This is a genomic window from Siccirubricoccus sp. G192 (genome assembly GCF_019084075.1).
GTDB lineage: Bacteria > Pseudomonadota > Alphaproteobacteria > Acetobacterales > Acetobacteraceae > G192.
In genome coordinates this window covers 2,036,204-2,481,649 of record NZ_JAHREN010000001.1, presented here as the reverse complement: position 1 = coordinate 2,481,649, position 445,446 = coordinate 2,036,204, and the positions used below count along the sequence as shown (strand labels likewise).

The 445,446-nt window shown below is 71.0% G+C and carries 402 protein-coding genes, 3 tRNA genes, 1 other RNA gene, 50 pseudogenes and 1 other annotated feature (2 of these 457 only partly in view); of the genes and pseudogenes, 224 read left to right on the top strand and 232 right to left on the bottom strand.

The window, feature by feature from the left end; translation table 11 throughout:
* Nucleotides 1-223 carry the start of a hypothetical protein gene (locus KSF81_RS11840; protein WP_217379150.1) on the bottom strand. It extends 368 nt beyond the left edge of the window, so the window shows 223 of its 591 coding nt (coding positions 1-223); the start codon lies at nt 221-223; its stop codon lies beyond the left edge, outside the window.
* Between KSF81_RS11840 and KSF81_RS11835 the strand changes: the two genes are divergently transcribed.
* The 3 genes from KSF81_RS11835 to KSF81_RS11825 all read left to right on the top strand — a co-directional run bounded on the left by KSF81_RS11835 (nt 165) and on the right by KSF81_RS11825 (nt 2,076).
* Nucleotides 165-809, top strand: a complete 645-nt coding sequence (locus tag KSF81_RS11835) for a flagellin (protein WP_217379149.1) — start codon at nt 165-167, stop codon at nt 807-809. The two genes, KSF81_RS11840 and KSF81_RS11835, sit on opposite strands and share 59 nt — an antisense overlap.
* Before the next feature lie 78 nt (nt 810-887).
* Nucleotides 888-1,355, top strand: coding sequence for a flagellar biosynthesis repressor FlbT (locus KSF81_RS11830; protein WP_217379148.1), 468 nt, complete (start codon nt 888-890; stop codon nt 1,353-1,355).
* Nucleotides 1,345-2,076, top strand: a complete 732-nt coding sequence (locus KSF81_RS11825) for a DUF1217 domain-containing protein (RefSeq protein WP_217379147.1) — start codon at nt 1,345-1,347, stop codon at nt 2,074-2,076. The genes KSF81_RS11830 and KSF81_RS11825 overlap by 11 nt, the downstream gene beginning before the upstream one ends.
* On the opposite strand, the gene KSF81_RS11820 is transcribed toward KSF81_RS11825, so the two are convergent.
* A complete protein-coding gene (locus tag KSF81_RS11820) occupies nt 2,007-2,351 on the bottom strand; it encodes a hypothetical protein (RefSeq protein WP_217379146.1) in 345 nt (114 codons plus the stop codon). The two genes, KSF81_RS11825 and KSF81_RS11820, sit on opposite strands and share 70 nt — an antisense overlap.
* Nucleotides 2,352-2,444: 93 nt before the next feature.
* Between KSF81_RS11820 and KSF81_RS11815 the strand changes: the two genes are divergently transcribed.
* A complete protein-coding gene (locus KSF81_RS11815) occupies nt 2,445-3,512 on the top strand; it encodes an AbrB family transcriptional regulator (protein WP_217379145.1) in 1,068 nt (355 codons plus the stop codon).
* 110 nt (nt 3,513-3,622) lie between these two features.
* Here KSF81_RS11815 and KSF81_RS11810 read toward each other — a convergent pair whose 3' ends face one another.
* A complete protein-coding gene (locus KSF81_RS11810; protein WP_217379144.1) occupies nt 3,623-4,282 on the bottom strand; it encodes a tyrosine-protein phosphatase in 660 nt (219 codons plus the stop codon).
* 188 nt (nt 4,283-4,470) lie between these two features.
* Here KSF81_RS11810 and KSF81_RS11805 point away from each other — a divergent pair, with 188 nt between their 5' ends.
* Nucleotides 4,471-4,671, top strand: coding sequence for a hypothetical protein (locus KSF81_RS11805; RefSeq protein ID WP_217379143.1), 201 nt, complete (start codon nt 4,471-4,473; stop codon nt 4,669-4,671).
* Between the two features lie 4 nt (nt 4,672-4,675).
* Nucleotides 4,676-4,888, top strand: coding sequence for a hypothetical protein (locus KSF81_RS11800; protein WP_217379142.1), 213 nt, complete (start codon nt 4,676-4,678; stop codon nt 4,886-4,888).
* A 133-nt stretch (nt 4,889-5,021) separates the two neighbouring features.
* Here the strand turns inward: KSF81_RS11800 and KSF81_RS29555 are convergent, their stop codons facing one another.
* From KSF81_RS29555 to KSF81_RS11785, 4 genes and pseudogenes are all read right to left on the bottom strand, one after another.
* Nucleotides 5,022-5,480, bottom strand: a complete 459-nt coding sequence (locus KSF81_RS29555) for a tripartite tricarboxylate transporter substrate binding protein (protein WP_254453474.1) — start codon at nt 5,478-5,480, stop codon at nt 5,022-5,024.
* Between the two features lie 109 nt (nt 5,481-5,589).
* Nucleotides 5,590-5,961, bottom strand: a pseudogene (locus KSF81_RS29550) (Bug family tripartite tricarboxylate transporter substrate binding protein); the annotation flags it as partial.
* A gap of 283 nt (nt 5,962-6,244) precedes the next feature.
* Nucleotides 6,245-6,622 (bottom strand): hypothetical protein, encoded by a 378-nt coding sequence (locus KSF81_RS11790; RefSeq protein WP_217379141.1) that lies wholly within the window; start codon nt 6,620-6,622, stop codon nt 6,245-6,247.
* A 152-nt stretch (nt 6,623-6,774) separates the two neighbouring features.
* Nucleotides 6,775-8,367, bottom strand: coding sequence for an alpha/beta fold hydrolase (locus KSF81_RS11785; RefSeq protein ID WP_217379140.1), 1,593 nt, complete (start codon nt 8,365-8,367; stop codon nt 6,775-6,777).
* Nucleotides 8,368-8,618: 251 nt separating this feature from the next.
* Here KSF81_RS11785 and KSF81_RS11780 point away from each other — a divergent pair, with 251 nt between their 5' ends.
* Nucleotides 8,619-9,983 carry an alpha/beta fold hydrolase gene (locus tag KSF81_RS11780; RefSeq protein WP_217379139.1) on the top strand — a complete coding sequence of 455 codons (1,365 nt, stop codon included), beginning with the start codon at nt 8,619-8,621 and terminating at the stop codon, nt 9,981-9,983.
* 118 nt (nt 9,984-10,101) lie between these two features.
* Here KSF81_RS11780 and KSF81_RS11770 read toward each other — a convergent pair whose 3' ends face one another.
* From KSF81_RS11770 to hemF, 3 genes and pseudogenes are all read right to left on the bottom strand, one after another.
* On the bottom strand, nt 10,102-13,323 hold the full coding sequence (locus tag KSF81_RS11770) for a molybdopterin cofactor-binding domain-containing protein (RefSeq protein WP_254453473.1): 3,222 nt from the start codon (nt 13,321-13,323) through the stop codon (nt 10,102-10,104).
* 29 nt (nt 13,324-13,352) lie between these two features.
* Nucleotides 13,353-13,805, bottom strand: a complete 453-nt coding sequence (locus KSF81_RS11765; protein WP_217379137.1) for a (2Fe-2S)-binding protein — start codon at nt 13,803-13,805, stop codon at nt 13,353-13,355.
* Between the two features lie 234 nt (nt 13,806-14,039).
* Nucleotides 14,040-14,928 (bottom strand): annotated as a pseudogene (hemF, locus tag KSF81_RS11760) (oxygen-dependent coproporphyrinogen oxidase); the annotation flags it as partial.
* A 257-nt stretch (nt 14,929-15,185) separates the two neighbouring features.
* On the opposite strand from hemF, the gene petA reads away from it, so the two are divergent.
* The 5 genes and pseudogenes from petA (at nt 15,186) to KSF81_RS11735 (ending at nt 20,962) form a co-directional block, all read left to right on the top strand.
* Complete coding sequence (petA, locus tag KSF81_RS11755) at nt 15,186-15,746, top strand: ubiquinol-cytochrome c reductase iron-sulfur subunit (RefSeq protein WP_217379136.1); 561 nt, start codon at nt 15,186-15,188, stop codon at nt 15,744-15,746.
* Nucleotides 15,747-15,824: 78 nt separating this feature from the next.
* Nucleotides 15,825-17,096 carry a cytochrome b/b6 gene (locus tag KSF81_RS11750; protein WP_217379135.1) on the top strand — a complete coding sequence of 424 codons (1,272 nt, stop codon included), beginning with the start codon at nt 15,825-15,827 and terminating at the stop codon, nt 17,094-17,096.
* Nucleotides 17,096-17,935, top strand: a complete 840-nt coding sequence (locus KSF81_RS11745; RefSeq protein ID WP_217379134.1) for a cytochrome c1 — start codon at nt 17,096-17,098, stop codon at nt 17,933-17,935. The genes KSF81_RS11750 and KSF81_RS11745 overlap by 1 nt, the downstream gene beginning before the upstream one ends.
* 490 nt (nt 17,936-18,425) lie before the next feature.
* Nucleotides 18,426-19,320: pseudogene (locus KSF81_RS11740) on the top strand (S-methyl-5'-thioadenosine phosphorylase).
* Between the two features lie 145 nt (nt 19,321-19,465).
* Nucleotides 19,466-20,962, top strand: coding sequence for an AAA family ATPase (locus tag KSF81_RS11735; RefSeq protein ID WP_217379133.1), 1,497 nt, complete (start codon nt 19,466-19,468; stop codon nt 20,960-20,962).
* On the opposite strand, the gene KSF81_RS11730 is transcribed toward KSF81_RS11735, so the two are convergent.
* Nucleotides 20,951-21,796 carry an FkbM family methyltransferase gene (locus KSF81_RS11730; protein WP_217379132.1) on the bottom strand — a complete coding sequence of 282 codons (846 nt, stop codon included), beginning with the start codon at nt 21,794-21,796 and terminating at the stop codon, nt 20,951-20,953. The genes KSF81_RS11735 and KSF81_RS11730 overlap by 12 nt on opposite strands.
* A gap of 32 nt (nt 21,797-21,828) precedes the next feature.
* Between KSF81_RS11730 and KSF81_RS32070 the strand changes: the two are divergent.
* Together KSF81_RS32070 and KSF81_RS11720 are read left to right on the top strand one after the other, a co-directional pair.
* Nucleotides 21,829-22,365: pseudogene (locus tag KSF81_RS32070) on the top strand (3-hydroxyacyl-CoA dehydrogenase NAD-binding domain-containing protein); the annotation flags it as partial.
* 73 nt (nt 22,366-22,438) lie between these two features.
* Nucleotides 22,439-22,855 (top strand): 3-hydroxyacyl-CoA dehydrogenase family protein, encoded by a 417-nt coding sequence (locus tag KSF81_RS11720; RefSeq protein ID WP_217381663.1) that lies wholly within the window; start codon nt 22,439-22,441, stop codon nt 22,853-22,855.
* A gap of 160 nt (nt 22,856-23,015) precedes the next feature.
* On the opposite strand, the gene KSF81_RS11715 is transcribed toward KSF81_RS11720, so the two are convergent.
* The 5 genes from KSF81_RS11715 to KSF81_RS11695 form a co-directional block, all read right to left on the bottom strand.
* Nucleotides 23,016-23,171, bottom strand: coding sequence for a DUF3309 family protein (locus KSF81_RS11715; protein WP_217379131.1), 156 nt, complete (start codon nt 23,169-23,171; stop codon nt 23,016-23,018).
* Nucleotides 23,172-23,273: 102 nt separating this feature from the next.
* Nucleotides 23,274-24,593 (bottom strand): TRAP transporter large permease, encoded by a 1,320-nt coding sequence (locus tag KSF81_RS11710; protein ID WP_217379130.1) that lies wholly within the window; start codon nt 24,591-24,593, stop codon nt 23,274-23,276.
* On the bottom strand, nt 24,593-25,105 hold the full coding sequence (locus KSF81_RS11705; RefSeq protein WP_217379129.1) for a TRAP transporter small permease: 513 nt from the start codon (nt 25,103-25,105) through the stop codon (nt 24,593-24,595). Before KSF81_RS11705 ends, KSF81_RS11710 begins: the two co-directional genes overlap by 1 nt.
* A gap of 58 nt (nt 25,106-25,163) precedes the next feature.
* The gene (locus tag KSF81_RS11700) at nt 25,164-26,135 is read right to left on the bottom strand and encodes a TRAP transporter substrate-binding protein (protein WP_309139544.1); all 972 of its coding nucleotides are present in this window, start codon (nt 26,133-26,135) and stop codon (nt 25,164-25,166) included.
* 136 nt (nt 26,136-26,271) lie between these two features.
* The gene (locus KSF81_RS11695; RefSeq protein ID WP_217379128.1) at nt 26,272-26,934 is read right to left on the bottom strand and encodes a dienelactone hydrolase family protein; all 663 of its coding nucleotides are present in this window, start codon (nt 26,932-26,934) and stop codon (nt 26,272-26,274) included.
* 39 nt (nt 26,935-26,973) lie between these two features.
* Between KSF81_RS11695 and KSF81_RS11690 the strand changes: the two genes are divergently transcribed.
* Complete coding sequence (locus KSF81_RS11690; protein ID WP_217379127.1) at nt 26,974-27,177, top strand: DUF4169 family protein; 204 nt, start codon at nt 26,974-26,976, stop codon at nt 27,175-27,177.
* A 38-nt stretch (nt 27,178-27,215) separates the two neighbouring features.
* Complete coding sequence (locus tag KSF81_RS11685) at nt 27,216-27,647, top strand: hypothetical protein (RefSeq protein ID WP_217379126.1); 432 nt, start codon at nt 27,216-27,218, stop codon at nt 27,645-27,647.
* Between the two features lie 30 nt (nt 27,648-27,677).
* On the opposite strand, the gene KSF81_RS11680 is transcribed toward KSF81_RS11685, so the two are convergent.
* The 5 genes and pseudogenes from KSF81_RS11680 to KSF81_RS11660 all read right to left on the bottom strand — a co-directional run bounded on the left by KSF81_RS11680 (nt 27,678) and on the right by KSF81_RS11660 (nt 30,998).
* A complete protein-coding gene (locus KSF81_RS11680) occupies nt 27,678-28,115 on the bottom strand; it encodes an MgtC/SapB family protein (protein ID WP_217379125.1) in 438 nt (145 codons plus the stop codon).
* 17 nt (nt 28,116-28,132) lie between these two features.
* On the bottom strand, nt 28,133-29,227 hold the full coding sequence (gene ychF / locus KSF81_RS11675; RefSeq protein ID WP_217379124.1) for a redox-regulated ATPase YchF: 1,095 nt from the start codon (nt 29,225-29,227) through the stop codon (nt 28,133-28,135).
* A gap of 16 nt (nt 29,228-29,243) precedes the next feature.
* On the bottom strand, nt 29,244-29,705 hold the full coding sequence (locus KSF81_RS11670) for a hypothetical protein (protein WP_217379123.1): 462 nt from the start codon (nt 29,703-29,705) through the stop codon (nt 29,244-29,246).
* Nucleotides 29,705-30,283, bottom strand: a complete 579-nt coding sequence (pth, locus tag KSF81_RS11665) for an aminoacyl-tRNA hydrolase (RefSeq protein ID WP_217379122.1) — start codon at nt 30,281-30,283, stop codon at nt 29,705-29,707. Before pth ends, KSF81_RS11670 begins: the two co-directional genes overlap by 1 nt.
* A 27-nt stretch (nt 30,284-30,310) precedes the next feature.
* Nucleotides 30,311-30,998, bottom strand: a pseudogene (locus tag KSF81_RS11660) (50S ribosomal protein L25/general stress protein Ctc).
* Nucleotides 30,999-31,281: 283 nt separating this feature from the next.
* On the opposite strand from KSF81_RS11660, the gene KSF81_RS29540 reads away from it, so the two are divergent.
* From KSF81_RS29540 to ybaL, 4 genes are all read left to right on the top strand, one after another.
* A complete protein-coding gene (locus KSF81_RS29540; RefSeq protein WP_254453472.1) occupies nt 31,282-31,797 on the top strand; it encodes a chromate resistance protein ChrB domain-containing protein in 516 nt (171 codons plus the stop codon).
* Nucleotides 31,697-32,077, top strand: coding sequence for a chromate resistance protein ChrB domain-containing protein (locus tag KSF81_RS11650; RefSeq protein ID WP_217379121.1), 381 nt, complete (start codon nt 31,697-31,699; stop codon nt 32,075-32,077). The genes KSF81_RS29540 and KSF81_RS11650 overlap by 101 nt, the downstream gene beginning before the upstream one ends.
* A 27-nt stretch (nt 32,078-32,104) precedes the next feature.
* Complete coding sequence (gene chrA / locus KSF81_RS11645; protein WP_217379120.1) at nt 32,105-33,457, top strand: chromate efflux transporter; 1,353 nt, start codon at nt 32,105-32,107, stop codon at nt 33,455-33,457.
* Between the two features lie 85 nt (nt 33,458-33,542).
* Nucleotides 33,543-35,252: a YbaL family putative K(+) efflux transporter gene (ybaL, locus tag KSF81_RS11640; protein ID WP_375293370.1), complete on the top strand. Its 1,710-nt coding sequence runs from the start codon at nt 33,543-33,545 to the stop codon at nt 35,250-35,252.
* Here ybaL and KSF81_RS11635 read toward each other — a convergent pair.
* From KSF81_RS11635 to msrA, 5 genes are all read right to left on the bottom strand, one after another.
* A complete protein-coding gene (locus KSF81_RS11635; RefSeq protein WP_217379118.1) occupies nt 35,212-36,156 on the bottom strand; it encodes a sterol desaturase family protein in 945 nt (314 codons plus the stop codon). The genes ybaL and KSF81_RS11635 overlap by 41 nt on opposite strands.
* A 12-nt stretch (nt 36,157-36,168) precedes the next feature.
* The gene (locus KSF81_RS11630) at nt 36,169-36,855 is read right to left on the bottom strand and encodes a polysaccharide deacetylase family protein (RefSeq protein WP_309139715.1); all 687 of its coding nucleotides are present in this window, start codon (nt 36,853-36,855) and stop codon (nt 36,169-36,171) included.
* 90 nt (nt 36,856-36,945) lie between these two features.
* Nucleotides 36,946-38,064 (bottom strand): YncE family protein, encoded by a 1,119-nt coding sequence (locus KSF81_RS11625; RefSeq protein ID WP_217379117.1) that lies wholly within the window; start codon nt 38,062-38,064, stop codon nt 36,946-36,948.
* A 111-nt stretch (nt 38,065-38,175) separates the two neighbouring features.
* The gene (msrB, locus tag KSF81_RS11620) at nt 38,176-38,607 is read right to left on the bottom strand and encodes a peptide-methionine (R)-S-oxide reductase MsrB (protein ID WP_217379116.1); all 432 of its coding nucleotides are present in this window, start codon (nt 38,605-38,607) and stop codon (nt 38,176-38,178) included.
* Between the two features lie 36 nt (nt 38,608-38,643).
* The gene (msrA, locus tag KSF81_RS11615; RefSeq protein ID WP_217379115.1) at nt 38,644-39,207 is read right to left on the bottom strand and encodes a peptide-methionine (S)-S-oxide reductase MsrA; all 564 of its coding nucleotides are present in this window, start codon (nt 39,205-39,207) and stop codon (nt 38,644-38,646) included.
* A 240-nt stretch (nt 39,208-39,447) separates the two neighbouring features.
* Between msrA and KSF81_RS11610 the strand changes: the two genes are divergently transcribed.
* Entirely contained in the window at nt 39,448-40,005 is a 558-nt protein-coding gene (locus KSF81_RS11610; protein WP_217379114.1) for a phosphonate degradation HD-domain oxygenase, read from the top strand.
* 114 nt (nt 40,006-40,119) lie between these two features.
* Nucleotides 40,120-40,665 (top strand): rhodanese family protein, encoded by a 546-nt coding sequence (locus KSF81_RS11605; protein ID WP_217379113.1) that lies wholly within the window; start codon nt 40,120-40,122, stop codon nt 40,663-40,665.
* A 60-nt stretch (nt 40,666-40,725) separates the two neighbouring features.
* Here KSF81_RS11605 and KSF81_RS11600 read toward each other — a convergent pair whose 3' ends face one another.
* Nucleotides 40,726-42,627, bottom strand: coding sequence for a ribonucleoside-diphosphate reductase subunit alpha (locus KSF81_RS11600; protein WP_217379112.1), 1,902 nt, complete (start codon nt 42,625-42,627; stop codon nt 40,726-40,728).
* A 252-nt stretch (nt 42,628-42,879) separates the two neighbouring features.
* On the opposite strand from KSF81_RS11600, the gene KSF81_RS11595 reads away from it, so the two are divergent.
* Nucleotides 42,880-43,251, top strand: a complete 372-nt coding sequence (locus KSF81_RS11595; RefSeq protein ID WP_217379111.1) for a hypothetical protein — start codon at nt 42,880-42,882, stop codon at nt 43,249-43,251.
* A gap of 8 nt (nt 43,252-43,259) precedes the next feature.
* On the top strand, nt 43,260-44,087 hold the full coding sequence (locus KSF81_RS11590) for a class I SAM-dependent methyltransferase (RefSeq protein ID WP_217379110.1): 828 nt from the start codon (nt 43,260-43,262) through the stop codon (nt 44,085-44,087).
* Nucleotides 44,088-44,131: 44 nt separating this feature from the next.
* On the opposite strand, the gene KSF81_RS11585 is transcribed toward KSF81_RS11590, so the two are convergent.
* The 6 genes from KSF81_RS11585 to KSF81_RS11560 all read right to left on the bottom strand — a co-directional run bounded on the left by KSF81_RS11585 (nt 44,132) and on the right by KSF81_RS11560 (nt 51,359).
* Nucleotides 44,132-44,581 carry a hypothetical protein gene (locus tag KSF81_RS11585; protein ID WP_217379109.1) on the bottom strand — a complete coding sequence of 150 codons (450 nt, stop codon included), beginning with the start codon at nt 44,579-44,581 and terminating at the stop codon, nt 44,132-44,134.
* A 44-nt stretch (nt 44,582-44,625) separates the two neighbouring features.
* Nucleotides 44,626-45,885, bottom strand: a complete 1,260-nt coding sequence (locus tag KSF81_RS11580) for a M28 family peptidase (protein WP_217379108.1) — start codon at nt 45,883-45,885, stop codon at nt 44,626-44,628.
* Entirely contained in the window at nt 45,882-46,835 is a 954-nt protein-coding gene (locus KSF81_RS11575; protein ID WP_217379107.1) for a tripartite tricarboxylate transporter substrate binding protein, read from the bottom strand. Before KSF81_RS11575 ends, KSF81_RS11580 begins: the two co-directional genes overlap by 4 nt.
* On the bottom strand, nt 46,832-48,121 hold the full coding sequence (locus KSF81_RS11570; RefSeq protein WP_217379106.1) for an ArgE/DapE family deacylase: 1,290 nt from the start codon (nt 48,119-48,121) through the stop codon (nt 46,832-46,834). The genes KSF81_RS11575 and KSF81_RS11570 overlap by 4 nt, the downstream gene beginning before the upstream one ends.
* 10 nt (nt 48,122-48,131) lie before the next feature.
* Nucleotides 48,132-49,712, bottom strand: coding sequence for an ABC transporter substrate-binding protein (locus tag KSF81_RS11565; protein WP_217379105.1), 1,581 nt, complete (start codon nt 49,710-49,712; stop codon nt 48,132-48,134).
* Between the two features lie 69 nt (nt 49,713-49,781).
* Nucleotides 49,782-51,359: an ABC transporter substrate-binding protein gene (locus KSF81_RS11560; RefSeq protein ID WP_217379104.1), complete on the bottom strand. Its 1,578-nt coding sequence runs from the start codon at nt 51,357-51,359 to the stop codon at nt 49,782-49,784.
* Between the two features lie 696 nt (nt 51,360-52,055).
* Here KSF81_RS11560 and KSF81_RS11555 point away from each other — a divergent pair.
* On the top strand, nt 52,056-52,754 hold the full coding sequence (locus tag KSF81_RS11555) for a DUF4336 domain-containing protein (RefSeq protein ID WP_217379103.1): 699 nt from the start codon (nt 52,056-52,058) through the stop codon (nt 52,752-52,754).
* Between the two features lie 195 nt (nt 52,755-52,949).
* On the opposite strand, the gene guaA is transcribed toward KSF81_RS11555, so the two are convergent.
* The 4 genes and pseudogenes from guaA to KSF81_RS11535 all read right to left on the bottom strand — a co-directional run bounded on the left by guaA (nt 52,950) and on the right by KSF81_RS11535 (nt 57,199).
* Nucleotides 52,950-54,518 carry a glutamine-hydrolyzing GMP synthase gene (guaA, locus tag KSF81_RS11550; protein WP_217379102.1) on the bottom strand — a complete coding sequence of 523 codons (1,569 nt, stop codon included), beginning with the start codon at nt 54,516-54,518 and terminating at the stop codon, nt 52,950-52,952.
* Between the two features lie 56 nt (nt 54,519-54,574).
* Nucleotides 54,575-55,159 (bottom strand): GNAT family N-acetyltransferase, encoded by a 585-nt coding sequence (locus KSF81_RS11545; protein ID WP_217379101.1) that lies wholly within the window; start codon nt 55,157-55,159, stop codon nt 54,575-54,577.
* 30 nt (nt 55,160-55,189) lie between these two features.
* Nucleotides 55,190-56,519, bottom strand: a pseudogene (locus tag KSF81_RS11540) (RsmB/NOP family class I SAM-dependent RNA methyltransferase).
* On the bottom strand, nt 56,516-57,199 hold the full coding sequence (locus KSF81_RS11535; protein WP_217379100.1) for a haloacid dehalogenase type II: 684 nt from the start codon (nt 57,197-57,199) through the stop codon (nt 56,516-56,518). The pseudogene KSF81_RS11540 and the gene KSF81_RS11535 overlap by 4 nt, the downstream one beginning before the upstream one ends.
* Before the next feature lie 165 nt (nt 57,200-57,364).
* On the opposite strand from KSF81_RS11535, the gene KSF81_RS11530 reads away from it, so the two are divergent.
* The gene (locus KSF81_RS11530; protein WP_217379099.1) at nt 57,365-58,150 is read left to right on the top strand and encodes an SDR family NAD(P)-dependent oxidoreductase; all 786 of its coding nucleotides are present in this window, start codon (nt 57,365-57,367) and stop codon (nt 58,148-58,150) included.
* Nucleotides 58,151-58,182: 32 nt separating this feature from the next.
* Here the strand turns inward: KSF81_RS11530 and guaB are convergent, their stop codons facing one another.
* The 3 genes from guaB to KSF81_RS31455 form a co-directional block, all read right to left on the bottom strand.
* Nucleotides 58,183-59,682 (bottom strand): IMP dehydrogenase, encoded by a 1,500-nt coding sequence (guaB, locus tag KSF81_RS11525; protein ID WP_217379098.1) that lies wholly within the window; start codon nt 59,680-59,682, stop codon nt 58,183-58,185.
* A gap of 183 nt (nt 59,683-59,865) precedes the next feature.
* Nucleotides 59,866-60,549: an RlmE family RNA methyltransferase gene (locus tag KSF81_RS11520; protein ID WP_217379097.1), complete on the bottom strand. Its 684-nt coding sequence runs from the start codon at nt 60,547-60,549 to the stop codon at nt 59,866-59,868.
* Between the two features lie 13 nt (nt 60,550-60,562).
* Nucleotides 60,563-60,856, bottom strand: a complete 294-nt coding sequence (locus KSF81_RS31455; protein ID WP_309139760.1) for a hypothetical protein — start codon at nt 60,854-60,856, stop codon at nt 60,563-60,565.
* Nucleotides 60,857-60,921: 65 nt separating this feature from the next.
* Between KSF81_RS31455 and KSF81_RS31450 the strand changes: the two genes are divergently transcribed.
* On the top strand, nt 60,922-61,098 hold the full coding sequence (locus KSF81_RS31450) for a hypothetical protein (protein WP_309139759.1): 177 nt from the start codon (nt 60,922-60,924) through the stop codon (nt 61,096-61,098).
* Between the two features lie 111 nt (nt 61,099-61,209).
* Here KSF81_RS31450 and KSF81_RS31445 read toward each other — a convergent pair.
* Nucleotides 61,210-61,725, bottom strand: a pseudogene (locus tag KSF81_RS31445) (Ppx/GppA phosphatase family protein); the annotation flags it as partial.
* 185 nt (nt 61,726-61,910) lie between these two features.
* On the opposite strand from KSF81_RS31445, the gene KSF81_RS11510 reads away from it, so the two are divergent.
* Nucleotides 61,911-61,984: transfer RNA gene (locus tag KSF81_RS11510), tRNA-Gln, on the top strand.
* A gap of 83 nt (nt 61,985-62,067) precedes the next feature.
* Nucleotides 62,068-62,394 (top strand): annotated as a pseudogene (locus tag KSF81_RS29535) (hypothetical protein); the annotation flags it as partial.
* Between the two features lie 28 nt (nt 62,395-62,422).
* Here KSF81_RS29535 and KSF81_RS11505 read toward each other — a convergent pair.
* The gene (locus KSF81_RS11505; RefSeq protein WP_217379096.1) at nt 62,423-63,331 is read right to left on the bottom strand and encodes a crotonase/enoyl-CoA hydratase family protein; all 909 of its coding nucleotides are present in this window, start codon (nt 63,329-63,331) and stop codon (nt 62,423-62,425) included.
* Nucleotides 63,332-63,360: 29 nt separating this feature from the next.
* Nucleotides 63,361-64,779 carry a CaiB/BaiF CoA-transferase family protein gene (locus tag KSF81_RS11500; RefSeq protein ID WP_217379095.1) on the bottom strand — a complete coding sequence of 473 codons (1,419 nt, stop codon included), beginning with the start codon at nt 64,777-64,779 and terminating at the stop codon, nt 63,361-63,363.
* On the opposite strand from KSF81_RS11500, the gene KSF81_RS11495 reads away from it, so the two are divergent.
* The 4 genes from KSF81_RS11495 to KSF81_RS11480 all read left to right on the top strand — a co-directional run bounded on the left by KSF81_RS11495 (nt 64,778) and on the right by KSF81_RS11480 (nt 69,851).
* On the top strand, nt 64,778-65,782 hold the full coding sequence (locus tag KSF81_RS11495; protein WP_217379094.1) for a tripartite tricarboxylate transporter substrate binding protein: 1,005 nt from the start codon (nt 64,778-64,780) through the stop codon (nt 65,780-65,782). The genes KSF81_RS11500 and KSF81_RS11495 overlap by 2 nt on opposite strands.
* Before the next feature lie 42 nt (nt 65,783-65,824).
* Entirely contained in the window at nt 65,825-67,225 is a 1,401-nt protein-coding gene (locus KSF81_RS11490; protein WP_217379093.1) for a biotin carboxylase N-terminal domain-containing protein, read from the top strand.
* Nucleotides 67,107-69,143, top strand: coding sequence for a carboxyl transferase domain-containing protein (locus tag KSF81_RS11485; RefSeq protein WP_217379092.1), 2,037 nt, complete (start codon nt 67,107-67,109; stop codon nt 69,141-69,143). Before KSF81_RS11490 ends, KSF81_RS11485 begins: the two co-directional genes overlap by 119 nt.
* Before the next feature lie 96 nt (nt 69,144-69,239).
* Nucleotides 69,240-69,851 (top strand): hypothetical protein, encoded by a 612-nt coding sequence (locus tag KSF81_RS11480; RefSeq protein WP_217379091.1) that lies wholly within the window; start codon nt 69,240-69,242, stop codon nt 69,849-69,851.
* Between the two features lie 101 nt (nt 69,852-69,952).
* On the opposite strand, the gene KSF81_RS11475 is transcribed toward KSF81_RS11480, so the two are convergent.
* Together KSF81_RS11475 and KSF81_RS11470 are read right to left on the bottom strand one after the other, a co-directional pair.
* On the bottom strand, nt 69,953-70,225 hold the full coding sequence (locus KSF81_RS11475) for a hypothetical protein (RefSeq protein WP_217379090.1): 273 nt from the start codon (nt 70,223-70,225) through the stop codon (nt 69,953-69,955).
* A gap of 153 nt (nt 70,226-70,378) precedes the next feature.
* A complete protein-coding gene (locus KSF81_RS11470; RefSeq protein ID WP_217379089.1) occupies nt 70,379-71,266 on the bottom strand; it encodes a LysR family transcriptional regulator in 888 nt (295 codons plus the stop codon).
* Nucleotides 71,267-71,356: 90 nt separating this feature from the next.
* On the opposite strand from KSF81_RS11470, the gene KSF81_RS11465 reads away from it, so the two are divergent.
* The 6 genes from KSF81_RS11465 to KSF81_RS11440 all read left to right on the top strand — a co-directional run bounded on the left by KSF81_RS11465 (nt 71,357) and on the right by KSF81_RS11440 (nt 81,823).
* Nucleotides 71,357-71,596 (top strand): hypothetical protein, encoded by a 240-nt coding sequence (locus KSF81_RS11465; RefSeq protein WP_217379088.1) that lies wholly within the window; start codon nt 71,357-71,359, stop codon nt 71,594-71,596.
* 58 nt (nt 71,597-71,654) lie between these two features.
* Nucleotides 71,655-72,497, top strand: coding sequence for a CmcJ/NvfI family oxidoreductase (locus KSF81_RS11460; protein ID WP_217379087.1), 843 nt, complete (start codon nt 71,655-71,657; stop codon nt 72,495-72,497).
* A 351-nt stretch (nt 72,498-72,848) separates the two neighbouring features.
* Nucleotides 72,849-74,309, top strand: a complete 1,461-nt coding sequence (locus tag KSF81_RS11455; RefSeq protein WP_217379086.1) for an efflux transporter outer membrane subunit — start codon at nt 72,849-72,851, stop codon at nt 74,307-74,309.
* A 13-nt stretch (nt 74,310-74,322) separates the two neighbouring features.
* Complete coding sequence (locus tag KSF81_RS11450) at nt 74,323-75,645, top strand: efflux RND transporter periplasmic adaptor subunit (protein WP_254453470.1); 1,323 nt, start codon at nt 74,323-74,325, stop codon at nt 75,643-75,645.
* Entirely contained in the window at nt 75,642-78,734 is a 3,093-nt protein-coding gene (locus KSF81_RS11445) for an efflux RND transporter permease subunit (RefSeq protein WP_217379085.1), read from the top strand. Before KSF81_RS11450 ends, KSF81_RS11445 begins: the two co-directional genes overlap by 4 nt.
* 2 nt (nt 78,735-78,736) lie before the next feature.
* Entirely contained in the window at nt 78,737-81,823 is a 3,087-nt protein-coding gene (locus KSF81_RS11440) for an efflux RND transporter permease subunit (RefSeq protein WP_217379084.1), read from the top strand.
* Between the two features lie 31 nt (nt 81,824-81,854).
* Here KSF81_RS11440 and KSF81_RS11435 read toward each other — a convergent pair whose 3' ends face one another.
* A complete protein-coding gene (locus KSF81_RS11435; RefSeq protein ID WP_217379083.1) occupies nt 81,855-83,174 on the bottom strand; it encodes an erythromycin esterase family protein in 1,320 nt (439 codons plus the stop codon).
* Between KSF81_RS11435 and KSF81_RS11430 the strand changes: the two genes are divergently transcribed.
* The 4 genes from KSF81_RS11430 to KSF81_RS11415 are packed head-to-tail and all read left to right on the top strand — an operon-like array spanning nt 83,173 to nt 87,367.
* The gene (locus KSF81_RS11430; RefSeq protein ID WP_309139543.1) at nt 83,173-85,476 is read left to right on the top strand and encodes a TonB-dependent siderophore receptor; all 2,304 of its coding nucleotides are present in this window, start codon (nt 83,173-83,175) and stop codon (nt 85,474-85,476) included. The genes KSF81_RS11435 and KSF81_RS11430 overlap by 2 nt on opposite strands.
* 31 nt (nt 85,477-85,507) lie before the next feature.
* Nucleotides 85,508-86,191, top strand: coding sequence for a Fe2+-dependent dioxygenase (locus tag KSF81_RS11425; RefSeq protein ID WP_217379081.1), 684 nt, complete (start codon nt 85,508-85,510; stop codon nt 86,189-86,191).
* Nucleotides 86,188-87,123, top strand: coding sequence for a PepSY domain-containing protein (locus KSF81_RS11420; RefSeq protein WP_217379080.1), 936 nt, complete (start codon nt 86,188-86,190; stop codon nt 87,121-87,123). The genes KSF81_RS11425 and KSF81_RS11420 overlap by 4 nt, the downstream gene beginning before the upstream one ends.
* The gene (locus KSF81_RS11415) at nt 87,104-87,367 is read left to right on the top strand and encodes a PepSY domain-containing protein (RefSeq protein ID WP_375293324.1); all 264 of its coding nucleotides are present in this window, start codon (nt 87,104-87,106) and stop codon (nt 87,365-87,367) included. Before KSF81_RS11420 ends, KSF81_RS11415 begins: the two co-directional genes overlap by 20 nt.
* A gap of 42 nt (nt 87,368-87,409) precedes the next feature.
* On the opposite strand, the gene KSF81_RS11410 is transcribed toward KSF81_RS11415, so the two are convergent.
* On the bottom strand, nt 87,410-87,838 hold the full coding sequence (locus KSF81_RS11410; protein ID WP_217379078.1) for a hypothetical protein: 429 nt from the start codon (nt 87,836-87,838) through the stop codon (nt 87,410-87,412).
* Between the two features lie 224 nt (nt 87,839-88,062).
* Here KSF81_RS11410 and KSF81_RS11405 point away from each other — a divergent pair, with 224 nt between their 5' ends.
* Complete coding sequence (locus KSF81_RS11405) at nt 88,063-88,491, top strand: YbaN family protein (RefSeq protein ID WP_217379077.1); 429 nt, start codon at nt 88,063-88,065, stop codon at nt 88,489-88,491.
* Between the two features lie 25 nt (nt 88,492-88,516).
* On the opposite strand, the gene KSF81_RS31440 is transcribed toward KSF81_RS11405, so the two are convergent.
* The 4 genes from KSF81_RS31440 to exbB form a co-directional block, all read right to left on the bottom strand.
* Nucleotides 88,517-88,831: a TonB family protein gene (locus KSF81_RS31440; protein ID WP_217379076.1), complete on the bottom strand. Its 315-nt coding sequence runs from the start codon at nt 88,829-88,831 to the stop codon at nt 88,517-88,519.
* Between the two features lie 274 nt (nt 88,832-89,105).
* Complete coding sequence (locus KSF81_RS11395) at nt 89,106-89,348, bottom strand: hypothetical protein (RefSeq protein WP_217379075.1); 243 nt, start codon at nt 89,346-89,348, stop codon at nt 89,106-89,108.
* On the bottom strand, nt 89,345-89,770 hold the full coding sequence (exbD, locus tag KSF81_RS11390; RefSeq protein ID WP_217379074.1) for a TonB system transport protein ExbD: 426 nt from the start codon (nt 89,768-89,770) through the stop codon (nt 89,345-89,347). The genes KSF81_RS11395 and exbD overlap by 4 nt, the downstream gene beginning before the upstream one ends.
* 5 nt (nt 89,771-89,775) lie before the next feature.
* A complete protein-coding gene (gene exbB / locus KSF81_RS11385; RefSeq protein WP_217379073.1) occupies nt 89,776-90,609 on the bottom strand; it encodes a tonB-system energizer ExbB in 834 nt (277 codons plus the stop codon).
* A 535-nt stretch (nt 90,610-91,144) separates the two neighbouring features.
* Between exbB and KSF81_RS11380 the strand changes: the two genes are divergently transcribed.
* The 4 genes and pseudogenes from KSF81_RS11380 to KSF81_RS11365 all read left to right on the top strand — a co-directional run bounded on the left by KSF81_RS11380 (nt 91,145) and on the right by KSF81_RS11365 (nt 96,699).
* Complete coding sequence (locus KSF81_RS11380; protein ID WP_217379072.1) at nt 91,145-93,088, top strand: FTR1 family protein; 1,944 nt, start codon at nt 91,145-91,147, stop codon at nt 93,086-93,088.
* A 129-nt stretch (nt 93,089-93,217) separates the two neighbouring features.
* Nucleotides 93,218-93,990 (top strand): annotated as a pseudogene (mtgA, locus tag KSF81_RS32065) (monofunctional biosynthetic peptidoglycan transglycosylase).
* A 79-nt stretch (nt 93,991-94,069) separates the two neighbouring features.
* Nucleotides 94,070-95,070: pseudogene (locus KSF81_RS11370) on the top strand (LLM class flavin-dependent oxidoreductase).
* Between the two features lie 75 nt (nt 95,071-95,145).
* Complete coding sequence (locus tag KSF81_RS11365; RefSeq protein ID WP_217379071.1) at nt 95,146-96,699, top strand: FAD-dependent monooxygenase; 1,554 nt, start codon at nt 95,146-95,148, stop codon at nt 96,697-96,699.
* 25 nt (nt 96,700-96,724) lie between these two features.
* Here the strand turns inward: KSF81_RS11365 and mce are convergent, their stop codons facing one another.
* Both mce and KSF81_RS11355 read right to left on the bottom strand, forming a co-directional pair.
* Nucleotides 96,725-97,135, bottom strand: a complete 411-nt coding sequence (gene mce / locus KSF81_RS11360) for a methylmalonyl-CoA epimerase (protein WP_217379070.1) — start codon at nt 97,133-97,135, stop codon at nt 96,725-96,727.
* 34 nt (nt 97,136-97,169) lie between these two features.
* The gene (locus KSF81_RS11355) at nt 97,170-98,147 is read right to left on the bottom strand and encodes a tripartite tricarboxylate transporter substrate binding protein (RefSeq protein WP_217379069.1); all 978 of its coding nucleotides are present in this window, start codon (nt 98,145-98,147) and stop codon (nt 97,170-97,172) included.
* Between the two features lie 351 nt (nt 98,148-98,498).
* Here KSF81_RS11355 and KSF81_RS11350 point away from each other — a divergent pair, with 351 nt between their 5' ends.
* Nucleotides 98,499-99,071 carry a hypothetical protein gene (locus tag KSF81_RS11350; protein ID WP_217379068.1) on the top strand — a complete coding sequence of 191 codons (573 nt, stop codon included), beginning with the start codon at nt 98,499-98,501 and terminating at the stop codon, nt 99,069-99,071.
* Nucleotides 99,072-99,241: 170 nt separating this feature from the next.
* Here the strand turns inward: KSF81_RS11350 and KSF81_RS11345 are convergent, their stop codons facing one another.
* Entirely contained in the window at nt 99,242-99,628 is a 387-nt protein-coding gene (locus KSF81_RS11345) for a hypothetical protein (protein WP_217379067.1), read from the bottom strand.
* A gap of 286 nt (nt 99,629-99,914) precedes the next feature.
* Here KSF81_RS11345 and KSF81_RS11340 point away from each other — a divergent pair, with 286 nt between their 5' ends.
* The 5 genes from KSF81_RS11340 (at nt 99,915) to KSF81_RS11320 (ending at nt 104,647) form a co-directional block, all read left to right on the top strand.
* Entirely contained in the window at nt 99,915-100,427 is a 513-nt protein-coding gene (locus KSF81_RS11340) for a thioesterase family protein (protein ID WP_217379066.1), read from the top strand.
* Complete coding sequence (locus KSF81_RS11335) at nt 100,393-100,812, top strand: thioesterase family protein (protein WP_217379065.1); 420 nt, start codon at nt 100,393-100,395, stop codon at nt 100,810-100,812. Before KSF81_RS11340 ends, KSF81_RS11335 begins: the two co-directional genes overlap by 35 nt.
* 88 nt (nt 100,813-100,900) lie before the next feature.
* Nucleotides 100,901-102,772 (top strand): molecular chaperone HtpG, encoded by a 1,872-nt coding sequence (htpG, locus tag KSF81_RS11330; RefSeq protein WP_217379064.1) that lies wholly within the window; start codon nt 100,901-100,903, stop codon nt 102,770-102,772.
* 2 nt (nt 102,773-102,774) lie between these two features.
* Entirely contained in the window at nt 102,775-103,665 is an 891-nt protein-coding gene (locus KSF81_RS11325; RefSeq protein WP_217379063.1) for a DUF1186 domain-containing protein, read from the top strand.
* A 67-nt stretch (nt 103,666-103,732) separates the two neighbouring features.
* Nucleotides 103,733-104,647 (top strand): PfkB family carbohydrate kinase, encoded by a 915-nt coding sequence (locus tag KSF81_RS11320; protein ID WP_217379062.1) that lies wholly within the window; start codon nt 103,733-103,735, stop codon nt 104,645-104,647.
* Nucleotides 104,648-104,651: 4 nt separating this feature from the next.
* Here KSF81_RS11320 and KSF81_RS11315 read toward each other — a convergent pair whose 3' ends face one another.
* Nucleotides 104,652-106,154, bottom strand: coding sequence for an acetyl-CoA acetyltransferase (locus KSF81_RS11315; protein ID WP_217379061.1), 1,503 nt, complete (start codon nt 106,152-106,154; stop codon nt 104,652-104,654).
* A gap of 202 nt (nt 106,155-106,356) precedes the next feature.
* On the bottom strand, nt 106,357-106,743 hold the full coding sequence (locus KSF81_RS11310) for a DUF411 domain-containing protein (RefSeq protein ID WP_309139542.1): 387 nt from the start codon (nt 106,741-106,743) through the stop codon (nt 106,357-106,359).
* An 826-nt stretch (nt 106,744-107,569) separates the two neighbouring features.
* Between KSF81_RS11310 and KSF81_RS11305 the strand changes: the two genes are divergently transcribed.
* On the top strand, nt 107,570-108,028 hold the full coding sequence (locus KSF81_RS11305) for a nuclear transport factor 2 family protein (protein WP_217379060.1): 459 nt from the start codon (nt 107,570-107,572) through the stop codon (nt 108,026-108,028).
* A 210-nt stretch (nt 108,029-108,238) separates the two neighbouring features.
* Here KSF81_RS11305 and KSF81_RS11300 read toward each other — a convergent pair whose 3' ends face one another.
* Entirely contained in the window at nt 108,239-109,225 is a 987-nt protein-coding gene (locus KSF81_RS11300; protein WP_217379059.1) for an MDR family oxidoreductase, read from the bottom strand.
* A 181-nt stretch (nt 109,226-109,406) separates the two neighbouring features.
* Between KSF81_RS11300 and KSF81_RS11295 the strand changes: the two genes are divergently transcribed.
* Nucleotides 109,407-109,952 (top strand): DNA-3-methyladenine glycosylase I, encoded by a 546-nt coding sequence (locus KSF81_RS11295; RefSeq protein WP_217379058.1) that lies wholly within the window; start codon nt 109,407-109,409, stop codon nt 109,950-109,952.
* 20 nt (nt 109,953-109,972) lie between these two features.
* Here KSF81_RS11295 and KSF81_RS11290 read toward each other — a convergent pair whose 3' ends face one another.
* Nucleotides 109,973-110,503, bottom strand: a complete 531-nt coding sequence (locus KSF81_RS11290; RefSeq protein ID WP_254453997.1) for a YgjV family protein — start codon at nt 110,501-110,503, stop codon at nt 109,973-109,975.
* Nucleotides 110,504-110,713: 210 nt separating this feature from the next.
* Here KSF81_RS11290 and KSF81_RS11285 point away from each other — a divergent pair, with 210 nt between their 5' ends.
* The 8 genes and pseudogenes from KSF81_RS11285 to KSF81_RS11260 all read left to right on the top strand — a co-directional run bounded on the left by KSF81_RS11285 (nt 110,714) and on the right by KSF81_RS11260 (nt 118,443).
* The gene (locus KSF81_RS11285; RefSeq protein WP_217379056.1) at nt 110,714-112,036 is read left to right on the top strand and encodes a cystathionine gamma-synthase family protein; all 1,323 of its coding nucleotides are present in this window, start codon (nt 110,714-110,716) and stop codon (nt 112,034-112,036) included.
* A 17-nt stretch (nt 112,037-112,053) separates the two neighbouring features.
* Nucleotides 112,054-112,515, top strand: a pseudogene (locus KSF81_RS32060) (AMP nucleosidase); the annotation flags it as partial.
* 343 nt (nt 112,516-112,858) lie between these two features.
* Entirely contained in the window at nt 112,859-113,536 is a 678-nt protein-coding gene (locus KSF81_RS32055) for an AMP nucleosidase (RefSeq protein WP_375293323.1), read from the top strand.
* 161 nt (nt 113,537-113,697) lie between these two features.
* Nucleotides 113,698-113,880, top strand: a pseudogene (locus tag KSF81_RS29520) (PRC-barrel domain-containing protein); the annotation flags it as partial.
* Nucleotides 113,881-113,944: 64 nt separating this feature from the next.
* On the top strand, nt 113,945-114,106 hold the full coding sequence (locus KSF81_RS29515; RefSeq protein WP_254454292.1) for a hypothetical protein: 162 nt from the start codon (nt 113,945-113,947) through the stop codon (nt 114,104-114,106).
* 611 nt (nt 114,107-114,717) lie between these two features.
* Complete coding sequence (locus tag KSF81_RS11270; protein WP_217379055.1) at nt 114,718-115,641, top strand: LysR family transcriptional regulator; 924 nt, start codon at nt 114,718-114,720, stop codon at nt 115,639-115,641.
* A gap of 381 nt (nt 115,642-116,022) precedes the next feature.
* Nucleotides 116,023-116,397 (top strand): MarR family transcriptional regulator, encoded by a 375-nt coding sequence (locus KSF81_RS11265; RefSeq protein WP_254453468.1) that lies wholly within the window; start codon nt 116,023-116,025, stop codon nt 116,395-116,397.
* 267 nt (nt 116,398-116,664) lie between these two features.
* On the top strand, nt 116,665-118,443 hold the full coding sequence (locus tag KSF81_RS11260) for an SWIM zinc finger domain-containing protein (protein ID WP_217379054.1): 1,779 nt from the start codon (nt 116,665-116,667) through the stop codon (nt 118,441-118,443).
* A 72-nt stretch (nt 118,444-118,515) separates the two neighbouring features.
* Here the strand turns inward: KSF81_RS11260 and KSF81_RS11255 are convergent, their stop codons facing one another.
* Entirely contained in the window at nt 118,516-119,262 is a 747-nt protein-coding gene (locus KSF81_RS11255) for a dienelactone hydrolase family protein (RefSeq protein WP_217379053.1), read from the bottom strand.
* Between the two features lie 157 nt (nt 119,263-119,419).
* On the opposite strand from KSF81_RS11255, the gene KSF81_RS11250 reads away from it, so the two are divergent.
* Nucleotides 119,420-120,019, top strand: coding sequence for a glutathione S-transferase N-terminal domain-containing protein (locus KSF81_RS11250; RefSeq protein ID WP_217379052.1), 600 nt, complete (start codon nt 119,420-119,422; stop codon nt 120,017-120,019).
* Nucleotides 120,020-120,077: 58 nt separating this feature from the next.
* Here KSF81_RS11250 and KSF81_RS11245 read toward each other — a convergent pair whose 3' ends face one another.
* Both KSF81_RS11245 and KSF81_RS11240 read right to left on the bottom strand, forming a co-directional pair.
* Entirely contained in the window at nt 120,078-121,031 is a 954-nt protein-coding gene (locus KSF81_RS11245) for a peptidyl-alpha-hydroxyglycine alpha-amidating lyase family protein (protein WP_217379051.1), read from the bottom strand.
* A gap of 39 nt (nt 121,032-121,070) precedes the next feature.
* Nucleotides 121,071-121,874 (bottom strand): enoyl-CoA hydratase/isomerase family protein, encoded by an 804-nt coding sequence (locus tag KSF81_RS11240; RefSeq protein ID WP_217379050.1) that lies wholly within the window; start codon nt 121,872-121,874, stop codon nt 121,071-121,073.
* 552 nt (nt 121,875-122,426) lie between these two features.
* On the opposite strand from KSF81_RS11240, the gene KSF81_RS11235 reads away from it, so the two are divergent.
* The 3 genes from KSF81_RS11235 (at nt 122,427) to KSF81_RS11225 (ending at nt 124,054) form a co-directional block, all read left to right on the top strand.
* A complete protein-coding gene (locus KSF81_RS11235) occupies nt 122,427-123,257 on the top strand; it encodes a tripartite tricarboxylate transporter substrate binding protein (protein ID WP_217379049.1) in 831 nt (276 codons plus the stop codon).
* Between the two features lie 110 nt (nt 123,258-123,367).
* On the top strand, nt 123,368-123,562 hold the full coding sequence (locus KSF81_RS11230; protein ID WP_254453467.1) for a KGG domain-containing protein: 195 nt from the start codon (nt 123,368-123,370) through the stop codon (nt 123,560-123,562).
* Between the two features lie 246 nt (nt 123,563-123,808).
* Nucleotides 123,809-124,054: a DUF1272 domain-containing protein gene (locus KSF81_RS11225; RefSeq protein ID WP_217379048.1), complete on the top strand. Its 246-nt coding sequence runs from the start codon at nt 123,809-123,811 to the stop codon at nt 124,052-124,054.
* Between the two features lie 10 nt (nt 124,055-124,064).
* Here the strand turns inward: KSF81_RS11225 and KSF81_RS11220 are convergent, their stop codons facing one another.
* Nucleotides 124,065-124,814: an SDR family NAD(P)-dependent oxidoreductase gene (locus KSF81_RS11220; protein WP_217379047.1), complete on the bottom strand. Its 750-nt coding sequence runs from the start codon at nt 124,812-124,814 to the stop codon at nt 124,065-124,067.
* Between the two features lie 85 nt (nt 124,815-124,899).
* On the opposite strand from KSF81_RS11220, the gene KSF81_RS11215 reads away from it, so the two are divergent.
* Nucleotides 124,900-125,895 (top strand): cyclase family protein, encoded by a 996-nt coding sequence (locus tag KSF81_RS11215; RefSeq protein ID WP_217379046.1) that lies wholly within the window; start codon nt 124,900-124,902, stop codon nt 125,893-125,895.
* A gap of 79 nt (nt 125,896-125,974) precedes the next feature.
* Nucleotides 125,975-126,985, top strand: a complete 1,011-nt coding sequence (locus KSF81_RS11210) for an NAD(P)-dependent oxidoreductase (RefSeq protein ID WP_309139541.1) — start codon at nt 125,975-125,977, stop codon at nt 126,983-126,985.
* Nucleotides 126,986-127,005: 20 nt separating this feature from the next.
* Here the strand turns inward: KSF81_RS11210 and KSF81_RS11205 are convergent, their stop codons facing one another.
* A complete protein-coding gene (locus KSF81_RS11205) occupies nt 127,006-128,445 on the bottom strand; it encodes an MATE family efflux transporter (protein WP_309139540.1) in 1,440 nt (479 codons plus the stop codon).
* Nucleotides 128,446-128,603: 158 nt separating this feature from the next.
* Here KSF81_RS11205 and KSF81_RS11200 point away from each other — a divergent pair, with 158 nt between their 5' ends.
* From KSF81_RS11200 to KSF81_RS11190, 3 genes are all read left to right on the top strand, one after another.
* Nucleotides 128,604-129,659, top strand: coding sequence for an alpha/beta hydrolase (locus KSF81_RS11200; RefSeq protein ID WP_217379044.1), 1,056 nt, complete (start codon nt 128,604-128,606; stop codon nt 129,657-129,659).
* Between the two features lie 366 nt (nt 129,660-130,025).
* Nucleotides 130,026-130,814, top strand: coding sequence for a tripartite tricarboxylate transporter substrate-binding protein (locus KSF81_RS11195; RefSeq protein WP_309139539.1), 789 nt, complete (start codon nt 130,026-130,028; stop codon nt 130,812-130,814).
* 107 nt (nt 130,815-130,921) lie between these two features.
* Complete coding sequence (locus tag KSF81_RS11190; protein ID WP_217379042.1) at nt 130,922-131,254, top strand: hypothetical protein; 333 nt, start codon at nt 130,922-130,924, stop codon at nt 131,252-131,254.
* A gap of 56 nt (nt 131,255-131,310) precedes the next feature.
* Here KSF81_RS11190 and KSF81_RS11185 read toward each other — a convergent pair whose 3' ends face one another.
* A complete protein-coding gene (locus KSF81_RS11185; protein ID WP_217379041.1) occupies nt 131,311-131,985 on the bottom strand; it encodes a hypothetical protein in 675 nt (224 codons plus the stop codon).
* Nucleotides 131,986-132,363: 378 nt separating this feature from the next.
* On the opposite strand from KSF81_RS11185, the gene KSF81_RS11180 reads away from it, so the two are divergent.
* Nucleotides 132,364-134,076: a dihydroxy-acid dehydratase gene (locus KSF81_RS11180; protein WP_254453466.1), complete on the top strand. Its 1,713-nt coding sequence runs from the start codon at nt 132,364-132,366 to the stop codon at nt 134,074-134,076.
* 37 nt (nt 134,077-134,113) lie between these two features.
* Here KSF81_RS11180 and KSF81_RS11175 read toward each other — a convergent pair whose 3' ends face one another.
* The 5 genes and pseudogenes from KSF81_RS11175 to KSF81_RS11160 form a co-directional block, all read right to left on the bottom strand.
* Nucleotides 134,114-135,169, bottom strand: coding sequence for a 2-oxoacid:ferredoxin oxidoreductase subunit beta (locus KSF81_RS11175; RefSeq protein WP_217379039.1), 1,056 nt, complete (start codon nt 135,167-135,169; stop codon nt 134,114-134,116).
* On the bottom strand, nt 135,166-137,019 hold the full coding sequence (locus KSF81_RS11170; protein ID WP_217379038.1) for a 2-oxoacid:acceptor oxidoreductase subunit alpha: 1,854 nt from the start codon (nt 137,017-137,019) through the stop codon (nt 135,166-135,168). The genes KSF81_RS11175 and KSF81_RS11170 overlap by 4 nt, the downstream gene beginning before the upstream one ends.
* Nucleotides 136,991-137,938: a 4Fe-4S dicluster domain-containing protein gene (locus KSF81_RS11165; protein WP_217379037.1), complete on the bottom strand. Its 948-nt coding sequence runs from the start codon at nt 137,936-137,938 to the stop codon at nt 136,991-136,993. The genes KSF81_RS11170 and KSF81_RS11165 overlap by 29 nt, the downstream gene beginning before the upstream one ends.
* A gap of 109 nt (nt 137,939-138,047) precedes the next feature.
* A pseudogene (locus KSF81_RS29510) lies at nt 138,048-138,434 on the bottom strand (glutamate synthase); the annotation flags it as partial.
* Between the two features lie 85 nt (nt 138,435-138,519).
* Nucleotides 138,520-138,801 (bottom strand): hypothetical protein, encoded by a 282-nt coding sequence (locus tag KSF81_RS11160; protein WP_217379036.1) that lies wholly within the window; start codon nt 138,799-138,801, stop codon nt 138,520-138,522.
* Nucleotides 138,802-139,201: 400 nt separating this feature from the next.
* On the opposite strand from KSF81_RS11160, the gene KSF81_RS11155 reads away from it, so the two are divergent.
* Complete coding sequence (locus KSF81_RS11155) at nt 139,202-140,215, top strand: tripartite tricarboxylate transporter substrate binding protein (RefSeq protein WP_217379035.1); 1,014 nt, start codon at nt 139,202-139,204, stop codon at nt 140,213-140,215.
* A 51-nt stretch (nt 140,216-140,266) separates the two neighbouring features.
* On the opposite strand, the gene KSF81_RS31425 is transcribed toward KSF81_RS11155, so the two are convergent.
* Nucleotides 140,267-140,464, bottom strand: a complete 198-nt coding sequence (locus KSF81_RS31425; protein ID WP_217379034.1) for a 2-oxo acid dehydrogenase subunit E2 — start codon at nt 140,462-140,464, stop codon at nt 140,267-140,269.
* Entirely contained in the window at nt 140,422-141,009 is a 588-nt protein-coding gene (locus tag KSF81_RS31420; protein ID WP_217379033.1) for a hypothetical protein, read from the bottom strand. The genes KSF81_RS31425 and KSF81_RS31420 overlap by 43 nt, the downstream gene beginning before the upstream one ends.
* A gap of 107 nt (nt 141,010-141,116) precedes the next feature.
* On the opposite strand from KSF81_RS31420, the gene KSF81_RS11140 reads away from it, so the two are divergent.
* From KSF81_RS11140 to KSF81_RS11090, 11 genes are all read left to right on the top strand, one after another.
* Nucleotides 141,117-141,926, top strand: a complete 810-nt coding sequence (locus KSF81_RS11140; RefSeq protein WP_217379032.1) for an SDR family oxidoreductase — start codon at nt 141,117-141,119, stop codon at nt 141,924-141,926.
* A gap of 119 nt (nt 141,927-142,045) precedes the next feature.
* Complete coding sequence (locus KSF81_RS11135) at nt 142,046-142,282, top strand: hypothetical protein (RefSeq protein WP_217381874.1); 237 nt, start codon at nt 142,046-142,048, stop codon at nt 142,280-142,282.
* Between the two features lie 87 nt (nt 142,283-142,369).
* Nucleotides 142,370-142,924: a dCTP deaminase gene (gene dcd / locus KSF81_RS11130; RefSeq protein ID WP_217379031.1), complete on the top strand. Its 555-nt coding sequence runs from the start codon at nt 142,370-142,372 to the stop codon at nt 142,922-142,924.
* A 12-nt stretch (nt 142,925-142,936) separates the two neighbouring features.
* Nucleotides 142,937-144,196 (top strand): UDP-N-acetylglucosamine 1-carboxyvinyltransferase, encoded by a 1,260-nt coding sequence (murA, locus tag KSF81_RS11125; protein WP_217379030.1) that lies wholly within the window; start codon nt 142,937-142,939, stop codon nt 144,194-144,196.
* A gap of 63 nt (nt 144,197-144,259) precedes the next feature.
* Entirely contained in the window at nt 144,260-144,961 is a 702-nt protein-coding gene (hisG, locus tag KSF81_RS11120) for an ATP phosphoribosyltransferase (protein ID WP_217379029.1), read from the top strand.
* On the top strand, nt 144,958-146,259 hold the full coding sequence (gene hisD / locus KSF81_RS11115; RefSeq protein ID WP_217379028.1) for a histidinol dehydrogenase: 1,302 nt from the start codon (nt 144,958-144,960) through the stop codon (nt 146,257-146,259). Before hisG ends, hisD begins: the two co-directional genes overlap by 4 nt.
* A gap of 113 nt (nt 146,260-146,372) precedes the next feature.
* Nucleotides 146,373-146,591, top strand: a complete 219-nt coding sequence (gene infA, locus KSF81_RS11110) for a translation initiation factor IF-1 (protein ID WP_217379027.1) — start codon at nt 146,373-146,375, stop codon at nt 146,589-146,591.
* A gap of 64 nt (nt 146,592-146,655) precedes the next feature.
* Entirely contained in the window at nt 146,656-147,243 is a 588-nt protein-coding gene (locus KSF81_RS11105) for a nucleoside triphosphate pyrophosphatase (protein WP_217379026.1), read from the top strand.
* A complete protein-coding gene (locus KSF81_RS11100) occupies nt 147,240-148,415 on the top strand; it encodes a ribonuclease E/G (protein WP_309139538.1) in 1,176 nt (391 codons plus the stop codon). The genes KSF81_RS11105 and KSF81_RS11100 overlap by 4 nt, the downstream gene beginning before the upstream one ends.
* Nucleotides 148,405-148,608, top strand: coding sequence for a DNA gyrase inhibitor YacG (gene yacG / locus KSF81_RS11095; RefSeq protein ID WP_217379025.1), 204 nt, complete (start codon nt 148,405-148,407; stop codon nt 148,606-148,608). Before KSF81_RS11100 ends, yacG begins: the two co-directional genes overlap by 11 nt.
* 91 nt (nt 148,609-148,699) lie before the next feature.
* Nucleotides 148,700-148,772: transfer RNA gene (locus tag KSF81_RS11090), tRNA-Phe, on the top strand.
* Between the two features lie 57 nt (nt 148,773-148,829).
* Here KSF81_RS11090 and KSF81_RS11085 read toward each other — a convergent pair.
* Both KSF81_RS11085 and KSF81_RS11080 read right to left on the bottom strand, forming a co-directional pair.
* Nucleotides 148,830-150,410 carry a transposase gene (locus KSF81_RS11085; RefSeq protein ID WP_217377341.1) on the bottom strand — a complete coding sequence of 527 codons (1,581 nt, stop codon included), beginning with the start codon at nt 150,408-150,410 and terminating at the stop codon, nt 148,830-148,832.
* A gap of 170 nt (nt 150,411-150,580) precedes the next feature.
* Nucleotides 150,581-151,780 carry an IS256 family transposase gene (locus KSF81_RS11080; protein WP_217379024.1) on the bottom strand — a complete coding sequence of 400 codons (1,200 nt, stop codon included), beginning with the start codon at nt 151,778-151,780 and terminating at the stop codon, nt 150,581-150,583.
* Between the two features lie 116 nt (nt 151,781-151,896).
* Here KSF81_RS11080 and KSF81_RS11075 point away from each other — a divergent pair.
* The 4 genes and pseudogenes from KSF81_RS11075 to KSF81_RS11060 all read left to right on the top strand — a co-directional run.
* Nucleotides 151,897-152,058, top strand: a pseudogene (locus KSF81_RS11075) (IS256 family transposase); the annotation flags it as partial.
* Nucleotides 152,059-152,109: 51 nt separating this feature from the next.
* Nucleotides 152,110-153,040, top strand: a pseudogene (locus KSF81_RS11070) (IS3 family transposase); the annotation flags it as partial.
* Nucleotides 152,394-152,509 (top strand) — a sequence feature (AL1L pseudoknot). It overlaps the preceding pseudogene by 116 nt.
* A 47-nt stretch (nt 153,041-153,087) precedes the next feature.
* Entirely contained in the window at nt 153,088-154,494 is a 1,407-nt protein-coding gene (locus KSF81_RS11065; RefSeq protein WP_217379023.1) for an IS30 family transposase, read from the top strand.
* A gap of 7 nt (nt 154,495-154,501) precedes the next feature.
* Nucleotides 154,502-154,789 (top strand): annotated as a pseudogene (locus KSF81_RS11060) (integrase core domain-containing protein); the annotation flags it as partial.
* A 39-nt stretch (nt 154,790-154,828) separates the two neighbouring features.
* Here the strand turns inward: KSF81_RS11060 and KSF81_RS11055 are convergent.
* The 17 genes and pseudogenes from KSF81_RS11055 to KSF81_RS10980 all read right to left on the bottom strand — a co-directional run bounded on the left by KSF81_RS11055 (nt 154,829) and on the right by KSF81_RS10980 (nt 171,559).
* Complete coding sequence (locus KSF81_RS11055; RefSeq protein WP_217381655.1) at nt 154,829-155,257, bottom strand: transposase; 429 nt, start codon at nt 155,255-155,257, stop codon at nt 154,829-154,831.
* Nucleotides 155,258-155,283: 26 nt separating this feature from the next.
* Nucleotides 155,284-156,837 (bottom strand): IS3 family transposase, encoded by a 1,554-nt coding sequence (locus KSF81_RS11050; RefSeq protein WP_217377310.1) that lies wholly within the window; start codon nt 156,835-156,837, stop codon nt 155,284-155,286.
* A gap of 100 nt (nt 156,838-156,937) precedes the next feature.
* Nucleotides 156,938-158,155, bottom strand: a pseudogene (locus tag KSF81_RS11045) (ISL3 family transposase); the annotation flags it as partial.
* A 104-nt stretch (nt 158,156-158,259) separates the two neighbouring features.
* Nucleotides 158,260-158,787, bottom strand: a pseudogene (locus tag KSF81_RS11040) (IS110 family transposase); the annotation flags it as partial.
* 351 nt (nt 158,788-159,138) lie between these two features.
* Nucleotides 159,139-159,528 (bottom strand): annotated as a pseudogene (locus tag KSF81_RS11035) (integrase core domain-containing protein); the annotation flags it as partial.
* Nucleotides 159,443-160,843: an IS30 family transposase gene (locus tag KSF81_RS11030; RefSeq protein ID WP_217379020.1), complete on the bottom strand. Its 1,401-nt coding sequence runs from the start codon at nt 160,841-160,843 to the stop codon at nt 159,443-159,445. The gene KSF81_RS11030 and the pseudogene KSF81_RS11035, both read right to left, overlap by 86 nt.
* Before the next feature lie 47 nt (nt 160,844-160,890).
* Nucleotides 160,891-161,181 (bottom strand): annotated as a pseudogene (locus KSF81_RS11025) (DDE-type integrase/transposase/recombinase); the annotation flags it as partial.
* 330 nt (nt 161,182-161,511) lie between these two features.
* Nucleotides 161,512-161,967 (bottom strand): hypothetical protein, encoded by a 456-nt coding sequence (locus KSF81_RS11020; protein WP_217379019.1) that lies wholly within the window; start codon nt 161,965-161,967, stop codon nt 161,512-161,514.
* Nucleotides 161,930-163,045, bottom strand: a complete 1,116-nt coding sequence (locus KSF81_RS11015; protein WP_217379018.1) for a hypothetical protein — start codon at nt 163,043-163,045, stop codon at nt 161,930-161,932. The genes KSF81_RS11020 and KSF81_RS11015 overlap by 38 nt, the downstream gene beginning before the upstream one ends.
* Entirely contained in the window at nt 163,042-164,460 is a 1,419-nt protein-coding gene (locus KSF81_RS11010) for a lipopolysaccharide biosynthesis protein (RefSeq protein ID WP_217379017.1), read from the bottom strand. The genes KSF81_RS11015 and KSF81_RS11010 overlap by 4 nt, the downstream gene beginning before the upstream one ends.
* Nucleotides 164,461-164,533: 73 nt before the next feature.
* On the bottom strand, nt 164,534-165,373 hold the full coding sequence (locus KSF81_RS11005; protein WP_217379016.1) for an AAA family ATPase: 840 nt from the start codon (nt 165,371-165,373) through the stop codon (nt 164,534-164,536).
* Between the two features lie 23 nt (nt 165,374-165,396).
* Nucleotides 165,397-165,531: a hypothetical protein gene (locus KSF81_RS30920; RefSeq protein WP_256444257.1), complete on the bottom strand. Its 135-nt coding sequence runs from the start codon at nt 165,529-165,531 to the stop codon at nt 165,397-165,399.
* 97 nt (nt 165,532-165,628) lie between these two features.
* On the bottom strand, nt 165,629-167,647 hold the full coding sequence (locus KSF81_RS11000) for a polysaccharide biosynthesis/export family protein (protein WP_217379015.1): 2,019 nt from the start codon (nt 167,645-167,647) through the stop codon (nt 165,629-165,631).
* A gap of 209 nt (nt 167,648-167,856) precedes the next feature.
* Nucleotides 167,857-168,891 (bottom strand): SDR family NAD(P)-dependent oxidoreductase, encoded by a 1,035-nt coding sequence (locus tag KSF81_RS10995; RefSeq protein ID WP_217379014.1) that lies wholly within the window; start codon nt 168,889-168,891, stop codon nt 167,857-167,859.
* Between the two features lie 43 nt (nt 168,892-168,934).
* Nucleotides 168,935-169,651, bottom strand: a complete 717-nt coding sequence (locus KSF81_RS10990; RefSeq protein WP_256444256.1) for a sugar transferase — start codon at nt 169,649-169,651, stop codon at nt 168,935-168,937.
* A 7-nt stretch (nt 169,652-169,658) separates the two neighbouring features.
* A complete protein-coding gene (locus tag KSF81_RS10985) occupies nt 169,659-170,777 on the bottom strand; it encodes a DegT/DnrJ/EryC1/StrS aminotransferase family protein (RefSeq protein ID WP_217379012.1) in 1,119 nt (372 codons plus the stop codon).
* A 59-nt stretch (nt 170,778-170,836) separates the two neighbouring features.
* A complete protein-coding gene (locus tag KSF81_RS10980; RefSeq protein ID WP_217379011.1) occupies nt 170,837-171,559 on the bottom strand; it encodes a sugar phosphate nucleotidyltransferase in 723 nt (240 codons plus the stop codon).
* Nucleotides 171,560-171,828: 269 nt separating this feature from the next.
* On the opposite strand from KSF81_RS10980, the gene KSF81_RS10975 reads away from it, so the two are divergent.
* The 6 genes from KSF81_RS10975 to KSF81_RS10950 all read left to right on the top strand — a co-directional run bounded on the left by KSF81_RS10975 (nt 171,829) and on the right by KSF81_RS10950 (nt 178,659).
* Nucleotides 171,829-173,085, top strand: a complete 1,257-nt coding sequence (locus KSF81_RS10975; protein ID WP_217379010.1) for an O-antigen ligase — start codon at nt 171,829-171,831, stop codon at nt 173,083-173,085.
* Nucleotides 173,082-175,136, top strand: a complete 2,055-nt coding sequence (locus tag KSF81_RS10970; protein WP_217379009.1) for a polysaccharide biosynthesis tyrosine autokinase — start codon at nt 173,082-173,084, stop codon at nt 175,134-175,136. The genes KSF81_RS10975 and KSF81_RS10970 overlap by 4 nt, the downstream gene beginning before the upstream one ends.
* Before the next feature lie 505 nt (nt 175,137-175,641).
* Nucleotides 175,642-176,106, top strand: coding sequence for a hypothetical protein (locus KSF81_RS10965; protein WP_217379008.1), 465 nt, complete (start codon nt 175,642-175,644; stop codon nt 176,104-176,106).
* Nucleotides 176,107-176,186: 80 nt separating this feature from the next.
* Complete coding sequence (locus KSF81_RS10960) at nt 176,187-176,447, top strand: hypothetical protein (protein WP_217379007.1); 261 nt, start codon at nt 176,187-176,189, stop codon at nt 176,445-176,447.
* A 77-nt stretch (nt 176,448-176,524) separates the two neighbouring features.
* Nucleotides 176,525-177,955, top strand: coding sequence for an MBL fold metallo-hydrolase (locus tag KSF81_RS10955; protein WP_217379006.1), 1,431 nt, complete (start codon nt 176,525-176,527; stop codon nt 177,953-177,955).
* A gap of 281 nt (nt 177,956-178,236) precedes the next feature.
* Nucleotides 178,237-178,659: a hypothetical protein gene (locus tag KSF81_RS10950; RefSeq protein ID WP_217379005.1), complete on the top strand. Its 423-nt coding sequence runs from the start codon at nt 178,237-178,239 to the stop codon at nt 178,657-178,659.
* A 24-nt stretch (nt 178,660-178,683) separates the two neighbouring features.
* Here the strand turns inward: KSF81_RS10950 and tnpC are convergent, their stop codons facing one another.
* The 3 genes from tnpC to tnpA are packed head-to-tail and all read right to left on the bottom strand — an operon-like array spanning nt 178,684 to nt 181,068.
* Nucleotides 178,684-180,279, bottom strand: a complete 1,596-nt coding sequence (tnpC, locus tag KSF81_RS10945; protein WP_254453463.1) for an IS66 family transposase — start codon at nt 180,277-180,279, stop codon at nt 178,684-178,686.
* 13 nt (nt 180,280-180,292) lie between these two features.
* Nucleotides 180,293-180,649 (bottom strand): IS66 family insertion sequence element accessory protein TnpB, encoded by a 357-nt coding sequence (gene tnpB / locus KSF81_RS10940; RefSeq protein ID WP_217378046.1) that lies wholly within the window; start codon nt 180,647-180,649, stop codon nt 180,293-180,295.
* Entirely contained in the window at nt 180,646-181,068 is a 423-nt protein-coding gene (tnpA, locus tag KSF81_RS10935; protein WP_217378047.1) for an IS66-like element accessory protein TnpA, read from the bottom strand. Before tnpA ends, tnpB begins: the two co-directional genes overlap by 4 nt.
* A gap of 86 nt (nt 181,069-181,154) precedes the next feature.
* Here tnpA and KSF81_RS10930 point away from each other — a divergent pair.
* The 7 genes and pseudogenes from KSF81_RS10930 to KSF81_RS10895 form a co-directional block, all read left to right on the top strand.
* Nucleotides 181,155-182,238 (top strand): annotated as a pseudogene (locus tag KSF81_RS10930) (IS3 family transposase); the annotation flags it as partial.
* A gap of 1,249 nt (nt 182,239-183,487) precedes the next feature.
* A pseudogene (locus tag KSF81_RS32045) lies at nt 183,488-183,934 on the top strand (glycosyltransferase); the annotation flags it as partial.
* A gap of 319 nt (nt 183,935-184,253) precedes the next feature.
* On the top strand, nt 184,254-184,691 hold the full coding sequence (locus KSF81_RS10915) for a glycosyltransferase (RefSeq protein ID WP_217379003.1): 438 nt from the start codon (nt 184,254-184,256) through the stop codon (nt 184,689-184,691).
* A 240-nt stretch (nt 184,692-184,931) separates the two neighbouring features.
* Complete coding sequence (locus KSF81_RS10910; protein WP_217379002.1) at nt 184,932-185,180, top strand: hypothetical protein; 249 nt, start codon at nt 184,932-184,934, stop codon at nt 185,178-185,180.
* Nucleotides 185,181-185,300: 120 nt separating this feature from the next.
* The gene (locus KSF81_RS10905) at nt 185,301-186,233 is read left to right on the top strand and encodes a calcium-binding protein (protein WP_217379001.1); all 933 of its coding nucleotides are present in this window, start codon (nt 185,301-185,303) and stop codon (nt 186,231-186,233) included.
* Nucleotides 186,202-187,143, top strand: a complete 942-nt coding sequence (locus KSF81_RS31415) for a Calx-beta domain-containing protein (protein ID WP_217379000.1) — start codon at nt 186,202-186,204, stop codon at nt 187,141-187,143. Before KSF81_RS10905 ends, KSF81_RS31415 begins: the two co-directional genes overlap by 32 nt.
* A complete protein-coding gene (locus tag KSF81_RS10895) occupies nt 187,106-187,708 on the top strand; it encodes a hypothetical protein (RefSeq protein ID WP_217378999.1) in 603 nt (200 codons plus the stop codon). Before KSF81_RS31415 ends, KSF81_RS10895 begins: the two co-directional genes overlap by 38 nt.
* Here KSF81_RS10895 and KSF81_RS10890 read toward each other — a convergent pair.
* On the bottom strand, nt 187,686-187,940 hold the full coding sequence (locus tag KSF81_RS10890) for a hypothetical protein (RefSeq protein WP_217378998.1): 255 nt from the start codon (nt 187,938-187,940) through the stop codon (nt 187,686-187,688). The two genes, KSF81_RS10895 and KSF81_RS10890, sit on opposite strands and share 23 nt — an antisense overlap.
* On the opposite strand from KSF81_RS10890, the pseudogene KSF81_RS10885 reads away from it, so the two are divergent.
* Nucleotides 187,926-188,176: pseudogene (locus tag KSF81_RS10885) on the top strand (IS3 family transposase); the annotation flags it as partial. The gene KSF81_RS10890 and the pseudogene KSF81_RS10885 overlap by 15 nt on opposite strands.
* Before the next feature lie 479 nt (nt 188,177-188,655).
* Here KSF81_RS10885 and KSF81_RS10880 read toward each other — a convergent pair.
* A complete protein-coding gene (locus KSF81_RS10880; protein WP_217378997.1) occupies nt 188,656-188,799 on the bottom strand; it encodes a hypothetical protein in 144 nt (47 codons plus the stop codon).
* Nucleotides 188,800-188,950: 151 nt separating this feature from the next.
* On the opposite strand from KSF81_RS10880, the gene KSF81_RS10875 reads away from it, so the two are divergent.
* A complete protein-coding gene (locus KSF81_RS10875; protein ID WP_217378996.1) occupies nt 188,951-189,160 on the top strand; it encodes a hypothetical protein in 210 nt (69 codons plus the stop codon).
* A gap of 171 nt (nt 189,161-189,331) precedes the next feature.
* Nucleotides 189,332-190,765: a M10 family metallopeptidase C-terminal domain-containing protein gene (locus KSF81_RS10870; protein ID WP_217378995.1), complete on the top strand. Its 1,434-nt coding sequence runs from the start codon at nt 189,332-189,334 to the stop codon at nt 190,763-190,765.
* Between the two features lie 687 nt (nt 190,766-191,452).
* Here KSF81_RS10870 and KSF81_RS10865 read toward each other — a convergent pair.
* From KSF81_RS10865 to mutM, 7 genes and pseudogenes are all read right to left on the bottom strand, one after another.
* Nucleotides 191,453-193,171: an amidohydrolase family protein gene (locus KSF81_RS10865; RefSeq protein WP_217378994.1), complete on the bottom strand. Its 1,719-nt coding sequence runs from the start codon at nt 193,169-193,171 to the stop codon at nt 191,453-191,455.
* A gap of 160 nt (nt 193,172-193,331) precedes the next feature.
* Nucleotides 193,332-195,005 carry an L-lactate permease gene (locus tag KSF81_RS10860; protein ID WP_217378993.1) on the bottom strand — a complete coding sequence of 558 codons (1,674 nt, stop codon included), beginning with the start codon at nt 195,003-195,005 and terminating at the stop codon, nt 193,332-193,334.
* Nucleotides 195,006-195,252: 247 nt separating this feature from the next.
* Nucleotides 195,253-196,380, bottom strand: a complete 1,128-nt coding sequence (dnaN, locus tag KSF81_RS10855; protein ID WP_217378992.1) for a DNA polymerase III subunit beta — start codon at nt 196,378-196,380, stop codon at nt 195,253-195,255.
* A 174-nt stretch (nt 196,381-196,554) separates the two neighbouring features.
* Nucleotides 196,555-198,010 (bottom strand): annotated as a pseudogene (gene dnaA / locus KSF81_RS10850) (chromosomal replication initiator protein DnaA).
* A 333-nt stretch (nt 198,011-198,343) separates the two neighbouring features.
* A complete protein-coding gene (gene rpsT / locus KSF81_RS10845; RefSeq protein WP_217378991.1) occupies nt 198,344-198,622 on the bottom strand; it encodes a 30S ribosomal protein S20 in 279 nt (92 codons plus the stop codon).
* 116 nt (nt 198,623-198,738) lie between these two features.
* Nucleotides 198,739-199,518 (bottom strand): enoyl-CoA hydratase, encoded by a 780-nt coding sequence (locus KSF81_RS10840; protein ID WP_217378990.1) that lies wholly within the window; start codon nt 199,516-199,518, stop codon nt 198,739-198,741.
* Nucleotides 199,519-199,617: 99 nt separating this feature from the next.
* Nucleotides 199,618-200,463, bottom strand: coding sequence for a bifunctional DNA-formamidopyrimidine glycosylase/DNA-(apurinic or apyrimidinic site) lyase (mutM, locus tag KSF81_RS10835; RefSeq protein ID WP_217378989.1), 846 nt, complete (start codon nt 200,461-200,463; stop codon nt 199,618-199,620).
* A gap of 53 nt (nt 200,464-200,516) precedes the next feature.
* Here mutM and KSF81_RS10830 point away from each other — a divergent pair, with 53 nt between their 5' ends.
* From KSF81_RS10830 to KSF81_RS32040, 5 genes are all read left to right on the top strand, one after another.
* Nucleotides 200,517-201,266 (top strand): class I SAM-dependent methyltransferase, encoded by a 750-nt coding sequence (locus KSF81_RS10830; protein WP_217378988.1) that lies wholly within the window; start codon nt 200,517-200,519, stop codon nt 201,264-201,266.
* A 49-nt stretch (nt 201,267-201,315) separates the two neighbouring features.
* Nucleotides 201,316-201,906 (top strand): GNAT family N-acetyltransferase, encoded by a 591-nt coding sequence (locus KSF81_RS10825; protein ID WP_217378987.1) that lies wholly within the window; start codon nt 201,316-201,318, stop codon nt 201,904-201,906.
* Between the two features lie 619 nt (nt 201,907-202,525).
* Entirely contained in the window at nt 202,526-203,173 is a 648-nt protein-coding gene (locus KSF81_RS10820; RefSeq protein WP_217378986.1) for a PEP-CTERM sorting domain-containing protein, read from the top strand.
* A gap of 334 nt (nt 203,174-203,507) precedes the next feature.
* Complete coding sequence (locus KSF81_RS29485; protein ID WP_254453460.1) at nt 203,508-204,767, top strand: hypothetical protein; 1,260 nt, start codon at nt 203,508-203,510, stop codon at nt 204,765-204,767.
* Nucleotides 204,724-204,858: a hypothetical protein gene (locus KSF81_RS32040; protein ID WP_375293322.1), complete on the top strand. Its 135-nt coding sequence runs from the start codon at nt 204,724-204,726 to the stop codon at nt 204,856-204,858. Before KSF81_RS29485 ends, KSF81_RS32040 begins: the two co-directional genes overlap by 44 nt.
* Nucleotides 204,859-205,083: 225 nt before the next feature.
* Here KSF81_RS32040 and KSF81_RS10810 read toward each other — a convergent pair whose 3' ends face one another.
* The 6 genes and pseudogenes from KSF81_RS10810 to KSF81_RS32030 form a co-directional block, all read right to left on the bottom strand.
* A complete protein-coding gene (locus tag KSF81_RS10810; RefSeq protein WP_217378984.1) occupies nt 205,084-206,187 on the bottom strand; it encodes an NADH:flavin oxidoreductase/NADH oxidase in 1,104 nt (367 codons plus the stop codon).
* 146 nt (nt 206,188-206,333) lie between these two features.
* Nucleotides 206,334-206,903: pseudogene (locus KSF81_RS10805) on the bottom strand (aldolase/citrate lyase family protein); the annotation flags it as partial.
* 302 nt (nt 206,904-207,205) lie between these two features.
* Nucleotides 207,206-208,519: a hypothetical protein gene (locus KSF81_RS10800; RefSeq protein ID WP_217378982.1), complete on the bottom strand. Its 1,314-nt coding sequence runs from the start codon at nt 208,517-208,519 to the stop codon at nt 207,206-207,208.
* Between the two features lie 95 nt (nt 208,520-208,614).
* Nucleotides 208,615-209,296, bottom strand: a pseudogene (locus tag KSF81_RS32035) (SDR family NAD(P)-dependent oxidoreductase); the annotation flags it as partial.
* Between the two features lie 41 nt (nt 209,297-209,337).
* Nucleotides 209,338-209,604 carry a hypothetical protein gene (locus KSF81_RS10790; RefSeq protein ID WP_217378980.1) on the bottom strand — a complete coding sequence of 89 codons (267 nt, stop codon included), beginning with the start codon at nt 209,602-209,604 and terminating at the stop codon, nt 209,338-209,340.
* A gap of 166 nt (nt 209,605-209,770) precedes the next feature.
* A pseudogene (locus KSF81_RS32030) lies at nt 209,771-210,160 on the bottom strand (aspartate/glutamate racemase family protein); the annotation flags it as partial.
* A gap of 316 nt (nt 210,161-210,476) precedes the next feature.
* Here KSF81_RS32030 and KSF81_RS10780 point away from each other — a divergent pair.
* Nucleotides 210,477-211,985 (top strand): sensor histidine kinase, encoded by a 1,509-nt coding sequence (locus tag KSF81_RS10780; protein WP_217378978.1) that lies wholly within the window; start codon nt 210,477-210,479, stop codon nt 211,983-211,985.
* Between the two features lie 244 nt (nt 211,986-212,229).
* Here KSF81_RS10780 and KSF81_RS10775 read toward each other — a convergent pair whose 3' ends face one another.
* The 7 genes from KSF81_RS10775 to KSF81_RS10745 form a co-directional block, all read right to left on the bottom strand.
* On the bottom strand, nt 212,230-212,430 hold the full coding sequence (locus KSF81_RS10775; protein ID WP_217378977.1) for a hypothetical protein: 201 nt from the start codon (nt 212,428-212,430) through the stop codon (nt 212,230-212,232).
* Nucleotides 212,431-212,435: 5 nt separating this feature from the next.
* Complete coding sequence (locus KSF81_RS10770; RefSeq protein WP_217378976.1) at nt 212,436-213,272, bottom strand: sterol desaturase family protein; 837 nt, start codon at nt 213,270-213,272, stop codon at nt 212,436-212,438.
* A 143-nt stretch (nt 213,273-213,415) separates the two neighbouring features.
* Entirely contained in the window at nt 213,416-214,156 is a 741-nt protein-coding gene (locus KSF81_RS10765; protein ID WP_217378975.1) for a Crp/Fnr family transcriptional regulator, read from the bottom strand.
* A 154-nt stretch (nt 214,157-214,310) separates the two neighbouring features.
* The gene (locus KSF81_RS10760; protein ID WP_217378974.1) at nt 214,311-214,685 is read right to left on the bottom strand and encodes a hypothetical protein; all 375 of its coding nucleotides are present in this window, start codon (nt 214,683-214,685) and stop codon (nt 214,311-214,313) included.
* Nucleotides 214,686-214,817: 132 nt separating this feature from the next.
* Nucleotides 214,818-215,120 (bottom strand): hypothetical protein, encoded by a 303-nt coding sequence (locus KSF81_RS10755; RefSeq protein WP_217378973.1) that lies wholly within the window; start codon nt 215,118-215,120, stop codon nt 214,818-214,820.
* A 103-nt stretch (nt 215,121-215,223) separates the two neighbouring features.
* Entirely contained in the window at nt 215,224-217,749 is a 2,526-nt protein-coding gene (locus tag KSF81_RS10750) for a glycosyl hydrolase family 28-related protein (protein WP_217378972.1), read from the bottom strand.
* 95 nt (nt 217,750-217,844) lie between these two features.
* A complete protein-coding gene (locus KSF81_RS10745) occupies nt 217,845-218,498 on the bottom strand; it encodes a hypothetical protein (RefSeq protein WP_217378971.1) in 654 nt (217 codons plus the stop codon).
* Between the two features lie 251 nt (nt 218,499-218,749).
* Between KSF81_RS10745 and KSF81_RS10740 the strand changes: the two genes are divergently transcribed.
* From KSF81_RS10740 to KSF81_RS10710, 7 genes and pseudogenes are all read left to right on the top strand, one after another.
* Nucleotides 218,750-219,844, top strand: a complete 1,095-nt coding sequence (locus KSF81_RS10740) for an extracellular solute-binding protein (protein ID WP_217378970.1) — start codon at nt 218,750-218,752, stop codon at nt 219,842-219,844.
* A gap of 4 nt (nt 219,845-219,848) precedes the next feature.
* Complete coding sequence (locus KSF81_RS10735) at nt 219,849-220,673, top strand: ABC transporter ATP-binding protein (protein WP_217378969.1); 825 nt, start codon at nt 219,849-219,851, stop codon at nt 220,671-220,673.
* A 2-nt stretch (nt 220,674-220,675) separates the two neighbouring features.
* Complete coding sequence (locus tag KSF81_RS10730; protein ID WP_217378968.1) at nt 220,676-220,915, top strand: TOBE domain-containing protein; 240 nt, start codon at nt 220,676-220,678, stop codon at nt 220,913-220,915.
* On the top strand, nt 220,915-221,772 hold the full coding sequence (locus tag KSF81_RS10725; protein WP_217378967.1) for an ABC transporter permease: 858 nt from the start codon (nt 220,915-220,917) through the stop codon (nt 221,770-221,772). The genes KSF81_RS10730 and KSF81_RS10725 overlap by 1 nt, the downstream gene beginning before the upstream one ends.
* Before the next feature lie 420 nt (nt 221,773-222,192).
* Nucleotides 222,193-223,728, top strand: a complete 1,536-nt coding sequence (locus tag KSF81_RS10720) for a DNA sulfur modification protein DndB (RefSeq protein WP_217378966.1) — start codon at nt 222,193-222,195, stop codon at nt 223,726-223,728.
* Between the two features lie 211 nt (nt 223,729-223,939).
* Nucleotides 223,940-224,730: pseudogene (locus KSF81_RS10715) on the top strand (ABC transporter permease subunit).
* 56 nt (nt 224,731-224,786) lie between these two features.
* A complete protein-coding gene (locus KSF81_RS10710; RefSeq protein WP_217378965.1) occupies nt 224,787-225,989 on the top strand; it encodes a pyridoxal phosphate-dependent aminotransferase in 1,203 nt (400 codons plus the stop codon).
* A 53-nt stretch (nt 225,990-226,042) separates the two neighbouring features.
* Here KSF81_RS10710 and KSF81_RS10705 read toward each other — a convergent pair whose 3' ends face one another.
* Entirely contained in the window at nt 226,043-226,588 is a 546-nt protein-coding gene (locus tag KSF81_RS10705) for a hypothetical protein (protein WP_217378964.1), read from the bottom strand.
* A gap of 279 nt (nt 226,589-226,867) precedes the next feature.
* Between KSF81_RS10705 and KSF81_RS10700 the strand changes: the two genes are divergently transcribed.
* The 4 genes from KSF81_RS10700 (at nt 226,868) to KSF81_RS10685 (ending at nt 229,814) form a co-directional block, all read left to right on the top strand.
* A complete protein-coding gene (locus KSF81_RS10700; RefSeq protein WP_217378963.1) occupies nt 226,868-228,070 on the top strand; it encodes a pyridoxal phosphate-dependent aminotransferase in 1,203 nt (400 codons plus the stop codon).
* 65 nt (nt 228,071-228,135) lie between these two features.
* Entirely contained in the window at nt 228,136-229,044 is a 909-nt protein-coding gene (locus tag KSF81_RS10695; protein ID WP_217378962.1) for an MFS transporter, read from the top strand.
* The gene (locus KSF81_RS10690; RefSeq protein ID WP_217378961.1) at nt 229,020-229,310 is read left to right on the top strand and encodes a hypothetical protein; all 291 of its coding nucleotides are present in this window, start codon (nt 229,020-229,022) and stop codon (nt 229,308-229,310) included. The genes KSF81_RS10695 and KSF81_RS10690 overlap by 25 nt, the downstream gene beginning before the upstream one ends.
* Nucleotides 229,311-229,328: 18 nt before the next feature.
* On the top strand, nt 229,329-229,814 hold the full coding sequence (locus KSF81_RS10685) for a MaoC family dehydratase (protein WP_217378960.1): 486 nt from the start codon (nt 229,329-229,331) through the stop codon (nt 229,812-229,814).
* Here the strand turns inward: KSF81_RS10685 and KSF81_RS10680 are convergent.
* The 3 genes from KSF81_RS10680 to KSF81_RS10670 form a co-directional block, all read right to left on the bottom strand.
* Complete coding sequence (locus KSF81_RS10680) at nt 229,795-230,790, bottom strand: PHB depolymerase family esterase (protein ID WP_254453456.1); 996 nt, start codon at nt 230,788-230,790, stop codon at nt 229,795-229,797. The two genes, KSF81_RS10685 and KSF81_RS10680, sit on opposite strands and share 20 nt — an antisense overlap.
* A gap of 44 nt (nt 230,791-230,834) precedes the next feature.
* On the bottom strand, nt 230,835-231,029 hold the full coding sequence (locus KSF81_RS10675; protein WP_217378959.1) for a hypothetical protein: 195 nt from the start codon (nt 231,027-231,029) through the stop codon (nt 230,835-230,837).
* A gap of 246 nt (nt 231,030-231,275) precedes the next feature.
* Entirely contained in the window at nt 231,276-232,358 is a 1,083-nt protein-coding gene (locus KSF81_RS10670) for an alpha/beta fold hydrolase (protein WP_217378958.1), read from the bottom strand.
* Nucleotides 232,359-232,522: 164 nt separating this feature from the next.
* Here KSF81_RS10670 and KSF81_RS10665 point away from each other — a divergent pair.
* Nucleotides 232,523-233,753 (top strand): annotated as a pseudogene (locus KSF81_RS10665) (argininosuccinate synthase).
* A gap of 28 nt (nt 233,754-233,781) precedes the next feature.
* A complete protein-coding gene (locus KSF81_RS10660; RefSeq protein ID WP_217378957.1) occupies nt 233,782-234,582 on the top strand; it encodes a potassium channel family protein in 801 nt (266 codons plus the stop codon).
* Here the strand turns inward: KSF81_RS10660 and KSF81_RS10655 are convergent, their stop codons facing one another.
* Together KSF81_RS10655 and KSF81_RS10650 are read right to left on the bottom strand one after the other, a co-directional pair.
* Nucleotides 234,583-235,896 (bottom strand): DUF2254 domain-containing protein, encoded by a 1,314-nt coding sequence (locus KSF81_RS10655; RefSeq protein WP_217378956.1) that lies wholly within the window; start codon nt 235,894-235,896, stop codon nt 234,583-234,585.
* 71 nt (nt 235,897-235,967) lie between these two features.
* Nucleotides 235,968-236,969: a tripartite tricarboxylate transporter substrate binding protein gene (locus KSF81_RS10650; protein ID WP_217378955.1), complete on the bottom strand. Its 1,002-nt coding sequence runs from the start codon at nt 236,967-236,969 to the stop codon at nt 235,968-235,970.
* A 152-nt stretch (nt 236,970-237,121) separates the two neighbouring features.
* Here KSF81_RS10650 and KSF81_RS10645 point away from each other — a divergent pair, with 152 nt between their 5' ends.
* Both KSF81_RS10645 and KSF81_RS10640 read left to right on the top strand, forming a co-directional pair.
* Nucleotides 237,122-237,325 (top strand): hypothetical protein, encoded by a 204-nt coding sequence (locus tag KSF81_RS10645; RefSeq protein WP_217378954.1) that lies wholly within the window; start codon nt 237,122-237,124, stop codon nt 237,323-237,325.
* Nucleotides 237,326-237,384: 59 nt separating this feature from the next.
* A complete protein-coding gene (locus tag KSF81_RS10640; protein WP_217378953.1) occupies nt 237,385-238,032 on the top strand; it encodes an FMN-binding negative transcriptional regulator in 648 nt (215 codons plus the stop codon).
* Nucleotides 238,033-238,054: 22 nt separating this feature from the next.
* On the opposite strand, the gene KSF81_RS10635 is transcribed toward KSF81_RS10640, so the two are convergent.
* Nucleotides 238,055-240,997: an N-6 DNA methylase gene (locus tag KSF81_RS10635; protein ID WP_217378952.1), complete on the bottom strand. Its 2,943-nt coding sequence runs from the start codon at nt 240,995-240,997 to the stop codon at nt 238,055-238,057.
* 160 nt (nt 240,998-241,157) lie between these two features.
* Here KSF81_RS10635 and KSF81_RS10630 point away from each other — a divergent pair, with 160 nt between their 5' ends.
* A complete protein-coding gene (locus tag KSF81_RS10630; protein WP_217378951.1) occupies nt 241,158-241,511 on the top strand; it encodes a hypothetical protein in 354 nt (117 codons plus the stop codon).
* 169 nt (nt 241,512-241,680) lie between these two features.
* Here KSF81_RS10630 and KSF81_RS10625 read toward each other — a convergent pair whose 3' ends face one another.
* Genes KSF81_RS10625 through KSF81_RS10610 form a run of 4 tightly spaced genes read right to left on the bottom strand, consistent with a single transcriptional unit; the run spans nt 241,681 to nt 244,057 of the window.
* Nucleotides 241,681-242,565 (bottom strand): DMT family transporter, encoded by an 885-nt coding sequence (locus KSF81_RS10625; protein WP_217378950.1) that lies wholly within the window; start codon nt 242,563-242,565, stop codon nt 241,681-241,683.
* A 13-nt stretch (nt 242,566-242,578) separates the two neighbouring features.
* A complete protein-coding gene (gene folD / locus KSF81_RS10620) occupies nt 242,579-243,442 on the bottom strand; it encodes a bifunctional methylenetetrahydrofolate dehydrogenase/methenyltetrahydrofolate cyclohydrolase FolD (RefSeq protein WP_217378949.1) in 864 nt (287 codons plus the stop codon).
* Nucleotides 243,439-243,705 carry a DUF167 family protein gene (locus tag KSF81_RS10615; RefSeq protein ID WP_309139537.1) on the bottom strand — a complete coding sequence of 89 codons (267 nt, stop codon included), beginning with the start codon at nt 243,703-243,705 and terminating at the stop codon, nt 243,439-243,441. The genes folD and KSF81_RS10615 overlap by 4 nt, the downstream gene beginning before the upstream one ends.
* A 37-nt stretch (nt 243,706-243,742) precedes the next feature.
* Nucleotides 243,743-244,057 (bottom strand): YggT family protein, encoded by a 315-nt coding sequence (locus KSF81_RS10610; protein ID WP_254453455.1) that lies wholly within the window; start codon nt 244,055-244,057, stop codon nt 243,743-243,745.
* A gap of 171 nt (nt 244,058-244,228) precedes the next feature.
* Between KSF81_RS10610 and KSF81_RS10605 the strand changes: the two genes are divergently transcribed.
* From KSF81_RS10605 to KSF81_RS31135, 4 genes and pseudogenes are all read left to right on the top strand, one after another.
* Nucleotides 244,229-244,304, top strand: a tRNA-Ala gene (locus KSF81_RS10605).
* A 186-nt stretch (nt 244,305-244,490) separates the two neighbouring features.
* Nucleotides 244,491-245,036: an HdeD family acid-resistance protein gene (locus tag KSF81_RS10600; protein ID WP_217378948.1), complete on the top strand. Its 546-nt coding sequence runs from the start codon at nt 244,491-244,493 to the stop codon at nt 245,034-245,036.
* Nucleotides 245,037-245,084: 48 nt separating this feature from the next.
* A pseudogene (locus KSF81_RS31140) lies at nt 245,085-245,300 on the top strand (NAD(P)H-binding protein); the annotation flags it as partial.
* A gap of 178 nt (nt 245,301-245,478) precedes the next feature.
* Nucleotides 245,479-245,979 carry a hypothetical protein gene (locus KSF81_RS31135; protein ID WP_305801259.1) on the top strand — a complete coding sequence of 167 codons (501 nt, stop codon included), beginning with the start codon at nt 245,479-245,481 and terminating at the stop codon, nt 245,977-245,979.
* 144 nt (nt 245,980-246,123) lie between these two features.
* Here the strand turns inward: KSF81_RS31135 and KSF81_RS10590 are convergent, their stop codons facing one another.
* Nucleotides 246,124-247,269, bottom strand: coding sequence for a CaiB/BaiF CoA-transferase family protein (locus KSF81_RS10590; RefSeq protein WP_217378947.1), 1,146 nt, complete (start codon nt 247,267-247,269; stop codon nt 246,124-246,126).
* Nucleotides 247,270-247,394: 125 nt separating this feature from the next.
* Here KSF81_RS10590 and KSF81_RS10585 point away from each other — a divergent pair, with 125 nt between their 5' ends.
* Nucleotides 247,395-247,979, top strand: coding sequence for a chromate transporter (locus tag KSF81_RS10585; RefSeq protein WP_217378946.1), 585 nt, complete (start codon nt 247,395-247,397; stop codon nt 247,977-247,979).
* Nucleotides 247,976-248,497: a chromate transporter gene (locus tag KSF81_RS10580; protein ID WP_217378945.1), complete on the top strand. Its 522-nt coding sequence runs from the start codon at nt 247,976-247,978 to the stop codon at nt 248,495-248,497. Before KSF81_RS10585 ends, KSF81_RS10580 begins: the two co-directional genes overlap by 4 nt.
* Here KSF81_RS10580 and KSF81_RS10575 read toward each other — a convergent pair.
* A complete protein-coding gene (locus tag KSF81_RS10575) occupies nt 248,494-251,151 on the bottom strand; it encodes a TonB-dependent receptor domain-containing protein (RefSeq protein WP_217378944.1) in 2,658 nt (885 codons plus the stop codon). The genes KSF81_RS10580 and KSF81_RS10575 overlap by 4 nt on opposite strands.
* A gap of 49 nt (nt 251,152-251,200) precedes the next feature.
* Complete coding sequence (locus KSF81_RS10570) at nt 251,201-251,566, bottom strand: DUF2946 family protein (RefSeq protein ID WP_217378943.1); 366 nt, start codon at nt 251,564-251,566, stop codon at nt 251,201-251,203.
* Between the two features lie 86 nt (nt 251,567-251,652).
* Between KSF81_RS10570 and KSF81_RS10565 the strand changes: the two genes are divergently transcribed.
* On the top strand, nt 251,653-253,104 hold the full coding sequence (locus KSF81_RS10565) for an FAD-binding oxidoreductase (RefSeq protein WP_217378942.1): 1,452 nt from the start codon (nt 251,653-251,655) through the stop codon (nt 253,102-253,104).
* Between the two features lie 71 nt (nt 253,105-253,175).
* Here KSF81_RS10565 and KSF81_RS10560 read toward each other — a convergent pair whose 3' ends face one another.
* Genes KSF81_RS10560 through KSF81_RS10550 form a run of 3 tightly spaced genes read right to left on the bottom strand, consistent with a single transcriptional unit; the run spans nt 253,176 to nt 255,590 of the window.
* On the bottom strand, nt 253,176-254,396 hold the full coding sequence (locus tag KSF81_RS10560) for a DUF3618 domain-containing protein (protein WP_217378941.1): 1,221 nt from the start codon (nt 254,394-254,396) through the stop codon (nt 253,176-253,178).
* Entirely contained in the window at nt 254,393-254,785 is a 393-nt protein-coding gene (locus KSF81_RS10555; RefSeq protein ID WP_217378940.1) for a phage holin family protein, read from the bottom strand. The genes KSF81_RS10560 and KSF81_RS10555 overlap by 4 nt, the downstream gene beginning before the upstream one ends.
* 13 nt (nt 254,786-254,798) lie before the next feature.
* Complete coding sequence (locus KSF81_RS10550; protein ID WP_217378939.1) at nt 254,799-255,590, bottom strand: hypothetical protein; 792 nt, start codon at nt 255,588-255,590, stop codon at nt 254,799-254,801.
* A gap of 198 nt (nt 255,591-255,788) precedes the next feature.
* Here KSF81_RS10550 and lptF point away from each other — a divergent pair, with 198 nt between their 5' ends.
* The 4 genes from lptF (at nt 255,789) to KSF81_RS10530 (ending at nt 261,541) form a co-directional block, all read left to right on the top strand.
* Nucleotides 255,789-256,970 carry an LPS export ABC transporter permease LptF gene (gene lptF / locus KSF81_RS10545; protein ID WP_217378938.1) on the top strand — a complete coding sequence of 394 codons (1,182 nt, stop codon included), beginning with the start codon at nt 255,789-255,791 and terminating at the stop codon, nt 256,968-256,970.
* A gap of 25 nt (nt 256,971-256,995) precedes the next feature.
* The gene (gene lptG / locus KSF81_RS10540) at nt 256,996-258,120 is read left to right on the top strand and encodes an LPS export ABC transporter permease LptG (RefSeq protein WP_217378937.1); all 1,125 of its coding nucleotides are present in this window, start codon (nt 256,996-256,998) and stop codon (nt 258,118-258,120) included.
* The gene (locus KSF81_RS10535) at nt 258,117-260,444 is read left to right on the top strand and encodes an LPS-assembly protein LptD (RefSeq protein ID WP_254453454.1); all 2,328 of its coding nucleotides are present in this window, start codon (nt 258,117-258,119) and stop codon (nt 260,442-260,444) included. Before lptG ends, KSF81_RS10535 begins: the two co-directional genes overlap by 4 nt.
* Nucleotides 260,445-260,566: 122 nt before the next feature.
* On the top strand, nt 260,567-261,541 hold the full coding sequence (locus tag KSF81_RS10530; protein WP_217378936.1) for a tripartite tricarboxylate transporter substrate binding protein: 975 nt from the start codon (nt 260,567-260,569) through the stop codon (nt 261,539-261,541).
* A gap of 130 nt (nt 261,542-261,671) precedes the next feature.
* Here the strand turns inward: KSF81_RS10530 and KSF81_RS10525 are convergent, their stop codons facing one another.
* Complete coding sequence (locus tag KSF81_RS10525; protein ID WP_309139536.1) at nt 261,672-262,649, bottom strand: tripartite tricarboxylate transporter substrate binding protein; 978 nt, start codon at nt 262,647-262,649, stop codon at nt 261,672-261,674.
* 264 nt (nt 262,650-262,913) lie between these two features.
* Here KSF81_RS10525 and KSF81_RS10520 point away from each other — a divergent pair, with 264 nt between their 5' ends.
* Nucleotides 262,914-263,882, top strand: a complete 969-nt coding sequence (locus KSF81_RS10520) for a tripartite tricarboxylate transporter substrate binding protein (protein WP_217378935.1) — start codon at nt 262,914-262,916, stop codon at nt 263,880-263,882.
* Nucleotides 263,879-264,796, top strand: coding sequence for a DUF1835 domain-containing protein (locus KSF81_RS10515; RefSeq protein ID WP_217378934.1), 918 nt, complete (start codon nt 263,879-263,881; stop codon nt 264,794-264,796). The genes KSF81_RS10520 and KSF81_RS10515 overlap by 4 nt, the downstream gene beginning before the upstream one ends.
* Nucleotides 264,797-264,879: 83 nt before the next feature.
* Here KSF81_RS10515 and KSF81_RS10510 read toward each other — a convergent pair whose 3' ends face one another.
* The 4 genes from KSF81_RS10510 to KSF81_RS10495 are packed head-to-tail and all read right to left on the bottom strand — an operon-like array spanning nt 264,880 to nt 268,223.
* Complete coding sequence (locus KSF81_RS10510; RefSeq protein ID WP_217378933.1) at nt 264,880-265,767, bottom strand: beta-xylosidase; 888 nt, start codon at nt 265,765-265,767, stop codon at nt 264,880-264,882.
* The gene (locus KSF81_RS10505) at nt 265,764-266,528 is read right to left on the bottom strand and encodes a TIGR04290 family methyltransferase (RefSeq protein WP_217378932.1); all 765 of its coding nucleotides are present in this window, start codon (nt 266,526-266,528) and stop codon (nt 265,764-265,766) included. The genes KSF81_RS10510 and KSF81_RS10505 overlap by 4 nt, the downstream gene beginning before the upstream one ends.
* A gap of 19 nt (nt 266,529-266,547) precedes the next feature.
* On the bottom strand, nt 266,548-267,147 hold the full coding sequence (locus KSF81_RS10500; protein WP_217378931.1) for a histidine phosphatase family protein: 600 nt from the start codon (nt 267,145-267,147) through the stop codon (nt 266,548-266,550).
* An 11-nt stretch (nt 267,148-267,158) separates the two neighbouring features.
* Nucleotides 267,159-268,223, bottom strand: a complete 1,065-nt coding sequence (locus KSF81_RS10495; RefSeq protein ID WP_217378930.1) for an inositol-3-phosphate synthase — start codon at nt 268,221-268,223, stop codon at nt 267,159-267,161.
* 474 nt (nt 268,224-268,697) lie between these two features.
* Between KSF81_RS10495 and KSF81_RS10490 the strand changes: the two genes are divergently transcribed.
* From KSF81_RS10490 to KSF81_RS10450, 10 genes are all read left to right on the top strand, one after another.
* Nucleotides 268,698-269,813 (top strand): NAD(P)-dependent oxidoreductase, encoded by a 1,116-nt coding sequence (locus KSF81_RS10490; protein ID WP_217378929.1) that lies wholly within the window; start codon nt 268,698-268,700, stop codon nt 269,811-269,813.
* Between the two features lie 11 nt (nt 269,814-269,824).
* Nucleotides 269,825-270,910, top strand: a complete 1,086-nt coding sequence (locus tag KSF81_RS10485) for an SDR family NAD(P)-dependent oxidoreductase (RefSeq protein ID WP_254453453.1) — start codon at nt 269,825-269,827, stop codon at nt 270,908-270,910.
* Nucleotides 270,907-272,199 (top strand): TIGR04295 family B12-binding domain-containing radical SAM protein, encoded by a 1,293-nt coding sequence (locus tag KSF81_RS10480; protein ID WP_217378927.1) that lies wholly within the window; start codon nt 270,907-270,909, stop codon nt 272,197-272,199. Before KSF81_RS10485 ends, KSF81_RS10480 begins: the two co-directional genes overlap by 4 nt.
* Nucleotides 272,184-273,356: a glycosyltransferase gene (locus KSF81_RS10475; protein WP_309139535.1), complete on the top strand. Its 1,173-nt coding sequence runs from the start codon at nt 272,184-272,186 to the stop codon at nt 273,354-273,356. Before KSF81_RS10480 ends, KSF81_RS10475 begins: the two co-directional genes overlap by 16 nt.
* Nucleotides 273,353-273,775, top strand: coding sequence for a hypothetical protein (locus KSF81_RS29475; protein ID WP_254453452.1), 423 nt, complete (start codon nt 273,353-273,355; stop codon nt 273,773-273,775). The genes KSF81_RS10475 and KSF81_RS29475 overlap by 4 nt, the downstream gene beginning before the upstream one ends.
* Before the next feature lie 4 nt (nt 273,776-273,779).
* Complete coding sequence (locus tag KSF81_RS29470) at nt 273,780-274,466, top strand: glycosyltransferase (RefSeq protein ID WP_309139534.1); 687 nt, start codon at nt 273,780-273,782, stop codon at nt 274,464-274,466.
* Nucleotides 274,463-275,557: a glycosyltransferase gene (locus KSF81_RS10465; RefSeq protein ID WP_217378926.1), complete on the top strand. Its 1,095-nt coding sequence runs from the start codon at nt 274,463-274,465 to the stop codon at nt 275,555-275,557. Before KSF81_RS29470 ends, KSF81_RS10465 begins: the two co-directional genes overlap by 4 nt.
* 513 nt (nt 275,558-276,070) lie before the next feature.
* Entirely contained in the window at nt 276,071-276,679 is a 609-nt protein-coding gene (locus KSF81_RS31410; RefSeq protein ID WP_309139533.1) for a glycosyltransferase, read from the top strand.
* A gap of 9 nt (nt 276,680-276,688) precedes the next feature.
* On the top strand, nt 276,689-278,035 hold the full coding sequence (locus KSF81_RS10455) for a hypothetical protein (RefSeq protein WP_217378925.1): 1,347 nt from the start codon (nt 276,689-276,691) through the stop codon (nt 278,033-278,035).
* Nucleotides 277,950-278,423, top strand: a complete 474-nt coding sequence (locus tag KSF81_RS10450; RefSeq protein ID WP_217378924.1) for a hypothetical protein — start codon at nt 277,950-277,952, stop codon at nt 278,421-278,423. Before KSF81_RS10455 ends, KSF81_RS10450 begins: the two co-directional genes overlap by 86 nt.
* Nucleotides 278,424-278,426: 3 nt before the next feature.
* On the opposite strand, the gene KSF81_RS10445 is transcribed toward KSF81_RS10450, so the two are convergent.
* Together KSF81_RS10445 and KSF81_RS10440 are read right to left on the bottom strand one after the other, a co-directional pair.
* Nucleotides 278,427-279,494: an NAD(P)H-dependent oxidoreductase gene (locus KSF81_RS10445; protein ID WP_217378923.1), complete on the bottom strand. Its 1,068-nt coding sequence runs from the start codon at nt 279,492-279,494 to the stop codon at nt 278,427-278,429.
* A gap of 45 nt (nt 279,495-279,539) precedes the next feature.
* Nucleotides 279,540-280,463, bottom strand: a complete 924-nt coding sequence (locus KSF81_RS10440; protein ID WP_217378922.1) for a DMT family transporter — start codon at nt 280,461-280,463, stop codon at nt 279,540-279,542.
* Nucleotides 280,464-280,814: 351 nt separating this feature from the next.
* On the opposite strand from KSF81_RS10440, the gene KSF81_RS10435 reads away from it, so the two are divergent.
* From KSF81_RS10435 to KSF81_RS10415, 5 genes are all read left to right on the top strand, one after another.
* The gene (locus KSF81_RS10435; RefSeq protein WP_375293369.1) at nt 280,815-283,175 is read left to right on the top strand and encodes a helicase-related protein; all 2,361 of its coding nucleotides are present in this window, start codon (nt 280,815-280,817) and stop codon (nt 283,173-283,175) included.
* 92 nt (nt 283,176-283,267) lie between these two features.
* Nucleotides 283,268-284,932 (top strand): DEAD/DEAH box helicase, encoded by a 1,665-nt coding sequence (locus KSF81_RS10430; RefSeq protein ID WP_309139532.1) that lies wholly within the window; start codon nt 283,268-283,270, stop codon nt 284,930-284,932.
* 77 nt (nt 284,933-285,009) lie between these two features.
* On the top strand, nt 285,010-285,384 hold the full coding sequence (locus tag KSF81_RS10425) for a hypothetical protein (RefSeq protein WP_217378921.1): 375 nt from the start codon (nt 285,010-285,012) through the stop codon (nt 285,382-285,384).
* A 6-nt stretch (nt 285,385-285,390) separates the two neighbouring features.
* Complete coding sequence (locus KSF81_RS10420; protein WP_217378920.1) at nt 285,391-287,073, top strand: M3 family oligoendopeptidase; 1,683 nt, start codon at nt 285,391-285,393, stop codon at nt 287,071-287,073.
* Between the two features lie 74 nt (nt 287,074-287,147).
* Nucleotides 287,148-288,146 carry a tripartite tricarboxylate transporter substrate binding protein gene (locus KSF81_RS10415; RefSeq protein ID WP_217378919.1) on the top strand — a complete coding sequence of 333 codons (999 nt, stop codon included), beginning with the start codon at nt 287,148-287,150 and terminating at the stop codon, nt 288,144-288,146.
* A 161-nt stretch (nt 288,147-288,307) separates the two neighbouring features.
* Here KSF81_RS10415 and KSF81_RS10410 read toward each other — a convergent pair whose 3' ends face one another.
* Nucleotides 288,308-289,456, bottom strand: coding sequence for a CaiB/BaiF CoA-transferase family protein (locus tag KSF81_RS10410; RefSeq protein WP_217378918.1), 1,149 nt, complete (start codon nt 289,454-289,456; stop codon nt 288,308-288,310).
* Nucleotides 289,457-289,577: 121 nt separating this feature from the next.
* On the opposite strand from KSF81_RS10410, the gene KSF81_RS10405 reads away from it, so the two are divergent.
* Nucleotides 289,578-290,627, top strand: a complete 1,050-nt coding sequence (locus KSF81_RS10405) for an amidohydrolase (RefSeq protein ID WP_217378917.1) — start codon at nt 289,578-289,580, stop codon at nt 290,625-290,627.
* A gap of 4 nt (nt 290,628-290,631) precedes the next feature.
* Nucleotides 290,632-291,933 (top strand): MFS transporter, encoded by a 1,302-nt coding sequence (locus tag KSF81_RS10400; protein WP_217378916.1) that lies wholly within the window; start codon nt 290,632-290,634, stop codon nt 291,931-291,933.
* On the opposite strand, the gene KSF81_RS10395 is transcribed toward KSF81_RS10400, so the two are convergent.
* On the bottom strand, nt 291,833-292,429 hold the full coding sequence (locus tag KSF81_RS10395) for a carboxymuconolactone decarboxylase family protein (protein ID WP_217378915.1): 597 nt from the start codon (nt 292,427-292,429) through the stop codon (nt 291,833-291,835). The two genes, KSF81_RS10400 and KSF81_RS10395, sit on opposite strands and share 101 nt — an antisense overlap.
* Nucleotides 292,430-292,557: 128 nt before the next feature.
* On the opposite strand from KSF81_RS10395, the gene KSF81_RS10390 reads away from it, so the two are divergent.
* Genes KSF81_RS10390 through KSF81_RS10375 form a run of 4 tightly spaced genes read left to right on the top strand, consistent with a single transcriptional unit; the run spans nt 292,558 to nt 296,310 of the window.
* Complete coding sequence (locus KSF81_RS10390) at nt 292,558-293,472, top strand: ABC transporter permease subunit (protein ID WP_217378914.1); 915 nt, start codon at nt 292,558-292,560, stop codon at nt 293,470-293,472.
* A complete protein-coding gene (gene livM / locus KSF81_RS10385) occupies nt 293,469-294,752 on the top strand; it encodes a high-affinity branched-chain amino acid ABC transporter permease LivM (RefSeq protein WP_217378913.1) in 1,284 nt (427 codons plus the stop codon). Before KSF81_RS10390 ends, livM begins: the two co-directional genes overlap by 4 nt.
* Complete coding sequence (locus KSF81_RS10380) at nt 294,749-295,576, top strand: ABC transporter ATP-binding protein (RefSeq protein ID WP_254453450.1); 828 nt, start codon at nt 294,749-294,751, stop codon at nt 295,574-295,576. The genes livM and KSF81_RS10380 overlap by 4 nt, the downstream gene beginning before the upstream one ends.
* 17 nt (nt 295,577-295,593) lie before the next feature.
* On the top strand, nt 295,594-296,310 hold the full coding sequence (locus KSF81_RS10375) for an ABC transporter ATP-binding protein (protein ID WP_217381643.1): 717 nt from the start codon (nt 295,594-295,596) through the stop codon (nt 296,308-296,310).
* An 18-nt stretch (nt 296,311-296,328) separates the two neighbouring features.
* Here KSF81_RS10375 and KSF81_RS10370 read toward each other — a convergent pair whose 3' ends face one another.
* Both KSF81_RS10370 and KSF81_RS10365 read right to left on the bottom strand, forming a co-directional pair.
* The gene (locus KSF81_RS10370) at nt 296,329-296,775 is read right to left on the bottom strand and encodes a DUF421 domain-containing protein (RefSeq protein WP_217378912.1); all 447 of its coding nucleotides are present in this window, start codon (nt 296,773-296,775) and stop codon (nt 296,329-296,331) included.
* A gap of 9 nt (nt 296,776-296,784) precedes the next feature.
* Nucleotides 296,785-297,324, bottom strand: a complete 540-nt coding sequence (locus KSF81_RS10365) for a hypothetical protein (RefSeq protein ID WP_217378911.1) — start codon at nt 297,322-297,324, stop codon at nt 296,785-296,787.
* Between the two features lie 140 nt (nt 297,325-297,464).
* On the opposite strand from KSF81_RS10365, the gene KSF81_RS10360 reads away from it, so the two are divergent.
* The gene (locus KSF81_RS10360) at nt 297,465-298,565 is read left to right on the top strand and encodes a branched-chain amino acid ABC transporter substrate-binding protein (protein ID WP_217378910.1); all 1,101 of its coding nucleotides are present in this window, start codon (nt 297,465-297,467) and stop codon (nt 298,563-298,565) included.
* Nucleotides 298,566-298,831: 266 nt separating this feature from the next.
* Nucleotides 298,832-300,394 (top strand): sulfatase-like hydrolase/transferase, encoded by a 1,563-nt coding sequence (locus tag KSF81_RS10355; protein ID WP_217378909.1) that lies wholly within the window; start codon nt 298,832-298,834, stop codon nt 300,392-300,394.
* Nucleotides 300,395-300,457: 63 nt separating this feature from the next.
* Here KSF81_RS10355 and KSF81_RS10350 read toward each other — a convergent pair whose 3' ends face one another.
* Both KSF81_RS10350 and KSF81_RS10345 read right to left on the bottom strand, forming a co-directional pair.
* On the bottom strand, nt 300,458-300,955 hold the full coding sequence (locus tag KSF81_RS10350; protein ID WP_217378908.1) for a flavin reductase: 498 nt from the start codon (nt 300,953-300,955) through the stop codon (nt 300,458-300,460).
* 196 nt (nt 300,956-301,151) lie between these two features.
* Nucleotides 301,152-302,612, bottom strand: coding sequence for an MFS transporter (locus KSF81_RS10345; RefSeq protein WP_217378907.1), 1,461 nt, complete (start codon nt 302,610-302,612; stop codon nt 301,152-301,154).
* A gap of 317 nt (nt 302,613-302,929) precedes the next feature.
* Between KSF81_RS10345 and KSF81_RS10340 the strand changes: the two genes are divergently transcribed.
* Nucleotides 302,930-303,643 (top strand): dienelactone hydrolase family protein, encoded by a 714-nt coding sequence (locus KSF81_RS10340; protein WP_217378906.1) that lies wholly within the window; start codon nt 302,930-302,932, stop codon nt 303,641-303,643.
* A gap of 145 nt (nt 303,644-303,788) precedes the next feature.
* Here KSF81_RS10340 and KSF81_RS10335 read toward each other — a convergent pair whose 3' ends face one another.
* The gene (locus tag KSF81_RS10335) at nt 303,789-305,003 is read right to left on the bottom strand and encodes an acyl-CoA dehydrogenase family protein (protein ID WP_217378905.1); all 1,215 of its coding nucleotides are present in this window, start codon (nt 305,001-305,003) and stop codon (nt 303,789-303,791) included.
* A gap of 300 nt (nt 305,004-305,303) precedes the next feature.
* On the opposite strand from KSF81_RS10335, the gene KSF81_RS10330 reads away from it, so the two are divergent.
* The 7 genes from KSF81_RS10330 to KSF81_RS10300 all read left to right on the top strand — a co-directional run bounded on the left by KSF81_RS10330 (nt 305,304) and on the right by KSF81_RS10300 (nt 312,056).
* Nucleotides 305,304-306,536: a CaiB/BaiF CoA-transferase family protein gene (locus KSF81_RS10330; protein WP_217378904.1), complete on the top strand. Its 1,233-nt coding sequence runs from the start codon at nt 305,304-305,306 to the stop codon at nt 306,534-306,536.
* Nucleotides 306,533-307,165 carry a hypothetical protein gene (locus KSF81_RS10325; RefSeq protein WP_217378903.1) on the top strand — a complete coding sequence of 211 codons (633 nt, stop codon included), beginning with the start codon at nt 306,533-306,535 and terminating at the stop codon, nt 307,163-307,165. Before KSF81_RS10330 ends, KSF81_RS10325 begins: the two co-directional genes overlap by 4 nt.
* A gap of 267 nt (nt 307,166-307,432) precedes the next feature.
* Nucleotides 307,433-308,215, top strand: coding sequence for an ABC transporter ATP-binding protein (locus KSF81_RS10320; protein WP_217378902.1), 783 nt, complete (start codon nt 307,433-307,435; stop codon nt 308,213-308,215).
* Nucleotides 308,199-308,924, top strand: coding sequence for an ABC transporter ATP-binding protein (locus KSF81_RS10315; RefSeq protein ID WP_217378901.1), 726 nt, complete (start codon nt 308,199-308,201; stop codon nt 308,922-308,924). The genes KSF81_RS10320 and KSF81_RS10315 overlap by 17 nt, the downstream gene beginning before the upstream one ends.
* A 7-nt stretch (nt 308,925-308,931) precedes the next feature.
* Nucleotides 308,932-309,804, top strand: coding sequence for a branched-chain amino acid ABC transporter permease (locus KSF81_RS10310; RefSeq protein ID WP_217378900.1), 873 nt, complete (start codon nt 308,932-308,934; stop codon nt 309,802-309,804).
* Nucleotides 309,805-309,808: 4 nt separating this feature from the next.
* Nucleotides 309,809-310,843: a branched-chain amino acid ABC transporter permease gene (locus tag KSF81_RS10305; RefSeq protein ID WP_217378899.1), complete on the top strand. Its 1,035-nt coding sequence runs from the start codon at nt 309,809-309,811 to the stop codon at nt 310,841-310,843.
* Nucleotides 310,844-310,850: 7 nt separating this feature from the next.
* Nucleotides 310,851-312,056, top strand: coding sequence for an ABC transporter substrate-binding protein (locus tag KSF81_RS10300; protein WP_217378898.1), 1,206 nt, complete (start codon nt 310,851-310,853; stop codon nt 312,054-312,056).
* Between the two features lie 45 nt (nt 312,057-312,101).
* Here the strand turns inward: KSF81_RS10300 and KSF81_RS10295 are convergent, their stop codons facing one another.
* From KSF81_RS10295 to KSF81_RS10270, 6 genes are all read right to left on the bottom strand, one after another.
* A complete protein-coding gene (locus KSF81_RS10295) occupies nt 312,102-312,869 on the bottom strand; it encodes a glucose 1-dehydrogenase (protein ID WP_217378897.1) in 768 nt (255 codons plus the stop codon).
* Complete coding sequence (locus KSF81_RS10290) at nt 312,866-313,822, bottom strand: alpha/beta hydrolase (protein ID WP_217378896.1); 957 nt, start codon at nt 313,820-313,822, stop codon at nt 312,866-312,868. Before KSF81_RS10290 ends, KSF81_RS10295 begins: the two co-directional genes overlap by 4 nt.
* Before the next feature lie 6 nt (nt 313,823-313,828).
* Nucleotides 313,829-314,611, bottom strand: a complete 783-nt coding sequence (locus KSF81_RS10285; protein WP_217378895.1) for an alpha/beta fold hydrolase — start codon at nt 314,609-314,611, stop codon at nt 313,829-313,831.
* 27 nt (nt 314,612-314,638) lie between these two features.
* Nucleotides 314,639-315,913, bottom strand: a complete 1,275-nt coding sequence (locus KSF81_RS10280; RefSeq protein ID WP_217378894.1) for an LLM class flavin-dependent oxidoreductase — start codon at nt 315,911-315,913, stop codon at nt 314,639-314,641.
* A gap of 185 nt (nt 315,914-316,098) precedes the next feature.
* Entirely contained in the window at nt 316,099-317,013 is a 915-nt protein-coding gene (locus KSF81_RS10275; protein WP_217378893.1) for a phosphatidylcholine/phosphatidylserine synthase, read from the bottom strand.
* Nucleotides 317,010-317,699, bottom strand: coding sequence for a phosphatidylserine decarboxylase (locus KSF81_RS10270; protein ID WP_217378892.1), 690 nt, complete (start codon nt 317,697-317,699; stop codon nt 317,010-317,012). Before KSF81_RS10270 ends, KSF81_RS10275 begins: the two co-directional genes overlap by 4 nt.
* Before the next feature lie 48 nt (nt 317,700-317,747).
* On the opposite strand from KSF81_RS10270, the gene KSF81_RS10265 reads away from it, so the two are divergent.
* Nucleotides 317,748-318,188 (top strand): hypothetical protein, encoded by a 441-nt coding sequence (locus KSF81_RS10265; protein ID WP_217378891.1) that lies wholly within the window; start codon nt 317,748-317,750, stop codon nt 318,186-318,188.
* Here the strand turns inward: KSF81_RS10265 and KSF81_RS10260 are convergent.
* Nucleotides 318,116-319,222, bottom strand: coding sequence for a LysM peptidoglycan-binding domain-containing protein (locus KSF81_RS10260; RefSeq protein ID WP_217378890.1), 1,107 nt, complete (start codon nt 319,220-319,222; stop codon nt 318,116-318,118). The two genes, KSF81_RS10265 and KSF81_RS10260, sit on opposite strands and share 73 nt — an antisense overlap.
* A 51-nt stretch (nt 319,223-319,273) precedes the next feature.
* Nucleotides 319,274-320,062, bottom strand: a complete 789-nt coding sequence (locus KSF81_RS10255) for a hypothetical protein (RefSeq protein WP_217378889.1) — start codon at nt 320,060-320,062, stop codon at nt 319,274-319,276.
* A gap of 77 nt (nt 320,063-320,139) precedes the next feature.
* Here KSF81_RS10255 and KSF81_RS10250 point away from each other — a divergent pair, with 77 nt between their 5' ends.
* Nucleotides 320,140-320,796, top strand: coding sequence for a cytochrome b/b6 domain-containing protein (locus KSF81_RS10250; protein WP_217378888.1), 657 nt, complete (start codon nt 320,140-320,142; stop codon nt 320,794-320,796).
* Between the two features lie 25 nt (nt 320,797-320,821).
* Here KSF81_RS10250 and KSF81_RS10245 read toward each other — a convergent pair whose 3' ends face one another.
* Entirely contained in the window at nt 320,822-321,262 is a 441-nt protein-coding gene (locus KSF81_RS10245; RefSeq protein WP_217378887.1) for a cytochrome c, read from the bottom strand.
* Between the two features lie 114 nt (nt 321,263-321,376).
* Here KSF81_RS10245 and KSF81_RS32025 point away from each other — a divergent pair.
* Nucleotides 321,377-321,965 (top strand): annotated as a pseudogene (locus tag KSF81_RS32025) (TIGR00730 family Rossman fold protein).
* Between the two features lie 61 nt (nt 321,966-322,026).
* Here KSF81_RS32025 and KSF81_RS10235 read toward each other — a convergent pair.
* The 17 genes and pseudogenes from KSF81_RS10235 to KSF81_RS10170 all read right to left on the bottom strand — a co-directional run bounded on the left by KSF81_RS10235 (nt 322,027) and on the right by KSF81_RS10170 (nt 337,875).
* On the bottom strand, nt 322,027-322,308 hold the full coding sequence (locus KSF81_RS10235) for a cytochrome C oxidase subunit IV family protein (protein WP_217378886.1): 282 nt from the start codon (nt 322,306-322,308) through the stop codon (nt 322,027-322,029).
* Nucleotides 322,309-322,328: 20 nt separating this feature from the next.
* Nucleotides 322,329-322,916 (bottom strand): cytochrome c oxidase subunit 3, encoded by a 588-nt coding sequence (locus tag KSF81_RS10230; protein WP_217378885.1) that lies wholly within the window; start codon nt 322,914-322,916, stop codon nt 322,329-322,331.
* A gap of 207 nt (nt 322,917-323,123) precedes the next feature.
* Complete coding sequence (locus tag KSF81_RS10225) at nt 323,124-323,804, bottom strand: FAD-dependent oxidoreductase (protein WP_309139529.1); 681 nt, start codon at nt 323,802-323,804, stop codon at nt 323,124-323,126.
* A gap of 299 nt (nt 323,805-324,103) precedes the next feature.
* A pseudogene (locus KSF81_RS29455) lies at nt 324,104-324,352 on the bottom strand (FAD-dependent oxidoreductase); the annotation flags it as partial.
* Nucleotides 324,353-324,377: 25 nt separating this feature from the next.
* Nucleotides 324,378-326,015, bottom strand: coding sequence for a squalene/phytoene synthase family protein (locus tag KSF81_RS10220; protein WP_217378883.1), 1,638 nt, complete (start codon nt 326,013-326,015; stop codon nt 324,378-324,380).
* Nucleotides 326,012-327,115, bottom strand: a complete 1,104-nt coding sequence (locus tag KSF81_RS10215; RefSeq protein WP_217378882.1) for a glycosyltransferase family 2 protein — start codon at nt 327,113-327,115, stop codon at nt 326,012-326,014. Before KSF81_RS10215 ends, KSF81_RS10220 begins: the two co-directional genes overlap by 4 nt.
* A gap of 25 nt (nt 327,116-327,140) precedes the next feature.
* Complete coding sequence (locus KSF81_RS10210; protein WP_217378881.1) at nt 327,141-327,977, bottom strand: lysophospholipid acyltransferase family protein; 837 nt, start codon at nt 327,975-327,977, stop codon at nt 327,141-327,143.
* Nucleotides 327,974-329,032, bottom strand: a complete 1,059-nt coding sequence (locus KSF81_RS10205; RefSeq protein ID WP_254453448.1) for a phytoene desaturase family protein — start codon at nt 329,030-329,032, stop codon at nt 327,974-327,976. Before KSF81_RS10205 ends, KSF81_RS10210 begins: the two co-directional genes overlap by 4 nt.
* Before the next feature lie 166 nt (nt 329,033-329,198).
* Nucleotides 329,199-329,561: pseudogene (locus tag KSF81_RS32020) on the bottom strand (FAD-dependent oxidoreductase); the annotation flags it as partial.
* Nucleotides 329,562-329,581: 20 nt separating this feature from the next.
* Nucleotides 329,582-330,388 (bottom strand): phytoene desaturase family protein, encoded by an 807-nt coding sequence (crtI, locus tag KSF81_RS29445; protein ID WP_309139528.1) that lies wholly within the window; start codon nt 330,386-330,388, stop codon nt 329,582-329,584.
* Between the two features lie 61 nt (nt 330,389-330,449).
* A pseudogene (locus KSF81_RS29440) lies at nt 330,450-331,073 on the bottom strand (FAD-dependent oxidoreductase); the annotation flags it as partial.
* 183 nt (nt 331,074-331,256) lie between these two features.
* Nucleotides 331,257-331,508 (bottom strand): acyl-CoA dehydrogenase C-terminal domain-containing protein, encoded by a 252-nt coding sequence (locus tag KSF81_RS29435; RefSeq protein ID WP_254453447.1) that lies wholly within the window; start codon nt 331,506-331,508, stop codon nt 331,257-331,259.
* Nucleotides 331,390-332,931 carry an acyl-CoA dehydrogenase family protein gene (locus tag KSF81_RS10190; RefSeq protein WP_217378880.1) on the bottom strand — a complete coding sequence of 514 codons (1,542 nt, stop codon included), beginning with the start codon at nt 332,929-332,931 and terminating at the stop codon, nt 331,390-331,392. Before KSF81_RS10190 ends, KSF81_RS29435 begins: the two co-directional genes overlap by 119 nt.
* 431 nt (nt 332,932-333,362) lie before the next feature.
* Nucleotides 333,363-334,904 carry a DUF3140 domain-containing protein gene (locus tag KSF81_RS10185; protein ID WP_217378879.1) on the bottom strand — a complete coding sequence of 514 codons (1,542 nt, stop codon included), beginning with the start codon at nt 334,902-334,904 and terminating at the stop codon, nt 333,363-333,365.
* A gap of 311 nt (nt 334,905-335,215) precedes the next feature.
* Nucleotides 335,216-336,070, bottom strand: coding sequence for an aldose epimerase (locus KSF81_RS10180; RefSeq protein WP_217378878.1), 855 nt, complete (start codon nt 336,068-336,070; stop codon nt 335,216-335,218).
* Nucleotides 336,071-336,095: 25 nt separating this feature from the next.
* Nucleotides 336,096-336,965, bottom strand: coding sequence for an NAD(P)-dependent oxidoreductase (locus KSF81_RS10175; RefSeq protein ID WP_217378877.1), 870 nt, complete (start codon nt 336,963-336,965; stop codon nt 336,096-336,098).
* A gap of 154 nt (nt 336,966-337,119) precedes the next feature.
* Nucleotides 337,120-337,875: an SDR family NAD(P)-dependent oxidoreductase gene (locus tag KSF81_RS10170; protein ID WP_217378876.1), complete on the bottom strand. Its 756-nt coding sequence runs from the start codon at nt 337,873-337,875 to the stop codon at nt 337,120-337,122.
* 347 nt (nt 337,876-338,222) lie between these two features.
* Between KSF81_RS10170 and KSF81_RS32015 the strand changes: the two are divergent.
* Nucleotides 338,223-338,426 (top strand): annotated as a pseudogene (locus KSF81_RS32015) (MFS transporter); the annotation flags it as partial.
* A 16-nt stretch (nt 338,427-338,442) separates the two neighbouring features.
* Complete coding sequence (locus KSF81_RS10160; RefSeq protein ID WP_217378875.1) at nt 338,443-339,669, top strand: MFS transporter; 1,227 nt, start codon at nt 338,443-338,445, stop codon at nt 339,667-339,669.
* A gap of 182 nt (nt 339,670-339,851) precedes the next feature.
* Here the strand turns inward: KSF81_RS10160 and KSF81_RS10155 are convergent, their stop codons facing one another.
* The 7 genes from KSF81_RS10155 to atpH form a co-directional block, all read right to left on the bottom strand.
* Nucleotides 339,852-340,949 carry an endo-1,4-beta-xylanase gene (locus KSF81_RS10155; RefSeq protein WP_217378874.1) on the bottom strand — a complete coding sequence of 366 codons (1,098 nt, stop codon included), beginning with the start codon at nt 340,947-340,949 and terminating at the stop codon, nt 339,852-339,854.
* A gap of 19 nt (nt 340,950-340,968) precedes the next feature.
* Nucleotides 340,969-341,829 carry a ferritin-like domain-containing protein gene (locus KSF81_RS10150; protein ID WP_217378873.1) on the bottom strand — a complete coding sequence of 287 codons (861 nt, stop codon included), beginning with the start codon at nt 341,827-341,829 and terminating at the stop codon, nt 340,969-340,971.
* A 202-nt stretch (nt 341,830-342,031) separates the two neighbouring features.
* The gene (gene atpC, locus KSF81_RS10145) at nt 342,032-342,445 is read right to left on the bottom strand and encodes an ATP synthase F1 subunit epsilon (protein ID WP_217378872.1); all 414 of its coding nucleotides are present in this window, start codon (nt 342,443-342,445) and stop codon (nt 342,032-342,034) included.
* A gap of 22 nt (nt 342,446-342,467) precedes the next feature.
* Entirely contained in the window at nt 342,468-343,895 is a 1,428-nt protein-coding gene (gene atpD, locus KSF81_RS10140; RefSeq protein WP_217378871.1) for a F0F1 ATP synthase subunit beta, read from the bottom strand.
* Nucleotides 343,896-343,909: 14 nt separating this feature from the next.
* Nucleotides 343,910-344,800, bottom strand: coding sequence for a F0F1 ATP synthase subunit gamma (locus tag KSF81_RS10135; RefSeq protein ID WP_217378870.1), 891 nt, complete (start codon nt 344,798-344,800; stop codon nt 343,910-343,912).
* Between the two features lie 23 nt (nt 344,801-344,823).
* Nucleotides 344,824-346,359 carry a F0F1 ATP synthase subunit alpha gene (gene atpA / locus KSF81_RS10130; RefSeq protein ID WP_217378869.1) on the bottom strand — a complete coding sequence of 512 codons (1,536 nt, stop codon included), beginning with the start codon at nt 346,357-346,359 and terminating at the stop codon, nt 344,824-344,826.
* Nucleotide 346,360: 1 nt separating this feature from the next.
* Nucleotides 346,361-346,975 (bottom strand): ATP synthase F1 subunit delta, encoded by a 615-nt coding sequence (gene atpH, locus KSF81_RS10125; protein ID WP_217378868.1) that lies wholly within the window; start codon nt 346,973-346,975, stop codon nt 346,361-346,363.
* A 196-nt stretch (nt 346,976-347,171) separates the two neighbouring features.
* On the opposite strand from atpH, the gene KSF81_RS10120 reads away from it, so the two are divergent.
* Nucleotides 347,172-347,600 (top strand): hypothetical protein, encoded by a 429-nt coding sequence (locus KSF81_RS10120; RefSeq protein WP_217378867.1) that lies wholly within the window; start codon nt 347,172-347,174, stop codon nt 347,598-347,600.
* Entirely contained in the window at nt 347,539-348,378 is an 840-nt protein-coding gene (locus KSF81_RS10115) for an MFS transporter (protein WP_217378866.1), read from the top strand. The genes KSF81_RS10120 and KSF81_RS10115 overlap by 62 nt, the downstream gene beginning before the upstream one ends.
* An 18-nt stretch (nt 348,379-348,396) precedes the next feature.
* On the opposite strand, the gene KSF81_RS10110 is transcribed toward KSF81_RS10115, so the two are convergent.
* A complete protein-coding gene (locus KSF81_RS10110) occupies nt 348,397-348,876 on the bottom strand; it encodes a DUF29 family protein (protein ID WP_217378865.1) in 480 nt (159 codons plus the stop codon).
* 29 nt (nt 348,877-348,905) lie between these two features.
* Nucleotides 348,906-351,147 (bottom strand): annotated as a pseudogene (locus tag KSF81_RS10105) (primosomal protein N').
* Nucleotides 351,148-351,213: 66 nt separating this feature from the next.
* Between KSF81_RS10105 and fsa the strand changes: the two are divergent.
* The 6 genes and pseudogenes from fsa (at nt 351,214) to KSF81_RS10075 (ending at nt 359,686) form a co-directional block, all read left to right on the top strand.
* Nucleotides 351,214-351,872: pseudogene (gene fsa / locus KSF81_RS10100) on the top strand (fructose-6-phosphate aldolase).
* The gene (locus KSF81_RS10095; protein WP_217378864.1) at nt 351,869-352,546 is read left to right on the top strand and encodes a DUF484 family protein; all 678 of its coding nucleotides are present in this window, start codon (nt 351,869-351,871) and stop codon (nt 352,544-352,546) included. Before fsa ends, KSF81_RS10095 begins: the two are co-directional and overlap by 4 nt.
* A gap of 58 nt (nt 352,547-352,604) precedes the next feature.
* Nucleotides 352,605-353,537, top strand: coding sequence for a tyrosine recombinase XerC (locus KSF81_RS10090; RefSeq protein WP_217378863.1), 933 nt, complete (start codon nt 352,605-352,607; stop codon nt 353,535-353,537).
* A gap of 102 nt (nt 353,538-353,639) precedes the next feature.
* Entirely contained in the window at nt 353,640-354,086 is a 447-nt protein-coding gene (locus KSF81_RS10085; RefSeq protein ID WP_217378862.1) for a hypothetical protein, read from the top strand.
* 486 nt (nt 354,087-354,572) lie between these two features.
* Nucleotides 354,573-357,367 (top strand): annotated as a pseudogene (polA, locus tag KSF81_RS10080) (DNA polymerase I).
* Nucleotides 357,368-357,451: 84 nt separating this feature from the next.
* A complete protein-coding gene (locus tag KSF81_RS10075) occupies nt 357,452-359,686 on the top strand; it encodes a hybrid sensor histidine kinase/response regulator (RefSeq protein WP_217378861.1) in 2,235 nt (744 codons plus the stop codon).
* A gap of 43 nt (nt 359,687-359,729) precedes the next feature.
* Here the strand turns inward: KSF81_RS10075 and KSF81_RS10070 are convergent, their stop codons facing one another.
* On the bottom strand, nt 359,730-360,032 hold the full coding sequence (locus KSF81_RS10070; protein WP_217378860.1) for a phosphoribosylamine--glycine ligase: 303 nt from the start codon (nt 360,030-360,032) through the stop codon (nt 359,730-359,732).
* Nucleotides 360,029-360,956: pseudogene (gene nudC / locus KSF81_RS10065) on the bottom strand (NAD(+) diphosphatase). The gene KSF81_RS10070 and the pseudogene nudC overlap by 4 nt, the downstream one beginning before the upstream one ends.
* Nucleotides 360,957-361,271: 315 nt before the next feature.
* Between nudC and ffs the strand changes: the two are divergent.
* From ffs to recR, 4 genes are all read left to right on the top strand, one after another.
* Nucleotides 361,272-361,363, top strand: an RNA gene (ffs, locus tag KSF81_RS10060) — signal recognition particle sRNA small type.
* A 131-nt stretch (nt 361,364-361,494) separates the two neighbouring features.
* Nucleotides 361,495-363,393 carry a DNA polymerase III subunit gamma/tau gene (locus KSF81_RS10055; protein WP_217381642.1) on the top strand — a complete coding sequence of 633 codons (1,899 nt, stop codon included), beginning with the start codon at nt 361,495-361,497 and terminating at the stop codon, nt 363,391-363,393.
* An 8-nt stretch (nt 363,394-363,401) separates the two neighbouring features.
* A complete protein-coding gene (locus tag KSF81_RS10050) occupies nt 363,402-363,737 on the top strand; it encodes a YbaB/EbfC family nucleoid-associated protein (RefSeq protein ID WP_217378859.1) in 336 nt (111 codons plus the stop codon).
* A gap of 34 nt (nt 363,738-363,771) precedes the next feature.
* Complete coding sequence (gene recR, locus KSF81_RS10045) at nt 363,772-364,368, top strand: recombination mediator RecR (protein ID WP_217378858.1); 597 nt, start codon at nt 363,772-363,774, stop codon at nt 364,366-364,368.
* Between the two features lie 39 nt (nt 364,369-364,407).
* On the opposite strand, the gene KSF81_RS10040 is transcribed toward recR, so the two are convergent.
* From KSF81_RS10040 to KSF81_RS10030, 4 genes are all read right to left on the bottom strand, one after another.
* The gene (locus KSF81_RS10040; protein ID WP_217378857.1) at nt 364,408-364,599 is read right to left on the bottom strand and encodes a CsbD family protein; all 192 of its coding nucleotides are present in this window, start codon (nt 364,597-364,599) and stop codon (nt 364,408-364,410) included.
* A 101-nt stretch (nt 364,600-364,700) separates the two neighbouring features.
* The gene (locus KSF81_RS31390) at nt 364,701-365,360 is read right to left on the bottom strand and encodes a transporter substrate-binding domain-containing protein (RefSeq protein ID WP_309139526.1); all 660 of its coding nucleotides are present in this window, start codon (nt 365,358-365,360) and stop codon (nt 364,701-364,703) included.
* Complete coding sequence (locus tag KSF81_RS31385; protein ID WP_309139525.1) at nt 365,251-365,724, bottom strand: transporter substrate-binding domain-containing protein; 474 nt, start codon at nt 365,722-365,724, stop codon at nt 365,251-365,253. Before KSF81_RS31385 ends, KSF81_RS31390 begins: the two co-directional genes overlap by 110 nt.
* 23 nt (nt 365,725-365,747) lie before the next feature.
* The gene (locus KSF81_RS10030; protein ID WP_217378856.1) at nt 365,748-367,085 is read right to left on the bottom strand and encodes an aspartate aminotransferase family protein; all 1,338 of its coding nucleotides are present in this window, start codon (nt 367,083-367,085) and stop codon (nt 365,748-365,750) included.
* A gap of 116 nt (nt 367,086-367,201) precedes the next feature.
* On the opposite strand from KSF81_RS10030, the gene KSF81_RS10025 reads away from it, so the two are divergent.
* The gene (locus KSF81_RS10025) at nt 367,202-367,606 is read left to right on the top strand and encodes a cupin domain-containing protein (RefSeq protein WP_217378855.1); all 405 of its coding nucleotides are present in this window, start codon (nt 367,202-367,204) and stop codon (nt 367,604-367,606) included.
* A 114-nt stretch (nt 367,607-367,720) separates the two neighbouring features.
* Here KSF81_RS10025 and KSF81_RS10020 read toward each other — a convergent pair whose 3' ends face one another.
* From KSF81_RS10020 to KSF81_RS09985, 8 genes and pseudogenes are all read right to left on the bottom strand, one after another.
* Nucleotides 367,721-368,455 (bottom strand): DUF4336 domain-containing protein, encoded by a 735-nt coding sequence (locus KSF81_RS10020; protein WP_217378854.1) that lies wholly within the window; start codon nt 368,453-368,455, stop codon nt 367,721-367,723.
* A 17-nt stretch (nt 368,456-368,472) separates the two neighbouring features.
* Complete coding sequence (locus KSF81_RS10015) at nt 368,473-369,720, bottom strand: nucleoside transporter C-terminal domain-containing protein (protein ID WP_217378853.1); 1,248 nt, start codon at nt 369,718-369,720, stop codon at nt 368,473-368,475.
* Nucleotides 369,717-370,736, bottom strand: coding sequence for a DNA recombination protein RmuC (locus tag KSF81_RS10010; protein WP_217378852.1), 1,020 nt, complete (start codon nt 370,734-370,736; stop codon nt 369,717-369,719). The genes KSF81_RS10015 and KSF81_RS10010 overlap by 4 nt, the downstream gene beginning before the upstream one ends.
* Before the next feature lie 102 nt (nt 370,737-370,838).
* Nucleotides 370,839-372,417, bottom strand: a pseudogene (gene purH, locus KSF81_RS10005) (bifunctional phosphoribosylaminoimidazolecarboxamide formyltransferase/IMP cyclohydrolase).
* Nucleotides 372,418-372,451: 34 nt separating this feature from the next.
* Nucleotides 372,452-373,597, bottom strand: a complete 1,146-nt coding sequence (locus KSF81_RS10000; protein ID WP_217378851.1) for a glycosyltransferase family 4 protein — start codon at nt 373,595-373,597, stop codon at nt 372,452-372,454.
* Nucleotides 373,598-373,636: 39 nt separating this feature from the next.
* Nucleotides 373,637-375,307, bottom strand: a complete 1,671-nt coding sequence (locus tag KSF81_RS09995; protein WP_217378850.1) for a heparinase II/III family protein — start codon at nt 375,305-375,307, stop codon at nt 373,637-373,639.
* Nucleotides 375,307-375,978 carry a ribulose-phosphate 3-epimerase gene (rpe, locus tag KSF81_RS09990; RefSeq protein WP_217378849.1) on the bottom strand — a complete coding sequence of 224 codons (672 nt, stop codon included), beginning with the start codon at nt 375,976-375,978 and terminating at the stop codon, nt 375,307-375,309. The genes KSF81_RS09995 and rpe overlap by 1 nt, the downstream gene beginning before the upstream one ends.
* 410 nt (nt 375,979-376,388) lie before the next feature.
* Nucleotides 376,389-377,681, bottom strand: a complete 1,293-nt coding sequence (locus KSF81_RS09985; RefSeq protein WP_217378848.1) for an RsmB/NOP family class I SAM-dependent RNA methyltransferase — start codon at nt 377,679-377,681, stop codon at nt 376,389-376,391.
* A gap of 51 nt (nt 377,682-377,732) precedes the next feature.
* Here KSF81_RS09985 and KSF81_RS09980 point away from each other — a divergent pair, with 51 nt between their 5' ends.
* Entirely contained in the window at nt 377,733-379,433 is a 1,701-nt protein-coding gene (locus KSF81_RS09980; RefSeq protein WP_217378847.1) for a phospholipid carrier-dependent glycosyltransferase, read from the top strand.
* Entirely contained in the window at nt 379,430-380,029 is a 600-nt protein-coding gene (locus KSF81_RS09975) for a DedA family protein (RefSeq protein ID WP_217378846.1), read from the top strand. The genes KSF81_RS09980 and KSF81_RS09975 overlap by 4 nt, the downstream gene beginning before the upstream one ends.
* Before the next feature lie 18 nt (nt 380,030-380,047).
* Here the strand turns inward: KSF81_RS09975 and KSF81_RS09970 are convergent, their stop codons facing one another.
* From KSF81_RS09970 to leuC, 4 genes are read right to left on the bottom strand one after another with little or no spacing between them, the layout of a single operon-like run.
* Complete coding sequence (locus KSF81_RS09970) at nt 380,048-381,016, bottom strand: tripartite tricarboxylate transporter substrate binding protein (RefSeq protein ID WP_217378845.1); 969 nt, start codon at nt 381,014-381,016, stop codon at nt 380,048-380,050.
* A complete protein-coding gene (gene leuB, locus KSF81_RS09965; protein ID WP_217378844.1) occupies nt 381,013-382,104 on the bottom strand; it encodes a 3-isopropylmalate dehydrogenase in 1,092 nt (363 codons plus the stop codon). Before leuB ends, KSF81_RS09970 begins: the two co-directional genes overlap by 4 nt.
* The gene (gene leuD, locus KSF81_RS09960) at nt 382,101-382,706 is read right to left on the bottom strand and encodes a 3-isopropylmalate dehydratase small subunit (protein ID WP_217378843.1); all 606 of its coding nucleotides are present in this window, start codon (nt 382,704-382,706) and stop codon (nt 382,101-382,103) included. The genes leuB and leuD overlap by 4 nt, the downstream gene beginning before the upstream one ends.
* Nucleotides 382,706-384,136: a 3-isopropylmalate dehydratase large subunit gene (gene leuC / locus KSF81_RS09955; protein ID WP_217378842.1), complete on the bottom strand. Its 1,431-nt coding sequence runs from the start codon at nt 384,134-384,136 to the stop codon at nt 382,706-382,708. The genes leuD and leuC overlap by 1 nt, the downstream gene beginning before the upstream one ends.
* 150 nt (nt 384,137-384,286) lie before the next feature.
* Between leuC and KSF81_RS09950 the strand changes: the two genes are divergently transcribed.
* Nucleotides 384,287-385,513, top strand: a complete 1,227-nt coding sequence (locus KSF81_RS09950) for an MFS transporter (RefSeq protein WP_217378841.1) — start codon at nt 384,287-384,289, stop codon at nt 385,511-385,513.
* 9 nt (nt 385,514-385,522) lie between these two features.
* Here KSF81_RS09950 and KSF81_RS09945 read toward each other — a convergent pair whose 3' ends face one another.
* A complete protein-coding gene (locus KSF81_RS09945) occupies nt 385,523-385,984 on the bottom strand; it encodes a hypothetical protein (protein WP_217378840.1) in 462 nt (153 codons plus the stop codon).
* 470 nt (nt 385,985-386,454) lie between these two features.
* Here KSF81_RS09945 and KSF81_RS09940 point away from each other — a divergent pair, with 470 nt between their 5' ends.
* A complete protein-coding gene (locus tag KSF81_RS09940) occupies nt 386,455-387,186 on the top strand; it encodes a Crp/Fnr family transcriptional regulator (protein WP_217378839.1) in 732 nt (243 codons plus the stop codon).
* A gap of 66 nt (nt 387,187-387,252) precedes the next feature.
* On the opposite strand, the gene KSF81_RS09935 is transcribed toward KSF81_RS09940, so the two are convergent.
* A complete protein-coding gene (locus KSF81_RS09935) occupies nt 387,253-387,474 on the bottom strand; it encodes a DUF1858 domain-containing protein (RefSeq protein ID WP_217378838.1) in 222 nt (73 codons plus the stop codon).
* Between the two features lie 437 nt (nt 387,475-387,911).
* Between KSF81_RS09935 and KSF81_RS09930 the strand changes: the two genes are divergently transcribed.
* Nucleotides 387,912-389,144, top strand: coding sequence for an NnrS family protein (locus KSF81_RS09930; RefSeq protein WP_217378837.1), 1,233 nt, complete (start codon nt 387,912-387,914; stop codon nt 389,142-389,144).
* 6 nt (nt 389,145-389,150) lie between these two features.
* Nucleotides 389,151-389,486 (top strand): annotated as a pseudogene (locus KSF81_RS29430) (DUF454 family protein); the annotation flags it as partial.
* A 35-nt stretch (nt 389,487-389,521) separates the two neighbouring features.
* Here the strand turns inward: KSF81_RS29430 and ubiM are convergent.
* The 3 genes from ubiM to KSF81_RS09915 form a co-directional block, all read right to left on the bottom strand.
* The gene (ubiM, locus tag KSF81_RS09925; RefSeq protein ID WP_217378836.1) at nt 389,522-390,718 is read right to left on the bottom strand and encodes a 5-demethoxyubiquinol-8 5-hydroxylase UbiM; all 1,197 of its coding nucleotides are present in this window, start codon (nt 390,716-390,718) and stop codon (nt 389,522-389,524) included.
* A gap of 71 nt (nt 390,719-390,789) precedes the next feature.
* A complete protein-coding gene (locus KSF81_RS09920) occupies nt 390,790-393,225 on the bottom strand; it encodes a recombinase (protein ID WP_217378835.1) in 2,436 nt (811 codons plus the stop codon).
* Nucleotides 393,226-393,267: 42 nt separating this feature from the next.
* Nucleotides 393,268-393,867, bottom strand: coding sequence for an Rrf2 family transcriptional regulator (locus KSF81_RS09915; protein WP_254453445.1), 600 nt, complete (start codon nt 393,865-393,867; stop codon nt 393,268-393,270).
* A 157-nt stretch (nt 393,868-394,024) separates the two neighbouring features.
* Here KSF81_RS09915 and ric point away from each other — a divergent pair, with 157 nt between their 5' ends.
* The 5 genes and pseudogenes from ric to KSF81_RS09895 all read left to right on the top strand — a co-directional run.
* Nucleotides 394,025-394,651 (top strand): iron-sulfur cluster repair di-iron protein, encoded by a 627-nt coding sequence (ric, locus tag KSF81_RS09910; protein ID WP_217378834.1) that lies wholly within the window; start codon nt 394,025-394,027, stop codon nt 394,649-394,651.
* Between the two features lie 19 nt (nt 394,652-394,670).
* A complete protein-coding gene (locus KSF81_RS32010) occupies nt 394,671-394,811 on the top strand; it encodes a hypothetical protein (RefSeq protein WP_375293321.1) in 141 nt (46 codons plus the stop codon).
* Nucleotides 394,801-395,130, top strand: a pseudogene (mog, locus tag KSF81_RS32005) (molybdopterin adenylyltransferase); the annotation flags it as partial. The gene KSF81_RS32010 and the pseudogene mog, both read left to right, overlap by 11 nt.
* 212 nt (nt 395,131-395,342) lie before the next feature.
* Nucleotides 395,343-395,858: pseudogene (locus tag KSF81_RS32000) on the top strand (tripartite tricarboxylate transporter substrate-binding protein); the annotation flags it as partial.
* Nucleotides 395,859-395,883: 25 nt separating this feature from the next.
* Nucleotides 395,884-396,390 (top strand): annotated as a pseudogene (locus KSF81_RS09895) (Bug family tripartite tricarboxylate transporter substrate binding protein); the annotation flags it as partial.
* 109 nt (nt 396,391-396,499) lie between these two features.
* Here the strand turns inward: KSF81_RS09895 and KSF81_RS09890 are convergent.
* The 5 genes from KSF81_RS09890 to sdhC form a co-directional block, all read right to left on the bottom strand.
* Nucleotides 396,500-398,104, bottom strand: a complete 1,605-nt coding sequence (locus tag KSF81_RS09890; RefSeq protein ID WP_217378833.1) for an ABC transporter substrate-binding protein — start codon at nt 398,102-398,104, stop codon at nt 396,500-396,502.
* Nucleotides 398,105-398,202: 98 nt separating this feature from the next.
* Nucleotides 398,203-398,985 (bottom strand): succinate dehydrogenase iron-sulfur subunit, encoded by a 783-nt coding sequence (locus KSF81_RS09885; RefSeq protein ID WP_217378832.1) that lies wholly within the window; start codon nt 398,983-398,985, stop codon nt 398,203-398,205.
* Nucleotides 398,986-399,003: 18 nt separating this feature from the next.
* Nucleotides 399,004-400,815, bottom strand: a complete 1,812-nt coding sequence (sdhA, locus tag KSF81_RS09880) for a succinate dehydrogenase flavoprotein subunit (protein WP_217378831.1) — start codon at nt 400,813-400,815, stop codon at nt 399,004-399,006.
* 26 nt (nt 400,816-400,841) lie between these two features.
* A complete protein-coding gene (sdhD, locus tag KSF81_RS09875) occupies nt 400,842-401,240 on the bottom strand; it encodes a succinate dehydrogenase, hydrophobic membrane anchor protein (protein WP_217378830.1) in 399 nt (132 codons plus the stop codon).
* An 11-nt stretch (nt 401,241-401,251) separates the two neighbouring features.
* Complete coding sequence (gene sdhC, locus KSF81_RS09870) at nt 401,252-401,698, bottom strand: succinate dehydrogenase, cytochrome b556 subunit (protein ID WP_217378829.1); 447 nt, start codon at nt 401,696-401,698, stop codon at nt 401,252-401,254.
* Nucleotides 401,699-401,862: 164 nt separating this feature from the next.
* Between sdhC and KSF81_RS09865 the strand changes: the two genes are divergently transcribed.
* Nucleotides 401,863-402,012 (top strand): hypothetical protein, encoded by a 150-nt coding sequence (locus tag KSF81_RS09865; RefSeq protein WP_217378828.1) that lies wholly within the window; start codon nt 401,863-401,865, stop codon nt 402,010-402,012.
* Nucleotides 402,013-402,053: 41 nt separating this feature from the next.
* Here KSF81_RS09865 and KSF81_RS09860 read toward each other — a convergent pair whose 3' ends face one another.
* Nucleotides 402,054-402,368, bottom strand: a complete 315-nt coding sequence (locus tag KSF81_RS09860; RefSeq protein ID WP_217378827.1) for a multidrug efflux SMR transporter — start codon at nt 402,366-402,368, stop codon at nt 402,054-402,056.
* An 81-nt stretch (nt 402,369-402,449) separates the two neighbouring features.
* Here KSF81_RS09860 and KSF81_RS09855 point away from each other — a divergent pair, with 81 nt between their 5' ends.
* Entirely contained in the window at nt 402,450-403,298 is an 849-nt protein-coding gene (locus tag KSF81_RS09855) for a DMT family transporter (protein ID WP_217378826.1), read from the top strand.
* A gap of 9 nt (nt 403,299-403,307) precedes the next feature.
* Here KSF81_RS09855 and KSF81_RS09850 read toward each other — a convergent pair.
* The 5 genes and pseudogenes from KSF81_RS09850 to KSF81_RS09830 all read right to left on the bottom strand — a co-directional run bounded on the left by KSF81_RS09850 (nt 403,308) and on the right by KSF81_RS09830 (nt 408,084).
* Nucleotides 403,308-405,084, bottom strand: a pseudogene (locus KSF81_RS09850) (ABC transporter ATP-binding protein).
* Nucleotides 405,085-405,098: 14 nt separating this feature from the next.
* On the bottom strand, nt 405,099-406,313 hold the full coding sequence (locus KSF81_RS09845) for a CCA tRNA nucleotidyltransferase (protein WP_217378825.1): 1,215 nt from the start codon (nt 406,311-406,313) through the stop codon (nt 405,099-405,101).
* Nucleotides 406,310-406,654, bottom strand: coding sequence for a DUF6111 family protein (locus tag KSF81_RS09840; protein WP_217378824.1), 345 nt, complete (start codon nt 406,652-406,654; stop codon nt 406,310-406,312). The genes KSF81_RS09845 and KSF81_RS09840 overlap by 4 nt, the downstream gene beginning before the upstream one ends.
* A 276-nt stretch (nt 406,655-406,930) precedes the next feature.
* Nucleotides 406,931-407,230, bottom strand: coding sequence for an NUDIX domain-containing protein (locus KSF81_RS29420; RefSeq protein ID WP_254453443.1), 300 nt, complete (start codon nt 407,228-407,230; stop codon nt 406,931-406,933).
* Between the two features lie 248 nt (nt 407,231-407,478).
* A complete protein-coding gene (locus tag KSF81_RS09830; protein ID WP_217378823.1) occupies nt 407,479-408,084 on the bottom strand; it encodes a DUF1285 domain-containing protein in 606 nt (201 codons plus the stop codon).
* 189 nt (nt 408,085-408,273) lie between these two features.
* Here KSF81_RS09830 and KSF81_RS09825 point away from each other — a divergent pair, with 189 nt between their 5' ends.
* From KSF81_RS09825 to KSF81_RS09795, 9 genes are all read left to right on the top strand, one after another.
* The gene (locus KSF81_RS09825; protein ID WP_217378822.1) at nt 408,274-409,290 is read left to right on the top strand and encodes a MoxR family ATPase; all 1,017 of its coding nucleotides are present in this window, start codon (nt 408,274-408,276) and stop codon (nt 409,288-409,290) included.
* 80 nt (nt 409,291-409,370) lie between these two features.
* The gene (locus KSF81_RS09820) at nt 409,371-410,177 is read left to right on the top strand and encodes a DUF58 domain-containing protein (RefSeq protein ID WP_309139524.1); all 807 of its coding nucleotides are present in this window, start codon (nt 409,371-409,373) and stop codon (nt 410,175-410,177) included.
* Between the two features lie 78 nt (nt 410,178-410,255).
* A complete protein-coding gene (locus KSF81_RS09815) occupies nt 410,256-412,835 on the top strand; it encodes a DUF4159 domain-containing protein (protein ID WP_375293320.1) in 2,580 nt (859 codons plus the stop codon).
* On the top strand, nt 412,798-413,019 hold the full coding sequence (locus KSF81_RS31995; protein WP_375293319.1) for a DUF4159 domain-containing protein: 222 nt from the start codon (nt 412,798-412,800) through the stop codon (nt 413,017-413,019). Before KSF81_RS09815 ends, KSF81_RS31995 begins: the two co-directional genes overlap by 38 nt.
* A gap of 100 nt (nt 413,020-413,119) precedes the next feature.
* Nucleotides 413,120-414,163, top strand: coding sequence for a hypothetical protein (locus KSF81_RS31375; protein WP_309139523.1), 1,044 nt, complete (start codon nt 413,120-413,122; stop codon nt 414,161-414,163).
* On the top strand, nt 414,160-415,245 hold the full coding sequence (locus KSF81_RS31370) for a hypothetical protein (RefSeq protein WP_309139522.1): 1,086 nt from the start codon (nt 414,160-414,162) through the stop codon (nt 415,243-415,245). The genes KSF81_RS31375 and KSF81_RS31370 overlap by 4 nt, the downstream gene beginning before the upstream one ends.
* Complete coding sequence (locus KSF81_RS09805) at nt 415,245-415,610, top strand: hypothetical protein (RefSeq protein ID WP_217378821.1); 366 nt, start codon at nt 415,245-415,247, stop codon at nt 415,608-415,610. Before KSF81_RS31370 ends, KSF81_RS09805 begins: the two co-directional genes overlap by 1 nt.
* Before the next feature lie 191 nt (nt 415,611-415,801).
* Nucleotides 415,802-416,449 carry an ankyrin repeat domain-containing protein gene (locus KSF81_RS09800; RefSeq protein WP_217378820.1) on the top strand — a complete coding sequence of 216 codons (648 nt, stop codon included), beginning with the start codon at nt 415,802-415,804 and terminating at the stop codon, nt 416,447-416,449.
* A 60-nt stretch (nt 416,450-416,509) separates the two neighbouring features.
* Nucleotides 416,510-417,280, top strand: coding sequence for an SDR family oxidoreductase (locus tag KSF81_RS09795; protein ID WP_217378819.1), 771 nt, complete (start codon nt 416,510-416,512; stop codon nt 417,278-417,280).
* A gap of 72 nt (nt 417,281-417,352) precedes the next feature.
* On the opposite strand, the gene KSF81_RS09790 is transcribed toward KSF81_RS09795, so the two are convergent.
* Both KSF81_RS09790 and KSF81_RS09785 read right to left on the bottom strand, forming a co-directional pair.
* Entirely contained in the window at nt 417,353-417,727 is a 375-nt protein-coding gene (locus KSF81_RS09790) for a hypothetical protein (protein WP_217378818.1), read from the bottom strand.
* A 132-nt stretch (nt 417,728-417,859) separates the two neighbouring features.
* Nucleotides 417,860-418,081 (bottom strand): biotin/lipoyl-binding carrier protein, encoded by a 222-nt coding sequence (locus KSF81_RS09785; RefSeq protein ID WP_217378817.1) that lies wholly within the window; start codon nt 418,079-418,081, stop codon nt 417,860-417,862.
* A 192-nt stretch (nt 418,082-418,273) separates the two neighbouring features.
* Here KSF81_RS09785 and KSF81_RS09780 point away from each other — a divergent pair, with 192 nt between their 5' ends.
* From KSF81_RS09780 to rplI, 6 genes are all read left to right on the top strand, one after another.
* Nucleotides 418,274-420,676, top strand: coding sequence for a CoA transferase (locus KSF81_RS09780; protein WP_217378816.1), 2,403 nt, complete (start codon nt 418,274-418,276; stop codon nt 420,674-420,676).
* Between the two features lie 301 nt (nt 420,677-420,977).
* The gene (locus tag KSF81_RS09775; protein ID WP_217378815.1) at nt 420,978-422,534 is read left to right on the top strand and encodes a PAS domain S-box protein; all 1,557 of its coding nucleotides are present in this window, start codon (nt 420,978-420,980) and stop codon (nt 422,532-422,534) included.
* Between the two features lie 167 nt (nt 422,535-422,701).
* Nucleotides 422,702-423,175 (top strand): 30S ribosomal protein S6, encoded by a 474-nt coding sequence (gene rpsF / locus KSF81_RS09770; RefSeq protein ID WP_217378814.1) that lies wholly within the window; start codon nt 422,702-422,704, stop codon nt 423,173-423,175.
* A 6-nt stretch (nt 423,176-423,181) separates the two neighbouring features.
* Nucleotides 423,182-423,484, top strand: coding sequence for a 30S ribosomal protein S18 (rpsR, locus tag KSF81_RS09765; protein ID WP_217378813.1), 303 nt, complete (start codon nt 423,182-423,184; stop codon nt 423,482-423,484).
* A 60-nt stretch (nt 423,485-423,544) separates the two neighbouring features.
* Nucleotides 423,545-424,465: a DUF2232 domain-containing protein gene (locus KSF81_RS09760; RefSeq protein ID WP_254453968.1), complete on the top strand. Its 921-nt coding sequence runs from the start codon at nt 423,545-423,547 to the stop codon at nt 424,463-424,465.
* 67 nt (nt 424,466-424,532) lie between these two features.
* The gene (gene rplI / locus KSF81_RS09755; RefSeq protein WP_217381640.1) at nt 424,533-425,072 is read left to right on the top strand and encodes a 50S ribosomal protein L9; all 540 of its coding nucleotides are present in this window, start codon (nt 424,533-424,535) and stop codon (nt 425,070-425,072) included.
* Between the two features lie 140 nt (nt 425,073-425,212).
* Here the strand turns inward: rplI and acnA are convergent, their stop codons facing one another.
* A complete protein-coding gene (gene acnA, locus KSF81_RS09750) occupies nt 425,213-427,921 on the bottom strand; it encodes an aconitate hydratase AcnA (protein ID WP_217378811.1) in 2,709 nt (902 codons plus the stop codon).
* Nucleotides 427,922-428,033: 112 nt separating this feature from the next.
* Between acnA and ccmA the strand changes: the two are divergent.
* Together ccmA and ccmB are read left to right on the top strand one after the other, a co-directional pair.
* Nucleotides 428,034-428,628 (top strand): annotated as a pseudogene (ccmA, locus tag KSF81_RS09745) (heme ABC exporter ATP-binding protein CcmA).
* 22 nt (nt 428,629-428,650) lie between these two features.
* Nucleotides 428,651-429,301 (top strand): annotated as a pseudogene (gene ccmB / locus KSF81_RS09740) (heme exporter protein CcmB); the annotation flags it as partial.
* 12 nt (nt 429,302-429,313) lie between these two features.
* Here the strand turns inward: ccmB and KSF81_RS09735 are convergent.
* Nucleotides 429,314-430,444 (bottom strand): serine hydrolase, encoded by a 1,131-nt coding sequence (locus tag KSF81_RS09735; protein WP_217378810.1) that lies wholly within the window; start codon nt 430,442-430,444, stop codon nt 429,314-429,316.
* Nucleotides 430,445-430,759: 315 nt separating this feature from the next.
* On the opposite strand from KSF81_RS09735, the pseudogene KSF81_RS31365 reads away from it, so the two are divergent.
* Nucleotides 430,760-430,861: pseudogene (locus KSF81_RS31365) on the top strand (peroxidase); the annotation flags it as partial.
* 97 nt (nt 430,862-430,958) lie between these two features.
* Here the strand turns inward: KSF81_RS31365 and KSF81_RS09730 are convergent.
* Nucleotides 430,959-432,077: a sensor histidine kinase gene (locus KSF81_RS09730; RefSeq protein ID WP_217378809.1), complete on the bottom strand. Its 1,119-nt coding sequence runs from the start codon at nt 432,075-432,077 to the stop codon at nt 430,959-430,961.
* 175 nt (nt 432,078-432,252) lie between these two features.
* On the bottom strand, nt 432,253-432,705 hold the full coding sequence (locus tag KSF81_RS09725; protein WP_217381639.1) for an Rrf2 family transcriptional regulator: 453 nt from the start codon (nt 432,703-432,705) through the stop codon (nt 432,253-432,255).
* 65 nt (nt 432,706-432,770) lie between these two features.
* Here KSF81_RS09725 and cysK point away from each other — a divergent pair, with 65 nt between their 5' ends.
* Together cysK and KSF81_RS09715 are read left to right on the top strand one after the other, a co-directional pair.
* On the top strand, nt 432,771-433,748 hold the full coding sequence (cysK, locus tag KSF81_RS09720) for a cysteine synthase A (protein WP_217378808.1): 978 nt from the start codon (nt 432,771-432,773) through the stop codon (nt 433,746-433,748).
* Nucleotides 433,748-434,896 carry a YbfB/YjiJ family MFS transporter gene (locus KSF81_RS09715; protein ID WP_217378807.1) on the top strand — a complete coding sequence of 383 codons (1,149 nt, stop codon included), beginning with the start codon at nt 433,748-433,750 and terminating at the stop codon, nt 434,894-434,896. The genes cysK and KSF81_RS09715 overlap by 1 nt, the downstream gene beginning before the upstream one ends.
* Here KSF81_RS09715 and KSF81_RS09710 read toward each other — a convergent pair.
* Nucleotides 434,838-435,878 carry a tripartite tricarboxylate transporter substrate binding protein gene (locus KSF81_RS09710; RefSeq protein ID WP_217378806.1) on the bottom strand — a complete coding sequence of 347 codons (1,041 nt, stop codon included), beginning with the start codon at nt 435,876-435,878 and terminating at the stop codon, nt 434,838-434,840. The two genes, KSF81_RS09715 and KSF81_RS09710, sit on opposite strands and share 59 nt — an antisense overlap.
* Before the next feature lie 119 nt (nt 435,879-435,997).
* Here KSF81_RS09710 and KSF81_RS09705 point away from each other — a divergent pair, with 119 nt between their 5' ends.
* Nucleotides 435,998-438,001, top strand: a complete 2,004-nt coding sequence (locus KSF81_RS09705) for a DUF4139 domain-containing protein (RefSeq protein WP_217378805.1) — start codon at nt 435,998-436,000, stop codon at nt 437,999-438,001.
* A 9-nt stretch (nt 438,002-438,010) separates the two neighbouring features.
* Here KSF81_RS09705 and KSF81_RS09700 read toward each other — a convergent pair whose 3' ends face one another.
* The 10 genes and pseudogenes from KSF81_RS09700 to KSF81_RS31985 all read right to left on the bottom strand — a co-directional run.
* Nucleotides 438,011-438,535: a heme-binding protein gene (locus KSF81_RS09700; RefSeq protein WP_217378804.1), complete on the bottom strand. Its 525-nt coding sequence runs from the start codon at nt 438,533-438,535 to the stop codon at nt 438,011-438,013.
* Nucleotides 438,536-438,582: 47 nt separating this feature from the next.
* The gene (locus tag KSF81_RS09695) at nt 438,583-439,548 is read right to left on the bottom strand and encodes a tripartite tricarboxylate transporter substrate binding protein (RefSeq protein WP_217378803.1); all 966 of its coding nucleotides are present in this window, start codon (nt 439,546-439,548) and stop codon (nt 438,583-438,585) included.
* A 72-nt stretch (nt 439,549-439,620) separates the two neighbouring features.
* Nucleotides 439,621-440,658: a D-2-hydroxyacid dehydrogenase gene (locus KSF81_RS09690; RefSeq protein WP_217378802.1), complete on the bottom strand. Its 1,038-nt coding sequence runs from the start codon at nt 440,656-440,658 to the stop codon at nt 439,621-439,623.
* Between the two features lie 25 nt (nt 440,659-440,683).
* Nucleotides 440,684-441,469: a class II aldolase/adducin family protein gene (locus KSF81_RS09685; protein ID WP_217378801.1), complete on the bottom strand. Its 786-nt coding sequence runs from the start codon at nt 441,467-441,469 to the stop codon at nt 440,684-440,686.
* Nucleotides 441,470-441,544: 75 nt separating this feature from the next.
* Nucleotides 441,545-441,763, bottom strand: a complete 219-nt coding sequence (locus tag KSF81_RS31990; protein ID WP_375293368.1) for a hypothetical protein — start codon at nt 441,761-441,763, stop codon at nt 441,545-441,547.
* A 13-nt stretch (nt 441,764-441,776) separates the two neighbouring features.
* Nucleotides 441,777-442,337 (bottom strand): annotated as a pseudogene (locus KSF81_RS09680) (enoyl-CoA hydratase/isomerase family protein); the annotation flags it as partial.
* The gene (locus KSF81_RS29410; RefSeq protein ID WP_254453967.1) at nt 442,334-443,125 is read right to left on the bottom strand and encodes an acetate--CoA ligase family protein; all 792 of its coding nucleotides are present in this window, start codon (nt 443,123-443,125) and stop codon (nt 442,334-442,336) included. The gene KSF81_RS29410 and the pseudogene KSF81_RS09680, both read right to left, overlap by 4 nt.
* Before the next feature lie 190 nt (nt 443,126-443,315).
* On the bottom strand, nt 443,316-444,440 hold the full coding sequence (locus KSF81_RS09675; protein ID WP_217378799.1) for a CoA-binding protein: 1,125 nt from the start codon (nt 444,438-444,440) through the stop codon (nt 443,316-443,318).
* A complete protein-coding gene (locus KSF81_RS09670) occupies nt 444,440-445,135 on the bottom strand; it encodes an acyl-CoA dehydrogenase family protein (protein ID WP_217378798.1) in 696 nt (231 codons plus the stop codon). The genes KSF81_RS09675 and KSF81_RS09670 overlap by 1 nt, the downstream gene beginning before the upstream one ends.
* Nucleotides 445,136-445,259: 124 nt before the next feature.
* Nucleotides 445,260-445,446 (bottom strand): annotated as a pseudogene (locus KSF81_RS31985) (acyl-CoA dehydrogenase family protein); its annotated part runs 62 nt beyond the window's last position; the annotation flags it as partial.

Genomic DNA, 445,446 nt, shown 5'->3' with positions numbered 1-445,446 from the left:
ATCCGGCGATGGCGCCGCCATGAAGCTCGACCCGAACGACCCGCAATCCATCCCGCTCACCGCCGAGCGCGCGCGCGCCGCGATGATCGAGGTGGGCAACCTGCTCAATACGCAGCATGTGGGGGGAATTTCTCTTCGGCGGTTCCGATTTCGGCCGGCCGCCGGTGCCGGATCCGGCGGGGCTGCCGGCCAGCGGCTTCGCCGGCCAGATCGCCACCGCCATCGGCACCCTGGGCGGCGGCAATGCCGCGACGGTCGCCGCCGCCACGAAATCCGCCGCGCAGAGCGACGCCGCCGGCGTGACGCCCTTCTCCGCCTTCGCCTCGGACCCCGCCACCGGCCTGGCCGAGCCGCGCCGCGGCGTGCCGGCGGAGGATGGGGTGGTGGTGCCCTACGGGCTCTTCGCCAACCGCAACGCCGCCGCGACCTCCAGCGGCGAGACTGCCGGCTCCTGGGCGCGCGACCTGCTGCGCGGCCTCGCCAGCCTGGCGGCGCTGACCCCGGCGCAGGCCACCTCGCCGCAGGATTTCCGGGACCTCGCCGCGGTGATCCGCAATGGGCTGAAAAGCGCCTCCGCCGCGCTGGCCGACGAGGCCGGCGCGCTCGGCCTGACCGAGGCCCGGCTGGAGGACACGCGCAGCCGGCATGCCGCGGTGCAGACCACGGTGCAGTCGCAGCTTGCCGGGATCCAGGAGGTGGACCTGGCGGCGGTGCTGACCCGGTTGAAGGCAACGGAGACGGCATTGCAGGCAAGCTACAGCGCGATCGGCCGGCTCGGTTCGCTCTCGCTCGCGCAGTTCCTGCGGTGAAGCCGGCTTCAGGCGGCGTTAAGCGGCGTCTGCGAGACTCCGCCGGTATCCCGCGGCGCGGCTGCGAAAGGAAAAAACATGTCCACGCTCGTGCTCGAACTCCGTCAGGGCGACATGATGGTCGTCAACGGCGCGCCCATCCGCTTCCGCAACCGCACCCGGATCGAGCTGGCGGCCAAGGCGCGCTTCCTCTTCGGCAAGCAGATCATGCCGCCCGAAGCCGCGACCACGCCGGCGCGGCGCATCTATTTCGCCTTGCAGACCGCCTATATCGGCACGGATGAGGAGCGCGCCGGCGGCCTCGACGCCGCTCGCCAATTGATCAGCCAATTCCAGGAGGCCACCACCTCCGCCCTGGCGCGGGAGATGCTGCGCCATGCGCTGGCCCTGGCCGAGGGCGAGGATTGCTACCAGGCGCTGAAGCTGGCGCGCCGCGTGATGCTGCATGAGCAGGACGTGCTCGGCCTGGCGGCCCCCGCCTCGGCCCGGCAGGAGGCGGCGCGCCGGCCGGCCCTGACGGAGATGGGCGCGGGCCATGCCGGGTGACGCCGCCAGTGCGGTTCCGGCGCTGCGCCAGGCATTGGCCGCCGGCGTCGAGGAACGGGCGCTGGCGCGGCTGGCCCGCGACCCGCAGATCACCCGGCGGCTGGAGCAATTCACCAGGGCGTTGGAGAAAGCGCCGGACCTGAAGGCGGCGCTGCGCGACCCGCGGGTGCTCGGCGTGGTGCTGCCGGCGCTTGGCCTGGCGGATGGGGTGTCGCAGCCCGGCCTGGCCCTGCGGGCGCTGACCGCCGACCCAAAGGACAAGGCGGGGCTGCTGGCCAGGCTTCCCGACCGCCGCTGGAAATCCGCCGCCGAGGCGCTCAACCTGGCGGAGCGCGGCATCGCGGCGCTGCGCGACCCGAAGGTGCAGGCCCGGCTGGCCGAGGGGCTGCGCCGCGTCACCTGGCAGGGGGAGCTCGATGCCGGCCAGCCCGGGCTGAGCGACGCCATGCTGTTCCGCGAGCGCGCGGCGAATGCCAAGACGGCCTATGACGTGCTGGGCGACCCGGTGCTGCGCCGCGTCGTCACCGGCGCGCTCGGCCTGCCGCAGCAGATGGCGGTGCAGCCGGTGGAGACCCAGGCACGCGCCATCGCCAGCCGGGTCGACATCGCCAAGCTGCAGAACCCGCGGGAGGTGGCGAAGCTGGCCGAACGCTACGTGGTGGCCGCGGCGAGCAGCGGCTCCACGGCGCCGACCTCTTGGCTCGCGGGGTTGCTCGCCTGAGCCTGGCCGGGCGGCGCAGCGGTGCGGGCGGCGCTGCGATAGGCATCGAGCTCGCGCCGGGTCGGGATGGTCTCGGCGGCCGGCCCATGCGCGCTGCGGAATTCGAGGACCACGATGCCGAGCCCAGGGTCGAGCCGCAGCGCCGGATTCGGCAAGGCGGGGGCGGATGCCGGAATCGCCACCGCCTCGCCCGGAGGCGCAGGGGCACGGCCGGGTGCCGCGGCATGCGGCGCTCCAGGCAGGTGGAGCAGGGAGGTCTGCGGTATGTCAGGCATGGCAATCGCGTCCCATGTGGCGCGACAGAGGTTAAGAATCCGTAAGCCGTTTGCGGTTTGACGCCATCGCCGGAGGGCGCGAAGGTCCGGCCCTTGCCGCCGCTCCCGCCCCTTCTCCCTGCCCTGGCCCCGAACCGCATCCAGTTGCGCACCGTCCTGGTCGCGACCCTGGCCGGCGCGGGGCTGCATCTGCTGCATGTGCCGCTGGCCTGGATGATCGGGGCGATGCTCGGCACCGCGGCGCTGGCCTGGCACCTGCCGGTGGCGGTGCCGGGCTGGCTGCGGCCGGCAGGGCTGGTCTTCCTCGGCCTGGCGCTCGGCAGCACCTTTTCCGGTCCGGTGCTGGCGGCGGTGACGGGGGCGCTGCCGGTCCTGCTGCTGGGCGGGCTGGTCGCCATCGGCAGCGGGCTGGTGGTGGCGCGGCTCTTCACCCGCCTGGCCGGGACGGACCGGCAGACCGGCTTCTTCTGCGCCGTGCCCGGCGGCATCGTGGTGATGGCGGTGCTGGCGCAGGAGGCGGGGGCCTCGGTCGCCACGGTGACATTGGCGCAGACGCTCCGGGTGCTGGTGGTGGTGCTGACCTTCCCGCCGCTGCTCGGCTGGCTGGCGCCGCATGGCAGTTTCGGCGCCTTCGGCGCGATGCAGGAGGCCTTCTGGCTGCCGGGCCTGGCCGCCATGGCCGCCGGCGGGTTGCTGGTCGCCTGGCCGCTGCAACGGCTGGGCCTCGCCAATCCCTGGATGCTCGGCCCCTGCGGCTTCGCCATCGCGCTGGCGGCCAGCGGCACCCTGCCCTCCGGCGTGCCGGTGGCGCTGGTGGACGCGGCGCAGGTGGCGATGGGCGCGACGCTCGGCACCAGGCTGACGCGGAGCTTCCTCCTGGCCTCGCACCGGCTGGTGCTCGCCTCCACGATCTCGGCCGCCGTGCTGTCGGTGCTGCTGAGCCTCATCGCGGTGCCGGTGGCGCTGGCCACGGGCCTGCCCGTCGCCGCGCTGATCCTCGGCCTGGCGCCGGGCGGCATGCCGGAGATGGCGCTGACCGCCAAGGCGCTGGAACTGGCGGTGCCGCTGGTGCTGGGCTTCCACCTCACGCGGACGGTGCTGTGCAACCTGCTGGTCGGCCCGATCCACCGGCTGGGCCTGCGCTTCGGGCTGCTGGGCTGACGCCGGTATTACAGCGGCGTGCCGAATTGATGGTTCGGCACGCCGCTGTAGCCTGTTGTTTGGTGAGCAGATTCACGCCTTCGGGCGGTTCCGCCCTGCGGCGATCTGCTCTATTCGCGGCGCAGGATGCCGTCCATCAGCCGGTCCGCCCAGGCGCGGGACTGGAAGTTCCGCCGCAGCGCCTCCTCGTCGTAATCCTCGCGCAGCCAGTCGAGGAAGGGCTTGGGCCGCTGCCGCAGCGCCTCCGCATAAAGGGCGAAGAAGGCGTCGAGGATGCCGGTGCGGCTCTGGCGAAGATGCCCGAAGCGCAGCGAAAGCTGGTCCAGCGCCGCCTCCGGCGGGTGGCCCTGCAGCAGCAGCCAGATCCCGGCGGCAAGCCCGGTGCGATCGGCGCCGGATTTGCAATGAATCAGCGCCGGCTCGGCCATGTGCCGGTAGATCTCGGCCAGGCGCAGGATGCGGTCCCGGTGCGGCGCCCCGCGGCTCTCGAAGGGCGCGTCGATATGCGCCAGGCCGAGTTCCGCCGCCGTCGCCCGGCCCAGCCGGTCGGAGCCGCATTCCAGCCGCTGGCCACGCAGGTTGATGACGGTGCGCAGCCCGAAACGCGCCGCCGCCTGGCGCAATTGCCAGGGCAGCGGGTGGTTGGAGCGGTAGAGCCGGCCGCTCTCGACCACCCCCCAATTGCGCCAGGGCAGCCGCAGCAGGGCATGGTCCACGAAGAGGCTGTTCAGCCAGGCGGCGCGGCGGGGCGGGGGTGAGGGTTCGGGCATCGGGCGCCGTCTAGCCTGCGATCGCCCTGGGTGGAAACACCCAGGGCGTGAATCGCCGGCTCGACAGGGACCAGACCCCGGCCGGCTGGAACCGGGCAAGCCGGGCTGGGAAGCGGCACCGGCAGGAACGCCCGCGCGAGGCCGGGCGTTGTCCTGTCACCCCAAGGATGGAGAAGGGACCCCCCCTGATGACCGGAAAAGCCCATCCCCCGCCTGTCCCGCCCGCGAACCGCAGCCCCCAGGGCGATGCCGGCACCGCCGAGGGCCGGCTGCCGCCCGACCAGGCCAAGGAGAACATCGAATCGAAGAACCGCAAGACCGAGCAGCAGGGCCGGCAGGGCAATACCTGGCAGAACACGCATAACCAGGGCTATCAGCAGGACCGGTGATCCCATGAAGCAGCAGCGCGGCGAGCATGAGGTGGGCCGCCACAAGGGTGGCCCCGGCAGCAGCCACCAGGGCGGCGCCCATGGCAGCGCCCACCGGGTGCGGGACGACCAAGCCCCTGATCCGGGCGAGCCCACCAACCCCGACCAAGCCCGCGTCTCCGGCGGCGGCGGCGAGCGGGACCGGCACCATACCCACGACCCGAAGACCAAAAGCTAGGCCGGATCGCGGTTTGGCCTGAATACGCCAGCCTCCGGGCGCCCGCGTGAAGCGCCCTCCCGGAGATCACCCGGGAGTGGCTTCCGTCCAGGCCTGAACGGAAGCCGCTGAGGCCGGTGCGCGATCTGCCGGCCTAATCCATCCGGGCGCCGGAAATCCGCACCATCTCCTGCCATTTCGGCAGTTCGGACCGCACATAGGCCAGCGCCTCCTCCGGCGTGGAGCCGAGGAGCTTGGCGCCCATGCCCTGCGCCCGCTGCCGCAGCGCCGGGTCGGAGGTGACGCGGCGGATCTCCGTGCTCAGCCGGTCCACGATCGGCCGCGGCGTGGCGGCGGGCACGGCGAAATTGGTCCAGGAGGCGACGACGAAGTCATCCAGCCCCGCCTCCTTCATGGTGGGCACGTCCGGCAGGGTCGGCCAGCGCTCGGCACTGGTCACCGCCAGCGCGCGCATCCGTCCTTCCTGGATCACCGGGACATAGGAGGCGAGGTTGTCGAGCGCGAATTGCACATCGCCCGAGAGCATCGCCGGGATGGTCTGGGCGGCGCCGCGGAAGGGGACATGCACGCCATTGACCCCGGTGCGCTCCATGAACAGCGCCGCCGAGAGATGCGGCGTGGTGCCGACGCCGGGGGGAGCCGTAGCTGATGCCGTCGCGCCGCTGCTTCGCCCAGGCGACGAATTCCTGCACGTTGCGCGCCGGGACATGCTGCGCCGGCACGACGGCGACATTCGGGAATTCCCAGGTCATCGAGAGCGGCAGCAGGTCCCGCTGCGCCTCGAAGGGCATGCTGGGATAGAGGTGCTGGTTGATCACCCAGATGCCGATGCCGGCACAGGCGATGGTGTAGCCGTCGGGCGTCGCCTTGGCGACCACGTCGGCGCCGATATTGCCGCCGGCACCCGGCCGGTTCTCCACCACCACGGGCTGGCCGAGGCGCTGCGCGAGCTGTTCCGCCAGCACCCGCGTCAGCACATCCAGCGAGCCTCCTGGCGGATAGCCGACCACGATGCGGAGCGGCCGGTCCGGCCAGGAGGTCTGGGCCAAAGCGGGGCGGGACAGGGCGGCCATGGGCAAGGCAGTGGCAAGCGGGGCGGCGATCAGGCTGCGACGGCGGAGCAAGGCATATCCTCCAGAGGAATCTTGTTGTCCGGCCAGCCTAGCGCGGATCGCCGGGCACCGCACGACCCGGCGGCGGATGCCGAATGTCGCAATTTGCATGCAGGGCGCCCCGGCCCGCAGGTTTGCGGCGGGAACGGCGTAACGCGGAATTAGCCGGTAATGGCAATCCAGGAGGCGAAGCCTGGCACCCTGACTGCCCCTGGCCTTCAGCAAGGCCAGGGGCAGGAAGCCGTCACCGCCGCGACGTGGCGGGGTTGGAATATACCACCTGAAGATTGTCGTCGCCGCCGCCTGTCAGCCAGGCTTCCCGGCCGCTCCCGGCGGGTGGCGGTCCGACATGCCCGAGCTCCGGCCCGTCGCCGTGATTGCCGATGATTTGGGCGAACCAGCCCGGCTGCGCCGGGCGGCCGCCGCCGCCGCCGGCTCCGCCGCTGCCATAGGTGATGACCATGTCCTCGCCACCACCCGAGATCGTGGCGCTGCCGCCGCCGACCACATTGCCGACATCGGGTGCCAGATAACCGAAGTCATTGGCGCGTTGCGCCTGCACGGTCCCGGCCGCGAGCGTTGCGGCCAATCCGGCTGCGCCGATGATGAGGATCTTCCGCATTGTAGCGTCCTCCCTTGCGAAGCGCTGTTCGCAAAGTGCAGCCTGCACCCCGTCACGCAGGGCCGCTTCCCCCGTTCTTCGCGGAACATGCATGGCCCGATCGGGTCAGGACCGGCTGAGACGGGCCGCAATCGGCGGTTCCGCGCGGGGCGTCAGATGATGTCGGCGCGCGCCGCCAGGGCCGCCGCCGCCGCGCGGGTCGGTAGGCCGAGCTTGGTCAGGATATTGGCGACATGCCGCTTCACCGTGTGCTCGGACAAGGCGCGGTCCGCGGCGATCGCCGAATTGCTGAGGCCGCGTGCGACCAGCCGCAGGATCTCCCGCTCGCGCGCCGAGAGGCTGGACAGCCTGGCGGAGAGCGGGTGGGCATGGGCTTCCGCTGGTGCCGTCTGTCGGTCGTCGCCGGCCAGGGCGAATAGCCGAAGCTGCGTCCCGCCGGCCTCGCGCGGCAGCGCCAGGCGCTGCTCGCGCTCCCGGAAGCGCAGGCCGGAGCCGGCGGCGAGGTCGCGCACCGTGCCGGTCACCAGCACTTCTCCCGGCCGGGCCAGCGCGGCGATATGCAAGGCCAGGTTCACCGCCAGGCCGCCAAGATCTTCGTTCCCCTTGGGCGGGGTGATCTCGCCGGTATGGACGCCGCAGCGAAGCATGCAGCCATCCAACGCCGCTTCGGCTGCCTGGCGCAGCGCCATTCCGCAGCGCACCGCACGTGCCGGGCCGTCGAAACCCGCGAGCCAGGCGCCATCCGCGCGCATCAACCCCAAGGGGCGGCCCTGGAACCTGGCCACCGCCGCCGCCGTCAATGAGCGCCAGCGCTCCATGCGCTCGTGCCAGCCATCATCGCCGAGCGCGCCCGCAACCCGCTCCGCATCCGCGACCTCGGCCGCGAGCACGGTGGCCAGGACGCGGCCCAGCGTGACGCTGGGTGCAGGGCGGAGGCCGGTGATGAACTCCTCGATCTCGTCCACCGCCGCATCCAGATCGCCGGTGAAGAGCGGGTGATCGGTGCCCGGCAATTCGGCATAGCGCGCGCCAGGGATGCAGGCTGCCAGTTCCCGCCCCGCCGCCACCTTCACCCGCACGTCGCCGGCGCGGTGGAGCACGAGCGTCGGCACGCCGATCGCTGGCAGCAGATGGCGGAGATCGACCGGGGCACACATGCGCGCCAGGCGGACCATCGTATCGGGGCTGGCGCCGAGGCTTTCGAAGCGCGCCCACCATTCGCGGAACGCCAGGTCATTGGCCCGGCCCGGCGCGAAATATTGCAGCGAGGCGCCGCTGCCCCATCCGGCCTCGATCCGGCGGATGAAATCCTCCAACTGCTCAGGAAGCAGCACGGCGGTGTGGAAGCACGCATAGGTGCCATACAGGATCAGGCCACGGGTGCGTTCCGGATAGGCCGCCGCAAAAAGCATGGACAGCGGCCCGCCCTCGGAGGTGCCGAGAAGGAAAGCCTGCTGCATGCCGGCGGCATCCATCACCGCGCGCACGTCGTCCATGCGCGTCTCCAGCGAGGGCGCTTCCGCAACCGGATCGGAAAGCCCGGTGCCGCGCTTGTCGAACAGGACCAGGCGAGAGAAGGCACCGAGCCGGCCCAGCAGGCGGGCGAAGCCTGGTTCCTCCCACTGCACATCAAGATTTGAAATGATGCCGGGTATGTAGACGAGGTCCGTCGTGCCGCTGCCATGGACCTGGTACGCTACATGGACCCCACCACTCCGGGCATAATGCGTTTCAGGCCGGGCCATGGTGAGTCCTCCTGGGCGCATCCTCGCGATCTTCACTTTAACGATATCCAACCGCCGTGGCTTTCGTGCGGTTGCACCATCATCATTTTGTGCGACATGGCGCCGACTTACAGCCGCGTCGGCCCGCTATCCCAGGGATGCCGCCCGGACCACGTGAGCGTGATGCCACTCTGGTGGTCACAGCGCTGGCCCGCGGCAGGATCGCACACCACATCATTCTCTGGCCGCACAGAGCTTCAGGACGCTGCCCCGTGGCACATCCCCCGTCCTACCTGCCGTCACTCCGCCTGCCGCGCCTGGCCGCGGCGCTGCTGCTGCCCCTGGCGGCCGCGGGCTGCGCGGTGGAGCAGGGTGGCCCCGCCCCGCCGGCAACGGCGCCGCCAGGCTTCTCGGCCGATACCTTCACCCGCGCCGGGCTTATCAGCGGCGCAACCGCCACCGAGCCGGGGTGCCGCGCCCTGCCGGACGGGCTCTGGGTCGATACCGGCAGGCGGCAGGAATGCATCCGCTACGCGGCCGCGGGCGTGGACCGGCCAGCGAGGACGGCGCTGGTCTATATCCCCGGCGATCCCGGCGGCGTTTCCTACCGTTACGCGGCGGGCAGGCTCTATGTCGACCAGGTGAGCGAGTATTACCAGTTGTCGCCGGAAACGCGGCGCTACGGCGTGGAGGCGTTGAGCGGCGCCATGCAGGGGCTGCCGGTCATCAACCTGGCACGCCCGGGTATGCACGGCTCCTCCGGCGACCATGCGGAGGACAGGCAGAGCGAGGATGAGGTCGAGCTGTTGAACGGCGCCCTGACGCAGCTCCGGCAACGCTATGGCTTGCAGGACTTCACGCTCTTCGGCTTTTCCTCCGGTGGAACCATCCTCGCCAATCTCCTGGCGCTGCGCACTGACATCCGCTGCGCGGTGATGGCCTCGGCGCCGCTCGACCTGGCCGAGTACTACCGTTCGACACCGGGCGGGGTGGGTGCGGACAGCTATGCCCTGCGCGGCGATCTCGCCGACCCGATGCGCGCCATCCCGGCCAGGCGCCTCGACACGCCGATCTTCGTGATAGGCGACCACCGCGACCGCAAGGTGCCGGCTTCCGCCTGGGCGCGCTGGGTGGCCGCGGCGCGGCGCGCGGGTATGCATGTCGATGTGGCGGAGATCACCGGCTACGAAAGACGCGAGCTTGGCGGCGGGCCGAGTTTCCACCACACATCGAGCCGCGGCATGGAAGTGGCCTATGCCTGCGCCACCGGCTGGCCCGCCGAGCAGATCATGCAGGCCTTGGCGAAGGACCAGCCCCTCATCATCCCGCGCGGCCGCCATCTCACCGGCGAGGAGATCAGGGAGGCTTTCACGGGGCGGCGGCTGCGGGCCACCGAATGGTTCCCCCGGGTCAATGTCTACGCCTTCTGGGACCGTGGCGGCAGGCTGTACCACCTCGACCTGAATCGCCCGCAACGGCGCATCGCGGAACTGCGCTGGTGGGTGGAAGGGGACCGGCTCTGCACCTCCCGCCGCGGCTGCGGCGAGGTCCTGGAGGACGGGCGCTTCCTCCATGTCGTCCATGGCAGCCCGCCACGCCTCTCGGCCACCTTCGTGGCGGGCCAGGCGGGAAGCTAGGGCGCCTTGTATCTCCGGCCCGATTCAGACCTCCGGGCCATGCGGCCCTGCGGCCATCGGGGCGCCTTGCATCTCCGGCCCGATTCAGACCTCCGGGCCCTGCGGCCATCGGGGCGCCTCAGCACTCCAGCACGACATTCCCGATATGCCGCCCCTGCTCCACCGCCTCATGCGCCTCGACGCATCGCGCGAGCGGCAGCCGTGCGGCGATGCTGTGGCGCAGGACGCCGCGTTCCAGCCAGCCGGTCAGGGCACCGATGGCGACCTCCCGCTGCGCTGGCGTCAGCTCATAGACGATGAAGAAGCGCAGCCTGATCCCCTTCACGATCGCCGGGCCGAATCCCATCGTAGCCGTCGCCTCGTTGGCGCCATAGGCGGCGCAGATCCCGCCGGGCGCCAGGATGGCGGGCAGCAGCTTCGCATTGCCGGAGAGATCGACCTCCACCACCCGGTCCAGGCCGCGGCCATGGGTCAGCTCGGCGATGCGGGCAGCGACATCCTCGGTGCGGTAGTTGATGGTGGCATCGGCGCCGGCCGCCATGGCATGCGCCGCCTTGGCCTCGCCGCTCACCGTCGCCAGCACCTGCGCGGCGCCGAGCAACCGGGCGAATTGGATGGCGTAATGCCCGACCGCGCCGGCCCCACCCGTCACCAGCACGCGCTGGCCGGTGACGCCGCCATCGGTGAGCAGGGCATGCAGCGCGGTCAGCGCCGGGATACCGAGGCAGGCCCCGGCCGCGAAATCCGTGCCATCGGGCAGCCGCACCGCCTGCGCCGCCGGCAACGCGATGTATTCCGCCGCGGTGCCGAAGGGGCGCTTCCACTGGCCGTTCCAGATCCAGACCCGCTCACCGATGCGGGCGCGGTCCACCCCCTCCCCCACCGCCTCGACCACCCCGGCGCCGTCGCTATGCGGGATGACGCGCGGAAACAGCTTGGGCCGGCTCCGCCCCAGCCGGGTCTTCCAGTCCGAGGGGTTCACGCCCGAGGTGGCGAGGCGCACCAGCACCTCGCCGGCGCCGGGCGAGGGCGTCGGCATCTCGCCATGCACCAGCACCTCGGCCGCCGCGCCGTTCCTGTCGTACCAGACCGCTTGCATCAGGCTTGTCCCAGTCTCGTCTTGCTGAAGGGAAGGCTGCGGATGCGCGGGCCGCCGAGCGCCGCCACCGCATTGGCCACCGCCGGCGGCACCCCCGGCGTGCCGGGCTCGCCGACGCCGCCCATGGCCGCGCCGCTTTCCACCACCCGCGTATGCACCCGCGGCATGCGGTCGCGGCGGAGCACCAGGTAGGTGTCGTATCCGGGCCTGCGGCTGGCCGCGCTCGAAGACCACCTCCTCGGTCAGGGCCGAGGAGAGGCCGATGGCGACCGCCGACTGCACCTGCTGCTCGATGATATGCGGGTTCACCGCGCGGCCGGGGTCGATCGCCACCCAGATGTCGTGCACCACCACTTCGCCCGCCGCGATCGAGACCTCGGCGATGGTCGCGACCTCCGAGCCGAAGGGCGAGGCCATGGCGATGCCGCGCGCGCGCCGCGTGCCATCCGGCGCGGCATAGGGGATGCCGCGCCAGCCACCGGACATCTCCGCCACCGCCTGCAGCAGCGCCAGGTGCCGCGGGCTGTGCTGCAGCAGGGCCTGGCGGAAGGCGAAGGGGTCGCGCCCGGCCGCCTGCGCCACCTCGTCCAGGAAGGATTCGAAGAAGAAGTCGTTCATCGAATGCCCGACCGAGCGCCAGAAGCCGAGATTCACCCCGGGCGGGTGCGGCACCGGCACGAATTCCACCCGCTTGCTGGCGACCCGGTAGGGCTTGCCCGAAAGCCCCTCCATGATCGAACCATCCACCGGCGGGTTGCCGAGCCGGGCGGGGCCGAAATGCCGGGTGATCGGCCCCTCGCCGAACCCGGCCGCATGCAGCGCCACCAGATCGCCCTGGCTGTCGAGCCCGGCCCTGAAGCTGGCGAAGGCGAGCGGCCGATAGGCGTCGCGGGCGAATTCCTCCTCCCGCGTCCAGATCACCTTCACCGGGCGGCCGGTGGCCTTGGCCAGCCGGATCGCCTGCGGCATCGGCACCCCCGGCCCATAGGTGAAGTGCCGGCCGAAGAAGCCGCCGATCGGCGGCGAATGGACGCGCACCCGGCCCGGCTCGATCCCCGCCTCGCGGGCCGCGATGGCCTGGAACATCTCCGGCGCCTGGTTCGGCACCCAGACATCCAGGGTGCCATCGGCGTTGAAGCGCGCGAGCGTCGAGGGCGGCTCGAGCTGCGCATGCGCCAGATAGGGCGCGTCGTATTCGGCCTCCAGCACCTGGGCGGCGCCGCGCAGCGCCGCCTCCACGTCGCCCTCCTGCTCGGCGGCATTGCCGGGCTGGCCCTTGGCGGCTTTGAGCCGCGCCAGCATGGCGGCCGAGGAGAAGTCCTCCCCCAGCACCGGGCCGGAGAGCGCGGTCCAGATCACCTGGAGGCTCTCCGCCGCCTTCCGCGCCCGCCAGAAGCTGTCCGCCACCACGGCGATGGCGCCGGGCAGGCGATGCACCGAATGCACCCCCGGCATGGCCTTCACGGCGGCCTCGTTGCCGAATTCGCCGGGCTCTGCCCCGGCCCGCGGCGCATGCATCACCGCGGCCTGGAGCATGCCCTCCACCTTCAGGTCGATGGCGTAGCGCACCTGGCCGGTCGAGCGTTCCCGCATGCCGAGCTTTGGCACCGGCTTGCCGATCAGGCGGAAGTCCTTCGGGTCCTTGACCGGCGCATCGGCGGGCGGCGGCAGCGCGGCGGCCGCCTCGGCCAGTTCGCCATATTCCGCGGCGCGGCCGCTGGCCTGGTGCAGCACGCGGCCGGGCTCGGTGGTGAGTTCCGCGGCCGGCACCGACCAGCGCGCCGCCGCCGCCTGCACCAGCATGGCCCGCGCGGTGGCGCCGAGCTTGCGGAAATGCCCGAAGGAGGAGCGGACCGAGAGGCTGCCACCGGTCAGCCGCCGCTGGCCATTCGCCACCACCAGGTAGTCGGCACCGGCCGGCGCGCAGGTGACGGTGAAGCGGGCGGGGTCGGCATCCAGTTCCTCGGCGACGATCTGGGCGATGGCGGTGTCGATACCCTGGCCGCCCTCGACGAAGGGGTTCTGCAGCTCGATGCCGCCATCCCCGCGGATATGCAGGTAGGCGGCCACCTTGGTGGCATGTTGCAGCCCACTGGTGGCCTGGGCGCGCGCCACCCGGCCGGGGATGCCGGCGCCGAGCAGCAGCCCGGCCACCGCCGCACCGCCCAGCAGCCCGCGGCGCGAGAGGTTGAGCGTCTCGCCCGCCTTGATCCGGGCCAGCAGCGCGTCTTCGACGGTCATGGCCAGCGCCTCCCTTCCTTCAGGGCCATTCAGGCCGCCTCCGCCGCCTGGCGGATGGCGGCGGCGATCATGTTGTAGGTGCCGCAGCGGCAGATATTGGTCATCGCCGCCTGGATCTCGGCCTCGCCGGGCCGCGGCGTGGCCTGGAGCAGGGCGGTGGCCGCCATCACCTGGCCGGACTGGCAATAGCCGCATTGCGGCACGTCCCCCGCCACCCAGGCGGCCACCACGCGGCGGCCGACCGGGTCCTGCTCGATCGCCTCGATGGTGGTGATGCGGGTGCCCTGCGCCGCCTCCACGGGCAGCGAGCAGGACCGGGCGGGCTGGCCATCGACCAGCACGGTGCAGGCGCCGCACTGGGCGATGCCGCAGCCGTATTTGGTGCCGGTCAGCCCCAACGTGTCGCGCAGCACCCAGAGCAGGGGCGTATCGGCCTCGACCTCCACCTGCTTCGCCTCGCCATTGATGGTGAGTTCGATCATGCCCTCGCCTCCCGGCCGCCTGGCGCGGCCCTTTGCGCGGCAGGATAGGGAGCGCGGGGCGAAGGGCAACGCTTTCCCCAGGCCCCGGCCTCAGCTTCCCGCGATTGCATCCGGCCCCGCTTGTATCCTGCGGGCCGGTTCACGTCCTCCGGCTTCGCTTGCGGACGACCGGGCCGCTTGTATCCTGCGGGCCGATTCACGTCCTCCGGCTTCGCCTTCGGACGACCGGGCCGTTCAGGGCCAGGCCGCCTCCGGCGGCAGGGACATCAGGATCGCCTCCACATTGCCGCCGGTCTTCAGGCCGAAGAGGGTGCCGCGGTCCTGCAACAGGTTGAACTCCACGTAGCGGCCGCGGCGGACCAGTTGCTGCTGCCGTTCCGCCGCCGTCCAGCCCTCCCGCATCCGGTGCCGGATGATGCCGGGATAGGCTTCGAGGAAGGCCAGGCCGACATCCCGGACGAAGGCGAAATCCGCTTCTATCCCGTGCCCCGGCGTGCGGTCGCCGAGCCAGTCGAAGAAGATGCCGCCGAGGCCCCGCGCCTCGCCACGGTGCGGCAGGAAGAAATACTCGTCGCACCAGGCCTTGAAGCGCGGGTAGTAGCCGGGGTCGTGGCGGTCGCAGGCGGCCCGGAAGGCGGCGTGGAAGCGGGCCGCGTCCTCCAGCGACTCCGGCGCCGCCGGGTCCATCGGCGTGATGTCGCCGCCGCCGCCGAACCAGGCCCGGCGGGTCGCGATGAAGCGGGTGTTCATATGCGCCGCCGGCACGCGGGGGCTCCGCATATGCGCCACCAGGGAGACTCCAGTGGCGAGGAAGCGCGGATCGGCCTCGGCGCCCGGGATCTGCGCCCGGGATTCCGGCGAGAATTCGCCATGCACAGTGGAGACGTTCACCCCCACCTTCTCGAAGACCCGGCCGCGCATGACGCTCATCACGCCGCCGCCGCCGCCGGGGCGGGACCATTCCTGGCGCTCGAACCTGCCGGGGGGGCAGGCTGGCATGCGGACCGCTGTCGGCTTCCGCCTCGATCGTCTCGAAGGCGGCGCAGAGGCGGTCGCGCAATTCCTCGAACCAAGCCCGGGCCGGGCCGGCGAAGGGGTGGGCGGCGGGTTCCGGCCCGGAATCGGCGGCGGAGGGGGGGGGCTTCGGTCACGTCATGCTCCTCGGCGGCCAGGCGGGCGGCCCGGTTCTTCGCTTCCCCGGCGGATTGCCACCGGATTGCCACCCTGCACAGCCTGGCTTTATATGCGGCGCGGCGCGTTGAGGGCAGCGCAGGTCCCGGCTTGTCCGGACCCGATCCTCCCTCGCCGCGAGTGTCGCATTCGGCCCCCGCCGGTCCCGCTCCGGGATGCGGGCGCGGCCGGGATCAGGGACGGAGAGGCATGGCCGATAGTATGGTGTCCCACGGGGCGCCCCCCGCCGCACAGGACGGCGAGACCCGCCGGGACTTCCTGTTCCTGGTGGCGGGTTCCTTCACGGCGGTCGGGGTCGGCGCCATTGTCTGGCCCTTCATCAGCTCGATGAATCCGGCGCGCGACGTGCTGGCGCTGTCCACCACCGAGGTGGATCTGGCGCCGGTCGCCACCGGCGCCGCCGTGACGGTGGTCTGGCGCGGCAAGCCGGTCTTCATCCGGCACCGCACGCAGAAGGAAATCGACGAGGCGCGCGCCGTCCCGCTCAACGAGCTGAAGGACCCGGCGACCGACGAGAGCCGGGTGAAGAAGCCGGAATGGCTGGTGATGGTCGGCATCTGCACGCATCTCGGCTGCGTGCCGCTCGGCCAGAAGCCGACCGATCCCAAGGGCCCCTTCGACGGCTGGTTCTGCCCCTGCCACGGCAGCGCCTATGACAGTTCGGGGCGCATCCGGCAGGGACCGGCACCGGCCAACCTGGTGATCCCGGAATACGTCTTCACCTCCGACACGCAAATTCGGATCGGCTAGCGGGCCCGGACGCCAAGGGCCTGGCCCCCAAGGTCCAGGCCCAAGGCGTCGAGCGACCCCGCAGACAAGGAGCGGCCCATGGCCACCGGCCTGCACAAGAGCGATTTCACCAACCCGGTGGTGCGCTGGATCGACGCGCGCCTCCCGGTCTTCACCATGATGCAGAAGGAGTACGGGTCGTTCCCAACGCCCCGGAACTTCAACTACTTCTGGAATTTCGGCGCCCTGGCCATGGTCAATCTGCTGATCATGATCGCCACCGGCATCTTCCTGGCGATGCACTACACGCCGCATGTCCTATATGCCTTCGATTCCGTCGAGCGCATCATGCGCGACGTGAATTACGGCTGGCTGCTGCGCTACGTGCACTCCAACGGCGCCAGCATGTTCTTCATCGTGACCTATATCCACATCTGGCGCGGCATGTATTACGGCTCCTACAAGGCGCCGCGCGAGCTGCTCTGGATGCTGGGCGTGGTGATCTTCCTGCTGATGATGGCCACCGCCTTCATGGGCTACGTGCTGCCCTGGGGCCAGATGTCCTTCTGGGGCGCCACCGTCATCACCAACCTCTTCAGCGCCTTCCCGGTGGTGGGCGAGAGCATCGTGACCTGGCTCTGGGGCGGCTTCAGCGTGGACAACCCCACGCTCAACCGCTTCTTCAGCCTGCACTACCTGCTGCCCTTCGTGCTCTTCGGCGTGGTCTTCCTGCACGTGGCGGCGCTGCACATCACGGGCTCGAACAACCCGCTCGGGATCGACCCCAAGGGTCCGCAGGACACGCTGCCCTTCCACCCCTACTACACCTTCAAGGACAGCGTCGGCCTGGTGGTGTATTTCGTGGTCTTCGCGGTGCTGGTCTTCTTCCTGCCGAACTACCTCGGCCACCCCGACAACTACATCCCGGCCAATCCGCTGGTGACGCCGCCGCATATCGTGCCGGAATGGTACTTCCTGCCCTATTACGCGATCCTGCGCGCGGTGCCGGACAAGCTCGGCGGCGTGCTGCTGATGTTCGGCTCCATCGCGGTGCTCTTCGTGCTGCCCTGGCTGGATACCAGCCCGGTGCGCTCCATGCGCTTCCGGCCGATCGCCAAGTGGTTCCTGCTGCTCTGGCTGGTGGCCTTCTTCGTACTGATGTACTGCGGCGGCAAGCCGCCGGAGGGCATCTATGTGGTGCTCGCCCGCGTCTCCACCGCTTATTACTTCCTCTACTTCCTGGTGCTCCTGCCGCTGCTCGGGCGCGTCGAACGCCCGCTGCCGCTGCCGGAGAGCATCGCGAGGCCCGTGCTGCGCGGCGGCGGTCCGCTGCCCGCCGGTGCCGTGAGCAAGCCGATGGAGAAGGCCTGATGGCTGGGTTTGGTTTTCCGCTCCGCGGAGGGTTTGGCTCTCCGCTTCGCGGCGGGGCCGGTTCGGCCCTGAGGGCCCTGGCCGTCGCGGCCGGCCTGCTGGCCGGTGGCGGCCTCGGTGCCTCCCCGGCGCTCGCGGCCGGGGAGGAGGTCCACCTCCCCGACGCCCGCTTCTCCTTCGAGGGGCTCTTCGGCACCTTCGACCGCGCCTCCGCGCAGCGCGGCTTCCAGGTCTACAAGGAGGTCTGCTCCGCCTGCCATTCCATGCGGCAGCTCTATTACCGCAACCTGCGCGAACTCGGCCTGTCCGACGCCGAGGTGCGGGCCATCGCCGCCACCGTGCAGGTGACGGACGGCCCGAATGACGATGGCGAGATGTTCGAGCGGCCGGGCCGCCCCTCCGACCGTTTCCACGCACCCTTCGCCAATGAGAAGGCGGCGCGGGCGGCCAATAACGGCGCCCTGCCGCCCGACCTCTCGGTCATCACCAAGGCGCGGGAGAACGGGCCGGACTATGTCCATGCCCTGCTCACCGGCTACGAGGAGAACCCACCCGAGGGCGTCGAGCTGATGGAGGGGATGAACTACAACAAGTACTTCCCCGGCCATCAGATCGCCATGGCGCCGCCGCTCTCCGGCGAGGGCCAGGTGACCTTCCATGACGGCACCACCGCGACCGTCGACCAGATGGCCCGCGACGTGACCACCTTCCTCGCCTGGGCGGCGGAGCCGGAGATGGAGGGCCGCAAGGCGATGGGGGTGAAGATGATCCTCTTCCTCACCATCCTGGGCGGGCTGGCCTATGCGGTGAAGCGGAAGGTCTGGGCCAAGGTGCATTGAGGTCCGGCACGCGCGGAATCAACCGGTTCCGCGCGGACCGGGGGCGCTCACCCCCTTTGCAGGGCCGCCCTCGGGCGGCCCTTGCAATTCCGGCCGGCTGCGGCTCAGCGCCGGGCGGGCGGCGGGGTGAGGCCGGGCGGGGGCAGCGCGGTGCCGCGCTCGATCTGCGCATCGCCGCCGGGCGGCGCCGAGGGGCCGCAGGCAGCCAAGCCAAGGGCGAGCAGCAGGGCCAGAGCAGATCGCGGACGGGCGTGAACGCCCGGGAGCGTGCGTCTGCGCTGCAAACAAAGGGCTACAGCGGATTGGCGTTCAGGAATGAACGCAATCCGCTGTGGCGGCAGCACGGGAAATCGGGGCAATGCGGGCTCTCCTTGGCCGGGGTCCCGCCTGGGCGCGACTCGATGGGCGATCATGCCATCCCCGGCCTCCCCTGGGCAGGCCCGCGCGCAGCGAATAGAACCCGCCCGCCCCCAAAGCTGGAGTTCCCCCCATGCCCGAGAGCATCACCCCCGTCATCGGCCTGATCGGCGGCTCCGGCCTCTATGACATCGACGGGCTGGAGGAGCGCGAGTGGCGCCGGGTGCAGACCCCCCTGGGGCGAGCCCTCGGACGCGCTGCTCTTCGGCCGGCTGGCCGGCGTGCGCTGCGTCTTCCTGCCTCGGCACGGGCGCGGCCACCCGACCCCGCCCTCGGACCTCAACTACCGCGCCAATATCGACGCGCTGAAACGCTCCGGCGTCACCGAGATCATTTCCCTCTCCGCCGTCGGCTCGCTGCGGGAGGACCTGCCGCCCGGGCATTTCGTCATCGTGGACCAGTTCATCGACCGCACCTTCGCCCGGCAGAAATCCTTCTTCGGCACGGGTTGCGTCGCGCATGTCTCGGTGGCCCACCCGGTCTGCCCGCGGCTCGGCGATGCGCTGGAAGCGGCGGCGCGGGGCCTTTCCCTGCCGGTGACGCGCGGCGGCAGCTACCTGGTGATGGAGGGGCCGCAATTCTCCACCAAGGCGGAGAGCGAGCTCTACCGCCAATGGGGCTGCAGCGTCATCGGCATGACCAATATGCCCGAGGCCAAGCTCGCCCGGGAGGCGGAGCTTTGCTACGCCACCGTTGCCATGGTGACGGATTTCGACTGCTGGCACCCGGACCACGACCATGTCACGGTCGACCAGGTGGTGAAGGTGCTCTTCGCCAATGCCGACCGTGCCCGGGCCCTGGTGCGCGCGGTCGTGCCGGGCCTCGGCGCCCCGCGCGGCCCCTGCCCCGCCGGCTGCGACCGGGCGCTCGACAACGCCATCATCACCGCCCCCGAGATGCGCGACCCGGCGCTGCTGGCGAAGCTGGACGCGGTGGCGGGCCGGCTGCTGGGCACCAGCCTGCCGTAACCGATTCGACTGCGGGGCAAAACGGGGCAGATCGGCCACGCCTCCGGGGGGATCGGTGGGCAGGCCGCAGTTAGGTATTCACAAACCGATGAATACAATGTTCATCTGCTCTCTATTCCGTGAGCACTGTGAAACGAGCTGGACCTTGCCCGACACCATCCTCGACAGCCACAGCCTCCCTGCCGCCCCCGCCATGCCGGAGGTGAGCGCCTCCGATACGGCCCTGCTCTTCGGCGATGAGAACACGCCGCCCCTCTGGCTCTGGCTGCTGCTGGAGCGGGAGGAGGTGGCGGCGCTGGAGACGGCCCTGCTGGCGCATCTGCGCTCGCCGCTGTTTCCCGTGCGTGCCGGCGAGCGGCTGGTGCGGCCGGGCGACGATGCCGGGCTGCTGGGATTCGCGGCCGGCTTCGCCCCCATCGCCTCCCGCTTCGCCCAGGGGCCGGAACTGGTGCTGGCCGCCACCCGCATCGTCGCCGAGCGCGGCGGCCCGCTCTGCCGCCAAGCGGCGCTGGCCTGCGTCGAGGCGCTGCTGCACCGCCTGCACCGGGAGGCGCGCAACCTGGCCGAGGCGCCCTCCGCCGGGCTCCGCCATTTCGTCCTGGCCGCCCGGCTGGCCGCCGATCTCTGGCTGCGCTTCGTCCCAGGCACCGAAACCGGCCGGGCGCTGCCCAGCCGCCTGGCGGAATTCCTGGAGGTGAAGGCGCCCGCGGCCGCCCCCGCCGCCGCGACCGCCGCCTCGGCGCCCCCGCCGGCCACGGTCCCCGGCGTCACCGTGCTCGGCCCCTTCGAGCCGCCGAACGACCGGGCCGAATGGCAGCTCTACCAGCCCCTCACCGCGCCGCTGCCGCTCCGCCGGGTGCCGCGGGATGCCGGGCGGCGCCTCAGCGCCCTGGCCGAGGCGGCGCCCGCCTTCGCCGCGCCGCTGGCCGAGATCCGCCGCACCCTGGCGCTGGCGGCGCATGCCGGGCGGCCCTCGCCGCGGCTCCGGCCGATCCTGCTGGTGGGCGCGCCGGGGGTGGGCAAGACCTGGTTCGCCCGCCGCCTGGCCGAGGCGCTGGACCTGCCCTTCGCCAGCCTCAACCTCGGCGGCGCCACCGACAACCGCTGCCTCCAGGGCACCGCGCGCGGCTGGAGCGCCGCGACCCCGGCCTGGCCGGTGGCGGAGATGGCCCGGCTCTCGGCCCCCAACCCGGTGCTGTTCCTGGACGAGGTGGAGAAGGCCGGCGGCCAGCGCGAGAGCAATGGCCGCGCGCATGACACGCTGCTGGCGATGATCGAGCCGGAAAGCGCCGCCGCCTGGTTCGATGAATGCCTCCGCAGCACCGCCGATCTCCGCCACGCCCTCTGGATCATGGCGGCGAATGAGACGCGGGGCATTCCGGCGGCCCTGCTCTCGCGCCTCTCGGTGCATCAGGTGGAGCCGCCGCCGGCCAGCGCCTTCCCCTCGGTGATGGCCGGGCTGCTCGGCGGCATCGCCGGCGACATGGGCTGCACGCCGCAGGACCTGCCCGTGCTGCCGGCGGAGACGCGGGAGGCGCTGCGCCTGAGCTTCGCCCGCCACCGCAACCTCCGCCGGCTGCGGGCGGCGCTGGAGGAATGCCTCGGCGTCGCGGCCGAGGCGGCGATGGCCTCAGCGCACTGACCGCCCGCCCGGCGGCTGCCACCGCGCGACCCAGGCATCGTCGAAGCCCAGCACCAGGTCGTCGGCGCAGCGCCGTTCCACCAGGTGGTCGTGCAGGAAGCCGAGCAGGTCGTCCCGCCGCACCCGCTCCGGCGGTGCGGCACCGCGCAGGGCATGCACCACGGGGAAGCGGCGCAGCCAGTCCTCCAGCACCTCGCGCGGGTTCTGGTTGCGGTTGCACATGATGGTCCAGGCGTTGAACTCGGCGATGCAGACCGGGCGGTAGCGGGCCAGCGTGGCGGCGGCGCCATCCAGCACCTCGGTCTCGAAACCCTCGACATCGATCTTCAGCAGGTCGAGCCGTTGCAGCCCCTGCGCCTCGGCGATCCGGTCGAGCGTCGTCACCGGCACAACCACGCGGCCAAGCTGTTCCGCCCGCATGGTGCCGGCGGCGAGCAGGTGGCTGCCGGCGGAATGCTCGGAATCGTGGAACTCGGCCTCGCCGGGCGCGGCGCCGACCGCTGCCCCCTCCACCGCCACCCGCGCCTCCAGGCCATTGGCGGCGATGGTCCGGCGCAGCGCCGCCAGGGTGCGCGGCGAGGGCTCGACCGCCACCACCCGCCCCTGCGGCAGCAGCGCCGCGAGCGCCAGCGCGGTGAGGCCGATATTGGCCCCCACATCCACCGCCACCCCATCCGGCGGCAGCACCGCAGCCGCGACGGAATGCAGCGGCGCCACGCTCCGTGCGTGCTGCGACACGAATTGGAAATAGCTGTCCGCCGGGTCGCCCGCGACGCGCCACCGCCGCCCGGCGATCGTGACCCTGCGTTCCGCCCCGCCTGCCTGTTCCGCCATCCTTGATCCCTTCCCCATGGCCCTTCTGGCCGATGGCGGCCAGGATGCGGGCGAAACCCCCCGCCCTGTCATTCCGGGCGCTGGCACAGCAAGCAAGAGGCAGGAGGTCACGCATGAGCCAGTCCCCCCATCGTCCCGTGCGCCGGGTCGGCGTCATCGGCGCCGGCACCATCGGCGCCTCCTGGACCGCCTATTTCCTGAGCCGCGGGCTGGAGGTGGTGGCCAGCGACCCCTCCCCCGGCGCGCCCGACCTGATCCGCCGCATGGTCGAGGATGCCTGGCCGATCCTCCAGCGGCTCGGCGCGACGCCCGATGCCGACCCCGCGCGCTGGCGCTTCGAGGCCGATCCCGCCGCCGCCGCCAAGGGCTGCGACTTCATCCAGGAAAATGCGCCGGAACGCTATGAGGTGAAGCAGCCCCTGCTCCGCGCCATCAGCGCGGTGCTGCCGGCGGATGTGGTGATCGCCTCCTCCTCCTCCGGCCTGCTCGTAAGCCGCCTGTCGGAGGGTGTGACGCATCCCGCCCGCCTGGTGATCGGCCATCCCTTCAACCCGCCGCACATGATCCCGTTGGTCGAGGTGGTGGGCGGCACCACCGCCAGCCCCGAGGCGGTGGAGGCCGCGATGGGAATTCTACCGCCGGATCGGCAAGCACCCGATCCTGCTGCGGAAGGAGGTTCCCGGGCATCTGGCGAACCGCCTCCAGGCGGCGCTCTGGCGAGAGGCGGTGCATCTGGTGGCGGAGGGCGTGGCCAGCGTCGCCGATGTCGATGCGGCGATCTCCGAGGGGCCGGGGCTGCGCTGGGCGCTGATGGGGCCGCACGCCACCTTCCACCTGGCCGGCGGCGAGGGCGGCTATGCGCATTTCATGCACCACCTGATGCCGGCGGTGACGAGTTGGTGGAGCAGCCTCGGCAACCCGGAGGTGGTGCCGGAATTGCAGCGGGCGCTGATCGCGGGCGTGCAGGAGGAGGTCGGCGGCGCCAGCGTGCAGGAACTGGCGCGCCGGCGCGACGCCGCGCTCACCCGGTTGCTGGAGGCGCGGCAGCAAGAAGGCTGAACCTCGCCGGACCTGCCTGCCCGGAACCGCGCGCGGCCCCGGGCGGCACGGCACCGGCCTGCAGCGGCGTGCCGAATTGATGGTTCGGCACGCCGCTGCAGGCTGTTGTCCGTAGAGCGGATTCACGCCTCCGGGCGGTTCCGCCCTGCGGCGATCCGCTCTAAAGCCTGCCCATCAAGGCCAGGACGATCAGCACCACCACGATCAGCCCGACGATGCCCGAGGGGTAGTAGCCCCAGCCGCCGCTATAGGGCCAGGCCGGCAGCACGGCGAGCAGCACGATGATCAGGATGACGACCAGGACGATGGAGCTCATGGAATGCCCTCCCGGCAGGATGCCGATACGGGCAGGGAACGTCGCCACGCCGCGCCGGTTGCAGGCTGCCGCGTCCTTGTGCGGGTGCGGTGGCTCCGGGTTTCAGCGCAGGGATTCCGGCGAGATCATGTTGGGCAGGACCATTACGATGCTCGGGAATACGATGATAAGCCCCAGCACGGTCAGCATCGGCAGCAGCATGAGGCAGGTATCCTTGAGGGCGGCGGACATCCGTATCCCCGCCACCGAACAGGCGATCATCAGGCAGAGCCCGTAGGGCGGCGTCACCAGCCCGAAGGCGAGCGAGATGATCCCGATCATCGCGAAATGCACCGGATCGATGCCGACGCCCAGGGTCAGCGGCTGCAGGATGGCGCCGACGATGATGATGGCCGGGATGGCGTCGAGGAAGCAGCCCACCACCAGGAAGACCAAGGCCACGAAGAAGCCGGTGCCGATCGACCCCATCCCCCAGGATTTCACGCCGGAAAGCAGCACCTCCGGGATCTGGTAGAAGGCCAGCAGCCAGCCGAAGCAGCTTGCCGTGCCGACGCAGAACAGCGTGATCCCGGCCAGCCGCCCGGTATCGCCGAGCGCATTCAGCAACCCTTTCCAGTCCATCTCCCGGTAGATGAAGAAGGAGAGGAAGCCGGCATAGAGCACCGCAATGCAGGCGCTTTCCGTCGCGGTGAACCAGCCGAAGATCTTGCCGCCGACGATGATGAGCGGCGTCGTCAGCGCCGGGATCGAGACGATGAACCCGGTGACGACCTGCGCCAGGGTGGCGCGCGGATAGGTGGGGTAGCCGCGCGCCTTCGCATAGGCATGCACGGTTCCCATCTGCACCAGGCCGATCAGCAGGCCGGGGATCACGCCGGCCAGGAACAGCGCGCCGATCGAGACGGTCAGCACGCCGCCCCAGACGATCATCAGGATGGAGGGCGGGATGATGACGGCGAGCACCGCGGAGACGGCGGTGATGGCGACGGAGAAGCTGTCATCATAACCCTCCTTCCGCTGCGCCTCAATGAAGATCTTCGATTGCGACGCGGCATCGGCGGTGCTGCTGCCGGAGATCCCGGCGAAGAAGAAGGACAGCACCACATTGATCTGCGCGAGCCCGCCGGGGAAATGCCCGACCAGCGAGCGGGAGAAATTCATCAGCCGGTCGGTTATGCCGCCGATATTCATCAGGTTGGCGGTGAGCAGGAAGAAGGGCACCGCCAGCAGGATGAAGCTGTTGTAGGCGTTGAAGGTCTCCTGCGCGAGCATCATGGGCGAGAGCCGCGGCTCGATCAGCAGGATCGGCAGGCAGGCGAGGCCGAGCGCCACCGCGACGGGCACCCGCAGCACCAGCAGGGTGAAGAAGACGCCGAACAGGATCTCCGCCGCCTGCACCGCGGTGAGGACATTGCCGCCCATCACGCCCGGCCCCGCAGCACCGCCACCGCATCGGCCATGCGCTCCGCCTCGAACAGCATCCAGACCAGGCCGGCGACCGGCCAGACCATGTGGATCGTCCAGAGCGGCAATTCCGCCAGTTCGCTGATCCGGTAGATCGCGAATTCGGTGAACTCCCAGCCCCACCACAGGAAGACGAAGGCGAAGAGCAGCACGAAGCTGCCCGCCAGCAATTCCATCCATGCCTCGCCTTTGGGCGAGAGGCGGGGGAAGACATCCACCACGAAATGCGTGCCCTCCCGCACCGCCAGCATGGCGCCGAGCATCACCGAATAGACCAGGCAGAACCGCGCCAGCTCCTCGGTCCAGATGTAGGAGGGGATGATCGAGGTGTAGCGCGAGAAGATCTGCAGGCTGACCGGCAGCACCAGGATCGCGACACTGAACAGAAGCAGCACGGTGATGCCTTGCGCAACGGCGCGGTTCACGCGGCGCAGCACGCCAAGGGCGCCGCCGGTTGGTGCCTGGGTCATGGAGACTCCGGATGGGGAGGGGATTGGGGGCGGCCGCGCGGCCGCCCCGCCGGCGAGGTCAGGCGTTCAGCGCGTTGATGCGGCCAAGGATCGCCTCTGCGCCGATCTCCTTCGCATAGGCCTGCATGATCGGGTCCACCAGGCGCTTCATCTGCGGGCGTTCGGTGAACTCGACCCGGTGCAGCTTCCCGGCCTTCTCCAGCACCTCCAGCTTCGCCTCGTCCTCGCTCGATTCGATCTGCCGGCCGAAGGCCCCGGCCTCCTTGCCGGCGCGGCGGATCGCCGCCTGGAGGTCGTTGGGCAGCCGCGCGAAGCTCGCGGAGGAGAAGCAGAGCGGCCGGATGGTGATGGCGTGCCGGGTCAGGGCCAGTTGCGGCGCCACCTCGAAGAAGCGCATCTGCTCGACGCCCGCCGCCTCGTTCTCGCCGGCATCGATGACGTTGTTCTGGATGCCGTTATAGACCTCGTTATAGGCGATCACGGTGGGCGACATGCCGATGGCGGCGAAGCTGCGGCTCCAGATCGGCGCGCCCTGGACACGCACCTTCAACCCGCGCAGTTCCGCGATGCTGCGCAGCGGCTTGTTGGCGAAGATGTTGCGCACCCCGCCACCGGCATAGCCGATCAGCATCACCCGCGCCCGCCGCTCGATCTCATCGGCCACCGGCTTGAACATGTCGGCGTCCAGCACGCCGTTCCAATGCTCGAGGTCGCGGAAGATGAAGGGCGCGTCGATGAAGGGGGCGGCGCGGGAGAAGGTGGACATATGCGCCGGGGAGACGATGGCATAGTCCACCGCCCGCCCCTGGGCCATGTACTCGAAATACTGCTTCTCCAGCCCGAGGCTGCTGTTCTTGTGCAGGACGAAATTGATCGGCTTGCCGTAGTACTGGCGCACCAGTTCCTCGAACCGCGCCATGCTGCGGGTGAAGGCGTGCTCGTCGTTGAACTGCGAGGCGCCGTTCAGGGTGATGGCACCCTGGGCGCGCACCGGGATGGACAGGAGGGGCGGGCGCGGCCAGCGCGCCACCCAGCAGGGCCCTGCGGAACATGGTCTCTCCTTGGACGTGCCGGCCGGCTGTGCCGCCGGCTCGGGGAGAGACTAGCGCCAGTCCATGGCGGGAGGGAACCGGCTGGTTACAGGATGCCGGCCCCTCCCGGGGAGGTCATCCCAGGTGCTTCGCGAAGAAGGCGAGGGTCCGTTCCTGCGCCAGGGCGGCATCGGCGGGCACATAGCTGCCGCGCTCCTCGCAGCCGAATCCGTGGCCGGCGCCCTTGTAGACGAAGATCTCGACCTCCGGCCGCGCGGCGCGCACCGCCTCCACATCGCTCATCGGGATGGAGGCGTCCTTCTCGCCGAAATGCAGTTGCACCGGGCAATGGGGCTTCTCCTCGCGGTCGGCGGCGATGCCGCCGCCATACCAGCCGACGCTGGCGGCGAAGTCGCTGGTCCGGGTGGCGCCGTGCCAAGCGACGGTGCCGCCCCAGCAATAGCCGACGATGCCGCGCTTCGCGGATTTCGGCAGGGCGGCGGCGGCGGCCCGGATGTCCAGCACCGTCTTTTCGGCCTTGATGGTGCCGCGCAGCTTGCGGCCGCGCGCCACATCGGCGGGCTCGTAGCCGAGTTCGACCCCGCGCTCGGTGCGGTCAAACAGGGCCGGGCAGATCACGGCATAGCCCTGCTTCGCGAAATCGTCGCAGACCCGGCGCATGTGGCGGTTCACGCCGAAGATCTCCTGCACCACCACCAGGGCGCGCGACGCATCCCGCGGACCGGCGGTGTAGGCGGAGAGGGTATGGCCGTCGGCGGTGGTCAGTTCGATGGTCATGGCGTTTCCCTTCGCGTCTCCCGCCGCTATCCTCCGCGGATGGGCGATATCGTCAACCTGAACCATGCGCGGAAGGCCAGGGCCAGACAGGAGGCCACGGCGAAGGCCGCCGCCAACCGGATGAAGCATGGCCGCGGCAAGGCCGAACGCGCCAATGACCGGGCCGCGGAGGCGCGGCGCCAGGCGCTGCTGGACGGCGCCCGGCAGCCTGGCCCCGGCGCGGACGACCCGCCGCCCGGCTGAGCCCGGCAGGACCAACCCCAACAACAGGAAGCGTCACCATGACCGTTCGAATCCCGGTCCTCGGCCTTGCGGCCCTCGCGTTGCTGGCCGCCTGCGCCGAGCCCGCCGCCACGCCACCGCCGGCCACCGGCGCGGCGGCCGCCGCGCCGGAGCCACCGCCGCCCCCCCGCGGGCCGGTCACCCGCTTCGACGGCCGCTATACCGGCACCGTGACCCTGCTGCCGGACCGCACCCGCGCCTGCCCGGAAGGCCCCACGCAGGAGCGGGAGATCACGGTGCGGAATGGCCAGGTGAATTTCGCCTTCAATCCGCAGGTCCGGCAGGTGCTGACCGGCACGGTCGGGCCGGAGGGCTCGGCCCGCATGGCGGACCGGGTCGACCGTACCATCGCCACCTCCGGCCTCTTCACAGAGAACGGCTTCCGGGGGGGGAGCACAAGAACGGCCTCTGCCACTACGCCGTGCAGATGACCAAGCGGAGCTGAAGCGGGCCGTCGCGGGTCAGCGCGGCCCCGGATCCTCGGGTGGCGCCCGCCGCTCGATCCAGGCGGAGACGGGCCGCATCACGACATGCGCGACCAGGACCAGCGCCGTCAGTGCGGTGGCCAGGGCAATTTCCAGCAGCCCCGCCGCGGCGCCAATGGCGGCCAGGGCCCAGAAGGTGGCGGCGGTGGAAAGGCCGCGGACGGTACCGCCGCGGCGCAGGATCACGCCGGCGCCGATGAAGCCGATGCCGGTGGCGATGGCGCCGAGCGCCGCCCCCGGATTATCCCCGCCATGCGCCACCGCGATGCGGGCGAAGACGCAGGCCGCCCCGGATACCAGGGCGGCGGAGCGCAGCCCGCCGGGATGCCGGCGCCACTCCCGCTCCGCCCCGATGGCCGCACCGAGGGCGAAGGCCAGCAGGACCGCAAGGGCATCCTCCGGGAAGGCGGGCAAGGCGGCCCCGGCCCGGCCTAGACGTTGAAGCGGAACAGCAGGATGTCGCCATCCTTCACGACGTATTCCTTGCCCTCGACCCGCATCCGGCCGGCTTCCTTGGCGCCCTGCTCGCCGCCGAGCGCCACGTAGTCGTCATAGGCGATGGTCTCGGCGGCGATGAAGCCACGCTCGAAATCGCCATGGATCACGCCGGCGGCGGCGGGCGCCTTGGTGCCCCGGGTGATGGTCCAGGCGCGCGCCTCCTTCGGTCCCACGGTGAAGTAGGTCACCAGGCCGAGCAGCGCGTAGCCGGCGCGGATGACGCGGTCGAGGCCGCTGTCCTCAAGCCCGAGGCTGGCCAGGAAATCCGGCCGGTCGGCATCCGGCATCTGGCTGATCTCGGCCTCGATGGCGGCCGAGACCACCACCGCGCGGGCGCCTTCCGCCGCCGCCCGCTCGAAGACCTTCGCCGAATGGGCATTGCCGGTGGCCGCCGCGGATTCCTCCACGTTGCAGACATAGAGCACCGGCTTGGTGGTCAGCAGCTGCAGCCGGCGCGCCGCCTCCTCCTCGCCCTTCGGCACCGCGGTGCGGGCGGGCTTCCCGGCCTGGAGCGCGGCGACGATCGGGTCGATCAGCACCAGTTGCTGCGCCGCCTCCTTGTCGCCGGAGCGGGCGCGTTTCTGCAGCCCGACCTGGCGCTTCTCCAGCCCATCGAGATCGGCCAGCATCAGCTCGGTCTCGACCGTCTCCGCATCCCGCACCGGGTCGACGCTGCCCTCCACATGCGTCACGTCGCTGTCCTCGAAGCAGCGCAGCACATGGACGATGGCGTCCACCTCGCGGATATTGGCCAGGAACTGGTTGCCCAAGCCCTCGCCCTTGGAGGCGCCGCGCACCAGCCCGGCAATATCCACGAATTCCAGGCTGGTCGGCACGGTCTTCTGGCTCTTGCCGATGCGGGTCAGCATGTCGAGGCGCGGATCGGGCACGCCGACCCGGCCGACATTCGGCTCGATGGTGCAGAAGGGGTAATTCGCCGCCTGCGCGCTGGCGGTCGCGGTCAAGGCGTTGAACAACGTCGATTTCCCGACATTCGGCAGCCCGACGATGCCGCAATTGAAACCCAAGGGAACCTCCTGACAATCAGCCGCGCAGCAGCCCGGCCAGGCGCTGCGCGAGAATGGTGGCGGCGATGCGGGCCGCGCCATCGTCGGTATCGAGCGAGAGCGAGGCGGCCAGCACGGGCGCCGCGAGCCCGGCCGGCGGCAGCCCGGCGCGGCGCGCGGCGGCGATGATCCGCCCGGCCTGGGCCGCGCTGTCGCCGCCCCCGCCCAGCACCTCGGCGGCCTCCAGCAGCAGCGCGGCGCGCAGCGCGGCCTCGCCGGCCGCATGCAGCGCGGTGCGCTGGCGCCGCACATCGGCCAGCGGCCCGCCGGAGGGGTCGCCCGGCACCACCGCCACGGCGGCGCGGAGGGCGGCAGCGGTCTCGGCCAGCGCCCGCGCCTCCCGCACCAGGCCGGCGGCCAGGGCGGCGGCGCCATTGGCGAAGTCCTCGGCGCCAGGGCCGCCCATGCCTGCGGTGAAATCGGCTTCCGCCTCCTCCATCAGCGCGTCTCCTGCGTCAGCAGCGCCACCCGCGTCATGAAATCCTCCGCCCGGCGCTCGGCCAGCAGCGGTGCGGCCTCGGCCACGGCGTCGAGCAGCGTCTCCAGCCAGGGCAGGTCGGGTCTGGCGAAGTTGCCGAGCACATGGCCGGTCACCTTCTCCTTCATGCCGGGATGGCCGATGCCGAGGCGCACCCGCTGGAACTCCGGCGTGCCCAACGCGCGCTGCATGTCGCGGATGCCGTTATGCCCCGCCGCGCCGCCACCCTGCTTCACCCGCACCTTGCCGGGTGCCAGGTCGAGCTCGTCGTAGAAGGCCGTGATGTCGCCGGGCGGCACCTTGTGGAAGGCCGCGGCCGGCTGCACCGCGTCCCCGCTGCCATTCATGTAGGTCATCGGCTTCAGCGCCAGCACCTTCACGCCGGCGATGCTGCCCTCGGCGACCTCGCCCTTGAAGCGCCGCCGCCACGGGCCGAACCCGTGGCGGCGGGCGATGGCCTCGATCGCCATGAAGCCGATATTGTGGCGCTGCCGGGCATGTTCCGGCCCGGGATTGCCCAGGCCGACCCAAAGCAGCATGGCAGCGCCCCTTGCCCTGGCTCTGGCCTACTTCTTCTTGGCCGGGGCCTTGGCGGCTGGCGCCTTGCCGGCGGGCGGGGCCTTCTGCTTGGTCGCCTCGGGCGCGGCGGCGGCGACTGGCGCGGCGGGGGTCTCCTCGGCGACGGTCGGCGCGGCGATGGTCGCCACCACGAAGTCGCGGACGATCACCGACTTGGTGCCGAACTGGTCGCGCACGGCGGACCAGCGCAGGCTGTCGCCGATGCCGGCGGCGCCGAGATCGATCTCAAAGCCCCCCCGGCACGTTGTCCGGGTCGGCCTGCACCTCGATGTCACGGCGCACGACGTTCAGCACGCCTCCGGCCTTGATGCCCGGGCAGGTATCCTCATTCACGAAGACCACCGGCACCTTCACCCGGATCATCTGTCCGGCCGCCAGGCGCTGGAAATCGACATGCAGCGGCCGGTCGGTCACGGGGTGGAACTGCACCTCGCGCATCAGGGCGCGCTCGGTCCTTCCTCCGTCGCCCTTCACCGCCACCTCATAGAGATGGCCCTGCCAGCCGCCCTTCTGCAATTCCTTCATCACGTCGCGCGGGTCGAGGGCGATCAGCGTCGCCTCCTGCTTCGCACCGTAGATGACGGCGGGGACCAGCCCCTCTCGCCGTGTCGCGCGCGCCGCCCCCTTACCGGAACGCCCACGCGCCTCGGCCTCGATCCGAATGGTTTGGACCATGGTCGTACCTCGCTTGGCTATGGAATGGCCTGGCCGGGTCGCGGCGCCCCGAATGGTCGCGGCCGCCCGAATTCAGGCGCGCCGGCCTCCAGGGGTGCCGGCGCGCCGCGGGCCTTAGCCCATCGGCCCCCAGGGCGCAACCTGCCGATTGACCGCCGCCCGACGGCGGGACTAGCCTCGCCCGCATCGGCGCCATCCGCAGGCGCGCCGTCAGAGGCGGCCCCCCGCGTCCAAGCCTGCGCCCCTTCAGCCGCACCACTGCGCGGCATTGACGGAGGCGCTCATGGACGCCGTTTCGATTTCCCCCGAAGCCCTGCTCGCCGCCAGCCTCGGCTTCCCCGGCCCGCAGATCCTGGACATGAGGCGGGAGGCCGCCTTCGGCACCGCCGAGCACGCCCTGCCCGGCGCCCTCCGGCGCGATCCCGAAGCCGTCGCCGCCTGGGCCGGCGCCCTGGAGACGCACCGGCCGGTCGTCGCCTATTGCCTGCATGGCCATGCGGTCAGCCAGGAGGTCGCGGCGGCGCTTCGCGCCCGCGGCCTGGCGGCCAGCTACCTGGAAGGCGGGATCGAGGGCTGGGCCTCGCTCGGCCTGCCGCTGGCGGCGAAGCCCGGCCGCCCCTCGGTCTGGGTGACGCGGGCGCGGCCGAAGGTGGATCGCGTCGCCTGCCCCTGGCTGCTGCGCCGCTTCGTCGACCCGGATGCGCGCATCCTCTTCGTGCCGCCGGCCGAGGTGGCGCGGGTGGCGGGGGCCACGGGCGGCACCGCCTTCGACATCCCCGGCGCCCCCCTATACGCATGAGGGCGAGGGCTGCAGCTTCGATGCCTTCCTGGCGCGCCACCGGCCGGAGGACCCGGCCCTCGCCCTGCTGGCCCGCATCATCCGCGGCGCCGATACCGAAAGGCCGGATCTGCACCCGGCTTCCGGCGGGCTCTTCGCCGCCGCGCTCGGCTTCTCGGCGCTGATCGCCGAGGACCAAGTGCTGCTGCGCCACGCCTTTCCGCTCTATGACGCGCTCTATCTCTGGTGCCGTGACCTCCAGGGCGAGGCACATCGCTGGCAGCCCGCCGCCGCGGCCTGACCTGCCTGCCTCAAAGGTGCCTGCCCGATGAATGTCCTGCCGCCCGATGCCGCCGCCTTCCCGAGCTTCGCCCAGGCGCTCCGCGTCTGGCTCCGGGTCGGCTGCCTCTCCTTCGGCGGCCCCGCCGGGCAGATCGCGCTGATGCACCGGGAGGTGGTGGATGAGCGCCGCTGGGTCTCCGACGCCCGGTTCCTGCATGCGCTGAATTTCTGCATGCTGCTGCCGGGGCCGGAGGCGACGCAGCTCGCCACCTATCTCGGCTGGCTGCTGCATGGGGTGAAGGGCGGGGTGGCGGCCGGGCTGCTCTTCGTCCTGCCGGGCGCCGTGGTGATGCTCGGGCTCTCCATCCTCTATGCCACGCTGGGCGAGGTGCCGCTGGTGGCGGCGCTGTTCTTCGGCCTGAAATGCGCGGTGCTGGTGCTGGTGGTGGAGGCGCTGCTGCGGGTGGCGCGACGGGCGCTCAAGGGTGCGGTGTCCTGGGCCGTGGCGGTGGCCGCCTTCCTGGCGCTGTATCTGCTCGGCCTGCCCTTCCCCGCCGTGGTGCTGGCCGCGGCCCTGCTGGGCTACTGGCAGCCAGACTCCTTCGTCGGCGGCGGCCATGGCGCGGCGCAGGAGGGCCCGCCCGCCCTGCTGGATGCCCTGCTGGCGCGCGAGCCGGAGCGGATCGCTCGGCTCACCGGCGCGGCGCGGCGGGCGGGGCTGGCCACCCTGGCGCTCTGGGTCTGGCCGGTGGCGCTGCTGCTGGCGGAGGGCGGGCAAACCACGTCCCCTTGGGCCGATATCGCCTGGTTCTTCTCCAAGATGGCGGTCGTCACGGTGGGCGGCGCCTATGCCGTGCTCGCCTATGTGGCGCAGCAGGCGGTGGAGCATTACCACTGGCTGACCGCCGGGGAGATGCTGGCGGGGCTCGGCCTGGCCGAGACCACGCCCGGGCCGCTGATCCTGGTGCTGCAATTCACCGGCTTCATGGCGGGCCATGCCTGGGGCGGGGTCTGGGGCGGCACGCTGGCCTCGCTGCTCACGCTCTGGGTGACCTTCGCGCCCTGCTTCGCCTGGATCTTCCTCGGCGCCCCCTATGTGGAGCGGCTGCACAACCAGCCGCGGCTGAAGGGCGCGCTGGCGGGGGTGACGGCGGCGGTGGTCGGCGTCATCGGCAACCTGGCGCTGTGGTTCGGCCTCCGGGTCCTCTTCGCGGAGGTGCGCGAGGTGCCGCTTGGGCCGCTCGCCCTGGACATGCCTGTCGCGGCCACGCTGGATGGGGTGGCGCTGGCCCTGGCGGCGCTGGCGGCGCTCTGCCTGTTCCGGCTGAAGCTCGGCGTGGTGCCGACATTGGCGGTCGCGGCGGTTTCGGGGCTGGCGGTGAAGTCCCTGATGGGGTGATACCGGAGGTCGCCCGAGGCAGCCGAGGAAGATCCGCTTGCCGGAACACCACACGCCGCTGATCGCCACCATCGCCGTCGGCCTGATGCTCGCCTTCATCTTTGGCCTGGCCGCGCACCGGCTGCGCTTCTCGCCGCTGGTCGGCTATCTGGTGGCCGGCATCGCCATCGGCCCCTTCACCCCGGGCTTCATCGCCGACCAGGAGCTGGCGAACGAGTTGGCGGAAATCGGCGTGATCCTGCTGATGTTCGCGGTCGGCCTGCATTTCTCGCTCAAGGACCTGATGTCGGTGCGGGCCATCGCGGTGCCCGGGGCGATTGCGGGGATCGCCACCGCTACCCTGCTCGGGACCGCGCTGGCCTGGTCCTTCGGCTGGCCGCCTGGCGCCAGGCTGGTCTTCGGCCTGGCGCTCTCGGTCGCCAGCACCGTCGTGCTGCTGCGGACGCTGCAGGAGCGGCGGCTGATGGAGACCGACCGCGGCCACATCGCTGTCGGCTGGGTGATCGTCGAGGATCTCGCCATGGTGCTGGCGCTGGTGCTGCTGCCGGCGATCGGGCCCACCATTGCCGCGGGCACCAGCCTGTCGCCCTGGCAATTCGGGGCGCTGGTGGCGCTGACCCTGGCCAAGGTCTCAGCCTTCGTGGCGATCATGCTGCTGGCCGGGCGGCGGGTGATCCCCTGGGTGATGCATTACGCCGCCCATACCGGCTCGCGCGAGCTGTTCCGGCTGGCGGTCTATGCGGTGGCGCTCGGCGTGGCCTTCGGGGCGGCGCAGTTGTTCGGCGTTTCCTTCGCGCTCGGTGCCTTCTTCGCCGGCATGGTGATGGGCGAGAGCAAGCTCAGCCAGCGCGCGACGGAGGAGGCGCTGCCGCTGCGCGATGCCTTCGCGGTGCTGTTCTTCGTCTCGGTCGGCATGCTGTTCGACCCGCATGTCCTGCTGCGGGCGCCCTGGGCGGTGCTGGCGACGCTCGGCATCATCGTCATCGGCAAGCCGCTGGTGGCGATGGCGATCGTCCGCGCCTTCGGCCATCCGATGGGCACCGCGCTGACCATCTCGGCCAGCCTCGCCCAGATCGGCGAATTCTCCTTCATCCTGGTGGGGCTTGGCGTCACCATGGGGTTGCTGCCGCCGGAGGGGCGGGACCTGGTCCTGGCCGCCGCCATCCTGTCCATCCTGCTGAACCCCTTCCTGATCGCGGCGCTGGAGCGCGGCCGGGTGCGGCTGCTGCCGCGCACCATCCTGCCCAGCGCCCGGAAGGCACCGGAACCGCAGCGCGCCGAGCCGGAACCCGCCTCGCCGCCGCCCGCCCCGGCCAGCGAGCCGCCCGCCGTGACCACGCTGGAGGGGCATGAGGTGGTGGTCGGCTATGGCCGGGTCGGCTCCATCCTCGGCGCCGGCCTCGCCGCCGCCGGCCATCCCTTCCTGGTCTTCGAGGAAACCGACGAGCGGATGCAGGCGGCGCGGGGCATGGGCGCCGAGGTGGTGGTGGGCAATGCCGCCGACCCGGAGGTGCTGGCCGCCGCCAACCTGGCCGCGGCGCGCCGGCTTTTCGTCACCATCCCGGACGCCTTCGAGGCCGGCCAGGTGATCCAGCAGGCCCGTGCCCTCAATCCCGGCCTGGAGATCCTGGCCCGCGCCCATTCCGAGGAGGCGGTGGCGCATCTCACCGGGCTCGGCGCCACGCTGGCCGTGATGGGCGAGCGCGAGATCGCCCACCGGATGCTGGAAGCCGCGCTGGCGGAGGCGCCAGCCCTCAGCCCCGCTCCCGAGCCAGCGCCGCCAGCAGCCGCCTGAACCCCGCCGCCTGCTGCCGCAGCCAGCCGCCGGAAGCCAAGGCCTCCGGCGCGCCGGGATCGCCGGTGCGGGGATAGACATCGCGGCGGAAATCCCCGGTGCCGAAGGCCCAGTCCCAGACCGGCAGCAGCACGGCATAGTTGCGGCCATGCTCGCCGGCCGAGAGCAGGCCGTGATGCAGCCGGTGGAAGCGGGGCGAGACCAGCAGCCGCTCCCCCAGCCGGCCGAAATCCAGCCGGACATTGGCGTGGGAGAGGCTCTCGGCCAGGCGCATCAACAGCAGGATCAGCGGGAACTGCCCCGGCGGTACGCCGATCAGCAGCGCGATGCCGCCGAACCAGAGCGCGGCAATGACCTCGTCCAGCACATGGTTGCGGTCATCGGTCCAGAAGGTCATCCGGCGCTGCGCATGGTGCACGGAATGCAGCGCCCACCACCAGCCGAAGCGGTGCTGCGCCCGGTGGCGCCAGTATTCGCCGAAATCCAGGATCACCACATAGAGCGCCAGCGCCAGCAGCGGGTGGTCGCGCAGCGGCGGGACCAGCATCTCAAGGGTCGGCGGCATCACCCCGGCCTCGGTCAGCCAGCCCTCCCAGAGGGATTGCAGCGAGGCCAGGACCACGAAGGCCAGAAGCGGCAGCAGGCCGAGCCGGGTGAGGAAGGTATAGACCATGTCGGTCCTGACCACCCGGCCGCTGCCCTCCCAATGCTCCACCGGCCGCCAGGCCTCGAGCGGCCGGCAGACCGCATAGACCACGGCGATGCCCAGCAGGCCGAAGACGGCGAAATCCAGCCAGTCATGCAGGTCCTCCGCCCAGTCCATCAGGCCGAGGGCATAGAGGGGCGGCTGGACCAGTGTCTCGAACAGCCAGCCGGTGGTGGCGGCGTAGAGATCCTCAAGCATGGCGTGCCTATATCACCGCCCCTGCGGCGGCAGCAGGGCGAAGCAGAAGCCGCGCGCCTGGAGGCCGGCGATCACCTCCTCCAGCACCGCGGCGAAGGGCTCGCGCCGGCTGCGGACCCCCCAATGCAGCACCACCACCTCGCCGTCCCGGGTGCGCTCGATGGCGCGGCGGGCGAGCGCGGCATTGGGATGGGCGGCGCTGTCGAGTTCGTCGCCCCAGAAGCCATTGGCGGTCCAGCCCTGGTGGCGAAGCCCGCAGGCCGCGGCCAGCCGCAGCGCATTCGGCGTGGTGATGCCGCCGGGCGCCCGCCAGAGCGGCAGCACCACCGCCCCCGGCACCATCTGCCTGAGCCTGGTGATCGGCCGCGCCAGCTCGGCGCAGAGCCCGGCCTGGTCCAGCACCTCCGTGCCGCCGCCCTGGCGGGAGGCGTAGCGCACCCGGCCCGGCGCGGGGTCGCCGCGGAAATACCAGTGGCGCCAGGTATGGCTGGCGAAGGCATGGCCCTCGGCGGCGCGGGCACGCCAGAAGGGCGCCCAACTCTCGTCCAGGGTGCGGTCGCCGCGGAAGCTCGGCTCATCCGCCAGGAAGAGGGTGGCCGGGACCCCGCGGCGGCGCAGGATCCCGGCGATCTGCTCGGCCTCCCTGCCCCAGCCGGTATCGATGGTGAGATGGACTGTGCCGCGGCAGGCGGGCGGGATGGCAGGGGCCGCCAGGCCACCCCCCGGCTGGGCGCGGGCCAGGCCCGGTGCCGCCAGGGCCGCCAGCAGCAGCCTGCGGGGGGAACGGCGTCATCGGCTCAGCAGGCGCCGCCAGCCTGAACGCTGCTCAGGCGTGGCCGCCGCCGGCTGTACCGGGGCCGGCTGCGACGCGGGCTGGGCGGCGGGAGGTGCCGGCTCGGCTGCGGCCGGGGTGGCAGCCATCGGCGAGCCGGGGGCCGGCACGGCGGCCGCCGGCGGCGGCGCCTCGTCGCGCCGCGGCTGCACGAAGATCCCATGCGGGGAACGGCCGACCGGGATGGTCTCCGCCTCCCCCGTCGCCGGGTCCACCACCGCCACCCGTGCCACCCAGCGCAGCGTCACCCAGAGCCGCCCATCCCGGTCGAAGGCGATGCAGTCCGGCCCGCCTGGAATCTCCCAGCGCGCCGTCACCGCCAGCGTCTCGGGATCGAGCAGGCTGATGCGGCTATCGACGCGCGAAGTGGCATAGAGGGCACGGCCATCCGGGGCGGGGACAATCGTGTGCGCGCCACGGCCGACCGGGACGGTGCGCTCCACCCTGCCATCCGCCGGGTTCACCACCGCCACATGGTCCGAGCCCATGATGCCGACCAGCAGCCGGCCGCGGTGCCAGATCACCCCGGCCGGCTGCGGCCCGACCTCCGCGGTCCAGAGCGGCTTGCGCTGGATCAGGTCGATCGCCATCAGCCGCTTCACGCCCTGGAGGGTGACATAGGCGACCCGGCTGTCCGGCGAGAAGGCCAGGTGGCTGGGCTTGTCCGGCACCCGCAGCCGCTGCAGCAGGCTGAGCGTCGCGGCATCGTAGATATCCACCTGGTCGCGGCGCAGGCTGGTGATGACCAGCAGCTTGCCGTCCGGCGTGTATTCCAGGTGGTAGGGATTGCTGATCCGCTCCCGCCGCGTCACCTCGGCGGTGGCAGGGTCGAGGAACAGCAACTCGTTGGCGCCGGAATCGCCTACCACCAGGGCGCTGCGGTCAGGCGTCAGCAGCAGGTGGTGGACCTCGCGCAGCACCGGGATGCGCTGGGTTTCCTCGCGGGTGCGGGCATCGAGCACGCTGATCGAGGCATCGCCGGAATTCAGCACATAGACGAGATCGGCCCTGGCGGTGCCGGCGAGGCCGAGCACCAGCAGGGCGGGCAGGACGAACAGGGGGCGGGGCAGCCGCATGGAGAAGCTTTCAGGACCAGGGGCGGACAGCTTCCGCAGCAGCGCCGGCCCGGCAGGGTGCCTTGCCAGGCCGGCGCCGACATTCTGGGCGCAACCGCGCCGGGCTTCCAGTCAGGAGCCGGCCGGGTCGAAGCGCATCGCCACGCCGTTCATGCAGTAGCGCTGGCCGGTGGGGGGCGGGCCATCCGGGAAGACATGGCCAAGATGCCCGCCGCATCTGGCGCAATGCACCTCGGTCCGCGCCATGAAGAGGCTGCGGTCGCTGGTGGTGCCGACGCCCTCCTCCAGCGGTGCCCAGAAGCTCGGCCAGCCGGTGCCGCTCTCGAATTTGGTCCCGGCATCGAAGAGGGGATGGCCGCAGGCGGCGCAGACGAAGGTGCCCGGCCGCTTCTCGGCATTGAGCGGGCTGGTGCCCGGGCGCTCCGTGCCATGCTGGCGGAGCACGCGGAACTGCTCCGGCTTGAGCTCGGCGCGCCACTCTTCCTCGGACTTCCGGACGGGGTATTCGGCCTCGGGCGCCTTGTCCCTGCTGAAGAATGCCATCTCTCGATTCCCTTGCCGCTGTTTCCTCAAGTGCCGTTAAGCGGCTGGACGCTTCAGCCGGTCGGCGAAGCTCTTGCGGGATTTGGACACTTTCGGGGCGATCACCGCGCGGCAATAGCCGCTGCCCGGGGTACGGGTGAAATAATCCTGGTGCTCCGCCTCGCCCGGCCAGAATTGCGTGAGCGGCACCAGTTCCGTCACCAGCGGCGCATCCCAGAGCCCGGCCTTGGTGATTTCCGCCATCACCGCCTCCGCGGTCCGCTTCTGCTCCTCCGAATGGTAGAGGATCACCGAACGGTATTGCGGCCCGACATCCGCGCCCTGGCGGTCCCTGGTCGTCGGGTCGTGGATGGTGAAGAAGATCCGCAGCAGGTCGGCATAGCTGATGACGGCCGGATCGAAGCTGACCTGCACCACCTCGGCATGGCCGGTGCGCTTGCCGCAGACCTGCTCATAGGTGGGGTTCGGCTGATGGCCGCCGGCATAGCCCGAGACCACCTGGCTCACGCCCTTGAGGTCGCGATAGACCGCATCCAGGCACCAGAAGCACCCGCCACCCAGGGTTGCCACCTCGACCCCGGCCTTCCCCGTCCCGCTCATGCCGCCATCTCCTGCCATGCCGCGCAGAGATAGGGTGCCGGGGCCGCTTGTGCAGCGGGGATGCGATCATTGCCCTGCCTGCGCCGCCTGCCTAGTGTCCCGATTCCGAAGTCCTTTGGCCTTCGTTCTCAGGCCACTAGCCTGTGTTTTCAGTGGCCTGCCGATCCGCTCCGTTCGCTGGTGATCCAGCGAACTTCGCGGGCAGGACACTAGGCTGGCCCCGACCCGGAGACTCCAGGCATGACGGACCCGCGACTGGCCGAGATCGCCGATCTGCTGGAGCGGAAGGCGGAGGGGCGCTACGGCCTGGAGGCCATCACCCAGCGCCAGCATGCCCTGCAGGCGGCGCTGGCGGCGGAGCAGCAGGGCTGCCCGGAGGCGCTGGTCGTCGCCGCGTTGCTGCATGACATCGGCCATCTCGTGCATGACCTCGGCAACAATCCGGCCGGGGCGGGGGTGGATGACCGGCATGAGGAACTCGGCCACCGCTACCTTGCCGCCTGGTTCGGGCCGGAGGTTACGGAGCCGGTGCGGCTGCATGTCGCCGCCAAGCGCTTCCTCTGCGCCACCGAGCCGGACTACTTCGCCAGGCTGGCGCCGGATTCGGTGCTCAGCCTGCGGCTCCAGGGCGGGCCGATGTCGGATGCGGAGGTCGCCGCCTTCCGCGCCCTGCCGCAGGCCGCGGCGGCGGTGCAGCTTCGCCGCTTCGACGAGGCGGCGAAGGTGCCGGGCCTGCCAACGCCGCCGGTGGCGCATTTCCTGCCCGCTGTCGCGCGCTGCCTGCTGCCGGCGGGCTGAGACGGACCGGCTTCCCGCATAGGGCATTGCATTCTGCTCCGCCCCGGACAGGGCTTGAACTTCCTATGGGGGCTCACCCATTACGATTACGCTTAACCATCGGCGGACAAGGTCATGCTGCAGACGATCGCCCCTGATGCGGCCGCCCACCTGATGCGGGAAGGTGCCGCCACGCTGGTCGATGTGAGGGAGCCGGACGAATATGCGCGCGAGCGCATCCCCGGTGCGCGCAACCTGCCGCTCTCGCGGCTGGAGGAGATCGAGCAGGTGGTGCCACCAGGCCGGCCGGTGCTGTTCCACTGCCGCAGCGGCGCCCGCACCAGGGACAATGCGGCCCGACTCGCCGCCAAGGCGGGGCTGCGTGCAGCCTATGTTGTCGAGGGCGGGCTGGATGCCTGGAAGCGTGCCGGCCTGCCGGTGGCCGAGGACCGGCGCCGGCCGCTGGAGTTGATGCGGCAGGTGCAGATCGCGGCAGGCTCCATGGTCGTGCTCAGCGTCCTGCTCGGCGCGCTGGTTTCGCCCTGGCTCTATGGGCTGGCGGGATTTGTCGGCGCGGGCCTGGTCTTTGCCGGCGTCACCGGCACCTGCGGCTTGGCGCGGGTGCTGCGCCTGATGCCTTGGAATCGGCCCGCCCCCACCACTCCGGCCATCACGACCTGAACGATGAGGAAATAGGGCGCGGCCATTTTCAGGCGCTGCGGCTGGAGCGACAGGACCGCCCTACTGGCAGGCCAGGCATTCCTCGTAATCCGTCACGCCCTGCGCCGCCCTGGCGGCCAGTGGCACCGCCGCATCCGCCGCGGTCGCGACATGCGCCGCCATCACATCGCCCTGCCCCACCACCTTGGCGCTGATCGTATCGGCGCGCTGGATCGACAGGCTGCGGCAGTAGTACAGCGACTTCACGCCGCGCTTCCAGGCCATCATGTGGATCTGGTGCAGGTCGCGCTTATGGATATTGGCCGGCAGGAATAGGTTCACCGACTGGCTCTGGCAGATGAAGGGCGCGCGGTCCGCCGCATGCTCCACCACCCAGCGCTGGTCGAGCTCGAAGGCGGTCTTGAAGGTGGCCTTCTCCTGCTCGGTCAGGAAGTCGAGGTGCTGCACGCTGCCCTTGGTGACGGTGATGCTGGTCCAGGTCTCGTCATCGTCGCGCCCGTGCTTCGCCAGCGCCTTCTTCAGATAGGGGTTGCGGACGATATAGCTGCCGGACAGCGTCTTGTGGTTGTAGACATTCGCCGCCACCGGCTCGATCCCCGGGGAGGCGCCGCCGCAGATGATGCTGATGCTGGCGGTCGGCGCGATCGCCATCTTGTTCGAGAAACGCTCCATGAAGCCGTATTCAGCGGCATCCGGGCAGGGCCCGCGCTCCTCCGCCAGCAGCCGGCTCGCGACATCCGCCTGTTCGCGGATGTGCTTGAACATCTTCTTGTTCCAGACCTTGGCGATCACGCTCTCGAAGGGCACGTTCTGCGCTTGCAGGAAGCTGTGGAAGCCCATCACGCCGAGGCCGACGCTGCGTTCCCGCATGGCGCTGTATTTCGCCTTGGCCATGGAATCTGGCGCGCCGTCGATGAACTCCTGCAGCACGTTGTCGAGGAAGCGCATCACATCCGGGATGAAGCGCGGCTCATCCTTCCACGCGAACCAGGTCTCCAGGTTCAGCGAGGAGAGGCAGCACACCGCGGTGCGATCCTTGCCATGCTGGTCGCGGCCGGTGGGCAGGGTGATCTCGGAACAGAGGTTGGAGGTCTTCACCTCCAGCCCGGCGAGTTTCTGATGCGCCGGCTGCGCCCGGTTCACATGGTCGGAGAAGACGAGGTAGGGCTCGCCCGTCTCGATCCGCGCCGTGAGGATGCGGATCCAGAGCGCGCGGGCCGAAACGGTGCGGACGATGGCGCCGTCCTTCGGGCTGGTCAGCGGCCATTCCTCATCGGCCTCGACCGCGCGCATGAAGGCGTCGGGCACCAGCAACCCGTGATGCAGGTTCAGCGCCTTGCGGTTCGGGTCGCCGCCGGTGGGGCGACGGATCTCGATGAACTCCTCGACCTCCGGATGGCTCACCGGCAGATAGACCGCCGCCGAACCACGCCGCAACGAACCCTGGCTGATCGCGAGGGTGAGGCTGTCCATCACCCGGATGAAGGGCACCACGCCGGAGGTCTTGCCGTTGCGCCCGACCTTCTCGCCGATGCCGCGCAGGTTGCCCCAGTAGCTGCCGATGCCGCCGCCCTTGGCCGCCAGCCAGACATTCTCGTTCCAGAGGCCGACGATGCCGTCCAGGCTGTCATCCGCCTCGTTCAGGAAGCAGGAGATCGGCAGGCCGCGGGTGGTGCCGCCATTGGACAGGACCGGCGTGGCCGGCATGAACCAGAGCCGCGAGATGTAGTCGTAGATCCTTTGCGCATGCGCGGCATCGTCGCCATAGGCGGAGGCCACGCGGGCAAACAGGTCCTGGTAGCTCTCGCCGGGGAGCAGGTAGCGGTCGTCCAGCGTCGCCTTGCCGAAATCCGTCAGCAGGGCATCCCGCGAACGGTCGATCTGGACCTGATGATGCCCCTCAAGCTGCACCGTATCGAACAAGGCAACACCCCCCTCAATCCCCCGGTTCGCAGCATGCATGGCGAATGGCCTCTACACAAGATATTGCCGTGGTCTCTCCAGGCTAACACCAGATGGGGTGTCTGGTTCCAGGATTTCGCGAACCCGTGAGGCCTAGGCAAACCGCCAATGTTCCGTTTTCGTTCAGCCAAGCGGGGCCGCAATCCCGGCGCCGGAGCATGCACGGAAGCCACACCCGGGCGCATCCATTCTGTCGCGCCGGCGCCGGTTGCTCCCCGATATCCACTGCCGTCCCCGCTATCCACAGGGGGGGTGCGCGGCCACGGGACGGGCAGCGACTCGCGCAGCCGGACGCCGCCGGGCATCCCCGCCCCCGCCGCCCGGTCCCAAGGCACCACCGGGGGCGTTCGGCTGTTCAAGGCCATCGGCCCGCGTGATGAGCTGACCATCGGCCTGACGGAGACCAAATTGCAGCGCCTCGGCAGCGGCCCGGAGGTGGAGCGAATCGCCCGCACCCTGGTCGCCGATGGCCGGGTGACCGCCTGGCGCTACATCGTCGGCTGTGCACCGGATGGTGGCACCCGCTTCGCCCCGCAAGGCCAGGTCGCGATCCTTCGCAATGACGCGCTGCGCATCGAGCCCTATGCAGCCTCCCTGCCGGTGGCGCCGCCCCCGGGACTTTGAGGTGCGTCATGGAACTGGAACCCAGCGTCGCCCGCCACTATGCCCGGCCCGACCTGCTCGCCGCGATCCTGGCCGCCCTGCGCGAGGCCGGCCACGACCCGGAGCATCCACGCCCGGAGGACCTCGCGCCGCTCGATGAATTCCATGTCCGCGGACGGGAGCCGACGGCGGAGCTCGGCCGCGCGCTCGGCCTCGCCCCGGGGCAGCAGGTGCTGGATATCGGCAGCGGCATCGGCGGCCCCTCGCGGCATCTCGCCGTCGCGCATGGCTGCCGCATTACCGGCATCGACCTGACCGAGGAATACTGCCGGGTCGCGACCGCGCTGGCCGAGCGGCTCGGCCTGGCCGACCGGGTCGCCTACCAGCAGGGATCGGCGCTCGTCATGCCCTTCCCGGATGCCGGCTTCGACGCCGCCTATACCCAGCACGTGGCGATGAACATCGCCGACAAGCCGCGCCTCTATGCCGAGATCCATCGGGTGCTGAAGCCGGGCGCGCGCTTCGGTCTCTATGACCTGCTGCAGGGGCCGGGCGGCGAGGTGCTGTTCCCGGTGCCCTGGGCACGCGACCCCGCCACCAGCTTCCTGGTGACGCCCGAGGCGCTGCGCGGCGCCTTGCAGGAGGCCGGATTCGAGATCCTGTCCTGGCGGGAGAGCGGCGCGGAGGCGCGCGCCTGGCTGGCCGCGCAGCGCGAGCGGCAGCGGCGCGAGGGCCCGAAGCCCAGCCCGATCGCCATATTGTTCGGCCCGGACCACCCCGCCATCCTCCGCAACCTGGCGCGCAGCCTGGAGGAGGCGCGGGTGGTGCCGACCGAGGTGATCTGCCGCCGGCGGTGACGCCGCCCGGTGACCGGAACGCGGTGCGCCCGGAGGGCCGCGCCTCAGCCAGGCGCGCCACGCCCCCGCTGGCCGGCATCCCGGCAGGCACGGGTCCTGGCTTCGGCGGTCCCCGGCCTGCAAGCACCGGTGCGCGAAGTCCCACCGCCTTCCGCCCGCGGCGGCCGGGCCGTGCCGCGCTGTGGCGTGCGGGGCGGCTCGGCCTCCATGGCCCGCCGCTCCGTCGCGGCGGCCGGACTCCGCCCGCGCGGCGGGGCCTGCCAGCCGCGGGTATCGGCCCAGAAATCGCCTGGCTCCACCTGCAGCGGCGCCAGATGCCGCGGCTCGGGCAAGGCCGGGCGGCCGGGGGCCGGCGCCTCGATCCCCTGCGCCCGGCCATGCCCTGGCTCGCCGAACAGCCCGGCCAGCAGCACCGCCAGGATCAGCCATGCCTGGCTGGCGGAGCCCAGGCGCCATGCGAAGGTCACGCGGGCTTCCCCCAGTTCATTCCGCATCTCATCCCAGGAAAGCCGCCGCGGTGGCAAGGGATTCCAGGGACTCAGCCGCGCAGCGCCGCCAACGCCGCCTCCCCCTCCGTCAAGGCGGCCCAGAGCAGGGCGCCGGCCGTCAGCGCCGCCGCCTTCAGCTCCTGCGGTGGCACCAGGGCGCGGGTATCGGCGCCGGTCAGCAGGAAGCGCAGCGCGCTCTCCGGCGCATCGAATCCGGCGACCAGGCGGAGCGCGGGGATACCGTGATCGGCGAAATTCGCATGGTCCGAGTTGCGCATCAGCGGCAGGTGGATGCCGAGATCGACGCCGATTCCCGCCGCCGCCCGCCGCAGCCAGGGCCCGAGCCCGGCAAAGCCGCTGGTGAGCGCCGTCAATCGTGCCCCGCCGGCGATGGAATCGAGGTTCAGGTTCAGCGCCATCCGCGCCGGCGCCGCCTCCCCCTGCGCCGCCAGCCAGGCGCGGGAGCCGGACAGCGCCCATTCCTCCGCCCCGAAGACGCAGAGCGTGAGGCCGCGCGGCAGCCGCTCCACCACCGGCGCCACCGCCCGCGCCAGGGCGAGCGCGGCGGCCAGGCCGGTGGCATTGTCGATCGCGCTTTCACCCAGGGGGTGGCCATCGAGATGCGCCGAAAGCACCACCCGGTCGGGTCCGCGCCCCGGCAGGTCCAGCACCAGGGTCGGCGTGGTGGCGGCCAGGTCCTCGCCCTGGACTTGCAGCCGGATGCGCCGCCCCTCGCGCAGCAGCGCCCCCGCCTCGGCCGAGATCCCGAGTGCCGGGATGCCCGCGCCGCCATTGCGGCCGGAGGAGCCGGAAACCGGCCCCACCCCCGGCTCCGGCTGCACGATCAGGAAGGCCGCCGCACCGGCCGCCGTCGCCGCCTGCAATTTCACCCGCCGATGCACGGTCCAGGCGGCGAAGGGATATTCGTGCCGCGCCAGCACGGCGCGGCCGCGCAGCGCCTCCCCGGCCGCCGCCACCTGTTCCGGCGCGCCGCGGCCGAGATCGAGCGTCTCCAGCACCAGTCCCTCCGGCGGGGTCGCGGCAGTGCCGAGCAGCGGCGCGCAGCCGAGGTCACGGCCGCTGGCGAGGTCCGTCACCCGCGCCAGGCCGCAGCGCCAGCCGGCATAGGGGGTGGGGTCGCTGCGCACCGGGCCGATCGCCGCGAGGCGCGATTCCGTCCAGGCGAAGGCGCGCGCCTCGCTCTCCGTGCCCGCCAGCCTGCCGCCGCAGTCGCAGAGCGCGGTGAAATCGGCCCAGAGCCCGGCATCTGCGGCCAGCCGGCCGAGGAAGGCTTCGAGACCCGCCGTCACTGGACGCGGATGCCCGCGGCCCGCACCACGCCGCCCCAGCGTTCGAGATCGGCGCGCAGCAAGGCGCCGAAGGCCGCCGGCCCCTCGGTGCGCGGCAGCAGCGCCAGGGCCTCCAGCCGCGGGGCAAGCTCGGGGGAGCGCATCACGGTCGCCGCGGTATTGGAAAGCCGGGCGATGGCGGCCTCCGGCGTGCGGGCGGGCGCCAGCAGGCCCCACCAATGCTCGACGACCAGGTCGATGCCCTGCTCGCGGAAGGTCGGCACCTCGGGCAGGCCGGGCAGCCGCGTCTCGGCGGCGACGCCCAGCACCCGGACCTGCCCGGACTGCACCTGCGGCGCGGCGGAGGCGAGCGAGACGAAGACCGCCTGCACCTGCCCCGCCGCGGTATCCAGCACCGCGGGGCCGCCGCCGCGATAGGGGATATGGGCGAGCCGGGTTCCGGTGGCGCGCTGGAACAACTCCCCCATCAGGTGGGAGGCGGCGCCGATGCCGCCCGAGCCGTAGCTGAACCGCTCCGGCTGCGCCCGCGCCAGCGCCGCGAATTCGGCGGCATTCCGTGCCGGCACCGCGGGATGCACGAAGAGCATCAGCGGCGCCACGGCCAGCAGCGTCACGGGCGAGAAATCCGCCACCGGGTCATAGGGCACCCGGTCCTGCACCGCCGGGACGATGACGAAGGGCAGGTCGGCGAGCAGCACCGTGGTGCCGTCCGGCGCGCTGCGCGCCACCGCCTCCGACCCCAGCAGGCTGCCGGCGCCGGGGCGGTTGTCCACCACCACGACCTGCCCGAGCACGGACTGCATGCCCATCTGCAACAGCCGCGCCAGGACATCGGAGGAGCCGCCCGGCGCGAAGGGCACGACGATCCGCAGCGGCCTTTCGGCGGGCTGCGCCCGGGCCGCGGCGGGCACCGCGGCAGCCGCCGCGAGCAGCGTCCGGCGGCCGATCATGCCGCCACTTCCCGCACGCCGCACCATTCCGCGATGAAGCAGGCGATGGCGAGGGTGGTCTTGCGCAGGTGCTCCAGATCGGTCCGTTCGTCGAAGGCATGCGCGCCCTCCCCCTTCGGCCCGTAGCAAAGCCCGGGGATGCCGAAATAGAGGCCGTAGAAGCGCGTGTCGTTCACCGCCGTGGTGATGCGCGCCGGCATCTCCCCGCCGAAGACCCGGGCATGCGCCGCGGCCAGCACGCGCTCCGCCTCGCTGCCCGGCTCCAGCACATAGCCATCGGCAAGGAAGCCGTGCCACTCCACCTCGGGCGGGTTGTTGGCGAGGAAGCCGTCGCCCTTCGCGGCCTCCGCCACGCATTGCTCGACACCCCGCCGCGCCTCCGCCACCTCGGTGCCCGGCAGCAGGCCGATGCGGCAATCCACCTCGCACCAGGCGGGGGTGCTGCTGGCCCAGTCGCCGCCGCGGATGATGCCGGGGTTGAATTTCAGCGGGCTGTCGATGTCGCGGTACCAGGGGTGGCTGCGCGCCGCCTCGTTCAGCCGCGCGGTATGCGCCTGCAACGCCTGGACCAGATGATAGGCGGAGAGGATGGCATTGCTGCCGGACTGCGCCACCGCCACATGCACCGGCACGCCGCGCAGCTTGAGGCGGAACCAGAGCGTGCCGGTATGGGCGCGGGTAATGGTGCCGCCGGTGGGTTCCGGGATCAGCGCCGCATCGGCGCGATAGCCGCGCAGCAGGGTGGAGAGCGCGCCATTGCCGGTGCTCTCCTCCTCGGTGACGGTCTGGAGATGCACGTCGGCGGCGGGTTCCAGCCCGGCGCTGCGCAGCGCGTCCATGGCGAAGACCATGCTGGCGACGCCGGATTTCATGTCATGCGCGCCGCGGCCATGCATCCAGCCGTCGCGGATGGTGGCGCTATAGGGCGGGAAGGTCCACATCTCCACCGGGCCTTCCGGCACCACGTCGATATGACCCTGCAGGATCAGGCTGCGGCCGGTGGGGTTCGCGGCGCGATGCGTCGCCACCACCTGCACGGATCGCGCCGGGTCCGCATCCACCATCGGGCTGGCCTTGGGATGCGAGGCCAGCGGCACGTCGGCGAGGGTATAGCGGTCCACCGCATAGCCACGGACGGCAAGCTGCCGCGCCATCCAGTCCTGCAGCGGCGCCTCGTTGCCGCGGGTGCTCGGGAAGCGCACGAGATCGGCCAGGAAGGCGGTCTCACGCTCGAAATTTGCCTCGACCGCGGCGGTCAGGCGGGCAAGCACGGAGGCGTCAGGCATCGATGGGTCCCTATTCGGCCGGCGTGGCGAGCAGCGCGTTGGTGTACCAGGCGGGGCTCGGGTCGTAGCGCACCCGCGCTCGTTGCCCGGCCCAATTGACCTTGAGGTAGAAGACCGGGATCACGCCCATGTCCTCGATGGTGGCGCGCATCGCCTGGGCGGTGAGATCCCGGCGCCGCGCGGGGTCCATGGTCCGCAGCGCCTCGGCGAGCGGCTGATCCACCGCGGGGTTGGAATAGTGCTGCCGGTTGAAGGGCCCGGCGCCGGTCGCGGGATTCTTCGTCATCACCACCTGGCGCAGCGTATTGGCGGCGATGCTGCTGGTATAGGTCGTCATGAACAGGGCGAAGTCGCGGTTGGTCGCCCGGGTGAAGAAATTCGCCGGCGGCAGCACCTCAACGCGGGTTTCCACGCCGATCCGGGTGAAGCCCTGGGCGATCGCCTGCAACACGTCGCTATCGCCAGCGAACCAGCCATTCGGCCCGTGGAGGGTCAGGCGGAAGCCGTCCGGGTAGCCGGCCTCGGCCAGCAGGCGCCGGGCGCGGTCGATATCCTGCGGCAGCGGCGGCATGTCCGGCACGCGGTCGCCGACCGAGGGGGCGGCGAATTGCTCGGCCGGCGAACCCTGGCCGGAGAGCAGCCGCTCGACGATGGCGCCGCGGTTGATCGCCATCGACAGCGCCTGGCGCACCCGCCGGTCGCGCAGCGGGTTGCGCTCCAGCGGCCTTCCCTGCTTGTCGGAGACGAAGGGTGCCTGGTCGCGCGCCGCATCCGGGAATAGATAGGCGGTGCCCTGGCTGTCCACCCCGAAGACCGCCATGCGCGGATCGGCGGAAAGCCGCGCCACGTCCTGGGTCGGGACGAAATCGATCAGGTCGACATCACCGGAGAGCAAGGTCGCGACCCTTGCCCCGGCATTCGGGATGAAGCGCATCACCACCCGCTCCCAGGGCACGGCGCCGCCCCAGTAATCCGGGTTACGCGCCATCTCATGCCTTTCGCCCAGCGCATAGGAGACATGGCGATAGGCGCCGGTGCCGATCATGGCGCGGCCGGAGTTGAAATCCGCCGTCGTCGCATTGGCATGCAGCCGCCGCGACAGCATCATGACCAGCGAGAGGTCCCAGTCGAGGAAGGGGTTGGGCTCCTTCGTGGTGATCCGAACCGTGCGGCCATCCACCACCTCGACCCCGGCGACGGTGCGCACGAAGGGGGTGAAGGGGCCCGGGCTGTTCGGCACGGTGGGGACGCGGGCGAAGGTGAAGGCGATATCATCCGCCTCGAAGGGCGTGCCGTCATGGAAGCGCACGCCCTCCCGCAGACGGAATTCCCAGGTGAGGTCGTCCACCGCCCGCCAGCTTTCCGCCAGGGCCGGCACCAGCTCGCCCCGCGTGTTGAAATCCACCAGCGGATTGAAGACCTGGCGCAGGATGGCATTGTTGTTGTTCGAGGAATGGAAATGCGGGTCCATCGCGCTCGGCGCGGATTGCGCGCCGATGGTCAGCACCCGGTTCTGCGCCGCGGCTGGGCCGCCGAGGCCCAGCGCGGCACTGGCGAGCGTGGCGCCCGCAAGCCGGAGAAAACGGCGCATCCGGTCCCGGCCCCTTGCTGCCCTGCAACGAGCCTCGGCCCGGAACCGGGGTGCCGTCAAGCGCCGTCGCTACTGCGCCGGCCGCGCATAGAGGGCGCTGGTGCGGTTGTAGGGGTCCGGGTCGAAGACCACGCGGTCGCGGCGCGTCGCCCAGGTGTTGCGGAGGAAGATGACGGGCACCACGCCCTTGTCCTCCAGCAGCGCGCGGGCCGCCTGTTGGGTCAGCGCCTCGCGCCGCTCCGGGTCCATGGTGACCAGGGCCTGCTGCGCCGGCTCATCCACCGCCGGGTTGGAGTAGCGCTGGCGGTTGAAGGGGCCGTGGCCGAGTTCGGCATTGCGCGTCATCACCACCTGGCGCAGCGGGTTCAGGGTGAAGGCGCTGCTGAAATAGGTCATGAACAGCGAGAATTCGCGGTTGGTCGCGCGGGTGAAGAGCGTCGCCGGCGGCAGCGCCTCCACCTGGGTTTCGACGCCGATGCGGGTGAAGGCCTGGGCCAGGGCCTGCAGCAGGTTGTCGTCGGAGGGGAAGAAGCCGTTCGGCCCATGCACGGTCAGGCGGAACCCGTCGGGATATCCGGCCTCGGCCAGCAGGGCGCGGGCGCGGGCCTGGTCGTAGGGCAGCGGCGGCAGGTCGGGGATGCGGTGCTCGGCGACGGGGGCGGCGAACTGGTCGGCCGGCCGCGCCAGGCCGGAATAGAGCCGCTCCGCAATGGCCTGGCGCGGAATGGCGAGCGACAGCGCCTCCCGCACCCGCCGGTCGGCGAGCGGGTTCCGCGGCAGCGGCCTTCCCTGCTTGTCGGCGACGAAGGGCGAGGTGTCGCGCATCGAATCCGGGAAGAGATAGACATAGGTGAGGCTGTCGATCTTGAACACGGCGAAGCGCTGGTCGCGTTCGAGCCGCGGCACGTCCTGCACCGGCACGTAGTCGATGATGTCCACCTCGCCCGCCAGCAGCGCCGCGCTGCGGGAGCCGGGCTGCGCGATGTAGCGGATCACCACGCGGTCCCAGGGCTCGGCCGGGCCCCAGTATTCCGTGTTGCGCGCCAGTTCCAGCCGCTCGTTATGAGCGAAGGCGCCGTAGCGGTACGGCCCGGTGCCGATCGCCAGCTTGCCGCTGTTGAAATCCGAGGTGGCCGGCGATGGCCCGTGCACGCGGCGCGACAGGATGGCCGGGCCAGCCAGGTCGAAGGGCATCAGCGGATTGGGTTCGCGGGTGTGGATGCGGATCGTCTGCGGGTCGATGATGTCGATGCTGGCGATGCTGCGGACATTGGGGGTGAAGAGCGCCGGGCTGTTCGGCACGGTGGGCACGCGGGCGAAGGTCCAGGCGACGTCCTCGGCCTCGAAGGGCGTGCCGTCGTGGAAGCGGACGCCGGCGCGCAGCTTCACCTCCCAGGTAAGGTCATCGATCAGGCGCAGGCTCTCGGCCAGGCGCGGCTCGGGCTTGGCCTCCGTGCTCACCTCGAAAAGCCCTTCGAAGATATGGCGCACCGCCGAGGTGTTGTTGGTGGTGTTGTGGTAGTGCGGGTCGAGCGCGCTGGGCGGTGTCTGCGCGCCGATGGTCAATACGCGCTGGGCCGGCGCCTCTGTGGCACCGGCAAGGCTCATGGCAACCGCGAGTGCCGCCGCTGGAAGCATGGGCCTCATGCAAACCTCCCGTCCGCCGGTCTTGCTGCCGGCGCGTTGAAGCGGAAGGGTCGGCCGATGCGGCTCCGGGTGTCAAGCGAGTGGCGGCAGCCACTTGCGGGTGGACCGGCGAAACGCGGGGCCGCGGCGGGCGTCATGCAACAGCCACGGTCTGCTTCGCCAGGGAAGCGGAGGTCCGCGCAGCCGCAGAACTACCGGAAGACACTGGCAGTAACGGGGCAGCCCTGCCTGCCCAGGCCTATTCCCACTCGATAATTTAGGTCGTTATAACGCCTTGATCTAACAGCAAGAATTTCCCACGCACGATCAAAGACCGTCTCCTTGAGAAGTCAGAAATTTGCGCTTCTGATTTCAACAGGAAATTCTGTCGATTCAGAACCTGCTTGGTTTCAGCAGCTATAGACGCTGATCGGTCAAGTTCTCGAAGTTTCCAGCAAGCGCGGTCTCATCGGCCTCGTTGAAAAAAGACCGTCAGTCCTGACCGACATCACGCCTCCGCGCGACGGTTGTTGCCTCTAAACATTCGGGATTGAACAATGTTATGGCCGAAGGTGGTGAAAATCAGCATAAGTGGTCATGGGGTCCGTGCCAACATTGCGTAGATGCACTCAATGAAATGAGAAGACCTGCGGACGGCAATGCTCTTGAATCCACCCAAGCCAGCGCCGTTTAACTGTTAGCGCCGAGGCTGAAGAAATGCTCAAGCAAGTGCATGAGGCTCTTTGGGTCGCTGAAGGAGAGAATGTCAGCTTCTTTGGCATTCCCTATTCGACGCGTTCCGTCATCGCCCGACTGGAGAACGGCGATCTGTGGGTATGGTCGCCAGTCAAGCTAACTGCGGATCTGCGTACCGAAGTGGATCGTCTGGGCTCTGTTCGTCACCTCGTGAGCCCCAACAAACTCCATCACCTCTATCTGCAGGAGTGGAAGGCGGCCTATCCCGAGGCACTGCTATGGGGGCCGCAATCAACAATCAAGAAACGCTCCGACCTCTCCTTCCGCGAAGCGCTGAAGGACAGCCCGCCGCCCGAATGGCTTCCCGATATCGACCAGGCATGGTTCCGCGGTTCGTTCGCCATGGACGAGATTGTCTTTCTTCACCGCCCCTCGGCCACCGTAATCGTCGCCGATCTGATCCAGACGTTCAGCGATCACTTTCTCCGAAAAAATTGGGGTTTGTGGCGCTTCCTGGCGCGCCTCGATGGCCTCACTCAGGACCAAGCCTGTGCGCCGCTCGAATGGCGATTATCGTTTATAAACCGCGCACCGGCGCGCCGGGCGCGCGACAAGGCGCTGAACTGGAATTGTCAACGCGTCATTGTGGCTCACGGCGAGTGGCCGCGCGCGAACGGGAATGCCTTTCTTGCAAGATCATTTCGCTGGCTCGGCGCTTGACCGGATGAATTTGTTCAATGCGCAAATCGACGAGAGGTTGGGGGGGGTCATTTGCAGCCTCAGGTTTTGTGGACAAGTACGGCGTGAGCCTCGTCCAGCTACCCGAGACATTCAGAGACTATCACCCGCAATTTCTTCAGTGGGGCAGGTCATTCGTATCCTGGGTCAGCCCTGCGTATCCGCATTACTCCCTGGTCACTCCCACTCGATCGTGCCGGGCGGCTTGCTGGTGATGTCGTAGGTGACGCGGTTGATGCCGCGCACCTCATTCACGATGCGATTGGCGACGCGGCTCAGGAAGCCCATGTCGAAGGGATAGACATCGGCGGTCATGCCATCCGTGCTGGTCACGGCGCGCAGCGCGCAGGCCATGTCATAGGTGCGGCCATCGCCCATGACGCCCACCGTCCGCACCGGCAGCAGCACCGCGAAAGCCTGCCAGATGGCGTCATAGAGGCCGGCGTTGCGGATCTCCTCCAGGTAGATCGTATCAACCTTGCGCAGCAGGTCCGCCTTCTCCCGCGTCACCTCGCCCGGGATGCGGATGGCGAGGCCGGGCCCCGGGAAGGGATGCCGGCCGATGATCGCCTCCGGCATGCCGAGCTCGCGGCCGAGCGCGCGCACCTCGTCCTTGAACAGGTCGCGCAGCGGCTCCACCAGCCGCATCCGCATTCCGGCCGGCAGGCCGCCGACATTGTGGTGCGACTTGATGGTGACGCTCGGCCCGCCCGTGGTGGAGACGCTCTCGATCACATCCGGGTAGAGCGTGCCCTGGGCCAGGAAGTCGGCGCCGCCGATGCGGTTCTGCTCCTCCTCGAAGACCTCGATGAAGAGCCGGCCGATGGTCTTGCGCTTCACCTCCGGATCGGTGACGCCAGACAACTGGCCGAGGAAGAGGTCGCTGGCGTCGCGGTGGACCAGGCGGATATTGAACCGATCGCGGAAGGTGGAGACCACCTGCTCGCTCTCGCCCGCCCGCATCAGCCCGTGATCGACATAGATGCAGGTGAGCTGGTCGCCGATCGCCTCATGCAGCAGCACCGCCACGACCGAGGAATCGACGCCGCCGGATAGGCCGCAGATCACCCGCCCCTGCCCCACCTGCGCCCGGATGCGGGCGATCGCCTCGGTGCGGAAGCCGGCCATGGTCCAGTCGCCGCGGCAGCCGCAGACCAGATGCGTGAAATCCCGCAGGAGCTGCGCGCCGTGCGGGGTATGCACCACCTCCGGGTGGAACATGGTGCCGTAGAAGCGGCGCTGGTCGTCGGCGATCAGCGCGAAGGGGGCGCCCTCGCTGCTGGCGACCACGCGGAAGCCGGGCGGGAGCGCGGTGATGCGGTCGCCATGGCTCATCCAGACCTGCTCGCGCGCCCCCGGCGCCCAGAGCCCCTGGGTGAGGGCGCATTCGCCGGTGACATCCACGAAGGCACGGCCGAATTCCCGGTGGTCGCTGCCCTCCACCGTGCCGCCGAGCTGATGCGCCAGCGCCTGCTGCCCGTAGCAGATGCCAAGCACCGGCAGGCCCATGCCGAAGACCGCCTCCGGCGCCCGCGGGCTCTCGCCCTCGGTCACGCTGGCCGGGCCGCCGGAGAGAATGATTCCCTGTGGTGCGAAGGCACGGATGCGGGCCTCGCTGGCGGTATAGGGCCAGACCTCGCAATAGACCCCGGATTCCCGCAGCCGGCGCGCGATCAGCTGCGTCACTTGGCTGCCGAAGTCGAGGATCAGGATGCGGTCGTGCTGGGGCGAGGCGGGGGCGTTCATGGCGCCTTCCAGCATAGGGCGGCGGCCAGGGCAAGCAGCGTGGCAGGCAGCCGGCTTCAGTGGTCCTTGGCCGGCGCCGTGGCGGCCAGCAGGCTGTCGATCGGGTCCCAGACGAAGGCCAGTTGCTCCATCTCCTGGCCGGCGAAGCGGATCACCTCCCGCGCCGCGGGGCGGCCGCCCAGGTGCTGGTAGAACCAGCGGCTCGGGTTGTCCCGAAGCACCCAGAGCATGGCGGAGCGGCATCCCACCGCCGCCAGATGCGCCGCCATCGCCCGCATCAGCCGCCGCCCGGTGCCGCGGTCGCGGTAGTCGTCCAGCAGGTAGAGCGTCTCCACCTCCGCCTGCGCCAGGCCGAAGCGGCGGGCCCGGCCACCGGAGACGAAGCCGACCACCACCCCGCTGCCCTCCTGGCCCTGCCCATCCGGCGGCGCCTCGGGCCCCGAGGCCACCGCGACGAAAACCGCATGGCTGTTGTGGCGCTCGATGATCGCCTGCTCATACCCGGCGGCGTGGCGGAGGGTGGAGAGCCCCGTGAGGTAGCTGTCGGGCAGCATCCCGGCATAGGTGCTGCGCCAGGTGGCCACATGCACAGCCCCGATGGCCGCGGCATCGTCAGGCCGGGCGCGGCGGATGCAGATCATTCGGCGCGCTTCCTTTCCCCATCCGGCCGGTCAGGGCCTTCGTTGCAGCACGGCGGCGAAGAACCCGTCCGTGCCATGCCGGGCCGGGCTGGTCGCCAGGAACTCACCCTCCGCCGGCGGAGGGCCTGAGCCGCCTGCCTGCCGCCAAGCATCCGGCAGGGGCAGCGGCACGAAATCCGGCCTTCGATCAAGGAATGCCCGAACCTGAACCTCATTCTCTTCGGGCAGCAGTGAACAGGTAGCGTAGATCAACAAGCCGTCAGGACGCACGAGTTCCGCGCCGGTTGCCAATATTTCCGCCTGCTTGACGGAAAGTTCCTGAAGATCGGCAGGGCCGGTCCCGATTCTCGCGTCAGGGTTGCGGCGCCAGGTGCCGGTGCCGGTGCAGGGCGCATCCACCAGCACCCGGTCGAACTGGCCGGCGCGGCGCTTGGCCCAACGGTCGCCGGGCACCAGCAGATGCCGCTCGGCATTGTCCACCCCGGCCCGGCGCAGCCGCCGCACCGCGCCTTCCAGCCGGGGGACCGAGACATCGCAGGCGGTGATCCGGCCGCGATTGCCCATGCTGGCGGCCATGGCCAGCGTCTTGCCGCCGGCCCCGGCGCAGAGATCGGCCACCCGCATCCCCGGCCGCGCATCCGCCAGCAGCGCGATGAGCTGGCTGCCCTCGTCCTGCACTTCGATGAGGCCCTGCTCGAAAGCCGCGGTGCCGGTGACGGGCCGGCGCGAGGGCAGGCGGAGGCCCCAGGGGGACCAGGGGGTCGGCACCGCCTCGATCCCCTCCGCCGCCAGTGCCGCCGCGGCCTGCTCGCGCGTGCCCTTCAAAAGGTTGGCGCGGAGGTCGAGCGGCGCGGGCAGTTCCATCGCCGCCGCCTCCTCCGCCAGGCGGTCGCCGAAGCGGGCACGGAAGCCGGGCAGCACCCAATCCGGCAGGTCCAGCCGCACGGCTTCGGGCATCTCGGGGTGGATCAGCCCGGTGGCGCCGCTGCGCGCCCGCAGCGCATCCAGAGCGCGCAGCAGCCGCTCCTCCGGCACGGTCAGCGGCGGGGGGGGCGTATTGGCCGCCCGGGAAGGCAGCGAGCACGGCCGGAATCTCCAGCCCCTCGGCCAGCAACAGATGCGCCGCCAGGAGCATCCGGGCGGTGGGCCGGGCGCGCGCCTGCGCCAGCCACCAGTCCAGCCGCAGCCGCTGCCGCACCACGCCCCAGGCAAGCTCCGCGATGGCCCGGCGGTCGCCGCCGCCGATATAGCGGCGGGCGCGGAAGAAATCATTGGCGATGCCATCCGCCGGGCGTTTCGGCTGGGCCTCCAGCGCATCCAGCAGGTCGCTGGCGGCGGCCAAGCGCGCGGCGGGGGTCATGCCAGCAGCCCCGGCAGGGCAGCGAGGCCGGGGATGATCGTGGCGGTCCGGTCCAGCCAGTATTCCGGCGGGCCGCCGGCGCGGTTCACCCAGAAGACCCGGAAGCCGAAGCGCGTGGCGCCATAGGCGTCCCAGGCATTGCCGGAGACGAAAGCCACCTCATGCGGCTGGCAGGCGAAGCGTTCCGTCACCAGGGCATAGACGCGCGGATCGGGCTTGTAGCACCGCAGCGAATGCACGGAGAGCACGGCATCCAGCAGGGGCACCAGGCCGGCGGCCCGCACTGCGGCCTCCAGCATGTCGGGCGAGCCGTTGGAGAGGATGCCGGTGGCGAACCCCGCCTGCCGCAGCGCCGCCAGCAGCGGCGCGGCCTCGGCATAGGCGTCGAGCACCTGGTAGGCGGCAAGCAGGTCCGCCCGCAGCGCCGGGTCGTGCAGCCCATGCAGGGCGAGGGCATGGCCGAGGGCGCGGTCGGTGATCGCCGCGAAATCCTTATAGGCGCCGGTGGCGGAGAGGATCCAACTGAACTCCAGCTGCTTGGCCCGCCACAGCGCCGAGACGGAAGCCGCCGCCGGGCCGAGGCGCGGAGCATGGCGGCCCACCGCGGCATGGATATCGAGCAGCGTGCCATAGGCGTCGAAGATGACGGCCTTGGTGGCGGTTCCGGCTTGGCGGGGCATGGCGGGTCTCCGGCTGCATCGGGCGGGCCGGGCCGGGCGTGCCCGGCCGCGGCGCCCGCGCTTGTAGGGCAGCGGGTGACGGATGGATATGCGGTGCCCGGCTTGGCCAGAGCCGCACCAGCGCGCAGACTGCCCCCTTGAGGCAACCCAAGGGGGGAAAAGACCATGCGGAACCCGATGCAGCTCACCGGCCGGACGGTGATCGTGACCGGCGCCGGCCAGGGTATAGGCCGCGCCATCAGCGAGCTGGTGCTCGACCTCGGCGGCAATGCCGTGATGGTCGAGCGCAACCCGGAAACCCTGGCCGAGGTGGCGGGCAGCGTGGATCAGGCGCGCAGCCTGGCGGTCCCAGGCAATGTGGCGGAGGAAGGCTTCGGCGAATCCTGCGTGGCGCAGGCGGTGGAGCGTTTCGGCGCGGTGCATGGCCTGGTCAATTGCGCCGGCATCACCCGCCCGGCGATGATCGAGAAGATGAGCTTCCAGCAGTGGCAGGCGGTGATCGATGTGAACCTCACCGGCTGCTACCTCATGCTGCAGGCGGTGGGGCGGCACATGCTGGCCCGCGCCCGGGCGGAGATGCCGCAGCCGGCCGGCACCACCGGCTCGATCGTCAATATCTCCTCGGTGGCCGGCAAGCGCGGCAGCATCGGCCAGATCAACTATTCCTCGGCCAAGGCCGGGCTCTATGGCATGACGATGAGCGCGGCGCGGGAATGGGCCCGCTACGGCGTCCGCGCCAATAGCGTGGGCTTCGGCACGGTGGAGACGCCGATGACCGAGGTGGTTCGCGGCCCGAAATTCATCGAGCAGACCATGGCGCGCATCCCGCTCGCCCGCATCAGCACCCCGGCCGAGGTGGCGCCGCTGATCTGCTTCCTGCTGTCCGACGCGGCCAGCTACATCACCGGCGAGAACATGTCGGTGAGCGGCGGCTCGCATATGCAGCCCTGAGGGTGGCCGGGGCGGGGGGCGAGCCCCCTGCCCTACCCCTCCTGGCGGTAGTTCGGCGCTTCCCGCGTCACCGCCACGTCATGCACATGGCTCTCCCGCAACCCCGCGCCGGTGATGCGGCGGAAGCGGCAATTGCCCTGCATCTCGGCGATCGTCGCATTGCCGGTATAGCCCATGGCGGCGCGCAACCCGCCCACCATCTGGTGGATGACATTCCCCACCGGCCCCTTGTAGCCAACCCGTCCCTCGACGCCTTCCGGCACCAGCTTCAGGGTATCCTGCACCTCCTGCTGGAAGTAGCGGTCGGCGCTGCCCCGCGCCATGGCGCCGAGGCTGCCCATGCCGCGATAGGATTTGTAGGAGCGGCCCTGGTAGAGGAAGACCTCGCCCGGCGCCTCGTCCGTGCCGGCAAACAGGCTTCCCATCATCACGCAATCGGCGCCGGCGGCGATCGCCTTGGCGATGTCGCCCGAGGTGCGGATGCCGCCATCGGCGATGGCGGGCACGCCCTTCTCACGCGCCGCCGCGGCGCATTCCATCACCGCGGTGAGCTGCGGCACGCCAACCCCGGCCACGATCCGCGTGGTGCAGATCGAGCCCGGGCCGATGCCGATCTTCACCGCATCGGCGCCGGCGGCGATCAGCGCCTGCACGCCCTCCGGCGTGGCGACATTGCCGGCCACGACCTGCACCATGTTGGACATGCGCTTGATGCGCTCGATCGCCGCCAGCACGCCGCCGGAATGGCCATGCGCGGTATCCACCACCACCACATCGGTCTCCGCCGCGACCAGCGCCTCGACCCGCCGCAGCCCATCCTCGCCCACCCCCGTCGCCGCCGCGACGCGGAGCCGGCCGAGCCCATCCTTTACGGCATTCGGATTGGCCTGGGTCTTGTCCATGTCCTTGACGGTGATGAGGCCGACGCAGCGCCCGGCCTCGTCCACCACCAGCAGCTTCTCGATCCGGTGGCGGTGCAGCAGCGCCCGCGCGGCCTCCGGCGTGATGTCGGCATCGGCGGTGATCAGGTTGTCCCGCGTCATCAGCTCATAGACGCGGGTCCCGGGGTCTGTGGCGAAGCGGACATCGCGGTTGGTGATGATGCCGACCAGGCGACCGGAGCCGCGCTCCACCACCGGGACGCCGCTGATCCGATGCGCGTCCTGCAGGGCGCGGACATCCGCCAGGGTCTGGTCGGGGTGGATGGTGACGGGATTCACCACCATGCCGGATTCGTATTTCTTCACCCGGCGGACCTGCGCCGCCTGTTCCTCCGGCGTCATGTTCTTGTGGACGACGCCGATGCCGCCCGCCTGGGCCATGGCGATCGCCATATTGGCCTCCGTCACCGTATCCATGGCGGCGGCGACGAGGGGAATGTTGAGCGCGATCTCCCGGGTCAGCCGGGTGCGGGTATCGGTCTGGTGCGGCAGCACCGCCGAATAGGCGGGCACCAGCAGCACGTCGTCGAAGGCGAAGGCGTCCTCGATGGTGATGCTGCGGGTTTGCGCGGGCAGTGTGGGGGCGGACACGCCGGGGACGGCAGTATCAACCGCCTGGGAGCCACTATCCTGGGGGGGAGTCGGGTGCCATGGGGGACCTTCCGCATTCAGGCGCGATCCGCGACCTTGGCGGCCCCCCCCCTTAAACCCGAACCCTGCGATGGGGCAAGCGGCGAAACCGTTGTGGCCTATCCCGCCCCGCCGCGGAGCGGCCTACTTCGCCCCTTCGCCGCGGAACCCCATGGCCACCACATAAAGCTCGCTGCTGTCCTTGCGGCTGGCCGGCGGCTTGGCATGGCGGACGCTGGCGAAATCCCGCTTCAGCGCCTCCAGCAGGGTTTTCTCGCTGCCGCCCTGGAAGACCTTGGCGACGAAGCCGCCGCCGGGCGCCAGGACCTTGATGGCGAAATCCAGCGCCAGTTCCGCCAGGCCGATGATCCGCAGGTGGTCGGTGGCGCCATGGCCGGTGGTATTGGGCGCCATGTCGGAGAGCACCAGGTCGGCCGGCCCGTCCAGCGCCGTCAGCACCGCCTGCTCCGCCGCCGGGTCCTGGAAATCGCCCTGCAGCACCGTCGCGCCGGGCAGCGGGTCCATGGCCAGCAGGTCGAGCGCCACCACCCTGCCGCGCGGCCCCGCCTTCTGCACCACCACCTGGGTCCAGCCGCCCGGCGCGGCGCCGAGGTCCACCACCCGGGCGCCGGGCTTCAGCAGACGGTATTTCTCGTCGATCTCGATCAGCTTGAAGGCGGCGCGGGAGCGCAGGCCGCGGGCCTGCGCCGCCCGCACATAGGGGTCGTTCAACTGCCGCTCCAGCCATTTCTGGCTGGCGGTGGTGCGGCCCTTGGCGGTGCGCAGCCGCGTGGTGAGGCCGCGGCCCCCCGGCGATGGTCCCTTCATGCCGGCATCGATCCTAAAGGCTGGGGGGATGGCGGCGGGACGAGGGGAATCGCTGGTCCCGCCCGCCGGAACGGTCGCCGCGCATCATCCGCAGCAGCATCCCCTCCCTGAGCCCGCGATCCGCCACCGTCAAGGTCGGCACCGGCCAGACCCGCCGGATGGCGGCATAGATGGCGCAGCCAGGGAGGACGAATTCCACCCGCTCCGGCCCGACGCAGGGGTGGGCGGCCAACCCGGCGCGGCCCAGCGCGAAAAGATCGCCCAGTGCCTGGTCCGCCACCCCGGCCGTGAGCGTGCAGCCATCCACAAGGGGGGCGGCGATAGCGCGGCAGGGCCAGGGCCACCCCGGCCAGGGTCGTCACGGTGCCGCTGGTGCCGATCAGCCTGACGCCGCCGGCGCGGATCTCCTGGCCGATGCAATGCACCCGCTCGAAGCCGAAGAGCTGCGCCGCGACCTCCTCCACCACCTCGCCGAAGCCCTGTTCGGTGAAGCAGGAGGCACCGGCGCGCTCGGCCAGGGTGACAACGCCGAGCGGCAGGGAGACATAGCCGATCAGTTCCACTGCCGCCTGCCGGCCGGGGCCGCCTCGGGGGGGGCACGCGGATCCAGGCGATTTCCGTGCTGCCGCCGCCGATATCGAACAGCAGGGCGCGGCGGTCGCCCTCCTCCAGCAGGGGGGAGCAGCTTTCCATGGCCAGCTCCGCCTCCTCCCGCGCCGAGATGATACGGGGGCGAAGGCCGGTTTCGGCCTCGACCCGGGCGAGGAAGGCGGCGCCATTGGCGGCGCGGCGGCAGGCTTCGGTGGCGACCGCCTGCAATTGCCGCACCGGCCGGCGAGTGAGCTTGTCGGCGCAGGCGGAGAGCGCGGCGACCGCCCGGTCCATGGCATCCTCGGAGAGCCGGCCGGTGGCGGCCAGCCCCTCGCCCAGCCGAACGATCCGGCTGAAACTGTCCACCACCCGGAACCCGCCGCCGGCCGGGGCGCCGATCAGCAGCCGGCAGTTGTTGGTGCCGAGATCCAGCGCGGCATAGCTGAGCCCAGGACCGCAACCCGCCCGCGCGCCGAAGCCGCCCCGCCGGGCGTCCAGCCCCGGTGATCGCACGGCGCAATCATCCGGACGCGCCGCCAGGGGCGGCGGCTCGGTGAGGGAGTGGGGGGCGGCGTCGTCGGGCATCGCAAAGGGCTGAGGGGTCCCCTCCGGCGGGGTGCCGCATGAGCGGTCCCCGAACCTGCATGATCCGGTGATGTGGCCCCTCGGGCAAGCGCTTTCCTGCATGGGGCGGTTGCGGCCCGGATCGGGAGATGGTAGCACCCCGCTCCGCCGCGGCCTTTGGGCTTTGCCCTGTGCCGCAGCCCGCTTGGGGGATAGTTTAGCGGTAGAACTCCCGGCTCTGACCCGGGCAGCCTTGGTTCGAATCCAGGTCCCCCAGCCAATCCACCTGCATGCGCTTGAAAACAAAGGCATTTCGGAACGGCCCGCCCATGTGGGGCCGGCCTTGCCTGTCGCGTTCCCACAATGCTCCCACATCACGCCGCAGCGAGGCATCGAACCGCGCCGGTTTTGCTGAAGGCCCGGCAGCCTGCGGTGCGGATGGTGCTCGACCACCGGGGCGAGCACGCCTCGCAGTGAACCGTCACCGACTCGCTCGCGGCCAGGATCGGCTGCGCGGCCGGAAGATTGCGCAAGTGCGTGCGGCAGGCCGAGCGTGGCCAGGGCCGGCGGGCCGGGCCGGCAACGGATGGGCGCGAGCGGCTCAAGGCGCTGGAACGGGAGAACCGGGAACTGCGCCAGGCGAGCGAGAGCCTCGGGAAGGCGTCTGCGCATGCGGCGGATGGACCGGCGCCGCGCCGCATCGCAAGCCGCTTCGGGTCTAATGATCCTCGTCCAGGCGGGCCATGCCGTCGCCGAAGGGCGCGTCGCGGAGCTTGAACGCCCTCGACAGCCCTTCCTGCTGTGCAATCCGTGCGAATTCACGGGCCGCCGCCGCCTGGTGGCCGCGCGCGTCGGTCTCCGCGGCGAAGCGCTGCAGCGTGCGGGTTCCCATCAATTCCAGGCCCATATTCACGATCCGCTTGTTCGCTGCCAGCACGTCGGCGTCGATCAGCGCCATGCGCTCCGCCAGCGCGCGGACCTCCTGCCGGAGCCGCGCTGCCGGCACCGCCCGCAGCACCAGGCCGATTCGCGCCGCGTCCCGGCCGGAGACCATGTCCCCCGTGAGCAGCAGGCGCTTCGCCCATTGCGGGCCGACATTGTGCAGCCACATGTGCATGGGTGGCGTGCCCTGGGACCGCGTCGCGGGGAACCCGATGCGCGCATCCTGCGCTGCGACGACCATGTCGCAGGACAGCGCCAGGTCGGTGCCGCCGGCGACGCAGTGGCCGTGCACCGCGGCGACGACGGGCTTGTGCATGTCGAAGATCGTCAGGATATCCGCCTGGTTGCGCTCCAGGCGCCAGATATCGTCGTCCACGGTGGCGGCACCCTGCCGGTAGAGATCGGAGTCGTAGCCGGCCGCCTCCGCCGAAGCACCGGCCCGCGCAGCAGCCGGGGTGCCGGCGGCCGCCATGTCATAGCCCGCGCAGAAGTCCTTGCCCGCGGCCTGGAGCACGACACAGCGGATCGCTCGCCGGTCGTCGGCCTCAAGCATCGCCTCGCGCAGCTCCCGCAGCAATGGGCGGTTCAGCGCATTGCGCTTCTCCGGCCGGTTCAGCGTGACCAGGGCGACAGCTCCCTCCACCTCGAAGGTGAGGTGCTCGGTCGTGCGTAGCCACTTGTTCATCGGGGCGCCCTCCTCGTCGATCGTTCCTGTCAGGCGGCTGATCCTCGGACTGCGCCAGCAGCAGCGAGGGCCGCGATCTCCGCGGATGACAACCCGAGCACGGTTTCGAGCACCGCCGCCGTATGCTCGCCGAGCGTCGGCGCGCCTGCCGGCTCGCCCACGGGCGTCCCGGAGAGGTGCATCGGGCTCCGCAGGTTGGCAACGGTGCCGAGCCGTGCATGGGGGGCCGTGCCGACCAATTGCCGCCCCTTCACCTCCTCCGATGCCATCGCCTCGCCAATGCTGCGCACCAGTCCTGCCGGAACGGCCGCCGCGCGCAGCCGGGCCATCCATGCCTGCCGTGATTCGGTGCCGAAGATGGCATTGAGCCTCGCGTGCAGCGCCTCCCGGTTTGCCAGGCGGGCAAGATTGGTGGCGAAGTCGGGGGCGTCCAGGAGTTCGGGGCGCCCCAGCGCGTCGCAGGCCAGCTTCCGCCATGCGCGCTCGCCCGAAATGGTCATCTGGAAGGCGCCGTCCGCCGCGTGGAAGACGCCGACCGGCTCGGTCGCGATGCCCGCATTGCCAACGCGCTGCGGCTCGACGCCGGCGACAAGATAGCCCATGGCCAAGTGCGTCGTCATGGCGACACCGGTGTCGAACAGCGCCACCTCGACATGCTGCCCCTTGCCGCTGCGCTCCCGTGCCATCAGCGCAGCCAGGATGGCGTTGCCGGCGGTCAGGCCGGTCATGATGTCCACCATCGGCAGGCCGGAGCGGATCGGCTCCCGGTCCGGGAAGCCGTTCACCGACATGATGCCGCTCTCGGCCTGCACGACCGGATCGTAGCCGGGCCGGTCGGCCACCGGCCCGGTGCGACCATAGCCCGAGATCGAGCAGGTGATCAGCCGCGGAGAGGCGCGGCGCGCGGCCTGCAGGTCGAGCCCGAGCCGTTCCATCACGCCGGTCGAAAAATTCTCGACCACCACATCGGCACGGCCCATCAGCGCGCGCGCGATCTCTGCCCCCGCCGGCACGGAGAGGTCGAGCGCCACGCTCTGCTTGTTGCGGTTGTAGGCGAGGAAGAAAGCCGACTCTCCATCGGCGACCGGCGCGAAGGCCCGCGTGTCGTCCCCGCCGTGGGGATGCTCGATCTTCACCACCTCCGCACCGAGATCGCCCAATATCTGAGTGCAGAGCGGCCCGGCGATCACACGGGTGAAGTCAACCACGAGGATGCCATCGAGAGCACCTTCCGGCATGCGCGCACCCTCGTGCAATCGGGCCGCGATCGGCCCGGCGGAGCCGAGGGTAGAAGCCGTCTGCCCGGTTGGCAAACCGCGCCATGTGCAGAGGGTCCGGCGGCAACTGGACGTGCCCGCGCGAAGCTGGTTTGATCTCCCTGGAACGTCCAGCAATGCCGCCTCCGCGCAACACGGAGAAGCGGCAGCAACAGGGAGGAGACGGCCCATGCCGGAGCCAGTCCGGATCGGAAGCCGCCTAGGCCGGCGCGCTCTGTTTCCCGCTATCGGCATGCTGGCCGTGGTCGGCCGCCATGCCGCCGCTGACACCTATCCCAGCCGTCCCATCCGCTTCATCGTTGGCTTCCCGGCGGGCAATTCGACCGACCTGGTGGGGCGGATCCTTGCGGAGGATCTGCGTGTGCGCCTCGGCCAGCCCGTCGTGGTGGAGAACCGGACGGGCGCGAATGGTTCCGTGGGGGCCGCCGCCGTCGCCGCGGCCCCGCCGGACGGCTACACGCTGCTCATGAGCAATGCCAGCACCATGACGGTGAACCATCTGCTCTATCGCGACGCGCGCTACCACCCGTTGCGCGACCTGCTGCCGGTCGCCAGCATCACCGCCAGCCCCTTCCTGCTGGCGATCAACCCCAAGAACCCGCGGACCAGCCCGGTCCAGACCTTCCAGGATTTCATCGCGCTGGCGAAGCAGCAGCCGGGCGGGATCACCTACGGTTCGCCGGGCAATGGCAACCTCGCGCATCTGTCCTTCGAGCTCATGAGCAAGATCGCCGGTATCAAGCTGCTGCACGTGCCCTATCGCGGCGCTGCGCTTGCGCAGAACGCGCTGGTGGCCGGTGATGTGGATGTCGTCTTCGACACGCCCTCCGCCACGCCCATTTTCCGTTCCGGCGTGCTGAAGCCGCTCGCCTGCTCCGGCCCCGAGCGCTGGCGGGACCTGCCGGAGGTGCCGACAATTGCCGAATCCGGCTACCCGGCCTTCGTCACAACCTACTGGAACGGACTTGTCGCGCCGGCGAATACTCCAGCGCCGATCATCGACCGCCTGTACAAGGCGGTGCTGGAGGCGTCCCAGATGCCGGCGACGCGGCAACTCCTGATCCCGCAGGGCGAGATCAGCGTGCTCGATCCGGCCCGCTTCCGCGAGCGCATCGCCCAGGACATCGAGAAGAACGCCGAGATCATCCGCACCGCCGGGATCGAGATGCAGTAGCGCGACTGTGGCGGCGATGCCGCGCCCAACGACAGGACAAGCATGTTCCGCAGACTGCTGATCGCCAATCGTGGCGAGATTGCCATCCGTGTCGCTCGCGCGGCCGCCGAGATGGGTATCGAGACCGTCGCGATCTTCGCCCCGGAGGATGCCCACTCCCTCCACTTGCTTCGGGCCGACACCGCGCGGTCTCTGCCGGGCAAGGGGGCCGCCGCCTATCTCGACATTCCCGGGATCGTGGCCGTGGCGCGGGAGGAGAACTGCGACGCGGTCCATCCGGGCTACGGCTTCCTCAGCGAGAATGCAGGTTTCGCCGGCGCCTGCGCGGATGCCGGCATCGTCTTTGTCGGACCGCGGCCGGAACTCCTGGAGCTCTTTGGCGACAAGGTGGAATCGCGCAGCCTGGCCGAACGGCTGGGCGTGCCGCTGCTTCCCGGCACGCGAGGTCCGACCAGCCTTGAGGAAGCACGGGAATTCCTCGCGTCGCTCGGCCCCGGCGGCGCTGTGATGGTCAAGGCCGTGGCCGGCGGCGGCGGCCGCGGCATGCGGGCCGTCTCCGATCCTCGATCCCTGGCGGAGGCCCATGCGCGCTGCCGCTCCGAAGCAGAGGCCGCCTTCGGCCGGGGCGATGTCTATGTCGAGCGGCTGATCCGCCGCGCCCGGCACATCGAGGTGCAGATCCTGGGCGACGCGGATGCTGCGGTCACGCATCTCGGCGAACGTGAGTGCAGCATCCAGCGCCGCCACCAGAAGCTGGTGGAATTCGCCCCGAGCCCCTTCCTCTCCGCCATTAAGCGCGAGGGCGTGACGCAGGCAGCGCTGCGCATGGCCCGCGCCATCCGGTACAACAGCCTCGGCACCTTCGAATTCCTCGTCGAGGAGGCCGCCGGCGAAACGCCGGGATTCTATTTCATGGAGGCCAATCCTCGCCTTCAGGTGGAGCACACCGTGACCGAGGAGGTCACCGGCGTGGACCTGGTGAAGACGCAGATCGCGCTGGCCACGGGGCGGACACTGGCCGAACTCGGCCTCGATGCGGACCGCCCGCCGCCCACGCCGAGCGGCTTCGCCATTCAGCTCCGGGTGAACATGGAGACACTGGACGCTGCGGGCAATGCCTATGGCACCGGCGGCACGCTGGTGCATTTCGAGCCACCATCCGGCCCTGGCGTGCGCGTGGACAGCTTCGGCTACCAGGGCTACGTGACCAGCGACCATTTCGACTCGCTGCTCGCCAAGGTGATCGCCCATTCGCGCTCCCCGCGCTTCACCGACGCGGTTGCCAAGGCCTACCAGGCGCTCTGCGAATTCCCGGATAGAGGGCGTGCGCACCAATATCGGCCTCCTGCAGGCGCTGCTGCGGCACCCGGATTTCATCGCCGGCCGGGTGCACACCCGGTTCGTCGAGGAGAACATCGCCGCGCTTCTGTCCCCTCCCGCTGAGGGGAACAGTCACCGCAGGCGCCACCCGGAAGCGGCCCCCGCCATGCCCGCGGCTGCCTCGGGGGCAGCCGCGGTCGCGGTGCCCATGGGCGCGGCAGTCGTGACGGCGCCGATGCGTGCGCGGGTCCTCAGCATGTATGCGGCCGAGGGCGACCTCGTGCAGGCCGGCAGCACCGTCGCGGTGCTCGAGGCAATGAAGATGGAGCATACCCTGCCGGCCGGAACTGCCGGACGGGTGACCCGGCACCTCGTCGCGCCGGGGGATGCGGTGGACCCTGGCCAGCCGCTGCTGCTGATCGAGCCGATCCTGCAGGATACGGAGACCCGCGCGACCGAGGAGAGCATCGACCTCGACTTCATCCGCCCGGACCTCGCCGCCGTCTTCGCCGCGCATGCGCCGACGCTTGACGCCGCGCGGCCGGAGGCCGTGGCGCGCCGCCGCAGGACCGGGCAACGCACCGCGCGGGAGAATGTCGAGGACCTCTGCGACCCCGGCAGCTTCGTGGAATATGGCGCGCTGACGCTGGCAGCGCAGCGTGCCCGGCGCAGCTTGCAGGAACTGGTCGAGATGAGTCCGGCCGACGGCCTTGTCGCCGGCCTCGGCAGCGTCAACGGCGCGCTGTTCGACGACCAGAAGAGCCGCTGCATGGTGCTCGCCTACGACTATACGGTCTTTGCCGGGACCCAGGGCTTCCACGGCCACAAGAAGAAGGACCGCATGCTCCAACTGGCGGAGCGCATGCGCCTGCCGCTCGTGGTCTTTGCCGAGGGCGGCGGCGGCCGGCCAGGGGAAGTGGACAATCCGGCGCCGGTGAACCTCGCCAATATGAGCTTCTGGCACTTCGCGCGGCTCAGCGGGTTGGTGCCGCTGGTCGGCATCGTCTCGGGCCGCTGCTTCGCCGGCAACGCGGCGCTGCTGGGCTGCTGCGACGTGGTCATCGCCACGGCGAATGCGACCATCGGCATGGGCGGCCCAGCCATGATCGAGGGCGGTGGCCTCGGCCGCCATGCCGCGGAGGAGGTCGGCCCGGTCTCCGTCCAGGCGCCGAATGGCGTCATCGACATCCTCGTGCAGGACGAGGCTGAGGCGGTTGCCGTGGCGAAGAAGTACCTCGCCTATTTCCAGGGGCCGCTCGCCAGCTGGGAATGCGCCGATCAGCGTGCCCTGCGGCATGTGGTGCCGGAGCGGCGGACGCGCGCCTACGAGGTCCGGGACGTCATCCAGGCACTCTCCGATATCGACTCGGTACTGGAACTGCGGCGGGACTTCGGCCGCGGCATGGTCACCGCGCTCATCCGCATCGAGGGACGGCCGCTCGGCGTCATCGCCAACAACCCGATGCACGAGGGCGGCGCGATCGACTCGGATGAGGCGGACAAGGCCTCCCGCTTCGTCGAGCTCTGCGATGCCTTCGACCTGCCGGTCCTGTCCCTGTGCGATACGCCCGGCTTCATGGTGGGGCCGCAGGCGGAGAAGCGGGCGGCGGTACGGCATGTCTGCCGGATGTTCGTCACCGGTGCCAGCATCGATATTCCCTACTTCACCGTGGTGCTGCGCAAGGCCTATGGGCTCGGCGGCCAGGCCATGGGCGGCGGCGGCTTCCATGGCAACAACATCTTCACCGTGTCCTGGCCGACCGGCGAGATCGGCGCGATGGGCCTGGAGGGCGCGGTGCAGCTCGCCTACCGGAATGAGCTCGCCGCCATTTCCGACCCCGCGGAGCGCGAGGCCCGTTACCAGGCCTTGGTGGCCGACCTCTACGAGCGCGGAAAGGCACTGAACATCGCCCGCTTCCTCAGCCTCGATGACGTGATCGACCCGGCGGAGACGCGGCGCTGGATCATGCGTGGCCTGCGCTCGGCGCCCCAGGCGGCGCCGCGCAGCGGCAAGAAGCGACCGAACGTGGATTCCTGGTAGGCGGGGTGCGTCGGCGCGGCATTCCGGATGTTGAACAGGGTGATGCAATGGCGCAGGGTTCCGTGCGCTACGGCGCCACAGGGCGGGGAGGACGCTATGGCCGACACGATGGTGTTTCCTGGACGGGTGGAGTGGTCGGGGGAAAACCCCGGAATCTCGCTCAAGCAGCAGGCGGACGGGCCCTTTACGACGCTTGCAAGCTTCTTTCGGGTCGTGCTGTCGCCGCATGGGCGGGGACATGTCCTCGTGCTGCTAAGGTCGCCGCAGGAGGCGAATCCGGCACCGGAGCAGGCGAATCTCTGCCTGCATGACAACGAGGCGCTGGCTCGCTACCTTGTCGGAAACTTCGTTTCCAATTTCGGCGCCTTCCGCGGGCTGCCGGGACTGCAAGGCCTGACCTACCGGAAGCTGGACGGCGTCACGACCTCGGGCGACCCCGGCAGCACCTATACCGAGACGGTGCGGTCGGGCGACCTTACCGTGGAGCTGACCTGGCAGGGGCTCGGTGAGCCGTTCTGCTTCGCCTTGCCGCCCGACAAATCCGCGACCGGCCATCACCATATGCCGAGCCTCTTCGTCGGCTGCGACAACGCCATGGTGAAGGTCAACGGGCGCGCATTGCTTGGCGCACCGGTGCCGCGCGAGGTTGCCGGCCATCGGATCAGCACGGCGATGCTGGCATTTTCGGAGACCTGGATCCGGGCATAAGCCACCGGAAAAGCCGGGGCCCCGGGCATCAGGGGCCCGGACAGGCTGTGCCACCGGGGTGATGCCCCTGGTGGGCAGGCCTGCGTCGAGCGCCGCCGCGTTCAGCCTGCGGAGAGGGCCCGCGCGATGGCCTCGCCTTCAGCCTCGGTGCTGCCCTCGGCAACCGCCTTCCCGGCGCGGCGATACCAATAGGCGGCATTCGGCCCATCGCCTTCGATGCGGTGCAGCCAGGCATGGACCCAGGCGGCATCGGCGCCACCATTGGCCTGGACGATCTCGTGAGCAGACGCCCATTCGCCGCGCAGACCGAGCCAGAGGGCATGCAGCAGCGGGGCGGATGGGGGATCGGCGCGGTCCTGCAGGCGTTCGGTCATGCCGGAGATGTGGTGTTGCGACCGGGCGCTTCCAGCCTCGGCTCCACCGGGCTACAGCGGCGTGCCGAATTGATGGTTCGGCACGCCGCTGTAGCCTGTTGTTTGGTGAGCAGATTCACGCCTCCGGGCGGTTCCGCCCTGCGGCGATCCGCTCTATTCGCCCGCATGCGCCGCCACGAAATCGACGAAGGCCTGGATGCGCGGCATCCGGTGCCGCCCCGGCGCGGTGATCGCCCAGACCGGCACCTCCTCCGAGGCGTGCTCCGCCTCCAGCAGCGGGACCAGCCGGCCGTCCCGGATGGCGCCACGCACCAGAACCTCGCTCACGCGGATGATGCCGAGCCCGGCCAAGGCCAGGTCCCGCAGCGCCTCGGCACTGTCGGTGGTGACGGGCCCGCGCACAAGCAGGGTCACGATCCCGCCGGCGCCCCGGAACGGCCAGGCGGTGAGGCGGGCGAGTCCATGCAGCACGACGCAATCGTGCCGCAGCAGATCCTCCGGCCGTCCTGGCGCGCCCCGACGGGCCAGGTAGGCGGGCGCGGCGCAGATCACGCGGCGGCCATCGGCGATCTTGCGCGCGACCAGGGAGGAGTCCTCAAGCGGTCCGGTGCGCAGCACCACGTCGGCGCCGTCCTCCATCAGGTCCACGCGCCGGTCGGTCAACGCGAGGTCGAGCGTGATGTCGGGGTAGCGCTCGAGGAAGGCCGGAAGGATGGGAATCAGCCGGTGGCGCGCATAGGCGGTGCCGGTATTGACGCGCAAATGGCCCCGCGGCCGACCGCGGCCGGCCGTCACCTCAGCCTCTGCAGCCTCGATCATGGCCAGGATGTCGCGGGCGCGCGCGGCATAGGCCTCGCCCTCCGCGGTCAAGGCAATCCGGCGCGTGGTGCGGGTCAGCAGCCGGACACCGAGCCGCTCCTCCAGCCGCCGCACGAGCTTGGAGAGCGCGGAGGGCGTGAGGGCCGAGCCGCGGGCCGCCGCGGCGAAGCCACCGCGGTCGATGATGCGGAGGAAGGCGGCCATCTCATCGGACTGGCCCATTCCGGACTCCGGTTCAGCAATCCGGGTCCTCAATAGCCGATTATCACCCGGGATCCCAAGGGCAAGATGATCGGCGAGGAGGACCCACCCATGTCCCATGTCCGCACCATCCTGCCTGACCCCGCCCTCCCTCCCATCGCCGGGCTGCCGGACGCCCGGGCGCGGGCGAGCGGCGCTCAGGCACCCTGGCAGAAGGCGCTGGGCCGTTGGCTGGCCCGGCTGCGCGAGCGCGACGAGATGCGCGGGCTCAGCGAGCGGGAGCGGCGCGACGCCGGCCTTACCGCCTACGACGTCGCCTTCGAGTACCGAAAACTGCCCTGGCGCGATTAGGGGCGTCGACCGGCCCGCCTTCGTACCTACGCCAACCCCATCGAGAGGAGGAAGATGCATGAGCACGGCAATGGCAGGCTTGGCAGGGACGGACGCCCTGCGGGCAGTCCTGAATTATGTCATGCCCGCCGGGGCAAGGCTTCGGACCTATACCTACGACCCGCCCGGGGGCGAGCCGCGCAGCAACGCCATCCCCGACCCGCGCGAGGTACCGATCCGCGACCTCCGCCCCTTCGCCGAGGAGGTCTCCCTGGACGAGCATGGCTTCGGCGTCGTCCGTCATCGCTCCTCGATGCCAGGCTACGAGGACGAGACGGCCATCCGCCGGGTGGCCTACCCCGAGGCGGCGCGCCTGCTGCAGGAGGTCACCGGGGCCGACCGCGTCCATATTTTCGACCATACGCTGCGCCGCCGGGTCCCTGGCCAGGAGGACCGCCGCGGAGGGCAGCGCCAGCCCGTGACGCGCGTCCATGTCGACCAGACCGAGCGCTCCGGGCCACAGCGCGTGCGGGACCTGCTGCCCGACGAAGCCGAGCGCCTGCTGCGCGGCCGCGTGCAGATCATCAACCTGTGGCGGCCGATCCGCGGCCCGGTCCTCGACGCGCCGCTCGCGGTGGCGGATGCCCGGAGCGTTTCCCCCGAGGACCTGGTGCCCTCCGACCTCGTCTACCCGGACCGGGCCGGTGAGCTCTACTATGCGCGCTACAACCCGGCGCACCGCTGGTTCTTCCTTCCCGCGATGCCGCCGGATGAGATGCTGCTGCTGAAATGCTTCGACAGCGCGACCGACGGGCGCGCCCGCTTCGTGCCGCACAGCGCCTTCATCGACCCGACCGCCCCCGCTGATGCCCTACCGCGCGAGAGCATCGAACTCCGGGCCTTGGTGGTCCACCGCGCCTGACAGCGCGGCCCGGGTTTGTCCTCCGGCGCGAGGCGCCGGCCCCTGCCGGATGGCGGGTCGCACCGTCGCCCGCCCCGCCCGGGCGTGGCGGGGCCCTGCCAAGGCGGCGTCCACTGTGCCGCGGCGCAAGCGGGGCGGTTCAGGTGCCACCCCGCCAGGCCCCGCCCAACTTGGCAGTGCCGTCCCGCCCGCGCGCAGCGCCTGTCCCGGCGGAATGCGACCGGCGACCTCCTCCCTCCCGACCGGCTGCCCAACCGGCGGCGCATTGCCTGGCAGCGCACATGCTGTTCGGTTTACGAAAAGTAACGTGTGCTGCCCGAGGGGCGTGGCGGACCTATATGGATCGCAATGATGCCCGATCACCCGGCCCCCGCTCCCCGGAAGCGGCCCAATCCATGCTGCGCCGAGCGGCGGGCGGTGCTGCTGCTCGGCCTGGGGCTCGGCGGCTGCGGTCTGGTCCCGGAGGGCCTCTCCTCCGGCCTGGCGCTGCCCGGCCAGTTGCGGGCGGAACCGGCGCCGGAAGCACCACAATGGCCCGATGCCGCCTGGTGGCGCGGCTTCCGCTCGGCCGAGCTTGATGCGCTGATGCAGGCTGCGATCGGCGCCAATACCGATATCCGCGCCGCTGCCGCCCGGGTGCGCCAGGCCGACGCGCAGGTACGCATCGCTGCGCAATCCCTGCTGCCCACCGGCAATCTCTCCCTGAATGCGCAGCGGACCCAGACGCCACGGCTCACCAGCACCAACCCTGCCACCGGCACCGCCTTCGGTGGCGGCAGCCGCTTCATCCAGCGGGAGAGCTTCGCCGCCAGTCTCGGCGCCAGCTACGAGGTGGATTTCTGGGGCCGCGCCCGCAACACGGTGGCGGCGGCGCAGCAGACCGCCTCGGCCAACCGTTTCGATGCCGGAACCGTGGCGCTGACCACCACGGCGGCCCTGGCCAATACCTATTTCGCCGTGCTGGCGGCGCAGGAGCAGTTGGCGATCCAGGAGCAGAACCTGGCCGTCGCGAGCCGGGTGCTGAATGTCATCCGCCAGCGCGTCGCCGTCGGCACCGCCACGGGGCTGGAACTGGCGCAGCAGGAGACACTGGTGGCGCAGCAGCGCGCCGCCATCCCGCCGCTGCGTCAGGCGGTGGAGCAGAACCGCAACGCGCTCGGCACCCTCACCGGCCAGCCACCGGAAGCCGTGCCGATGCCGGCGCAGCCCCTGGCCCGGTTGCAGGTGCCCCCCGTTTCGGCCGGCCTGCCCTCGGAGGTGCTGGTGCGCCGGCCGGATGTCTGGTTCGCGGAGGCCAATCTGGCCGCCGCCCAGGCGGATGTGGCGGCGGCGCGGGCGGCGCTGTTGCCCACCATCCAGCTCACCGCCAACGGCGGGGTGCAGTCCCTGGTGCTGGAGAACCTGCTGAAGCCGGGCTCGGTTCTCTATACCCTGGCGGCCGGGCTGGTGCAGCCGGTCTTCCAGTACGGCCAGTTGCGCGCCGCGGTGGAGGCACAGCGCGGCCGGGCCGAGGAACTGCTGGAGTTCTATCGCCGGGCCATCCTGGACGCGTTGGTGGATGTGGAGAATGCCCTGGTTGCGTTGCGCGAGACCACGGATGGGGAACGTCTCCAGGCCGAGGCCACCGCCGCCGCCGAACGCGCCTATGCCATTTCCGAGGCGCGGTTGCAGGCGGGAACCATCGACCTGATCACCTTGCTGATCACCCAGACCGCGCTGTTCAACGCGCGCAACCAGCTCGTCCAGGCGCGGCTCGCCCGGCTTCAGGCCGCGGTCGGGCTGTTCCGCGCCCTGGGCGGCGGCTGGCGCTGAGGAACCGGACCGGATGCCCGACACCCCGCTGCCGCAGGACACGCGCCAAGCCCTGCCGCCCCCGCGCCTCCGGCCATCACGCCCGCGCCGGCGCCTGCTGCGCTGGCTGGCCCTGCTGCTGCTGCTGGGGGCGGCCGGCGGCGCCGCCTGGTGGTACTGGCCGCAGCTCACCGGCGCGGGCGGCACGGCGCAGGAGCCGCGGGGCCGCCGCGGCATGGCCGGCCCGGTTCCGGTCACGGTAACGCCGGCCATGCGCAAGGACGTGCCCATCACGCTGGACGCACTCGGCACCTTGCAGGCCATCGCCACCATCACCGTGCGGCCGCAGGTCGAGGGAAGGCTCATCGAGGTCGCCTACCGCGAAGGGCAGGAGGTGAAGGCCGGCGATATCCTCGCCCGCATCGACCCGCGCCCCTATGCCGCGACGCTGGCCGGGGCCCAGGCCAAGAAGGCGCAGGACGAGGCGCTGCTGGCCAATGCCCGGCTCGACCTCCAGCGCTACACCACCCTGGCGCGGAACGAGGGCGTCTCCCGCCAGCAGGCGGACACCCAGCGCGCCCAGGTGGCGCAGCTCGAGGCGCAGGTGCAGGCCGACCAGGCGGCGATCGAGACGGCGCAGATCCAGCTCGACTTCACCATCATCCGCTCGCCCATCGAGGGCCGGGTCGGGCTGCGGCTGGTGGATCCCGGCAACCTGATCCGCGCCGGCGACACCACCGGCATCGTGGTGGTGACGCAGACCCGGCCCATCGCCGTGATCTTCACCCTGCCGCAGCAGCAATTGCCGGCGGTGCTGGATGCCATGGCGCGCGGCCCAGAGGGGACGGCGGTAGCGGTGCAGGCCCTCGCCACCGATGGCACGGTGCGGGCCGAGGGCATGCTGCTGACCATCGACAACCAGGTGGACCAGGCGACCGGCACCATCCGGCTGAAGGCCAGCTTCCCGAACGAGGACGGCCGCCTCTGGCCCGGCGCCTTCGTCACGGTGCGGCTCCGGGTGGACACGTTAGTCGATGCGCTGACCGTGCCGTTGGTTGCGGTGCAGCGCGGCCCGGAGGGCGCCTATGCCTTCGTTGCCCGGCCCGACGACACGGTGGAGCAGCGGCCGCTCGCCCTCGGTGCGCTGACCACGACGGATGCAGTGGTGCGGCGCGGGCTGGCGGCGGGCGAGCGCGTCGTCACCTCCGGCGCGCTGCGCCTGACGGCTGGCCAGGCCATCACCGTGATGCAACGCGACGGGGAGCGGGGCGAGGCGCGCGCCGGGGAGGCGGGCCAGGGCCGCGGCGACGGCCAGCGCGGCCCGCGCCGACGGCGGCCGGAAAGCACGCCGCAGTGAATATCTCCGCGCCCTTCATCGCGCGACCCATCGCCACGGCCCTGCTCGCCGTGGCGGTGCTGCTGGGGGGGGTGTTCGGCTGGATGCGGCTGCCCGTCTCCGCCCTGCCGGAGGTGGATTTTCCCACCATCGAGGTGAGCACCCAGCTTCCCGGCGCCTCGCCCGAGACGGTGGCGGTGCTGATCTCCGCCTCGCTGGAGCGCCAGCTCGCGCAGATCGCCGGGCTGGTGGACATGATCTCGGTCAGCGGCCCCGGCACCTCCCGCATCACGCTGCAATTCAACCTGGGGCGGGACATCGACGATGCCGCGCAGGACGTGCAGGCGGCGCTCAATGCCGCGCGCGGCACCCTGCCGGCCACCCTGCCCTATCCGCCGACCTATGCGAAGGTGAACCCGGCCGATCCGCCGATCATCACCCTGGCGCTGACCTCCGAGACCCTGCCCATCCCGCGCCTTTCCGATGCCGCGGACACGCTGCTGGCGCAGCGGCTGTCGCAGGTCACGGGGGTGGGCCGGGTCACGGTGCAGGGCAATATGCGCCCTGCCCTGCGCATCCAGGCGGACCCGGCGCGGCTGGCGGCATACGGGCTTTCGCTGGAGGATGTGCGGACCGCAGTGGCACAGGCCAATCAGGCCGGGCCGAAGGGCGGGCTGGACGGGCCGCGCCAGGCCTCCGCCATCATGGCCAATGACCAGCTCGGCACCGCCGAGGGCTTCGCCAACCTCGTCATAGCCTGGCGCGGCGGCGCGCCGGTGCGGCTCAGCGATATCGGCACGGCACGGGAGGATCTGGAAAATACCCTCAACGCCGCCTGGTTCAATGGCCACCCCGCCGTGCTGCTGGATGTGCAGCGCCAGCCCGGCGCCAATATCGTCGCAACCGTGGACCGGCTGCGCGGGCAGCTTCGGCAACTGGAAGCGGCCCTGCCCGCCGGCGCGCGGCTGGAGGTGGTGACCGACCGCACCGCGACCATTCGCGCCAGCGTGGCGGAGGTGGAGCACACGCTGCTGCTCTCCGTCGTGCTGGTGGTGGCGGTGATCTACCTGTTCCTGCGCACCGCCCGCGCCACCCTGGTGCCAGGGGTGGCGCTGCCGCTTTCCATCATCGGCACCTTCGGGGTGATGGCGCTCTGCGGCTTCTCGCTCGACAACCTCTCGCTCATGGCGCTGACCATCGCCACCGGCTTCGTGGTGGACGACGCCATCGTCATGATCGAGAACATCGTCCGCCGCATGGAGGAGGGCGAGGCGCCATTGGCCGCCGCCTATGCCGGGGCGCGGCAGATTGGCTTCACCATCGTCTCGCTGACGCTCTCGCTGATCGCGGTCTTCATCCCGCTGCTGTTCATGCAGGGCGTGGTCGGCCGGCTGTTCCGCGAATTCGCGCTGACGCTCACCATCTCGGTGCTCGTCTCCATGGTGATCTCGCTCACGCTGACGCCGATGATGACCGGCCACATGCTGCGCCGCCCGCAGGACGACCGGCCGGGCTGGGTTTCCCGCCAGACGGAGCGCGGCTTCGACGCCATGCTGCGCGGCTATGCCGTGACCCTGCATTGGGCGCTGCGGCACGAGGCGCTGATGCTGCTGCTGGCGACCCTGACCGTCGCCGGCACCGTCGCGCTCTATATCCTGATACCCAAGGGCTTTCTGCCGCCGCAGGATACCGGCCTGCTGGCGGTGACGGTGGAGGCGCCGCAGGACGCCTCCTTCGGCCGGCTGTCGGAAATGCAGCGCGAGGTGGCGGAGGCGATCCGCGCCGATCCGGCCGTGGCGGCCGTCACCTCGGTGGTGGGTGCCGGCACGGTGAACCCTGCCGCCAATACCGGCCGCATCACCGCCGTGCTGCGCCCGCGCGGCGAGCGCGCGGAGAGCGCGGCCGAAATTGCCGCCCGCCTGCGCCCGGCGGCGGACCGCATCCCCGGTGTGGCGGTGCAGATCCAGCCGGTGCAGGATATCCAGATCGGCGCCCGCATCAGCAGCACGCAATACCAGTACACCCTGCTGGATGCCGAGGCCGCGGTGCTGGCCGAGGCCGCGCCACGCCTGCTGGCCCGGCTGCAGATGCTGCCGGAATTGCGCAACGTCACGACCGACCAGCGCGAGGGCGGGCTGCGCGTGGCGCTCCAGGTGAACCGTGACCATGCCTCGCGCCTCGGCGTGAGCATGCAGTCCATTGATGATGTGCTCTATTCCGCCTTCGGCCAAAGGCAGATCTCCACCATCTATGGCCAGTCCAACCAGTATCGCGTGGTGCTGGAAGCCACGCCCGGCATCCGCGACGATCCGGCGCTGATCGGCCTGCTGCGGGTGCCGGGCGCCAATGGCGCGCAGGTGCCGCTGGCCGAGATCGCCAGCATCTCCCGCCGCGCCGGGCCGCTGACGGTGAACCGGCAGGACCAGTTCCCCGCCGTGACCCTGGGCTTCGATCTCGCGCCCGGCGTCTCGCTCGGCACCGCGGTGCGCGCCATCGGCGCGGCGGAGGCGGAACTCGGCCTGCCGGAGACGGTGAGCGGCCAATTCTCCGGCGACGCGGCGGAATTCACCCGCTCGCTGGCCAGCGCGCCCTGGCTGATCCTGGCCGCAGTGGTGGTGATCTACATCGTGCTGGGCGTGCTGTATGAGAGCGTGATCCACCCTGTCACCATCCTCTCCACCCTGCCTTCCGCCGGCATCGGCGCGCTGCTCGGGCTCTGGGCATTCGGGCTCGATCTCTCGGTGGTGGGGCTCATCGGCATCGTGCTGCTGATGGGCATCGTGAAGAAGAACGCCATCATGATGATCGACTTCGCGCTGGAGGCGCAGCGCGAAGGCGGCCGCAGCCCGCGCGACGCCATCGAGGAGGCGAGCCTCAAGCGCTTCCGCCCGATCATGATGACGACCATGGCGGCGCTGCTCGGCGCCGTGCCGCTGGTGCTGAGCCACGGCCCCGGCAGCGAGTTGCGCATGCCGCTGGGCATCTCGGTCATCGGTGGGCTTCTGCTGAGCCAGGCCATCACCCTCTACACCACGCCGGTCATCTATCTCGGCTTCGAGCGGCTGCGGGAGCGTTTCGGCCGCGCGCCGGCGGCGGCACCGGCGGAATAGCGGTGTCGATCTCCGGCCCCTTCATCCGCAGGCCCATCGCCACCGCGCTGCTCGCCCTCGGCATCGCGCTGGCCGGCATCACCGCCTATCTGGCGCTGCCGGTGGCGCCGCTGCCGCGGGTGGACTTCCCCACCATCGTCGTCAGCGCCAGCCAGCCCGGCGCCGACCCGGCGGTGATGGCGGCCTCGGTCGCCGCGCCGCTGGAACGCCGCCTCGGCGCCATCGGCGGGGTGAGCGAACTGACCTCATCCTCCTCGCTCGGCAGCACCTCGGTCGTGGTCCAGTTCGACCTGTCGCGCCGCATAGCGGATGCGGCGCGCGATGTGCAGGCCGCAATCAACGCCGCGGGCAGCGACCTGCCGCCGCTGCCCAACCCGCCCTCGGTCCGCAAGGCCAATCCGGCGGATGCGCCGGTGCTGATCCTGGCCATGACCTCCGATACCGTGACGCCGGGCCAGGTCTACGACGCCGCAGATTCCATCGTCCTGCCGCGCATCGCCCAGGTTCCGGGCGTGGCCCAGGTGGCGATCAGCGGCGCCGAGCAGCCGGCTGTGCGCGTGCAGGTGGACCCCGCCGCCGCTGCTTCGGCCGGTGTCTCGCTGGAGGATGTTCGCCTGGCGCTGTCGCGCGCCAATGTCACCGCACCCACCGGCCTGATCGACGGCACCGCGCAATCCGCTGCCATCGCGGTGAACGACCGCCTGGTGACGCCGCAGGAATTCGGCGACGTGATCGTCCGCGTGGTGGATGGCGCGGTGGTGCGTGTCTCCAACGTGGCGCGGGTGGAGCAGGGGGTGCGGGACCGGCGCCAGGGCGGCAGCTACAACGGCCGCCCCGCCGTGCTGCTCATCATCTTCAAGCAGCCGGACGCGAATGTCCTGGAGGTGGTGGACGGCATCCGCGCCCTCATGCCCAGCCTGGAACGCTGGTTGCCCGCGGGGGTGCGCATCGACACGGTGCGCGACCGCACCGAGACCATCCGCGCCAGCGTGGCCGAGGTGCAGCACGCCATGCTCATCAGCATCGCCCTCGTGGTGCTGGTGGTGGCGCTGTTCCTGCGCCGCTTCGCCGCCGTGCTGGCGGCAGGCATCGCGGTGCCGCTCTCCCTGCTCGGCACCCTGGCGGTCATGTGGCTGGCGGGCTTCTCGCTCGACAACCTGTCGCTCATCGCGCTGACCATCTCGGTCGGCTTCGTGGTGGATGACGCGATCGTCATGATCGAGAACATGCAGCGCCTGATGGAGCGCGGCATGCGGCCGATGCAGGCGGCGCTGGAGGGAGCGCGGCAGATCGGCTTCACCGTCATCTCCATCACCGTCTCGTTGATCGCGGTTTTCATCCCGCTGCTGTTCATGCCTGGCGTGGTCGGCCGGCTGTTCCGGGAATTCGCCGCCACCCTCGCCATTGCCGTCGCGCTCTCGGCGGTCATCTCCCTCACTGTCACGCCGATGGTGGCGGCGCGGCTGGGCCATGCCGTGCCACGCCCGCCCGGCTTGCTGACGCGCAGCTTCGAGGCCGTGATGGGCTGGCTGCTGCGCGGCTACATGCGCAGCCTGGCCGTCACGCTCCGCTTCCGGGCGCTGGTGGTGGTGTTCACGGCCGCGCTGGTGGGGGTCACGGTCTGGCTCTACATCGTCATCCCGAAGGACTTCTTCCCGCAGCAGGATACCGGCCTGGTCGTCGGCTTCATCCAGGCCGCCCCCGACACCTCGTTCCAGCGCATGCGCGACCTGCAGGAGCAGGTGGTGGGCATCGTCATGCGGGACCCGGCGGTGGCCAGCCTCGGCACCTCCATCGGCGGCGGTGGCGGCGGCTCGGTCAGCTCCGGCCGCATGTTCATCTCGCTGAAGCCGCTGGCCGAGCGCGAGGGCGCGACGGCGCAGGACGTCATCAACCGCCTGCGCCGGCCGCTCGGCGCGGTGGCGGGCACCCAGACCTTCCTGCGCGCGGTGCAGGACATCAATGTCGGCGGCCGCGCCGGCAATGCGCAGTTCCAGTACGTCCTGCTCTCGCCGGACCTGGCGGAATTGCAGAGCTGGTCGGAAACCCTGGTGAACCGGCTGCGCAGCGTGCCGGAGGTGGCCGATGTCTCCTCCGACCAGCAGCGCGCCGGGCTGGTGACGCGGCTGGTGATCGACCGGGAGGCGGCGGCGCGGCTCGGCATCAGCGTGCAGGCGCTGAACGCCACGCTGAACGATGCCTTCTCGCAGCGCCAGGTCTCGATCATCTACCGCGCACGGAATCAGTATCGCGTGGTGATGGAAGTGGACCCCCGCCTCACCGAGGACCCGACCCAGCTCAGCCGCATCTACCTTCCCAGCAGCAGCGGCGAGCCGGTGCCCCTCGGTGCGGTGACGCGGCTGGAACGCGCCTCGGCGCCGCTGACGGTGCGGCACCAAGGGCAATTCCCCGCCGCCACCATCACCTTCAACCTGCCACCCGGCGTTTCGCTCGGCCAGGCTTCGGCGGCGGTGGAGCAGGCGGCGGCGGAGATCGGCATGCCGGGCTCGATCCGCGGCGAGTTCGCCGGCAATGCGCGGGTCTTCCAGGCGTCGCAGACCGCGCAGCCGCTGCTGATCCTGGCGGCGCTGGCCAGCATCTACATCGTGCTGGGCGTGCTGTACGAAAGCCTGGTGCATCCGCTGACCATCATCTCCACCCTGCCCACCGCGGGCATCGGCGCGTTGCTGGCGCTGCTGATCACCGGCACGCCCTTCACCGTCATCGCGCTGATCGGCGTGATCCTGCTGATGGGGATCGTGAAGAAGAACGCCATCATGATGGTGGATTTCGCGCTGGAGCATGAGCGGCAGGGCGGCGAGGGCGGCATGCGCGCCATACTGGAAGCCTGCCGCGAACGCTTCCGCCCCATCCTGATGACCACTCTGGCGGCGCTGTTCGGCGCGGTGCCCCTGGTGGTGGCCAGCGGCCCGGGCAGCGAGCTGCGCCAGCCGCTCGGCATCGCCATCATCGGCGGGCTGATCCTGTCGCAGCTGCTGACGCTCTACACCACGCCCGCCGTCTACCTGGCTTTCGACCGGCTCTCCAGCGCCCGGCGGCCCTCTGCCCTGCCAGCGCCGGCCAGATAGGGCCGGTGGCGCGGCACTGTCGGGAGCGGGCCTATAGGCCGAAGGGGAAGGTCTCCGCCTCCCCGGTGCCGCCACCCTCCTCGGCGCCCGGCAGCGGCGTGACGGCCCGGGTCTCGGCGAGCCAGACGAAGGCGTCGAACTGCTCGGGCAGCACCGCCTCGAAATAGTGGCTCTGGCGCTCGGTCTCCGGCCGGTAGATCACACCGATGGCGCGCTCGAGGCGCGGTTCGGCCAGGGCGGCGCGCAGCTCGGGCGCGGCATGCGGGCGCAGGTCGGTAAGCGAGCAGGGCAGCGCGGCGGCGTTGAACAGCGCCTCGTGGCTGTCCGGGCGCGCCGGGCGGACGCGCTTGATCTCCATCCCGCCGCCCCAGTCGGAGCCGCAGGCGACGGTCCCGCGGTCGGTGCCGAAGCCGATCAGCGCCGCCTCCTCACCGAAGGCGGTGCGGCAGAGCTCGCCGATGTTGAACTCGCCCGTCCAGCCCATCTCGGTGGCGGCGGCATTGCCGATATGGCTGTTATGCGCCCAGACTACCGCCTTCGCCTGTGGCCCACGGCGGTCGAGCAGGGCACGGAGCGTATCGAACATGTGCCGGTCACGCAGGTTCCAGCTCTCGGTGCCGCCATGGTACATCAGCCGGTAGTATCGCTCCGCGCCAAGTGCGACACGGGCGTTCTGCGCCGCGTCGAACAGCGCCTCGCCAGCCTCGGAGGTCATGTCCCCCATCCGCCTCTCCAGCAATTCGCGCAACTGCTGCACGGCGGCATCCTCGCAGGGCTCCCTGGCGCCGAACAGCACGGCGCGGCCGTAATCGGCAGGCTCCATCTGCCAGGGCGTCAGGCAGGCATAGCGCCGGCGCGCCGCCTTCGCGGCTTCGGGGTCGTTCGCGTCGAGATAGGCCAGCACCGCGGCGATGGAGGAGCCGAGGCTGTACACGTCGAGGCCACGGAACTCGGTGCGCCGCCTGCGCGGCAGGTCGGCATTGTGCATGCGCAACCACCGGACGAGCTCGCGGACCTCTGCATTGCGCCACATCCAGGTCGGGAAGCGCGCGAAGGCGGGGCCCTCCTCCGGGCGCGGGGCGCCGTCGTGGCGCACCCAGCGGTCGATGCGCGCCGCGTCGGGCCAATCGGCCTCGACGGCGATGATGGTGAAGCCGTGGTGCTCGACCAGGCGGCGGGTGATGGCGGCGCGGGCGCGGTAGAACTCGCTCGTGCCGTGCGTTGCCTCGCCGAGAAGGACGACACGGGCCCCGGCGAAGCGGTCGAAGGCGGCGCCGAAGGCATCGGCATCGGCGATCGGTGGCAGCGCCTCGGCCCTGGCGCCAACAAGGTCTCGAAGCAGGTCCGCCATGCGGGCATATCCTCAGTGCAGCGCGAGGCCGATGTGGTTGTGGGTCCTACGGGTGGAGAACGCGGCGCGCGTCTCCAGGATCGGCACTGCTGGAACGGGCCCGGTAGCGCGCACCGAAGCCCAATCGCTATTGCGAGTCATTCTCAATAGCGCTATCCCGGACTCCAGCTTTCCGGGAGCGACCCTGCATGCCTCTTCGACCGCCACTTCCTCGCCTCCAGCCAAGTCTCGGCCTTGCTGGCCTCTCGCTGCTCGGCACCCTGCCGGTCGCGGCGCAGACCCCCCGGTCGATGTCGCGCTACCGGAAATCGGTGTCTCGGCCGATGCACCCTCGCCCTATCGCCGCGACGCCCAGCCAGCGCCCCGCCTGCCAACCTCCGTCGCCGATGCGCCGCAGACCATAAACGTCGTTCCCCGGGAATTGATCGACGAGCGCGCCGGCACCTCGCTGCGCGAGGCGCTGCGCAACGTCACCGGCATCAGCCTGGTCGGCGGCGAGGGTGGCGCCTCCGGCGACAACCTCACGCTGCGCGGCTTCAGCGCCCGTGGCGACTTCTTCATCGAAGGGCTGCGCGACACCGGGCAATACACCCGCGATCCCTTCTACCTCGACTCCATTGAAGTGATGAAGGGCCCCTCCTCCATCATGTTCGGCCGCGGTTCAACCGGCGGCGTCATCAACCAGACCCTGCGCCTGCCGCAGGCGCGCAATTTCGGCGAACTGAGCCTGCAGGCCATGTCGCCGGCAGGCATCCGCGCCACGGGCGACGTCAATCTCTATGCCGGCACCGTCGGCGTCCGCCTGAACACCATGGGGATGACGCAGGATATCGCCGACCGCGACCATGTCCAGAACCGGCGCTACGGCGTCGCTCCCTCCGTCACCTGGGGGCTCGGCACCAATACCCAGCTCACCCTGCACTACCTGCACCAGTACGAGGACAACATCCCCGATTACGGCCTGCCATGGCTGTTCGGCCGCCCGGCGCCGGTGAAGCGCAGCAATTTCTACGGCACCAGCGGCGTCGACCACGAGCGCCTGACAACCGACGTGCTGACCGCCCGGCTGTCGCACCGCGTCAGCGACGGGATCACCCTGCGCAACACCTTTCGCTTCGCCAATTACGACCGCGACCTCGATGCCACCGCGCCGCGCATCTTCGGCACGCCGACCCCGCTCACGCCGCTCTCGGCGATCGAGGTCACTCGCCAGGCGCAATTCCGTGATGCCACCGACACCAGCTACACCAACCTCTCGGAACTGGTGCTGAACTTCCGCACGGGCGTCCTGGAGCATTCGGCGATCATCGGCGCCGAGCTGAGCCGCGATCTCAACACCACCACCCGTTACGCGGCCACGCGGCCGAATGCGGATCTGCTGTTCCCAGAATTCTTCATCCCCTCCGACCTGACCCGCAGCGTGACCTCGCGGGTCGATGTCAGCTCCGATACCGCCGCGGTCTTCGCCGTCGATCAGATCAAGCTCGGCGAGATGTTCGAGGTGCTGCTCGGCGGCCGATTCGACCATTTCGAGACCGACTACCGCAGCCGGCTCGACAATGTGCGGCTGAAGGGCAACGACAATGTCGGCAGCTACCGTGCCGCGCTGGTCTTCAAGCCCCTGCCTGGGCTGCGCACCTATTTCTCCACCGGCACCTCGTTCAATCCTTCGGCCGAATTCCTGACGCTCTCGGCCACCACCGCGGACCTCGCGCCGGAGAAGAACCAGAGCTACGAGATCGGTGCCTCCTATGATATCGGCGGCCAGCTCGAATTGCGCGGCGCGCTGTTCCGGCTGGAGAAGGAGAATGCCCGCACCACCGATCCGGCGACCGGCATCACCAGCCTCGCCGGCAACCAGCGGGTCAATGGCTTCGAGGTTTCAGTGCTCGGCCGCGTCACCCGGAACTGGAACATCCTGGCCGGCTACACCTACCTCGACGGCGAGATCGTCGAGAGCGCGGTGCCGGCCGAGGTTGGCCGCCGCACGCCCAATACGCCGCGCAGCACGGCAACGATATGGACCACCTACGACCTGCCCTACGACCTGCAGATCGGCGGCGGCGCCTTCTATGTCGACAGCCGCTTCTCCAATACCACCAATACCAACCGGGCGCCGGCCTATACCCGCTACGACGCCGCGCTCGCCTGGCAGCCTCGGGAAGGCGCCTTCCGCGGCCTGCGGCTGCAGGCCAATGCGCTGAACCTCACCGACCGCCGCTACTACGACCAGGTCACCGGCGGCCAGGTCGTGCCGGGGGCCGGCCGCACCTTCGTCTTCACCATGGCCGCGCGCTTCTGACGCCGGCCGCCACAGCCCGAGAGGCCAGGACATGCTGCTGCAGATCGAGGAACTCCTGACCGCGGAGCAGGTGGCGCATGCCCGGCGCCTCCTGGAGCGTGCGCCCTGGGTGGATGGCAGGGTGACCGCCGGCCACCAGTCGGCGCAGGTGAAGGACAACCTTCAGGTCCCCGAAGGGTGCCCTGAGCACCGGGAACTCGGCGGCCTGATTCTGACGGCGCTTGAGCGCAATGCGCTGTTCATTTCCTCGGTGCTGCCGCTCCGCGTCTTTCCGCCGCTGTTCAACCGCTATGATCCCGGCATGACCTTCGGTGCGCATGTCGACAATGCGATCCGGCAGATCACCGGCACGCCCCATCGCATCCGCACCGATGTCTCCTGCACGCTCTTCCTGTCCGACCCCGAGACTTACGATGGTGGTGAGCTGATCGTCGAGGACACCTATGGCGAACAGCGGGTGAAGCTGCCGGCCGGCCATGCCGTGATCTATCCCGCCACCAGCCTGCACCGCGTCGCGCCGGTGACGCGCGGCTCCCGCCTCGCCAGCTTCTTCTGGATCCAGAGCATGGTGCGCGATGACGGCCAGCGCAGCCTGCTCTTCGACCTCGACATGGCGATCAACCGGTTGCGCGACGACCTGCCCGCCGGCCATCGCTCACCGACCGAACTGACCGGCGTGTACCACAACCTGCTGCGCCGCTGGGCCGATGCATGACACCGCCACGCATGACCTTCCGCCGGGCGCTGCTGCTGACCCATCGCTGGGCCGGGCTGGTGCTCGGCCTCGTCCTTGTCGTCATCGGCGTGAGCGGCAGCATCCTGTCCTTCCAGCGCGAGATCGATGCCGTGCTCAACCCGGCGCTGTTCCGGGCAAGCGGGCCGCCTGACCCGGCCCTGTCCTACAGCGCCATCCAGCGGCTTGCGGAGGTGGCGACCGGCCGCCCACCCGGCAACATCCGCCCGCCGGACAGCATCTGGCCGGTCTGGGTGGTCACCCCGCCGCGCGGAGCACGTGGCGCGACCACCGCCCATTTCGACCCGGCGACCGGCGCATTGCTCGGCGAGCGCGATTCCCGCGGCAGCTTCATCGGCATCACCCGGCAACTGCATGAGGCGCTGCTGCTGCGTGCCTGGGGCGGGCGTGAGGCTGTCGGGTGGCTCGGCGTGCTGCTCCTGATCTTCGCGCTGTCCGGCATCTGGCTCTGGTGGCCACGGGACGGGGCGTTCGGCCGGGCGCTGGTCCTGATCCGACGGCGGCCGATGCTGCTGCTGAACCTCGACCTGCACCGCGTCATCGGCATCTGGATGGCGGCGGTGCTGGCGGTGGTCGCCTTCTCCGGCGTCGTCATCGTCTTCCCTGGCTGGTTCCGCCCGCTGCTCGGCGTCGCCGCGCCGGCGCAGCCGCCGCCGGCGCGGCCGGGGGCGGGGCCGATGCGGCTGGATGCCGATGCTGCGGCCGCCGCGGCGCTCGCGCACCTGCCCGGCCAGGTGGCCACGGGCGTGATGCTGCCGTCGCGCCAGCGGCCGGTCTGGACCGTCACCCTCCGGCCCGCGGACAGCGACCCGGAAGTCCGTGGGCGGACCTTCATCACGCTCGATCCCTGGTCCGCCGAGGTCCTGGAGGAGCGTGGCCCCCCGGACACGTGACGCGGCGGCCGAGGCGATCGCACTGCAGCGCTGGCTGCATGGCGGCGCCCTGCTCGGCATGCCGGGGCGGATCCTGGTCTTCCTCTCCGGCCTCGCGATGCCGGTGCTGTTCGCTACCGGCCTTGCCGCCTGGCTGCTGCGACGCCGGAACCGGCGCCGCCTGGCCATGCCCGGGCGTCGCTCGCCTGAGCGGGTCGTCCCGGCCGAGGCTTCAACCGGCCCGGCCTCCAGGAGCGTTGCGTGAGGGTGCCGGTCCGTGGACCGAAGGCGGCTGAGGCGGCGGGTTCTACCGAGGCCGCCGCGGTCGCCCTGCCCGAGTTGGTGCAGCACCGGACATGAAAGGCTCGGCGCGGCAGTCGCGCAGATGATCCTGCGCGTCTGGCCGCTGCCAGCGCTCCCCGACGACCTGCCGGTCGAACTGGTAGGAATCCCACTCGGAAAATCCCATGGACGAAAGCCACGCGGGACCGGCACGCTGATGCAGGCAGGATGCCGCGCCTGTGCTGTGACCGTCGCGCCCTTGAGGCGGCATGCCCTCCGCATCCGGGGGCCGGGTTCGCCCGGTCCGCTCAAGGGCCTTGGCGGGGAGTTCACGGGCGCGCATCCTGTCTTCCCGCGCCGCGCGCTGCGCGACGACCAGGGTCCGACCGTCGATGGATTCGGTGCCTGGACGCAGCCGTACCGCACCTGCCGCGCCGATGCGGAGGATGGCCATGGAACATCACCAATCCCTGTGCGTGCCGACGCTGATGGCGGCACATGGCATCGCAGCGCGGCAACGGGCTCCGGTGGCCTTCGTTCTGCCGGGCGGAGAATGCGTCCGTCCTGACTCGCGCCGGCGCGGGGTGGCTGAAGCCCTGTTTGGAACTCCGAACGACGCATCGCCGGACCGGCGGTGTGCCCCCGCAATGCGGCGGCTGGCGCGCTAGGCCGACCCGCATGGGCCTGCGCCGAGGCAGCAACGGGGCGGAGTCACGGCGGCCGCAGCGCGTGCTGCTGCTGGGTGCCGGCTACGCGAGCCTGGCGCTCGCCGCGATCGGCGCCGTGCTGCCGCTGATGCCGACGACCGTCTTCCTGCTGATCGCCGCCTGGTGCTTCGGACGCGCCTCGCCGGCCCTGAGGCAGCGGCTGCTTTCCCATCCCCGCTTCGGCGGGGCGCTGCGGGACTGGGAGCAGCACGGGGCGATCAGCCCGCGCGCCAAGCGGGCCGCGGTGCTGGCGATGGCATTGAGCTGGATGCTGGTGGTGCTGGCGTTCCGCGACCCAGTGGCCTCGGCCTTGGCCGGGGGCTGCATGGCCCTGGTCGGCATCTTCATCGTCACCCGCCCCTCGCGCCCCGGGCAGCGGAGGCGAGGCGGCCAGGGATGAGCCGCGGCCAGCGCGGCACGGCCATTCAACGCAGGGAGAAGCGCACCGGCACGGTCAGGGTGATGGCATCGCCCGGCATCTCGGGCGGCGGTGCCGGCAGGGGCTCGGCACGGCGGACGAGGGCGAGGGTTTCGGAATCCAGCGCCGTGGAGCCGGAGGTTCTTGCGATGGCGGCCGAGAGCACATGGCCAGCCCGATCCATGGAGAAGGTGAGGTAGGTGACACCTTCCTCACGGCGGAACCGCGCGTGATCCGGGTAGCGCTTGAAGCGCTGCAGCCGGCCGAGCAACTGCCCCTGCCAGGTGGGAACCGCATTCGAGACCGGAGCCGGATTCGGCACCGGAGCGGCTGCGGCGATGGGTGCCGAGGCCGCTGGTGGGGCCGCAGCCCTCGGCACCTCGGCAACCGGGCGCTGCGGCCGACGGAGCGTCGGTGGGCGGGGCGGTGGCGGCGGTGGAACGGGAAGGGCCACTTCGGACGGCTCGGCGACGGGCTCGGGCGGCGGTGGTTCGGGCAAGGGCTCGAGCAAGGGCTCGGGCAAGGGCTCGGGCAAGGGCTCGGGCGGCGCCGGCTCCAGCAGGGGCTCCGGCTCCGGGAAGGGTTCCATCACCGGCTCAGGCGGGGGGCGATGTCTCCTCCTGCTGCGGCGCGGGCTCGGCCACAGGCACGCCCGGTTCCGGCGCGAGATCGAGCATGACCGCCTCGGGCGGCATTCCCGCCGGTCCAATCGGAATGCGCCGCATCAGCAGCAGCACCGTGGCCGCGTGCAGTCCGAGCACGAGCGCCAGGCATGCCGTCCAGCGGGCGAAGTCGGCCCCTGTCTCCCGGGGGGCAAAAGGGATCGCCGTGGCGCTCAAGGCCGCTGACTCGCGTCGAGCCCGACCAGGGCCACCTTGAGATACCCGGCGGCGCGCAAGGCGTTCATCACCTCCATCAGCGCGCCGTATGGCACGCTCGTGTCGGCGCGCAGGAAGACGCGCTGGCCGCGGTCGCCGCCCGAAACCCGGTCGAGCACGGGCCCAAGCGACCCGGGGGCCACGGCCGTCTCGTCCAGCACGAGCGTGCGGTCCGCCTGCACAGTCAGGAACATCGGCTTGTCCGGCCGGGGCTGCGGCTGGGCCGTGGAGGCCGGCAGTTCGACCGGCACGTCCACGGTGGCGAGCGGCGCCGCCACCATGAAGATGATCAGCAGCACCAGCATCACGTCGATGAAGGGCGTGACGTTGATCTCGCTGACCTCGGCGAGGTCGTCCTCGCCCCCGTTCAACCTGATGCCCATCCGGCCTACTCCGCCGCGGCGGCCCGGGGCCGCGCCCGGCCGTCACGGTCGAGATCATGGGAGAGCAGACGCATCGTCTCGGCCACCGCGTCGGCGAGACGCGCCCTGTACCCGGTGATCATGCGGGCGAAGAAGTTGTAGATCACCACGGCGGGAATGGCGGCGACGAGGCCGATGGCGGTGGCCAGCAGCGCCTCGGCGATGCCGGGGGCAACCACGGCGAGATTCGTGGTCTGCGCCTGCGAGATGCCGATGAAGCTGTTCATGATGCCCCATACCGTGCCGAACAGGCCGACGAAGGGGGCGGTGGCGCCGATCGTGGCGAGCATGCCGGTGCCGCGGCCCGCCCTGCGTCCGGCCGCGGCGACGATGCGTTCCAGCTTCCAGGCGGCCCGCTCCTTGGCGCCCTCCTTTCCGCTGGACTGGGCGGCCAGCCGATATTCCCGCGCCGCGGCGCGGACCATGGCGCCGCAGGGTCCCGCCCTGCCCGCGAATTGCGCCGCCGCCTCGTCCAGGCTGTCCGCCGTGCCGAGCACCGACAGGCCCGTGCGTGCGCGGCGCCCGGCGGAGAGCAGTTCCAGGCCCTTCGCCAGGGCCACCGTCCAGGTCAGCACCGAGGCAAGGGCCAGCCCGGCCATCACCACCTGGACCACCAGGTCGGCATTCATGACCATGCCCCAGGGCGACAGGTCATGCGGGAGCAGGGCGCTACCGATGGCGGATGCCGCAATCGCTTCACCGTCCGGCGCCGCCGCGGGACCGATCTCCTGGGCGGCCAGGAGGCCCGGTGTGAGGACAAGGAAGGGCCAGGACAGAAGAAGCGGGCGGCCAGGCGTCATATGGACCTCTACTCGTCGGGGCAGCGGGCCCGGTGGACCTGCCGCCCGGGAATTGCGGCTACAGGTTGCGAAGCCACCCTGCGCCGGGTTCATCACAGCCACGGCCGGCGTTCCGGCCGCATCCGTGTGTCAGCGGCCATGCTTGGCGTGGCCGGCAACACCTCCGGAGGCCCAGGCGGCGCCTTCCGGACCGCCTCGGCCCCTGCCGGGAACACATCCCTTCATCCCCAACCTGACCTGCCTTGTCTAGTGCGAATGATTTGCGTTAACAATGCAATTGCGAATAAGTCGCAGAGATCGACGCTCCTGCCGTTGCGGCTGGGGCACCATGATCGAAATTCGGGCGAGGCAAAATGCCTGGCCGGAGGAGCCGGGGCGGCCCGATGCCGGCGGCATTCGGCCAGAATCGCCGGAAGGAACCATGAGCAGGACGGACCTCGCTGGCGCAGGGCTCATTCCACCCAATTCCAGCCCCACTGCGCAAGCACAGGCGAAGCGCGGGACACACCATCGGCATCTGTGGAAAGGCTTGTTCATGCATCGTCCCGCACACCTGCTCGCGGTGCTCGCCCTCTGCCTGTCCGGGCTGATCTGGCCACACCAGGCCCATGCGGCGGACAAGGCGGCCCAGACGGCGTGGCGCCTGCTGGACTACCTGGCGGTGGACTATGCCGGCGCCGTCGCGGACGGGACCGTCATCGACGAGGCCGAATACGCGGAGATGATGGAATTCGCGGGGTCGGCGCGCGAGCGCATCGCCGCCCTGCCGCCGAACCGAGCCCGCGACGCGCTGTCGCAAGGAGCCGAGAGGCTGCAGGCCGTGGTCATGCAGAAGGCGCCGCCGGCCCAGGTGGCGGATCTGGCCCGCGGCCTGGCCGATGCCCTGCTCGCGGCCTATCCCGTGCCGCTTGCCCCGTCCGCCGCGCCCGCGCCGGACAGGGGACGGATCCTCTATGCGGAGCGGTGTGCCTCATGCCATGGCGCCGCCGGCGCCGGCGACGGCCCCGCCGCGGCGTCCCTGGACCCGCCGCCCATCGCCTTCACCGACCGGGAACGCGCGCGGGAGCGCAGCGTCTTCGCGCTCTACCAGGTGATCCTCCAGGGGGTCGAAGGAACCTCCATGCCCGGCTTCCCCGACCTGCCGGCGGAGGATCGCTGGGCGCTGGCCTTCCACATCAGCGGGATGGCCTATACGGGAGGCGAGGCGCAGGAGGGCGAGCGCCTCTGGCGGGATAAGGCAGGCCTGCGCCAGAGCATCCCGACCCTCGAGGCGCTGACCCGCGCAACGCCGGCCGCGCTGGCCGGCCGGGTCGGCGAGGCGCAGGCGGTGGCCCTCATGGCCTATCTGCGTCGCCATCCGGAGGTCGTCATGCCGGGGGCGGACGGCTCCCTGGCGCTGGCCCGCCGGAAGCTGACCGAGGCCACGGCAGCCTATGAGGCCGGCCATCGCCGGGACGCGACGGACCTCGCCCTCTCCGCCTATCTGGACGGCTTCGAGCCGATGGAGCCGATGCTGGCGATCCGCGACGCCACGCTGATGGCGCGGATCGAGGGAGCCATGGGCGAGCTGCGCGCCAGGATCAGCCGCGGCAGCCCGGTGGAGGAGGTGCGGGCACAGGTCCGGGTGGTGGATGGGCTGTTCGGCGAGGCCGAGGATGCGCTCGCGGCGAGCCAGGCCACGCCCCTGTCGACCTTCATCGGGGCCTTCGCCATCCTGCTGCGGGAGGGTCTGGAGGCCCTGCTCATCGTCGTCGCCATCATCGGCTTCCTGCGCAAGACGGGGCGCACCGACCTGATGCCCTTCGTCCATGGCGGATGGGCCGCCGCGCTGGCGGCGGGGGCGCTCACCTGGTTCGCGGCCACCACCCTGATCTCCATCAGCGGTGCGGGCCGGGAGTTGACGGAGGGCCTCGGATCGCTGCTCGCCGCGGCGGTGCTGCTCTCGGTCGGCATCTGGATGCACGGGAAGAGCCGCGCCGAGGCGTGGAAGCACTATGTCCAGGCCACCATGGCCCGCGCCCTGTCCCGGCGCTCGGCGTGGTTCCTGTTCCTGCTGAGCTTCATCGTCGTGTACCGGGAGGCCTTCGAGACCATCCTGTTCTACGCGGCGCTCTGGAGCCAGGGCGATGGTGGCGCCATCCTGGCCGGCATCAGCCTGGCGCTGGTCGTGCTCGCCGTGATCGCCTGGTCGATGCTGCGCCTGAGCCAGAGGCTGCCGATCGAGCGGTTCTTCGCCTGGAGCTCGGTGCTCATGGCCGTCCTGGCGGTCGTGCTCGTGGGCAAGGGCATCATGGCGTTGCAGGAAGCCGGCGTGCTCGGGGTGCAGCCGCTGGCGGCCGTCCCCCGGCTGGATCTCCTCGGGATCCATCCGACCCTGCAGGGCACCGTGGGGCAGGTTCTGGCAGCCGCCGTCATCCTGGCCGCCTTCTGGTACAACAGGCGCTCCGCTGCGCCCCTGGCCGGGCGCCGGAAGATCTGATCTGCCGGAGGCGGCAAGGCGGTTCTGCCGCCAGGGCGGCGGCACGACCCGGCATGGCGAAAGCGGCGCGCCTTGACGCGGCTTCCTCCTGCCGACAGAGGTTGCGCATGTCCGCCGCCGCCCTTCCGGATGCCTGCCCCTGCCGATCGCCCGTTGCGCGACCGTGCGGTGGCCTGGACTGACCCGGCGCCGGTGGCGTTCCCCGGGCAGGAACAGCCGGGCCGCCGGGGACGGGGGCGGCTCCGCGGCGTGGTCAGGCTTGTCCTCCTGCTGCTGGTCGGCGCTCCCCTGGCCCTGATCCTGGCCTTCCGCGTCCTGCCCCCGCCCGTGACGCCGCTGATGGTGATCCGCCTGATCGAGGGCCAGCCGCTGCGGCAGGACTGGGTGGCCTATGAGCGCATCGCGCCGGCGCTCGCCGAGGCGGTGATCGCGGCGGAGGACAACCTGTTCTGCCGCCAGGCCCTGGGCTTCGACTTCGAGGCCCTGCGCGGCCAGGTCGCGGCCTGGTGGGACGGCGAAAGGCCGCGCGGGGCCAGCACCATCACCATGCAGACGGCGAAGAACCTGCTGCTCTGGCCCGGCCGCGATCCGGCCCGCAAGCTGCTCGAAGCCTGGCTCACGCCGCAGATCGCCCTGCTCTGGCCGAAGCGCCGGGTCCTGGAGGTCTATCTGAACATCGTCGATTCGGCCCCGGCCTCTATGGCGCCGAGGCCGCGGCGCGGGCCTTCTTCGGCAAGCCCGCCGCGGACCTCTCCCGCCACGAGGCGGCCCGGCTCGCCGCCGTGCTGCCGAACCCGCTTGGCTGGTCCGCCGATGCGCCCGGGCCGCATCTGCGGCAGCGGGCCGCGCTCATCGAACGGCGGGTGGCGCAGATCCAGCCGCTGCTCGCCTGCGCCCGCTAAGCCGCCCGGCTGGCAGGATACAAGTCGCCGGAGCGCCGGCCGGGCTTCCGGGCGGGCAGGCCGTGCCCATATGGCGGGCATGATCCCGCTCTCGATCCTCGATCTCGCCCCCGTGCCGGAAGGCAGCGATGCCGGCCAGGCGCTGCGCAATGCGCTCGATCTGGCGCAACATGCCGAGGCGCTGGGCTACCAGCGCTACTGGATGGCCGAGCACCACAACATGCCCGGCATCGCCAGCGCCGCCACCGCCGTCGCGCTGGCCCATGTCGCCGCCGGCACGCGCAGCATCCGGGTCGGCGCCGGCGGCGTCATGCTGCCGAACCACGCGCCGCTGCTCATCGCCGAGCAATCGGCACCCTGGCGGCGCTGCATCCGGGGCGTATCGACCTCGGCCTCGGCCGGGCGCCGGGCTCCGACCAGATCACCGCGCGCGCCATGCGGCGGAACCTGGCCGCCGATGCCGACAGCTTCCCGCAGGATGTGGTGGAGCTGCTGGGCTATTTCCGCCCCGCCGCACTGGACCAGGCGGTGCAGGCGGTGCCGGGCGCCGGCCTCGATGTGCCTGTCTGGATCCTGGGGTCGAGCACCTTCGGCGCCCAGCTCGCCGCCATGCTCGGCCTGCCCTATGCCTTCGCCTCGCATTTCGCGCCGGCGCAGATGGCGGATGCCGTGGCGACCTACCGCGCGCGGTTCCGGCCCTCGGAGCGGCTGGCGGCGCCCTATGTCATGCTGGGCGTCAATATCTTCGCGGCGGAGACGGATGCGGCGGCGCGGCGCCTCTTCTCATCCTTGCAGCAGGCCTTCCTGAACCTGCGCAGCGGCCGCCCCGGCAAGCTGCCGCCGCCCGTGGACGACCTGGAGTCGCGGCTCGACCCCTATGCGCGGGCGATGCTGGACAATGCGCTCTCCTGCTCCATCGTCGGCGCGCCGGAGACGGTGCGGCGCGGGCTCCAGGATTTCGCCGCGCGCACCCGCGCGGATGAGCTGATGGTCACGGCGCAGATCTTCGACCATGGCGCCCGCCGGCAATCCTTCGAGATCCTGGCCGGGGTCCATGCGGAGATGGCAAAACCGGGCTGACCGGGCGATGCCGGGCGGGCCACGCACCGGCCCCTGGATTCTGTAGCATCGGCCTGCCGCAGGAGAGGGCCGCCCATGTCCAGCACCCAGGTTCTCGTCGTCGGGGCCGGCCCCACGGGCCTGCTCCTGGCCCTCTGGCTGACCCGGCTTGGCGTCAGGCTCCGCATCATCGACAAGGCGGCGGAACCCGGAACCACCTCGCGGGCGCTGGTGGTGCATGCGCGGACGCTTGAATTCTACAGGCAGCTCGGCCTGGCGGAAGCGGTAGTCGGCCGGGGCCTCGAATTCACCGCCGCCAATCTCTGGGTGCGTGGCCGAAGGGTGGCGCGCGTCGGTTTCGGCGCCATCGGCAAGGGCATCAGCCCGTTCCCCTATATGGTGATCTTCCCGCAGGACGAGCATGAGCGGTTGCTGATCGACCGTCTCGCGGAACTGGGCGTCGCGGTCGAGCGCCCGGTCGAATTCCTCGGATTCGAGGATGCCGGCGATTCCGTGCGGGCGCGGCTGCGCGGGCCGGGCGGGGCCGAGGAGGTCTGCGAAGCGGAGTATCTCGCCGGATGCGACGGCGCCCGCTCCGAGGTGCGCGATGCCCTGGGCACCGGCTTCCCGGGCGGCACCTATGCGCATCTCTTCTATGTCGCCGATACCCAGGCCAGCGGTCCCGTGATGAATGGCGAGCTGAATCTCGCCCTCGACGACAACGACTTCCTCGCGGCCTTCCCGCTGCGGGGGGCGGGGCGCGCGCGCCTCATCGGCACGGCCGAGGCGTCCGGGGACCGGCATGAGGCGCTTGCCTGGAAGGATGTCAGCAAGAACCTGCTCGAGCGCCTGAATGTTCACGTTGAGCGGGTGAACTGGTTCTCCACCTACCATGTGCATCACCGCGTCGCCGGCCGTTTCCGGCAGGGCCGCGCCTTCCTGCTCGGCGATGCGGCGCATATCCACAGCCCCGTCGGCGGGCAGGGCATGAACACGGGGCTCGGCGACGCCGTCAACCTCGCCTGGAAGCTGGCCGCCGTGCTGCAGGGGCGCGCCGCGCCGGCGCTGCTCGATACCTACGAGCCGGAGCGGGTCGCCTTCGCACAACGCCTGGTGGCGACGACCGACCGGGCCTTCACGGCAGTGACCAGCCCCGGCCGCCTCGCCCGGTTCCTCCGGCTCCGGGTCGTGCCGCGCCTGCTTCCGGCATTGTTCCGGTCGGCGGTCGCCCGGCGCTTCATGTTCCGCACCGTCTCCCAGACGGCGGTGGAGTACCGGAGCAGCCGCCTGAGCGAGGGCCGCGCCAGGCGCGTCCGGGGCGGCGACCGCCTGCCCTGGGCCGCACCCGAGACGGCCGCGACGGAGCAGGCCGACAATTTCACGCCGCTCGAATCGCTGGACTGGCAGGTCCACATCTATGGCGAGGCGGCGCCGGGGATCGCCGATCTCTGCCAGCGGCGGGGTTTGGCCCTCCGGATCTTCCCCTGGTCCGCCGCGGCGGGCCGGGCGGGCCTGACGCAAGGCGCCGTGTATCTGGTGCGGCCCGACGGCTATGTCGGATTGGCCGACCCGGAGGCAAGCCCGGCCAGGCTGGAACGCTACCTCGACAGCCGGAGCATCAGGCCGCGGGAAGCATCGCCAGCGCGCTGACCGGGCGCGGGCCGGCGCCTGCCCTTCAGGGGTGGCCCGTCATCTCCACCAGTTCCACCAGGATGCCAGCCGTGCTGGCGGGGTTGAGGAAGGCGATGCGGTGCCCGCCATGGCCGGTGCGCGGCACCTCGTCCAGCAACGCCACACCCTTGCCGCGCAACTCCACCAGCGCGGCGTCGATATCCTCCACCTCAAGGCAGATGTGGTAGAGGCTGTCGCCCTTCTCCCGGATCCATTCGGCGGTGCGGGTGCCCTCGCGCTGCGGCTCCAGCAATTCCAGCGCGGATTCGCCGACCGGCAGCATGGCCAGGCGGATGCCGTTCTCCGCCATCGTCTCCTCGTAGTCGCAGGCGATGCCGAGCTTGGCGAAGGTATCGCGCGCGGCGTCCAGGTCCTTCACGGCGATGGCCACGTGTTCGATGCGCTTGATCTTCATCTCTCCCGCTCCTTTTCCATCAGCGCCGCTTGCCCTAGCCACTCCAGGGCCGGCGCTGCCAGAGCGCGCGCACCGAGGTCTCCACCTCCGCCGCCATGTCGCGATAGGCCGCGCCGACCAGGGGCCGCAGCGGCAGCGATACCCGCTGCGCCTCCCGCAGGAAGCCGGGATCGGCCAGTGCCGCGGTAAAGGCCTGTTCAAGCTTGGTGCGGATCGGCGCCGGCAGGCCGGGCGGTCCGGCGATGCCGCGGGCCGAGCCGCCGATCAGGTCGAAGCCCTGCTCGCGGAAGGTGGGCACCTCCGGCGCCGCATCCCAGCGCCGCGGCCCGGCCTGGCCGAGCGCGCGGACCCTGCCCTCCCGCATCGCGGCCAGGATCTCCGCCATGTTGCCGACGCCGAGTTCGATATGCCCGCCCAGCACCTGCGCCAGCAGCGGCGCCGCGCCCGCGAAGGGCACATGGGTCATCGGCTGCAACCCGGCCAAGCCTTCCAGCCCCAGCATCAGCAGGTGGTCGTCCGAGCCGACCCCCGTGGTGCCGTAATTCATCTGCCCCGGCCGGGCCTTGGCCGCCTGCACCAGGTCCTGCAGGCTGCGGAGCGGCGAATTGGCGGCGACATAGATGGTGTTCGGGTCGTCGACGACATTCCCGAGGAAGCTGAAGTCGAGCGGCCGGTAGCGGACTTGGCGCTCCAGCGGGAAGGTGCTGATGGCGGGCACCGCCAGCGCGCCCAGGGTATGACCATCCGGCGCGGCGTTGAACAACGCCTCGAAGCCGACCTGCCCACCTGCGCCGGCGCGGTTGGTCACGACGAAGCGCGCGCCCGGCAGATGCTCGGCGACGAAGGGCAGGACGATGCGCGCCATGATGTCCACGCCGCCGCCGGGCGGATAGGGGACGATCACCTCGATCGGCCGGTCCGCGGGCCAGGCCGCCTGGGCCCGGCCGGGCCGGGCATGGAGCAGGGTTGGCGTGGCCAAGGCGGCCGCGCCCAGCATCCGGCGGGTGAGCATGGTTTTTCCTCTCGATATTTCGCCGAGGTTGCGGGCGGAGATCGAGATGGTCAAGCAAGCGCCGCTCGGCACCCAGCGCATTCCGCATGCATCAGGCGGGGAACCCGCGGGGTCCGGCGCGCCTGCGGGATGCGCCGCCGCCGCAGGCTGCTGCCTACGGCGGGAACCGGCTGGCCGGCGATGGTCCCGGGCAGCCGCCATGCCCCCGGCCTCGCGGCTCGTCGGCAGCACCGCGTCGGTGGCATCGGTGCCGGCAGGAGCCTGTTGTCTCAAACCGTCATGCGGGGGGCATGGCGCTCCTGCCTTCCCGCCCCATCTCTGGGCCGGATGCACAGGCAGGGAGTTCCAGGCATGACCCGTATCATCCTTGGTCTTTTCGACAACCGTGGCGATGCGGAGCGGACGGTCGAGCATTTGATCCAGGAATTCCGCGTCGATCCCGCCGGCATCGAGATCCACGGCGCCGGCGGGGATGACAGCGGACGGGAGCCGCAGCATGCACTGGACGCACTCGACAGGTCAGCCCTGCCGGCCGAGGATCGCTCGATCTTCCGGGAGGGTATCCGCCGCAACAGCGCGGTTGTCGTGGCGCATGTGAAGGAATCCCAGGCCGACCGCGCCATGGATGTCTTCGAGGAATACGGTGCCGCCGATCTCGACGCGCGGGCGGCCGACTGGCGCGGCGCGGGCTGGGTGAGCGAGCCGGGCCAGACCGGCGGCACCGGCCACGACGAGGATATCGGCTTCGCCACCTATGGCGAGGATGCGGTGCTGGGCCATATCCCGCGGCACCACCATGACAATACCCCTGCCGGCCTGCTGGGCCGGTTCGCGATGTCGGCAATGCGGCCCGAGCCCGAGCGCAGGCGGGCCCGGGTGCGCAGCTATGTCGTCAGGCCGAAGAAAGGCCGGGAGACCAGGTGAGGCTGTCCGGTCACAGGCGCGCCGGCCGGAACCCCTGTGGGGCGCGGTTGGTCACCGCGCTGTCCATGGAGTTCCGGGTAGCGGTGGCATGCCCGGGCGCTGAACCGAAGGGCGGTGCCCGGCATGGCGGTCCCGGCCAACAGGCGGCTCCAGCCGCCAGCACGGCTTCGCTATGCGGCAAGCAGGCCGAGGCGCTGGATCTGGCAGCGCTGCCGCCAGGCCCCCGCGGCGGCCGAGGCGAGCCGGACCGTCACCGCACGGCGCTCCGCCGTCGAGCGCGGCAGGCCGCTTGGCAGGCAGGCGACCGCCATCTCGCCCGGGAGCGGGATGGCCTCCGACTCCCCCTGGGCCGCCAGGCGGAAGCGGGTGCCGGCAAGGGTGGAGGAGAGCCGCGCCAATACGACCAGGGGACGGTCGGATTCCGGCATTTCCGCCAGGGCGGCCTTCAGTTGGGGGCCGAAATTCGCCGCGGCCTGGCGCTCGGCAAGGTCCAGGCAGGGCACCTGGGAGGGACGGGCCGGGCGGGGATCGAAGGAGCCGGCTGTGTCGAGTGGCATGGGGGATGCTCCTCGGAGTTCCTGGCCGGAATTCGGCGCAGGCCGCCGTTGGGGGGGAACGGCACGGCAAAAATGCAGCCCCTGATTTTCTATTCCAAGTTCTATTCCGTTTCGTCGCCTTCACAAGCGGTTGTGGCAAAGGACTGGCTCGAAGATGGATCATGCTTCCGGATGATGCCGCTCCCGCATCCTTCCAGCCGTCTGTTGCGATGATGGCGGTGGCGTGGTGTCTGTTCCCGCGGGCCATGGGCGGACATGAAGGGGGCGGGCTTTGATCGGGATCGGGATGGGCAGCGTGCAGATCGGCGAGTGCGACGTGATGGGGCACATGAATGTCCGGCACTACGTGTCGCGCAGCCTCGAAGCGCTCGCCTGGCTCGGGCTGGAACTCGACCTTGGCCCGCGCCACGCGCGCGACCACGGCGCCGGCCTGGTGCCTGTGGACCAGCATATCCGTTTCCTCCGCGAATTGCCGGCGGGCACGCCGTTCACGGTATGGGGAGGGGTCATCGGCCGGCGCGAGCAGACCCTCCGATTCTATCAGGAGATCCGGAACGCCTCGGCCGAAGCCGTCGCCGCCACCATCGTGACGGATGCCATGCTCGGCGACCTGCGAACCGGCGCGCCACGACCCCTGCCCTCGGGCATCGACCAGGCCATGACAAGGCTCGCAGTGGCGGTGCCGGACCATGCCGCGCCCAGAGGCCTGCGCTTCGATCCCCCCTGGCGACCCGCTGAGCCTGGCGCGCGCGAAGGAACTCGGGTTGACGCAAATCCAGAAGGGCGCGGTCCAGGTTGAGGAATGCAACGAGCACGGGCTGATGCGCGCGGATGGCGTCATCGCGCGCGTCTGGGACGGCGTGCCCAACTCGCCCGCCCGCGGCGCACGGCGTCAGGCCCGCGCTTCCGGGAAGCTCGGCAGCGCCGCGCTCGAATACCGGCTGGCCTATCTCCGCCCGGTCCGGGCCGGCGACCTGCTGACGGTCCATAGCGGCATGAAGGCCGTGGGGAGCAAGACCACGACCTGGACCCATTGGCTCTTCGATGGCGAGAGCGGCGCCGCCGTTGCCGCGGCCGAGGCCGTCGGCGTGGCCTTCGACCTGGCGACGCGGAAGGCCGTGGCGATGGACGGCGAATCCCGCATCGCCCTTGAGGGCCTCGTGATCCCCGGCCTTTCCATCTGAACGGGCGCACCCGCGGATTCGGTTGAAAAGCCTTGCAGCGGGCCGCATATCGCGCGGCGGCGTGGCCAGTTGCAACGGGAGGGCAGCGGTGAGCGAGACAGCGGAGCGGCACGAGTTCGGCGCCGAGGTGGGGCGCCTGTTGGACCTCGTTGTCCATTCGCTCTACTCCGAGCGCGAGATCTTCCTGCGGGAGCTGGTGGCCAATGCGGCCGATGCCATCGACCGGCGCCGCTTCGAGGCGCTGACCCAGGCCGGCCCGACGCTGCCGCCCGACGCGAAGGTGCGGATCGTCCCGGACAAGGCAGCCCGCACGCTCACCATCTCCGACCCCGGCATCGGCATGACCAAGGAGGATCTGGCGCAGAACCTCGGCACCATCGCCCGTTCCGGCACGCGCGCCTTCACCCAGTCACTGGCCGAGGCGCAGCCGGCCGACCGGCCCAACCTCATCGGCCAGTTCGGCGTCGGCTTCTACTCCGCCTTCATGGTCGCCGACCGGGTGGAGGTCATTTCGCGCCGGGCCGGCGGCGAGGCGGCCTGGGCCTGGGCTTCGGAAGGCGATGGCGCCTATACCCTGGCACCTGCCGAGCGCGGCGAAGCCGGCACCGATGTCGTGCTGCACATCAAGGCGGATGCGGAGGAATTCCTGGAGCCGCTCCGGTTGCAGACGATCGTCCGCAAATGGGCGGACCACATCACCGTCCCCATCACCATCGCCCGGGACGGCGAGGACGAGCCGGCCAATACCGGCACCGCGCTCTGGCGCCGGCCGAAATCCGAGATCAGCGAGGAGAGCTACACCGAACTCTACCGCCATCTCGGACACCTGTTCGACAAGCCCTGGGCCACGCTGCACTGGCGCGCGGAAGGCGTGCTGGATTACACGGCGCTGCTCTTCATCCCCGGCATGAAGCCCTTCCAGGCGGTCGAGGGCGAGCGCGAGAGCCATCTGCGCCTGCATGTGCGCCGCATGTTCATCACCGACAGGGCCGGGCTGCTGCCGCCCTGGCTCCGCTTCGTGCAGGGCGTCGTGGATACCGAGGACCTGCCGCTGAACGTCTCGCGCGAGATGCTGCAATCGACCCCGGTGCTCGCGCGCATCCGCCGCGCCGTGACCGGGCGGGTGCTCTCGGAATTGAAGGCCCGCACCAGGGATGCCGAGGACTACGCCAAATTCTGGGAGAATTTCGGCCCGATCCTGAAGGAGGGCGTCTGGGAGGATACGGAGCACCGCAAGGACCTCGCGCCGCTGCTGCGCTTCCGCTCCTCCGCGGTGGAGGGCTGGACCTCCCTGCCCGACTACGTCGCGCGGATGAAGCCGGAGCAGGAGGCGATCTTCACCCTGGCCGGCGATGATCCGGAGGTCCTGGCGGCATCGCCGCAACTGGAGGGATTCCGGGCGCGCGGCCTGGAGGTGCTGCTGCTCCCGGACCAGGTGGACGCCTTCTGGCCGGAGCGCCTGGACCGCTTCGAGGGCAAGCCGCTCCGCAGCATCAGCCAGGGCACGGTCGATCTCTCGAAGCTTGCGCCCGAGGCCGGTGCGGCGGCGGAGGCAGCCGACCTGTCGCGCCTGCTGCCCCTGCTGAAGGCGGCCCTGGAAGGCGTCGTCTCCGATGTGCGCGCCACCGACCGCCTGGTGGAGAGCGCCGTGGTGCTCGCCGCGCCGGAGGGCGGGCCGGACCTGCACATGCAGCGGCTGCTGCGCCGGGCGGGCCGGCGCATCGGTGCCGGATTGCCGGTGCTGGAGATCAACCCCCGCCACCCGCTGATCCGCAGCCTTGCCGGCCAGGCCGAGGCGGGCGGCGACATGGCCGAGGCCGCGGGCATCCTGTTCGATCTCGCCTGCGTCCAGGATGGCGACAGCCCGCGCGACCCGGCCGCCTTCGCGCGCCGCGTCGCCGCGGCCCTCACCACCGGCTTCGGCCAGCGGCAGGGCGGGGGAGTGGAGGAGGGCGCATAGGCATGGACGACATCCTTCGCGTGCTCGCGCAGGCGGGCAACGACCTGCCCCGGGAGGCCATGCGCCAGGCCCTGCAGAACTGGGACGAGGCGGCGCCGCCGTTGCTCGCCCTGCTCGATGCCTATGCCGAGGGCCGGGACCGTTCGGAGGAGGCGGCCGCCGCCGTGTTCTTCATCCTGCACCTTGCGGCGCAGGCACGCGAAGGACGGGCCTTTCCGGCACTCTGCCGGCTGGCCATGGATGCCGAGGCGCTGGAGCAGACCCTGGGTGACGGTACGACGGAGAGTCTCGCACAGATCCTGATCGGCACCTTTGACGGCGAGCTGGACCGCCTCAAGGCGGTGATCGAGCAGGAGGCGGCGGACGAGTTCGCCCGCGCCGCAGCCTTCGACGCGCTGACCTGGCTCACCGCGACCGGCGCGGTGCCGCGGGTGGCGACGGCAGCCTATCTGCAAGGGCTGCATCGCTCGATGCGGCCGCAGGCAACCTCCTTCGCCTGGTTCGGCTGGCAGCGGGCGGTGGCGCTGCTCGGCCTGGACGGGCTCAGCCCGCTGGTCGAGGACGCCTTCGGGCACCGCTTCATCGACCCGACCATCATGGGGTTCGAGGACTTCCTGAAGGATCTTGCCGCCGCCAAGGCCAGCACCGATCCGGCTGCCTTCCTCGCAACCCAGCGAATTTCACCGATCGAGGACGCAATCGCCGAATTGTCGGGCTGGTACGGTTTCTCGGATGAATTCAAGCGGGACCAGGCCAGGCGCGGCACCCGCAGTGCAACCACGGAGGACTGGACAGTGCCGCAACCGGTCGTGAACCCGTTCCGCGGTGTCGGCCGCAACGATCCCTGCCCCTGCGGCAGCGGCAAGAAATTCAAGAAGTGCTGCATGCCCTGAGTCGCGGCCCGGACCACGGCCGCTGGCTGGTTGCACAAGCCGGGCAGGTGCTGTCCCATGGCCCGGCATGACAGATGCTCCCGCTGCCCTGCCTCCGCTCGTGGTCTGCCTCGGCAACCTGGTGGCCGACCACACCTTCTCGGTGCAGGAGGTGGAGCAGCCTCCCTCCAAGAACATCGCCCGGGCCTATCGCCTGGGCCCCGGCGGCATGGCGGCGAATGCGGCGATCGCGGTGGTGCGGCTCGGCGGCCGGGCGCTGTTCTGGGGCCGGGTGGGAGACGACATGAATGGCGGGCCCCTGGCCGAGGCGCTGGCCGCCGAAGGGGTGGACATGTCGCAACTGCGGCACGTCCCGGGTGGCCGCACCCCGGTCTCCGCGGTGCTGGTGGACCGGATGGGGGAGCGGAGCATCTTCAACTACCGTGGCGAGGGCCTCGGCCTCGACCCGACCTGGCTGCCCCTGGATTCGCTGGCGGCGGCGAGCGCCCTGCTCTGCGACCCGCGCTGGCTGGAGGGCGCCGAGCAGGCCCTGCTGGCGGCGCGGCAGCGCGGCATCCCCAGCGTGCTGGACGGCGAGAAGAGCGAAACCCGCATTCTGCGCCAGCTCGTGCCGCTGGTGGACCATGCGATCTTCTCGACGCCGGGCTTGCAGAATTTCGCCCCCGGCGTGGCGCCGGCGGAGGGGCTGCGCCGGGCCGTGGCCTCGGGCGCGCGGGTCGCGGCGGTGACACGAGGCGAGGCCGGCACGCTATGGCTGACGCGGGAAGACCCGACCCCGCGGGAGACGCCGGCCTTCCCGGTGGAGGCCACCAATACCACCGGGGCCGGCGACGTGTTCCACGGCGCCTATGCGCTGGCGATCGCCGAGCGACAGGAGGTGGCGGCGGCCATGCGCTTCGCCTCCGCCGCCGGCGCGCTGCGGGCGCGGGACGGGGAGACGCCGCGGCGTTTGCCGCTGGAGGAGCTGCTGGTCGGCGGATGACGCGTCAGGCCACCCATTCCTGCAATCCCTGCCTGGCCGGTGCGAGCCGCCCCCGCAGCCCGACCGCGGAGCGCCGGGGCGACATCAGCGCGGCAAGCGTCGCCTCGTCCTCCCGCGGCACCCGCGCCATGGTCCGGGCACCATCCGGGAGGCGCAGGATCACGGCGCCGTAATCCGGCGTGCCATCGTTGCGGAAGACCACGGTATGGGTCTCGACCGTCGCTTCGCCGCTGCGGTCCTCGGCAAGCCGCGGCGCCGGGCCACGGCGGCGGTCGGCCTCCGCCTGGAGGTCGCGCGAGACCAGCGCCTGCCCTGCCTCGCCGCCCGCGCCCAGCACCAGCGTGCGGTGGTTGGTCACGAAGCCGCCCTGGCCATAGAGCAGGCCGAGCGCGCCGGGCTCCCTGCGCAGCTCCCGGACCATCGCGCAGGCGGCGTGCAGCATGTAGTTGTTGAGCGGCGCGCCATGGAAGGTCAGGCCGCCGGCAACCGTGGGCGGGGTGTCCTCGGGCAGGCCCAGCTTGCGCCGCGCCATCTTCGGCACGCAGGGGAAGCAACTGTAGAATTCGCGGCAGGCGAAGCGCCGCGCGTCGCCCTCCACCATCTCCAGCGCCGCCTCCAGCACCACGTCCATGGCGGGGGCGCCGTTGAAATGCGGGCGCTGCATGTAGTCCTTCGGCTCATTCGCGGCGCCGCCGCCGCGCGGATGCACCAGGCGGTGCTCCGGGATGCCGGCGGCGCGCGCCACCTCCAGGCTGGTCAGCAGCACCGCGGCGCCCTGGTTGACCTGCGGATTGGCGGTCATCAGCTTCGGGTAGGGCCAGGCGATCATCCGGTTGCCCGGGCCTGGGGTGGCGATCTCCTCCGGCGTGAAGCGCCGTTGCAGCCAGGAATTCGGGTTGCGGGAAGCGACCTCGGCATAGGCGGACCAGAGCCGCGCCGATTCCGCCTGGCCCTGTTCCGGCACCTGGCCCCAGGCCGCCTGCGTGGCGTTCTCGTAGAGCGGATAGACCTTGACCGGCTGGTCGATGCCATGCCGCCGCGCCAATTCGGCGAGGTAGTCGCGGTTGCGCGGCTTCGCGTCCGGGTCCCTGGGCGTCCAGGGCAGGGCGATGCCCGCCTTCTGCGCCGCGTTGACCGTGTATTGCGCCTCCCCGCCGCAGACCGCGGCGATGGCGGACTGGCCCTCGGCGATGCGCCGGGCAGCCTCATGCAGGAAGCGTACCGGCGTCTCGCCGCCGATCGGGCCGTAATCGCGGTGCCGCGGCGCCAACCCCAGCGCTTCGCAGAGCAGCGCGGGCAGGTCGGCATAGGGCCAGGACACCTCATGCACCACATCGAGCGCGTCCAGCCGCGCCAGGAGCTTCGCCCCCGCATCGGCCTCGGCACGGCGGAGCGCCTCGGCCATCAGCGCCAAAGGCTCCAGGCCCTGGTCGGGCGCGGCCGGACGGTCCTTCACCTCGCCGATGCCGACGATGACCGGGATGCGGGAGGGGGGAAGCTGGGTCACTTCGGGAATCCTTCTCGAATGCCGCCGGGTCCCGCCGTGGCGTCAGGCCGCCACGCCAGGGGCCGGGCCCGCGCCGGCGCTTCCGCCGGGCATACCGGTGCGGATCATGCTCGAGCCCTGGCCGGGGTGGCCACCCCACCCCTTCACCGGGACGAAGCAAGCCGTTCGATCCGGTGTCCCCCGGCCCTGTTCGTCGGGGCGCTCAGTGCCGCGCCCAGGTGCGGTCGCCGTCCGGCGTGCCGAAGAGGACAACCGTGTACCGCGTGCCGGGAATGTCCATGCCCGGAGCCGAGGCGGGCATGCCCGGGGCGGCCAGGCCCTGTGCCCGCGGCCGCTCGGCCAGCAGGCGCCGCACATCGGCGGCGGGGACGTGCCCCTCGACGGTGTAGCCCTCCACGACCGCCGTATGGCAGGACCACAGCGCCTCGGCGATGCCCCTGGCAACCTTGACCCGCCTGACATCCGCGACCTGATGGACCGCCACCTCGAACCCCGCGGCCCGCATGTGCCGGGCCCAGCCCTCGCAGCAGCCGCAATTGGGATCCTGCCAGACCTCCACCCGAAGCGCCGGGGCGGCTTGCGCTGTCACCGCCCCAGGTGCTGCCAGGGCGAGGAGCAACGCTCCCCGCCTGGTTACCGCGTTCCGAGTTGCGCCGGTATCGCTCACAGCCCGAGCCTCCACATTTCGTGCAGATGCTCCGCCAGGAGTTCATCGGCGGTACGCTTCTGCTTCTCCGACAGTCCCATGTAGAGTGGTTGCGCCGCAGCCGCCATGGCTCTCGCCGGGTCGAGTTGCGCCGAAAGTGCTGCATGGCGGTGGGACCACCCGTCATTCCCTGGGCCGCCATTCGCCGGCGCATCATCTGCATCATCTACATGACCTGGCCCATGTCGCCGCTCATCATCCCGGACATGCCGCCCTGGGCGCCGCCGTGTATCCCCTGGCCGCCCATGCCCGGCATGCCGCCGCGGGGCGGCTCGGCCGGAGGTCGAAGCGGATGTCGGCATCGTCCTGGAAACGGGAGCGGATGTGGCGATGCAGAGCGCCGGGGTCACACTGGTGAAGGGCAACCTGGCGGGAATCGCGCGCACGGAGCGCCTCTCACGCGCGGTGATGCGCAACATCAGGCAGTCCCTGTTCTTCGCCTTCGTCTACAACGCGGCCGGCGTGCCGATTGCCGCGGGCGTGCTCTGTCCCTTCCTCGGGATCATGCTCAGGCCGGTGGTGGCGGCGCTGGCGATGGCATTGAGCTCGGCATCGGCAACGCGCCGCGCCTGCGGGCGGTGCGGCTCCAGCCCGGCGGCGAGGCCCGGCCGCAGGCTTGCCAGGGCAGCAGGGATATCCGGTGGACCGGACAGATCGGCGGGCGTAGCCTTGGCGCCAACCAGAACCGGTTTCGCGGCGGGAGGAAGCCATGGGCATACAACGGCGACACATTGCGTTCACCGGGGCGGCGGCGCTCCTCGGCGTCACCGTCGTTGCGGGACGGCCTGCGCAGGCCCAATCCGGCGACGACCGGGCCGTCGCCCAGGCGGTCGAGGCGCTGACCAAGGCCATGCTCGAGGTCGATCGCGCAAAGCTGGAGGCGCTGACCGCCGACCAGTTGAGCTACGGCCACTCGGCGGGGCGGATCGAGAACAAGGCGCAGTTCGTCGAGAATCTGCTGTCACGGCGCAACGCCTTCCGGTCGATCAACCTGAGCGACCAGACGATCTCCATCGCCGGCAATGATGCCATCGTGCGGCACCTCTTCACCGGCGAGACCGCCAACCAGGCCGGCCAGGTCACGCCCGTGAGGATCGGGGTGCTGCAGGTCTGGCAGAAGCAGGGCGGTGACTGGAAGCTGCTCGCGCGGCAGGCCTATCGCGTCTGACCGTCCCTGCGCGGCAGGTTGGGCCGATGAGCGTCAACCTGGCCGGGCAGGATGACCTTGCGACGCTGGCCGCGCCCAACCGCGACTATACCGGCTCGGTGCAGCACGGCGGGGCGGGCGTCGGCTCGCGGTTTCGGCGCATGTGACGCAGTGGCCGCGCGGCCGCCGCGGCCAGGGGCAGGCAAGCTTCAGGCGCCTTGGCGGGATCGGTCAGCCCAGCTCGACGACCACCCTGCCGCGGATCTTCCCGGCCAGGATCTCCTCGGCGATGCGCGGCACCTCATCCAGGGGGACCGTGCTCGTCATCGCGGCCAGCTTCGTCCGGTCCAATTCCCGCGCGAGCCGCGACCATGCTTCCAGCCTGCGCGCCCGCGGGGCCATGACGGAATCCACCCCCAGCAGACCGACACCCCGCAGGATGAAGGGCGCGACCGAGCCGGGCAGGTCCATCCCCTGCGCCAGGCCGCAGGCCGCGACCGCGCCACCATAGCGTATCTCGGAAAGCACCGCGGCGAGGGTACGGGAGCCCACCGTATCCACCGCCGCAGCCCAATTCTCCCTGCCCAGCGGCCTGGCAGGCCCACCCGAGAACCGGTCGCGCGGCACCACCTCGGCCGCGCCGAGGCCCCGCAGGTAGTCGGCCTCCTCCGGCCGTCCGGTCGAGGCGGCGACATGCCAGCCCGCGCGCGAAAGCAGCGCAATTGCGACCGAGCCGACGCCGCCTGCGGCGCCGGTGACCAGGACCGGGCCGCGCTCGGGGGTGAGTCCGTAGCGCTCCAGCGCCATCAGGCACAGCATGGCGGTGTAGCCCGCCGTGCCGATCGCGGCCGCCTCGGCGGGGGCCATGCCCTCCGGCAGCGGCACCAGCCACTCGCCGCGCAGGCGCGCCCGCTCCGCATAGCCGCCGGGATGCGTCTCGCCCAGGCCCCAGCCATTCACCACCACCCGCTGGCCCGGCATGACACCCGGATGCGACGACTCCTCGACGGTCCCCACGAGGTCGATACCCGGGATCATCGGGAAGCGCCGCACCACCGGCGCCCGCCCGGTCACCGCGAGGCCATCCTTGTAGTTCACCGTCGAGTGGCTGACGCGCACCAGCACATCGCCCTCGGGCAGTTCCGCTTCGGGGAAATCCCGGAACGCCGCCGCTGCCGCCTGCCCACCCTCCGGCTTGTCGATCACGAGCGCTCTCATGCCGGAACCTCCTCTGCTTCGGACGGCGATTGCGGCCGGTCGGCCCTGAGCGGGCAGATGGTGGCTTGCAGGCCAGCCGCCAAGTCGGCCGGAGCCATGGCGATTTGCACGTTGCGGCACCGGGCTCTTTGGCCTCAAGTCTCCGGCAATGCCCGGGCCCGATGCAGCGAGAGGAGGGCGCATGAGCAGCTATTGCCGCCTGGCCCTGGGGCATGACCTCCATGGTCCCTACCACGACGAGGAGTATGGATTTCCGCAGCGGGACGAGACCGTCCTGTTCGAGCGCCTTTGCCTGGAGATCTTCCAGGCCGGCCTGTCCTGGGAACTGGTGCTGCGGCGTCGCCCCGGGCTGCGGGAGGCATTCCGCGCCTTCGAGGTTGACGCTGTGGCGGCCATGGATGCCGATGACCGCAGCCGCCTGCTCACCGATGCCCGCATCATCCGCAACCGGCTGAAACTCGATGCCGTCATCGGGAATGCGCAGCGCGTGCAGGGGCTCCGGAACAGCCATGGCGGCTTCGCCGGTTGGCTCGACGCCCACCACCCCCGCTCCAGGGAGGAATGGGTGAAGCTGTTCCGAAAGACCTTCAAATTCACCGGCGGCGAGATCGTGGGCTCCTTCCTGATGAGCCTCGGCTACCTTCCGGGTGCGCATGCCGAGGACTGCCCGGCCCATGCGCGGATTCTCGCGCTGAGCCCTCCCTGGAGGCACGTCCGCACCCCTTGAAGCCCGGGCCGGTATTCCGGTCAGGCGGCGGATGCGGCCATTGGCGCAACGGGGGCGCGGCGCAGGGCGAGCCAGGCCCCACGACCCATCAGAAACAGGTCGGACGCCATCGCCGGGACCGAGCCGACGGCCAGGTTGTGCACGAACCAGGGCACGGAGCAGGCGAGGATCAGGGCGCGGAACCGGGCCTTGTCGGTCTGCCAGCGACCGCAGCAGGCGATCGCCGTCCCGAGCGCCGCGAAGAACGAGTGCCAGCCCTCCCAGGACCAGGCCGCCAGCGCCGCCACCGGCAGCAGCGCGACCAAGTAGAGGGCGCGGGCGAGGCGGACGCCCCGGCCGTCCGGCGGACCATCGAGCGCCGCCGAGACGAAGGCGAGCAGCATGGTCAGCACGGTCATGCCCGCCGCCGTCCAGTGGTCCTGGAGGGCCCAGTGCAGGATGAAGCCCGGCGCGGTCGAGATCTGGACCGCGAGCATGGCCCGCCGCGTCCGCGCGAAGGACCACGCCAAGGACCCCGCGAGTCCCCAGGCCCCGCAGAGGCCAACCAGCATATCGGCAACCATGTCCCACCATCCCCGGCCCGCCGCAGCGTCGCCTTCCCCCGTATCGCGCGTGCTGCGGGCTTATTGCTATCTATGGTTGAGAATGGCTGCCCTGCACCGAAAGCACTTCTTCGGCCTCCCCGCAGCAGAGCGGAAAGGAGGCACCGGATGGATACCGGCTGCGTTCTGGGCATGCGTCGGCGCCAGGGACCCTCCGCGATGGCCAAGGACCGCAGCCACAACACCCATATCGGCAACCACCGCCTCCGGCCCGAGACCCTGATGCTCGGCTATGGCTACGACCCGGCCCTGTCCGAGGGCTCGGTCAAGCCGCCGGTCTTCCTGACCTCGACCTTCGTCTTCCGGTCCGCCGAGGAGGGGCGCGACTATTTCGACGTGGTTGCCGGGCGCAGGGAGGCGCCGGAGGGCGGGGCCGGCCTCGTCTATTCGCGCTTCAACCACCCCAACAGCGAGATCGTCGAGGACCGGCTGGCAATCCATGAGGGCGGCGAGGCCGCGCTGGTATTCGGCTCCGGCATGGCGGCGATCGCCACCACCGTGCTGGCCTTCGCGCGGCCGGGCGATGTCGTCTTGCACAGCCAGCCGCTCTATGGCGGCACCGAGACGCTGCTCGCCCGCAGCTTCGCGGAATACGGCATCGCCGCCGAAGGCTTCGTCGACGGCACCAGCGCCGAAGCTATCCAGGACGCCGCGCGGCGCGCGATGGAACGCGGCCGGGTCAGCGTGCTCATGCTCGAAACCCCCTCCAACCCGCTCAATACCCTGGTTGATCTCGCCCTGATCCACGCCGCCGCGGACCGGATCGAGGCCGCCCAGGGGCACCGCCCCGTGATCGTCTGCGACAACACCCTGCTGGGTCCGGTCTTCCAGCAGCCGCTCGCGCATGGCGTCGATGTCGTCGTCTATTCACTCACCAAATATGTCGGCGGCCATAGCGACCTGGTCGCGGGCGCCGCGGTCGGGAGCCGCGGGCGGCTGCGGCCGATCCGGCTGCTGCGCGGCGCCATCGGCACGCAGCTCGACCCGCATTCCTGCTGGATGCTCGGCCGCTCACTGGAGACGCTCTCGCTCAGGATGCACGCGGCGGCCCGCAATGCCGAGGCGGTGGCCGGTTTCCTGGCCGACCACCCCCGCATCGCCGCGGTCCACGCGCTCGGCCGCCATGCCGGCGATGGCGCCGCCCGCCGGGTCTATGATGCCCAGTGCAGCGGTCCCGGGTCCACCTTCAGCATCGAGCTTCGCGGCGGCCAGGCGGAGGCCTTCCGCGTGCTGAATGGCTTGCGTGTCTTCAAGCTGGCGGTCAGCCTCGGCGGCACGGAGTCCCTGGCCTGCCACCCTGCCTCGACCACCCATTCCGGCATTCCCGCTGCCGTGCGGGCGCGCATCGGCGTCACGGAGGGCCTGATCCGGCTGAGCGTCGGCATCGAGCATGCGGATGACCTGATCGCCGATCTCGCCCAGGCGCTGGCAACCCTGGACGCGCCCCGGCAGCCGCCCGCGCCGAATCCGGAACCACGTTAGCAGCCCTGGAGAATCGCGTGCCGGCCACCCTCTCGGAGCCACCCGGCCATTCCCTGACGCCTGAGGAGGCCGTCGACCGGCTTGTGGAATTGCACGCGGCGGGTTTCGGCGCGCTGCGCGAGGCGCTCGAGCGGTTTCTCGGCGGCGGCGATCCGCCCAGCGCCGCGGAGCGCGCCCGTTTCCGCTACCCGGAACTCCGGGTCACCTGGCATGGCGGTGGCACCCGGGCCATGCCGCGGCGCGCCTGGGCCAAGTTCCAGACGCCCGGCATCCATGCCACCACGGTCACGCAGCCCGGCTTCTTCCGCCGCTACCTGCTGGAGCAGCTTCGGCCGCTGGTGGAGGATTTCGGCGCCAGCATCCAGGTAAGGGTCAGCGAGCAGGAGGTGCCCTATCCCTATGCCATGGAAGGCGTGGGCGATGAGCTTTCCCGCGGCACCGTCTCGGCGGCCGACCTCGCGCGCCATTTCCCTGCGCCGCTGCTGTCCGCGGTCGGTGACGAGGTGGCGGATGGCCTGTGGGAATTCGCGCCGGGGCAGCCGCGGCCGCTCGCGCTTTTTGATGCGGTGCGCGTCGACTATTCCCTGCGCCGGCTGGTGCACTACACCGGCACCGGCTGGCAGGCCATCCAGCCCTGGATCCTATTGACTAACTATCACCGCTATGTCGATCAATTCGTCCAGTGGGCGCTGTCCGAATTGGCCAGGCCGGAAGGCCCCTATGACCGCCTGATGCTGCCGGGCGGCGGTTGCGTCCGGCGCGGCGACGATCCGGCCGCAGCCGCGGCGGCGATCGCGGCCGCCCCCCTGGAACCGCTTCCAGATGCCTGCTTACCACCTGCTTCGCCCCGAGGCGCAGGGCATCACGCTGATCAGCATCGGCGTGGGCCCTTCCAACGCGAAGACCATCACCGACCACCTCGCGGTGCTGCGGCCGCATTGCTGGCTCATGGTCGGGCATTGCGGCGGCCTCCGGCAATCCCAGCAGATCGGCGACTACGTCCTCGCCCATGGCTACCTGCGCCGCGACCGCATCCTGGACGACCTGGTGCCGCCCGAGGTGCCGATCCCGGCGCTGGCGGAAGTGCAGCAGGCCCTGCAGGAGGCTGCGGCACGCGTGACGGGGGACCACGGCGAAGCGCTGAAGCGCCGCCTCCGCACGGGCACGGTGGTGACCTATGACGACCGGAACTGGGAATTGCGCTGGTCGCAGGAGCGGCGGCGCATCAACCTCGCGCGCGCGGTCGCGGTGGACATGGAGAGCGGAACGCTGGCGGCCCAGGGCTACAGGCTGCGCGTGCCCTATGGCACCCTTCTCTGCGTCTCCGACAAGCCGCTGCATGGCGAGATCAAGCTCCCCGGCGCCGCCAGCGCCTTCTACCAGAGGGCGGTGGGCGAGCACCTGGCGATTGGCCTCGCCACCCTCGACCTCCTGCGGGGGCAGCTCGGCTCCCTGCATTCGCGCAAGCTGCGCAGCTTCGACGAGCCGCCCTTCCGCTGATACGGGGGCGGCACGGCGGGCGGTTGCGGGCCATCCCCGCTGCGCTGAGGGTCCTGCAGCGAGGGCCTCCATCATCCGTGCCGGGCCGCCGCCGTGCCACCGGAACTCCCCTCAGCCCTCTCCCGTTTTTGCGGGATGCAAGGCTTCTTCGGGAGGCAGCCATGTCAGGCACGACGGCAACGACCAGCACGGGCGGCGGCAATGGCGGCGTGGCGGTCAATGAGACGGAGCGGCTGATCGCCTCCGACAAGGTCGAGGGCACCGCGGTCTACGACCGGCAGGGCCATCACCTCGGCTCGGTCTATAATGTCATGATCGACAAGTTCACCGGGCAGGTCGCCTATGCGGCGATGAGCTTCGGCGGCTTCCTCGGCATCGGCGAGCGCTACCACCCGCTCCCCCTGGGGCATGCTCACCTACGACACCGGCCTGGGCGGCTATGTGGTGGATGTGAGCCGCGAGCAGTTGGAGCGGGCCCCGAGCTACGCCCGGGACGAGACGCCCTGGGGCAATCCCGATTACGGGCGCGATGTCTACGTCCATTACGGCCTGCCCTATGGCGGGATCTGACGGACACGCCAACGGCGCCAATACGGGGTCGCCTCCATGTGCCGCGGACCGGAAGGAAGGGGGCGCCCCATGATGGGCCCCGGATCCGGCCGTCACCTGCGCCGAACCAGCGATCGGATGATGGGCGGGGCGGCTCTCGCCATCCTGCCCCTCGCTGCGTTCTTGGTATTGGGTGGGCTTGCCGGGGCCGCCTTTGCCCAGCCAGCGCCGGTTCCGCCGCGGCAGGAGCAGCCACCGCTTCCCCCTGCACCGCCGGAGCGGGTCGAGCCCACGCCCCGGCCACCGCGAAGCGGCGGTCCGGCAGGCAGCGGCGCTGTCGACGAGCGGACCGGCATTCCGCGGGGCGTCGTCCGCCCGCCGCCGGGCGTGGACCCCGGCATCCAGGCGCCCGTGCCGGTGCCGGTGCCGAATACCACGCCGGTGATCCCGCCGCCCGGCACGCCCGGCGGCGACCCCAGGGTGCAGCCAAGATAGGCAGGCCAATATAGGCGGGTCGAGTTGCCGGCCCGGCGAAACCGGACATCTGCGGGCATCCATGCGATGGATGGCGCGCTGGACCGCGCCGGCGGAGGGCTGCACCCTGGCCTCCCCTGATCCGCAGATCGGCCGACATGCCCCTTCGCCCCGACGAGTCCAGCCTGCGCCGGCTCGACCTGAACCTGCTGCCCGTCTTCCTCGCCCTGATGCGGGAGCGCAGCGTGACCCGCGCCGGGCAGGCGCTGTTCCTGTCCCAGCCCGCCACCTCCGCCGCCCTGGCGCGGCTGCGCGCGGTCTTCCGCGACGAGTTGTTCATCCGCAACGGCAATGCGCTGGAGGCGACGCCGCGCGCCGAGGCGCTGATGGCGGAGCTGGGACCCGCATTGCAGGTCGTGGCCGGGGCCGTGGCCGGTGCGACACCCTTCGACCCGGCAACCGACTCCCGCACCTTCCGGATCGGCTGGAGCGACGATGTGGCGATCGCCGCGATGCCGCTGCTGCCCCGGCTGCGCCAGGCCGCGCCGCATTGCCGGGTGGTGATCCGCGCCGCCAATTTCCGCACCATCCCGGGCATGCTGGAGACGGGGGAGATCGGCACCGCCGTCGGCTTCATGGGCGATGGCCTGCCGGCCACCGCCAAGCAGCGCGTGCTGCGCCGCGGCGGCTTCCGCGTGCTGCGGGACGCCGCCACACCCGGCCCGATCGACCTCGACGCCTATTGCGCCCGGCCGCATGTCCTGGTGACGGCGCGCGGCGACCTCACCGGCTTCGCCGATGCGGCGCTGGAGCGGCTGGGCCGCAGCCGGCGCATCGTGCTCGGCCTGCCGGATTTCGGCCTGCTGCGCCGGGTGCTGCTGGGCACGGACCTGCTCTGCACGGTTTCCGATGCCCTGGCGGACGCGGTGCTCGGCGCGATCGCCGAGGCAGGGCTGGTCGCCGACCCGCCGCCCTTCCTATGCCCGGAATCAGTCGTGAGGATGGCCTGGCGTGCGGTGCTCGACCATGACCCGGCCGAGGCCTGGCTGCGGATGCAGATCATCGAGGCGCTGGCGCGGTAGCGATGCGGCACCCCGCGCGAGCCTCCCGCCTCGGCGGCCCCTGGCGGGAGAGGCAGGACACGGCATTGCTGGCCCGCGAATCGCTGTTGCCTCCTCCCCTTCTTCGGAGCCTCGGCATCGGGCCCTTCGGCTTCCCTCGCGGGGGATTGAGGTTCCGGCAATCCCGCCGCGGCGCCGCCGGGTTCAGCCGAACCGCATGCCAGCGGCGCATTTGCGCCGGCCCTCCGGCATCCTGTCACTTCATCTTTAGCACCATCACAACCGATGAGAGTGCTGTAGACTTTTCCACAACCTTACGTTACCACACGACATCGTATCGTATGCGATCTACACTTCGCGGTGGATAACATATTCTGCTGATGGCGAGAGGGAGCGGCGAAGATGACATCTGCAATGGAACATGCTGCACCGGCCAGTGAGGCGCTGACGCAACTGCTGCGCCGCACGGTGGCGGAAATGGTCAGGCAGGACACCCGGGACCTTTCCGCCCGCCAACTCGCGGTTTTCCTCACCGTCTATCTGACGGACGGGCCGCATACGGTGCGCGGGCTGGCAGCGCAACTCAACGTCTCCAAGCCGGCCATCACCCGTGCCCTGGACCGGCTGGGCGAGTTGGATCTGGCGCGCCGCAAGGTGGACCCGATGGACCGCCGCAGCGTGCTGGTTCAGCAGACCGCGGCGGGGAAAGGATACCTGGCCGGGCTCCGCAGCGTCATGAGCGAGGCGGCTGCCGAGGACCAGCGGGCCGCGGCCTAGCCGCCAGGCCTGGATCGCGCTGCCCGGACGGCGGGAAGGCGTCCCGGGAGCGCAGGCTATAGGCCGCCGCGGCAGCCGGCAGCCTGCGCGCCAGCCCGTTGATCCGCGCGGCTCGCCCTGAGCCGCGCTCGTTGCCATTGGGGCGCCGCCCGAAGGCACCTCCATCAGCGCATGGGGTGCTTCACGCAGGTCCGGGATCTTGCCGCCACCCCGGCGGCAGCCCATCGTCGGGGCTGCCCTTCCTGATGCATCGGGCGAAATCGGGTGTTGGACAAACAGAGGCGGCGCGCGGCGCCGCGCTTCGATCCGGCAATGCTGCGCGACCTTGCCGGCGAGGCTGTCTACGCGCGCGGTGAGAGCTACTACAGGTCCGGCCAGGTCGAACTGATCTCGGACGATGGGCAGCGCGTGCGGGCCCGGGTGGCCGGCACGGAGATCTATCGCGTCGACCTCCGCGGCCGCGGCAGCCGGATCAGCGGCGAATGCTCCTGCCCCGCCTTCACCGATCATGGCTTCTGCAAGCATCTCGTCGCCACCGCCCTGGCCGCCAATGCCATGGCCGCGTCGGGCGAAGTCGTCCCGGACCGCATCGGCACCATCCGCGCGCATCTCCGCAGCCAGGGCATCGACCGGCTGGTCGGGCTGATCCTGGACCTGGCCGAGCGCGACCCGGTTCTGCTCGATCGGCTGGACCTGGCAGCGGCCGCGGCGGCCGGCAATCCGGCGGAATTGGGCGCCCGCTGCCGGGCGGCCCTGAAGCGCGCGCTGCGCACCGGCCGGTTCGTGGATTATGCCGAGGCCGGCGGCTGGACCCAGGGCGTGCTCGATGTGTTCGATCAGGTCGAGCCCCTGATCGGCGCCGGCCAGGCATCCCTGGTCCTGGACCTGCTTCAGGAGTTCTTCGCCCGCTTTTCCACCGCGATCGAGAATGTGGACGATTCCGATGGTGGCGGCAGCGAGATCCTGGAGCGTGCCGCCGCCCTCCATCTGGCCGCCTGCAACGCCGCGCGGCCCGACCCGGTAGTCCTGGCCAATGCCCTCTTCCGGCTGGAAACCACGGAGGAGTTCGGCACCTTCCAGGGCGCGAGCGACCGTTATGGCCATCTGCTCGGCATAGCCGGCCTGGCCGAGTATCGCCGCCTGGCCGAGACCGCCGGGGACAGCTTGCCGAAGACCCGGCAGCGCCGCGGCGGGCTGGCGACCGAGCAGGAGGAGGGCCTCGCCCGCTATCGGCTGTTCCCCATCCTGGACTGCTTCGCCGAGCGTGACGGCGATATCGACCGCCGCATCGCCCTGCGCGAGGCCGGGCTTGTCCATGCGCACGACCACCTGCGGCTGGCCGAGTTCTGCCTGGCCCAGGGCCGCGAGGCGGAAGCGCTGCGCCGGGCGGAAGAGGCCGCCTGGCTGTTCGACGACATCTCGGGCGAACCGCTGCTGCTGTTCCTCGCCGACCGGCACCGGGCCGCCGGTCGCCTGGCGGAGGCCGAGGCGGTGCTGTGGCCGGGCTTCGAGCGGCGCCCCTCAATGCGGCTCTATGAGGCGATGGCCAAGGCGCGGAAGGCCGGTGCCGCGGCGCGCCGCGCACTCGCCGACCGGGCCATTGCCCTGGTCGAGGCCCGGCTTGCCGCGAGGAAAGGTCAGGCTGCGCTGCTGCGCGGCGATATGGCCGGGCTGCTGGTCGAGATCCTGTTGCGGGAGCACCGCCTGCCGGCGGCCTGGGCCGCGGCGCGGCAGCATGGCTGCGCCGCGGCCACATGGCTGCATCTGGCCATGGCGAGCGAGACGGAAGCGCCGGAGGACGCGCTGGCAGTCTATGCCCGGCTGGTCGAGCAGCAGATCGGGCTCACCAGCAAGCCCGGCTACACCGAGGCCTGCCGCCTCATTGCGCGCATGGCGAGGCTGCGCGCCGCCCGTGGCGAGACAGCCCTGCACCAGGACTATGTCGAATCCCTGCTGCTGCGCCACAAGGCGAAGCGCAGCTTTGCCGCCATGCTGCGGGAGGCCGCCGCGACACCGAAACCTGCCCTGCCCGCCCGGGCACGCTGAAGGGCAGGAATGCAGGCGCGACCGCTTGCCCGATGCCGGATCACCTGACCGGAATCAGGCAGGCGGATGGGATCATCCGCGATCGAGCCGCCGGCGGTAGAGCGCGATCAGGCGTTCCCAGTGGCGTTCGGCAGCCGGCTTGTCGAAGCACCAGCGCTGGGGAAAGGCGAAGCCGTGATGGACGCCGGGATAAATCTCCAGCTCGCCCGCGGCGCCGGAGCGATCGAGAAGCCCACGCAGCTCCTCCACCATCGGCAGGGGGGCGAGCTCGTCGTGCTCGGCGCAGGCGATGTAGACTTCGCCCTTGGCCCGCCCGAGCGAAAGGTGCGGGCTCTCCTCGGCATCGCTGACCAGCCAGGTGCCATAGAAGGAGGCGGCGGCCGCGATGCGGTCCGGGAAGCGCGCCGCCGCGGCGAGGGCATAGGGGCCGCTCATGCAATAGCCGTGACAGCCGACGGGACCGGGCTTCACCTCCGGCTGCCCATCGAGGAAGGCGAGCATGGCGGCGATATCCTCCATGACCGGCGGAATGGTCATGCGGGTGCGGATGGCCCGCATGCGGTCCCGCTCGGGATCGCCCTGCTGCAGCACGCCTGGCCCAAACAGGGTGTCGCGCCCGGCGCGGTAGTAGAGGTTCGGCAGCACGACGTGGAAGCCGACGGTCGCAAGCCGGCGCGCCATGTCGCGCAGCTCCTCGCGGATGCCGGGAGCATCCATCAGCATCAGCACGGCAGGATAGGGGCCGCCGCGCTCCGGCCGGCAGATGAAGCTCTCCATCGCACCATCCCTGGTCGCGATGTCCAAGGTGCTTTCGATCATGGCGTCCCTCCGCTGCCGCATTCGTAGCAGGGCTGGCAGGGCCTGGAAATGCAGGCACGGATCGGCCGCCCCATCTGTCCGTCCGGGCTCGGTCGGCTTGCCGGAACCCGCGCGGTGAAGGACAGTCGCGCCTGCTCCACCGAGGGAACGCCACGCCATGAAGCTCGCCTATTCGCCAGCCAGCCCCTATGTCCGGAAGGTCATGGCCTGCGCCATCGCCCGTGGCCTCGATGGCCGGATCGAGAAATGGACCGTCGGCACGACCGACCCCGCGCTGCTGCCGGTGAACCCGCTCTCCAAGGTGCCCTCGCTGATGACCGATGATGGCGCGGCGCTCTATGACAGCCCGGTGATCTGCGAGTATCTGGACAGTCTCGGGGATGCGCCGAAGCTCTTCCCCGCGGCCGGTCCGGCGCGCTGGACCGCGCTGCGCCAGCAGGCGCTGGGCGACGGCATCATGGATGCCAGCCAGCCTCGCCGGCGGGAGATCGCCCTGCCGCAGGACGAGGGCCGCGTCGGCTACATCACCCTTCAGCGCGGCAAGGTGAGCCGGGCGCTGAATGTACTGGAGGCGGAGGCCGCCACGCTTGGCGCGCTGACCACGATCGGCGAGATCACCATCGGCTGCGCGCTCGGCTACCTCGACTTCCGCTATGCGAACGAGCCCTGGCGCCCCGGCCACCCGAAGCTGGAAGCCTGGTACGGGCGGGTGGTGAAGCTGCCGCCGCTGGCCGGCACCATGCCACCCGCCGCCTGAACCTGGCGGAGATTCCGGCACCGGGGCCGCATGCCGCTTCGGCCATCCGCGCCGCCATCTAGACCCGTCGCAGCTTCTGCAAGCTGCGCACGCCCTCGGACGGTGGCGGGTTGCCGTCGTGGTAGCGCGGCCAGGCGGTGAAGGAGACCTCGCCGACATAGATGTCGCCGCGGGAATCCACGGCCAGGCCGTGCGGCGAGTAGAACTGCCCCGGCGCCTCGCCCAATTCGCCGAAGCGCGAGAGCAGCTTGCCCTCCATCGAGAGCACGCTGATGCGCGGCCCGAGATTCGGCGCCTTGATGTTCACCGCCAGCGCAGGCCCCAATTCGCCGACATAGCAGACCGGGCACCTGCCCTTGCCGAGGAACAGCGAGCACGGCCGGTGCAGGTTGTTCCACTGCGTCTGGTAGCGGCCCTGGCCGTCGAAGATCTGCACCCGGTGGCTCTCGCGGTCCGCCACATAGACCCAGCCATCGGGATCGCAGCAGATATTGTGCGGCAGGTTGAATTGCCCGGGCTCCGTCCCCGAGCCGCCCCAGGAGAACAGGTGCCTCCCTTCGGGCGAGAATTTATGGACCTGGGCATTGCCGTAGCCGTCGGAGACGTAGATGTCACCCTCCGGCGACAGGGCGGTATGGGTGCAGCGGTTGAAGGGCCGCCCGCTCATATAGGGGGAGGGCCGGTCCGGCAGGCCGAGCGTCAGCAGCACGCGGCCATCGGGCGTGCATTTGCGCACGGTATGGTCGCCGTCATCGGTGCACCAGAGCATGTCGTCGGGCCCGATGTGCAGGCCATGGGCGCGCCTGAACAGGCCCTCACCCCAGGAGGCGAGGAAGTTGCCGTCGCGGTCGAAGACCACCATCGGGTGCTCGCCGCGGTTGAAGACATAGACGCGGTCCTGGCTGTCCACGGCGACGGCCCCGACCTCCTTCAGGGACCAGCCTTCGGGCAGCCGGCCCCAGCCGGGAACCGGCTCGTAGCGATACTCCCCGCTGCCCAGCACATCTGCCATGGACTGCTCCCCCCCTTTGCCTCGCGCGCGAAGCCGCGCTCACGATTCCGCCGCGTCGAGCGAAGGCAGCCGGTAGCGGTCTTCCGGGTCGTTCCAGCCCTTGAATCGGGGCGCGCGCTTCTCGGCGAAGGCCGCCCGCGACTCCATCAGGTCGCTCTTCGCGCCGTGGTCGTGGAGGGCGGCGGCAAGGCGCAGGAAATCGGGCCCCACGGCCGGGCGCATCTGGCGCATCATGTGTACGGTGTTGACGCGCGATGCAGGCGGCAGTGTCAGGAGGTGCCTGGCCATTTCGAGGGCGCTCGGCATCAGCGCCTCCGGCTCCACTAGGCGGTTGAGGAAGCCGAGCTCGTGGAAGCGCTCGGCCGTGAAGCGGAAGCCGAGCGCCATCTCCATCGCGATGGGATAGGGCAGGTTCGCGATATGCCCGTGATTGTAGCCGCCGAGGAGCCACCGCTTGGCCTCGGAGACCTCGAAGACCGCCCCGCGCACCGCGACCCGCAGATCGGTGCGCTCCACCAGCATGAAGCCGCCCCCCATCGCGAAGCCATTGACCGCCGCGATGACGGGTTTCTCCAGCGCCCCGGACATGAAGGGATCTTCCTGCGCCGGACGCCGCCCGCCGGGCGCACCGTCCTGGAGGGACTCCTTCATGTCTTCGCCGGCGCAGAAGGCCCGGCCGGCCCCGGTGAAGATCGCGACCTCGAGCCCCTCATCCCGGCGGAAATCGGTCCAGACCGCCGCGAGACCGCTGCGCAATTCGTGGTTGAGGGCATTCAGCCGCTCGGGCCGGTTCATCCGCACCACAAGGACTTGTCCGTGACGTTCGGTCTCGACGAGGCTCATCTCTTCGGTTTCCTGCCTGGCGTTGGTGGAGTGCCCCGCCTTGCGGTCGGGGATGGATGGGGTTGTTCGCCGCTCCTTCCTGGTTGGGCGAAGGCGCGGGGCCCTTCGACAGCACCGCGCTCTGCGGGAAGCTCCGGAACCGATTGCAGTCGTGGACCCATGGGCAGGATCATACCACGCATTGCGGCCGCGCTTCAGATCATCAGCGCACCGCCATTGATGTCGAAGCCGGCGCCGGTGCAGAAGCCCGCCTCGGCCACCTTGCTGCGCGCTGCCGGCTCGATCATCCTGGCCTCGCCCTGGCTGCCGCCGCTTTTTCCGGCGCCGCAATCCAGGAGCTGAACCAGCGACAGAATACCGGGAGGAGACGAAGAAGATGCAGCAGGGGAATGCGAAGCCGGGTCGGCGCGCCATCCTGGGCGGGGCCGCTGCCCTGACCTCGGCCCTGACCCTGGCCGGCTCCCGCGGCGCACGTGCCCAGGGGGGGGCTACCCCGGCAGCCGGACGGTCGGCGTCATCCTGCCCTATGCGCCCGGCGGTGGCACGGATGTGGTGGCACGCATTCTCACCGACGGCCTTGCCGAGCAACTCGGCGGCACCTTCGTCTCGGAACACAAGCCGGGTGCCACGACGACGCTCGCCGCGCGGCATGTGGCGCGCGCCCGCCCCGATGGAAATACCCTGCTGCTCGGCACCAATGCGACCTTCGCGCAGGCGCCATTCGCGCTCCGCAACCTTGGCTTCGATCCGGACAGCGACTTCGCGCATATCACCCTGCTTGCCGAATCGCTCTATCTCCTGGTCGCGAATCCGCGCTGGCGCAGCTTCGAGGAATTGCTGCAGGAAGCGAAGCGCCGCCCTGGCCAGCTCTCCTACGGGAGTTGGGGCGTCGGCTCGACCGCGCATCTGCTGATGGTGGATCTCCTGGGGCGGACCGGGACCGAGATGTTGCATGTGCCCTATAACGGCCCGGCCCCGGCGCTGACCGAGACGCTTGCCGGCAGGCTCGATCTGATGTTCTCGACCCTCGCCCCGGCGAAGCCGCATGTCCAGGAGGGCCGGCTGCGCGCCCTGGCCACGCCGGCCCGCGAGCGTCTGCCCGTCATGCCCGATGTCCCGACCCTCATCGAATTGGGCCAGCCGGACTTCCTCGTCAGCGCCTGGTGGAGCCTCTCGGCACCCGCGGGCACGCCACAACCCGTGCTCGCGGTGCTGGAAGGGGCCTCCGCCGCGGCCTTCGCCAAGCCTGCCGCCCGCACGCTGATGGATAATCTCGGCCTGGTCCGCCCGCCGCAGGGTGCCGCTGCGATGCGCGAGCGCATCACGCGCGACGCGGCGCTGAACCGGGAACTCATGCGCCGCGCCGGAATCGAACTCGAATAGGCGAATCAATGGCGTGGAGCCCGCGCCGCATCGAACCTGCCGCCGCGGGGGACGTTTCTTCCGGCTGAACTGACAGGTGCCCCTGCCTGTCGGGCAGATGGAGCGAGCCGATGGCGCACGACCAGTCCCACAAGCAGGACGCGAAAAAGGGCCACGGCCACCCTTCAGCGGAAGGCAAGAAGGGCGTGTCGCAGGAAACCGTGGGCAGCGGCAAGGCGCACGACCCGAACAACTTCGCCAATGATCCCGCCCGCGCCGCCGAAGCGGGCCGGAAGGGCGGCCACAAGAGCCACAAGAACGACTAGCCTGGTCCACTCCCGCATGACCGGCAGTGCGCGGATCGCGGGAACCGCGATGAAGGCGGCGCTGGAGTTCCGGCGCCGCCTCTGCGCATTGGCCCGGGAAGGCAGGCATTGCGGCAGATGCGCAACAAGCCGCGCATCCGAACCGCCGGATGCGGAGCCACTGCTCCAGCAAAGCCGGGCAAGTCCAATCAGCTATTGACCTTCCGGCCGGCCGGCGCCGACCCTGGCGGAAACGGGAGGCCCACCATGCTCGAACTCCGCCCCTGCTGCGAATGCTGCGGCACCGACCTGCCGCCCGAGAGCCTGGAGGCGCGCATCTGCTCCTATGAATGCACCTTCTGCCGCGGCTGCGCGGAGGGGGTGCTGGCCGGGCGCTGTCCGAATTGCACGGGCGAGCTGGTGCGGCGGCCGGTGCGCCCGGCGGAGCGGCTGGCGAAGCATCCGGCCAGCACGCTGCGGAAGGTGAAGCCGCAGGGCTGCGTGGCGGCCTGACCGCGGGCCGTCAGGCCGTGATGCCGCCATCCACATGCAGGCACTGGCCGGTGATGTAGCCCGCCCCCGGCGAGGCCAGGAAGGCGATCGCCGCCGCCAGGTCCTCCGGCGTGCCGAGCCGGGCGAGTGGGATGCGCGCCAGGGTCTGCTCCCATTGCTGCGGCGCGAGCGCGGCATGCGCGCCGGGGTCCTTGCGCGTATAGCCGGGCACCACGGCATTCACCGTGACCGCCGGCGCCCATTCGATCGCCAACGCCCGCACCAGCGCCTCCATCGCGGCCTTGGCGGCGGCGGAGGCGGGGAAGGTCGGCGTATCCGTGCGGAAGACATGCGCCACGAAGGAGGAGACCGCGATCAGCCGCGGCGCCGCCCCCGCCCGCAGATGCGGATGCGCGGCGCGGGCCAGGCGGAGGAAGGCCAGCGCGATGGTCTCGTGGCTTTGCGCGAAACCCGCATCGGAGAGCTGCGCCACCGGCGTGCGGTCGGCGAAGCCGGCATTGGAGACCAGCACGTCCAGCCCGCCCAATGTCGCGACCGCCGCCTCCACCAGCCTGGCGGCCGCCTCCGGCTGCAGCAGGTCGGCGAGCAGGACATGCGCCTCGCCGCCGCGTTCCCGCACCGCGGCGGCGGTGCGCTCGGCACCCTCGCGATTGCTGCGCGTATGCACCAGGATGGCGGTCCCCGGTGCGGCGAGGGCGCGGCAGGTGGCGGCGCCGATGCCACTGGCCGCGCCGGTCACCGCGATTTTCCGTGCTGTCATCCGTCTCCCCTTCCCCCGCGCCCCATGCCAGGATGTTCCCGCGGCAGGGATCGCCGCCAATCAGCATAGCATCCGGGAGAACAGCATGAAGACCTTGTCGCGCCGCGGCCTGTTCGGGGCTGCCGGCTGCCTCGCCTGCGGGGGAGCGCATCTCGGCCTGACCGCCACGCCGGTGCAGGCGCAAGGCGCCGCAGGCTGGAGCCCGCCCGCGGCAGCGCAGCGCTGCCCCTCGCGCTGGGGGCCGAACGACCGCCGCGGCGCCATGAACCTGATGACGCCGGAGCGGGCGAAGCGCGCCGCCGGCCTGATCCGCACCGGCGAGATCGTGGAACTCGGGCATGTGCTGGCGCAGGACATGCCCTTCTTCGGCACCCGCCGCTTCGACGTGCACCTGAAGCGCACCTTCATGAACCCGGAGGCCAACCGGCGCGGCTCGAACGAGGAGCTGGTCGTCACCGAGATCGGCCAGGTCGGCACCCAGCTCGACGCCTTCCCGCACCAGAATATCGGCGACGAGGCCTATAACTGCGTCAACGTTCCTTCCATCACCAGCCGTGGCGGCTTCACCGAAATGGGCGTGGATACGGTGGGCACCATCTTCACCCGCGGCGTGATGCTGGATATCGCGGCGCTGAAGGGCGTGCCGGTGCTGGGCGACGACTACGAGATCACAGTGGCCGATATCGAGCAGGCGCAGCAGCGCCAGAACATCCGGGTCGAGGAAGCGGATGCGGTGATCTTCCACACCGGCTGGGGCACGCTCTGGGCACGCGACAATGCCCGCTATGTCCGCAGTTGCCCTGGCATTGGCGTGGCGGCCGCGGAATGGGTGATCCAGCGCAACCCGATCCTGATGGGCGCTGATAATTGGCCGGTGGAATGCGCGCCCAGCAAGACCATGCCGGGCGCCTCGCTGCCGGTGCACCAGATCGCGCTGGTGGTGAATGGAGTGCACCTGCTGGAGAACATGAAGCTGGATGTGCTGGCACAGCGCCGCCAGTCCGAATTCGCGCTGATGGTGCAGCCGCTGAAGATCAAGGGCGGCACCGGCAGCACGGTGGCGCCCTCGGCGCTGTTCTGAGATGGCAGGCGGGGGCGGGTTGCGCCCGCCCCCGCCTGCCCGCATCCTCCGCCCCCTGACGTGCAGGGGGGGATTTGGCGTGACGCTGACGGTGCTCGAGCCCGAGGGGCTCTATGCGGATACGGCGCTGGAGCAGGGGATTCTCGGCCCCGGCGTGCGCATCCTGCAGGGCAATGCGAAATCCAGCCTGGCCGAACTGCCGGATTCGCTGCTGGCCGAGGTGGACGGGCTGATGACCCTCCGCATGGCGGTGCCGGCCGAGCAGATCGCGCGCTTCCCGAAGCTGAAGGTCGTGGTGCGGATGGGCGTCGGCTATGACCGGGTGGACCGCGCCGCCTGCGCGGAGCGCGGCATCACCGTCTGCAACCTGCCGGATTACGGCACGCAGGAGGTGGCGGAATTCGCCCTGCTGCTGGCGCTGTCGCTGCGGCGCGGGCTGATGCTCTATCACGATACCCAGCGTGGCCCCGACCCCGCCCCCTGGGGCGTGCGGCCCTCGCCGCTGGTGCGCCGGCAGGAGGTGCAGACCTTCGGCATCCTGGGCCTCGGCCGCATCGGCACCGCGGCGGCGCTTCGGGCCAAGGCGCTCGGCTATCGCGTGGTGTTCCACGACCCCTATCTGCCGAATGGCTATGACCGTGCCGTGGGCATCCAGCGCGCCCGCACGCTGGAGGAATTGCTGCGGCAATCCGATGTGCTCTCCATCCATGCGCCGCTCACCCGCGGCACGCGCGGGCTGATCGGCGAGCGGGAGCTGCGGCTACTGCCGCCCAATGCCGTGGTGGTGAATACGGCGCGCGGCCCGATCCTGGATATCGACGCGCTGGAGCGCTGCCTGCGCGACGGCCACCTGGCGGGCGCCGGGCTCGACGTGATCCCGGAGGAGCCGCCGCGCGAGCCCGTTCCCGCCCTGCTCCGCGCCTATCGCGCGCGGGAGGAATGGCTGACCGGCCGGCTGGTGATCACGCCGCATATCGCCTTCCATTCGCCGGAGGCCTGGCAGGACATCCGGGTGAAGGGCGTGGAGACCATGCGCGACGTGCTGGTGGAGGGGAAGCGCACCAACGTCATCCCGCCGGAGAGCGACTGAGCCACGCTTGCGCCGGCGATTCACGCCCCGGGTGTTTCCACCCGGGCCGATCGCAGGCTGGCGCCCGCCAGCCGGCGCCAGCGCAGCAGCAGCAGCCCGGCGACCAGCGCCAGCCCCGCGGCCAGGCCGATCCAGATGCCGGTGGCGCCGAGGCCGAGCGGGAAGCCGAGCACCAGGCCGAGCGGCAGGCCAAGCCCCCAATAACCCGCCGCGGCCAGCAGCATCGGCACGCGCGTGTCCTTCAGCCCGCGCAACGCGCCCGCCGCCACCACCTGCACGCCATCGGCCAGTTGGAACAGCCCGGCGATCACCAGCAGCATTGCGCCGGCGGCAGCCACTGCCGGCGCGCCGGGATCCATGGCATTCAGGAACAGCCAGGGCAGCGCCTCGGCGCCCAGCACCAGCAGCCCCGCCATCGCCGCCATGAAGCCGGCGCCGATGACGATCGCGACCCGCCCGGCCCGCTCCGCGCCGGCCGCATCGCCGGCCCCGGCCGCGAGCCCGACCCGCGCGGTGGCCGCCTGGCCGATGCCCATCGGCACCATGAAGGTGGTGGTCGCCATCTGCACCGCGATGGCATGCGCCGCCACCGCCACCGCGCCGAGCCAGCCCATCACCAGCGCCGCCGTGGCAAACAGCCCGATCTCCAGCCACATCTGCCCGGCGATGGGCAGGCCGATGCGGAACACCTCGCGGAAGCGCAGCCAGTCCGGCCGCCAGAGGTGCCCGAGCAGGCGGAAGCGGCGCAGTTGTCGGTCCCGCCGGATGGCCAGCAGCAGCGCCGCCAGCATGAACAGGTTGGCCAGCGTGCTCGCCAGCCCCGCCCCGACCAGGCCGAGCCGCGGCGCGCCCCAGCCACCCAGGATCAGCAGCCAGCCGAGCAGCGCATTCACCGCCAATCCGGCCAGCGAGACCCAGAGCGCCGCCTCCGGCCGCTCCATCGCCGCCAGGAAGCCGCGCAGCACCACGAAGGTGCCGAACAGCGGCAGCCCCCACATCAGCGCCAGGATGTAGTCGCCAGCGAGCCTGGCCAACCCGGGCTCCTGCCCGAGCGCCAGCAGCAGCGCTTCCGCATGCCACAGCACCGCCCAGACCGGCAGGGTGAGCAGCGCCACCGCCCAGAGCGCCTGGCGGGCGCTGCGGCGCATCTCCCGTATCCAGCCGCGCCGCGGCGCGTCGGTGCGCCGCCCCGCGCCGCGCGCCTGCGCCAGCATCGGCGCCGCCGCCTGCGCCAGGCCGAACAGCGGCGCCAGCAACGCCCAATAGAGATTGACCCCGAGGGTCGCCGCCGCCAGCGCCTCGGTCCCCAGCCGCCCCAGCAGCAGCGTATCGGTCAGCAGCAGGGCGATCTGCGAAAGATTGGTCAGCGCGATCGGCCAGGCGAGGCCGAGCATCGCCCGCGCTTCCACCCGCCAGGGCGCAACGGCACGGAGCCGCGCCGCTGCGCCAATGGCGGGCACGCCCTCCCCGGTTCCATCCATGCGCCCCCTGTAGCAGAAGCGGCCCACCGCCGCTCTCCGCTTGCCCGTGCCCGGGCAGGCCGCCCGAAGCACGCCGGGCGTTTCCGCCCGGGGCCGGTTGGATTAGCCTGCGGCCCCAAGCCTCCAGGGAAGACGCCATGCAACGTCGCGCACTGCTCGCCGCCCCGGCCATCGCCGGCCCGCTCCTCGCCGCCGGACCTGCCGTGGCCCAGGGGGCGGGCCAGGCCACGCCGCAGATCGTGACCGAGGAGCACATGGTGCCCTCCGGCGATGCCGGGATCGAGCTGTTCCTCCGCAACAAGCGGCCGGAAACGCTGAACGCCTTCACCCCCGGCCGCAGCCTGCTGATGGTGCATGGCGCCACCTATCCGGCGCATACCGCCTTCGACCTGCCGCTCGGCGGCCTGTCCTGGATGGACTACATCGCCGGCCGCGGCTTCGATGTTTGGTGCATGGATATCCGCGGCTATGGCCGCAGCACCCGGCCGCCGGAGATGGCGCAGCCGCCCGAGGCCAATCCCCCGGTGGCACGGGGCGAGACGGCGGTGGCCGATATCGGCGCCGCCGCCGCCTTCATCCGGGAGCGGCGGGGGCTGCCGCGGCTGACCCAGCTCGGCTATTCCTGGGGCACCGCGCTGATGGGCCGCTTCGCCGCCGACAATCCGGCGCTGGTGGAGCGGCTGGTGCTCTACGCCCCGGTCTGGCTGCGGCAGACGCCGAGCCTGGCCGATCCCGGCGGGCAGCTTGGCGCCTATCGCCTGGTCACGATGGAGGCGGCGCGGCGGCGGCGCGGCGCCGGCGTGCCGGAGGGCAAGCGCGAGGGCCTGGTCCCGCCCGGCTGGTTCGAGCACTGGTCCGGCGTGACCTGGGCCACCGACCCCGATGCCATGCGCCGCAACCCGCCGGCGCTGCGCGCGCCCAATGGCTCGGTCGCCGATGGGCGCGAATACTGGGGCGCCGGCAAGCCCTTCTTCGATCCCGCGAAGATCACCGCGCCGACCCTGCTGGTGCTCGGGGAATGGGACCAGGACACGCCGCCCTATATGGCGAACACGCTGTTCCCGCTGCTGGCCAACTCGCCCGGCAAGCGCCTGGTGATCCTGGGTGAGGGCACGCATGGCATGTGGATGGAGCGCAACCGCGGCGCCCTGTTCCAGGCGGTGCAGGTCTTCCTGGAGGAAGCGGCGGCGTAGGCCGCGATCGCCCGAGGTGGAAGCACCGAGGGCGTGAATCGCCGATAAGGGTCTGGGCCCGGTTGCCGCCACGCCGCGCGGCATCGCATGCTCCCCGCCAAGGCGCCGCCCGATCCGGGCAAGGCGCCGCTTGCGAGGGAGGAACCACGCCCATGCCAAGGCCCCTGCCACGGCGCAGCCTGCTGCCGGCCATCCCCTGCGCCCTGGCGCTGCTCGCGGCCGGCCCGGCCCTCGGGCAGGCCGCCACGGCGCCATGGGAGCCGGACCGGCCGATCCGCATCATCGTCGCCTTCCCGCCGGGCGGTTCCACCGATGTGGTGTCGCGCATGATCGCCGAGCAGCTCTCCCCCCGCGCTGCGCCAGCCGGTGGTGGTGGAGAACCGCTCCGGCGCCTCCGGCATGATCGGCACCGAGGTGGCAGCCCGCGCCGCGCCGGATGGCAGCACCCTGCTGATGGGCTCCTCCGGCACGCAGAGCATCAATGTCAGCCTGTTTCCCTCCATCCCCTATGACCCGGTGCGCGGTTTCGCGCCGGTGATCCTCACCGTGGTCTATCCGATGCTGATGGTGACGCCGACCAACCGCGCGCCCGGCACGGTGGCGGAGTTCATTGCCCATGCGCGGGCCAGCCAGGGGCGGCTGAACTACTGCTCCATCGGCACCGGCCAGCCCTCGCATCTGGCGGGCGAGTTGTTCAAGTCCATGGCGGGCATCGAGATGACGCATGTGCCCTATCGCGGCAGCGCGCCCGCGGTGACGGCGGCGATCGCCGGCGAATGCGACGTGCTGTTCGACAGCGCGCTCTCCTCCGGCCCACAGGTGCGGGGCGGGCGGCTGCGGGCGCTGGCGGTCACCACAACGAGCCGCGTCGGCTCCTGGCCGGACCTGCCGACCATCGCGGAAAGCGGCCTGGCCGGCTATGACGCCTATACCTGGACCGCGCTCTACGCCCCCGCCGGCACGCCGGCCCCGGTGGTGGCACGGCTGAATGCCGAGGTCGGGCGCATCCTGGCCTCGCCGCGCTTCCAGGAGACGATGGCGGCGCAAGGGGCGGTGCCGGGCGGCGGCAGCCCGGAGGATCTGGCCCGCTTCACCGCCAGCGAGATCGCCAAATGGGCGGCGGTGATCCGCGCCGGGGACATCAAGCCGGATTAGCGAGAGGTCTTCACAATTATTCAACCTGGAATGTGGAAAACCTGCGGCTGGAACGATAGCTTGTGCCACGGCCCGGCCCGGGCCGCATGAGAAAGGATTCTGCCCGCATGGCCCGCACCCGCCGCCTCACCATCCTTGCCGCGCTCGCCGGCCTTGCCCTGACCAGCGGCCTGGCGGAGGCGCAGACCAACGACCCCTCCTTCCGGCTGACCAACAACAGCCCGACGACGATCAACGAGATCTACGTCTCCTCCGCCACCGTGAACGAATGGGGCGCCGACCGGCTGGGCGACCGCACCCTCGCTTCCGGCGCCACCTATGTGCTGCGCCTGCCGGCCGGGCAATGCGTGAACGATATCCGCGTGGTCTATGACAATGGCCAGGCATCGGAGCGGCGGCGGGTGAATACCTGCAGCATCACCGACCTGGTCTTTCCCTGAGGCGTAGGATCCGGGGCGGCCCGATCACCGGATAAGGCCGCCCCAGGTCCGCAGCCTTAATCCACCGCGAAGCAGTAGAGCAGGCCGGCGCCGCCGGAACTCCGCAACGCCTCCTGGCTGCAGCCCCGCGAGGGATGCGAGGCGTTCCAGGACCGCGAGGGCTCGTCATCCCGCAGGCCCTCGCGGTCATGATGCCCGACCATGGCGGCACCCTCCGCGCCGCTCCGCGTCCAATTGCCGCAGGTGCGGTCCTCGCTGCCCGCGAAGGCGGTGCCATCCGGCTGCGAGCCGGTGAGGATGTCATGCGTATTGGGCTGCTGACGGCGGCCGTTCACCGGCTCGCCCCGCTCGTTCACCGCGGTTTGCAGGGTGAGGTTGTTGCTGCCGTGCAGTTCCGCCACGTCGCGCGCGATCACCACGCCATTCGCATTCCGCCAGGGCCCGCGGCCGATCCGGTCCCGGGCATTGACGGCGGGCGTGCCACCGGAAGCGCTGGTGCTGAGATAGGCGTGCCAGGTCCGCCTGCCGGCGCCGGCCGCCTGCGCCAGCGACTGGCAATGAGCATCCGCCCCCGCCAGCCCGCCGAGATCGGCGCCCTTGCCGGAGCCGGTGCTGGTGACGAAGAAACTCATCTCGGCGGGATTGGCCTGCTGCGCCCATGCCCCACGGCCAAGCCCGAGGCACAACAGCGCCGCCGGCGCCAGAAGCGAAAACCGCATCGCCTGGTTCATCACGCCCTCCCCTTGCCGGTCAGGCCGGGCGCAATCGCCACAGCCCCTTCTCCGCCGACCGATCCTGCACCAGTTGCGCCACCTGGCGGTTGCTCCTGTCCATCATCATCAGGTGACAATTGCCGGGGCGGCCGCGAGAAGGGCAGCAGGCAGCCCGAGGCACGGCATCGAACGGAACCTGCCGAGGACCCCTGCCGTTACGCCAAGGCATGCCGCGGCAGCCAGCGCCGGCCGTGCCGCGGTTGACAGCCCCCGCCCTGCCCGCCCAGCTATGCCGTGACGTCCAAGGGGAACCCGCCATGGCCGGTAGTGACCAGACCAAGAAGAGCTTCCAGGCTGCGCAGCCAGCGTTGGTTCGACGACCCGGAAGACCCGGGCATGACCGCGCTCTATGTCGAACGCTTCCTGAATTTCGGCCTGACCCGGGGCGAGTTGCAATCGGGCCGGCCGATCATCGGCATCGCCCAGACCGGTAGCGACATCGCGCCCTGCAACCGCCATCATCTGGCGCTGGCCGAGCGGGTGAAGGCCGGCATCCGCGATGCCGGCGGCATCCCGCTGGAATTCCCGATCCACCCGATCCAGGAAACCGGCAAGCGGCCGACCGCGGCGCTGGACCGCAACCTCGCCTATCTCAGCCTGGTCGAGGTGCTGCATGGCTACCCGATCGACGGCGTGGTGCTGACCACCGGCTGCGACAAGACCACCCCGGCCTGCCTGATGGGCGCCGCCACGGTGAACATCCCGGCCATCGTGCTCTCCGGCGGGCCGATGCTGGACGGGCACTACCAGGGCCGCCTCACCGGCAGCGGCACCATCGTCTGGGAGGCGCGCAAGCTGCTGGCCGAGGGCAAGCTGGACTACAACGGCTTCATGGACATGGTGGCGAGCTCCTCCACCAGCGTCGGCCACTGCAACACCATGGGCACGGCGCTCTCCATGAACAGCCTGGCGGAGGCGCTGGGCATGTCGCTCCCCGGCTGCGCCGCCATCCCCGCCGCCTATCGGGAGCGCGGACAGATGGCCCATGCCACCGGCCGGCGCATCGTGGAGATGGTGCAGGACAATCTCCGCCCGAGCGATGTCATGACCCGCGCCGCCTTCGAGAACGCGATCGTGCTGGCCAGCGCCATTGGCGCCAGCACCAATTGCCCGCCGCATATCATCGCAATTGCCCGCCATATGGGCGTGGAGCTGAAGATCGAGGATTGGGAGGGCATCGGCCATGACATCCCGCTGCTGGTCGACTGCCAGCCCGCCGGCCGCTTCCTGGGCGAGGGTTTCTACAATGCCGGCGGCGTGCCGGCGGTGATGCGGGAACTGCTGGGCGCCGGAAAGCTGCACGGCGAGGCGCTGACGGTGAATGGCCGCACGGTGGCGCAGAACGTCGCCGAATTGCCGGAGCCGGACCGCGAGGTGATCCGCGCCTATGTCCGGCCGATGAAGGAGCATGGCGGCTTTGCCATCCTCTCCGGCAACATCTTCGATAATGCGGTGATGAAGGTGAGCGTCATCGACCGCGCCTTCCACGAGCGCTTCCTCTCCCATCCCGAGGGCGTCTTCGAGGGCAAGGTGGTGGTTTTCGAGGGGCCGGAGGACTACCACGACCGCATCGAGGATCCCTCCCTCGGCATCGACGAGCATACCGTGCTGGTCATCCGCAATTGCGGGCCGATCGGCTATCCTGGCAGCGCCGAGGTGGTGAACATGCAACCGCCGGCGGCGCTGCTGAAAGCAGGCATCGACACGCTGCCCACCATGGGCGACGGACGGCAGAGCGGCACCTCGGGCAGCCCCTCCATCCTCAACATCTCACCGGAGGCGGCGGTGGGCGGCGGCCTGGCGCTGCTGAAATCGGGCGACCCGATCCGCATCGACCTCAATACGCGCAAGGTGGATGTGCTGATCCCGGCGGCGGAGCTGGCGGCGCGCCGCGCGGCCTGGACGCCGCCGAAGCTCCTGAACAAGACCCCCTGGGAGGAGATCCAGCGCAGCATGATCGGCCAGCTCGGCACCGGCGCCTGCCTGGAGCCGGCGACGCTCTACATCAACATCCTGGAGACGCGGGGCGAGAGCCGGCACAACCACTGAGGCGGGCGCTGGCAGGGCGCCCCATGCGCGCGCCCTGTCAGCGCAGCCCGGCATTCACTCGCGCCAGGGCCGCGGCGCCGGGGCAGAGTGCCGCGTCGTCCAGCCGGTTCAGCGGCAGCGCCACCGTATTCTGGCTGGCATGCAGGTCCGAGGGCTCGGGATCCACATAGAGCAGCCCGGTCACGATCTCCCCCGCCGCCTTCCGCTCCTGCAGATAGTTCATGGCGGCAACGCGGTCGGTGGGGTCGTAGTCGCTGTGCAGCTTGCGCAGCCGCAGCACAGAGCCGTCATGCTGCACCACGTCGCGCAGTTCGCCCGGCCCATAGGCGGTGGTGATCGGGGCGCGGCCGAGGATCACATCCAGCCGGTTCACCGCCTCGTTGTGCTCGCGCACGAAGTCGTAGCTCTTGGTGGAGCCTTCGTGGTTGTTGAAGGCGACGCAGGGGCTGATGCAGTCGATGAAGGCGGCGCCGCCATGCCGGATGGCGCCCTTGATGAGCGGCACAAGCTGATCCTTGTCGCCCGAGAAGCCGCGGCCGACATAGGTGGCGCCGAGTTGCAGCGCCATGCCCACCAGGTCGATCGGCTCATCGGCGTTGATGGTGCCCTTCTTCGCCTTGGACCCCTTGTCGGAGGTCGCGGAGAACTGCCCCTTGGTCAGCCCATAGACCCCGTTGTTCTCGACGATATAGGTCATGTTCACGCCGCGCCGCAGGCTATGCGCGAACTGGCCGAGGCCGATCGAGGCGCTGTCGCCGTCGCCCGAGACGCCGAGGTAGATCAGCTCCCGGTTCGCCAGGTTGGCGCCCGTCAGCACCGAAGGCATGCGCCCATGCACGGAATTGAAGCCGTGGCTGGCGCCGAGGAAATAATCCGGCGTCTTCGAGGAACAGCCGATGCCCGACATCTTCGCCACGCGATGCGGCTCGATGTCGAGGTCGAAACAGGCCTGGATGATGGCGGCGCTGATCGAATCATGGCCGCAGCCGGCGCAGAGCGTGCTGATCGCCCCCTCATAGTCGCGGCGGGTGAAGCCGAGCGCATTGGTCGGCAGCTTCGGGTGGTGCAGCTTGGGCTTGGGCAGGAAGCTCATGGCGCGGCCTTCCGCATGGGCACGACGTTCAGCACCGGCGCCTTGTCGGCGATCGCCGCATGGATGAAGCGCGCGGTGATGGGCGTGCCGTCGTAATGGAGGATGGGGACCAGGCGGGCGGCGTCGATACCGCCCTCGGTCATCAGCAGGGTGCGCAACTGCGCGTCGCGGTTCTGCTCGACCACGAAGACCTTGTCGTGGCGGGCGATGAAATCCAGCACGTCGTCGTGGAAGGGGAAGGCGCGGATGCGCAGCGCATCGAGATGCACGCCCTCCGCCTCCAGTGCCGCCAGCGCCTCGGTCATCGCCGCCGAGGAGGAGCCGTAATAGAGCACCCCGGCCCGGGCCGGCTGCGCCGCGGGGCGCTCCACCGGGCGCGGCACATGCGCCTTGGCGGTCTCGAATTTGCGCAGCAGGCGCTGCATGTTGTCGACATAGGCGGCGCCCTGCTCGGTGTATTTCGCGAAGCGGTCGCGCGAGGTGCCGCGGGTGAAGAAGGCGCCCTTGGAGGGATGCGTGCCGGGATAGGTGCGGTAGGGCACGCCGTCGCCATCCGCATCCAGGTAGCGGCCGAAGACCTGGCCGGCCTCCAGCTCCTCCGCCGTCATCACCTTGCCGCGGTCCATCCGGCGGCTGTCGTCCCAGGCGAAGGGCTCGCAAAGCCAGTCATTCATGCCGATATCGAGGTCGAGCAGCACGAAGACCGGCTGCTGGAAACGGTCGGCCAGGTCGAAAGCCTGCGCGCCCATCTCGAAGCATTCGCGCGGGTCCTCGGGGAACAGCACGAGATGCTTGGTGTCGCCATGGCTGGCATAGGCGGCGGCCAGCACGTCGGATTGCTGGGTGCGCGTCGGCATGCCGGTGCTGGGGCCGGCGCGCTGCACGTCGAAGATCACCGAGGGGATCTCGGCGAAATAGGAAAGCCCCACGAATTCCTGCATCAGGGAGATGCCGGGGCCGGAGGTGGCGGTGAAGGCCCGCGCGCCGTTCCAGGAAGCGCCGATCACCATGCCGATGGAGGCCAGCTCATCCTCCGCCTGCACGATGGCGTAGCGCTTCCGGCCGGTTTCCGGCTCCGTGCGGAAGCGCTTGCAGTAGCGCTCGAACCCTTCGGCCAGCGAAGTGGAGGGGGTAATGGGATACCAGGCGCAGACAGTGGCGCCGCCATAGACGGCGCCGAGCCCGGCGGCGCTATTGCCATCCACATAGATACGGTCGCCGACCTTGTCCGAGGGCGCGAGCCGCAGCCCGATCGGGCATTCGAGATTGGCCAGCGCCCAGTCGCGGCCCATGTGGAAGGCGTCCTGGTTCGACTTCGCCAGGCGCTCCTTGCCCTTGAACTGCTCGGTGAGCAGCGTCTCGATCACCTTCGGCTCGATCTGCAGCAGGGCCGAGAGCGCGCCGACATAGATGATGTTCTTGAACAATTGCCGCTGCCGCGAATCCGTATAGGCGGCGTTGCACATCTGGGTCAGCGGCACGCCGATGACATTGATGTCGGCCCGGAATTTCGACTGCGGAAGGGGCTTGGTGGAATCGTAGAAGAGGTAGCCGCCCGGATCGATCTCGGCGACGTCGCGGTCCCAGGTCTGCGGATTCATCGCCACCATCAGGTCCACGCCGCCGCGCCGGCCGAGATGGCCCTCGCCGCTGACCCGCACCTCGAACCAGGTCGGCAGGCCCTGGATGTTGGAGGGGAAGATGTTGCGCGAGGCGATGGGGATGCCCATGCGCAGGATCGACTTGGCGAAGAGCTGGTTGGCGCTCGCCGAGCCGGACCCGTTCACATTGGCGAATTGACGACGAAGTCGTTCGTCGCGCTTATCGGCTGCGGCATGCGTGCCCACCATTTCCGTTCAGATAGGTCTTTGCTGACTCCAGCAGGAATTTCTGCATGTCCCAGGCGCCTGTGGGGCAGCGTTCCGCGCACATGCCGCAATGCAGGCAGACATCCTCGTCCTTCACCATGACACGGCCGGTCTTGAGTCCGTCCATGACATAGAGGTCCTGCGTCAGGTTCTCCGCCGGCGCCTTCAGCCGCTGGCGCAGTTCCCCCTCCTCGCCATTCTCGGTGAAGGTGATGCAATCCACCGGGCAGATATCGACGCAGGCATCGCATTCGATGCAGAGCGAGGTGGTGAAGACCGTCTGCACATCGCAATTCAGGCAGCGCTGTGCCTCCTTGAAGCCAAGCTCCCGGTCGAAGCCCAGCTCCACCTCGGCCTTGATGTCGCGCAGCGAGACCGAGGGGTCGCGATGCGGCACCTTGTAGCGGAGATCGAGCGAGACGCCGTTGTCGTAGCTCCACTCATGGATGCCCATCTTCTGGCCGGACATCACCACCAGCGGCGGCGGCCGCTGCGTCACGTCCTCGCCACGGCAGAAGCGGTCGATCGAGACCGCCGCCTCATGCCCATGCGCCACTGCCCAGATGATGTTCTTCGGCCCGAAGGCGGCATCACCGCCGAAGAACACATTGGGGATGCTGGACTGGAAACTGGCCTCGTCCAGCTTCGGCAGGCCCCAGCGGTCGAATTCCAGCCCGATGTCGCGCTCGATCCAGGGGAAGGAATTCTCCTGGCCGATCGCCACCAGGATATCGTCGCATTCGATATGCACCGGCTCCTCGCCGGTCGGGACCAATTGGCGCCGGCCCCTGGCGTCGTATTCGGCCCTGACCTTGTCGAAGAGCATGCCGGTCAGGCGGCCATCCTCGTGCAGCACCTCCTTCGGCACCAGGAAGTTCAGGATCGGGATGCCCTCGGCCATGGCATCCTCCTTCTCCCAGGGGGGAGGCCTTCATTTCCTCGAAGCCGGAGCGCACCACCACCGTCACCGCCTCGCCGCCGAGGCGGCGGGCGGAGCGGCAGCAGTCCATGGCGGTATTGCCGCCGCCGAGCACGATCACCCGCCGGCCGATCCGCTCGATATGGCCGAAGGAGACGGAGGAGAGCCAGTCGATGCCGATATGGATATTGGCCGCGGCCTCCACCCGGCCTGGCACGTCCAGGTCGCGGCCACGCGGCGCGCCGCAGCCGACGAAGACGGCGTCATAGCCCTCGGCCAGCAGTCCCTTCAGGCTCTCCACCCACTGGCCGTAATGCGTCACCACGCCGCCGCGGTCGGTGATGTAGCCGACCTCCTCGTCGATCACCTCCTCCGGCAGGCGGAAGCGCGGGATCTGGCTGCGGATGAAGCCGCCGCCCTTCGCCTCGCCATCGAAGACATGCACCTCGTAGCCGAGCGGCGCGAGGTCCCGCGCCACCGTCAGGCTGGCCGGGCCGGCGCCGATGCAGGCGATGCGCCTGCCGTTGCGCTCCGCCGGGATCGGTGTCAGGCGGGCGCGGATGTCATCCTTGTTGTCCGCCGCCACGCGCTTCAGGCGGCAGATCGCCACCGGCTCCTCCTCCACCCTGCCGCGCCGGCAGGCGGGCTCCGCAGGGGCGGTCGCAGGTGCGGCCGAGGATCCCCGGGAAGACGTTGGAGTGCCAGTTGACCATATAGGCGTCGGAATACCGCCCGGCCGAGATCAGCCGGATGTATTCGGGCACCGGCGTATGGGCCGGGCAGGCCCATTGGCAGTCCACGACCTTGTGGAAATAGTCGGGGTTGGTGGCGTCGGTCGGCTTCAATCGAGCGGTTCCGTGCATCGGGTGATGGCCAGCGCCAGGGCTGTCAAAGCCAGGGCTGTCAAAGATGGTGACTCGGCGCGCCGGGCCCAATCCCGGCGCTGCCCGGATGAGGGCAGGCGCGGCGGGTGGGACCTCGAAGGGTCCCGTCCATGGCTCCGGCGGTCACGGCGACCGCGTTATCCATTCCCCGTTTTCTCCCTGCCCGGCTTCGGGCCGGGGAAGCTTGCCCCAACCCCGGCAGCGCCGCAACGGACCCCCTGTAATCTTCGCGTTCTCCGCAATATTGCGGTGTTGCAGCGCACAAGGGCGGGACGTCAGACACCGCCCCTGGCCTTGCCATCTCCGGCCAGCGATCATGGCCCTCATCCGGCCGGCAGAGCCGGGCACGGAGGACAGGTTCATGGCAACAACCCGTCGCGCCGCAGGCGCGCCAACAACCCGTCGTGCCTTCGTCGCACTGGCCGCGCCCGGCCTGGCGCTGCTGCGGCCCGCGCCGGCCCGCGCCGCCTGGCCGGAGCGGCCGATCCGGGTGATCGTCCCCTTCACCGCCGGAGGCAATACCGATGTCATGGCCCGGCTGGTGGCGGAACCCATGGCGGCGCGGCTCGGCCGGCCGCTGGTGGTGGAGAACCGGCCGGGCGGCGGCGGCACCATCGGCGCCGAGGCGGTGGCACGGGCGCAGCCGGATGGCTACACGGTGCTGCTCGGCTCCGGCGGGACGCTCACCGCCAATCCGGTGCTCCAGGCGCGGCTGCCCTATGACGCGGAGCGGGACTTCCGGCCGGTCGGGCTGATCGGCAAGGTGCCGCTGGTGCTGGTCGCCGGGCCGCGGCTGCGGCAGGAGGACTGGCCGGCGGTGCAGGCCGCGGCGCGGGCGCAGCCGGGCGGCATCGCCATAGCCTCGCCCGGCACCGGCAGCGTCGGGCATCTGGCGCTGGAGCTGCTGATGCAGGCCACCGGTGCCCGCTTCACCCATGTGCCCTATCGCGGCGGCGGCGCGCTGGTGCCGGACCTCATCGCCGGCAATGTCGATGCGGCGATCCTGGAGCTCACCACCGCCCTGCCGCTGCACCAGGACGGCAAGGCGCGCATCCTGGCGGTGGCCGCCACGACGCGCTGGCCGCAACTGCCCGGAATCCCGAGCTTCATCGAGGCGGGCGTCCTCGGCTTCACCGCCACCAGCTATGGCGGGATGATGCTGCCCGCCCGCACCCCGGACGAGGTGGCCGGCGCGCTGCAAACCGCCCTGGCCGCGACCCTGGCCGAACCCGCGGTGCAGGCGCGGCTGGCTTCGCTCGGCGCCGTGGCGGCCAGCGGGGCGGAGGTGACGCCGGCGGGTTTTGCGGAGTTCCTGCGCGAGGAATTGGCGCGGGCCAGACATGCCGCCGAACTGGCCGGGCTGAAGCCGGAGTGATGCCGCGTTGAGATCGAGCGGCTCGGCACCCTGGAAAGTCAGGTGGGATAGCTACGCCGCCAGCCCCCGCAGCTCCTCCAGCACCGGGCCCTGGAGCATCCGCTCCAGCGCCTGCACCGCCTGCGCCGCCAGGGCGCCGTCCAGCACGCGATGGTCGAAGCCGAGATGGATATCGACCATCCCATCCGCCCCGATCGGCCCGTAATTCAGGAAGCTGGTCCAGGGCGCCACCACCGAGGTGATGGCCACGCGCTGCGACCCCAGCACCGAGAGCCCGAAACTGCCGAAGTAATCGGTACCTGCCGCCCGAGATTGAGGCCGAGCCAGAGCACGGCCCGCCGCAGCGGCCAGGGCAGCCGGGCCAGGCGCAGCGCCAGGCGGTAATCCTTCACGCTCTCGATCGGCGCCGTCTTGGCCTCGGCGATGCGCGCCTGCAGGGCCGGCAGCGGCATCGCGGCCGGATCCTTGATGCGGCCGAAGAACAGCGCCGCCTCGCCGCGCCATTCGCGCTCCACGATGATGCAGGCGACGCTGGCCGGCGTTTCGTGGAAATGCGGCCAGGGCAGCTTCACATAGGCCCGCCGCAGCGCCGGCAGCTCCCGCGCCGCCAGGGCATGCGCCTTGGCGAAGAGCGCCGGCCAGGAGGGGCGCGGCGCCGCCGCCGCCCGCGCCACCGCCACCGCCGCGACATCGATGCGGCCATGCACGGTACCGCGCGGCGAGCCCTGCGCCAGATAGGAGAAATCGGTGATGAGCCGGCGCGGCAGGGAGATCGGAATCCACCGCCCCTTCACGCCTGCCTGCCCCTGCCGCCATTCCGTGCCCGTTGCATCATGCCCCCGGATAGCGCTGGCCGCCGCCGGTTGCCATCCCCGCCGCGCGGCCCGAGACTCTCGCCGGCATGACCAAACCACCCGCATCCTGGCCAGCGGCCGGCCGCCCCGCCATCGTCGTGACCGGCGCCTCCTCCGGCATCGGCGCCGAATTGGCCCGGGTGGCGGCGCGGGAGGGGTTGGACCTGGTGCTGGTGGCCCGCTCCGCCCCGCCAATGCAGGCCCTGGCAGCGGAGCTTCGGGCAGGGGGCATGCCGGCGCATGTGGTGCCGCTCGACCTCGCCTCGCCGACCGCACCCGCCGCGCTGGGGGCGGCGCTGGCGGCGCGGGGCCTCCATTGCGAGGTGCTGGTGAACAATGCCGGCTATGCGCTGCTCGGCCCCTTCGCCGGGCTCGATGCGGCGGCGCAGCTTGGCATCGTCGACCTCAACCTCCGCGCCGCGACGGCGCTCGCCCTGGCCGCCCTGCCGGGAATGCTGGCGCGCGGCCGGGGCGGGGTGCTGAATGTCGGCTCCACCGCCGGCTTCCTGCCGGGGCCGAACATGGCGGTCTATTACGCCAGCAAGGCCTATCTGCGCTCGCTCTCGGAGGCGCTCTGGGCCGAGGCAAGGGGCAGCGGCGTCGCCATCTCCTGCCTTTGCCCGGGGCCGGTGCGCACGCCTTTCCTGGCGCGGGCCGGCATCGGCCGGGCGCGGCTGTTCCGCCTGCTGCCCAAGGCGGCGGCGCGGCAGGTGGCGGAGCGCGGCTGGCGGGGCTTCCGGCGCGGCCGGCGGATCATCCTGCCGGACCCGCTCAGTTGGCTGACGGCCAGGGCGGTGCCGCTGCTGCCCCGCGCCCTGCTGCTGCCGCTGGTCCGGCGCTGGCAGCGGCCGCGGTAGGGGCGGGTCCGTCCCGCGGGCCGGCACCCCTCGGCCCGGCCGGGCCTTGACGGCGAGGCTCGCCGCGGAGAGATCAGGCGTCAGGCCCGCCCCGGCACGGCGGGGGAGAAGCAACCACCATGGCGCAGCCCCCTGGCGACCCTCCGGCACCCAAGCCCGGCTCCGCCCGGGCGGCGCGCGAGGCGCGGCTGGCTGCGGCGCTCCGGGCCAATCTGCGCCGGCGCAAGGCCCAGGCCCGGGCACGGGAGGCGCCACCCCCCGGCCCGCCGCAGACGACGCCGGAAGCCGACCCGCCCGCCACCGGCCCCGACCCCGACCCCGACCCGGCGGTTGCCCCGCCGCGACGGCTGGGCTAGAGGGGCGGCCCATCCGGGGTGCCGTGGCCCGGGGCCTGCCAGGCCCGGCGGTGCCGCCACGCCCCGCATCGCCGAAGGCCCACCGCCATGCCCATCATGTCCGACCATTGGATCCGCCGGATGGCGGCGGAACACGGCATGATCGAGCCCTTCGTGGAAAGCCAGCGGCGGGAGGGCACGATCTCCTTCGGCCTCTCCTCCTATGGTTATGACGCCAGGGTGGCGGACCAGTTCAAGGTCTTCACCAATGTGGACAATGCCCTGGTGGACCCGAAGAATTTCTCGGAAGCCGGCTTCGTCACAAGGCAGGGCGAGACCTGCATCGTGCCGCCCAATTCCTTCGTGCTGGCGCATACGATCGAGTATTTCCGCATCCCGCGCGACATCCTGGTGATCTGCCTCGGCAAATCCACCTATGCCCGCTGCGGGCTGATCGTGAACGTCACTCCCCTGGAGCCGGAATGGGAGGGGCAGGTGACGATCGAGATCTCCAACACCACCCCCCTCCCCGCCCGCATCTATGCCAATGAGGGCATCTGCCAGTTCCTGTTCCTGAAGGGCGAGAGCCCGCCCGAGGTCAGCTATGCCGACCGGGCCGGGAAATACATGCACCAGCGCGGCGTCGCGCTGCCGAAGCTCTAGGGGGCGCAGGCCATGGACCGCATCCGCATCCGCGGCGGCCGGCCGCTGGAGGGCACCATCCCGATCAGCGGCGCCAAGAACGCCACCCTGCCGCTGATGGCCGCCGCCCTGCTCTCGGACGGGCCGCTGGTGCTGCGGAACGCCCCGGACCTCGCCGATATCGCCACCATGGGCAGCCTGCTGGAACAGCACGGGCTGGCGGTCGAGCATGACCGGGTGGCGCGCAGCCTCACCCTCTCCGGCAATGCCACCAACCTGGAGGCGCCCTACGACCTGGTGCGGAAGATGCGCGCCTCGGTCCTGGTGCTGGGGCCGCTGGTGGCGCGGCACGGGCGGGCGCGGGTCTCGCTGCCGGGCGGCTGCGCCATCGGCACCCGGCCGGTGGACATCCACCTCAAGGGGCTGGAGCAGATGGGGGCGGAGATCACCCTCGATGCCGGCTATATCGAGGCGGCGGCGCCGCGGGGCCTCAAGGGCGCCCGCATCCTATTTCCCCAGGTCTCGGTCGGCGCCACCGAGAACCTGCTGATGGCGGCCTGCCTCGCCGAGGGCGAGACCCAACTCATCAATGCCGCGCGCGAGCCGGAGATCGAGGACCTGGCGCGCTGCCTGATTGCCATGGGCGCCCAGATCGAGGGGGTGGGCACCGACCGGCTGGTGGTGGAGGGCGTCGGCAGCCTCGGCGCCGCGACGCATGGCATCGTGCCGGACCGGATCGAGGCCGGCACCTATGCCTGCGCCGCCGCCATCACCGGCGGCTCGGTGCTGCTGCAGGGCGCGCGGGCCGAGCATCTCGGCGCCGTGGCCCGCACGCTCCGCGAGGCCGGGGTGGAGGTGGAGGCCGTGGGCGAGGATCTCCGCATCACCCGCCGCGACGGGTTGCAGGGCGTCGATGTGATGACCGAGCCCTTCCCCGGCTTCGCCACCGACATGCAGGCGCAGTTCATGGCCTTGATGGCGGTGGCCGAGGGCGCGGCGATGGTCACCGAGACCATCTTCGAGAACCGCTTCATGCATGTGCCGGAGCTGAACCGGATGGGCGCGCGCATCAATGTGCATGGCGCCTCGGCCATCGTGCGCGGGGTGCCGCGGCTCTCCGGGGCGCCGGTGATGGCGACCGACCTCCGCGCCTCGGTCTCCCTGATCCTGGCCGGGCTGGCGGCGGAGGGCGAGACCATCGTCAACCGCGTCTACCACCTCGACCGCGGCTATGAGCGGGTGGAGGCGAAGCTGGCGGCGGTGGGTGCCGATATCGAGAGGCTGCCCGCCTGACATGAACCAGCCTGACATGAAACTGTGCGTTTTCCAGGCCCCGGCCCGGTGCTAAGGCATCCCATGGACCTGCCTGTTGCCACTCCCTTTGCCACGGCGCCGGCCGATGCCGGGACCGTGGTGCTCGCGGTTCCCAAGGGCCGCATCCTCTCCGAACTCGGCCCCCTGCTGGCCCGCGCCGGCATCCATCCGGCGGCCGACTACAGCGATGAGGACAGCCGGCGGCTGCGCTTCGAAACCGCCGATCCGGCGCTCGATGTGGTGCGTGTCCGTCCCTTCGATGTCGCCACCTTCGTGGCCCATGGCGCGGCGCAGATCGGGGTCTGCGGCGCCGATGTGCTGATGGAATTCGACTACCCCGAGATCTACGCGCCGCTCGATCTCGGCATCGGCGGCTGCCGGGTCTCGGTGGCGGAGCCGGTGGCGACCGCGGGGGCGGATGACCCCAGCCGCTGGTCGCGGGTGGCGGTGGCAACCAAGTATCCCAACATCGCGCACCGGCATTTCGCCGCGCGCGGCGTGCAGGCGGAGATCGTGCACCTGAACGGCGCGATGGAACTGGCGCCCTCGCTCGGCCTCTCGCGGCTGATCGTGGACCTCGTGCAGACCGGCAGCACCTTGAAGGCCAATGGGCTGGTGGAGACCGAGGTGATCGCCCGCGTCACGTCCCGCCTCATCATCAACCGCACCGCGCTCAAGACCCGGCCGGAGGTGATCGGCGCCTGGCTCGCCCGCTTCCGTGCCGCCTTGGCGGCCAGCCCGTGAGGCGGCTCGCCACCAGCGATCCGGGCTTCGAAGCCGCCTTCCGGGCGCTGCTGGACCTGGCGCGGGACACCACGGCGCGGGTCGATGCGGCGGTGGCGGAGATCATCGCCGCGGTGCGCGCCGGCGGCGACGCGGCATTGCTCGACCTCACCGCGCGCTTCGATGGCGCGGCCCCGGCCGATGCCGCCGGGCTGCGCGTGACCGAAGCCGAGATTGCGGCCGCCACCGCCGGCATCGCGCCCGACCTGCTGGCGGCGCTCGATCTCGCGGCGACGCGGATCGAGCGTTTCCATGCGGCGCAGATGCCGCGTGACCTCACCATGCCGGACCCGGCCGGCCTGACCCTCGGTATGCGCTGGACGGCGCTGGATGCGGTCGGGCTCTATGTGCCGGGCGGCAAGGCGGCCTATCCCTCCTCCGTGCTGATGAATGCGCTGCCGGCCCGGGTCGCCGGGGTGGCGCGGATCGCGATCTGCGTGCCGGCCCCAGGCGGCCAACTCAACCCGCTGGTGCTGGCGGCGGCGCGGCGGGCGGGGGTGGACGAGATCTACCGCATCGGCGGCGCGCAGGCAGTGGCGGCGCTGGCCTTCGGCACGGCGAGCATCGCCCCGGTGGACCGCATCGTCGGCCCCGGCAATGCCTATGTGGCCGAGGCCAAGCGCCAGGTCTTCGGCCAGGTGGGCATCGACAGCATCGCCGGCCCCTCCGAGGTGGTGGTGCTGGCCGATGCCGCGAATGACCCGCGCCATGTCGCCATGGACCTGCTGGCCCAGGCCGAGCACGACGAAAGCGCGCAATCCATCCTCATCACCGATGACCCCGGCTTCGCCGATGCCGTGGCGCGGGCGGTGGAGGCGGCGCTCTGCGACCTGCCCCGCCGGGCCATCGCCGGCGAGAGCTGGCGGCGGAACGGGGCGGTGATCCTGGTGCGGGACTGGGCGGAGGCGGTGGCGCTCACCAACCGGCTGGCGCCGGAGCACCTGCAGATCATGCTGCCCGATCCGGCCGCGGTCTTCGGCCAGGTGCGCCATGCCGGCGCCGCCTTCCTCGGCCGCTGGTGCCCGGAGGCGCTGGGGGATTACGTGGCGGGGCCGAACCATGTGCTGCCCACCGGCCGCACCGCCCGCTTCGCCTCCGGCCTCTCGGTCTTCGACTTCCTCAAGCGCACCACCTGGGTGGAGGCGAGCGAGGCCGGCCTTGCCGCCATCGGCCCGGTCGCGGTGGCGCTGGCCGGGGCCGAGGGGCTGGATGCGCATGGGCGCAGCGTGGCGCTGCGGCTGCCCGGCGCCCCTCCCTGACCCCCTATCCTTGACCCGGAACAGGCGCGCGATCATCTTGCGGCCAATCCGTCAACCCCCCACGTCGCGGCCGTCGGCCACGGCCTGACCCCAAACGGTACCCAAGAGGCTCAATGTCAAAAGAGGATATGATCGAGTTCAGCGGCACGGTCGCCGAACTGCTGCCCAATGCAATGTTCCGGGTGAAGCTCGACAACGAGCACATGGTGCTGGCCCATACCAGTGGGAAGATGCGCAAGAACCGCATCCGCGTCCTGGCCGGCGACCGCGTGAATGTCGAGATGACCCCCTACGACCTGACCAAGGGCCGCATCACATTCAGGTTCAAGTGACGCGCTGCGCGCTTGGGCCGGTTCAAGTGACGCGCTCCGCACCGGGGCTGCTCCGCTTGCCCGGATGAGTGCTGGAAAACCGCCCCTGGTACTGGCCTCGGCCAGTCCCCGGCGGCTGGACCTGCTGGCCCGGATCGGCGTGATCCCGGACCGCACCCTCCCCACCGAGATCGACGAGGCACCGCGCAAGGCGGAACTGCCGCGCCTGCTCGCCGCCCGGCTGGCCGCCGGAAAGGCCGCCGCCGCCGCGTTGCTGGCGCCGGGCGCACTGGTGCTGGCGGCGGATACCGTGGTCGGCCTCGGCCGCCGCATCCTGCCCAAGGCCGAGACGGAAGCGGAGGCGCGGCGCTGCCTTGAGTTGCTCTCCGGCCGGCGGCACCAGGTGACGACCGGCGTGGTACTGCTGACGCCGGAGGGCCGGCGGATGCAGCGCCTGGTGGCCTCTGCCGTCACCTTCCAGCGCCTGACCGCGGCGCAGGTCGAGGACTACTTGGCCGGCGACGAATGGCGCGGCAAGGCCGGCGGCTATGCCATCCAGGGCCGGGCCGAGGTCTTTGTGCGCTTCCTCTCCGGCTCGCATTCCAATGTGGTGGGCCTGCCGCTTTTCGAGACGGCGCAATTGCTGCGCGGGGTGGGCTGGCTCAGGCCGTGACCGGGCCGCCACGCATCCTGGCCAGCGCCTCGCCCGGGGAAGTGCGCGTGGCGCTGCTGCGCGGCGAGGTGCTGGAAGCGGCCTGGGTGGAGCGCCCGGCCCGGCCGGACGGGGTCGGCGACCTGCACCGCGCTCGGGTCAGCGCCCTCGCCCCCGCCATGGCCGGCGCCTTCCTGGCCCTCGCTGGCGAGCAGACCGGCTTCCTGCCGGAATCCGCGGCCGGGCCCGCCGGCGCACGGCAGCCCATCGCCCGTTCCGTGCAGGAAGGGCTGATCCTGCCGGTGCGCGTCACCCGCGCAGCCCAGGGCGGCAAGGGCCCGCGCGTGACGGCCCGATTGACGCCCGAGGAGGCAGCCCTGGCGGCGGCAGCTCCGCCCGGCGCGCCCCGGCTGCTGGCGCGCGGGCCGGAGGCGGCGCTGCGCCTGGCGCGGGCCTTTCCCTCGGCGCCGGTGCTGACGGATGGCGCCGCCCTGGCCACCCGGCTGCGCGCCGTGCTCGGGCCGGACCGCATGACCTTCAGCCCCCGCCCGGTCTTCGATGACGCGCTGGAAGCGGAATTCGAGGCGCTGGCCGGGCCGGAGGCGCCGCTGCCCGGGGGCGGCCGCATCCTGCTGCACCCGACCCCGGCGCTGGTGGCGATCGATGTCGATGCCGGCACCGCCGCCGGCAGCAGCGACCCGCAGGCGCAGTTCCGCCTCAACGAGGTGGCCGTGGCGGAGGCGGCACGGCAGATCCGGCTGCGCAACCTGGCCGGGCCCATCCTGCTCGACCTCGCCGGGCTGACGCCGAAGCGGCGGGAGGCGCTGGCGCCGGCGCTGGCCCAGGCCCTGGTGGCGGATCCGCTGGCGCGGCTGCTCGGCCTCGGCCCGCTCGGCCTGTTCGAGATCCTGCGGAGCCGCGTGCATCCGCCGCTGCATGAGGTGCTGGGCTGGCCGCCCTCGCCGCTCACCCATGGGCTGGCAGCGCTGCGGCGGGCGTTGCGGGAGGTGGCGGCCAGCCCTGGCCAGCGACTCGGGCTGCGCGCCGCCCCGGCAGTGCTGGCGGCACTGGAGGGCCTGCCGGGAGCGATGGAGGAATTCACGGCCGCCGCCGGGCGTGCCCTGGTGCCTTGCCCGGACCCACGGCGTTTCCCGGGCGATGAGGTGATCGAGGAGAGCGCCGATGGCGGATGAACCCCAGCCCCCAGCCCCAACCCGTCCCCGCCCGGCGCGGCCCTGCGCGATCTGCGGCAAGCCCGCGGTCGCGGCCTTCCGGCCCTTCTGCTCGGCACGCTGCCGGCAGGTGGATCTCGGCCGTTGGCTGGCCGGCGACTACGCCATCCCGGCCGAGCCCGAGCCGGCGAGGGATCAGGAGGAGGATGTCTGAAGGATTTGCCTGAGCGGGTGGACAGGCGGATGTGGTTCCGCTATGTCCCGCGGCCTCTACCGGCGCCCCGCCCCGCGGGACGCAGCGATGGGCCCAGGTAGCTCAGTTGGTAGAGCATGCGACTGAAAATCGCAGTGTCGGTGGTTCGATTCCGCCCCTGGGCACCTTTCTTTTCAATAACTTAGCTCGACTTTGGGTAAGTGGGGCAAAACCTGTGGCGTTCAGGCGTTCTGGCAGCGCGCTCTGACCAGGTCGGGCAGGTACGGGATGGTGGGCTGGCCGGCGATGCCGAGCCGGGCGCCGAGGTAGTCCCAGAAGCTGAGGCCGAGCTTGGTGCAGGTCTTGGCCAGGCCGAGGAAGGCGTCACGGCAGTCGCGCCCCATGTCGCTTCGGGTGCCGCCGCTGATCTTGCGCCGGGTGACCTGGGCACGGATGTCGTTTTCCGATCCGTTGGTGTGCAGCGGGATTTCGGGGTGGTCCAGCCCCTGCAGCAGTTCCGCCTTGTTGGCGTGCAGGCGCTCGAGCAATCGGTCGAGCACGACGAAGCCGGTGCGGCGCTTGAAGATGCGCTCGAAGCGTACCCGCAACTCGGCCCGGCGGCGCCGGCTGGGCTCTCGTTGGTACGCCTTCAGGTCGGCGTAGAACCACCAGATCAGCTCGCGGATGCGCGCCTGGGAAGTCCGCTGCTGGTCGGTGAAGGTGTCGAGCTTGTGGACGAGACGCTCGGCATGCACCCAGCAGAGCGCGTGCTCGCCGACGGCGAACTGGCCGGCATCGCCGCTGACGATCACCGTCCCCGGCAGCAGGCCATGTGCCTTGATGGCACCCCAGAGCGCGCCTTCGGTGGCCAGGCGCGCCGGCGCGAGGCTGTCCTCCATGCTGCGGATGCCGAGCCGCTCGAGGTGCGCGGCCCAGGTCGCCTGGTTCGCAAAGACGCGCTGCGGATGGCCTTCCAGGCGGGCGATCACCGGCCCGGCCAGGGCGCGCTCGCGCATGTAGGCCAGCGCCTCGGCGTTCACCACGTAGTCGCCGTGCCCGGCCCGCAGCAGCTCCAGGAAGTTCAGCCGGCTCTTGCTGGCCGTGGTGCCGAACCAGGCGAAGTGGGCGTTGCCGATCTGCGTACAGGCGCCGTTCACCGCCCGGTGCCGCGCGCCCGTATCGTCAACCGTGATCCAGGCCGCGCTCGCCAGTCCGGCTCGCAGCACCTCCTGGCTCTCGTCCAGGAACGGCTGCTGACCGGCGATCAGCAGGCGCATGACCTGCCGTTTGGAGATGGCGATCCCAACCGCCCACAGCTGCGCCACCAGCCGCGGCACGGTGGTCTGCCCCTGATGGTACTGGGCGAGCACGTAGCGCCGGAGTTCGGGGCCGAAATGGCCATCCACCCCGCCCGGCAAGCGCGCAACGACCAGCCGCCCCTCCGGCGTCAGCCAGCGCTCGCGCCGGTAGCACACCGCCTCCGTCCGCATGATGAGGTCCTGCACCAGGAAGTCCTGGTAGCCCTGGAACCGCGAGCCGGGCGGCACCGTGGCCCGCAGCACCCGCGCCTCCACCGCCACCCGCGGCACCACCTTGCCGCGGCCACGACGGTCGGGGCGCTCGCGCGGCGGCGTCGGCTCGCTCGCCTGCTCCATCCCGCTCGGCTTGATCGCGGGCCGACCCTTCAGTCCCTTGAGGCGGGCGATCTCCTCGCGCTGCGCCGCCACAATCCGCTCGAGCTCCGCCACCTCGCCGAGCAGGGCGCTGACCAGCGCCTTCAGCTCGGCCGGCGACAGCGTGTCAGGATCGGCAGGCGGGACCATGCTCCCGAGGGAATCAGACCAGCCGACACCTGGGAAGGGCAAACCGCACCCTCGCAACAGGTTTTGCCCCACTTACGTGTACGGTTCATAAGCATCGGAATCTTTTGGCCCAGGTCGTGTCCCCCGTCGTGGTGTAGGAGCGGTGCTCCTGGGCGGGCCTGATCGCCGCGTCAGGTTGTCACGGCAGGCAAGCTGACGACGGCAGTATCGCTGAGAGTGCCGATCGTCTCCAGGGTCATGTAGCGGGATCGTTGGGTTGCCCACTCATCGGATTGCTCGAGGAGGATGGCGCCGACCAGGCGAACGACGGCGGCGTCGTTTGGAAAGATGCCAACGACGTCGGTGCGCCGCTTGATCTCGCCGTTCAGCCTCTCGATTGGGTTGTTGCTGTGGATCTTGGCGCGGTGCTGCGGCGGGAAGTCCATGAAGGCCAGCACATCCTCCTCGGCGGCATCCATCAGGGCGGCGAGCTTCGGCACCTTGGGGCGGAGTTGGTCGGCGACGGTCCGCCATTGCGCATGCGCGGCAGGGGCGTCGGCTTCGGCAAAGGCGGTGCCGATCCAGGCCGAGACGATGCGGCGCTGGGTCTTCCCGGCATGGGCGGTGGCGTTGCGCATGAAATGCACCCGGCAGCGTTGCCAAGTGGCCCGCAGGACGCGGCTGACGGCCGCCTTTAGGCCTTCGTGGGCGTCGGAGACCACCAGCTTCACCCCGCGCAGGCCGCGACGCGACAAGCCGCGCAGGAAGTCGGTCCAGAAGGTCTCCGCCTCGGAGGCGCCGACCGCCATGCCGAGCACCTCGCGCCGCCCATCGCTGTTGACGCCCACCGCGACGGTGACGGCCACCGAGACCACGCGCCCGGCCTCGCGCACCTTCACGTAGGTGGCGTCGAGCCACAGGTAGGGCCAATCGCCCTCGATCGGCCGGGAGAGGAAATCCTGCACCCGGCCGTCGATCTCAGTGCACAGCCGGGACACCTGGCTCTTGCTGATCCCCTCCATGCCCATGGCGCGGACCAGGTCGTCGACCGAGCGGGTCGAGATGCCCTGGACGTAGGCTTCCTGGATCACCGCCGTCAGCGCCTTCTCCGCCGTCCTGCGGGGCTCCAGAAAGGCCGGGAAGTAAGTGCCCTTCCGGAGCTTGGGAATGCGCAGCTCGACTGTCCCCGCCCGGGTCTGCCAGTCGCGGTCCCGATAGCCGTTGCGCTGGTTCATCCGCTCGGCGCTGCGTTCGCCATGGGCGGCGCCGCATAGGCCATCGGTCTCCAACTCCATCAGCCTCTGGGCGGCAAAGCCGATCATCTCGCGGAGGAAGCTCGCATCAGAGCCCTTCTCCAGAAGCTCCCGAAGGGCAATCCTGTCGTCGGTCATCGTGGGTGTCCAAGGTTCGGGGTGCAGGTCTCGACAACCCAACCCTACCCAGGACCACCACGATGGCCGCCACCATTACGGTGGCGATCTCCTACACCACGCCCAGGGGCGCGACCTTGGCCCACGCGCCGGAGCGGCTGCATGAGGAGATCTCGGCCGACTACACGGACCTGATCTACGCCGCGACCGCGAAGGAGATCGAGGCCCGCCGCCGGGCTTTTCTGCGCAAGTGGCGGCTGAAATGCCAAGCCGTGGCCGACAGCCTGGAGGAAGCCGGCGTGAACCGCCCCGAGTTTGCCGGAGGCCCTACCTGTTGAGAGGATGGGGTCATGACGAAGAAGACGTCGAATCGGTTTTCGCCTGAGATCCGGCAACGGGCGGTGCGGATGGTGCTGGATCACGGAGGTGACCACGCCTCGCAGTGGTCGGCCATCGGCTCGATCGCGGCGAAGATCGGCTGCACGGCCGAGACGTTGCGCAAGTGGGTTCGGCAAGCTGAGCGTGATAGCGGCCAGCGACCCGGTGCGACGACGGAGGAGCGCGAGCGGATCAAGACCCTGGAGCGCGAGGTCCGTGAGCTGCGCCAGGCCAATGAGATCCTGCGCAAGGCGTCGGCTTATTTTGCGATGGCGGAGCTCGACCGCCGCTCGAAGCCATGATCGCCTTCATCGACGGACATCGTGAGGTCTACGGTGTCGAGCCGATCTGCAGGGTGCTGCCGATCGCCCGTCGACCTACCACGCCCATGTCGCGCAGCGGGCCGATCCAGCCAAAGCCTCGCCGCGCGCCCGGCAGGACCTGGTGCTCATGGCGCAGATCCGGCGGGTGCACGAGGCCAACTTCGGGGTCTACGGCGCGCGCAAGGTCTGGCGGCAGCTCGGTCGGGAGGGCATCACGGTGGCCCGCTGCACGGTGGAACGCCTGATGCGGCGGATGGGCCTGCGCGGCGCCGTTCGCGGCAAGGAAGCCAGGACCACCATCGCCGACAAGGCCTCGCCCTGCCCGGCGGACAAGGTGAACCGGCACTTCCAGGCGCCGCATCCGAACGCCCTGTGGGTGTCGGACTTTACCTATGTCGCCACCTGGCAGGGCTTCGTGTACGTGGCCTTCATCATCGACGTCTTCGCCCGCCGCATCGTCGGCTGGCGGGTGTCGAGGACGGCGCATGCGGACTTCGTCCTCGATGCCCTCGATCAGGCGCTGCACGACCGCCGTCCGCTGAAGGGCGGCCTCATCCATCATAGCGACCGGGGCGGGCAAGGTGGATTCAAGTGGTCGTCGCAACACTCTGGTTGGGACGGTCAGTGATGGCAGGTCGGCGGCGTTCGGAACGAGCACTGCGAGCGGTGTTGGGGCGGTCACCTGGGCGGCCAGGCGTGGCTCAGCGCGAGAACCGGCGGCAGTTCTGGGCGGCGATTGCGACGGGCCTGTCGAGCGAGGACGCGGCGATTGGTGCAGGCGTGTCGCCGCCAGTAGGCTTCCGCTGGTTCCGGGAGGCGGGCGGCATGCCACCAAAGATACTTGCACCATCGGCGAAGCCACCTTCGGAGCGGTACCTGTTGTTCACGGAGCGCGAGGAGATTGCGCTGTTGCGGGCGCAGGGCTGTGGGGTGCGGGAGACGGCCCGGCGGCTGGGGCGGGACGCCTCGACGATCTCGCGTGAACTGCGACGGAACGCAGCCACGCGTAGCGGCGGTCTGGAGTACCGGGCCACGACGGCGCAGTGGCATGCCGAGCGGGCGGCGCGTCGGCCAAAGCCGGCGAAGCTGGCTGTGCGCGCGACGTTGCGGAAGTATGTTCAGGACCGGCTCGCGGGTGCGGTTGCCGGTCCGGGCGGGGCTTCGGTTGGCGGGCCCGTCGTGCCCTGGAGGGGCCGTCGGCACGGGCGCCGGCAGCACCGCCGGTGGGCGAGGGCGTGGAGCCCCGAGCAAATTGCCCGACGGCTGCGGCTCGACTTCCCTGGTGACGAGACAATGCGCATCAGCCATGAGGCCATCTACCAGGCGCTGTACGTACAGGGGCGCGGCGCGCTGCGGCGTGAGCTGACCGCCTGCCTGCGGACCGGGCGGGCGCTCCGGGTGCCGCGGGCGCGCAGCCGCGGACGGGGCAAGTCGCATGTCACGCCCGAGGTCATGATCAGCGAACGGCCGGCGGAGGTGGCCGACCGGGCGGTGCCAGGCCACTGGGAGGGGGACCTGATCCTCGGCTTGGGCAGTTCGGCGATCGGCACGCTGGTCGAGCGGACGACACGGTTCACCCTGTTGCTCCACCTGCCGCGCATGGCGGGACACGGGGGGGGGGGTGATCGGGTGAAAAACGGGCCTGCCCTGGCGGGCCATGGTGCCGTGGCGGTATGCGGCGCCATCACGCGCTCGATCAGGACGCTGCCCCAGCAGCTGCGACAATCCTTGACCTGGGATCAAGGTGCGGAGCTGAGCCAGCACGCGCAGCTGCGAATCGATACCGGTGTGCAGGTCTACTTCTGTGACCCACACAGCCCTTGGCAGCGCGGGACGAACGAGAACACCAATGGGCTGCTGCGGCAGTATTTCCCGAAGGGCACGGACCTGAGCGACCACAGCGCGGCAGCCCTTACCGCGGTGGCCACAACGCTCAACAGCCGGCCGCGCAAGACACTCGGATGGAGAACGCCGGCCGAAGCCTTTGACGAGTTGCTGAGATCGGCGCACACAGGTGTTGCGACGACCACTTGAACTCGAGCAATTCGCAGCGCATGAGTACCGCAAGCGATTGCAGCAGCACGGCATGCTGTGCTCCATGAGCCGCAAGGGCGATTGCTGGGACAACGCACCGATGGAGAGCTTCTACGCCACGCTGAAGGGCGAACTCGTCGAGCAGCGCGACTACCTGACGCACGCCGAAGCCAGGGCTGACATTTTTCAGTTCCTGGAGGGATGGTACAACAAGCGCCGCCTTCATTCTGCGTTGGGCTACATCACACCAGAGCAGAAGGTGGCGGCGTTCCAGGCGGCTGCTTCAGCCGCGTAACACTGTCCGTGAAAGCGGCTCTTCCGCAGGAAGCGTGGTTCAAGCGGCGAGGAGCACGCGGCGCCTGAGGAGATCGAAGCTGCTGCGTCCGAAGGTCTGGCGCTTCAACATCTTCAGCTTGCCTACCTGTCCCTCCGTTTGTCCGCTGCTCCATGAAGTAGTGAGAGCGGCTTTCACCGCCGCCCCGTCCTGTTGAAGGCTGGCGGCAAAGGTGGTGATGGCGGCCACACCGCTCCTCCTGGCGTCCCGGAGCCAGCCGTCGAGGGTGGTAATCGGTGCGCCGCACCGCGTCTTGGCGCTGACACAGCAGCTACGCAGGAGGTCTGCGAGCCGGCGGACCAGCCCGGCGACGGTGGCAGCTTCGGCGTCCTGCTCCAAGCGGGCGATGGCCGCAGCTTCCTCCTCGCTGAGCTGGTCCCTCGGCCGCGTCAGATACCAGGCGAGTTGCTTCGGCGAGGGGAGCGGTATTTGTCAAAGAAGTTGTCCGGTGCCCATCAGGCGGCGTCTCTGATTTCGTGGTCGCTGATGTCGCGCTCGGGGTTGAGGCAGACGTCGCCGACCGGCGCCCAGTTTCGGATTTGGCGTGACCACCGCGCGGGGTTGGCGGCGCGAGCTTCGGTATAGAGCTCGGTCCGACGCTCGAGGAGCGCGCGATCCTCACCTGCATGCCGGGCGCTGGGCGTGACGAACTGGATCGCGCTGTGGCGGTGCTCGTGGTTGTACCAGGCCACAAAACGGGCGACCCAGTGTTGCGCGTCCTCCCTGCTGGCGAACCCCGATGCTGGCCAGTCCGGCCTGTACTTGCAGGTACGGAACAGGGCTTCGGAGAACGGGTTGTCGTCACTGACGCGCGGGCGGCTGTAGGAGGCGATGACGCCGAGCCGTTCGAGGGTGGCCTTCATGGTCGCGCCCTTCATCGGGCTGCCGTTGTCGGCGTGCAGGACGAGAGGGCGGGTGAGGCAGCCCTCGGCCCAGACCGCGCGGCGCACGAGCTCGGCGGCCAGCTCGGCGGCTTCGCGCTCGTGGACCTCCCAGCCGACAATCTTGCGGCTGTAGACGTCGAGGATGAGGTAGAGATAGAAGAACCCGCCCCGGATCGGGCCGGGCATCCAGGTGATGTCCCAGCTCCAGACTTCGCAGGGGCCGCGGGCGCGGTGACTGGTCGGCGGTTGGCGACGCGCCGGCGGCCTCGCCCGGCCACGGTGGTGCTGCTGACCCTCAGCCCGCAGGATGCGGTAGAAGCTTGCTTCCGAGGCGATGTAGCGGCCCTGGTCTGCGAGGCGGGGCACGATCTGACTTGGCGGCAGGCTCTTGAAGGCCTGGCTGTTGCAGGCCTCCAGCACGGCCTGGCGTTCCGCCTCGGACAGCCTGTTGCCCGGTGCTGGCCGAGGCGCCGTCGGGCGGCGGTCTTCGGGCGCGCCGTCCCGGGCCCGCCAGCGGCGACAGGTCCGTTCATCGAGCGCGAGTTCCGCACAGGCCTGGGCGCGGCGCGCGCCGGCCGCGACAGCCTGGTCGATCAGCGCCATGGCGTTCTGGCGATCTGGGGTGCTGATCATGCGTCCTCGCCGTCCCCCCCAGATCGCCGCGGCGTTTTTTCGCAGCACCAGCAGCGCCGCCGCCTCGGCCAGCGCCTTCTCCTTGCGCGCCAAGTCCCGCTCGATGGCCTTGATGCGCTTCTTCTCCTCCTTAGTCGCCTGGCCCAGCCGCTGGCTGCTGGCGCGGTCCCAGTCGTTGGCCTGCTCGCAGGCGGTCCGCCAGGCTTGGATCTGCTCGGGGTAGAGACCCCGCTGGCGGCAGTAGGCGGCGAGATCGGCCTCGTTCAGGGCGGCGGTCTCGAGAACGGCGGCGAACTTGTCGCGCGACGTCCAACCCTCCGGGCCGGCGTCGGCATCGGGCAGGAGCCGCCCCTGGCGGCGAGCCTCGCGGCGCCAGGTGTGCAGCGTTGCCTCGGAGATCCCTTCCTCCTTGGCCAGCTGCCGCAAGGGCACCGCGTTCGGCGGCTCCAGCTTCCTCAGAACCGCCGCGCGGCGTTCCGTCGAGTAGGCCAAATCATCCCTCCGTCCCGCCCCTCTGGAAATGAGAGATCATCTCAAGGCGCCGGACAACTTCCCTGCCATAGGGGGGGAGCGCCGGTGCACTGTCATCCCCAGGAGATGGCGCGGCCGGCAGCGCTCCTCCTGCGCGCTGTGGCGTGTGTTTCGAGCGTGTCGTTCGTCGCGGGCCCAGCCAGCGGTGGACCTGTCTCGCCGTTCCGCGGAATCCGCGGTCACGCAGTTCGCGCCACAGCGCCATCGCGTTCTCGCATCCGGTCGCAAGTCGTGCCTCCAGGTGGTCGAGGTAGGGATCCAGAATACTGGGACCGGGAGGCCGGACCGCCCGCTCCGGAAAGCTCTCGGCATCGGCGAACTTCCGCACCGTCCCGCGAGCCAGCCTCATGCGGCGGCTGATGGTGAGCAGCGGTTCGCCGGCCGCGATGCGGCGCCGAACCTCATCGTAGAGCGCCTTCCAGCGCGCCCGGCTATCGGCGCTGGCCGCCCGCTCGGCCTGGCTGCGTGGGAACGCGCTCGTCCGCCGCGCCGGGCCAGGCGGCCGACGCGGGATGGGCGGCAGGCGCCGGAGCCTGCCATGCACCCCGGCCAGCCAGCGCTCGGCCATCTGCCGAAGGTTCAGCAGCAGGTGCCAGCGATCGGCAACCTGCACGGCCCGGGGCGCCCCGAGCCCAATGCCGCGGGCGTACTCGGTCGAGCGGTCACGCGCGACGATCCGGATCCCGCGATGGCGCCGGAGCCAGTCGGTCAGCGTCGGGGCACTCCGGTCCGGCAGCAGGTCGATGACGCGATGCCGCTCCAGGTCAACCAGGATCGTCCCATAGGTCTGGCCCTTGCGCCGGGCCCAGTCGTCAACACCAAGCACATGCGGAGCCTGGCAACGCGGCAGGGGCAAGCGGCGCACCAGGCGCAGCACCGTGTCGCCGCTGGTCGGCATCCCAATTTGCTGCAGCATGCGCGCGCCCGCCTTGCCACCCATGGCAACGCCAACCCGTCCCTGCGCCGTCGCCAGCCGGTCAGTGCGCTGCGCCCGCGGCGCGATCAGGCTGGGCAGTCGCTCAACAAAGGTCCGCCGCGAGCATGCCGGATTGCGGCAGTACAGGCGCCTCACCTGAAGTTGGAGGCGTACCTGGCGGCCAAGGCAGGGCAGGTCGGCAGGGTGCCGAACCGTGCGGCTGTGGACAGCATGGCTCGCCTCACCACAATCCGGACAATGGCCGTTCCGCTGCCGAGCCTCAGCAGCGATTTGGATGTTGCTCGCGTCCGGGTGGGTGACCTCCCGGATGCGGCATCCTGGCAGGAGATAAAGGTCCGTCATTCCGAATATTACCGCCCGGCCGGCGGCGCCGCAGCTAGCCGCAGCGCACCGGCCAGCACCAACCACGCTTCCTGCGGAAGAGCCGTGAAAGCGGGGGAAGGCCAGGCCACTTCCGGCACCTCATCCCCGGCCGCCCGCAGCGCCTCGACGAGCCCAGGCACCTTCTGCGCACCCTGCGGTACGACGATGCCGAGCTCGCCCATGTGGCCGCGCAGCGCGTTGATCAGCGCCGTGCGCTGGCGGACGAGCAGGTCACGCGTCTTGTGCAGCATCAGAGCCGACTGCTGGTCGGTAGTCTTGACAGGCACGAAGCGCATCGTCGGGCGCGTCACCGCCTCGGCGATCGCCTCCGCATCGGCCGCGTCCGTCTTGCCGCGCTTGACATACGGCTTCACGTAGGCCGGCGGCATCAGCCGGACCTCATGGCCCAGCTTGGCGATCTCGCGCGCCCAATGGTGGGCGCCGGCGCAGTCCTCCATGCCCACCAAGCATGGTTTAGCGTTGGCGAAGAACTCGAGGACCTCGGCGCGGCGCAGCCGACGGCGCACGAGCACCTTGCCTTCCGCGTCGTTGCCATGGACCTGGAAGATGTTCTTCGCCAGGTCCAGCCCGATCGTGCGCATCTCTGCCATGGACGGCTCCTTCCGCTGCGGCGCCTGCCAACAGCCACCTTACGGCACCAAAGTGCCCGAAGCAGGGGCCGTCCGCCCCAACAGTCCAGGATCGGCAGCCCATCGACGCCAGCGTCGAGCAGAATGCGCCGCCGGTAGTCCTTGATCCGACAGGCCGCGCCGCAGCCGCGGCACGCCGGCCGGCGCACGGCATGCAGCCGCGCCTGCGCGGCGACGACCTCCCGCTGGACGCCGGCCAGGAGCCGCTTGCCCTCGGCCAGGGTCAGGCCCAGGCCGGCCAGATCGGTGAGGTCGCCGGGCCTGGCGATCTGAACCGCCCCGGGTTTGCCGGAGGCTGGTTGGCTTGGGTCACGCCGCCAAGGCGGGAGCCTCGAGCTGAGCATAGTAGCGCGCCTCGGCCTCGGCGGGTGGGATGTTGCCGATCGGCTCAAGGAGGCGGCGGTTGTTGTACCAGTCCACCCACTCCAGGGTGGCGTATTCGACCGCCTCCATGCTGCGCCACGGGCCGCGCCGCCGGATCACCTCAGTCTTGAACAGACCGATCACGGTCTCGGCCAGCGCGTTGTCGTAGGAATCGCCGACGCTGCCGACGGAGGGCTCGATCCCGGCCTCGAGCAGGCGCTCTGTATACCGAATTGCGACGTACTGCCCAGGCTCAACTGGTCGTCGCAACGCCTGCCTGAGCCGATCGCAGCGCCTCGTCAAGCGCTTCGGCTGGCGTTCTCCAGCCGAGCGTCTTGCGAGGCCTGCCATTGAGCGCCGCAGCCACGGCCGCGAGGTCATCGGCGCCGTGCGCGCTCAGGTCAGTCCCCTTCGGGAAGTACTGCCGCAGCAGCCCGTTGGTGTTCTCGTTCGTGCCACGCTGCCACGGGCTGTGCGGCTCGCAGAAGTACACCTGCACGCCGGTGTCGATCCGCAGCCGCGGATGCTCCGTCATCTCCGCACCCTGATCCCAGGTGAGTGACCGCCGCAGCGCCTCCGGCAGGGTGGTGATCGTGCGCGTGATGGCGTCGCGCACCGCTTCCGCCCCATGCCCGGCCAGCGCCGGGCCGTTCTTGACGCGCGTTCCCTCTCCATGACCCGGCATGCGGGGCAGGTGCAGCAGCATCGTGAACCGTGTCGTGCGCTCCACCAGGGTGCCGATTGCTGAGCTGCCAAGGCCAAGGATGAGGTCTCCCTCCCAATGCCCCGGCACGGCCCGGTCGTCCGCCTCCGCCGGGCGCTGGCTGATCAGCACCTCGGGCGCGACATGCGACTTGCCGCGCCCCCGGCTCCGCGCCCGCGGCACGCGCAGCGCCCGCCCGGTTCGCAGGCAGGCCGTCAGCTCGCGGCGCAGCGCGCCGCGGCCCTGGACGTAGAGCGACTGGTAGATGGCCTCATGGCTGATCCGCATCGCACCATCGCCAGGAAAGTCGAGCCGCAGCCGCCGCGAGATCTGCTGCGGGCTCCATCCTCTCGCCCAGCGCCGAGGCTGCCTCGGTCCATGCCGCCGGCCCTTCCACGGCACCGCCGGTCCGGGCACCGTAGCCCCGCCTGGAGAGACCACGGCACCCGCCAGCCGATCTTGCACATACGCCCTCAGCGCCGGGTGCGTCACCAGCTTCGCCGGCTTCGGACGCCGCGCCGCCCGCTCAGCATGCCACTGCGCCGTCGTGGCCCTGTACTCCAGGTTGCCGCTGCGCGTGGCCGCATTGCGCCGTAGCTCGCGCGAGACCGTCGATGCCGCCCGTCGCAGCCGCCGGGCAACCTCTCGCACTCCACAGCCCTGGGCTCGCAGCAACGCAATCTCCTCGCGCTCCGCAAACAACAGGTATCGTCCCGAAGGCGGCTTTGACGACCGCCCGAGCGTCGATGGTGGCATCCCGCCCGCCTCCCGAAACCAGCGGGACCCAACCGCCTCCGACACCCCCACGCCGATCGCCGCGTCCCAGCTCGACTGTCCCGCCGCAATCAACGTCCAAAAGCGCCGCCGGTCCTCACGCCAGGCTACTTCCGGGCGGCCAGGCGAAGGAGACTTCGCCCGCAAAGCCCAATCCGAACGCCGCCGACCAGCCATCGTAACCACCCTCCGCCTTGGTGTTGCGACGACCACTTGAATCCACCTTGCGACCCCTGATCCGAGTGGTGAATGACGCCGCCCTTCAGCGGACGGCGGTCGTGCAGCGCCTGATCGAGGGCATCGAGGACGAAGTCCGCATGCGCCGTCCTCGATACCCGCCAGCCGACAATGCGGCGGGCGAAGACGTCGATGATGAAGGCCACGTACACGAAGCCCTGCCAGGTGGCGACATAGGTAAAGTCCGACACCCACAGGGCGTTCGGATGCGGTGCCTGGAAGTGCCGGTTCACCTTGTCCGCTGGGCAAGGGGCGGCCTTACCGGCGATCGTGGTCCGGCGGCTGGCAAAGCCACGATTGAATGCCTCAAGAAGATGGTCGGCATCACCGGGAAGCCACTCCGGTAGGCGACGGGCTTGGCGCTCCCCGCTAACCCGAGCCGGTCACGCAGGAGCACATACGGATTGCCACGGCGGAACACCGCGCGGGCAATGCGGGCGGTGCCATCGGGGACAGGCGGGAGCGGCGGCTGCGGGCGGAGCGACATGGCCGGCCTCGGAGCGGGACACCCACCCTGCACCATCGCGCCCCCCCCGCTCGCCGGCTTCGCCAACAGTAGCGCTACCTGTTTGATGGCCTGGTTGGTAGCCGGAAGCCGCATGACCGGGTCAGAGATGTTTCCAGACCGCTCGAACCGCCGTGCGCAAGGTTTCCTCGATCGGAGCGTCGGTGCGCAGCCGGATCACGGACGAGCCGGCGAATTCGGCCCGCGTCTCGAGATCCCAGCGTCGCAGCACTGCCGCGGCATCCGGGCCTTCGGGCTTTGACCTCTCCGCGTCCCGCCTGATCGTCGTCTCCACCGGCGCCTCGAGCCGCAGGACGAGTCCGGGACGGGGGAGGGCAGCATAGAGCCTGCGCTCCAGCCGCATGAGCCACCGCTTGACAGGCGAGCGGCAAGCGTCCAGCGCAGCCTGGTCGAAGCAACTGCTGTCGCTCGTCCCGGCGGTCTCGGACGGATAGCGGTCGCTGACCACAATGGCGCCAGCCGCCGCGGCCCGCCGGCTCCGATGCAGCAGCCTACGCCGGTCATAGGCCAGAAGCGTCATGCGTAGAACGTAGAGCATCGAATAGCTGTGCTCCCGGCGCCGCTCGGAGGCCTCGTAGGCGCTGGGCCGCTCGTTCGAAAATAAGCGGCGTGCCAGGGGCAGGAACAAGCGCGGCACTGCCGAAAGGATCGTGGCCGGCGGTTTCCCGGCGTGGATCCGCACCACGTCGAGTTGCTGTGCAAGCCGCTGCGCGACGCCGTTCCCCAGAGTCGATTTGCCGGTCGCCTTCGATCCCACCAGGGCCACGATGGTGCCCCCCCGTCTCCAGGACCATGTCCTTGCGGCGCGACAGGCGGCGTGCCGCCAAGGCGGCCACTCGACGCAGGCGCGACCGGATGGCCGCCACCGGCCCGAGCCGGCGCAGGCCGCGCAGCCGCCAGGCGAGCAAGGATCCGAGCAGGAGACGGCGCCCGAGCGCCCGCTCGGATCCGATCGCCTCCAGAAGCCTGGAAAACAGCGCCGGACCGGCCTCCGGCACCAGCGCCGTGAACAGGCGGCTGGCCTGTTCTTCGTCAGCCTGCCCGCGCAGCCAGGCCAGTTCCTCGACCACTCCACGATAATCCCGGTTCGCCATCGCTGCCTCGACCGGGCCTGCATGCTTGAGGGCGATTCGCAACGCGAAGACGGCGAGTTCCACCTCAGGGGCGGGGACCGGCAATCCATGCAGGAGGCGGCGGTCGGAGAGAAGCAGCGTCTCGATCGGCAGCCGGTAGCTTTTCACCAGGCTGTCGCCGCCCACGATCTGGACATAGGCATGCACATGCACGAGCCGACCCATCGCCTCGTCGAGGGCCAGGGCGTGAAACACGCCGGGGTGGCCCAGGCCGGCGCGGGAGGCGGCGCGCTTGAAACCGGCCTCGGCCAGCGCCGCCTGGAACGGGCCGGCATCCTCCCGATGCACCAGCAGATCGAGGTCCTCTTTCCCCGTGAGAGCCTGAGCGAGGCGGATATTGCTTTTCCAATGGCAGTAGCGAACGCCTCTCCCGTCCAGGGCGGCGAGGAGAGCATGAAGCGGCTGGGACAGGGTCGGCGGAGCGGCGTCCCGAATCGCCTCTCCTGCAATCTCCGCGGTGGAAATGGCATGCTGCATGTTCATGGCTTGGCCTCTCCGATCCGGGATGCGGATGCCCCCTCGTCCGACGTCTCGTTGCGCATGGCGACCGCCAGTCCGGGCCGGAGCCCAAGCCGGCGCCACGCGACGGAGAGGATGGAGAGGTTCCAGGCGACGAGACTTCCTGCCGAGGCCAGGGCCACTCCGAAAAGGCCCATGGCATCGACCAGCAGCAGGGCACAGATGAAGTTCACGCCCGCGGCACCGGCCAGGGTGAGAGCCGCCGCCCGCTCATTTCCGGTCATAGTCAGCAGGTGCTGCTGCGGGCCGCATGCCGCGGCGAAGAGCTGGGCAAGGACAAGAACGACCACCGCCGGCGCGCCCGCCGCAAACCCCGCCCCGAACAGCGACAGAAGCGGCTTGGCCGCCAGCACCAACGGAACCGCGACCAGTAGGGTGGTCATCAGCGAGAGCCGGGAGGCGCGGGCCGAGAGGAGCTGAAGGCGCATCCGCTCGCCGCGCACATGAAGGTCCGAAACCGTCGGCGCGAAGGCGGAGGCGATGGCCATCCGAGGCAGCGCGGCCAGGAGTGCGAGGCTGTACGCGACCGCGAATATGCCTGCCTCACGGGTGGCACCGGCGGAGCCGAGTACCAGAACCCCCGCCCGGCTCATCAGCACATCGGCCAACATGAAGGCCGTCAGGGGCAGGGTCGGACGAAGCCAGTCACCGAGCGCGAAGGCCGCCCGCGCAGTATCGAGCTCCGGCGGCCTCCTGCGGCGCAGCAGCCCATAGCTGGCCGCGAGCGCGCCGAATGTTCCCGCGACCAGGGCCACCGCGGCGGCGGGGGCGCCAGGCGCGAGCAAGCCGCCTGCCAGCACTGTCCCCAGGACGGCGACCGCCAGAGCGTCGCGGAGGATGTGCCCGGGAATGAGGGCCGACACGACGCCGCCCCAGGCCCTGACGCTCGTGGCGACCACGAGCAGGAGGGCGATGATGGGAATTGCCCATAATCCGATCAGAAAGGTCTGTGCCTGTTCCGAGTGGGTCCCGAGGACGAAGACGGCCGTGCCGACCCCGACTCCCGCGGCGATGCAGCCCGACAAGGCGGTGCCCCAGGCCGAGAAGCGCACGAGTCCCCTTGCCCGCGGCCAGTCCTGGGCGGCGCGGTAAGCGGGGAGGAGCCGTAGCAGGGAGGTATGGAAGCCAAGGGTGGCCGCATTGGCCAGGAGCGTGGTCCAGGCCAGAACGTAGACATAGACTCCGAAACTTGTGCCCCCGATCAGGCGTGCCGTCGCGACCTGTGCGAGGTAGCTCACCCCGGCCCCGACGATGTACACTACGAGGGAGCCTCCGCTTGCCGCTGCAAGCTGCGAAACCCGGCTGCGCAGGAGGCGCTTCGGATGGGCCTCGCGCATGGAGGCGGGGAGCGGGAGGGCGGCCGAGAGCTCCTCCCTCATGACGCCGCTCCCGTCCAGACGCGGCCATCTGCGGCCGGGACTGCGCGAGTCCAGGTCCTGTCGCCTGTCACTGTCATGCGGCATGCTCCGCGAGCAAGGCGCCGACCGCCCCCAAGGCCTGTCGGACCGCGTCGTCCAATTGGGCCGGGCCGAGCCCGAGGACCTGCACGACCGGGCGCCCGCGGGCCCGCAGCAGGCCGCGCACGACATCCGCCAGCCGCGCCTGCTCCATGGTGGTGGAGAGGTCCAGCTCGAAGAACCGTTCGAGGGGCGTCTGCCGCGCCAGCCGTTTGCCAAGGCGCTCTTCCAGCGCCGCCCGGGGGGTCTCCACCCAGACCACGAGATCGGCCGGCGGTGTGAGGTCGAGGGCGCGCGTCAATATGCTGCTGGCATCGGTCGCCTGCGCAAGCCCGGACCGGGCCGCAAGCGAGCACAGGGCCGATAGATAGCCCTGGTCGAGAATCAGGATCTCGGCCAAGGGGCGGTCCGCTGCCAGGGCTCGGTTGAGCCGCGCCAGATAGCGCCGGTGGCGCAGCTGCGAGAGCGGAGAGCGCGGCGGAAAAAGCGTGAGGAGCTGCGCGCCAACCGCGTCCTGCGATCCAAGCTCGGCAATCGCGCCAAAAATCTTGGCCGCCCGACTCAATGGACCGGTAAGCCTGCGGCGGGTTGCATGCGCCGGTTCAGAACCGTTCCCCGCGCGCTCGGCAGGGCGCGCGCTGGCGACAAGCTCGCTCCGGCAGCCCGCGGCCTCGAGGGCAAGATGGAGCGCATGCGCAAGTGTCGTCTTGCCGGACGCCGCCGGACCGAAGAGCTCCACCACGACGGGCCGCAGGTCTGCGGAGCGATTCAGGGGCGGATATCGAAGCGGTGCCGAGCCGGCGGAACCACCCCGGATGTCGATCAGACCTGTCATGCTCGTCACTCCGCTTCGTCCCCTCAGCGCGGCGTCAGTGCAGGTGCCTCGATCACCCGTGTCGCGCGGTCCGGTGCGCGGCCCCTCTCCAGGCATCTCCCCGGCTCCGGGCCGCAGTCGGTATCGACGACGTTGCCCGGCCCCAGTTCGGTGTCCATGTCCGCCGGGATCATGACCGGGCCGTTCTCGCCAGCCCACCCGCTGCGACCGTCAGGGCAAATGCCTGGAGCAGGATGCGACGCGGCCTTGGCGCAGTCACGGCATCGCCCTGTTGAGTGCGGCGAGGCGAATCTCGGCATCCGCCGCGCCGAGCTCCGTGGCGCGGCGGTACCAGGCGGCGGCGGCCGCCGGATCGGGCTGGATGCCGACAGCACGAAGGCGCCCAAGGGCGATCGGATCATGCGTGCCGCCGGCAGCGAGCGCTCCCTCGGCGCTGCCGGACAGGGCGGCGCGCTCGAAGAAGCGCCGTGCGCCGGAGATATCGCCGAGCGCGAGGAGGGCATGGCCTCGCCGGAGCAGCGCAGCGATCATGGCCTGTTCCGGTTCGGAGCGGCTGGGTTGATCCGCCGCCGGCTCCGGCCGCACGTGGCCCACGGCCGAAGCGAGCGGGAGCGCGGCTGCCTTTGGTGCCGGATCGGCCGGCTTCCCCCGAGCTGAGGGCTGTGCCGGGGCCGCTCCGGCGGAGGCAGTGGTGTCAGCGGAGGCCATCGGCGCTGCCTTCGGCCGACGAGCCATGCCCGTTTCCCTGGGGGCGAGGCTGGGCGGCCCTTCGTCCGCCCTCGGGACCGGTGCCGTGGCCCCGGCGGTCGCGCCCGCCGCCACCATTGGCGGCCTGGCATTGGTGGCCATCCTGGCCGGAGGTGGCGCAGTGCCAGGGGACGCCTCGGATGCCATCGCCACAGTAACGGCGAGGGATGGCGGTGCCGGCCGGTGTGGTGCGCCGGCGGACTCGCGGCTGGCGCCCGGGGTATCCGGGCCGGCGGCGGCCAGCATTGACCGCCTGCGGCGCGATTCGGCGAGCTGCCCCTCTCCGAGCAGCTCCGCCGGCCCCGGGCCGCGGCCGATATCGACGACATCGCCCGGCTGCAGCTCGGTGTCCATGTTTGCCGGGATCATGATCGAGCCGTTCTCGCCCGTCCGCACCAGGGTGATCGTCATATCACCCGCTTCACTGCCGCGCGGGAGCGGCATGCCGGCGAGCCTGAGCTTTTCCTCCACAGCCTCGAGACGCACGCGGTCGCTCGACAATTTCAGCGAAGCTTCCTGGAGTTCCTCGAGCAGATGGATCCGGCGCTGATCGTCAACCCGTTCGAGATCGTGCTGAAGCTCGATGCGCTGGCGGCGGACGGTGATGAGCTGGACCGCAGTCTGCAACTCGCGGGTCGAGGAGAACAGCAGGACCCGGCGGGTATCGACCACCCGGGAATTCGTGAGGAGACCCTGCCTCAGGAGCCGCGTCGCCCGTTGGAATTCCGCCGTATCGGCCTCGACACCCTCCTCCTCCTGACCCTGCCGGGAGGTCAGCGCAGCGATCTGCCTGTCCGCCTCCGCGATGGCGTCACGCAGATAGGCTTCCTCGCGAGCGCGGTCGGATTGGCGGGTCTTGCGATACTCCGCTTCCCGCGCCAGGAGCTGCTCCAGGATCGGCTCCGATACCGGTGCCGGAGGCAGGGCGGCGCGGTCGAAGGCGGTCTCTTCCCCGAGCTCCGCTTTGAGGCGCCAGACGCGGGCGTGCCACGCCGCGAGGCTGATCCAGTTCGCAACATAGTCCGCGCGTAGCTGGGCGGCCTCGCCGGCCGCTCCCGCCTCGAGCCGCCCTGTGGCAGAGCCGCCCGCGGAGGCCCATGCCTGACGGACCGTCATGCGAGGCCGGAATGCCTGCTCGCCTGGACGCACCACGTTGCCGCTGACGAAAACCGGCCGGTACTCGACCACCGAGGCCGAGATCTGGTCGCGCTCGAAGATGCGCAGCATCTCTCGCCCGTCCGCCGTGTAGCTGCGCAATGCCGTGCTGGCCAGGGCCATCTGGATGCGCGCCTGCACCTCGGCAAGGGTTGTGCCCGCGGCGGGAATCCGACCGGCCACTGGAAGGGCGAGGGTCCCGTCGAGCTGCACCGGCACGCGCTGGCGAAGGTCGGGCGCCCCTGCTACGGAAATCTCGACCACATCGCCGGCCTGCAACCGGTAGTCCGCGCCGCGGGCGGACAGAGGCACCAGGGAAAGCAGGGCGGCGAGGCAGACCGAGCTGCACAGAAGAGCGCGCGAAGGTCCCACAGCAGGTTCCCGGAGGCCGGCGGAGCGGAGGGACCAATGCGGGACCGGACGGAGGCCGGGACGAGGCGGGATGGTCATGCGCACGATCCCAAAAATCTGCCGCAGCACGGCATGATTGCGAGGGGGCAAGCTTAGATCGGCCAATCCGTGCCGCCACGGGACTTCGGGGGTAGGCGTGCCTACCCCTCTTGAGGGAGCGGCGGGACAGGTCAGGTGACGTAGTCCCGCTCGCGGCGCACGCGCCCATTCTCCAGCCGGCCGCGCCACCACTGCGCCGTACGGGCCAAGCCCTCGCGCAGGCTGATGCGCGGGCGCCAGCCTGTCGCAGCTGCGAAGCGGCTCGCATCGGCCAGGAGCTCGCGCACCTCCGACCGCTCGGGCCGCACCCGCTGGGGCTCGGTCTCGATCGGCTTGTTGCTGCCGGTCACCTCGGCCGTCAGGTCGGCCAATTCGGCGATCGTCACGGCGCGTCCGCTGCCGGCGTTGTAGGGAGTGCCGCACTCGACCCGCGGATCGTTCCCGATCGTGAGGAAAGCCATTGCCGTATCCTCGACGAAGGTGAAGTCGCGGATCGTCGAGAGATCGCCGACCCGGATCGTCGGCACTCGTGGATCGAGCGCCTGGCGCAGGATGCTCCCGATGACGGCCCGCTCGCTCTGGCGCGGCCCGAAGGTGTTGAAGGGGCGCAGGATCGCGACCGGCAGCCCGAAGGAGCGGGCATAGGCTTCCGCCATCATGTCGGCCCCGATCTTCGAGGCCGAGTAGGGGGATTGTCCCTGCAGCGGATGGGTCTCCGCGATCGGCGTGGTCAGCGCGGTGCCATAGACCTCGCTCGTGGAGGTGTGGACCACGCGCATGATGCCATGCGCCCGCGCGGCCTCCAGCACGTTGAGAGTCCCGAGAACGTTCGTCTCCACATAGGATTGGGCGGCCGCGTAGGAATGGGGAATGGCGATCAGCGCCGCCAGATGGAACACGATGTCCTGATGGGCCACCAGGCGGTGGATGAAGGCCGCGTCGCGCACATCGCCGCGCACGGCGTGGAGGCCGTCGCGCACCTCCGCCGGCAGGTCGTCCAGCCAGCCATGCGTGTCGAAGGAATTGTAGAGGCTGAGCGCCGTGACATTCGCGCCGCAGCGCGCCAGCAGCTCGGCGAGGTGGGAGCCGATGAAGCCATCGGCGCCCGTGACCAGGACATTCAGCCCCTTATAGCCCACCGCGAGTTGTCTGATGATCTCGTCCATTCTGGTTTCCCCCGGGATTCGCCGTGTGGAACCGAGAGCCGCATCAGCTCCGCTCGCCCGTTCCCGCGCGGCCCTCCGCAAGGGAGTTGCCGTTAGGGAAAACGAGGAGGGGCACGGCGGCCGGACCGCGGTCGAGTTCCGCCACGGCGAGCACACCGCGCGCGATCCAGGCGCAGTCGGAACGGAGCGTGCGATGCGGGTAGTAGGACAGGTCGAGCTGGGCCTTGTGCGGGAACAGGACCTCCCGATAGAAGCGGGTCGGCTCCGAATTCGGCGGATAGAGCGTGCATTCGTTGCGGAACGCGACCTGGCTCGGCCCGAAGATGCCCGGGCGATAGGCGAGCACGGCTCGGTAATCGCCGGCGAAGCAGTCCGAAAAGGTGAGGCTCTCCGGCCTCGGGCCGACGAGCGACATATCGCCTTTCAGGACATTGAAGAGCTGCGGCAGCTCGTCCAGCTTGCTCGCCACCAGGAGACGGCCGACATGCGAGAGGCGCGCGTCCTGGTGCATCGTGAGCGGCAGCCCGGCCTCCTCGGAGCTTTTCCCGAATTTGCGGAATTTGAGGATCCGGAAGTGCCGGCCACCCTGCCCCAGCCGGGTCTGGGTGAAGAAGACGGGCGATCCGCTCTCGACCAGGATCGTCAGCATGATGAGTAGCATCAGCGGGCCGGTGAGAAGGATGCCGAGTCCGGCGGCCACCAGATCAAGCGCGCGGCTCCCCGTGGGGGCGGGGCGAGGCGAATGGGGGGACGGGGACATGGCGCTGTCACCCCTGGCCCCGAATCGCCGCAGCGAGGATCTCCGCGACCTCCGTGACCTGCCCCTGCCCCATGCTCGGGTGGAGCGGCAGGGTGATCTCGCGCTCGCAGAACTCCTCGGTCACCGGCAGGGACAGGCCCGGGAAGCGGTCCCGGTAATAGGAGAGCTGGTGGATCGCCGGGTAGTGCATCGTGGTCTGCACCTTGGCCTCGCGCATGAAGGCCGCGACGGCCCGGGACGAGACGCCTCGCGGCAGCAGGACCGGCATGATGTGGTTCGCCGATGGGCCATCATCGTCGAAGGGGACGAGCACCGCGGGGCAGACCCGCCCCAACTCATTCGCATAGGCGGCCCGCAGGGCCCGCCGCCGCTCGTTCCAGGCGGGGAGCTGCTCCAGCTGGACGAGGCCGATTGCGGCCCTGAGTTCGTCCATGCGGTAGTTGTAGCCAAGCATGGTTACGTCGTAGCCCGCCTCGCGCTTGCTCACGCGCTCGAAGGTGCCGCTCGTCATGCCATGGCCGCGCATGCGGCGGATGCGCTCCAGAAGCTCGGGTGAGCGCGACAGCACCATCCCGCCTTCCGCCGTGGTCATGTTCTTGTTGCCGTAGAAGCTGAAGGCGGCGGCCTCACCATATGTCCCGACCCCCTCGACGCCGATGACATGTGCCGCGTCCTCGACCAGGTACAGGCCGTGGCGTTCGGCGAATTCGCGCCAGGGCGCGGGATCGGCGAGGCGGCCGGCGAAGTGGACCAGGATGATGGCCTTGGTCCGCGGGGTCACCTTGGCCTCCGCCTCCGCCAGGGAGAGGAGGGGGCGATCTAGGGCGTCAATATCGACGAAGACCGGCGTCGCCCCGACATAGAGGATGCTGTTGGTGGTCGCTACGAAAGTGAGAGAAGGCGCCAGAACCTCGTCCCCCGGCCCGATATCGAGCGCGGCCAGGATCAGGTGCAGAGCCGCGGTGCAGGAGCCGACTGCGACTGCATCGGCGGCACCGTGCCGGGCCGCGAAGGCCTCCTCGAAGGCCTGAACCCGAGGCCCCATGGTGATCCATCCGCTATCGATCGTCTCACACAGGGCGCGCTTTTCCGCGGCACCGAGTTCCGGCTGGGCTACGAGCAACATCGACGCCTCCTCCTTATCTTCATCTTCTCCTGCGAGGTCCGCTGGTGTGGGAGCCCCGCTCAGGCGACCACCGCGACGTTCTCGAAGGCGGGTGGCTGCTCATCCCAGGCGAGACTCTGCGCGGTCTGGAAGTCCTCCAGGCGTCCGATATCGAGCCACAGCCCGTCATGCAGGAAGGTGCCAGTGGGTATGCCCTCGGAGAGGAGGCAGAGGATCAGGTCGTCGAAGCCGAAGGGCACGCCATCCGGAATGTGGGAAAGGACCTCCGGCTCCATCAAGTAGATGCCCATGCTCACCAGATTCGTCAGCACGGGCTTCTCCTTGAAATTCGTAATGTGCCCGTTGGTCTGCTCGATGACGCCGAAATCCATCTTGGTCCGGCGGAGAGCAGTGGCGACCGTCACGAAATTGGAATGGCGCCGATGGCAATCCAGGAAGGTGTTGATGCTGAGATCCGTCAGCACGTCCCCGTTGACGACCATGAAGGTTTCGTTGAGCTCCTCCCTGAGCATGGACAAAGGCCCGATGGTCCCAAGCGGCTCTTTCTCCGCGGTGTACTTGATCCGCAGGTTGCACTGCTCCCCACCGTTGCAGAAACTTTTGATAAGGTGCCCGAGATACCCGGTCGTGATGTAGACATCCCGGACGTTGTTGCGACGCAGCCAGTTGAGCAGCAGCTCCAGGACCGGCTTCGATGCGACCGGCATCAGGGGTTTGGGCAGCACCATGGTATAGGGGCGCAGACGTGTCCCTTTACCGCCACATTGAATGACCACTTTCATGATTGCCTCTCCCTTGGAGCTTCCGTGGTGTGCCGCCCAGGAAATGGCGCGGAGTCGTATTCTTAGGCTCGAACGCCGTCAGTAATCATTGCCACTGAGGGGCAGGTTGCCGGAAATCCCGTGGAGGTGCCGCGCACTCCGCTTACTTCCAACGGGCTACTTCGCCTTAGCCTGTTTGAACCTCGGGAGAATGATGTCCCGACGCCAACGATGGTGCGACGCTCCTTGGCTCCGCAATCGATCCTGCGGCGGCACGACGGAGACCGGCATTGTACCGTGACGCCTTGCTTGGCCTCGGCCTGGCTCTGTATCCGGCGACCCAGCTTCGCCTGGATGGCGTGCCGTTGGGCTTTGGCGAATTCTTCCTGATCGCCTGGCTTGGGCTCTCCGCGATGGGCCGGTTCCTCCGCGGGCCAGGCCCAGGCAATCCGGCCCTCCGGCGCATCGCGGTCTTCTGGGCGCTACTCGGACTGGCCGAGTCCATCGGACTCCTCTCCGGATTGGCGGGCGAGCTTTTTCAGGACGTGTCGGGGATGCTGCACGACGTGTTCGCTTACTCCCTGATGCTGGCGCTTGGGATGATGATCTCCCTCGAACTTGCCGACGCCCGGCGCCGTCGGCGCGCCTGCTGGCTGGTCACGGGCCTGGGCGCGGCATTCCTGTTCTTGCAGCTCGCCGGCGGCTTCGGGCTCTTGCCCCTGCCGGGGTTGGAATACTGGAACTACGACCGCTTCCGCGGCTGGTCGGAAAACCCCAACCAACTCGGCTTCGTCGTGGTCTTCCCGACCTTCGCCTCCTTGTACCTGATCCAGACCGCGCGCTCGGTCGGCGAGACGGCCGCCGGGCTCGTCTGCGCGGGCGTGGCGCTCGCAGTCGGAATCGCGACGAAGAGCGATTCCTTCGTAGTGGCGCTACTGATCGGAGGCTCGGTCTGGGTCGCGATCACAGCCCTTGCCTGGAGTCGTACCCTCGAGGCAGGGGTGACGTTGCGGGGCGCTTCGGTCCTGTTCGGACTTCTCGCTGTGCCACTCGCCGCTGCCGCCTTCGCGCCCTTTGCGGCGGCCACGCTGGAGCGCATCGAGGAGAGTTCGGAGGCCGTCTACAGCAACAACGACCAGGGCGACACCCGGCTTGACCTCTGGCAGGAGGCGCTCAAGCGCGGCGTGTACTCGGGGTTCATCGGCCTCGGCCCAGGACCGCAACTGGTCAGCAAGTCCTTCAAGCTCCCGCCGCCCAACAAGTGGGAGGCGCACAACACGCTGCTCGACCTGTTCGTCCAAGGCGGCCTCCTGGCCGTCGGCGCCTTCGTCTGGCTTTCCCTGTCGACGTTCCGGGACGTCTGGCGCGCACGGCTGGCCGGCATGGCAGGCCTGCTATGCGGCCTTTTGGCCTTCAGCATGTTCCACCTCATCGTGCGCCAGCCGGTCTTCTGGTTCGGTCTGGTGTTGTGCCTCCTGGAATCGGCGTGCACGACGACGAAGCCGGGATCATGGGCTCTCGTAGCCCGCAAGGAAGCGGTGCCATGATCCAGACCTACAGTGTGCAGGCGCATACCAGTCAGATTCCGAAGATTCTGCGCCGGCGCTGGCGGGCGGTCGCCGCCACCACGCTGACCTTTACCGCGCTCGGTCTCACGCTCGGCGTGCTGTTGCCACCACGCTACACGGCGAAGGCGCAACTCCTTCTCGATCAGCAGGTAGCGCAGCGCGTGGATAGCTATGATGATGCCGCGGTCGAGACCTGGGTCGAACTCCTGGTTTCCCCAGGGCATCTGCGGCGTCTGTACGACAGTCTCGTCGCCGAACCGGTGGACCCTGCCCCCACGGAGTTTGCCAGGCCGATCCTGACCGTGGCGGCCGAAGCCGCATGGGGGACCCTCGCTGGGCTCTTCGCAGACGCGCAGCCGCAGTCACCCACCGGGGTGGCCGAGGACTCCGCGCCGGCAAGGCAGATGCCGGAACTGGATCAGCTCGGACTCAAGCTGAAATCCTACAAGGAGCGGCAATCGCGGGTCGTGGCCGTCACCTTCACCTGGACCGACCCGGACCTCGCGGCGGCCATCGCAAACCGCAGCGCAACGCTCTTCCTGGAGCAGAATCTCGAAGCCCGGCGGCTCGACCGCGGCCGGGCGCTCGAGGCGCTGCGCCAACGCATTCCCCAGGCGCGTGCCGACCTGAAACGGGCCTCCGAAGCGCTGGCTGGGTACCGGGTCGAGCACGGGCTCGCCGATGCGGACCGGATCGATCAGATCGACGGGCAGATCGCCGAGATCAACCGGCACCTCTCGATCACGAGTTCCAACTTGGCGACCCACGGCTTGCCCGGTGGGCCCCAGGTCATGCTGCCGGTGATGGGTGGGCGGCCCGCTGACAGCCAGCGCGGTTCCGGCCCTCCCCAGAAATTGGATGCGGATGCGGTCATCCTTGCGTCTCGCATGCGTTATCTGACAGAGCGGCTCGCCGTCCTCCAGGAGGCGAGCGCCCGGGCCCGCAGTGCGGAGGCGGGGCTGCGCGAACTGCGCCTGGAGGCAGCGGCTGCAGCGCAGGTCTACGAGGCCCTGGTGAAGCAAGAGGCAGACCTGCGCGACGAGACCATCCGGCCGGAGGTCAGGATCGTCTCCCTCGCCGCCCCTCCCGATGAGCTGAGTTCCCCGGATCCGATCTTCTTCGTGCCGCCGGCATTCGTGGCCGGAATCATTGCCGGCGGCCTGCTCGCCATTCTGCGCGAGCGAACCGACCGGCGCGTGCGCCAAGAGCACGACGTCGAGACGGCGCTTGGCCTACGCTGCATCGGCGTGGTGCCGCGGGTGCGCCGCATCGGCAGACTGCGCTCGCTGCGGGCGTTGCTGCTTGAGCCCTTCGCACCCTACACCAAGGCGATCCGCTCGATTACGGTGGCCATGCTCGGGCTTCCAGCGGAGCGCCGGCCCGGCAAGGTCATCCTCTTCACCTCTAGCGTGGACCGGGAGGGCAAGACCGCTCTGGCGGTCAGCTTTGCGGCCTATGCGGCGCTGTTGCGGCGCAGTGTCCTCGTGATCGATCTCGACCTCCGCCGTCCCGGGATCGGTCGGCTCCTGGGGGCAGGCACCGGCCCGGGCGTGCTGGAGGTTCTGCAAGGCACGCCCCCGGCCGAGGCGATCCGCAGCAATTCGGAATTCGGTATCGACTACCTTCCCCTGTCGCGCGGACAGGTGGATCCCCTGCTCCTCACAGCCGACGAGCGGCTGCGCGAACTGCTGAACACGATGCGGGGCCGCTACGACTGCATCGTGATCGATGGCACGCCGCTCATCGGCAATGCGGAGGCGCAGGTGCTCGCCGCGCTCGCCGACCATGTGATCCTGGCTCTGAAATGGGGAGCGACCGAGTTGGACACCGTGCAGGCCGCCATGCGGGAGATCCGCAAGGCTGGCCATCTGGGCGGCGAGCCCGTGGCGCTGAGTGCGGTGCTGACCCAGGTCGATCTGCGCCGGCACGCCACCTACGGCTCCATGCCGAGCGCCGACCCGGGTGCCGGCGATCCTGCCCGCCGGTATCCCACTGCCTCCCCGGATCGCAGCAGCGCGGGCACCTCATAGGGGATCGGATCGAATGGGCCGAACCGAGCAGGTGGCGCACCGCCCCCCTCCCTCCGAGGTGCACGGAAATCCGGCATCTCCGCATGCCGCTTGCGGGGGGAGGCAGGTTCGCCCGCGTATGCCCTGCGGCGGGTGCTGTCGCTCCACGGCGTCCGGGCCAGCTTCTGCCTCGGAGCGATACGCTGCCTGCGGGACTGGGCCGCCGGCCGCTCGATCGGGGCGCTGGCACGGGGGAGCCCACTCCTCTCTGCTGCCTCGGCCATTCCGGAGGGGCTCCAGTACTTCCCGCCCGGACGCGACCCGAGCCTGGTTGATGCCCTGGCGAGCCTGGTCGGGGTCGGCGCGGTCGCGGCCGTGCCCGACTTGCGGGCCCGCATCCGCCGCCTGCCGCCTGATCACAGTCCCCAGGGCCGTTTTCCTTTCTGGGAAACAGCGCTCCTGCTCATCATCATGAGGGAGGAATGCGGTGCGGAGCCTTGCACGACGCAATCCCGTACGGATCGGAATGCTCGGCATTGCGGGCCTGATCCTGTCCCTGACAGGTTCGGCGACGTCCCGGTCCGAGCCCGGGCCACGGCAGCATTACGCCGTTAATCTCCGCGGCGCCTACGGAAGTGCGGCCAGGGTCGGGTTCAATCTCGCAGACATCAGCTCACCCGCCGCCCTCGACAGACTGCCCGAGGGCATGAAGGGCGTGCTCTGGCTCCGCAGCGGCTTCAATGGTCGCCGAAACGAGTGTAGCTGGCGCCTCGACGATGCCCAGCTGAAGGCGGCTGTCATGGCGGTCCGCGGCCATCCGAGATTCAGCGGAATCTACTTCATCGCCGATGAGCCGCACCCGTCCATCTGCCCGGAGGCGCCCCGGCGGGTAGCCGAGCGCAGTGCATTGATCCGCTCCATGCATCCCGGCGCCAAGACCTTCATCGTGGTGCTCAACGGGTCGCGCTACCCGGGCGAATCGCAGCTCTGAAGGATTCAGCAGACTACATCGGCATCAATCCCTATCCTTGCAACCATAAGAACGTCAGGACGGGCTGCGACCTCGGAGCCATGCGCGAGCGCATCGGACAGGCCCTGGCCGCTGGGATCGCGCCCGAGCGGATCGTGCCGGTCTTCCAGGCCTTCGGCCAGTCCTGCACCACGTCGGCGCCAGGCTATCAACGCCTGCCCACCGAGGACGAGGCCCGGGCCATGCTCGCCGTCTGGGACGAACTCGTTCCCCCCCGCGCGCCGCCCTTTCGACATGACCTATTCCTGGGGGCCGCAGGCCCGAAGCGCCTGCCCGAGCCTCGCCATGGCGGACGGCCGTGACCATCCGGATCTGCTCGCGGTCTTTTCCGCCTATTTCGCGCGGCCGGCCAGACGCTGAAAGCCTAGGAGAACGGGCGATGAGGTTCCGGATTCTTGGTCACGCATGCCTCAATGTCGCAGCTTCGAAGACCAGCCTATTATGCGATCCTTGGCTTGTCGGGTCAGCATATTGGCGCTCGTGGTGGAATTACCCTCCTGTTCCGGACGGTCTGGTGGAGAGGCTCAAACCTGATTTCATTTACATTACTCATATGCATTGGGATCATTTCCACGGCCCAACCCTCCGAAGATTAGGTCTTGATCGCCATATCCTGGTTCCTAAAACACCCGACCGACGTATCTACAACGATCTGAAGGCAATGGGATTCAGCCGGATAACCGAATTGGCCCACGCCAAACCCTTCCGGATTGACGACAATTTCCAGATCACCAGCTATCAATTCGGGTATTTCCCGGATTCCGTCTTGATGATCGAAGTGGACGGCAAGACGATCATGAATGCCAATGATTGCAAGATCATGGGGCCTCCGCTGCAGCAGATCCTGCGCAATCATCCCAAAATCGACTTCCTGCTACGCAGCCACAGCTCGGCCAATGCAAGGCTGTGTTTCGAGATCATGGACCGAGGTGGCGGGCATCTCGACGACCAGAAAAAGTACAGCGCGGAATTCGCTGAATTTGCTCAGGCGGTGAGGGCAACCTACGCCATCCCATTTGCCAGCAATAACTGCTATCTTCATCCGGAAACTGAGAAATTCAATAAATATCTCAACCTAGGCATTAACGTAAAACGCCATTTCGAGGAACACCGTATCACCGAGCCCGAATGTGTAGTCTGCGCGCCCGGTGATGGTTGGGACGATGAGCTTGGTTTTATTCTGGGCGATACGGATTGGTATACGGATTTGGGCGGCCACCTGGAGCGCTATAAGCAGGCCAAGGCAACCACCCTGGAGAAGACAGCTCGGCGGGAGGCCAAAGCCGTCCTTCGGGAAAGTTCGGTCGGACGATATGCTGAGGAGCTCTTCTCAGGAACTCCCTTCGTCATTCGGCGGCTTTTCCGGGGCAAACCCATCACGCTGGTGGCACACAACGACGCGGGCGATTCAGCCTACGAGCTGGATCTCTACCGAAGGCGGTGGCGCAAGCTCGATAGCTGGAATGATCAGGATAATCCGATTCAAATCCACGCCCAGGCGCGTGTTTTCCTCATGTGCATCAATCAGGTCAACTGGAACAGTCTTGGCATCTCCAAGCGTGTTCGCTTCCGGGTCAAGGATGCCGATAAAAAGGTCATCCTGTATTTTATGGAGTTGAACGACCTGTTTGACTGTGAGGTACTTCCGTTATCAAAATCACTGAATGGGCGGTTCATCCTGGTGTGGCTCAAGCGGTGGCGCGAGGCCACGCTCTACATGCACATCATGGCAGATTTGATCCGAGGCCGTGGCTTCGTATACCGAAATTACCTGCCCGCTTTCAAAGGCCCAGACGAACTGAGAACCTGAGCGGGATGAGGCGCGAAGCCCCATCTGTCTGGGATCCTGGACGATGAATGGCTTCGCTTCGCCCGCCTCGCAACGGCGGTGGCCCGCCGCGTGGCCCTGGCGCCGAACCGCTTTGCCTGGCCGCCCTGTTCGCCGTGCTTCTGCCGCGCGAGCGGTTGCGCTTGACCTATCGCCGGCTGGAAGACCTCCTGCAGTTCTCGGGTCCGCCCCCTATGGCAGGGAAGTTGTCCGGCGCCTTGAGATGATCTCTCATTTCCAGAGGGGCGGGACGGAGGGATGATTTGGCCTACTCGACGGAACGCCGCGCGGCGGTTCTGAGGAAGCTGGAGCCGCCGAACGCGGTGCCCTTGCGGCAGCTGGCCAAGGAGGAAGGGATCTCCGAGGCAACGCTGCACACCTGGCGCCGCGAGGCTCGCCGCCAGGGGCGGCTCCTGCCCGATGCCGACGCCGGCCCGGAGGGTTGGACGTCGCGCGACAAGTTCGCCGCCGTTCTCGAGACCGCCGCCCTGAACGAGGCCGATCTCGCCGCCTACTGCCGCCAGCGGGGTCTCTACCCCGAGCAGATCCAAGCCTGGCGGACCGCCTGCGAGCAGGCCAACGACTGGGACCGCGCCAGCAGCCAGCGGCTGGGCCAGGCGACTAAGGAGGAGAAGAAGCGCATCAAGGGTAAGCGGCGGCTACGGACCCTTGGCGCCCTCAGCTGAGGAGGGCGGCTCCTGCGAGTCGGCCTAGCACCAGGGCATCAGCTCGTCGATACGGTCGTTGGGCCAGCCATTGACCAGGTGGGTAAGCAGGTCGGTGAAGTAGCGCTGCGGGTCGACGCCATTCAGTTTGCATGTCTCGACGAGCGAGGCTGCCGCGCACCACCGCGTTCCGCCGTCATCGCCGGACGCAAAGAGTGAGTTCTTTCTGCTCAGGCACACGGGCCGGATGGCGCGCTCGACCACATTGGTGTCGAGCTCGATCCTGCCATCGTCGAGGAACTGGATCAGGCCCTCGCGGTGGTTCAGCGGATAGCGGATCGCCTTGGCGGTCGGGCTGCCGCCGGGCAGGCGCGCGAGCTGGTCCTCGAACCAGGCGAACAGCGCATCGACCAGTGGCTTGGTCTTTGCCCGGCGGACGGCCTGCCGGGTCTCCGGCGGCTTGCCGCGGATTTCGGCCTCGATGGCGTAGAGCGCGGCGATGCGCTGCAGCGTCTCGGTGGCGATCGGCGCGGTGTTGCCCTTGGCCAGCTCGATGAACCCCCTTCGTACATGCGACCAGCAGAACGCGAGGGTGATGCCCTCCTTGGCCGCGGCCAGCGTCTTGTAGGCGGCGTAGCCATCGCATTGCAGGATGCCCTGGTAATCGGCCAGCAGCGCCTTCGGATGCTTGGCGCCGCGGCCTGGCGCGTAGTGGAACACGACAGCCGGTGGATCGGTGCCGCCCCAGGGCCGGTCATCGCGGGCGATTGCCCAGGCATAGCCCTTCTTCGTCTGACCGCGCCCCGGGTCGAGCACCGGCATCGTGGTCTCGTCCGCAAACAGGCGTGGCGAGGTCTGCAGGAGCTCGTGCATACGTCGCGCCACGGGCGCGATCTCGCGGGCTGCCGTGCCGAGCCAGTCGGCAAGCACCGCGCGGCCGATCTCGATCCCCTGGCGCGCCAGGATCTGCGCCTGCCGATACAGGGGCAGGTGATCCGCGTAGCGCGACACCAGGACATGCGCGACCGTCGCCTCGGTCGGCATGCCGCCCTCGACCAGGCGGGCGGGTGCTGGCGCCTGCAGCACGACGCCGGGACAGGCCCTGCAGGCCAGCTTCGGGCGCCTGGTCACGAGGACCCGGAACTGGGCGGGGATCACGTCCAGCCGCCTGGCGGTGTCGCTGCCGATCTCGACCAGCGGGCCCTGGCAGCAGGGGCAGGTCGTCGCCTCCGGCGCCAGCACCTGCTCGATCTCCGGCAGGTGCGCGGGCAGGCGGCCGCGGCCGGCCCGGCGGCGCTGCTTCTGCTGCTCGCGGGTCGCCGGCGACTGCTTGCCCGCCTCCGCGGCATTCTCGGCCAGCGTCGCCTCGATCTCCTCGAAGGCGAACTGCAGTTGCTCGTCGGTCAGCTGCTCCGACTTCCGCCCGAACTGCCGGCGCTGCAGCTTCAGCAGCAGGTGGCGGAGACGCTCGTTCCGCTCGACCAGCGCGTCGCGTTCGGCGGTCACGCTGCCGCATCTGGATGACAGCGTGTTGCGCTCGGCAGTCAGCGTGTCGACCAGCACCCGTGTCTCGACCAGCAGCGCGCGCAGTGCTGCGGGATCCTCCGGCAGTGTCGGCGTGTCGTTGTCCGCGGCGCGCATCGTACCGCCGATTCTATGCGGGCACGCTCGGTTTGGGAATCTCCCGTGTCGCCTGCACGCGTCGCCAATCGATCCCGGAGAACAGCGCGGCGAACTCGACTGCGGTCAGGCGCAGCGTGCCATCCACGATCGGCGGCCAGCGAAAGGTGTTTGCCTCCAGCTGCTTCCAGATCAGCACCAGGCCGCTGTCATCCCAGGTCAGGATCTTCACCCGGTCGGATCGCTTCGAGCGGAACACCAGCACCACGCCCGAGAATGGATCGGTGCCGAGTTCCGCGGCTGCCAGCGCTGCAAGGGAGTGGGCGCCCTTCCGGAAATCCACTGGCTTGCTCGCCAGCAGGATCCGCACACCGGCCGGCAGCGCGATCATGCCGCCGAGGCCCGGATCGCGCGCAGCACCGTCGTCAGCAGAGCCTCATCGGTGTCAGGCGCAATGCGCAGCACCACGCCGGCCAGCTGCAACTCGATCGAGGGCGCCTGGCGCACCGTTGCACCCCCCGCTTCAAGAGTTGGGGCCGGTGGTCCGGAGACGACCGGCACGAAGCTCGGTGTCACCGGCGCAGTGGCCTCCGCCAGCGCACGACGCGCTTGCCGGCGCCAATCGAAGACCTGCTGCGGGCTTACCTGCCAACGACGGGCAACCTCGGTCACCTTCGCGCCGGACTCCGCCGTCTCAGCGACGATCCTCGCTTTCTCGTCGTCAGACCAACTCCGCCGCCGGCCAGGCCCCGTCAGAACTTCGACCCGCCGATAACCGACACCCTTCGCGTCGTCCTTAACGCTATCCATAACGTCACCCGGAAGCCTGCTGCTCCAGACTGACCCAGCACATTCACCCACATCGCGGGAAGACGGGCCTCAAACGGCCGCTTACCATCAAGGCCATCGAGCGGGACTTGGCGCGCAAGGAGAAGGCGCTGGCCGAGGCGGCGGCGCTGCTGGTGCTGCGAAAAAACGCCGCGGCGATCTGGGGGGGACGGCGAGGACGCATGATCAGCACCCCAGATCGCCAGAACGCCATGGCGCTGATCGACCAGGCTGTCGCGGCCGGCGCGCGCCGCGCCCAGGCCTGTGCGGAACTCGCGCTCGATGAACGGACCTGTCGCCGCTGGCGGGCCCGGGACGGCGCGCCCGAAGACCGCCGCCCGACGGCGCCTCGGCCAGCACCGGGCAACAGGCTGTCCGAGGCGGAACGCCAGGCCGTGCTGGAGGCCTGCAACAGCCAGGCCTTCAAGAGCCTGCCGCCAAGTCAGATCGTGCCCCGCCTCGCAGACCAGGGCCGCTACATCGCCTCGGAAGCAAGCTTCTACCGCATCCTGCGGGCTGAGGGTCAGCAGCACCACCGTGGCCGGGCGAGGCCGCCGGCGCGTCGCCAACCGCCGACCAGTCACCGCGCCCGCGGCCCCTGCGAAGTCTGGAGCTGGGACATCACCTGGATGCCCGGCCCGATCCGGGGCGGGTTCTTCTATCTCTACCTCATCCTCGACGTCTACAGCCGCAAGATTGTCGGCTGGGAGGTCCACGAGCGCGAAGCCGCCGAGCTGGCCGCCGAGCTCGTGCGCCGCGCGGTCTGGGCCGAGGGCTGCCTCACCCGCCCTCTCGTCCTGCACGCCGACAACGGCAGCCCGATGAAGGGCGCGACCATGAAGGCCACCCTCGAACGGCTCGGCGTCATCGCCTCCTACAGCCGCCCGCGTCAGTGACGACAACCCGTTCTCCGAAGCCCTGTTCCGTACCTGCAAGTACAGGCCGGACTGGCCAGCATCGGGGTTCGCCAGCAGGGAGGACGCGCAACACTGGGTCGCCCGTTTTGTGGCCTGGTACAACCACGAGCACCGCCACAGCGCGATCCAGTTCGTCACGCCCAGCGCCCGGCATGCAGGTGAGGATCGCGCGCTCCTCGAGCGTCGGACCGAGCTCTATACCGAAGCTCGCGCCGCCAACCCCGCGCGGTGGTCACGCCAAATCCGAAACTGGGCGCCGGTCGGCGACGTCTGCCTCAACCCCGAGCGCGACATCAGCGACCACGAAATCAGAGACGCCGCCTGATGGGCACCGGACAACTTCTTTGACAAATACCGTCCGCGCCGCCACGTGTTCGGCCTCCGGGCGTCCCAGATCACTCACGATTTGGACCGTCCACTGCGCCCGAGGAGACGTCGGGTGCGCATCCCAGGTCGCGCTCGATTCCACCGGCCTCTTTCTCACGCACCCCTCGCGCTGCTTCGAGTGGCGCGCGAAGCGGCACAGGGGCCAGCGCGTCTGGCTGAAGTGGGCCTGATCTTACAACATCCAGCGTCTCGTTCGCCTGGAAGACGCCGCCTGAGCCTCGCGACAGAGCAAGGAGGCCTCACAACTGGGCACGGGGCAGATGGGGTGACGACATTGGCCGCCTGACGGAAACTAGGACCGAGCTTACCCAGACCGTCAAGCTGCCCTATGGATAGGGACCACCTCAACCGGGCGGGGTAGTACGGCTGCGTCATTCTTTTCGGCCACCCCCTACGCCTATCCTGATCGTTGCTGCAAGGCACCTAGCCTGAGGCCAGCGACCGGGAGGACGAGGGAGTGACGCGCGCGCAGCCGCAACGACCCGATACATCCGCTCGATCACCGCTTCCGGAACCGGTGGCCGCCACAGCCATCGGCATGGAGGCTGGTCCCACTGCGAGAGCACCAAGGGCGCCATCGAGCGAAGCACTTGGGTTCTCTGTGAGTCCCGGGTGTCGAGTGCAACACGATGCGCGTGCTCAAGACCCTCAGGGAGCACCAGGCGCAAACAACCTTCCACGTCCTGGACTGGCCCGCCGACCGCCAGCCGCGACCGGTCTGCGCCATCGCCTAGGCCGAATACCAGGCGGCCTTCTAAGGTCGCCAATCTCGTCCATGCGGCCTTTCGCGCCGACATGCTCCGCGCCAGGGAGCGTATCAAGGATCTCACGGGCGCCCCCGGCAGCGGGCTACCGTGCCCGTGCCCCCGATCGCCAGATGGGCGGTCCCGATCCTGGCCGAGGCGGGACTCTCCTATGGCTCCTCTCTGGCCCACCGTGGCCGTTTGGCCGAGTGGTCAAGAGCGAAGCGCTGTCGTGAACGGGGATCTGCAAATGGTCGATTGGGATATCGGTCCTGAGCTCGGGTGCCGGCATTGGCGTGGTCGTGAACGGCTACCGTCATCACCCCGGTCGCGCATCGTGATGCCGGTGATCTCATGAGCGCGCACCTGCTTTTCGTGGGAGGCGAGGACCACGATCTCCGGATCCAATTCCTCCTGGCGCTGCGCAGCCAGGGCTTCCGTGTATCCGCAGCCGGGACCGGCGACCCGGCACCCTTTGCGCGGGCAGGTCTCGCCTATTACCCCTTTCACTTCGACCGGTCCGCCAGCCCGCTGGCGGATTGGCGCGCGATAACCACGCTCACACGCCTCTTCGATGAGGTGCGGCCCGACCTGATCCAGTGCTTCGACACGAAACCGAATTTCCTCGTTCCTCTGGCGGCTCGCCGCGCTGGCGACATGCGGGTGGTCCGCACGATCAACGGGATGGGCTGGCTGCATTCGTCGAATGCCCCGCTCGCCCTGGCACTGCGCCCCATCTATTACGCGCTCAACCGGATCGCCGCGCGCTGGACTGTAGCCACGGTCTTCCAGAACCGCGAAGACAAGGCCTTTTTCGAGCGGCGCCGGATGGTGGGTGATAGCCTCAGCCGGCTGATCCCCGGCTCTGGAATCGACGTCGAGGCGTTCGCCAGGGCCTTGGCAGCCGGTCCGTCTCCCGCCCAACTTCGCGAGCAGCTCGGCCTCGGGAGATCGGAGGTCGTCGTGACGGTGACGCGCCTGACGCGGCAAAAGGGCATCCCAATCCTGCTGCAGGCCGCATCCTTGGTTCACGCCGTCCGGCCGGAGGTGCGCTTCCTGCTCGTCGGACCGCGCCAGAGCGAAGGATCGCTCGCCGTGTCGCAGGCCGAGATAGATGCCCATGCCCCCCTATGTCATCGCAACCGGCAAGCGTGCGGACGTGCCTTCGCTGCTCGCCCTCGCAGATGTCTTCGCGTTTCCCACCGAGTTTCGCGAAGGCGTCCCTCGCGCGCTCCTGGAGGCGGGGCTCGCTGGCCTGCCGATCGTGGCGACCCGGATGCCCGGCTGCACCGACGTCGTCAGCCACGGCTGCACCGGCATTCTCGTCCCGCCGCACACTCCGCGCGCCATGGCGCAGGCGATCCTCGGGCTGCTGACCGACCGGATGACCGCGCGGGCGATGGGCGAGCGCACCGCAGAGCTGGTCAGGCGAGAGTTCAGCCTCAGCCTCACGGTCGCTCGCTACGCGGCATTGTATGAGGAACTTCTGACCGAAACGCCTCGCCGCCGCCCAGCGATAGGAACCGATCGGGCGGTGGCGCGCCATGCCGGGAGCTGACGGCACAGGCGGAATGGCCGGTCTCCCTCAGCGGCGCGTCTGCAACCGCCCTGCATAGGCTCGCAGCGGCAATGGCGATGACCGTCATCCCGCATCATAGCGGGACGGACGCCAGCGGCACCTGGACGCACCGCAAGGCCGGGATCGCCCCCGGCCACCCGCCGGTTGGTCGTCGGCGATTCTGCCTGAAGCCGGGTGCCTTGGTGATGCTCCGCCGCGGAGCATCGCAGTGCCGCTGCAGTGTTCGAAACCGATGAGGACCGGCGGGCCTTCGAGAGCAGTGGCATGGCGGGCGCAACGGGATCCCGATCCCGGCTGGCGGCAGAGGGCGATGCGGCAGGTTTCGAGAGAGCGCCCCTCCGCAAGATTCTCGACCTGCTGCATGAGCGCGGGATCGGGAAGACCATGGCAGCGCGCCGGCGCCTTGATGCGGATATTCCCCTTAAGGATTACCTCTACAGATCATTGGCGCGAGTCAAGAAACTATAGCCCAATCAAAAATTCGAAGCGCATGGCGCACTGCACCCGAAATGGTGGAATGCGTGCCCAAGACAGGATCGCGTCGGGGGCGCTTCGGTCCACGCGGTTCAGAGAACCAAGGGTTTAGCCATGAGTGGAACGATTTCCAATCGTCCTGGAAACTCCGAGTTCGGCCTTGACCAGGGCCGCCCGGACCAGGTTGACCTCAGGTCGGCGGACCAAGTGGCGGACCAGCTTGGCACCTACGCCGGTAAGGGCCGGTTGGCGGAGGGCCGCGGCTTGGCCCGCGGCCTGACCCACGGTGAGCAAGACGCGGGCTTGGCGGAGGGCCGCGGCGTGGCCCACGGCCTGACCCGCGACCAGCACGACACGAGCAACCTCTTGGTCCCTGATACATCGCTCAGGACCAATCCCCGCATCGCCACTGACGAACACCGGCCGGGAGACCAGCTCGACACGGGCTACTTCGCGACCCTCGATGCAACGCCCCTGGCCAATACAGCGGCCCTGGCCCAGCCGGGCGGCATCAACGGGACTGACAACGGGGAAGACCTGATCGGAACAGGCGGGCCCGACTCGATTTTCGGTTTTGGTGGAAACGACCGCCTCTACGGGCAGGGCGGCAACGATCTGCTTGACGGAGGTGCCGGCAATGACCGTCTCGACGGCGGCGCCGGAGCCGACACGATGCTCGGCGGTTCGGGGAACGACATCTATGTCGTCGACCATGCCGGCGATGTCGTGAGCGAGGAGAGTTCGCCCGGCACAGATGCCGGCGGGACGGATACTGTTCTGGGCTCCATCAGCTACAATCTGGGCCGGTTCGTCGAACGGCTCGAACTGCAGGGCAGCGCGGACATAGACGGCGCCGGCAATGAACTCGCCAATAATCTCAAGGGGAACACGGGAGCCAACGTCCTCTTCGGCGGCATCGGCAACGACACGCTGACCGGCCTGGACGGCAACGATGTCCTGATCGGGGGGGCGCGACAAGGATTCCCTCTTTGGCGGGCCCGGCGCGGACACCTTCGTGTTCGGCCTCAACCAGGGCGACCCGGATAAGGTCAATGACTTCGAGGCGGCGGACCGGATCGGCATCTACGCCCGCGAGTTCGGGCTGGCGGAGGGCAGCGGCCTGACCGGCGGCCACCTCGATCCGAGCTACTTCGTCTCCGGTACATCGGCCACGGCTTCGGGCCATGGCCAGTTCATCTTCACGAGCGGTACGACCCCTACCCTCAAATGGGATTCGGACGGCACCGGCAGCCAGGCTGCGGTTACCCTGGCCACCTTCACCTCGGGCGTGGTGGTGTCGAGCAACCAGTTCGACATCATCTCCACGCTCCCGACCGCGTCCGTGTCCGCCTTCTCGTCGGATCCCCAGCCCGAGGACCTGGGCAAGGCCTATTTCACGGTCGAGCTGTCGCAGCCATGGTACCAGGACGTGGTCCTGACCTACGGAACGGCAAATGGCAGCGCCACCGCAGGTAGCGATTTCACCGGTATCTCCGGGGCACAACTCCTCATCCCGGCCGGCGAGACCACGGCCTATGTCGCGGTGGACGTGGCTGCGGATGGCGTGGTCGAGGGGCCTGAGAATTTCTCACTGCGGATCGACTCCGCGCGGGTCGCATCCACCGGCGAAACCCTGACGCTCGGCACGGCCACCGCCTTGGCGACCATTATCGATCCCGACCCGAGCGTGGTCGCCATTCACAACATGTGGGAGCTTGGGATCCCGGATCCCTCCGGGATCGCCTACAATCCCGCCAACGGCCAGCTGATGCTCTCCGACTCGGAGATCGAGGAGTTCCCCCCCCAACGACTTCAGGGACATCTTCTCGTTCAATCTGGACGGGACGCTCATCACCAGATTCCTCCCGAACTACACGACCGAACCCACGGGCCTGGCGATCGATCCCGGCCGCAACGTGATGTACATCTCGGACGACGACGCCAAGGGCCTCGGTAATGTGTTCGTCGTGGACCCGGCCAATCCTTCAACAGCGCAGTGGTCATTCCACACCAATCTCGGCGGCCTCGGCGACAGCAACCCCGAGAATGTGGACCCCGAGGACGTGGCGGTCGACCCCGTGTCGCATCACCTCTTCATTACGAACGGCTTCTCGCGCACGATCCAGGAGATCGCCGTCGACCAGACCAACCATACGGTCTCGTTCGTCGACTCATTCGTACTGAGCGATCCCTCGATCATAGACCCGGAGGCGATTGCCTATGATGCCGCCCACGATGTCTTCCTGGTCGGTGGCGGATTCAGCGCCAATATTTGGGTGGTCGACCGGCATGGCGACACTCTCGAGACCCTCACCCTTCTGCAATCCTACCGGAACACCCACACCAGCGCTCCCTCGGGCTCGATCCGCACCAGCGTGAAGGACATCGAGGTTGCGCCGGCAAGCGACGGTAGTGGGGAGACCCACATCTATGTGGCCGATTTCGGTAATAGCCACCAGATGGACGGGCGTCTCATCGAGATCAATCCGGGCAACCTGTTCAGTGATCTGTTGATCGCATAGCTGGCAAGCCTGCGGCCTCGCCCGCCTTTGCCGTTTGCGGAGAGGCGGCGAGGCCGGTGACCGTCGTCGGGCGGAAGGTCGCGGGCAGCGAGGCGGTTGTGATCAGCACCGGACCGGGGCGGCATCGGTCGGTGCCGGCGCGGGATGTGTTGGAAATGGCCGTGATCATCTCCGGCGCGTTGACGGTATCGCGGTGGACACGGACGGGCCGCTGCCTGGTGTGGTTATGCATGCGGCCGACATCCAGGACGCCGACGGCCTCCGCTACACCGAGCGCCTGGTCGAGGTCGGGATCGAGCCGTCGGTCGGCAGTGTCGGCGAATCCTGTGACAACGCCCTCGCCGAGAGCGTCATCGGCTTGTTCATCACCTCCGCCTCCTCGAGCCGATTGGCAACATGCCGCCGGCGGAGGCTGCGCAACAGAGCAGGCTGATTATGGATCAACGCGCATCCCGGCCTCTCGCGTAGAGTGTCAAGGCCCAATACGCGGCCAAGGTGCCGATCAACACCCCGACTGTGCTCGCGGTCCAGTCATCGAGGCCAGGACGACGACCCGGAGAGAGGTGTTGCAGTAGCTCCAAAATGCCGGCGTAGGCGATCAATAAGCCAGCGATCCGCTGGAGCCTGCGTCCTTGATAGCTGATGCCTAGGAGGAATGCGGTACCTGCATGGGCCATGACGTGTTCGGCATGGCCTCCAATCCCGGTGCGGACCATGTCGTCGGCCGGTAGAAGCGATAGGAAGGCGAGGACGACGACGCAGGCCCAAGCGGCCGGCCGGAGGACACACACCGCGTCAGTGAGAGCCATCATTTCCCCAATGCCCGAAGCTGTACCATTATCAACTCGCCGGCTCGACCATACCAGCCGATGGCTTGCCGCTCGCCTCGCTGGATGCCGTGGATGGCGTGGGTGTGGCGGCATCGACGCGGGCTGATCCGCCAGCGCCTACTTCCCCTTCCCCTTCGCCACCGCCACCGCCTCCCGCAATGCCGCCTCCCGGGTCAGGCGGACGCCGCCTTCAAGGCGGGTCCGGGTCCGCATCGGCACCCAACTCGCTTCCGACAATTGCTCCCGTGTCCAGGCCAGCATGGCTCTTGGGCCACGGACCTGGGCAGGCAGAATGGCCACGCGAGGGAGCGGCTGGAGTGTATTAAGGTAGCCATCTGTTTAGTTCATGCCGGGATGGTCGCTGGCGCCTCTCGCAGGGGCCCTGCAGCAGCTACGTGGCATTCGGCTCGCCATGGCGGCGACGGTCGTCGCCGAGATCGGCAGCCTCGGTCGGTTCGACAGCGCCCGCCGCATGCCCTTCCTGCCGGAGCCTTGCTCCATCATGAAACTGCGGGTCGGCACCACGGGGCAATACTACCCCGGATTACGAGCGCTCAGGGCGCCGCTACAACTGGCAGCAAAGCACCCGCCACCAACCTCGTTGTTCCGCCTTCCTTGGTAGGCATCCCCTATCGGAGGGATTTTTTACAAAATCAGATTTGACCGCAAGAGGCAGTTTGATTATGGAGCTAGACAGGCCGTGATGATGGACGGATGAGTCTAAAAAGCTGAATTTTTGCTTTCACAACCAATAAAATGTCATTAAGGGGTACAAATGAGCCATAGTATTACTTTGAACAATGCTTATGGATATACGCCATATAAAATTAGCGGACTCGATGCTGGCACGATTATTAACGCTGACGCCGCATCCTGGATTCAGGATAACTACGCCGGTGACGGCAGCAGCAACCCGTACCCGTTCGCGATCTACAAGGCGCCCAGCGTCATTCTTGATGGCGGCACGATCAAGGGCAACATCGATCTGACGACGGAGTGGCGTACCGTCTACGACTATGGCAACTCCGCCGCCATCAGAACCGAGGACACGCCGAACGTCGTCATCCGCGACTGGCGCATCACTGACACCTGGGATGCCGTCCGCGTCTCGTGGAACAGCCCTGATTTCCTGATCGAGGACGTGTGGGTCACGAATGCCCGTGACGATGCGGTCGAGAACGACCGGCTGCAGAGCGGCACCATCCGCGACAGCCTGTTCGATGGAGTGTTCGGCGGCATCAGCATCGACCCGTCCTCGGCGAGCCCGGTCGATGGCCACGACAATACCGTAACGCTCGATGGCGTCCTGATGCGGATGCAGCCCTTCCTCTACGAAGGCGAGATGACGCATTCGTCGATGATCAAGACGGACTCGGCCACTCCCGGCACAGTGACGCCGAACCTACGCTTCATCAACAATGTGTTCGCCATCGAGGATGTCGAGCACCACAGCTACCGCAGCATGTTCGACGCCTGGGCGAACACCATCGAGTCCAAAGGCAATGTCTTCCTGAACCTGTCCGATACGCCGCTGCCGAAAGACTATCCTACGCCGCCGGCCGGCTGGACGATCCTGCAAGGCCAGGTCGCGCGCGACTATTGGAACAACGCCAAGGCCGATTGGATCGCCCGCCACGATGGGACGAACCCGGCCCCCGAGCCGGCCCCAGTTCCGACGCCAGACCAGGAGCCGAATCCAGAGCCTGAATCCGGCCCAACGCCGGCCGAGCAGCCAACCTTCTCCGGCACCGGCTTCACCGGTTCGAGCAAGAGCGAGATCATCATCGGCAACGACCTCGGCAACAAGATCGTGGCCAAGAGCGGCGATGATGTGATCAAGGGCGGCTTGGGCAACGATACTATCGACGCCGGCGACGGCGGCGACACCGTCTGGGGCGGCGCCGGCAATGACGTCTTCGTCTTCGGCCGCGGTGGCGACATGGATGGCGGCGGCAAAGTCGACATTTTCATGGACTTCACGCACGGCGCCGACAAGTTCGACCTCAAGCTCATCGACGCCGACACCAGCAAGAGCGGTGACCAGGCATTCGTCTTCATCGGCGAGGCCGCCTTCGGCAGCAACAAGGCGGGACAGCTTCGGGCCATCTACGATTCCGGCAAGGACGTCACCCGCGTCGAACTGAATACCGACGGCGACGCAGGAGCGGAGTACTTCTTCAACGTCGCCGGCCAGCACACCTTCGTGGCGGCCGACTTCATCCTTTAAGAGGTCGTCCACGAAGTTTATGAGCGTGCCAAACGGCTTGCCATGAGCTTGATCATGGCAAGGCGGATCAGAGCGCCGGAGGTCCTTGCGAGGTTCTCGAGGTTGCGCGCGAGGCGACGACAGCGTCCGTTCGACCATCCATCGCTTCGGCAGCACGACGAAGCCTTGGGTGGCGTTGGCGCGCCCGACGATGCGCAGCCTCCAGCGACCGCTGCGCTGCGCCGCGTCGAAGCCCGGGTGCTGGAGGCCCTCGGCCGCCAGTTGCTGGATCCGGACCTGACCGCCGAGTTCGTTGCGGAGTTTACCCGTGAGTGGAATCGCCTCGTGGCCGAGGCCGCCGCCGCACCACCCTCGGCACCGGCCCTGCACCCGAACATTGCCAGAATCTATCGCGCTCGGGTTGCCAATCTCCAGGGCGCTCTGACCGCCGGCAACGCGCCGGCCGCCCTCGAGGCGGCACGGACGCTGATCGACAAGGTCATCGTCCACCCGCCCGGCGAGGACGGTGGACCGCCCGGCATCGAGCTGGCCGGCGACCTGCTGGCCATGCTCCGCGCAGGCGGGGTCAACCAGCCCCCGGACCCGCTGAGAACCAACCTTCTCAGCACGTTCACCTGTTCGGCAGAAGCGGGTATGGGAGGGCAGTGCCCTCCCGGTGCCCAGCCGGCTTCCGGAAGCCTGCCGCCCCTACGCCGCCGCCTGCTGCGCTCCGCGCACCAGCCGCCCGGGCAGCGCGCCGGTGGCCTCGCCCTCCCGATAGACCGGCACGCCGGAGACGATGGTGGCGACATAGCCATCCGCCCCCTGCACCAGCCGCTTGCCGCCGGCCGGCAGGTCGTAGCGCATCTCCGGCGGCCGCACCTGCAAGCGGCCATAGTCGATGATGTTGAGATCCGCCTTGTGCCCCGGCGCGATCAGCCCGCGATCCGCCAGCCCGAGCGCCAGGGCATTGTCGCGCGTCAGCCGCTTGATGACGAAGCCGAGCGGCAGGCGGCTGCCGCGGCTGCGGTCCCGCGTCCAATGGGTGATCATATGCGTCGTCGCGCTGGCATCGCAGATGAAGCCGACATGCGCGCCGCCATCGCCGAGGCCCATGATGGTGTTCGGGTGCTCCACCATCTCCTTCACGGCATCGAGGTTGCCATCGGCGTAGTTGATGATCGGCCGGTTCAGGATGGCCTTGCCGCCGCGCTCCAGCATCAGGTCATAGGCCAGGTCCTGCGCCGCCATGCCGCGGCGCGCGGCCATGGCGGCGATGCTGGCCTCTGGCGGCGGCTCGTAATCCGGCGGGCTGCCGAGCGGAAACAGCTTCTCCCAGGTGTTCAGCCGGTGCTCCAGCATCGGGTCGCTGGTGGGCTCGGCCAGGAGTTGCGCGCGGAACGCCGGCTGGCGCAGGAACTCCATCCGCGCCGCGAAGGGCAGATGCGCGATCCGTTGGTAGCTCGGCCGCGCGAAGAAGGGGTGCTGGCTGAGCTCGAAGCCGAACATCAGCCCGATCGGCCGGCCCATCACCTGGCCCATGATGCGCGCCTGGTCGCGGTTCGCCGCCTCGATCCGCTCCAGCAGGAAGCGCCAGAGCCAGGGGCGCTGCTCGCGCTGCAACAGGGAGCAGGTCATCGGCCGGCCGGAACTCTCGGCCAGCCGGCGCAGCAGGCCGAATTCCTCCTCCGGCTCGTCGAAATCCGAGATCACCTGCAACCAGCCGGCGCCAAGGCCGCGCAGCGCCTGGCCGATCTCGGCCAGTTCCGCCTCGGCGGCGCCGAGCGTCGGGATATGCCGCCCGTCCAGCGTCTTGTGCGCAATGGCGCGGGAGGTGGAGAAGCCGAGCGCGCCGGCCCTGATGCCCTCGGCCGCGAGGCGCGCCATCTCGGCTCGGTCCACGGCAGTGGCTGGCTCCCGCTCGGCGCCACGCTCGCCCATGACATGGACGCGGAGCGCGGCATGCGGGACCTGCGTCGCCACATCCATGTCGAAGGGGCGGGCAGCCAGCACATCCATGAATTCGGGGAAGCTCTGCCAATTCCAGGGCAGGCCCTCGGTGAGCACCACCTCGGGCAGGTCCTCCACGCCCTCCATCAGCTTGACCAGCATCTCCCGGCGTTCGGGCAGACAGGGCGCGAAGCCGACGCCGCAATTGCCGATCAGCGCCGTGGTGACGCCGTTCCAGCTTGAGGAGTTGAGCCGGCTGCTCCAGGTGGCCTGGGCGTCGTAATGGGTATGGACGTCGATGAAGCCCGGCGTCACCAGCAACCCGCGCGCATCGATCTCCTCGGCGCCGCGGGCGGCGATGCGGCCGACCTCCAGGATGCGGCCGCCGGCGATGGCGATATCCGCCTCGCGCGGCTCGCCGCCGCTGCCATCGGCGACGGTGCCGCCACGGATGATCAGGCTGGCTTCGATCGACACCTGCGTTTCTCTCCCTTTGCCGCGCCTCCCGGCGGGGGGGGCCAGACGCGCCGACCCTAGCCGGATGCGGACTCCCCGTCCAACCCCGGGACCGGCGCAGGCATCCTGGCGCTCAGGGCACCATCAATCGCTGCGCTCAGGGTCGCATCAATCGCTGCGCTCAGGGCACCATCAGCGTGAAGGGGAAGACATAGGCCTGCAGCATCACCACCAGCCCGACCAGCACGGCCAGCGCGATGGAGTGGAGGAACACGTAGCGCAGGATATCGCCCTCATGCCCGTACCACTTGGTCGCGGTGGAGGCGACGACGATGCTCTGCGCGTCGATCATCTTGCCCATGACGCCGCCCGAGGAATTGGCCGCCGCCATCAGCACCGGCGAGAGGCCGATCTGCTGCGCCGTCACCCTTTGCAGGCCGCCGAACAGCACGTTGGAGGCCGTGTCCGAGCCCGTCAGCGCCACCCCGAGCCACCCCAGCAGCGTGCCGAACAGCGGGTAGATCCAGCCGGTCTGCGCGAAGGCGAGGCCGAGCGTGGCATCGGTGCCGGAATAGCGGGTCACGAAGCCCAGCGCGAGCATCGCGGCGATGGTGAGCAGCGAGTAGCGGATCACCCAGAAGGTCCGGCCATAGGCGCGCAGCAGGGCGAGCGGCGAGTGGCCCATAACCAGGCCGGCGACGACGGCGGCGAAGAGGATGCCGGTGCCCGTCGCCGAGAGCAGGTTCAGGCTGTAGACTGCCGTCTCCGGATGCGGCGCCGCAACCACCGGCGGCACCTTCATGACCATGTTGTGCAGCCCCGGCACCGGCAGGCGCCAGATCCAGAGGCCGTCGAGGAAGGCCTTCACCTGCGGCACGCCCCAGGCGAAGACGAAGATCGACAGGATCACCCAGGGCAGCCAGGCGCGGAACACCTCGCCGCTGCTGCGCTCTGCCGCCGCGGCGCCCACCGACTTCCGGGGCATGGCCGGCACGTCCTCCATGCCCGGCTCCGTGCTGCGGCCGGTGGCCAGCCACAATTCCCGCGGGTGCCAGAGGCGCAGGAAGCCCGTGAGGCAGGCCATCGAGCAGATGGCCGCGACCACATCCACCAGCCACGGCCCATGGAAATTCGAGATCAGGTATTGTGGCACGGCGAAGGCCAGGCCGCTGACCAGCAGCGCCGGCCAGATCTGGGCCATGCCGCGGAAGCCGGCGAAGGCGCAGATCAGCCAGAACGGCACGATCAGCGAGAACAGCGGCAATTGCCGCCCGATCATGCCGGAGAGGTCGAACAGGTCGAGCCCGGTGACGGCCGCGAGCGCGATCACCGGCGTCCCCAGCGCGCCATAGGCCACCGGCGCCGTATTCGCGATCAGCGACAGGCCGGAGGCGGCGAGCGGCGCGAAGCCGAGGCCGATCAGCATGGCGCCCGTCACCGCCACCGGCGTGCCGAAACCCGCCGCGCCCTCGAAGAAGGCGCCGAAGGAGAAGGCGACGAAGAGCAGTTGCAGCCGCCGGTCCTCGGTGATGGCAGCGATGCTGTCGCGCAGCACCGTGAAGAGCCCCGCCTCATCGGTCAGGCGGTAGAGGAAGATCACGTTGAGGATGATCCAGCCGATCGGCAGCAGCCCATAGGCGCCGCCATAGAGGGCGGTCATGCCGGCCATCCCGCTCGGCATGCCGAAGCCGATCACGGCGATGGCGAGCGCGGCGACCAGGCCGAGCGCGGCGGCGATATGCGCCTTGATCCCGAAGAGGCCGATGGCACCGAGCAGCACCACGACCGGCACGGCCGCGAGCAGCGTCGAGAGCCACATGCTGTTCATCGGGTCGTAGACTTGCGACCAGGTCATTGCACGTTTCCCCGGTTGGAGACGACGGCGGTGCCCTGTCCCGGCAGACCAAGGGCCCCTACGCATCCGGGCCGTCGCCTGTGGGGCGGCGGCCCTTGCTGCGGAGGGGAGATTATAGGCACGCTGGCGGTCCGGTGTCGCCAGGGAACGATACGGCCCGCCGCCTGCCTCGGTACGGGGGATTGGGGCCGCTGGTCGCGCCGCCCGCCAACCGATCCTCGGCCCGCATCCGCAGGCCGGATGCGGGCTAGACGCGCATGGGCATCAGCACGAAGAGCGCCTCCGGCCGGTCCTCGTCCTGCACCACCGTGGGGGCGGAACCATCGGCGAATTTGAACACCACCTTGCCGTTGATGAGGTCGGTGATGTCGTTGAGGTAGCGCGCCTGGAAGCCGATCTCGAGCGGCGAGGCGCTGTAGCTCAGCACATCCGCCTCCAGCTCCTCCTGCGAGGTGCCCTGTTCGGCGCTGGTGGCGGAAAGCCGCAGCAGGTTGGCATCGAGGCTGAGCTTCACCGGCCGCGACCGCTCGCTGCTGATGGCGGCGACGCGGCCCACCGCATCGGCGAAGGCCTTGCGGTCCACGGTGAGGATCTTGTCGTTGCCGCGCGGGATGACCCGGTCGTATTCCGGGAAGGTGCCGTCGATCAGCTTGCTGGTGAGCTGCACCGTGCCGATATCGAAGCGGATCTTGGTGTCGGAGAGCCGCACCGCGATCTCGTCCTGGGTTTCCTCGGCCAGCTTGCGCAGCTCGTTCACCGTCTTGCGCGGCACGATCACCCCCGGCATGCCGCCGGCGCCATCCGGCAGCGCCTCCTCGACGCGCGCCAGGCGGTGGCCATCGGTCGCCACCGCGCGCAGCACCGGGGCGCCCTCGCTTTCGGTGGCGTGCAGGTAGATGCCGTTCAGGTAGTAGCGCGTCTCCTCGGTGCTGATGGCAAAGCGGGTGCGGTCCACCAGGTCGCGCAACTGGCCGGCGGGGAGCGAGAACTGGTGCGGCAGCTTGCCCTCGGTCATGGAGGGGAAGTCATCCACCGGCAGCACCGCGAGGTCGGTATGGAAGCGCCCGGCGCGGAGCTTCAGCGGCGCCTCGCCGCCGGCATGGTCCAGCTCGACCTTGGCGCCCTCGGGCAGCTTGCGGACGATGTCATAGAGGGTGGCGGCGGGCGCCGTGGTGCGGCCAGGGCGGGCCACCTGGACACCGGGCACCTCCTCCACCACCGCGATCTCCATGTCGGTGGCGGTCAGGCGGAGCGTGCCGTCCTGCGCCGCCAGCAGCACATTGGCCAGGATGGGGATGGTGTTCCGCCGCTCCACCACGCTCTGCACATGCGCGAGCGCCTTCAGCAGGACCGCCCTTTCGACCGTGAACTTCATGCCACCCAGGCTCCCCCGCCTTCGCGCCGCCATGCCCTGCCGCCCGCCTGGCCAGGAGCCAGAATCGCCCCCGGGGCGGCGCGGTCGGCCATTCTACCAGCGCCGTGAGGCATCGGTAAGATGCGGTTTCGGCGGCCCCGGCCCCCCTGGCCGCGGGCGCCCCCGGCCCTGCCCTCAGGTCTCCAGCATCTTCCGCAGCAGGGCCACGTCCTCGGCGAAGCCGGCATCCTCGGCCATCAGCTCGGCGATGCGGGAGACGGCGTGCATGACCGTGGTATGGTCGCGGTTGCCGAAGCGGCGGCCGATCTCGGGCAGGCTGCGCTGGGTGAGCTGCTTCGCCAGGTACATCGCCACCTGCCGCGGCCGCGCCACGTTGCGCGCCCGGCGCGCCGAGGACATGTCGGTGAGGCGGAGGTTGTAGTGCTCCGCCACCTTGCGCTGGATCTCCTCGATCGAGACCCGCTTCTCATGCGCGCGCAGCACGTCGTGCAGCACCTCATGCGCGCCTTCCAGGGTGACGGGCCGGCCAAAGAGGTTGGCATGCGCCACCAGCCGGTTCAGCGCCCCCTCCAGCTCCCGGATATTCGCGGTGATCTTGTGCGCCAGCAATTCCAGCACCTTCGGGGGCACCTCCACCTGCGCCGCCGCCGCCTTGGTCACCAGGATGGAGAGGCGGAGCTCATAGGTGGTGGCGTGGATATCGGCCACCATGCCGCAGCCGAGCCGGGTTCGCAGCCGATCCTCGATGCCAGCGAGGTCGGAGGGCGGCTTGTCCGAGGAGACGACGATCTGCTTGCCTTGGTCCACCAAAGCGTTGAAGGTATGGAAGAATTCTTCCTGGGTATTGTCCTTGCCGATGAGGAATTGCAGGTCGTCGATCATCAGCACGTCGACGGCACGCAGCGTCTCCTTGAACTCCATGGTATTCTGGCTGCGCAGCGCCGCGATGAAGCGGTACATGAACTTCTCGGCCGACATGTAGGCCACGGTGCGGGACGGGGAATTGTCCCGGATCGCCCAGGCGATGGCATGCATCAGGTGGGTCTTGCCCAGGCCGACGCCGCCATACATGAAGAGCGGGTTGAAGCCCGGCGAGGCCGGCCGCTCCGCCACCCTGCGGGCGCAGGCATGGGCGAATTCATTCGGCTTGCCGACCACGAAACTGTCGAAGGTGAAGCGCGCCTCCAGCGGCACCACCCAGTCCGAGCGCACCCCATCGGGTCGCATCCCGTCCGGGCGCGGGGCCAGGCTCTCGGCCAGGCCGGTGGCCTCGGCCCTGGCCGGCATGCGGCCCTCCGGCGCGGCGGCCTCGGCAGCCGGAGCGCCGCCCCCCCAGGGCAGCAGGCCCTTGGGCCACGCGGATATCGATGCGGCGGACCGCCGGGTCCTCGGCCTGCCACAGCGCCCGCAGGCGGTCGCCGTAATGGCTGTTCACCCAGTCGCGCAGGAAGCGGGTGGGCAGCAGGATGACGGCCTCGTCACCCTCGATGCCCAGCAGCGTCATCTGCCGCAGCCAGCTCGTGTATTCGACATCGCCGACCTCGCCACGCAGGCGGCCGCGGATGCGGGCCCAACTGGCAGCCATCTGTCCTGACGCCTGAGGGGACAAACCGCTGGCCTCCTGTTCCATCCCTCGCACCCGCCACTTTGCCGGCATGAAGCAGCCGATGCCGGGCGCTGGCGCGCCCCGGCCGTTCCAACAAGCCCGCGAGGGCACTGATATTCGGGGGAGGATATCACACCCGGCGGGCTTGCCGGGTGGACCTTACCGCGACGTGACAGTCGCGGCAAATAGTAACTTTCCGGTTCCGCCGCTGGTTGAAGCAAAGAGTGAGTAGTATCGCCAAAAACGCGGCGCTCACCGCCTCAGGTCCTGGCAGGGCCACAACGGTGCCCTGTCATTATTTCCCCCAGGAATGAACTGAACTTGACGGGAACCGGAAATACTTGCGCAGGGACGCCTTCAGGCCTGGGCGGAAGCGCCCAGGGCCTTGATGCGGGAGGACAGGCGGGAGATCTTCCGCGAAATGGTGTTCTTGTGGAACACACCTTTCGTTGCGGCCCGCTGCAGCTCCGGCTGCGCCGCCCGGAGCGCGTCCTGCGCCAGGCCCTTGTCGCCGCCGGTGATCGCCTGCTCCACCTTGCGCAGGAAGGTCCGCACGCGGGACTTCCGGGCGCGGTTGCGGATGGTGCGCTTCTCCGTCTGACGGATGCGCTTGCGGGCGGAGGCCGTATTCGCCATGGCGTTCTGACTTCGATTCAGCAAAGGGTGAAAAGGGAGCGCGCCCGCGGCGCGCAGGGAGGGGGCTTCTACCGCCCGCCGCGCGCCGCCGTCAAGCAAGCGGCGCCTGGCCGGTATCAGCGGTTGCGGAAGGCTGGCTTCCGCTTCGCGGCAAAGGCGGCCATGCCCTCCTTCTGGTCCTCGGTCGCGAACAATGCCTGGAAGACCCGCCGCTCGAACCGCACGCCCTCGCTCAGTGTGCTCTCGAAGGCGCGGTTCACCGCCTCCTTGGCCACCGCCACCGCCGGGCCGGAGAGCGCCGCGATCCTCTCGCCGAGCTTCACCGCCTCCGCCACCACCTGCTCGGTCGGCACGATGCGGGCCACCAGGTTGGCGCGCTCCGCCTCCTCCGCATCCATCATGCGGCCGGTCAGGATCATCTCCATCGCCTTCGACTTGCCGATGGCCCGCGTCAGGCGCTGGGTGCCGCCGGCGCCGGGGATGATGCCGAGGTTGATCTCGGGCTGGCCGAAGCGCGCATTCTCGCCGGCGATGATGATGTCGCACATCATCGCCAGCTCGCAGCCGCCGCCCAGCGCATAGCCGGCCACCGCCGCGATCACCGGCTTCTGCACATGCGTCACCGCCTCCCAGCGCTTGCCGATGAAGTCGTCGAGATAGACCGCCGGGTAGCTGCGCGCCTGCATCTCCTTGATGTCGGCGCCGGCGGCGAAGGCCTTCTCGCTGCCGGTCAGCACGATGGCGGCGATGCCGGGGTCGGCGTCGAAGCCACGCAGCGCCTGGCCGAGCTCGTCCATCAACTGGTCGCAGAGCGCGTTCAGCGCGGCGGGGCGGTTCAGGCGGATCACCGCCACCTTCCCCTGCGTCTCGGTCAGGATCATTCCGTATTCGGCCATGCTTGCGCCCTCCGCGTTACGGCCCCTCTACCGCTTCGCGGCTGCTCTAGGTAGAGCGGATTGACGCTCCGGGGCGATGCCGCCCCTGCGCGATCCGCTCTAACGCTGCCAGCGCGGGCAATGGAAGGTGGCGCGCCCGGCCTGCACGAAGCGCTGGATGCCCGGGCAGCGCGGCGGCCCGGGGCAGGCCTCGCAGGGCTGGCCCGCGCGGTCATAGACCTTGAACCGCTCCTGGAAGAAGCCGATCCCGCCATCCGCCTGCACATAGTCCCGGAGCGAGGAGCCGCCGGCCGCGATGCTGTCCTCCAGCACCGCCCGGATCGCCGGCACCAGCCGCGCCGCCCGCGCCCCCCGCGACGCTCGCCGCCAGGCGCCGGGGGAGATGCCGGCGCGGTGCAGCGCCTCCGACACGTATATATTGCCGAGCCCCGCCACCACCCGCTGGTCGAGCAGCGCCGCCTTGATGGGCGTGGACTTCCCGGCCAGGGCGGCGGAGAGCACCGGGGGCGTGAAGCCCGGCTCCAGCGGCTCCGGCCCCATGCCGGCGAGCAGCCGGTGCGCATCCTCCGCCGCGGTCGGCATCAAATCGATGCAGCCGAAGCGGCGGGGATCGACGAAGCCGACCCGGGTGCCATCCGTGGTCTCCAGCACCAGGTGCTCATGCGCCACGGGGGCATTGGGCAGGTCGGCGGCGGGCCGCGCCAGCATCCGCCCGGACATGCCGAGATGGATCAGCACGGAATCCCCCCCGGAAAGCCGCATCAGCATGTATTTGCCGCGCCGCCGGAACCCCTCCACCCGGCTGCCGGCCAGGCGCTCCGCGAGGCCCGGCGGGAAGGGCCAGCGGAGGTCCGGCCGGCCGATGGCGGCGCGGGCGATCACCCGGCCTTCCAGCACGCGGGCCAGGCCGCGCATCACCGTCTCCACTTCCGGCAGTTCAGGCATCTTTCCCCCCTGGGCTCGCGCCCTTGGCGCCGCCCCGTTAAGGTGGCACCCGCATGAGCGAACCCAAACCCGATACCATCGATTTCGGCTACCGGGAGGTGCCCCGGGACGCCAAGGCAGGCTTGGTGCGCCAGGTTTTCGACAGCGTGGCGCCACGCTACGACCTGATGAACGACCTGATGTCGCTCGGCCTGCACCGCGCCTGGAAACGCGCCTTCGTGGCGGCGATCGGGGCCAGCCCGCGGGAGACGCTGCTCGATCTTGCCGGCGGCACCGGCGACATCGCCTTCCGCGCGCTGGAACATGGCGCCGGCCGGGTGATCCTGTCGGATGTGAACCCCTCCATGCTGCAGGTGGCGCAGGGGCGGGCACTGGAGCGGGGCCTCGCCACCGGGCTGATGTTCCTCTGCGCCGATGCCGAGCACCTGCCGCTGCCCGACCGCAGCGTGGAGAAGATCTCGATCGCCTTCGGCCTGCGCAACTGCACCGACAAGCCCGCGGTGCTGCGCGAGGCGCGGCGCGTGCTGCGGCCGGGCGGGCGCTTCCACTGCCTGGAATTCAGCCGGGTGGAGGTGGCCGCGCTGGCGCCGCTCTATGATGCCTGGTCCTTCCGGGTGCTGCCGGCGCTGGGCGGCCGCGTGGCGCAGGATGCCGAGAGCTACCGCTACCTCGCCGAGAGCATCCGCATGTTCCCGGACCAGGAGGCGCTCGCCGCCATGCTGCGCGAGGCGGGGCTGGAACGGGTGGCGCACCGCAGCTTAGCGGGCGGGATCGTGGCGATCCATACCGGCTGGCGCTTCTAGGGGCGCGTTACGGACCTGCTTGGCGCGCGTTGCTTGCGAGGTTGCACCGATGGCATTGGAGCCCGTCGCCCTTTCCGGGCGGCATGTTGAACTCGTCCCCTTGTCGCGGGAGCATCGCGGTGCTCTCGCCGAGGCCGTGCGGGACGGCGAACTCTGGCGGCTGTGGTACACGGCCATTCCCTCGCCGGAGGCGATGGCGGCCGAGATCGACCGCCGTCTCGGCCTCCAGGCGGCGGGCTCCATGCTTCCCTTCACTGTCCTGGACGGCCCGGGTGGCCGACCCGTCGGCATGACCACCTACATGAACATCGACGCCGCCGGGCCGCGCCTGGAGATCGGCTCGACCTGGTATGCCGCCCGCGTCCAGCGCACGTTGCTCAACACCGAGGCCAAGCTCCTGCTGCTGGCGCACGCCTTCGGCCGGCTCGGCTGCCTCGCCGTCGAGTTCCGCACGCATGTCATGAACCACGCGAGCCGCCGTGCCATCGAGCGCCTCGGCGCCAGGCTCGACGGCGTGCTGCGCCACCACCAGCGCATGCGGGACGGCACGCTCCGTGACACCTGCGTCTACAGCGTCACGGCGCCCGAGTGGCCCACGGTGCGCTCGCACCTGACCTGGCAGCTCGAGAAGCCACGGTGACGGCCCCAAGGGGATAGCAGGAGCGAGGCTGGGGCCAAGGCCGCCTCGTCTCACGACGGCGGAGTCTGCTCAGGATCGCCCTGGCGGTTCAGGTTGAGGCCGGTCCGCGCCAGGTCACAACCGCTGGTCAGATCCGTGACACCCTCCAGGGCGCGCCACTCCCTGGGTTTTCCCTGTATTTGGGTTGCCATCGGGCCGCCCCATGGTGCCGGACAGGCAGCGCGCCATGCCGCTGCCGTAGAGCGGTGGCTTTTGCAGCCATCCAGGCCCCGGACCGGCCATTCACCCGGCCTGGAACCTGCCCGTGGCCGTCAGCGCGGCGGAACCAGGAACTACGCGCTGCGAACAAGTCCTAAAGGAACCGCTTCGGGCACATCGATACGGATGCGATCACATTCTGCGGCGCTTTTTTTGATCCATTTGTCGGAAATTCTTACGGTCCCGATCCCAACACCGCAGGCCTCCCCAGAAACCGGCCAAATCCCTCACTGGCATGAGGATTGCAAGTTGAGGACGCCTGTTAGGCTTCTAGCAAGGCGAATTGGCAACCGGGAAAGGTAACACTGTTATGATATCGATCAGAGCATGCCTGCTGGGAGCCGCCCTCGGGCTGGCCTGCATGGCCTCCGCCTCCGCTGCCCCGATCCTGGAAGGCAGTCAGATCGCCATCACCGGAGGGGTGGATCCCCTGGGAGCAGGCGGCAGCGGCAAGATCAGCATGGCGACCGGCCTCGACTTCCTGAACTCGGGTATTGCCGGCACGACAGGCGGCACCATCGCCCTGAATGCAGCGCCCACCGGCAGCTTCGCCGGTCTGCTCACCCTCGCGGGCTGCACCCTGGCGGCCTCTGCGGGCGGCTGCGGGACGATCGTGGACCTGCCGGCCGGCTCCCTGGTATTGGGTGCCCTGTCGATCGAGAGCTTCTACACCATCAATACGGGTGGCCCGACCCTCTACTTCGATCTGCTGTCCCTGACGGACATCACGCGGACCAGCGCGGGCCAATCCTCCCTCTCCATCTCCGGAGAAGGGATCTTCAGGCTGGCGGGCTTCGATGACACGCCGGCCAGCTTCACCCTCACCGCGCAGGGCAGGAACCTGACCACCTTCTCCGCCACGACCGCCGCCACCGCGGTGCCCGAGCCCGCCTCCCTCGCCCTGTTCGGCGCAGGGCTGCTCGGCCTCGCCGCGGTCCGCCGGGGGGCGCAGGCAGGCCGCCGCCTGAGGGCACTGTCGGGAAACCTTACAGGCAGGCGGCCGGCATGACAGCGGCCGCCTGACCCCGGCAGAGGAGGGCAGGAGCGACAGCCCCCTGCCCTCCTTCGCCTCCCGGACCTTTTGGCCCCGGGACATCCCGAGAATGCCATGAAGGCGCGGGTGGTCTTCCCGCCGAAAGCCGAAGGCATAACGCAAGGCAAGGCGATTTCCGCCCTATCCTGCTGTTTCCACAAGATTTTCCCGGCAGAGGCCGGCGCCTGGACCCCGGCGGCGCAAGCGAAGGGCTGCGCTCCCCATCGAGTTGGCGTATACGAGGCCCCCTCCCCGCCGCGCCCCAGCCTGGCGGAGGGAACCATCCATCAGGGGCCGAATTCCTTCCATCATGCGCCAGCCTGAATCCTCCTACCGCCTCGACACGCCGCAGCCCCAGCGCGAGGCGGGGCCGATCGCGCAGAGCATCCAGGCGCCATTGCCCTCCGGCTGGCTCTGCCTGCAGGATTGCAACATCAGCGGCGTCCTGAACCGGCCCGCCCCGATGCGCTACGTGCTGCTGCATGCGGAGATCGGCATCGCCCTGCTGGATGTGGCACCGGCCGAGACCCAGGATGCGGAGGCGATCCTGCGCCACCGCCTGACCGCCGCGCGGTTCGAGGGGATCTTCTCCGGCCACCTGCCGGTGGTCCATCTCCGCATCGCGCCGGAGGACCTGCCCAATATCGACAGCCTGCTGGGCGAGGCTTTCGCGGCCCTGCCGCCGCTCTCCGTGCCGGGTGGGGATGCCTGGGTCAGCGTGGTGCGCCGGGCCCTGTCACCGCGCGACCCGAACCGCTCCGCCTCGCCGCTCGGGGCTTCGGCACCGGAACCCCGGGCCGTCGAGCCGCATCTGGTCGAGCGCCACATGGCCGAACTGGACACGCCCGCCCCGGGCGCCTCCGGCCTCTTCGCACGCCCCGTCTTCAACCGCACCCCGCCCCCCCCGCCCGGCCAATCCGGGGCCGCTGGCGGAGCCGGCGGGCAGCGCCGAGCCGGCCCCGGCCGACCTCCCCGCAGCATCCCCCGCCGAGATCTCCGGCGACTGGCCGGCCCCGGCCACCCAGCGCCGCCGCCCCTGGGCCTGGGCAGCGGCCGGGCTCGCGACCCTGGCCGGGCTTTCGGCCCTGGCCGCCGTGATGGTCGGCGGATCGGGCTCCGAGGTCGCGCCGGCGGTGGAGCGCCCGCCCGCGCGGGCTGCCGCGCCTTCCCCGCATCCGGTCACGTCCGGCCAGGGCGGCCAGGCCACCGCCTCGGATTCCGCTTCCTTGCCGGGCGCGACGCCACCTGCCCCGGCTGCCCCCGCGATGGCCTCAGCGCTGGCACCAGCACCTGTCGCACCACCGCGCCAGGCCGCACCGGCCGCCGTGCCGGCCAGGGCGCCAGCCGCCGCACCGGCCGGAGCACCCGCCGCGGTGCCGGACCGCAATGCCAGCGCCCCCGGCAGCGCCCCTGCCCGCCCCGTGCCGCCCGAGGCAGCCCCGCCGCCCGGCAGCCAGGACCAGGCGCCGCGGGTGGTGGTGAAATCGCCGGTCAATCTCAGGACCGGGCCGGGCACCAATACCAGCGTGATCCGCACCACGCGGCGGGGCGAGACCTTCCGGGTGCATGACCGGGCGCCCGGCGGCTGGGTCCAGGTGGGCGAGGCTGAGCCGGTGGGCTGGATCTATTCCCCCGGTTTCCTGGAGGATGTCCGGCCCTAGATCCGGCTTGGAGCCTATCCCGGTAGGGGAAATACCTGTCGAGCCACCATCTATCTGGGATGGCGAGAGGGACTGCACGCAAAGCGACGAAATGGCGTGTCCGGGACGACGGCTGGCGGCTACCGGACGCGCTCTGGGCCAGGATGGAGCGGTTGTTGCCGCCGCGGCCACCACACCCGCCGGGCTGCCACTACCCGCGGGTGCCAGACCGGCCGGCCCCAGGCCTCAATGCCCGAGGTCGAACAGGTCGCGGTGCTCCCGTGGCCGTGCCGCCAGGTACTGCTCCGGCGCTTTCACCTGTGCGCCGAAATGGGCGGCGGCGTGCCAGGGCCAGCGCGGGTTGTAGAGAACCGTCCGCGCGAGCGCGATCAGGTCTGCGTCGCCGGTGCCCACGATGGCTTCGGCCTGATCGAACGCGGTAATGAGCCCGACGGCTATCACGGGCATGCGCGTCTCCGCCTTCACGGCGCGCGCAAGAGGCACCTGGTAGCTCGGACCAACCGGGATGCGCTGGGCGGGATCAAGCCCCCCGCTCGAGACATGGATGGCGGCGCAGCCGCGCGCCTCGAGCGCCCGCGCGAAGGCTTGGGTCTGCTCGATGTCCCAGCCGCCCTGCACCCAATCGGTTCCCGAGACGCGCATGGTGACCGGGCGGTCCGCGGGGAAAGCGGCGCGCACCGCGTCGAAGACTTCGAGTGGGAAGCGCATGCGGTTCTCAAGGCTGCCGCCATACTCGTCATCGCGCTGGTTGGAGAGCGGCGAGAGGAATTGATGCAGCAGGTAGCCATGCGCGCCATGGACCTGTACGGCTTCGATCCCCAGCCGAGCCGCGCGCCGCGTCGCCTCGGCAAAGGCATCCCTCACCCGCGCGAGGCCCTCCCGGTCGAGTGCGGCTGGAGGATGCTCGCCTTGTTCATAGGGGACCGCGGTGGGCGCGACCGTCAGCCAGCCGTTCGCGTGGCCGGGCGGGATCTGCGCGCCACCCTTCCACGGCACCTCTGTCGAGGCCTTGCGGCCCGCATGCGCCAGTTGGATGGCGATCGGCATGTCGGACCAACGACGGATGCCCTCCACCGTACGGGCGATCGCCGCTTCCGTCGCGTCGTCCCATAGTCCGACATCGGCATAGGTGATCCGCCCCTCGGGCAGGACGGCGGTCGCCTCGATCATCAGCAGCGCCGCGCCTGAAAGAGCGAGATGGCCGAGGTGGATGAGGTGCCAGTCGGTCATGCGCCCTTCGACGGCCGAGTACTGGCACATCGGCGCGATGACGATTCGGTTCGTCAGTTCGAGACCGCCGACCCGAAGCGGCGAGAACAGCGCGCTCATGCTCCAGACCATTGTTTGATCGCGTGATTCACGCTTTTCGGTGCGGGCACCTCAAGCGATCACGCTCCAGAGGCAGGACGAACGTCTCTCCGCTTTCCCCGTTCCATGGCCGACCCAATGTCTACCGGGACAGGCTCTCAACCCAACTACCCCAGCGCCTCCCGGAGGTCGCGGGTCCAGGCGGCGGCGCCGGCGCTGAGCAGGCCGATATCGGTCTGGGTGGTGAGGAAGCGGGCGCCCTTGCGGATGATCTCGGCCTGGCGGCGCGGGTCGCGGTTGCCGCCGCAGCCGAGATGCCTGCCATGGGCGCGGCAGGCCGCCAGCACGCGCTCCAGCGCTTCGGACAATTCCGGGTCGTCGAAGCGGCCGGGCTTGCCCATGTCGGTCAGCAGGTCGTTCATGCCGATATGGATCACATCGATCCCCGGCGTGGCGGCGATCGCCTCGATATTCGCCACGCCTTCCCGCGTCTCGATCATGCAGACCAGCAGGGTGGCGGCCTCCACCGCCGGCACGGCCTCGGCCAGCGGCACGGCGCGGAAGTCGAAATAGGGGTAGCCGCCGGTGACGGAGCGCCGCCCGAGCGGGGCGAAGCGCACCGCCGCCACCGCCTGCTCCGCATCCGCCGCGGTATTCACGTCCGGATAGACGATGCCGGTGACGCCGTTGTCGAGCAGCGCCTGCACATCCCTGTCGCCCACCCCCGCACCCGCGCCACCGGGGCGATGCCGAGGGCGAGCGCGGCCTGTGCCATGTGCCCGATGGTTTCCCGCGTAAACAGGCTGTGCTGGACATCGATGAAGAGGAAGTCATGCCCCGTGGCCCTGGCGATGCGGGCGATCTCGGCGGAGCGCGACAGCCGCACCCCCAGGCCAAGCGCGACCTCCCCCCGCGGCCAGCTTGTCCTTCACCGGGTTGCCGAGCCGGATGCCTGCCATGATGCCCTCTTCCCCCGCCCCGCTGCGGCCCGCATCGCAGCACCGGGCGGCCCATCCGGCAAGCCGCGCCGGCGGCGTCCTCAGCGCCGGCTGGCGCAGCCATCGCGGACATAGGCCTGCTCGGCCGCCGAAAGCGCCTGGCCCTGCTGGAAGCGGAACAGGGCCAGGCTGCAGGCACGGTCGATGGTGAGCGGGCGGGCGGCGCGCGGCCTGGCCGGCGCGGCGGCCCGCACGGCGGGCGCGGGCGGCGCCGCCGGGGGCGGCAGGGGCGGCTGATCCGGCGCCTCCGCCATGTCGGAGGGCGGCAATTCGGCCGGCAGCGGCACCGCGTTGGCGCCGGCCAGGGTATCGGCCGGCGGCTGTGGCACGAGGCCGGCGGCCGCGGCCGTCATGGGCTCAGGCTCGGGTGGCAGCGGCGCGGCAGTGGCCACCGGGTCCGCTGCCATGCCGGACAGCAGCGGCGGCGCGGTTGCCGCCAGGGGCGGCGGCTCGGGTACCGCGGCGGGCGCCGCCTCGGGCACCGGGGCATCCGTGCCGGCGAGCGACGACGCGGGCTCCGGTGCCGTGACGGGTGGCATGTCCGGCAGGGCCAGCGACCTGGGCAGCGTCAGGGGCATGGAGGGCGGCTGGCTGGCCACGGCGGCCGGGGCCGCCCGCGGAGCGGGGGTGCCCGGGGCCGCCCGCGGAGCGGGGGTGGCCAGGGCGGGGGCGGCGGGCGCCGGCCGCTCCGGCGCGACAGGCCCGGCCAGCAGCAGCACCCCGGTGGCGAGGCCCACCACGAAGGTTGCGAGGAAGCCGAGGAAGAGCAGCGGGCCGCGGCGGCGCCGGCGTGGCCGCGCCTCCGGTTCCGTCTCCAGTTCCGTCAACGGCGCTGGCGAGGGCATGCGCCGGGGCTGGCCCGCCACCTCCCAGGCGTGGTCCTCCGCCAGCGCCTGGCGCACCGCGGCGACCCAGGCCGGGCCGCCGGCCACGGTCAGCCCCGGCAGGGTGGCGAAACCCTGCCGCAGCAGCGGCTCCAGGTCACGCAGCGCCGCCGCCTCGACCCGTTCGTGCAGGACCGGCAGCGTGCCGGGGAAATCGGGCCAGAACTCCACCACGCTGAGCGCGCGGCGCAGCCGGGACTCCGCATTGGGCGTGACATCCGGCGCGATGTCGATCAGCGCGATCCCGATCCCGGGATGCGCCAGCGCGTGGCAGCCAGTGGCGAAGGGACCGGGGCTCGCGGTGCTGAAGCGGCAGCGGCCCAGCACCGACCAGCCGGGCGGCAGGGCAGCCCGGAGCAGCCGTTCGCTCGCCGCGGCCTGCACGGCCTCATGCGGGGCCTCGGCGGCTGCGCCGGACATTCCATGTGACGCACCCCGCGGCGTGCCCGGCACGCTGATGTCATCGTCCATGGCCAGTCCCTTGGACCCATCCCCCCTGGAATCACAACCAATTACTGGTCAGAACGGCCAGGGGGCGGGCGGGTTGCAGCCCTGCCCCGCCGCGCTCAGCCGTTGATCATGCCGCCATCCACGTTGATCAACTGCCCGGTTATGTAGGAAGAGGCCGGGGAGAGCAGGAACTCGATCACCGACCCCACCTCCTCCGGCCGGCCGAAGCGGCCGAGCGGCACGCTGGCGCGATAGGCCTCGCCCCGCGCGGCGATGACATGGGCGGGCATCGGCGTCTCGATGACGCCGGGGCAGAGGCCGTTCACCAGCACCCTCTCCGGCGCCAGCCGGCGCGACAGGCTGCGGGTCAGCCCGGCCAGCGCGCCCTTCGCCATGGAATAGGCGATATGGTCCGGCGAGCCGCGGCGGAAGGCCAGGGAACTGACGAAGACGATGCGGCTGCCCTGCCCGAGGCGCGGCGGCGATCGCCAGGTCGAAGCCATTGGTGGCATTCGCCGCCAGGGTGCGCTGGTAGATGGCCGGCGCCGCGTCGTCCAGTTCATGCGGCACGAAGATGCCGGCGAGATGCACCAAGCCATGAATGGGGCCGGGCGCCGCCTCCAGCGCCGCCCGGCAGGCGGCGAGCGAGCCGGGGTCGGATTCATGCGCCACCGCCTGGCCGGCCGGCAGCGCCGCCGCGATCTCCTCCAGCGGCCCCCGCGCCACATCCACCAGCAGCAGCCGCGCACCCTCCGCCGCCAGGATTGGGATGGTGGCGCGGCCGATGCCGCCGGCGGCGCCGGTCACCACGATCAGCTTGCCGTCATAGCGCGCCATGCTCAGCCCTCCTGCAGCCCGGGGAAGATCGGCCCATAGGCGCGGCGCAGCTCGGCAAGCTGGTCCGGCGGCGGCCGGGCATAGGCGCCGCGACGGCTGGTGAAGCGACCGCCCATCAGCCGGTTCAGCTTCACCGTGGTCTCGCCCTGCTTGAGCAGCGCCACGGCGGCATTCAGCACGGGCGCCCGCGGGCCGCCATCCGGCCCGGCTTCGGTGATGCCGGCATCGGCCAGCAGCAGCATGGCGACCCCGGCGGCCGGGATCACCACCTCCGCGCCGCGTTCCACGCAGGTGGCGGCGGCGGCCTGGGAATTGCGCGATGATGCGGTCGCGCACCGCGCCGCCGGTGAAGGCGGTGTCGAGGTCGGGCAGGCGGTCCACCCGCATCCGCTCCACCGCCACGACGCGAGTGCCGAGGCCGCTCAGCGCGATATTCTCCGCCACCCGCGCATGGTGCTTGTCATTGGCGACTACCAGGCCGATCGAGACCCCCATCTGGCAGGCGGTGAGGAGCGCCGTCTCGCAGAGGCCGAGCACCGGGATGCCGGCCATTTCCCGTGCGGCGCGGAGGCCCGGGTCGGTGATATTGCCGAGCAGCACGGCATCGAAGCCCTCGGCCTCGGCGCGCGCCACATTCTCCAGCACCTCGATGGTCTCGATGAACTCCAGGCTGCGGTACTGGTCGCCGATGCCGCCGCGGCCGGTGATGCCATGGATCGCGAGGGTGGTTCCGGGATCGGCCGCCGCCTCCAGGATGCGCCGGAGCGCCGCGGCATAGGCGGGCCAGGCATCGGCCCGCGTCAGCGATTGGTACCAGAGCCGCACCGCCTTCCCCCGCGCGTTGCGGGAAGCCTAGGCGGCCGGCGCTTCCCCCCGCAAGGCCGGGGAGATTGGCCTCCGCCGAATGCCGGGCCAGGGCGCGAAACAACCGGCGCCAGGCATTGACACGGTTGCGGCATCGACCCCGGAATGGCGCCGATGCTGCCCCGCAAGACCCGTTATCCGCCCCGCACGCTCCAACCCGGAGCCTTCACCGGCGGGCGGGCCGCAACCGGCCGGCACCGCCGTGCCAGCGCGCCGGACCGCGCCGCCCCGAGCCGGGGGCAGGCAGGCACACCCCTTGCCGAGGACGCGGTGCCGCATGGACGATGAGGCCGCCCCGGATGGAAAAGGCTTCCTTGCCAAGGGCGGGGAAATGGGCGCGCTCATGCGAGCCTTCGACTGGGCCGCGACCCCGCTCGGCCCGCCCGGCGCATGGCCCCAGACCCTCCGTACGGCGGTCCGGCTGCTGCTGAACAGCCGCCACCCCATGTTCATCTGGTGGGGCCCCGAGCTGACCCAGTTCTACAACGACGCCTATCGCCAGACGATGGGGCCCGAGCGCCACCCCTCGGCCCTGGGACAAGCCGGGCGGGAGTGCTGGGCCGAGATCTGGGACACCATCGGCCCGCAGATCGAATTCGTCTTGGCCGGGCGGGGCGCGACCTGGCACGAGGACCAGCTCGTGCCGGTGACGCGGCACGGCCGGCGCGAGGATGTCTGGTGGACCTACGGCTACAGCCCCATCGACGATGACACCCGGCCCGGCGGGGTCGGCGGCGTGCTCGTCGTCTGCAAGGACGTCACCGAGGAGCACCTGACGCGCGAAGCGCTGCGCGCCGGCGAGGCGCGCTGGCGTGCCGTGTTCGAGAACATGCACGAGGGCTTCGCCCTGTGCGAGATCGTCCATGGGCCGGGCGGCGCGGCAGCCGACTTCCGCTACCTGGAGGTCAATGCCGCGTGGGAGCGGCTGACCGGCCTCCCGCCGGCAGCGATCATCGGCCGCCTCGCCAGCGAAGCCATCCCCGGCCTTGAGCGATTCTGGACCGATACCTACACCCGGGTGGCGGAGACCGGGGAGCCCGTGCATTGCGAATACCAAGTCGCGGCGCTCGGCCGCTGGTTCGAGGTCTTCGCCTACCGCACCGAGCCCGGGCGCTTCGCCGCCCTGTTCCTCAATGTCACCGAGCGCAAGGTGGCGGAGGAGCGGCAGGCGCTGCTGATGCGGGAGGTGGACCACCGCGCCAAGAACGCGCTCGCCGTGGTGCAGGCGGCGCTTCGCCTGACCAAGGCCTCGGACGTGCCGACCTATATGCGGGCGATCGAGGGCCGGGTGGGCGCGCTGGCGCGGGCGCAGGCGGTGCTGGCCGAGGATCGCTGGGCCGGCGCCGACCTGCGGGTCCTGCTGCGCGGCGAATTGGCGGCCTTCCTCGACGACAATGGCATGGGCGGACCGCGAGCCGGGCTGGAGGGGCCCGTGGTGGCGCTGCCGACCGGTGCGGCGCAGCCGCTGGCGATGGCGGTGCACGAATTGGCGACCAACGCGGTGAAATACGGCGCACTGTCGACGCCGGCGGGCCGCGTCTCGGTATCCTGGCGGCTGGACGGCGGGCCGGCGGGGACGCTGCGGCTGCGCTGGGCCGAGGCGGGCGGGCCGCCGGTGACGGGGCCACCGGGGCGGCGCGGCTTCGGCTCGCGGGTGCTGGACAGCACGGTGCGGGGCCAGCTCGGTGGCACGGTGTCGCTTGCCTGGGAAGCCGCGGGGCTGGTCTGCGACATCGAGGTGCCGCTGGGGGATGCGGCCGCGGCCGGCCTCCTCGGCGAGGGTTGAGGCGGCGCTGGCCGGGCAGATTCACCCTCCGGAGGTTCACCCTCGCCCGCGATCCGCCCTGGAGCATCCGTCGCTCGCGTGATGCCAAAGGGCCGGTCTTTTGACTGGTCCGATGCGCCGAACGGCGCTCGCGCCAAGCGGATCGCGAAGCCAGGCAAACCGGCGGCTTGCGCATCACGCCGGAGACGTGCCTGCGGCACGACGCGATTGATGGCAGGAAGATGCCGCGTGAGCGAGGTTTGCTCTACAGATCCGCCCGCCAGATCCAGAGCCCGACCAGCCCCGCCACCACGGCGCCGAGCGCCAGCAGACCGATCCCATCCGCCGCCAGGTCGCGGGCGATGGCGGCCCAGAGCGCGAAGACGCCGATCCCCACCGCGATGCCGCCGACCAGCGAGGCGCGGGAGCGCTTGATGCCGCCGCCATCGAGGCGCGCGAGTGCCATGGCCGCTACTCCGCCGCCATCGCGCGCGGCTTCGGCGCACCGGCGCGCGGGTCGTCCAGCGTGTGCCGCACCCGCTTCAGGTCCTGCCGCACATGGGTGGTGTCATAGCCGTTGAAGAGGTGCCCGAGCATGCCGCGCCGGAGGTCGCTGGTGCCGAAGAACCAATCGGCGATCGGATAGGTGAGGTTGAAATTCCGCTCCATCATGATCGCCGTATTGTGGTGCGCGGCATGGTGGCGGCGGATGCTGTTGACGAAGGGGATGTGGCGGACGATGCGGTCGTCCTTCACGTGGCAGAAATAGTGGAACAGCTCGTAATTCAGGTAGAGCGCGGTATTGGTGATGAGCAGCAGCCAGCCGGCATCGGCGAAGCCGAGCAGGTTCAGCAGGAAGGCCGGCACCAGGGACAGCGCGATGAAGGTGATCAGCGCATAGGGCGGGAAGAAGACGATGCGGAAGTCCCGCGCATTGTCGAAAGTGTATTCGTTCTCGGTGAAGAACTGGTGATGCGCCAGGGTATGCCGCTTGTAGATGCCCAGGAAGCCGGGCACCGGGCGGTGCATGACGTATTTGTGGATCCACCACTCGAAGACGTTCGAGAAGGCGAAGGCCACCGGCACGACCAGCCATTCATACCAGGCGGGGGAGCCGACCTGGCGGGCGAAATACCAGATGGCGGCGGCGCCGATCGCGAAGATCAGGGCCACATGCGCCCAGCCATGGTAGAGCCGGCCGATCCTGGCGCGGAAATCCTCGCGGAAGGCCTGCTGCCGGCGCGACAGCCGCGCCCGCCTGGCGGCTTCGGCCTCGGACAGGGTGTTGGAAGCGGGGGTGCCGTCCATGGGGGAATCCTCCACGGCAGGTGCCGTGGCGCTGATATATCAGACTGCCCATCCCCGCGTCCACAGGGCTCCGGCAGGGCGGCTTGCCTCCTCCGGACCGATTCAGACCTCCGGGCCATGCGGCCCTACGGTCATCAGGCCGGTCAGTCCTCCTCGGTGCCCTCGGCCAGGCGCGCAAGGGCGCCGGTGTCCAGCAATTCCACCCGCTGGTGCGCCGGCTCGCGGAGCCAGCCGCGCTTGCGGAAGGCGGTGACGCAGCGGCTCACCGTCTCCAGGGTCAGGCCGAGGAAATCGGCGATATCCGCCCGGGTCATGGGCATTTCCAGCACCCGCCCGGTCCCGCCACGGCGCCGCCGCGCTTCCACCAGCGAGAGCAGGAAGGCGGCGACCCGCGCCTCGGCGGAGCGGCGGCCCACCGTCACCAGTTGCTCCTGGGTGCTGGTCAGTTCCTGCACGCAGAGGTCCAGCAGGCGGTGCTCCAGCATCGGGTAGCGTCGGAGCAGCGCATCGAGCTGCGGCCGGTCGAGCCGGCAGATCCGCGCATCGGTCAGCAATTCGGCATCGAAGGAATAGGTCTCGCGCGTGGTATAGCCGATCACGTCGCCGGCGAAGCGGAAGCCCACCACCTGCTGCTTGCCGTCCGGCAGCAGCCGGGTGAGCTTGGCCGTGCCCTCGATCAGGGTGAAGACCCGGCCGGCGGGGTCGCCCTCCCGGAAGACGCAGGCACGGGCGGGCAGCGCCATCTGCTGCGCTTCCGCCGAGACCTCGTCCAGCGCCGCCGCGTCCAGCGGCCGGCACAGCCCGGCGACGCGGCTGCCACAGGTCTCGCAACCCTGGGTTCCGGCATCGGGTTGCAGGCGACGCGGGGCGTCAAACGGGCTCACTGCGGTCTCCGGCGGAGGCTCAGCCCCCGCTTACCGACTGCGGCGCCCGGGTTCAAGCCAAGCCTTCGCCGGTTCCCGGCCGGATGGGGGCGGCCGGCCGGATTCCGCGGCCCGCCCCCCCTTGCCGGGTGTCAGCCGGCACTCAGCCCATCATTCACCCCGCGCTCAGCACGAGACTGGCGGGGTTGATGGTCACGGTCCCGGCGCCGGCCACCACCGCCGCCTGGGCCAGCGCCGACCAGGTCAGCGGATTGCCGCCGGTGGCCGCGTCGAAGAGCCCGACATGGGTCAGGGTGCCGCCGGCGGCGGTGAAGGTGAAGCGCACGGCATCCGCGTTCTGCTGGGTGCCGGTGCCGCTGAAGGTCACGCGCTGGCGGGCATAGCCATTGCCAGCCGGCTCGCCGACCAGGCCGGTGGCGTCGCTGCCGCCGGTGCCGAGGCCGAGGAAGACCTGGCTCGGCAGGGCGGGCGCCCGGGCGCAGAGGGCGCGGCCGAGCAGGTTCTTCGCGTAATCGGTCAGGTCGGGCATGGAGGGACTCCGCAGGGTTCGGGGTTAGAGCAGATCGCGGACGGAGGTGAACCTCCGGGAGCGTGAATCTGCTCTGCAAACAAGGAGCTACAGCGGATTGGCGTTCAGGAATGAACGCAACCCGCTGTAGGGTCAGCAGTCTTCGGCATCGCTGAACCAGACGGTGCCATCGGCCGCCGGCTGCTGCCGCGCCGCCGCGTAGAGCGCGGCGGTGGTGACGGCGTGCAGGTCCGGCAGGCCAAGCTCCTCCGGTGTGAGGCGATAGGCGATGGCGGGCAGCGGGGCCTTGCCGGCCACCCGCGCATCGCGGCTGGGGTAACCGTGCAGGCGGAACTCGGCGATGCCGGCGGCGTGGTCGACCTGGCTGTGGGTCAGGCGCCAATAGGCGGCGACCAGGCCGGTATTGCCGATCTCGATCGGCTTCAGGAAGGCCATGGGGAGTTCCTTGCTGCAACGCCGCTGCGGCGGGGCGCCGCCCGCCGCGGCGGCTGGGTTGGGGACCGGACGGATTGCGGTGGCCGCAAGCCGTGCCGGAGGGTCAGCTCACCGCTTCGACCGACATCACGCGCGCCACCCAATTGATGCTCTTGCCGGCCTCGCCGGTGCCGGTGACGGCAAGGCCGCCATTCGCGGTGTCGGCGGCGAAGGCCAGGACCCAGCCCGCCGTGGCCGCGTCGCCGGAGGCCAGCGGCGTCGAGCTGTAGACGACACCGGTCGCGGCGGCATTCGCGCCGCGCTTCAGGCAGATATCCGCCCGCCAGCATTTGCTGTCCCCGGTGGTTCCGGCGCCGCCGCCCGTCTGCCGCGCCACGGCGATGACCTGCACCATGTAGGTGCCGTTGTTCGGCAGGTTCATGGTATTGGCGCTGCCGGCAGCGGTGCCGTCCGAGGTCAGGCGCACCGGGGTGGCGCTGCTGCCCTGGCCGCGCAGCACATGTTCGCCGGCCTGCGCATCGCCTACAGTCGAGAAGTTGCCGGAGCCCCAGGCGCCGCGCCCGAAGACGCCGCGCGTGGACCCGAGGCCGCCGCCGGGGCACCAACTGAAGACGCCGGAGACGAGATTGAACTGCCCGCCCGCACAGGCGGCATTGGCGGCCGAGGCGGTATTGCCCTGGCCGCCGCCAAGGGCGGCGTTGTTCCCGGACACGGTATTGCCCGTGCCGCCGGCCAGGACCGCGTTGATGCCCGAGGCCACATGGCTGGCGGCGCTGCGGCTGTTCTGCCAATCCACCGCGTTGGTGCCGCGCGGGTTGCCGCCGGCCGCGGCGCTGTCCGGCACCGCCGCCATCAAGGCGCCCGTGCCCTTGGAGACCAGCGCGACCCCGACATTGGCATCCGCCGAGCCGGCCTCGGCGCCGACGACCACCGGCCCGCCCGCGGCGGCGCCGGCCAGCCGGGCCAGGTTGCCGCCGGCCGCGCCGACCAGCACCGGCGCGACAATGGCGGCGCCGGACTGCACCCGCAGCAGGCCATTGCCCTTGGCCGCCAGGCTGAGGTCGATATGCGCATCCGCGCCCTGCGCCGCCAGCGCCACCGCGCCGCCGGTGGCGCCGCCGCTCACCAGCAGGCGGTTCGCGGTGGCGAGCGGCGTCGCCACCTCCAGCGCATGGCCGCCCGGCGCGCCGCCGAGGGTGACGGTGCCGGCGGCGGTGGCGCGCAGCACCTCCGCCCCGCCGGCCGCGCCGGCCAGGATGCCGGGGCTGGGGGCGAAGAGGCCGGTATCGGGGCTACCCAGCATCAGCCCGGGGCGCGCGACCCGGCCGGCCGGTGCCGCCATCGCCAGGATGCCGTTGCCGCCGGCATTCACCAGCGGCCCGGCGCCCGCGCCTTCCAGCAGTGGCGGCGAGCCGAGATAGGCGGCATTCGGCGCCGCCGCGCCGCTATCCGCCAGATGCAGCGCCGCGGCGCCATTCGCCCGACTGTTGAAGTTGACGCAGCGCAGCGCAAACAGGTCGAGCCGGTTGCCGCTGCCCTCCAGCCGCACCGGGTTGTCCTCCACCCGGTCGATGCGGAGGTTGCCAATCTGCACGCGGGTATTGGTGGCGGTGACATAGAGTCCGCAGGAGCCGGCCAGCGGCGCGCCGCCGCCCTCGAAGATCTCGCCTTGGGTGGTAAGGTTGGCGATCTGCCCGTCGGTGCCAATGCCTTCGATCCAGACCCCGTATTTCGTGAAGTCGGTATAGGCCTGGCCGATGTAGAATTTGCTGGTCACGCCGGCGGCGGAGGCGGCGAAGCGGAACATGCTGCGGTAGCCGAGCGCGAAGGCTTGGTCGATGAAGACGCCGTCGCTGCGGCGGAACACCATGGCGTCGCCATTGGCCTGCTGCCAGCGCACCACATTCTGGTCGCTGCTCCAGAAGGTCCAAAAATGGATGTTGTGCAGGCGCGGCACGTCGTAGCACTCGTCGATCTCGACGCCTGCCGTGAAGACCTGGCCGCGTAGCCGGCGGATGTCGAGCCGGCCGGAGTTGCGGCAATAAATGCCGCGGTTGACGTTGCAGAGATAGAGGTTGTCGATGTCGATGCCGCCGAAACAGTCCTCCACCCGCACCACGAAGTCGTAGGGGGTGGGCGCCCAGCCAGGGGTGAAGCTGGCGCTGTGGCTCTGCGACACCGCGATGTCGCGGATGGCGGAGCCGCGCGCCAGCCCGCCGGTGAAGCGAAGCGGCGTGAAGCCGGTGCTGTCGATCACCAGCCAGGTGCCCTGGCCGGGGCTCGGCCCCTCGTTGAAGCCGGCGCCCTGGAGGCGGATGGTCGCTCCCTCGATGAGGATGGGGGAGGCGATGCGGTAGCTGCGCGCGCCGAAGCTCAGCGTGCCGCCGCCCTTGGCCTTGAGGTCGTCGATCGCCGCCTGGATGGCGGGGGCGTCATCGGTGGTGCCGTCGCCCTTGGCGCCGTAGTCGCGCACATGCGCGCCGCGGCCTTCGAGCACGGCGCCGCGCAACTGCGCGATGGTGGCGCGGCGGGTCTCGCCGCCGGCGCCGCTGGGCTGGACCAGCGGCGCGAAATCCGCATCGCCGAGGATGGTGGCGAGGGGAAGCTCGCTGATTTTCGCGTCGGGCATGGGGCTCCGTTCCGGGATTGCGGCCGCGCCGCCCGCCGGCGGGGCCGGGGGCGTTACGGGAGCGGTGGGGGCAGAAGGGATAGGCGGCGGGCGGGCTACTGCTTCAGGCGGGCGCCGGCTTCGGTCAGCAGGCGGGTGTCATCCTCCTGCAGCAGCAGCTTCAGGTCGGCGCCGACATTGAAGCTGCGGGAGGTGACGCCGACCGAGGGGTCGGAGGCATCCTCCGCGCGGATGCGGTAGCCGGTGCCGACCGCGGGCGCGGTGAAGGCCGTCAGGGCGCGGCCATTGCTCACCGTCACCAGCCGCACCGGCGGCACCACGGCGCCGCTGCCGTCGCGCAGCGTGAAGGCCACCTGGCTCACCGGCCCGGTGACGGTGGCCGAGACCGGGATGGTGGAGCCCACCAGGATGCTGGCGGCGAAGGGCGCCAGCACCAGGGTCCGCACCACCGCCGAGGCGGCCTGGCTCAGCCGGAAGCCCTGCGCCACGCTGCGCAGCGTGTTCAGCGGGCCGACCGCGCCATCCAGTGTGATGCCGGTGCCGAGCCCGGGCCCGACCCGGACCGGCAGCAGCGCCATGGCATCCGCGGTTTGCAGCACCATGAGGTCGCCGGCGCGCAGCCGGCCGGCGACCGGGGCGAAATAGCCGGCCGTGGTCACCGCCACGCGGGTATCGGCGGTGCGGTAGTGCCAGAGAGTGAAGTCATTGCCCTGGATGAGGGCGCCGAGATTGGCGGAACTGAAGGGCACGGGGTCCTCCGTCTCGAGGCGCGCGCGAACGGCGGCGCGCCCGGCCTTTGGGGAGGACGGGGACACCGCCGGAGGGGCGGGCGGCTGCGGATTGTGCGGGAAGGGCGCCGGGCGCAATTCGCCCGTCGGCAAGGGCGGGAGTAGCGGATCATTCTGCCCGTGTCAAGGAAAACGGTCCTAGTTTCCGCACGGGACGCGCCGCGCGCTCTTCATGCTAGTTTCCCCGCCCCTGCCCTGCCCGCCGGACCGAGATGCGCCGCCTCCTGATCCTCGCCGCCCTGCTCATCGCCCCGCTGTTCGCCCTGCCCGCTCGGGCGCAGCCGGTGCTGAACGTCTACAACTGGACCGATTACATAGACCCCGGCGTGATCGAACGCTTCCAGCAGGAAACCGGCATCCGCATCCGCTACGATGTCTATGACAGCCTGGAGACGCTGGAAGGAAAGCTCTCCGCCGGCCGCTCCGGCTATGACCTGGTGGTGCCCTCCAGCGAGCCGAGTTTCGCCCGGCTGGTCCGGGCCGGGGCGCTGCGGCCGCTGGACCGGGCGCTGATCCCGAATTGGCGCAACCTCGACCCGGCGCTGATGGCCCGCGTCGCCGCCGTGGACCCCGGCAACCGGCACGGCGTCATCTATCTCTGGGGCACGGTGGGGCTCGGCTTCCAGCCGGACCGGATGCGGGCGCTGGCCCCCGATGCACCGCTCGATTCGCTGGATCTGCTGCTGCGGCCGGAGAATGCGGCGCGGCTGGCCCGCTGCGGGTTGGCGGTGATGGACAGCGTCACCGATGTGCTGCCCTCGGTCCTGCACTGGCTCGGCCGCTCGCCCGACAGCACCGATGCCGCCGATCTCCGCGCGGCGGAGGCGGCGCTGCTGGCCATCCGCCCGCATCTCCGCGCCATTCCCGGCTCCGGCGCGCTGGTGGACATGCTGGCAACCGGCGAGATCTGCCTGGCGCTGACCTATAGCGGCGATGTCATCCAGGCGGCGGCCCGGGCGCGGCAGGCGGGGCGCGGGGTGGAACTGACCTATGCGGCGCCACGCGGCGGCGCGCATCTCTGGTTCGACATGCTGGCCATCCCCGCCGATGCGCCGAATCCGGAAGCCGCGCATGCCTTCATCGATTTCCTGCTGCGGCCGGAGGTGATGGCCGCCATCACCAGCCATGTTCGCTACCCCAATGCCGTGCCGGCCTCCCGCCCGCTGGTGGCCGAGGCGGTGCGGCAGGACCCCAATGTCTATCCGGCGGAGGCGGCGCTGGCCGGCGCCTATCTGCCCAGCACCTTGCCCGCCGCGGCGGAACGCGCCCGTTCCCGGCTCTGGGCGCGCTTCAAGGCAGGCCGCTAGCCGCGTGACCGAACCACTGCTGCGGCTGGAGGGCGTCACCCGGCGCTTCGGCGCGACCCTGGCGCTGGATGCGCTGAGCCTGGCGGTCGGCCATGGCGAATTCGTGGCGCTGCTCGGCGGCTCCGGCTCTGGCAAATCCACCCTGCTGCGGCTGGTGGCGGGGTTCGATGCGCCGGATGCTGGGCGCATCCTGTTGCAGGGGCGCGACCTCGCCGGGCTGCCGCCGCATGCGCGGCCCGTCAGCATGGTGTTCCAGAGCTACGCGCTGTTCCCGCATCTCTCGGTCTTCGACAACATCGCCTATGGGCTGCGCCGCGAGGGCCGGCCGCGCGCCGAGATCACCCGCCGGGTGACGGAGGCGCTGGCCCTGGTGGGGCTGGAGGGCTTCGAGCGCCGCCGGCCGCACCAGCTTTCCGGCGGCCAGCGGCAGCGGGTGGCGCTGGTGCGCTCCCTGGTGAAGCGGCCGCCGCTGCTGCTGCTGGACGAGCCGCTCGGCGCGCTGGATGCGGGGCTGCGCGAACGCACCGGCTTCGAGCTGCGCGCCCTGCAACGCGCCACCGGTGCCGGCTTCGTCATGGTGACGCATGACCAGGCCGAGGCGCTGGCGCTGGCCGACCAGGTGGCGGTGCTGGAGGCCGGGCGGCTCGCGCAATTCGGCCCGCCGAGGGCGCTCTATGAACGGCCGGCGACGCGGCTGGTCGCGGGCTTCCTCGGCGCCGCCAACCTGCTGGAGGGGCGGGTGGCGCCGGATGGTTCGGTGGATTGCGCCGTGGCCGGCTGCACCCTGCACCTCGCCGAACCGCCCCCCGCGCGGCGGGCGAGGCGCTGACGGTGGCGCTCAGGCCGGAGCGCATCCGGCTGCTGCCCGGCACCGCGCCGCCCGCCGCGAATGGCGCGGCCGGCGTGCTGCGCGACCTGGCCTATCGCGGCGAGGGCTGGGTGGCGGTGGTGGCGCTGCCCGGCGGCCAGACCTTGCGCGTGACCCTCCCTGCCGAGGCCAGCCCGCCCCCGCCCGGCAGCGCCGTGGCGCTGGAATGGCCGGCCGAGGCCAATATCCCGTTGGAGGATTGATGCGTCGCCTGCTGGTCCTGGCGCCGCCCTGGCTCTGGCTGCTGCTCTTCGTCGCGGCGCCGGCGCTGATCCTGGCGCTGATCGCGCTGGCCGAGCCGGCGGAGGGCGTGCCGCCCTTCCTGCCGCCCATCGCCTGGCGGGGCACCTGGCCGGAATGGCAGGGCAGCGGCACCAGCCTGGCGACGCTCACCGAGGATGACTGGTATCTGGCGGCCTTCCTGAGCTCGCTGCGGGTGGCCGGGCTTTCGGCGGCGCTCTGCCTGCTGCTGGCCTATCCGATGGCGCTGGGCATCGCCCGGGCCCGGCCCTCGCGGCGGCTGCCGCTGCTGCTGCTGGTGCTGCTGCCCTTCTGGACCGGGTTCCTGCCGCGCATCGGCGCCTGGATCGGGCTGCTGCGGGATGGCGGCTGGGTGAACGGGCTGCTGCTGCGCCTCGGGCTGGTCGAGGCGCCGGTGCCGTTGCTCTATACCGAGGGCGCGCTGCTGCTTGGCATGGTGCATGCCTATCTGCCCTTCGCGGTGCTGCCGCTGGTGGCGGCGCTGCTCAGGCTGGACCCGGCGGTGGAGGAGGCCGCGGCCGATCTCGGCGCCACGCCCTTCACCGTGTTCCGCACCGTGACCCTGCCGCTTTCGCTGCCCGGGGCGGCGGCGGGATTCCTGCTGGTCTTCATCCCGGCGGCGGGGGAATTCGTGATCCCGGAGCTATTGGGGCCACCGGAGGCGCGGCTGGTCGGGCGCGTGCTGTGGGAGGAATTCTTCCGCAACCGCGACTGGCCGCTCGCCGCGGCGCTGGCGCTGGCGCTGCTGGCGGCGCTGCTGCTGCCGATCCGGCTGTTCCAGCGGCTGGAGTCCAGGTGATGGCAGCGTTCGCGGTGGGGACGCAGAGTACATCAGATTCAACGAAATACAGCCGTTCCTAAAACTTACATGGAAGCGGCCCGGCGTTGCCAACACCCAGTATCGTTGCGTCCCATGATTTGGCCAGGCGATTTTCCTGAGGCGCCAGGCTTTTCCAATTGACACGCCAGGCGTCTTATTGCACAAACCCGCTGCGCATGCGGGAGCGGTTGGGGAACCGAAGCATGCGCAGCCGCAACCCGAACTCGCTCAGAGCGGAAAGGAGGAACATGTTTTGGCATAACATCGTTAGAAGAGGCTAACGGCCTGCCCCAGCAGGGCAGGCCTTTGTTAGCAAAGCCGCGCGACCGGGAGCGGTTGGGGAACCAACGGTCGCGCGGGCCACAACTCGACCCGCCAGAAGGCGGAAAGGAGCTAGCCGTGCTTCCACAAGATATAGATGCTGCAGACCAGGTTGTCACTAACAGCCTTGATGATCTTCTGACTGAGGGGGACCACTCGGGCCGCCCCTTCAACGTTTTGGTAGGCGCCAACATGGGCAACCGCACGTTGGTCATCAGTGTGCCGATGGCGACCTTTTATGAAATATCAGAGGTGGCCAATCGCAATAACCTAGACGCGATGCCATCGCATCGTGAATTGCCTGTTGCCCAGCGACGGCTGGATGAAGGGCATGCGAAGAAGCTCGCTGTCTTTATTCTAAAGGGGCTGCTCGACGCCGCACGTCGCAAGTTGGAGCGCGCTGGTCGGCCGGTACCAGCCGCTTTGCTCGCCATCCAGAAGGACCTCGGCTCCCAGCCTTACATTTCTATGCAACCGATCGTTGCCAATATTCGGAACTGCAAGCCAGGTGGTGAGGGTCTACGCTTCGTGCGTACCGGAGGGACTATCACCGTCTATCTCTCGGACAAGCACGTGCTGTGGATCATCGACGGGCAGCACCGGCGATTTGCGATGCATCTAGTCTTCGAATTCTTGAAGACGATCACTATCAATGGAAAATACCCGCGTAAGCCTGCCCTCTACGTCCCGGCGGACGACTCAAAGCGGGAGCCGACACCGGAAGAGGTCCAAGTTTGGTCCTACGTATTTGAGATCGCTCGTGGCGACTCCACTGTCGTCGTCGAGACGCATCTCGGGCTAAACTTCGAGCAAGAACGCCAACTTTTCCATGACCTCAACAATCTTGCCAAAACGGTAGAGAGTAGCCTCGTCTACGAGTTCGATAACTCGAATCCTGTTAATCGCTTTATTAAGGAGCGTCTGCTGGGCAACGACATTCTTAAGGCGAAAGTCGTGGACACGGACAACCCGCATGATTGGCATAAAGATGAGGGTGTGATCTCCCGCAAGGACCTCATCGCCATCAACGCTCTATTGTTCCTAAACAAGACGACAATCAATGGCGCCTCGCCGGCCGACATTAATGCGAAGGAGGAGTACGGGTGCCGGTTCTGGGGCGCGATTGCTCAAATTCCCTACTGGGGCGAGCCTGGTGCCAAGAAAAATACCATCGCTGCCCAGCCGGTAGTCCTGAAGGCTCTTGCAAAGCTTGTCTATGATTTTGGTTATGGGCGGGATGAGAATGCCATCTACCTCGAGCGCATTTTTTCTGCTGTCGAGCGTGGCGTGATCGACTTCTCACATGCGAACCCGATGTGGCGGTATTTCGAGCTAACTCCTGAGGAGCAAGAGCGCGTCTGCCCGGGCCTGAAGGATGCGATCACGCCGGAGGAGGCCGGCTTCAACCTCGATCTAGGCAATTTCGACCATACGAACCAAGTCATGCGCTTCGGCGCCAAGCACAACGACATCCAGCGGCACCTTGGGGACATGATTCGCTGGAAGCTTGGGTTGCCGAAGCGGAAAGCGCTAGCCAAGCTTCAGAGCACGCTGCTTGAGGCCAAAGAGGGCGGAAGCGTTGGAGCGGCCCACATGGTCGACTCCGACGCCTAACGCAGCGTGTGCCGGCCCGCTAAAGCGTTCCGTAGGATGCTGAAAGTGGGCCGGCACCAGGAACTCCGCACCTGCCAATACCATTAATGATGCGTCCGTGTTTTTGTCGGTCTATATCTTGATCCTTAAGCGTCTCCAGTCTTTTGGAGGAATGCGCTTGCCGGAAGTCTATGCTGTCCCGGCTAGGGGCGCCATACGGTCGGTCCGATAAATGCGGCGCACTGGACTGGCGCTGGGCCTGGCCTTCCTCTGGGCGCCGATCCTGCTGCTGGTGGGCTATGCCTTCAGCGCCGACCGCATCCCCTTCCAATGGGGCGGCTTCTCGCTGCGCTGGTTCGCCGCCCTGGCCGGGAATGCGCGGATGCTGGAGGCGGCCTGGCTTTCGCTCCGCATCGCCGCCGGCGCGGCCTCGCTGGCGGTGCTGCTGGGGGGGGCCTGGCCGGCTGGGCGCTGGCCCGCTTCGGGCGCTTCCGTGGCCGCGCCCTGTTCGGGGCGCTGGCCGGCGCGCCGCTGGTGCTGCCGGAGGTGGTGACGGGGCTGTCGCTGCTGCTGCTTTTCGTCGCCTTGCAGGGCGCGCTGGGCTGGCCGGAAAACCGCGGCGCCACCACCGTGCTGCTGGCGCATGCCTCCATCGGCATGGCCTATGTGGCGGTGGTGGTGCAGGCGCGGCTGGCCGGCTTCGACCGCAGCCTGGAGGAGGCGGCGGCCGATCTCGGCGCCGGCCCCTTCACGGTCTTCCGCACCGTCACCCTGCCGCTGATCGCGCCGAGCCTGGCGGCGGGCTGGCTGCTGGCCTTCACCCTCTCGCTCGATGACGTGGTGGTGGCGAGCTTCGTCTCCGGCCCGGCCGGCACCACCCTGCCGATGCTGGTCTTCTCGGCGCTGCGCATGGGCATGACGCCGGAGATCAATGCGCTCGGGGCGGTGATCCTGGCGGTGGCGGGGCTGGCATTGGGGCTGGCGGGGTGGATTCTGGGGCGGAATGCCTCGGGGCCGGGTTGAAGCCGCAGGGGGCGGGGGCTAGGGTCGCAGCCCTTCCGCCAGACCCGAAGGCCGCAATGAACCTCGTCGCCGACCGCCTCGAACGCATCTCCCCCTCGCTCACCATCGCGATGACCGCCAAGGCGCGGGCGCTGAAGGCGGCGGGCAAGGACGTCATCGGCCTGTCCTCGGGCGAGCCGGATTTCGACACCCCGCGCAACGTGAAGGACGCGGCCATCGCCGCCATCGAGCGCGGCGAGACGAAATACACCGATGTCTCCGGCACGCCGCAGCTCAAGGCCGCGGTCTGCGCCAAGTTCAAGCGCGACAGCGGGCTCGACTACAAGCCGGAGGAGATCCTGGTCGCGACCGGCGGCAAGCAGGTGATCTTCGACGCGCTGCTCGCCACCATCAACCCGGGCGACGAGGCGATCATCCCCGCCCCCTGCTGGGTCAGCTACCCCGATATCGTGGAGCTGGCCGAGGGCAAGCCGGTCATCGTTCCCTGCGGCCAGAACCAGGGCTTCAAGCTGCGTGCCGAGCAGTTGGAAGCGGCGATCACGCCCAAGACAAAATGGTTCATCCTGAACAACCCCTGCAACCCGACCGGCGCCGCCTACAATGCGGCCGAGTTGAAGGCGCTGACGGATGTGCTGATGCGGCATCCGCATGTCTGGATCTTCACCGACGATATCTATGAGAAGCTGGCCTATGACGGCTTCAAGCCGGCCACCATCCTGGAGGTGGAGCCGCGGCTGCGCGACCGCACCATCACCATGAATGGCTGTTCCAAGGCCTATGCGATGACCGGCTGGCGCATCGGCTTCGCCGGCGCGCCCGTCGCGCTCATCAAGGCCATGGACAAGCTGCAGAGCCAGAGCACCTCGAACACCAGCAGCATCAGCCAGGCCGCGGCGGTCGAGGCGCTGGTCGGCCAGCAGGACTCCATCCAGGAGATGGTGGCGGTCTACAAGCGCCGCCGCGACATGGTGGTGGCCATGCTGAACGAGGCGCCGGGCCTGCGCTGCCACACCCCGGAAGGCGCCTTCTACGTCTTCCCGGACATGCATGGCTGCATCGGCAAGACCACCGCCGGCGGGCGCAGGATCGAGAACGACGAGGCCTTCTGCACCGCGCTGCTGGAGGAGGAAGGCGTCGCCACCGTCCATGGCGCCGCCTTCATGTATCCCGGCCATTTCCGCATCAGCTACGCGACCAGCGACGCGGCACTGAAGGAAGCCTGCACCCGCATCCAGCGCTTCTGCGCCGGGATGCGCTGAACCGCGGCGGCCGGCGCGGCCCGGTGCCGCGCCGGCCGCCCATCACCTGCCTATCAGCGGTGCGGCGCCGGCTGGCCCGCCGTGCCGCCGGAACTCGCCGGAGGGGTATTCCCCTGGGTGCCGGTCGCGTGATTGCCGCCTTGCTGCTTCAGCCGGGGGATATGCTCGGCCAGGCGGTCCGCCGCGGCCTTGGTCTGCTGCGGATCGCTGTTCCGGTCCCGCAGCAGGCGGTGCGTCTCCTCGAACTGCGCCTGGGTGTCGCGGTATTCCTGGCTGGTGCGCAGGCTGGCCGGCAGTTGCACCATGGATTCCTGGGTTTCCAGGATGGCGCGCTCGGCTGTCCGCATCGCCTCGTTGCGCCGGTCGCCGGCGGGCTGCTCCGCCATGGCCTGGATCGCCTTGCGCAGATCCTCCGTCGCCCGTTGCAGCCGGTCCATGGAGAGGCTGGGCTCAGGCGGCGGCTCGGTGATGACCTGGCCCTGCGGTGACGGGCTGCCGGGTCCCGTTCCCATGCTGCCCGGCTGCCCCTGCGCCAGCGCCAGCGATGCGGTGCCGAACAAGCCCGCCATGACCGCGGTTGCAAGCAATCCTGCCTTCATGCCCAGTCTCCTGTGTCCGGCCCCGCCCGGCGGCGCTTATGCCCGGCTCACCGCGAATGGGGCCGCCGATCCGAACGCCCCGCCCGAGGCGGCGGTTGCCCGGTTGCCGCTTGGGGGTTGGCGCCCCGCGGCACGCTGCCCGCAGCGACGTGCCGAATCGATGGTTCGGCACGCCGCTGCAACCTGTTCTCTGCAGAGCGGATTCACGCCTCCGGGCGGTTCCGCCCTGCGGCGATCCGCTCTAAGCTGGGCCGCCCTCATCCCGGACCCGTCGCACGCATGCCCGAACTCGCCCAGCGCCTTGCCGATGTGCAGGTCTCCGCCTCCGCCGCCATGACCGCGCGGGCGCGGGACATGGGTGCGCGCGGCATCCAGGTGATCAGCCTCTCCTCCGGGGAGCCGGATTTCCCGACGCCGCGCCACGCCATCGAGGCCGCCTACCAGGCCGCGCTGGCCGGTGACACCAAATACCCGCCGCAGGGCGGCACCCTGGCGCTGAAGCAGGCGGTGCAGCGCAAGTTCAGGCGCGACAACAACCTGGACTACGCGCTGGACGAGATCATCGTCGGCAATGGCGGCAAGCAGGTGATCTTCAACGCCTTCATGGCCACCATCGACCCGGGCGACGAGGTGGTGATCCCCACCCCCGCCTGGATCAGCTATGCCGACATGGCGAAGGTGGCGGGCGGCGTGCCGGTGACGGTGCCCTGCCCACAGAACAACGGCTTCCGGCTGCGGCCGGAGGATCTGGAAGCGGCCATCACGCCCAGGACCAAATGGGTGATGCTGAACTTCCCCTCCAACCCCACCGGCGCCGCCTGCACCCGCGAGCAGATGCGCGGCATCGCCGATGTCCTGCTGCGCCACCCGCAGGTCTGGGTGATGACGGACGACATGTATGAGCACCTGGTCTATGACGGCTTCGAATTCTGCACCATCGCCGAGGTCGAGCCGGGGCTGAAGGACCGGGTGCTGACGGTGAATGGTGTCTCCAAGACCTATGCCATGACCGGCTGGCGCGTCGGTTTCGGCGGCGGGCCGGCGAAGCTCATCAAGGGCATGTTCAACATGCAGGGCCAGGCGACCTCCGGCATCTCCACCGTGGGGCAGGCAGCCGCGGCGGCGGCGCTGGACGGGCCGCAGGACCTGGTGCGGGAACGCGCCGCCGAATACCGTCAGCGTCGTGACCTGGTGGTGGAGATGCTGAACGCCGCCCCCGGCATTTCCTGCCACAAGCCGGAAGGCGCCTTCTACGTCTTCCCGAACCTCGCCGGCTGCCTCGGCAAGACCAGCAAGGGCGGGCGCAGGATCGAGACCGACACCGACTTCGTCTTCGCCCTGCTGGAGGAAAAGCACGTCGCGGCGGTGCAGGGCGCGGCCTATGGCATGAGCCCCTATATGCGCATCTCCTATGCCACCGACCTGGCCAGCCTCACCGAAGCCTGCGGCCGCATCCAGGAATTCTGCCGGGACCTGACCTGACCCGCGGGGGAGCACGGGCCCCGCCGCCGCTTGACGCGGCGCGGCATCGACCGCCCCATACCGACGTGGCCGCTTCCCTCCCGATCCCGCTTTTCGCGCTGGCCGGCTATACCACCGGCTCCGGCATGCGGATGCTGGACCCGCTGCTGCCGCTGCTGGCCGCCGATCTCGGCGTGACCGTGGCCGGCGCCACCGGCGTGGTGGCCGGTTTCGTGCTGCCCTATGGGCTGGTGCAATTGGCGGCCGGGCCGCTCGGCGATGCCTTCGGCAAGATCCGCATCGCCTGTTTCGCGCTGCTGCTCTACGGGCTCGGCCTGATCGGCAGCGCCTTCGCCACCGACCTGCCGATGCTGATCGCGCTGCGCGCCTTCTGCGGCTGCTTCGCGGGCGCGGTGATCCCGCTGCTGATGGCGCATATCGGCGACAGCTTCCCCTATGAGGAGCGGCAGGTGGCGATCGGCCGCTTCACCACCGGCATGGTGATGGCGCAGCTCGTCACCGGCCCGGTCTCCGGCGTGCTGGCGGAGGCGGCAGGCTGGCGCCTGCCCTTCCTGGTGCTCGGCCTGCTCTCCCTGGCGGTGGGCGGGCTGGTCGCCTGGCGGCTCGCCGCCGCGCTGTGGCGAGGCCCGGCGGCGGGCGCGGAGGCGGCGGGCCGCGGCCTCCGCGGCTATGCCGAGCTGCTGCGCCGCCCGGCCGGGCGCTGGCTGCTGGGCGTGGCCTTCTTCGACGGCTTCCTGCTGTTTGGCGGCGCCTTCCCTTATGTTGGCTCCTTCCTGATCGAGGGTTTCGGGCGCAATGCGGCGGAGGCCGGGGTGATCGTCGCCGGCTTCGGGCTCGGCGCCTTCGCCTATACGCGGCTGGCCCGGCGCCTGCTGCGCCGCTTCGGGGGGAGCGGGGGCTGCTGGGCCTGGGCGGCGGCGGCTTGGCCTTGGCGCTGGCGGCGCTGGCCATGGCCCCCTCCTGGCCGGTGGTGATGCTGGTGCAGATGGTGCTGGGCCTGGTCTTCTACATGTTCCACGGCGTGCTGCAGACCCAGGCGACCGAGGCGCTGCCGGGGGCCCGCGGTACCGCGGTGGGCGCCTTCGCCATGGCGCTGTTCCTCGGCCAGAGCGCGGGCTCGCTGGCCTTCGGCCTGGGGTTGCTGGCGGTGGGCTATCGTGGCGCCTTCGCCCTGGCGGCGGCAGGGGTGGTGGCGCTGGCGGTCTGGGCGCGCCAGGGGCCGCGTGCCAGTGCTGGATAGGAAAGGGAGAAGCAAGGGATGGAACGGCTCTATCTGGAAGACCTCGCGCCGGGCCAAGTCTACCGCTCCGGCCGGCGCGTGGTGACGGCGGCGGAGATCACCGCCTTCGCCGCCGCCTATGACCCGCAGCCCTTCCATCTGGACGCGGAGGCCGCGCGGGATACGCTGTTCGGCGGCCTGGCGGCCAGCGGCTGGCACACCGCGGCGCTGACCATGCGGTTGCAGGTGGAGGGCGAGTTCCGCCTGGCCGGCGGGCTGATCGGCGCCGGCATGGACGAGTTGCGCTGGCCCCGCCCGGTGCGGCCCGGCGACGAATTGCGGACCGAGACGGAGATCCTGGAGGTCCGGCCCTCCCGCTCGCGGCCGGAGCAGGGGCTGGTCAAGGCCCGCACCACCACCTTCAACCAGAAGAACGAGCCGGTGCAGGTGCTGGTGGCGAATCTGCTGGTGCCGCGGCATCCCGCGGAGGAACCGCCCAGCGGGCTCAGCGCCTGCCGGAGCTGATGCCCCAGAACTCCGCCATCCTCTGCGCGGCGGAGAGGCCGGCATCCACCACCCAGGCGCCTTCGCGGCCGCCGCCGGCGCCCCGCGGATCGACCGGAAAGCCGTGCCCGAGGCGGGCGAGCCGCCACAGTTCCACCGCCGGCCGCGCCGCCTTGCCCCCTGGCCGGCCCCAGGTCAGCCGGCGCAGGCCGGGCGCCACCTCGGCCTCGGTGGCCGGCTCGGCGCCGCAGCCGTGCAATTCGCTCCATTGCGCCGCCAGGATCTCGGCATTGGCGGGGTCCACGGTGCGGTCGCGCCCGCCCTGCCAGATGGAAAGCCGCGGCCAGGGCCGGCCGGGCCGGGGCGGGGTTGCCGCCCGCACGGCATCGGCCAGGTCGCGCCGGCTCCGCCAGGCGCCACCGGCCCGGTGCATCTGCTGCAGGGCCAGGAGCGAGGTGCCGGCACAGCCCACCGGCATGCCCGCCACCACCCCGCCGGCGGCGAAGACGGCCGGATAGGCCGCGAGCATCGCCGCTGCCATGCCGCCCCCGGCGGAGAACCCCGCGATGAAGACCCGGCGCGGGTCGGAGCCGTAACGCCCGATGGCGGCCCGCAGCATCTGCCGGATCGACATCGCCTCGCCGCCGCCGCGCCGGACATCGGCCGGGCGGTACCAGTTGAAGCAGCGGCCGCGGTTGTTCGCGTTGCCCTGCTCGGGCAGCAGCAGCGCCACGCCGAGCCGCTGCGCCAGGGCCAGCCAGCCCGCATCCGCGGCGAAGCCCGCGGCATCCTGGCCGCAGCCATGCAGCACGACCACCAGCGGGCGCCCCGCCGGCAGGCGCGGCGGCGCATAGGCCAGCATGCGCAAGGCGCCGGGATTGGAGCCGAAGCCGGAAACCTCCACCACCCGGCCGAGCATGGCGGTCCGGGCCAGGGCCGCCTGCATCGCATCGCTCAGGCCAAGGGCGGCATGGCCAAGCCGGCGCGCGAAGAACATGCCTGCCTAGTCCCCGCCGGGCAGGGCCATGCCCGGCTGCAGGATCAACGGCGCCGCCGGGGCGGCTTGAGGGCGGCCAGCCAGGCATCGGTCCAGAGGCGGCCGGCCTGGCGGGTGAGGCTGGCCTTCTGCCGGCCCGCGGCCGCCGCGGCCTGGCTGCGCGCCTTGCCGGCCACGGCATTGGCGCCGCTCAGCCACATGCTCATGAGCGGGTTCTTCTTGAGCCACGGATTTTTCATGGGGAACTCCTTGCCGGCTCCAGGCGGGTGTTTCGGCGGAACCAGCGTGGCGCCTGGCCGGTGATGCAGGGACCGGGCTGCCCTGCCCTTGATGCTGCAATGCGGCAAACGTCACCGCCCCGCGCGGGGTTCCGCTCCCGCGGTTCGGGCGGGAATGCTATGTGCGTGGGTGAGCCAGGGCAGCCTTGTATCTCCGGCCCGATTCAGACCTCCGGGCCATGCGGCCCTGCGGTCATCGGGCCTGCCCTACCCGCAGCGCTCCACCCGCCGCTCCACGAAATCCAGCAGGCAATGGCCGTAGCGGAGCGTGAAGCGGGCATCGGCGCCGCCGCCATGGCCCTGCACCTCGGCCGGCCGGTCCAGGAAGAGCAGCCCGCCGACCCTTGGAGTGGCGGCAGGCGCGGCCAAGCTGCGGAAGATCCTGGCGCGGCCTTCCGGGTCCGGGTCGAATTCATCGCCGCGGAAGGCGGCGATCGCCACCCGCGCCGCGGGGCTGCGCGCCGCCTCCACCACCTGGCGGAGATCGGACAGTGCCCAGGCCCAGGCCGGGCTGCCGGTGGCGCCATGCGCGGCCGGCGCCACCGCTACCACGCCATCCACCAGCCCCGGCTCGGCCAGGGCCTGCAAGGCGTTCCAGGCGCCGCGCGACTGGCCGCCCACCACCACCCTGCGATAGCCGCGGGCGCGCAGCGACTTCAGGGCGCCCTGCAACCAGGCGGCGGCATCGTCGGTCTCGTCGGTCAGCGGGTCGCGGTCGAAGCGCAGCACGTCGTAGCCGGCATTGTTGAAGACCCGGACATGCGGCTGCGGCTGGCTGCCGCGGCTGTCCTGGCCGCCGGCAGCCCGGCCATGCGCCCAGACATAGGCGCCGCGCGCCGCCTCCGGCCCCTGCCAGAGGAAACGGCCATCCGGCACCAGGGTCCAGCCGATGCCGATCCGGAGCGGCACCTCGGCGGCGAGCGGCGCGGTGCTTTCCCGCCCCGGCCAGACCACCTCCAGGTCCCGGGCATAGATCCGGCAGCCCTGGCCGCCCCAATGGGCGCAGATCTCGACGGCGCGGGCATCCGTCGCCGCCTGGCTTTCCAGCGAGGCCGCCCAGCCCCAGGAGCCGTCCGGGCTGACGGCGAAGGCGCGCGGGGTCGCCTGCTGCACGAAGCGGCGGTAATCCGCCCGCCCCGCTTCGGGCAGGTAGGGCACCGCGGCGGCATCCAGCACCGCGGGCGGCCGCAGGGCGGGGCTCGCCACGCTCCCGGTCGCCGTGTCGCCCAGGGAGGCGCGCGGCGTCGCGCCGAGGGCGATCGCGGCGAAAAGGCCGATCGAGACGGCCATGCACAATTTCGCGTGAGGTGCCATCCTCGTGATGGAAACACGAAGCGGGCGCGCCGCGCAACAGCGCTCTTTATCCTCTTTACCCCTCTGGCGCGGCGGCCAATAACCCTCCCGCCCCGGTGGCCAAGCCAGGCCGCCCCGCTACTTTACTCAGGAACCCGACCATGCGCGTCAAGGATGTGAAGAAGGTGGTGCTCGCCTATTCCGGCGGGCTCGATACCAGCGTCATCCTGAAATGGTTGCAGACCACCTATGGCTGCGAGGTGGTGACCTTCACCGCCGATCTCGGCCAGGGGGAAGAACTGGAGCCCGCCCGCCGAAAGGCCGAGATGTTCGGGGTGAAGGAGATCTTCGTGGACGACCTCCGCGAGGAATTCGTTCGCGACTTCGTCTTCCCGATGTTTCGCGCCAATGCCCTCTATGAAGGCCAATACCTTCTCGGCACCTCCATCGCCCGCCCGCTGATCGCCAAGCGGCAGATCGAGATCGCCGAGCAGGTGGGGGCCGATGCCGTCGCCCATGGCGCCACCGGCAAGGGCAACGACCAGGTGCGGTTCGAGCTGGCCTATTACGCGCTGAAACCGGATGTGAAGGTGATCGCCCCCCTGGCGCGAATGGGAATTGACCAGCCGCACCGCGCTGATCGAATTCGCCGAGCAGCACCAGATCCCCATCGCCAAGGACAAGCGTGGCGAGGCGCCCTTCTCGGTCGATGCCAACCTGCTGCATTCCAGCAGCGAGGGAAAGATCCTGGAGGAGCCCTGGGACGCGCCGGACGAAATGGTCTGGCAGCGCACCATCCGGCCCGAGGACGCCCCGGATGCCGCCACCGAGATCACCATGGAATTCGAGCGCGGCGACGCCATCGGCATCAATGGCGAGCGGCTCTCCCCCGCCACCCTGCTCACCCGGCTGAACGAGCTTGGCCGCGTGAACGGTATCGGCCGGCTCGACCTGGTGGAGAACCGCTTCGTCGGCATGAAGTCGCGCGGCTGCTACGAGACGCCGGGCGGCACCATCCTGCATGCCGCCCACCGCGCCATGGAGAGCATCACGCTGGACCGCGAGGCGGCGCATCTCAAGGACAGCCTGATGCCGCGCTATGCGGAGCTGGTCTATAACGGCTTCTGGTACTCGCCGGAGCGCCGCATGCTGCAGGCCCTGGTGGACGAGAGCCAGCACAGCGTCACCGGCACGGTGCGGCTCAAGCTCTACAAGGGCAATACCATCGTCACCGGCCGGAAGTCGCCGCACAGCCTCTATTCGATGAAGCACGTCACCTTCGAGGACGACCAGGGCGCCTACGACCAGTACGACGCGCAAGGGTTCATCAAGCTGAACGCGCTCAGGCTGCGGCTCGGCGCCATGGCCGGGCGGCGCGGCGGCGCCCTCTGACGCCGGGCTGAACGGGGCGGGGCGGGCGATGCGGCGCGCCGCCTCCAGCCGGCACCGCGGCGGGCTGCGCGCGAGGCTGCGCTACCTCTATGAAAGCGGCGCGCCGCGGGCCCGCGCCTTCCGCTACGGGCTGCTTGGGCTCGACCTCGCCAGCATCGCCTGGATCGTGCTGGTCTCCTTCCTGGAGGTCTCGCCGCCGATCCTGGCGGCGGATGTCGCGCTCGGCGCCGTGCTGCTGGCCGAGTTGGTGCTGCGGTTGATCGCCAGCCGCCGGCCATGGCGCGACCTGCTGCATCCCTATGGCGTGGCGGATGCGCTCTCCATCGCCTCCCTGCTGCTGGCGCCGCTGCTGCAAGGCGCGCTCGGCTTCCTGCGGGTGCTGCGGACGCTCAGGCTGCTGCATTCGGTGCGGCTGGTCGGCTCGCTCCGCAGCGACCTGCCCTTCTTCCGCGACAACGAGGAAGCCACCCTGGCCGCGGTGCAGCTCGTGGTCTTCATCTTCGTCATGACCGGCCTGGTCTTCGAGACGCAGCACCGCACCAATCCCGGCATCGGCAATTACGCCGATGCGCTGTATTTCACCGTCACCAGCCTGACCACCACGGGCTATGGCGACGTCACCCTGCCGGGCACCACCGGGCGGCTGCTCTCGGTGCTCATCATGCTGGCCGGCGTCACGCTGTTCCTGCGCCTGGCGCAGACGCTGTTCCGGCCGAACAAGATCCGCTTCCCCTGCCCCTCCTGCGGGCTGCAACGGCATGAGCCGGATGCGGTGCATTGCAAGGCCTGTGGCGTGGTGCTGCACATCCCGGACGAGGGCCAAGGCTGATCACGCGCCCGGGCGGGCATCCACGGCGAGGCCCTCCACGAAGCGCTGCTCGCGCTCCAGGATGCCCTCCCGCCCGGCGCGGTCGGTGGTGCCGGCGAGCCCCGCCTCCCGCGCCAGCGCCGCATGCCGGGCCAGCGCCGCCAGCCGCTCCGGCCGCCGCTCCAGCCGCGCCGCCACGGTGAGCGTCTCCAGCAGGCGGATGATCACCGCCGGGCTGCCGCCGGCGCTCTGGCGGATCATGTGGAACATCACATCGAGCAGCCCGGCATAGTCGGTGGTGGGCCAGTCCAGCACCATCTGCCCCTCGCGCAGTTCCACCCCCGGCTCCAGCTCCCGCCCGGCCAGGCGGCAGAGCGCGGCGCCCAGCCAGTCCAGCACCGTCATCGCCGTATTCGGGTCGTTGATGCCGGGCGAGAGGGCGCGCACCGCGATCTCGGTCAATTGCCGCACCGCGAATCCCGGGTCGTCCGCCAGGGTCCGCCGCGCGCCGATCGCCACCGCGCGGCCAAGCGCCGCCGCGGCACCCTCCACCGGGGGCTGCACCAGCGCCAGCGGCAGGCCGGGATGCACCCGATGCCCGGGCCGCGACAGCAGCCGCACCGCGCAGCCCTGCTCCGCCGCCCAGTCGGCCAGCCCCTCCGCATCGAGCTGTTGCAGATAGCCCTCCTCCGGCGCCGGCACGGCGAGGGCCCCGGCCCAGCCCGTCGCCGCCGGTGCCGGGATGAGCGGCGCCGGCGGTTCCGCTGCCTCGGTGCTATGGGCATCGAGGGTCTTCGCCATATCGGCGGCCACGTCCTCCACCACCCGGTCGAGATTGATCCCCTCCGCCGCATGATGGACGAACCAGACCAGCACGCCGGTGCAGACCAGGCCGAGCACCACGCCGAGGGTGACGCCGAGATGCGGCACGAAGCCGCCCTCCGCCGGGCTGCGGATGGTCCGCAGCACCATCAGGCTATAGGCGAAGGTGCCGAGGAAGGCGCCGAGCGCCACCTGGTTGCCGGCATCCCTGGTGAAGTTGCGCAGCAGCCGCGGTCCCATCTGCCCGGAAGCGAGGGAGAGCGCGGCGATGGTGATGGAGAAGATCGTCCCGGCCACGCCGAGCGAGGCGGTGGCCAGGGCGCCGAGCAGCCCCCGCGCCCCCTCCGCGCCTCCGGAATAGACCAGGTCGCCCAGCCAGTCCGGCAGGGTGGCCGCGCGGTCCAGCCGCTCCGTCAGCCAGCCGAGGAACAGGCCCAGCAGCACCAGCAAAGCGGGGCGTGGCCAGAAGGACTCGGCGAGATGGGCGCGCAATTGGCGCCAGCGGGCAAGCATGCGGAACCCTCCGGCGCGGCCGCGGAATGCCCCGCCGCAAGCCTAACCGCCCGGGGCCGCTGCCGGTTGCGCTACTCGATGCGGATGCCGGTCTCCTGCACGATCCGCCGCACCACCTCGCGTTCCCGCCGGATGCGCGCGGCGAAATCGGCGCTGCTTTCGGTGACGGCGTCGTTGCCGGTCAGCGCCAGGCGGCGGCGCAATTCGGGGTCCGCGTTGGCGTGGTGCACCGCCGCCTCCAGCCGCCGCAGGATGGGCTCCGGCGTGCCGGCCACCGCGAACAGCCCGTTCCAACTGGTGATGTCGAAGCCGGGATAGGTTTCGGCGATGGTCGGCAGTTCCGCCATGCTGCCGCGCCGCTCGGCGCTGGTCAGGGCGATGCCGTGCGCGCGGCCATCCTGCACCAGCGGCCGCAGCGTATTGGCGGTGCTGATGGCGGCGTCGATCTGCCCGGCCACCAGGTCCCGCGCCGCGTCCTGGCCGCCGCGATAGGGCACGTGCTCCAGCCGGATGCCGGCGCGCGAGGCCAGCAGCGCGCCGGCCAGGTGCCCCGGGGTGCCGATGCCGGGGGTGCCGTAGGTGACGGGGCTCGGCGCCGCCTTCGCCGCTGCCACGAAACCCGCCAAGTCGCGGGCCGGGAAGTCGCGCCGCACGATCAGCACATAGGGCAGCGCCACCGCCTGGGCCACCGGCACGAAGGCGGTTTCGTAGTTGAAGTGCAGGCCCTTGGCGATGAAGGGCACCACCACGAAGCTGAAGCTCTCGAAGAGCAGCGTATAGCCATCCGGCGGCGCCTGGGCGACGATGCCGGCGCCGATGGTGCCGCCGGCACCGGTGCGGTTCTCGATCACGATCGGCTGGCCGAGGAATTCCTGCATCCGCGCCTGCAGCATGCGGATCACGGTGTCGGACTGGCCGCCCGGCGAATAGGGCGCGATGACGCGGATTGGCCGGTTCGGCCAGGCCTGCGCACCTGGGGCCGGCTCCCCCGATAGCTCCCCTTGGGCCACGGCCAGGCGCGGCGCGGCCAGCAGCGGTGCGAGGCCGGCGAGCAGCCCGCGGCGCCCTGGCATGGCGTTCCTTCCTGATGTCATGGCCCGGTGTTTCCCTGGACGTTGCGGCAAGGGAAGGCGCGGCTTCGCCCCGCGTCAAGCCGGCATGGCGCCACGCCCAAGGAACCACCCCCCTGGCCCCGCGCTTCGGCTTCGCTTGACCGGAGGTGACGATGCCCGCGGGCCAGAAGGATGAACCCACCAAGCCGGGCTGGACCGAGCAGGAGAAGGCCCGCGGCACGCCGCAGGGCGAATCCGCCGGCGCGGCCGGCGAAGCGGAGCCGAAGGGCCGGCCCACCGACGACCGCGCCGCCACCGAACAGGCCGCCGCCAAGACCGAGCAGGACTCCAAGCCCCACCCCGGGCGGCCCCAATAGGCATCAGGTGTCGTCCCCTGGCGGTTGCGGGGCGCCGGCGAAACGGCCACCCTGCCGCCATGTTCTACGAACCACCCGCCTTCCGGGAGGACCGCCCGGAGATCCTGCACGCCCTGATCCGCCAGGCCCGCCTGGCCCTGCTGGTCTCGAACGGCGCCGGCGGGGTGCCCGACATCACGCATCTGCCGCTGACCCTGCTGCCGGAGGAAGGGCCGCAGGGCCTGCTGCTCGGTCATGTGGCGCGCGCCAACCCGCATTGGCGGGCGCTGGCGGAAGCCGGCCGGGCCCTCGCGGTGTTCCGCGGCCCGGATGCCTATGTCTCGCCCAACTGGTACCCCTCCAAGGCCGAGCACCACCGAGTGGTGCCCACCTGGAATTACGAGGTGGTGCAGGCCGAGGGCCCGGTCGAGATCATCCAGGATCCGGCCCGGCTGCTCGGCATCGTCCGCGGCCTGACCGAGGCGCAGGAGGCGGCGCAGCCGCGGCCCTGGCAGGTGGCCGATGCGCCCGCGGCCTTCGTGGCGGGGCAGTTGAAGGGCATCGTCGGCCTGGCGCTGCGGATCGAGCGGCTGACCGGCAAGCGCAAGCTCAGCCAGAACCGCCCGGCCCAGGACCGCGACGGCGCCATCGCCGGGCTGGAGGCGAGCGAGCACCCGCGCGACCACGCCACGGCGGCGGCGATGCGGGCGGTGGCGCGAGGGGAGTAGGCGGGAGCGGCCGAGTGCCGCTTCAGCCGTGCCCTCCTGCCGGACGGAGTTCCGCCGCCGCAGCCCGCCAGGGCGCAGCCAGCAATTGCTCGACCAAGTCATCAATGACAGCCGCGATGCCGTCCAGGGCCAGCGCATCCCGGATGGCGCGGCGTTGCCGGGGGAAATGTGCGCCCTCGTCCAGTGCCACGGCGGCGGCAACGTGTTCCGCCCTCGCGGCAGCCTCGGCCATGTCCCGGTGCAGGGAGTTGCCCCGGTCGAAGAGGGGGATGGGGAGTTCCCAGGCCAGATTGTCGAAGTGGCGGGCGCCGCCCTCGCCGCGCGACTGCAACGGTGCCACCCGGGCGCGCACCGTCTCGCTGTTCAGCACCGCAGTAAGATAGCGCGCCTCAGCCATGCTGTATGCCGCGGTCCAGTACGCCATGTGATCGACGATCATCGTCGCATCCTCGATGATGGCGGCGGTTAGGAAGATGCCCGCCTTGCTGTAGGCTACCCGCAGCCCCGCCACCGGCACCTGCTGCGACAAGCCACGAAGATGGTCGAGCCTCTCCGCCAAGGTCATCCGCAGCGTCCCATCGGTTCGTTGCGCCGCATGCGCCGCCCATTTCGCCTCCACGTCACGCAGCCAGGCGGCGAGGTGGCGGTGCCCTTCGCGCGCCGCCGCCTTGGCATCCAGCACCCTCCCCTCGGCATCCACCGGCACCACGCCAAGCACCTCGCGCGGCAGCAGCCGGAAGGGGCCGATGCCCTCGCCCAGCAGCACCGGCCGCTGGAACGCCGCCTCCACCGGGCCGCTCGGCGGCTCGACCCCGGTCCAGGGCCGCTTGTCCAGCCGACCCGCCCGCCCACGTACCCGCGGCGCCGCCCGGCTTGGCCCGAGCCGCCCGCCCGCCTCGCGCTCCACGATGAAGAAGCGGCGCGGGACGATCGTCGCGCCCTGCTTGAATCGCGCCCGGTAGGGCGAGGCGGCGGCCAGGGTCGGACCCGCCGGCCAGGCCGCGTCCCGCCATTCCAGCACCCGGTCCGCCATGGCCTCCGTCGCATCGCGGCCCGGCAGGGCGCCGACCACCCGCATGATCCGCTGCGGCGGCGGCCCGAGCGCATCCCGCCGCCCGATCAGCACGCAGGCCGGCACCGGAAAGAGCGGCGAGACATCTTGGTTGTCCAGGCTCCACGCCTCCTCGATCCGCACCCGCACATCGCGCATGTCGCCGCTGCGCAACCCGGCGAAGGCCGGCCGGTTGAGCGCCGGGCGTGGCATGACGAAGGCTATGGTCCCGCCCGGCTTGAGGTAGCGATGCGCGGCCCTGGCCCAGAACAGCGCCGAGAGGTCCTGCTGCGTCGCCAGCGCACCGCCCACCCAGAGCCGCAGCCTCTCGCAGGCGCTTCTCATTCGCGCCTGCATCTCCGCGCTCATATGCCGATAGGCGACCCAGGGCGGGTTGCCCAGCACCACATCCGCCCGCTGCTCCGGCCGCGAGAGCCAGAGCGGCCTCGCCAGGTTGCGCAGCACGAAGGGCCAGATACCGTCCCGCCCCGCCCGGTAGAGCACCTGAAGCTGGGCATAGGTCGCGGCCATCGCCGCCGCGTCCGTCTCCGCCACGCCGGGAAGCCGCCGCAGCCGCCGCTCCATCTGTTCGGCCGATGCGTCGTCAGCCAACCCCTCGGTCAAGGCGCCCACGCTGCGGTCGAACAGGGCCTGATCCTCCGCCAGGCCAGCCGGCACATGCAGTGGCCTGCCATCCGGCACCTGCACCACCACGTCCCGGCTGCTCACCGTCTCGCGCAGGTTCCACTGCATCGCATCGCCCAGGAAAACCGGCACATGCAGTTCGCCCTCGCGATTCGCCACGTCGTCGCCGAGCGCCAGCAGCCAGGTGACCCGGGCGATGATGACCGCCACGGGATGCACATCGATGCCACGCACTTGTTCGGTGGCCGCCCGCACCATGCGGGCGGCCGGCCACCCCGCCTGCCGCGCCGCCGCCTGCAACCGCCGCACCGCATGGAACAGGAAGGTGCCCGAGCCGCAGGCGGGGTCCAGCACGCGCTGGTCCAGCGGCGCCGCCACGGCCCGCGCCGTCACCTTCGCGGCCAGCCAGTCCGGCGTATAGTATTCACCGAGGCCATGCCTGTCCCGCCGGTCGATCAGGCTTTCATACAGCGCCTTCAGCACATCGACCTCGGCCCGCCGCAGGTCGAACCGCGCCGCTTGCCGGGCCAGGCGCAGCACCAGGTCGCACCCCTCGGGCACTTGCAGGACCCAATCGAAGAAGTCGCTCTCCACGGCGCCGTGGATGCCGTCATCTCGCAGGGTTTGGCCGGAAAGGATCGCCGCCGCATCGGTGGTGCGCAGGCCCAGCACTCGGGCAGCCACCGTCTTGGCGACGATGGTCAGATAGGTGTGTTGCAGGAACAGCACGTCATCGCCGGCCGGGGCGCCATAGACCTCCCGCAGCAACCCATCCCAAAGCTGGCGCTTCAGCCGCACCTCGGGATGATTGCCGAGCCTCTCCCACAATGCGGCCAGCACCGCATGGGCGCGGCCGAATGTGAGGCTTTCCCGGCCCAGTTCCCGCTGGATCGACAAAGGTTCGGGCGGCAGGTCGTCACGTGTGGTCAGCGCGGGTTCCAGCCAGGCGAGCAGCGCCTCCGCCCGCTCCGGCCTCGGCTCATGCCGGCTGAATTCGATAAGCTGCCCATTCCGCATTTCATAGGCGATGAAACTCGCCCCATCGGTGGCGATGCCGATGATGCCACGGCCGGATTGGCGTTGCCGCTCTGTGAGGTAGTCAGGCAGCCTGGCCTGCACGTCACGCATTTCAGCGCGGAGGTCGTGCTTGAACTCGAACACGGTGGCGCCGAACAGGGTATCGGCGCGGCCCCGAATCTCCGGCATCCGGACTTCGTGGTCCAGTTCCTCCCACCGCACCCCAAGCCCCTGGACCAGCAGGGTTGTCACCAGGGTCCTGACAGCTTCATGACCCGGGCGGGCGGCGAGGCGCGCAACCAGATCAGGCAATTCGTGTTGACGCCAATGCTCGGACATGCGGCGAGGATGCGTGCACGTTACGAAGCTGACAACCCTGTTCACCGGTTTGGTGAGTGTCTAGGATGGGATCATGATCGGTCAGCGACTCGGTCGGCAGCCCGACCTGTTTGCCCCTCAACCCGACCTGTTCGATCAGGGCCATGGGGCAGAGGGCGCCGCGCCCCCACCAGAGGATTTTATCCAGCGAATCAGGGGTGAGTTGGAGTCCACCCTGGCGCAGGTCCGTGCCGCGGAAGCCTTGCCCTGGCCAAACCTGACACGCTCCGCACTGGCCGAGATGCGTTTCCATTCTGTCGCCCGCTGGCTGCCGGAGAGGGAGGCATTGGCGTTGCGCCGCGCCTTCTCGATCGAGCTTTGCCGACTTTATGAAACAGCGGATGCGTGGCCGCTGCCGGAAACCCTGGCGTTGGCAGAGAGTTCCTGATACGTTCCAAGAATCACCATCCGAACCACGCCCGCCCCCCGGAACGCGGCCCCGGTAAAACGCTAAAATCCCAAAATCCTAAAACGGCCGGCGCCCCCGCGCCGGCCGCCCGCCTGGGTTTCCGCCGCCACCCCGGCGCCGCGCCTGAGGCCGTTTTGAATAAAATTCCTCAAACCCGCCGCGCCCGGAACAGCAGCGCCAGCCCCGCCAGCGTCACCGCGCCGCCCGCCACGTCCCACCAGCCCAGCCGCTCCCCCAGCAGCGCCCAGCCGAATACCGCGGCCAGCGGCGGCGCCAGCAATTGCAGGGAAGCCGCGCTGGCCGGCGGCAGCCGCCGCAGCATGACGAAATACAGCGCATAGCCGCCCACCCCCACCACCAGCACCGACCAGACCATGGCCAGCACCAGGGTCAGGCTCGGCGGGCCTGGCCAATGCGGCTCGGCCAGCACGGCCAGCAGCAGCAGCGCCAGCGCGGCCACGCCGCTCTGCCCCGCATTGACGGTCCAGGGGTCGAGCCGGGCGCGGGCCGGGGCGAAGGCCAGGATGCCCACCGCCTGGGACAGCGCGCCGCCCAGCGCCAGCAGCAGCCCGAGCCCGCCCGCCGCCGTCGCCAGCCCGCCCGGCATCCCCGCCTCCATGGCCCGGCCGAGCCCGAGCACCGCCACCCCCAGCCAGCCGAGGCCGAGGCCGAGCCAGGCCAGCCCCGGCAGCTCCCGGCGCAGCACCAGCACCTCGCCCGCCGCCACGAACAACGGCGCGGTGGCGCAAAGCAGCGCCACCAGCCCGGTGGGCAGGATGGCCCCGGCCATCCAGGCGCCGGCCAGGTAGCCCGCCGTGCCGAAGACCCCCATAGCCACCAGCCGCAGCGCATCCGCCCGCCCCGGCCAGCGCCCCCGCCGCCAGAGCACGATCGCCGCCAGGATCGGCGTCACGATCACGAAGCGCACGGCCAGCGCGGTTAGCGGCTGCCATTCCGGCACCACGCCCCTGATGGCGGTGAAGGCCGAGGCCCAGATCGCCACGAACAACAGGCCGAGGCCGAAGCCGGCCATCGGCGGCGCGCCCCTAGCCCGCCGCGCCGCGCCGGGCCAGCGCCGCCTCCAGCGTATTCTCCAAAAGGCAGGCGATGGTCATGGGGCCGACACCGCCCGGCACCGGGGTGATGGCGGCGGCCCGCTCCCGCGCCTCGGCGAAGGCCACGTCGCCGACCAGCCGGCCCTCGGGCAGCCGGTTGATGCCGACATCGATCACCACCGCGCCCTCGCCGATCCAGTCGCCGCGCACCAGTTCCGGCCGGCCGACCGCCGCCACCAGGATCTCCGCCCGCCGGCATTCGGCGGCAAGGTCGCGGGAGCGGGAATGCAGCACGGTCACGCTGCAATCCGCGGCCAGCAGCAATTGCAGCATCGGCCGGCCGACGATCTGGCTGCGGCCGAGCACCACCGCCCGCGCCCCCGGCAGCCTGGCCCCGGCCTCCCGCAGCAGGTGCATCACCCCCTTGGGCGTGCAGGGCACCAAAGCGGGCCGGTGCAGCGGCGCGCCCATGGCCAGGCGCCCGGCATTCAGCGGGTGGAAGCCGTCCACGTCCTTGGCCGGGTCGATGGCGGCGATCACCGCGTCCTGGCGGATCTGCGGCGGCAGGGGGAGCTGCACCAGGATGCCGTCCACCACCGGATCGGTGTTCAACTCGGCCACCAGGTCGACCAGGGTATCCTCATCCGTGTCGGCGGGCAGTTGCAGAGTGGCGCTGTCGAAGCCGGCGGCGGCGGCGGCGCGGTCCTTGTTGCGGACATAGACACCGCTTGCCGGGTCGTCGCCGACCCGCACCACGCGGAGCCCCGGCCGGAAGGGCAGATGCGCCACGCGCTCGGCCAGGCTGGCGCGCAGCCGGGCGGCCACGGCCTTGCCGTCGATGATGCTGGCTGTCATGCGAAACTCTCCAGTCTTGCCGCCAGGGCAACGGGGTCGCCCACCACCATCAGGGTCTTCTCCCGCGCCGCGGCCCCCTGCGCCACCGAAACGGCCGAGGGCGGCACCCCGAGCGCCCGGGCCAGCGCGGCGCAGGCGGCGGCATTGGCGCGGCCATCCTCCGGCGGCTCGGTGACGGCGAGGCGGAGCCGCGGCCCGTTGGCGGCCGGCACCACGCTGCCGAGGCCCGGCCGCCGCGCCCGCGGCTGCACCTTCACCCACACCGTGACGCCCCCCCGGCCCGGCCTTCCACCACACCGGCTAGAAATACGCGCCGGACAGGATCAGGCGGTTCTGCAGGGCATTCACCAGCATCTCGGCGGCTGTGATGAGCAGCAGCACCACCAGCGGCGAGAGATCAACGGGGCCGAAATTGGGCAGCACCCGCCGCACCCGGTCGAAGGCCGGCTCGGTGAGGCGGTAGAGGAAATCCGCCACGGTCCAGACGATACGGTTGCGGGTATCCAGCACGTTGAAGCTGATGAGCATCTGGACGATCACCGCCAGCAGCACCGCCCACCAGAACAGGTCGAGCGCCGCCCTGACCAGGAAGAAAACCGCATCCAGGAACATCATCAACCCCGCTGGGAACGCCGCCGCAACCTAGTGGCGGCGCGGCGGTGGGACAAGCGCGGCGGCAGCGCCGGCACCCTTGACTTCGCCCCGGGGCGGAGGCATCTAGCCGGCCGTCGCAGGGCGGTTGATCCTGGTGCCGGTGGCGCCGGCGATCCTGGCGCCGGGTGGCGCGGGGCTGTAGCTCAGTTGGGAGAGCGCGTCGTTCGCAATGACGAGGTCAGCGGTTCGATCCCGCTCAGCTCCACCACCGCCCGCCTTCCGCAATGTCCTTCAAGTTGACGTGCCCCCCGGGCTTCATTCCTGGAATGGGCGGCCCGCCCGGTCTAGCAGGGGAATGACGGCCGCCTGATGCCGGCGCCGGTCCTGCTCGGGATGCGCTTCGCCATGTCGGACACCCCCCCTGGTTACGCCCCAACCGACCGAACGCTTCGCCATGGTGCGGATGCTGGCACGCGGCTGGTGGCTGTTCCTGCTGCGCGGCGTGGCGGCGATCCTGTTCGGGGTGCTGGCCTTCCTGGCGCCGGGGCTCGGCCTCGCCGTCATCCTGGGCTTCCTGGCCGCCTGGATGGCGGTGGAGGGCGTGGCCACGCTCTACCAGGCGGCCAAGGGCACCTCGGGGCGGCATGGGTTCTGGGTCTGGGTGGATGGCATCGTCTCCCTGGCCGCCGCGGCCTTCCTGCTGTTCTCGCCTGTCGCCTCGGCCTTTGCCCTGGTGCTGGTGGTCGCTGTCTGGGGCATCGTCATCGGCGTGATGCGGCTGGTCATGGCCTTCCGCATGGGCAGCCTGTGGATGGGCCTGCTCGGCGCGGTCAGCATCCTCATCGGCGCCTGGCTGATCGCCGCCCCGGGGCCCGGCCTGCTGGCGCTGATCTGGCTGGTAGGGTTGCAGGCGATCATGATGGGGGTGCTGCTGATCGGCTTCGGCTGGCGCCTGCGCCGCATCCACAACGACCCGCACGGCCCCGCCGTGCCGGCCTGAGGATCATCCGGGGGCATCCATCCGCATGGCCGGACCCGGGGATCACCCATGAACATCTTCCTGACGGGCGCGAGCGGCTTCATCGGCAGCTCCGTCGCCGCGCGGCTGATCGCCGCCGGGCATGGGGTGCGCGGCCTGCTCCGCGACCCCGGCAAAGCGGCGGCGGTCCGCGCGATCGGCGTCGAGCCGGTGATCGGTACCCTGGACGACGCGGCGCTCCTCACCCGCGAGGCGCGGGCGGCCGATGCCGTGGTCAATGCCGCCAGCAGCGACCATCGCGGCGCCGTGGAGGCGCTGGTCGCGGGCCTGGCCGGCTCGGGCAGGCCGCTCGTTCATACCAGCGGCAGCAGCATCGTCGGCGACGAGGCGATGGGTGAGCCCTCCGAGCGGGTCTTCGACGAGGAGACGGGAATTTACCCCCGCGCCGGACAAGGCGGCCCGTGTGGCGCTGGACCGCTTCGTCCTCGGCGCGCCGGGCCTGCGCCCGGTCGTGCTGTGCAACAGCCTCATCTACGGCCATTCGCTCGGCGTGCCGGCGGAGAGCGTGCAACTGCCCCGGCTGGTGGCGCGGGCGCGCCGGAGCGGTAGGGCCGGCCATATCGGCCGCGGCCTGAACCGCTGGTCCACGGTCCATATCGCCGATGTCGCGGAACTCTACCGCCTGGCCGTCGAGCAGGCGGAGGCCGGCGCCTTCTGCTTCGTGGAGAACGGCGAATCGGCCTTCCGCGACATGGCGGATGCGATCGGCGAGGCGCTGCACCTGGGCCCGGCGGTGTCGCTGCCGGCCGAGACAGCCATCGCCGAATGGGGCCGCGCGCATGCCGTGTTCTCGCTCGGCTCGAACAGCCGGGTGCGCGGGAAGCGCGCGCGCAGCCGCTTCGGCTGGACGCCGCGGCATGGCTCGGCCGTCGAGTGGATCCGGCACGACCTTGCCGCTGCCTGACAGCCAGGGGGCGAAGCGGGCGTCCGGCGACGCGGCCTAGTGGTGCGTGCCAGACGGTTGTTACCGCCTGGCACGCACCACTAGCCGTTCATTTTGTGGGCCGATCCACCTGACACTTGGGAACCAAGTGTCAGGATCGGACCACTAGCCTTCTTCCAGCCAGGCGCGGATTTCCGCGCCGTGCTCGCCAAGGTCGGGTGCCCTTCGCCGCAGCCGGGCCGGCGTGCCCTCCAGCCGCACCGGCGGCGCCAGGGTGCGGATGGTGCCGTGCTCCGGGTCCTCGATCTCCGCTACCACGCCGCGCGCCACCGCCTGGGGATGCGCCAGCGCCTCGTCATAGGCCAGCACCGGCTCGGAGGGGATGCCGGCCTGGCTGAAGGCGGCCAGCCAATGCGCACTGTCCTGCCGCGCCAGGCAGTCCTGCAGGATCGGGATCAGCGCCGCGTTGTTCGCCACCCGCTGCGCATTGACGGCGAAGCGCGGGTCCTCGGCCAGTTCCGGCCGGCCGATGATCCCGCAGAGCGCGCGCCAGAATTTCTCCTTCGAGGCACCAAGCGTGATCCAGCCGTCGCGGGTGCGGAAGACCCGGTAGGGCGCCGAGCCGCGATGCAACTGGCCCAGCCGCTCCGGCCGGGTGCCCTGGCTCAGCACATGCGCCGCCTCATAGACGCCGAGCGCCAGGCCGGATTCCAGCAGCGACTGGTCGATCCGCTGGCCGCGCCCGGTCCGGCCCCGCGCCGCGAGGGCACCGAGGATGGCGATGGCGGTGAACATCCCCGCCGTGACATCGGTGACGGCGATCGGCAGCCGATAGGGCTCGCCCTTCGGCGGCCCATTGCCGGCCATCAGCCCGGACATCCCCTGCGCCATCATGTCGAGCCCGCCATGCGCCGCCCAGGGACCGTCCTGCCCGAAGCCGGAGATGGAGGCGTAGATCAGCCTGGGATTCTCCTGATCCAGCGCGGCATGGGAGAGGCCCACGCGGTCCAGCGTGCCGGGGCGGAAATTCTCGACCAGCACGTCGGCGCGCAGCGCCAGGCGCCGCAGCACCGCGACATCCTCCGGCGACTTCAGGTCGAGCACGATGCTGCGCTTGTTGCGGTTCCACAGGCTGAAGGGGGCGCTGCGGCCATCGACGAAGGGCGGCATGCGGCGGGCATCATCGCCGGTGCCAGGGCGCTCCACCTTGATGACATCGGCGCCCATGTCGCCGAGCAGCATGGTGCAATAGGGGCCGGAGAGGAAATTGGTGAGGTCGAGGACGATCAGCCCGTCCAGCGCCATTTCCATCGGTCCCTCTCCCCACTGCTTTCCGGGGACTAGACCAGCGCGGCAGCACCGCGGCAAGGCCGTGCCCCGGATGGACCCGGCGGCGCTTTCCGGCGAGCATGGCGGGCCGCCACCGGAGAGCTGCCTTGCCTGAATCCACCGCCCCTCATGCCACCGTGGTCCCCGGCCGGCTGGAGCTGTTCCTCGGCTATCTCAAGATCGGCCTGCTCGGCTTCGGCGGCGTCGCCGCCTGGGCGCGGCATGTCATCGTCGAGGAGCGGCGCTGGCTGACGGAGCTCGAATATGCCGAGGTGCTGGGCCTCGGCCAGGTGCTGCCGGGACCGAATGTCGGCAATGCGGCGGTGATGATCGGCCGCCGCTTCCATGGCCTGGCCGGGGCGCTGCTGGCCACCACCGGGATCTACCTGGCGCCGCTGCTCATCCTGATCGGGCTCTGCGTGCTCTATGACCGATACGGGCAATTGCCGCAGGTGGCGCCGGCCATGGCGGGCATCGCCGCGGCGGCGGCCGGCATGGTGATCGGCACCGCCTTCAAGATGGCCGGGCGGCTCAGGCTGCGATGGGACGCGCTGCTGGTCCTGGTGCTGGCGGCGCTGGCCGCGGCGTTGTGGCGCCTGCCGCTGCCGCTGATCGTGCTGGTGCTGGCACCCGTCTCCATTGCCCTGGCGCTGCGACGGGCGCGGCGCCCGGCCGAGGCGGGCGCGCGATGACCCTGCTGCTGCAGATCCTGGCCACCTTCTCCATCCTGTCGCTGGTGGCGGTGGGCGGCGCCAATTCGGTGCTGCCGGAGATGCACCGGCAGGTCGTGGAACTGCGCGGCTGGCTGGACGACGCCACCTTCGCCCAGCTCTATGCGCTTGCGCAGGCGGCACCGGGGCCGAATATCCTGGTGGCCAGCGTCATGGGCTGGCGGATCGCCGGCGGCGCCGGGATGGCGATGGCGACGCTCGGCATGCTGGCGCCCTCCGCGGTGCTGGCCTGGGGCATGGCCGGGCTGACGCAGCGGCTGCGCGGCGCCCCCTGGCTGAAGCCGGCCCAGGCCGGGCTGGTGCCGGTGGCGATCGGGCTGATCCTGGCCGCCGGCGTCACCATGGCGCAGGCGGCGCAGGGCCATGGCGTGCTGCCGCTGGTCGTGGTGGCCATCTCCACGGTCTTCGTCTGGCGGACGGATTACAGCCCGCTCTGGGTCCTGGCGGGCGGCGCGGTGCTGGGGCTGGTCTTTCTTTAAACGGGTTCCAGCGCCCGGTGCGGCGCCGCCGGCAGACGGACCTCGATCGGGTCGCCCGGCCGCAACACGCCGCCGGCCAGCACGATCCCCATGATGCCGGCCTTCCGCACCAGCCGGCCCTGGGCGTCCCGGCCCAGCACCGCCGCCATCAGCCCCGGCCGGAAATGGTCGAGCTGGCGGCACGGGTTGCGCAGCCCCGTCACCTCCACCACCGCGGTCTCGCCGAGATGCAGCAGCGTGCCCGCCGGCAGGCCCAGCAGGCCGAGGCCGCGCGTGGTGACATTCTCGCCCATCTCGCCGGGCGCGACGGCGAAGCCGGCGGCCCGCAATTCCGCATGCAGTTCCTCATGCAGCAGATGCACCTGGCGGAGATTGGGCTGGGTCGGGTCGCGCGCCACGCGGGAGCGGTGCTGCACCCTGGCGCCCAGATGCGCGTCGCCCTCGATCCCCAGGCCCGGCACCAGCCAGATGGCGTCCCGCACCGGCTTGCTGAAATCATGCGTCACGCCGCGGCACACCGCCGCCACGATCCCCTGCATCCGCGCTGCTCCTAGAAACTCACCCGCGTGCCGAGATACACGCTCCGCCCCTCCCCCCGGATAGAAGACCGCGCTGCCGACGCTCCGCGCATCGGTGATGGTGGAGAGGTCGCTGACATAACGCTTGTTGGTGAGGTTCCGCGCATCGAGGAAGACCGAGACACCGGACGCCAGGGTCAGCCCGGCCTCCAGCCCGAATTTCACATAGGCGGGCGCGCGCAGCGTATTGGCGTAGTCGGCCCAGGCGCCCTGCGGCACCCAGTCCAGCACCGGCGTCACGAAGAAACCCTCCGGCCTTGTGTAGGAGAGCGTGGTCCGCAGCACATGCGGCGGCAGGCCGGCGATGCGGTTGCCGCCATATTGCCGGTCCCCGCGGAAGCGGAAGTCGTTGAAGGTCCAGATCTGGCCGAGCGTCAGCCGGTCCCCCTCACCCGCCAAGTCACGGGCCAATTCCACCCGCCCGGCCAGTTCCACGCCCTGGTTCACCGTGAGGCCGGCATTGAAGGTGCTGGCGGGGATGCTCGGGTCGGTGGTGGATTGCAGCAATTGCCCGCGGATATTGGAGCGGAACAGGGTCACGTCCCAGCCATAGCGGTCGAAGCGGCCGCGGGTGCCGACCTCCACGGTCCAGGCCCGCTGCGCCTGCAAGGGCACGAAGCCGGTGGCGCCGCCGGATTGGGTCTGGGTGAGGTCGGTGAAATCCGGCACATCGGCGCTGCGGGTGATGTTGGCGAAGGCCTGCACCTCCGGCCGCGGCTGCCACAGCACGCCCAGCCGCGGATTGAAGCCGTCGTAGGTCCGGCCGAGCGAGACGGCGCCACGGCTGGAGGACAGGCCGCGGCCGAGATCCTCGTAGTCCCGCTCGTTGCGGAAGATCTTGGCGCCGGCGACCAGCGCCCATTCCGGCAGCAGCCAGAGCCGGTTCTCGGCGAAAGCCTCGTAGTTCTGCGCATTCTGCCGCGAATTCAGCGTCTGTTGGCCGCGCGAGCCATGCAGGTTCACGTATTGCAGGGCGGTGTTGCTGCCGGCGAAGTAGCGCGTCCCGACCACCAGGTCGTTGCGCAGCCCCGCCAGGTCGAAGCTCGTGCTGAAGCGCGGCGCGGCGCCCCAGGTCAGCCCGTCCTGGTCGATCACCTGGAAGATCGGGTGATAGAGCCGCTTGTGGATCAACCAGCTGTCCAGGTCGAAGCGGCCATATTCCGTAGTGATGCTGGTGCGGTTGGCGAAGCGCTCCGCCCAGACGTTGCGCGCCTGGTTGCCGGAGAGCGCCGCGGCGCTGGCGATGCGCGGGTTGTGCAGCGCATCCTCCAGGCTGAGCGAACCGGGAAGCTGCTGCCGCACGATATAGCCGCCGGCATAGAAGCGCGTCTCGATATTCTCCGAGACGCGGTAGCCGATATTGGCGTTGAACTGCTCGTACTGGCTGCGGGAATGCTGCCGCCAGCCATCCGCATGCGCCACGGTGGCGCTGCCCAGCGCGTCCCAGTCGCCCCATTGGCGCGAGACCTGGCCGGAAAGCCGCCACGTGCCGAATGTGCCGCCCTCCGCGCGCAGGATGTTCGGCGCCTCGGCGGTCTGCGCCGTGGGGGTGACGAAATTGATCGCGCCGCCCAGGGTGGAACTGCCGAAGGCCAGGGCATTGCCGCCCGGATAGACCGCGGCGCTGCGCACCGCCAGCGGGTCGATCTGGTAAAAATCGCCGCTGCCATCGGCCAGGTTCACCGGGATGCCGTCCTGCAGCACCTCGACGCCGCGCAGGTGGAAGCCGCGGCCGATGCCGGAGCCGCGGACCGAAAGCCGCAATTCCTGGCCGTACCGGTTCTGCACGAAGACCCCGGGCGTATCCGCCAGCATGTCACGCAGGGTGAAGGCATAGCGGTTGGCGAAGGCGCGCCCGTCCACGAAGCGCACGGCGGCCGGAGTCTGCTCCAGCGCGCGGCGCTGCGCCTCGATCCCTGGTGCCGTCAGGGCCTCGGGGCGCTGTCCCGTGACCTCGATGGCCGGCAGCGTGGCGACGGGCTCGGTGGCGATGGGCGCGGGCTGCGCAAGGGCCGCCGGCGATGCGGCCAGGGCAAGCAGGGTGATGCCGCGCGGGGCGCGGGGATGGGGTGGCATGGGACTCTCCTGAACGACACGGGGGGCGCGGCTTGCGGCGCGGTGGTCGTCAGGCGGCAGGAGGGGCGCGGGGCTGCTGCGGCGGCGCGCGCGCCGGGGCGGGCGGCAGGCCGGCGATCGGCGGCGTCAGGAATGCCGCATAGGCGACCGGCGCCGGCGGCAGGGTGGGGACGGGCGGGGCCGGGGCCGCGGCGGCCGGGCAGACCGGGCAGGCGTCATGCGCCGCCTCGCCCGGTGCCGGGGGCTCGCCTTCCTCCAGATGCAGGGTCCGCAGCCCCTCCGCGGTGCAGATCTCGAGGCCGAGGCCCGCGCCCTGGCCGAGTGGCGCCAGGCAATGCCCGAAGGCCATCCCCCACTGCAGGCACAGCAGCAGGGCCAGCAGATGGGTCAGGATGGGAGGAACGCGCCGGGCCATGCCTTTCCTATGCCGGATCGGCCCGCGGCCGTCACGCATCGCGACAGGAAATTGACCCCGGCCGGCTTCCGCAGGACTCTCCCGCCATGTCCCGCACCGAAACCGCCCCTGCCACCCCCCTGCCCGCTCCCCTGCTCAGCCGCCTCGCCGCGCTGCTCGGCCCGCGCGGGCTGCTGACCGAGCCCGGCGATCTCGCGCCCTATCTCGTGGATTGGCGCAACCTCTACCAGGGCCGCACCCCCTGCGTGCTGCGCCCGGCCGATACCGCCGAGCTGGCGGCCGCGGTCAGGCTCTGCGCTGAGGCCGGCGTGCCGCTGGTGCCGCAGGGCGGCAATACTTCGATGGTGGGCGGCGCCACGCCGGATGAGGCGGGCGGGCAGATCGTGGTCTCCATGGCGCGGATGAACCGCATCCGCGACCTCGACCCGGTGGACATGACCATGACCGCCGAGGCCGGGCTGGTGCTGAAGGCGGCGCAGGAGGCGGCAGCGGCGGCGGGCTGCCTGTTTCCGCTGAGCCTCGGCGCCGAGGGCACGGCGACGATCGGCGGCGTGCTCTCCACCAATGCCGGCGGCAATACCACGGTGCGCTACGGCAATGCCCGCGAGCTGATGCTGGGGCTGGAGGTGGTGCTGCCGGACGGCCAGGTCTGGAACGGCCTGCGGCGGCTCAGGAAGGACAATACCGGCTATGCGCTGCGCCACCTGTTCGTGGGCGCCGAGGGCACGCTCGGCTTCATCACCGCCGCCGTGCTGCGGCTGTTCCCCCGCCCGCGCGAGACGGAGGTCGCCTTCTGCGCCGTGGCCGACGAGGATGCGGCGCTGGCGCTGTTCCGCCGCTTCCGGGACCGCGACGAGGGCGCGGTGCGCGCCTTTGAATACATGTCCGGCGCCGGCGTGGGCTTCGCCGTGCGGCATATCGAGGGCGTGACCCTGCCGGTGGCGACCCGGGCCGCGCATTACGTGCTGGTGGACCTCGCCTCCTCCCGCCCCGATGCGGGGCTGCGCCCCCTGCTGGAATCCGTGCTGGAGGAGGCGCTGGAGGCGGGCGAGGTGCTGGACGCCGCGGTGGCCGAGAGCGAGGCGCAGCGCGCCGCCCTCTGGCGCATCCGCGAGGAGCACCCGGAGGCGCAGAAGCGCGAGGGCGCCTCGGTGAAGAGCGACGTCTCCGTCCCGGTCAGCAAGGCACCCGAGCTGATCCGCCGCGCCTCCGAAGCCTGCCGCCGGCTGATCCCCGGCAGCCGCCCGGTGCCCTTCGGCCATCTCGGCGACGGCAACATCCACATGAACCTGGAGCAGCCGGAGGGGATGGACCCGGCCGAGTTCCTCGCCCGCGGACATGACATCATGGATGCGGTGAACGAGGTAGTCCGCGACCTCGGCGGCAGCTTCTCCGCCGAGCATGGCGTTGGCCGGCTCAAGCCCGACATGATGCCGCTCTGGCGCGGCGGGGCGGAGCTGGACGTGATGCGGCGGATCAAGGCAGCGCTGGATCCGCAGGCGCTGATGAATCCGGGCAAGGTGCTGCCCGGCGGCTGAACGCCAGGCCAAGGCGGACCCGCCGCCCCGGCTGGAACCACCGGGACGGCTCCAGCCGGGACGGTGCCGGGCTAGACCGGGCCGGGCCGGGTCGGGTTCGGCGTGGGCGCCGCGTCGGGCGCCGTGCCGGGGCTGCCCGTCCGGTGCGGTTGGCCAGCCTGTTCCGCGGGGCGGGGCGTCGCATCGTCGCCGCTGCCGAGGGCGTTTTTCGCCTCGCCGGCGGCATCCCGCACCACGTCATGCACTGCTTCGCGCGCCTCCTTGGCCGCCTCGCCCAGCGCCTCGCCGACGCGACCCAGCGAGAGGTTGTCGCCGCCCAGCCGGTCCTTGGCCTGTTCGAGATGCTCGCCCGCGGTTTCCTTCACCCGCTCGTAGCCCTCCTGCGCGGTGGCCTTGGCCCGTTCCGCGAGGTCGTCGCGGGTTTCACCCATCAGCCGGTCCTCGGTCTCGGTGCCCGGCAGCAGGGCGCCCACCGCGGCGCCGAGGGCCAGTCCGATCGCGCCCAGCACCAGCGGCTGTTCGCGCATCAGCCAGCCCAATCCCTGGCGGGTGCTGTCGCCGAGGCGGTCCATGCCCTCCCATGCATCATGCGCGGCCGTCCTGGCCTGTTCCGCAACGGAGGCGGTGGCGGAGCCGATGCTGTCGCCGAGCCGGCCCATGCCCTCCCGCGCATCATGCCCGGCCATCCGCGCCCGTTCCGCGGCGGAGGCAGCGGCGGAACCCATGCTGTCGGCGGCACCGGAGGCGGCATCCGCGACCGAGCGATAGGCCTGGCCCGCCATCTCGCCGGCCCGGTCGGCGGCGCCGGCCAGGCTGTCGCGCAACCCCTCCGCCGCCTCGCCGACACGGTCCTTCGCCTCGCCCGCGGCATTGGCGGCGCGTTCGGTGAGCGATGGCCCATCCGCCTCGCCGCCATAGACCCGTGCGGCGCCCCGGTAGTTCCCGCCCTGGTAGCCGCGGCTGGCATAGTCGGGCGCCGGCAGGGCGCGCTGGTAGTAGTCGCCGTTGCTCCGCCTCGCCGGGCGATTGCCGGAGAGCATCAGCCAGCCCACCCCGGCGCCGATCAGCAGCAGCGGCATCGGGTTGTCGCGCACCTGCCGCCCGAGGTTGCGGGCGAATTCCGAGCCGCCGGACTCGCGCATGTAGTCCAGCGCCTGCTCGAAGAGCTGGCCGGGGGAGGCGCGATCGCGCAACTCCTCCAGCGTACCGGTGAGGCGGGCCCGCGTGGATTCCACCTCGCGCTCGATCTCGGCGCTGGAACGGTCGCCCGGGTCTGTCGCACTGCCGCTCATCGTACCTGCTCCTTCGCCACCTGCGCATCCCGCGAGAGCTGCTCGGCGGTGCGTTCGGGCATGAGGTTGGATGTCTTCAATTTGGACAGGCCGCTGTGCAGCAGCGCATAGCCGACCAGCGCCGCGACGACGCCCACGATCAGCCGCGACCAGCCGATCGCGATGCCGAAATGGACCAGCAGCGATTCCAGCGCGAAGAGCAGGATGATCAGCGCCCCGAAGAGCAGGGCGCCGCCCGCGACCAGCGGGGTGATCGCGCCGGCCGCCTGGCCGAATTTCTCGCCCATCTCGGCACGGGCAAGCTGGATCTCCTTGCGGAACAGCGTGGAGATCTGGCCCACCACGCTGCTGAAGAGTTCCGGAACCGAACGGTTGCTGTCGGATGGCATGGCCGTTCCCTCTTCAGGTCACCGGGTCCTGCGGGCCGCTGCGGTTGCCGGCCGCCGGCATCGCCCCGGCGCCGCCAAGCGTCGCCGCGGCCATGGTGGCCGGCCGCGCCGCCGGGATGGCGCCATCCTTCGGCTGCCCGCCTTCCGGCACCCAGCCCGGCGCGCCCATGGCGCTTGGCCGTGGCGTGGCGATGCCATGCCCCGGGGTGCCCTGCATGCCGCCGGAACGGCCCATGCCGCCCTGGTGGCCCAGTTCCGCCCGATGGCTCGCCCAGTGGTCCCCATGGTGCTGGTGCTCGGCCGAGCTCTTGGCGAATCGCGCCAGGGCGAAGCCGGCCAGCACCGCCGCGCCGAAGAAGGCCACCGGCTGGCGCCGCGCCAGATCCTCGACCTGGCCCATCAGCTCGCCCGGGCTGCGGTCGCGCAGCGCGCGGGCCATGCCGTCCACGGAGGCGGCCGCCTCATGCACATAGCGGGCGATCTGCGGCGAGGCGCCCTGCAACTCGTCCGCCGCCCGATGGACGGCGCGGGCCAAGCCCTCCGCCTGCTCGGCGCCCGCCTTCTTCTGCTCCTCTGCGAAGCCGAGCGCGCGCTCCTGGGCCGCCTCGGCCACCTTGCTGCCCTCCGCCTTCACCTCCTCGACGGTGCGCGAGGCCTCCTCGCGCAGCGCTCCGGCTGCCTGCCTGGCCTCGGCACCGATCCCGGCGGCGGCCGAGCGGACCTCGTTGCCCGCCTGGCGTATCGCGTCATCGGGGCTGCCGCTGGCATTGCGGGGCGGGCTGCCCGGCCCTTTGGCGTCACTCATGCGCTGCTCCTGCATTGGGGCGGTTGCCCTGGTCGGCCTCCAGGCAGCACCTGCCGTGGCAACAACAGCCAGAAGGCGCGGCCGTTCCAGGCGGCCGGTGCGATCCGGTGCCGAGCAGGCCGCCCTCGCGGTTCCAGTCGGGGCATCCTTGGTCTAGGGTGCCGCCCTCCAAGGCCAGCAGCGCCAGGCCCGCAACGAATGACCCGCCTCGACCGTTACATCTTCCGCCAATTGGTTGCCGCCCTGCTCGCCGTCACGGTCGGGCTGGCGGCGCTCGTCTGGCTGACCCAGTCGCTCCGCTTCATCGAGCTGGTGCTGGACCGCGGCCTCTCGCTGCTGGTCTTCGTGGAGCTCACCGGGCTGCTGCTGCCGAGCTTCTTCGCGGTGATCCTGCCCATCACCACCTTCGTGGTGACGCTCTTCGTCTATGTGCGGTTCTCCACCGACCGGGAGCTGGTGGTGATGCGCGCCGCCGGGCTCTCGCAGTGGCAATTGGCGCGGCCGGCCATCGGGCTGGCGCTGATCTCGGTGGGGACCTGCTACGCGCTGAACCTCTGGATGGTGCCGGCCAGCCAGGCCGCCTTCCGCGCCTGGCAATTCGAGATCCGCAACGAGCTGGCCGCGATCCTGCTGCAGGAAGGCGTGTTCAGCTCGGTCGGCGACGACCTGACGGTCTATGCCCGGCTGCGCGACCGCGACGGCACGCTCCGCGGCATCCTGGTGCATGACGCGCGGGAGCGCGGCGCCCCGATCACCATCCTGGCCGAGGCCGGGCGCATCACCGTCACCCCCCAGGGGCCGCGCGTCACGCTGGAGAACGGCCAGCGGCAGCAGGTGGAGCGGGTGCCGCCGCCGCCCGGCTCGCCCCCCGGCACGCCCGCCACCACCCGGCTCTCGGTACTCAGCTTCAGCGAGAACAGCGTCGACCTCGCCCGCGCCGCGCGGGGCGAGGAGAACCGCTATCGCAACGCCCAGGAACGCACCATCGACGAACTGCTGCACCCCGATCCGGCCGAGCACATCCCCGAGCGCGACCTCCGCCGCTTCAAGGCGGAGGCGCATCAGCGGCTGGCCGGGCCGCTGAACGCGCTCGGCTTCGGGCTGGTAGCCATGGCGACGGCGCTGACCGGCCAGTTCCGCCGGCATGGCGGCGGGTTCCGGCTCTTCGGCGGCATCGCCGTGGTGATCGTGCTGCTGGCGGTAGGGCTGATGACCGGCAACCTGGCGGCGCGGCAGAACAGCATGATCCCGCTGATCTGGCTGAACGCGCTGGCGCCGGGCCTGGTCGCGGTCTGGGTGCTGGCCGGCATGCCGGGCCTGCCGCAGGCGCTGCGGCACCCGCGCCGCGCCGTCGCCCAGCCGCAGGGCAGTGGCCTGTGACTCCCCAGGCGCGAGGCGGTGCCCTTTGACCATGGCCATCACCCTCACCCTCTACGTGGCGCGGCGCTTCCTCGGCGCCACCTTCGCCATGCTGGCCGGGCTGACCCTGCTGATCGGGCTTTTCGACTTCATTGAGCTGCTGCGCCGCGCCAGCACCCGCCCGGAGGCGAGCTTCGCCCTGGTGGCCTCGATCGCCGGGCTGCGCGTGCCCTATGTGTCGCTGCAGATCCTGCCCTTCGCCATCCTGCTCGGCGGCATCCTGGCCTTCTGGCGGCTGACCCGCTCCTCGGAACTGGTGGTGGCGCGGGCGGCGGGGATTTCCGCCTGGGGCTTCCTCTCGGGGCCGGTGCTGGTCGCGCTGGCCTTCGGCATCCTCGGCACCGCTGGCATCTCGCCGCTCGCCTCGGCCATGCTGGCGCGGGCGGAGCGGCTGGACTACGCCTATCTCCGCAACACCGCCGGCCTCACCGCGCTGGCCGGCGGCCGGCTCTGGCTGCGCCAGGCGGACCGGGGGCTGGAGCCCGGCGGGGTGGCCATCGTCTCCGGCCGGCCGCAGGCGGAGCGGCGGCTCCGGCCCGGCACCGACTTCACCATGACCGATGTGAGCCTCTGGCGCCTTTCCGCCAATGACCGGCCGCTGGCGCGGATCGAGGCGCCGCGGGCCCGGCTGCTGCCCGGGCGCTGGCTGCTGGAGGAGGCCGTCACCTTCAATGCCGACCACAGCGCCGGGCCGCGCCAGGATCTCAGCTTCCCCACCGACCTGACGCCGGACCGGATCGAGAACAGCTTCGCATCCCCGGATACGCTGAGCTTCTGGGCGCTGCCGGATTTCATCGCGGTGCTGGAGCAGGCGGGGTTCTCGGCGGTGCGCCACCGGCTGCATTTCCAGAGCCTGCTGAGCCTGCCGGTGCTGGCCGCCGCCATGGCGCTGCTCGCCGCCGGCTTCTCCATGCGCCCCTCCCGCCGCGGCGGCGTGGCGCAGATGATCGGGGCCGGCGTCGCCGCCGGCTTCGCGCTCTTCATGCTGGACCGGATCACCGGCGAGTTCGGCGAGGCCGGGACCCTGCCCGTGCAGCTCGCCGCCTGGGCGCCCACCATTGCCGGCCTGCTGCTGGCGCTCGCCCTGCTGCTGCACCTGGAGGATGGATGAGAGACGGCACCCGGCGCGGCGGAATGACCCTCGGGGCGGCGGTGCCGGGGCTGCGCCTGCTGGCAATGGCGGCGCTGGCCGCCGGGCTAGGCCTCGCCGCCGCCCCGGCGCGGGCGCAGGTCGAGGCGCCGATGGTCACGCCGCGCGACTCCTCCCCGCTGACCGGGGCATCGCGGCCGCGGAGCCAGACCCCGCTCACCGGCTTCGCCGCCAGCGGCCCCGGCGTCGACCCCAATGCGCCGGTGACCTTCACCGCCGACGAGGTGGAATACGACCGGGCGCGCGGCCTGGTGATCGCCCGCGGCCGGGTCGAGGCCTGGCAGGGCGAGCGGGTGCTGCGGGCCGAGGAGTTCACCTATGACCGCAATACCGGCATCGCCACCGCCCGGGGAAATGTCCAGTTGCTGGAGCCCGATGGCCAGGTGCTCTTCGCCGATGAGGCGGAGCTGAAGGACCGGTTCCGCGACGGCGTGCTGACCGGCGTGCGGGCGCTGCTGGCGGCGAATGCCCGCATGGCGGCGAATGGCGCGCGGCGGACCGGCGGCACCATCAACGAGCTGTCGCGGGTGGTCTATTCCTCCTGCGACCTCTGCCCGGAAGACCCGACCCGCCCGCCGCTCTGGCAGGTGGAGGCGCGGCGCGCGACCCAGGACAAGGAGCGGCAGCGGATCACCTACCGCGACGCCACCATCCGGCTCGCCGGCGTGCCGGCCTTCTACACGCCCTATTTCTCGCATCCCGATCCCTCGGCGCCCAGGGCCTCGGGCTTCCTGTTCCCGACGCTGGGCATCACGCGCTTCCTCGGCGCCTTCGTGGAGACGCCCTATTTCTGGGCGATCGACGGCACCTCCGACCTTACCATCTCGCCCATGTTCTCGGCCCGGCAATATCCGAATGTCGGATTCGAATACCGCAAGCTGTTCAATTCCGGCGAGATCCAGGCGGATGCCTCGATCGGCGGCTTCAACGGCACGGATGTCGACGGCAAGCAGGAACTGGCCGGCCACATCTTCGCCAAGGGCCGCTTCAGCATCGACGAGAATTGGCGCGTCGGCTTCGACCTGAACCGCGCCAGCAACGAGCTCTATCTCCGCACCTTCCGCTACGAGTACCGGCGGGTGCTGACCTCGCAGATCTACGCCGAGGGGTTCTGGGGCACCGAGCGCTATGCCCGCATCGACAGCCGCGTCTACCAGGGGCTGCGGTCCACCGACAACATCAGCCAGATCCCCTATGTCCTGCCCAACCTCTATACCGACTACGCGCCGCGGAGCCGCGTGCTGGGCGGCAACCTGACGGTCGATGCCGGCTATTTCGGCATCTACCGCGACATCGGCACCATGACCCAGCGGATCGCCAGCCGCGTCACCTGGAACCGGCCGGAGATCGGGCCGCTCGGCGATCTCTGGACCTTCAAGGTCCAGGGCGACGCGCTGGGCTACTATGCCCGCGGCCAGCAGGAGCCGCCGGTCAACCTGCCCGATGCCAATGGCACGCGCTCGGTCGGCAATATCCGCGCCGCGGTGGACTGGCGCATGCCCTTCGTGCGCGACGCCGGCGACTGGGGCAGCCAGACCATCGAGCCGCGGGTGCAGTTCGTCACCGGCCCGCGCATGGGGCCGCAGCGCCGCATCCCGAACGAGGACAGCATCGATTTCGAATTCACCGATGCCAACCTCTTCGCGCTGAACCGCTTCACCGGCCGCGACCGCCAGGAGGGCGGCTCACGCGTCGACATGGCGCTGCGCGGCGCCTGGGATTTCCGCAATGGCGGCCAGGTCGAGGGGCTGGTCGGCCGGTCCTACCGGTTCGACGACAACAGCTTCAATCCCTATCCGGGCTCCGGGCTGGAGCACCGCGCCTCCGACTACGTGGCGCGGCTCAGGGTGGCGCCGGTGTCCTGGTTCGAGACCATCGGCCGGGTCCGCACCGACAGCGAGCGGCCGCTGGAACGGCGGCTGGTGGACACGGTGGGAAACCTCTCGCTCGGCCCGGTGACGCTTTCGGCCGGCTATCTCTACTCGCCGCCGCTGCCCTACCTGGTGCCGAGCCGCACCCGCGAGGAGGTCGGCGCCGGCTTCACCGCCCGGATCGGCGATTACTGGCGGGCCGGCGTCAGCGGGAAATACGATCTCGGCCTGGACCGGCCGGTGCTGATCCAGGGCGCGGTTGGCTATGAGGACGAGTGCTTCATCATCGAGGGCCGCTTCGTCAAGCGCTTCGCCCAGGATCTGGCGACCCAGCAGCTCTACCCGGCGAATACCGTCGTGCTGATCCATATCGGCTTCAAGACGCTGGGCGATTACTTCTTCCGGGCGATCTGAACGGCCCGGCGGCGCCGCCGGCGGGGCTCTGGTGGGGCGCTGTCATGGACGGCCCCCGCCGCATCTTCTGCGCCCCGATCCCGTTGAGGTCCGGACAACGTCCATGACCTCGGGAGATGCCAATGCCTGCCACAACGCTTCGCCGCCGTGGCCTGCTGGCCCTGGCCGCAGCCGCGCCGCTCGCCCGCCCCGCCATCGCGCAGCAGGGCTTCCCCAGCCGGCCGATCCGCATGCTGGTGCCCTGGGCGCCCGGCGGCACCACCGACATCCAGATGCGCGCCCTCTGCGACGCGGCCTCGCGCAAGGCCGGCGTGCCTGTCGTGGTGGACAACAAGTCCGGCGCCGGCGGCATCCTCGGCGCGCAGGCGCTGCTGACCGAGAAGCCGGATGGCTACGCCCTGTCGCAGATGCCGGTGAGCGTCTTCCGCTACCCGGTGATGTCCTCCCGCCCGCCCTTCGACCCGATGAAGGACTTCACCTACATCACCCACCTGACCGGCTACACCTTCGGCGTGGTGGTGCGGGCGGATTCGCCCTGGAAGACCTGGCAGGAATTCCTGGACTACGCGAAGAAGAACCCAGGCAAGGTCGATTACGGCACGCCCGGCGTCGGCACCTCGCTGCATATCACCATGGAGCGGATCGCGGAGGAGAAGGGCATCGACTGGACCCACATCCCCTTCCGCGGCTTCGCCGAGAACATCCAGGCGCTGCTCGGCAAGCAGATCGACGCCACGGTGGACACCTCCGGCTGGGCGGAACTGGTACAGGGCGGCCAGGTCAGGCTGCTGGTGGTGTGGACCGCGGAGCGGGCGAAGCGCTTCCCGGACGTGCCGACGCTGCGCGAGACCGGCACCGATATCGTCTCTGCCTCGCCCTACGGCTTCGCCGGGCCGAAGGGCATGGACCCCGGGGTGGTGAAGGCGCTGGACGACATCTTCAAGGAGGCGCTCTACGCCCCCACGCATCTGGCAGTGCTGGACCGCTACGACATGCCGGTGATGTACAAGGGGCCGGAGGAGTATGCGGCCTTCGCCCGGCAGCAGATGGAGGAGGACCGGGCAATGATCGAGAAGCTGGGCCTGAAGATCAACTGATCCGCAACCCGATCGCGCAGATTCCGGCCCGGCGGTGACATCCGCCGGGCCGGGGACCGGAGAGGCGGACCGCTTGTATCCTGCGGACCGGTTCACGCCCTCCGGCTGCGCCTGCGGGCGACCGGGCCGCTCAGTTCATCTTCAGCCCGAGCTTGCGGATCATCTCGCCCTCTTCCTTGTACAGGCGCTGGACGAAGGCGGTGTAGTCCGCCGAGTTCATGTAGTCGGGCTCCATATCGTAGCGCTCCAGCACGACCTGGTGCGCGGGATCCTCCAGAGCGGCCTTGAAGGCGTCGTGCAGGATCTTCACCACCCCGGGGTCCATGCCCCTAGGCCCGGCGAAGCCGTAGGGCGAGGCGGAGACGATATCGGTGCCGGTCTCGCGCAGCGTCGGCACATCCGGGAAGCGCTTGGTCCGCTTCGCGGTCCAGACCACCAGCAGCCGCAGCAGCCCCCCTTCGACCAGCGGCGCCCAGCCGGTGGAATCGGCGGTGCAGTCGATCGTGCCGGAGAGCGTCGCCTGCTGGTTCTCGGCACCGCCCCGGAAGGGCACATGCACCCAATCGATGCCGTGCCGCTGCGCGATCTGCTCCATGGTGATGTGCAGGCTGCTGCCCACCCCCGGCGTGCCGTAGGTGACCTTGCCCGGATTCGCCTTGGCGTGGGCGAGGAACTCCTGCCAGGTCTTCCAGGGACGGTCGGCCTTCACCACCACGCCGAAGGTATAGCCCGTGACGTGGATGACGTAGGTGAAGTCATTCAGCGGGTCGAAATTCGGCCGGTCCGTCATCTGCGGCAGGCGGAAGACCGAGATCGGCATCTGGGTCAGGGTATAGCCGTCGGGCCGCGCATCCTTCACCGCCAGCGCGCCGAGCGTGCCGGCGACGCCGGGGCGATTCTCGATGACGATGGTCTGACCCAGCTTCCGCGAGGCGATCTCGGCGAGAGAGCGCATCTGCCCATCCGTCGATCCGCCGGGCGGCCAGGGGACGATCAGGCGGATCGGCCGATCCGGGAAATTCCCCTGGGCGAGCGCAGGGCGGGCAAAGGTGGCACCCGCGCCAAGCATGAGGGCGGCGCGGCGGCCAACCAGAAATCCATTCGTCACGATATACTCTCTCCCGGCCTGCCGGGCCAATCGGATGGCCCGTTCACGGGCGGTATTTGGGCCGAAAGGCCCGGCGGCACAACCGGGGGCGGGCCAGTCTGGATACGATACCGAACCGGTACCCCATGCCGCCGCGCCCGCAGGCGTGACCGGCGAAGCCTGGCGCACCACCCGCACCGGTTGCACGGCACTGGCCCTTCGGGGAGAGTTCCATCCAATGGGACCGGCCGCGGCAGGCCGGCGATCACGGAGGAAGCATTCCGAATGACGATGGTCCTTGGCCGCCGCATCCTGCTGGCCACCGCCGGTGCCGCCAGCCTGGCCCGCCCCACCCTCGCCCAGCCCCGCTACCCCGACCGGCCGATCCGCGTGCTGGTGCCCTGGACTCCGGGCGGCGCCACCGACATCCAGATGCGCGCGGTCTGCGAGGCCGCCTCCCGCCATCTCGGCCAGCCGGTGGTAGTGGAGAACCGGCCCGGCGCCAGCGGTACATTGGGCGCGCTGGCGGTGAAGGACGCGAAGCCGGATGGCTATACGCTGTCGCAGATGCCGAACGGCGTGTTCCGCATGCCGGCGATGGTGGCACGGCCGCAATGGGACCCGCTGCGCGACTTCACCTGGATCATCCGCATGGTCGGCTACATGGGCGGCGTGGTGGTGCGGCCGGATGCGCCCTGGCGCGACATGCCGGCGCTGCTGGACCATGCCCGCGCCCATCCGGGGGCGCTGAATTACGGCACGCCGGGCGTGAACACCACCGAGGTGCAGATGCAGCGCCTGGCGCGCGCGGCGGCGGTGGACTGGGTGCCCGTGCCCTTCCGCGGCGCCGCGCCGAACCTGCAGGCGCTGCTCGGTGGGCAGATCCATTTCTCAGCGGAAACCAGCGCCTGGGCCGACATGGCGCTGGAGGGCACGCTGCGGCCGCTCGCGGTCTGGATGTCCGAACGGGTGAAGCGCTTCCCTGACGTGCCGACCTTCCGCGAATTGGGCTATGACGTGATCGGCGAATCCGCCTATGGCATCGCCGGCCCGCGCGGCATGGAGCCGGAGGTGGTGCGGACCATCCATGACGCCTTCCGGAAGGCGGTGCACGACCCCACGCATCTCGCCGTGCTGGCGCGCTTCGACATGCCGGTGCGCTATCTGGATAGCCAGGACTTCACCGCCGATGCCGCCGTGCAGGCCGAGGAGGCACGGCGCATCGTGCAGGAACTCGGCCTCAAAGCGGCATGAGCGGCAGGCTGCATCTCCGCTGCGGCGACGACCTGCGGGAGCGCCTGCCGCGCGCCGGCCTGGCCGGCGACTACCTCTGCTTCGCCGACCCCATCTGCCAGGGCCCGGCCCGGGACAGCGGCAGCCTGGCGGATTTCCTGGCGCTGCGGGCGCGCTTCGTCGCGCTGCATGCGGGGGTGGATGCGGCGGAGGCGCGGCAGCGCCTCGGCCGCGAATACGCGGCGCTGCAGGACCTGCACCGATACGACGCGGTGTGGCTGTGGTTCGAGCACGACCTCTGGGACCAGGCCGCGCTGATCCGCGTGCTGTCGCTGCTGGCGGAGCAGCGCGCGCTGGAGGGCAGGCTCTGGCTGTTGCCGGCGGATGGCAGGCGCAGCTTCCCCGAACTCGATGATGCCGAGCTTGCGGCGCTCCGCCCGGCACCGCTCACCCGCCTGCAACTGGAACAGGCGGCGGAAGCCTGGAGCGCCTTCGCGGCGCCGGACCCGGTCGCGCTCGACCGGCTCTCCCGCCGTGCCCTGGCCCTGCCCTTCCTCGGCGCCGCGCTGCGCCGGCACCTGCGCGACCTGCCCTGGACCACGGATGGGCTGGCCGAGACCGAGCGGCTGGCGCTGCGGGCGGTGCGCGATGGCGCGGCGGAGGCGGCAGTGTTCCGCGCGCTCCGCGCCGCCGACCCGATCTTCCATGTGACCGATCTGATCACCCGCGACGTGCTGCGCCGGTTGGGCAGCGGGCCGAACCGGCTGATCTCCCGCGCGGCGCCGCTGGTGCTGACGCCGCGCGGCCAGGCGGTTCTGGCGGGAGAGGCGCGGCACCGGCCGCCGCCGCGCGCCCAGGGCGGCGTCACGGTGCGGCCGGACCCGCCCTGGCTCTGGGACCCGCGGCGGGCCGGGGTGGTGGCGGCGCGGCAATAGAGCAGATCGTCGCAGGGCGGAACCGCCCGGAGGCGTGAATCTGCTCTACAAACAACAGGTTACAGCGGCGCCGCCGGGCGGCATCAGCCCGCGTAGCGCCTGACCATGCTGGCGCAGAATCCCGCGAATTCCTCCTTCACCTGGGGCGGGCTGGTATGGTGCGGCGCGATGCCCCGGTGCTCCGGGGTGAAGCAGAAGGTGACGGTCACCTCCAGGTCCCGCAGCGCCTGCATCTGCCGGTCGAACCAGGCCAGCGCATCCGGGCGGAAGCTGTCGGCCCAGGAGAGGCCGGTGCGCAGATGCCTGACGCCCAGCCGCTTCATCCAGGCCACCGCGTCGTCCAGCCGGTGGTCCTGGTAATGGAACCACTGGCAAATCCCCATCGCCCCCGCATGCCTGGCAAATTCCGCCAGCGCCAGCTTCGGGCTGCCATCCTCGCGGAGCAGGCCCATGTGGAAATGCCGGTAGTAGGAGGAGCCCTCTGCTTCCCGGTGCCGCGTCGTCGCCTCCCAGCTACGGGGCAGGTCATAGAGGCTGTACCAATGGATGCGCGGCGCCTGCCCCAGCAGAAGCTCCGCCGTCCGGTTCACGCCCCAGGCCTGTACCTCCTCGGCGCCGAAGCTGGAGACGCCCACCTCCGAGACCCAGACCGGCAGGTCGGTGACGGCCTGGATCTCCTTGAGCTTCGCGGGCCATTCCTGGATCTGCCAGAGATTCCAGTCGAGCGGGAAGCCATGCACGGCCACCGCCTCCATCTCCGCCAGCACGCCGCGCTGGCCCATCTTGGCGATGAAGGACGGATCGATCGGGGATATGCCGCCCAGCACCCGCGGCAGCCGCGCATTCTCGGCGCGGATGGCCTGGCCTGCCAGCCGCGCGGTTTCCGCGAAGATCACCCAGTCCGGGTCGATCTCGGGGTCCCAGTGCGACTTGTTGTTCGGCTCGTTCCAGATCATCGCGGCTTCGATCATCGGCGCGGACCCCTCGCAGGATAGACCGCGGCCGCCTCGCAGGGGGCGGCGCCGCGGCGGCAGAGATAGACCTCCCGGTCCGGATGCGCGAGGATCTCGAAGCCGGAATTGCGCAGCATGGCCTCCGCGCAGGCGCGGTTGGGAACCCACCAGTTGGTCGGATCGCAGGCATAGCGATGCTCGATGAAATGCAGCTTCGGCCAGGAGGGCAGGTCGAATTGCGCCGTCGCCTCGAAGGGATAGTCCGGCTCGACGGGACCGATCTCCGGCGCGCCGCGCTGCATCGTCTGGAAGACCAGCAGGTCGCCCACGACATGCTCATGGATGAGGTCGAGCGCCAGCAGCGGATGCCGCAGGTGATAGAGCACGCCCATGAACAGCACGATGTCGAAGCGCTCGCCGAGCGAGCCGACCTGGTAGACGGACAGTTCGCGGTATTCGATGTCGAGGTCCAGCGTTTCCGCGGCGAAGCGCGCCTGCGCCAGGTATCCTTCGTCCGAGTCGATGCCAAGCACACGGGCGGCGCCGCGGCGCTTCATCTCCATGGAGAAGAAGCCGCCATTGCAGCCGATGTCCAGCACGCTCTTTCCCGTCAGGTCCGGCGGCAGGGCATGCGCGAAATGCTGCCAGACCGTGGCCGGGTAGTCGCCCAGGAAATGCTCCGGCGCGGTGCGCACGCCGTGCAGGTCGATATTGTGGAACCACTCGCCCAGCGCCGCCGCACCCGCGCGGATCTCGTCGCGCGATCGCTTACTGTCCATGCCGCGTCTTCCCCGCAGTTCAGGCCGCCCGGAGGTCGTTCATGCCGATCACCTTGCCGCCACCTTCCCATGCCACCAGCAGGCTGACCGAGGCCGGGCCGATCTCGATCCGCTCATAGGCCTGCAGCGGCAGCCCGAGGTAATGCGCCAGCACCGCCTTCAGCACGTCGCAATGGCTGACGATGGCCAGGCCCGCATCCGGATGGCGCGCCCGGGATGCCTCGATGTGGCGCACGGCACGGGCCTGCGCCGCCCGCATGCTCTCTCCGCCCGGGGCCTCCGCGCTGTCGCGCGCCTGGTTCCAGCGCCGCCAGCGCGGGTCGCGCTCCAGAATGTCGAAATCCTGGCCCGTCCAGAGGCCGAAATCGATCTCGTTGATCTCCTCCGCCACCACCGGCTGCAACCCCAGGCGCCGGGCCAGGGGCGCGGCGGTGTTGCGGCAGCGTTCCAGCGGGCTGGTATGGACAGCGGCGATGCTCTCCCGGCCGAGCAGCTCCGCCAGCCGCGCCGCCTGCGCCTGGCCCCGTGCACTCAGGGCGACGCCCGGCATCCTGCCGCACAGCACGCTGCCCACCCGATCATGCGCCGCATGGCGCAGCAGGAAGAAGGTCGTCGCCATCGGAGCCCCGGTCAGTCCAGCCCGTCGATGAAGCGTTGCGTGCGCTCCCGCGCCTCGCCATCGGTGAATTGCTGCGGCGGGGATTTCATGAAGTAGCTGGAGGGCCCGGTCAGCGCGCCGCCGATGCCCCGGTCGAGGGCGAGCTTCGCGCAGCGCACCGCATCGATGACGATGCCGGCCGAGTTCGGCGAATCCCAGACCTCCAGCTTCAGCTCCAGATTCAAGGGCACGCCGCCGAAAGCCGTTCCTTCCATGCGGATATGTGCGAATTTCCGGTCGCCCAGCCAGGGCACGAAGTCGCTGGGCCCGACATGCACGTCCCTCGCGGGCAGCGGGGTGCCAAACTGGCTGGTGACGGCCTGGGTCTTGGAAATCTTCTTGGACTCCAGCCTCTCCCGCTCCAGCATGTTCTGGAAGTCGGAATTGCCGCCGAAATTCAATTGATAGGTGCGGTCCAGCCGCACCCCGCGCTCGCGGAACAGGTTGGCAAGCACCCGGTGCAGGATGGTCGCGCCCACCTGGCTCTTGATGTCATCGCCGATGATCGGCAGCCCTCTGGCCTTGAAGCGCCCATGCCAGGCCGGGTTGGAGGCGATGAAGACCGGGATGCAGTTCACGAAGGCGCATCCCGCCTCCAGCGCCTGCTCCGCATAGAATTCGGTCGCGCGTTGCGAGCCGACCGGCAGGTAGGAGACCAGCACATCGGTCTCGCTGCGCCGCAGGATGCCGGCCACATCGGCGCAGGGCGCCTCCGCTTCCTCAATCTCCATGCGCAGGTATTTGCCCAGCCCGTCCAGCGTCGGCCCGCGCTCCACGCGCACTCCGGTTGGCGGCAACTCCGTGAAATTATGCGTGTTGTTCGGCGGCGCCAGCAGCGCCTCCGCCAGGTCCCGCCCGACCTTGGCGGCCGACACGTCGAAGGCGGCCGAGACCTCGATGTCGCGCACGTGGTAGCCGCCGAGATCCGCATGCATTAGCCCGGGCGGCAGGTCATTCGCCGACGCCTCGCGATAGAAGGCGAGCCCCTGCACCAGGGACGAGGCGCAATTCCCCGCGCCGACAATGCCAACCCGCATCCGACCTGGCTCCTAAGATCTGGCAGGTGCCGGTCGCGGCCGCATGCGAGGCGGAGCGTCGTGGAACCGTGATTGGCGCATGGTTGCTCCTGTCCCTGCCTGCGTCCCTCGCACCGCGTTATGCGCGACGTGGCCATGGAACGCCATTGCAGCTTCCTTGTTCCTTGGAAACGGGATTTTCCACCCGATCACAGCGTAGTGCGCGGCCGATGCGCCCCGCAGGTGAATCCGCCGTCATGATGACGCGTTGGCGCCGCCGGACCGGCCTGCAGCCTGGATCGGGCGAGGCTGCGCGCGGGAAGGACGGGCCAGCGGGGCAGGCGGACCGGCGCTCGAATCTCCTCGCACCGGGACATGAAACCGTTTCCGCCGGCGAGGGTTGTTCATCTTGTTCTTTCCTGCTGCCCTCGTGCTCCGCAGCCGCAAGGGCCGTGCGCAGCAGAAGAAGACCCATGGCCGAATGGAGTGGAATGCGTGGCAGAGACGGTCCTGATCACCGGCGGCGCCGGCTTCATCGGATGCCATGTGACGCGGGCCCTGCTCGAGCGCGGCTACCGCGTTCGCGTGCTCGACAGCCTGATCGAGCAGGTCCACGGCAGTTCGGGCATGCCGTCCCAGCTCGACCCCGAGGCCGAGTTCGTCGCCGGCGACGTGCGTGACCAGGCGGCATTGCAGCGCTGCCTGCATGGCGTCGACCAGGTGGTGCACCTGGCGGCGGAAGTGGGCGTCGGCCAGAGCATGTATGCGGTGGACCGCTATGTCTCGGTCAATGACTGCGGCACCGCCTGCCTCTTCCAGCAACTGATCGAGCGCCCGGTGCGGCGCGTGGTCGTCGCATCCTCCATGAGCATCTATGGCGAGGGCCTCTACAGCGACGCCGCCGGCGCCCTGCACGAGGATGTGGTGCGCCTGCCGCGCAGCCGGCCGGACGACCCCTGGGATCCGCTCGACCCGCAGGGCCGACCACTCAGGCCGGTGCCGACGCCCGAGGGCAAGCGCCCCAACCTCGCCTCGGTCTATGCCATCACCAAATTCGTGCAGGAGCGCCTGACGCTGACCCTGGCGCCGGCCTATGGGATGGAGGGCGTGGCGCTGCGCCTCTGGAATGCCTATGGGCCGGGGCAGGCGCTGTCCAATCCCTATACCGGCGTGCTGGCCATCTTCGCCTCCCGCCTGCACAACGGCCAGCGCCCGATGATCTTCGAAGATGGCCGGCAGCGCCGCGACTTCGTGCATGTCGGGGATGTGGCGCGCGCCTTCGTGCTGGCGCTGGAGCATCCCAGGGCGGCCGGGCAGGTCTACAACGTCGCCAGCGGCCATGACCGCACGGTGGAGGAGGTCGCCCGCGCCCTGGCCGCGGCGATGGGGCGGCCGGAGCTGACGCCGGAGGTCACCGGCAAGACGCGCAGCGGCGACATCCGCCACAACATCGCCGATATCCGCAAGATCCAGCGGGAGCTGGGCTTCAGCGTGGAGCGCGACTTCGGGCGCGACCTCGCGGAACTGGCCGAATGGGTCGCACGGCAGCAGGCGGAGGACCGCGTGCAGAAAGCCAGCAGGGAACTCGAGGCGCGGGGACTGGTCGCATGAACGGGGTGGACATGCCGCTTCCCCTGCCCTCGATCGGCGGGCGGCAGCCCGTGCTGATCACCGGCGGCGCCGGCTTCATCGGCTCCAACATGGCCGACCGCCTGGCACGGGAGGGCCATGATGTCCTGGTCTTCGATGCCCTGGCCCGCCCGGGGGTCGAGGCCAACCTGGACTGGCTGAAGCGCCGCCACCCGCAGCGGATCTCCACCCGCATCGCCGATATCCGCGACGAGGCGGCGGTGGTGGATGCCGCCGCCGATGCGCAGGCGGTGTTCCATCTCGCCGGGCAGGTGGCGGTGACCACCAGCCTGGTCGATCCGCGCGAGGATTTCGACATCAACCTGCGCGGCACCTTCACCCTGCTGGATGCGCTGCGCCGGCGAGGGCAGCCTGTGCCCCTGGTCTTCGCCAGCACCAACAAGGTCTATGGCGACCTGCTGGACATCGCGCTGGAGCGGCGCGGCGACTGCTATGCGCCGGCCGATCCGGCAATCCGCGCCAGGGGCATCGGGGAGTCCCGCCCGCTGGACTTCCACACACCCTATGGCTGCTCCAAGGGCGCGGCGGACCAGTATGTGCTGGACTTCGCCCGCAGCTTCGGCGTGCCCACCGCGGTCATGCGCATGAGCTGCATCTTCGGCCAGCGGCAGATGGGCACCGAGGACCAGGGCTGGGTCGCGCATTTCCTGATCCGCGCGCTCCGCCGCGAGCCCATCAGCATCTTCGGCGACGGCTGCCAGGTGCGCGACGTGCTGCATGTGAACGACGCGGTGGAGGCCTATCTCTCCGCCTGGCGCCGCATCGGCGCGGTGCAGGGCCGGGCCTTCAACCTGGGCGGCGGCCCCACCAATGCGGTCAGCCTGCGCCAGGTGATCGCCTGCATCGAGGACCTGGTCGGGCACCGCGTGGAGACGCGCCACGCCGATTGGCGCGCCGGCGACCAGCGCTATTACGTCTCCGACACCAGCCTGGCGATGCGCGAGCTGGGGCTGCGCCCGCCGACCCCCTGGCCCGTCGGGATCGCCGCCCTGGCCCGCTGGCTGCGGGAGGAACATGCGGCGCCGGCGCCCGCCAGGCCGGTGGAGGCGCTGCCATGAGGGTCGCCCTCGTCAACCCGCCCTGGAGCTTCGAGAACAGCATCTATTTCGGCTGCCGGCAACCGCATCTGCCGCTTGAGCTGGGCTACTGCAAGGCGGAGCTGGAAGCGGCGGGCCATGAGGTGCTGATGCTGGACGCGCATCTCTGCGGCACTCCCATGGCCGCGCTGGTGCAGGCCGTGACGGAGTTCCAGCCCGGCATGACGGTGGTGACGACCGCGCCCAGCTACCTGTTCTGGCGCTGCGCCCAGCCGGAGCTGCGCATCCCGCATGCCTTCCTGGCAAGCCTCGGGCGGCGCGGCGGGCGGACGGTCGCGGTCGGCCCGCATGGCTCCGCCACCCCCCGCGCCGCGCTGCGCAAGCTTGGCGCCGATGTCGTGGTGCTCGGGGAATGCGAGGAGATCGTCAGGCAACTCGCCGGTGGCGGCGCACTGGCCGGGATTCCCTCCATCGCCTTCCGGGATCAGGCGGAAATCCGCGTCACCGGCGGGCCGGCGGCCGCGGGTTTCGTGCGGGCACCCGCCCTGCGCTGGCCGGATGAGTGGATCCGCCGCCACACCCATCACCACCACCGCTTCGAGGCGGCGCCGGAAGGGCCGGGCGCCGAGGTCGAGGCCTCGCGCGGCTGCCCCTATACCTGCAGCTTCTGCGCCAAGACGGATTTCCGCGACAAGTACCGCCGCCGCGACCTCGGCCTGGTCCTGCAGGAGGTGGATGGGCTGATCGCCCAGGGCGTCGAATACATCTACTTCATCGACGAGATCTTCCTGCCGCAAAGGCCGCTGCTGGATGCGCTGGTGCCGCGCCACCTGCGCTTCGGCGTGCAGACCCGGATCGACCTCTGGAAGCCCGAGATGCTGGACCTGCTCGGCGCCGCCGGCTGCGTCTCGATCGAGGCGGGGGTCGAGAGCCTGACCGTCGAGGGCCGCGCCGCGCTCGACAAGGACTGCCGCGCCTCCACGGATGAGCTGGCGGATAGGCTGATCCATGCGCGGCGCTCGGTGCCCTTCGTGCAGGCCAACCTCATCAAGACCGATGGCGACGATCCGCAGATGGTCGCCGACTGGCGGGGCCGGCTGCAACGCCATGGCGTCTGGGCCAATGATCCGGTGCCGCTCTACCCCTATCCCAGCTCCCCCGATTACCGGAAGCTCTGGGGCGCGCCGGATGATGCCGCCTGGGAACGCGCCCATGCGCATTACCTCGGCCAGTTCAGCAGCTTCAGCGACATCCAGGAAGAGCGGCCGCTTGCCTTGCGCGACCTGGAGGCCGCGTGTTTCCACGACTAGACCACGAGCCGGCCGGCGCCTCGGCCCAGCCGAGGATGCCCTGCGATACACTGCTCCGCGTCTTCATGACGGCAGATGCGGTCGGCGGCGTCTGGTCCTATGCGCTGGATCTCTCGCGCGGCCTTGCCGCGGAAGCGGCCGAGGTGACGCTGGCCATCCTCGGCCCGGCGCCCGATGCCGCGCAACTCGCCGAAGCCGCCGCCATCCGGCATCTGCGCCTGGTGCCGACCGGCCTGCCGCTGGAATGGCTGGCGCCGGATGCGGGTTCGGTGCTGGCGGCAGCCAGGGAACTCGCCGATCTGGCCGCGGCGGAGGGTGCCGATATCGTGCATCTGAACAGCCCCGCCCTCGCTGCCGGCGCTGGCTTTGCGGCACCGCTGGTCGCGGCCTGCCATTCCTGCGTCGCCACTTGGTGGGAGGCGGTGCGCGGCGGTGCCCTGCCGCCGGATTTCCGCTGGCGCCGCGACCTGGTCGCGGCCGGCTACCAGGCCGCCGATCTGCTGATCTGCCCCAGCGCCGCCTTCGCTGCCGCGACCGCCGCGGCCTATGGCCTGCGCCAGGCGCCGCGTGTGGTGCATAATGGCCGCACGCGGCAGGAAGCCATGCTGCCCCCGGCAGAACTGCCGGCGGATTGCGCCTTCACCGCGGGCCGGCTCTGGGACGAAGGCAAGAACCTGCGGGTCCTGGACGATGCCGCCGCGCTGCTGGATGCGCCCGTCATCGCCGCCGGCCCGCTGCGAGGCCCGAATGGCGCCGAGACCGCCTTGCCGCATCTGCGCAGCCTTGGTCCCCTGGGCGCGGCGGAGGTGGCAGCCTGCCTTGCCGCGCGCCCGGTCTTCGTCTCCGCCGCGCGCTACGAACCCTTCGGCCTGGCGGTGCTGGAAGCGGCCCAGGCCGGCTGCGCCCTGGTGCTGTCGGATATCCCCTCCTTCCGCGAGATCTGGGGCGATGCCGCCGATTATGTCGCGGAGGATGCCGGCCCGGTCTATGCCCGCGCCATTGGGCGGCTGTTGCGGGACCCGGATCTCCGCCGGCGGCGCGGCGCCGCTGCCCGCGCCCGTGCCGCCCGCTACACGGTGGAGGCCATGGTCGCCGGCACGTTCGCCCTGTATCGGGAATTGCTGGCGCAGCCGGCACGGCGAAGGATCGGCCTGTGAAGCTCGTCTATTTCACCCATTCGCTTGCCTCCTGCTGGAACCACGGCAATGCGCATTTCCTGCGCGGCGTGCTGCAGGAATTCCAGGACCGCGGCGACGAGGTGGTCGCCCTGGAGCCGGCGGAGCCCTGGAGCCTGCAGAACCTGCTGCAGGACCACGGCGCCTCTGGCCTCGATGCCTTCCACGCCGCCTATCCCGCCCTGCGGTCGCGCCGCTTCACCGATGCGGCGGCGGTCGAGCCGGTGCTGGAAGGCGCCGATCTGGTGATCGTCCATGAATGGAACGACCCTGCTTTGATCGCCGCCCTCGGCCGGCTGCGGCGGCGGGGGGGCGCGCTTCACCCTGCTGTTCCACGACACCCACCACCGCGCCGTCAGCGACCCCGAGGCCATCCGCGCCTTCGACCTCGATGGCTATGACGGCGTGCTGGCCTTCGGCGAGGCGCTGGCGCAGGTCTATCGGCGCTGGGGCTGGGAGGGCCGGGTCTGGGTCTGGCACGAGGCCGCCGATACCCGCCGCTTCCACCCGCCCGCCCGGGAGGGCCACAGGGAGGGCCTGGTCTGGATCGGCAATTGGGGCGATGGCGAGCGCAGCGAGGAGCTGGAGCGCTTCCTGCTGCGTCCCGCTCGGGCGGCCGGCCTGCCGCTCGACATCCATGGCGTGCGCTACCCCGGACCGGCGCTGGCGATGCTGGCGCGGCATGGCGCGCGATACCGGGGCTGGCTGCCCAATGCACGCGCCCCCGAGACCTTCGCGCGCTACCTGGCCACGGTGCATGTGCCGCGCCGCTTCTATGTCGATCTCCTGCCCGGGATTCCCACCATCCGCGTCTTCGAGGCCCTGGCCTGCGGCATCCCGCTGGTCTCCGCGCCCTGGCGGGACAGCGAGGGCCTGTTCCGCCCCGGCCAGGACTACCTGCTGGCCCGCGACGAGGCGGAGATGCTGCGCCATCTGAAAGCGCTGCGGCAGGATGCGGGCCTGCGCGCCTCGCTGGTCGCCAGCGGGCTGGAGCGCATCCGCGCGCGCCACAGTTGCGCGCATCGGGTGCAGGAGCTGCTCGGCATCCTGGCCAGCCTCCGCCAGCGGGACGTGACGGAGAACGCCGCATGAAGATCGCCTTCTACGGGTCCAGCCTGCTCTCCTCCTACTGGAACGGCGCAGCCACCTATTACCGCGGGATGCTGGGCGACCTGGCGCGGCGCGGCCATGCCATCACCTTCTACGAACCCGATGCCTTCGACCGGCAGCAGCACCGCGACATGGAGCCCCCCGATTGGGCCGAGGTGGTGGTCTACCCCGCGACCGAGGCGGCGCTGCGCGGCGTCGTCGCCGCGGCGGCGCGCGCGGATGTGGTGGTGAAGGCCAGCGGCGTCGGCGTCTTCGACGATGCGCTGCTGCAAGGCACGATGGCGGCGGCCCGGCCGGAGGCCATCCGCATCTTCTGGGATGTCGATGCGCCCGCCACCCTGGCCGAGATCGGTGCCGCCCCGGAGCATCCGCTGCGCCGCATGCTGCCGGCGCTGGACCTCGTGCTCACCTATGGCGGCGGCCCGCCGGTGGTCGAAGCCTATGAGGGTTTCGGCGCCCGCCGCTGCGTGCCGGTCTACAACGCGCTCGACCCCGCCACGCACCATCCCGTGCCGCCCGAGCCGCGCTTCGCCGCCGACCTCGCCTTCCTCGGCAATCGCCTGCCGGACCGGGAGGCGCGGGTGGAGCAGTTCTTCCTGGACCCCGCGGCACGGCTGCCGGAGCGGCGCTTCCTGATCGGCGGCAATGGCTGGGAGACAAAGGAGATGGCGCCGAATGTGCGTCGGCTCGGCCATGTCTATACGCGCGAGCACAATGCCTTCAACAGCACGCCGCTCGCGGTGCTCAACATCGCCCGCGACAGCATGGCGGCGACCGGTTTCTCGCCGGCGACGCGGGTCTTCGAGGCAGCGGGCGGCGGCGCCTGCCTCATCACCGATGCCTGGGTCGGGCTGGAGCTGTTCCTGAAGGAGGGCGAGGAGGTGCTGGTGGCGCGCGACGCCCAGGATGTCGCCGCGCATGTCGCGGCGCTGACCCCCGAACGCGCCCGGGCGATCGGCGCGGCAGGCCGTGCCCGCATCCTCGCCGGCCATACCTATGCCCGGCGCGGCGCCGAGGTGGATGCGCTGTTGCGGGACGAGGCGGTCCGGAAGGCAGGCAGGAGCGCCGCATGAGGCAGCCGCCGCTCGATGTCGTGGTGCTCGGCCTCAGCCTCTCCTCGGCCTGGGGCAATGGCCATGCCACCACCTTCCGCGCCCTGCTGAAAGCCTTCGCCGGCCGCGGCCACCGCGTGCTGTTCCTGGAGCGGGACGTGCCCTGGTACGCGGCGGAGCGCGACCTGCCCGCGCCGGACTTCTGCCGCCTGGAATTCTACCCGGACTTGGCCGCGCTGCAGTCCTGGCGCGGGGCCATCGCCGCGGCCGATGCCGTCATCCTCGGCTCCTATGTGCCGGAGGGGGTGGCGGTCGGCCGGCTGGTGCAGGATGCGGCGCATGGCGTCACCGCCTTCTACGACATCGACACGCCGGTCACGCTGGCCAAGCTGGAGCGCGGCGACGAGGAATACCTCTCGCCGGCGCTGATCCCGGGCTACGACCTCTATCTCTCCTTCACCGGCGGCCCGACGCTGCGGCGGCTGATGGACCGCTACGGCTCGCCCGCCGCGCGGCCGCTCTACTGTTCGGTGGATGCCGCGGCCTATCGGCCGATGCAGGCACCGACGCGGTGGGACCTCAGCTATCTCGGCACCTATAGCGCCGACCGCCAGCCGACCCTGGACCGCCTGCTGCTGGAGCCGGCCCGCCGCGCGCCGGCGCTGCGCTTCGTGGTGGCCGGGCCGCAATACCCGGCCGAAATCGACTGGCCCGCCAATGTCGAGCGGCTGGAGCATGTCTCCCCCCGCCGACCACCCCGCCTTCTATGCGGCCAGCCGCTACACGCTGAATGTCACCCGCGCCGACATGATCCGCGCCGGCTACAGCCCCAGCGTCCGGCTCTTCGAGGCCGCGGCCTGCGGCACGCCCCTCATCTCCGACCGATGGGAGGGCATCGGGACGCTGTTCGACCCGCGCCGGGAGATCACCCTGGCCGAGACGCCGGAGCAGGTTCTCGCCGCCCTGCGCGACCGCCCCGAGGCCGCCCGGCGGAGCCAGGCGTCAGCCGCGCGAGAACGCGTCCTGGCGGAACATACCGCCGCGCATCGCGCCGCCGAACTCGAAGCGCATCTGATCGAGGCGCGGGAGCGCAAGACGCAGCTCCAGCCCGCCGCCGCCGTCCGGCGCCTCGTGGGAAGCTGAGCCGCGCGGATGCTGGTCTTCGGTGACGCCCCGCGGCGGGAGCCACCGCAGGCCTTGCTGGCCGCCCTCGCCCAGGCGCTGCGCGATACAGCGGCGATGCCGCCGGGCATCATCCGCCACGGCGCCCTGGCCGATGCCTTCGTGGCCGCCGGGGAATTGGCGCAGGGCCTGGCGGATGCGGAGTTCGAGCAGCGCGGCCATGACGCGCCATCGCCGCTGCAGGATGCCGCGATGGCGCTACTGCTGCGCCTGGCCGAGGCCATCGGGCTCTCCTGGTCCAGCGCCTTCACCCGGCTGCCGCCGCTGCCGGAACCCGTGCTGCCAGGGCCGCTGCCGGAGACCATCGCGCCGAAACGCGCCGAGGGCTTCGCCTTCTACGCCCTCTATCCCGAAGCCTATCTGGACGCGGCGGCCAAGGCGGGGCTTGGCCCGCAAACCCGGGTCATCGGACTGCGCAGCATCGGCGCGCCGCTGGCGAGCCTGGTGGCCAGCGCGCTGGGCGCAGCACCGCCGGTCACGCTGCGGCCGGTGGGGCATCCCTTCGGGCGGCAGCTTGCCCTCTCGCCATCGGCCGCCGCCGCGCTGCTGGAGGGCGCCGGCGATTTCGCCATCGTGGATGAGGGGCCGGGCCTTTCCGGCAGTTCCATGGGCGCGGTCGCGGATTTCCTGGAGGATGGCGGTGTCGCCCCAGGCCGCCTGCATTTCTTCCCGGGCCATGCCGGTGATCCCGGCCCCATGGCCAGCCCGCGCCACCGCGCCCGCTGGCAATCCGCGCCGCGCCACCTCACCAGCTTCGATGCGCTGGTCCTGGAGGCCCCCGACCCGCGGCACCGCCTGCCTGCCTGGGTGGCCGATCTGACCGGCCTGGCCGAGGCGCCGCTGCGTGACATTTCCGGCGGCGGCTGGCGCGCCCTCCGCTATGCCTCGGAAGCCGAGTGGCCCGCGGTGAATCCGCAGCAGGAGCGCCGCAAATTCCTGCTGCGGGCTGGGGGGGCGTCCCTGGCTGCTGAAATTCACCGGGCTGGGTGCGGATGCGGCGCGGCAGGCGGGCATGGCGGCCGCCCTCGCCGAGGCCGGCTTGTCGCCCCCGGTGGCCGGCCGCCGCCACGGCTTCCTGGTAGAGGAATTCCTGCCCGAAGCCCGCGGCCTGGACCAGTGCCCCCACGATCCGGCGGCCCTCCTCGCGCCGCTGCTGCGCTATCTCGGCTTCCGCGCCCGGCATTTCCCGGCCGGGCCTGGCACCGGCGCCCCGCTCGCCCTGCTCTGGGAGATGGCCCGCCGGAACACCGCCGAGGCCCTGGGCGAAGCCGCCACCCATGCCCTGCGCCGGCGCGAGCCCGATCTGCCCTGCCTTGAGGCCACGGTCCGGCGCATCGCCACCGACAACAGGTTGCACCCTTGGGAATGGCTGGTCCTGCCCGATGGGCGCCTGCTGAAATCGGACGCGGTGGACCACCATGCCGGGCACGACCTGCTGGGCTGCCAGGACCTGGCCTGGGACATCGCGGGGGCGGTGGTGGAGCTTGGCCTGGATGCCGAGACCCTCCGCGCCGCGCTGGAGCGGGACACCGGCCGGCCGATCAGCCCGGACCTGCTGCGCCTCTATGGCATCTGCTACCTGGCCTTCCAGATGGGTGCCTGCAGCATGGCCGCCGCGTCCTGCGGCGCCTGGCCGGCGGAAGCCTCGCGGCTCGGCGCCGCCGCCGCGCGTTATGCCGCCGGGCTGCGCCGCCTGATCGGATGAGGCTCAGCGCCGCAGTTTCTCGCCCTCGCCGGTTGCCGGCCGCAGCGTCGCGTCCTGGTTCAGCCCGCCCGCCTGCTGCTCCGCCGGGGAGGAACCGGCGGGCGGCAGGCCGAGGCCCATCCGCCATTCCCGCCATTTCAGCCGGAGATCGGCGAAGCGGTGGCCCGGCACCCGGTGGCCATAGGCCCGCCATTGGCCGGGCTCCACCCTGCCCTTGGCCGCGACGAATTCGGCGAAGCGGCCGGTCCAGGCATCGAAGGCGCGCATGAAGCCGTCCTCGCGCACCATGTCCTCGGCCTGGTTCTGGCTATAGGGCAGGCCGACCCCGGTACGGGCATGGGCCCAGAGCGCATCCGGCACCTCCACCCCGCCATAGCGGCATTGCCAGACCAGCGGCGCATAGGCCTGGCGCTCGTCCTCGAAGGGTTCCCGCGCCGGGTCGAACCAGTCTTTGTGGCGCAGGATCTTCGGGCGGCCGGTGGCGCCGATCTCATTGGCCCCGTCATCGGTGTAGCAGAAGAACCCGGCGGTGCGGCCCTCCAGGTGGTTGAGGCTGAGCGCCTCCCATTCCGGCGACCGTTCCAGCTTCATGGCGAGTTCCGGGTCCTTGTGCCGGATCAGCTCCTCGCGCGGGTTGCCGCCATTCATGCAGACCAGGCGGTCGAACATCAGCTTCAGGTTGCTGCTGGGCGCATACCAATTCACCGGTCCGATCACCGCCCAGGCATCGGCCAGGTCGAGCCTTGCATAGAGGTCGAGGTCCCACATCAGGTCGGGCTCGTCCTTGTTGCCCGGCTCGTAGCAATTGCAGGGCCAGACGCAGAGCGCCATGGCGGTTGAGACGCAGGCATTGCAACTCTGGATGCGCGCCCGGCCATAGACATTGCCGAGATCCTCGTAGTCGGTCTCCCAGTCCTGCGGCAGGCGCCCGGCCATGCGCAGCATCAGCGCGCGGGATTTCGAATCCACCCCGGGGCAGTTGTATTGCCGCCGGTTGGAGCCGGCGATCAGCAGCACCCGGAAGGGGCGCTGGTCCGGCGGCAGCCTGCCATTGGCGTCATCGGGCTTCATGGCCGGGACAACGCCGCAGGCGGGCCTGCATTTCCCGGCGCGGCATCACGCCGCCGGTGGCTTCGCCCTCGTCTGGCTCCAGCCGATATAAAGCCCGGCGGCGATGATGATCCCGGCGCCGAGCCAGGTGGCCGCATCCGGCAGGTCGGCGAAGAACAGCCAGCCCACCGCCACCGAGCCCAGGAGTTGGAAATACTGGAAGGGCGAGATGATATTGGCCGGCGCATAGGTCATCGCCCGCGCCACGCAGTAATGCCCGAGCGCGCCCAGCACCCCGGTGCCGCAGAACAGCGCCAGGTCGAACAGGGTGGCCGGCGTCTTCCAGACGAAGGGGATCACCAGCAGCATGCCGAAGGCGCCGACGGCGGAACTGTAGAAGGCCGAGGTCTCCGGCGGGTCGGTGCCGGCGATCCGCCGGGTCAGGATCTGGTAGATTCCGTAGGAGGTCGCGCTGGCCAGCACGAAGACCGAGGCCCAGTGGAACACCGCCATCCCCGGCCGGATCACGATCAGCACGCCCGCGAAGCCCACCAGCAGCGCGGCGACCCGCCCCGGCGTGGTGCGCTCCCCCAGCATCGGCCAGGCCAGGATGGCCACGATCAGCGGCGCGGTGAGGCTGATCGAGGCGGCCTGGGCCAGCGGGATGAAGGTGACGGCATAGAAGAAACAGAGATTGGAGGTGAAGAGCGTCGCCGACCGCGCCAATTGCAGCCCCGGCCGCCGGGTCCGCAGCATCCCGGGCCCGTAGCGCGGCAGGAATGTGGCCAGCATGAACAGGATATGGCCGAAGGCCCGCGCCCAGGAGACCTGGAGCGAGGAATAGTCGGCCCCCAGGATCTTGGCGAAGCCGCCCATCACCGGAAACAGCAGCCCCGCCAGGCAGATGAACAGGATGCCGAGCAGCAGGCGGCGCTCGGGCCCCCGCCAGGTGACAGCCGCCGGCGGCGGGGTCCCAAGATCGTCCTTCACCTCTGCTCTTTACCCCGCCCGGCCAATTTTTCGCGGCGCAACATGGAACCCGGAGGCGGTGGTGGCAATTCCAGGCAGGATACACTACATCCTGCCCAGCCGCGCCGACGAACCGGCTGCCTGCCGGACTGGCCGTTGCGGCCTCGGGCAGGGTTTCGTCCCGGCGCCGCCATCCAGAAGCCTATCCAGGCCCACTCGCCGGACGCCGCAGCCCCAGCCGGGGCAGGCCCAAGGCGCACCGGCACACTCCCAACGCAGCCCCGATCGGGCCGCGGAGATCATGGTTTGAACGACTCCACCGGGGTTTTCCCCAGTCTGGGCGAAAGCCCGGAAGACAGCCTTGCCACGCCCGTGGCCTTCCTGGAACCGCGCCGCCCCAGCGCCTCCCCCGCCGAAGCGGCGATCGAGGCCGCCATCGAGACCGGCGCCTTCACCGTCACGCCGCGCGAGATGCCGATGCTGATCCGGCTGGTCGAGCGGCGCATGCCCGCCGATGCCGATTCGATTGGCCAGGCGCTCTGCGAGGTGCGCCGCCGCGGCTGGACCGCCCGGCTCAACGACCTGGCCAACCGGGCCGGCCGCATCTGGGTGCGCCGGGCCGATTCCACCACTGCCGCGGCCGCCATCACCGATCCCTTGGCCGATGATGGCGCCTTACTGGCGGCGCTCGATGCCGTGCTGGCCGTCCGCTTCCGCGCCGCCGGCGCCAAGCCCGGCGCGGCCATCGAGAGCGTGGTGGCCGAGATCGCCGATGCCGGGCTCGGCCCGCTGCCGGCCGAACGGCATGAGGAACTGGCCCGCGCCATCGCCGCGGCGCATGGGCTGGAAGGCCCCGCCGCCACCCGCTTCGTCAGTGCCGTGGCCCAGGTCGAGGCCCGCCGCCGCCAGGAGCACCGCGCCGCCGAGGCCGCCGCCCGCGCACTGCGGCGCGAGGAGGAGGCGCGGCTGCGGGAATGGGAACGCAGCCTGGTGGAATTCCGCCAGGTGCCCGGCCTGCTCGGCTGTTCCGACAAGGAGGCGCTGCGCTGGATCGGGCTGAACCTGATCCCGGTGGCCCGCCGCATCCCCGCCCGCGGCAAGGGCCAGGAGCGCTGGGAATCCGACCCCGCTGAACTGGTGAAGCTGCGCCCCCAGGTCATCACCTGGCGGGAGACGGAGCAGCCACCGGCCACCGGCAGGAAGCGCGGCAAGCCCGCCGCGCCGGCGCTGAAGCTCGGCCGTGGTGCGAATGCCGCGGTGGCGCGGGTCGCGGCGCTCGATCGCTATGCCGGGCATTTCGCCACGGCGCGCGCCCTGAACCGGCGCATCACCCTGGTCACCGGCCCGACCAATTCGGGCAAGAGCCATACCGCGCTGGACCGGCTGGCCCAGGCGGAAAGCGGGTTGGCGCTGGCGCCGCTCCGCCTGCTCGCGCATGAATCCCGCGAGGCGCTCGGCAGCCGCGGCATCGCCGCCTCGCTCTCCACCGGCGAGGAGCGGATGCCGGTGCCGGGCAGCCGGCACCTCGCCGCCACGGTCGAGATGTGCCCCTTCCAGGCCCCGGTCGATGTCGCCGTGGTGGATGAGGCGCAGATGCTGCAGGACCGCGACCGCGGCGCCGCCTGGACCGCCGCCATCATGGGCGCCCCGGCGCGGGACGTGTTTGTGCTCGGAGCGCCGGAATGCGCGACCCTGGTGCGCCGTATCGCCGGCCTCTGCGGCGACCCGATGGAGGAGGTGACACTGGAGCGCAAGGGACCGCTCACCCCGGCTTCCAAACCGGTGGCGCTCGGCGACCTCAAATCCGGTGATGCGCTGGTGGCCTTCTCCCGCCGCGACGTCCTGGATTTCCGCGCCGAATTGGTGAAGCGCGGCAAGCGCGTCGCCGTGGTCTATGGCGCGCTCAGCCCGGAGGTGCGGCGCGCCGAAGCCGCCCGCTTCCGCGATGGCGATGCCGATGTGCTGGTGGCGACGGATGCCATCGGCATGGGGTTGAACCTGCCGATTCGCCGCGTGGTCTTCTCGACGCTCCGCAAATTCGACGGTGAGGGCAAGCGCGAGCTGAACGCGCAGGAGATCAAGCAGATCGGCGGCCGCGCCGGCCGCTTCGGGCGGTTCGAGGAAGGCGTGGTCTCCGTCCTGGCCGGCGGCGGCAGCCCGGATTTCGTGCGCATGATGCTGAACGCGCCGCCCGCGGTGCCGCAGGACCTGCGGCCGCAGGTGCAGCCGGATGCCGATATCGTCGCGGCCGTCGCGGCCGAGATCGGCTCGGACAGCCTCTACGGCGTGCTCTCCCGAATCCGCCGCGCCGTGCTCCGCACCGATGACCCGAATTACCGCCTGGCCGACATGGAACAGGCGCTGGCGGTGGCCTCCGCGGTGGATGGCGTGGGCGGCCTCGGTCTGCTCGACCGCTGGACCTATGCGCTGTGTCCGGTGGATGAGCGGGACAACGGCGTCTCCCGCCTCGCCCGCTGGGCGGTGGAGCATGGCGGCGGCCGCCCGGTGGCGCCCCCCACCGCCGGCCGCCTGCCCGCCCCGGAACGCGCCACCCGCGAGGAGCTGGAGCGCGCCGAGAAGACCCATAAGCGCCTGGTCGCCTGGCGCTGGCTGTCGCTCCGCTTCGAGGAGGCCTATCCCGACCGCGCCGAGGCCGAGGCGGAAACTGCCCGGCTCGACCGCTGGATCGAGGATGTATTGCGGCAGCAGCGCCGCTCGCGGCTCGTCGCCTGAATTGACACTGGATTCCGCAATGCCCTTCCCCCCCCCTGCCCCCGCCGCTGCAAGCCGCCCTCACCGAACGCGGCTATGCCGAGCCCACCGCCGTGCAGGCCGCGGTGCTGGAGCCGGCGACGCTCGGGCGCGACCTGCTGGTTTCCGCCCAGACCGGCTCCGGCAAGACGGTCGCCTATGGCCTTGCGATGGTGCCGGAGGTGCTGGGCGAGGCCGAGCGCCTGCCGCAGGCCGCCGCACCACTCGCTTTGGTGGTGGCGCCGACGCGGGAGCTGGCCTTGCAGGTGCAGGGCGAGCTCGCCTGGCTCTATGCCAAGGCCGGCGGCCGCGTGGTGGCCTGCGTCGGCGGCACCGATCCAGTGGCGGAGCGCCGCGCGCTTGGGCATGGCGCGCATATCGTGGTCGGCACGCCGGGGCGGCTGCGCGACCATCTGGAACGCGGCAACCTGCGGCCGGAGGCGATGCGCGTCGTCGTGCTGGACGAGGCCGACGAGATGCTCGACCTCGGCTTCCGCGAGGAGCTGGAGGCGATCCTGGAAACCACGCCGGCCGAGCGGCGCACCCTGCTCTTCTCGGCCACCGTGCCGCGCGGCATCGCGGCGCTGGCCCGCGGCTATCAGCGCGACGCGCTGCGCATCGCCGCCACCGCCGAGGGCGACCAGCATGGCGATATCGACTACCAGGCGCTGCTGATCGCCCCGCACGAGATCGAGCGCGCGGTGGTGAACGTGCTGCGCTTCCACGATGCCGGCAGCGCCCTGGTCTTCTGCACGACGCGCGCCGCGGTGGCGCGGCTGCATGGCAACCTGGCGGAGCGCGGCTTCTCCGCCGTGGCCCTTTCCGGCGAGTTGAGCCAGGCGGAGCGGAACCGTGCCATGCAGGGATTGCGCGATGGCAGAGCGCGGGTCTGCGTCGCCACCGACGTGGCGGCGCGCGGCATCGACCTGCCCGACCTGGCGCTGGTGATCCATGCCGAATTGCCGAAGGACCCGGAGACGCTGCTGCATCGCAGCGGCCGCACCGGCCGGGCCGGGCGCAAGGGCGTCAGTGCGCTGCTGGTGCCGCACAACCGCCGCCGCGCTGCCGAGCGGCTGTTGCAGGCGGCGAAGGTGAAGGCAAGCTGGGCGCCGGCCCCCACCGCCGAGGCGATCCGCGCCCGGGATGGCGAGCGCATCGCGGCGCAGGCCCTGGCGATGGCCGAGGAGGAGGTGGGCGAGGAGGATCTGGCCCTGGCCCGCGGCCTGCTGGCCGAACGCCCGCCGGAGGCGCTGGCGGCGCTGCTGGTGCGGGTGATGCGCGGGCCGCTGCCGGCGCCGGAGGAATTGGCCGAGGTCACCGACCGCCCGCCCCCGCCGATGCGCGAGCCGCGGGAGCCGGGTGGCGAGGGGGTCTGGTTCAAGATGAATCTCGGCCGCCAGGGCAATGCCGATCCGCGCTGGATCCTGCCCTTCCTCTGCCGCCGCGGCCATGTCACGCGGCAGGAGATCGGCCGCATCCGGGTGATGGACCGGGAGACGCGCTTCGAGGTGGCGCCCTATGCCGCCAGCCGCTTCGCCGCCGCCGCGCGCAAGCCGGGCGAGGAGGACGAGCATATCCGCATCGAGGCGGCCGAGGCACCGCGCGCCACGCCCTATGGCGGGCCACGCTCCGCCGCGCCGCGATCCGGTCCATCCCGGCCGGCCGCGCCCTATGGGGCGCCGAGATCCGCCGCGCCGCGCCACCAGAAGCCGGCGCCGCGCGGTCCGCGCCGGGCCTGACAGGGCCGGGTTCCACAGTGTTTGAATAAGGCCTGGGTCCCGCGCGGCCCGGCCCGATTGAGGGGAAAGACAAGACAGTGCAACTGACCCAGGAACAGCTTCGCGCCGCCAAGGAAGGCGGCATCGAATTCCAGCCGGCGACGCCGGAGCAGGTCGCCCGGCTCACCATGCAGCGCCGCATCTTCCTGCTGCCGGACGGCCAGCCGCATGTCGGCTCGCGCAATGGCACGGTCTGGGAGACGCATGGCGCCATCGCCCGGCTGATCGATGGCGAGGCCAAGGGCCAACCCGCCGCCGTGGTGGAGACCTTGCAGGAGGCCGTCGCGGCGGATGTGGAAACCGCCGTGGCGATGGCCGCGGAACAAGGCTCGGCCCGTGGCGCGCAGGTGATCAAGCGCGGCCCCGGCCGGCCCCGCGGCGCCTGGGGCGCCGCCAAGCGCCGCACGAGCTGACCCTCCATGCCGATCCGCTTCGCCGATATCGCCGTCGCGACGCCGAGCCGGGAAAGCCTGGCCGAAGCCTATGCGGCCCTGAACGCTCTGCTCGACCGTGGCGATGCCGCCGGACGGGCGGAGGCGCTTTCCGGCTGGGACCGGCTGCGGCGGGACTACGACAGTTGGAGCGCGCTGGTGCATCTGCGCTTCGCGCAGGACACCACCAGCACCGAGGCCAAATCGGCCCGCGAATATGCCGATGCGCTCTCGCCGGTGGCGACGGAGCATGAGGTCGCGCTCAAGCGCCGGCTGCTCGCCGACCCCGACCGGGCCGGGCTGGAGGCGCTTGCGGGGGCGCATGCGCTGCGGCTCTGGGAGAGCGACATCACCACCTTCGACCCCGCCATCGCGGCGGATCTGGAGGAGGAGGCGCGGCTCGGCGCCCGCTACACCGAGTTGCTGGCCGCGGCGCGATCCGAGATCGGCGGGGAGAGCGTGAACCTCTCCGGACTCGCCCCCTTCGCCGAAAGCCCGGACCGCGCGATGCGCCACCAGGCCGAGGCGCTGCGCTGGGATTTCTTCGCCAGGCATGGCGAGGAACTCGATGGCCTTTATGATTCGCTGGTGCGGCTGCGCCATGGCATGGCGCGGAAGCTGGGCTATGCCGACTACACGCCGCTCGGCTACCGGCGGCTCAGGCGCGTCGATTATGATGCCGCCGATGTCGCCCGCTACCGCGACCAGGTGGCGGAGCATGTGGTGCCGCTGGTGGCGCGGCTGCTGGAGGCGCGGCGCCAGGAGAATGGCTGGGACCGGCTGCGCTTCTGGGACGAGGCGCTGGTGGACCCGGCAGGCAACCCGAAGCCGGTGGGTAACCACGACGTGCTGGTGGCGCGGGCGCGGGAGATGTTCGACCGCATGGACCCGCGCCTCGGCAATTTCTACCGGATGATGCTGGAGGGCGGCTTCCTCGATCTCAGGAACCGCCCGGGCAAGGCGGGCGGCGGCTTCTGCACCTCCTTCCCGACCCATGGCGTGCCCTTCATCTTCGCCAATTTCAACGGCACGCATCACGACATCGGCGTCTTCACGCATGAGATGGGGCACGCCTTCCAGAATTGGGAAAGCCGCGACCAGCCCGGCCTGGACTACCTCTGGCCCACCATGGAGGCGGCCGAGATCCACTCCATGGGGCTGGAATTCCTGACCCATCCGCAGATGGGCCTGCTGGTGGGCGAGGATGCGGCGGAGCGGTTCCGCCGCATGCACCTCATCACCTCGCTCGCCTTCCTGCCCTATGGCGTCTGCGTGGATCACTTCCAGCACGAGGTCTATGCCAACCCGGAGGCGACGCCCGCCGAGCGCCACGCGATCTGGCAGCGGCTGGAGCAGCGCTACATGCCCTGGACCGATTACGGCGACTTGGGATACCCGGCGAAGGGCGGCCGCTGGCAGGCGAAGCAGCATATCTACAACTCGCCTTTCTACTACATCGACTACACCCTGGCGCTCTGCTGCGCCTTGCAGTTCTGGGTGCGCTCACGGCAGGACGCGAAGGCGGCTTTGGCGGATTACGTGGCGCTCTGCGGCCGCGGCGGCTCCATGCCCTTCCAGGGGCTGCTGGCCTCGGCCGGGCTGGTCTCGCCCTTCGCCCCAGGCGCCCTGGCAGGGGTGGTGCGGGAGGCGGAGGCGGTGCTGGCGGGCTGACCCTTCGCGGCCCGGCGCGGATCATCCTATCCTCCTCGGCACCCGGCGATGCGCCGGAAAGGGGAGAGAAACCGATGCGCGAACCCGCCATCCCGTCGCGGCGCGGCCTGCTGGGCCTCGCCGCCACCGCCCTTGCCGCACCATCCCTCGTGCCCTCCCTGGGCCGGGCCGCGGGCTTCCCGGAGCGACCGATCCGCCTCATCGTGCCCTGGGCGCCCGGCGGCTCGACCGATGGGCAGATGCGCGCGCTGGCCGAGATCGCGGGCCGGGAACTGGGGCAGCCGGTCATCATCGAGAACCGCCCCGGCGCGCGCGGCACGCTCGGCGCCGCCATGCTGCACAGCCAGGCGCGGCCGGATGGCTATACGATCGGCCAGATCCATTCGGGCGTGCTGAGCCACCCCTTCATGACCCGCTCCGCGACCTGGGATGCGGCGACGGATTTCACCTATATCCTGGCCATCACCGGCTATCTCTCCGGCCTGGTGGTGCGCAGCGATGCGCCGTGGCAGGACTGGAAGTCGCTGATGGACCATATGCGCGCCAATCCCGGCCAGGTCAGCGTCGGCACCTCGGGCGTCGGCGGCCTCAGCCACTTGGTGATGGCGCAGGTGATGGAGCGCGAGGGCACGCAATGGCTGCACGTGCCCTATCGCGGCGTGGCCGAGACCACCACCGCGCTGCTCTCCGGCCAGGTGGACGCCATCGCGGATTCAAGCGGCTGGGCGCCGCATGTGGATGCCGGGCGCATGCGCATCCTGGCGATCTGGTCGAATGACCGGGCGAAGCGCTTCCCGGATGCGCCGACCATCAAGGAACTCGGCCACGATATCGGCGGCATCGCGCCCTATGGGCTGGCCGGGCCGAAGGGCATGGACCCGGCGGTGGTCAAGGTGCTGCACGATGCCTTCAAGAAAGCGGTCTTCGACCCCGCGCACCAGGCGATGCTCGCCCGCTTCGACATGCCGACCCTCTACATGACCGGCGAGGATTTCCAGAAATGGGTCGCGGCCCGCATCCCGGTGGAGCGCGACCTCATCAAGCGGCTGGGCATCAGCTTCGAGGGCGGCTGAGCCCAGCGGTCGATTTCATCGACCGCTGGCATGGTTTTCCCTGTCCTCAATCGCGTCGTGCCGGAGGCACGCTTCACGAGCCATGCCGGAGGCGCGCCTACGGCGTAACCGGCGGGCGCCGTTTGGCGCCTCGGACCGGTCAAGGGACCGATCCGTTGCTATCAGTCGCGGCCCAGCACCTCCCTGTTGTGCTGGCCAAGCTTCGGCGCGCCGCGCTGCGAGCGCGGGCGCTGCCGGTTGAAGGAGATCGGCAGGCCCACGACCCTGGGGCCACCATCGGGCAGGCTTTGCAGGATCTCCACCGCGGCGAGTTGCTCGGTCGCCGCCAGCTCGCCGATGTCGTTCACCGGCCCGCTCGGCACCCCCGCTGCCTCCAGCCCGGCCAGCCAATGCGCGCGGGTATTACCGCGCAACACATCGGCGATCAGCGGGATCAGCGCCGCCTTGTTATGCACGCGCTGCGGCCCGGTGACGAAGCGCGGGTCGCTGCCCCATTCCGGGTGGCCGAGCACCCTGGCGCAGCGGGCCCAGAGGCGGTCATTGCCCGCGGCCAGGCAGATCGGCCGGTCGGCGGTGTCGAAGACCTGGTAGGGCACGATCACGGTGCCGCCGGTGCCATGGCGCTGCGGCACCTTGCCGGTGGCGAGATAGCCGTTCAGCGGCCCCTCCACCCAATGCACGGCGGTCTCGAACAGGGAGGTATCGACCACGCAGCCCTGGCCGGTGCGGTCGCGGCGGCGCAGTGCCGCCAGCGCGCCGATGACGCAGAACATCCCGGTCGCCTTGTCGTTGATGGAGGCGCCGCAGAAGGTGGGTGGGTCCTCGGCGCGGCCGGTCAGCGACATCATCGCGCCATAGGCCTGCAACAGCGGGTCGAAGCCGGGGTTGAGGCGCATCGGCCCCCGATAGCCGAAGGCCCAGACCGAGCAGTAGATCAGCCGCGGGTGCCGTTCCAGCATCGCCTCCGGCCCGATGCCGAGCTCCTCCACCACGCCGGGGCGGAGGTTCTGGATGAGGATATCGGCGCCCTCCACCAGCTTGTGCAGCGCCGCCACATCCTCCGGCGACTTGATGTCGAGCGTGACGGAGCGCTTGTTGCGGTTCTGGCCGTGGAAATAGAGCGAGGTCTCGCCGCCAAGCTCCGGCCCCCAGGGCGGCCCCCAGGCGCGGGCATCGTCGCCGCCATCGGGCTTCTCCACCTTGATAACATCGGCGCCCATATCGGCCATGATGACGCCGGCCAGCGGCCCGGCCAGGGCCTGCCCGACCTCGATCACCCTGAGCCCCTCCAGCGGCAGCACCATGCGCATCCCCTCCCTCCTGCTCGGGCGGCAGCATAGGGGCGGGGCGTGGCGGCTGGCCAGATGCGGGCTTGGGCACCCGCGCGAAGCGGGCCTATCCTTCGGCCGAACAACGTCCAGGGAATGCGCAATGAGCACCATCAGCCCGTCCCATGTGCATTACGTGCCGGTCCGGGAGGATTGGCTCGCCCGCCGCAGCGAGGCGGCACTGGAGCCCGGCCTGCCGATCGTCGATCCGCACCATCACCTCTGGGACCGGCCGGGCTGGCGCTACCTGCTGCCGGAATTGCTGGCGGATACCAACCAGGGCCACAACATCACCGCCACCGTCTTCGTGCAGTGCCGCGCCATGCACCGTGCCGAGGGGCCGGAGGAATTCAGGCCGGTGGGCGAGACGGGATTCGTCAACGGCATCGCGGCAATGAGCGCCAGTGGCGGCTATGGCGAGACGAAGGTCGCCGCCGGCATCGTCGGCCATGTGAACCTGATGATCGGCGCCCGCGCGCGCGAGGTGCTGGAGGCGCATGTCCAGGCCGGCGGCGGCCGCTTCCGCGGCATCCGCCACATCTCCGCCTGGGACCCCGACCCGGTCATTATGAACCCGGCCTACCAGCCGCCGCGCGACATGCTGCACCGCCGCGAATTCCGCGAGGGCTTCGCGCAACTGGCGCCGCTCGGCCTGTCCTTCGACGCCTGGTTCTACCACCCGCAGATCCCGGACCTCACCGCCCTGGCCCGCGCCTTCCCGGAGACGCGGATCGTGCTCGATCATGTCGGCGGGCCGCTCGGCATCCACGGCTATGCCGGCAGGCGGGACGAGGTCTTCGCCGATTGGAAGGCAGGGATGACCGAGCTCGCCACCTGCCCGAACGTGCATGTGAAGCTCGGCGGCCTCGGCATGCGGATCAACGGCATGGGCTTCGAGGAGCAGCCCGACCCGCCCTCCTCCGACACCCTGGCTGAAGCCTGGAGGCCCTGGATCGACACCACCATCGGGCTGTTCGGCGCGAGGCGCTGCATGTTCGAGAGCAATTTCCCGGTGGACAAGGGCAGCTACGGCTACGGCGTGTTCTGGAACGCCTGCAAGAAGCTGGCGGCCGGCACCTCGACCGAGGAGAAGGCGGCGCTCTTCGCCGGCACCGCGGCGCGCTTCTACCGGCTGGAGGGCATTGCCGGCTAGGCTCGTGCCTCCACCCGGCAGCCGGGGCTTCGTCGCCGCCATCGTCGCGGCGCAGGTGCTGGTGCAGATCGGCGCCTTCACCCTGCCGGCGCTGTTGCCGGCCTATCTCAATGCCTGGTCGCTGACCAGCACCGAGGCCGGCTGGCTGATCGGCATCTTCTTCGCCGCCTATGTGGTGGCGGTGCCGGTGCTGCTGGCGCTGACGGACCGCCTGCCGGCGCGGCGCATCTACCTGCTGGGCGCGGGGCTGACGGCGCTCTCGCATCTCGGCTTCGCCACCGTGGCGGAGGGCTTCTGGTCCGGCCTGGCGCTGCGCGCGGTCGCCGGCATCGGCTGGGCCGGCTGCTACATGCCCGGCCTGAAGGCGATCGCCGATCCGCTGGAGGGCGCGGCGCAATCCCGCGCCGTCTCCTGGCATGCGGCGGGGGTGGGGATCGCCGGCGCCTGCTCCTTCCTGGTGGCGGGGCTCTTCGACGCGCTGGCCGGGCCGCCGGCCGCCTTCCTCTTCGGCGCCCTGGCGGCGGCGGCGGGATTCGGCATCGCGCTGGCGGTGCTGCCGGCCGCGCCGCCTTCGCGCGAGGCCGGGCCGAAGCGGGCGCTGCTGGACTTCCGGCCGGTCCTCGCCAATCGCCGGGCCATGGCCTGGATCGCCGGCTATACGGTGCATACCTGGGAATTGGCGGCGGCGCGGGCCTGGGGCGTGACCTTCCTGACCGTCGCGGCGGTGGAGGGCGGCGCGCCTGGCTGGATGCCGGGGCCGACCGTGCTCTTCACCCTGGTGGGGCTGGCCTGCATCCTGGTCTCGATCACCGGCAACGAGGTGGCGCAGCGCTTCGGCCGCGGCCGGGTGGTGACCGTGGCCATGGCGGCGGCAGCGGCGCTCTCGCTGCTCACCGGCTGGATGGCGGGGCTGTCCTTCGGCCTGGCGCTCGCACTGCTGCTGCTCTGGAACATGGCGATCTATCTGGACAGTTCGGCGCTGACCGCCGGCACGGTGCAAGCGGCGGGGCCGGGGCTGCGCGGCGCCACCATGGGGCTGCACAGCATGGCGGGCTATGCCGGCGGCTTCCTCGGGCCGCTCGGCGTCGGGCTGATGCTGGATCTGGTGGGGCCAGCGGGTGATGCCGTGTTGGCCTGGGGGCTGGGCTTCGGGCACCTGGCCCTGGTGACGCTGGCGGGGCTGGCCGTGCTGCGCCGCCTCGGGCTCAGCGGCCCGGCAGGGGCGCCAGCGGCGGGGCCACGCCGGGCGGCAGCGGCACCTGGGCCACGTTCAGCGTCATCGCCACCGCCACGTAGTAGCCGCTGACCGCGATGAGATCGACCACCCCCTGCTCGCCGAACCGGGCCTTGGCGGCGGCATAGGTGGCGTCCGAGACGAAGCGGGTGCGGTGCAGCTCGGTGCAGAAGTCGTAGATGATCCGCTGGTCCTCGGTCATGCCCTCCGGCCGCTTGCCCTCAGCCAGTTGCGCGGCGATCCCGGGCGGCAGGCCGGCCTTCATGGCCAGGATGTGATGCGCGTACCATTCGAATTGCGCGGACCATTCCCGGGCCGTGATCAGGATGGCCATCTCGTTCAGGTCGGCCGGGATGGAGCTGTTGAAGCGGAGATACTCGCCCACCTTCTGGAAGCGGTCCGCGACCTCGGGGCTGCGCAGCATGGCCGGGAAAGGCCCGCGGAGCGCGCCGCGCGGCCCGCCGGCGATGCCATCCGCCACCCGCCGCTGCTCGGGCGTCAATTGCTCGGCCGGCAGGGGCGGCAGCCGCCCTTGCTCGCCGGTATCCGCTGGAATCAGGTGGTCCATGCCGTTTCCTCCCACTGGAACTCCGGCGGATCATCGCCCCGCGCCAGGCACACGGCAACTTCCCCTTCGCAAGCCGCACCCGCTGCCCTAGCCTTGCCGGACAGGGAATCACGCGCCGGGAGAGCCGCTTGGCCTATGCGCTGCAGCAGCTGATCAACGGGATCAGCCTGGGTATGATCTACGGCCTGATCGCGGTGGGCTACACCATGGTCTATGGCATCATCGGCATGATCAACTTCGCGCATGGCGATGTCTTTATGATCGGCGCCTTCCTCGCCCTGATCGCGGTGCTGCTGCTGCAGCTCGGCGGGCTGATGGACGGGCCGGCGGCGATCCTGCTGGTGCTGCTGTTTTCCATGGCCTTCAGCGCGCTCTATGGCTGGACGCTGGAGCGCGTGGCCTATCGGCCGCTGCGCGGCAGCTTCCGCCTGGCGCCGCTGATCACCGCCATCGGCATGTCCATCGTGCTGCAGAACTACGTGCAAGTGAGCCAGGGCGCGCGGGTGAAGCCGCTGGAGCCGCTGGTGCCCGGCGGCATCGAGGTATTCCGCGAAGGCGGCTTCGTGGTGCAACTTTCCTATGTGCAGATGCTGATCGTCGGCGTGACCCTGGCGGTGCTGGCGATCTTCACCCTGCTGGTCACGCGCACGCCGCTCGGCCGCGCCATGCGGGCCTGCGAGCAGGACCAGCGGATGGCGGCGCTGCTCGGCATCGACACCGACCGCACCATCAGCCTGACCTTCGTGATCGGCACCGCGCTGGCCGGGGTGGCGGGCACCATGTACCTGCTGCGCTATGGAGTGATCGATTTCTACATCGGCTTCCTCGCGGGGGTGAAGGCCTTCACCGCCGCGGTGCTGGGCGGCATCGGCAGCCTGCCCGGCGCGGTCCTGGGCGGGCTGCTGATCGGCCTGATCGAGACCTTCTGGAGCGCCTATTTCAGCGTGCAGTACAAGGATGTGGCGGCCTTCTCCATCCTGATCCTCACCCTGATCTTCCTGCCGACGGGCCTGCTCGGCCGGCAGGAGGTGGAGAAGGTATGAACCTCCCCGCCGCGCTGAAGGATGCCGCGCTCGGCGCCCTGGTCGCGCTCGGCCTCTTCGCGCCCCTGGTCGGGCTGCGCACGGATGTGGCGCCGGGCGGCGGGCTGTTCCTGCGGACCCGCTGGGCGGATGTGGCGATCCTCTGCGGCCTGGTCTTCGCCGGACGGCTGGCACTGGTGCTCTGGACCGGGCGGCGCGGGCTGCGCCCCTCCACCGCGCCCGGCCCCTGGACCGCGCGGCTGCAACAGGCAGGGCGGTTCTTCGCGCCGGCCATGCTGGCGGCGGCGCTGGTGCTACCCGCCATTCCCGGCATCGGCCGCTACGAGCTCGACCTCGGCATCCTGGTGCTGACCTATGTGATGCTCGGCTGGGGGCTGAACATCGTGGTCGGGTTGGCCGGGCTGCTCGACCTCGGCTATGTCGCCTTCTACGCGGTCGGCGCCTATGCCTATGCGCTGCTGGCGCAGCATTTCGGCCTCTCCTTCTGGATCGGCCTGCCGCTGGCCGGGATTCTCGCCGCCTTCGCCGGCATCCTGCTGGGCTTCCCGGTGCTCCGGCTGCGCGGCGACTACCTGGCGATCGTGACGCTGGCCTTCGGCGAGATCATCCGGGTGTTGCTGATCAATTGGGCCAGCCTGACCGGCGGCCCCAACGGCATCGGCGGCATCCCGCGCCCGAGCTTCTTCGGCCTGCCCTTCTCCATGGCAGGAGGCGAGGGAACATTCGCCGGCTTCTTCGGACTGGAGCCCTCGCCGGTGCACCGGGTGATCTTCCTCTACTACCTGATCCTCGGCCTGGCGCTGCTGACCAATTGGGTCACGATCCGGCTCCGCCGCCAGCCGCTCGGCCGCGCCTGGGAGGCGCTGCGCGAGGATGAGATCGCCTGCCGGGCGCTCGGCATCAACGTCACCACGACCAAGCTCTCGGCCTTCGCGCTCGGCGCCATGTTCGGCGGCTTCGCCGGCGCCTTCTTCGCCACCCGCCAGGCCTTCATCAGCCCGGAAAGCTTCACCTTCATCGAAAGCGCCATCATCCTGGCCATCGTCGTGCTGGGCGGGCTCGGCAGCCAGGTCGGCGTGGCGGTCGCGGCGCTGGTGATGATCGGCGGGTTCGAGCTGTTCCGCGACCTTGAGGAATGGCGGATGCTGGTCTTCGGCGGCGCCATGGTGGTCATCATGGTGCTGCGGCCGCGCGGCCTGGTCGGCACCCGCACGCCCTCCATCGCGCTCCGGGAACGGCGCGCCATCGGCGGCGACCTGGTGGGCGAGGGACGCGGATGATCAGCCCCCCCCGCATCCACCGCAACATGATCCTGGAGGTCGCCGGGCTCACCATGCGCTTCGGCGGGCTGACCGCGGTGGACCAGCTTTCCTTCGCCGCGCTGCATGGCGAGATCACCGCGCTGATCGGCCCGAACGGCGCCGGCAAGACCACCGTCTTCAACTGCATCACCGGCTTCTACCGGCCGAGCGCCGGCGCCATCCGGCTGCATCATCCCGGCGCCCTGCCCACCGACCTGCACCGCCTGCCCGGCTACCGCATCGCCCGCGCCGGCCTGGCCCGCACCTTCCAGAACATCCGCCTGTTCCCGGGCATGACGGCGCTGGAAAACCTGCTGGTGGCGCAGCACAACCGCCTGATGGCCGCCACCGGCTGGGGCATCGGCGCGGTGCTCGGCCTTTCCCGCTATCCCCGCGCGGAGCGGGAGGCGGTCGAGACGGCGCGGCGCTGGCTCCAGGCCACCACCCTGCTCGACCGCGCCGACGACCCGGCCGGCGCCCTGCCCTATGGCGCGCAGCGGCGGCTGGAGATCGCCCGGGCCATGTGCACCTCCCCCACGCTGCTCTGCCTGGACGAGCCCGCCGCCGGCCTCAACCCGCGCGAATCCGACGACCTGGCGCGGCTGCTGCTGCTGATCCGCGGCCAGGGCACCTCCATCCTGCTGATCGAGCACGACATGGGCGTGGTGATGCGAATCAGTGACCGGGTGGTGGTGCTGGACCATGGCAGGCTGATCGCCGACGACACCCCCGCCGTGGTGCGCGCCGAGCCGCGGGTGATCGCCGCCTATCTCGGCGAGGGCGGCGAGGACGAGGCCGCGTGAGCGGCGATCCCTGCCCCCTGCTGGAGGTGGATTGCATCAGTGCCGGCTACGGCGCGGTGCAGGCGCTGACCGATGTTTCCCTGCATGTCATGCCGGGCGAGATCGTCACCCTGATCGGCGCCAATGGCGCCGGCAAGTCCACGCTGCTGATGAGCATCTGCGGCAATCCGCGCCCGCGCGCCGGCCGCATTCGCCTGGACGGCGCCGAGATCACCGGCCTGCCCACCCATGCCATCATGCGCCATGGCCTGGCGCACGCGCCGGAGGGCCGCCGCATCTTCCCGCGCATGTCGGTGCGGGAGAACCTGCTGATGGGTGCGGAGGCCCTGCGCCGGGGCGACCCGGCACCGCAACTGGCCGAGGTGCTCGCGCTGTTTCCCCGCCTGCAGGAAAGGCTGGCGCAGCGCGGCGGCACGCTCTCCGGCGGCGAGCAGCAGATGCTGGCGATCGGCCGGGCGCTGATGTCCCGGCCGCGGCTGCTGCTGCTGGACGAGCCCTCACTCGGCCTGGCGCCGCTGGTGGTGAAGCAGATCTTCGGCGCCATCCGCAGGCTGAACGCCGAAACCGGGCTCACCGTGCTGCTGGTGGAGCAGAATGCCAACTTGGCGCTGCGCTTGGCGCATCGGGGCTATGTGCTGGTGAATGGCCGCATCACCATGGAGGGGCCAGGGCTGGCGCTGCTGGCCCGGCCGGAGATCCGGGACGCCTATCTCGGCGGCGGCGTCGCGGCCTGAACCCTGATCCCGCCAATCCTACTTCCGCTCCGGCACGATGCTGATCTGGCCATCCGTCTCCAGCACCGCGAAGCGGATCTGCTCCATCCGGTCCAGCCCCTGCAATGCGCGCGCCGCGCTCAGCACGTCCTGCTCGTCGAGCCGGGCCCGTTCCAGCCGGCCCGGCAGCGGGCTGCCATGCGCGACCAGCAGGGTCGGCACCCCCTCCAGCACCCGCGCCACCCGCGGCGAGCGCGCCTTCACCAGCGACAGGCCGATATCGGCCAGCAGCAGGGTGGTTATCACCAGCACGGCATTGGTGAAGGAGAAATCATCGCCGATCATCGCCTGCTGCGTCGCCTCGCTGATGATGAGCAGCAGCACGAGATCGAAGGCGGTCATGTCCCGCAGGGTGCGCCGGCCGCTGATGCGGAACAGCAGCAGCAGCACCGCATAGATGGCGAAGGCGCGCAGCACGCTTTCCATGGCGGCGCCTCAGGGCCAGACCAGGATGCGGAGGATGGCAGGCGGGCCATCCGCGAGGCCGATCGCCAGGCGGAAGATGCCGGCGCCCTCCGGTTCCGCCTCCAGCGCCACGAGGGGGCCGGGGCTGCCGGCCTGCAGCGTCAGCACCAGATCCCCGGCATCGCTGCGGCTTTCCGCCGGGTGCGGCAGCAGGCTCCGCACTCGCCAATGCGCCGGCAGCGCATCGCCGAGGCGCAGTTGCAGCCGGCCATCCGGCACGGGCCGCAGGGCCTCGACACGGAAGACCGTGGGCAGCATCTGCCGCTGTATTCGGTCATAGGTGATGCGGAGCGCGCCATCCGGCGTGGTGGCCGTGGCGCCGGCGAGCCAGCCGGAGCCGCCGAAAGCCCCGAGCAACCCGGCCAACACCAACCCCAGCATGGCCAGCCAGCCCAGCCGCTCCACCCGCCAACTGCGGCGCTGGAATCCGAGCAACGCCTCCACATGCCGCAATTCCGGCGGCAGGGTGCCAGGATCGAGGCTGGAAGGCGGGTTGCTCCTGCTGGTCATGGCCTCTCCTCGCCGTCTCGGACCGCCGCCGCAACGCTCCAGCGCCACCTCTCGTTCCACCGCGCGGCAGGCGCAATATCCGTGCCCAGGCCGGCGGCTTTGCTTAGGCTAGGCTGGTGCAGATTCGGGGAGATGCAGGCATGTTCACGAGACGTTTGATCCTGGGGACGGCGCTGGCCGCCACGGCGGGGGCGCGGGCGCAGGGCGGCCCGATCCGCATCGCCACTGCCGGGCCGATGACCGGGCAATACGCCGCCTTCGGCGCCCAGATGCGGGCCGGCGCCGAACAGGCCGTGACGGATCTGAACGGCCGCGGCGGAGTCATGGGCCGCCAATTGGCGCTGGAGGTCGCCGATGATGCCTGCGACCCGCGCCAGGCGGTGAGCGTCGCGAACCAGCTCGCCGGCCGCGGCATCCGCTTCGTGGCCGGGCATTACTGCTCCGGCTCCAGCATCCCCGCCAGCAAGGTCTATGCCGAGGAGGGCGTGCTGCAGATCAGCCCCGCCAGCACCAATCCGCGCTTCACCGATGAGGGCGGCTGGAACACCTTCCGCACCTGCGGCCGCGACGACCAGCAGGGCCAAGTGGCCGGCACGCATATCGCTCGCGCCTTTCCCGGCAAGCGGGTGGCGATCCTGCACGACAACACGGCCTACGGGAAGGGCCTGGCGGACGAGACCAAAAAGGCGCTGAACGCCGCCGGCATGCAGGAGACGCTCTATGCCGCCTATACGCCGGGCGAGCGCGACTACAACGCGCTGGTCTCCCGGCTGAAGAACGCCAATATCGATGTCATCTATATCGGCGGCTACCACACGGAAGCCGGGCTGATCCTGCGCCAGGCCAAGGAGCAGGGGATGAATGTCACGCTGATCGGCGGCGATGCGCTGGTGACGAACGAGTTCTGGCAGATCACCGGCGCCGCCGGCGAAGGCGCGATGATGACCTTCAGCAGCGACCCCCGCCGCCGCCCCACCGCGGCCGAGGTGGTGCAGCGCTTCCGCGCCCGCAACATCGATCCCGAGGGCTATGTCCTCTATACCTATGCGGCGATCCAGATCTGGGCGGCAGCGGCGGCCAAGATCAACAACCTCGACCCGCGCCGGATCGCCGAGGCGATGAAGGCGCAGGGGCCCTGGCAGACCGTGCTCGGCGAGATCAGCTTCGACCGCAAGGGCGATGTCACGAAGCCGGATTATGTCTTCTATGTCTGGAAGAACGGCAGCTACGCCGAGATGTGAGGCTGGCGGAACTGTCCCCGGAAGTGCTTGCAAAGCGGAGTGCGGATCGCCATCCTTCCCTCATCGTCAACAACCGAAAGGAGGTGATCCAGTGTCTCATTGTGTGAAGGCGGGTGCCGCGGCCGCGGCCTGGATCATCGTCTCCGCCACTGTGGGGACGGCTTCCTAGCCGAAGCAGGCGGACAACCGCCGACCACCAATGGGAAGGCCCTGGCGGGATACCGCCGGGGCCTTCCGCAATTCCGGGGCTGCGCTAGTCTCCCCGCATGGCGATCCGCAACATTCTCTTCGTGATGTGCGACCAGTTGCGCTGGGACCATCTCTCCTGCGCCGGCCATCCCTTCCTGCAGACGCCGAATATCGATGCGCTGGCCCGGCGCGGGGTGCGCTTCGCCAATGCCTTCGTGCAGAGCGGCATCTGCGGCCCCTCCCGCATGAGCTTCTATACCGGGCGTTATGTCTCCTCGCATGGCGCCACGCAGAACCGGGTGCCGCTCTCCCTCGGCGAGGTCACGCTCGGCTGGCACCTGCGCGAGTCCGGCCGCAGCTTGGCGCTCGCCGGCAAGACGCATGTGCTGCCGGATGCGCGGGGCATGAGGCGGCTGGCGCTCGATGGCCAGAACGACCTGGCCGCGCTGCTGCGCGAGGGCTGGTTCACCCTGGTGGACCGGCATGATGGCCACCATGCCGAGCCCGACAGCGCCTATGCGAATTGGCTGCGCGCCCGCGGCTATGACAGCCGCGATCCCTGGACGGACTACGTCATCGCGGTGGAGGACGCGCAGGGCCAGGTCCATTCCGGCTGGAAGATGCGCAATGCCCGCCTCCCCGCCCGCGTCCGCGAGGAACACAGCGAGACCGCCTATACCACCGACCAGGCGATCGGTTTCATGGCCGCCCAGGGCGACAGCCCCTGGGTGCTGCACCTCTCCTATGTGAAGCCGCACTGGCCCTATATCGCCCCCGCACCCTACCACGCGATGTACACGGCCGGGCAATGCCTGCCGGTGCAGCGCCACCCGGAGGAACGCGGCGCGGCCGCGCATCCCGTTTTCCGCGCCTTCCAGGAGGAGGAGGTCGGGCGGAACTTCCAGCGCGACGAGACCATCGCCACGGTCCGCCCCGCCTATCAGGGGCTGATCCGCCAGTTGGACGACCATCTCGGCCGGGTCTGGGCGGCGATGGAACGGCTGGGCCGCTGGCAGGACACGCTGGTGATCTTTACCAGCGACCATGGCGACTATCTCGGCGACCACTGGCTCGGCGAGAAGGAGCTGTTCCACGACTGCATCCAGCGCGTGCCCTTCCTGCTGCATGACCCCTCCCCCGCCGCCGATGCCACGCGCGGCAGCACCGATGCGCGGCTGGTGGAGGCGATCGACACCGTACCGACCATCCTCGACGCGCTCGGCCTCGACCCCGTGCCGCATCTGATCGAGGGGCGCTCGCTGCTGCCCCTGCTGCACGGCGCGCAGGGCGATTGGCGCGAGGCCGCCTTCAGCGAGCTCGACTGGACCTTCAAGGGTGCGCGGCGGCGGCTCGGCCTGCCCAGCGGCCAGCACCATGCCTGGATGGTGCGGACCGCGCGCTGGAAATACGTGCACTGGACGGATGGCTACCGGCCGCAGCTTTTCGACCTCGAAGCCGATCCACAGGAATCCCACGACCTCGGCGCCGATCCGGCGCTGGCGGAGGTGCGGGAGGCGATGCGTGCCCGCCTGCTCGCCTGGTTCACCGGCCTCAAGCGCCGCACCACCATCACCTGGGCGGAGGCCGAGCAGCGCACCGACAGCCACAAGAAGGCGGGCGTCTTCTTCGGCGAGTGGTAGCCGGACCGGGTCGCTGCAAGGCGGAAGCGCCCGGAAGCGTAAATCCGGTCTGCAATGGATGCTCTACCCCTCCGTCCCCACCGGATGGTAGTCGCGGCCGAAATAGATCAGCCCGGCGTCATGCCGGCTGCCCTGCCGGATCGCCAGGATCTCGGCGAAGATCACGATATGCGTGCCCTTCTCCACCATCTCGGCCACGCGGCAGTCGAAGGCCGCCACGGCGCCCTGCAACGCCGGCGCGCCGGTTATGAGAGGCGCCCAGGTCCCGGCCTCGAAACGCTCGCCGGGCGGGCATCTGGTCACGCCGGCGAAGACCGCCGCGACATCCCTCTGCCCGGCCGCCAGGGTATTGACGCAGAGCACCCCATTGGCCCTCAGCGCCGGCGCGGAGGAGGCGTTGCGGTTCATGCAGACCAGCAGGGTCGGCGGGTCGTCCGTCACGCTGCAGACCGCGCTGGCGGTGAAGCCGGCCCGGCCGGCGGGGCCGCCCGTCGTGATGATGTTCACCGCGGCGCCCAGCCGGGCCATGGCATTGCGGAATTCCTCCCGGGAAATGGACATAAGCGCTGCGCCCCATTGATGACGACCAGTTAAGCATGCGCTGCGCCGATGGGAACGGGGGTGCCGCCAGGCACAGACTTGGGGTGGGCCGATTCATGCCTCCGGCCCTTGCGGCCCTCCGGTCATCGGGCGGCGGTAGATCGGGCCGGCCGATTCAGACCTTCGGGCCGCACGGCCCTCCGGTCATCGGGCGGCGTCAGTGCGGCCTGGCCACCGTGGCCAGCGGGGCCGCCACCTCCTCCAGCGGCTTGCCCTCGGCGGCGAAGCCCAGGCGCCATTCCGTGGCGGCCGCCACCAGCATCAGTCCGGCCGCCATCAGATAGCCCCACATGATGGCATCGCGGTCGCCGCTGGAGATCAGCCAGCCGAAGATCGTGGGACCGGCGACGCCGCCGACCGCGGTGCCGATGGCATAGAACAGCGCGATCGCCATCGCCCGCATCTCCAGCGGGAAGCTCTCCCCCACTGTCAGATAGGCGGCGGAGGCGGCGGCGGAGGCGAAGAAGAAGATCACGGTCCAGGCCGCGGTCTGCTCCCAGGCGGTCAGCCAGCCCGCGGCGAAGGCATAGCCGGTGGCTGCCATCAGCAGGCCGGACAGGGCATAGGTGAGGGTGATCATCGGCCGCCGACCGACACTGTCGAAGAGATGGCCGAGCAGCAGTGGCCCGGCCAGGTTGCCGAGCGCGAAAGGCAGCATGTACCAGCCGACGCTGCCCGAGGGGATGCCGTAGAATTTCGTCAGCACCAGCGCATAGGTGAAGCCGAGCGCGTTGTAGCAGAAGGCCTGGCAGGCCATCAGCGTCAGGCCGAGCACCGTGCGCGGCCGGTGGTGGTGGATCATGCTGGCCCAGACCTCGCGCAACTCGGTATGGCCGCGGCGGTGCAGCACCACTGGGCCATAGGTGGTGGGCGGCAGCGTGCCATGCTCGGCCCGGACACCACGCTCGATCTCGCCGACGATCCGCTCGGCCTCCGCATGGCGGCCATGGATCATCAGCCAGCGCGGGCTTTCCGGCAGGAAGCGGCGCAGGAAGATCACGATCACCGAGAGCGCGCCACCCACGACGAAGGCGGCGCGCCAGCCGATCTCGGGGTCGATCACCGCCGGGTTCAGCACCACCAGCGAGATGATGGAGCCGAGCGCCGCGCCGCCCCAGAAGGTGCCGTTCACGGCCAGGTCCGTGGTGCCGCGCCGCCGCGCCGGGATCAGTTCCTGGATGGCCGAGTTCACCGCGGCATATTCGCCGCCGATGCCGGCGCCGGTCAGCGCCCGGAAGGCGGCAAAGGACCAGAAGTCCCAGGCCAAGCCGGTGGCAATGCTGGCCAGCATGTAGACAACCAGCGTGACGAAGAACAACCGGCGGCGCCCCCAGCGGTCGGCCAGCCAGCCGAAGCCCAGCGCACCCGTGACGGCGCCCACCAGATAGGCTGAGGCGGTCAGGCCGATCTCCACCTCGGAGAGCCCGAGGCTCCTGCTTTCATGGATGGCGCCGGCGAGCGAGCCGACCAGCGTGACCTCCAGCCCATCCAGGATCCAGGTGATGCCGAGCGCCACCACCACCCGCCAATGGAAGCGGCTCCAGGGCAGGCGGTCGAGCCTGGCCGGCACATCGCTCTCGAATCGGCCGCCATCGGCCAGGGCTGGCGCATCGCGCATGCCGGCTGAATCTCCCCTGCCGGGCCAGAACGCCCGAGGCGCTGGCGGTTCCGGCCGGGTGATGCACCAAGGGCAGGGCGTGACGCGGGCGCCGCCACCCGGCTGCGCGCAGCATCGATCCCGGTACCGATCGCGATATCCTGAACCGGCGGCGACCCGCTCCCGAGGCCACCGGCCAGGTCGGCCCGCCGCGCGAGCCCGGCGGGGCGGGATCTGGGCGGTGCGGCAGCGGATGTCACGGCCGGGGCCAGGGACATGCCAAGCACACCCATCTGCGGTTAGATGCCCCCTGGGAAGCCCAACAGAAGGAGGGGACGATGCCCGAGATCAAGATCGCCGCATCCGATGGCAGCGGCGAGTTCATGGCCTATGTGGCGATGCCGAAGACCATGCCCGACACCGCCCCCGCCGGTGCGGTGGTGATGATCCAGGAGATCTTCGGCGTGAATAGCGCCATGCGGGCACTGTCCGACTGGGTGGCCGAGATGGGCTTCATCGCCGTCAGCCCCGACCTCTTCTGGCGGCAGGAGCCGGGCGTGCAGCTCGACCCCGATGCCGGCCAGGCGCAATGGGACCGGGCCTTCGCGCTGATGAACGGCATGAACCAGGACAAGGCAGTCGAGGACCTGAAGGCCAGCGTCGCCCATGCCTGCAGGATGCAGGGCGCCAATGGCAAGGTCGGCACCATGGGCTTCTGCCTCGGCGGGCGGCTCGCCTATATGATGGCCACGCGTTCCGATGCCGATTGCAACATCAGCTATTACGGCGTCGGGCTGGACGGGCTGCTGGGCGAGGCCGGCAAGATCCGGGCGCCGCTGCTCCTGCACATCGCCGGCCGCGACAAATTCGTGCCGCCCGAGGCGCAGGCGAAGATCCAGGAGGGGCTGCGCGGCAACAAGCAGGTGGAATGCCATGTCTACCCCTGGGCCGACCACGCCTTCTCCCGCCGCGGCGGCCATTCCTATGATGCGCGGGCGGCGACCATCGCCGATGGCCGCTCGGCCGAATTGCTGACCCGGGTGCTGGGCTGAGGCCCATCCACAATGCGGGGGCGGCTACTCGATCCAGGGCCGCTCCCGCCAGAGCTTCAGACAGGTCTCCCGCATTGCGGTGAGTTCCGCTATGGGCGCCTCCAGGCCGACGTGGCGGACCTGCGCATTCCCGATCCGCCCTGGTTCATACGAATTGCACCGCATTCGGCACGCCCAGCAGGTGGCGCCCAACCATCTCCATGTGCCAGGGCGTGCCCTGGAGGTGCTGCGAGACGCTCATCGCGTCGCGGAAGCGCCGCTCGAAGGGGTTGCCGGCCAGCACGGCGGTGGTGCCGGCGGCGCGGTAGCAGGCCACCGAGACCTCGGTGGCCTCGCCGATCGCATGGGTCGTGGCCAGGCGCAGCGCCATGCGCTGGTCGAGCGTCAGCGCCCCCGTCGCCTCCGCCGCCGCCCAGGTTTCGCGGAGCGTGCCGTGTAGGTAGTGGCGCGCGGCACGCCAGCGCGCCTCCAGCCCCGCCACCTGCAATTGCACAGCATGGTCGTCGCACATGGCCTGCGTCCCGGCCCGCGCCGTCTTGCCGCGCGCCAGCGCCATGAGGCGGTCGAGCAGCCCGCGCGCGACGCCGAGCGAGACGCCGCAGAAGCCGCTGGCATAGCAGAGATTCGAGGCGAAGAGGCTGAGCGTGCCATGCTGCCGCCGCGCCTCCGGCCGATCGCGCATGCAGGCATGGGCCTCTGGGATGAACAGGTCCTCGACGCCGTAGCTGTCGCTGCCGGTGCCGCGGAGGCCGATAGACTGCCAGTCGTCGATGATCCGCGCGGCGCTGTGCGGGAACAGCACGGTGCGGTCGTCCCTGCTGCCATCGGGCCGGAGGCGCGGCGTGCCATCCGGCAGGAAGACCGCCACATGCGCGCCGAGCAGGGGCGTATGCCGGCTGCCGCTGCCGAAATCCCAGGCGCCGGTGACGCGGTAGCCGCCCGCCACCGCCACGGCCCGGGCGGTGCCGTTGCGCGCGCCCCAGGCCAGGCCGCTCCGCCGGTCGCCGAAGAAGCCCCGGGCCACCTCCGGCGCCAGGGCCGTGGCGGAGGACATGGCGGAGACATTGGATTGGCAGATGATCCAGGCAGCGCTGGCATCGCCCTCCGCCAGCGCCTCGGTCACAAGGGCGAAATCGGGCAGCGGCAGGGCCGCGCCGCCGATCTCCCGCGGGGTCAGCAGGCGGAAGAAGTCGGCGGCATAAAGCGCCTCCAGCACTGCCGGCGTGAGCTCCCGCAGCCGCTCGATCTTCGGCCCTTCCGCCTCCAGCAATGGGATCAGGCGGCGCGCCGCGGCTACCGGCCCGGCCTCCGCCCCCGCCATGGCCGCGCACCCGCGCGGACCGGGCCCTGCATCGGCCATGCGCCCTCCCCTTGAGCCTGGCGCCGCGGCGCCGTTCTTGTTGCCGGAACGCTACCACGGCGGGGCGGAGCGGGAAGCCTCCAAACCCACCCCCCTTTCGCGCGCGCGCCCGGTCTGCTCTAGGTTGCGGACGAGAGGATTGCCCCGATGACCCCGACCAGCCTGGAGGCGATGGCCGCTTCGGTGCCCGCAGAAGCCAGCACTGCTGCGCGGCCCGGTCTGCGATGAGATGAGATGAGATGAGATGCTGGAAGCCTGCCCCGAATTCTGCGCCCGTGTCTTTGAGAGGAAACCTGCCGCATGACTGACGCATTGCCCGAGGGCAAGGGCCTGGCGAAATCCGCCGGCGCGCTCGCCGGCCTGCGCGTGATCGACCTGACGCGCGTGCTGGGCGGTCCCTATTGCACCATGGTCCTCGCCGACCATGGCGCCGAGGTCATCAAGCTGGAACCGCCCCAGGGCGACGAGGTGCGCGACTGGGGCCCGCCCTTCAACGAGGCGGGCGATGCCAGCTACTTCATCGGCATCAACCGCAACAAGCGCTCGATGGGCCTCGACCTGTCGAAGCCGGAAGGCCGGCAGGTGCTGCTGCGGCTGCTGGAAGGCGCCGACGTGCTGGTCGAGAATTTCAAGCCGGGCAGCATGGAGCGCTGGGGCCTCGGCTATGAGGCGGTGCTGGCGGAACGCTTCCCCCGCCTGGTGCATTGCCGCGTCTCCGGCTTCGGCGGCGATGGGCCGCTGGGCGGCTTCCCCGGCTATGATGCCGTCCTGCAGGCGATGGTCGGGCTGATGTCGATCAACGGCACCCTGGACAGCGGCCCGACCCGGCTCGGCAACCCGATCGTCGATATCGCCACCGGGCTGTTCAGCACCATCGCCATCCTGATGGCGCTCCAGGAGCGGGAGCGGAGCGGCAAGGGCCAGTATTGCGACATGACCCTGCATGATTGCGGCATGGCGCTGCTGCATCCCCATGCCGCCAACTACTTCCTCAGCGGCATCCGGCCGAAGCCGACCGGCAACCCGCATCCGAACCTGGCGCCCTATTCCAAATCCCGGACCGCCACCTGCGAGATCTTCGTCGCCGCCGGCAACGACCCGGCCTTCCGCAAATTCTGCGACTTCCTCGGCTTCCCCAGATTGGCGAAGGATGCGCGCTTCGCCACCAATGGCGCCCGCGTGGTGAACCGGGACGCGCTGGCCGCCATCCTGGACGAGCGCTTCGCCGGAGAGGACGGGCACGAGCTTTGCCAGCGCATGCTCGCCGCCGGCCTGCCCGCCGGCCCGGTCATGCATGTGGACGAGGCGATGGCGGCCCCGCATACCGCGCACCGCGAGATGGTGACCGAGCTCGGCGAGTTCCGCGGCCTTGGCACGCCGATCAAGCTCTCCCGCACCCCGGGCGGCACGCGGGCGGCGCCGCCGCGCTTCAACGAGCATGGCGAGGCGGTGCTGGCGGAGGGGGGCTTCTCGGCGGAGGAGATCAAGGCGCTCCGGGCCAGCGGGGTGCTGGTGGAGGCGCGGCGGAAGTGACCGGCACCACGCCGGCGGAACCCGAACTGCTGGACCTGCGCGCGATCGAGAATGCGCAGGAGGTGCAGCGGCTCTTCGCGCTGTGGCGCGGGGCCCTGCTCGCCGACTCGCGCTTCAAGGGCGGCAGCAACAGGTTCCTGCCGCAGGCGGTGCTGGACAAAGACGGCCCTGACCAGCCCGACAGCGAACCGGCACCGCTCGCCAGCGGTGATGCCGAGCAGGCCATCAGCGCGTGGCGTGCCACGCTGCGGCCGAAGGGCATGACTGCTTCGCTCGATTTCCATGTAAAGCTCGACTACCGGTCGAAATCCTTCACACCGCTCGACCGCAACAACCAGGGCGCCTTCGGCCGTTCCGTCGAGGGGGACACCTTCGTCCTGCGGCAATGGTATGACAGCAAGCGCATCGGCAGGCGGGCCCTCACGGCAGCCGATCTCACGGAACATGGCGCACCGCCCAGCGCCACCCTGTTCCAAGATCCATCGCGCGGCGATGCGGGGCGCGACCGCCTCTACCTCATCGTCGCGCGCCTGACGGACCCGCCCTCCGACATCGCGGAACAGACCTTCGCGGCGATCGCGGCCTTCCACCAGGTTGCCGCCGCCGCGCAGGCGAAGCAGGACGCGTAGCGACAGGGATCGCGGCGGGGACTGGACCAGCCCTTGCCGATGCGGTTCGGAAATAGGCCGTGACCCCCCCTGATTTGACTTGCCGAGATGCGGTAGCGCCGGTGATATGGGCGCGAACAGGCCGATACAACGAAGCTTGCGTCCGCATCCGAAGCGGACCGGTCCAGGGAGGTTGCATGGTCGCCAGGGTGCCTCGGCGTCGTTCCGCACCTGTGTCGCAAAGGCATGGCGCATGATGCTGCGGCAGGCGGCCCGGTAGCGGCAGCGGTGGCGGCACTTCTCGAGGTCAGCGACATCGTGGTCCGCTTCGGCGGCGTCACCGCGGTGGCCGGCGTGTCCTTCGCCGTGGACCAGCACCAGATCTGCGGGCTGATCGGCCCGAACGGCGCCGGCAAGACCACGCTCTTCAACTGCATCAGCGGCATCTACCGCCCCACCGAGGGCGAGATCCGCTTCGAGGGGGAGACCATCACCGGCGCGCCGCGCCATCGGATGATGGGCTTCGGCATCGGCCGCACCTTCCAGAACCTGGCGCTGTTCCGCAGCCTCTCGGTGCGCGACAACGTGCTGGCCGGGGCGCATTGCCTGGGCCATGCCGGCTTCATGGCCAGCGCGCTGCGCCTGCCGCGCGCCCGGCGGGAAGCGGCCGAGGCGGAAGCGCGGCTGCACCACCTGCTCGGCCTGCTGGACCTGGAGGCGGTGGCGGAGGTGCCGGTGGCCTCCCTGCCCTTCGGCACCCAGAAGCGCGTGGAACTGGCCCGCGCCCTCATCAGCGGCCCGAAGCTGCTGCTGCTGGACGAACCCGCCGGCGGGCTCAATCATGGGGAGGTGGATGGGCTGGCCGCGCTGCTGCAGGACATCCGCCGGCAATTCTCGCTCAGCATCCTGCTGGTCGAGCACCACATGAACCTGGTGATGCGCGTCTCCGACAAGGTGGTGGCGCTGGATTTCGGCAAGAAGATCGCCGACGGCACGCCGGACGAGGTCCGCAGCGAACCCGAGGTGATCCGGGCCTATCTGGGAGAGGCCCCGCATGACCGCGCCGCCTGAGGCCCCCATCCTCGATGTCCGGGGGCTGACCGCCGGCTATGGCCAGACCGCGGTGCTGCACGGGCTGGATTTCGTCGTGGACCAGGGCGGCGTCACCGCCCTGCTCGGCGCCAATGGCGCGGGCAAGACCACCACGCTCCGCGCCATCTGCGGCATGGTGCGGACGGGGGGCGAGATCGATTTCGCCGGCCAGCGCATCGGCGGGCTCGCCACCGAGGACATCGCCCGGCGTGGCATCGCGCATGTGCCGGATGGCCGCGGCACCTTCATGGAGCTGACCGTCGAGGAGAATTTCCGCCTCGGCGCCTATACCCGCCGCGACCCCGAGGTGGCCGCGGATTTCGAGCGGGTCTTCGGCTATTTCCCGCGGCTCAGGCAGCGCTTCCGGCAGCAGGCCGGCACGCTTTCGGGCGGCGAGCAGCAGATGTTGGCCATCGCCCGCGCCCTGCTGCTGCGGCCACGGCTGCTGCTGATGGACGAGCCCTCCTTCGGCCTGGCGCCGCTGATCGTGCAGGAGATCTTCGCGATCATGCAGCGCATTCGCGGCGACCAGGGGGTGAGCATCCTGCTGGTGGAGCAGAACGCCAACCTGGCGCTCGACATCGCCGACCGCGCCTATCTGCTGGAAACCGGGCGCATCGTCATCTCCGGCCCCGCGGCGGAGATCCGCCAGGACGAGGCGATCCGCCGCTCCTATCTCGGCTACTGAGGGAAGCATGGACGGTCTCGCGCATCAGCTGGTCGCCGGCATCGCCACCGGGGGCATCTATGCCGCGGTCGCGCTCGCCCTGGTGATGATCTACCAGGCGACGCACCACGTGAATTTCGCGCAGGGGGAGATGGCGACCTTCTCCACCTATATCGCGCTCACCCTGATCCAGGCGGGGCTGCCCTATTGGGTGGCCTTCCTCGCCACCCTGGTGATCTCCTTCGTCCTCGGCGTGGTGATCGAACGCGTGCTGCTGCGGCCCGTGCATGATGCGCCGGTGCTGACCCATGTCGGCATCTTCATCGGCCTGCTTCTGGTCTTCAGCAATCTCAGCGGCTGGATGTTCGACTACACGGTGAAGGCCTTCCCGAGCCCCTTCGAGGCGGGCGGGCCGATGCTGGGCGGGCTGGTTTCCGGGCATGAGCTGGGCTCGACCGCGGTGACGCTCGCGGTGCTGCTGCTGGTCTTCCTGTTCTTCCGCTACACCAGCCTCGGCCTGGCGATGCGGGCGGCGGCCTACAACCCGGTTTCCGCCCGGCTGGTCGGCATCCGCGTCGGCTGGATGCTGGCGCTGGGCTGGGGGCTGGCGGCGGCGATCGGCGCGGTGGCCGGCATCATGATCGCGCCGGTGGTGTTCCTGGAGCCCAACATGATGCTCGGCATCCTGCTCTATGCCTTCGCCGGCGCGCTGCTGGGGGGCATCGACAATCCGGGCGGCGCGGTGCTGGGCGGCTTCGCGGTCGGCGTCATCGAGAACCTGGGCGGCGCCTATCTGGTGGGGACGGAACTCAAGCTGACCCTGGCGCTTGTCATCATCATCGCCGTGCTGCTGATCAAGCCCTCCGGCCTGTTCGGCCGCGTGGTCGTGAGCCGGGTCTAGGCGAATGAGCGGGAGCGAGAGCGTGCCGGTGGCGACGGCCCCGGCCAGGGCGGAGAGCCGGCCGCTGGTGCCGCTGGCGATCCTCGGCCTGGCCCTGCTAGCGCTGGCGCCGACCTTCCTGGTGGAAGGCTACCGGCTGTTCCAATTGACGCTGGCGGTGATCTACGCGGTTGCCATCCTCGGCCTCAATATCGTCACCGGCTACAATGGCCAGATCTCCCTGGGGCATGGCGCCTTCTATGCGGTGGGCGCCTATGCCACCGCCATCATGATGGCGAGCTTCGGCATGCCCTACTGGGCGACCCTGCCGATCGCCGCGCTGATCTGCGCCGGGCTCGGCTATGCCATCGGCTTCCCGGCGCTGCGGCTCGGCGGGCTCTATCTGGCGCTCACCACCTTCGCGCTGGCGGTGGCGGTGCCGCAGATCCTGAAATACCACGCCTTCGAGGAATGGACCGGCGGCGTGCAGGGCGTCTTCATCGCCAAGCCGGACGCCCCCTTCGGCCTGCCGCTGAATGCCGACCAGTGGCTCTACCTCTTTACCACGGTGATCGCGGTGGCGATCTTCCTGCTGTCCTGGAACCTGCTGCGCAGCCGCATCGGCCGCGCGATGATGGCGATCCGCGACCAGCCCATCGCGGCGGAGGCGATGGGCATGGACATCGCCCGGCTCAAGACCCGCACCTTTGCAGTGAGTGCCATGATCACCGGCATCGCCGGGGCGTTGAGCGCCATCGCGGTGGAATTCGTCTCGCCGGACAGCTTCTCCGTCATGCTCTCCATCACGCTCTTCGTCGGCATGGTGGTGGGGGGCATCGCCTCCATCCTCGGCGCGGTCTTCGGCGGGCTCTTCGTGGTCTTCGTGCCGAACCTGGCGGAGGAGATCTCGAAGGCGGCGCCAGGGGTGATCTATGGCGTCATCCTGATCCTGTTCCTCTTCATCCTGCCGACCGGCTTCGCGGGCTTCCTGCGCCGCCTCGCCGGGCCGCTGCTGCGGCGCTGGCGGGACGGCGCAACCACCAATCAAGACGGGAGATGACCAGGCCATGCTGAACCGACGCACGCTGCTCGCCGCCTCGGCCGCCACCCTTGCAGCGCCCGGCATCCTGCGGGCGCAGACCACGCCCGGCGTGACCGCGACCGAGCTCAAGATCGGCAATATCAACGCATATAGCGGCCCGGCCTCGGCCTATGGCGTCATCTCCAAGCTGGAGACCGCCTTCTTCCGCATGGTCAATGAGGGGGGCGGCGTCGGCGGAAGGCGCATCAATTTCATCAGCTATGACGATGGCTACAGCCCGCCCAAGACCGTGGAACAGGCACGCCGGCTGATCGAGCAGGACCGCGTCGCCTTCCTGTTCAACACGCTGGGCACGCCGACCAATTCCGCCATCGTGCGCTACGTGAACCAGCGCAAGGTGCCGCACCTGTTCCTGGCCACCGGCGCCGACAAATGGGGCAACTACCAGGACGCACCCTGGACCATCGGCTGGCAGCCGAGCTACCGGACCGAGGCGCAGATCTACACCAAGCACCTGCTGGAGCAGAAGCCGGAGGCCAGGCTGGCGATCCTGTTCCAGAACGACGATTTCGGGAAGGACTACGTGGCGGGCGTCCGCGACATCCTGGGCGACCGCTTCGACCGCATGGTGAAGACCGTCTCGCATGAAGTCACCGACCCCACCATCGATTCGCAGATCGTCTCGCTCCAGGCCAGCGGCTCGGACGCGATGCTGACCGCGACCACGCCGAAATTCGCCGCCCAGGCCATCCGCAAGGTCTATGACCTCGGCTGGAAGCCGCTGAACTACCTGACCAATGTCTCGCTCTCGGTTTCCGCCGTCATGCAGCCGGCGGGGCCGGAGAAGGGCGTCGGCATCATCACCTCGGCCTATCTCAAGGACCAATCGGACCCGGCCTGGCAGGACGATGCCGGCATGCAGGAATTCCGCGCCTTCATGCAGCGCTGGATGCCGGAGGGCGACATCACCGACAGCAACACCGTCTTCTCCTACGGCGTCAGCAAGACCATGCTGCATGTGCTGCAGAAATGCGGCACGGATTTCTCGCGGGAGAACGTGATGAAGCAGGCGACCAGCCTGAACAATCTCGAAATCCCGACCCTGCTGCCCGGCATCCGGGTGAATACCAGCCCGACCAACTACCACCCGATCCGGCACATGCAGTTGCAACGCTGGACCGGCAGCACCTGGGAACGCTTCGGCAATGTCATCGAGGGCGCGCAGGTCTGAACGCCGCCACCGGGCCGGTCAGGCCACGGCCTTCCAGGCTGCGGCCTAGATGGCGGTATAGCCGCCATCCACCGTCCAGGCGGCGCCGGTGACGAAGGAGGCACGGTCGGAACACAGCCAGACCACCGCCTCCGCCACCTCCTCCGGCCGACCGATGCGGCCCATCGGCACCCGGGCCAGGATGCGGCCGCCGCGCTTGCCCAGCATCTCCTCGACCATCGGCGTCTCGACATAGCCGGGGCAGACGGCATTGACGCGGATATTCTCCGCCGCATGGTCCGCCGCCGCCACCCGCGTCAGCCCGACCACGCCATGCTTGCTGGCCGTATAGGCATTGGAACCCGGCAACCCCACCAGCCCGCCGATCGAGGCGGTATTGACGATGGCGCCCCCCCCTTGCCCGCGCATCTGCGCCACCTCATGCCGCATGCAGCGCCAGACGCCGGTGAGGTTCACCGCCAGGATACGGTCCCAGGCTTCCGGCGCCATGTCGCAGACCTTCTGCATCCCGGCGCCGACCGTTGCCGGCGCGATGCCGGCATTGTTGAAGGCGCAGTCCAGCCCGCCGAAGGCACCGACCGCGGCCTCCACCATCGCCGCCACCGCCGCGTCATCGGCCACATCCACCGCGATCACCACCGCCTGGCCGCCCGCCGCCTCGATCATCGCTGCGGTCTGCTGCGCCGCCTCCAACACGAGATCGGCCGCCGCCACCCAGGCCCCCTCCCGCGCGAAGGCCAGCGCCGCGGCGCGGCCGATGCCGGAGCCGGCGCCCGTCACCAGCGCGGATTTGCCGTCCAGGATCCCCGTCATGCGCCCGCGCCCCGCCGCCAGTGGTGGCGGAGCGAGGCCGCCGCCTGGCGCAGCGCGAGATCCGAGGCGGGGATGAAGCCGCCCATCGTCAGGAAGGCATGCATCTGGTCGGCGACATGCACATGCGTCACCGGCACGCCCTCCTCATCCAGGCGCCGGGCATAGGCGGCGCCCTCATCCACCAGCGGGTCGTGGCCCGCGGTCATCACATAGGCGGGCGGCAATCCGGCCAGGCTCGCGGCCCGCAGCGGCGAGGCGCGCCAATCGTATTTCTGCCCTGGCTCGGCCAGGTAGTGGCCGATGAACCAATGCATGGTCTGCGCCACCAGGATATAGCCCTCGGTGAAGCGCTGATAGGCCGGCGCGGTGCAGGCCAGATCGGTCGCGGGATAGAGCAGAAGCTGGAAGCCGGGCATCGGCACCGCGCCATCGCGCGCCAGCAGCGTCAGCACGGCGGTCAGGTTGCCGCCGGCGCTGTCGCCGCCCACCGCGATGCGCGCGGGGTCGATCCGCAGCCGCGCCGCCTCCGCCACCACGAAGCGCAGCGCCGCGGCGGCATCCTCCACGGCGGCGGGGAATTTGTGCTCGGGCGCCAGCCGGTAATCCACCGCGATCACGCAGCAGCCGGCATGGTTCGCCAGGCTCCGGCAGGGCTGGTCGTGGCTTTCGAGGTCGCCGAACACCCAGCCGCCGCCATGCAGGAACAGCAGGCAGGGCAGCGCCTCGCCCGCCGCGGTGCCGGCGCCGCGGTAGCGCCGCAGCCGGATCGGCCCGGCGGGGCCGGGGCAGGTGAGATCCTCCGCCTCCGCCACCTCGGGCGGCTCGGGCTGCAGCACGGCACGGGCGGCGGCGCTGGCGGCGCGCGCCTCGGCCGGGGTCTGGGTATGGATCGGCGGCCGGCCGGTCTCGCGGATCAGGTCGAGGACGCGCTGGGCTCCGGGATCAAGCGGCATGGCTGGTTATTCCGTCCAATCGAGGATGGCGCGCGCCACCGCATCGGGCTGGTCGAGTTCCGCCAGATGCGCCGCGCCGGGGATGATGCGGGTCTCGTTCGGCCCGCCGAGCCGGGCGGCGAAACGCGCCGCATAGCTTCGCGGCATGATACGGTCCTCGGCGCCCCAGAGCAGCAGGGTCGGCGCCTTGATGAGCGGCAGCCGCCGTTCCAGCCCGGTATTGCCGAGCGGCCAGAAGATCCGCGCCGCGGCCTCGGCCGCGCGGGTCTGCTCGATCGGCCATTCCACCGAATTGGCGCTCTCGGGCAGCGCCTTCAGCGCCCGCCAGGTCTCCGGGTCGGCAGTGAGCAGGCCGGGCAGCACCTCGGCCCGCTGCGCCCAGGGGTCGGCGGGCGGATCCTCCTCGTCATAGAGGCCGAAGGGGGCGATCAGCGCCAGCCGCCGCACCGCTTGCGGCCAGACCGCCGCCATCTCCGCGGCCAGCGAGGCGCCGACCGAACTGCCCGCCAGATCGGCCCCCTCCAGCCCCGCCGCCACCAGCAATTGCCGCGTGGCCAGCAACCAGTCGAGATGGCTGTCCAGCACGCTGTGGCCGCGGTCGCCGCCGGGGAAGCCGGGCAGCGAGGGCACGATCACGGTCCGCCGCTCGGCGAGGCGATCCAGGAAGGGCACCCAGCGCGGCAGCCCGCCGAAGCCGGCGAGGAAGCCGAGCACGGGACCCTGCCCCTTGCGCCAGATGCGGGTCGGGAAGCCGTTGAGGTCGAGGGTGATGGTTTCAGGCTGGCTCACGCTGCGCTCCGGGGCCGTTGCGGATGGCTATTCGGCGGCAAGGCGCGGCGCCAGGGCGGCCGGCGCGGCGCGTTCGCCCCGTGCCATGGGCCGCGGCCACCAGCGATCCTCCCAGTCCGGGAACATGCCCTTCAGCTTCGGCATCACCTTCTCGGCGAAGAGCCGCGTGTTGTACTGGGTGAGGTCCTTGTTCATGTTGCCGAATTGCAGCAGCAGCATGAGGTGGCCGACATTGAGGCTGCCCGCCACCTCCCGCAACTGCTCCACCACCTGGTCCGGCGTGCCGACCACGACATAGCCGCGATCGACGATGTCCTGCATCGTCACGCTGGTGCGCTGCCGGCGCTGCTCGGCGATCAGGGTCTGGGCGCTGGCCACCTGCTTCACCTGGCTCTCCAGCCCGGCGCGCTGCGTCGCCTCCGTGCTGTAGCCGGGCGGCGCGGCGAAGCGCGGATCGACATGCAGGCAGCGGCCGTAGAAATACTCGGCCGGCTCGCTGTAGAGCTCGATCGCCTGCTCGCGGCTTTCGGCGACGCCGACGAATTGCAGGAAGCCAGCGCGATAGGGGTTCCGGTCCTTGCCGAGCCGCTGCATCTCGGCCCAGAAGCCGTCCATGGTCGCCTTGCCGGCCTTGTAGCCGTAGTAGCTGAGATAGCAGTAGACGTAGTCCATCCGCGCGCACCACTGCCAGGTCTCGACCGAGCCGCCGCCCGGGATCCAGATCGGCGGATGCGGCTGCTGCACCGGGCGCGGCCAGATGTTCACGTAGCGCTGCTGGTTGAAGCGGCCGTTGAAGGCGAAGGTCTCGCGCTCGGTCCAGGCACGCAGCACCAGGTCATGCGCCTCCAGGTAGCGCTCGCGCAGCATGGAGGGGTTCTGGCCATAGGCGAAGCAGGTATCCATCGGCGTGCCCACCGGGAAGCCGGCGATCAGCCGGCCGCCCGAGATCACGTCGATCATCGCGAATTCCTCCGCCACCCGCGTCGGCGGATTATAGAGGGCCAGCGAATTGCCCATGACGCAGAGCGCGACATCATCGGTGCGACGCGCCAGCGCGGTGGCGATCAGGTTGGGCGAGGGCATCAGCCCATAGCCGTTGGAATGGTGCTCGTTCACGCAGATGGCGTCGAAGCCGCAATCGGCGGCGAATTCCAGCTCATCCATGAAGTCGTTGTACATGTGGTGGGCGCGCTTCGGGTCGAAGAGCGAGGAGTGGATATCCACCCAGACCGAGGGATGCCGCTCCCGGAAGTCCTCCGGCAGCTCGGTATAGGGCATCAGGTGGAACCACATCAGCTTCATCGTCGCCCCTCCACACCGGCTTGCCGGGCGGACCTTGCGCGGCCGCCGCTTGGGCGCGAGCTTAGTCCAACGTCGTCCTGACTGGAAACGCGCGCGTTTCCGGTCAGGACGGCAAAGTTGGCCGGTCCCATGCAGCCAGGCCAAAGGGACTTTGGCCTGGGGCGGGGCGGGATGCGGCGGAAGGGTTACGCGCCGCTGTTCGGCTCCAGCAGCGACTCCGCCTCGCGCTTCAGGCGCAGGTAGCTGCGGGCGGAGAAGGGCAGCATGCCGCCATAGATCAGCCCGGTCACGGCCAGCGCCGCCCAGGGCTCGGTCAGCAGCACCGCGACATAGGTGCCGATGCCGAGCAGCAGCGGCAGCACGACATCCGCCCGCACCTTGAAATTCTTGAAGCTCCAGGTCGGCAGGGTCGAGACCATGAGCCCGCCGACCACGACCAGCAGCAGGCCCGAGATCGCCGGATGCCGGATGGCATTCGCCAGCCCGCTCCAGCCCCAGCCCTCGAAGGCGAGGGCGGCGAACAGCGGAAACAGCGCCAGCCCCGCCCCGGCCGGCGCCGGCACGCCGGTGAAGAAGCTCTGCGCATAGGCCGGCTTGGGCGGCGGCCCGGCCAGCGGCACCGCCGGCGCCTCGATGATGGAGGCATTGAACCGCGCCAGGCGCAGCGCCGAGCAGACGGCAAAGAGCAGGCAGGGCGCGAAACCCAGCGAGCGCACGTCGTGCAGGGTCCAGAGATAGAGCACCAGCGCCGGCGCCACGCCGAAGCAGAGGAAATCGGAAAGGCTGTCGAATTCCGCGCCGAAGCGCGAGGTGGCCTTGAGCAGCCGCGCCAGCCGCCCGTCGATGCCGTCGATCGCGCCGGCCACCACGATCAGCGCCGCCGCATGTTCCCAGCGCCCCTCGATCGCGAAGCGCAGGCCCGTCAGCCCGGCGCAGAGGCCGAGCATGGTCATGATATTCGGGATCAGCCGGTTGAAGGAGGGGCCGCTGTAGCGCGGCCTGGTGCGCGGCCGGAACCGCCGCAGCCGGCCGCGCAGGCTCGGCGCGCCGCGCGGCTGCTCCGCGCCCTCCTGCGAAGGCCCACCCAGAGGCGGGCTCATACCGGCACCTGGCCAGTGGCGAGATCGGCGATCACCGTCTCGCCGCCGATCATGGTCTGGCCCTCCGCCACCCAGGGCCGCACGCCTTCCGGCAGATAGAGGTCGGTGCGGCTGCCGAAGCGGATGATGCCGAAGCGCTCGCCGACCTGCACCGTATCGCCCTCGCGGATGTCGCAGAGGATGCGCCGCGCGATCAGCCCGGCGATCTGCACCACCGCCATGTCGCGGCCATCCGGCAGGCGCAGCGCGATGGCGTTGCGTTCATTGTCCTCGCTCGCCTTATCGAGGCTGGCATTGACGAAGGCGCCGTGGCGATAGGCGATGCGCGTGACGGTGCCATCCGCCGGCACCCGGTTCACATGCACGTCCATGACCGAGAGGAAGATCGCCACCCGCCAGCGCGGCGCGGGGCCGAGGCCGAGCTCGGCCGGCGGCACCGCGGGCGCCACCCCCACCACCTTGCCATCCGCGGGCGCCAGCACCAGGCCGGGCCGCGCCGGCGCCACGCGCGCGGGATCGCGGAAGAAATACAGACAGAAGCTGGCGAAGAACAGGCCGAGCCAGAAGGCCCATGCCCCGAGCAGCAGCCCACCCAGGACCGCGACCACCACGCCGGCGATGATGAAGGGCCGGCCCGCCGGATGCGGCGGGGCCAGCACGAGCCGCAAACTTTGTCCGAGTGCCATGGCGCGGGTTTATGGTGTCTTCATCACCCCTGGGCAACCCTGCCCGGCATGCAGCCCATCACCCTCGGTTCCTTCGCCGTCGCCCGGGACGGCGCATTGCAGCCCCGGCAGGCCGGATCGCATCCCGCGCTTCGCTTCGCCTGGCGCGGCCGCGCCTGCGAGGCGGCGCTCACCGGCGATGCGGTGCAGCTTGCCGCCATTGCCGCGCGCATCCCCTCCACCGCCGAGGCGGGGGTGGACCGGCCCGGTGCCTTCGCGGAACTGGCGGCGCTGCCGCGCAGCCTGCCCGCCGGCTGGCGCCTCAGCCTGCTGCCCGACCACCGGATCCGGCTGGAGGCGGATGCACCCCTGGAAGCGCCGCCCACCGCCACGGCGCTGATCGCCCTGATGGTGCGCTTCGCCCTGGCGCTCGACCCCTATCTGGACCGGCTGGACTCCGCCTGCGCCGGCGCCTGCGCCTCCGGCACGGCGAAGACCTGGCCGGGATAGATCAGCCGGGGGTCGCGGATCTGCTCGCGGTTCGCCTGGTAGATCACCGTGTAGCGCAGCCCGCGGCCATAGACCCGGCGGGCGATCCACCACAGATTCTGGCCGGGCTGCACGATCAGCCTGCCATCCTGCACCAGGTCGCCGGCCATCTGGTCGCGCTGGAAGGGCACCTCGATCCGGGCCGCCACCGTGCCCGAAGCGGCGAGCTGGTCCACCCGCAGCGTATGGCGGCCGGGGGTGGGCTGGCCGGCCGGCGTCAATTGCCAGCGGCCGGCGGCATCGGCCACCGCATCGCCGGCATGGCGCTGCCCGACATAGAGCCGCACCGTGGCCCCCGGCACGGCGCTGCCGGCGAAGCGCATGGCACCGGCATCGTCGTAATCCACCACATCGAGGCCGAGGCGCTGGCGGGGCTGCGCCGTGCCGGGCTCGGCCGCTGCCGCGCCACCCTGCAGGATGCGTGGCGCCGCCCCGGTGGCGCCGGCCTGCGGCAGCAACACCGCGAGCGGACCCGGCGTGCCGGCTTCGCCGCCAGCTAAAGGTTGGGGCAAGGCCCGGGCCATCGCCACGGGTGCTTCCGGCACGACCAGCAGCACCGTCTCCTGCCCCGGAACCGCCTCGCCGCCGGGGCTGCGGGCCGCCAGGGCCAATTCGCGGGCGCCGGAGGGCAGCGGTCCGCCAGGCAGGATCACCCATTCGCCTCGGGCATCGGCGCGGGCGCGGCCAAGCTCCCGCCCGGCTTCCAGCAGCATCACCTCCGCACCCGGCGCCGCCCGTCCGGCGGTCACCACCATGCCGCGGGCGCCGACCCGGGCGACATCGAAGCGCGGCGCCTCCGCCACGGCCGGTGCGGCGGGTGCCTGGCCGACCGGGGCGGGCGCCCGCGCCGCGGGGTTCAGGCCGGCGGGCTGCAGGGAGGGACGGGAGCGGAGCGAGGGAAAGGCCTCGGGCAGCATGATCCAGGCCGTGCCGATCGCGGCAAACGCGATCAGGCCGACCAACCCGACTCGCCGAGCGATTGTCGCCTCCGCCATGTCTCCGTAACTAGGCGCGAGCCCCCTTGCACCGCAAGGGACAGATCACGATCAACGGACCATCAGCCATGTGAAAAGCAGCGGCAACCCGCCGGCCAGCCCCCAACCGAGGGGCAGCGCGAAGCGGCCGCCGATCCGCGCCGCCAGCGCCGGGCCGAGCCAGAGGGCGGCGAGCGGCGCCGCCGCCGCGATCCAGTCCGCCGCCGCGCCGCGCGCCAGCACCGGCCCCGCCGCCAGCCCCGCCAGGCCGAGCGCCACCGGCAGGGCGGCCGCCGTGCCCCAGGCCGGGCCGCCCGCCAGTCCGCCAAGCGCCGCGGCCAATGCCGCCGCCGCCAGCACCAGCCAGGGCCCGGCCGGCGCCGCCAGCCAGAACCCCGCCAGCAGCAGCGCCAGCGCCGCCGCGGCCCGCCCGGGCGAGCGCAGTTCCAGCAGCGCCCCGCCAGCCAGCAGGGACAGCGCCAGAAGGGCCAGGGCGCCACGGCGCAGATCGGCCGGCGCCTGCGGTGCCCCGGCCAGCCACCAGCCGGCCCCGAGCACCAGCAGCGCCGCGCCGACCCCGGTCAGCCGGGTCCGGCCCCTGCCCCATTGCGCCAGCACCAGCCCGGCCAGCAGCCCGGCCAGCGCCAGCAGCGGCAGGCGTTCCGGCAATTGCCGGGGCGAGGCGGTGGGCAGGCCGAGCGTCAGCACCCAGCCCAGCGCCAGGCCGGCGCCGGCGCCCAGCGTCGCCAGGTCGCGGCGCCCGGCCAGCCGCAGCAGCAGGGCCCAGAGCAGCGCCATCCCCAGCGCCGCCGCGGCGCCCTGCCAGGGCAATGCCTGATGCCACAGCGAATCGAGATTCATCCCGCCATGCTGCCGCAAACCATTCGCGCCCGCACCGTCGTTCCTTATGCTGGGCGGCGGAACAGGGGGAGCATGGCATGCAGATGCGGCCGGTGAAGGTGTGGGATTTCTGGATCCGGCTGGTGCATTGGGCGATCGTGCTGCTGATCGGCCTGTCCTGGTGGGCGATGCAGACCAACCGCGTGCAACTGCACTTCCTCTCCGGCTACACGGTGCTGACCCTGGTGCTGTTCCGCCTGGGCTGGGGCCTCATCGGCTCGGACACCGCGCGCTTCGCCCGTTTCCTGCGCTCGCCCCTGGCCGCGCTGCGGCATGTGGCAAGGCTCCGGCGGCGGGAGCCGGATACGGAGATCGGCCACAACGCCGCCGGCGGCTGGATGGTGCTGGTGCTGCTCGGGCTGCTGCTGACCCAGGCCCTGACGGGCCTCTTTGCCGATAGCGGCTATGGCGATTATGGCCCGCTGGCCAAGCGGGTTTCGGGCGCGACCAGCGACTGGCTGACCGGCATCCACCACCGCAGCTTCAACCTCATCCTGGCCGCCGCCGGGCTGCATGTGCTGGCGGTGCTGGCCTACCGGGTGCTGAAGGGCCAGAACCTGGTGCGGCCGATGGTCACGGGGATGAAGCCCCTGCCCGCGACGGCGGCGGCGCCCCGGATGGGCTCGCCGCGCCTCGCCGCCGCGCTGCTCGGCGCGGCGGCGCTGCTGGTCTATGGCGTCAGCCGGCTGGGTTGAGGCTCCAGTGGTGCCCGGCAGGCGCTCAGCGGGCGCGGAAGGGCCGGTGGCAGCCGCCGCAGAATTGCGGGCCGGTGGCCTGGTAGGCGGCGGCGAAGGCGGCCTGGTCGCCGGAGGCAGCGGCGGATTTCAGCACATCGAGTTGGCGGAGCAGGTTGGCATTCGCCGTCTCGAAGCCGGCACGGTCGGTCCAGACGGCCGGCAGGGCCTTGGTGTCGCCGCGGTCGGACCCGGCCGGGAACAGCGCCGGGAAGCCGCGGTACCAAGCTATCATGTCATCCACCCGGGCGGCGGCCGGGCGGGTATCGCCGCGCGACGCGACCAGGCCCTTCATTGCATCCATATGCCCGCCCATGCGCTTCAACCCCTCGCGCCGCTGGGCGATGACGTCCCCCTGCGCCAGGGCCGTCCCCGCCAGCGCGACGATTCCCAGCGCCGCCACCCATATCCGCATCCGCATCCGCATCCGCAACTTCCTTTCCCAACCACTGGTTGCCATCATGACATGCTTTTGCCTTTTCCTGAAGGCGGGACCGTAACGGCGGCGCCGCGTTGGGATGGCATGCAGCAGGAGTCCGCCATGCCCAAGCATATCCGTTCCGTTGCCGTCTTCTGCGGCACCCGCGCCGGCACCGATCCGGCCCATGCGGCGGCGGCCCGGCAACTCGGCACCGCCCTGGCGCGGGCCGGGATCACGCTGGTCTATGGCGGCGGTGGTATCGGGCTGATGGGCCTGGCGGCGGAGGCGGCGCTGGCCGGGGGCGGCAGGGTGCGGGGGGGTCATCCCGGAATTCCTCACGCATATGGAACGGCCCTATGCGGCGCTGACCGAGCTTGAGATCACCAGCAGCATGCATACCCGCAAGACCCGCATGTTCGAGCTGGCGGATGCCTTCATCACCCTCTCGGGCGGCCTCGGCACGCTGGACGAGACGGTGGAGATCATCACCTGGCGGCAGCTTGGCCTGCACGAGAAGCCGATCATCCTGCTGGACGTGGCCGGCTGGGCGCAGCCCTTCCTGGCGCTGATCGAGGCGCTGATCGAGGGCGGCTTCGTCGCCCCCGCGCATCGGCGGCTGTTCGAGGTGGTGCCCGGGGTGGAAGAGGCGCTGGAACTGCTGCGGCAGGCGCCCAGCCCCGAAACCGCGGCCCCGGCGGCGCGGCTTTAATCCGTCGTCACCCGGCCGCCCTTGCGGGCCGCCGCAGCGTGCTCCGCCCCCGCCAGGTAGGTCAGCGCACTCTCACCACCGCTCCCGTCTCGGCCAGCACATAGGCGCCGAGCAGACCCGCCGCGATGACGGCCAGGTAGAAGTAGAAGAACGCCTGCCATCCTGATCCGGCCCGCCGCAGGTCCAGGAAATCCCGCAGGATCAGCACGGCCTTGAAGCAGGATGCGAGGAGCACCAGGGCAACCACCCCGGCCCCGAGCGAGCTGTGCCCGCCAGGCCGCCCGAAGAACAGGGCAACGAGCGTGAGCCCGACAAGCAGCAGCCAAGTCCGGGTCAGCACCATGGTCTTCCGTCCGTCCAGGGTCAGCGGATCAGGTAGATGAGCGGGTAGAGGATGACCCAGATCAGGTCCACCATGTGCCAGAAGGCGCAGGCCGTCTCGACATTCTCCTCCCCGCGCAGCCAGGCGACGATGACCAGCAGGATCACGCCCATGACCACATGCAGGGCATGGAAGCCGGTGAGCAGGTAGTACAGGGTGAAGAAGGTATTGGTCTCGATCGTGAAGCCCGCATCGATCTCCACCGCGTATTCCCTGGCCTTGATCGCCAGGAACAGGAGGCCGAGCGCGGCGGCGCCCGCCAGCAGGCGACGCGGGTTCCTGCCCGATGCCTCGGCCCGCGCGCCGAGCGCGGCAAGCCAGCCGCTGGTGATCAGCACGAGCGTATTCGCCGCGCCGATGGTCCGGTCGAGATGCAATTGCGAACTGTCGAAAAGGGCCGGGTCCCGCGCCCGCTCGATGCCGAAGACCATGAAGAAGGCCCCGAAGACGAGAAGCTCCCCGAGGATCAGGATCCAGATCATCGGATTGCCCGGCAGGCTCGAAAGCGGGCCCCAATCCGCACCCGCCGGCACGGCCGCCGGGCTGTCCTGGTCAGTGTCGCCCGGCATGTTTCCGCACCTCGACAGGATCATCACCTCCGCATGAAGGCGTCAGGGCTGGAGCGTGGAGGGGAAAACCGGATTCCCAAAGCCGCTGCCGCTCCAGGCCTGACAGGCATAGGCCCTGTTCCGGCAGGGACCGCAAGGCCCAAAGGCCACGAGGCCGGGCGTCCCTGCCGCCCTTCGACGATGCGGCAGGCCCGCCGGCCGGGGCCCTCAGTGCGGCGCCAGCCCGGCCAAGGCACGGGCGGCGGCCTCGCCGCTCAGCACCGCGGCCTCGATGGTGGCGGGCAGCACCGGGTCGGTCCAGTCGCCGGCCAGGGCCAGGTTCGGGGCAGGCAGGCGGGGCGGCCGGGGTGGGGCCCCTGGGGTGTGGCGCGGCGTGGCGCGGCGCTCCTTCACCACGCGGCAGGGCGGCGGGGCTTCCGGCCAGCCGCCCGCGAGGCCGAAGCCCAGCGCCGCCCGGCGCAACTCCGCCCAGGCGCGCGGCGCGAGGGCCGCCTGGTCCTCCCGCGCCGCCGCATCCCCGGCGCTGACCGTCACGCTCACCCCCGCGGGCCGCACCAGCACCCATTGGCAGAGCCCGTCCAGCAGGCCGATGAAGCGCAGCGGGCCGGGGCCGGGGCGCGCGAAATGCAGGTTCACGATCGGCGCATGCTCCGCCGGCACCGGCAGGTCCGGCAGCAGGCGCGCGCTCTCCCAGGGCGGCGTCGCCAGCACCGCGGCATCGCCGGGGCCGAGCGCCACCGCATCCTCGCCGAAGTCCAGCACGGCGAGGCGGCCCTCCCGTCGTTCCAGCCGCCGCAGCCTTGCGCCGAAGCGGATCGCCACGCCGGCACGCTCCAGCGCCGCCAGGGCCGGGGCGACGAGATCAGGGCCAAGCCCCTGCCGCGCCACCAGCAGCCGCGTCGCCCCCCCTGCCCCGCATCCGCCGCAGCACGGCGCCGAGCCGGCGCGAGGACGCCTCGACGGAGGGCGTGTTCAGCGCCGCCACCACCAGCGGATCGACGAAGCCGCGATGGAATTCCCGGGCTGCCCGCCATCACCTCCGCCACCGTCCGGTCGCGCAGCGGCAGGGCGAGCCGCGCCAGCGCCAGCAGCGCCGCCGCGGAGAAGCCGGCGGGCCGCCGCCCCGGCACCACCCAGCCCAGCGGCGAGAGCGCCACCAGACGGGCCGTCCCATCCGCCAGGTCGAAGACCGGCAGGCCCTCGGGCTCCGGCTCCACCCAGCCCGGCAGGGAGCCGATCCGGTCCAGGAAACCGAGCGCCGCGCGGTTGCCGCCGATCAGCGCATGGGTGCCGTTGTCGGTGCCGTCCGGCAGGGCGCGGCAGCGGCCGCCGGCCTGGGGCGCGGCCTCGTGCAGCGCCACGGCATGGCCGGCCTCGGCAAGCCGCAGCGCGCAGGCGAGGCCCGCGACGCCGGCGCCAACGACATGCACGGTCATGCCGCGATCCCTGGTCCAGTTCCGATCACGGCGCGCCGGAGCCCAGCGCCATCCAGCCCATGCGGAGCTTCTCGCCTTTCGTGAGGCGCGGCCGCGGGCGGGCGCCAGGTTCCCAACCGCGCGCTAGCATGCGTTCCAGCAGGCGCTTGTAGCCCCACATCATCACGGCAGCCGGACGCATAACCTTTGGGTCGAACCGGTGAATGTCCCGCTCGGCGCTGGCAAAACCCTCGGCTGCACGGCGCGCCAGAATGCCGCACAGCACCGAAATCCTTGGGTGAGCGACGACCTCCGGCGCAGGCCCATCCGTGATGTTCTGCCGACCGAGGTAGTTGAGTGGGATGTAGATGCGGTCACGCGCTGCATCCTCATCGATGTCCCTGAGAATGTTTACGAGTTGCATGGTATGCCCAAGGCGCAAGCCAAAGCCTTCCGCTTCCGGTGCGCCGAAGATGCGTACCGCCATGGCGCCCACGCTGCCGGCGACGCGGCGGCAGTAAAGGTCCAGATCGCCTCCATTTTGCAGGCGTAGCCGGTCGGCGGCATCCGTCTCCATGCCGGCGATCATCGCCTCGCATTCGGCAGGCGGGACACCATAGGCCGACCGCGCCCAGGCCAGTTCGCGCGAGAGGGCGCAATCGGGGACCTCCAGCTTGCCGCGCCACTCCGCCAGGAAGCGGCGCTTTTCGGCCTCCGGCATGGCGCCATCGGCGATGTCGTCCACCGCCCGGCAGAAGGCATAGACCGCCCAGAGCGCCCGCCGCCGCTCGCCGCGCAGCGCCGCCATGCCACGGGCGAAGGAGGAGCCGGCGCGGGCGACCCGGCTGCGCACCAGCGCCGCGTCGCGTGGGCCGCGGCCGGGCGCGGCAAGGAAGGCGCGGGCGAAATCGGCCCGGCCCAGCGCCACCCGCCCCGCCACCGGGTCGGCGGCGCGCAGCCGCGCCAGCAGCCGCCGGGCCAGCGCGATGGTGACGGTGCTCTGCCAGGCCAAGCGCCGCGCCCGCAGCAGCCGCGGCAGGGCGCTGGCACGGTCGAGCGCCGCCTCCACCCGGTCGAGCGCGGCATCCAGCACCTCGCGGCGCCGCGCGGCATTCGCGGGGTCGAAGAAACCGGCCTCGCCGCCCGCGAGGTCCATCCAGGCCAGCGGCAGATAGACGCGGCCGAGCCCGGCGCGGTCCGGCACCAGGTCCTGCAGGTGGTTCAGCACCTGCAGCGCGGTGCAGAGCGCATCCGCGGCGGCGATGGCGCCCGGCGCCGCATCGCCATGCAGGCGCAGCAGCATCCGCCCGACAGGGTCGGCAGAGCGGCGGCAGTAATCTTCCAGCGCCGCCCAATCGGCGTAGCGGGCCTGGGTGGCGTCCTGGCGGAAGGCGGAGAGCATCAGCCGCGCCTCCTCCGTGCCCACCGCCAGCTCGTGCAGGCGCCGCGCCTCCGCCATGGAGGTGCCGGGGTCATCCAATGCCCGCTCCATCGCCTCCAGCCGGGCGAGTTTCTCTCCGGGCGCGAGATCCGGGCTATCGGCGATGTCGTCGGCGGTGCGGACGAAGCGGTAGAAGGCCATCACCTGGGCGCGGACCGGCCGCGCCAGCAGCCGCGAGGCGGTGGGAAAATTCTCCGTGTCGTGGTCGCGGGAAGGCGTGGCGGAGAGGGCGGCGCTGCTCATGCCGCCTTTGTGGCTGGATATGCGCGGCCTTTCCAGCCCGCCGGCCGGCCGAGCAGCCAGCGGGCCAGGGCTGTCCACTGGATGGCCAGCGCCACCAGCACCGTCAGCGGGTGCAGCGGCACGGTCCACCAGGGCTCCCGCGCCCGCCAGGTGATGCCGGCGCGCAGGCCGAATACCAATGCCAGCGCCGCGATGGCGGAGGGCGCCGGCAGCAGTGCCCAGGGCCAGAGATGCGCCCCGGCCAGCAGCATGGTCCAGACCGGCAGGCCGAGCGGGGTCGCCATCCCCTCCCGCGCATTCTTCAGGAAGCCGGGCCAGGCCTCGCGGAAGCCGCGATACATCCGGCAGGTGGCGAGCGGCGCGCCATCCACCACCTCGGTCCGGTGGCCCCCGGCGCGGAATCGCCGGGCCAGGGCCAGCCCGTCATGCAGCACGCCCCGCACCGCGCCATGCCCGCCCACCGCCGCATAGGCGGCCCGGTCGCAGAGCACGAGCTGGCCGCAGGCGGCGGCCAAAGCCGGGTGGCGGGTGAAGCCACGGCCGCCGCCGGGCAGGTAGCCGAGCAGCAGCAGGTTGATGGCGGGCACCGTCAGCGCCTCGCCGAGCGAGCGGATCACCTGGCGCGGCACGCCGCTCACCATGGCGAGGCGGTGGCGGATCGCATGGGCGGCCAGCGCGGCGGCGGCACCGGGGGCGAGGCGCACATCGGCATCGATGAACAGCAGATGGCTGCCGGTGGCGGCCTTGGCCAGCCGGGCGCAGGCATGCACCTTGCCGGTCCAGCCGGGCGGCAGGGGCGGCGCCGAGAGCAGCCGGAGCTGGGCATCCCCGGCGGCGAAGCGGCGGACGATCCCGGGCGTGCCGTCGCGGCTGCCGTCATCCATCACCAGCACCTCCACCTCGACGCCCTCGCTGGCCAGGGCGGCGCGGAGGCAGGCCTCGATATTGCCGGCCTCGTCGCGGGCGGGGATCAGGATGGAGACGCGCGTGCCGGGCGGCGGCACGCCCCGCGCCCATGGCAGCAACAGCAGGTTCACCAGCCCGAATGCCGCTGGCATGGCGGCCAGGGCCAAGGCCAGGAGGGCGGGGTCGAGGCTCATGCCGGCGCTCCGCGAGCCATGCCCATCACGCCCCTGCCCCCGGATCGTGCCGTGGATCGAAGCGCCGGCCTCGCAGCGCCGCGCCGAGATGCCGCCAGCCCTGCCAGATTCCGCCCATGCCCTCCCGCCCGCGCAGCAGCGTCTCGAACCGCGAGGGGTCGCGGGAGAGCGCATCCCCGGCCAGGCGGTCCATGCTGGCCTCCAGCGCGGCGGCGAAGTGCGCGGCGCGGGCCTCGCGCGGCATGGCCAGCAGGGTGGCGGCGGAAACCGGGGGGCCAAAACCAGCCAGCATCTCGGGGGCGCGTTCGTTCCAGAAGGGGTATTCCAGGGCCAGTGGCAGGAACTGGGCCTCGGGCGCCAGTTCCGGCAGGTGGGTCAGGCCGGGCACCACCGGCACCGGACGCTTTCGTGCATCGCAGAAGCGGCCGGGGGCGTTGATCCAGAGCATCCGGTCGGGCGAAGCCAGCACCTCCCGCACCACGGCCAGGAAGGCGGCGGCGCCGCGCGGGCTGCCGGTCTCGATGCCGAAGACGCCGAGGCGGCGCATGAAGCCATAGCGGGCGAGCGCCGCCGCCTCCATCGGCACATACATGGTCCGATCCGGGAACAACCGGGTGGAGAGCAGCGTGAAGGCCACGCCATCCCACCAGGAGGGATGGTTGGCGAAGACCACCAGCGGCACTCCGGGCAGCGGCGCCGGCAGGCCCCAGCGGGCGATCCGCACGGCCCGCAGGTGCTTGGTAGCGAAGCGGGTGAAGACCCGGTGGAAGAAGGCGTGCCGCCAGGGCGAGTGCAGCGCGACCGGCGAGGCGGCGCCGGGCGCCCGGCCTGACTTGCGCCCCTCGCCGCCCGCGCCGCTCATTCCGCCGCGAGCGCGGCCCGCGCCGCATCCCGCTGGCCCGCCGCCTCGGCCTCCGGCGACATGCCGCGGCCGCCGAGATCGCGGTCCAGCGCATCGGCGGCGATCCAGCCGCTCATCATCACCATTGGCATGCCCGGCCCCGGATGCGCCGCGCCGCCGGCCAGATAAAGCCCGCGCACGGCGCGCGAGCGGTTGCCCGGCTTGAAGGCGCCGAGGAAGGCGCCATGCGAGGCCAGGCCATAGATCGCCCCGTCCAGCACCCGGTAGCGGTCGTGGATGTCCTGCGGCGTCAGCGCCCGCTCCACCACGATGCGTTCCTCGATATCGCCGAGGCCGGCGCAGCGCTTCAGCTTGTCCAGGATCACCTGGCGATAGGCAGGGAACATCCGTGCCCAGTCCTGCCCGGGCCGCAGATGCGGCGCATGGACCAGCACATAGAGCGCCTCGCCGCCCTCCGGCGCCACGGAAGGGTCGGTGCCGGAGGGGGCGGCGAGATAGGCGGTAGGGTCGGCGGCCGGCTCGCCCCGCTTGTAGATGGCGTCGAATTCCTCCTCCGCGTCGCGGGAGAAGACGAAGTCGTGGTGCGCGAGATGCCCGTAGCGCCGGCTCAGGCCGAGATAGAGCACCACACCGGAACAGGCGGGCTCGAAGCCCTTCCGCGCGTAGCGCCGCCCGGCATCGCCACCCACCAGTTCCTTGTAGGTGCGGATGGCATCCATGTTGGAGATGACGGCATCGCAGGCGATGCGCTCGCCTGAGGCGGTCCGCACCGCCTGCACGGCGCCGTTTTCGATATCGAAGCCGGTCACATCGACCCCGGTGCGGAGATCGGCGCCAAGCTCGCCGGCCAGCCGGGCCAGCCCCTCGGCCACCGCGCGGGTGCCGCCCTCGGGGTACCACACGCCCTCGCTCGCCTGCATGTCGCCGATCGAGCAGAGCACCGCCGGCGCCAGATAGGGGCTGGAGCCGACGTATTGGCAGTAGTGGTCCAGCATCTGCGCCAGCCGCGCATCCGGCACATGGCCGCGGATCACCTTCGCCACGGTCTGGCCCATGCGCAGCGCCAGCAACGTCGCGCAGCGTGCCGGCGCGCAGATTGGCGCGGAGGTCGATGGTATCGGTGAGGCCCTCCACCGGCTTCCAGAAGAAGAATTTCTCCGAGACCCCGTGCAGGTGCCGCGCCACCTCCTGGAAGCGGCGATAGCCGGCGCCGCTGCCCGGCGCGAAATCCTCCATGGTGCGGGCCATGGCCGGGACATCCTCGGCCAGGTCGATCCGGCTGCCATCCGCGAAGAAGCAGCGCCATTGCGGGTCGAGGCGGATCAGCGGCAATTCGCGCGTCTGGTCGCGCCCGGCCTCGGCATAGATGCGGCGCAGCACGCGTGGCACGGTGAGGATGGTGGGGCCCATGTCGAAGCGGAACCCACCGGAACCATCGGGCGCCGGCAGGTGCAGCACCGCCGCCTTGCCGCCGAGCCAGGGGTTCTTGTCCAGCAGGGTGACGCGATGCCCGCGCGCCGCCGCCACGCAGGCCGCCGCCAGCCCACCGAGGCCGCCGCCCACCACCACGACCTGCGCGCCCATGCCCGATCCTTTCACGGCCCTCAACCCGCCACCCCATAGGCCGGCGCCATTCCCTGCGCGAAACCGCTGCCCGCCGGCACCGGCGCCAGGCCGAGGTCGCGCGCCAGCAGGCCGCTGGTGATGCGCGCGCCCTCATAGATCACCGGCAGCCCGCTGCCGGGATGGGTGCCGCCGCCCACCAGATAGACCCCCTCCAGATCCGCGAAGCGGTTGCCCGGCCGGAAGCAGAGCATCTGGCCGAGATCATGCGCGAGGTTGAAGGTGGCGCCATGGCCCACCGCGAATTCCTCCTGCCAGTCCCGCGGCGTCACCATGCGTTCATGGCGGATGCGGGATTCGAGATCGGGGATGCCGAGGCCGCGCAGCCGGTCCAGCGCCAGGCGGCGGTAGCCGGGTGCCTCCGCCGCCCAGTCGGTGCCATGGCGCAGATTGGGCACCGGGATCAGCAGATAGAGGCTGGCATGGCCCGGCGGCGCCATGGAGGCGTCGGTGGCGCCGGCATTCTGCACATAGAGGCTCGGCACATCCGGGATCTCGCCGCTCTCGATCTGGCGGATGTTGCGGCGGTAGTCCTCGGCCAGCAGGATGCTGTGATGCGGCAGGCCGGGCAGCGTCCCCTCGATGCCGAGATAAAGCATGAAGGTGGAGCAGGAATAGCGGGCCCTGCCAATGCGCCGGTCGGTCCAGCGGCGGCGCAGCGCATCCGGGATCAGGCGCGGCACGGCATGCGCGAAATCCGCGTTCACCACCACCGCATCCGCCGCATGGTGCTGCCCGCCGGTCTCGACGCCGATGGCGCGGCGGCCGGCGAAGGCGATGCGCTCCACGGGGGGAGTTCAGCCTGATCTCCACCCCGTTCCGCTCCGCGACCCGCGCCATGGCGGCGGAGACGGCGCCGCAGCCGCCCATGGGGTGGAACACGCCATGCTCGTATTCCAGGAAGCTCAGGATGGTGAAGAGGCTCGGGCAGCGGAACGGGCTCATGCCGAGATACTTGGCCTGGAAGGAGAAGGCGAGGCGCACGCGCGGGTCGCGGAAATGCCGCGACAGGTCGGCATCCACGCTGCGGTGCGGCCGCAGCAGGCGTAGCGATTTCAGCATGTCGAGGCCGAGGACATCGGCGGGCGAGCAGAAGGCGCGCTCCAGCACCGGCCGGAAGGCTTCCAGCTTGCGTCGGTTCTCGGCCAGAAAAGGGCGCAGGCCCCTTGCATCGGCGGGGCACAGCTTCGCGATCTCAGCCTCCATCCGTGCCGGATCGGCGGTGGCCTCGATGCTTCCATGCCCCTCGAAGACCAAGCGGTAATGCGGGTCGAGGCGGACCAGCTCCACCTCCTCCTCCAGCCTCGCGCCGCAGCCCGCGAAGATCTCCGACAGGATGCGGGGATAGAGGAAGAAGGTGGGGCCGAGGTCGAAGCGATAGCCGCCGGGGGCCGTCAGCGTGCGGGTGCGGCCGCCGACCACGGCGTCCTTCTCATGCAGCGTCACCCGCGCCCCGGCGGCGGCCAGCAGCATGGCGGCGGCCAAGCCGCCCGGGCCGGCGCCAATCACGGCAACGCGAGGATGCGTGGCCCGCAGCGAGGGGGTGGCAAGCGGAGCGTTCATGCACGGCCGTCACGATATGCAGCCGCGGAGATGCGGTGACATGCGCCATCCGCAAGGGCGGCACAGCGCAACAATCCGCCGTGCCGGCCGGCTTCAGCCCGAGGCGGTCGCGCCCTGGCCCGGCAGCAGCGCCAGCACCGCCTCCGCAGCCTCGATCTCCGCCACCCGCGCCGCGGCCCGGGGTAGTAGGCGCCGCAGGTAGAAATCGGCGATCGGGGCGTAGCGATCATCCGCGGCGGCGGCGCGGGCCAGCATCCAGCCGCCGAGCGTCCAGCCCGCCGCATCCAGATAGGCACTGGCCGAAGCCTGGGCGGCATCGGGATTGGCCTGGCCCTGGTCCAGCATCCAGGCAGTGGCGCGTTCCAGCGCATCGGCGGCGGCGTCCAGGCGCTGGTCGGCGCTGCGCACTTCCCAGATCAGCCCCCCGCATCGCCGCGCCGCCATCGCGGAACAGCTTGCGCGCCACCAGGTCGATCGCCTGGATGCCGTTGGTGCCCTCATAGATCGGCGCGATCCGGGCATCGCGCAGCACCTGCGCGGCGCCGGTATCCTCGACGAAGCCCATCCCGCCATGCACCTGCATGCCGAGCGAGGCGCAATCCACGCCGCGATCGGTGCACCAGGATTTCACGATGGGGGTGAGCAGCGCCACCCGCGTCTCCGCCCCCTCCTCCCGCAGCAGCCGGGCGCGGTCGAGCGCGGCCCCGGCCTCCAGCGCCAGCAGCCGGCCGGCCAGGGTGATGGCGCGGATCTCCGCCAGCATGCGCGCCACATCCGGGTGGCGGGCGATCGGGCCGCCGCCCTGGATGCGCTCGGCGGCATAGGCTTCGGCGAGTGCCAGCGCCCGGGCGCCCTGCGCCACCCCCTCGATGCCGACGCCGAGCCGGGCGGCGTTCATCATGGTGAACATGGCGTTCAGCCCGCGATGCGGCGCCCCGATCAGCTCCGCCTCCGCCCCCTCGAACAGCATGATGCAGGTGGGCGAGGCGTGGATGCCGAGCTTGCGCTCGATGCCGCCGCAGCGCAGCGCGTTGCGGCTGCCATCCGGCAGCACCTTCGGCGCGGCGAAGAGGCTGATGCCGCGGGTGCCGGGCGGCGCATCCGGCAGCCGGGCCAGCACCAGGTGCAGCGTGTTCGGCGTCAGGTCGTGCTCGCCATAGGTGATGAAGATCTTCTGGCCATGCAGCCGGTAGCGGCCCTCGCCCGCCGGCTCGGCGCGGGTCCGCAGCAGCGCCAAGTCGCTGCCGGCCTGCGGCTCGGTCAGGCACATGGTGCCGGTCCATTCGCCGGAGACCAGCCGCGGCAGCCAGGCCGCCGCCTGTTCCGGGGTGGCGTATTCCACCAGTGCCTCGATCGCCCCGGCGGTGAGCAGCGGGCAGAGGCTGAAGGCCATGTCGGCGGCCGTCACCAGTTCCTGCACCGCCATCCAGAGGGATTGCGGCAGCGCCTGGCCGCCGGTGGCGACGCCCTGTACCTCGGCCGGCGCGGGCAGGCCCTGCCAGCCGCCCTCCACCCAGCCGCGATAGGCGTCCTGGTAGCCGGGCGGCACGCGGACCACGCCATTTTCATAGACCGCGCCGTGCCGGTCGGCGGCCTGGGCATTCGGCCAGAGCACCTCGCGCGAGAAGCGCGCAGCCTCCTCGATGATGGCGCCGATATCCTCGGGCCCGAGCGGCGCGCCGGCGGCGGCGGTGAGGCCGGGCAGGTCGACGAGGCGGGTGAGACCGAAGAGCAGGTCCTCGGCCGGGGTGGTCATCGCGTGGCTCATGCGGCCTGGCCTTCATGCTGGCGGGTTGGCGCCACGGCCGGCGGGCCAGGGCGCGGGTCCAGTTCCGTAGCATATTCCAGCAGGCGCCGGAGAGGGCGAGGCTCCCCAGGATCGCGCCGCGGCCGCCGGCCATGGGGCGCCAATGCATCCCGCCACGCCTGGGAAGGCCGGGCCGGAAGCGGGAAGCCCTGGCGGGATCGCGGCGGCCGGCCACCCGAACCGGCTGCAACCGGGCTTTCATGGGACGGAGGGGGCCCCTCCCGGTCCGGCCCCTTTCCGGCATCCGGATTTGCCACCTCGCCCGGAACCGCCAGCGCAAGGCCCATCAGGAAGGAACCGGGCCGGAGCATGCCTGGCATGCTCCGGCCCTTCTCAGCAATCCGCCCATCCCCCCCTCCATCGCACAGCACGGCGAAGGAAGGGAGCGGGACCTAGGCGCGGCTGCGGGTGCTGCCGCGCCCGCCGGAGGAGGTGCGCCCGCCCTTCGCTGCCGCAGTGGTCCGCCCGGCGGCGCCGCGCGTGGCACCGGTGCCGCGCTTCGCGGCCGTACCCGTGCCACGTTTGGCGGCCGTGCCCGTGACGCGCTTCGCCCCACCGGCGGTGCTGGTCCGCGTGCTGCGGGCGGCGCCGCCCTTGGCGCCATTGCTGCGCGCCGCCGCTGCCTTGCGCGGCGTGCGCGCGCTGCCGCCCTTGCGGCCACCCTCGCTCTGCGCTGCCCGGCTGGCGGTGCTGCGGGTGGTCTTCGCGGCGGTGCTGCGGCTGGCCGTGCGCGTGCCGGTTGCACGGGTGCCAGTGCTGCGCGAAGCCGTGCTGCGCGACGCCGTGCTGCGCGTGGTGCTGCCCGCCGCCGTCTTGCCGCGACTGCCGGCACTCGCCCGGCCACCCTTCGCCGCCGCCGCCGTGCGCCCGGCGGCGCTGCGCTTGGCAGTGCCCGTCGCGCTGCCGCGCGAGGCGGTGCCCGCCGCCGTCTTGCCGCGACTGCCGGCACTCGCCCGGCCACCCTTCGCCGCCGCCGCCGTGCGCCCGGCGGCGCCGCGCTTGGCGGTGCCCGTCGTGCTGCTGCGCGTGGTGCTGCCCGCCGCTGCCTTGCCGCGACTGCCGGCGCTCACCCGGCCGCCCTTCGCCGCCGCCGCCGTGCGCCCGGCGGCGCCACGCTTGGCGGTGCCCGTCGCGCTGCTGCGCGTGGTGCTGCCGGCCGCCGCCTTGCTACGGCTGCCGGCGCTCACCCGGCCGCCCTTCGCCGCCGCCGCCGTGCGCCCGGCGGCGCCACGCTTGGCGGTGCCCGTCGCGCTGCTGCGCGTGGTGCTGCCCGCCGCTGCCTTGCCGCGACTGCCGGCGCTTGCCCTGCCGCCCTTCGCCGCCGCCGCCGTGCGCCCAGCGGCGCCGCGCTTCGCACCGGTGCCGGCGGCACTCCTTGTGCCGCTCGCCCGTTCGGTGGTGCCGGCGCTGCTGCGCCGGGTCCGCGTGCCGGTGGAGGCGCCAGCGCGGCGGCCGCGCTTCGGCGCCTCCTGCTGGCCGCCTTCCTCCTGGCCGATCTCCTGGCCGGCCTCCTGGGCAGAGTCCTGTTCGGGTTGGTGCGGCGTGTCGTCATCCTGCATGGCGGTCTCCTCTGCCTCGTCCTTCATCGGATCATGTCCCCAATTCATCAGGGAATGGCGCCAGCGCGCCGCCGCGGTGTCGTCCTCGGGCCGCTGCGCCAGGCGGCGGCGGATGAAGCCCACCACCTGCCGCAGGAATTCCTGCTCCGCTTCGGCCTGCGGCGCATCGCCGCGCTCCAGCAGAACAAGGACGCGGCGCCCGGACTGGTGGTCCACCGCCGCATCCTCGCCTTCATCGGTCCAGCCGGCGCTGCGGCTCTGCTCGGTCTCCAGCCAGTCGCGCAACTCTGCGGCCTGCATGTTGACCAGGCGGCGGAAAACCTGCAGCGCGTCCGAACTGTCCGCCTCGGCAGGGCGGTACGGGCTCTCGCTCATTCTCTTGCGCCTCCCTTCAGGGATGTTAATGGTGGAGAGACAGCCGGAACCGGCGCCTCGATGACCTTGCATCCATTCGCCGGGGCTGTCGCCGGCACGCCGCTGGCCCAGATGGCGGCCCGGTATCCGGCGTGCTGGCGGTCGCGCCGGATGCCCCGCGGGGGTGACGCGCGCCTGCACCCGCCCACATAGCTTCGGGTCGGAGTCGCGCGGTGCCTGCCATGCCGTGACCTTTGCGTTCCGGTTGCGGCAGGCAACGTCACGCAGCGCCGCGCGTTCCCGCGCGCCTGCACGCAAACACGAAGCGCGCGTCAGATTTCCGCGGCGAGTGCGAGTCGCGCCACCAGCGCATCGCCCGGCGGCAGCATGGTCAGCGATCCATGCGCGGCGAATCCGGGGCGGTTCGGCGCGTCCGGCACATGACTCACCGGCTCCACGCACAGCACGTCACCACCGGCCGGCGCGAAGACCTGCAGGTTGCGCGACCAGGCGCCCGTGGCCTGCAGCCGCAGCAGGAGATCGGGGCGGCTGATCTCCGCCAGGCCGTCCCAGCCGGCGAAATGCGTGTCCAGCCCGGCATAGGCGGCCTCGTCGCCATCGACGCCGGGGCTGGGCTGCGCCGCCACGGGCAGGCTGCGCGCGTCCCGCGCGAAGAGCGTGTCGGCGCGAAAGCGGAGCCGCGTCCCCGCCGGCCGCGCGAAGAAGGGATGCCAGCCGAGCCCGAAGGGAAAGGGCAGGTCACCCGCATTCGTCAGCGACAGCGTGATATGCGCATGCAGCGGACCGAGCATTACCTCCAGCCGCGCCGCATAGCGCAGTGGCAGGCCGAGCGCGGTGGCGTCCAGTTCCTGCACCAGCATCGCACGCGATGCCGAGGCCGCCAGCACCTGCCAGGGATGCTCGCGCGCCAGGCCATGGATGGCGGTGCCGTCCTCCGGCCGGTTCACCGGCAAGTGGTATGCGATGCCGGCCACCGGCAGCAGCCCGCCATCCAGCCGATTGGCCCAGGGCGCCATGAGGAAGGCGCCGCCGAAACTGGCATTGGGATCGGCGCCGAGCGGCAGCGGCGCCAAGACCTCCCGCCCATGGAAGCCCAGCTGGGCCAGGGCGCCGCCCTGCTCCGGCAACAGCACGGCGGTCCAGCCGCCGCCCTCCAGGCTCAGCAAGCCGGTTTTTCCAGGCGCGGCTGGTTCAGCTCCCCGCGCTCCCGGCGGCTTCGTCCAGCGCGAAGTGGTCGCGCGGCGAGGGCTGCGCCCGCGTGTAGTCCATGCCGGCATAGGCGCCGCCCTGGTAGCGCTCGACCACCGGATCGCCGGAAAGCTTGCCGGCGATGCGCGCGCGGAACGCCTCCGCCGTGTCCTGCGGCTGCCAGCCGATGCGCGCGCGATGGTCCTCGCCCCAGAAGCTGGCGGGGTTGGCGGAGCAGGCCCAGATCACGCAATGCCCGGTGCGCGGCGCCATGACCGCCGCCGCCGCAAGCCGCACCAGGTCGGCATAGGAGAGCCAGGTGGCGAGCATCCGCGCCTCCAGCGGCTCCGGCAGGCAGGAGCCGATGCGCAGATTGACGTTCTCGACCCCGTGCTTGTCCCAGTAGAGCCGGCCCATCAGTTCGCCATAGGCTTTCGACAGCCCGTAATAGCCATCCGGCCGGAAGGCGCAGTCGGCATCGATCCTGGCCTCGTTGCCTTGCGGGCGTTCATGGAAGCCGATGGAGTGGTTGGAGCTGGCGAAGACCACCCGCGCCTGTTCCCGCCGCGCTGCCTCATACACGTGATAGAGGCCACGGAGATTGGGGCCGAAGACGGTCTCGAAGGGTTGCTCCACGCTGATGCCGCCGAAGTGCAGGATGGCGCCGCAGCCCTCCGCCTGGCGCAGCAGCGCGACGCCATCGTTCAGGTCGGCGCGGATGAATTCGGCGCGCGGCGGCAGCGCCTCGGGGAAGGAATGGATGTCGGTGAGCCGCAGGGTCCAGCCCATCGCCGCCAGCTCCCGCGCCAGCACGCGACCAAGATTGCCGGCGGCGCCGGTGAGCAGGACGGGCTTTTCCGGGATGGCGGGCATGGCAGGCTTCCTCCTGACCAGGGGTGGCGGCGCATGATGCGGGGTGCGCGCCATACAGGCAAACGGCGCGGGCGCCGTTCGGCGGCCCGGACCGGTCTCCCTTGGTGCCAGGCCCTGCGCCCGGTGCCCCCGGCCCGCCCGCGCCGTAGATGGGTCAGCCCACGGTATAGCCGCCGTCGATGACGATCTCCTGGCCGAAAATGTTGCGCGCGGCATCCGAGGCCAGGAAGACCGCCGCCTCGGCGATATCCTCCGGCTTGCCGAAGCGGCCGGGCAGAAGCCGCTGCGTCACTTGGCGCGCCGTCTCGGCCAGAACCTCCGGCGGCAATCCGACGGTGCCCCAGAGCGGCGTCTCTATGGGGCCGGGGGCGATCGCGTTCACCCGGATGCCGCGCGGCGCCAGTTCCACCGCCAGTGTCCGCGCGAAGGAGCCAAGCGCCGCCTTGCTCGCGCTATAGGCCGCAAGTCCGGGCAGGCCGACCCGGGCAAGGAAGGTGGTGATGAAGAGCACCGCGCCGCCCGTCTCGCCGAACAGCGGCAGCAGCAGGCGCACCGTCTCCACCGCGCCGAACAGGTTGATGCGGAACTGCTCGTCCATGGCCTCGGGCGTGCTCTCCGCAAAGGGCAGGACGCGCGCGATGCCGGCATTGGGCAGGGCGATGTCGATCCGGCCGAAGCGCTGTCCGGCCTCCTCGGCCAGCCGGCGCAGGTCGTCGGGGCGGGTCACGTCGCCGACGACGACATGCGCCCGGCCGGGCGCCGCCGATGCCACCTCCTCCAGCCCGGCGCGGTTGCGCCCGAACAGCACCACCCGCGCGCCTTCCTCCAAGTAGCGCTGCGCGATCGCCCGGCCGATGCCGCTGCTCGCGCCCGTGATCACGGCCGTCTTGCTCTCCAGTCGTCCAGGCATGTGCAGGCTTCCTTCCAATTCTGGCCTTGGGACTAGCCCGCGGCCGGCTGTCCGTCCTTGTCAGGGCGCAAACCGCGGATGCGCCGGCGCGGTTCCGAGGGCCTCCGGCAAGGTGCGGGCGGAGCGGATCGGGGCAGGATGGCGAGCAGCATATCGGTCCGGCCTTGCGGAAAGCCTGGCCTTCCGGGAAGCCCGGCGAGGACATCCCGGCCCGTCAACGCGCATTGGCTTGGCGCCGGGGCCGTCCGCCACTAGACTGTTCCGCCTTGCGCGACACCCCGAACCCTGCCGCCCTCCCCGCCCCTGCCTTCTCGCCGCGGGAGGTGCGCACCATCGTCATCGGGCTGATGCTGGCGTTGTTCCTGTCCAGCCTCGACCAGACCATCGTCGCGACCGCGCTCTCCTCCATCGCCCAGGATCTCGGCGGCTGGGATCTGATGCCCTGGGTGGTCTCCGCCTATCTCATCGCCTCCACCGTCACCACGCCGATCTATGGGCGGCTCTCGGATCTTTTCGGGCGGCGGCCGGTGCTGCTGGTCTCGGTCGCGGTCTTTGTCGGGGGGATCGATGCTCTCGGCGCTGGCGCCCACGATGCTGGCGCTCATCGCGGCACGCGTGGTGCAGGGGTTGGGCGGCGGCGGGCTGCGCGCCGTGTCGCTGGCGGTGGTGGGGGACATCCTGCCGCCGCGCGAGCGCGGGCGGGTGCAGGGCTACCTCTCCACCGCCTTCGCCACCGCCAATGTCATCGGCCCGGTGCTGGGCGGGCTGTTCTCGAGCCATCTGTCCTGGCACTGGATCTTCTGGATCAACCTGCCCCTGGGCGCGGCTGCCTTCGCGATGACGTATCTGCAATTGCGCCGGCTGCCGCGGCCGACGCGGCGGCCGCGGATCGACTGGCTGGGCGCGGTCCTGATCCTGCTGGCCTTCACGCCCTTCCTGCTCGGCATCACCTATGTGCAGCGCGCCGGGTCTTGGCTCTCGCCGGCGGCGCTTGGCTGCTTCGTGCTCGGCGCGGTGTTCCTGGCGGCGCTGCTGGTGCAGGAGGCGAGCGCGCCGGAGCCGATGCTGCCGCTGCACCTGTTCCGCAATCCGATCTTCACCGTGGCCATCGTCATCACCTGCCTCGCTTCCATGATGATGACGGCGCTGGTGATCCTGATCCCGCTCTACTACCAGCTGGTATCCGGGCTTTCCCCCAATGAGGCGGGCCTGCGGATGATCGCCATGACGCTCGGCAGCGTCACCGGCTCCTTCCTGGCAGGCCAGGCGGTGACGTGGACCGGGCGCTACCGTTTCCTGCCGATCATGGGCACTTCGGTCGCGACGCTGATGAGCGCGCTGATCGCGCTGATCGGCCTCGGCCATTCGCTGCTGCTGGATTCCGCCGTGACGCTGCTGCTGGGCCTCGCCTTCGGCTGCCAGTTCTCGCCGATGACGGTCACCGTCCAGAACGCGCTGGAGCCGAAGGATGGCGGCATCGGCGTCTCCTGCATGATGTTCTTCCGGCTGATGGGCGGCGCCTTCGGCGTGGCGCTGCTCTCGGCCATCCTGCTTGGCGGGCTGGCCGCGGGGGCGGAGGCGCTGGGCGGCGCGGCGGCACTCGGGGAAAGCCCGGGGCTCGCGCTGATGCGGGCGGGGCACGACGGCGGGGTGGATGCGGCGCTGCTGCAGGCGCTGCGGCAGACGGCGAGGGAAACCTTCTCCCTGGTCTTCGGCGTGGCCTCGGCGATCCTGGCGGTGGCGCTGGGCTTCGCGCTCGCATTGCGCGAGGTGCCGCTGCGCGGGCGGGAATAGGCCGGCGGCAAGCCCGTTATGGTGCGGCGGTCGCGTGCCGCAGCTTTCCCGCGGCCCGGATGCATCCTCCGCTGGAGCGCGCCGTCTGCGCCGCGGGCGTCTCGGCGCCGGGCAAGGTGGAGAGCATCAGGGCCATCCTCCACGGCGTTTCCGTCCCGGCGGCGGGTGCCGGGCCAAATCCGTCAGGGCCAGGGCTGGCCGGCGAAGGCGCGGGCCAGCGCGTGCCACATCGGCTTCGGGCGAAAGCCGGCGTCGAGCGGCAGCGGCCGCCCCGGCAGCCCATCCGCCCGGGCCATGGCCGGTTCGGTATTGGCCCAGCTATAGGGATCGGTGATGCCCCAGGTCAGCACCGCCCGTCCCCCGGCCTCCAGCACCGTCGAGACGAAGGCATGGGTGATGGCCGCGGCCGCTGCATCGCGCGGCGCCGGGTCCGAGGGCTCCGGTGGCTCGATCACATCAAGTTCGGTGATGAGGACGGCGAGGCCGAGATCGCGCAGGCTTCGCACAAAGCTCGCCAGCGCCGGTGCGGAAAAAGCGGCATCACGGTGCAGGTGGCCCTGCAACCCCACCGCATCGATCGGCACGCCCCGGTCCAGCATGCCGCGCACCAGCGCCAGCACGCGGCGGCGCTTCTCCGCATCATGCGGGGTGTCATGCTCGCAGCCATAGTCGTTGTAGGTGAGCGTGAGGCCGAGGTCGCGCGCGCGGGCCAAGCGGAAGGCAAGATCGAGATAGGCGGGGCCAAGGGCGCGCAGCCAGGGACTGTCCTTCAGCAATTCGGTGGAGTTCCAGGGATCGGCCACGGCCTCGTTCGCCACGTCCCAGTCGCGGATGCTGCCGGCGGCATGGCCGAGCACGCCGTCCAGATGCGCCTCCAGCTCCCGCCGGGCGCGGGCGGGCCCCGCCTCCAGCGCCGCCTCCGTCCAGGGGCGCATGGCGGCGTGCCAGACCAGGGTATGGCCGCGCACCACCTGGCCATGCTTCGCGGCGAAGCCGGTGATGGCATCCAGGGCACTGAAGTCGAAGCGGCCCTCCGCCGGGCGGAGATCCCACCATTTCGCGCCGCCTTCCGGCACCAGGGCGGCGGCTTCCCGGGCGATGGCCGCGGCATAGACGGCATCGGTCTGCAGCCAGTCCGCCTGCACGGCGCAGCCATAGGTGACGCCATGCCTGGCGGCGATACTCCGCAAGCCTTCGGTGGCCTGGGCCGGCAATGCCCCCGCCACGGTTGCTGCCGCGGCCAGAAGATGGCGGCGGCCCGGGCGGAGCGCTGCCACCATGCCTATTCCCTGGGCGCCGTCAGGCCGCCCGCGCCAGGTCAGCCGCGGCGGGCGCGGCCTGGCGGAGCAGCGTGTTGCGGAACCGGTCCCGGCGCCAGCACAGCAGCCGCCAGGCGCCCCGCGCGGCGAGATCGGAAAGCCGGCCGCGCGGCTCCAGTCCCACCGACTTGAAGACCATGCCCATGCCCCGCTCGATATGGCGGTAGCGATAGAAGCCCATGGCGCGACCCATATAGCCCGCGATGCAGCGGTCGTGGTCGTAGCCCAGCGTCGGATCCTCATTGCTGCAATGGAAGGCGAAGGCGAGTTCGTCATCCTCGGATTCGCCGATCCGCCCGGCGGCGACGCGCAGGCGTTGCAGGAAAGTGAGATTCTCCCGCGCCAGATAGCGCTTCAGGTGGTCGTAGAAGAGCTTGAAGTGGCGGAATTCATCCGCCGCGATCAACCGGCAGACCTGCTGCAGCACCGGCTCCTCGGTGGCCTCGGCCAGCGCCGTGTAATAGCTGCTGGTGCCGGTTTCCACCATGCAGCGGGCGATCAGCTCGCCAGTGCGGCTGCCGCGGATGGAGGCATCGGCGTTGATGTCGATCCTGTAGCCGGCGCGGTAGCGTTCGAAACATTCCGCATAGTCCCAGCCGGGATCGGCCAGCGAGGCCCATTGGCCGAGCGCGTCGCCATGCTGGATCTCCTCCACCGACCAGTAGTCGGCGGCCTGCTGGAATACCGGATCATCGGCGAAGACCCGGTTCAGATACAGCGCATAGTCGCCGCCATTGCGTTCGACCATCGCCGCGGCCTTCACCAGCGGCACGATCTCCGGGTCCACTTTCGACGGATCGAAGCGGTCCCAGGCCACCTGCTCGATGCGCCAATGTTTCATATTATCCCGCGGCTCCCTTGCCGGCCCGACTCCGTGGCGCCAATGCGGCAACGCCGCCCGCCGAGGCAATGTTCGGCGGGCGGCGCTGGGAATCAAGCAGTGTTGCCCGGCGGCCACGGCGCCGCATGGCAGAAAAGCGACAGGCGTTGCCCCTCCGCCATGCCCGGAAGCGCGGCGGCCGGGCCGCAGCCCGGAAGGTTTCCTAAGCGGCCTCGGCCGCGTCGCGCATGGCCCGCATGGAGAGCACCCGGGCCAGGGCGGCGTCGCGCCGCTCCGCCGGGTCCTCGCCCGTGATGCCGGCCATCGCCGCCTCGGCCTCGGCCAGGCGGCGCTCCGCCTCGGCACGGGAGAGGCTGGCGACCGGTGTGACCTCATCGGCCAGCACGGTGCAGCGGTCCGGCGCCACTTCGGCGAAGCCGCCGGCGACGAAGAGCCGCTCGCTCTCCGCGCCATTCTCCCGCACCCGGATGACGCCGCCGCGCAGCGCGACGATCATTGGCGAGTGGCCGGGCAGGACGCCCATCTCGCCTTCCACGGCGGGGATGGTCGCCATCTCCACCTGGCGCGCGAGCAGCAGCCGCTCCGGCGAGACGAGTTCGAGCTGGAAGGTTGCCATGAGGGGGCTCCCGCCTGCGGCCTCAGGCCGCCGCCTTCATGGTCTCGCCCTTCGCCACCGCGTCCTCGATGGTGCCCACCATGTAGAAGGCCGCTTCCGGCAGGTGGTCGTACTGGCCGGAGACGATGCCCGCGAAGGAGCGGATCGTGTCCTCGAGCTTCACGAAGATACCGGGGAAGCCGGTGAAGACCTCGGCCACGTGGAAGGGCTGGCTGAGGAAGCGCTGGATCTTGCGGGCGCGCGCCACGACCAGCTTGTCCTCTTCCGAAAGCTCGTCCATGCCAAGGATGGCGATGATGTCCTGCAGCGACTTGTAGGTCTGCAGGATGCGCTGCACCTCGCGGGCGACGCGGTAATGCTCCTCGCCCACCACCTGCGGGCTGAGCGCGCGGGAGGTGCTATCCAGCGGATCCACCGCCGGGTAGATGCCGAGCTCGGCGATCTGGCGGCTGAGAACCGTGGTAGCATCGAGGTGCGCGAAGGAGGTGGCCGGCGCCGGGTCGGTCAGATCGTCGGCCGGCACGTAGATCGCCTGCACCGAGGTGATCGAGCCCTTCTTCGTGCTGGTGATCCGCTCCTGCAGCGCGCCCATGTCGGTGGCCAGCGTCGGCTGGTAGCCCACCGCCGAGGGGATGCGGCCGAGCAGCGCCGAGACCTCGGCGCCAGCCTGGGTGAAGCGGAAGATGTTGTCCACGAAGAACAGCACGTCCTGGCCCTGCTCGTCGCGGAAGTACTCCGCGAGCGTCAGGCCGGAGAGGGCCACGCGCGCACGCGCGCCCGGCGGCTCGTTCATCTGGCCATAGACCAGGGCCACCTTGGAACCCTCGGTAGTGCCCTCGCCGAGCTTGATGACGCCGGCATCGATCATCTCGTGATACAGGTCGTTGCCTTCGCGGGTGCGCTCGCCGACGCCGGCGAAGACCGAAACACCGCCATGCGCCTTGGCGATGTTGTTGATCAGCTCCTGGATGAGCACGGTCTTGCCCACGCCGGCGCCGCCGAAGAGGCCGATCTTGCCGCCCTTGGAATAGGGAGCCAGCAGGTCCACCACCTTGATGCCGGTGGCCAGGATCTCGGTGCTGGTCGCCTGCTCGTCGAAGGGCGGCGCCTCGCGGTGGATGGTGTAGGTCTTTTCGTGCGGCACCGGGCCGCGCTCGTCGATCGGCTGGCCGATGACGTTCAGGATGCGGCCGAGCGTGCCGGGGCCGACCGGCATGGTGATGCCGGAACCCGAATCCACAACTTCCTGGCCGCGGACCAGGCCATCGGTCATGTCCATCGCGATGCAGCGGACGGTGCGCTCGCCCAGGTGCTGCGCCACTTCGAGGATCAGCGTATTGTCGCCGTTCTTCGTGGACAGCGCGTTCTGGATGGAGGGCAGCTCGCCCGGGAACTGCACGTCGACGACGGCGCCCAGGACCTGCGCGATGGTTCCGACATTGTTCTTCATCGTCCCGTAGCTCCTCAGAGGGCCTCGGCCCCGGAGATGATCTCGATCAGCTCCCTGGTGATATTGGCCTGGCGCGTGCGGTTGTAGTTCAAGGTCAGCTTGTCGATCATCTCGCCGGCATTGCGCGTGGCATTGTCCATGGCGTTCATCTGGCTGCCGTAGAAGCCGGCCGCGTTCTCCAGCACCGCCCGATAGAGCTGGATCGCCAGGTTGCGCGGCAGCAGCGTGGCGAGGATCTCCTCCTCCGCCGGCTCGTATTCATACTGCGCCTGCGGCCCCGTCGCCGCCGGCGCGCCCGCGGCATCCTCGGGGAGCGGCGCCGGGATCAGCCGCTGGTCGGTCGGGATCTGCACGATGACGCTGCGGAAGCGGTTGTAGAGCAGGCTGCAGACATCGAATTCGCCGGCTTCCAGCATCTCGGTGATGCGGAGCGCCACCGCCTCGGCATCACTGAACTCCACCCGCTTCTTGCCGGTGAAGCTCACTTCGCCGACGAAGCGGCTGGCGAACTCGCGCTTGAGGTAGGTCGCGCCCTTGCGGCCCACCGAGAGGATCTTGACCGTCCCGCCTTCCGCCTCCAGCGCCCGGATGCGGGTGCGGGCCAGGCGGCCGACATTGGTGTTGAAGGGACCCGCCAGGCCGCGGTCGGCGGTGACCACGACCAGCAGGTGCACCCGTTCCTGGCCGGTGCCGACCAGCATGCGCGGCGCATTCGGCGAGGACGCCACCGCCGCGCCGAGCGAGGCGAGCATGCGCTCCATCCGCTCGGCATAGGGGCGCGCGGCTTCCGCCTGCGCCTGGGAGCGGCGGAGCTTGGCCGCCGCCACCATCTTCATCGCCTGCGTGATCTTCCGCGTGGATTTCACGCTGTTGATGCGACCACGAAGGTCTTTCAGGCTGGCCATGACCGCTGTTTCCTAAGCCGCGATCAGGCCGCGAAGGACTTGGCGAAACCGTCGAGGAAGGCGACGAGCTTCGTCTCGGTCTCCTTCTTGATCTCGCGGTCGGTACGGATCGCGTCGATGATGGCCGGCTGCGTCGCCTTCAGCTCCGACAGCATGCGCCGCTCGAACTCGCCCACCTGCGACACCTCGATCCGGTCGAGGTAGCCGCGGGTGCCGGCGAAGATCGCCACCACTTGGTCCTCCACCGGCACCGGCTTGTACTGCGGCTGCTTCAGCAGCTCGGTCAGCCGCGCGCCGCGCGCCAGCAGCGCCTGGGTGGAGGCGTCGAGGTCGGAGGCGAACTGCGCGAAGGCCGCCATCTCGCGGTACTGCGCCAGCTCCAGCTTGATGCGCCCGGCCACCTGCTTCATCGCCTTGATCTGCGCGGCGGAGCCGACGCGGGAGACGCTGATGCCGACATTCACCGCGGGGCGGATGCCCTTGTAGAAGAGCTCCGTCTCCAGGAAGATCTGGCCATCGGTGATGGAGATGACATTGGTCGGGATATAGGCGGAGACGTCGCCGGCCTGGGTCTCGATCACCGGCAGGGCGGTCAGCGAGCCATTGCCGAAATCGTCGTTCATCTTCGCCGCGCGCTCGAGCAGGCGCGAATGCAGGTAGAAGACGTCGCCCGGATAGGCCTCGCGGCCCGGCGGACGGCGCAGCAGCAGCGACATCTGGCGATAGGCGACGGCCTGCTTGGACAGATCATCGTAGAAGATGACGGCATGCATGCCGCCATCACGGAAGAACTCGCCCATGGTGCAGCCGGTATAGGGCGCCAGGAACTGCATCGGCGCCGGGTCGGAGGCGGTGGCGGCGACGACGATGGAATATTCCAGCGCGCCGTTCTCTTCCAGCGTCTTCACCAGCTGCGCCACGGTGGAGCGCTTCTGGCCGATCGCCACATAGATGCAATAGAGTTTCTTGGACTCATCGCCAGAGGCATTGATGCCCTTCTGGTTGATGATGGTGTCCATGATGACGGCGGTCTTGCCGGTCTGGCGATCGCCGATCACCAGCTCGCGCTGGCCGCGGCCGATCGGGATCAGGGCGTCGATCGCCTTGATGCCGGTCTGCATCGGCTCATGCACCGACTTGCGCGGAATGATGCCCGGCGCCTTCACCTCGACGCGCTTGCGCACGACATCGGTGAGCGGCCCCTTGCCGTCGATCGGGTTGCCGAGGCCATCGACCACGCGGCCGAGCAGGCCACGGCCGGTCGGCACGTCCACGATGCCGCCGGTGCGCTGCACCGTGTCGCCTTCCTTGACGTCACGGTCGCTGCCGAAGATCACGATGCCGACATTGTCGGTTTCGAGGTTCAGCGCCATGCCGCGGACGCCGGCGCCGGGGAATTCCACCATCTCCCCGGCCATGACGTTCTGCAGGCCATAGACGCGGGCGATGCCGTCGCCCACGGTCAGCACGGTGCCGACCTCGGCCACATTCGCATCGGCGTCGAAGCCGGCGATCTGCTGCTTGAGGATCTCAGAGATCTCGGCGGGACGGATGTCCATGTCAGGCGGCCCCCTTCATCACATACTGCAGGCGCTGCAGCTTGGACTTGATCGAATTGTCATAGAGCCGGGAGCCGATCCGCACGATCAGCCCGCCGAGGATCGAAGGATCCACCTGCTCCGAAAGCTTGACGCCGGAATAGCCGGCTTCCGTCAGCCGCGCCGCGAGCTGCGTGCGCTGCGTGCCGGACAAGGGATGCGCGCTGATCACCGTGGCGGCCTGCTGGCCGCGGCGCACCGCGAGCTGGTCGCCGAAGGCCTGCGCCACCTGCGGCAATTGCGCGAGCCGCCGGTTGGCGATCAGCACGCCGACCAGGTTGCGGACCTCGCCGCCGATGCCTGCGCGGTCGAGCACCGCGAAGGCCCCCTTGCGCTGAGCGACGGCATCGAGCCGCGGGTCGGCGACGAAGGCGCGGAAGGGCGCATCGTCGCGCCACAGCGCGAAAAGCCGGTCCAGATCGGCGGCGATACGGTCCGTGCTGCCCGGATCCTGATTTGGTCCCCCTTGGCGCTTGTCATCGGCAAGGGCCAGCAGGGCCAGCGCATAGCGCTTGGCGATGCCGCTGGAGCTGGGCACATGGGGCGAGGCGGAGGCGACGGTCTCGGCGGAGGCCACGGGCAGTCCCGGTCCTGTTCCTGTTGGCGTGGTGAGCGCGGATCCATGCCGCGGACGCAGGCGTCCCCGGATGGCGGCGCGGCCTTACCATAGGGTTCACGCCCCCGCAACCGAGCCGGCCCCGAACAATTCGCCGGGCCGCGAAGGGATTCCGCCAAAGCCTGGGTTAGGTTGGCCGGGAAGCCCGGGGGGATGCATGCGGCGGTGCGAGGGGTTTTTCGGCTGGCAGGTGGTGGCGGCCGCCTTCGTGCTGGCGCTGTTCTCCTGGGGAATCAATTTCTATGGGCCTTCGGTTTTCCTGCATGCCCTGCATGCGCGGGAGGGCTGGTCGCTCAGCCTCATCTCCGCCGCCATCACCCTGCATTTCCTGGCCAGCGCCGCGCTGGTGGTCTGGCTGCCGGCGCTGCACCGGCGATTCGGCCTGGTTCCGGTGACCCGGGCGGGGATGCTGGCCTGCTCGGTGGGGGTGCTGGGCTGGGGCTTCGCCGCGGCGCCCTGGCACTTGGTGCCGGCGGCGCTGCTGACCGCCTGCGGCTGGGCGGTGACCAGCGGCGCCGCGATCAATGCCCTGGTCGCCCCCCTGGTTCGACCGCCGCCGCCCGGCGGCGCTGGCCATGGCCTATAACGGCGCCAGCGCCGGCGGGGTGGTGTTCCTGCCGGTCTGGGCCCTGCTGATCGGCGGCCTCGGCTTCGCGGGCGCGACCCTGGCGGTGGCGGCGGCGACCCTGCTGGTCACCTGGCCCATGGCCGGGCGCTGGTTCGGGCCGACACCCGGGTCCATGGGCCTGCATCCCGATGGGGCCGGGGCGCCGCCGCCGCCCCGCCCGGCCGCGCGGCCACCCCTGCCACTCCGGCGGCAAAGGGCCTTCCGCAGCCTGTCCATGGCCTTCGCCCTCGGCCTCACGGCGCAGATGGGGCTGCTGACCACGCTGTTCTCGATCATGGTGCCGGCACTCGGCCAGGAGGGGGCGGGGCTGGCGATGAGCCTCACCACCGCCTGCGCCATCATCGGTCGCACCGTGGTCGGCACCCTGCTGCCGGTGGGCATGGACCGGCGGCTGGTGGGGGTGCTGAACTTCCTGATGCAGGCGGTGGGGACGGCGATCCTGGCGCTGGCGGCGGGGGCTTCCGCCCCCCTGCTGCTGCTCGGTGCCGTGCTGTTCGGGCTCGGCATCGGCAACCTGCTGTCGCTGCCTCCGCTGATCGCGCAGAGCGAATGGCCGGCCGAGCAGGTGGCGGGGGTGGTGGCCATGGTCACGGCGGTGAACCAGGCTTTCTATGCCTTCGGCCCCGGGGTCTTCGGGACGCTGCTGGAGGTCTTCGGCCCCTCCGCGCCGCCTGTCGCGGCCGGCCTGCTGCAACTGGCGGCGGCGGCGGTGCTGGCGGCCGGACGGCGGGGGTAGCAGAATTGTAGTGGCCGCTCAGGCTGGTGGCAGGGCGGCGCGGATGCGGGCCAGGAGATCCTCGGCGCCGAAGCCACGGCTGGCGATCTCAGCCGGGGCCAGGGTGATCCTGTCCGGCAATGGGGCAGGCGGCGCGCGCATATCGAGGTCATGCAGGAGGGCCAGCGCCTCCGCGTAGAGGTCCTCCAGGTCGAGGTGCTGCGCCATCCCCGGCTCGAAGCGGTTGCGGGCCTGGCCGAGGAAGCTGGTGATCTCGTTCCGCCATTTCCGTCGCGCCGAATGCTCCGGCCAGGCCAGCACCTTCAGGGCATGCAGCATTGCATTCTGGAAATGGCTGCGCACCGTCTTCAGTTCGCTTCGGCCCACATCCTCGACCTCCTCGATCACATGCTCCCAGTCCACGTCATTCACCCGCTCGCCGGCCGCGATCCGGCGCAGGCGGCTGGCCTGGGCCTTGGACCAAGCGAGGATGTCGCGGTGGTAGAGGTCGTCGGGCATCGGCAATCGGCTCCGGGCGGGAGGATAACTCACAGGAACCCCACCGGGTCCACATCCACCTGCACCCGCACGCTGTTCGGCACCTCCACCCGCGCCAGCCACTCCCGCAGCATCGGCTGCACCGCGATGTCGCGGCGGGTCTTCAGCAGCAGGCGCCGCCGGTGCCGGCCGCGCAGCAGGGCCAAGGGCGCCGGGGCCGGGCCGAGCACCTGCACCCCCTCCCCGCCCGGCGCTGCCAGGCCGAGGTCGCGCGCGGTGCGGTCGGCCTCCCGCTCATCCTCGGAACTCACGATCAGCGCCGCCAGCCGGCCGAAGGGCGGCCAGCCGCCGGGCCGGCGCATCGCCGCCTCCTCCTGCATGAAGGCATCGAGGTCACCGGAGACCAGCGCCTGCATTACCGGATGGTCGGGGCTGAAGGTCTGCAGCAGCACCCGCCCCGGCGCCTCGGCGCGGCCGGCGCGGCCGGCCACCTGGTGCAGCAATTGCACCGTGCGCTCGGCGGCGCGGAGATCGCCGCCCGCCAGGCCAAGATCGGCATCGACCACGCCGACCAGCGTCAGGTGCGGGAAGTGCCAGCCCTTGGCGACGATCTGGGTGCCGATGATGAGGTCCACCTCGCGGTCCTGGATCGCCTGCGCCGCCGCCGCCGCCGCCGCCGGGCCCGGCATGGTGTCGGAGGCCATGACCAGCAGCCGCGCTTCCGGCCAGAGCGCCTTGGCTTCTTCCAGGATGCGCTCCACCCCGGGGCCGACCGGCGTCAGGCAATTGGGCGTGGCGCATTCCGGGCATTCGGCGGGGGGCGGCTCGGCATGGCCGCAATGGTGGCAGGTGAGGCGCCGCTGCGCCCGGTGCTCCACCAGCCAGGCCGTGCAGTTCGGGCAGCGCATCCGGTGGCCGCAATGGCGGCAGAGGGTCAGCGGCGCATAGCCCCGGCGGTTCAGGAACAGCATCGCCTGCTCGCCACGCGCCAGGGTCGCCGCCACCGCCTCGACCAGCGGCGGCGCCAGGAAGCGGCCGCGCTCGGGGGGGCGTGCGGCGGAGGTCCAGCGTCTCCACCGCCGGCAGGCTGGCGCCGCCATGGCGCTGCGGCAGATGCACCGCCTCGTAGCGCCCGGCCTCCACATTGGTCAGCGTCTCCAGGGAAGGCGTGGCGGAGACCAGGACGCAGGCCGCCCCGGCCAGCCGGGCGCGCACCACGGCCATGTCGCGGGCGTGGTAGACCACGCCTTCCTCCTGCTTGAAGGCGGTTTCGTGCTCCTCATCCACCACCACCAGGCCGAGATCGGGGAAGGGCAGGAACAGGGCGCTGCGGGCGCCGACCAGCACGCTGACCTCGCCGGCGGCGACCGCCCGCCAGGTGTCGCGCCGGGTGCGGGAGCCCACCTCGGAATGCCAAAGCGCGGGCGCCACGCCGAACCGCGCCCGGAACCGGTCCAGCCACTGGGCGGAGAGCGCAATCTCCGGCAGCAGCACCAGCGCCTGCCGGCCCTGGCGCAGGCATTCGGCGACCGCGTCCAGATAGACCTCGGTCTTGCCCGAGCCGGTGACGCCGGTCAGCAGGGTCACGCCGAAGCCGCGTGCCGCCACCTTCTCCTCCAGCGCCCGAGCGGCGCGGGCCTGTTCGGGGCCGAGCACGGGGCCGGGGTGGTCGGGGTCCGGTGGTGCGAAACGGCGGGCATGGGGCAGCAGGGCGGGGCGGATCAGGCCGTTATCCGCCATGCCACGCAATACGCCGAGGGAAACGCCGGCCGCCTCGGCCAGCGGGGCGCCGGCATGGACCTGGCCGGGCTGCATGGCGGCCAGCACGCGCCGGCGTTCGGGGGTAAGGCGCGGCTGGCTGTTGCCGCCGGGCCCGGCCAGGGTCCAGCCGGCCTGCTGGGCGGGGGGCTCCAGCGCCGCGGGGACGCTCATCGCCATGCGCAGCACGGCACCGGGCGGGCTCAGCGTGTAGCTCGCCACCCAATCGACGAAACGGCGCAGGCTTTCGGTCATGGGCGGCGCGGGCAGGGCCTGGAGTACCGGCCGCAGCCGGGCATCCGGCACCACCGGGCCATCCGCAACACCGTTGCCGAAATCCCACACTACGCCGGTTATCTCCTTCTGGTTGAGAGGAACCGCGACGAATTCACCTAAATTCAGATGCACATTCAGGGGAATGCGATAATCATAGGCTCCGGCGAGGGGGAGAGGCAAAAGAACCCGGACCCGTGGCACTGATGCAACGCGTGGCGTGTCTTTCATGACGCGGCGCTTTTCGGAACCCTGACCCATCGGCTATCCTGCACAAGAACAAACCTGCAACGAACCGCATCGATGCGGCCAGCAAGGTCCCCAGTCATGAAGTTCTTCGTGGACACCGCCGAGGTATCGGAAATCCGCTCCCTGGCCGAGGCCGGTCTTGTGGACGGCGTCACCACCAATCCCAGCCTGATCGCCAAGTCCGGCCGCAGGATGGCGGAGGTGATCGCCGAGATCTGCGCCATCACTCCCGGGCCGGTCTCGGCCGAGGTCACCGCCACGGATCATGAGGGCATGCTGGCCGAGGGCAAATTCCTCCGCGGCATCGCCAGCAATGTCGCGGTGAAGGTGCCCCCTGACCGAAGCCGGGCTACGGACCTGCCGGGCGCTCTCGGCGGAGGGCACCATGGTGAATGTCACCCTCTGCTTCTCCGCCGCCCAGGCGCTGCTGGCGGCCAAGGCCGGCGCCAGCTTCATCTCGCCCTTCGTCGGCAGGCTGGACGATATCGCCACCGATGGCATGGGATTGATTGCGGACATCCTGAAAATATACCGTAATTACCCGCATCTTAAGACAGAAGTCCTTGTCGCGTCCATCCGTCACCCCATGCATCTGGTGGAGGCCGCCAAGCTCGGCGCCGAGGTCGCCACCCTGCCGCCCGGCGTCATCCGCCAACTCCTGAAACACCCGCTGACCGACAGGGGGGCTAGACGCCTTCCTGGCCGATTGGCGCAAGACGGGCCAGAGCATCCTGTGAAGGCAATCCAGACCGGGCCGAGCCCCCTCGCCGAAGCCGTCGCCGCGCTGCCCGCCCCGGAGGCGGTGACCGCCTTCCTCCAGGCGCATCCCGATTTCCTGGCGGAGCGGCCGGATCTCTTTCGCCTGCTCGACCCGCCGCGGCGCATCCATGGCGAACGCTTGGCCGACCACATGGCGGCGATGCTCCATGCCGAGCGCCGGCGCGTCCGCTCCCTGGAAGCGGAGATGGATGCCGCCGTCACCGCCGGCCGCGCCGGGCATGGGCTCACCATCCGCGTCCGCCTGGCCGTGCTGGCGCTGATGCGCTGCCAGGACGTGGTGGAGACGGTGACGCAGGAACTGCCCGCCCTGCTCGGCATCGAGACCTGCACCCTGCTCGGCGAGGTGCCGGACCGGCGTGGCGTGGTGCGGCTGCCGCGCGGCATGGTCGCCCGGCTGCTCGGCCCCGGCAAGGACGCGCTGGTGCGCAACACCCTGACCGAGACCGAACTGCTGCACCAGGAGGCGGCAGCGCTGGTCACGCGCGATGCATTGGCGCGGGTGCCGGTCTGGACCGGCCACCCGACCCTGCTCGTCATCGGCGCCCGCGACCCCGGCGCGCTGCCGGCGCGGCAGGCCACCGCCACCCTCGCCTTCCTCGGCCGCGCCGTGGCGGCGGCCCTGGCACGCTAATGCAGACCCCGCCCTGCCCCCACCGGGCGGGGAAGGGCCGGGATGGGCGCGCCCCGGGATGACCGCGGCCGAGGCGCGCGCCCGCTATCTCGACTGGCTCGCCAAGGAGCGCCGCGCGGCCACCAATACGGTCGAGGCCTATGGCGCCGATCTCACGGATTTCCTCGGCTTCCTCGCCGGGCATCTCGGCGGGGAGCCGGACCTGGCGGCGCTGGGCGCGCTGCGGCCAGCGGATCTGCGCGGCTTCCTCGCCGCCCGCGCCGCCGCCGGCGCCGGGGTCGCCACCCGCGCCCGCCAGCTTGCCGCCATCCGCGGCTTCCTCCGTTGGCTGGCCCGCGCGCAGGGGCTGCCGCCGGTGGCGCTGGCCGGCATGCGCGGGCCGCGGTTGAAACCCCCGGTGCCGCGCGCCCTCACCCCCGCCCAGGCGCGGGAGGTGGCGGCGGAGGTCGGCAGCGTCCACGACCCGAACCACGCCGAATTGCCGGCATTGCAGGCGGCACGCGACGTGGCGCTCTTTACCCTGCTCTATGGCTGCGGGCTGCGCCTGGGCGAGGCCCTGGCGCTGGATGTGCGGGACGCCCCGCCCGAGGGCGAGGCGGCCGCGCTCCGCGTCACCGGCAAGGGCGGCAAGCAGCGCCTGGTGCCGGTGCTGCCGGCGGTGCGCGCCGCCATCGCCGCCTATCTGCGGCTGCGGCCCGGTGCCAGCCCGGCCGAGCCGCTGTTCCTGGGGGCCCGCGGGGCGCGGCTCGACCCGGCGGTGGCGCAGCGCTCCCTGCGGCACTACCGCCGCCTGGCCGGGCTGCCGGAACATGCGACGCCACATGCGCTGCGGCATTCCTTCGCCACGCATCTGCTGGGCGGCGGCGCCGACCTGCGCTCCATCCAGGAATTGCTCGGCCATGCCAGCCTCTCCACCACCCAGCGCTATACGGCGGTGGATGCCACCGCCCTGCTGGCCACCTGGCGGAAGGCGCATCCTCGGGCGGATTGACCGGAATCCGCCAGCCTGGCCGCCGGGCTTGCCGGAACGGCGGTCCGGTGATGTGATCCCCAGGCGCCGCCGGAGCGGCACCCACGAAGCAGGAGCCACCGCATGACCGCATCGCGTCGCGCCCTGTTCGGCTTCATCGCCGCCGTGCTTGCCGTGCTCACCTTCCACCAGGGTATGTGGGCCTTGCTTTATGCCGCCGGCATGCTGCCGCGCGCCCCTTTCCCGATGCTGCCCACCTCGCCCTTCGGGGTGCCGCTGATCCTCAGCCTGTGCTTCTGGGGTGGGCTCTATGGGCTGGTCTTCGGGCTGCTGCTGCCGCGGCCGCCGCGGCAAGTGCCCACCTGGCTGCTCGGGCTCGGGCTCGGGCTGGTGGCTGCGCTGGTCAGTTGGTTCATCGTGGCGCCACTGAAAGGGCAGCCGGTCGCGGCGGGCTTCGTGCCGCAGCGGATACTAATTTCCGTGCTCATCAACGGCGCCTGGGGCATCGGCGTGGGCCTCATCCTTCCGGCGCTGCTGCGCACAACGGACCGGGCGCGCCTGGCGGGGTAAGGGCCGCCGGGTGCCGGCCGGCTTGGCATCGAGGCAGAGGCCCGCCTCCGGCACCGGCCGGGGCGGGGATATGCCCGATCAAGGGGCCGTCTTTCTGCCGGCAGGCCAGCGCACCGCTCTGGCCCCGCCGGCCCGGCGCGATTATGTTGCGCCGCGATCCCCCGATATCCATGAGGAGCCCGATGCGCGACGGCAACCAGACCGGCTACGCGCCGAAGCCTATCGAAGGCGTCACCCCGGTGCAGCGCATCGAGGTGGAGAGCCACAGCATCCCCTGCGATGGCGAGATCGCGGTGCCCGGCCTCGGCCATCCGCGCATCTGGATGCGGATCGCGGCGGACCAGGGGGGAGATCACCTGCCCCTATTGCTCGATCACCTATGTGTTGAAAGCGGGCGCGGGTGGCACCGACGGACACTGACGCCGAGGTGGCAGCCCCCGGGGCAGCCACCGAGGCGGTCCCCGTCACCCCCCGGACCAGCGCCACCTGATCCTGGTGGATGGGTCCGGCTATATCTTCCGGGCCTTCCATGCCCTGCCGCCGATGAACAATCCGGCGGGGGTGCCGGTGAATGCCGTCTTCGGCTTCACCCAGATGATCGCGAAATTCCTGCTGGACCATCGCGGCAGCCATATCGCCGTGGTCTTCGATGCCTCCCGCATCACCTTCCGCAACGACATCTACCCCGATTACAAGGCGCATCGCCCGGACCCGCCGCCCGAGCTCGTCCCGCAATCGCGCTGATCCGGGAAGCCACGGATGCGCTCGGCGTCTGCAAGATCGAGCAGCCGGGCTTCGAGGCGGACGACATGATCGCCGCCTATGCGAAGAATTTCGTGGAGGCCGGCGGCCGCGTCACCATCGTCTCCTCCGACAAGGACCTGATGCAGCTGGTCCGGCCCGGGGTCGAGATGCTGGACCCGATCAAGCAGAAGCCGATCCGCGAGCCGGAGGTGGCCGAGAAATTCGGCGTGCCGCCCGGCCGGGTCGCGGATGTGCAGGCCCTGGCCGGCGACCCCACGGACAATGTGCCGGGAGTCCCCGGCATCGGCGTGAAGACCGCGGCGCAGCTCATCCTGGAACATGGCGACCTGGAGGGGCTGCTGGCCGCGGCGCCCGGGATCAAGCAGCCGAAGCGGCGGGAATCGCTGATCCAGCACGCCGAGCAGGCGCGCATCTCGAAGCGCCTGGTGACGCTCGACGATGCCGCGCCGCTGCCCGCGCCGGTGGAGGCGCTGCTGGCGCGGCCGCCGGAACGCGCCTCACTGGAGAAATTCCTCCGCGACCAGGGCTTCCGCAGCCTGCTCGCCCGCATGGGCCTGGGCGAGGCGGCCGGCGAGGCCACCACCCGCGCCCGCAACGGCGCCATCGCGGCCCAGGTGGCGGCCGCCCGGCCCTTGCAGGCCCAGCCGGGCGAGGCGCCCTTCGGCCCCTATGAGACCGTCACCACCCTGCCGGCCCTCGCCACCTGGATCGCCGAGGCCGAGGCCGCCGGCGTGGTCGGCCTCGATACCGAGACGGACAGCCTGGACGCGCTGCGTGCCAGGCTGGTCGGCGTCTGCCTCGCCACCGCGCCGGGCCGCGCCTGCTACATCCCGCTGCGGCATGTGGCGCCGGGGGCCGCCAGCCAGGCCGATATGCTGGCCGCGCCCCCGGAAGCCCCACCCCAGATCCCCTTCGATGACGCGATGGCGGCGCTCCGCCCGCTGCTGCAGGACGGCAGCGTGCTGAAGGTGCTGCAGAACGCGAAATACGACACGGAGGTGCTGGTCCGCCCGGAGAATGGCGGCATCGCCGTCCATCCCGTGGACGACACCATGCTGATCTCCTATGCCATGGAGGCCGGGCGGCACGGGCACGGCATGGACGAACTTTCGGTCCTGCATCTCGGCCACAGGCCGGTGGCCTTCGAGGAGGTCTGCGGCACTGGCCGCGCCCGCATCAGCTTCGACCGGGTGCCGCTCGACAAGGCCACCGCCTATGCCGCCGAGGATGCCGATGTGACGCTCCGGCTCTGGCACCTGCTGCGGCCGCGGCTGCGCGAGGACGGCGCGCTCGCGCTCTATGAACAGGTGGAGCGCCGCATGATCGCGGTGCTGCGCGACATGGAACTGGCCGGGATCAAGGTCGATGGCGGCGAGCTGGCGCGCATCGGCGAGGATTTCTCGCAGCGCATGGCGGTGCTGGAACGCGAGATCCAGGACCTCGCCGGCCGCCCCTTCAATGTCGGCTCGCCGAAGCAATTGGGCGAGATCCTGTTCGATGAGATGAAGCTGCCCGGCGGCAAGCGATCCCGCCTCACCAATGCCTGGGGCACCGATGCCGCGGTGCTGGAGGAACTCGCCGCGCAGGGCGTGGAACTGGCCCGCAAGGTGCTGGACTGGCGGCAGCTTGCGAAGCTGAAATCCACCTATGTCGATGCGCTGGCGGCGAAGATCGACCCGCGCGATGGCCGCGTGCACACCGATTTCGCCATGGCCAGCACCTCCACCGGAAGGCTCTCCTCCACCGAGCCCAACCTGCAGAACATCCCCATCCGCACGGAGGAAGGGGCCCGCATCCGCCGCGCCTTCGTGGCCGAGCCCGGCCATGTGCTGATGGCCGCCGACTACAGCCAGATCGAGCTGCGGCTGCTGGCGCATCTGGCCGATGTGCCGGCGCTGCGCGAAGCCTTCGAGCAGGGCCAGGACATCCACAGCCGCACCGCCGCCGATATCTTCCGCCTGCCGCCGGACCAGGTGGACAAGGAAGCCCGGCGCCGCGCCAAGACCATCAATTTCGGCATCATCTACGGCATGTCCGCCTTCGGCCTGGCGGCGCGGCTCGGCATCGGCCCGGGCGAGGCGCGCGGCATCATCGATGCCTATTTCGCGCAATACCCGGGCATCCGCGACGCCATGGAGCGGCTGAAGGAGGAGGCGCGGCTGCGCGGCTACGTCTCCACCTCCTTCGGCCGCAAGCTCTGGATCCCGGATATCGCCGCCCGCGACATGACCCGTCGCGCCGGGGCCGAGCGCGCCGCCATCAACGCCCCCTTCCAGGGCGGCGCGGCCGAGGTCATCAAGCGCGCCATGGTCCGCCTGCCGGCGGCGCTGCGGGAGGCCAGGCTCCGCGCCCGCATGCTGCTGCAGGTGCATGACGAGTTGGTGTTCGAGGTCCCGGAGGCCGAGGTCGAGGCCACCGCCGCCCTGGTGCGGCGGGTGATGGAGGGCGTCGCCACCTTGCGGGTTCCACTGGCGGTCGAGGTCGGTACCGGCCGAAGCTGGGCGGAGGCGCATTAAGCTCCCGTATCGGACCGCCTTCGATCAAGTTGCAATGTCCCTGCCCCGCACGACATAATACTGTCGCGAGACAGAGAGGCAGATATGGACGGCACCAGCGCCAGGCCGGCGCCTGGCAGGCGGCGGCCGCCAAGGTCGCTCCGCTTCATGCTGGCCGCGTCGTTGCTGGTGCCGGCGCTGTTCCTGGGTGTTGCCGCCTGGGTCAACCACCAGCGGCTCACGGCCAATGCCGATGCCTCGCTGGAACAGCTTTCGGCGGTGGCGCGGGAACACGCCCTCAAGGTGGTGGAGACCAATGCCCTGGTGCTCGACCGCATCGAGGACCGGGTGCGCGGCCTGGACTGGGCCAGCATCGAGGCGGAGGGCGAGGCGATCCAGCGCGACCTGGTGGCGCTCGACCAGCGGATCGAGCAGATCACCTCGCTGCATCTGGTGCGCCCGGACGGGCGGCTCGCGCTGATCAGCATCGCCTGGCCGACCCCGCCCATCAACCTCGCCGGCCGCGAGGATTTCCGCAGCCTGGCCGCGGGCGACGCCCGGGGCGGCGAGGTGCTGCGCTTCGGCCCGGCGATGCGCGGCCGGCTGAGCGGCGTCCTCGCCTTCACCATGGCCCGCGCCCGGAGCGGCCCGGATGGCCAGTTCGACGGCATGCTGCTCGGCTCGCTGCTGCCGGCCTATTTCCAGCAGCACTGGCACACCCTGGACCCGGAGGGCCGCTTCACCTTCCGCCTGACCCGGCTGGACGGGCTGGTGCTGGCACAGTACCCGGCCGCCGAGGACCCGCCGGCCACGCCGCCCGCCGCGGCGGAGGTGCCGCCGGCATTGCGGCGGATCGCCGCCGGCGCCCGGCAGGCCGGGCAGACCCTGGCGGACGAGCTGAGCACCTTCCGCCGCCTGGGCCAGCACCCGCTGGCGGTGAGCGTCTCCGTGCCGCTGGCCGCCATCCGGGCCGAATGGCTGCGGGACACCGCTGTGACCGCCTTCTTCTGCCTGCTCGCCGCCGCCGCGCTCGGCTTCGCCACCCTGCTGGCGATCCGCCGCTGGCAGTCCGAGCAGCTGGTGCTGCTGCGGCTGCGGGAGACCGCCGATGAGCTGCGCGCCGAGATTGCCCGGCGCGAGACGGCCGAGGCCGGGCTCCGCCAGTCGCAGCGGCTGGAGGCGCTGGGCCGGCTCACCGGTGGCGTGGCGCATGACTTCAATAACCTGCTCACCGCCATCCTCGGCACGGTGCATCTGCTGGACCGGCACCTGGGCGCCACCGCGGATGACCGGGTGCGGCGGCTGCTCGGCGCGGCGCGGGATGCGGTGAATCGCGGCGCCCGGCTGAACGGCAGCCTGCTGGCCTTCGCCCGCCGGCAGAAGCTGGACACCGCGAGCCTCGATGCCAATGAGCTGGTCCAGGGCTTCGCGCCGCTGATCCAGCGCGCGCTGGGAGAGGCGGTGACGCTAGACCTCGCCCTCGGCACCCCCCTGCCGCCCTGCCGCGCCGATGCCTCGCAGCTGGAGGCGGCGCTGCTCAACCTGGCGATCAATGCCCGCGACGCCATGCCGCGCGGCGGCACGGTGACGCTCAGCACCCGTCCGGCCCGGCTGGAGAAGGAGCAACTGGACGGCAATGCGGATGCGAAGCCGGGCGACTACCTGGCCATCATGCTGCGCGACGAGGGCACGGGGATGCCGGCGGAGGTGCGCGACCGCGCCTTCGAGCCCTTCTTCACCACCAAGCCGATCGGCAAGGGCACCGGGCTCGGGCTGTCGCAAGTCTTCGGCTTCATCCGGCAATTGGGCGGCCATATCCTGATCGACACCGCGCCGGGCCAGGGCACGGCGGTGACGCTGTTCCTGCCGGTCGATACCGCGGGCCCGGCGCGCCAGGAACGGCAGGACACCCCCTCGCCGGCTGCCGCGCCGGCACCGGAAGGCGTGGCCATGATGGCGCGCGCGACCGTGCTGATGGCCGAGGATGACGAACGGGTGCGCGAGGTCACGGCGGAGACGCTGCGCGACGCCGGCTTCCGGGTGGTCGCGGCCAGGGATGGGCAGGAGGCGCTGGCCCTGCTGCGCCGCGGCGAGCCATGCGACCTACTGTTCAGCGACATCGTCATGCCGGGCGGGATGACCGGGATCGAGCTGGCGCAGGAGGCACGGCGGCTGAACCCTGGCCTGCCGGTGCTGCTGGCCACCGGCTATGCCGGCACCGGACCGGAAACCACCAGCCACCGGTTCGAGGTGATCGCCAAGCCCTATGACCTGCCCACATTGGTAGAGCGCATCGCCAGGCTGGCGACCCTGGAGGCCGCCTCCGAGGGCGCGGCCTGAGATCTGGCCGGACTGTTCTGCGCTTCGGCCCGGCCCCTCGGTATCAGCGGCTGCGAAGCGGCTCCACGCCGCCGGGCAGCGTCAGACCGTGGCGGCGCAGGCAGTCGCGATAGGCGCGGATTTCCACCAGCCGCTGCTCCTGGTCCAGCCGCGTCGTGTTGAAGTCGTTGCTCGGGTTGCGCTGCCGGTCCAGGGCGCGCGCCGCCGGGCCGGTCCGGGCTTCCTCGCGGCAGGCGCGGTGCTCCGGGGTATCGTCCTCGGGGGCCACCGGCGCCGTGCGGAACAGGCTGCAGCCGGCCAGCAGCAGCAGGACCAGCGGCGCCGAGCGCCGCAGCCCAGCCCTCATTGCTGGGCCATCCAGTCCTCGATCAGCCGGCGGGCGATGGAATCGGCGCGCGGCAGGGCGAAGCCGTGCGCCTGGTGGTTCCGCATCTCGTCGATGCTGAACCAGCGGGCGTCGCGCAATTCCTCGGGGTCGATGGTGATCGCGTCCGAAAGGCCCTCGGCATGGAAGCCGAGCATGATGGAGGAGGGGAAGGGCCAGGGCTGCGAGGAATGGTAATGCACCGCCCCCACTTCCACCCCGGTCTCCTCCGCCACCTCGCGCCGCACCGCCTCCTCCAGGCTTTCGCCTGGTTCCACGAAGCCGGCCAGGGTCGAATACATCGTGACATTGGGGAAGCGGGTGGAATGGCCGAGCAGGCAGCGGTCGCCGCGCACCACCAGCATGATCACCGCCGGGTCGGTGCGCGGGAAGTGCTGGGCGCCGCAGGCGGGTGCAGGCAGTGACATTGCCGGCCGAGCGCGGCTCGCAGGCGCCGCCGCAGACACCGCAGAAACGGTGCTTGGTGCGCCAGTGCATCAGCCCGCGGGCATGCGCCAGCACCGAGGCCTCGCCCGGCGGCAGCAGCCCGGCCACGGCGCGGAGATCGGTGAAGCCGCCCATGCCCTCCGGCAGCAGCGGCAACGGGTCCTCGGCACCGGAACAATCCACCGCGAAGACCGGGCGGGATTCCCAGAGGCCAAGGAAGGCCCAGGGGCCACCGGCCATGCGCACCGCCTCCGCCGCGGCGCCGGTGAGCAGCACGGCTTCCGGCGCGCCCTCCTTCACCCCTTTCATCAGGTTGCGGGCGCGCCAGACCGGGACGAAGAGCGACTCCGGGTGGGCGAGCGCGGCGGCAATGAATTCAACGTCCTCGCGGCGGTTCGAAGCGCGGTCGAGGGGGCTGCCCGTATAGGCGTTGGGGCGGCTGGCGGGAAAGGAGAGCATGCGGCAGGGACGCTGCCACGCCAGCGCCGGGGCGGCAACCATCCGCGTGCCTGGAGTATCCGCTGGTGTCCTGCCCGCGAAGTTCGCTGGATCCACCAGCGAACGAAGCGGATCAGCAGGTCACTGAAAACCAGGTCACTGAAAACAAAGGCTGGTGGCCTGAGAGCGAAGGCCAGAGGACTTCGGAATCAGGACACCAGACCAGGGGCAACGACACATGGCAAGGCAGGGCAGCCCTGAACCCGCTTCGCCGCAGCCGTTACGCCCTGGGGCATTGTGCAGGGGCGCCCGAGGCATGATATGGTGCTCTCGGAAGGCCGGGGACGGACGGGCGCCTCGCCAAACCGGTCAGGTCCGGAAGGAAGCAGCCGCAACGAGTTTCCGCCCGGGTCGCTTCTCCGGTCTTCCACCCGCTCTTTTTTCGCCGGGGTCGCCCTGACCCCCTCCCGGCTGCTTCGGCGGCCCGCATGCCCCGAGACATCCCGCGCGAGCATGGCCAGCGACCTGTTCGGCACCGAAGCCCCCCCCCGCCGAAACCATCCTGCCGGAGGGCCTGCCCGAGCCGCCTCCGCCCGCCGGGCCGGGGCTGTTCGGCGATGCGCCGGTGGCCGAAGCCGCGCCGGTGCCTCTCGTTTCCGTCCCTTCCGTGCCGGTGCCCCTGCCCGGCCCCGCCGGCAGCCCCTACCGGGTCCTCGCCCGGAAATACCGCCCGAGCAATTTCGCCGAGCTGATCGGCCAGGAAGCCCTGGTGCGAACGCTGCGGAACGCCTTCGCGCAGGGGCGGGTGGCGCATGCCTTCATGCTCACCGGGGTGCGCGGCGTCGGCAAGACCACCACCGCCCGCATCATCGCCCGCGCGCTGAACTGCATCGGCCTGGACGGGACCGGCGGGCCGACGCCCGAGCCCTGCGGCATCTGCGCCGAATGCACCGCGATCCTGGCCGACCGCCACCCGGATGTGGTGGAGATGGACGCCGCCTCCAACAACAGCGTGGACGACGTGCGCGAGCTGCGGGAGGCGGTGCGCTACCGCCCGGCCCGCGCCCGCTTCAAGATCTATATCCTCGATGAAGTCCACATGCTCTCCACGCAGGCCTTCAACGCCCTGCTGAAGACGCTGGAGGAGCCGCCGCCGGCGGTGAAGTTCATCTTCGCCACCACCGAATTGCGCAAGGTGCCGGCCACCATCCTGTCGCGCTGCCAGACCTTCCACCTGAAGCGCGTGCCGCAGGCCGAATTGCGCGCGCATTTCGCCGGCATCGCCGCGAAGGAAGCGGTGGCGGTGGAGCCGGAGGCGCTGGCCATGATCGCCCGCGCCGCCGATGGCAGCGTGCGCGACGGGCTCTCGCTGCTGGACCAGGCGATCGCGCTGGGCGGCCCGGAGGCCAGCGTCACCACCGAGGCGGTGCGGGACATGCTCGGCCTCGCCGACCGGGCCCTGGTGCTGGAGCTGATGGAGGTGCTGATGGCGGGCGATATCGCCACCGCCCTCAGCCTCATGGACCGGGCGCATGAGCGTGGCGCCGATCCCGCCGTGGTGCTCTCCGACCTGCTGGAACTGACCCATACCCTGACGCGGCTGCGCGCCGTGCCGGCGCTGCGCAACGACCCCTCGCTGACGGAGGGCGAAAGGACGCGCGGCGCGGCGCTGGCGGAGAAGCTCTCGGTGCCGGTGCTGGGCCGCGCCTGGCAGATGCTGCTGAAGGGCCTGGCCGAGGTGCAGCAGGATGGCGTGGACCGCCGCGCCGCCGCCGAGATGGTGCTGATCCGCCTGGCGCATGTCGCGGACCTGCCGACCCCGGGCGACCTGGTGCGGCGGCTGACCGAGGGCGGCGCCACGGCCGGCGCGCCTCGGCCGGCACCGAATGGCAGCGGCAATGGTGGCCCCGCCGGCATGCGCGCCGTGGCGGGCGGCGGTGTCATGGCCCAGCCCGCCGCCGAGGCCGTCGCCGCGCCCAATCCGCAAAGCTATCGGGAGGTGGTGGCGCTGGCCTCCGGCCGCCGGCCGATGCTGCATGCGCATCTGGTGCATAGCGTCCACCCCGTGCGCTTCGCCCCGGGCCGGCTGGAGATCCGGGTCCTGCCGGAGGCGCCGCGCGACCTGGCCGCCCAGCTCGGCGCGCTGCTCACCGAGCTTACCGGCGACCGTTGGACCATCGCGCTCAGCAATGCCGAGGGCGAGCCGACCCTGGCCGAACAGGGCCGCGTCGCCGAGGCCGGGCGGCGCAGCCTGGCCGAGAGCCACCCGCTGGTGCAGGCGGTGCTGGCCGCCTTCCCCGGCGCCAGCATCGAGGCGGTGCGCGATGCCGGCGCCGATGCCTATGGCCTGCCGCTGGATGCGCTGCCCGCCACGCCGCCGCGCGATGCGGAGGAGGCCGAGGCAACCGAAGCCGAGCCGCCGGACTACGACGACATCCCCCCACCCGAAGACGGATAACCAATGCCATGAAGAACCTCGGCAATATGCTGAAGCAGGCGCAGCAGATGCAGACCCGCATGCAGGAGATGCAGGCGAAGCTCGACGCCACCCTGGTGGAGGGCGCGGCCGGTGGCGGCATGGTGAAGGTCACGCTCTCCGGCAAGGGCGACCTGAAGCGCGTCGCCATCGACCCCAGCCTGATGGTCGCCGATGACCGGGAAGTGCTGGAGGACCTGCTGGTCGCCGCCCATGCCGATGCCAAGCAGAAGGTCGAGGCGCAGATGGCCGAGGAGATGCAGAAGGCCACCGCCGGGCTGAACCTGCCGGGCGGCCTGCCCGGCGGCCTCAAGCTGCCCTTCTAGACCGGGGCCGGCGCCAGGCGCCGTGCCATTGCCGATGATCGAACACGATCCCGTCGAGCACCTGATCGGCCTGCTGGCGAAGCTGCCCGGCCTCGGCCGGCGCAGCGCGCGGCGCGCGGTGCTCAGGATGCTGATGCAGCCGGAACAGGCCATGCTGCCGTTGGCCGCGGCACTGCGCGATGCGGCGGCGGCGGTGCGGCGCTGCCGGCTCTGCGGCAACCTCGATGCGCGCGATCCCTGCGGCATCTGCCGCGACCCGAACCGCGACCATGGCGTGATCTGCGTGGTGGAGGGCGTTGCCGAGCTCTGGGCGCTGGAACGCGCGCATGCGCATCGCGGCCTCTATCACGTGCTGGGCGGCACGCTCTCGGCGCTGGGCGGCATCGGGCCGGAGGATCTGGCGGTGCAGCCGCTGCTGGCGCGGATCGCGGAAGGCGGCGTGGAGGAGGTGATCCTGGCGCTGCCGGCCACAGTGGATGGCGCCACGACGGCGCATTACCTTACGGACAGGCTGAAACCGGCTGGCGTGCCGGTAACGCGACTGGCCCAGGGCGTGCCCATGGGCGGCGCGCTGGATGTGCTGGATGAGGGAACCCTGGCAGCCGCGCTGAAAGCCCGGCGCGCGGTTTAGGAAGGCCAGGGCGCGACCCGCGCCGCGCCCTGGTTGAACTCAGCTCCGGTCCTTGTTCACCGCGTCGCGGGCCGCGTCCTTGACCCCGCCAACGGCGTTCTGTGCCTTGCCCTCGGCCTTGTCCATCTTGCCCTCGGCCTGCATCTTGCTGTCGCCGGTGACGCTGCCGACGGCGTCCTTGACGGCGCCCTTCACCTGCTTGCCGGCGCCTTCGATGCGGTCCTTGTCCATTCCCGTGCTCCTCTGGATGCACGCCGCGATGCACGGCGGCTTCGGGGGTAGAACGCCAGGAAGGGCCGGGGGGTTGCCCCGCCCCTCCCCGGCACGCCCCTTCAACGGAACGGGATCGCGTACATCAAGCCGCCCTGGGTCCAGAGCCCGTTCAGCCCGCGGCGCAGCTTCAGCGGGCTGGCCTGGCCGACATTCCGCTCGAAGACCTCGCCGTAATTCCCCACCGCCTTGATGGCATTGAAGCTCCAGCGATTGTCGAGGCCGAGCCGGGCGCCGAATTCGCCGCTGGTGCCAAGCAGGCGCTGCACGGTCGGGTTCTGGCCGCGCGCCTGCTCCTCCGCATTGGCGGAGGTCACGCCAAGCTCCTCCGCCTCGACCAGCGCGTAATGCACCCACAGGATGATGTTGGACCACTGCTCATCGCCATTGCGGGTGAAGGGGCCGAGCGGCTCCTTGCTGATCGTCTCCTCCAGGACCTGGTAGGCGGCGGGGTCGCGCGCCACCGTCAGCGCCCCGGCCAGGGCGCTGGCATCCTGGGTCATGGCGTCGCAGCGGCCGGCGAAGAAGGCTTCGTACATCGTGTCGATGCGCTCGAAGATCACGGGCTGGAAGCGGATGTTGCGGGCGCGGAAGATGTCGCCGAGATTCAACTCATGCGTGGTGCCCTGCGCCACGCAGATGGTGGCGCCATCCAGTTCCTGCACCTTGCCGACATTGGCATCGCGGCGCACTGCGAAGCCCTGGCCGTCGTAGAAATTCACCGCCCCCCTGGTTCAGGCCGAGCGAGGTGTCGCGCAGGAAGGTCTGGGTGGGATTGCGGAACAGCACGTCGATCTCGCCGGTCTGCAGCGCGGTGAAGCGCGCCTGCGCGGTCAGCGGCACGAAGCGCACCTTGGTGGCATCGCCCAGCACCGCGGCGGCGACCGCGCGGCAGTAATCCGTGTCCAGCCCGCGGAACTCGCCACGGCTGTCCGGCGCGGAGAAGCCCGCAAAGCCCTGCGACACGCCGCAGATCAACTGGCCGCGCTGCTTCACCGCGGCCAGGGTCTGCGATGCCGGGGTCTGGGCGGCAGCGCCCGCCACACCCGCCACGGCCAGCGCCGCAGCCAGAAGCCAGGTTCTCATGCTTCGATTTCCTCCAGAAAAGGTCAGGCGGGCAGGCTGGCCAGCGCGGCGTCGATCGCCGCGCCGAAGTGGTCCAGGATGGCATCGACCTGCGCCGCATCCACGATATAGGGCGGCGCCAGGATGGCGTGGTCGCCCCGCTTGCCGTCGATGGTGCCGCCCATGGGGTAGCAGGCCAGGCCGCGCGCATAGGCTTCCTGCTTCACCCGCTCATGCAGCTTCAGCGCCGGGTCGAAGACCGCCTTGCTGGCGCGGTCGGCCACGAATTCCACCGCCCAGAACAACCCGCGGCCGCGGATGTCGCCGATATGGCGGTGGTTGCCAAGGCGCTCGGTCAGGCCCGCCTCCAGCCGCCGCCCCATGGCCTGGACGTTTTCCAGCAGATGCTCCTCCGCGATCACCTGCTGCACCGCGACGGCGGCGGCGCAGGCGACCGGATGCGCCTGGTAGGTATGGCCATGCATGAAGGCGCCGCTGCCGGCACGCAGCCCCTCGATCACCCGGCCGGAGACGAGGATGCCGCCGATCGGCTGGTAGCCGGCGCCGAGCCCCTTGGCGACGATCTCGATATCCGGCACCACGCCTTCCTGTTCCCAGGCATGCAGCGTCCCGGTGCGGCCCATGCCGCTCATCACCTCGTCCAGGATCAGCAGGGCACCATGCCGGTCGCAGACCGCGCGCATCGCCGGGAAATAGCCCGGCAGCGCGGTGACGCAGCCAAGGGTCGCGCCCACCACCGTCTCGGCGATGAAGCCGATGACATTCTGCGGCCCGAGGCGCTGGAACTCCGCTTCCAGCTCCGCCGCCAGCCGCGCCACATACTGCTCGTCGCTTTCACCGTCACGCCTGTCGCGATAGGCATAGCAGGGCGAGACATGGCTGAAGGCGTCCGAGAGCAGCGGCGCATAGGGTGCCCGGCGCATGGCGTTGCCGCCGGCCGCGAGCGCGCCGAGGGTATTGCCATGGTAGCTCTGCCGGCGGGCGATGAAGCGTGTGCGCTGGGGCTGGCCGATCTCCAGGAAATACTGCCGCGCCATCTTCAGCGCCGCCTCGTTCCCCTCGGAGCCGGAGGAGCAGAAATAGGCATGGGTCAGGCCGCCCGGCGCATGGCCCACCATCATATCGGCCAGTTGCTCCGCGCTTTCGCAGGAGAAGAGGCTGGTATGGGCATAGGTCAGCCGGTCGAGCTGCGCCTTGATGGCGGCGATCACCTTGGGGTGCCCATGGCCGAGGCAGGCCACCGCCGCGCCGCCGGAGCCGTCGATGATCTCCCGCCCCGCCTGGTCATAGAGGTAGATTCCCTCGCCACGCACGGCGATGGGGGGATCGGCGCGCAGGCTGCGATGGACGAGGTGGCTCATGGCGGGTCCTTCCGGCGGACAAGGGCGCCATGATCCATGCGGTGCCCGGCGGCGCAAGGCAGGATTTCCAGGGCCGGCCAGCCTGCGGTAGCGTTCCCGGCTGGAGGACCGAACCCATGCGCCTCGCCCCTGCCCTGCTTGCCAGCCTGTGCGCCCTTGGCCTGCCGGCCGCGGCCCAGGAACCCGGCCTTGCCCGCCCCAACCTGGTGCTCCGCGAGGTGGTGGAGGGGATGCCGCGCGGCGAGCGGCAGGAGGTGCAGGTGATGACCGCCACCATCCGCCCCGGCGACCGCACTCCGTTCCATACCCATCGCTTCCCGGTGACCGTCTATGTGCTGGAAGGCGCCTTCACCCTGGAGATGGAAGGCCGCGAACCCGTCACCGTGCGCGCCGGGCAGGCAATGGTGGAACCGCCGGGCGTGCGCATGACCGGCTACAACCGCAGCGCCGATGCGCCGCTGCGGGTGCTGATCGTCTATGTGACGGAGCCGGGGATGCCTTTCCTCGACCCGGTCCATTAGAGCGTGATCGCTTGAGGTGCTCGCACCGAAAAGCGTGAATCACGCGATCAAACAAAGGCCTGGAGCATGATGCGTGAACGAGGTGAACGCATCATGCTCCAGGCCCGACCGGGCCTAATCCAGCAGCCACCCCCAGGCCCGCCGCAACTGCGCCTTGCCATCCGCCGCGTAGAAGGCGCCATGCGCGAAGATCACCCGCTCCGGCGCCAGGGCGAGCAGCCGTGCCGCGGCCGCGCGGTTCGCCGCGCGCCGCCGGCCGAGCAGCAGGCGAAGCTGGATTGGCGTGCCACCCTCCGGCCCAGCCACACCGAGGGCGCGGACCAGCAGCCGCATGGCAAACGGCAGGCGCGCCGGTTCCATGGCCTGGATGCTGTCGGTCAGCACCAGGCTGTGGCTCGGACGGTGGTGGAAGGCCACCTCCACGAAACCCGGACCGCTGAGCACCGCCTGCTCGATCTCCCCGGCCCAGTCGGGTGGCGGCGCCTCGGCCAGCACGCCATCCACGCGCAGTGCCGCGCCCTGGCGCCGAGCCCGTTCCGCGACCCCCGGGGCGGCCCAGAGCCGGGCCTCGGGGAAGGCCGCCTGCCAGCCCGGCAGATGCGTCCAATGCGCGGTGCCGGGCGCCAGCAGATGGCGCACCGGGCCGCATTCCGCCAGCGCGGCGGCAAGGCCCGGGCTGTGCCGGGTCGGGGAATGCAGCCAGAGCCCGCCATCCTCCAGCCGCAGCACCGTCATCCGCACCGGGAAGGGCAGGCCCAACACGCGCTGCGGCCCGCTATCCACCACCCAGACCCCGGGCGCCACCGGCTTCGGCGTGTCGAGCGGCGGGTAGGTTCCGTCCCGGACCATCGCGGCGCCTCCTTCCTTCAGGGCGCCGTCAGCACCCCCACCGTCGCCCCCGCCATGCAGCAGGCGATGCTGGCCGCCACCAGGCTGGGCAGGCCGAGCGCGACGATCTCCGAGCGCCGCTCCGGGCACATCCCCGCCATGCCCGTCACCATGATCCCAACCGAGCCGAAATTGGTGAAGCCGCACAGGGCATAGGTGAGGATCAGGCGCGAGCGTTCCGCCAGGCCAGCGCCGCCCGAAGCCGCCAGTTCCAGGTAGCTGACGAATTCGTTGATCACCACCTTCACGCCGAGCAGCCGCGCGACGGTCCCCGCCTCCGCCGCCGGCACGCCCATGGCCCAGGCCAGCGGCCAGAAGACCCAGGCGGCGATGCGTTGCAGGGTGAGGCCGGTCAGCGGCTCCAGCATCGCATCCGCCAGCGCCACCAGCGCCACGAAGACGATCAATGAGGCCATGATGCCGAGCAGCAATTGCAGCCCATCCGCGGTGCCACGCACCACCGCATCCATGGTGCCGTCATAGAGGCGGGGCGCCGGGCCTTCCGGCGCCGCCGCGCCGCCCGCCGCACGCTCCGGCAGCATCAGCATCGCGGCGAGGATGGCGCCCGGCGCCGAGACCAGGCTGGCGGTCAGTAATTGCCCCGCCGCATCCGGCACCACGGGCGCGATCATCGTGGCATAGACCACCAGCATGTTGCCGCTGATGGTGGCAAGCCCCGCGACCATCACCACGAAGAGCTCGGCGCGGGTGAGGCCAGCGAGCCAGGGGCGGATCAGCAGCGGCGCCTCCACCATGCCGACGAAGACATTGGCGGCGACCGAGAGGTTGCAGGCCCCGGACAGCCCGAACAGCCAGCGCAAGCCCCGTGCCAGCCCCGCCACCACCGCCGGCAGCACCCGCCAGTGATACAGCACCGCCGAGAGTGCGCCCACCACCAGCACCAGCGGCAGCGCCTGGAAGAACAGGATGAAGCTGCCGCCGGGCGCCAGTTCGGCGAAGGGCAGCGGCGCGCCGCCGAGATAGCCGAAGACCAGAGCGGTGCCCGCCCGCGTAGCCCGCGCCAGCGCCTCCACCGCATCGCCTACCAGGGCGAAGCCGGCGCGCAGCGGCGGGATGTGCAGCAGCGCCGCCGCCACCAGCAATTGGCCGAGCAGCCCGGCCGCCACCAGCCGCGGCCGCACCCCGCGCCGGCAGCCGCCGAGGCCCCAGGCCAGCAGGCAGAGCAGGGGCAGGCCGAGCAGCGCCTGGAGCTGGAGCAGGCTCACTCGGCGGCCCGCATCGGGCCCGGGACATCGATCTCCACCGCCTCGATCCGGGCGCCGGCGGTGGTGATCTTCTGCGCGGTGATCTCGATGCCGTGCAGGTCGCCCTGCGCCTCGGTGAAGTGCCGCTTCAGGCTGGCGACGCGGCGGTCGAGCCGGGTGGTTTCCTCCACCAGCCGCGCCACTTCCCGGCGCAGGTTCCCGGCCTCGGCCCGCAGCCGCACGTCGCGCATCAGCGCCCGCATGGTGCCGAGCACGGCCCACATCGTCCCGGGGGAGACGAGATAGACGCCGCGTCGCGCGGCCTCCGCCACCAGCGCGGCATGGGAGCCGTGCAATTCGGCATGCAGCGCCTCGGAGGGCAGGAAGATCAGCGCGCCCTCGGCCGTCTCGCCGGGGCGGATGTATTTGGTGGCGACGTCCTCCACATGCTTGCGGATATCGGCGGCGAAGCGGCGGGCGGCGGCGGCGCGGGCGGGCTCGTTCGTGGCCTCGCGCTGCGCCCGCCAGGCTTCGAGGGGGAATTTGCTGTCCACCGCGATCGGCCCCGGCGGGAAGGGCAGATGGATCAGGCAGTCGCAGCGCGTGCCGTTGGAGAGGGTGTGCTGCCAGGCGAAGCCATCAGCGGGCAGCCGGTCCGCCAGCATGTCGCGCAACTGCACCTCGCCGAAGGCGCCGCGGGCCTGCTTGTTGCCGAGGATGGCGGCCAGGGACTGCACCTGCCCGCCCAGCGCCTCCAGATTGGCGCGCGCCGCGTCGATGACGGCGAGCCGTTCATGGATGCGCCGTGCGCTCTCCTGGGTGCGGTCCGCCCCCTCGGCAAGCGCGCGCGACAGGCGCTCGTTCTGCGCCGCCACGGCGCCGTCGAGCCGGGCGGAGAGCGCCTCCATGCGGTCGGCCAGCAGCGCCACGCCCTCGCCGCCGCCGCGCGGACGCAGCGCCAGCAGCGCGGCGGTGATCAGCCCGCCCGCCAGGGCGGCGGCGAGCGGCACCAGCAGCGGCAAGACCCAATCCGACAAGCGAGATGCCTTTCACGACATCGGTGCCGCGATGCCCGGTTGCCGCGCCGGACCTCGGCGCCCGTCACCGGTCAAGCCAGAGCCGCCCCGAGTCGCGCCCTATCAGTGCCGAAAGTGTCGCATGCCCGTGAAGACCATCGCCAGCCCCGCCGCATCCGCCGCCGCGATCACCTCGGCATCGCGGATGCTCCCCCCAGGCTGGATCACCGCCGTGGCGCCGGCCGCCGCCGCCGTCTCCAGCCCGTCGGCGAAGGGGAAGAAGGCGTCGGAGGCCACCACGCTGCCTTTGGCCAGGGGCTCCGGCAGCCCCGCCGCCTTGGCCGCGGCCTCGCTTTTCCAGGCGGCGATGCGGCTGCTCTCCACCCGGTTCATCTGCCCGGCGCCGATGCCCACCGTCGCCAACTCCTTGGCATAGACGATGGCATTCGACTTCACATGCTTGCAGACCCGGAAGGCGAAGAGCAGGTCGGCCATCTCCTGCGGCGTCGGCGCGCGCTGCGTCATCACCTTGAGGTCGGCCTCGGCCACCCGCCCGGCATCGCGCGACTGCGCCAGGAAGCCGCCGGCGACGGAGCGGAAGGTGAGGCCCGGCGCCGCCGGGTCCGGCAGGCCGCCGGTCAGCAGCAGGCGAAGGTTCTTCTTCCGCGCGAAAACCGCGCGGGCCTCCTCATCCGCATCGGGTGCCACCACCACCTCGGTGAAGATCGCGGCGATGCGCTCCGCCGCCGCCGCGTCGAGCTTCCGGTTCGCCGCCACGATGCCGCCGAAGGCCGAGACCGGGTCGCAGCGCAGTGCCGCGTCCCAGGCCAGGGCCAAATCATCGGCGATGGCCACGCCACAGGGATTGGCGTGCTTGACGATGACGATGGCGGGTCGCTCGAATTCGGCCACGCATTCGAAGGCGGCGTCGGTGTCGTTCAGGTTGTTGTAGGACAGTTCCTTGCCCTGCACCTGTTCGGCGGTGGCGATGCCGGGCCGCGTTGTGCCATCCGTGTAGAAGCCGGCGCGCTGATGCGGGTTCTCGCCATAGCGCAGCGTCTGCCGCAGCACGCCCGCCAGGGCCAGGCGCGGCGGGAATTCCCTGGCCCTCCTGCTCGGCGAACCAGCGGGAGATCGCCGTGTCATAGGCCGCAGTGCGCGCATAGGCCGCCGCCGCGCAGCGCCGCCGGAGCGCCAGCGTGGTGCCACCCTGCGCCTCGATCTCCGCCTGCACCTCGGCGAATTGCGCCGGCTCGGTCAGCACCGCGACATGCGCGTGGTTCTTGGCGGCGCTGCGGATCATCGCGGGGCCGCCGATATCGATATTCTCGATGCAGTCCTCGAAGCCCGCGCCCTTCGCGACCGTCGCCTCGAAGGGGTAGAGGTTCACCGCCACCAGGTCGATCGGCGCGATGCCATGCGCCTGCATCTGCGCCAGATGCTCGGCCAGGTCGCGGCGGCCGAGCAGCCCGCCATGCACCTGCGGCACCAGTGTCTTCACGCGACCGCCCAGGATCTCCGGGAAGCCGGTATGTTCGGACACGTCCTTCACCGCGATGCCCGCCTCCCGCAGCGCCTTCGCCGTGCCGCCGGTGGAGAGGATCTCGACGCCCCGTCCCGCCAGGAAGCGGCCGAATTCCAGCAGCCCGGTCTTGTCGGACACCGAAAGCAGGGCGCGGCGGATGGGGACGAGGTCGGTCATTTCGGGCACTCCGGCGGAGGCCCGCGGCATAGACCTATAGGCCCAGCAAATCCAGCGTCCGCCCCACCACCTTCGCCTCGTCGAAATGCTCCAGCGCCCGCCCCCGCCCCGCCTCTCCCATGCGCGCCCGCAGCGCCGGGTCCTCCGCCAGCCGCGCCAGCGCCTCGGCCAGCGGCGCCACCTGCATGGGCGGCACCAGGAAGCCCGTCTCGGAGCCTCCCGGCGGCCTCTGGCCGCAGGGCACCACCTGCTCGCGCGGGCCGCGCGTATCGGTGGCGACCACCGGCAGTCCGGTGAGCATGGCCTCGATCACCGACATCGGCAGCCCCTCGAAATGGCTGGGCAGGCAGAAGACATCCGCCGCCGCCAGCACCCGCGCCACATCCGCCCGATAGCCGAGCCGGCGGAAGCGGCGCCCGAGCACCGCCTCGGCCCGGGCGAAATGCGGCTCCAGGTCCTCGCCATGGTCGGTGGCCAGCCGCTCCCCCACCACCCAGAGCGTGGCGCCCGGAACCGCCTCCATTGCTTCGAGCAATTCCGGGTAGCCCTTGTGCCGCACCAGGCGGGAGACGGCGACCACCACGCAATCTGCCTCCGTCGCGCCGAATTCAGCCCTGAGCGCCGCCCGCGCCGCGGGGTCCGGGTGAAACACGCCCGGGTCGCGCCCGTTCAGCACGGCGGTGGCTCCGGCATGGATGCCGAGGCGCCGCGCATCGACGGCCTCCTCCTCGCTGACGGTGAGATAGGTGTCGGTGATCCGCCCCGCCGCCCATTCCAGCCCGAGCGACAGGCCCCGCCGCCAGAAGGGCCCGGGCTGGTTGAACAGGAAGCCGTGGCAGGTATAGGCGATGCGCGGCACCCCCGCCGGCGTTCGTGCCCAGCGGGCCGCCGCCCGCCCCAGCAGCCCGCTGATCGGCATATGCGCATGCACCAGGTCGAAGCGCTCCTCCCGGAACACCTCGAGCAGCGCCCGGAAGGCCCGCGCCTGGGCCACCGGGTTCAGGCTGCGCGCCATCGGCACCGGGATGACGCGGAAGCCCTCGGCGCGCGGCTGGTCGAGCAGCGGCCCCTCGGCGCAGAGCCCCACCACCTCATGCCCGCGCGCCCGCGCGCCGCGCATCAGCGGCAGCAGGAAATGCCGCAGCGAGAAATCGACATTGATGACCTCGGCGATTTTCACGTCGGGGCGAGTTTCACGGCGGCAGGCTGGCGCGGGGCGTCAGCCCTCCGCCGGCTCACCTGGCGCCGTGGCGACGATGCGGCTGATGGCCCATTGCACCGTGTCCTCGTCAGGCTCGGCCTGCAGCACGATCTGGCTGCTCCGCCGCGCCTCGGCGCCGAGATAGAGGCTTTCCTCCACCGCCACCTTCGCGCCCTTGGCCCGCAGCCGCCAGCCATGGCCGGAAGGCAGGCGGAGCAGCACGGATTCGCCATCCTGTTGCGGGCTGGCCGTCACCGCGGGGTGCAGGTGGAAGCGCACCAGGAAGCCGGGGCGGCGGCCGCTGCCCTCCTGCATCTCCAGCATGTCCTCGCCGCGCAGGTCGTCGCCGCTCTCGTGCAGATAGAGGCGGCGGCGGTGGATGGCGCCGAAGGGCTTGCGCCAGCCGTCATGGCTCGCTTCCAGCCATTGCGCGCCATTGGCCTCGTGCCGGTCGGCCTCGACCCGTTCGGGGCGACGACCGAGCCCCTCCTCCTTCAGCTCCGAACTGTTGGTATCGGCCAGCACCATGGTGGAATGCGCGGCGGTGGCGCGCAGCGCGTCCCGCCATTCGGCCTCCGCCGCCGGCGCCGCGCCGCAATTGACGATCAGCCGGTCGCGGCCGACCGACATCTCGAAGCTCAGGGTGCCGGCATGGGAGAAGCGGTCCGCCCCGCGCGGCAGGCCGGAAGCGGCATCCCGCGCCCGCCCGGGGGGCGGCGCGCCGCCATCGGCGATCACCAGGGTGCGGCCGGCCTGGAGGCGGTGGAAGCCGCTTTCCTCCAGCAGCATCGGCGCGCGGCCACGGGCCTGGCCCTGGGTCAGCACCAGCCCGACCAGCGAGGGACCCTCGTCCCGCGTGCCGTTGAACAGCGCCAGCCCGCCATCGCCATGCAGGAAGAGCCGGAGCGCCTGGCCCGCCCGCTCCAGCACCGCGGCCAGGATGGGAGGCGGGTTCAGCCCGGCGCCATGCAGCAGGTTCCGCATCTCGATCAGGTCCTGCAGCGCCAGCAGCAACTGCCCGGGCGAGCGTTCCACATGCCCGCCATCCGGGTGGGATTGCCGGTCCAGTTCGCCGGGCAGGAAGCGGAGCGCCCGGGTCATCCAGGCCTCCTCCTCCAGCGCCACCGCCGCGGCCATGGCGCCCTTCAGCGTCACCAGCGCGCCACGGTGCAGCGCCTCGGCCGGCAGCGAGGCGACCACGGCGCGGCCATCCTGCGCCAGGCGGATCAGCAGCTTGCGGCGGAACCCGTCCTCGGCGGTGGCGGCCAGGAAGTCCCAGTGGCCGAGCCAGGCGGAAACCCGCGCCGCCGCCACCTCCGGCGCCTGCGCCAGATCCTGCTCGGCGCCGCGGGCCAGCCAGTCTTCCGTGAGGTCGCGGGCCCGCATCCGGGCGGCATCGGTGCCGAGCGCGCGGAGGTCGCGCAGCCAGGCGAAGCCATGCGCGGCGCAGCGCCAGGTCAGCGGGCCGGCGGCCGGGTCCCAGCCCTCGGCGGCATCGGCATTGCCCTCGGCCGCGGGGTCGAGCCGGCGGGTGGTGCCGAGGCATTCGAACTCGCCCCGCAGCAGCCGGGCGCCGCGGGCGGCATCGCCCGGCCAGAGGTCGCGGAAGGAGCGCGCCGGAGCATCCGGCACCTTCACCGGCTTGAGACCGGAGAGGAAGCGGCGGGTATTCCGCAGGATCTCGCGCATCAGCGGCCGCCCCCCTCGCCACGCAGGGCGGCGATCGCCGCCGCGTAGTCCGGCGCCCCAAAGACCGCGGTGCCGGCCACCAGCACATCGGCGCCGGCGGCGATGCAGCGCGGCGCGGTGGCGGCGGTGACGCCGCCATCCACCTGCAGGGCGATCTCCCGCCCGGACTGGTCGATCATGCGGCGCAGCGCGGCGATCTTCGGAAGCTGGCTGTCCAGGAAGGACTGCCCGCCAAAGCCAGGATTGACCGACATCACCAGGATGAGGTCGCAGAGATCGAGCACATTCTCCACCGCCGCCACGGATGTTGCAGGATTAAGGACCACTCCGGCCCGCTTGCCCAGGCCCCGGATGGTCTGGAGCGTCCGGTGCAGGTGCGGCCCGGCCTCCGGATGCACGCTGATGAGATCGGCGCCCGCCTTGGCGAAGCCCTCCAGATAGGGGTCGGCCGGGGCGATCATCAGATGCACGTCGAAGGGAATGGCGCAGTGCTGCCGGAGCGCCGCCACCACCACCGGGCCATAGCTGATATTGGGCACGAAATGCCCATCCATGATGTCGAGATGCAGCCAGTCGGCGCCAGCGGCGGCGACGGCGCGGGCCTCCTCGCCCAGACGGGCGAAGTCTGCGGCCAGGAGCGAGGGAGCAATGCGGATGCGGGCGGGGGACATCGGGGCGGTTCTAGCCGCGGGGGGTGCCGGGGGGGAAGGCGGCGCGGCGAGTCGATGCGCGGGCGGCGGAACTCGACAGGGACAGGCTCACGGGAACAGAAACCCATGACCGCCAGCGTTGCACGATCCACCCGTCAGCCTCTCCGTCGCGGGGTTGGGCAACATGGAGGCCCTGCCCAACCGGTCGATGGGCTGGCGGGGCCAGTCTGGCGACCGGGACCGCGCTGGTTGCAAACAGCACGGAGGGCGCCCCTGGCAGAGCGATGCGATAGCCGGGCTCCAAATCCGCCTTCGACGTCCATTCTGGTCCGCCTCCAGCGCTTCTGGAGTTGAGGTTTATTCCGACTTCGGTTTTAGCGCAACCAAAGCGTGCAGAACAATGCCGCCATTCCCGCGCGCGGAACCGCCCTTTATCCCCGCGCGCGGAACCGCGCGACGAAGAACCCGTCCATCCCGCCCCGCTCCGTCCAGAAATCCGGCCGGGTCCGCAGCGTGCCGGCGGGCGTCACCGCCTCCGCCAGCCCCGGCAGCTCCTCTCCCCGCACCGGGTCCGGCACCAGTCCAAGCCCCGCCGCCGCGGCCAGATGCGCCTCTCCCTCCTCCGGCAGCAGCGAGCATGTGGCGAAGACCAGCCGGCCGCCCGGCGCCAGCAGCCGCGCCGCCGCCGCCAGCAGCGCCGCCTGCACCGCCGCCATCGGCGCCACGTCGCGCGGGCGCTTGAGGTGCGGCACGTCCGGGTGGCGGCGGATGGTGCCGGTGGCGGTGCAGGGCGCATCCAGCAGCACGGCATCGAAACGGGCGCCGCCGGCGTCCCAGCCGGTGGCATCCGCCTCCACCACCTCGGCGGCGAGGCGCAGCCGGGCCAGGTTCTCGCGCAGCCGCAGCGCCCGGCGCGGGTCGCGCTCCACCGCCACCACCTGGCCGCCGGCCGCGGCGAGCTGCGCCGTCTTGCCGCCTGGCGCGGCACAGAGATCGGCCACCCGCTCCCCCGGCCGCACCGCCAGCAGCCGCGCCGGCAGGGCGGCGGCGGCGTCCTGCACCCAGAAGCCGCCCTCGGCGAAGCCGGGCAATTCCGTCACCCGCGTCCCGGCGGGCAGGCGCAGGCTGCCGGTGGGCAGCGCCTCGCCGCCCTCGGGCGGGGTGGCGCCGGGAGCCAGGGTCAGGTCGAGCGGCGCCTCCTGCCGGTGCGCCGCGGCGATGCCGCGCACCGCCGGGCCATAGGCGGCGTGCCAGGCGGCCCAGAGCCAGGGCGGGGTGTCGAGCCGCTCCGCATCCAGCCCCTCCAGCGCCGCCGGCCCGGCCTCCGCCACCCGCCGCAGCACGGCATTGGTCAGCCCCGCGAAGGGCCGCGGCACCAGAGACACGGCGCTGCCGACGGCGGCATGCGGCGGCGTGCCGAGCAGCAGCAATTCGGCGGCGCCGATGCGGAGCGCGTGGCGCACCACTTCCGGCGGCTCCCGCCGCAGCCAGGGCTCCAGCACGGCATCGAGCGAGCCGGCGCGGCGCAGCACCATGGCGGCGATCCGGTGGCCGGCGGCACGGTCCCGGGTTTCGATCTGGCCGGGCAGGGCATCCAGCGCCTCCTCCAGCGGCCGGCGGCGGGTCAGCACCGCCTCCAGCAGGGAGAGCGCGGCCCGGCGGGCGGGGGAGGCGCCAGGGGAGGCACCGGCGGAGGCGGCGGGGGCGCGAGGGGGTCTGGGCATGAGGCTCGGCTTTATGGCCCCCCGGCCCCTGGCGTGCTAGTGCGCCGGCCCATGCATCTCTCCGCACCCGCCGGCCCGGACCGTTCCCTCGGCACCGTGCCGGATGCGCTGCAACGCCGCCCGCGCCTGGCGCTGGCCTTGCTGTGCCTGCTGCTGTTCCTGCCAGGCTTCTTCACCCTGCCGGCCACCGACCGCGACGAGGCCCGCTTCGCCCAGGCCAGCCGGCAGATGGTGGAAAGCGGCGACCCCGTGCGCATCCATTTCGGGGCCGAGGAGCGGAACAAGAAGCCGGCCGGCATCCATTGGCTGCAATCCGCCTCGGTCCTGGGGCTGGAGGCCGCCGGCCTCGGCAGCCGCGCCGATATCTGGGCCTATCGCCTGCCGAGCCTGGCGGGGGCGCTGCTGGCGGTGCTGGCCACCTTCCATTGGGGCCGGGCGCTGGTCGGGCGGCGGGCCGCCTTCCTCGGCGCCGCCATGCTGGCCTCCTCCCTGGTGCTGGTGGTGGAGGCGCATATCGCCAAGACCGATGCGGCGCTGCTGGCCAGCATCGCCATTGCCATGGGGCTGTTCGGCCAGGCTTATCTGCGGCCCGGCGCCTTCACCGCCCGGCAGGCGGCGGGGTTCTGGCTGGCGCTCGGCCTCGGCGTGCTGCTGAAGGGGCCGATCGGGCCGATGGTGCCGCTGTTGGCCGGCATAACCCTGGCGCTGACGGACCGGGGCGCGCCCTGGCTGCGGGCGCTGCGGCCGCTCTGGGGCGTGCCGCTGATGCTGGCAGCGGCGGCGCCCTGGTTCATCGCGATCGGCATCGCCACCGAGGGGCGCTTCTTCACCGAGGCGGTGGGCGGCGACATGCTCTCCAAGATCGGCTCGGGCGAGGAGAAGCACTGGGGGCCGCCGGGCTACTACCTGCTGAGTTTCGGGATCGCCGCCTTCCCCTCGGCCTGGATCGTGCTGATGGCGCTGCCTGCCGCCTGGCGCGACCGGCTGAACCCGCCGACCCGCTTCCTGCTGGCCTGGATCGTCCCCTCCTGGCTGGTCTTCGAGGCGGTGCAGACCAAGCTGCCGCATTACACCCTGCCGCTCTACCCGGCGCTGATGCTGCTCGGCGCCGCCTGGGCGATGGACCCGCTGCGGCGCCTGCCGCGGCGCTGGTGGCGCGGGCTGGCGGTGGCAACCCTGGTGGGCGTGGCGCTCGGCATCGGGCTTGCGGCGCAGGCGGCCTCCTGGTTCGCGCTGCAGCGCCTGCTGCCGGGCGGGCTGCTGGCGCTGGTGCTGGCCATCGCCCTGCCCGTGCTGGTGCTGCGCGCGGCCTGGTCCGGCCGGGCTTCGGGCGATTACGGGCGGGCGGCCCTGCTCGGCGTGCTGCTGGCGATGCCGCTGCATGCGGCGCTGCTGGAGGGGGTGGCGCCGCGCCTCGCGCCGCTCTGGATCGCGCCACGGCTGGAGGCGGTGCTGGCGGCGCGGGCGCCGGGGCTGGCGGCAGGGGATTTCGGCATCACCGGCCATTCGGAACCCTCCGTGCTCTTTGCCGTCGGCGGGAAGACCAACCTCCTGCGGACCGGGGAGGATGCCGCGCGCTTCCTTGCCGCCGCCCCCGGCCGCGTGGTGGCGGTTGGCGACCGCGCGGAAGCCGCCTTCCGGCGGGAAGCCGCGGCGCTTTCCCTGGCGCCTGAGGAAATCGGCACGGTGGGCGGCTTCAACTATTCCCGGGGGCGCTGGGTGACGCTGATCCTGTTCAGGATCCCGGAATGATCGAATGGGCGGCGGGCATCGTGGTGGCCGGCGGCCTGCCGGGCGTCTTCCTGCTGATGGTGGCGGAGAACCTGTTTCCGCCCATGCCCTCCGAGGTCATCATGCCGCTGGCCGGTTTCACCGCGGCGCGTGGGCAGATGTCGATCCTGGGCGTGATCGCGGCCGGGGTGGCGGGCTCGGTGGTGGGCAATGCGGCCTGGTTCGAGCTGGCCCGAGCCTTCGGGGCGGAGCGCATGCGCCGCCTGGTGGACCGCTACGGGCGCTGGGCCGGGCTCGGCCGCGCCGAGGTGCTGAAGGGCGAGGCGGCGCTGCGCCGCAACGGCCCGGCGGCGGTGTTCCTGGCGCGCATGATGCCCGGCATCCGCACCGCCATCTCCATCCCGGCCGGGCTGGTCGCGCTGCCGCGACGGGTCTTCTACATCTGGACCATGCTCGGCACGCTGCTCTGGACCGGCGGGCTGGCGCTGGCGGGCTATGCGCTGGAGGACAAGTTCCATCTGGTGGAGGAATGGGCGGGGGTGATCGGCCTCGGCATCATGGGCCTGGTGCTGGGCGGGCTCGGCCTGCATATCTGGCGGGCGCGGCGGGCAGCATAGGCCGGGCCGGGTACGGCATCAGCCGAGCGTGATGCCCGCCTCCCGCACCACCTGCGTCACCACCGGGCGCTGCGCCTCCAGCCAGGCGGCGAAGGCTTCGGGCGGATTGCCGATGAGTTCGGCGCCGAGCGGGTCCATGCGGGCGCGCACCACCGGGTCGCGGCAGGCCTCCGCCACCGCGGCGGCCAGGCGGTGGACGATGGGGGCGGGCACGGCGGCGGCGGCGAAAAGACCGTTCCAGTCGTTCATCTCATAGCCCGGGAAGCCGCTTTCCGCGATGGTCGGCACATCGGGCAGGGAGGCCGCGCGCCGCGCGCTGGTGACGGCCAGAATCCGCGCCCGCCCGGCCTGTACCGGCGGCCGGATCGAGGAGGTGGTGATGAGCACCGCATCCACCACGCCGGCGGTGATGTCCCGCGCCGCATCGGCGCCGCCGCGATAGGGCGCATGCACCAGCCGGATGCCGGCCAGGCGCTGGAACAACTCGCCGGCCAGATGCCCCATGCCGGCGGCGGGAGGCGTGCCGTAGCTGATGGTATTCGGCCGCGCCTTGGCCAGCGCGATGAACTCCGCAAGGGTCCGCGCCGGGAAATCCTGCTTCACCGCGATCACCTGCGGGAAGCTGGCAAGCTGCGTGACGGGCGCGAAGGCGGTGCGGTAGTCGAAGGGCAGATCCCGCATCAGCAGCGGGTTGGTGATCTGGTTGGCCGCATCCACCAGGAAGCTATAGCCATCGGCCGGCGATTGCAGCAGCGCATTGGCGGCGATCAGCGCATTGCCGCCGGTGCGGTTGTCGATCACCACGGACTGGCCGATGATCTCCTGCACCCTGGCGCCGATCGCCCGCGCCGCGGTATCCGCCGCGCCGCCGGCCGCGAAGGCGACGATCCAGCGGATCGTGCGGTTGGGCCAATTCTCCTGCGCACGCGCCACGAAGGGCGTGGCGAGCGCGAGGCCGAGCGCCGCGCGGCGGGGGATGCGGGTCATGCGGCTTGCCCCTTCAGGCTGGTGATGGCGGCGGCGACGGCATCGCCCATCGCCTCGGTGCCGAGCAGGGTGGCGCCCGGTTCCATGATGTCGCCCGTGCGGCAGCCCGCGGCCAGCACCTGGCGCACCGCGCGCTCCACCAGCGCCGCCGCCGCCTCCTGCCCGCCGGAATGGCGCAGCAGCATGGCGGCCGAGAGGATGGAGGCGAGCGGATTGGCCAGGTCCTTCCCCGTGATATCGGGAGCGGAGCCATGCACCGGCTCATAGAGCCCGCGCCCCTCGGCATTCAGCGAGGCGGAGGGCAGCATGCCGATGGAGCCGGTGAGCATGGCCGCCGCATCGGAGAGGATGTCGCCGAAGATATTGCCGGTGACGATCACGTCGAAATCGCGCGGCCGGCGGATGAGGTGCATCGCCGCGGCATCCACGTATTCGTGGCGCAGCTCCACATCCGGGAAGTCGCGGGCCACCTCCGTGACCACCTCGCGCCACAGCACGCTCGTTTCCAGCACATTCGCCTTGTCCACGGAGCAGAGCTTGCCCCGGCGCTTGCGCGCCGCCTCGAATCCGGCTCGGGCGACGCGGGCGACCTCCTGCTCGGTATAGCGCATGGTGTTGATGCCGATGCGCTGGCCACCGGCCTCGCGGGAGATGCCGCGCGGCGTGCCGAAATAGATGTCGCCGGTGAGTTCCCGCAGCACCACCAGATCGACCCCCTCGATCACCTCGCGCCGCAGGGTGGAGGCGCCGAGCAATTCGGGGAAGGCGAAAACGGGGCGAAAATTGGCAAAGAGGTCCAGCGCCTTGCGCAGCCGCAGCAAGCCGTGGCCGCCGCGGCTCTCGGCCGGGCGCAGGTCGCTGGCATAGGTGCCGGCGGCGCCGAAGAGGATGGCATCGGCCTGGCGCGCGATGTCGAGCGTCGCCTCCGGCAACGGGTCGCCGGCGCTGTCGAAGGCGGCATCGCCGATCAGCGCCTCCGCCATCTCAAATTGCGGGCCGCTATTGGCGCTGAGGGCGCGGAGCGCCTTCACCGCCTGGGCGGTGACCTCGGGGCCGATGCCGTCGCCGGGGAGAACGGCAATTTTCATCGCGTATTCTCCCTACCGTAGCGGCGCTCGAAGGCCGCGATATCCTCCTCGAAGGTGAGGGTGAAGCCAAGCTCGTCCACGCCTTCCAGCAGGCAGTGCTTGGCGAAGGGGTCGATCTCGAAGCCATGCACCTGCCCATCCGGGAAGGTCACGGTCTGGGCGGGCAGGTCCACCCGCAGGGTGGCGCCGGGCCGCGCCTCCAACTGCGCCGTCAGCTCCGCCACCGCCTCCGCCGGCAGCACCACGGGCAGCAGCCCGTTCTTCAGGCTGTTGTTGTAGAAGATGTCACCGAAACTCGGCGCAATGGCGCAGCGCACGCCGTAATCATGCAGCGCCCAGACCGCGCTTTCGCGGGACGAGCCGCAGGCGAAATTGCGGCCGCCCACCACCACCTTCGCCTCCCGCCATTCCGGGCGGTTCAGCGGGAAATCCGGGCGTTCCTCGGGGCTGCCGGGCAGGCGGCGGGCGTCGTGGAACAGGAATTGCCCATGGTCGATCTCGCGCGGGCGGGAGAGGAAGCGCGCCGGGATGATCTGGTCGGTGTCGATATTCGGGCGTGGCAGCGGCACCGCCACCGCTTCCAGATGCAGGAAGGGGTCCATCAGGCGTCTCCCCGCATCAGGCGGCGGACATCGGTGAAGCGACCGGTGACGGCGGCGGCGGCGGCCATGGCGGGGCTCAGCAGATGCGTCCGCGCCCCCGGCCCCTGCCGCCCCATGAAATTGCGGTTGGAGGTGGAGGCGACGCGCACCCCCGGCGCCGCGATATCGCCATTGGTGCCGAGGCACATGGAGCAGCCCGGCTCCCGCCATTCGAAGCCGGCAGCACGGAAGACCTCGTGCAGCCCCTCCGCCTCGGCCTGGCGCTTCACGGGTTCGCTCCCCGGCACCACCCAGGCGCGCACGCCCGCCGCGACCTGGCGGCCGCGCGCCACGGCGGCGGCGCTGCGGAGATCCTCGATCCGGCTATTGGTGCAACTGCCGATGAAGACCCGCTCCACCGGAACCTCGTCCAGCGGCGTGCCGGGGGTAAGGCCCATATAGTCCAGCATGCGGCTCACCACCTCGCGCCGCTCGGCATCCGGCGCGTCCTCGGGGCTCGGGATGCGGCCATTGATGGGCAGTGCATCCTCCGGGCTGTTGCCCCAGGTGACCATGGGGGCGATCGCGGCGGCGTCCAGCGTGACTTCCCGGTCGAAGACGGCGCCGGGGTCGCTCGGCAGGGCCCGCCAGCGCTCCAGCGCGGCCTCCCAGGCGGCGCCCTTGGGGGCGTATTCGCGGCCCTGCATATAGGCATAGGTGATCTCGTCCGGCGCCACCATGCCGGCGCGGCCCCCGGCCTCGATCGACATGTTGCAGAGCGTCAGCCGTCCCTCCATCGAAAGCCCGCGGATGGCGCTGCCGGCATATTCGATCACATGGCCGGTGGCGCCGGCGGCGCCGATCTCGGCGATGATGGCCAGGATCACGTCCTTCGCCGTCACCCCCTCGCCAAGCTGGCCCTCCACGCTGATCCGCATGGTCCTGGGCTTGCGCTGCCAGAGTGATTGCGTCGCCAGCACATGCGCGACTTCCGTGCTGCCGATGCCGAAGGCCAGCGCCCCCAGCGCGCCATGGGTCGAGGTATGGCTGTCGCCGCAGACCATCAGCAGACCGGGCTGGGAGAGCCCGGTCTCCGGACCCACCACATGCACGATCCCCTGGTCCGGCCCGCCTAGGCCGAACATACGGATGCCATGCTCGGCGGTGTTGCGGGCCAGCTTCTCCACCATCTCGCGGTGGCGGGGGTCCTGGATCTCCTCCAGCCTGCGGCTGTCGGTGGCCACGTAATGGTCGGGCGTGGCGAAGACCCGCTCGGGCGCGCGGGGCTTCAGCCCACGCTTGCGCAGCATGTCGAAGGCGGTGGCGCCGCCGTCATGCAGCAGGTGCCGATCCACATAGAGCAGGGTCTGGCCGTCCTCGCGCTCCAGCACCTGGTGGCGGGACCAGATCTTCTCGAACATTGTGCGCGGCGGCTCAGCGGTGCCGGCCATGGCGCCCTCCCCTCAAACATGTCTCTTGCCATGATCCTGCGGCCGGGGCGGGCGGAGGTCCAGGGCGTGCTTCCCCCGCAAGCCGAATCGGCGCGACCATGGCGGGAAGGCCGGAGCCGCGGCCCCTGCCCCTGGGAGAGGACGCCACGCATGCCGCAGGACGGCGCACGCGCCTGGACACCGGCCGAATTGCGGACCCTGATCCTGGTCTCCGGGGCGCATCTGGTCAGCCACCTGCACCAATTGGCCCTGCCGCCGCTGTTTCCGCTGCTGCGGGACTGGCTGGGGGTGGGTTTCGTCGAGCTTGGCCTGGCGCTGACGGTGTTCAACGTCGTCTCCGGCGTGGCGCAGACGCCGATGGGCTATGCGGTGGACCGCTTCGGCTCCCGCCCGGTGCTGGTGGGCGGGCTCTGCCTGGCGGCGGTGGCCTTCGGGCTGCTGGCGGGCTTTGCCAGCTATCCCTGGCTGCTGGCCGCGGCGGCGCTGCTCGGCATCGCCAACAGCGTCTACCACCCGGCGGATTACGAAATGCTGTCGCGCGGCATCAGCGAGGCGCGGATCGGCCGGGCCTTCTCCATCCATACCTTCGCGGGCTTCCTCGGCGGCGCCATCGCGCCGGCGGTGATGCTGGGCGTGGCGATGCTGGCCGGGATTTCGGCGGCGCTGGTGGTGGCGGGGCTGGCCGGGCTGCTGGCGGCGGTCCCGCTGGTCCTCGCCGCGCCGGCCGAGGCGCGCCCGGCACCGCGCCGGGCCGCCGAGGCGTCCACGGCGGCGGGCGCCACGGCTTCGGTGCTGACGCCGGCGGTCATCATGCTGACGCTGTTCTTCACCCTGCTCAACCTCTCGACCGGCGGCATCCAGAGCTTCTCGGTCGTGGCGCTGGTGGAGGGCTATGGCGTCTCCTTCGCCGCCGCCAATGTGGCGCTCACCGCCTTCCTGCTGGCCAGCGCCTTCGGCGTGCTGGCCGGGGGCGTGATCGCCGATCGCACCCGGCGGCATGGCGAAGTGGCGGCGCTCGGCTTCGGCATGACGGCGGGGCTGATCCTGCTGGTGGGGCTGGTGCCGATGCCGCCGGCGCCGCTGGTGCTGGTGATGGGGCTGGCCGGCTTCCTGGCGGGCATGATCATGCCCTCCCGCGACATGCTGGTGCGCGCCGCGGCGCCGCCCGGGGCGGTCGGCCGGGTCTTCGGCATCGTCACCACGGGTTTCAACATCGGCGGCACGGTGGGGCCGATGCTCTATGGCTGGCTGATGGACCGGGGCGCGCCGCAGCTGGTCTTCGCCACGGTGGTGGGGTTCATGCTGCTGACCGTGGCGGTGGCGCTGCTCGACGGCCGCCGGAGCCCGCGCCAGGCGGTGCCGCAGGCCGGGGAATAGGCCGGGGACCTACAGCACCCGCATGGGGCCCTTCATGCCCTCCCGCGTGCGGATACGCGCCGGCGGTTCGCAGGAGGCGAAATAGAGCGTCATGCACCAGAGCGCGACCTGCATGGAGCCGAAGCTGGCCTTCAGGGTCGGCGCCCCCAGCAGCAGGATGGCGATGGCGGTCGCGGCCAGGATGGGACGTGCCAGGCTGAACTGGTCCCTCAGCGGGTTGGACCGTGTGTCCGGTATCATCGCCAGCCCCTGCAGCAGCGCCATCCCGGCCCAGAGCGCCAGGAAATCGAGCAGCACGGTCCAGTCCGGCAGCGCCTCCGTGGCCGCGATCAGCATCCGGCCCAGCACGAAGACCATCGCCCCGGTCATGCAGAAACGCGCCGCCTCGGCAGGCGTCATGGCGCCGGCCATGGCATTCGCCGCAGGCTGGAACACGCGGTTCATCAAGAAATCATCGAGGCGAGCCAGCACCGGCACCTCCCTGCATTGCATCCGCCGCGCAACGGAATTCACCGCTTCGCGTTAATTTTCCCTGAGCGGTCGCGACGCCACCTTCGGCGTCGGGGGCCATGCGCGCTTCCGCTTGGCACCTCGGCAATCGCGTCCCGCCCAACCAGATCAGGCTCGATAAAGAGGATATTAATCATCGAATGCGACAACCCTTGTTCAGATCGCCGTCATTTATTGAGATTGGCCGCAAAACTTTACTTGAGCGGGCCAGGGCGCGGCAATCCACGCGGGTTTCCCGGCACCCCCTAGGGACATGATCGCCACCTTTCTCCTGCTCCCTGCGGCGCTGTTGCGCAACGGGAACCGGCCAAGCCCCGGCGCGGCCCGGCTCCGGGTGCTCCGCTGCCTTGCGGCTGCCATGCTCCCGCCCTAGGACTTCCGCGCCCGGCCGCCGCTGCATTGCAGGGATGCCACCCCCAGGTGAGGCCAGCATGCCCACGACCCCGACAGAGCCTTCGTCCGCGCCGGGCGGGCGGCTCGACCCCACCGCCCTGCAGGCCGTGCCCCTCTTCGCGGATCTCGACCGCGCCGCGCTGGCCGATGTGGTCCAGGCCGGACGCACGCACCGGGTGCTGAAGGATGCGGCCCTGTTCGAGCAGGCGGCGCCCGCGACCGCGCTGCATGTAGTGCTGCAGGGCCGCCTCAAGGTGGTGCAGGCGGGCGCGGATGGGCAGCAGATCGTGGTGCGCTTCGTCGGGCCCAATGACCTGGCCGGCGTCTTCGCGCTGCTCGGGCCAGGCCAGGTCTATCCGGCGACCGTCGCGGCGGTGGTGGATTGCGTGGTGCTGTCCTGGGAAGGACCGGTGCTGCAGGAGATGCAGCGCCGGTATCCGACCCTCGTCGTCAATGCCATGCGCGTCCTTGGCGGCCGCAGCCAGGAGGTGCATGCCCGGCTGCGCGAGGCGGCCACGGAGCGGGTGGAGCGGCGGCTCGCCCTGGCGCTGCTGCGGCTGGTGCGGCAATCGGGCGTGCGGGAGGAAGGCGGCGCGGTGCGCATCGACTTCCCCGTGGCGCGGCAGGACCTGGCCGAGATGGCCGGCACCACGCTCCATACCGCAAGCCGCATCCTGAGCGGCTGGGAACAGGCCGGCATCCTGGCCGGCGGGCGGATGCGCATCGTGGTGCAGGACCCGCATGCGCTGGTGCGGATCGCCGAGGGCTAGCATCGCGGTCTTCCAGGCTAGAGCAGACCGCGGACGGACGTGAACGTCCGAGAGCGTGAATCTGCTCTAACCATCAGCCGGCGGCCGGCCGGAGGCCTCCCGCAGCTCCTCGAGCAGGCTGGCGGCGACCAGTTGGTATTCATGCGCCGCATCGGCGACGCTGTGGAAAGGGCCGATGGCGCAGCCGACGCAATGCATCCGATGGCGCAGGAACACGCCGATCGTGCCGGGGAAGTAGCGCATCACCTCCTCGACCGGCATGTCCAGGGTGATGGGTTTCTCACGCATGGCCTTCGAATCCCACGGAGCGGTCGCGGGAGAGTGCCGCGGCGGCGGGAACGCGTCCTTGTCCGCCGCCAACTCCCCGGGCCCTGGCGCGGAGATCGCCTGCCATCCTCGTCGGCGAACCGCCAGCGGTGCGGTCCGCGCCGGGACGTGATGCAGCTTGTCGGGGGACAAGGACCGCGCAGCGCAGCGCCCATAGGGTCCACCCACCGCGCCATCCGGGACGGGACGCATCCGGGGCGTGGGACGGAGACTGACATGAGACTGCCGAGCAACGGCCTGGCCGGCCTCGCGCCGACCGCCGCCCTGCTGGATCCACATGCCCGACCGCGGCGAAGCCGGTGCCATGGTATGCAAGCCGGCGCTGCTGCGCACCGCCCGCCAATCCACCGGGGTACGGGAGCGTTTCGAGCAGATGTTCCGCGAGATCGGAGGCTGAGATGAGCACCGCACCCGCCGGGTCCGCCACGCGGCCCCACCTTCCCAGCCAGGCCTCGACGGGACGCGGCTTCGCGCTCTTCGCCTATGGCTTCCGCCCCTTCTTCCTGATGGCCGGCCTCTGGGCGCCGCTCGGCGTGGCGCTCTGGGTCGCGGCATTGGCCGGGCTGCCGGTGCCGGAGGGGCCGCTGCCGATGCTGCGCTGGCATGCGCATGAGATGCTGGCCGGCTTCGTGGCCGCGGCGCTCGGCGGCTTCGTGCTGACCGCGGTGCCGAACTGGACGGGGCGGCGCGGTTATGCCGGGGCGCCGCTGGTCGGGCTGTTCTCCATCTACCTCGCCGGCCGGCTGGCGCTGCTGCCGGGCTCGCCCCTGCCGGCGGGGGTGGCGGCGCCGATCGCCCTCGCCTTCCTGCCGGCGCTGGTGCTGCTGGTGCTGCCGGCCCTGGTGAAGGCGCGCAGCGCCCGGCTCTTCGGCCCGCCGGTGCTGGTGCTGGTCTTCTGGGCCGGCGACCTGCTGATGTTGGGCGAGGCCGCCGGCTGGTGGGCGGCCGAGACCTGGGGCTTCGGCCAGTTGCTCTCCCTCAACACGGCGCTGGCACTGGTCGTATTGATCGGCGGCCGCATCATTCCCTCCTTCACCCTGAACGCGCTGCGCAAATCCGGCCGCCCGGCGGAGCCGCGGCCGCTGCCGGGGGTGGATCGTGCGGCGATCCTGTCGCTGCTCGGCGTGGTGGTGGTGGACCTGGTGGCGCCGGGCGGCGCCGTGGCGGGCGTGGTCGCCGGGGTGGCAGCGGTGCTGGTGGCGCTGCGGCTGTCGCGCTGGCACGGGCTGCGGACCCTGGACCAGCCGATCCTCTGGGTGCTGCACCTGGCCTATGCCTTCGTGCCGCTGGCGCTGGCCACCAAGGCCGTGTGGCTGCTGGCGGGGGCGCCCTGGGCGATGCACTGGCTGCACCTGCAGGGCGCCGGGGCGCTGGCGATGATGATCCTGGCGGTGATGACGCGGGCGATCCTCGGCCATACCGGCCATGCGCTGGTGGCGGCGCCGCCGACGGTGCTGGCCTATGTGCTGCTGGCGCTGGCCGCGCCGATGCGGGCCTTCGGGCCGAGCCTGGTGCCGGGGCTGCTGCCGCTGGTCCTGGCCGCGGCGCTGCTGGTGGCGGCCTTCCTGCTGTTCCTCTGGGTCTATGCGCCGATCCTGCTCCGCGCCAGGGCGGACGGGAAGCCGGGCTGACCGGCGATGCGGCGGCTGGCGCTGCTGGTGCTCGGCCATGCCAGCCTGACGGCGGCGGCGCTTGGCCTGGTGCTGCCGCTGCTGCCGACCACGCCCTTCCTGCTGCTCGCGCTCTGGGCCTTCACCCGCGCCTCGCCGGCCCTGGCGGAGCGGCTGCGGCGGAACCGCCGCTTCGGCCCGGCGCTGCGGGCCTGGCAGGAACGGGGCGAGCTTTCGCGCGGCACCAGGGCGCGGGCGCTGGTGCTGCTGCTGGCCGGCTGGGGCTTTCTCCTGCTGATGGTTGGTGATCCGCTGGCGCTGACCGGGGCGACGCTCTGCATGGCGGGCGCCGGCGGCTTCATCGCCACGCGCCCGGTCAGCGCAGATGCGCCGGGGCTTCAGCCCGCCAGGCGCAGGGACGGCGGCCCCGCCTCCATCAGCCGGGCCGTCACCAGGCGCCGCACCGGCGGCAGCGCGGCGCCGAGCCGCAGCGCCGCATGCCGCAGCAGCCGCGCCGGCAGCCGCTCATCCGTGTAGAGTCCGGCGATGGCATTGGTCGCGGTGAAAAGCGGCCAGGTCGCGCGACGGTGCCTGCGCTCATAGCGCTGCAGCGCGGCGGGATCGGCGGGGTCCTGGCCGCGTGCCAGGGCGGCACGGATCTCGCGCGCCAGGGTATCGGCGCCGCTGAGGCCGAAATTGAAGCCGTGCGCCGTAACCGGATGCATACCGACCGCCGCATCCCCCACCAGTGCGAAGCGCCGTGCCACGAAGCGGTGTGCATAGACCGCCACCAGCGGATAGGCGTGGCGGGTGCCGACCAGTTGCATCGCGCCCAGCCGGTGGCCGTAGCGGCGCGCGATCTCGGCGCCGAAAGCCTCCGGCGCCAGCGCCAGCAGCCGGTCCGTCTCGCGCGTCGGCAGGGTGACGACGGCGGAGGAGAGGTCGCCATTCAACGGCAGCATCGCAATGGTCTGGCCATGGCCGAACCACTCGGTGGCGATGCCCTCATGCGGCACCTCATGCGCCATGCGGCAGACCAGCATCGCCTTGCCGAAATCCCGCATCGAGGCGCCAATTCCCTGGCGCCGCCGCGTCTCCGAGAAGCGGGTGTCGGCCGCCACGACCAGATGCGCGCGGAGGTCCCGCCCATCCGCCAGCCGCACTTGCGCCGCCTCCGGTCCCGTCTCCACCGCCGCCACGGCGGTGCCGGCCAGCAGGGTGATGTCCGGCAGCCCGGCCACCGCCTCGAACAGGGCCTGGCGGATGCGGTGGTTCGGGACGAGGTGGCCGAGGCCATCGCCCTGCCGGCCCTCGGGCGCGAAGCGCAGCGCGAAGCCGGAGGCGCCGTTCAGCACCCGCGCCTCGCGCAGCGGCGCGATCTCCGCCGCCGGGATGCGCTGCCAAGCCCCCATCTCCCGCAGCAGCCGGGCGGAGCGCCCGGTCAGGGCGATCTCGCGCCCGTCGAAGCCGGGCGCGGCCAGGTCCCGCTCGCCGGCCTTCTCGACCAGGGCGATGCGGAGGCCGCAGCCGGACAGGGCGCGGGCGAAGGCGAGGCCGGCCGGGCCGGCACCCACGATGGCGACATCGAATTGCATGCAGGAACATCCCCCAGGGAAGCACGGCGAATCCGGCCATAGGCCGGGTCCGCGCGCGTCCTTGATGCGGATCAGATCGGGCAGACGCCCGAGGCGCAGCTCAGATGCGCCATGTCGATCGCCTCATGCAGCGCCGGGTCGCGGATGCCCTCCACGATGGCGGCGAAGCGGCCGAGCGGCACCTGTTCCTCCGGCAGGTATTCATAGCCGAGTTCATGGTCCGGCCGGCTCGGCAGGATGGAGCAGCAGCGCACGCCGGGCTGGTTCTCCAGCACGATGTCGCGGAAACCCGCCAGGTCGTGCCGGTCCGTGTAGAGCTTCAGCGTGTAGGAGATCTGGTTGCCGCGCGCCTCGCCGATCCAGTGGCGCTCCAGCAGGCCGAGCCAGCGATACTGCTCGCGCGGCCCGGCATCCGGGGCGGTGACCAGCCGCTCGCCGATGCCGAGGCGCTGGATCAGCGGCAGGGTCGGGAAGCCGACGATCGACATGCCGGGGAAGCTGCGCAAGGTCCGCACCGGATAGCCGCGCGCCTCGTATTCCGCCAGCAGCGGGTCGCTATCCGCGGACCAGGTGCCGGCCTCGTCCCTGGTGCCCTTGAACTGCACCCAGCGCAGGTATTGCCGCCGGGCCGGCAGATGCGCCCCCTCGGTCAGGCCGAAGAGCTTGCTGGTGGTGCCGGCGGGCTTCACCGTGGTGACGGTGAAGGGGCGGACGCGACCGAGCTCATCGGCATAGGCATCGCCCTCCGCCTTCGCTGCCTCCGAGAGATGCTCCAGCATGGCCCAGAAGGGCGCGGCGCGATCCTCGTCCAGCAGGTCCTCGAAGCCGAGGCCGAAGCGCATCCAGGCCCATTCCTGTAGGCCGGTCGGGCCGATGCCCATGCGGTTCGTGCGGCGCACCTCCTCGCCATAGAGCGCATCCATCAGGTTGGCCCGCATCAGGAAGCGCACGCCGAGCCGCACGCTGTCCTCGACCCGCGCATCCCATTCGGCGGCAACCTCCGCCGGAATCTCGCCGGGCCGGAGCGCGGCGATCTCCACCGGGCAGGCCAGCAGCGGCGCGAAATCCGCGATCACGCAATAGCCACCGGTGACGTGCAGGGTAATCTCGCCGCAAGGGTTGGTGGTGACGGGGAAGCGCGCCTTGCCGGCCCGGCGGGAGAGTTCGGCCAGCAGGGCGCCGGCATGGTCCGCCTGGTAGCGGGCGGAGCGGAAGTCGCGGCCATCCGCATGCACCGGCTTCTCCCAGGCCTGGCCGGTGCGGTGGTCGTTCAGCAGGTCGCCATTGATGAAGCCGGGCTCGCCATTGATATAGGCACAGCGCGTCACCTCCTCGAAGACCGCCTGGGCCTGGCGGGTCAGCGGGTCCGCCGCGCCGCGGCCCGCGACACGGTCCCAGAATTCGCGGTCCACCATGACCGAGTTGTTGGCGGTCCAGAGCCCGCCCTCGGATTTGGCGCGGATGAAGCGGAAGATGCCCGGGTCGCGCCAGGATTTGGTGGCCATGCGTGCGGCGCGGCGGGCACCGCCCACCTGCACCTCGACCGAGAGATAGTGGTCCACCAGCAGCGCCTGTTCCCAGGGCTGCAGGGCCTCGTCATCGGGGCCGCGGTGCCGGGCCGGTTCGATCACATGCTGGCGCAGGTTGACGAAGGCCCGCATGAGCGAGAGCGGGCCCGAGGCCGGCCGCCCCTGCATCCCGGCAATCGGCGCGCCGCGGCGGCGGATGGCGGAGAAATCGAGCAGCAGCGTGCTGCCGCGGGCGCCCGCGAAGGCGAGGCTTTCCAGCCATTCCACGGCCTTGGCCCAGCCCTCGCGGCTATCCTCCACCCGAAGCCGCAGCGCATTGGCCGGCGCGGCCGCCGGGTCGGCCAGGAATTCGCGGGCGATCCAGCCGCGGATCTCGGCCTCCTGCGCCTCCGAGAAGGCATCGAGCGAGGTGCCCCAGGGCAGCAGCCCGAATTCGGCGCCGAAGCGGTGCAGATCCTGCCGGTTCTGCGGGAAATCCACATGGCCAGGGTCGAGATGCAGCAGCAGCGCGGGGGCCTGGCCCCAATCCACCGCCACCAGCTCATCGTCATAGGCGCGGCCGACGCCGCTGCCATTCAGCAGCAGATAGAATTTGGCGAAGCTGGTTATGGCGGAGGCGCAATTGGTGAAGACCTCCATGTTGCGCCCGGACTGCTGCGCGTCGCCATGCTGCAGATGCCGGCCGGAGGTGAGCAGGGCGCCCGTGGCGATGGCATTGCGCAGCCGCGCCTGCTCCACCTGCTCCGCCACGCCCGCCACCCGGCCGAGCAGCGCCATGTTCCCCGCGGCCACGCGGTCCGCCACCCGGCCGAAATCATCCCCGTCCTCGGGCCGGAACACGGTGCGGCGCGCCACCGCCAGGCCCATGCCGGGGTCGAGCGGGCGCGCCGGCAGCGGCGCCTCGCCGAAACTGGCACCGGGAGACGGGAGGATCGGGAGATGCCGCACCACGCGGGCGCCGGCCAGGGAACCATCCATGCTGGACCATCCTTACCCCTCGCCACCACAGGCGAGTCGGTCTCAGCAATATATGGTATGACCTTCTGCTTGTGAACCACTAAATGTGGTTCTCAGGCGATGGCATGGACCGGAATGCAATCCGCCAGGGTGGTGCTGTCGAGTTCCCGCAGGAACGTCTCGCGCGCACGGGCCAGGACCCCCCCTCAACCGGCATGTTGGAGTCATGCAGCAGGTGCCGCCATCCGGGCGGAAGCACTCCACCAGCGCCTGGTCCCGTTCCAGCCACCGCACCACGGTGCCCAGCCGGATCTCGGCCGCCGGCATCGCCAGCAGCACGCCGCCGCGGGCGCCGCGCAGGGTGCGGACCAGCCCGGCCTCGGCGAGCGCCTGGACCAGTTTCTGGAGGTGGTTGCGGGGCACGCCGATCTCCCGCGCCAATTCCTCGGTGTTCATGTGGCGGTCCGGCTCGGCGGCCAGCCGCATCAGGGCGCGCAGCGCGAAGTCGGTGGAGGCAAGCAGCCGCATCGGGACCTCGATTCTGGTATTGACGATACCACAATAACCTTTCAATGTAATTGGTATCGGAGATACCAGTTTGCAGCCGCGCCCAGCCCCATCCGGATCGCCTGCCCATCGCACCGCCCCCGCCTGGGCCGGCATGCAGCGGCGCCAGGCCAGGCTGGGCCGCGACCCGGTGCCTGGGCCCGATTCCCTCACCCGGAAGCCCGGCCAAACCCGCCGCGGCACAGGAGAGCAGCCATGACCGAGACCCTCGCCCCCCTCTCCCGGCACCGACTCCCGCTTCGCCGGCCGCAGCGTGGCCGAGATCGCCGCCGCCCTGCCCGGCGCGACCGCCGTGTTCCGGCGCCGGAAGCTCGATTTCTGCTGCGGCGGCCAGGCGAAGCTGGCCGAGGCCGCTGCCGCGCAGGGCCTGGCGCTCGCCGAGATCGAGGCGGAGCTGGCGGCGCTGGCCACCGGCGCCACGGCCCCGCCGCAGGATACCGACGCCCTGATCGAGCTGATCGAGACCCGCTACCACGCCACCCACCGCCGCGAATTGCCCGAGCTGATCCGCCTCGCCGGCCGTGTCGAGACGGTGCATCGCAACCACCCGGACGCGCCGCACGGCCTCGCCCAATTGCTCACGGAGATGGCCGAGGAGCTGGAATCCCACATGGCCAAGGAGGAGCAGGTGCTCTTCCCCCTGATGCGCCGTGGCGGCCACCCGATGATCGCCCACCCGATCGGCGCGATGCGCGCCGAGCATGACAGCCACGACGCGCAGCTCCTCCGGCTGGAGGCGCTGACCCGGGATGGCGCGATCCCCCAGGGTGCCTGCGCGACCTGGCGGGCGCTCTATGCCGGCACGCGGAAGCTGGCCGAGGACCTGACGGCGCATATCCATCTGGAGAACACCGTCCTCTTCCCCCGATTCGGCGCCTGAGCCCCAGCGGATGGGCGCCGTGCCGATCGGCGTGGTGACGGTCTCCGACCGCGCGAGCCAGGGGGTCTATGTGGACCGGGGCGGCCCGGGCATCGAGGCCGAATTGCACCGCATCCTGGTCACCCCCCTGGCACCCGCTGCGCCGGCTGGTGCCGGATGAGCGGCCGCTGATCGAGGCTGCGCTCCACGACCTGGCCGATGCGGCAGCCTGCCCGCTGATCGTCACCACCGGCGGCACCGGCCCCTCGCCGCGGGATGTCACGCCGGAAGCGACGGAAGCGGTCTGCGACCGGATGCTGCCCGGCTTTGGCGAGTTGATGCGCGCCGTCTCGCTGCGGAGCGTGCCGACCGCCATCCTGTCGCGCCAGGTGGCCGGCACGCGGGGGCGCAGCCTGATCCTCAACCTGCCGGGCAAGCCCAGCGCCATCGCCGAATGCCTCGGCGCGGTCTTCCCGGCCATACCCTATTGCATCGACCTGATCGGCGGCCCGCGCCTGGAGACGGACCCCGCGGTTTGCCTGGCCTTCCGGCCGAAGGGGGGGCTGAGTCGGCCCGATGACCGCAGGGCCGTATGGCCCGGAGGTCTGAATCGGGCCGAAGATACAAAGCGGCGGGCGGTTTCAGGCCGTGACGCCGCCCGGCCGGCACCCTGCTTGACTCGGGACTCCACGGCTCAGCATCCTCCGTGGCGATGGCCGCCAGGCAAGGCGGCAGGTGGGGAGGAGGCGGGGCCGTGGCGGCAGAGCACAGCAGGGGCGCGGCGATGGGCCGGCGCCTGCTTCTTGGGCTGGCCGCCGCTGTCCTGGCCGGCAACAGCGCCCGGGGGCAGACGGCGGCGCAGCCCTATCCCAACCGCACCATCCGCATCGTCGTCCCCTTCGCGCCGGGCGGGCCCACGGATGTCATGGCCCGGGTCGTCGCCAATGGCCTCAATGGTGCGCTCGGCCAGGCGGTGGTGGTGGAGAACCGCGCGGGCGGCGGCGGCAATGTCGGCGTGGCCCATGTCGCCCGCGCCGCGCCGGATGGCTACACGCTGCTCGTCACCTCCACCGGCTTCGTCGTGAACCCGAGCCTGTTCCGCAACCCCGGCTACGACCCGGTGCGCGATTTCGCGCCGATCACCGAGCTTGGCGCCTCGCCCAATGTCGTGCTGGCCTGGCCTGATTCCGGCATCGACAGCGTCGCCGGGCTGATCGCGCGGGCGAAGACGGAGCCGGGGGGGCCTCAATTTCGCCAATCCCGGCACCGGCTCCACGCCGCATCTCACCGCGGAGCTGCTGCGGCTGCGCGCCGGTATCGACTTCGTGCAGATCCCGCACAACAGCGCGGCGCTGGCCATCCAGTCATTGCTCAGCGGCACGACGTCGGTTGGCGTCACCGCTCTGCCACCGGCGCATCCGCATATCCAGTCCGGCGCGCTGCGGGCGCTGGCCATCACCGGCGAGGAACGCTGGCCGGACCTGCCCGAAGTGCCGACCATGCAGGAGGCGGGTTTCGCGGGCTTCGTCTCAGAGACCTTCCAGGGCCTGCTCGCCCCGGCCGGCACGCCAGCGCCGATTATCCAGCGCCTGGCCGCCGCGGTGGTCGCCGCGCTGGGCGAGCCGGCCACGCGGATGCGGCTGCAGAATGCCGGCTTCGGCCTGCGCGCTCGCGGCCCCGAGGGCCTGGCCGAGCGCATCAGGCGCGAGGTGCCGCTCTGGCGCGACCTGATCCAGCGCGCCGGCATCCAGCAGGAATAGCCCGCGATCGTCCTGGGTGGAAATGCCCAGGGCGTGAATCGCAGGCTCAACAAAGGCCAGGCCCATCTCGCCCTGCCCGAAGTCAGGGCGAGATGGGCTTGGCGGCGCCCTATCGCGCCGCCCCGGACCCCGGCGCGGCGGGCCGCACCCCCATCGCGACGGTCCGCTCATCCATGCGCGGATCGTGGCGCAGGTCGCGGCGATGCGCCCAGGTATTCACGTATTGCAGGAGCTGGAGCATCGGCATCTGCTCGGCATAGTAGACCACCAGTTCCCGCCACTGCGCCTCCCGCATCTCGTCATCCATGGTGGCGGCGGCGCGGGCCAGCATCTCGTCGAGCTTCGGGTCGGAATGGCGCGTCATGTTGGAGGCGCCGGTCAGCTTTTGACGGTCATAGGTGGCGACGATGCTCACCAGGTAATTCGAGGCCTCGCCGGTCGAGCTGCCCCAGGCGCCGAGCTGGATCGCGTGCTCCTGCCGCGACCGGCGGGGCACGAAGGCGGCGAAGGGCATCGCATCCACCTGGGTCCGCACGCCGATCCGCGTCCACATCTGCGCCACGGCCTGGCTGATGCGTCCGTCATTCGGCCAGCGGTCGTTCGGCGAGGCGAGGGTCAGGCGGAAGCCCTCCGGGAAGCCGGCCTCGGCCAGCAGGCGCTTGGCGCCATCGGGGTCGAAGGGCATCGGCCGCACCTCCGGATTATGGCCGAAGGCGCCGGGCGGCAGCCATTGCGCCGTGGCCGTGGCGGCGCCCTCCATCACTCGCTCCACCAGCGCGTCGCGGTTGATCGCCATGGAGAGCGCCCGGCGCACCCGGAGGTCGCGGAAGGGGTTCTGCGGCAGCGGCGTGCCGGCATTGTCGGTGACAAGAGGCGTGGCGCCGGTGCGGGAATAGTCGGGCGAAATGAAGGTGGTGCGGAGCGAGGCGATCTCCGTCACCGCCAGCCGCGGATCGCGCCGCAGCCGCGAAAGGTCGCTGGTGGGGATCTGCTCGATGAGGTCGACATCGCCGGCCAGCAGCGCCGCGGTGCGGGCGCCGTCATTCAGCAGGAAGCGGATATCCACCCGCTCCCAGGGCTCGCGCTCGCCCCAATAGGCCTCGTTGCGGGCCAGCTCCACCCGGTCGCCGGAACGATAGGCGGAGAGCCGGTAGGGGCCAGTGCCGATGGCCGCCTTGCCGCTGTTGTAGTCCTCCGTCCCCGCGCCCTCCGCCGCATGGCGGGCGATGATGCTGACCGAGGCGAGGTCGAGGGGCAGCAGCGGATGCGGCCGATGGGTGTGCAGCCGGATGGTATGCGGGTCCAGCACCTCCACCCGCGCGATGGAGCGCAGGAAGCCGCCGAAACCGCCCGGGCTGTTCGGCACGGCGGGCACACGCTCGAAGGTGAAGACCACGTCATCGGCGGTGAAGTCGCGGCCATCGTGCCATTTCACGTCGCGACGGAGCTTGAACTCCCAGACCGTCTCGGACAGCGCCCGGTAGCTCTCGGCCAGTGCGGGCCGCGCCCGGGCGCGCGCATCGCGCTCCACCAGGCGGCTGAAGATATGCATGCCGGTGGCGTTGTTGGGGCCGAGGTTGTGGTAGTGCGGGTCGATGGTGGTGACGACCGCGGCATTGCCGATGGTGAGCGTCTGCGCCATGGCGGCGGCGGGCAGCGCCAGCGCGGCGGCCAGCGTGCCGATCAGCGTGGTGTTGCGGATAGTCCCTGGCATCCTGTCTCTCCCGGCTTTCGCGGGAGCTTAGGACAGGTCCGGCGGGTTGTCTGCGGCGGGATGTACCCTCCCCCGGCGAGGGGAGGGCGTAGCCAGGGTCAGCTCTGCCGCTCGACCATCATCTGCTTGATCTTGCCGATCGCCGCCGCCGGGTTGAGCCCCTTCGGGCAGGTCCGGGTGCAGTTCATGATGGTGTGGCAGCGATAGAGCCGGAAGGGGTCTTCGAGGTTGTCGAGCCTTCCGCCCGTCGCCTCGTCGCGGCTGTCGGCGATCCAGCGATAGGCCTGCAGCAGCACCGCCGGGCCGAGATAGCGGTCGCCGTTCCACCAGTAGGAGGGGCAGGCGGTGGAGCAGCAGAAGCAGAGGATGCATTCCCACAGCCCGTCCAGCTTCGCCCGCTCCTCCTTGGACTGGCGGCGCTCCGCATCCGGCGGCGGCGGCGTATCGGATTTCAGCCAGGGCTCGATCGAGCGAAGCTGGGCATAAAGCTGCGAGAGGTCCGGCACCAGGTCCTTCACCACAGGCAGATGCGGCAGCGGGCTGATGCGGATATCGGCCTTCACATCCTCGATCGGCTTCAGGCAGGCCAGGGTGTTCAGCCCGTCGATATTCATCGCGCAGGAGCCGCAGATGCCCTCCCGGCAGGAACGCCGGAAGGTCAGCGTGCTGTCCACCTCGTTCTTGATCTTGATGAGCGCGTCCAGGACCATCGGGCCGCACTTGTCGAGGTCGATCTCATAGGTATCCGTGCGCGGGTTCGCGCCCGTATCCGGGTCCCAGCGGTAGATCTTGAAGGCCTTGACGTGTTTCGCATCCGGCGCGGCCTTGTAGGTCTTGCCGGGCTGGATCGTGCTGTTCTTGGGCAGCGTGAAGGTGGCCATGATTCGGATATCGTCCCCTCAGTACACGCGCGCCTTGGGCGGGAAGACCTGGACCTCGTTCGTCAGGGTCCGCATCTTCACGTCGCGGTAGTCGAGCTTCACATTGCCCCGTTCGTCCACCCAGGCGAGGGTGTGCTTCATCCAGTTCTGATCGTCGCGCTCGGGGTAGTCCTCCTGCGCGTGGGCGCCGCGGCTTTCCTTGCGCGCCTCGGCGCCGGCGATGGTGGTCATGGCGTTGCCGACCAGGTTGTCCAGCTCCAGCGCCTCCATCAGGTCGCTGTTCCAGATCAGGCTGCGGTCGGCGATGTGGATATCGCCATAGCCGGCCTGCACCTTGTGCATCTTCTCCAGCCCCTCCTTCAGCAGTTCGGAGGTGCGGAAGACCGCGGCATGGGTCTGCATGGTGCGCTGCATGGTGACGCGCAGGTCGGCCACCGAGGTGCCCCCCTTCGCATGGCGGACGCGGTCCAGGCGATCGAGCGCCGCCTCCCCGGCCTTGGGCGGCAGCGGTGGCTGGGAGGCGCCGGGCTTGAACATCTCGGCGGCCCGGTGCGCCGCGGCGCGGCCGAACACCACCAGGTCGAGCAGGCTATTGGTGCCGAGCCGGTTGGCGCCGTGCACGGAAACGCAGGCCGCCTCGCCCACCGCCATCAGGCCGGGCACCACGCGGTCCTGGTCCTCGGCTGTCGGGTTCAGCACCTCGGTGTGGATGTTCGTCGGGATGCCGCCCATGTTGTAGTGGACGGTCGGCAGCATCGGGATCGGCTCCTTCGTCACATCCACGCCGGCGAAGATCTTCGCCGTCTCGGAGATGCCGGGCAGCCGCTCATGCAGCAGGTCGGCGCCGAGATGCTCCAGATGCAGGTAGATGTGGTCCTTGTGCGGGCCGACGCCGCGGCCTTCGCGGATTTCCACGGACATGGCGCGGGAGACGACGTCGCGGGAGGCAAGATCCTTGGCGGTCGGCGCATAGCGCTCCATGAAGCGCTCGCCCTCCGAATTCGTCAGGTAGCCGCCCTCGCCCCGCGCGCCCTCGGTCACCAGACAGCCGGAGCCGTAGATGCCGGTCGGGTGGAACTGCACGAACTCGTTGTCCTGCAAGGGCAGCCCGGCCCGGAGGACCATGCCGCCGCCATCGCCGGTGCAGGTATGGGCCGAGGTGCAGGAGAAATAGGCGCGGCCATAGCCGCCCGTCGCCAGCACCACGGTCTGGGCACGGAAGCGGTGGATGCTGCCATCCTCCAGGTTCCAGGCCATGACGCCGCGGCAGGCACCTTCCTCGTCCATGATGAGGTCGAGGGCGAAATACTCGACGAAGAACTCGCAATTATGCTTGAGGCTCTGCTGATAGAGCGTGTGCAGCATCGCGTGGCCGGTGCGGTCCGCCGCGGCGCAGGCGCGCATGGCCGGCGTCTTGCCGTAATGCTGCATGTGGCCGCCGAAGGGGCGCTGGTAGATCCGCCCGTCCTCGGTCCGGCTGAAGGGCATGCCGTAGTGTTCCAGCTCGATGATCGAGGGCACGGCCTCGCGGCACATGTATTCGATGGCGTCCTGGTCGCCGAGCCAGTCCGACCCCTTCACGGTGTCGTACATGTGCCAGCGCCAGTCATCCTCGCCCATGTTGCCGAGCGCGGCGCTGATGCCGCCCTGCGCCGCCACGGTATGGCTGCGGGTCGGGAAGACCTTGGTGATGCAGGCCGTCGTCAGCCCCGCCGCACCCATGCCGAAGGTGGCGCGCAGCCCGGCGCCACCGGCGCCCACCACGACCACGTCATAGGTATGGTCCACGATGCGGTAGGCGCCGTTGGAGGGCATGGTGATCGCGTTCATCGTCCGGTTTTCCTTTCAGCCCCGCCTCAGACCGCGATCCTGAGGACCGCCAGGGCCGAGGCCAGGGCCAGCAGCCAACAGATGGCCTTCACCGCCAGGATGGCAGCCATCTTGGCCCACTCCTGATTCACATAGTCCTCAAGGACCACCTGCATGCCTGCCGCAATGTGGTGGAAGGTGAGGCCGATGGTGGCCAGCAGCAGCACCGCGTTCCAGGGCCGGCCGATCCAGGCCACCGTCTCCGCATAGGAAGCCCCGGCCAGCGAGGCGGCGGCGAGGGCGAACCAGAGGGTCAGCGGCAGCAGCGCGGCGGAGGTGATCCGCTGCATCCACCAGTGATCCGTGCCGCCCTTGGCGGAGCCGAGGCCGCGGACGCGCCCGAGCGCCGAGCGCATGGTGGTGTGGTCGGCATATTCATTGGCCATGATCTGCCTCCTCAGGCCCAGGCGATAATGGCGACGAGCCAGGTCAGCACCGTCAGCACGGCGGTGGCGATCAGCACCGTCCAGCCGCTGCGGTACATGGTGGGAATTTCGTAGCCGTGGCCGGCATCCCAGGCCAGGTGGCGGATGCCGTTCAGGGTGTGGAACCAGGCCGCGCCGGTCATGCCGACGAGAATCAGCAGCCCGAGCCAGGAGCCGAGAAACCACTGCACCTGGGCGAAAGCCCTGGGGCCGGCCGCGGCGGCGACCAGCCACCAGACCAGCAGCAGGACACCGACGCTCCAGGCCACGCCGGTGATGCGGCCGGCGATCGACATCGCGCTGGACATCTGCAGCATGTCGTAGACCTGCAGGTGTGGCGACAGGGGCCGGCGAACGGTCGAGCCGTCGGTGCGGCGGCCGAGCATGTCCGCGTCGCGCGAGTCCTGCATGATGGGCATGGGGTGGTTACTCTCCGGGCCTGCTGCGTGGCGCCCGGGCAGCCGAACCCTCCCCTGGCGCATCGTCCCTGCCTTCTATGGTGCCCGCGCGGGGAAGCGTCAATTGCACGGCATCGCGGGCGGAAGGATGGGCCAAAGGTGCATAGGAATGTTATCCTGTCGCCATGCCCGATTCCGCCCGCACCGACCCGCCCCCTCCCACCCGGCCGCCGCGCGCCCCGCTGGCGCAACGGCTGCAGCCCTGGGTGGACCTGCTCTACAAGCTGCTCCTCGCCGCGGCGACAGCCCTGGCGCTCTGGAAGGGGCTGGGCTGACGCGTGGTGTCCCGGCTGCCACTTGCGGCGCGCCGGCGGGCTCAGCTTGCCATCTTCAGCCCGGCGACTCCGCCGAGGATCAGCGCCAGGCAGAAGATGCGCGCCGCCGTGGCCGGGTCGCCCTCCACCGCCATGCCCCAGATCGCCGCCCCCGCGGCGCCGATTCCGGTCCAGATCGCATAGACCGTGCCGATCGGGATCACCTGCAGGGCCCGTGACATGCAGTAGAAACTCACCGCCATGGCGGCCACGGTGGTGAGGCTCGGCCACAGCCGGCTGAAACCATCCGTGTATTTCAGCAGGATCGCCCAGACCACCTCGAACAGGCCAGCCACCCCGAGCCATACCCAGGCCATTCCCACGCTCCCGGCATTGATTGGATTGACGGGCGCCGCGCGACACCCTGGGATGCAGCATCCCTGGCAGCGCCCGGACCGATGACCAACGCCATCCTCTTCGCGCTGCTGTGCAATCTTCTCTATGCCATCGGCTATGCCCTGGCGAAAGTCCTGGCGGTGGATCTCAACCCGCTGGAGATCACCTTCCTTCGCAGCGGCCTGGTGCTGCTGGCCGCCGCCGGGCTTTCCCCGCGGCTGCCCGACCCGGCCGGCGCCTGGCGGCACGCCGCCGCCCCGCCCCGCGCCTGGGACCAGCGGCTTGCCGCGGTGGCGCTGATCGCCTCCACCACCATCAGCGTCGCGGGCTATGCGCTGCTGCCCTTCACCGAGGCCGCCACCCTCGGCTTCACCGGGCCGATCCTGCTGACCGGCCTCGGCGCCCTGCTGCTGCGCGAGCGCGTCTCGCCCCGGCGCTGGCTGGCGGTGGGCATCGGCTTCGCCGGCATGCTGGTGATCATCCGCCCCGGCGGCAGCCTGTTCCGCTGGGAGGCGCTGGTGCCGGTGGCCGCGGCGCTGGTCTATGCGCTGTACCAGGTGCTGGTGCGCCGGCTGCGCGGGGCAGCGGATGCCAGGGATGCCATGGTGCAGGGCGCGATCATCGGCCTGGTGCTGCTGGCGCCGCCCATGCTGCTGGTCTGGCGCAACCCGGATGCGCCAACCCTATTGCTGCTGCTGCTCTACACCGCGGTGCAGAGCGCGGCGCTCGGCGCCCTGGCCGCCGCGGTGCGGCGAGCGGAGGTCTCGGTGCTGGCGCCCTGGCACTATTCCCGCCTGGTCTTCGCCCTGCTGATGGACGCCACCCTCTTCGGCCGCCTGCCGCCGCCGGAGGCGCTGGCCGGCGCGCTGCTGATCGCCGCCGGCGGACTGCTGCTGCTGCGGCGTGGGTGACGCGCCGCGTCAGGCGGCCGGTACCGCCTCGGCCCCGCCGAAAGCCTGGGTCCGCACCAGCCGGGCATAGAGCCCCTCCGCCGCCATCAGCGCGGCATGGCTGCCCTGTTCCACGGCGCGGCCGGCCTGCATCACCACGATCCGGTCGGCGTCCCGCACCGTCGCCAGCCGATGCGCGATCACCAGGGTGGTGCGCCCGCGCCGCAGCGTCGCCAGCGCCCGCTGCACCGCCGCCTCGTTCTCGGCATCGAGCGCGCTGGTCGCCTCATCGAGCAGCAGCACGCGCGGGTCGCGCAGCAGGGCGCGGGCCAGGGTGATGCGCTGCTTCTGCCCGCCCGAGAGCCGGTTGCCGCCGGAGCCGAGCGGGGTGGCATAGCCCTCCGGCAGGGCAGCGATGAAGTCATGCGCGGCGGCGGCGCGGGCGGCGGCCTGCACCTCGGCCTCCGTCGCACCGGGCCGACCGCAGGCGATATTGGCGAAGGCGGTGTCGTCGAAGATCACGGCATCCTGGCCGACATAGGCGATGGCATCGCGCAGCGAGGCCAGGGTCACGTCCCGCACATCCGCGCCATCGATCCGGACCGCGCCCGAGGTCACGTCATAGAGCCGCGGCACCAGCGCCAGCGCGGTGGATTTCCCGGCGCCCGAGGGGCCGACCAGCGCCACCGTCTCCCCCGGCGCCGCCGTGAAGGAAAGCCCCCCCCAGCGCCGCATCGGGCGTGCCCTCGTAGTGGAAGCCGACGGCATCGAACGCCACCCGCCCCGGCCCGGCCGGCAGGGGCCGCGCCGCCGGTGCCTCCAGGATGCGGCGCGGCGTGTCCATCACGCCAAAGACCCGGGCGAGCCCGGCCAGCCCCTCCTGCAAGGCGGCGTTCAGCGAGCCCAGCGAGCGCACCGGCCGCGCCGCGATCAGCAGCGCCGCGACGAAGCCGGTGAACTCGCCTACCGTCCCCTGCCCGGCCGAGACCCGCCAGCCGACGAAGCCCAGCACCGCCGCCACCGCCAGCCCGCCCAGCGCCTCCAGCGTCGGGTCGAGCCTGGCGCGGGTGCGGGCGATGCCGAAGAGCGAGGCCCGCAGCCCAGCGAAGGCGCGGGCGGCGCGGGCCTCCTCCTGCGCCTCCAGCCGATAGGCGCGCACCACGCGGGCGGCGGCGAAGCTTTCGGTGAGGGCTGCCGCCGTCTCCCCCATGCGCTCCTGCATGCCGCCCGAGGCGCGGCGGATGCGCTTGCCGAGCCGCAGGATCGGCACCACCGCCACCGGGTAGAGCGCGGCGGCGATGAGCGACATCTGCCAGTCCAGCCAGACCATGGAGCCGACCAGGCCGATGATGGTCAGCACATCCGCGGCGCCGTTGATGGATTTGGTCAGCGCCTCGCGGATCGCCGCCGCATCGACGGTGAAGCGGCTGGCATGGCGGGCCGGGGCGTCGCGCACCACGCTGGCGAGATCGGCCTCGGTCAGCGCCCGGAACAGGCCGCCCTGCAAGCCCTCGATCACCCGCAGCACCACGGATTGCACCGCCACCGCCTGGCCGAATTGCGCCAGCGCCTTGGCGCAGGTGACGGCCACGATCACCGGCGGCAGCAGCCAGATGATGGAGGGATCGCCGGCGCTGAACCGGTCGAAGGCCTGCTGGATGACGATGGGATAGAGCGCGGTGAGCCCCGCCAGCAGCACGGTGCAGGCGATGGCCAGCGCGATGCCGCGGGTATGGTGCCGCAGGTAGTCGCGGATCAGGCGGCGGACCAGGACGCGGGAGGGGGTATCAGCCAAGGGGACAGGCATGGCGGCGGGGCGTATCAGACCCGGCCCGCGGCGGCCAGTTCGCGCAACCGCTCCAGGCAGGATGCCCGGTCCGCATTGCACCCCCCGGCCTTCCACCAGGCCCGCAGCGCCGCCAGCCGCCGCCCGACCGCCGGGCCGGGCGGCACCCCGAGGGCCAGCACATCACGCCCCTGCACCGGCAGATCGAGCCTTGGCCGGTCCGCGACCCGGGCACGGAAGCCGGCCCAGTCGCCCGCCACCCCGCGCGCCTCCGCCAGCCAGGCCAGCTTGGCCAGCAGCGCGCCGGCCCGTTCCGCCAGCAGGCGCCGGAGGTCGTCGCCCGCCGCCGCCGGGTCAGGGGACGGGCCGCGCCAGGCGGCGAGCCGGCCCGCCTCCTCGCCGGAAAACCGCAGCCGGGCGGCGAGCGGGGCCGTCTCCAGCCCGGCCGGCAGCAGCGCGGCCAAGCGCAGCAGCGGCTCGCGCGGCGCCTCCAGGGCTACCAGCCGGGCCAGGGCCGGCAATTCCGTGGCCTCCGGCAGCACGGCGCCGAGCACGCCGGCCTCGGCCATCAGCGCCACCGCGCCGGCGGGGTCCGGCGCCTCCAGCAGGCGCTTGATCTCCATCCAGACCCGCTCGGCCGAAAGCCGCGCCAGCCCCGGCACCGCCGCCCGGATCGCCGCCATGGCGGCCGGATCGGGCGCGCCGCTGCCATAGCGGGCCTGGAAGCGGAAGAAGCGCAGGGCGCGGAGGTAGTCCTCGCGCAGCCGGGTCGCCGGGTCGCCGACGAAGCGGACCCGCCCCACCGCCAGGTCCTCGCATCCGCCGAAATAATCCCAGAGCCGGCCATCGGCGCCGAGCGACATGGCATTGATGGTGAAGTCCCGCCGCGCCGCGTCCTCCCGCCAGTCGGTGGTCCATTCCACCTCGGCATGGCGGCCATCGGTGGCGACATCGCGGCGCAGGCTGGTGACCTCCACCGGCTGATGCGCCAGCACGGCGGTGACGGTGCCGTGCGAAAGCCCGGTGGCGAAGACCTTCAGCCCGGCCTGGCGGAGCCGCGCGACGATCGCCTCCGGCGGCAGGGGCGCGGCGATATCCACATCATGCACCGGCAGCCCGGCCAGGGCGTCCCGCACGCAGCCGCCGACCGCCCGCGCCTCGGGCAGCGCCGCCAGCACCGCCGCCGGGGCTTCGCGCGCCAGGGAGTCCGGTGGCGGGATCACCGTGGAAGGCGGGTCCGGCGCCGTCACCGGGATGTCTCCGCGTGCCCCGGCCCTTTGGGTTCCACATGCCCCGGCCCTTTTGATTCCGCGTGCCCCGGCCCCCTTGGTTCCGCATGCCCCGGCCCCCTTGGTTCCGCGTGCCCCGGCACGACCTCCCCATCCTGCATCCGCGCCGGCACATAGACCACCTCCGGCCCGGCGCTGACGGAAAGCCCGTACCAGACCGCGCCCGCCATCCCGAGGCCGATGCCGACCAGGGCCAGCAGCACTGTCCGTGAGTCCGGCTCCGCCTCCGGGTTCAGCCGGCGCCACAGCGCATAGAGCCCGAAGGGCAGCAGGAACAGAATGATTTCGAACAGATAGGGCATCGGGGCGCCACGCCATGGGGCCGCATCATGCCATGCCAGCGGCCTGCCTCTGAAATTCACCGCGTCGCGCGGCAAAGGAAGAGGCTGCCTGGTGTCTCCGGCCCGACTCAGATCTCCGGGCCATGCGGCCCTGCGGTCATCGGGCCGCCTTATATCTCCGGCCCGATTCAGACCTCCGGGCCATGCGGCCCTGCGGTCATCGGGCCGGCTCAGCCCCGCAGGATGCGCGCCAGGTTCACCAGGATCGCCGCGGTCGCGCCCCAGATGTAGTGGCGCTCATGCGGCCAGACCCAGAATTCCGCGCCTTCGCCCCTTCCATTCCGCGCCCCGCCGCTCCGGCGCCGCCGGGTCCAGCACGGTGGCGAGCGGCAGTTCGAAGCATTCCTCCACCTCCCCCGGATGGGGCGTGAGGTTGAGTGGCGCCGGGACCAGCGCCACCACGGGTGTCATCCGGTAGCCGGTGCCGGTGATGTGGTCCGGCAGGCGGCCGAGCAATTCCGGCAGGCGGGGGTCGAGTCCCACCTCCTCCGCCGCCTCCCGCACCGCCGCCGCCTCGGGCGTCTCGGCCCCCCTCAATGCGGCCGCCGGGGAAGCTCACCTGCCCGGCATGGGCGGAAAGCCGGGCGGCGCGGAGCGTCAGCAGCACGGTGGGCGCCGGGTGCAGCACGATCGGGACCAGCACCGCGGCGGCGATCATCGCCTCCGGCCGGAGCCCGATGGCGGTGGCATCGAAGGCCGGCGGCAGCCCCGCCATCGCCTCCCGGTCCGCCAGCCGCGCCGCGATCTGCTCGGCCTTCATGCCACCGGCGCCAGGAACGGCGGCGTCACTCGGCGGCCGTGTCCAGCGCGTTGATCTCGTCGATCGGGAAGAACACGCCCTCGCTCCAGACCCCGAGCACCTGCCGGCCATCGATGGTCTCAGGCTGGGCCAGCGCCACCAATTCGTAGAAGACGGCGCGGTTGATCTTGGCCTCCAGGCCCGGCCGGACCGTCACATAGGGCCGCGGTTCGCGCGTGGTGGGGCAGAGATGCACGCGGATCGGGTGCTCGGCATCCGCGGTCACGATCTCGTCGAGATTGGTGCGGAAGGTCAGGCACTGGCGCGGCCGGCCGGCGGCCAGCTCCGGCGCCACGCAGTTCCGCCAGCACATCTCGACGGCCATGAAGGGCGCGTCCTCCACCTCGATCCGGCCGCGCTCCACCGGCGTCTCCAGCCAGTAACTCCCATCCGCCTCGCGGCGAAGCACACTGGCGAAGAGGCACACCAACTCCTTCCGGCCGATCGGACTGCCCCGGTAGTACCAGGTGCCGTTGCGGTCGATCCGGATCTCGAAACTGCCGCAATCCCGCGTGGTCCGCGGGAAGGCCGGGACATTGCCCGCCCTTGCCTGCGGCCCCGCGTTTTCCCGTGGCGACGTGGCCTGGCGCATCAACCCGTCCTGCACGCCATCCTCCCCAAACTCGCTGGGCCGCGCCCGGACATTCGCTGATTTTCATTCATCGCTTCGTCCGCGCCCTGTCCGGCCATAGGCTTCTCTGGTTCCGCACGTCCATGTGACGGCGTAGCTCCGGGACGTCGCCATCGACGCGCCGGCGCCAATATAGGGATCGTGACTGGGATGATTGAAGTGGCGGACCCCTCGATGGATGCCAATGACCCCGCAACCCTGGTGGCGGAGGCCGAATCCCTTGGCCACCGGCTGCAGAAGGTCCGCGAATCTGTCGGCCGTGTCATCTTCGGCCAGCAGGAGGTGGTGGAGCAGACGCTCATCACCCTGCTCTCCGGCGGCCATGCGCTGCTGGTCGGCGTGCCCGGCCTCGGCAAGACCAAGCTGGTGGAGACCCTGGGCGCGGTGCTGGGCCTGGATGCCAAGCGCGTGCAATTCACCCCGGACCTGATGCCGGCCGATATCCTGGGCTCCGAGGTGCTGGAGGAGGCGGGCGACGGCCGCCGCGCCTTCCGCTTCCTGCGCGGCCCGGTCTTCTGCCAGTTGCTGATGGCCGATGAGATCAACCGCGCCTCCCCCCGCACCCAGTCCGCCCTGTTGCAGGCGATGCAGGAGCACCGGGTGGCGGTGGCGGGCGAGGTGCATGCCCTGCCCGCCCCCTTCCATGTGCTGGCGACGCAGAACCCGATCGAGCAGGAGGGCACCTATCCCCTGCCGGAGGCCCAGCTCGACCGTTTCCTGCTGGAGGTCCAGGTCGCCTATCCCGATGCCGATGCCGAGCGTGCCATGCTGCTGGCCACCACCGGCGCGCGCGAGGCGAGGCCGGTCCAGGCACTGAGCGGGCCGGAGCTGATCGCCGCGCAGGCGCTGATCCGCCGCATCCCGGTGGGCGAGGGCGTGCTGGAGGCCATCCTCCGCCTGGTCCGGGGCGCACGGCCGGAAACCTCGCAGATCGAGGCGGTGCGGCAGCAGCTCGCCTGGGGCCCCGGGCCGCGCGCGGCCCAGGCGCTGATGCTCGCCACCCGGGCGCGGTCGGTGCTGGACGGGCGGCTCTCGCCCTCGGTCGAGGATGTACTGGCCCTGGCCGAGCCGGTGCTGCGGCACCGCATGGCCCTGGATTTCTCGGCCCGCGCCGATGGCATCCGGCTTGAGGAGGTGATCGGCACCCTGAAGGCGCAGCTTGCCTAAGCCCCCCCACCGCCAGCCGCGCCGGGGCGGCGGCCACCCTCCGCGCCGAGGCGCTGGGCGCCCGCCTGCCGCCGCTGGTGGTGGCCGCCGACCGCGTGGCCGCCACCGTGCTGCAGGGCGTGCATGGCCGCCGCCGCGCCGGCCAGGGCGATGCCTTCTGGCAATTCCGGCCCTTCCTGCCCGGCGACCCCGCCACCCGCATCGACTGGCGGCAGAGCGCGAAGTCGGACCGGCTCTTCATCCGCGAGACGGAATGGGAGGCGGCGCAGACCGTGGCGCTGTGGCGGGACGGCTCCGCCTCCATGGGCTGGCGTTCCTCCCCCGCCATGCCGCCCAAGCGGGAGCGGGCGGAGCTGCTGCTGCTGGCGCTCGCCTCCCTGCTGCTGCGCGGCGGCGAGCGGGTGCGGCTGATAGGCGGGCCGGGCCGCTCCCATGCCGGCCGCGCCGGGCTGGAGGCGCTGGCCCAGGGCCTGCTTCGCAACGACGGCCCGGATGCGGAACTGCCGCAGCCCGATCCCGGCCTGCCGCGGCATGCCCGCGCCGTGCTGTTTGGCGATTTCCTGGCCCCGCTGCCGGAGATCCAGCGTGCCGTCGCGGCTCTGGCCGCCCGGCCGGTGCGCGGCCACCTGCTGCAGATCCTGGACCCGGCCGAGGAGACGCTGCCCTATCTCGGCCGTGTGCGCTTCGAGGGGCTGGAGGCGGAGGAACCCACCCTGGTGCCGCGCGTCGAAACCATCCGCGCCCTCTATGCGGAGCGTCTGCGGCAGCACCGCGCCGGGGTCGCAGCCATCGCCGCGGCGGCCGGCTGGGGCTTCCTCACCCACCGCACCGACCAGCCGCCGGGCCAGGCCCTGCTGGCACTGTGGCAGGCGCTCGCGCCAGAATAGGGTGCAAGCTATGGCGGTGACGATGCCCGGCCCCAGATGCTGGTCCGATGATGCCCAGCCCCCCATGCTGACCTCCGCATGCTGACCCTCGGCCCCCTCGCCTTCGCGGCGCCCTGGCTGCTGCTGGCCCTGCCGGCGCTGCCGCTGCTGTGGTGGCTGCTCCGGGTCACGCCGCCGGCGCCGCGCCGCATCGCCTTCCCGCCCATCCGCCTGCTGCGCGACCTGCCGGTGGCCGAGGAAACCCCGGCCCGCACCCCCTGGTGGCTGCTGCTGCTCCGCATCCTGGCGGCGGCGCTGCTGATCCTCGGCCTGGCGCGGCCGGTGCTCGGCCCCGGCGCCGGGGCCGGTGGGGAAGGGCCGTTGCTCCTGGTGGTGGATGACGGCTGGGCCGCCGCCGCCGACTGGCCGGCCCGCATGGCCGCCGCCACTGCCGCGCTCGACCGCGCCGGGCGGGAGGGCCGCCGCGCCGCCCTGCTCGCGACCGCGCCCACCGAAACCGCGGAGCCGCCCCGGGTGATCGGCCCGATGCCGGCCGAGGATCTCCACGCCCGGCTGGCGGCGCTCCGCCCCAAGCCCTGGGCGCCGGACCGCGCCGCGGCGCTCGCCGCCTTCCAATCCTGGCGCGGCGCCGATGCCGGGCCCTTGGCCACGCTGCTGGTCTGGGACGGGGTGGAGCATCTGGCCGAGGCGGATGCCGCCGGGCCGCTGCAAGCGGCGCTGGCCGGGGCCGGACCGCTCACCGTGGCGCTGGCGGAAGGCCGGCCGATCCGCCTGCTGCCGCCACCGGTGGCCGAGGCCGACCAACTGCGGGTCCGGGTCCAGCAGGTGCCGCTGGCGGCCGAGACCGAGGCCACGGTGCTGGCCCGCACCGGGGATGGCCGGGCGCTTGCCGCCGCGACCGTGCCGATCCCGGCCGGCGCCGCCGGGGGCGAGGCGGTGCTGGGATTGCCGCTCGAAATCCGCAACCAGGTGGTGCGATTGGGATTGGAGGGCGAGACCGGCGCCGGCGGCGTGGTGCTGCTGGACGAACGCTTCCGCCGTCGCCCCGTCGGCCTGTTGCCGGGGGCGGAGGAGGCCGCGGATGCGCCTCTCATCGGCGAGTTGTTCTACCTCGACCGTGCCCTCGCCCCCTTCGTCGAGATCCGCCGCGGCCCGCTGGACCGGCTGCTGGCCCGCCCCATCGCCGTGCTGGCCCTGGCCGACCGCCCGGTGCCGGAGGGGCCGGAGCGCGAGGCGCTGACCCGCTGGGTGGAGGCGGGCGGCACCCTGCTGCGCTTCGCCGGCCCGCGCCTGGCCGAGCGCCCGGACCCGCTGCTGCCGGTGCCGCTGCGGGCCGAGCGGCAATTGGGCGGCGCGCTCTCCTGGGAACAGCCGCAGCACCTCGCCCCCTTCCCGGACACCTCGCCCTTCGCCGGGCTTCCCGTGCCGGAGGAGGTGACGGTGGAACGCCAGGTGCTGGCCGAACCCTCGCCCCGCCTCACCGAGCGAAGCTGGGCGCGGCTGGCCGATGGCACGCCGCTGGTCACGGCCGAGGCGCGCGGCCGCGGCAGGGTCGTGCTGTTCCATGTCACGGCCACGGCGGAATGGTCGAACCTGCCGCTCTCCGGGCTATTCGTGCAGATGCTGCGGCGGATCGTGGCGCTCTCCGCCGGCATCTCCGGCCAGGAGGGCGGGGCGCCGCTGGCGCCGCTGGAGACGCTGGACGGCTTCGGCCGGCTGGGCGCTGCGCCGCCCGCCGCCGCCGCGCTGCCGGCGGCGGAGATCGAGACCACCCTGCCCTCGCCCCGGCATCCGCCGGGCTGGTACGGCACGCCCGGCCAAGCCGTGACGCAGGACGCGGCGCAGGCGGCCTATCGCCGGGCGCTCAACCTCGGCGGTGCCGCGCCGGTGCCGCGTGCCGCGCCGCCGCCACCCGAGGGCGCCACCCGGCTCGGCATCTCAGGCATTCCGGCGGAACGCGATCTCGGCCCCTGGCTGCTGGCTGCGGCGCTGCTGCTGCTGGCGGCGGACCTGCTGATCGGGCTGCGGCTGCGCGGCCTGCTGCGGCCGGCGCGGCTGGCCGCCCTGGCCCTGCTGCTGGCGCAGCCGGCGCTTGCCCCCCAGGCCCTGGCCCAGGTCCAGGCCGGATCCGAGTCGGACGGTATCCACGCGCTGGCAACGCGCCTCGCCTATGTCGTCACCGGAGATGCCTCGCTGGACGAGACCATGCGGATGGGCCTGGTCGGGCTTTCGGATTTCGTGAACCGCCGCACCGCCGCGGCGCTGGCCGAGCCGGCGGCGGTGGTGCCGGGGCAGGACGACCTTTCGCTCTTTCCGCTGCTCTACTGGGCCGTGCCGCCGGAGGCGGCATCGCCGGATGCGGCGGCGGCGGCGGCGCTCAATGCCTTCATGCGCAATGGCGGCATCATCCTGTTCGACACCCGCGACGAGGGGTCCGGCGAGGGCTATGCGCCGGGCGCCCGCGCGGCGCTGCGGCGGGTGACGCGCGACCTCGCCATCCCGCCCCTCGCCCCGGTGGCCGAGGACCATGTGCTGAAACGCGCCTTCTACCTGCTGCCGGACCTGCCGGGCCGCTTCGCGGGCGGCCAGGTCTGGGTGGCGCGCGACCAGGACCGGGCGAATGACAGCGTCTCCCCCCGTCATCATCGGCGGGCATGACTGGGCGGGGGCCTGGGCGATCGATGCACGCGGGCAGAACCCCTTCGCCGCCATTCCTGGCGGCACCCGGCAACGCATCCTGGCCTATCGCTTCGGGGTGAACCTCGTGATGTACGCGCTCACCGGCAACTACAAGGGCGACCAGGTGCATGTGCCGGCCATCCTGGAAAGGCTGGGGAATTGACCGCGATGGCCAAGCCCATCGCACGGGAAAGGAGCGCGATGGCCAAGCCCATCGCTGGTGAGCATGGCGCGATGGCCGAGGCCATCGCCAGGGGCACCTGATGCAGCAGGCGATCTCCGGCATCGACTTCGCCCCGGTCCTGCCGCTCTGGCTCCTCGCCACGCTCGGCGCGCTGGCGGTGCTCGCCCTGGTGCCGGCCCTGCTCCGCCGTGCCCGCGGCGCGCCGCTGCGCGCGCTGGTCTTCGCGCTGCTGCTGCTGGCGCTCGGCAATCCGCGGCTGGTGGAGGAAACCCGAGAGACGCGGCCCGACATCGCGCTGCTGGTGGTGGACCGCAGCGACAGCGCCCGCATCGGCACCCGCGCCGCGCAGATCGAGGCGGCCCGCGCCGCCATCGAGGCCCGCGCCGCGCGGCTGCCGGAACTCGAACTCCGCACCGTCGAGGTGCCGGAGGCCGGCAACCAGGGCACCCGCCTCTTCGCCGCCGCCGAGCATGCGCTGGCGGAAATCCCCCGCGCCCGGCTGGCCGGCGTCATCGCGCTGACCGATGGGCAGGTGCATGACGTGCCCGCGCAGTCCTCCATCGAGGCGCCCTTCCATGCCCTGCTGCCCGGCCGGCCCGGGGAGGTGGACCGGCGGCTGCGCGTCATCGAGGCGCCGGGCTTCGGCATCGTCGGCCGCAGCGTGGAACTGCACGTCGCGGTCGAGGACCTTGGCATCCCCGGCCCCGCCAGGGGCGCCGCGCGGCTCTCGGTGCGCCGCGACGGCGCCGCGCCGCGGGTGGAGAGCGTGCCTGTCGGGCGCGAGCACCGCATCACCATCCCGATCGAGCGCGGCGGCCCCACCGTGGTGGAACTCGCCGCCGAGGCGCGCCCCGGGGAGGTGTCCGACCTCAACAACCGCGCCGTGGTGACCATCACCGGCGTCCGCGACCGGTTGCGCGTGCTGCTGGTGAGCGGCGAGCCGCATGCCGGGGAGCGCACCTGGCGCCGGCTGCTGAAGGCCGATCCCGGCGTCGACCTCGTGCATTTCACCATCCTGCGCCCACCGGAGAAGGACGACCTGACGCCGCTGAACGAGCTGGCGCTGATCGCCTTCCCGGTGCGGGAGCTGTTCCAGGTGAAGCTGCGCGAATCGACCTGGTGATCTTCGACCGCTTCGCCAATCGCGGCATCCTGCCGCCGGCCTATCTGCGGAACATCGCCGATTACGTGCGGGGCGGCGGCGCGCTGCTGCTCTCGGTCGGGCCGGAATTCGCCGGGCCGACCAGCCTGGCCAGCACCCCGCTCGGCGCCGTGCTGCCGGCACGGCCCGCCGCCGCGGCCGGCCCGCGGGAGCTGGGCAGCGGCGCGGCCGAGGGCGCCTTCCGGCCGCGCATCTCCGCCCTCGGTGCCCGGCATCCGGTGACGGAGGGGCTGACCGGCGCCAATGACCCGGAAGCGGCCCCCGGTCAGCCCTCGGCGGAGCCGGGCTGGGGCCGCTGGTACCGCAGCATGCGGGCCGACCAGCGCAGCGGCACGGCGGTGATGGAGGCGGCCGGCGGGGCGCCGCTGCTGCTGCTGGACCGGGTCGGCGAGGGTCGCGTGGCGCTGCTGCTCTCGGACCATATCTGGCTCTGGTCGCGCGGCCATGACGGCGGCGGTCCGCAGGCCGAATTGCTGCGCCGCACCGCGCATTGGCTGATGCGCGAGCCGGAGCTGGAGGAGGAGGACCTCGCCGCTCGGATCGAAGCCGGCCACCTCTCCGTGCAGCGCCGCAGCGTCGAGGCCGGGCCGCCGCCCGAGGTCACGGTCACCGCGCCGGATGGCGCCGTCTCGCGCCACGCGCTGGACCCTCGCGGCGGCGGCAAGGCGATGCTCGAATTGCCGGCGGACCAGCCCGGGGTCTGGCAGGCCTCGGATGGCCAGCGCAACGCCTTCGCCGCCGCCGCCGCCGCCAATCCGCCCGAAGTGGCCGATCTCCGCTCCGACCCCGCCCGGCTGCAGCCGATCCTGGCCGCGACCGGCGGGGCGCAGCGCTGGCTCGGCGGCGGGGAGGAGCCGGTGCTGCCGGAATTGCGCCGGGTCGGGCCGGGGCGGGATACCGAGGGCGGTGGCTGGATCGGCCTGGTCCGCCGCGGCGACCATACCGTGACCGGCATCGCCGCCCTGCCGCTGCTGCCGCCCTGGCTGGCGCTGCCGCTCGTGCTGGGGCTGGCGGTGCTGGCCTGGCGGAGGGAGGGACGCTGATGCGACATCCGCTTCGACTGCTTCCCCTGCTGCCTGCCATGCTGCTCCCCTTGGCGGGCTGCGCCACCGGGCCGGGGCTGGAGGCGCGGCTTTTCCCCTTCATCGGCCGGAGCGAGGGCGACCTGGTCGCCGCCTTCGGCGTGCCGGTCCGCACCTACCAGGCCGATGACCGGAAATTCCTGCAATACGAGGAACTCCATACGGCGATCCAGCCGGCCGGCCCCTACTGGTATCCCCCCTATGGGCGGTTCGGGCCGATCTTCCCGCCGGCACCGAGCTATATCCAGCGGGTCTGCGAGATCACCTTCACCCTGCGCCACGCGAGGGTGGAGAGCTTCACCTTCCGCGGCGATGGCTGCCGCTGAGCAGGTCATCGAAGGTTTCCCCGGTGGGCCGGCAATCCATCTCCCCGCTGAACGGCACGCGGTTCCAGTCCGGCCCGGCTTGGTCTAGACCAGCCCCCGGCCGCACCGCCGCCCTGCCCCGCCCGGGAGCCGGAGGGCGGGCCCGTGGCCGGACCGGCCCGAACCCTGGGCCGAACCCTGAGAAGGACGCCATGCGCCGCACCCTGCCGCTCCTGCCCTTGCTCGCCTTCCTTGCGCTGCCGGTGCCGGAGGCCGCGGCGCAGTTCGGCCGGGCCGCCCCCCGTGCCCAACAGGCCCCTGCGGTGCGGCCCCCGCCGCCGGCCCTGCCCGGCTTGCAGAGCCGCCGCGCGCCGGAGCCGATCCCGGCGGATCCCACCCAGAACCTGGCCCCCAATGCCGCGCTCTTCGATGCCATCAACCGCGGCGACCTGCCGGCGGCGCGGGAGGCCGTGGCGCGCGGCGCCGATACCGAGGCGCGCAACGTGCTCGGCCTCACGGCGGTGGATGCCGCCGTGGACCAGGGCCGCACCGAGATCATGTTCTACCTGCTGTCGGTCCGCAGCGGCAGCCGCGGCGGCCAGGCCGAGGAAGCGCCCGCCGCCCCGCCGCCGCCGCCGCAGCGCTCCGCCCGCCGGGTGGCGGAACCGCCCGCGCCACGCCAGGCCGCGGCCGAAGCCGCTGCCCCGGCGGCGGTCCGCAACCCGCGGCTCTGGGCCGGGGATGGTGGCTCGGCCAGCCCGGAGATCGGCTTCCTCGGCTTCGATGCCGGCCGCCCGGCGGGCGCGGTGCCGCCGGCCGAGGCGCGCCCGGCCCGCTCTGCCCGCGCCGGCCGGGGCTGAGTGGCCCGGTCGTCCGCAGGCGCAGCCGGAGGGCGTGAATCGGTCCGCAGGATACAAGCCATGGAGCTGCGCCTGCGGGGCAAGGCCGCGCTGGTGAGCGGCGCCAGCCGCGGCATCGGCCTCGCCATCGCCGAAAGGCTGGCGGCGGAGGGGATGCGGGTGCTGCTGGTCGCCCGCTCCGCCGACAGGATCGGCGAGGCGGCGGCAAGGCTGCCCGGCGCGGCCGCCTTCGCCGCCGACCTGCGGCAGCCGGAGGCGGCCTCGCAGGCCGTGGCGGCGGCGGTCGGGGCATTCGGCCGGCTCGACCTGCTGGTGAACTGCGCCGGCGCAACGCAGCGCGGCGATTTCCTGGCGCTGGACGATGCCGCCTGGGCGGATGGCTATGCGCTGAAGCTCTTTGGCGCGGTGCGGCTCTCGCGCGCCGCCTGGCCGCATCTGCGGGCGGCGGGTGGCGGGATCGTGCATATCGCGGGGGTCGGCGGGCGGCAGCCGGGGGCGGATTTCACCATCGGCGGCTCGGTCAATGCGGCGCTGATGAACCTCACCAAGGCCCTGGCCGATCGCGGCGTGGCGGAGGGGGTGCGGGTGGATTGCATCAATCCCGGCAGCATCCGCACCGGGCGTCTCACCGGCCGCATCGCCGCCTTGGCGGCGGAGCGCGGCCTGGACCAGGAAGCCGCCGCGCGGGCGCTGGCCGAACAGACCGGGGTCGCCCGGTTCGGCGAGCCGGGGGAGATAGCCGCCATGGTCGCCTTCCTGGCCGGGGAAGAGGCCGGCTACATCCAGGGTGCGATCCTGGACGTGGATGGCGGCTGGATGCGGGCGGTCTGACCCCGATACCCTTCGCTCAGGCCGCCCCGCGCATACTTGGCCGGAAGATGCCCGAACTGAACGGTATTGCGGTTAGCACCACCCGTAGCCGCAGCGATATCCACGGTATCCGTAGCCATAGCGCGGCCCCGAGAAGGCGCCTCCGAGAACGGCACCGCCGAGGAGGCCCGCAGCGCCGGCCGCCACGCCTGTCGTGACGGCATTGTTCTGCGCTACGCTTGCCGCCTGCTGGTCGCGCATGGCGCGCTCGCCGGAGACCTGCATCGCGAGGGAATTCGCCTGCGCGCAGGCGTTCTGGCCGTGCCGATCCTTGCCCCCCTGGGCGCTGCACTGCGCCACCAGCGAGTTGTACATCCCCTCGGAAGCCGTCGGGCCGGTCGGCATCTGCTGACAGGCCGTGGTTGCGAGGAGGGCGAGCACGCCGATTCCACTGGCGATCCAGCGCATGAGACGCGTTCCTAAACGGTTGCGGTGGAGATCATTCTAGACGATTTCCCTTGTCGTTGCGGCACAGATCAGCCCTGCCGGCCACGGAAAGGTTTCAATCGTATGTGAGAATTCGCCAGCCCGGATGGCCGATCAGCCCTCCAGCATCGCGACGGTCTGGCCCTCCGCCACCTGCTCGCCCTCCTCCACCAGCAAGGAGGCCACCCGGCCGGCGCGGGGCGCAGTGACGGGGATTTCCATTTTCATGGATTCCAGCAGCAGGATGGTGTCGCCCTCCTCCACCGCCGCGCCGGCGGCGACCTCGATCTTCCAGACCGAGGCGGCAATTTCCGTGACGACCTTGATCCCGGCCATGGTGTTTCCCCCCGCATTCCTGAGTTTGGCTGCGGCGGACAATCCAGACCCGGTCGCGCCCTGTCAACGCGGGGCGGGGTGCCGCGCTTGACGCCTCGCCCGACCCGGCCGGTAGATTGCCGCAGGATGTCGTGACCGAGATTGGCGCACCGCCCCCGGCGAAGGGGCCGGGCGCGGGAGGAAAGCCGAAGCATGCCGCAGAGCCCCGAAGCACCCTTGCCGCTTGCCCATATCCGGGTGCTGGAACTCGGCGGCGGGGTGGCAGCCGCCTATGCCGGCAAGCTCTTCGCCGATTTCGGGGCCGAGGTGGTGAAGCTGGAGCCGCCCGGCGGCGACCCGCTGCGCCGCGAACCGCCCCTGGTCGAGACCGGGCGTGGCACGGAATCCGCCCTCTTCGCCTGGCTGAACACCAGCAAGCGCAGCATCATCGGCGATGCCAGGGCGGCGGCGGCGATCCTCCCCGGCTGCGACGTGCTGATCGATGCCAGGCCGCCCGCCGCGCGCGAAGCGGCGCCGCTCGGCCAGGCCATGCCCGGCCTGGTCGTGGCCGACCTCTCCTGGTTCGGCGAGAGCGGCCCCTGCCGGGACTTCGCGGCCACCGACGTGGTCTGCCGCGCCATGGCCGGGGTCTTCACCTGCACCGGGCCGGAGGCGGGGCCGCCCTCGATGCTGGGCGGCATCGCCGGCGAGGTGGTGGGCGGGATCGCGGCCTTCAACGCCCTGGCCGCCGCGCTGCTCGGCGGAGCCGGGCGGCGCCTTGAGCTCAGCATCCATGAGGCGAATATCGCGCTCGCCGAATACCAGGTGACGCAGAGCGTCACCAACCCGGAGGTGGAGCGCCGCCATGGCGTGAATCGCTTCGCCCCCACCTCGCCGCTCGGCGTCTATCGCTGCCGCGAGGGCTGGCTTGGCGTCACCATCGTGACCCCGGCGCAGTTCCGCAGCTTCTGCGACATGATCGGCTCGCCGGAGCTGGGCCATGACCCGCGCTTCGTGGTGGGTTTCGACCGGCTGCGCCATGCCGATGCGCTGGAGGCGATCTTCGCCCCCCGCCTGCTGGAGCGCAGCGCCGAGGAATGGTTCGCCGAGGCCCTGGCGCGGCGCCTGCCGCTCGCCATCGTGCCCGACATGGCGATGCTGCTGCGGAACCCGGTGCATCGCGCCCGCGACGCCTTCGGCACGGTGCGGCTGGGCCAGGCCCGCTTCGAGGGTCCGACCCTGCCGCAACGCCTGACCCGCACCCCACCACTGGCCGGCGGCACCGCCCCCTTCGCCGGCGAGCACGCCGCGCCGCCGCCGCGCAGCCCGCGCCTCGGCACCGCCGCCCGGCCGGGGACGCTGCCGCTGGCGGGGCTGCGGGTGGTGGACCTCTCCATGGGTTGGGCCGGGCCGCTCTGCACCCGGCAATTGGCCGATCTCGGGGCGGAGGTCATCAAGGTCGAGGCCATCCAGTATCCGGACTGGTGGCGCGGCGTCGACCCGCGCCCGGCCTTCTTCGCGGAGCGCCGCTACGAGCAGGACATGCGCTTCGCCGTGCTGAACCGCAACAAGCTCGGCATCACCCTCGACCTCGCCTCCGCCGAGGGCGCGGCGCTGCTGCGGCGCCTGGTGCGCCAGGCCGATGCGGTGGTGGAGAATTACGCGCGGGAGGTGCTGCCGAAACTCGGGCTGGACTACCCCGTGCTGGCCCTGGAGCGGCCGGACCTGGTCATGGTCTCCATGCCGGCCTTCGGCGCCGAGGGGCCCTGGCGCGATGCGCGTGCCTATGGCTCCACCCTGGAACATGCTTCCGGCCTACCCAGCGTCGCGGGCGAGCCGGACTGGCCGCCCACCACCAACCACATCGCGCATGGCGACCCGATCGGCGGGCTGAACGCCGCCGCCGCGCTGGCGGCACTGCTGCACCGGCAGCGGACCGGCGAGGGGCAGCATATCGACCTCGCCCAGGTGGAATGCATGTTCCCGCTGGCGGCGCCCTGGATCCTCGCGCAATCCATCGCCGGCTCGCCCGGTCCGCGCTGGGGCAACCGACATCCGGCCCAGGTGCCGCATGGCTGCTTCCCCTGCGCCGGGGAGGGCTGGGTCGCGGTGGCGGTCGTGGATGACGCCGCCTGGGTGCGGCTCTGCGCGGTGATCGGCCGCGAGGACTTGGCCGCGGACCCGGCGCTGGCCACAGCGGCGGGCCGGCGCGGGCGGGAGGCGGAGCTCGCCGCCGCCATCGCCGCCTGGACCCAGGGCCGGGAGGCGGGGGCGGCGATGCTCGGCTTGCAGGCGGCGGGAATCGCGGCGGGCGCCCTACCCTGGCCCTCGGCGCTGAAACGGGATCCGCATCTGGCGGCGCGGGGCTTCTGGCAGGTGACGGAGCGGCCGCATCTCGGCCCGCATGAGCAGCCCTCGGCCCCCTTCCGGGAGGCGGGGCGCGGCCCCTATCCGGTGCGGCGGGCGGCGCCCACGCTTGGCCAGGACAATGCGGCGGTGCTGGGCGGGCTGCTCGGGCTGTCGCCGGCGGAGCTGGCGCGGCTGGCGGAGGCGGGCGTCATCGGCACCGAGGCGATCCCGGTTGCGGAGCGGCGGGCCCGCGCGCCGGCAGCCTGAACCGCCCGGAGCCCTGCATCGGCCTGCGGAGCACGAGCAGCCGGGCCGCCAGCCGGCTTGGTAGCCCGGGCCGCGGCATGGACCCCGGCCTATCACGCGGATGTAGGCCCCGCGCCCGGCTGCCGCATGAAACACTCGCCCTGGTCGGACCCTGGGGGTTGTATCCTGCCGCCCCCCTGCGGAATGCGCACAGGAGCGGCGCCGATGCATGTGGCCATGCGGTCCGGGGTGTCGAGGCGAAGCCTGCCGGCGCGGCAGTGCCGCGGGCTTCCCGCGGCCGCGCGATGCCTGCGCCCTGCCGATGCCCGATCGCCCTGACCGGCCCGGCAAGCCCCGCCTCCGCCGCACGCCGAAGGCGAAGCGGGACCCAGCCGACCAGGGCGCCGAGCTGGCGGCCGCGGAGGCGGCGAATGCGGCGCTGCTGCAGGTTAATGCCAGGCTCGCGGCGAGCCGCGCCGCCCTGGAGACCAGCGAGGCCCAGCTCCGTCTGGCGCTCGACGCCGCCCGGATGGCGACCTGGGATTGGGATGCCATGGGCGACAGGATTGTCGGCTCGGCGGGTCGGGAGGCCCTCTACGGCCGCCCACCCGGAACCCTGGCGACCCGTGCGGCGGTAATCGAAGCGGTGCATCCGGAGGATCGCGCCCAGGCCGCCGGAACGATCCTCCGCGCCATGGCACGGCCACCGGGCGAGGAGGAATTCGACGCGGTCGAGTTCCGCGTCACCGATCCGGATGGCAGGGTGCGCTGGCTGCGTTCGCAGGGCAGGGTGACCAGGCGCGACCCGGAGACCGGCCAGGCGCTCCAGGCCGCCGGCGTCACCTATGACATCACCGAGCGCAAGGCGGCGGAGGCGGCGCTGCGCGAGGCCGAGGCGCGGCAGCGCACCCTGTTCGAGGCGGCCCCTTTCGGGGTGATCGTCATCGATCCCATGAGCCACCGGATCCTGGATGTGAATGACCAGGTCTGCGCAGATTACGGCTATGGCCGCGAGGAGCTGCTTCGGATGTCGATCGGCGAGATCGACGTGCTCGGCGAGCCCGAACTGCTGCGCGAACGCGGGCGCGCCCATGCCATCCGCCCCGGCACGCAGGAATTCGAGGCGCAGCACCGCACGAAGAGCGGTGCGGTCCGCGACGTGCTGGTGCGGGTGCGCGGCGTCCGGCTCGGCGGCCGCAAGGTGAGCTATGGCGCGCATTTCGACATCACCGACCGCAAGGCGGCGGAGGCGCGGCTGGCGCTGCTGGCGCGGGAGGTGGACCACCGCGCCAAGAACGTGCTCGCCGTGGTGCAGGCGGCGCTCCGCCTCACGCCCAAGACCGACCCGCGGGAATTCGCCCGTGCCGTGGAGGGGCGGGTGATGGCGCTGGCCCGCGCGCATACGCTGCTGGCGGCAGCGAATTGGTCCGGCGCCCCGCTGCGGGCGGTGGCGGAGGCGGAGCTGGCGGCCTTCCTGCCCGGCCGGCCGGAAGCGCGGGGGCCGCTGGTCTCGATCGAGGGGCCGGAGCTGATGCTCTCGCCCGCCGCGGCGCAGGCCTGTTCCATGGCGCTGCACGAGCTGGCGACGAATGCCACCAAATACGGCGCCTTCTCGGTGCCCGGCGGCAGGGTGGCGGTCTCCTGGGCGCTGGACCCGGCGGCCGGGCTCTGCCGGCTGCGCTGGGCCGAGAGCGGCGGCCCGCCGATCCCGGCGCCGCCGACGCGGCGGGGCTTCGGTTCGCGCCTGCTGGCCGCCACGCTGCACGACCAGCTCGGCGGCCGATTGGAGCAGAAATGGGAAAGGCCGGGGCTGATCTGCGAAATCGCGCTACCGCTGGCCCGGGTGCAGGCGGGCGGGGGGCGGGTGCCCGGCGGATAGATTCCCGCCCCGCAACGGCGCCCGGCCCTTGCCCCCACCCGGCGCCTGTGCTTTACGGCGCGCTTCCCTGCCGCCCGCGAAGGCATCGCGCGCGGCTATGCCCGTTCGCGCCCATCGGCATTCCGCCGGAGGGGCCCCGGGGCTGAGACAGCCATAGGGGAGTATCCATGCCGCTCTATGAATGCGTGTTCATCGCACGCAACGACGTGACGCAGCAGCAGGTCGAAACCATCGCCGACCAGGTCGCCACCATCCTCGCCGAACAGGGCGGGGAGGTGAAGAAGCGCGAATACTGGGGTCTGCGGGGCCTGGCCTACCGCATCAAGAAGAACCGCAAGGGGCATTACATGCTGCTCGGCATCGACGCCCAGCCGGCGGCGATGCGCGAGGTCGGGCGCCAGCTCGGCCTGCATGAGGACGTGCTGCGCGAGATGACGCTGCGCATCGAGGCGATCGACGAAGCCCCCTCCGCCATCCTCAGCCGCCGTGGCGAGGAGCGGGAGCGTGACCGCGGCTTCCGCGGCCCGCGCCCGGCCGGCCGCTTCACCTCCGGCCGCACCCGCGAGCGCAGCGACGACCGCGAGGAATTCCGCGCCCGGCCGCGCGACGAGGTCGAGCCTGCCACGGGCGGCGAGGAGTAAGCCAGAATGTCCGACCAGACGACCACTCCCGCGGGCCCCGCGGGCGACCTGAGCCCCGCCGCCCGCCGCCCCGCCGTTGGCGCCCGGCGTCCCTTCTACCGCCGCCGCAAGTCCTGCCCCTTCTCCGGCCCGAACGCGCCGAAGATCGACTACAAGGACGTGCGCCTGCTGTCCCGCTTCCTCTCGGAGCGCGGCAAGATCGTGCCCTCCCGCATCACCGCGGTGAGCGCGAAGAAGCAGCGCGAACTGGCGAATGCCATCAAGCGCGCCCGCTTCCTGGCGCTGCTGCCCTACGTCATCAACGACTAGGGCCGAACGACGAAGGACGGCGCCCCGGCGGGGCGGCGGAGCGTGAGAGGGGTGACGGCGATGCAGCCGCGGCAACAGGGTGTGCTGGGCAGTCCGGGCCTTCTGGCCGCGGGCGCGGCCGGGTTCGCCGCCGCGGTTGCCGCGCTCTGGGCCTTCCGTGGCCTGCCGATGGGCACGGCGCTGTTCTGGATGGCACCCTTCCCGCTGTTCGCCGCGGGGCTTGGCTTCGGGGCGGGCGCGGCGGTGCTGGCTGCGGCGCTGGCAACCCTGCTGGTCGGCTTCGCCGGCGGCGGGCTGCCGGCCCTGGTCTTCCTGGTGCTATTTGCCGTGCCGGTGCCCTTGCTGCTGGCCACGGGCCTGCAGCCGGGACGCTTCGCGCTTGCGCTGCCGGTGGCGCTGCTCGGCCTCTGGCCGGTCGCGGTGCTGCTCGCCGCCGCCCTGCTGCTGCCCGTCGAGGGCGGGCTGGAGGCGGCGATGCGCAACGCGGTGGAGGCGGCGCTGGCCCGCATGGGCATGCCGGCCCCGGACCTGCTGGTGGCGGAGCTGGTGCGGGTGAAGGCGGCGGCGATCGGTTTCTGGACCGATCTGGCGCTGCTGGCCAATGCCGCCGCGGCCCAGGCCTTCCTGGCCCGGCGCGGCCTGGCGCTGGTGCCGCGGCCCGATTGGGCGGCGGTGCGGCTGCCCGGCTGGTACCCGGTCCTGCCGGCGGTGGCGGCGGGGCTGTTCCTGGCGATGCCGGGGGATGGCGAGCCGGGCGGCGACGCGGTGCCGCTCTCGGCACTGCTGATGCTGCTGATCCCGCTGTTCCTGCAGGGGCTGGCCGGGGTCCATCTCCGGGCCCAGGGCCGCAAGGGAAGGACGCCGATGCTGGCGCTGTTCTATGTGCTGCTGGTGCTGTTCCTGCAGGTGATCGGCCCGGCCCTGGTTGGGCTTGGCCTCTACGACCAATTCCGGCGGCGCCGCGCGCCGCAACAAGGCTGAACCGGCGCCGTGAACCGGCCCGCATAATGAAAGACAGAGGGCTTTTGCCGTGATCGATATCATCCTCATGCAGCGCGTCGAAAAGCTGGGGCAGATGGGCGAGGTGGTGAAGGTCCGCCCCGGCTATGCCCGCAACTTCCTCCTGCCCCAGGGCAAGGCGATCCGCGCCAACAAGGCCAACCTGGCGCGGTTCGAGCAGGACCGCGTGCAGCTTGAGGCGCAGAACCTGAAGCGCCGCGAGGAAGCGGAGCGGGTGGCCGAGCGGGTGGCCGGCCTCAGCGTGGTGATCATCCGCTCGGCGGGCGAGAGCGGCAGCCTCTTCGGCTCGGTTTCGGCGCGCGACATCGCCGATCTCTGCAAGGAAGCCGGGCTGACCGTGGGGCGCCAGCAGGTGCTGCTGGAGGCGCCGATCAAGACGCTCGGCCTCACCACGGTGCGCGTGGAACTGCACCCGGAAGTGCATGTGCCGGTCGTGGTGAACGTGGCGCGCTCCCAGGAGGAGGCCGAGAAGCAGGGCCGCGGCGAGGAGATCGCCCGCGAGGAGGAGCCGAGCCTTGAGGACGAGCTGCGGGCCGAGATCGGCGCGGCGATGGACGACCGCGAATAGGGCCGGACAGCCCGGCGGGTTGGACGATGCAAGGGGGCCGCGAGGCCCCCTTCGCAATTCCCGGGCGCTGCCGGGTGGACAGGAAAAGGGCGCGGCACCCTGCGGCGCCGCGCCCCTTTCAGCCCTGAACGGTCGGCGGATTACGCCGCCTTGGCCATCCCGCGCAGCACGTAGTGCAGGATGCCGCCGTTCTTGTAGTACTCGACCTCGTCGGCGGTATCGACGCGGCACAGCACCTGGGTCTTGTCCACGCTGCCATTCGGCCGGTGGATGACCAGTTCCAGCTTCATCCGGGCGCGCAACTCCTCAAGGCCGAGGATGTCGATCACCTCCTCGCCTGTGATGCCGAGCGACTTGTGGTCCTGGCCGTTCAGGAAGGTGAGCGGCAGCACGCCCATGCCGACCAGGTTGGAGCGGTGGATGCGCTCGAAGCTCTCGGCGATCACCGCCTTGGCGCCGAGCAGGAAGGTGCCCTTCGCCGCCCAGTCGCGCGACGACCCCGTGCCGTATTCCTTGCCGCCGCAGATCACCAGCGGCACGCCCTCCGCCTTGTAGCGCATGGCGGCGTCGTAGATCGGCATCACCTCGCCCGAGGGATGGTGCTTGGTGATGCCACCCTCGATCCCCGGCACCATCTCGTTCCTGATGCGGATATTGGCGAAGGTGCCGCGCATCATGACCTGGTGGTTGCCGCGGCGGGAGCCGTAGCTGTTGAAGTCGTTCTGCCGGACCTGGTGCTCCAGCAGGTATTCGCCGGCCGGGCTGGCCTTGCGGATATTGCCGGCCGGGGAGATATGGTCGGTGGTGATGCTGTCGCCCAGCACCGCCAGCACCCGCGCGCCATGCACGGAGGACAGCGGCTTCACCTCGGCCGTCATATCCTCGAAATAGGGCGGGTTCTGCACATAGGTGGAGCCCGAGTTCCAATGGTAGGTGTCGCTCTCGGCCGCGACATTGATCGCCTGCCATTGCTTCGGGCCCTTGAAGACGTCCCCGTAGCGCTCCTGGAACATCTTGCGCGTCACCACGCCGTGGACCACCTCGTTCACCTCGGACTGGCTCGGCCAGATGTCCTTGAGCGACACCGGCTTGCCGTCCGAACCGGTGCCGACCGGCTCCTTCGTCAGGTCCTTGGTGATGCTGCCGGCCAGCGCATAGGCGACCACCAGCGGCGGGCTCGCCAGGTAGTTGGCGCGCACATTGGCATGCACGCGGCCCTCGAAATTGCGGTTGCCCGAGAGCACCGAGACCCCGACCAGCTTGTTGTCCTCGATCGCATCCACGATCGGGTCCGCCAGCGGGCCGGAATTGCCGATGCAGGTGGTGCAGCCATAGCCGACCGTCTGGAAGCCGAGCGCATCCAGGTCCTTGGTCAGGCCGGACTTGTCCAGATACTCGGTCACCACCTGCGAGCCGGGCGCCAGCGAGGTCTTCACCCAGGGCTGCGTCCGCATCCCCTTCGCCGCCGCCTTCCGCGCCACCAGCCCGGCCGCGACCATCACATAGGGGTTGGAGGTATTGGTGCAGGAGGTGATGGCGGCGATCACCACATTGCCGTGGCCGAGATCGTAATCGGCGCCCTCCACCGGCACGCGCTTTCCGGCCTCGTCGCCCGGCACGCCCATGGTCCCGGCGGCCAATTCCTTGCCGAAGGACACCGCGACATTGGACAGCGCGACGCGGTCCTGCGGCCGCTTCGGCCCGGCCATCGAGGGCTCGACGGTCGAGAGGTCCAGTTCCAGCGTGTCGCTGAAGACCGGGTCCGGGGTATCGGCATCGCGCCACATCCCCTGCGCCTTGGCGTATTCCTCGACCAGCCTGATCCGGTGCTCGTCGCGGCCCGTGAGCCGAAGGTAGCCGATCGTGACGGCATCCACCGGGAACAACCCGCAGGTGGCGCCGTATTCGGGCGCCATGTTGCCGATGGTGGCGCGGTCCGCCAGCGCCAGGTCATTCAGGCCGGCACCGTAGAATTCCACGAATTTCCCGACCACGCCCTTCCTGCGCAGCATCTGGGTGACGGTCAGCACCAGATCGGTGGCGGTCACGCCCTCGCGCAGCTTGCCTGTCAGCTTGAAGCCGATGACATCGGGGATGAGCATGGCGATGGGCTGGCCGAGCATGGCCGCCTCCGCCTCGATCCCGCCGACGCCCCAGCCCAGCACGCCGAGGCCATTCACCATGGTGGTGTGGCTGTCGGTGCCGTAGCAGCTATCGGGGTAGACATAGGTGTCGCCGGCATCCTGGGCGGTCCAGACCACCTGGGCCAGGTATTCCAGGTTCACCTGATGGCAGATGCCGGTGCCCGGCGGCACGACGCGGAAATTGTCGAAGGCGGACTGGCCCCAGCGGAGGAATTCGTAGCGCTCCCCGTTCCGCTCGAACTCGACATCCACGTTCTTCTGCAGAGAGCTGGTGGTGCCGAAGTAATCCACCATCACAGAATGGTCGATCACCAGGTCCACCGGCACCAGCGGGTTCACCCGGCGCGGGTCGCCGCCCAGCTTGATGATGCCGTCGCGCATCGCCGCCAGGTCCACCACGGCGGGGACGCCGGTGAAGTCCTGCATCAGGATGCGGGCGGGGCGGAAGGGGACTTCCTTCTCGGAATGGCCGGCGGGCAGCCAGCCGGCGATCGCCTTGGCGTCGTTCACGGTGTAGCTGCGGCCGTCCTCGTAGCGCAGCACGTTCTCCAGCAGCACCTTCAGACTGAAGGGGAGCCGGGCGAGGTCGACGCCCGGGGCAGCGATGGCCTTGGCCGCCTCGGGCAGGCTGAAGTAGTGATAGGTCTTGCCGTCCACCGCGAGGGTGCGGCGGGTCTTCAGGCTGTCCTGCCCGATCATCCGCATGATCCGGAACCTTCTTGCTTGTCGCGCGCCGCACTGGCGCGTCACCAGCGGGGTTTAAGCATGGCGGGGGTTGACGGTCCACGGGGCAGGGAAATCGGGGGATTTGCCGGAAATGCTGGAGGCGCGGGAACTCGCCTGCCTCAGGGGGGGAGAGGGTGGTCTTCGCCGGCCTGTCCTTCAGGCTGGAGGCCGGCGGAGCGCTGCTGCTGGTGGGCGCGAACGGCGCCGGCAAGTCCAGCCTGCTGCGGCTGCTGGCCGGGCTGCTCCCGGCGGCCGAGGGGGCGCTGCTCTGGGGGGGGGCGGGCCCGCGCTGGCGGACCGGGCGGAACATGCCAGGCGGCTGCGCTACCTCTCGCACCAGGATGCGCTGAAACCGGCCCTGACCGCACGGGAGAACCTGCTCTTCTTCGCCCGGCTCTGGGGGGGCGAGGTGGATGCGGCGCTGGCGGCGCTCGACCTCGGGCCGCTGGCCGAATTGCCGGCCCGGGTGCTTTCCGCCGGGCAGCGGCGGCGGCTGGCCCTGGCGCGGCTGGCCCTGGCGCCGGCACCGCTCTGGCTGCTGGATGAGCCTACGGTGGGGCTGGACACCGCCTCGGTCGGGCGGCTCGGCGTGCTGCTGGCGCGGCACCGGGCGGGCGGGGGGGATGGTGATCGCCGCCACCCACCTGCCGCTGCCGCTGCCGCAGGCCACGGAGTTGCGGCTTTGACTCCCGCAGCGGCGCTGCAGCCGTGACGGCTTGGCTCGCCCTGCTCGGCCGCGAGCTGCGCCTGGCGCTGCGGCATCCGGCGGATACGCTGGCAGCGGTGCTGTTCTTCGTGCTGGTGGCGGCGCTCTTTCCCTTCGGCATCGGTCCGGCGCCGGAGGCCTTGGCCCGGATCGCCCCCGGGGCCCTGCTGGCCGCCGCCCTGCTGGCCGCGCTGCTGCCACTCGACCGATTGTTCGGCGCGGATGCGGAGGATGGCTCGCTGGACCAATTGCTGCTCTCGGGCCTCGGCCCCGCCGCGGTGGCGGCGGCCAAGGCGGCGGCGCATTGGCTGACCACCGGCCTGCCGCTGCTGGTGGCAACGCCGGTGGCGGCGGCGCTGCTGAACCTGCCGGTGGGTGCCTGGCCGGCGGCGATGGCGGCGCTCGGCCTGGCCACGGGTTTCCTGTCGCTGCTCGGCACGGTGGGCGCGGCGCTGACGCTCGGCGCCAGGCGTGGCGGGGTGCTGCTGCCGCTGCTGGTGCTGCCGCTGGCGATCCCGGCGGTGATCTTCGGGGCGGCGGGGATCGAGGCCGCGGCGGCGGATCTCACGCCGCGGCCCTATCTGCTGCTGCTCGCCGCCCTGGTCGCCGCCGCCCTGCCGCTCGCGCCGCTGGCGGCGGGGGCGGCGCTCCGGGGGGGAGTAGCCCTATCCCGGCAGGATCGAGGCGTGCGCCAGGCTGCTCAGCACATCCATGCGCCGGTTGTGGAATTCCTCGGTCTGCCGGCAATTCGACAGGAAGGCGAAGGAGACGCCGGAGGTCGGGTCCGCCCAGCAATAGGAGGAGCCCACCCCACCATGCCCGAAGGTGCGCGGATGACCGATGGTGCCGAGGCCGCGCGCCACCGGTGTCTCGCCCCGCGAGTGCGGGCCGATGCCGCGATGCATCGGGATGCCCATGTATTCGTCCACCCGGTCGCCGGTGAAATTGCGGGTGACGAATTCGATCATGCGCGGCGATAGCACGCGCACGCCGCCGAATTCCCCGCCCTGGGAGAGCATCTGGTAGAAGGCGGCCATGGCGCGGGCCGAGGCATAGCCGCCGCCGCCCGGAATCCCGGCCAGCCGCCCGGCCGGCGTGGCTTCCGGCAGGCGCGGGGTGAAGCGGCCGCCCTCCGGCGGGTCGTAGATCACCGCGGCGCGGTCCTGCTGCGCCTCAGGCAGGCCTACGAAAAGCTCATCCTCCAGGCCGAGCGGGGCGATGACGCGTTCGCGGATGAAGGCGCGGAAATCCTGGCCGGTCAGCGCCTCGATCAGCACCGCCGCGGTCCAATGCGCCGAGGCCGGGTGGTACTGCACCTTGGAATCCGTCGGCCATTCCAACTTGAAGTCGCAGACGGTGCGGCGCAGCAGGTCGTGGTCGGCCCAGGCCGCTTCCGGCACCACGGCGCCGGGGAAGCCGGCCCGATGCGTCAGCAGTTGCAGGACGGTGATCCCGCCCTTGCCATGCACCTCGAAGCCCGGGACATGCTGGGCGATGGTGTCGTTGAAGCGCAGCTTGCCATCCTCCACCAGCATCCACACCGCCGCGGCGGTGATCACCTTGGTATTGGAATAGAGCAGGAGGAGGGAGCGCGCATCGGCCGGTCTGGCCGGCTGCACGGCCGCCTGGCCGAAGCTGCGGAACAGGGCGAGCCTGCCATGCCGTGCCACCGCCACCTGCGCGCCGGGATGGTGCCCCTCGGCGATATGGCGCTCGATGATGCCGCAGAGCCGCTCCAGCGGCCGGGGGTCGAGGCCGAGCGCCTCGGGATTGGATTCGGGCAATGGGAAGGCCATGGCGTTTCTCCCTCGGTGTCGTTTCAGGCAGCTTCCCGGCGCTGCTCCCGTAGCGCCGGCATCGCTTCCGTGGCAAGCAGCCTGACGCTGCACAGCACCTCCGCATGGGTGAAGGCCGCCGAAGGCGAAGCAGCCCTCCCCCCAGGCTTTTGCGGGGAAGCCTATCAGCCCTCGCGGGAAGCGCCAGGGGCGCATGGGTCAGCCCCCTGCGGCGCGGCGTGGGGCCATGCCGTGAGCTTCCCGATGATCGCTGACCCGGAGAAGGTGCGGCTGATGCTGGTCTATCCGCCGAGCACCGGGCGGAACTTCTAGGAGATCCTGCGGGCGATCGACAGCCTGCAACTGACGGATCGCGCCAAGGTGGCGACGCCGGTGAACTGGCAGCCCGGCGAGCTCGCCATCATCCCGCCCTCGATCCCCGACGAGCAGCCCCGCGGCATGTTCCCGCAGGGCTGGGAGGCCCGGAAGCCCTCTCTCCGCCATGTCGAGGTGAAGGCGGGCCGCGGCGCCTGGATCACACGCGGCCGTGCCGGAGCGTCAGGGTCAGCCTGGTTCCACCGCCGGTTCCGTCCCAATGCGCGGTGGCGGACAATTGGCGGGCCAGGCCCTCGATCATGCGCATGCCGGTGCCGCCGAGCGGCTCCGGCGGCAAGCCGCCGCCATCGTCCCAGAGGGTAAGCTGCGCCATGGCGGATTTCAGCGTCTCCAGCCGCAGCCCGATGGTGCCCTGCTCGCCCTCGAAGGCGTATTTCAGGCTGTTGGTGATGAACTCGTTCACGATCAGGCCGAGCGGCGCCGCCTGCTCCGGGGAGATGGTGAGCTTCTTCACCTCCAGCACCAAGCGGATGCGGGTGCCGTCCTCCTCATGGAAGCGCAGCAGGCTGCCCGCCAATTCGGTGAGATAGGCGCCGAGATCAACGCGATCCACCTCGCCGCCGAGATAGAGCTTGTCATGCAGCAGGCGCAGCGCCTCCACCCGCTGGCCGATGGCGCGCAGCGCCTGCCGGGCCTCCAGGTGCCGGGCGCGGCGCTGCTGCACCGCCACCAGGCCGACGATGACCTGGAGGTTGTTCTTCACCCGGTGCTGCAACTCCCGCAGCAGCCTTTCGTTGTCGTCCGCCCGGCGCCGCAATTCCGCCGCCGCCCCCAGCCGCTCCACCGCCGAGGCCAGCATATTGGCGTAGGTGCGAAGGAAGGCGATGTCATCGGCGGTGAATTCCCGCACCTCGCGGCTGTCCACCTCCAGCACGCCATAGGGCGGCTTCCCCTCGGCGCCGATCACCACGACATTCACCAGGGACCGCACCCCATGCTCCCGCACGAAGGCGGGGATGCTGAAGCGATCTTCGGCTTCGGTGTCGGTGCAGATCACCGGCTCCCCGGTGCGCAGCGCATGGCCTTCGGAGGAGGTCTCCTCGGCCCGCACCGTGGTCTGCCCTACGACACCGGGCCGCCAGCCGGTGCCGGCCCGGACCAGCAGGGTCCGGCCGTCCCGCTGCAATTCCATGACCTTGGCGAAATCGGTGCCGAGCCCCTCGGCCACCAGATGGCAGGCGTCGTCCAGGATCTCCTGCAAATCATCGGAGCGCAGCGCCAGCTCGCCGAAGCGTGCCAGGGCTGTCTGCTGCGCCAACAGCCGTTCCCGGCCCGCCTCGTCCTGATCCACCATGCCGCCACAAAGCCGGGAAACGCGGCCGGGTTCCGGCGCCTTGGCCACCTGCAAGACCGGCTTCGGCAAGTTGAGCGGCGCGGGCCCGGATCACGACCTTCAGCGGCTCCGCCTAGATCGTGAAGTTCAGCGGCTCCGCCTAGATCGTGAAGTTCAGCGGCTCCGCCGCGGGCCGCTTCAGCCCGGCCGCCTGGGCACGGCGCAGCAGGTCTTCCAGGGTGAGGGCCGCCAGCCGCTGCCGCAGGCCCGTGTCCAATTCCTGCCACAGCGGCACCACCACCAGGGCTTGCAGCCTGCCGGAAAGCCCCTCCTCCGGCGCCTCCGTCCCTCCCTCCAAAGCGGCCAGGATATCGAGCAGGCGGATGTCGCGGGGGCGGCGGGCCAGGCGGTAGCCGCCGCGCGGGCCGCGCAGGCTCTCCAGCAAGCCGGCGCGGGAGAGCGCCTGCAGCACCGGCTCCAACCCGCGCCGCGCCGTGCCCAGCCGCTCCGCCACCTCGGCCGCACCGGCGAGCTGGCCGCTGCGCCCGGCATGGAAGGCGATGTCCAGCGCCACGGCAACGGCGGTCAGGGCACGGTCTTGGCGCAGCAGCACAGGGCGATTCTCCAGGCGAACGGGACTGAAATACGCCAGCGGATCGTGGTAATCCATGCTGCGATATGCCCCAGCCCGACCCTCCCTCCGCCCCCGCCCCTGGCCGCGGCCGCCTCTACGGCAGCGTGCTGGAGGTCATCGGCGGCACGCCGCTGGTCCGCCTGCCGCGGATCGAGGCCGCCGAGGGGCTGGCCGCGCGGCTGGCCCTCAAGCTGGGATCCCAGAACCCGCTCGGCTCGCTGAAGGACCGGATCGGGCTGGCGATGGTGGAGGCGGCGGAGCGCGAGGGGCTGATCCGCCCCGGCGAATCGACGCTGGTGGAACCGACCTCAGGCAATACCGGCATCGCCCTCGCCTTCGTCGCCGCCGCCAAGGGCTATCGGCTGATCGTGGTGATGCCGGATGGCGCCAGCATCGAGCGGCGCAAGATGATGCGGCTGCTGGGCGCCACCCTGGAACTCACCCCCGCCCGGCGCGGCATGGCCGGGGCCATCGCCCGGGCCGAGGCGATCCTCGAAGCCACGCCGGGCGCCTGGATGCCGCGGCAATTCGACAACCCCGCCAATCCCGCCATCCATGCCGCCACCACGGCGGAGGAGATCTGGGCCGATAGCGGCGGCCTGGTGGATGCGGTGGTGGGCGGCATCGGCACCGGCGGCACGCTCACCGGCATCGCCCGCGCGCTGAAGCCGCGCCGCGCCGGCCTCCGCATCATCGGCGTGGAGCCGGCCGAGAGCGCCGTGCTCTCGGGCGACGAGCCGGGGCCGCACGACATCCAGGGCATCGGCGCCGGCTTCACGCCCGGCGTGCTGGAACTCGACCTGCTCGATGCGGTGGAGCGGGTGGCGGAACGCGATGCCTTCGCCGCCGCCCGCCGCTGCGCCGCGCTGGAGGGGCTGCCCATCGGCATCTCCTCCGGCGCCGTGCTGCATGCGGCGCTGGCGGCGGCGCGCGACCCGAAGCTGGAAGGCGGGCTGGTGGTCGGCATCGCCGCCAGCTTCGCGGAGCGCTACCTCTCGACCGAGCTCTTCGCCGGGCTTTGATGCGCCAGCTCCTCCGCCCGGCCCTGGCCGGCGCCGCCGCCACCTGCTCCGGCAACGGGCTGGCGCGCTTCGCCTATGTGCCGATCTTCCCGGCCATGGTCACGGCCGGCTGGGTGGATGGCGGCGGCGCCGGGATGCTGGGCGCGGCGGCGCTGGCCGGCTACCTGCTCGGCACCCTGGCCGGGCGCGGCACGGCGCGGCGCCTCGGCGTGCCGGGGACGCTCGACCTCGGCATGGGGCTGGTGGCGCTCTCGGTCGCGGCCTGCGCCTGGAATGGCGGCTTCTGGTGGTTCATGGCCTGGCGCGGCATGGCCGGCGTGGCGGGCGGGCTGCTGATGGCGCTGGCCGGGCCGGCGACCCAGGCCAGCGTGCCGCCGCAACTGCGCGGCACCGCGGGGGGCGTGGTGATCGGCGGCGTGGGCATCGGCATCGCCACCGGCGCGCTGCTGGTGCCGACCCTGCTGCCCGCCGGGCTGCCGGCCACCTGGCTGGGGCTGGCGGGCCTCACCCTGCTGCTCTGGGGTTTCGCGCATCCGCGCTGGCCGGACATGGCGTTGCATGGCATCGCGGCCGAGGCGCCGCCGCGCGCCCGGCTGCTGCTGCTGACCTATGGGCTGCATGGCGCCGGCATGGTGCCGCCGATGGTCTATCTGGCGGATCTGGCGGCGCGCGGCCGCGGGCTCGGCGTGGTCTATGGCTCCTTGGCCTGGCTCTGCTTCGGCCTGGGCGGCATGGCCGGGGGCGTGCTGAGCGGCCGCGTCACCGACCGGATCGGCGGCCTGCCGACTCTGCTGCTCTGGCTCGGGTTGCAGGTCCTGGCGCTGGCGCTCACGCTGCCGCCCGTGCCCTGGCTGGTGCTGCCGGCCGCCGTCATCGCCGGCTTCGCGGCGATCGGCGTCACCACCGTGACCCTGACCGTGACGCGGCTGCTGGCGCCGGCTCAGCCGGCCGCGATCTGGGTGCAATGCACGGCGGCCTTCGCGGTGGTGCAGGCGGCGGTGGCCTTCGCGCTGGCGGCGCTGTTTGCCGCGACGGGGGAGAGCCATGCGGCGGTCTTCGGCGCGGGACTCGCTTTCTCCCTCGCCGCTTTCACCGCCGCGGCGGCACTGGCGCGCCGGCCCCGTGCGGCTGCCGTGCCTCGCCCATGACCTTCAGGGCGTGATGCCCTTCTCCCGCACCAGCGCCGACCAGCGTTCCAGCTCGCCCTCCAGCACGCGGCCGAGCGCGGCGCCGTCCTGGCCGATCGGCACGCCGCCCTGTTCGGCGAAGCGCGCCTGCACCTCCGGCAGGGCATTCACCGCCTGCACCGCGGCCAGCACCCGGGGGGGCGATGGCGGGGTCGAGCCCCTTCGGGCCGAACAGCCCGTACCAGTAGCTATAGGCGAAATCGATGCCGGATTCGCGCAGCGTGGGCGCATCCGGCAACGCCGGAATCCGCCCGCCGGCGGTGCCGATGGCCAGCACCCGCACGGTGCCGCCGCGCACCGCGCCGAGCACGGTGGGCGGCGCCGCCACCACCACTTGCAGCCGCCCGGCGATCAGGTCGTTGAAGGCCGGGCCCATGCCGCGATAGGGCACATGCGTCATGCGGGATTGCGCCAGGTCCTGCAGCACCTCCATGTAGAGATGCGGCGAGCTGCCATTGCCCATGGAGCCGAAATTCAGCTCCCCCGGCCGGCTGCGCGCCTGCGCCAGCAACTCCGCCAGGTTGCGGGCCGGGAAGGCGGCAGGCACGGCGAGCACCGAGGGGTAGTCCACCAGCAGGGCGAGCGGCGTGAAATCGCGGCGCATGTCGAGGCCGAGATCGGGCATCAGCGGCACCGCGGTGGCGATCGAATTCTCGGAAAGCAGCAGGGTGTAGCCATCCGGCCGTGCCCCGGCCACAGCCCGCCAGGCGATGCTGCCGCCGCCACCCGGCCGGTTCTCCACCACGAAGGACTGGCCCAGCGCCTCGCCCAATTGCCGGGCATAGAGCCGCGTCACGAAATCCGTGGTGCCGCCGGGCGGCCAGGCGATGATGAGCCGCACCGGGCGTTCCGTGGGCCAGGCTGGCGGCGTTTGCGCAGGCCCCGGCACAGGCCAGAGCAGGGCAAGCAGCGCCAGCAGCGGCGCGGTCCAGCCTAGGGGCATGGCATTCCTCCCGGATTTCGTTGTGCCGACAGCCAAGCCGCGCCAGGGCCCCGCGGTCAAGCAAGCGCCACAGTCCGGTGCTAGCCTCGCTGTCCCGCCACCGGCCAAGGCCCCTTCGCATGCGTCGCACCCTGCCCCTCCTGCCATGCCTCGCCATCTGGCTCGCCCTGCCGGCCGGCGCCGTGGAATTGCCGGTGCGCAGCGTGACCCTTTCCAATGCCGGCCTCATGCAGATCGGGCGCCTGGGCAGCCTGGCGCCCGATGCCGCCATCACCTTCCGCGTCCCGGTCGAGGATGTGGACGACCTGCTGAAAAGCCTGCTGGTCCGCGACCCGCTCGGCCAGGTCGAGGGGGTACGCCTGCCCGCCCAGGACCTGGAAGCCGAGGCCTTCCGCGGCCTGCCGCTGCGCCCCGCGGATTTCGAGAACCGCGCCTCTCTGCTGCGGGCACTCCGCGGCCAGGCGGTGGAGGCCGGCGGCGCCAGCGGCCGGCTGGCGGATGCGGAGGAGGTCGAGGCCGGGCTGCGCATCGCGCTGGTCACGCCCCAGGGCCTCCGCCTGCTGGTGCTGCGGGAGGGCGAGGAGGTGCGGCTGGTGGAGGCCGGCCTCGCCCTCCGGCTCGGCCGCGCGGCGGAGGCGCTGGCGGCCTCGCGCAGCGCCGATGAGCGCCTGGTCGAGATCCGCCTGCGTGGCGCCGGCCAGGCGCGGGAGGTGGGCTTCGCCTATGTCGCCGGGGCGCCGCTCTGGAAGCCGTCCTGGCGGCTGGTGGTGCCCGCCGGCGAGGGCGAGGCGCGGCTGCAGGGCTGGGCGGTGGTGGAGAACCGCTCCGGCGCCGATTGGGAGGCGGTGCGGTTGGCGCTGGTTTCCGGCAATCCGGCCGCCTTCCGGCAGCCGCTCTATACGCCGATCCTGGTCGAGCGCCCGGTGCTGCCGGTGCGGGCCGCGGAGCGGGTGGCGGTGCAGCCCGATACCGGTCCCCGCCCGCCGCCTCCTGCCATGGCGATGTCCGCCGCCCCCGCCCCTGGCCCCATGGCCGCCCGCGGCGCCGGCATGGCGGAGGCGCGCTTCGCCGATCAGTTGGCGGCGGTGCCGCCGGCGGCGGCGGCCAGTTCGGCGGGCCGCGTCGCCTTCACCCTGCCGGCGCCGGTGTCGCTGCGCAGCGGTGAGACGGCCAACCTCCCCTTCCTCGATGCGTCCCTGCCGGCCGAACGCCTCTGGTGGGTGCAGGACCTCGCGGCGCGGAACCCCTTGCAGGCGGTGCGGCTGCGGAACACCAGCGGCGCCGTGCTGCCGGACGGGCTGGCCACGGTCTATGGCGCGGCCGGGGCGGAAGCGGGCGGCTATCTCGGCGATGCGGAGATCCGTGCCGTGGCACCGGGCGAGAGCCGCATCCTGGCCTTCGCCAGGGACCGTGACGTGCTGCTCTCCGCCGCCAATGCCCGCAGCGAGAGCCCCGTGCGGGTGGAACTCCGGCGCAGCCTGGTGGTGGTGGGCACGGTCCGGCGGGAGGAGGTGGCACTGGCGGTGGACCCGCACGGCGCGAAGGGCCGGCTGGTGGTGGACCTGCCCCGCCGGGCCGGCGCCACGCCGCGCTTCACCGTCAGCGCCGAGGGTGATTTCGGCCTCCGTCACGAGGCCCTGCTGGACGGCAGCGCCACCACGCTCCGCTTCACCTGGGAGCGCGAGGGGCGGCAGGAGATCCCGCTCTGGGATGCCGGCCTCGGCGACCCGGTGCTGCTGCGCTGGCGCGATATCGACCTGGAGCAGAGCCTGCGCCGCCTGCCCGGCGGCCCCGGCAGCCTGGAGACGCTGCAAACGGTGCTGGAGCGGCTGCCCGCCGAGGCGCCGGGCCGCGCGGCGCTGGCCGGGGTGGTGCAGTCGCTGGCCGAGACGCGGCGCCTGCTGGATGCGGCCCGCGCCGCCATCCGGCAATATTTCGCCGCCGAGGCCGTGCTCACCCGCGCCCGCGCCGCCGCCGAGGACCGCACCGGGCCGGAACGCGAGGAAGCCCGCCGCCGCCTGAACCAGGCCAGCCTGGCGGCGGAACGCGCCGGCGCCACGGCCGATGCCGCCTGGGAAGCCTGGCAGCGCGCCGTGCAGGAACTGCTGGCGCGGACGGGGTAGCGGTTTGGACTACAGCTTCCGCTCGCCCAGCCCCACGCGCTCATAGATCGCGTTGATGTGGTCCTTCACCTCCTGCGGCGTGTCATCCGTCGCGGGTTGGTGCTGCCAGCCGAGTTTCTCCCGCGCATGGCGGCCCATCACCTCGTCCTGGTCGGAGGTGCCGCCGCTGATGCCATAGGCGCCGACCATCTCCTCGCCCTTGAAGACCGGCGCGGCGCCGCCGGAGATGAAGATCTTGCCGCCGGTGAAGACCGCGGCATTCACCGCCAGTTGCGGGTTGCGTTCGCGCAGCCATTGCTGCGTCACCAGCCCGTCCTGGAAGCGCGGGCTCATGCTGCGGAAGGCCGACATGGTATGGGCCTTGGCCCAGGCGGTTTCCGGGGTGATCCAGCCGGCCTCGTCCATGCGTTCCAGGGCGATGAGGTGGCCCTCCGGCCCGACCAGCGCGACCGAGACGGGCACCCGCATCGCCGCCGCCTTCTCCACCACCGCCTGGATGAATGCGCGGCATTCCGCCGCGAACAGCTTCGCCATCACCCTGCCTCCTTCACTTCGCGCGCAGGCCCGTGGCCTGCATCATTTCACTTCGCGCGCAGGCCCGCGGCCTGCACGACTTCAGCCCATTTCCGCATCTCCGCCGCGATGAAACGCCCGAAGGCGTCCGGCCCGAGGGGCAGCGGATCGATCCCCTGTTCGGCGAATTGCGCAGCCAATTCCGACCCCGTCAGCGCCTCCTGCACCAGCCTGGCAAGCCGGGCGATGATCGGCGCCGGCGTTCCGGAGGGGACCATCAGCCCGAACCAGACCGAGCTTTCAAAGCCCGGAAAGCCTGACTCCGCGATGGTCGGCAGATCCAGCGCCGCGGCGCTGCGGGCGGCGGCGGTGGAGGCCAGCCCCACCAGCCGCCCGGACTCGATGGCGCCACGCACGCTGGAGGCGGGGGAGAACATCACCCCGACCCGCCCCGCCAGCAGATCCGTCACCGCCTGCGGGCTGCCCTGATAGGGCACGTGGCTGAGCCGCACCCCGGCCATCTGGTTGAACAGCTCGCCCGAGAGATGCGGCGAGGTGCCGATGCCGGAGGAGCCGAAGAAGATTCCGTCCGGCCGCGCCCGCGCCGCGGCGACCAGGTCCGCCACGCTGCGCAGGTTGAGCGAGGGATGCGCCACCAGGATATTCGGCACCTGCCCGACCCCGGCCACCGGCAGCAGGTCGCGCAGCAGCTCGAATCCCGGGTTCGGCTGCAGCACGGCATTGATGGCATTGGCGACATTGGCGGTGAAGATCGCATGGCCATCCGGCACCGCGCGGGCAGTCTGCTCGGCGGCGATGCCGCTGGCAGCGCCGGGCCGGTTCTCCACCACCACCGGCTGGCCGAGCGGCCCCTGCAAGGCCCGGCCCAGCAGCCGCGCGCCGAGATCGACCGCGGCCCCCGGCGGGAAGCCCACCACCAGGCGGACCGGGCGGTTCGGGAAAGCCTCCTGCGCCATCGCGCCTGCTCCCCCGAGCAGGGCGATCATGGCCGCGGTGACATGGCGTCGCTGCATGGCGTGCATCCTCGGCCTTCCGATCAGGGGCTGTCCGGGCGCAGCCTAGGCGGCTTTCCGCAGCGCCGGCATTCAAACTCCCGCAGGGCGCGGCACCAGGTTACGCAGCGCCTCGCCCCGCCGCCAGCGCGCCAGGTTGTCGCAGAAGATCCTTGCCACCCTCGCCGGCAGCCCGTCCGAGGCGGCGGCGCTATGCGGCGAGACGATGACATTGGGCTGGTCCCAGAAGGGGCTCTCGGCCGGCAGCGGCTCCATGGTGAAGACATCGAGGAAGGCGCCGGCCAATTGGTCGGACCGCAGCGCCGCCAGCAGATCCGCCTCCACCACCACGCCGCCGCGCGAGACATTCACCAGATGCGAGCCCCGCGGCAGCAGGGCCAGCACGCACGCGTCGATCAGGCCGCGCGTGCTTTCGGTGAGCGGACAGGCGAGGATCAGCCATGCCGTGCGCGGCAGCAGGTCCGGCAGTTCGGCGAAGCCGGCCACGGCATCGAAGCCCGGCGGGATGCCCGCCGCAGGATCGCGCCGCATCCCGGTGGTGCGGAGCCTGAAGGCGCGGCAGAGCCGGCCGATCTCCTGCCCGATCGGCCCGGTGCCGATGACGAGCGCCGCCTGGCCCTCCACATCGCGCGGCTCCGCGCCGGTATAGAGCGGTTCCCAGGCATGCCGCCGCTGCGCCTCCGCCGCGCGCGGGAAGCCGCGGGCCAGCGCCATGAGGCCGGTGACGGCCGTCTGCGCCACCGCGGGGGCGCTGGCGCCGGCGGCATTGGTGAGCAGCAGCCCGCGCGCCAGCATCTCCTGATAGGCCACCATGTCGGTGCCGGCGGAGAAGGTCTGCACCCAGCGCAGGTCGGGCGCCGCCTTCAGCAGCTCGATGAAGCGGCGGAAGCGCGCGGTGAGCTGATGCCGCGTGCCGCCGACAAAGAGGTCGCGCGAGACGAAGGCGACCTCGACGCCGGCGGTGTCCGGCAGCGCCCCTTCGGGCGCCGCCGGCAGCAGCACCGCCCCCGGCGCGGCGGCGAGGATCGCCTCGCCATGCCGCCGCGCCGCGACATCGGACAGCAGAACCTGCAAGGCGCCCGTGGCCGGCCGATTCACGGCTCCGGGCATGGCGCCCTCCGCCGATCGGACGGCATCAGTCCCGATAGCTCGGGTCGATCCGGTCCAGCTTGCGCAGCAGTGCCGGCCAGTCGAGCACGCCGAAGGGGCGGCGGGTCTGCGGCTGGTAGTTCATGTAGGTCTTCTCGACCACATCCTGCGGCAACTTGATCATCGGGCTGTTGCAGGACATCGCCGCGATCTGCGTCTTGCAGGACAGTTCCAGCCGGTGCAGCGCGTTGAAGCACTCGGGGATGGTGTTGCCCACCGTCAGCAGGCCATGGTTGCGCAGGATCATGGCGTTGTTGTCGCCGAGGTCGCGCACCAGCCGCTCCTGCTCGGAAAGGTCGAGCACCACGCCGTTGAAGTCGTGATAGCTGATATGGGCGAAGCGCATGCTGGTCTGGGTGTTCGGGATCAGCCCGCATTCCAGCGTCGAGACCGCCATGCCCGGCCAGGTATGGGTATGCGCCACGCAGGCGATCTCGTGCTTCGCCTTGTGGATCGCCGAATGGATGACGAAGCCGGCGCGGTTCACGCCGTAATCGGTGCCGGGGAATTCCGGCTTCAGCACCACGTTGCCGTCATAGTCGATCTTGATCAGCGAGGAGGCGGAGATCTCCTCATAGAGCATCCCGTAGGGATTGATCAGGAAAGTGTCCTCGCCCGGCACGCGGACAGAGACGTGGTTCGCGATCAGGTCGCTCATGTGGTAGAGGTCGACCAGGCGATAGCAGGCGGCGAGATCGACCCGGGCCTGCCATTCGGCGGCGCTGACCTTGTGGCGCATGGAGGGGATTCGGTATTCGGTGCTGTCGAGCATCGCTTGGGTTCTCCTGTCCTCAGATGGTCGGGAAGTCCTGGGGCCGGGCGGGATTCCCCGCCAGGGTGCGGCGGGTCATCGGCCCGTGAACGCGGGCTTGCGCTTCTCGGCGAAGGCGCGGGTCGCTTCGCGGTGGTCCTCGGTGCTGGCGGCGATGGCGGCGCAGGAGGCGGCGAAGTCCAGCGCGCTGCGGAAATCGCTGCCGGCGCCCTGCTGCACCATGCGCTTCATCAGCCGGATCGCCACGGTCGGGCCATTGGCCAGGCGCTCGGCCAGGGCGCGGGTGGCGTCCATCAATTCCCGCATCCGGCACCACGCGGTTCACCAGGCCGATCCGCTCGGCCTCCTGCGCCGAGACGAAATCGCCGGTCCAGAGCATTTCCAGAGCCTTGGGCTGGCCGATCAGCCGCGGCAGCATCCAGGCGCCGCCATCGCCGGCGACGAAACCCACCTTGATATAGGTCTCGGCGAAACGCGCGCTCTCGGCGGCGATGCGCAGGTCGCCCATCAGCGCCATGTCCATGCCGGCCCCCGTGGCCGCGCCGTTCACCGCGACGATATAGGGCTTGTCGAGCTCCATCAGCGTCAAGGGAATGCGGTGCACATGGTCGGTGAGGTATTTGCGCCGGTCCCAGGGCTGCTGCCCGCCGGCTGAATTCTTCGCCATGCGCTTCACATCGCCGCCGGAGCAGAAGATGCGCCCCGCCCCGGTCAGCACCACGGCGCGGATGGCGTCATCCAGGATGCATTCGCGAAGCGCGGCCTCCCAGGCGGCCAGCATCTCGGTGGTGAAGGCATTGCCGGAATCCGGCCGGTTCAGGGTGATGGTGGCGATGCCGCCGGTGGTCTCGAACAGAAGCTCGCTCATGCGGTTTCCTCCAGCACCGCGAGGGCATCGGCGATGGAGACGCCCTGGCCTTCCGGGTGCACGATGACGGGGTTCAGGTCCAGTTCCTTGAGGCGCGGCCCGGCGGCGACGCCGATCTCCGAGATGCGCGCCAGCAGCGCCGCCAGCGCCTCGACATCCGCAGGCGGGGCGCCGCGCGCGCCGGTGAGCAGCCTGGCGCCACGCAGCGACAGGATCATCTCCCGCGCCTCCACGACACTGACCGGGCAGGGCGCAAGCACCGTATCGGCCAGCACCTCGGCATGGATGCCGCCGAGGCCGCAGAGCACCATCGGCCCGAAATCCGCATCCCGCGTCAGGCCGATGATGCATTCCACGCCGCGCGGCGCCATGCGCTGCACCGACACGCCCTCGATCACCGCGTCAGGCGCATGGTGGCGCACGGAGTCCATCATGCGGGTGAAGGCGTCGCGCACCGCTGCCGCATCCGCGAGGTTGAGCGCCACGCCGCCGGCCTCGGTCTTGTGCGGGATGCCGCGGGACTGGATCTTCAGCGCCACCGGGAAGCCGATCGCCCCGGCCACCGCCGCCGCTTCCGCCGCATCGCGCGCCAGGCGTTCCGGCGGCAGCGCCAGGCCGCAGGCGGCGAGCAGGGCGCGGCTCGCATGTTCCGTCAGTGCGCCCTGCCCCTGCAACAGCCGCAGCGCCGCTTCCGGCAGCGGCGGCTCTTCCGGCAATGGCACCGGGCCGCGCGCCTGGAATTCCGCCTGGTCCACCAACGCCCGCAGCGCCCGCACGGCGCCGGTCATGCTGGGGAAGCAATGCAGGTCGAGTTCGGCGAAGAGGCGCTTCGATGCCTCGGAGATCACCGAATAGCTGTAGAACAGCACCGGCTTGCCGCCGCGCCGCGCGATCTCCGCCAGGCCCGCGCCCTCGCGCAGCAGCCGCCCCTCATGCGCGAAGGAGCCGGCGATGATGAAGGCGTCGATATTCGGCGCGTCATACAGGATGGAAAGGCAGCCGAGCAGCCCGCTCATGCCCTGCGCCGTGACATCCACCGGGTTCCGCGCCGCGCCGTAATGCGGAATCTCCTGCCGCACCCGCGCCTGGAATTCGGGCGGCAATTCCCGGCACCTCCAGCCCGAAGCGGCCGCAGGCATCGGTCATCCAGACCGCCACGCCGCCGGAGGTGGTGATGAGGCAGACGCGCCGCCCGCTCGGCAGCGGATGCCGTGAGAGCCCCGCCGCGATATCCAGCAGCTCGTCCTGGTCATCCGCCCGCTGGATGCCGTGGCGGCGGAACACCGCGTCGCAGGCCGCGGTCGTGCCCGCCAACGCCCCGGTATGCGAGGCCGCCGCCTGCCGCCCGGCCTCGGAACGCCCGGCCTTGGCCACCACCACCGGCTTGCCCCGCGCCGCCGCCGCCCGCGCCATGGCCAGGAAGCCGGCCGGGTCGCGGATGCCCTCCAGATAGAGCATCACCACGCCCACCGCCGGGTCCTCCGCGAAGTGCCGCGCGAAATCGGCGATGGTGAGGTCCGCCTGGTTGCCGACCGAGACGATGTGGCTGAAGGACAGGTCCAGCCCCCGCCCGCGCTGGTAGAAGGCGAAGCCGAGGCCGCCGCTCTGCGAGGCGATGGCGATGTTGCGCCCCGGCCGGTCCGGCCCCTTCTCCACATGCACCGCCGGGCTGAAGGTGGCGGCGAGGTCGGCATGGATGTTGGAGAAACCCTCGGCGTTCGGCCCCGCCACGCGGATGCCGAGGCGCCGTGCCACCTCGGCCAGCTCCCGTTGCAGCCGCGCCCCCTCCTCCCCCGCTTCGGCGAAGCCGGAGGAGAACACCACCGCGCCCGGCACCCCGGCCGCCGCGCATTCCTCCAGCGCCGCGGCGACGGTCGGCGCCGGCACCGCGATCAGCGCGAGATCCACCGGCCCCGGCACCTCCGCGATGCTGCGGCTGGCAGGCAGGCCGTGGATGGTGCCGCCCTTGCGGTTCACCGGATGGATGGCGCCCTGCCAGCCCACCGCCAGCATTGTGTGCAGGATGCGGCCGCCGATCTTGGCCGTGCCCTCGCTGGCGCCGATCAGCGCGATGCGGCGCGGGTTCAGGAATCGGTCGAGCATCAGGCGGCGAAGCCCGGCGGCAGCGCCCCGTCCGTCAGCAGCGGCCAGAGCCCCTCGCTCCCCACCGCCCGCGCCATGCGCCCGACCACGCCGGCCCATTCGGCCTCGCTGCCGAATTCGTCGCGCCAGGACCAGAGCCGGCGCGTGCTGAAATGCAGCACATGCTCATGCGTGAAGCCCATGGCGCCATGCACCTGATGCGCAATGCCGGCCCCCAGGGTCGCCGCCTCGCCGACCCGCAGCTTGGCGCAGGCGATCTCGAAACCTGCCGGGCCGGCGGTGGCGGCGCGGGCGGCGACCTCGGCGGCCACACGCGCCGCGGCGGCCTGGCTGGCCAGCACCGCGATCTGATGCTGCACCGCCTGGAACTTGGCGATCGGCCGGCCGAACTGCACGCGGTCCTGCGCATAGCGCAGGGTGAGGTCGGTGATGCGCTGCAAGGCGCCGGCCATGGCATTGGCGCGGAACAGGGCGCCCAGCCCGCGCAGCCGTTCCGGCGTGAGACCGGTGCCCGGCGCCCCGGCGGCCAGCACCGGTGTCGCCGCCAGGTCCACCGTGTCGCGCGGCTCCCCGGCATGGTTCCGCGCCTGCTCCACCACCGCGGGCGCCCCGGCCAGCACGGTGCGCGCCCCCTCCGGGCCTGGCACGACAACGACAAGGCCACTGAGATGCCGAGCCCAGGGCACCCGCCGCATCCGGCCAGCCAGCCGCCCCCCCCGCGAAGCCCGCCACATCGCCGCGCAGCACCGGGGCGATGCCGAGCGGCCCCTCCGGCGCCGCCAGCCCGGCCGCCGCCAGCGCATGCTGCGCCAGCAGCGTCTCCTGCACCGGCACCGGCACGGCATGCGCGCCGGCGACGCGCACCAGCGCCAGCAGGTCGTCCAGCGCCAATCCCGCGCCGCCTGCTTCCTCCGGCGCCCCGGCCAGGGCGAGGCCGGTCTCCTCCATCGCCGCCCAGAGCGCCTGCGGGAAGGTCCCGGCCTCCACGGCGTCGAGCGTGGCGCGG

Coding starts and splice junctions, on each gene's coding strand:
- KSF81_RS11830 (WP_217379148.1), top strand. CDS start 888: ATGTCCACGCTCGTGCTCGAACTCCGTCAGGGCGACATGATGGTCGTC.
- KSF81_RS11825 (WP_217379147.1), top strand. CDS start 1,345: ATGCCGGGTGACGCCGCCAGTGCGGTTCCGGCGCTGCGCCAGGCATTG.
- KSF81_RS11820 (WP_217379146.1), bottom strand. CDS start 2,351: ATGCCTGACATACCGCAGACCTCCCTGCTCCACCTGCCTGGAGCGCCG.
- KSF81_RS11810 (WP_217379144.1), bottom strand. CDS start 4,282: ATGCCCGAACCCTCACCCCCGCCCCGCCGCGCCGCCTGGCTGAACAGC.
- KSF81_RS11805 (WP_217379143.1), top strand. CDS start 4,471: ATGACCGGAAAAGCCCATCCCCCGCCTGTCCCGCCCGCGAACCGCAGC.
- KSF81_RS11800 (WP_217379142.1), top strand. CDS start 4,676: ATGAAGCAGCAGCGCGGCGAGCATGAGGTGGGCCGCCACAAGGGTGGC.
- KSF81_RS29555 (WP_254453474.1), bottom strand. CDS start 5,480: ATGGAGCGCACCGGGGTCAATGGCGTGCATGTCCCCTTCCGCGGCGCC.
- KSF81_RS11790 (WP_217379141.1), bottom strand. CDS start 6,622: ATGCGGAAGATCCTCATCATCGGCGCAGCCGGATTGGCCGCAACGCTC.
- KSF81_RS11785 (WP_217379140.1), bottom strand. CDS start 8,367: ATGGCCCGGCCTGAAACGCATTATGCCCGGAGTGGTGGGGTCCATGTA.
- KSF81_RS11770 (WP_254453473.1), bottom strand. CDS start 13,323: ATGACCGTCGAAGACGCGCTGCTGGCCCGGATCAAGGCGGGCGAGACG.
- KSF81_RS11765 (WP_217379137.1), bottom strand. CDS start 13,805: ATGATCGAACTCACCATCAATGGCGAGGCGAAGCAGGTGGAGGTCGAG.
- petA (WP_217379136.1), top strand. CDS start 15,186: ATGGCCGATAGTATGGTGTCCCACGGGGCGCCCCCCGCCGCACAGGAC.
- KSF81_RS11750 (WP_217379135.1), top strand. CDS start 15,825: ATGGCCACCGGCCTGCACAAGAGCGATTTCACCAACCCGGTGGTGCGC.
- KSF81_RS11745 (WP_217379134.1), top strand. CDS start 17,096: ATGGCTGGGTTTGGTTTTCCGCTCCGCGGAGGGTTTGGCTCTCCGCTT.
- KSF81_RS11730 (WP_217379132.1), bottom strand. CDS start 21,796: ATGGCGGAACAGGCAGGCGGGGCGGAACGCAGGGTCACGATCGCCGGG.
- KSF81_RS11715 (WP_217379131.1), bottom strand. CDS start 23,171: ATGAGCTCCATCGTCCTGGTCGTCATCCTGATCATCGTGCTGCTCGCC.
- KSF81_RS11710 (WP_217379130.1), bottom strand. CDS start 24,593: ATGGGCGGCAATGTCCTCACCGCGGTGCAGGCGGCGGAGATCCTGTTC.
- KSF81_RS11705 (WP_217379129.1), bottom strand. CDS start 25,105: ATGACCCAGGCACCAACCGGCGGCGCCCTTGGCGTGCTGCGCCGCGTG.
- KSF81_RS11695 (WP_217379128.1), bottom strand. CDS start 26,934: ATGACCATCGAACTGACCACCGCCGACGGCCATACCCTCTCCGCCTAC.
- KSF81_RS11690 (WP_217379127.1), top strand. CDS start 26,974: ATGGGCGATATCGTCAACCTGAACCATGCGCGGAAGGCCAGGGCCAGA.
- KSF81_RS11685 (WP_217379126.1), top strand. CDS start 27,216: ATGACCGTTCGAATCCCGGTCCTCGGCCTTGCGGCCCTCGCGTTGCTG.
- KSF81_RS11670 (WP_217379123.1), bottom strand. CDS start 29,705: ATGGAGGAGGCGGAAGCCGATTTCACCGCAGGCATGGGCGGCCCTGGC.
- pth (WP_217379122.1), bottom strand. CDS start 30,283: ATGCTGCTTTGGGTCGGCCTGGGCAATCCCGGGCCGGAACATGCCCGG.
- KSF81_RS29540 (WP_254453472.1), top strand. CDS start 31,282: ATGGACGCCGTTTCGATTTCCCCCGAAGCCCTGCTCGCCGCCAGCCTC.
- KSF81_RS11650 (WP_217379121.1), top strand. CDS start 31,697: ATGCGCGCATCCTCTTCGTGCCGCCGGCCGAGGTGGCGCGGGTGGCGG.
- chrA (WP_217379120.1), top strand. CDS start 32,105: ATGAATGTCCTGCCGCCCGATGCCGCCGCCTTCCCGAGCTTCGCCCAG.
- ybaL (WP_375293370.1), top strand. CDS start 33,543: ATGCTCGCCTTCATCTTTGGCCTGGCCGCGCACCGGCTGCGCTTCTCG.
- KSF81_RS11635 (WP_217379118.1), bottom strand. CDS start 36,156: ATGCTTGAGGATCTCTACGCCGCCACCACCGGCTGGCTGTTCGAGACA.
- KSF81_RS11625 (WP_217379117.1), bottom strand. CDS start 38,064: ATGCGGCTGCCCCGCCCCCTGTTCGTCCTGCCCGCCCTGCTGGTGCTC.
- msrB (WP_217379116.1), bottom strand. CDS start 38,607: ATGGCATTCTTCAGCAGGGACAAGGCGCCCGAGGCCGAATACCCCGTC.
- msrA (WP_217379115.1), bottom strand. CDS start 39,207: ATGAGCGGGACGGGGAAGGCCGGGGTCGAGGTGGCAACCCTGGGTGGC.
- KSF81_RS11610 (WP_217379114.1), top strand. CDS start 39,448: ATGACGGACCCGCGACTGGCCGAGATCGCCGATCTGCTGGAGCGGAAG.
- KSF81_RS11605 (WP_217379113.1), top strand. CDS start 40,120: ATGCTGCAGACGATCGCCCCTGATGCGGCCGCCCACCTGATGCGGGAA.
- KSF81_RS11600 (WP_217379112.1), bottom strand. CDS start 42,627: ATGCATGCTGCGAACCGGGGGATTGAGGGGGGTGTTGCCTTGTTCGAT.
- KSF81_RS11590 (WP_217379110.1), top strand. CDS start 43,260: ATGGAACTGGAACCCAGCGTCGCCCGCCACTATGCCCGGCCCGACCTG.
- KSF81_RS11585 (WP_217379109.1), bottom strand. CDS start 44,581: ATGCGGAATGAACTGGGGGAAGCCCGCGTGACCTTCGCATGGCGCCTG.
- KSF81_RS11575 (WP_217379107.1), bottom strand. CDS start 46,835: ATGATCGGCCGCCGGACGCTGCTCGCGGCGGCTGCCGCGGTGCCCGCC.
- KSF81_RS11570 (WP_217379106.1), bottom strand. CDS start 48,121: ATGCCTGACGCCTCCGTGCTTGCCCGCCTGACCGCCGCGGTCGAGGCA.
- KSF81_RS11565 (WP_217379105.1), bottom strand. CDS start 49,712: ATGCGCCGTTTTCTCCGGCTTGCGGGCGCCACGCTCGCCAGTGCCGCG.
- KSF81_RS11560 (WP_217379104.1), bottom strand. CDS start 51,359: ATGAGGCCCATGCTTCCAGCGGCGGCACTCGCGGTTGCCATGAGCCTT.
- KSF81_RS11555 (WP_217379103.1), top strand. CDS start 52,056: ATGCTCAAGCAAGTGCATGAGGCTCTTTGGGTCGCTGAAGGAGAGAAT.
- guaA (WP_217379102.1), bottom strand. CDS start 54,518: ATGAACGCCCCCGCCTCGCCCCAGCACGACCGCATCCTGATCCTCGAC.
- KSF81_RS11545 (WP_217379101.1), bottom strand. CDS start 55,159: ATGATCTGCATCCGCCGCGCCCGGCCTGACGATGCCGCGGCCATCGGG.
- KSF81_RS11535 (WP_217379100.1), bottom strand. CDS start 57,199: ATGCCCCGCCAAGCCGGAACCGCCACCAAGGCCGTCATCTTCGACGCC.
- KSF81_RS11530 (WP_217379099.1), top strand. CDS start 57,365: ATGCGGAACCCGATGCAGCTCACCGGCCGGACGGTGATCGTGACCGGC.
- KSF81_RS11520 (WP_217379097.1), bottom strand. CDS start 60,549: ATGAAGGGACCATCGCCGGGGGGCCGCGGCCTCACCACGCGGCTGCGC.
- KSF81_RS11505 (WP_217379096.1), bottom strand. CDS start 63,331: ATGAACAAGTGGCTACGCACGACCGAGCACCTCACCTTCGAGGTGGAG.
- KSF81_RS11495 (WP_217379094.1), top strand. CDS start 64,778: ATGCCGGAGCCAGTCCGGATCGGAAGCCGCCTAGGCCGGCGCGCTCTG.
- KSF81_RS11500 (WP_217379095.1), bottom strand. CDS start 64,779: ATGGGCCGTCTCCTCCCTGTTGCTGCCGCTTCTCCGTGTTGCGCGGAG.
- KSF81_RS11490 (WP_217379093.1), top strand. CDS start 65,825: ATGTTCCGCAGACTGCTGATCGCCAATCGTGGCGAGATTGCCATCCGT.
- KSF81_RS11480 (WP_217379091.1), top strand. CDS start 69,240: ATGGCCGACACGATGGTGTTTCCTGGACGGGTGGAGTGGTCGGGGGAA.
- KSF81_RS11475 (WP_217379090.1), bottom strand. CDS start 70,225: ATGACCGAACGCCTGCAGGACCGCGCCGATCCCCCATCCGCCCCGCTG.
- KSF81_RS11470 (WP_217379089.1), bottom strand. CDS start 71,266: ATGGGCCAGTCCGATGAGATGGCCGCCTTCCTCCGCATCATCGACCGC.
- KSF81_RS11465 (WP_217379088.1), top strand. CDS start 71,357: ATGTCCCATGTCCGCACCATCCTGCCTGACCCCGCCCTCCCTCCCATC.
- KSF81_RS11460 (WP_217379087.1), top strand. CDS start 71,655: ATGAGCACGGCAATGGCAGGCTTGGCAGGGACGGACGCCCTGCGGGCA.
- KSF81_RS11455 (WP_217379086.1), top strand. CDS start 72,849: ATGCCCGATCACCCGGCCCCCGCTCCCCGGAAGCGGCCCAATCCATGC.
- KSF81_RS11450 (WP_254453470.1), top strand. CDS start 74,323: ATGCCCGACACCCCGCTGCCGCAGGACACGCGCCAAGCCCTGCCGCCC.
- KSF81_RS11430 (WP_309139543.1), top strand. CDS start 83,173: ATGCGGGCATATCCTCAGTGCAGCGCGAGGCCGATGTGGTTGTGGGTC.
- KSF81_RS11435 (WP_217379083.1), bottom strand. CDS start 83,174: ATGGCGGACCTGCTTCGAGACCTTGTTGGCGCCAGGGCCGAGGCGCTG.
- KSF81_RS11425 (WP_217379081.1), top strand. CDS start 85,508: ATGCTGCTGCAGATCGAGGAACTCCTGACCGCGGAGCAGGTGGCGCAT.
- KSF81_RS11420 (WP_217379080.1), top strand. CDS start 86,188: ATGACACCGCCACGCATGACCTTCCGCCGGGCGCTGCTGCTGACCCAT.
- KSF81_RS11410 (WP_217379078.1), bottom strand. CDS start 87,838: ATGGCCATCCTCCGCATCGGCGCGGCAGGTGCGGTACGGCTGCGTCCA.
- KSF81_RS11405 (WP_217379077.1), top strand. CDS start 88,063: ATGGGCCTGCGCCGAGGCAGCAACGGGGCGGAGTCACGGCGGCCGCAG.
- exbD (WP_217379074.1), bottom strand. CDS start 89,770: ATGGGCATCAGGTTGAACGGGGGCGAGGACGACCTCGCCGAGGTCAGC.
- exbB (WP_217379073.1), bottom strand. CDS start 90,609: ATGACGCCTGGCCGCCCGCTTCTTCTGTCCTGGCCCTTCCTTGTCCTC.
- KSF81_RS11380 (WP_217379072.1), top strand. CDS start 91,145: ATGCATCGTCCCGCACACCTGCTCGCGGTGCTCGCCCTCTGCCTGTCC.
- KSF81_RS11365 (WP_217379071.1), top strand. CDS start 95,146: ATGTCCAGCACCCAGGTTCTCGTCGTCGGGGCCGGCCCCACGGGCCTG.
- mce (WP_217379070.1), bottom strand. CDS start 97,135: ATGAAGATCAAGCGCATCGAACACGTGGCCATCGCCGTGAAGGACCTG.
- KSF81_RS11355 (WP_217379069.1), bottom strand. CDS start 98,147: ATGCTCACCCGCCGGATGCTGGGCGCGGCCGCCTTGGCCACGCCAACC.
- KSF81_RS11350 (WP_217379068.1), top strand. CDS start 98,499: ATGACCCGTATCATCCTTGGTCTTTTCGACAACCGTGGCGATGCGGAG.
- KSF81_RS11345 (WP_217379067.1), bottom strand. CDS start 99,628: ATGCCACTCGACACAGCCGGCTCCTTCGATCCCCGCCCGGCCCGTCCC.
- KSF81_RS11340 (WP_217379066.1), top strand. CDS start 99,915: ATGGGCAGCGTGCAGATCGGCGAGTGCGACGTGATGGGGCACATGAAT.
- KSF81_RS11325 (WP_217379063.1), top strand. CDS start 102,775: ATGGACGACATCCTTCGCGTGCTCGCGCAGGCGGGCAACGACCTGCCC.
- KSF81_RS11320 (WP_217379062.1), top strand. CDS start 103,733: ATGACAGATGCTCCCGCTGCCCTGCCTCCGCTCGTGGTCTGCCTCGGC.
- KSF81_RS11305 (WP_217379060.1), top strand. CDS start 107,570: ATGGGCATACAACGGCGACACATTGCGTTCACCGGGGCGGCGGCGCTC.
- KSF81_RS11300 (WP_217379059.1), bottom strand. CDS start 109,225: ATGAGAGCGCTCGTGATCGACAAGCCGGAGGGTGGGCAGGCGGCAGCG.
- KSF81_RS11295 (WP_217379058.1), top strand. CDS start 109,407: ATGAGCAGCTATTGCCGCCTGGCCCTGGGGCATGACCTCCATGGTCCC.
- KSF81_RS11290 (WP_254453997.1), bottom strand. CDS start 110,503: ATGCTGGTTGGCCTCTGCGGGGCCTGGGGACTCGCGGGGTCCTTGGCG.
- KSF81_RS11285 (WP_217379056.1), top strand. CDS start 110,714: ATGGCCAAGGACCGCAGCCACAACACCCATATCGGCAACCACCGCCTC.
- KSF81_RS32055 (WP_375293323.1), top strand. CDS start 112,859: ATGCCTGCTTACCACCTGCTTCGCCCCGAGGCGCAGGGCATCACGCTG.
- KSF81_RS29515 (WP_254454292.1), top strand. CDS start 113,945: ATGCTCACCTACGACACCGGCCTGGGCGGCTATGTGGTGGATGTGAGC.
- KSF81_RS11270 (WP_217379055.1), top strand. CDS start 114,718: ATGCCCCTTCGCCCCGACGAGTCCAGCCTGCGCCGGCTCGACCTGAAC.
- KSF81_RS11265 (WP_254453468.1), top strand. CDS start 116,023: ATGACATCTGCAATGGAACATGCTGCACCGGCCAGTGAGGCGCTGACG.
- KSF81_RS11255 (WP_217379053.1), bottom strand. CDS start 119,262: ATGATCGAAAGCACCTTGGACATCGCGACCAGGGATGGTGCGATGGAG.
- KSF81_RS11250 (WP_217379052.1), top strand. CDS start 119,420: ATGAAGCTCGCCTATTCGCCAGCCAGCCCCTATGTCCGGAAGGTCATG.
- KSF81_RS11245 (WP_217379051.1), bottom strand. CDS start 121,031: ATGGCAGATGTGCTGGGCAGCGGGGAGTATCGCTACGAGCCGGTTCCC.
- KSF81_RS11240 (WP_217379050.1), bottom strand. CDS start 121,874: ATGAGCCTCGTCGAGACCGAACGTCACGGACAAGTCCTTGTGGTGCGG.
- KSF81_RS11230 (WP_254453467.1), top strand. CDS start 123,368: ATGGCGCACGACCAGTCCCACAAGCAGGACGCGAAAAAGGGCCACGGC.
- KSF81_RS11225 (WP_217379048.1), top strand. CDS start 123,809: ATGCTCGAACTCCGCCCCTGCTGCGAATGCTGCGGCACCGACCTGCCG.
- KSF81_RS11220 (WP_217379047.1), bottom strand. CDS start 124,814: ATGACAGCACGGAAAATCGCGGTGACCGGCGCGGCCAGTGGCATCGGC.
- KSF81_RS11215 (WP_217379046.1), top strand. CDS start 124,900: ATGAAGACCTTGTCGCGCCGCGGCCTGTTCGGGGCTGCCGGCTGCCTC.
- KSF81_RS11200 (WP_217379044.1), top strand. CDS start 128,604: ATGCAACGTCGCGCACTGCTCGCCGCCCCGGCCATCGCCGGCCCGCTC.
- KSF81_RS11190 (WP_217379042.1), top strand. CDS start 130,922: ATGGCCCGCACCCGCCGCCTCACCATCCTTGCCGCGCTCGCCGGCCTT.
- KSF81_RS11185 (WP_217379041.1), bottom strand. CDS start 131,985: ATGAACCAGGCGATGCGGTTTTCGCTTCTGGCGCCGGCGGCGCTGTTG.
- KSF81_RS11180 (WP_254453466.1), top strand. CDS start 132,364: ATGACCGCGCTCTATGTCGAACGCTTCCTGAATTTCGGCCTGACCCGG.
- KSF81_RS11175 (WP_217379039.1), bottom strand. CDS start 135,169: ATGAGCTTCCTGCCCAAGCCCAAGCTGCACCACCCGAAGCTGCCGACC.
- KSF81_RS11170 (WP_217379038.1), bottom strand. CDS start 137,019: ATGGTGGGCACGCATGCCGCAGCCGATAAGCGCGACGAACGACTTCGT.
- KSF81_RS11165 (WP_217379037.1), bottom strand. CDS start 137,938: ATGGCCGAGGGCATCCCGATCCTGAACTTCCTGGTGCCGAAGGAGGTG.
- KSF81_RS11155 (WP_217379035.1), top strand. CDS start 139,202: ATGGCAACAACCCGTCGCGCCGCAGGCGCGCCAACAACCCGTCGTGCC.
- KSF81_RS11140 (WP_217379032.1), top strand. CDS start 141,117: ATGACCAAACCACCCGCATCCTGGCCAGCGGCCGGCCGCCCCGCCATC.
- KSF81_RS11135 (WP_217381874.1), top strand. CDS start 142,046: ATGGCGCAGCCCCCTGGCGACCCTCCGGCACCCAAGCCCGGCTCCGCC.
- dcd (WP_217379031.1), top strand. CDS start 142,370: ATGCCCATCATGTCCGACCATTGGATCCGCCGGATGGCGGCGGAACAC.
- murA (WP_217379030.1), top strand. CDS start 142,937: ATGGACCGCATCCGCATCCGCGGCGGCCGGCCGCTGGAGGGCACCATC.
- hisG (WP_217379029.1), top strand. CDS start 144,260: ATGGACCTGCCTGTTGCCACTCCCTTTGCCACGGCGCCGGCCGATGCC.
- infA (WP_217379027.1), top strand. CDS start 146,373: ATGTCAAAAGAGGATATGATCGAGTTCAGCGGCACGGTCGCCGAACTG.
- KSF81_RS11105 (WP_217379026.1), top strand. CDS start 146,656: ATGAGTGCTGGAAAACCGCCCCTGGTACTGGCCTCGGCCAGTCCCCGG.
- yacG (WP_217379025.1), top strand. CDS start 148,405: ATGGCGGATGAACCCCAGCCCCCAGCCCCAACCCGTCCCCGCCCGGCG.
- KSF81_RS11085 (WP_217377341.1), bottom strand. CDS start 150,410: ATGGTCCCGCCTGCCGATCCTGACACGCTGTCGCCGGCCGAGCTGAAG.
- KSF81_RS11080 (WP_217379024.1), bottom strand. CDS start 151,780: ATGACCGACGACAGGATTGCCCTTCGGGAGCTTCTGGAGAAGGGCTCT.
- KSF81_RS11065 (WP_217379023.1), top strand. CDS start 153,088: ATGGCAGGTCGGCGGCGTTCGGAACGAGCACTGCGAGCGGTGTTGGGG.
- KSF81_RS11030 (WP_217379020.1), bottom strand. CDS start 160,843: ATGGCTGGTCGGCGGCGTTCGGATTGGGCTTTGCGGGCGAAGTCTCCT.
- KSF81_RS11020 (WP_217379019.1), bottom strand. CDS start 161,967: ATGCTCTACGTTCTACGCATGACGCTTCTGGCCTATGACCGGCGTAGG.
- KSF81_RS11015 (WP_217379018.1), bottom strand. CDS start 163,045: ATGAACATGCAGCATGCCATTTCCACCGCGGAGATTGCAGGAGAGGCG.
- KSF81_RS11010 (WP_217379017.1), bottom strand. CDS start 164,460: ATGAGGGAGGAGCTCTCGGCCGCCCTCCCGCTCCCCGCCTCCATGCGC.
- KSF81_RS11005 (WP_217379016.1), bottom strand. CDS start 165,373: ATGACAGGTCTGATCGACATCCGGGGTGGTTCCGCCGGCTCGGCACCG.
- KSF81_RS30920 (WP_256444257.1), bottom strand. CDS start 165,531: ATGGACACCGAACTGGGGCCGGGCAACGTCGTCGATACCGACTGCGGC.
- KSF81_RS10995 (WP_217379014.1), bottom strand. CDS start 168,891: ATGGACGAGATCATCAGACAACTCGCGGTGGGCTATAAGGGGCTGAAT.
- KSF81_RS10990 (WP_256444256.1), bottom strand. CDS start 169,651: ATGTCCCCGTCCCCCCATTCGCCTCGCCCCGCCCCCACGGGGAGCCGC.
- KSF81_RS10985 (WP_217379012.1), bottom strand. CDS start 170,777: ATGTTGCTCGTAGCCCAGCCGGAACTCGGTGCCGCGGAAAAGCGCGCC.
- KSF81_RS10980 (WP_217379011.1), bottom strand. CDS start 171,559: ATGAAAGTGGTCATTCAATGTGGCGGTAAAGGGACACGTCTGCGCCCC.
- KSF81_RS10970 (WP_217379009.1), top strand. CDS start 173,082: ATGATCCAGACCTACAGTGTGCAGGCGCATACCAGTCAGATTCCGAAG.
- KSF81_RS10965 (WP_217379008.1), top strand. CDS start 175,642: ATGCTCGGCATTGCGGGCCTGATCCTGTCCCTGACAGGTTCGGCGACG.
- KSF81_RS10960 (WP_217379007.1), top strand. CDS start 176,187: ATGCGCGAGCGCATCGGACAGGCCCTGGCCGCTGGGATCGCGCCCGAG.
- KSF81_RS10955 (WP_217379006.1), top strand. CDS start 176,525: ATGAGGTTCCGGATTCTTGGTCACGCATGCCTCAATGTCGCAGCTTCG.
- tnpC (WP_254453463.1), bottom strand. CDS start 180,279: ATGCGCGCCGCGGACAACGACACGCCGACACTGCCGGAGGATCCCGCA.
- tnpB (WP_217378046.1), bottom strand. CDS start 180,649: ATGATCGCGCTGCCGGCCGGTGTGCGGATCCTGCTGGCGAGCAAGCCA.
- tnpA (WP_217378047.1), bottom strand. CDS start 181,068: ATGGATAGCGTTAAGGACGACGCGAAGGGTGTCGGTTATCGGCGGGTC.
- KSF81_RS10915 (WP_217379003.1), top strand. CDS start 184,254: ATGCCCCCCTATGTCATCGCAACCGGCAAGCGTGCGGACGTGCCTTCG.
- KSF81_RS10905 (WP_217379001.1), top strand. CDS start 185,301: ATGAGTGGAACGATTTCCAATCGTCCTGGAAACTCCGAGTTCGGCCTT.
- KSF81_RS10895 (WP_217378999.1), top strand. CDS start 187,106: ATGTACATCTCGGACGACGACGCCAAGGGCCTCGGTAATGTGTTCGTC.
- KSF81_RS10890 (WP_217378998.1), bottom strand. CDS start 187,940: ATGCATAACCACACCAGGCAGCGGCCCGTCCGTGTCCACCGCGATACC.
- KSF81_RS10880 (WP_217378997.1), bottom strand. CDS start 188,799: ATGCTGGCCTGGACACGGGAGCAATTGTCGGAAGCGAGTTGGGTGCCG.
- KSF81_RS10875 (WP_217378996.1), top strand. CDS start 188,951: ATGGCGGCGACGGTCGTCGCCGAGATCGGCAGCCTCGGTCGGTTCGAC.
- KSF81_RS10860 (WP_217378993.1), bottom strand. CDS start 195,005: ATGACCTGGTCGCAAGTCTACGACCCGATGAACAGCATGTGGCTCTCG.
- dnaN (WP_217378992.1), bottom strand. CDS start 196,380: ATGAAGTTCACGGTCGAAAGGGCGGTCCTGCTGAAGGCGCTCGCGCAT.
- rpsT (WP_217378991.1), bottom strand. CDS start 198,622: ATGGCGAATACGGCCTCCGCCCGCAAGCGCATCCGTCAGACGGAGAAG.
- KSF81_RS10840 (WP_217378990.1), bottom strand. CDS start 199,518: ATGGCCGAATACGGAATGATCCTGACCGAGACGCAGGGGAAGGTGGCG.
- mutM (WP_217378989.1), bottom strand. CDS start 200,463: ATGCCTGAACTGCCGGAAGTGGAGACGGTGATGCGCGGCCTGGCCCGC.
- KSF81_RS10830 (WP_217378988.1), top strand. CDS start 200,517: ATGAGCGAACCCAAACCCGATACCATCGATTTCGGCTACCGGGAGGTG.
- KSF81_RS10825 (WP_217378987.1), top strand. CDS start 201,316: ATGGCATTGGAGCCCGTCGCCCTTTCCGGGCGGCATGTTGAACTCGTC.
- KSF81_RS10820 (WP_217378986.1), top strand. CDS start 202,526: ATGGCCTCCGCCTCCGCTGCCCCGATCCTGGAAGGCAGTCAGATCGCC.
- KSF81_RS29485 (WP_254453460.1), top strand. CDS start 203,508: ATGCGCCAGCCTGAATCCTCCTACCGCCTCGACACGCCGCAGCCCCAG.
- KSF81_RS10810 (WP_217378984.1), bottom strand. CDS start 206,187: ATGAGCGCGCTGTTCTCGCCGCTTCGGGTCGGCGGTCTCGAACTGACG.
- KSF81_RS10800 (WP_217378982.1), bottom strand. CDS start 208,519: ATGGACGATGACATCAGCGTGCCGGGCACGCCGCGGGGTGCGTCACAT.
- KSF81_RS10780 (WP_217378978.1), top strand. CDS start 210,477: ATGGACGATGAGGCCGCCCCGGATGGAAAAGGCTTCCTTGCCAAGGGC.
- KSF81_RS10775 (WP_217378977.1), bottom strand. CDS start 212,430: ATGGCACTCGCGCGCCTCGATGGCGGCGGCATCAAGCGCTCCCGCGCC.
- KSF81_RS10770 (WP_217378976.1), bottom strand. CDS start 213,272: ATGGACGGCACCCCCGCTTCCAACACCCTGTCCGAGGCCGAAGCCGCC.
- KSF81_RS10760 (WP_217378974.1), bottom strand. CDS start 214,685: ATGCCCGACCTGACCGATTACGCGAAGAACCTGCTCGGCCGCGCCCTC.
- KSF81_RS10755 (WP_217378973.1), bottom strand. CDS start 215,120: ATGGCCTTCCTGAAGCCGATCGAGATCGGCAATACCGGCCTGGTCGCC.
- KSF81_RS10750 (WP_217378972.1), bottom strand. CDS start 217,749: ATGCCCGACGCGAAAATCAGCGAGCTTCCCCTCGCCACCATCCTCGGC.
- KSF81_RS10740 (WP_217378970.1), top strand. CDS start 218,750: ATGCGCCGCCTCCTGATCCTCGCCGCCCTGCTCATCGCCCCGCTGTTC.
- KSF81_RS10725 (WP_217378967.1), top strand. CDS start 220,915: ATGCGTCGCCTGCTGGTCCTGGCGCCGCCCTGGCTCTGGCTGCTGCTC.
- KSF81_RS10710 (WP_217378965.1), top strand. CDS start 224,787: ATGAACCTCGTCGCCGACCGCCTCGAACGCATCTCCCCCTCGCTCACC.
- KSF81_RS10705 (WP_217378964.1), bottom strand. CDS start 226,588: ATGAAGGCAGGATTGCTTGCAACCGCGGTCATGGCGGGCTTGTTCGGC.
- KSF81_RS10700 (WP_217378963.1), top strand. CDS start 226,868: ATGCCCGAACTCGCCCAGCGCCTTGCCGATGTGCAGGTCTCCGCCTCC.
- KSF81_RS10690 (WP_217378961.1), top strand. CDS start 229,020: ATGGCCCCCTCCTGGCCGGTGGTGATGCTGGTGCAGATGGTGCTGGGC.
- KSF81_RS10685 (WP_217378960.1), top strand. CDS start 229,329: ATGGAACGGCTCTATCTGGAAGACCTCGCGCCGGGCCAAGTCTACCGC.
- KSF81_RS10680 (WP_254453456.1), bottom strand. CDS start 230,790: ATGTTCTTCGCGCGCCGGCTTGGCCATGCCGCCCTTGGCCTGAGCGAT.
- KSF81_RS10675 (WP_217378959.1), bottom strand. CDS start 231,029: ATGAAAAATCCGTGGCTCAAGAAGAACCCGCTCATGAGCATGTGGCTG.
- KSF81_RS10670 (WP_217378958.1), bottom strand. CDS start 232,358: ATGGCCGTCTCGATCGGCCTTTTCGCCGCGATCGCCCTCGGCGCGACG.
- KSF81_RS10660 (WP_217378957.1), top strand. CDS start 233,782: ATGCGGCGCGCCGCCTCCAGCCGGCACCGCGGCGGGCTGCGCGCGAGG.
- KSF81_RS10655 (WP_217378956.1), bottom strand. CDS start 235,896: ATGCTTGCCCGCTGGCGCCAATTGCGCGCCCATCTCGCCGAGTCCTTC.
- KSF81_RS10650 (WP_217378955.1), bottom strand. CDS start 236,969: ATGCCAGGGCGCCGCGGGCTGCTCGCCGGCCTCGCACCGCTGCTGGCC.
- KSF81_RS10645 (WP_217378954.1), top strand. CDS start 237,122: ATGCCCGCGGGCCAGAAGGATGAACCCACCAAGCCGGGCTGGACCGAG.
- KSF81_RS10640 (WP_217378953.1), top strand. CDS start 237,385: ATGTTCTACGAACCACCCGCCTTCCGGGAGGACCGCCCGGAGATCCTG.
- KSF81_RS10630 (WP_217378951.1), top strand. CDS start 241,158: ATGATCGGTCAGCGACTCGGTCGGCAGCCCGACCTGTTTGCCCCTCAA.
- KSF81_RS10625 (WP_217378950.1), bottom strand. CDS start 242,565: ATGGCCGGCTTCGGCCTCGGCCTGTTGTTCGTGGCGATCTGGGCCTCG.
- folD (WP_217378949.1), bottom strand. CDS start 243,442: ATGACAGCCAGCATCATCGACGGCAAGGCCGTGGCCGCCCGGCTGCGC.
- KSF81_RS10610 (WP_254453455.1), bottom strand. CDS start 244,057: ATGATGTTCCTGGATGCGGTTTTCTTCCTGGTCAGGGCGGCGCTCGAC.
- KSF81_RS10600 (WP_217378948.1), top strand. CDS start 244,491: ATGGTGCGGATGCTGGCACGCGGCTGGTGGCTGTTCCTGCTGCGCGGC.
- KSF81_RS10590 (WP_217378947.1), bottom strand. CDS start 247,269: ATGGAAATGGCGCTGGACGGGCTGATCGTCCTCGACCTCACCAATTTC.
- KSF81_RS10580 (WP_217378945.1), top strand. CDS start 247,976: ATGACCCTGCTGCTGCAGATCCTGGCCACCTTCTCCATCCTGTCGCTG.
- KSF81_RS10575 (WP_217378944.1), bottom strand. CDS start 251,151: ATGCCACCCCATCCCCGCGCCCCGCGCGGCATCACCCTGCTTGCCCTG.
- KSF81_RS10570 (WP_217378943.1), bottom strand. CDS start 251,566: ATGGCCCGGCGCGTTCCTCCCATCCTGACCCATCTGCTGGCCCTGCTG.
- KSF81_RS10565 (WP_217378942.1), top strand. CDS start 251,653: ATGTCCCGCACCGAAACCGCCCCTGCCACCCCCCTGCCCGCTCCCCTG.
- KSF81_RS10560 (WP_217378941.1), bottom strand. CDS start 254,396: ATGAGCGGCAGTGCGACAGACCCGGGCGACCGTTCCAGCGCCGAGATC.
- KSF81_RS10555 (WP_217378940.1), bottom strand. CDS start 254,785: ATGCCATCCGACAGCAACCGTTCGGTTCCGGAACTCTTCAGCAGCGTG.
- KSF81_RS10550 (WP_217378939.1), bottom strand. CDS start 255,590: ATGAGTGACGCCAAAGGGCCGGGCAGCCCGCCCCGCAATGCCAGCGGC.
- lptF (WP_217378938.1), top strand. CDS start 255,789: ATGACCCGCCTCGACCGTTACATCTTCCGCCAATTGGTTGCCGCCCTG.
- KSF81_RS10535 (WP_254453454.1), top strand. CDS start 258,117: ATGAGAGACGGCACCCGGCGCGGCGGAATGACCCTCGGGGCGGCGGTG.
- KSF81_RS10530 (WP_217378936.1), top strand. CDS start 260,567: ATGCCTGCCACAACGCTTCGCCGCCGTGGCCTGCTGGCCCTGGCCGCA.
- KSF81_RS10520 (WP_217378935.1), top strand. CDS start 262,914: ATGACGATGGTCCTTGGCCGCCGCATCCTGCTGGCCACCGCCGGTGCC.
- KSF81_RS10515 (WP_217378934.1), top strand. CDS start 263,879: ATGAGCGGCAGGCTGCATCTCCGCTGCGGCGACGACCTGCGGGAGCGC.
- KSF81_RS10510 (WP_217378933.1), bottom strand. CDS start 265,767: ATGATCGAAGCCGCGATGATCTGGAACGAGCCGAACAACAAGTCGCAC.
- KSF81_RS10505 (WP_217378932.1), bottom strand. CDS start 266,528: ATGGACAGTAAGCGATCGCGCGACGAGATCCGCGCGGGTGCGGCGGCG.
- KSF81_RS10500 (WP_217378931.1), bottom strand. CDS start 267,147: ATGGCGACGACCTTCTTCCTGCTGCGCCATGCGGCGCATGATCGGGTG.
- KSF81_RS10495 (WP_217378930.1), bottom strand. CDS start 268,223: ATGCGGGTTGGCATTGTCGGCGCGGGGAATTGCGCCTCGTCCCTGGTG.
- KSF81_RS10485 (WP_254453453.1), top strand. CDS start 269,825: ATGCCGCTTCCCCTGCCCTCGATCGGCGGGCGGCAGCCCGTGCTGATC.
- KSF81_RS10480 (WP_217378927.1), top strand. CDS start 270,907: ATGAGGGTCGCCCTCGTCAACCCGCCCTGGAGCTTCGAGAACAGCATC.
- KSF81_RS10465 (WP_217378926.1), top strand. CDS start 274,463: ATGAAGATCGCCTTCTACGGGTCCAGCCTGCTCTCCTCCTACTGGAAC.
- KSF81_RS31410 (WP_309139533.1), top strand. CDS start 276,071: ATGCCGCGGCCTATCGGCCGATGCAGGCACCGACGCGGTGGGACCTCA.
- KSF81_RS10455 (WP_217378925.1), top strand. CDS start 276,689: ATGCTGGTCTTCGGTGACGCCCCGCGGCGGGAGCCACCGCAGGCCTTG.
- KSF81_RS10450 (WP_217378924.1), top strand. CDS start 277,950: ATGGCCCGCCGGAACACCGCCGAGGCCCTGGGCGAAGCCGCCACCCAT.
- KSF81_RS10445 (WP_217378923.1), bottom strand. CDS start 279,494: ATGAAGCCCGATGACGCCAATGGCAGGCTGCCGCCGGACCAGCGCCCC.
- KSF81_RS10420 (WP_217378920.1), top strand. CDS start 285,391: ATGCCGATCCGCTTCGCCGATATCGCCGTCGCGACGCCGAGCCGGGAA.
- KSF81_RS10415 (WP_217378919.1), top strand. CDS start 287,148: ATGCGCGAACCCGCCATCCCGTCGCGGCGCGGCCTGCTGGGCCTCGCC.
- KSF81_RS10410 (WP_217378918.1), bottom strand. CDS start 289,456: ATGCGCATGGTGCTGCCGCTGGAGGGGCTCAGGGTGATCGAGGTCGGG.
- KSF81_RS10405 (WP_217378917.1), top strand. CDS start 289,578: ATGAGCACCATCAGCCCGTCCCATGTGCATTACGTGCCGGTCCGGGAG.
- KSF81_RS10395 (WP_217378915.1), bottom strand. CDS start 292,429: ATGGACCACCTGATTCCAGCGGATACCGGCGAGCAAGGGCGGCTGCCG.
- livM (WP_217378913.1), top strand. CDS start 293,469: ATGAACCTCCCCGCCGCGCTGAAGGATGCCGCGCTCGGCGCCCTGGTC.
- KSF81_RS10380 (WP_254453450.1), top strand. CDS start 294,749: ATGATCAGCCCCCCCCGCATCCACCGCAACATGATCCTGGAGGTCGCC.
- KSF81_RS10370 (WP_217378912.1), bottom strand. CDS start 296,775: ATGGAAAGCGTGCTGCGCGCCTTCGCCATCTATGCGGTGCTGCTGCTG.
- KSF81_RS10365 (WP_217378911.1), bottom strand. CDS start 297,324: ATGACCAGCAGGAGCAACCCGCCTTCCAGCCTCGATCCTGGCACCCTG.
- KSF81_RS10360 (WP_217378910.1), top strand. CDS start 297,465: ATGTTCACGAGACGTTTGATCCTGGGGACGGCGCTGGCCGCCACGGCG.
- KSF81_RS10355 (WP_217378909.1), top strand. CDS start 298,832: ATGGCGATCCGCAACATTCTCTTCGTGATGTGCGACCAGTTGCGCTGG.
- KSF81_RS10350 (WP_217378908.1), bottom strand. CDS start 300,955: ATGTCCATTTCCCGGGAGGAATTCCGCAATGCCATGGCCCGGCTGGGC.
- KSF81_RS10345 (WP_217378907.1), bottom strand. CDS start 302,612: ATGCGCGATGCGCCAGCCCTGGCCGATGGCGGCCGATTCGAGAGCGAT.
- KSF81_RS10340 (WP_217378906.1), top strand. CDS start 302,930: ATGCCCGAGATCAAGATCGCCGCATCCGATGGCAGCGGCGAGTTCATG.
- KSF81_RS10335 (WP_217378905.1), bottom strand. CDS start 305,003: ATGGCCGATGCAGGGCCCGGTCCGCGCGGGTGCGCGGCCATGGCGGGG.
- KSF81_RS10330 (WP_217378904.1), top strand. CDS start 305,304: ATGACTGACGCATTGCCCGAGGGCAAGGGCCTGGCGAAATCCGCCGGC.
- KSF81_RS10315 (WP_217378901.1), top strand. CDS start 308,199: ATGACCGCGCCGCCTGAGGCCCCCATCCTCGATGTCCGGGGGCTGACC.
- KSF81_RS10310 (WP_217378900.1), top strand. CDS start 308,932: ATGGACGGTCTCGCGCATCAGCTGGTCGCCGGCATCGCCACCGGGGGC.
- KSF81_RS10305 (WP_217378899.1), top strand. CDS start 309,809: ATGAGCGGGAGCGAGAGCGTGCCGGTGGCGACGGCCCCGGCCAGGGCG.
- KSF81_RS10300 (WP_217378898.1), top strand. CDS start 310,851: ATGCTGAACCGACGCACGCTGCTCGCCGCCTCGGCCGCCACCCTTGCA.
- KSF81_RS10295 (WP_217378897.1), bottom strand. CDS start 312,869: ATGACGGGGATCCTGGACGGCAAATCCGCGCTGGTGACGGGCGCCGGC.
- KSF81_RS10290 (WP_217378896.1), bottom strand. CDS start 313,822: ATGCCGCTTGATCCCGGAGCCCAGCGCGTCCTCGACCTGATCCGCGAG.
- KSF81_RS10280 (WP_217378894.1), bottom strand. CDS start 315,913: ATGAAGCTGATGTGGTTCCACCTGATGCCCTATACCGAGCTGCCGGAG.
- KSF81_RS10275 (WP_217378893.1), bottom strand. CDS start 317,013: ATGAGCCCGCCTCTGGGTGGGCCTTCGCAGGAGGGCGCGGAGCAGCCG.
- KSF81_RS10270 (WP_217378892.1), bottom strand. CDS start 317,699: ATGGCACTCGGACAAAGTTTGCGGCTCGTGCTGGCCCCGCCGCATCCG.
- KSF81_RS10265 (WP_217378891.1), top strand. CDS start 317,748: ATGCAGCCCATCACCCTCGGTTCCTTCGCCGTCGCCCGGGACGGCGCA.
- KSF81_RS10260 (WP_217378890.1), bottom strand. CDS start 319,222: ATGGCGGAGGCGACAATCGCTCGGCGAGTCGGGTTGGTCGGCCTGATC.
- KSF81_RS10255 (WP_217378889.1), bottom strand. CDS start 320,062: ATGAATCTCGATTCGCTGTGGCATCAGGCATTGCCCTGGCAGGGCGCC.
- KSF81_RS10250 (WP_217378888.1), top strand. CDS start 320,140: ATGCAGATGCGGCCGGTGAAGGTGTGGGATTTCTGGATCCGGCTGGTG.
- KSF81_RS10245 (WP_217378887.1), bottom strand. CDS start 321,262: ATGCGGATGCGGATGCGGATATGGGTGGCGGCGCTGGGAATCGTCGCG.
- KSF81_RS10235 (WP_217378886.1), bottom strand. CDS start 322,308: ATGGTGCTGACCCGGACTTGGCTGCTGCTTGTCGGGCTCACGCTCGTT.
- KSF81_RS10230 (WP_217378885.1), bottom strand. CDS start 322,916: ATGCCGGGCGACACTGACCAGGACAGCCCGGCGGCCGTGCCGGCGGGT.
- KSF81_RS10220 (WP_217378883.1), bottom strand. CDS start 326,015: ATGAGCAGCGCCGCCCTCTCCGCCACGCCTTCCCGCGACCACGACACG.
- KSF81_RS10215 (WP_217378882.1), bottom strand. CDS start 327,115: ATGAGCCTCGACCCCGCCCTCCTGGCCTTGGCCCTGGCCGCCATGCCA.
- KSF81_RS10210 (WP_217378881.1), bottom strand. CDS start 327,977: ATGAGCGGCGCGGGCGGCGAGGGGCGCAAGTCAGGCCGGGCGCCCGGC.
- KSF81_RS10205 (WP_254453448.1), bottom strand. CDS start 329,032: ATGGGCCAGACCGTGGCGAAGGTGATCCGCGGCCATGTGCCGGATGCG.
- KSF81_RS29435 (WP_254453447.1), bottom strand. CDS start 331,508: ATGCTGGACCAGGGCCAGGCCAATCCCGATGCCGCCCAGGCTTCGGCC.
- KSF81_RS10190 (WP_217378880.1), bottom strand. CDS start 332,931: ATGAGCCACGCGATGACCACCCCGGCCGAGGACCTGCTCTTCGGTCTC.
- KSF81_RS10185 (WP_217378879.1), bottom strand. CDS start 334,904: ATGAGCGAGAGCCCGTACCGCCCTGCCGAGGCGGACAGTTCGGACGCG.
- KSF81_RS10175 (WP_217378877.1), bottom strand. CDS start 336,965: ATGCCCGCCATCCCGGAAAAGCCCGTCCTGCTCACCGGCGCCGCCGGC.
- KSF81_RS10170 (WP_217378876.1), bottom strand. CDS start 337,875: ATGCCTGGACGACTGGAGAGCAAGACGGCCGTGATCACGGGCGCGAGC.
- KSF81_RS10160 (WP_217378875.1), top strand. CDS start 338,443: ATGCTCTCGGCGCTGGCGCCCACGATGCTGGCGCTCATCGCGGCACGC.
- KSF81_RS10155 (WP_217378874.1), bottom strand. CDS start 340,949: ATGGTGGCAGCGCTCCGCCCGGGCCGCCGCCATCTTCTGGCCGCGGCA.
- KSF81_RS10150 (WP_217378873.1), bottom strand. CDS start 341,829: ATGAAACATTGGCGCATCGAGCAGGTGGCCTGGGACCGCTTCGATCCG.
- atpC (WP_217378872.1), bottom strand. CDS start 342,445: ATGGCAACCTTCCAGCTCGAACTCGTCTCGCCGGAGCGGCTGCTGCTC.
- atpD (WP_217378871.1), bottom strand. CDS start 343,895: ATGAAGAACAATGTCGGAACCATCGCGCAGGTCCTGGGCGCCGTCGTC.
- KSF81_RS10135 (WP_217378870.1), bottom strand. CDS start 344,800: ATGGCCAGCCTGAAAGACCTTCGTGGTCGCATCAACAGCGTGAAATCC.
- atpA (WP_217378869.1), bottom strand. CDS start 346,359: ATGGACATCCGTCCCGCCGAGATCTCTGAGATCCTCAAGCAGCAGATC.
- KSF81_RS10120 (WP_217378867.1), top strand. CDS start 347,172: ATGCGGCGGTGCGAGGGGTTTTTCGGCTGGCAGGTGGTGGCGGCCGCC.
- KSF81_RS10115 (WP_217378866.1), top strand. CDS start 347,539: ATGCCCTGGTCGCCCCCCTGGTTCGACCGCCGCCGCCCGGCGGCGCTG.
- KSF81_RS10110 (WP_217378865.1), bottom strand. CDS start 348,876: ATGCCCGACGACCTCTACCACCGCGACATCCTCGCTTGGTCCAAGGCC.
- KSF81_RS10090 (WP_217378863.1), top strand. CDS start 352,605: ATGACCGCGGCCGAGGCGCGCGCCCGCTATCTCGACTGGCTCGCCAAG.
- KSF81_RS10085 (WP_217378862.1), top strand. CDS start 353,640: ATGACCGCATCGCGTCGCGCCCTGTTCGGCTTCATCGCCGCCGTGCTT.
- KSF81_RS10075 (WP_217378861.1), top strand. CDS start 357,452: ATGGACGGCACCAGCGCCAGGCCGGCGCCTGGCAGGCGGCGGCCGCCA.
- KSF81_RS10070 (WP_217378860.1), bottom strand. CDS start 360,032: ATGAGGGCTGGGCTGCGGCGCTCGGCGCCGCTGGTCCTGCTGCTGCTG.
- KSF81_RS10050 (WP_217378859.1), top strand. CDS start 363,402: ATGAAGAACCTCGGCAATATGCTGAAGCAGGCGCAGCAGATGCAGACC.
- recR (WP_217378858.1), top strand. CDS start 363,772: ATGATCGAACACGATCCCGTCGAGCACCTGATCGGCCTGCTGGCGAAG.
- KSF81_RS10040 (WP_217378857.1), bottom strand. CDS start 364,599: ATGGACAAGGACCGCATCGAAGGCGCCGGCAAGCAGGTGAAGGGCGCC.
- KSF81_RS31385 (WP_309139525.1), bottom strand. CDS start 365,724: ATGAGAACCTGGCTTCTGGCTGCGGCGCTGGCCGTGGCGGGTGTGGCG.
- KSF81_RS10030 (WP_217378856.1), bottom strand. CDS start 367,085: ATGAGCCACCTCGTCCATCGCAGCCTGCGCGCCGATCCCCCCATCGCC.
- KSF81_RS10025 (WP_217378855.1), top strand. CDS start 367,202: ATGCGCCTCGCCCCTGCCCTGCTTGCCAGCCTGTGCGCCCTTGGCCTG.
- KSF81_RS10020 (WP_217378854.1), bottom strand. CDS start 368,455: ATGGTCCGGGACGGAACCTACCCGCCGCTCGACACGCCGAAGCCGGTG.
- KSF81_RS09995 (WP_217378850.1), bottom strand. CDS start 375,307: ATGCGCGAGATCCTGCGGAATACCCGCCGCTTCCTCTCCGGTCTCAAG.
- rpe (WP_217378849.1), bottom strand. CDS start 375,978: ATGTCCCCCGCCCGCATCCGCATTGCTCCCTCGCTCCTGGCCGCAGAC.
- KSF81_RS09985 (WP_217378848.1), bottom strand. CDS start 377,681: ATGCCCAGACCCCCTCGCGCCCCCGCCGCCTCCGCCGGTGCCTCCCCT.
- KSF81_RS09980 (WP_217378847.1), top strand. CDS start 377,733: ATGCATCTCTCCGCACCCGCCGGCCCGGACCGTTCCCTCGGCACCGTG.
- KSF81_RS09975 (WP_217378846.1), top strand. CDS start 379,430: ATGATCGAATGGGCGGCGGGCATCGTGGTGGCCGGCGGCCTGCCGGGC.
- KSF81_RS09970 (WP_217378845.1), bottom strand. CDS start 381,016: ATGACCCGCATCCCCCGCCGCGCGGCGCTCGGCCTCGCGCTCGCCACG.
- leuB (WP_217378844.1), bottom strand. CDS start 382,104: ATGAAAATTGCCGTTCTCCCCGGCGACGGCATCGGCCCCGAGGTCACC.
- leuD (WP_217378843.1), bottom strand. CDS start 382,706: ATGGACCCCTTCCTGCATCTGGAAGCGGTGGCGGTGCCGCTGCCACGC.
- leuC (WP_217378842.1), bottom strand. CDS start 384,136: ATGGCCGGCACCGCTGAGCCGCCGCGCACAATGTTCGAGAAGATCTGG.
- KSF81_RS09950 (WP_217378841.1), top strand. CDS start 384,287: ATGCCGCAGGACGGCGCACGCGCCTGGACACCGGCCGAATTGCGGACC.
- KSF81_RS09940 (WP_217378839.1), top strand. CDS start 386,455: ATGCCCACGACCCCGACAGAGCCTTCGTCCGCGCCGGGCGGGCGGCTC.
- KSF81_RS09935 (WP_217378838.1), bottom strand. CDS start 387,474: ATGCGTGAGAAACCCATCACCCTGGACATGCCGGTCGAGGAGGTGATG.
- KSF81_RS09930 (WP_217378837.1), top strand. CDS start 387,912: ATGAGCACCGCACCCGCCGGGTCCGCCACGCGGCCCCACCTTCCCAGC.
- ubiM (WP_217378836.1), bottom strand. CDS start 390,718: ATGCAATTCGATGTCGCCATCGTGGGTGCCGGCCCGGCCGGCCTCGCC.
- KSF81_RS09920 (WP_217378835.1), bottom strand. CDS start 393,225: ATGGATGGTTCCCTGGCCGGCGCCCGCGTGGTGCGGCATCTCCCGATC.
- KSF81_RS09915 (WP_254453445.1), bottom strand. CDS start 393,867: ATGCCGGCCCAGGCGGGGGCGGTGCGATGGGCAGGCGATCCGGATGGG.
- KSF81_RS09890 (WP_217378833.1), bottom strand. CDS start 398,104: ATGCCAGGGACTATCCGCAACACCACGCTGATCGGCACGCTGGCCGCC.
- KSF81_RS09885 (WP_217378832.1), bottom strand. CDS start 398,985: ATGGCCACCTTCACGCTGCCCAAGAACAGCACGATCCAGCCCGGCAAG.
- sdhA (WP_217378831.1), bottom strand. CDS start 400,815: ATGAACGCGATCACCATGCCCTCCAACGGCGCCTACCGCATCGTGGAC.
- sdhD (WP_217378830.1), bottom strand. CDS start 401,240: ATGGCCAATGAATATGCCGACCACACCACCATGCGCTCGGCGCTCGGG.
- sdhC (WP_217378829.1), bottom strand. CDS start 401,698: ATGCCCATCATGCAGGACTCGCGCGACGCGGACATGCTCGGCCGCCGC.
- KSF81_RS09865 (WP_217378828.1), top strand. CDS start 401,863: ATGCCCGATTCCGCCCGCACCGACCCGCCCCCTCCCACCCGGCCGCCG.
- KSF81_RS09860 (WP_217378827.1), bottom strand. CDS start 402,368: ATGGCCTGGGTATGGCTCGGGGTGGCTGGCCTGTTCGAGGTGGTCTGG.
- KSF81_RS09855 (WP_217378826.1), top strand. CDS start 402,450: ATGACCAACGCCATCCTCTTCGCGCTGCTGTGCAATCTTCTCTATGCC.
- KSF81_RS09840 (WP_217378824.1), bottom strand. CDS start 406,654: ATGCCCTATCTGTTCGAAATCATTCTGTTCCTGCTGCCCTTCGGGCTC.
- KSF81_RS09830 (WP_217378823.1), bottom strand. CDS start 408,084: ATGCGCCAGGCCACGTCGCCACGGGAAAACGCGGGGCCGCAGGCAAGG.
- KSF81_RS09825 (WP_217378822.1), top strand. CDS start 408,274: ATGATTGAAGTGGCGGACCCCTCGATGGATGCCAATGACCCCGCAACC.
- KSF81_RS09815 (WP_375293320.1), top strand. CDS start 410,256: ATGCTGACCCTCGGCCCCCTCGCCTTCGCGGCGCCCTGGCTGCTGCTG.
- KSF81_RS31995 (WP_375293319.1), top strand. CDS start 412,798: ATGACAGCGTCTCCCCCCGTCATCATCGGCGGGCATGACTGGGCGGGG.
- KSF81_RS31375 (WP_309139523.1), top strand. CDS start 413,120: ATGCAGCAGGCGATCTCCGGCATCGACTTCGCCCCGGTCCTGCCGCTC.
- KSF81_RS09805 (WP_217378821.1), top strand. CDS start 415,245: ATGCGACATCCGCTTCGACTGCTTCCCCTGCTGCCTGCCATGCTGCTC.
- KSF81_RS09800 (WP_217378820.1), top strand. CDS start 415,802: ATGCGCCGCACCCTGCCGCTCCTGCCCTTGCTCGCCTTCCTTGCGCTG.
- KSF81_RS09795 (WP_217378819.1), top strand. CDS start 416,510: ATGGAGCTGCGCCTGCGGGGCAAGGCCGCGCTGGTGAGCGGCGCCAGC.
- KSF81_RS09790 (WP_217378818.1), bottom strand. CDS start 417,727: ATGCGCTGGATCGCCAGTGGAATCGGCGTGCTCGCCCTCCTCGCAACC.
- KSF81_RS09785 (WP_217378817.1), bottom strand. CDS start 418,081: ATGGCCGGGATCAAGGTCGTCACGGAAATTGCCGCCTCGGTCTGGAAG.
- KSF81_RS09780 (WP_217378816.1), top strand. CDS start 418,274: ATGCCGCAGAGCCCCGAAGCACCCTTGCCGCTTGCCCATATCCGGGTG.
- KSF81_RS09775 (WP_217378815.1), top strand. CDS start 420,978: ATGCCCGATCGCCCTGACCGGCCCGGCAAGCCCCGCCTCCGCCGCACG.
- rpsF (WP_217378814.1), top strand. CDS start 422,702: ATGCCGCTCTATGAATGCGTGTTCATCGCACGCAACGACGTGACGCAG.
- rpsR (WP_217378813.1), top strand. CDS start 423,182: ATGTCCGACCAGACGACCACTCCCGCGGGCCCCGCGGGCGACCTGAGC.
- KSF81_RS09760 (WP_254453968.1), top strand. CDS start 423,545: ATGCAGCCGCGGCAACAGGGTGTGCTGGGCAGTCCGGGCCTTCTGGCC.
- rplI (WP_217381640.1), top strand. CDS start 424,533: ATGCAGCGCGTCGAAAAGCTGGGGCAGATGGGCGAGGTGGTGAAGGTC.
- acnA (WP_217378811.1), bottom strand. CDS start 427,921: ATGCGGATGATCGGGCAGGACAGCCTGAAGACCCGCCGCACCCTCGCG.
- KSF81_RS09735 (WP_217378810.1), bottom strand. CDS start 430,444: ATGGCCTTCCCATTGCCCGAATCCAATCCCGAGGCGCTCGGCCTCGAC.
- cysK (WP_217378808.1), top strand. CDS start 432,771: ATGCCCCAGCCCGACCCTCCCTCCGCCCCCGCCCCTGGCCGCGGCCGC.
- KSF81_RS09715 (WP_217378807.1), top strand. CDS start 433,748: ATGCGCCAGCTCCTCCGCCCGGCCCTGGCCGGCGCCGCCGCCACCTGC.
- KSF81_RS09710 (WP_217378806.1), bottom strand. CDS start 435,878: ATGCCCCTAGGCTGGACCGCGCCGCTGCTGGCGCTGCTTGCCCTGCTC.
- KSF81_RS09705 (WP_217378805.1), top strand. CDS start 435,998: ATGCGTCGCACCCTGCCCCTCCTGCCATGCCTCGCCATCTGGCTCGCC.
- KSF81_RS09700 (WP_217378804.1), bottom strand. CDS start 438,535: ATGGCGAAGCTGTTCGCGGCGGAATGCCGCGCATTCATCCAGGCGGTG.
- KSF81_RS09695 (WP_217378803.1), bottom strand. CDS start 439,548: ATGCAGCGACGCCATGTCACCGCGGCCATGATCGCCCTGCTCGGGGGA.
- KSF81_RS09690 (WP_217378802.1), bottom strand. CDS start 440,658: ATGCCCGGAGCCGTGAATCGGCCGGCCACGGGCGCCTTGCAGGTTCTG.
- KSF81_RS09685 (WP_217378801.1), bottom strand. CDS start 441,469: ATGCTCGACAGCACCGAATACCGAATCCCCTCCATGCGCCACAAGGTC.
- KSF81_RS31990 (WP_375293368.1), bottom strand. CDS start 441,763: ATGGACGCCACCCGCGCCCTGGCCGAGCGCCTGGCCAATGGCCCGACC.
- KSF81_RS29410 (WP_254453967.1), bottom strand. CDS start 443,125: ATGACCGGCGCCGTGCGGGCGCTGCGGGCGTTGGTGGACCAGGCGGAA.
- KSF81_RS09675 (WP_217378799.1), bottom strand. CDS start 444,440: ATGCTCGACCGATTCCTGAACCCGCGCCGCATCGCGCTGATCGGCGCC.
- KSF81_RS09670 (WP_217378798.1), bottom strand. CDS start 445,135: ATGCGGCGGGTGCCCTGGGCTCGGCATCTCAGTGGCCTTGTCGTTGTC.